The organism is Chryseobacterium sp. AC417 (genome assembly GCF_979258215.1).
The window spans coordinates 2996410-3447046 of record NZ_OZ409845.1 but is presented as its reverse complement, the minus strand read 5'-3'; the positions used below and the strand labels follow the sequence as shown (position 1 = coordinate 3447046).

Sequence of the window (450637 nt, the reverse complement as noted above, 5' to 3'; positions counted from 1 at the left end):
ATGGCATGGCATGGCATGGCATGGCATGGCATGGCATGGCATGGCAGTGGCAGGTGGCAGTGGCATGGCAGGCTGGCATGATCATGGCTAAAAAAAAAAAAAAAAAAAAAAAAAAAAGGTGGCACATGGAGGCACAAAAAAAAAAAAAAACAAAAAAAAAAAAAAAAAAAAATGGCTGGATGGCAGAGAGAACACACATGGCATGGCATGGCAGAAAAAAAAAAAAAAAAAAAAAAAAAAAAAAGGTGGCAGGCATGATCATCAGCAATTTAAATTGCTTGAAGCTGTATTCAGGGTTTAGAATGTGTCACCCAGAGCTCTTGACCTTAGAAGATGACGGTTGCCCCAGAACAAGAATGGTTTTGCTTAAAGAATATACATACGAAGGTTTTATCTTTTATACCAATTATGACAGCCGGAAGGGCAAAGCAATTGAAAAAACACACAAAGCCTGTTTGCATTTTTTCTGGCCGGCTTTGGAAAAGACAAATCATCATTAAAGCTGATTTGGGGAAAATTGCAGAAAACTTAAGCGACGGCTATTTTCATTCCCGACCAAAAGGAAGCCAATTGGGAGCAGCGGTTTCTCCACAAAGTGAAGTGATCCCAAATAGAGAATTTTTAGAAGTTAAATTAAAAGAACTGGAAACAAAGTTTGAAAATTCTGAAGTTCCAAGACCTGATAACTGGGGCGGTTATATTGCAAAACCTTATGAAATAGAATTTTGGCAGGGAAGACCTAATAGATTGCATGACAGAATTATTTATTCATTAAAGGATTTGGATTGGGAAGTTTCCCGACTTGCTCCATAATTTTTCTTTAGTGAAAGTTCGAATTTCTGAGAAACAAAAGATGAATAATTTAAAATCTCAATACGAGTAGAATAGATTGGACTATTTATAAAATCCTAAAATACATTCATAGTATTTGTACAAACAAAAAAAACCTCATCAAAAGATGAGGTTGTATTTTTTATAATCGGGTGATTATTTTTTCTTAACTCCAGATACGGCAGTTGCCAAATCAGCACCAGCTTTGAATTTTGCTACTGTTTTAGCAGCAATCTTGATTGGTTTTTTAGTTGCAGGGTTGATACCTTGTCTCGCAGCTCTTTCAGATACTGAAAAAGTACCGAAACCTACCAGAGAAACTTTACCGTCTTTCGCTTTAAGAGTAGTAGTAACGTTAGAGATAAATGATTCTAAGGCAGCTTTTGCTGCAACTTTAGTAATTCCTGCATCTTTCGCAATTGCGTCGATTAATTCAGATTTGTTCATAATTTTAATATTAAAAGTTAGTTAGTAATTATAGCAAATATAAAACAATTTTCAAATTGTGCAAATTTTTTCTAAAAACTTATGAATGTATTTTGATTTATCCTGAAATCAATCAAAATATCATAATTCAGTTATTTGCGAAAAATCTAGGTTTCGAGATACTAAAATCGTGCCAGTTGCTTATGTGTATTGGTTTTGCTAAAAAAATAATATTATGTTTTGTATTTATTGATTCCTGAATTTCATGTTTAGTTTTCGCTTTTTATTAATATCCTTATTGTATTGATAATCAGTTAACAAATATCATGTTTTATTTGAAATTAAATTGTCTATTTAGTAGTGATCGTAAAGTGTATTTTAAAATCATTTTATTAAATATTATTAATAAATTTGCACCATGTTAATAGAAGTATTCAAATCTAAGATTCACAGGGTAAGAGTAACTGCCTCGGATCTTAATTATATAGGAAGCATTACCATAGATGAAGATCTTATAGATGCAGCAGGATTGGTTGTGGGAGAGAGGGTTTATATTGTTAATGTAAATAATGGTGAGCGCTTTGACACTTATGTGATTAAAGGAAAGAGAAAATCTGGTGAGGTTTGCCTGAATGGTCCTGCAGCAAGAAAAGTACAGCGTGATGACATTATCATTATCATAGCTTACGCTCAGATGACACCTGAGGAAGCAAGAGATTTTCAGCCGAAAATTGTTTTTCCGGACGAGAAAACTAACCTTCTTACCTGATTCATGGAAAAAAAATCAGCTAATCCTTTAAAAACAATTGTAACGGTTGTTATCTCACTTGCATTTGCAGGCTTTTTTCTATGGTTAGCATTGAGAGGTTTTGATTTTCCGAAGATTCAGAAATCTTTGGAAAAAGCCAATTATATTTGGGTTGCCTTCGCAGCAGTTTTTGGTGTTCTTGCCTATTGGTTCAGAGCGGTTAGATGGAATCTCTTACTAGAACCGATGGGACACAGCATCTCGACCTCTAATGCATTCTGGACGATCTCCTTCGGATATTTAATGAATTTAACCATTCCGAGAAGTGGTGAAGTTGCCCGAGCAACGGCTTTGTACGGTGTTGAAAAAGTGCCTGTTAGCAAATCTGTTGGCACCATTATTTTAGAACGGGTGATTGATCTTGTTTGTATGATGGGTTTTCTTTTGCTGACGGTTATTTTTAAATTTGATGCTATTGTATCATTTTACGATTACGTTACTGAAAAAAAGAAAGTAAGTAAAGAAGAGCATATTCCGAATGATTTTGAAGAATTTTTAATGTCACTTGGGATCAACGATTTTGATTCTTTTTATTTGATAGTGAAGGTGATCATTTTACTTTTATTTTTAGGTGTAATTTTCTATTTGATAAAATTTAAAAGGGTTCAGCTCATTAATTTCGGTAAAGGAATTTGGGAAGGAATTGCATCAATTTCAAAATTGAAAAAAAGGGAAAATTTATTTTATACACCATTGGTATTTGGGCATGTTATTTTATGGCAACCTATCTTGTCTGCTTTGCCCTGCCAGAAACTTCAAATTTCACGATTGCTGACGGTTTTTTCATTATTGTTGTAGGAACTTTAGGAATGATTATTCCGGCGAGTGGCGGTATCGGAGCATTTAATTTAGCCATGAAATATGGTTTTATGGCATTATTCATCTCAATGGGTAAAAGTGCTGAATTTGGTGGTGAAATGGGACTTACATATTCATTTATTTCCTTGCCGATGCAGATTGTAATCATGTTGATCACCGGTTTGCTGTCTATTCTGATGTTGGCAAAAGCAAGAAATAAATTGGAAACTGAGACTGAAATTAATATCAAATAGATTCTTGAATACTCAAAATAAATATAGCCTGATCAAATCGATCGGGCTTTTTGATGTTTATTTAATCTGAATATTTGGAGATTTGATAAATCAAAACTATCTTAGATATAAAGTACAGAATTATGGCAATTAACCTACGAAAAGGACAGAGAATAGATATCGGATTTACAAAAATGACCATCGGACTTGGCTGGGATCCTAATGAAGGAACAGGTTATGATTTCGATCTTGACGCTTCTGCAATTATGATTGATTCTCAGAAAAAACTGGTAAGTGAAGACTATTTTATTTTTTATAACAATCTCAAATCGCCGGACGATGCCTTAGTCCATACAGGTGATGATCCAAGCGGGAAAAATAGTGACGGCGATGATGATGAGGCGATTTTAGTTGACCTTGACAAAGTGGATTCCAGAGTGGAAGAGATCCTGTTTGTAGTAACGATCGAAGATTTTGAAAGAAGAAGGCAGAATTTTGGGCAGGTGAGAAACTCCTACATAAGAATTGTTGATCAGAATACAAATCAGGAGATTGCGAAATACGAATTAGATGAAGATTTTTCCATAGAAACAGGAATTGAATTCGGCAGACTGTATAGGAGAAACGGCAGCTGGAAATTTGAAGCTTCCGGAATTGGCTATAGAGCTGATTTGGGTTTCTTTTTAGAGAAATATTACAGTGGGCAGATTATTAAATAATAAAGTTTTTTAGTTATCTATTTCCGCATCTTGTAACTGAGATAAAGTAAAAATAAAAGGCTGTCATTGTTGAATGACAGCCTTTATTGTATTTAAGAGGTAAGAGATTTCTATTTCTTAATAGTTTTGATGGTCTTTTTGCTTCCGTCTTCATAGTGAAGAGTTACCAGATAAGAACCAGAAACCAAATCAGATACATTCAAATCTTTACCAGGTTTTGCAATCGTTTTTACAGTTCTGCCTGCAATATCTACAATAGATACAGACTGCAATCCTTTAATGTCTGAAATGCTTAGAGTATCCACAAAAGGATTAGGATATAATCTTACTTCATTCAGTTTTTTAGTTGCTTCTGAAGTTCCTAATGTGCTAAGATTTACTTTTATATTATCAACATAAAGATAATATTGATCAGCGTCAGAATGAGCATTAAATCCAATGTAATAAACTCCTGTTGTAGCAGGTGTAAATGTGTACACTCCATTAGTCAAAGTTCCTGTGTTGATCCCTGTAATGTCGGTAATAAGATTTGTCATTCCGGCAACTGTTGCCGTAGTTCCGTAAGAAACTTTAAGGTTTTCAGAATAGGTATCTACAGTATTATCACCATAATCAAATTCTACACTGTACTGTGTTCCTGCTGTAAGCTGAATTCCTTGAGTAAAGAACCAAGAGTTTGCTGCATTTGATGAGTTGTAATCGTATCTCAAAACATTTGTAGTAAATCCTGATCCTGGATTGTTGCTTGTGTACCAGTTGTTCCCCAATCCGGCATTAATTACATTCGTACAAGATGGTGCAGCAGGAGTTACTGCAGTTTCAAAGTTTTCATTGTAAGGTACTGTTGTAGCGTTGCATAGTGTTGTTACAGTAGCTGCTGTAACAGACCAGTCGCTTGAAGTTCCTGAACCACAATTTGATCTTACCCACACATAATAAGTTGTATTGGGTGTAAGCGGTGTAATGGTAGCAGTAGTTCCTGATGCTACACTTTGAGTTGCCGCAGTTGATGCGGTTGGTGCGACATTGCTTGTGCTGTAGTAAATTTGATATCCGCTAGAAGGTATATTAGCAGGAGCTGACCATGACACTGAAGCTGATGTAGTAGTAGGATTGGTTGCCGTAACACCTGTTACAACACCACAAGATGGTGCAGCATTGATGTTAAGGGTGTAATCTACATAACTACCATAAGGAGCTGGTCCGCAAGAGGTAATGTTTCCGCTGTAAGACTGAGCAAATCTAATTCTGTAATTACCAATCGCTTGAGTAACGGGAATGGTAAAGTTTCCGGCAGAAGAAGCTGTATATGTTGTTGTAGCTAAAATGGTTTCACCAGTATCATCAAAATCTAAGTCATTGTTGTAATCTACCCAGATATAATGATAGTTGGTTCCTGCACTGCTTACAAGATTGTAGTTAACAATACCGCCAGGATAAGATGAAAGTGATGTAGCACTGTTGTCTGTATATGCATTATACGTAGTAGCATTATACGAAATATTATTTGTGCCACCTGTTGTACTAATTGTTTGTAAGTAATATGTGGTTGAGCTAGCTCCTCCTGTTGGCAAACAAACTCCTGTATAACCTGTCACAGGACCAATCCATGAACTCTGAGAAGTACCGCAGTTAGATCTGATCCAGAAATAATAAGTCGTGCTGGCTGTTAAGCTGCCTACAGTATTTGAGGTGGTTGTAACTCCTGTAATTTGTGGTGTTGAAGTACCTGTAGGTGGAGTATTTGTGGTTGAGTAGAAAATATCATAAGTAGCAGGTGCCGGTGAAGGCGCAGTCCATGATAATGATATTGATGAGGTTGATGAATTTGTCTTTACAGGGTTGTAAGGCTCAATGCATACAGGAGCCGCTTCCCATACAACATCATCCCAATAAAAACCGCCCGTCTTTGTTCCTGTATTTTTTACAGCAAGTCTTGCTGTAGCAGGAACGGTAGTAGGAATTACAAATGATCTTTGTGAAGCCAAATCTGTGTAGGTGGTATTGGTAACGTCAAAGGCAAATAAGCTTACGAAACTTGCTGCACTTGTAGCATCTGTCACATATCCAACTTGTATAGCAGAACCTGTTGTAGATGATGATCTTCCTTTAAATTTCAATCGGTGTGTACCTGCATTGATATTGCTGAATTCAGGTAAAACAACGACAGACGAGTTAGCAACAGTCGAGCTGCTCTGATAAAGATGTCTGTTTCCTGATGATACCGGAGCTGTAGCACTAATTGACATGGTTCCTGTTCCGGAAACAAGCCTTGCCCAACAATCAGGAACAATATTTCCTGTTGTGTAACTGTCAAGATTTTCGGAAAGAGAGGTTACGGGTCCGCATAATGTTTTGAAAGTTGCAGAAAATCCCCAAGGTCCAGGCGTTCCGCACACTGATCTTCCCCATACATAATAGATGGTGTTAGGACTAAGACCGGTAACAGGAGCAGATAAACCTGTGATGTTTGTAATGGAAGCTGGTGTTGCATCCGTAGGAGAAACATTCGAAGTGCTGTAGTACAACTGATATCCGTTAGAAGGAGCAGGTGTAGGTGCCGTAAATGAAATTGTGGCTCCATTTTGAGTAATGCTTCCCGCTGTAAGTGCAGAAGGAGCGGGACAAGTGGTGTATTTATTTACAGATAATGCGAAAATATTTGAAATCCCGCTTCCTGCAGTTTTGGTAAATGCAACAGACTGTACCAGCTTCGCCTGATTAGCAACATTGATTGTTACAGGGATTTGGTATAATCTGGGATTAGTACCACCACCGTCTTCCAGGTTATCATTGGTTCTGTTGATTCTTCCGATACCTTGTATTGCAAATCCTGTGGTGTTGTACCAATCTCCTACGGCAAGTCCGGTAGCTGTTTGGCTTGTACCATCTGTAAAGTTAATTACTGCGGTAAGAGTAGAAGTTCCGCTTCCGCTTGTTGCTAAAATGTAAAGGTTATACGAAGCTACAGGTGTAGTTAATGCTAAAGTACCTGTGTCGTTTACTGCACTCAACCTTAAAGTGTTGTTTGATGAGTAGGAAGCTAATTCGTAACTCAATCCCGGTGTAGTTGTAACTGCAGATGTGAAAATACCATTTACTGGAAGTCCATAAGCTAGCGTGGGGCTTGTAGCTGTTGCCATAAAGTCTTTCGAAATAAACGCAAAGCTCACACCGTCAACATCTATAGTGGTGGAACTTGCTGAAGGACCTGTGCCGTTTGCGATGACATCAGCATTAAAACCGCTTGAGATAGGTGCCCGATTGTAATACTGGGCATTAGTGGTCACAAAGGTCAGCGTGGCAAATGCAGCTGAAACAATTGAGAGTAAAGTTTTTTTCATTTGATTTATCGATTATTAAATTTCTGCTAATTTAGTATTTATTAACTTATTAATCTTTTTTTATTGCTTATAATTTTGCAATAAATATAGACGTATGTCTAATTTATTATCAGATGTCTAATTTTTATAATTTATGAATAATCTGTTTTTTGATAAAATCTATCATAAGCTTAATCAATTTTCTTAGAAAAAATGCTATTATTAACTCAAAATGATAATTTCAATAAAAAAATACTTCAACATATGTTGAAGTAGGTGTAAAAAAATAAATGTTTTTTTTGCGATTCTAATCTAAATTTACGTTTCTGATGTTCTTTCCGATGGAGTATTAATTTCGTTTTAAGTGAATGCTTCTTTATTGTTATCAAAACAACAATAAATCAAATTGTTGTTTTCATATTCTAACTTCCGCCACCAGCTCTGCTCGATTCCTCAAATTTCACTTGTTTGGTAGCGCCTTTTACATCGTTATTTCCAAATTTGTAGGTCACAGAAAGGTAAATATTTCGGGTAATTCCTTTAGAATAGTATTCCACGTCATAATTGGGATAGAATTCTGTACCTTTTGAACGGTTGGTATTTAGTAAATCGTTTACGTAAAGATTGATCATCAGGTTTTTCTGCATCAGATTCAGTTTTAAACCAGAATAAGCAGAGAAATTACCGTTAAAGTAGGTATTTCCGCTTCTGTTTGGGATGTTACTCCATAGTCCGAGCATGAGGGTGACGGTTTTTTCTTTGTTTAAAAAGAAATTGTTGTCAAAATTAAAGTTGGCTCCGTATCCTGCAGGTGCTGCAACGGCATCTGCGTCAAAAGATTTTGATTGGGCATAAAAACCATTGACAAAAATATTAGATTCCAGCCATTTCAATTTGTTGTAATTGTAGGAAATATTGATTCCGGCTTGATCTTCATTATAAAAATTCTTTACGATGCTGTATTTTTCGGCACCTTGCACCACCTGAATACGGTCAGAATTATCTTTATTGTAATTATAATATGCTGTAATGTTGAAATTATTTTTCAAAACATATCCAAACTCCAGATTATCTGAAAACGAAGGAAGCAAATAAGGATTTCCGGTGCTGTACTCAAATTCTGAAATGATGTATTTAAAAGGATTCAGATTCCCGAAATAAGGTCTGCTGATTCTTCTTGAATAATTAATGGAAAAAGTATTGTTGTCATTCGCTTTATAACTCAGGTAAGCGGTAGGAAAAAATTTTCCGTATTGGATGTTTGTAGCTACCTTATCATTTGCAGAAACTCCTTCAAGATTGGTATATTCGTATCTCAATCCGGCTTTAGCATCCCATTTTTCATTGATTTTAAAACTCGTGGAAGCGTATGCGGCATAATTTTGTTCGTTGTAGAAAAAATCATTGCTTCTTGCAGTGTTTCTTACATTCTGACCGTTTTCAATATCAAAAAAGTTGAAGTATGAATCGTTTTTTATGCTGGTAAATTTCAGTCCGGCTTCTGTTTTTATTTTAGCGAAATTCTTTTCAAGATCTGCCTGTCCCGAATAGATTTTATATTGGCTGATAGGATTTACAAATGACTTTGTAGCAACATCCGTAACTGTACTGTATAGATTTTTAGCATTAGCATCATTCAACATGACATTGGCAGAAAGACTCAGTTTGCTTCCCAACGTGTCTAGTTTTACATCATAAAAAGCTGATGCGTTGTGTACTTTTCTGATATTTCTGTTTTCTGAATCTGAATAAAATTCCTGCGGAATATTCTCCGATTGTCTTTTGGTGTAATTTTTAGCATGCTCTATCGGGTTGCTGTACGAATAATTATAATTGACACCAACAAGGTTTTTATCATTGATTTTGTATTCTCCTTTTACGTTTCCACCTTTATATCGATAATTATTAGCACTTTGGCTGTCGGTATTCCAGTAATCTGTATTGCCTTTTCCAGTAAGATAGTTGTAGGATTTTTGTTCCCAGTAATTATCTCCCAGAGACAGATTGGTCGTTACAGATAATTTCTCTCCCTGATAATTAAAACTTGCGCCACTTCTTGTAGAAACGACAGGGCGGTTCCAATAGTAGCTTCCAGATGTCTGCAGAGATCCGTTCCATCCAAGACTTGTGTTCTTTTTCAAGACTATATTAATCAATCCGCTTTTCCCTTCAGCTTCATATTTTGCGGGTGGAGTAGTGATCACTTCGATCTTCGCAATATCGTCTGAACGCAGCGTTTTAAGATAGTTGATCATTTCCTGACCGGATAAATTCAGCAGTCTGTCATTCACCATAATGGCAACATTGCTTTTTCCTGCAATCGAAATCGCATCATCAGTCGCACGTACCATCGGGGTTTTTGCTAAGGCTTCTACAGCATCAATTCCCTGTGAAGCAACAGAATTTTCTACATTGAAAACCAAACGGTCTACTTTTCTTTCAAAAAGTTTTTTCTTTGCAGTCATGGTTACACCTTCTATTTTTTGTTCGGAAGGTGCTTTTTCTTCTTTGATTTCTATATTTTTAAGAAGATTCCCTTTTACGGTAATATTTTCTGTGTTTGTAGTAATGCCGTCTCTGATGATCTGAAGAACATAGTTTCCGTTTTCTTTTAGTGGAATTTTAAATTTTCCTTTTTCGTCTGTAATTGCTGAGAATTTTGAGTTTTCTTTGGTTAAAAGAATTTCAGTATCAGTTGCAGGTTGATGAGAATTATGGGTGATAGTTCCTTCAATACTTTGAGCGGAGAGAATTGCCGAAGAGCAAAGCGCTAAAAGAAGAACGACTTTTTTATTCATGTGTATTATTTTACTCATTAGACAGTTGTCAATTGTAAAATATTACATCACGGTGGGAAATAATTTTTTAAATATTTGATTTTGAGGATAATTGGTTTGTTCGAAAGAAAGTTATTTTATATAACGGAATTAAAAAAAATGGCTTAATCTGATGAATAGAACCACTCATCATAGATTTGAAAAAAGAAAAATTCAAAGTCCCCTTGATATGTAAATCTCAGGAACTTTGAATTAAATTTTTAGCCAAACGCTCTTTTCAGCAAGCTTTCCACTTTTGGCTCGCTTCCTCTGAAGTTTTTATACAATTCCATCGGGTCTTTTGTACCGCCGGAAGAAAGAAGAATTTTAAATTTTGCTGCAGTTTCAGGATTGAAAATTCCTGTATCCTTAAAATGTTGAAAAGCATCAGCATCCAAAACTTCCGCCCATTTGTACGAATAATATCCCGCAGAATATCCCCCTTGAAAAATATGCGAAAAACTCGGGCTCATCGCTGTTTCAGGATTTGCAGGATACAGTTGTGTCGCTTTTGTATAATGATCCTCAAACTCTTTCACAGTCAAATGCTCCAACTCTTCAACTTTTGTATGGTAATTCATATCTAAAATACCGAAACCAAGCTGCCTCATCGTCTGATAACCTTCTATAAAGTTCTTAGATAATGCAATTTTTTCTATTTTTTCATCAGGTAAAACTTCTCCTGTTTTATAATGTTTAGCAAAAGTTTTCAAAAATTCTGGTTCGTAGCAGAAATTTTCCAAAAATTGTGAAGGCAGCTCTACAAAATCCCATTTCACAGAGGTTCCTGATAGATTCGGATACTGCGTGTTTGCCATCATGCCGTGTAAAGCGTGACCAAACTCATGGAACAATGTTGTAACTTCCTGAAATGTCAATAAACTCGGCGTGTCTTTCGTAGGCTTACTAAAATTACACACAATAGAAATGTGCGGACGAGAATTTTCTCCATCCTTCTGATACTGGTTTTTATAACTCGTCATCCATGCTCCGGCTCTTTTCCCTTTTCTCGGGAAATAATCTACATATAGCAAAGCTTTGAAGTCGCTTGTCGGTTGCTGGTTGTCAGTCTGAGCAGAGTTGAAGACCTCCTTTACTTCATATACTTTCACATCTTCATGATATTTCGGAATGTCATTTCTTTCCACAAAAGTCAGTCCGAAAAGTTGATTAGATAATCGAAAAACTGCTTCCTGAACCTGCTCTAAAGGAAAATAAGGTTTTAGTTCCTCATCATTCAGGTCGTATTTTGCTTTACGAAGTTTTTCAGCATAAAAAGCGTGATCGTAACCTTGCATTTCTTCAATTCCGTCAGCTTTTGCCAACGATTTCAATTCTTCAATTTCTTGTTCTGCGTAAGGCTTTGCTTTCGTTAAAAGTTCATTCAGAAAATCCAAAACTTTGGTGGGAGATTTTGCCATTCTTTCTTCCAGAACAAAATCTGCATAAGTTGCATAGCCTAGAAGTTCAGCTTTTTGTTGTTTTAACTTTAAAAGTTCTTTGATGAGGTTTTGATTGTCAAATTCTCCGCCATCAAAAGACTTTTTACCGTTTGCCAAAGCCAGCTCTTTTCTCAGTTCACGATTTTCAGCATACGTCATCAACGGAATGTAACTTGGATATTGCAGCGTTACAACCCAGCCTTCCAGATTTCTTTCCTTAGCTTCTTCAGCATATTGCTCAATAATTGCTTCTGGGATTCCGGCCAAATTTTCTTTATTGATGATATGCTTGAAGTATGCATTGGTTGATGCTAAAGCATTTTGCCCGAATTGAAGAGATTTCAAAGATAAATCCATACTGATTTTCTTTAATTTTTCTTTATCTTCTTCATTCAAAAGTGCTCCGTTTCTTACAAAACCTTTGTACGTTTCATTCAAAAGCATTTGCTGTTCTTCATTCAGATTGTATTTTTCCTTTTCGTCGTACACTTTTTTAATCTTATTAAATAAAGCTTCGTTTTGAGAAATTTTCGAAGAATATGCTGTCAGGATAGGTGAAACTTCCTGAGCAATTTGTTGCAATTGATCGCTTGTCTCCGCAGAATTTAAATTAAAAAAAACATTAGACACTCGGTCAAGTTGCTCTCCCGAAAAAGCCAAAGCTTCAATGACGTTTTCAAAATTGGGTTCTTCAGAATTATTGACTATTGCGTCAACTTCTTTCTCAGATTTCTCAATTAATTCTTTAAATGCCGGAAGATAATCTTCGTTTTTAATCTGATCAAAGGGTGCTGAATGATATGGTGTATTAAAATTTTCTGTTAAAATATTCATTGATGTATTTTTAATATGTGTAAATTTAATTAATTTGAATGTAATGATATTTTGATTCTCAAAAACGATGCCCGCCATAATTTGTATGACAAAAATGCCTTATTAATTAATTTTCTTGTCATAGGAAAAGATTTACTTCATAACGAATTGCTAATTTTGATTTTCAGTAATTTACTTTGAGTTCTTTGTTGTGTAGAATACCTTATTTAATTCAAAAAAAATAACATACATTTAAACGTAATAAATATACAAATGAAAACAATTTTAAAAATTATCGGCGGAGTTATCCTTTTGCTCGTTGTCTATGCAATCGTTGCCATGTTGGCTTTCGGAGATCATTATCACTACGAAAAATCTGTCGTAATGAATGCTTCAAAGGAGAAAGTCTGGCAGCAAATCAGTACAATGAAAGCGTTTAATCAATGGAATCCCTGGATGAAATTAGACAATAACATGAAAATCACTTACACCGGCAATTCTGGAGAAGTAGGAGATAAGTATTGTTGGGATAGTAAAAATGATGATGCAGGAGCAGGATGTCAGGAAATTAAAGAACTGATTTCTGGCGAAAAACAAAAAACAGAAATGATTTTTAAAAGACCTTTTGAAGGACAGGCAATTTCTGATATTGTTTTAACTTCCGAAGGAAATTCTACAAAAGTTACATGGAGTATGAATACAAAACAGGAAACATGGATGAAAATTATGCGACCGATGATGGATTACCAGATGGGAAAATCTTACGAAGAGGGTCTTAATAATCTGAAAATATTGGTAGAAAAATAATTACTATCTGAGAATTGATGCAATAAAAAACTGATTTCACATTTTGAAATCAGTTTTTTGTTTTTAAAAATTTAAATTAAAACATTATCTTTATCTAAAGATTACGATACATGGAGAAGATAGTATTTGAGAAAAACAACATAAGAAATTATGTGAAAACCGTGATTTCAGAAAAAATAGAAAAACTTAAAAACTTTATAGAATTTACCTTAGAAGCAAGCCGGGAAATCAAGAAAACCCCTAAATACGACAGTATGCGCGAAGAAATGCAGGAGGAAATTTACCAGATGCAAAGACAACTCGCTGCATTGAATGATTTGAAAATAAATTTAGCAAGAGTGCTTCCTGCTTCTACAGAAAGAGTGCAGCTGGGCTCATTAGTGATTACTAATAAAGCGAGATTTTATATTTCGGTTTCTTTGGGTGAATTCTTTTTTGAGGGCGACCGTTTCTACGCTATCTCGGCAGAAAGTCCGATGGCAAAAAAAATGATGGGTATGAAATCCGGCAGTTCATTTACTCTAAATAATATTCATCAGGAAATAATTGAGGTTCTCTAATTTTGATTCTAACATCTAACATCTAACTTCTATCTTTTTCCGTAATTTTGTGTCTATGAATAAAGCAGAAGTTTTAAAAGAAATCATAGAGCAAAGAAGAAGTATCTTTCCAAAAGATTATGCTGAAACAGAAATCTCGCAGCAAATCATTGAAGAAATCCTGCATTCAGCGACATTAGCTCCAAACCATAAAAGAACGAAACCTTGGCGTTTTAAAGTTTTCAAAGGAGAAGAAAAAGCAAAATTAGCTATAGAAATGCAGGAAATTTACAAATCTACTCAAGCTCCGCAAGTATTTCTAGAAAAAAAATATAATGACATCGGATTTAAAATCAATAAAGCTGATGTGGTCATTTCGATCGTAGTTAATTACAGCGGAATGGTTCCGGAATGGGAAGAGATTGCGGCAGTTTCAATGGCTGTTCAGAATATGTATCTTACTTGTACAGCAAATGGAGTAGGATGCTACTGGAGTTCACCAAAAATTGTAGATCATCTGAAAGAATCTTTAAAGATTGAGGAAAACCAAAAATGTTTGGGATTATTTTATATGGGAAATGTTGAAGTATAAAAAATAAGTTTTATAATTTGAACCAAAATCTGTAACGAAGCTGTGAAATAGCCCTGATGGAAACGGCATCCTTTTTTGTTGGTTGAGATTTAGTGATGGAGGAAAAAAGATATAGTGAACAGCAGGTTCCCGGCTCTTATAAAATATTTTTAGTTATATAAGAAATGAGAGTGAGGCTAAACCTCCAACTTCCGGCATCTGGCCTCCAATAAATTTTCAGAATAGAAAATTTTTACTATCTTTGCACACTTAAATATTTAATCGGGACGAGTTCCCTTAAAATTCATACATTATGTCAGTAAAAATCAGATTACAAAGACACGGATCAAAAGGGAGACCTTTTTTCCACATCGTGGTTGCAGATGCTAGAGCTAGAAGAGATGGTAGATTCATCGAGAAACTAGGTACTTACAACCCAATTACTAACCCTGCGACTATCGATTTGAACGTTGATTCTGCTGTAAAGTGGTTAAACAACGGTGCTCAACCTACTGATACTGCAAGAGCTATTCTTTCTTACAAAGGTGTACTTTACAAAAAACACTTACAAGGTGGTGTTGCTAAAGGTGCTTTTGATGAGGCTGAAGCTGAAAAAAGATTCGGTGCTTGGTTAGAATCTAAAGAACAAAAAGTACAAGGTAAAGTTGAAGGTTTATCAAAATCTCAGTCTGATGCTAAAAAAGCTGCTTTTGATGCTGAAACTAAAGTAAATGAAGCAAGAATTGCTGCTGCTGCACAAGTAGAAGCTGATGCTAAAGCTGCTGAAGAAGCTGCAAACGCACCTGCTCCTACTGAAGAAGTTGTTGCTGAAGCTACAGAAGGAGAAACTCCTGCTGCTGAAACTGAAGAAAACACTGAAGCTTAAAAACAAACCCGTTATGCGTAAAGAAGATTGCTATTTTTTAGGAAAAATCACACGCAGACACGGCCTTGCGGGAAACGTCATCCTTAAACTGGATACCGACCAACCCGAGCTTTACAATAAATTGGAATCAATATTCGTTGAAATCAACGGATTATTGGTTCCTTTTTTTATTGAAAAATCATCCTGGAGCAAACTCGATGCTCTGAACCTTTCTTTTAAAAACTCTTCCGAAGCTTTGGTAGACCAGTCTTTGAATAAAGATGTTTACCTTCCGTTGACGAGTTTGCCAAAACTGACCGGAAATCAATTTTATTACCATGAAATTATTGGTTTTGAAATTTTTGATCAAGACGGTAACAACTGTGGAGTCATAAGATCTGTGAATGATCAGACCGCTCAGAACTATTTCGTGACCAACTTAGACGGAAAAGAAGTCGTAGTCCCAATCATCAAAGACTGGATTCTTGAAGTTGACCGTGAAGAAAGAACAATCAAAATGAATCTTCCCGAAGGTTTGATTGATGTCTTTTTAGTTCCTTCAAAGAAAGACGAATAATATAATTTATTTTTCTGAAAATAAAATTACTTATTTACCTCTACTATACATCCGTTATACAATCTTTACATTCTCAATGTATTACTTTCAAACAAGAATCAGGTAGTATTATTATTGTTTATTTGTTATCTGTTCAAGATATTCATTTGGAGTCATTAAAAATTTACTTTTAAATACTCTGTTGAAAGTTGCCTGATTATCAAAACCAATATTCAGATATATTTCTTTTAAAAGCACTTGTCCGTTGTTTTTAGTTTTCACATATTCGGTAAAGGCATTTAATCTATATTCATTCAGATAAGTTTTAAAGTTGTTTTTTGAATACTTATTAATGGCAGATGAAACATACAGATGGTTTGAGTTAATTTCTTTTGCCAATTGTTGTAAAGTGTATTCTGAAGACTTCCAAGGCTGGGCGGTATTCATGTGACATTCTATCTTTTCGAACAGCATTTTATAAGCAGATTCATCTTCGGGGAGATCTGCTGTTTTATTCAAAATATTGTTGGAGTTGATTCTATAACATTGTTGTTTAATGAAAAAAAAGCCATCGATCATTATTTCATTACTGTCTCTAAAATCACGTATTGTTCTCAGTTTAATGATTTGAACAAAATAGTATAAATAGCAAAAGAATAAAATTAGAGAGAATGTGATGGTGAATATTTTTAAACCCTCCAAATATATTTCAGAAAAATGTGAGTTGAGCGTAAAAGAGTATTTGATTAAATAACTAATAGGAAAGATCAACACCATTGAAGCAGATAAAATAAAAACTTTTTTAAAATCAAAGAAAAGTAAAAAGCCTATCGGAAATAAAAAGATGTACAAAAATACAATAGTAAGATTCTGGCTATAGCTTATTGAGCAATATAATATTAATAGTATTAGGTACATGTATGAAGCTAGTCTTCCAATTTTATTAAAATTAATACTTGAGGTATAAAGCAAGAAAACATAACTAGGAATTATTAAACACAGAATGGCAATATCCAGAATAAAATAGGCGTGTTGTGTAAAATATAAATTAAATGCTGCCAAAAATAAATGCCTTATAATTACCAATAAGGTAGAATATTTAACAAATAGTATTTCAAACTCTAATATTTTTTTTTCAATATCCATTTTTTTATAAATAAAACTTAAAAGTAAAATCTAAACAGTAAAACAAAACAATAAAACATAAAATATAAATAACTGATATTTAAATATTTATGATATTTGTTTTTTATGTTTTACTCTTTTTATGTTTTACAAAATTATTGTAATAAAGTCTCTCTTAATTTGTGTTAAGAATAATGATGGTAAAAATATCGATTTTTCATCTATCTTCAAAAAAAATATAAAATTAAATTTTTTGATCGTGATTTTAGATGAAATAATACAATGTTTATTGAATGATATTGCATTTTATTCAAACAGTTATTAAACACAAATTAGATATTAATAAAAATTAGTTATTAAACGCAATTACTTATTAAACACAAATGATGGAATTAAATTATGAAAAATTTAAAAAAATTAATATAGCAAATTATATTAAACAAAAAGTGTTGGAATCTGATACCACACATATATTCATATTTCAGATATTTAGAAAATATGATTTTTTTTAAAATATAGAGACAGGATTTAATTTCTTTATTCTCCGCAATCTTTCTCTTTCCCCACCAACAAAATATAAATCGTCACCTTATCCGAATTTAGAAAAAAAGGATGGATTACTAAAGAAATTATAAACCTATAATAATATTAAAACTTTAAATGAAATCATAAAAACAAAATAACCTAAAACAACATTATATGGATGAATCTCAAAATATTAGCACATGAAGGTAAATTATCAGCGCTCATAAGTGCAGATAGTATAAATAATTAGTTAATAGAAAACAAATAATAAAAAAACAAACAATTCAATGAAGAAATTTTATCAAATCCTATTTATTTTTTTAAGTATGCTTTCATACTCGCAAGTAGGTATTAATACAATTACTCCAGACCCTAATGCAGCTCTGGAGATAAAAAGTGATAATAAAGGATTACTCATTCCCAGGGTAGTATTAGTTGCATCGAGCGATCCTGCACCTTTATCAGCACATGTAAAAGGGATGATTGTGTATAATTTAGGTTCGGCAAGTTCTAGTTTGACTGAGGGGTTTTATTATAATGATGGTCTTCAATGGACTAAAGTTAATAAAGATACTTCTTCGTTAGTTTCATTTAACACTACCAATCCAAACCAGTCAGGAACCGTGTTTTCACCGAATTTGCCTGCAAACTTCAATAACATCTACGCTTCCTCAATTGACGGATCTTATTGGAAATATGATCAACTAAGCAACATCTATAATTCTTACCAGCCGGATCCTTCTACCGAATGGTATTTAGGAGGTACTACTACTGATGCTACTTTTAATAAAGCGAATGCTATATATAGAACAGGAGAAGTAGGAATTGGCGCAACTTCAACGATAGATGCAAGTGCAATGCTGGATGTTAATTCTAAAACCAAAGGTTTATTGCCTCCAAGGATGACGCAAGCAGAACGTGATGCCATTGCACAGCCCGCAGAAGGTTTAATGGTATATTGTACAGATTGTAACGTAAGCACAGACGGTCTGATTACAAATGGATGTTTGATATATAATTATGGTACACCGACAACACCTCTGTGGGAATGCTTGGGTAGACCAAAAGGAGCTGTATTTAGCGTAGATTGTGTTGGAAGTTCAATTAATGGAGACTACATTAAAGGGGTGGCTAATTCAGCATCCAATACAGTTACAATTAAAGTTATCAATAATTCATTCCAGACTGTTTCAAATAACTTCACAGGCTACCTTACATTATTAGGATCAGCGGCTGCAGGTCTTACGGTGTCAGGCCCTTCTCCGGCTCAACCTGTCAATATTCCTGCTAACTCAAGCGTAAATTTAGTATATACGATCTCCGGGACACCTACAGTAGCAGGAGATTTTAGAGCAAAGTTTTCAGGACATGGATTAGAGTGTGAAAAAGTTGGAACCGTAAAAGATGGAGCAGTTACTCCTGACTGTGCGAATGCTGTTGTGGCTGGCTTGGCTCCGTTTAAATACCTGAAGAATGGTACTTCATATACCGGAACAATAACAATACCTTATACTTCTACAATAGCAGGTATTGCTTATCCAGCTCAGACTAATGTTTCAATAGGGAACGGGCTTACCGTTTCCAGATCCGCAGGAACATTTGGACTTTCAGGTAATGTTGTATATACTATTGGAGGAACATATACGGGAACTGATTGTTCTGAAATTACTGCTAATATAAATGTAGTTGGGACTCAATCTTGTAGTGTAAAAATCGGTGTATCACAAGATAATAAAACAGGTACTTATATTGGTTCTAATAATGGATATGGGGCTGCTTGTGCGGCTACACAAGCTGCTATGACGGATAATAATTTTACGACAGGTTGGGCTTCTGCTTATGGTGATTCTGCTGTCGGCACGAATATAGAAATAAGTTTCCCTTCAGAGCAGACTCTTAAAGAAGTGGTATTATCAAGCGGAACAATATCTTGTTGGTCTCCATATCAAGCGTATGTTGCATATTATACAAATGCTTATACAAATTATTATGGCGTCGCATACGAAATCCAATATTGGAACGGAACAGCTTGGATAAAAGCGGCTAATGTTCCTGTATTAAGTGATACATCGGTAACAAGAATACCAGTATGTGGAATAAAAACTACAAAATTAAGAGTTATAGCCGTACAACCGTCTTATTGGGGAATAGCAACTTTCTATCCTGTAGTTTATTAATTGCTCCTTTAGACTTACAGCCAGGAGGTTGCTCTCCTGGCTTTTTAATAAACTCTGTATTATGTATTGAAGTAAAAATCAAATAACATATAATTGAGAACAATTGCCTGACAATAAAAATATGAGGATATACTTACTAAAGTATCCATTTAAAAAAATAAATGAGCTCATATTTTAGAAAAGCAACCTTATCTGTACTAGATATAAATCTTAATAATATAATATTTGGATTGGGAAATATAGCAACTTCTGTCTTTGACCAGAAACACCGTTCATATACCATCCGATATCCTAGAAATTTAGATTATCAAAAAAGAAACAGATTTAATAATTCTCAGTTGGCTAATTGTTTTAAACTAGTAAAAATACAGTTGGAAAATGGAAAAAGATTTATAGTTGAGATAGTTAAATAACTATTTAAAAGTATAATTTTTTCTAACAAAACTACATCAATTCAAATATTTACATAAAATTTTATTTCCTATGTCAGATAGAATTCTGAGACAAGTTTAGATATCAAAAATAATATGATTATCGGTATGAAAATCCCAATTCTACTTTAAAACTTGTTGATGATACTTGTATTATATATTCCCAATATGATACTTCAAATAGGATTATATTAAAATTTTACAGTGAAAAAAAACGGATGATTCTAAAAACACACAAAAAAATTTGAGAGAATTTAAACAGTTCCAAATATATTTAAATTCTTAATCTTATAATAGTGACCTCTAAATAAGGGGTCACTATTTTTTTTATTTTAAAATTTATAATTTCCCTTACTAATATTCCCACAAAAAAAGCTGGCTTTCTGAAAACCAACTTTAATTATTTTTTAATTAAAATTTTATTTATTCTAAAGCTGCTGCTCCTGCAGAGGCAACTTCGTGATCATCTTCCACAGAACTTCCGCTTACTCCAATTGATCCGATAATATTTCCTGAAGAATCTTTTATCAAAACTCCACCCGGAAATGTAATCAATCCGTTGTTGGAGTGTTCTATATTGTATAAAGGTTGACCAGGTTGTGATAATTTCCCGATTTCGCCGGTATTCATATTAAAATACCTTGCTGTCTTTGCTTTTTTCTGAGCAATATCGATCGATCCTAACCAGGCATCATCCATTTTTGCGAATGCAACCAGATTAGTACCACTATCCATGACGGCGATATTCATTTTAACTCCCAATTCCTTGGATTTTTCTAGTGCAGCTTCTATTATTTTTTGAGCCTGATTTAATGTGATGTTCATATTTTTTTGTTTAATTAAAGTAAATCTACAAAAATTGTTGGCAAACAGTGATTCTCGCCATTTAATGTTTTGTTAAATTATGATGGTTCAGATTTTCAGTGTATTCTCTAATTCATTAATTTGTTGATACATTTTATTAAAGAACATCTTTCTTTCTCTATTTCCGGCAGTATTAAGAGATTTTGAATTTTTAATTTCATGCTCAAAATAAATCAAGGTATCGTTACAAGTTTTTTCATCATTGGTCATCATGTATCCAAACATATTAAAAGGGATGAAAAATGATGATTGATATTCGTTTTTAAAGAAAATATTGTTGCTTAAAATCACCAAATCATTGACATAGAAATTAAAATCAGGATTGTTTTGAATTTTATATTCTATATTCCGAAGAACAATTCTGACTTCTTCCAAAATAAGTTCAATGTCTTTAAATTTTAAAAGTCCCATTTCAGAATAATAAGAAATCTGCATTAGAATACTCATAATGGTCGTGTCGTTCCATACTTCGGTTACATTTTGATTTTCATATAAATCTTTCAGCATTTCATTTTTCGGAGAATGGTAGGGAAGATCAAAATCTTCAAATGAACACAGAAATTTGTCTTCATTCAGCAGATTCATCCAGACATAAAATTTGAAGCGTGATAGAATTGTATTCGAAATCGTATAAAAAAACGGAATATCTTTAGCCGAATAATAAACCTGCGATTGATTCATACCTTGGAAAACATTCAGTATTTTCAGCGAACTCTCAAAAAAATGCAATAAATCTTCCTGTGTCTTTACAGGCTGGGTTCTTTTTACTATCAATTGATTTTCGGTTCCCAAAAACTGATCAATTGATATCTGATAATATTTGGCCAATTCCACCGCTTCTTCAAAACTGAATTTCGCTTTCATCGAAGTTCTTCTGTGTGCTGCGTCATAGCTAATGTTGAGAATATTGGCAATCTCATCATTCAACGATTTATCCCCGATTTTCTTTCTGATTTGTTTCAATAGAATTTCCTGATTCATTTTTTTTTGCGATTTTCACAAATGTATCGTTTTATTTTAATTTTTTATCGCATTCATAAAAATGGTTTTTAAAATTAGCTTTGAAATATAATTTAAAATTAAATGTTATGAAAACGAAATTATCAATCATCGCACTACTGATGAGTTTAATTATTTTCGGGCAAGACAGTTTGAAAGTAAAATCCTCATTGGTTACTATCAATCCTCAAAAAACGATTAGAAATACAAATGGTTTTAATGTTGGAGTTTTAGATGACTATCAAAAACAAAGGATTAATGGGATTAATTTTCAGGTAAATCCTCTCACTTTACTTTATCCTTTAATCCCACAGGCAATTTCAGTCCCTACCGAAGAGAAATCAACTGTGACGGTCAATGGGTTGCATCTTTCGACAGGCGGAATGATGGATGGCAAAAAATTAAATGGACTAGGTGTTTCAATGTATCATCATTCAAGTACAACAAACGGATTATCGGTAAATTTTTTTAACCATACTTCAGGAAATTTAAATGGAGTTCATATTTCAGGATTTGCTAATAGCTCAGAGAAAGGAAATGGTTTGAATATGGCTTTTTTCGGAAATTACTCAGATGATTTTAAAGGCATGCAGGTTTCTATGTTCAATGAATCAAAAAAAATGAGAGGAATTCAAATAGGAATAGTCAATAAAACTAAAGATCTCAAAGGCTTTCAGTTTGGATTATGGAATGTGAACGAGAAAAGAAAGTTTCCAATCGTCAACTAGAATTTTAAATCTAAAAAAATTAAATCATGAAAAACATACCTTATATATTAATAGCAATCCGTTTTCTTTTAGCACCAATAATTTTCTTTTTAGCATATTTAAAAGGTGAAGAAACTCGGCTTTTAATTTTAACCTTAATGTTCGTTGGTCTGCTAACAGATATTTTTGATGGAATCATTGCACGAAAGTTAGATGTTTCCTCAGAAAAATTAAGAAGATTAGACAGTCAGGTAGATTTGGTTTTCTGGCTCTCGTTAGGTTTTGCTGCTTATTTTATCAATCCGAAAATCATACAAAATCATTGGGAAAGTATTACACTTGTTTTCATCATGGAAGCTTTGTGCTATCTGATAAGTTTTTTAAAATTTAAAAAAGAAACCTGCACTCATGCATTTCTATCAAAAATGTGGGGTTTGAGCTTACTGATTGCATTTGTTTATTTAATAGGATTTCAAGAAGCTGGTTGGGCGTTTTATCTTATGATAGCTCTAGGAGTTATCTCTCATATTGATGTCATCCTCATTATTTTAATTCTTCCTAAATGGCAGTATGATGTTCCGAGTTTCTATCATGCCTGGAATATCCGTAGAGGAAAGCAAAGAAAAAAGAGCACACTTTTTAATTAATTTATATCGAATTTTCATGGATTAAGATCATTGATAAATCAAACAATGGAATCATAGAAAAATTACACTGTTTTTTGTAGATTTGCAAACATTAATTTTTATACAAAAATTTATCAATCAACAAATGAAAAAGCAGACGATTAAAGAAGTCCTACAAGACTACAAAAAAGTATTACATCATGACATTACAGTTTACGGTTGGGTAAGAGCTTTCCGTTCAAATCGCTTCATTGCACTTAATGATGGTTCTACAATTAATAATTTGCAGATTGTTGTTGATTTTGAAAATTTCGATGCAGAAATTATCAGCAAAATAAGTACAGCCTCTTCTCTCAAAGTTGTTGGTGAAGTCGTGGAAAGCCAGGGAGCCGGACAAACCGTAGAAATTATTGCTAAAAAAATCATTATTCTAGGAGACAACTTTACCGAAGAAAGAGATAAAACGATTCTTCAGCCAAAGAAACATTCATTAGAAGTGTTAAGAGAGCAGGCACATTTGAGATTCAGAACCAATTTATTTGGAGCAGTTTTCAGAGTACGTCATGCGGTAAGTTTTGCAATTCACTCTTTCTTTAACCAAAACCAATTTTTCTATATCAATACTCCAATCGTAACAGGAGCTGATGCGGAAGGAGCAGGGGAAATGTTTGGGGTAACCAACTTTGATTTAAACAATATTCCAAGAGATGAACAGGGCGATATCGATTTTGCTCAGGATTTCTTTGGTAAAAAGACCAACTTGACGGTTTCCGGGCAGCTTGAAGGTGAAACTGCAGCAATGGGATTGGGAAGAATTTACACTTTCGGACCGACTTTCCGCGCAGAAAATTCAAACACAACCCGCCACTTAGCCGAATTCTGGATGATAGAGCCTGAAGTTGCTTTCAACAACCTTGAAGATAACATCGATTTGGCAGAAGATTTCTTAAAATATGTCATCCAATATGTCTTAGACAATTGTAAAGATGATCTTGAATTCTTAGATAAACGTTTTGAAGAAGAGCAAAAAACAAAACCTGAAAAAGAAAGGGCTAAAGAAGGCTTAATCGAAAAATTGGAAAATGTTATAGCAAAACGTTTCAAAAGAGTTTCTTACACAGAAGCTATTGAGATTCTACTCAATTCAAAAGAAAATAAAAAAGGAAAATTCGTTTATCCGATCGAAGAATGGGGTGCAGATCTTCAGTCTGAGCACGAAAGATTCTTAGTAGAGAAACATTTTGAATGTCCTGTTGTTCTTTTCGATTATCCAAAAGAGATCAAAGCATTCTACATGAAGCTGAACGACGATAATAAAACCGTTGCTGCAATGGATGTACTCTTCCCTGGAATCGGAGAAATCATTGGTGGCTCAGAAAGAGAAGCGAGATTAGACGTTTTGAAAACCAAAATGGCAGAAATGCACGTAGATGAGCACGAATTGTGGTGGTATCTTGATACCAGAAGATTTGGTTCCGTTCCTCACGCTGGTTTCGGACTCGGTTTAGAAAGACTTGTGCTTTTCGTGACGGGTATGACAAATATTCGAGACGTAATTCCTTTTCCAAGAACTCCAAAGAACGCAGAATTTTAATCTGCATCATATATATATAAGCCTCTGAAAATTTCAGAGGTTTTTTGTTATATTTATAGAAGCATTACTTCCAACTTGGATATTTTTTATTTCAGAAGCTTATTCCAGCTTTCACTACTCGCTTTTTTGCACTTTGCTTATCCCTCTCTTGCAAAAAGAGCTCAAACATGTCGTTCAATCTGGGCTAGGATAGCGGTCGGTAGTTCATTATTCGGCCAAAAGAAATATTTTTCAATTCTTTAGCCTCTGTCTGACTATTTTTTTCTCAACCTAATCTTTCCATGACGAATAATCATTGCCCATTTGAAGATCTTATTGTTGTCTTTTGCTCCGGAGGAGCAATATGTTTTAGTAATTAATTATCCAATATACAATGAGCTCCGTAGGAGCGACACCTTTCATTAATAGATTGATATCAATAATCTGTTGGCTTAATATTTGTAAACAGTACACTCGTCGATGTTGTTTATACTTAAAACATATCGTTAACAGTATTTTCGAGAAATAAAATAGATATTTTGTTTACTAAATTTCCCAATGATACCCGGATAAAACTACTTTTTATCCATCATTAAAATAATATGAACATTGTGGATAACTCTATAATGTTATTTAATGCTTATCAAGTCAGCGTTTTACTTTAATACTTTTCCACAATCAAAATAATTGATTATTAAATATTTGTTTCGTGTAAAGATGTGCCCTATCTTTGCCCCACTGAAAACGAGAGTATGACAGTAGCGCAGGAGAGCTTTAGGGCTGTAGTTTATATTACTTTAGGATAGAGAGAAACTTTTTAATAATTAATAAATTTTTAGCGATAAAAATTTGTGAGGTTTAAAAAGATTTGTATCTTTGCAATCCCAATACGGGGAGCGCAGGAGTAGTAGATTGGATGTTTAGAAAGAGGGTGTTTAGGGTTACTTAAAAAACTTTAAAATTTCTTCAAAAAACATTTGGTCAGGACGAAATAAATTATTACTTTTGCACACGCAAATACGGCAACGCCCAACGACAGAAAAGGGTAGCCGAGGGAGCGTAAGAGAAGAGATCATTGAAACATAGATATAACAACCAAGTAAGGAAAAGACTAAAGCGTCAATAACTTTGAGTGAGTCAGACAAACATACAATGGAGAGTTTGATCCTGGCTCAGGATGAACGCTAGCGGGAGGCCTAACACATGCAAGCCGAGCGGTAGAAGTCCTTCGGGACTTTGAGAGCGGCGCACGGGTGCGGAACACGTGTGCAACCTGCCTTTATCTGGGGGATAGCCTTTCGAAAGGAAGATTAATACCCCATAATATATTAACTGGCATCAGTTGATATTGAAAACTCCGGTGGATAGAGATGGGCACGCGCAAGATTAGATAGTTGGTGAGGTAACGGCTCACCAAGTCAATGATCTTTAGGGGGCCTGAGAGGGTGATCCCCCACACTGGTACTGAGACACGGACCAGACTCCTACGGGAGGCAGCAGTGAGGAATATTGGACAATGGGTGAGAGCCTGATCCAGCCATCCCGCGTGAAGGACTAAGGCCCTATGGGTTGTAAACTTCTTTTATACTGGGATAAACCTACTTACGTGTAAGTAGCTGAAGGTACAGTATGAATAAGCACCGGCTAACTCCGTGCCAGCAGCCGCGGTAATACGGAGGGTGCAAGCGTTATCCGGATTTATTGGGTTTAAAGGGTCCGTAGGCGGACTCGTAAGTCAGTGGTGAAATCTCATAGCTTAACTATGAAACTGCCATTGATACTGCGGGTCTTGAGTAAGGTAGAGGTAGCTGGAATAAGTAGTGTAGCGGTGAAATGCATAGATATTACTTAGAACACCAATTGCGAAGGCAGGTTACCATGTCTTAACTGACGCTGATGGACGAAAGCGTGGGGAGCGAACAGGATTAGATACCCTGGTAGTCCACGCCGTAAACGATGCTAACTCGTTTTTGGGTTTTCGGATTCAGAGACTAAGCGAAAGTGATAAGTTAGCCACCTGGGGAGTACGATCGCAAGATTGAAACTCAAAGGAATTGACGGGGGCCCGCACAAGCGGTGGATTATGTGGTTTAATTCGATGATACGCGAGGAACCTTACCAAGGCTTAAATGGGAATTGACAGGTTTAGAAATAGACTTTTCTTCGGACAATTTTCAAGGTGCTGCATGGTTGTCGTCAGCTCGTGCCGTGAGGTGTTAGGTTAAGTCCTGCAACGAGCGCAACCCCTGTCACTAGTTGCTAGCATTAAGTTGAGGACTCTAGTGAGACTGCCTACGCAAGTAGAGAGGAAGGTGGGGATGACGTCAAATCATCACGGCCCTTACGCCTTGGGCCACACACGTAATACAATGGCCGGTACAGAGGGCAGCTACACAGCGATGTGATGCAAATCTCGAAAGCCGGTCTCAGTTCGGATTGGAGTCTGCAACTCGACTCTATGAAGCTGGAATCGCTAGTAATCGCGCATCAGCCATGGCGCGGTGAATACGTTCCCGGGCCTTGTACACACCGCCCGTCAAGCCATGGAAGTCTGGGGTACCTGAAGTCGGTGACCGTAACAGGAGCTGCCTAGGGTAAAACAGGTAACTAGGGCTAAGTCGTAACAAGGTAGCCGTACCGGAAGGTGCGGCTGGAACATCTCATTTTAGAGCGTCATTAGACGATAAACAAAAAAAGATACTTAAATGTATCATGTACTTACTTAAAGAAGACGTTTTAGTTTTTTACTCGGTTGCTTATATTATAAAAATACAAAACCCACTAGAAATTAGTATCAGAGGGAGAGATTTAGAAAATAGAGGTTAGAAAATTAGAAGTTAGAGATTAGTCTAACATCTAGTGTCTAAAATCTAACATCTAAACAAAGTCTCGTAGCTCAGCTGGTTAGAGCGCTACACTGATAATGTAGAGGTCGGCAGTTCGAGCCTGCCCGAGACTACTAATTTAAAAAAGACGGGAAGAAGAAAGAGAAAAGAAAAAAGATACGTCTTTGTTCTTTATTCTTTACTCTCCAAGTCTAACTAGAGGGGGAATTAGCTCAGCTGGCTAGAGCGCCTGCCTTGCACGCAGGAGGTCAAGGGTTCGACTCCCTTATTCTCCACAGTTTTGCGAGTTTGATTTAAAAGTAAGATGGATAGAGCCAAAACAAATATCCATTTATCAGACGAGCAGAAAGAATTTAAAGATCATTGACATTAACGGTAAAAATATCACAAAGAGAAAACCGAGCGCAATTAAGCGTTTGAGTTTACAAAATAGTTTAATAGTAATATTAGACAAAATACTGAACTAATTAATAATTAGGAAAGAAATCGTTAAGGGCGTATGGCGGATGCCTAGGCTTTCAGAGGCGAAGAAGGACGCGGTAAGCTGCGAAAAGCTGCGGGGATCGGCACACACGAATTGATCCGCAGATGTCCGAATGGGGCAACCCGTCTGGTTGAAGACCAGTCACTCCGCAAGGAGAGCAAACCCGGAGAACTGAAACATCTAAGTACCCGGAGGAAAAGAAATCGAAGAGATTCCGTAAGTAGTGGCGAGCGAACGCGGATTAGCCCAAAAGTCTTTATATGTTTAAAAGAATGTTCTGGAAAGAACAGCCATAGAGGGTGATAGCCCCGTATTTGAAAGGCATACATAGATGATAAATGAGTAGGGCGGGACACGTGAAATCCTGTCTGAATATGGGGGGACCATCCTCCAAGGCTAAATACTCCTGAAAGACCGATAGTGAACAAGTACTGTGAAGGAAAGGTGAAAAGCACTTCGAATAGAAGGGTGAAATAGAACCTGAAACCGTACGCCTACAAGCGGTCGGAGCCCACAAGTTGGGTGACGGCGTGCCTTTTGCATAATGAGCCTACGAGTTAATTTTACTAGCGAGGTTAAGGACTTCAGGTCCGGAGCCGGAGCGAAAGCGAGTCTGAATAGGGCGTATAGTTAGTAGGATTAGACGCGAAACCTTGTGATCTACCCATGGGCAGGTTGAAGCTTTGGTAACACAAAGTGGAGGACCGAACCGGTTGACGTTGAAAAGTCTTCGGATGACCTGTGGGTAGGGGTGAAAGGCCAATCAAACTGGGAGATAGCTCGTACTCCCCGAAATGCATTTAGGTGCAGCGTCGTGTATAAGTTTATTAGAGGTAGAGCTACTGATTGGATGCGGGGGAGTCAAATCCTACCAATTCCTGACAAACTCCGAATGCTAATAAATGTTCCACGGCAGTGAGGGCGCGGGTGCTAAGGTCCGTGTCCGAGAGGGAAAGAACCCGAGACCAACAGCTAAGGTCCCCAAATCTCTATTAAGTTGAAGCAACGCGGTTGGACTGCATTGACAGCTAGGATGTTGGCTTGGAAGCAGCCATTCATTTAAAGAGTGCGTAACAGCTCACTAGTCGAGCGGTCCGGCATGGATAATAATCGGGCATAAATAGAGTACCGAAGCTATGGATTTACAACCTCGGGTTGTATCTGGTAGGGGAGCATTCTGTTTGCACAGAAGCAGTAGCGTGAGCTATTGTGGAGCGTACAGAAAAGAAAATGTAGGCATAAGTAACGATAAAGCGGGCGAGAAACCCGCTCACCGAAAGACTAAGGTTTCCTCAGCCATGCTAATCAGCTGAGGGTTAGTCGGGACCTAACGCGAACCCGAAAGGGGTAGTGGATGGACAATGGGTTAATATTCCCATACTTGCTCACACTAAAAAGGGGACGGAGTGCCGTACTTACTGGAGACTGACGGAATAGTCAAGACCTAGCCTTCGGGCGAAGTTGCTGTAAGGAAAGTGCTTCCAAGAAAAGCCGAAGTGAAGCAACCCGTACCAAAACCGACACAGGTAGTCGAGGAGAGAATCCTAAGGTGCTAGAGTGAATCATGGTTAAGGAACTAGGCAAAATAGTCTCGTAACTTCGGAAGAAGAGACGCCAACAGCAATGTTGGCCGCAGTGAAGAGGCCCAGGCGACTGTTTATCAAAAACACAGGACTCTGCTAAATCGAAAGATGCTGTATAGGGTCTGACACCTGCCCGGTGCTGGAAGGTTAAGGAAGGGCGTTAGCAGCAATGCGAAGCGTTTGACTGAAGCCCCAGTAAACGGCGGCCGTAACTATAACGGTCCTAAGGTAGCGAAATTCCTTGTCGGGTAAGTTCCGACCTGCACGAATGGTGTAACGATCTGGGCACTGTCTCAACCATGAGCTCTGTGAAATTGTAGTCTCGGTGAAGATGCCGAGTACCCGCAATGGGACGAAAAGACCCTGTGAACCTTTACTATAACTTCGTATTGACTTTGAGTAAGTAATGTGTAGGATAGGTGGGAGACTTTGAAGCAGGCACGCTAGTGTTTGTGGAGTCAACGTTGAAATACCACCCTTTACTTACTTGGAGCCTAACTTCTTTTAGAAGGACATTGCGTGGTGGGTAGTTTGACTGGGGTGGTCGCCTCCAAAAGAGTAACGGAGGCTTTCAAAGGTACCCTCAGCACGCTTGGTAACCGTGCGTAGAGTGTAATGGCATAAGGGTGCTTGACTGTGAGACCTACAAGTCGATCAGGTGCGAAAGCAGGACATAGTGATCCGGTGGTTCCGTATGGAAGGGCCATCGCTCATAGGATAAAAGGTACTCCGGGGATAACAGGCTAGTCTCCCCCAAGAGCTCACATCGACGGGGAGGTTCGGCACCTCGATGTCGGCTCGTCACATCCTGGGGCTGGAGAAGGTCCCAAGGGTTGGGCTGTTCGCCCATTAAAGTGGCACGCGAGCTGGGTTCAGAACGTCGTGAGACAGTTCGGTCTCTATCTATTGCGGGCGTTAGATGTTTGAGAGGGCTTGATTCTAGTACGAGAGGACCGAATTGAACAAACCTCTGGTGTATCAGTTGTTCCGCCAGGAGCACCGCTGAGTAGCTACGTTTGGAAGAGATAAGCACTGAAAGCATATAAGTGCGAAACTCGCCTCAAGATGAGACATCTTTTAAGGGTCGTTGGAGATGACGACGTTGATAGGCTACAGGTGTAAAGTTGGTAACAGCATAGCCGAGTAGTACTAATTACCCGTAGATTTATAGCCTAATTGGCATCGCTTAATTGCGCAATCAAGGTTCTCTCTTTGTGAATATTCTTATCGCTTAAAACAGATGTCAGAAATAAGACATCAGATAACAGACTAGAAAAGTCTGAAATCTGAAATCTATCCTCTGATATCTTATATACAACCTTTAGGGTGGTTTTAGCGGTGGGGCTCACCTGTTCCCATTCCGAACACAGAAGTTAAGCCCACCAGCGCCGATGGTACTGCGAAAGCGGGAGAGTAGGTCGCCGCCAGTTTTTTTTTAAAAGCTCCTCAATCGAAAGATTGAGGAGCTTTTTTTATGCAATACATTCAACAATACACTCCCAAAAAGACTCCTACTGAAAAACAGGAGTCTTTTTTGTTATAACAAATAATCAATTACTAAATAATGAAACCCAAAAAAGTCCTGTACTCAGTAGTATGGGACTTTTTATTGTTAGTATCTGGTTATAAGTCTTTTTATATCCTAAAAAAAAGTAAAAACCGGTTTACGCAAATAGATCCTGGAAAACTTTAAACTGAAAATAGAAAGCTATATGCAAAAGTCTGAACTTAAGGTAAAGTAGAAACACCTGTACAAAAAGATTTACAAAAAAGTAAAATACATGCTAAATGAGATGATGTATATTGCAATTAATATTTTTCTATCATAAAGAAACAATTCCAGTAAAATAAATTACTTCGTAGCAATAAGTTTATAACTGAAATAAATAAAATAATCCAATACTTAAAGTATTGGATTATGATAAAATTAATTATTTACCACATGCAGCAAAAATCGTGCTAAATATTATTTTTATTAAAAAATATTTCATAAATTCGTAGAATACGTTATGTTTAAATCACAGTAGATATGCTAAAACAACATTTACAGCTTAAATTAGGACAAAAGCTTGCTCCTCAGCAAATCCAACTGATGAAACTTATTCAGCTTCATACCTTAGAGTTTGAGGAGGAATTAGAAAGGGAATTAGAGGAAAATCCAGCTTTAGAGGTTGCAAAAGAAGAACCTACTAAAGAGGAAGAATATTCTTCTTTGGAAGAATCTTATGAAACGGAAGGTACAGATAGTATTGAAACTGATTTTGATGTCAACGACTATATTTATGATGATGAACCTAATTACAAAACAGCTTCAAGCAATTATTCTGCGGACGATGAAGATTTTGATAATGAGAGTCTTTTAACTGAAGGCCAATCTTTATATGATTATTTAATGGAGCAGATTAATCTGATTAATATCAATCAGGAAGATTTGAAAATTGCAGAATATATTATTGGTAATCTAGATACTGACGGATATTTAAGAAGAGAAGTGAAGTCTATTGTTGATGATCTGGCTTTTTCTCAAGGTATCTATACCACTGTAGATAAAGTAGATGATATTTTAGAGAATTACATTCAGAAATTAGATCCTTCAGGAGTTGGAGCAAGAGGTTTACAGGAATGTCTTCTTTTACAGATTGAAAAAAAGGTGAGCTCAAACAAAGCCGTTTCTTTGGCAGCCAATATTCTGAGATTTCAATTTGATGCACTGACAAATAAGCATTATAACAAGATTATTCAGAAATACGATATTGAAGAGGAAGATTTAAAAGATGCATTAGATGAGATCTCTAAACTTTCGCCAAAAGTAGGAGGTAATTTTGATACTCAAACCATTACAATCAATCAGGAAATTATTCCGGATTTTGTAATTTCTGTAAAAGACGGAGTTGTTATTCCAATGTTGAACAGTAAAAATGCACCTACTCTAAGGGTATCTGAAGAATATAAAGATATTTTAACAACCTATTCACACGATAAAAATTCATCTGAGCATAAGCAGGCTGCATTGTTTATTAAACAAAAATTAGACGCTGCTAAATGGTATATTGATGCGATTAACCAACGTCAGAATACCTTGTTACAGACCATAAATGCAATTGTGAAATTCCAGCATAATTATTTTATTACAGGGGACGAGAAGTCATTAAGACCGATGATTCTAAAGGATATTGCCGACATTACCGGGTTTGATATTTCCACAATTTCAAGAGTTGTAAAAAGCAAATACGCAGACACACCAAATGGTATTCTTTATTTAAAAGACCTATTTTCTGACAGTTTAACAAATGATGATGGTGAAGAAGTTTCTACCAAAGAAATTAAGATGCACTTGCAGGAAGTCATTAGTAAAGAAAACAAGAGAAAACCACTGACAGATGATGCTCTGGTTGTTATTCTAAAAGAACAAGGATATAACATAGCTCGACGAACGATTGCAAAATATAGAGAACAGTTAAATATTCCTGTTGCCAGATTAAGGAAAGAATTATAAAATAAAAAAGCATTTCAAATAACTGAAATGCTTTTTTTTGTAAAAATTTTGCTTACTAATTTTATTATTCTTGCAAGTCAATCTCTTTGAGTTGACTGAGATTTTTATCAAGTCTTTTCATTATAATACCATATACCAATCTGTAATAGATCCATATTAGGAGAATACACAGCAGCGTACTTACAACGATTCCTATTAAAAATCCTGTTTTTGAAGAATTTGTGAGCAGAATATTCTGTTCTTTTAACACATAAAAAACAAAAAGTGTGAAAGTGGTTGTGAATAGTACAAACAAAACAATATTTGTGAGTATAAAAGCATTAACCGTTTTCTTAAAACTAATAATTCTGGTAATAAACTTTTTTAAATTTTCTTCAATTTTTATTTTTCTGTAGTTTTGATAAAACTTGATAACAAAATATCCGGTTACTAATAAGCTCACAATCTTTATCGTTAAATAAATATTGTCTAAATTGCCTTCCAGTTCAGGGTTTTTCTCAACTCCCAGCTTTTGTAGCGAGGTGAGAAATGTATTCGATTCTTTATTCTGTAAAATATAAAATAAACCGAATGCTGTAAAAAACATAAATTCAATTGCACTGATCCAAAATATATATTTTACATAATTACGCGATTTTTTATTCAACATCTGAAGAATTTCAGCGTTGTCATATTTTGGTTCTACAGGCTGTTCCTGCCATGTTTTCTTAAAGCTATCTAAATCAAATTCAGGCATTTTTTTCCATTTTTTCTTTAAGGACTTTCTTTAGTCTGTTCATCTTCACCCGTGCATTTACTTCGGTAATACCAAGGTTTTCGGCAATGTCTTTATACGGAAGATCGTCCAGATACATCATCACAATCGCTCTTTCAACATTAGGAAGCGTTTTAATAACGGTATATAGCAAAGAAATCTGCTGTTGCTTGTCGTCTTCATCCTCTATGAAATCTCTGTGATTAATATCCAGTTCATTAGTTTGTAGACTCTTACTTTTCTTTCTAAAAAGAGTGATTGCCGTGTTAAGAGCCACACGATACATCCAGGTAGATATTTTTGAATTTCCTTTAAAAGAATCATAGCTTCTCCATAATTGCAGAACAATTTCCTGGAAAAGATCTTCCTCATCTTCGAGAGAATTGGTGTAAAGCCGCGACACTTTAATAATCAAACCTTGATTATCTTTTATAAGCTGGGCAAATTCTTTCTCTTTAGAAATCAAAATGATGTATAATTGGCACGAAGATAATAATATAATATAATAATTTAACAATCTAGCAGTGTAACAATTGAGAAAATTTCAGAATTTTTTTAATTGGTAAATTGTTACACTGATACATTGTTAGATTTGATTATCTTTGCAGCCACGAGAAAGTCGGCTTGTTGATTCTTATTTCGATAAGGGTAGGAAAGTCCGGACACCATAGAGCAGCAAAGCGGATAACATCCGTCATCCGTAAGGATAGGACAAGTGCAACAGAAAGCAAGTACAGTTCGGCTGTAGTGAAACCAGGTAAACTCTTTGCGGTGCAATGATAAGTATATCGGTTCTTTTCAGCAATGAAAATAGGGGCGGCTCGTCCTGAAAGCCGAGGGGTAATCAGCTCAAGCTTTGCAGTAATGTAATGCGTAGATAAATAACAGGCACTTTTTAGGAAGTACAAAATCCGGCTTATAGATTTTCTCGTGGTTTTTATATCTGATAATAAGAGCTTGAAGAAAGAAATTTTAAAAAGCATCTTCAAACTCATTTCTTTTCATCAAATTACTCACTTTCTAATTGTTTTTTAGCATCATCCAGTCCAGCTTTATCTTCATTTGAAAGTTGTGGGAATTGTAAATCCATTTTTTCTAAAGTGTCAATGATGATTTGTACTGCCGCAAGTCTTGCAAACCATTTATTATCTGCAGGAATAACGTACCAAGGTGCTTCATCTTTTGAAGTTTCACTGATGGCTGTTTCGTAACAATTCATATATTCATCAAATAAAGCTCTTTCTGGAAGATCTGCTGCAGAGAATTTCCAGTTTTTTTCTTGCTCGTTGATTCTGTCTAATAATCTTTTTTTCTGCTCATCTTTAGAAACGTGTAGGAAAATTTTCACAATAATTGTTCCGTTTTGAGCCAGATGTTTTTCGAAATTTCTAATACTTTCATAACGGTTTTTCCAAAATTTATCATCAAAATCGGTTACTGAACTTCAGGTTTTTTCGCTTAAATTATATTCTGGGTGTACTTTACATACCAAAACGCTTTCGTAATGAGAACGGTTGAAAATTCCGATCATTCCTTTTTGTGGCAGAGCTAGATAATGTCTCCATAGAAAGTCGTGAGAATAATCTTTTGAACTTGGAGTTTTAAAACTCGTAACCTGACACCCTTGAGGATTTACCCCACCGAAAACGTGTTCTATCAGGCTGTCTTTTCCAGCCGCATCCATTGCCTGGAGTATAACCAAAAGAGATTTACTTCCATCAGCATACAATTTTTCCTGAAGTTCACGAAGTTTTTCTTTTTCCTCAATAAGGATTTGAATTCCTTCTTCCTTGGTGAGTTTTCCACGATATTCTGTTGATGCTTTTTTGATTGAAAATTTATTTTTTACAATAAAATCGTCTGAAAAATTATCTGCCATATGATGAATGATTTATTTGATTTGCTAAAATTTTGATTATTACTAAATAAATATAATAAAAAAACCGCCTCTTTTGAGACGGTTCAGTAATATTTTAAAATAATATTAATTTCTTGCAGCAACTTTTTTAGCAGTCTTAGCAGCTTTCTTTTCAATTTTAGCAGCAGCTTTTTGTTCAGCTGGCGTTAAAACTTTAGGCTCAGGAGCATTTGCGTTTACATCACCCTTAATGTAGATTACACTTCTGCTGTTTACAGGGTCATTAGAAAATACTTCAATCATTTTGTTGAAAGCACCTGGAGTAGCTGTATTATAACCAACTTTAATTTTAGCAGATTTACCTGGTAAGATAGGATCTTGGCTAAATTCAGGAGTTGTACATCCGCAAGATGGTTTTACGTTTGAAATAATCAAAGGCTTGTCGCCAGTGTTCGTTACATTAAAAAATCTTGTACCGTCAGAACTTGGTTTAATAGCACCATAGTCAAAAGTAGTTTTGTCGAATGTAATTGTTTGTGCAGATGCCAAAGCAATTGTTCCGAATAATGCAATACCTGCAAATAATGTTTTCATATTCTTGAATGTTAATATGTTTGTTAGATAAATTTTGAGAAACAAAGTTAAAAATTATTTTAATTATTACTTATAATTTTTTTACTTTAAGCTATTTTTGCAAATTACAAGCCAAGAAATAGAATTTATGCAGATTTCAGAAAAATATAATCCACAGGAAACAGAACAGAAATGGTACAGCTACTGGCTGGAAAATAAATTTTTCCATTCAGAACCTAACGACAAGCCACCGTATACGGTTGTAATTCCGCCGCCAAACGTCACAGGAATTCTTCACATGGGGCATATGTTGAATAATACCATTCAGGATGTTTTGGTACGTCGTGCAAGAATGCAGGGCTTTAATGCCTGTTGGGTTCCCGGTACAGATCATGCTTCTATTGCCACTGAAGCTAAAGTTGTTGCCAAATTAAAGTCTGAAGGAATTAATAAATCTGATATCACGCGTGAAGAATTTTTGAAACACGCATGGGACTGGACTGATAAATATGGTGGTACGATTCTCGAACAATTAAAAAAACTGGGTTGCTCATGCGATTGGGACAGAACTCGTTTTACTTTAGAAGATAAAATGTCTCAGCAGGTTATCAAAAGTTTTGTTGATCTGTATAACAAAGGCCTTATCTACAGAGGATACAGAATGGTCAACTGGGATCCGGAAGCAAAAACCAATATTTCTGATGAAGAAGTTATTTTTAAAGAACAAAACGGAAAATTATACTATTTAAAATATAAAATTGAAGGTACGGAAGAATTTCTTTCGGTTGCTACAACACGTCCTGAAACTATTTTCGGCGATACTGCCGTTTGTATCAATCCAAATGACGAAAGATATGCCCACCTGAAAGGCAAGAATGTAATTGTGCCTATTGTCAACCGAGTAATTCCGATTATTGAAGACGAATACGTTGATATTGAATTCGGAACGGGAGCCTTGAAAATTACTCCTGCGCACGACATTAATGATTACGAAATCGGACAAAAACATAATCTTCAGATGATTGATTCTTTGGATGATGACGGAAATCTGAATGATCACGGTCTACATTACGCAGGAAAAAACAGATTTGAAGTCAGAAAGCAAATCGCAAAAGAATTAGAAGAAAATGATCTTTTGTTGAAAGCAGAGGATTACGTCAATAAAGTGGGAACTTCTGAAAGAACAGGTGCGGTTATCGAGCCTAAAGTTTCCGTTCAGTGGTTCTTGAAAATGTCTGATATCGCAAAACCTGCGTTGGATGTTGTGATGAATGACGAAGTAAAATTCTATCCCGAAAAATTTAAAAACACTTACAAACATTGGATGGACAACATCCGTGATTGGAATATCTCACGTCAGCTTTGGTGGGGACAGCAAATTCCCGCGTTCTATTATGGAGACGGTGAAAATGATTTTGTGGTTGCCGAAAATATCGAAGATGCATTGGAACTGGCGAAGCAAAAAACCAACAATCAACAATTGACAACTGACAACCTAAAACAAGACCAAGACGCTCTTGATACATGGTTCTCTTCTTGGTTATGGCCAATGTCAGTTTTTGATGGTTTGCTTGATCCTGATAATAAAGATATCAATTATTATTACCCAACTTCAGATTTGGTAACAGGTCCGGATATCATCTTTTTCTGGGTTGCCAGAATGATTATGGCAGGATTAGAGTTTAAAGGGGAAGTTCCTTTCAAAAACGTTTATTTTACAGGGATTGTAAGAGATAAGCAGAGAAGAAAAATGTCTAAGCAATTGGGCAATTCACCAGATCCTTTAGATTTAATTTTTCAATACGGTGCAGATGGTGTGCGTGTGGGAAGTTTATTGAGTTCAGCAGCCGGAAATGATTTGTTGTTTGATGAAGATTTGATGGTGCAGGGAAGGAATTTCATGACAAAAATCTGGAATGCATTCCGTTTGACCCAAAACTGGACTAAAGAAGATAAACCATTGATTGCTTCAGATAATCAGGCGATTGAATGGTTTGAAAATCAATTGAATAAATCAATTGCTGAAATCAATGATCAGTTTGACAAATTCAGAATTTCTGATGCATTGCATTTGATTCAAAAATTAGTGAAAGATGATTTCTGTGGATGGTATCTTGAAGCGATTAAACCAAATTATGGAGAAGGAATTTCCAGGGAAGTATATAATCAGACGATTATTTTCTTTGAAGAATTAATGAAGCTTCTTCATCCGTTTATGCCATTCTTATCAGAAGAATTGTGGCAGTTGATTTCAGAAAGAAAACCTGAGGAAGCCTTGGTAATTGCTCAACAGAAAAAAGCCGAAGAATTTAATGAAGACATCATTAAAAACTTTGAAACTGCAGAAGAAATTATTTCTGGAGTAAGAAATTACCGCCAGACAAAAGGGATTTCACCCCGAGAAGCAGTTGAAGTGTATACAAATGCTGCCAATTTTGAAAATGAAGCGGTCATTAAAAAATTAGCGAGTATTTCTGAAATTCATTTTGATGAAAAGACAGATAAACCAAGCTTTACTTTCCTGGTTGGATCAACTGAAGTTTCAATTCCTTTGAGTGAAAAATTAGATTTGGAAGAAGAAAAAAAGAAGACAGAAGAAGAAGTAAAATATCTGAAAGGATTTTTAATTTCTGTTGATAAAAAGCTTTCCAACGAAAAATTTGTTGCCAACGCAAAACCAGAAGTGGTAGAAGTAGAGCGCAAGAAACAAAAAGATGCGCAGGATAAGATTGCGATTCTCGAAGAGAAATTAAAAACACTGTAGGATGCAGGAAGCAGGATGTAGGAATTACGTAAGTCTTCATTAAACATCAAGCTTCCATCATCGAACACCCATTAAAATAATGACACACCTAGAAAATATAAAAAAACTATTCTCAAAAGACTTCGTAGAAAGTCCGCTACTCGAAAGTTTCGATGTGGGAAAAATATATCTTTCAACCGGAAAGCTGGTTGCGTGCGATCCTTTGATTACAAACGATATGGCGTCTTTCTCTGCGATATTTCCTAAAGGCAGTTTTTCTGTTTTGCTGCATAAAGAAAGAGAAAGCAATTGTGTTGCTTATGCCGAAATTGTTTTTAGCGATGCCGAAATCACATCTTGGAAATTGGCAACCACCGATGCTCAGAATATTAAAGATTTGGCAGAAGGTGAAGTTTTCGGTTATCCTGTAGAAAGCGGAATGGGCTGTTTTATGGATGTAGAAACCCAAAAAAGTCTGAACGATTTAGAACAAAAATTATATCAAAGCAAAGGCGTCGATTTTATGGGAATTTACGAAGAATTTTTCCATGAGCATTTTTTTGACGAAAACGGTGCGATTGATCAATATGCTTTCCTCAAGCCGGCAGAAGAACTTCCGGGAACTATTTTCGGATTTGAAACAGGTTACGGAGAAGGTTTTTATGCAAGCTACATTGCTTATGATAAGAACAATAATCCTGTTAAAATTGTTACTGAATTTATAGAGATCCTTGTAAATTAAAAATATTTATTTTTTGTAAGATTAAGTTGTTTAAATTTACTGAAAACTAAAAGTACGAAATATGAATTTTTCTTCAACACAACCCAAAATCGTAGTGGTTGGGAGTTGCTCATTAGATCTGATTTTATATACCGAAAAAATACCATATGCCAATGAAACGGTGATGGCAAGTCACTGCGACAATTATTTTGGTGGTAAAGGTGCTAATCAAGCTGTGGGTGCGGCTAGATTGGGAGCAAGTGTTTACTTCATCGGTTGTGTTGGTGTAGATCCTCTAGGACAGCAAATCATGCGCAATCTGGTCAGTGAAAACGTAAACGTAGGTTTTGTTACAGAAACTGATAAAGACTCTACAGGAACCGCCTATGTTACAAGTTCAGAGGGTGATGCTGCCATTGTGGTCGTTCCGGCTGCCAATTTATATTTGAACACTCACGATGTAGAAGAAGCTGATAGATATATTCATTCTTCAGATATGGTTCTGCTGCAACTGGAAATTCCGATGGATGTTGTAGAATTTACCATTAAAAAGGCAAAGAGCTACGGGAAAATGGTAGGTCTGTATGCTTCACCAGGAAAACCTCTGAGTAATCAAATCATTGAGAATGTTGATTTTATTGTTGCTAAAAGCAGTGAGCTTGAAATTATTTTTGGGGAAGGTCAAAAGGAGAAAGTTTTAAAGAAATATTTCAATAAAGTTTTTATTCGGGACGAAACCAATTCAACAATATATTTCGACGGAATTGAAATGAAGTACTACCGAAATGAAGATGAAAGTATGGTTTATAAAATGGGAATGGGTGACGCATTTACTTCAGGATTTGCCATTGCATTATGCCACAAAAATACCATTGCTGAATGCGTGAAATTCGGAAATGAAGTTTCATCAAAAGTATCTCTAGGGAAAGGTGCCCAGACTGCTCTTTCAATGCTTGCAGACTTATTGAAGTAAATTATTTGCTGCATATCGAAATTTTAAGAATTACTAAAAACTGATGATAAAAATATCCACTTTTATAGGTGGATATTTTATTGTCATCCTATGGAAAAACTGCTCCTGCAAACTGCTGACAAAGTTCGAATTATTGCACATATTTTCAGACCTGAAAAAAGCAGTAATAAAGTTTTGCTGATCAATTCTGCGACTGGTGTAAAGCAACAGATCTACTTCTCATTTGCTCAGTTTTTTGTTTCAGAAGGATTTACCGTCATTACTTATGATTACAGAGGAATAGGTCTCTCTAAACCTCAGAAGATGAGAAATTTTAATGCATCAATGAGAATTTGGGGAAGTGAAGATTTCAAAACTTTGACTCAATTCATTATCAATAATTTCCCTGATGATCAGAAATTCTGTCTCGGACATTCGGTTGGAGCATTAATTCTCGGGATGAATAAAGATTCTGCAATATTTGACGAATTTTTCTTTGTCGGAACACAAAATGCCTTTATCGGCAACTTAAAATGGCGGACAAAAATTGAAGCTGTTTTTGGTTTTGGGATTATTCAGCCTTTGTTTACCGAGTTATTTGGCTATTTTCCGGCGCATTGGTTTGGTCTTGGAGAAAGTCTTCCAAAAAATTGCGCTTATGACTGGAGAATCTTAATTTTGAACAGGAAATCTACCAACAAATTATTGCTTAAAGCGGATGATTTTTCGAAAGATTTAAAACAGAAGGTTTTCGTTATTCAGGCTGAAGATGATGTTTGGTTAACAGAAAAAGGGGTGAAATCTTTATTAAATGATACCTACCCGAATTTAAAACCAACATATAGATGGATCAAAACTTCTGAGTCTGAAAAAGGAGAAATAGGGCACATTAATTTTTTCAGAAGCTATAACAAAAATCTTTGGAAAATTATTTTAAACGAAATAAAATAACAAAGCGAAGCGAAATAATTCCACTTCTTTGGGGGGGGCGAAAATTCAAAGAATTTTTGACGGGGTGGTTTAAAAGTATAGTAATCGTAAAAATAATTAAAACTAAAAATGAGCAACACCATAGAAAACACAGTGCAATTCGTGAAACAAAAACTTGAAGGTGCGGAAGCCGGTCACGACTGGTTTCACATTGAAAAAGTCTGGAAACTTTCAAAAAATATCGCAAAAACTGAAAATTGTAATCTGGAAGTGGTGGAACTTTCGGCATTGTTGCACGATATTGCCGACCCGAAATTCCACAATGGTGACGAGACTTTAGCTTTAAAAATTTCAAGAGAATTTCTTAAAGGTCAAAATGTTGATGAAGAAGTTATTCAGCAGGTTGTATTCATAATTCAGAATATTTCCTTTAAAAATAGAGGAGAAGCGCCGAAAGAATTGCCAATAGAGTTAAAAATTGTACAGGATGCAGATCGCATCGATGCAATCGGAGCAATTGGAATCGGGCGGACGTTTAATTTTGGTGGTTTTAAAAATAACCTGATGTATCATCCTGATCTAAAGCCTCAATTGAATATGTCGAAACACGAATATAAAAAATCAAACGGAACCACCATCAATCATTTTTATGAAAAACTGTTGTTACTGAAAGATTTCATGAATACTGAAGAAGGAAAAAAAATAGCCGAAGAAAGACATGATTTTATGCTGACTTTCCTCGACCAGTTTTATAAAGAATGGAATGTTGATTAACATTCCCTAGGAAACATCTCTATTGATTATCTTTGCGGTATGGGATTTATCATTTCAATCATTTTTTTTTCACTGATTCTTTCGCTTTTTTTGTTTAAAGTGAAAGTCGGTCAGTTTGCCAAATGGGCTAAAGTGTTTCGAATAAGTACTTTAATCTTTTCGATTTCCCTTTTTACATATTGGTTTATTAAAAAAAGCTCTATTGGGATTGTAAAAGATTCGGTCTCGTTGCAGGTTATTAATAAACTTCCGCAGCCATTAGATTTTTATGTAATCAATGTCAATAATCTCGATAAAAGCGGAACTTTTGAAACAAAGCATATAGGAAATGTTCGCCCGGAATATTATCGTATTGAGCATTTAAAGCTAACCAAATCAGACCAATACTGGATCGTAGGTTATCTGGGAAAGAAAAATATGGTTTATTTTTCCCAACACGCCATTCCTAATAAAAATATGGATCAAATCATTGAAGTCCAAAACTATATCATTCAAAGTGAGAAGCTTTCCGAACAGGCAAAAAAGCATGTGGAAACCTACAACTTTGAAAATATCCAGTTAGGAATTTGGGTGACACTCTGTTTTTTGTTGATATTTTTGAATATCTCTTTGATGGTGAGAAAAAAATAACTCTTATTCTTAAAATAAGCTAGGCATATTTTCCTGTCCCATTTTTGGTACAATAATGTCAGTTTTCCATTCTTTATTCATTTGTTCAATCAAATGAGCTGAGAGTAAAGGTGACGCTTTTTCAAGATTCTGATGAACGAAAAAATATAAATTCTGTAAACCTTCTTTTTTCCATTTTGTGAGATGTTTTAACCAATCATCCAATCTCTCGTAATCACTTTCATGATTTGCTCCTACATATCTTATGAAAGCTGTAGGTGTTGTCAGTCTCATGTGAAGCATATCGCGTCTTCCTGCGGTATCTACGATGATATTAGTAATCTGATGATCTTCAAAAAGCTGGCAAGTTGTATCAAAAACCTCTTCATCAGTGAACCATTCCGTATTTCTGAGCTCGATGGCTAAAGGTACTTCTTTAGGCCATTTAATAACAAACTGTTCTAATCTTTCGTAATCTTTCGGTTTGAAATTATCATGAAGCTGTAAGAAAACCATTCCTAATTTTTTATCAAAATTTAAGACAGCCGTTGCAAACTGAGTCACGACGTCATCAATATTCAACAGTCTTCTGAAATGGGAAACTGTATTGGTGATTTTCGGGAAAAATTTAAAATCTTCCGGAGTTTTTTCTTTCCATGTCAAAACCTGTTCAGAAGATGGAAGGCTATAAAATGTGGCATTCAGTTCTATAGAATTGAATTGTGTAGCATAATATGTCAGTTCGTCTTTTGTTCCTTTGGGATAGAAACCTTTCAAGTCTGTTTTATTCCATTTAGCACAACCGATGGAGATGTTTTCAAGTCCTTTTTTATTTTGCTTTAAAATTTCTTTGGTTCTTGAATGATCTTTTGGTAATGTAAAATCTATCTTTGAGGGATCTTCTACTTGTCCGAATTTCATAACTGTTGATTAAGTTTTGGATTAATAAAAATAGTAAATCTAATTAGATTTATAAAGTTTTTCTGCCGTTTTGAGATATTTGATTTCTACTCTGTTTTTATTGATTGGAGTAAAGAATTTTTCAGGATAAAAAGCCTTTACAAGCCATCTGTTTTTTATTTTCTCTTTAAAAGTAACCTTTCCAATCGCTAGATTTTTCCTAATATTGAGATTTTCATCATGAATGCTTTCATATTCATCAATGTTCTCATCTGAGCTGTCAAAACCATACCATTTTCCATTTTTCTTTAAAATTATTGGCGTATAGTAGGTTCTTCTATGAACAAACTCACCTCTTTCGTTTTTCACAAGATAAATGATTGCATAGTCATAAACAGAATATCTGATTTGATTCATATGAGTATATGAATTGAAAACAATTGTGTCAGTCTTAATCTCTTCATCAAAAGCCTGTTCCACCTTATAAACGTTTTTATATTTTAAATAAAAGCTATTATTATCGGGTTTTACTCTTTCAATAGAAATTTTTTTGCCTACAAATGCATAAATTTTAGATTGAGAATGAAAAATATTGATAACCAAAATCAGGTATAATGTAAATGATTTTTTCATTGGTTTAAATTAAACAAAAAAACCGCAGAAAAAATTTCCACGGTTAGAATATATTCACAGCCAAAAAACTTGGCTCTTTTTACTGTGCTCTTGGCCTAGGCTTCACAAGCCGAACAGCTCACAAAATTCACCATCATTTCCTTAGAAACAGATGAACTTCTTTGGTAATATAAAGTTTTTACCCCTTTCTTCCATGCTTCGATGTAAAGATAATTGACGTCTTTCACAGGCATCGTAGACGGAATCTGTAAGTTCAGAGACTGTGCCTGATCGATGTATTGCTGTCTTTGTGCAGCCTGAGAAATAATCTCCATCGGAGAAATTTCCTTGAACGTTTTGAATACTGCTTTTTCTTCGCCAGTCAGTTCGTTTAAGTGTTGAACAGATCCGTGGTTCAGCATAATTGTTCTCCAAGTATCTTCATTGTCAAGACCTTTTTCTTCCAACAATTTAGCCAAATATTTATTCTTACGCATGAAGTTTCCTTTTGCCAAACCAGCTTTGTAATAATTGGATGCAAAAGGCTCGATTCCGGGAGAAGTCTGTCCCAAAATTGCTGAGCTTGAAGTAGTTGGAGCAATCGCCATTACGGTTGTATTTCTCATTCCGTAACCTTTCAGAAGTTCCGGCTCACCATAGATGTTTGCCAGTTCTTTTGATGCAATATCTGCCTGAGCTCTGATGTGTTTGAAGGCTCTTGCATTAAACTGCGTTGCTTCAAAACTCTCAAAAGGAATCATATTTTTCTGAAGGTAAGAATGGTAACCCAAAACTCCTAAACCAAGTGCTCTGTGACGCATTGCGAAGTCTCTAGCTCCCTGAAGGTAATAATTTCCTTCGGTTTTTTCTATAAATTCAGATAAAACAGCATCAAGGAAATAAATAGCCAACTGTACTGCGTTCGTATCTTTCCACTCGTCATATAACTCTAAATTCATAGAAGACAGACAGCAGATGAATGATTCTTCTCTTGTAGACGGAAGCATAATTTCCGAACAAAGATTACTCGCATTAATCGTTAATCCTAGATCTTTGTAAACTTGCGGTTTATTTCTGTTCACATTATCGGTAAAGAAAATGTACGGAAGACCTTTTTGCTGACGGCTTTCTAGAACTCTCGCCCAGATTTTACGCTTGTCGGCATCACCGTCAATCATATCCTGCATCCAGTAATCCGGTACGCAGATTCCTGTAAAAAGATTCTGAATCGGACTTCCGATATCTTTAATGGATAAAAATTCTTCAATATCGCCGTGGTCTACATCAAGATAGGCTGCAAAAGCACCTCTTCTTACACCGCCCTGAGAAACCACATCCATCGAAGTGTCAAACAATTTCATGAACGAAACTGCACCAGAAGATTTTCCGTTATCGGTTACCGCAGTTCCTCTGTTACGAAGTTCCCCGAAATATCCCGAAGTTCCGCCCCCGATTTTCGTCTGCATGATTACTTCGCCCATTTTGTGGGTAATTCCTTCAATGCTGTCCGGAATATGCACGTTGAAACAAGAGATTGGAAGACCTCTCTGCGTTCCCATATTTGCCCAAACCGGAGAAGAAAAACTGATCCATCCTTTCATGATCATCTCCTTGAAAGCCGGCTGAAGTTCAGGTTTGTATAATTTTTTTGCTGCAGCAGTGGTGATTCTGTCGATTGCACCGTCTACGGTTTCCCCTTTCAGAAGGTAACCTCTGTTCAGCATTTGCTCAGATTCTTCGTTGAGCCACCAGATATCGTTTTTTTGTTCTTCCATTTTCTATATTGTAAAATGCAATATGCATTGTTTTATTAATTTTTAGGAGCAGAAAATTTTGTCTTTCTTCTCACTTGTGTACCTGCTTTCGCTACTCGCTTTTTTCTTTTGCAAAGAAAAAGAGCTCAAACATACCGCTCAATCAGGGCTAAAACGACGGTTTGTTTTCTTTACTTCTGAATCTCGTCATTGCGACCACTTTGTCATTGCGAGGAACGAAGCAATCTCATTTTTTGCGTAGATGCTTCGACAAGCTCATCATGACATTTCTAATACTAAATGTTTCGGTTCTAGTTCTTTAAGTTTTGGCTAAAGCCCAATGAACTTCTTTTCTTTTGAAAACGGGCTAAAGCCCGTTCCTATTGATATTCTTGTCAAACCTCATAGGTTTCCAAAATCTATGAGGTTTGGTTGAGACATTTATTTTTCACCGTCATTGCAAGGTACGAAGCAATATCATTTTTTTGTGTAGATGCTTCGACAAGCTCAGCATGACATCTCTAATACTAACTGTTTTGACGCTCGCTTCGCTCGCGCACTAATTAATTTGAGCTTCTAGCAATTTCTTTCTGTAGTTTTCGTTAGTACCTTCAAAAAAAGATTTATAAAAATTACCATTAAATATTTTCAATAAATCAATAAATGTATTTAGTTTTTTAATTTTTTTTTGTAAATGAATCAGCGATTTTGCTTCGTAATTTTCACTGAACATTATAGTTTGTGAATCAACCAAATCATCTTCATTTTCTTTATGCCAATTGGCTAAAAAGCTTCCAATTCTCTTCATTTCCTTGGTGCTGAAAATAAAATTAGAATTGCTTTCCTTAATTTGATTTAGAATAATTTTACCTTCTTCCTTTGCTTTTTCAGAATCATATTGGTCTATTCCTAATAAGCAAGATTCTTCAATTAGAGTTAGTTGGTCACTATTTAGTTTCATAAATTAAAACAAATCATTCGCCGTAATACTCTTATCATGCTTCGTATAATCTACCGGTCTTTTTGCAAAGAAATCATCCATAGAATTAGCAAAAACTTCTTCTTCAAACCATTTCATCGGGCTGTATTGCTCTGCAGTGGTATTATAACGTTTGTCCATGTTGATTTTGGTTAAACTTTCGTCAACACGGTATTTCATAAAGTTGATCAGATCTTCTTTAGAGAATTTATCCAGTTCGCCCATTTCAAAGATCCAGTCAAGAATTTCTCCTTCAAGCTCAATAGATTGGTCTACCAAAGTATAAATATCTTCAATATCAGAATCGGTTAAAAGATCCGGCTGTTCTTCACGGATTTTATTGATCAGGTAGATTCCGCCATTAGCATGAATCTGCTCATCAATAGACGTCCACGCAATAATATTGGAAACATTTTTCAGGAAACCTTTAAATCTTGTGAAGGATAAAATAATGGCAAACTGTGAGAACAAAGACACATTCTCAATCAGAATGCTGAATAATAGCAAAGAGGAAACATATTCTTTTGGAGTTGCAGAATTAGCGTGTTTCAGCACGTTGGATAAGAAATCAATTCTTTTCTTTAACGCAGGAACTTCGACAACGTGGGTGAATTCTTCGTTATATCCCAAAACTTCCAACAAACGAGAATACGCTTCAGAATGACGAAATTCACACTCAGCGAATGTGGATCCTAAACCATTTAATTCAGGTTTTGGTAAGTGGTTGTAAAGGTTTCCCCAGAATGACTTTACCGAAACTTCAATTTGGGCAATTGCTAAAAGTGCATTTTTTACCGCATTTTTCTCGTGCGGCTCCAGCTGCGACTGAAAATCCTGAACGTCTGCCGTGAAATCAACCTCTGAGTGTACCCAGAATGATTTGTTGATCGCTTCTGTAAACTGAAGAACTTCAGGATACTCAAATGGCTTATAGCTTATTCTTTTGTCAAAAATTCCCATATGTAAATTGTAATGTCTTTAAAATTTATTAAAATGATCACTGTATTGAAGTTCAGGAAACGAATAACCTTCTGATATGTTGGTTTTTATGCTTAAAATAACTCAACAGTGTTTTGTATTCATTTCTTGTTACGTGCTAAGCACAAAGTTAGACAACGCAGACTGATTTTAAAAGGGGTAAAGAGTAATTGATTGACTTTTAACCTTAAAAGTTTTCCACATTTACATGAAACTCGCTCTGATATTGGTTTAGAGATACTTAACCAGTGCAAAACTAAGTTATGTTAAGTTTGTAATTAAACACTTTATTTTAAATGTTTGGTATTGAGTTAATTATAAGTTAAACAGCCTTTTTTTTAAAGATTTTTTTATTCTTGTAACAAATTGAAAATATATACTACTTATTGGGAACAAAAACAGTAATCACTCAATGTTAGTAATTCAGGATCTACATAAATCATACGACACGGGCAAGAGTAAACTGCACGTTCTCAAAGGTATTAATCTTACTATTGATGAAGGTGAATTTGTCTCTATTATGGGAAGTTCGGGTTCAGGAAAATCAACTTTGCTGAATATCATCGGAATTTTAGATGAAAAAGACAGCGGGGTTTATGATCTTGATGGAATTCCGATTGAACACCTTAATGAAGTAAAAGCTGCTGAATACCGTTCAAAATTTCTTGGTTTTGTTTTTCAGTCTTTTAATTTAATAGGGTACAAAACTGCTTTGGATAATGTTGCGCTTCCTCTATACTATCAAAATGTACCGAGAAAAGAGCGTAACCAAAAAGCAATGGAATATTTGGAAAAAGTAGGTTTGGCACAATGGGCAACGCACCTTCCAAACGAACTTTCGGGTGGTCAAAAACAAAGGGTTGCGATTGCAAGAGCATTAATTACCAATCCAAAAGTTGTTTTGGCAGATGAACCTACCGGAGCATTAGATTCTAAAACAACCCACGATATTATGAAACTCCTTCAGGACATCAACAACGAAGGAAAAACGATCATCGTCGTGACCCACGAACCAGATGTTGCAGCACAAACCAAAAGAAACGTCATTCTTAGAGATGGAATCATTGAGAGTGATGAGTATATAAAACAGATTGTTTTGTAATTAAAATAAAATCAACTGAAAATTTAAAGTCATTAATTTTTTTAATCTTTAAATTTTTTAATCATTTAATTAAGAAAATATGTTTGACCTAGATCGTTGGCAGGAAATATTCAGTTCTATTCGCAGTAATGTATTGCGGACGGTGCTTTCGGGCTTTACGGTAGCTTTGGGACTGTATATTTTTATTGTGCTTTTCGGTATAGGGAATGGTTTGCAAAATGCTTTTCAAGAAGGTTTTACCAGAGATGCTCAAAATTTGATTACAATTTTTACCGGACGTACCAATATTGCATACGGAGGTTTACAAGCCGACAGAACCATTACACTTAATAATTCAGATTATCAAGCCCTGACAAAATCTCAACCCGAAAAAGTACAATACTCAACTCCCAGATATTCTACTAATTTTCTTGTGAAATATGGAAAAGAAAGTGGAAGCTATCAGATTTCCGGAGCCAATGATCAGGAAGCTTTTATTGAAAACAGGAAACTGATGAACGGAAGATTTATTTCTGAAAGAGATATTGCCAACAATCAATATGTGGCTGTCATCGGAAGAATGGTACAGCGAGATCTGATAAAGAACGGAGATCCTATTGGTAAAGAACTGGAGATCAACGGAAGTATTTATAAAGTGATTGGTGTATTCAGTGATGATGGGGGAGATTGGGATGAAAGAATGATCAGTGTTCCTATTTCCACACTTCAACAGGTGAAAAAAGGTTCAGATACGATCAGTACAATTTTCATTGCTTATGATGAAAAAATGCAACCCAATGAGGCAATTGAGTATGGGAAAGAGCTGGAAAAAGAATTGAGAGCCCGAAAAAAAGTTTCTCCCGATGATCAGAATGCAGTAGGAGTCAATAACCGTGCAGAAGGATTGCAGGATTCTTTTACTTTCCTTTTTGTAATTACCATTATTGTAGGATTCATTGGTATGGGTACTTTGCTTGCCGGTATCATCGGAATCAGCAATATCATGGTGTACATCGTAAAAGAACGTACCAAAGAAATCGGAGTAAGAAAAGCCATAGGAGCCAAGCCAAAAAGTATTGTCGCATTAATCATGCAGGAAAGTATTGTCATCACTGTGATTTCCGGTTTTGTAGGAGTGGGCGTTGGTGTTTTAACGTTAGAACTGATTGGAGACAGTTTAGAAAAATATTTTATTAAAGATCCAAGTGTGGGATGGGGATTGATTTTCGCAGCATTTATAAGTCTCGTTCTTTCAGGATTGATTGCCGGATTTATTCCTGCCTACAGAGCTTCCAGAATCAGACCTATTGAAGCTTTAAGAACGGAATAACAAAAAGTGAATGGTCTATTGTGAATTTTAAAATGAAATTCTTAACGAATACTTAAGCTTGAAACAATATTAAAATTTGACTTGCGAAGCAAAATTCACAGCAAAGCAAATTCGCTTTTATAAAGTAAAAAATTGACATTTAAAAAATGAACATTTTATTTAAAAAAGATACCTGGCAAGAAATTTATTATTCATTGAAGAATAATAAACTTCGTACGTTTCTTACCATGATTGGTGTGGGTTGGGGAATGTTTCTTTTTGTAAGTCTTTTGGGCGCTGCAAAAGGTATGGAAAACGGTTTTGATAAATTGTTTTCAGGTTTTGCGACTAACTCCATTTTTATGTGGGCACAAAATACATCGATTCCTTACAACGGTTTTCCTAAAGGACGAGAAGTAAGCCTTCATTTACAGGATATGGATTTACTGCAAAGAAGAATTCCGCAGATCGATTATATTTCGCCTCAAAATTCAAGAGGAAGTTTCGGAAATCCGGGTGAGCAAATGAGCGCAAACGGAAAAACTGCTGTGTACACATTGACAGGAGATTATCCCGTTGGAAATAAAATTTCGGAGAAAAAATTGATTTTCGGTCGTTATCTTAACGATGCGGATGTCACCGGAAACAAAAATGTAGTGATCATCGGGGAAGGTATTTACAAAAACTTTTTTGATGCGAAAAAGAAAGAGAATCCTATAGGAAAATCAATCAACATTAAAGGTCTTTTCTTCAATGTGATTGGCGTTTACAAAGTAGCACAAGCAGGCGGACCCAATAACAATGACACAACAGCTTTCATCCCGCTTTCAACGTTTACAAAAATGTTCAATGACGGCGATAAAGTTGATTTTTTTGCCATTGTGAGCAAACCAGATGCTGATCTTGCAGTGGTAGAAGATTTCGCCAAAACAGAGCTTAAAAAGAAAAACAATGTTTCGCCGGAAGATACCAATGCATTTGGAACATTTAACCTCGGAAAAATGTTTGAAAAAGTAACAGGCTTTCTAACAGGAATGCAGCTTTTAACAATCATCGTAGGAACGCTTACCATACTTGCGGGAGTTATTGCGATCTCAAATATATTACTGATTACTGTTACAGAACGAACGAAAGAAATAGGAATCAGGAGAGCTTTAGGAGCAAAACCTTCTGAAGTTCGCAACCAAATTTTGCTGGAAAGCGTAGTCATCACTTTAGCTTCAGGACTTTTGGGATTTATTTTCGGGATATTTATGTTGATGATCATTGATGCAATGACGAAAAACCAGAATGAATTTCCGTTTTACAATCCTACGGTTAATTATTCGGAGGTTTTTGCAGCAATGGGTGTGATGATTTTGCTGGGATTAATCATCGGAATGATTCCGGCACAGAGAGCAGTGAAAATCAGACCGATTGAAGCATTAAGAAGTGAGTAATTTGAAAATAAAGAATTCATCTTTACCTTGTAATCGGAACTTTAATAATAAAATTTAAAAATAAACTATACTACTATATGAAAAAGAAGTTTACCTGGAAAAAAGCTGTTTACATTGTCCTTGGGCTTTTATTTGCGCTTGCCTTATTTTCCGGAATCAGCTATTTAGTGAAATCAAATTCTACAGAAAGTGAAGCTTTCCTTACCAGAAAACCGACCGTTCAGAATATGGATGACAAAGTGATGGCAACAGGAAAAATTATTCCTAAAGAAGAAATTGAAATCAAACCAAATATTGCAGGAATCATTGACAAAATATTGGTTGATGAAGGAGATAGAGTAGAAGCAGGTCAATTGATTGCGACTGTAAAAATTATTCCAAATATCGCTGAGGTCAACAATGCGCAACAGGAAGTTTTAAACTCTCAGCTTCAGATCAGCAATGCGAGAATGAATGTTGATAATATGCAAAAGCAGTTTGCCATGCAGCAGAAACTGTTCAGTCAGGGTGTGATTTCAAAACAGGAATATTTGAATTCTCAGCAGCAATTATATTCAATGCAGCAAGGGGTGAAGAATGCCAATCAGCAACTTCAGACCGCACAAAAAAGGTTGCAAATTGTAAAAACAGGAGCTACTCCAGAACTGCAGGGTTTGGCAACGACTCAAATTCGCTCGAAAGCAGCAGGAACCGTTCTTGAAGTTCCCGTAAAAGTTGGAAGCCAAGTAATTGAAGCCAACTCTTTCAACGCAGGAACTACAATTTGTTCGATTGCAAATTTAAATTCATTGATTTTTCAGGGTGAAATTGATGAAGCACAAGCAGGAAAACTGAAGCAAGGAATGGATATGAATATTGTGATCGGTGCTTTGCAGAATAAATCTTTTCCGGGAAGGCTTACAATGATTGCTCCAAAAGGGAAAGACAACAACGGAACAATAAAATTCCCGGTTGAAGGTGATGTTTATAATCCAAGCAATGAGTACATCAGAGCCGGATTTTCTGCAAACGGAGAAATTGTGATGAGCTCACAGAAAAATGCTTTGTTGCTGGATGAATCTTTGGTGCAGTATGAGAAAAGCAACGGAAAAGACAAAGCTTTCGTGGAAGTGAAACAACCAGACGGAAAATTCAAAAAAGTGTTTGTAAAATTAGGAGCAAGTGACGGTATCAACGTACAGATTCTTTCAGGTATTGATAAAAATGCAAACGTAAAAGTATGGAATCCGTCTGATAAAGACAAAGAAGAATTAAAAGAGAAGGCGAAGAAATAATCTCGTTTTCGCATAAATACCAAAGTCCCGGAAATTCTGGGACTTTTTTGTTGTACTATAAAACCAATAGTTTTTTTAGCCTGAATTTTAATCAAAACTGATTTTTAAATTAACTCAAAAATTTAATTTCTTTATCTTTAAAATTGTTTTTTACAACCAGTTTATTCATGGCTGCCAACATTTTTCTGCGAAGTTTAGCGAGTCTTCTTACATTTTTATCTTCGCTGTAATCAAAAATATTGTCTTTAAAACTGAATGTATCGCCATCTTCAAAACTGATGTTGTTTTTCTTCAGCTCTCCTTGTAACATAAGATTGGTCATGCTTTCAAGGATCAGATGTTCAGAATCGCCAAGAGATTTTAAAGAGTTGAGCAATTGTTTTTTATATTTTTTCTTTCCCATAATTTGTAACGATTTTCGCTAATTTAAGATTTATGCAAATATATCGTTTTCATTAAAACTATTTTTCATAAAATCCTGCAAAATAAATAGTATACAGAAAAAAATTTGTCAGAATAATTTAATATCGTAATATTGCAATGTTATAATACAAAAATGGGACTTACTAAAACTGAAATTTTCACAGAAAAACAAAATCGATTGGCTACGCTTTTCAAGGTTTTGGGACATCCGGCGCGTATTGCGATTTTACAGCACATCATCAATCAAAAAGCCTGCATCTGTAATGATTTGGTGGAAGAACTGGGTTTAGCACAGGCAACAATTTCGCAACATTTAAAAGAATTGAAAAACATCGGAATCATCCAAGGGTCTATCGAAGGAAAGTCTGTCTGTTATTGTATCGACGAAAAGGTTTGGAAAACCGTTCAGACAGAATTAGAATTATTTTTTACTCAAGATCCACAATCTGAATCTTGCTGTTAATTTTTTTTTATCTAACATATCATCGTTATATAGCAATATAACATTTGTAAAAACTTAATTAAAAATCTTATATATGAAACTTTCATCTATTAAAGAAATTCTTCCAACATTAGAAAATGTTGAATTTCAATTGGAAAACGGAACAATGGTTCCGCAACATTTTCACGTAACGGAGGTCGGTCAAATTACTAAAAACTTTATCGATTGCGGTGGTGTCATCCGTTCAGAAAAAGTAGTCAGCTTTCAACTGTGGAATGCCAATGATTTTGAACATCGTTTGAAACCCGGCAAATTGTTGAGCATTATCAAACTTTCTGAAGATAAATTAGGCATCGAAGATTCAGAAATTGAAGTTGAATATCAGAGCGATACCATCGGAAAATACGATTTGAAATTCAACGGTAAAAACTTTGTATTGCTCAGCAAAACAACAGCTTGTTTAGCACAGGATGCTTGTGGAATTCTTTCTGAAAAGCAAAAGAAAAACTTATCTGAATTGACCGCAGATTCATCAAATTCTTGCACTCCAGGTGGTGGATGTTGTTAAAAATAATCTAAAATTAAATTATTCAAGTAATGAATCAAAACATCAAAAACCGTTGTGAAATTCTCAGCAAAAATTTTAAAGAAATCAATGCTGATCGTAAAGTTGTACTCGAAAAATTAGCCAATCATATTCAGGAAAAATTAAATTCTGAACAAGAAGTAAGCTTGGTTTACGTTTGCACGCACAATTCCCGTAGAAGTCATCTCGGACAGGTTTGGTCAAAAGTTGCCGCCGATTTTTACGGTTTCAATATCAATACTTTTTCCGCAGGAACAGAAGCTACGGCTTTCAATCAAAATGCTATCAATGCTTTGATTTCAGCAGGTTTTAAAGTGCAAAAATTAGACGAAACAAGCAATCCGAAATATGAAGTGATTTTTGGTGAAGGAAAATCAAATCTTTGTTTTTCAAAAACCATTGATGATGAAAGTTTGCCTAAAGAAAACTTTGTTGCTGTAATGACCTGTGGCGATGCTGACGAAAATTGTCCCTTTATTCCGGGTTGTGATTTGAGAATCGGAACCACCTATTTTGATCCGAAATCTTTTGATCATTCTGTTCTTCAGGACGAAAAATATACTGAAAGAAGCAACCAGACTGCAATGGAATGTCTGTATGTTTTTTCTTTAATTAAAAAATAACTTAATGCAGCCAAAATTAAAATTTCTCGACCGGTTTCTTACGCTTTGGATTTTCCTTGCAATGGCAATTGGAGTGGGATTAGGTTTTTTATTTCCAAATATTTCAGAAATTACCAATTCGCTTTCTGTGGGAAACACCAATATTCCGTTGGCTGTCGGATTGATTTTGATGATGTATCCGCCACTTGCAAAAGTCGATTATTCTCTCTTGCCAATGGCTTTTAAAGATAAAAAAGTACTGTCTTTATCATTATTACTCAATTGGATTATCGGTCCGGTTTTGATGTTTGTTCTGGCAATAATTTTCCTGAAAAACGAACCGGATTATATGATTGGTTTAATCTTAATCGGTTTGGCAAGATGTATTGCAATGGTGATTGTCTGGAATGATTTAGCTAAAGGAAACAGGGAATATGCAGCACTTTTGGTGGCATTGAACAGTATTTTTCAAATATTTTCTTACAGCTTTTTTGTTTGGCTGTTCATTAATGTTTTGCCACAAAAATTAGGATTGGGAAATTTCAATGTTTCTGTACCGATGCGAGATGTTACGGAAAGCGTTCTGATCTACCTGGGAATTCCTTTTCTGGCAGGATTTTTAAGCCGGTATTTCTTAGTGAAAGCGAAAGGAGTAGAGTGGTACAACCGAAAATTTATACCGACAATTTCACCGGTAACTTTATACGCTTTGTTATTTACTATTGTTTTAATGTTCAGTTTGAAAGGCGATAAAATCTTAGAACTTCCGATGGATGTGGTGAAAGTTGCCATCCCGTTGATTATTTATTTTGTACTGATGTTTTTTGTGAGTTTTTTCATGAATAAATCGATGAACGTACCTTATGATAAAAATGCTTCCATCTCATTTACCGCAACCGGAAACAATTTTGAATTGGCGATTGCGGTAGCGATATCTGTTTTCGGAATTCACTCTGCACAAGCATTTGTTGGGGTAATTGGTCCTTTGGTGGAAGTTCCTGTATTGATTTTATTGGTGAGAGCAAGTTTATGGCTGAAGAAGAAATTTTATTAAATATAAAAAAGCTTATCCTATCAAAGCTTAAAAATCATCATAATGAATATGGTAGTCTATATGAAATTCCGTATTTTTGATGTTCAAAATCAAAATTTACAAGTAAATGGATATTATTTTTGACCTTATCGAAAAAGAAAGAGAAAGACAATCCCACGGTCTAGAGCTTATTGCTTCAGAAAATTTCGTTTCTGAAAATGTAATGAAGGCGATGGGAAGTGTACTCACAAACAAATATGCAGAAGGATATCCGGGAAAAAGATATTACGGAGGTTGTGAAGTGGTAGATGAGGTTGAAACTTTGGCGATCGAAAGAGCAAAGCAGCTTTTCGGAGTTGATTATGTAAATGTTCAGCCACACTCCGGTTCTCAGGCAAATGCTGCAATTTATCTGGCAGTTTTGAAGCCGGGAGATAAAATCATGGGGATGGATCTTTCTATGGGAGGTCACCTTACTCACGGTTCTGCAGTAAACTTTTCTGGAATTCAGTATGATGTAGTTTCTTATGGAGTTCAGCAGGAAACCGGTTTGATCGATTATGATCAAATGAGAGAAGTGGCATTGAGAGAACGACCAAAAATGATGATTGCAGGTTTCTCGGCATATTCAAGAGATTTAGATTACGCAAAATTCAGAGAGGTTGCAGATGAAATTGGAGCAACACTTTGGGCAGATATTGCACATCCTGCAGGTTTGGTGGCTAAAGGACTTTTAAATAATCCATTTGAGCATTGTCATGTTGTAACTACAACTACTCACAAGACTTTAAGAGGTCCAAGAGGCGGAATGATCATGATGGGTAAAGATTTTGAAAACACTTACGGTCACAAAACTCCAAAAGGCGAAATCAAACAGATGAGTCAGGTTTTAGACAGCGCTGTTTTCCCTGGGATTCAGGGTGGTCCTTTAGAGCACGTAATCGCAGCAAAAGCTGTAGCATTTGGTGAAGCGATTGATGACCAGTTCTTGACGTATGCAAAACAGGTGAAATCTAATGCTCAGGCTTTATCAAAAGCAATGGTAGATTTAGGATTTGATATTGTGAGCGGTGGAACAGACAATCATTTGATGTTGGTTGACCTTAGAAATAAAGGTGTAAACGGAAAAGAAACTGAAAAAGCTTTGGTTCTGGCAGATATTACCTGTAATAAAAATATGGTTCCTTTTGATGATAAATCGCCATTTACAACTTCCGGGATCAGATTGGGAACTGCGGCAATTACGACAAGAGGTTTGAAAGAGAACGACATGAAGACCATTGCAGAATTGATTTCTGAAGTGGTGGATAATATCAAAAATGAAGAAGTAATTTCCGAAGTTAGAAAAAAAGTAAACGGATTGATGGAGGGCAAAGCCTTATTCAATTACTAATCTGCTTTTGGGTAATGGTATTTAGCTATTAGCTTTAGGTAATATTAAATAAGATAAAGAGGTGCAAAGTATTTTGTGCCTCTTTTTTATAAATTGTAATTTTGAACTATCAACTATCAACTATCAACTATCAACTATCAACTATCAACTATCAACTATCAACTATCAACTAAACTATGCAGCCTGAAAAAAAACTTTTTACTTTTGAAGAAACCAAGCAGAAACTGGTGAATTATTGTGTTTATCAGGATCGGTGTCATGCAGAGGTAGAGCAAAAAATGAAAGAGTTTGTATTGATTCCCGAGGCGAAAGAGGAAATTCTTTTGTATTTGATGAAAGAAAATTATTTGAATGAAGAACGTTTCACCAGAAGTTACATTAGAGGAAAATTTTACATGAAACATTGGGGAAAAATTAAAATTAAAATCTCATTAAAACAAAAAGGGATCACAGAAAAGCTAATAACCAGATGTTTTGACGAAATTGACGATGACGATTATTTAAACATAATCAAAAAAGTGTACGAAAATTACTTTTCAAAACTAAAGGGGTTGCAATTATATCAAAAAAAATCGAAGACCATTAAATATCTCTTAAGCCGAGGTTACGAGTACGAAAATATTCTGCAAGTAGTTGAGAATTAATATATATGTAATTTTAAGTTCGGTATTTTTTTTCCAAAATGACATAGTTTTGTCTCACGAAAAAAAATAATTTTATGAATTTAAAACTACAAAAAATATCAAAGGTGTCAATGGCATTTTTGATGACTACGTTCTCAGTTTGGGGATGGGGGCAAACTGCTTATTTAATGTCTTCAGGAGATAAAACGTGGGACTTGTCTGGAACTTGGACAGTAAGTGGAAGTACTTATACCGGAACAGACGCAAATAACTGGCAAAGTGTTGGGATTAGTGGTACTGGTAACGAGGTGACATCAGGAACAAGAACAACAAAAACATCTGCGGCAATCACGACGACCACATCTGGAGGGCTTCAAAAACCTTCAGGGACTATACAGTTTCTTTCTACTGGTTCAACCAGCACTCCAGAAGCTGTAGCAATAGATTTGTTATTAAATTTTACAGGAAGAAAAGCAGAAACTCTAAGTTTCGACTGGGCAGCAATTGATAATAGCAATGGAACACGTCCGACTTCTCTTAGAGTTTTTTGGAGTACCAATGGTACTACATTTACTGAGTTATCAGCTGCTCAGTTATTAGATAAGGTAAGTAACAACACAGGTTCAATTACCTCTATTGCACTTCCATCAGAATTTAATAATACTTCTACAGCTAGAATACGTTTTTATAACCATGCAGGTACTACTGCTACGGGTTCAGGAACTAGAGATAAATTTCAAATTGATAATATTTCTGTTACAAGTTCTATTTTACCTCCAACTTGGGATGGATCTCAATGGGTAGGCGGAACACCAACGGCAAGTACAGATGCTGTAATTGCTGGTAACTATACAGCAGGAGGTTTTACCGCTCAGTCTGTTACGGTTAATCCTACTTTCACTTTAACTATTAATTCTGGAGAGACTGTTACAACAGGAAATCTTTCAAATAATGGTAACATCATCGTCAATGATGGTGGAAATCTTATTCAAACTGTAGGTTCAACTTACACATCAGGAACAGGAGCTTCATTTGTTGCAAACAGAAACAGTACAAGTGTAGCAAATAAATATGTATTTTGGGCGTCTCCGGTAGCAGATCAGAATTTGTTTACCGCTTACACATCTGCACCTTCAGGAACTGCACCACAATATGTAATGACTTACAATACGACATCAAACTTTTATGACATTGTAACAAATGCAGATGCAAATTTTACAAGCAATGCAGGAAAGGGGTATTCAGTAAAAGTACCTCAGACAAATGCAGGACTGAGCTTCGGCGGAACTAATAAAATTCCAAATAACGGAGTTGTTAATCTTGCTTTAGTAGGAACTGCTGGTAGTTTAAACAATTTCAATTTAATTGGTAATCCTTACCCTTCAAATTTAGACCTTAATGCTTTCTACACTACAAATAATACTGCAATAGGATCAACCTTATGGTTTTGGGATAATACTACAGGAAACGTTACAACTCAAACAGGTAACACTTCTACAAATGTAGGATATGCAACTGTAAATTTAGCGAATCCTGCAGGTACGACTTGGGTTGAAGCTCCAGGTACGCAATCGCCATCGTATTCTTCAGCTTCTCTTAACGCAATAGGAAATGTGGTAAAAGCTGGTCAGGCTTTTATAGTAAAAGCTGTTGACGCAGGTACTGTTTCATTCACAAACGCAATGCGTTCTTCTGCTACTGGAGTTACGTTAAATAAAAACGTAGATGCGAATGCAGGGAAATTCTGGATTAAATTGACGACATCTTACGGAAATACAGCTACTCAAGCAGTTACTTACAGTCAAGGTGCTTCAGATGCTTATGATGTATATGATTCAAAAGCTATGGGTATGGGTTCTGATGCGTTCTACTCTTTGGTAGGTACTGAAAAATTAGTTATTCAGGGGAAATCTTCATTTAATATTAATGATGTGGTTCTATTAGGTACTAAACATTTTGAAAACGGAAGTTTTACAGTTTCTCTATCTCATAAAGAAGGTTTGTTCACAAACGGACAAGCAATCTATCTGCATGATAAAACAACTGGAACTTACACAAATCTTCAAAACCAAGCATACACTTTCACAGGTAATGCAGGAGAATCTGCTAACAGATTTGAGATCGTTTATAAATTAGATATTTTAGCTACATCAGAAGTTAAGAAAGATACTTTTGAGGTTTATAGAGAAGGTGAAGATTTCTTCGTAAGAAATAGTAAAAACATTGAGAATATTCAAATATTTGACGCAGCAGGTAGAAAGGTGCAAAATATCGACAGCAATTCTAAATTGGTTCGTATAAAATTAGAATCAAAAGGATTGTATATCATTAAAGCTACTTCAGCAGGAAAAGAATATTCTAAAAAAATAATTAAATAATACAAACTATGAAAAAAATAATAATAATGTGTTCATTAGTTCTTTCAGGTCTTGCATTTGCAGATCAGTCAGAAAACCCTTACGTATATGATGAGCCTGAAATGGGAACAATGGCAGAAGGAGATGCTCCGGCAGGTCCTGGTGATCCCAACGCAGCTCCTATTGATGAGTATATTCCTGCACTCTTAATTATGGCAATAGCAATGATTGTTGTATATAAGAAAAGAAATGTGATTTCAGAATAATCAATACTTAAAATAATTATAAACCTCCTAATGCTTTTTTTTTGGGAGGTTTTTTTATTATGTTTAATAAACATACCTGATGTATTAATTTTTAAGTACGAATTATCATTTTTTCAAAACGAAAAATTTATACTACTTTCAAAACGGTATCATAAAACGAAACTGATGTTTCTTCCTGAAAACCATTAAATTAATTTTTTAAAATAACAATTGATGGATTGAAGAATAAATTAAAATATTTATTATTAAGTAGTAAAATTTTAGTAATAATTTAAAAGTTATTTTATTATGATAAAAAAATACATAGCTTTGTGTAAAATATTGTAATTGAAAATATTTTTTTTAGCATAAATTTTGTTCAATTTTTGAACAGACCCGGATAACTTTAAAGCGTAAAAATATGTTCTATGTCATTTTTTTAAATTAAATAATATGATTATCTTTGCCAAAATAATAAAACACCAGAATGCTGAATGAGAAAGCTAAATGATGCTTTTACTGCTCTTTACAACGGGGATAATATCGTGAAACTTACAGAGCTAAGATACATGCCAAGATGGGCAGTTCTACTTATTGATCTTCTGATTGTTTTAGTTTCTATTGTCATATCTTACTTTTTCCTAGAAAAACTCCACGTAAAAATTAATTTTCCAAACTATATTTTTTGGCAGAGATTAGTGCTTATTTTGGTCAATGTGATGTTCATGTTTGTCTTCAAGACTTATGCAGGCATCATAAGACATTCTACTTTTTTCGACTTTTTTAAAATAATACTGTCTTCAGGTAGTACCTTATTAACGATTCTCATTATTAATTACTGTACTGAAATTTGGTTAGGGAAATCTTTATATCTATATCCTAATCTTTTCTTATATTTTTTCATTTCAGTCTCGGTAATGTTCTTTTTCAGAATGATTACCAAACAGTTTTTTAATATTTTGATTGATTATAAAGGATCATCTTCAAAAATTAGAATTGCTGTAGTAGGAGTTGGTGATGCTTCAGTTTCTCTGGCAAGAGCAATTTTACATAATCCTAACTATCCTTATCGTTTAGAAGGTTTTCTTACCAAAAGATCAGATTCTCATAAAGCGGTTTTACTGGGTCACAAAATTTATAACAGTGATCATTTTTTTAAGAATAAAGATCTGGTAAGTCAATTTGATGCAGTTTTAATTATAAAGGAAATCATGTCTAAGCATGAACTGGAAGAATGGATGACTTTAGCATTAGATCATGGTCTAAAAGTCTTGAAAGCACCTACAGTAAGCAAAATGCGAGACTCAGATTTAGTAGGAGGTATTCGCCAGCTACAGATTGAAGATTTATTAAACCGCAGACCCATTAAAATTGAAAATGCTGATGTGATCAAAAGACATGCTGAGAAAGCTGTATTGGTAACCGGCGGTGCAGGTTCTATTGGGAGTGAAATCGTAAGGCAGGTTGCCCAGTTCAGCCCTTCTTTGATTGTGGTACTTGATCAGGCAGAATCACCTTTATATGAATTGGAATTAGAATTATTAGAAAAATATCCAGAGCAGAAATTTAAGTTTGTTTTGGCAGATATATCCAATAACTACAGGCTGGAAAAACTATTTGAAATCTATCAATTCTCAATGGTTTATCACGCTGCAGCTTACAAACATGTTCCTTTAATTGAGGAAAACCCTCATGAAGCAATTTTTGTAAATGTATTGGGAACTAAGAATGTATCCTTGCTTTCCAAAAAATATAAAGTTAACCGTTTTGTAATGGTTTCTACAGATAAAGCAGTGAATCCTACCAATGTGATGGGAGCCTCAAAAAGAACTGCTGAATTATTTGTGCAATCGCTGCAAAATTCTGAAGGGAATAAAACAAAATTCATTACCACGCGTTTTGGAAATGTTTTAGGCTCAAACGGTTCTGTAATTCCGCATTTCAAAAAACAAATTGAAAAAGGAGGTCCTGTAACCATTACGCATCCCGACATTATAAGATACTTTATGACAATTCCAGAAGCTTGTGAATTGGTTCTGCAGGCAGGAACAATGGGTGATGGAGGAGAGATCTATGTGTTTGATATGGGTGAGCCTGTGAAGATTTTAGATTTAGCAAAGAGAATGATCAAATTATCTGGTTTCACACCTGATGAAGAAATTAAAATTAAATTCATCGGATTGCGTCCCGGTGAAAAATTATATGAAGAACTGTTGAGCAATGATGCTACAACTATTCCTACCCATCATGAGAAAATCATGATCTCTAAAGATCCTACCGTTAAATTTGATGAAATCGAAATTTTATTCAGACAAATTATTAAATCTGCAGTAAGAAGGGATAAAGTACAGGTAGTTACGCTGTTAAAAAATATTGTCCCTGAATTTATCAGCAACAATTCTGAATACGAATTTTTGGATAAGAAAAAAGTAAGCGATACTGAAAATCTTGCTGTTGAAAATAGTGAATTCTAATTTCCGTATAAATCTATCAGATTTAAATTAACTAGTACAAAACAAATTTTGTTTAAAATAATAACCCTATTTTTGTGAAAAATTTATTAAAAATGACTTTAAAAAAATATTTTATATACGGAGCTTTAAGTTTGTCAGTATTTTCTTGTACACCTAGGCAGGAAATCAATTATATGAAGGATATTGAAAATATTGCTCTGGATAATTCCATCAAGAATAGCAGAAGCACTTTGCAGACGGGTGATCAATTGGTGATCACGGTTTCAGCGAAAGATCTTGATGTGGTAAAACCTTTTAATCAAAATTATTCTTCCACTACAACTGTAGCGCAATATTCCACACCTAGTGGAAATTCTCAATTTCAACCAATGGCTGCTTCTGGACCTACATATACGGTTGATACGGATGGGAATATAAATTTTCCGCAAATTGGCTTGGTCAACACAAAAGATGAGAATACTGAGACATTCAAAACAAAATTGGCAGGACTAATCTCAACGTATGTGAAAAATCCTATTATAGATGTGAAATTAATCAACTTTAAAGTGTCTGTATTGGGAGAAGTAGCAAGACCTGGAACCTATGTAATTCCTGACGGGAATACTACGTTATTACAAACTTTAGGTTTAGCTGGAGATTTAACCACTTTTGGAGTACGTAACAATATTTTGATTGTTAGAAATGTAGATGGAAAGTTTACCCAGCAAAGAATAGATATCACAAGTGCACAATTTATCAATTCTCCTTATTACTATCTTAAACAAAATGATATGATTTATGTACAGCCTAATTTAGTAAAAGAAAAATCTGCTAGAGTTGATCCAAATATAGGATTGTACATTTCTGTGGCATCAGTAATAGCTTCAATCGCATTAGGTGTTTTAGCCCTTACAAAAAATTAATAAAACAATAATCAATTTTCATAATGGATTATAATCAAATAAATGATGAGGCTCAAAAAGACTCCATTAATATCAGAGAAATAATAAAACCTTACGTTTATCGATGGTATTGGTTCGTCTTAGGAACAGTTGTTGCTTTTTTATTAGCATGGTTTTTTTTACGATACACTATTCCTGTCTATAATATAGAATCTACTTTACTTATTAAAGAAGTTAAAAAATCCTCATCAGGACAGCCCGATATGTCTGTGATTTCAGAAATTGGTGGTGTGGGAGGCATGGGTACAAATTCGGTTGATAATGAGATTGAAATTTTTAAGTCTAAAAAACTTATGATTTCTGTTGTCAAAGAATTGGGTTTGGAGACTGTTATTTTGTCTAAGGGTAAGCTAAAAGATACAGAACTGTATAAAGAAACTGCACCATTTATTGTTAGAGTTATTAATGAAAAACATAAGAGTGTATATCCTGCAAAACAAGTTTTTGCAAAAGTACAGGGAAATAAAATCATCTTAGAATCAGAAAGTTTTCATGCTCCTATAGAAACAGAATTCAACAAAGCGGTTTCAATGCCATTCGGTGTCGTAATGTTTCAGAAAAATTCAAAATTACTTATAAATTCAGAAAAACCTTTGCATTACAAACTGCAATTTATGTCTTCCATGAATAGAGCTAGGTCGTTACTTTCTAGTTTACAAGTTAGTTTGGTAGAGAAAAATTCTACAGTAGTAAAATTAAGTTTAAATCATCCTTGTTCTGAAAAAGCAGAAGATATTTTGAATAGACTTGCCGTAAATTACAATCGTGAAGCAATTTTAGATAAAAACTCAGAAGCACAAAAAACTGCGGCTTTTATTGACGAAAGAATCAACTTGATAAGTAAGGAGCTGGGGCAAGTTGAATCTCAAAAACAGGATTTCAAAGTTCAGAATAATATTGCTGATATTCAAGCAGAAGCAGAATTATCGTTAGCAACTGCTGCTACAACACAGCAAGAACAAATATCTACTGAGTCACAGCTTGAATTAGTTAATAGTCTTATAGGGAGTTTGAACAGACATAGCAATTATGATGTTCTACCATTAAATGTAGGACTTACTGATTCTGACTCAAATTCAAATATTGCTATGTACAATCAACTGGTTACTGAAAGAGCCAGACTATTAGAGAATTCTACCAATGCTAATCCCATTGTGCAGGATGTTACAAAACAAATTAATAGCCTCAGAAGTTCTGTATTACAAAGTTTACAGAAAAGCAGATCAGCACTTCAGATTTCCAAAAATAATATTCAATCCGAGCAAAACAGATTATCTGGTAGAATTTCAAAAATTCCTGTACAGGAGAAATTATTTAGAAGTATAGAAAGACAACAAAATATCAAAGAACAGTTATATCTATTATTACTGCAAAAAAGAGAGGAAGCTGCAATTTCATTAGCGATTGCTGCTCCAAAGGCAAGGGTTGTTGATGATGCTTTGACAATTGCTGTAGTTTCTCCGAAAACACAGATCATTTATTTAGGTTCCTTAGTATTGGGTATATTACTACCTTTTGCAATCATATATCTAATAGAATTATTTAATAATAAAATTAAATCGAAACAGGATTTAGAAAAGTTAGTTGAAGGTGCAACTATTATTGGTGAGTTACCTTCAATGGAAAAAGGAGATTCGGAAATTGTACAATTAAATGATGTATCACCTTTGGCAGAAGCATTTAGAATATTGATTACTAACATTAATTTCATGTTGCCTAAAAATAGAAAAGGCAATGTCATTTTTGTTACATCTACTGTAAAAGGGGAAGGCAAAACCTTTACTTCTGTTAATTTAGCTTTAACACTGGCAACACCACGTAAAAAAGTAGTGATCATAGGTTCTGATATAAGAAATCCACAATTACAGAGATATAATGAGAACAGAAGAGGATTAATAGGTTTATCAGAATTTATGTATGATGACCAAATGAATGCTTCAGAGATTATTCATCAGACAACATTCAATCCATATTGTGATGTGATTTATTCTGGTGCAATTACGCCAAACCCAACTGAACTTCTATCCAACGGAAGATATCAGGATTTGGTAGAAAGCTTAAAACCTTTGTATGACTATATTATTTTAGATACAGCACCATTAATGCTGGTTACAGATTCATTCCTTATTGCAGATGTTGCGGATGCTACTGTATATGTAACGAGATCAGGATATACAGAAAAAGAATTAATTGGTTTTATCAATAAGCAAATTAAAGATAAAAAAATTAAAAATGTAGGTTTGGTTCTTAATGATGTCAGTAAAATGAATAGCGGATATGGCTATGGCTATAAATATGGTTACGGATATTCTGAAGATCAGAAGAAATCATTCTTACAGAAAATTTTTAAAAAATAATAATGAAGAAATTTCAGCAGTGAAATTGTAGTGATAAACATAAATGAACACAAAATATAAAATTGCAATAATTGGTTTAGGCTACGTAGGGTTACCATTAGCTCGCCTTTTTGCAACAAAATATTCAGTTATTGGTTTTGATATCAATGTGAATAGAATTTCTGAGCTGAATAAAGGATTTGATTCAACTCAGGAAGTAGATGATGAAATGTTAAGATCGGTTTTAGTGGATAACAATCCATTTGATACCGATACCAAAGGATTGTTTTGCTCATCAGAAATAAGTGATATCCAGAATGCAGATATATATATTATTACGGTTCCCACACCGATTGATAAGCATAACCGACCTGATTTAAATCCCTTATACCGATCAAGTGAAAGCATTGGTAAAGTCTTGAAAAAAAATAACATTGTTATTTATGAATCGACTGTATATCCTGGAGTTACTGAAGAAGAATGTGTTCCTGTTCTTGAAAAAGTATCAGGATTAAAATTTAATGATGACTTCTTTGTCGGTTATTCACCGGAACGTATTAATCCTGGTGATAGAGAACATACCGTTGAAAAAATATTAAAAGTAACATCTGGTTCTACCCCTGAAATTGGAAAAATTGTTGATGACTTATATAAATCGGTAATTGTAGCAGGAACCCACTTGGCTCCAACAATTAAAGTTGCTGAAGCTTCAAAAGTGATAGAAAACTCACAACGTGATCTCAATATTGCTTTCATGAATGAGTTGGCTAAAATTTTCTCATTAATGGATATTGATACCCATGACGTGTTGGAAGCTGCGGGAACAAAGTGGAACTTTCTGAAATTTAAACCGGGACTTGTTGGAGGACATTGTATTGGTGTAGATCCTTTTTATTTAGCCCAAAAAGCACAGGAAATAGGATACTATTCAGAACTGATTCTAGCGGCAAGAAGGCTAAACGACTCAATGGGGGCATTTGTTGCATCACAGGTTGTGAAATTAATGATCAAAAATGATATCAAAATAAAAGGCTCCAAAATTTTAAATCTAGGCATTACATTCAAAGAAAATTGTCCGGATATAAGAAATTCTAAAGCTATTGATGTTATAACAAATTTAAAAGAATACGGTGCTGAAGTAACTGCGTATGATCCATGGGTAAAGCCTGAAGATGTAGAGAAAGAATATGGAATTTGCTCAATAAATTCTCAGGATAAAATTAAAGAAAAGTTTGATGCCATTATTCTTACAGTTTCTCACGAAGAGTTTCTCAAGTTGGATCTAAGCGTGTATCTTAAAGAAAACGGAGTGATTTATGATGTAAAAGGCACACTGGCAAAACATACAGTAGATAAAAGATTATAATGGTATCAGACCATATTGATATTAAAGTCAATATTTGATTAATTTAAATATTTCATTTTATGAATAAACCTCAAATTATTGAACTTCCGAAAATATTGGATAAACGAGGTAATTTATCTTTTTTTGAGCATCCCAATCAATTACCTTTTATCATTTCCAGAACTTATTGGATCTACGATGTCCCGGGAGGAGAAGTTAGGGGAAGTCATGCTTTCAAAGAACAGCAAGAATTTATCATTGCACTTTCAGGTAGTTTTGATATCGTATTAAACGATGGCGATAAAGAAGAAACGTTTTCTCTGAACCGCTCTTATTACGGATTATATATTCCTAAAATGTACTGGAGGAGTTTAAAAAATTTTTCTACCAATTCTCTGGCACTGATAGTTTCTGACAGATCTTATGATGAAGCAGATTATATCAGAGATTTTGAACAATTTAAAATTTTAAAGAATGGTATTTAATGTTGAAGATTGTGAAATTATAGAATTACCTATAGTGCACAATGAAAGTGGAAATATTACAGTACTTGAAAACCAGTTAAATATTCCGTTTGATATTCGCAGGGTATATTATTTATATGATGTTCCCATGAATGCTGAAAGAGGAGGCCATTCCCATTACGAGTTGCAGCAATACGTTGTTGCCGCTAGCGGCTCTTTTACATTTATATTAGATGACGGAACCCATAAAAAAGAGGTTTTTCTTAATCATCCCAATAAGGCATTACATATAAAACCAGGTATATGGAGAGAAATGAAAGGTTTCTCAAGTGGTAGTATATGTTTGGTACTAGCATCAATGGAATATACAGAGAGTGATTATATAAGAGATTATACTGAATTTTTAAATTATAGAAAAAATGGCTAAAATACATCCTCTTTCCGATGTTCAAAGTGAAAACATTGGAGAAAATACAATGGTTTGGCAATATTGTGTTATTTTGAAAAACGCTGTCATAGGTGACCACTGTAACATCAACTGTCAGGTTTTAATTGAAAATGATGTAAATATTGGCGATAGTGTTACCATTAAACCGGGCGTTCAGATTTGGGACGGAGTAACTTTAGAAGACAATGTATTTATAGGACCTAATGTTACTTTCACTAATGATTTAATACCACGTTCAAAAAAATATCCGGAAATTTTTGCTAAAACGATCGTGAAAAAAGGAGCTTCTATAGGAGCCAATGCAACGATAGTTGCAGGAAACACCATTGGTGAAAATGCTTTAATTGGTGCAGGAAGCGTCATTACTAAAGATGTACCTGCTCATACGGTATGGTTTGGAAACCCTGCAAAACAAAAGGGTACAATTGATAATAACGGAACTATTACTTATTTATAAAAAAAATAATAATGATCAAATTTCTTGATTTACAGAAAATAAATCTTGCGCATCAGCAGGAAATAGAAGAAAAATTACTAAACACATTCCGCTCCGGATGGTATCTCTTAGGAAACGAAGTGAAAACGTTTGAAGAAAATTTATCAAAGTACATCGGAGCAAAATATGCGATTGGTGTTGCCAACGGTTTAGATGCGCTTAGATTAATCCTGCGTGCCTATATAGAACTAGGAGTTATGCAGAAAGGGGATGAGATTATTGTTCCTGCAAACACTTACATAGCTTCTGTATTAGCTATTTCAGATAACGGATTGATCCCTGTTTTTGTCGAACCGGATCTCGATAATTTTAATTTAGATATTTCTAAAATTGAAGAGAAACTGACATCAAAAACAAAAGGAGTAATGATCGTACATTTATATGGAAGAGTCGTTTTTTCTGAAGAGCTAAAAAATATTGCTAAAAAGAACAATTTAAAAATAATAGAAGATAATGCTCAGGCAATTGGGGCTGAATATAACGGCGTAAAAACCGGAAATTTAGGAGATGCTTCAGGATTTAGTTTTTATCCGGGTAAGAATTTAGGGGCATTAGGCGATGCTGGAGCAGTAACTACCAACGACAAAGATTTGGCAGATACAATCAGAGCATTAGCAAATTATGGTTCTAACGAGAAATATGTAAATATTTATCAAGGGTTAAATTCCAGATTAGACGAAATACAGGCTGCTGTTTTAGATGTTAAATTAAAATATATCGATGCAGAGAACCAAAGAAGAAAAGATATAGCAAAAAGATACATCTCTGAAATCAAAAACTCGAATATCATTCTTCCTTCGTTTCCCGATAATGAAAAAGAAGATGTTTGGCATTTATTTGTGATTAGAACACAACAGAGAGAAAAACTTCAAAATTATCTTACGGAAAAAGGTGTACAAACCCTTATACATTATCCAATACCTCCACATCAACAACTTGCTTATAAGGAAATGAATAATCAGTCTTTCCCAATAACAGAAAAGATCCATAGTGAAGTATTAAGTCTGCCTATTAGTCCTGTAATGAGTGATGAGGATGTATTCTATATAATAGAAAATATAAATAAAGCAGAATGGTCTTAAATGTGATTTTTTCATTCAACAGAGCTATGCAGTTGGATTATTTATTAAGATCAATTTTAGAGAATCTTAAAATTGATTTTAAAATTTTAGTATTATATCATACTACAGGAAAACATCACGAAGGGTATGAAATTCTAAAGGAAAAATATAAAAAATATGACAACTTTTCTTTTGTTGAAAGAAAACCAACTTTAATAGACACTTCATGCTTACTTTCTATAAAGAACAAATCTGATCTGAAGTTTTTTGTTAAATCTTCACGATTATTTAATAAGAATAGTGATAATTTTAAATCGCTTTTAGAGAAAATTCTTCAACAAAGTAATTGTGAATTTGTAATGTTTAATACAGATGACGGTTATTTTTTCGATCATTTTACTATTGATGAGGATGTTTTTTCACTGATACGAAATAATCCGGAAAATGTTAGTTATCGAGCATATGTAGGAGAGAATTTAGAGAACTTTCCATCTTATATTAAGCGATGGGGAAATCATTATTTATGGGATTACTTTTGGGATAAAAATGTCACGCATTGGTCATATAATTTTGCCATTGATGCGACTGCTTACCATAGAGAGACATTGCTGAAATTATTGCGCAAAGTTCCGTATCATAATCCTGTATCTCTGGAAGCAAATGTGGAAGGATATTGCAGAAGAAATGGTTATTTTGGTATAGGTTTAGGACCTGTTACATCGAAAGTTGTAGGTACATTATTAAATCAGGTATCTAAAGCAATAAATAATCCTACAATAAATATAGATACTGAAACGTTAAATCAATTGTTTATAAAGGGGTTTAGATTGAAATTGAAACTTACACAATATATTGATAAAGTTAATCTAGTGCCGGAAGAAGTAAAAGTTTATAATGATGTTGAGGAAAAAATACTTTACACACTTGATGGAAGTGGTAGAGAGATACAAAAGAAATTTGGAATAGGAGGTACAGAATTATAAACTCAATTGACCTTGGAAAAATCATATAAATCAACTTTTAAAAATACGCTTGCTTTTGGCGGTCTGCAAATTATTACAATTCTCCTTAATCTTATTAAAGGGAAGTTTATTGCGGTTTACTTAGGACCAGTGGGAATAGGAGTTAATAATCTATTGTTGACTACTATGAATTTGATTACAACTTTCAATGATTTAGGATTAGATCTTAGTGCGGTACGTAATCTATCTGGAGCACATGAAACGGAAAATGAAGAAAAATCAAATAGAACCATTACCATTGTCCATAAACTATTTTTTTATACAGCACTACTTGGAGCAATGATTTCGGCAGTATTTTCTCCTGTTTTAAGTTATATCACATTTGGGAATTATGATTATACTGTGTCATATTTGTTACTTTCTTTTTTTGTTTTTTTTACAACACTTTCGAAAGGTCAACAAACCGTGATGCGAGGATTAAGAAGGATCAACTTTATTATAAAATCAGGATTCTATGGTACTTCTGGCCGGAGTAATAATCTCTATACCATTTTATTATTTTTTCGGTATAGAGGGTATTGTTCCTACAATGATTATTACATCGCTAAGCAGTTTAATTTTATCATGGTACTATTATCGGAAGATTCCCAAAGTAAAACTTCAGATCAGTAATCTGGAAGTTTGGCAGGAAGGAAAACAGATGATGAAACTGGGATTAATGCTTGTTTTTTCTATCCTAGTCGGAATGCTAGTGAAATATCTCATAAGCGTGGGTATAGGTAGAATGGGTAATGTGAAAGATGTAGGTCTTTATGCTGCAGCAATGAGCATCAGCGGGCAGTATGTCGGGTTCATTCTTGCTTCATTGGGTGCAGATTATTTTCCCAGGTTAGCAGCTGTTTCTCATGATACTAAAGAAGTAAACAGAGTAGTTAACGAACAATCTGAAATAGTTTTACTACTTGCTACGCCTCTTTTGATTATCATGATCATTACATCTCCATTATTAATCAAAGTTTTGTTGACCAAAGAATTTTTTGCTATTACAGATTTTATAAGATTCATTGCACTGGGTTCTTTTTTTCAGTTAGCATCCTACTGTATGGGATATATATCTTTTGCAAAAAATGACCGTAAAACCTATCTTATCATGGAGGGTCTGGTAGGAAATGTCTTTAATCTTATTTTGAGTTTAATTTTGTATCATTTCTATGGTCTTTTTGGCTTGGCTGTAAGTTATTTAGCGTTATATATTATTTACTTTATAATTATAATTACAGTTACTGGAAAATTATATCATTTCAAAATGCATAAGGAAAGCAGCAAATTTTTCTTTATTTCATTTTCATTCATATTTCTTGTTTTTTTATGTTTCTATATATCCAATACATATATTGCTTATGGAAGCGCAATCACATTATTTATCCTAAATGCTTTTTACAGTTATCGTCATCTCAACAAGAGATTAGATATAATGAACCTTTTAAAACAGAAATTTAAAAGAAAAAAAACTTCATAAATTTGGAAAAACCTTTAAACAATCTACCGCTGATTTCTGTTATTGTAATTACTTACAACTCAGCAGAATTTGTTATTGAGACTCTAGAAAGTATTAAAGAACAGAGTTATGGTAATATTGAATTAATCATTTCGGATGATTGTTCAAAAGATGATACCATTGGTATTTGCGAAAAATGGACTAGTAATAACAGCAATCGTTTTTTTAAGAACTAAAATTATTACAGTTGAACAAAATTCTGGCATTCCCGCAAATTGCAATAGGGGAGTAAAAGCAGCAAACGGAGAATGGGTAAAGGTAATTGCTGGCGATGATCTTTTGATGAAAGATTGTTTAAAATATTTTTTTGAGTTTTCTACTACAAAAGAAAACTTGGAAGTTTGTGTTTCAGATCTGTATGAGTTTATTGACGGTGAACCTACGAATCTAAAATTGATAAAGCCGGATATATATTCTGTTTCAACAGATGTTCATAAACAATTTAGAAAACTGCTAAAATCTTTTTTTGGAAATGCGCCTACCTTCTTTATTAAAAAAAAGATTTTTGAAGATTTAAGTTTTGATGAAAATATAAAATATATGGAAGATTATCCTTTAGCAATCAATTTAAATAAAAAAGGTATTTTTATCCATTATTTGCCAAAGCCAACAGTACTATACAGAGTCAGAAATAATTCTGCTTCTAATGAAGAAAATACTAAATTGTTTTCTGATTTCTATAAGAAAATTGAAGATTTCAACAAGACTTATAGATATCCTGAGATGAGTAAAACGGAATATTTTACCGAGCGTTTTGAAATTTTCAAAAAAGATTTTTTTACTGCATTTGGTTTGAATAAGAATAAAAGTTTTAATCGAAAACTTTTTAAATACTGCAGTTACATTAATCCTTTTTTTGTTTTGAATAAAATCATAAAATGAAATTATTATCCATAGTTATTCCGATTTATAATGTAGAATTATATTTAGAGAAATGTTTACAAAGCATAACTTCACAGATTAATGGTAATAATGACCAGGAAATAGAGATTATATTGGTAAATGATGGATCTATAGATAATTCCAGAAGTATTGCTGAAAAATACAGTGAGAAATACAACTATATATCTTTAATTTCTCAGGAAAATATGGGATTGAGTGAGGCTCGTAATAATGGATTACAAGTTTCTGAAGGGAAATACGTATGGTTTCTCGATTCGGATGATTGGATTGCGGAGCAAAGCCTGAATAATATCATTGAAATAATAAAAAAAGATGAAGTAGAAATCATCGTTATTGGTTTAGGCGAATATAAAGATGACCAATTAATTAAAGAATTTATTCCGGAAAATAATCAAAATGGAATAAGTATATTGCGTGATAAAAACTATTTTGTAGGAGCTGTAGTTTACATCATGAATATTTCGTTCTTGAAGAAAAATAAATTAAAGTTTTATAGAGGTATATATCATGAAGATGAAGAATTTATAAATAGAATGCTTTATGTTGCTAGTAGTGTTGTAAATATTGATAGATTGATATATTGTGTAAATGTAAGAGAAGGATCTATCACAAGATCTATCAATCCTAAAAAAAGTTTTGATTTGTTAATCGTAATTTCGCAGCTTCATTTATTTATGCAGTCTGTTGAAGAAAAAGATATATATTATAATAGGATAGGATTATTATTTAATAATGCTTTAAATAATCTTAAAACTGCCACAAAGCAAGATAAAAAAAAATTCGATGAAGAGTACAAAAATAATTTTAATTTTATAAAAAAATATTTAATAAAAAGCAATAAGTTGGCATATAAAATTGAAGGGTGGCTTCTTTGCTTTCCTTTTACCAGACCAACTTTAGTGTATAACATCTTATCATATTTCAAGTGAGATTTTTTTTAATTTGCTTATTATTTTTAGCAACATTGATATCCTTTAGCGATCTGTTATTATCTGCTAATATATTACTATGGATATATATCATATTTTTATGCTTTAATATCTTAAAAGATCGATATGTATCTCTTGCTTCGATCTTCATTTTTGGTTTTATTTACATCTATTTTAAAGAAATTTTAAATAATACTCCAGATCTTATTCAGGAATGGGGCGAAGACAATGTAAATACCGCTTATAAAGTAGTGATGTTCACGGCTATCGCTTTTTTTGCAGGATACTACATTTATGAAATAATTTTTATAAAAAGAGCCAATAGCTTTCTGCCTAAGAAAGAGTTTTTTTTCATTAAAAATAAAAAGAGATTTTTTAATGTCACTTTGTTTTTAACATATTTAATTTTTCTCGGAAATATAGTTCTTATTATTAATGGGCTTACGAAAGGAAGGCAAAATGCTTTTGAATATGGTATATTTTCTTCAATAAGCTATGCAATAGGAGTAATATGTATTGTTAATTACAAACACTATTTTAAACAGTTTTATGGAAAAGACAGCTATTTAAAAGTAATTTTATATTCATTGCCAATTTTTATTTTATATGTAGGGAGTGGTACTAGATTTCTACTTTTATTTGGTGCAATTGCGTTGATCAATTCATCACTTATTAATCTGAAAGTTAAAAAGATTCTTATGTTGGGAGGTATAGTCATTGCAATGGGTTTTATAGGTAACTTTTTTCTTAAATACAGAAACGATGGCTTTACTGCAAATACAAAAGTAGAAGCTATATCCAAGGATGAGAATAGAAGTATAAATAAAATGATTGTCAGCAATTTTACTGAAGAAGCAGTTTTCCGAAATGCTGCAATGATAAATGATTATACTACTAAGAATGATTATACCTATGGAAAGAGTATTTCATTTATTTTATATTTTTGGGTTCCGAGAGTAATTTGGGAATCAAAACCTACCCAAATTGATCACTGGCTAATCAGAAAATATACTCATGAATATGATGATTCGGGTCACTCAACAGCTTCAGGATTTTTGGGTGAGATTTATATGGATTTTGGTAAATATCTTACCGTATTTATCTTTTTTTTCGTTGGAATGCTCATATCTAAACTAAATAGGAAGCTTTTGAGCGTAAATGTTGATTCATACTTTAAACTGTTAGTTTCAAGCTCCATTATTGCATGGTTATTTTTTGCTGTTCGTTCCGTATTAACATCTTCAATGATGCTTTTTTTTATAATTCTACTCGCATATGTTTTTTCAAAAATATTCAAAAGATGGAAACTGATAAAATAATTATAACAAATCTTCCAGCATTTTATAAAATAAATTTATTAAATAGAATATCAAATCATGATAAAGTATTTGTGATCTTTACTGGAAATACAGCCGAAATCAGAAATAGCGATTTTTTTAAACAACATTTAATAGAGTTTGATTTTGTTGATTTAAAGAATAAGTCATTTTTTTATCGGTTTTATTTCATTATAAAATTATTTATGTTTGCGAAATATAAAGAATTGATTATAGGAGGCTGGGATGAGCCATTACTATGGTTAGTAAGTATATTAAGTAAAAAGAAAAAAAATTCCGTTATAGTAGAATCAAGTATTCATGAATCTAAAACTCATGGAATAAAATCATTGGTGAAAAAGCTGTTTCTTAAAAGAATCAGCAACGCTTATGCTTCTGGGAATTCTCAAATTAGATTATTACAAGCGTTAAATTTTAAAGGGAAAATCATAAAAACAAAAGGGGTAGGGATATTTAATATATGCCCTCAACCGCCATTTAAAGAAAGAAATTCTGTGGTGAATTTTCTTTATGTAGGAAGACTTTCTAAAGAAAAAAATTTGGAAAGTTTAATAAAAGTATTTAAAGAATTACCCGAGTTAGTTTTGCATATAATAGGTTTTGGTCCAGATGAAGAATATCTTAAATCAATCGCTTCAAACAATATAAAGTTCTTAGGAGCCATAAAAAATACAGAGCTTCACAAATTTTATAAATTGCATGATGTTTTTATTCTTCCTTCTATCGTAGAGCCTTGGGGGCTTGTTGTAGAAGAAGCGTTGAATAATGGCATGCCAGTAATTATAAGCAATAAAGTAGGATGCGGTGATGAGATTGTAAAAGATGGAAATAATGGTTTAATTTTCAGGGTTGAAGATCAGAACGACATGAAGGAGACCATTATAAAAATAAGACATTTAGATTTATACAATCATCTCAGAAAAAATATTAGTGAAATGAATTTCGAAGAAATTGCTAAAAGTCAAATCGAGGTCTACCTTGCAAAAAACAATAAAACGACTGGCTAATGAAAATACTACATACTGTTAATAGTTTTGGAAAAAAATCTTATGGTTTAGGTTCTATAAGTATGGGATTAGCAAAAGCTCAACTTTCGTTGGGGGAAGACGTACATGTTTGGAGTGGAGATTCAAAGGAAGATGTGCAATGGGCTGTTGAAAATTACAATTTTCCTGAAGATAGATTGGTAGGTTTTCCATCAGACATACCACTACTTAACGGATCTAGAAAACAGTTGAAAGTCGCTGCTAAGAGTTTTCAATATAACATTGTGCATCAACATAGTCTATGGACTTCCCAATCTTTGGTGACTTCAATATTAAGAAAGAATGGCGCAAAAACATGTATTGCTGCACATGGCACATTATCCGAATTTGCATTAAATAAATCTAAATTTAAAAAAGACATTGCTTTAGCATTGTTTGAACGTACAAATTTGAAAAATTCTGATGTTTTGCATGCAACATCAGAATTTGAAATAGAAGATTTTAAAAGATTAAATTTAAAAAATCCTATTTCATATATAGAAAATGGGATAGGATCTCAATTTATTAATAAAAAAGGTAATGGTGAAATCTTTAAGGAGAAATTTAATATTCCAAAAGACAAAAAAGTACTATTGTATTTGTCTAGGATTACTCCTAAAAAAGGTTTAGATATGCTGCTTAAAGCAATGTCTGAAATCAAAAATGAATTTGCCGATTGGGTATTGGTAATCGTTGGAAATGATGAATTCAATTATCAAATTAAGATAGAGGAGATGATAAACGAAATGAGATTATCAGATTTTGTTTTTATTATTGAACCTCAAATAGGAGATGCAAAATTTGATGTTTTCGATGCCTCCCACTTTTTTATTTTACCTTCTTATTCTGAAGGCTCACCAATGGTTGTGGTTGACGCTTTAGCATATGGCTTACCCGTAATTACAACGAAGTCTTCAAGCTGGGAAGATTTGAATGATTTCTCATGTGGTTTTTGGGTTGATATTGATAAGAATGCTATTAAAAGTGCTTTAATAAATATGATAAATTTGGATGAAGAGAAATATTTAAAATATTGTCATAACGCCAAAAACTTAGTTATCAAAAAATATTTATGGGACGAAATATCAAAAAAAACACTCTTGCTTTACAATTGGCTGATGTACAAAGATAATAAACCAGATTTTATTTATTAATATGAAATATATAGTATTAGGTGGTAACGGATTTATAGGATCTTACATCGTTGATATTTTAGTAAGTAAAGGTCACGAAGTTACTGTATTAGATATTGGAAGGGAAAAATATAGAGAACCTGTACCGAATGTCAATTACATGTTTGGGAGCATAACTGATCAAGATTTGATTCAACAGGTGTTTAAAGGTCAAGATATTCTTATCCATAGCATCAGTACAACCGTACCTATCACTTCAAACGAAAATATTGAATTTGATATTGAATCAAACTTAATAAATTCGGTGAAAATATTTAGAACTGCGTGTGAGCAGAATATTAAGCGAATAATTTATTTATCAAGTGGTGGAGCAGTTTATGGTGAACCCGACATAGTACCCATTAAAGAAAATTCATCTACAAACCCTATATCTTCGTACGGAATTACAAAACTTGCAATAGAGAAATATTTAGCATATTTTTCATCAAATTTCAATATAGAATACAATATTGTACGACCTTCCAATCCTTATGGACCGAGACAAAATCCATTCGGAAATCAGGGAGTTATTTCTGTATTTTTAGGAAAGATTTTCAGAAACGAAAAGATTGAGGTTTGGGGTAATGGTGAAATCTATAAAGATTATATATTTATAACAGATTTGGCAGAATCAATTTACCAAGCCTCTATCTCCAAAGAAACATCTCAGATATTTAATATCGGTAGCGGAAAGGGTGTTTCAATTAATGCAATTATTGAAACAATAAGACTAGTGGTTAATAAAGAATTTCAGGTTAATTTTTATCCTGTAAACAAATTTGATGTACAGCATGTCTGCCTTGATATAGAAAAAGCTAAAACAAAATTAAATTTTACACCACAAGTTGGTTTAGAAGACGGTATAAATAAAACTTGGAAATTTTTACAAAACTTAAATTTAAAATAAATGAAAATTCAAAATAAAATACTTCTTATAACAGGAGGCACCGGTTCTTTCGGAACTGCTGTCCTGAACAGATTTTTACAAACAGACCATTTCAAAGAAATCCGTATTTTTTCTCGTGACGAGAAAAAGCAGGATGATATGAGAAATTTGTACAAAAACGATAAAATAAAATATTATATCGGAGATGTAAGAGATTTTTCAAGTGTTGAGCCGGCAACAAGAGGAGTAGATTATATTTTTCATGCTGCAGCATTAAAGCAGGTTCCATCTTGTGAATTTTTCCCTATGCAGGCGGTGAAAACCAATGTCGAGGGAACGCAGAATGTGATACGTGCAGCTACTGCCAATAAAGTGCAGAAAGTAATTTGTCTTTCAACCGACAAGGCCGCTTACCCAATCAATGCAATGGGGATTTCCAAGGCAATGATGGAAAAAGTTGCGGTCGCAGAATCCAGAAATACCACTGAAACTGTGGTTTGTCTTACCCGTTACGGAAATGTAATGGCTTCAAGAGGATCTGTAATTCCTTTATTTTTAAATCAGATTCAGAAAGGTGAGCCGATTACGATCACAGATCCGAATATGTCTCGTTTTTTCATGTCATTGGAAGATGCAGTAGATTTAGTACTATTCGCCTTTGAGCACGCAAATCCTGGAGATTTATTCGTGAACAAAGCTCCTGCAGGCAGTATTGGAGATTTGGCAAAAGCCCTAATAGAACTGACAGGGAAAGAAGTTCCTGTAAAAGTAATTGGTACACGCCACGGAGAAAAATTATATGAAACGCTTTGTACCCGTGAAGAAATGGCTAAAGCAGAAGATATGGGAGATTTTTACCGTGTTCCGGCAGATAACCGTGATCTGAATTATGCGCAATATTTCTCTGAAGGTGAAGAAGAAGTTGCAGAAATTGAAGATTACCATTCTCACAACACAAAGCAAGAAGGTGTGGAAGGATTGAAAAAATTGATTTCCACTTTACCATTAATCCGAAAAGAAGTTTTTGGTGAAGATGTGATGCAGTACCCTTATTAAATTTATTTAAAGGGAAAAATGCTGTTAGAAGGAAAAAAACATCAGGACGAGAGAGGTATCATCACGTATAACAATGAATTCGATGCTTCGCAGGTTAAGAGAATTTATACGATAGAAAATAACTCAACAGATGTTGTTCGTGGTTGGCAAGGTCACAAAATAGAACAAAGATGGTTTGCCTGCATGAAGGGCAGTTTTGAGATTTCTGTAATTGTTGTTGATAATTTTGAAAATCCTTCGGAAAAATTAATGATTAAGAAATATCTTTTACAGGATGATGTATTAACTTACCTCCATATTCCTGCAGGCTGCATTACTGCTATTAAAGCATCAACTAACGAAAGCAAACTGTTGGTTTTAGCTGATTTTGCATTGGGGGAGATTAGCGACGAATACAGATATAGTTTAGATTATTTTAAATAAAAAACAATCTGATAAAGGCTTATTGCCAATCATCAGTTGTCAAAAGTAAATATATAATGAAAAAAATCGGAATTACCGGTCAGAATGGCTTTGTAGGAAGACATTTGTACAATACCTTAGGATTATTTCCTGAAGAGTTTCAGAGAGTTAATTTTAATAAAGACTATTTTGAAGATCAGAATCAGCTTGATCAGTTTGTGGCAGAGTGTGACGTTATAGTGCACCTTGCAGCAATGAATCGTCATGAAATTGAGCAGGTTATTTATGATACAAATATTGCTTTGGCAGAAAAATTAGTTGAATCATTAAAAAGAACAGGTTCAAAAGCTCATGTTATGATTTCGTCTTCCACTCAGGAAGAAAGAGATAATCTATACGGAAGATCAAAAAAACATGGGAGAGAAGCTTTAGCCAATTGGGCTGAACAGAATGGAGGTAAAGTAACAGGATTGATCATTCCTAATGTATTCGGTGCATTCGGAAAACCTTTTTACAACTCTTTTGTGGCTACATTTTGTCATCAGTTAACACATGGTGAAACACCTACAATTGCTAATGATGGAGAAGTGAAATTAATTTATGTTCAGGAATTAGTGGATACCATCATTACCGAAATTAGAGAAGGTAATAGTAAAGCTGAATTTTTTATTGAAGCTACTGCAACTAAAAAAGTATCCGAAGTTTTAGCATTATTAAATAATTATAAAACAAAATACTTTGACGGCGGAGAAATTCCTGTCATCAAGGACTCATTTGAACATAATTTATTCAATACGTATCGTTCTTATATAGATCATAAAACACATTATCCGGTAAAGTTTACACAACATACAGATCCTCGAGGAGCTTTTGTAGAAGTAATTCGTTTGGGAATTGGGGGTCAGTGTTCTTTTTCTACCACCGTTCCGGATATTACAAGAGGAAATCATTATCATACAAGAAAAATTGAACGCTTTGCTGTAATCAAAGGAAAAGCTTTAATTCAATTAAGAAAAATAGATACCGACGAGGTTTTAGATTTTTATCTTGACGGTAATGAGCCTGCCTATGTAGATATGCCGATTTGGTATACTCACAATATTAAAAACATAGGAGAAGAAGAATTATATACGATTTTCTGGATCAATGAAGCATTCAACCCGGAAGACTCAGATACTTATTTTGTTGAAGTATAAATAGTAACGATTAAACAATGCAGCATACAAAAAGCTCAATGCTATAGGTAAATCGCTAACAGCCATACAATGAAAAAACTTAGAGTAATGACGGTGGTAGGAACCCGTCCCGAAATTATCAGATTATCAAGAGTAATAGATGCTTTAGATGCTTCTGAAGCAGTAGAACATATCATCGTTCATACCGGACAAAACTACGATTACGAACTCAATCAGATTTTCTTTGAAGATTTGGGACTTCGTAAACCAGACTACTTCCTTGAAGCAGCAGGAAAGACAGCGACAGAAACTGTAGGAAATATTTTGATAAAAATTGATCCTTTATTAGAAGAATTAAAACCGGATGCGTTTTTGGTATTGGGAGACACAAATTCATGTTTGTGTGCAATTCCTGCAAAAAAGAGACATATCCCTATCTTCCACATGGAGGCAGGAAACAGATGTTTTGACCAGAGAGTGCCGGAAGAAACTAACCGTAAAATTGTAGATCATACTTCAGATATTAATTTGACGTATTCGGATATTGCAAGAGAATATTTATTAAGAGAAGGGCTTCCTGCAGATCGCATTATTAAAACAGGTTCTCCGATGTTTGAAGTTCTGAATCATTATTTACCTCAGATTGATGCTTCAGATGTTCTTGAAAAATTAAATTTAGAAGAAGGAAAATTTTTCGTAGTGTCATCTCACAGAGAAGAAAATATTAATTCTGAGAAAAATTTCAGAGGTTTGATGGATTCTCTCAATGCAATTGCAGAGAAATATCAATATCCAATCATTGTGTCAACGCATCCGCGTACGAAAAACATGATCGACAAAATGCGGATCGAAATGCGTCCTGAAATTCAATTCTTGAAGCCATTAGGTTTTCACGATTATAATGCATTGCAGAAAAGATCGTATGCCGTATTATCAGATTCAGGAACCATTTCTGAAGAATCTTCTATATTGAATTTCAGAGCATTAAATATTCGCCAGGCGCATGAAAGACCTGAAGCAATGGAAGAAGCAAGCGTGATGATGGTAGGATTATCGCCAGAACGTATTTTACAGGGATTAACACAGGTTTTACAGCAAAAAGTAGGAACGGAAAGAAATTTCAGACCCGTTTCTGATTATTCTATGCCGAATGTTTCTGAAAAAGTAGTGAGAATTATTATTTCTTATACAGATTATATTAAAAGAACAGTTTGGTCAGAAGAGATCTAAGATAAAATGAATATTATTTTTTTGACTTTAGTTGAGATTAATTCGGTAGAAGACAGAGGTATCTATCAGGATCTGTTACGTAAATTCCGTAACGAAGGGCATGATGTTACTATAATAACTCCTGTTGAAAGACGAAGAGATATTTCTACTAATTTCATTGAAAAAGAGGGTGTTTCAATTCTGCAGGTAAAAACATTCAACATTCAGAAAACTAATATTATAGAGAAAGGTATCGGTACTCTTGCGATAGAATACCAATATCTTTCTGCGATAAAAAAACATACATCTCATAAGAAATTTGATCTGGTTTTATATTCTACACCGCCCATCACTTTTGGAAAGGTAATTGAATATATAAAGAAGAGGGATCATGCAAAATCATATCTTCTGTTGAAAGATATTTTCCCGCAAAATGCCGTGGATATGCATATGCTGAAGAAAGATGGTTTTTTGCATAAACAATTTTTAAAAAAAGAAAAAAAATTGTATCAGATTTCAGATACGATTGGCTGTATGTCTCAGGCAAATGTAGATTTTGTTTTAAATCATAATCCTGAAATAAATAAAAGCAAAGTTGAAGTTAATCCTAATACGATAGAACCTGTTGTCTACGAATATTCTGATCAGCAGAAAAAAGAAATACGAAACAAATATCAGATTCCTACAAACAAAAAAGTATTTGTTTACGGCGGAAATCTGGGGAAACCTCAGGGATTAGATTTTTTATTAGAAACCATTCAGGCAACAAAATGTGAAGATATATTTTTTTTAATAGTTGGTGACGGAACTGAATTTCCTAAAATTCAGGATTGGTTCAATAATAACAAACCCAACAATGCAAAACTATTGCAACGCTTACCAAAAGAAGATTATGACAAACTATTGGCGGCATGTGATGTAGGTTTGATATTTTTAAATAAGAACTTTTTAATTCCTAATTTTCCATCAAGATTACTGTCATATTTGGAAATGAAACTACCGGTACTTGCTGCCACAGATCCTCATACTGATATTGGAGATATTATTGAGAAGGCACATTGTGGCTATAAAGTAATGGCGGGCAATCAAAATGATATGCAGACTAAGCTTGGAGCTTTACTTCAGGATGATCTGCAAAAATTGGGTAAAAATGCAGAAACACTGCTTATGAGTGACTATATAATTGAGAGATCCTATAATTTGATTATGAATAAGATTTAAAAAATGTACAAAAACATTATAAAAAGATTAATAGATTTCACTGTCGCATTCTTAGGACTCATCATTTTAAGTCCTGTATTTATTATTGTAACTATTGGATTATATTTTGCTAATGATGGAAAACCTTTCTTTTTTCAGGCACGTCCTGGTTTAAAAGAAAAGATTTTCAACATCATCAAGTTTAAAACGATGAATGATAAAAAAGACACCAATGGGAATCTGCTTCCTGATTCTGAAAGACTGACTTCTATTGGAGCTTTCGTTCGCAAAACTTCTTTAGATGAATTGCCGCAATTGATCAATGTTCTGAAAGGTGATATGGCTATAATAGGACCTCGTCCTTTGTTACCTCAGTATCTGTCTTTATATAACGAAAATCAAAAACGCCGACATATTGTTCGTCCTGGAATTACAGGTTGGGCACAAATTAACGGTAGAAATGCCATTTCGTGGACAAAGAAGTTTGAATTAGACGTTTGGTACGTCGATCATTTATCATTAACTTTGGATTCTAAAATTTTCTTTAAAACGATTAAAAAAGTGTTTGTGAGAGAAGGGATTTCTTCCGAAGGTCAGGCTACAACGGATGCATTTAATGGCTTTAACTAAATATAAAATATGGGAGCACAAATAAAGAAAATAGAGTATGTTTTTCCTGAAAATAAAATCACAAACGAGGATTTAAAAAAAGAATTTCCTGAGTATGATTTTGAAAGGTTTGAAGAAAAAGTAGGTATAAAAGCTAGATATATTGTCTCTGAAAACGAAACCGGTTTAGATCTTGCTGAAAAAGCATGTAATAAATTATTTGAAAGTTACGATAAGGATAAAGTGGATTATATATTATACTGCACTCAAAGCCCAGAATACTATTTACCTACTACAGCTTGTATTCTTCAAGATAGATTGGGTTTAAGAACTGATATAGGTGCTTTAGATTTTAATTTGGGCTGCTCAGGATTTACATATGGTGTAAATCTTGCAAACTCACTTATTTCTTCCGGACAAGTAGAAAATGTGTTGTTAGTAACTGCAGAAACTTATTCAAAATTTATACATCCAAAAGACAGGACGAATAGGTCAATCTTTGGAGATGCTGCTGCTGCAACACTTATTTCTAAGACAGAAGGAGATAATATTTTAAAATTTAAGTTCGGAACAGACGGTTCAGGTTATGATAAATTAATTGTCAAAAATGGATGTAGTAAATTTCCTTTAGATCCGGATGCTGAGCAAACCAGCTATGGTAGTGATAATATTTATACTGATAACCATTTATATATGAATGGACCGGAGGTTTTTAATTTTACAACAAAAGTTATCCCATCTTTTGTAAATGAGATTTTGGAAGCAAATAATCTCAAGGTGGAAGATTTAGACCAATTTGTATTTCATCAAGCTAATTCATTCATGCTAGATTTTCTTCGGAAAAGAATAAAAATCAGTAAAGAAAATTTCTTTAACAACTTGTTTGATGGAGGGAATACAGTTTCAAATACTATTCCTATTGCATTAAAGAAATATTGTCAGAATATTGAAAATGATAATGATCTTATGGTGGCAATCGTGGGATTTGGAGTTGGTCTATCTTGGTCAGGAGGAATAATTAAAATAAATAATAAACTTTAAAATATATATCATTATGAAAAAGAGTGAATTCATTATAGGATTAGGAGAAGAATTAGAACTTAGTAAAAATTTGACAGAAGATACTGATTTAAAAAGCATGGAGGAATGGGATTCTATGGCTTCAATGTTGCTTATCGGATATGTTTCAAACGAGACAGGTGTTACTATTACATCAGATGATTTAAAAGAAATTACAACAGTAAATTCTCTATTAGAAAAAATAGGAATGGACAAATTTGAATAGTAAATGAATCAAGAGTTTAAGGGAATAGAAATTAGAGCCGTATCTAGCTGCGTCCCTAAAAATATAATCAAAAATGATTTTTTTGAATCATTACTAAGTCCAAAAGAAATAAGATTGTTTGAGAAAACTGTCGGAATTATTGAGAGAAGATGGGCTTCAGAAGCTGTCACAGCTTCAGATTTGGGTTTTGCAGCCGCTACAAAATTGTTTGAAACTATACCTGATTTTAAAGAAGATATTGGCTGTTTAATTTTTTTGAGCCAAACACCTGATTATAAAATCCCTTTTTCATCTAATATTCTACAAGCACGTCTTGAACTTGATAAAAATATCTTGTGTTTAGATATTAATGCAGGTTGCTCAGGTTTTATTCAGGGTTTGAGTACTGCGTTCTCAATAGCGGCTAGTAAACCCAAAACAAAAGTTTTATTAATAATTGCAGAAACAATGTCAAAGATCTTGTCACATCAAGATCGTGGCACATCAATGCTATTTGGTGATGGTGCTTCAGCTATAATAATAGAAAATACTGGTGACGAAACTGTTGAGTCCTATTTTAATGTTTTTTCAGACGGTGAATATGCGGATGCTATAAAAATTCCTGATGGAGGATTTAGAAATAAAGTCACAGTAGACAGCTTTAAAGCAAAAGATGATGGAAATGGTAATATGAGGAATGCGTTACAACTTTTTATGGATGGAGCAAGCGTTTTTGATTTTACATTAAGAGAGGTATCTCCTAGCATTGAAGCTTTACTTCAATCTTCACAAAATAAAACAGAAGATGTTGATTTTTTTCTATTACACCAATCAAACAAATTTATAATCAATCAAATTGCTACAAGATTAAATATTCCTAAAGACAAAATATTGTTTAATATTGACAAGTTTGGAAACACAAGTGGAGTTTCAATACCATTATTATTATCAAGTTCTGCAAATAATATAGTTAATCGAAAAAATCTCTTATTTAGTGGTTATGGAGTAGGATTAAATTGGGGAAACTGCCTATTGAAAAATTCTTCTATAAAAATAACTGAAATTGTTGAAATATAAAATGATTAAAGATAAGACAATAATTATAACAGGTGCATCATCTGGTATAGGCAGAGAAATCGCAATTCATTTAAGTAAATTGGGAGCAAATTGTGTGTTAATTGGTAGAAATCACGAACGGCTTGCTAAAGTAAAATCAGAATGTATTTCACCTTCATTAGTGATTTCAACTGATCTATATAATTTTGAAAATTACGAAGAAATTGTACAAAAGGTTTTTGATGAATTTGGTCCAATATATGGATTTGTTCATTCTGCTGGAATTGAGCAGACTTTGTTATTACCACAGATTAAAATCGGAAACCTTAATGAAATCTTCAATATAAATGTTTTTTCAGCAATAGAATTTATAAAAATTATCAGCAAGAAAAAATACAAGCTCGACAAGCAAAGCTTTGTTCTCCTTTCTTCGGTAATGGGAGTGGTTGGCAACAAAGGACTTACTTCTTATTCAGCAACCAAAGGAGCAATTATTTCAATGGTAAGATCAATGGCGTTGGAACTTTCTTCAAAAAAAATAAGAGTTAATGCAGTTTCACCTGGTCACGTATCAGATTCGGAAATGTCACAAAATAAAGAACAGTATCTTTCCGAAGAAGCCGTAAATGTTATTGAAAAAAATCATCCATTGGGCTTAGGAAAATGTCTAGATGTAGCAAAAATAACGGCCTTTTTACTTTCAGATGATTCTGAGTGGATAACAGGACAAAATATAGTAATTGATGGAGGATATTCAATTCAATAAAAAAGGTTTCTATTTATTAGGTGCCGGTGGATTGTCGAGAGAGCTTGAATCTTGGATTGTTGATTCAGAATTCAGCAAACAATATAAGCTTGAAGGTTTTGTCGACGATAATTTGGATGCTTTAAATGGAATTAAATCTGATTATAAGGTTTTAGACAGCTTCTTTTCTGGAAATATCTGGAAAGGACAAAATGTATTGATGGGAATTGCAGCTTGTGAAATTAAAAGTGAAATTTTTGATATTTTAGAAGAAGAAAAATGCAAAATTTTATCTTTTAATCATAAATTTTCATTAATTGGTAATAATACTGAAGTTGGGATAGGATTTATATTGTGTCCATTTGCTGCCGTCTCATGCAATGTTACAATTGGGAAAGGTGTAATGGTTAATTTAGGAACTCAAATCGGCCATGATGTAACAATAGGGGATTTTACAAGTATTATGGCAAATGTTGATATTGGTGGTGGAGCTGTTATTGGAAATAGTGTCTTCATTGGTTCGAATGCAACAATTTTACCAGGCGTAAAAATTCCTGACGGAACAAGAATAGGCGCAGGATCCGTGGTTTTACGATCTATTAAAAAAGCAGGTACTTATTTTGGTAATCCGGCAAAAGCAATTTTTTAATTACAATAATAAAAAAGAATAAACTATTGATCTGCTACAGAATTTTTATAGTTTTAAATATTAATCTTTAAGATTTCACTTTCTATAATGAACAATTCAAAAATCTGGCTTTCCTCACCACATATGGGAGGAACCGAACTAAAATACGTGCACGAGGCATTCGATGCAAACTGGGTAGCTCCTTTAGGACCAAACGTTGATGGTTTTGAAAAAGATATAGAAACATTTTTAAACTCAGATGTAAAAGTAGCCGTGCTTTCTGCAGGTACAGCGGCTTTACATTTAGCATTGATTCAATGTGGGGTAGAGTATGGAGATGAGGTAATTTGCCAGTCAATGACGTTTTCTGCCTCAGCAAATCCAATCGCATATTGCGGTGCAATCCCTGTTTTTATAGACTCGGAGAAAGAAACCTGGAATATGTGTCCGATTGCGTTGGAAGAAGCCATTCAAGACAGAATCTCAAAAGGTAAAAAGCCTAAAGCAATCATTGTGGTTCATTTGTACGGAATGCCCGCTAAGATGGATGAGATTTTAGCAATTGCAGAAAAATATGACATTCATGTGATCGAAGATGCTGCAGAAGCTCTAGGTTCAACTTATAAAGGAAGGGCTTGCGGAACGTTTGGACGTTTCGGAATATTGTCTTTCAACGGAAATAAAATCATTACCACTTCAGGAGGGGGCGCATTGGTTTGCCATACTCAGGAAGATAAAGATAAAACGGTTTTTCTTTCAACTCAGGCAAGAGATAATGCTCCTCATTATCAGCATTCACACATCGGGTACAATTACCGAATGAGCAACATCGTTGCAGGAATAGGACGCGGACAAATGGAAGTTTTAAGCGACAGAGTAAATGCACGTAGAAGTATGCATGATTTTTATGTTCAAATCTTTAAAGATATTGACGGAGTTGAGGTTTTTTCTGAAGTGAATGATGATTTTTATTCGAATCACTGGTTGTCTGCAATTATAGTTGATGAATTAAAAACAGGGAAATCTCGTGAAGATTTAAGAATGGCTTTCCTTGAAGATAACATTGAATCCAGACCACTTTGGAAACCGATGCACATGCAGCCGGTATTTGCAGATGCTCCATATTATGGAACAGACGTTGCTGAAAAACTATTCGATAACGGTCTTTGTTTGCCTTCAGGATCTAATTTGTCAGATGATGACAGAATGAGAATTGAAAAAATAATTCAAGAGGTTTTTTCAAACTAACCTTTCAATCCTTTAATAAATGTTATATAGAAAATGAAATTTTTTTGGAATTTTAAAAGACGATAATCAACATTAATTAAATTTAATAAAAGATAAAGTACCTGTATTGATAAACAGGTACTTTTTTATTATAAAAATATCCTGTAACATAATAAATATAATTTTAATAATAAGTTCAAAAAAATGATTTACAGATGTTTAATTGAAAATGATTTTAAATGTTTCATGCAGTCTCTATATTTGATCTTATTCTTATTCAATTTATAGTCATCATAAACCTGACTCCAAATTCTAAGACTTCAAACCGTAAACCTTATATTTGCAAATCAATTTAGCATAAGTGAAGAAATACCCTTGGTGGAAAGCGTTAATGGACTACGGAATCAGTTTCGTAGCAATTATCTTTTTACTTCCTGTTTTTTTTATTTTAATGATTACTGCATCTTTTGATACAGGTTTTCCGGGTATCTTTAAACAAAAAAGAGTAGGGCTTCAGGGAAATATTTTCATTATTTATAAATTGAGAACCTATCATCCAGTCACCTGTAAAAAATCAAAAATCGGAATTTGGCTCAGAAAAACAAAATTAGATGAGCTTCCTCAGCTTTTCAATATTTTAAAGGGCGATATGTCACTGGTTGGTCCGCGTCCCGATATTCCGGGATATTACGACAAACTGAAAGGAGAGGATCGTTTGGTTTTACAATTGAAACCAGGATTGACAAGTGAAGCAGGAATGCAATTTCGTAATGAAGCAGTAATTTTAAGTCAACAAGAAGATCCACTGAAATATAACGACGAAATATTGTTCCCGGAAAAAGTACAAATGAATCTCAACTACTATCATCAGCTCTCCTTTAAAAAAGATGCACAGATTTTGCTAAAGACTTTCTTTATCTTAAGTAAATAAAATGATTATCAAAAAAATTATGAAACATACAATGAAGCTGGCTCCAAAAATTACAGTCCTTATTTTCTCTTTATTTTTACTAAAACTGAATGCTCAAACAGAACTAAAAGTTAACACGCTCTTTCTTCCGCTAGGAATGATCAATATCGCTGCAGAAAAGTCTTTAAATAAAAATTTTTCTTTGCAGGCAGAAGCCTTTGTTTCGCCCTGGAAATCTTTTGGTGGCAAAAATCTTCAGATCTACATGGGAACTTTAGAAGGGAGATATTATTTTAAAGAAATGATGAAAGGTTGGCATATTGGAATTTATGGTTCTGTTGCCGCCTATAATCTGCAGAAATGGAATTATGTAAAGGCAACAGTAGTTTTGAATGAGGATGGAACTCCACAGCTTTTACCTGATGGGAGTACGAGAATAACAGAGCGATATCAGAAAGGCCTCGCTTTTATTGTCGGCATTAGTGGTGGTTATCATTTCACGATCAATAATAAATTAGGATTAGACGTATACGCAGGAATAGGAACCAGCCAGTCTTTCTACAGAGGATATTATAAAGATACAAATGAGCGTTATGACGGTGTTGAAAAATTTAATAAAAGTGGAGAATTTATCCCAACCAGAGGTGGGTTGATGATAACGTATAAATTAAATTGATTAAAATAAAGAATTACTCTCGCTTTCTACAAAATATAGATATATTTGCAAAGTTTAATCAAATCTGAAAAATAAATTTTAATTTTCAAACCTAATCCTAAAAATGGATAAAAACTACAATAAAGAAACTGATCTAAAAGAATTAATATATCCATATTTATACAGATGGAAATATTTTGTAGCAATTATTCTGATAATGCTTCTATTTGCTATTTATTACATCAAATCTACAGCTCCAGTTTATAAAATTCAAACTTCAGTACTCATTAAAGATGCGAAAAAAATGTCTTCAGCTTCGGGAGATTTTGGAGTTTTGCAAAGTCTAGGTGCTTTTTCAAACATGGGAACCAATAGTATTGAAAATGAGCTGGAAATATTTAAATCAAAAACTATTGTAGAGGATGTTCTAAAGCAACGTAACTTTCAAATATCTGTTTTTGCCGAGCAAAAGTATTATAATTTAGAAATTTATGGAAATACAAATCCATACATTTTTAATGTGGTTAACGAAAAAAGTGATCAAGAGCTTTCTATAAAGCCGATTAATATAAAGACAAAGAATAACGAAATTATATTATCTTCTGAAAATTGGAATGATGATGTTAAAGGTGCTTTTAACAGAGTGATAAGTCTTCCTTTTGCGAATATTATTATCAGTAAAAATCCCAATTATCTATATAATAAAAAAATAGATATGGATAAATTATTTTTTTCATACAGTGAATTTGATGAAACGGTAATTAATTTTCAAGAATCTTTGAAAGTGGAGCTTTTAGATAAAGATGCAACGGTAATTGGGCTTTCAATTGATTTTCCAAACAAAGATAAAGCGCTGGATTTTACGAATGCTTTGGTGAGGCAATATAATATTTACGCAATCAATGATAAAAGTTTAGAGTCTAAAAAGACTAAAGAATTTATTGATGAAAGAATTGTTTTGATCTCTAAGGAATTGGGAGATGTAGAAACTGAAAAACAAAAATTTAAATCAACGAATAATATTGTTGATCTTGGCGGTGAAGCTAGAATCAATCTTCAAATAAAAGAACAAACAAGAGCTAGAACATTAGAGTTTGACACTCAGTTAGAGTTAAATAAAATTTTACAAAATTTTCTTAATCGTAAAAATGTAACTGATGTTTTACCGGCGAATATTGGACTAGATAATGAAGCAGCAGCAAAAAATATTCAGGAGTATAATCTTCTTGTTATGAAAAGAAACAAACTCTTGGAAAATGCTACAGAGAATAATTCCTTGGTAAAAGAACTTGACAAACAGATAACAGATCTGAAAGGTGCTCTGAGTGAAGGGTTAGAGAAAAATAAAATAGCTTTACAAATTGGGAAAAATAGTGTGCTATCAGAGATGGGTACTTCTCAACAAAAGATAAGTCAGATACCTTTTCAAGAAAAGTTATTTAGAAATATTGAAAGACAGCAGCAAATTAAAGAAAATCTTTATTTATTGTTGTTGCAGAAAAGAGAAGAAGCTGCAATAACAATGGCAATCACTGCCGAAAAAGCACGTGTAATTGATAAAGCTTATGTAAATAAAAAAAAGGTAGCACCTAAAAAATTATACGCACTTGCGACAGCATTATTCGGTGGGTTTCTTTTGGCTTTTTCTATCGTATATTTAAAAATAATATTTAATAATAAAATCTCTACCAGAAAAGATATCGAAAAACTTTCTGCAAGACCTATTGTCTCTGAAATTCCACATATTATCAATAAGAAATCTGAAATTATCAAACTTAATGATGTAACACCTATTGCAGAAGCCTTTAGAATTTTAGTTACCAATTTAAAATTTATGCTTCAGAAAAACGGTAACACTCCGGTTATAATGGTGACATCTTCGGTAAAGGGAGAAGGTAAAACTTTTATTAGTATCAATTTTGCTTTAGCGCTATCTTCATCCCTTAAAAAAGTAGTTGTTATAGGAAGTGATATTAGAAATCCTCAATTACAAAGGTATCATCCGGATTCTAAAAATGTAAAAGGTTTAACAGAGTATTTGTTTGGAGATGTAAATAAATCTGAAGAAATAATTTTTAAGAGTGGATTTAATGATAACTGTGATTTTATTTTTTCAGGCAGCATACCACCTAATCCTGTAGATTTGTTACAAAGCTCAAGATATGTAGATTTATTAGAAGATCTTAAATCTAAGTATGACTATATTGTTATAGATACAGCACCTCTTCTTTTGGTTACTGATTCCTTCCTGATTGCAGAGTATGCAGATGCAACTCTTTATGTTGTGAGATCAGAATTAAGTAAAAAAGATTTTGTTAATTTTGCTAATACCCAAATTGATAACAATAATATCAAAAATGTAGCTTTTGTTTTAAATGATGTCAGCAAAAATAATCTAGGATATTCTAATCAATATGGATATGGTTACCATAGTGAAAAGAAAAAATGGTGGCAATTTAATAAGAAATGATTTCTCAAAACAGACTGTATAAAGGATTAATCTGGAGTACAGTAGATAAGTTTATCATTGTAGGAGTACAGATTCTGATTGAAATTGTATTGGCTAGATTTGTGAGTCCAAAAGAATATGGAGTAATGGGAATGCTTTTGGTAATCATTTCATTATCACAAGTAATTGTGGATAATGGCTTAGGGAATGCTTTAATATTTAAAAAGGACCGCTCTGAAACTGATTTCTCTACAGCTTTTTATGCATCCTTGGCTATAGGTTTTTTTACGTATTTACTTGTTTTTATTTCAGCCCCATTTATCACTGAGTTTTTTAAAACTGATATAACTGCTTACATAAGAATAATCTCTCTTACAATCATAATTAGCAGTATTTCTGTTATTTATAAAACTAAACTTAATATTGATTTGGATTTTAAATCTCAGGCAAAATTTTCTTTCATGGCTGTTTCTCTTTCAGGATTAGTGGGTATTGCCATGGCAGTCAATAAATTTGGAATTTGGTCTTTAATTGTACAAAATGTATTATTTAGTCTTTTAACACTTGTTTTTTTAATTGTCAACATAAAATGGCATCCCAAAAAAAGATTTTCAATTAAAAATTTTAAAGAATTATTTAAGTATAGCTCCAAACTGCTGTATGCCGGTATTTTCAATGCTGTTTATATTAATCTAAATTCATTGCTTCTAGGAAAATTTTTTCCAACAAAACAATTGGGATATTATACTAAAAGCTATCAGTTTACCATATTTCCTGCTTCGGTTTTTACAAATGTAGTCCAGAGAGTATTATTTCCCTATTATTCACAATTACAAATGGATAAAGCTAAACTTTATAAAAGTACATTGTTTTATAATAAAATAATATTTATTCTCATATTACCTGTTGTAAGTATTATTATCTTATACGCACATCAAATTATTATCTTTATGCTTTCAGAATCTTGGCAGAATATGGTATTGCCGTTTCAGATATTGCTTGCGTCAACATTGTTTTACCCCCTCATTGTATTAAATATGAACGTTTTTCAGATACTTGGTAAAACATATGATTATCTGAAAGTTGAGATAGGTAATAAAATTTGTGGAATTATTATTCTCGTATTATTATATCCATACGGAATCAATGGAATTTGTACAGCGATTTTTATACAGTTTTTGTTACAGTATATTATAACGTCATTTTTTGTTGCAAGAAGTACGGGACAAAAATTTTCAAAAAGTTGGAATATCATTTTATATTTAATTTTTGGAGTTGTACTTTTATTTTGTGTTTTTTACTATTTAAGCGAGTTTAAAGCCCCGTGGTTATCTGGAATTTTGCCGGGACTTGTAATTATTATTTTTTATAGTTTTTTTATAAATTTTATTTGTAAAAATGAAATATCATCCGTTTATCATAAATTTTTTAAAAAATGATTTTTTATATTATAAAATTTTTTTTCAAGTCTTTTTATGATCCTATTGTTTTAGGAATGCATTTCTATCGTTGGAAAGTTAAAAATAAACATAACTTTACATATCCTGTCATTACTTTTCCGCTGGAAAAGGTGAGCGTTGGAAGATATACTTATGGTCCGTTAGAAATCTATAGTTATACCAAAAAAGAGGATGAGTTTTTGAGTATTGGTTCTTTTTGTTCAATTGCAAAAGGTGTTAAATTTATACTAGGTGGAAATCATCATCATGAGTTTGTATCAACTTATCCGTTTAAATTTTTTTTCGCAAATGAAGAAGAAGCTTTTGCAAAAGGAAGTATTGTCTTGAAAGATGATGTATGGGTTGGAACTGATTGTTTAATCTTATCTGGCGTTACATTGGAGCAGGGATGCGTTGTTGCAGCAGGTTCTGTTGTGGTAAAATCGTTTCCTCCCTATTCTATTATCGGAGGTAATCCTGCCAAAATGATTAAAAAAAGATTTGATGAAGTTACCATTGAAAATTTACTACAGTTAGACTATGATAGTTTTGATAAAGATTTTATAGAAGAAAATATGGATTTTTTTTATAATAAAGATATTAATTCTGTTCTTCAAAAATTGAAAAATATATAAAAACATAAGTTTTGATTATTCTAATAATTTTATGTGTCATTTTGTTTTATGTAGGTCAGCTTATTGAGCAGTTGCCTTCAAGATTTCTTGCTTATCTATTTAATAGTATTTTATTTGTTGCATTGATGTATTGTTTTCTGGATTATAAATACACTGCAGATTGGGATATGTATTATTATTTTTTTAAACATGAAGAGAATAAGACAGACCCGGTTTTTTATATACTCACCCTCTTTTTCAAAAAATTACATCTAAATTATGTAGATCTCTATCAATTCCATATTGTGCTTATCATAAGTATTTATTACTTATTGATTTCCCGATTTACCAAAAATATTTTCTTTATTTTTTTAGCGTACCTTATTCTTGATAATGTGCATCTTGTTAATCAGATTAGATATTATTTAGGATTTCCTATTCTGATGTATGGTTTTTATCTTCTTTTTTACCGCAAAAAGTATATCGTATCATTAATTCTCATTACCTTTTCTCTTTTATGCCATTCTGGGCTTTCATTTCTGTTGATATTCATACCTATTTATTATTTTATACCTGTAAAGAAATTTTATTTATACAGTACATTTTTGTCAATAGGAATATTTATTATCGCATTGATTATTTTTAATTCTTCTTTAGGAGCAGTTTTAAACCATTTTGGCGATTATTTTCAGAAAGGAAATAGAAGTAGTTTTTTAGGTGGATTGTATAACGGTATTCCCTATATTATTTTTACAGTATTTCTTTATATCCAGACTAGTGCTCTTATTCGGGACAAACCAGAAATTATAGACGACCCGAAATTTGAATTTCTCTATAAAATTTCTTTTTTCGGAATGATATTTATCCCGGGAGCAATTATTATTCAGATTATAGGACATCGATATGTAATGACGTTAAGCGTTTTCTGGTTACTTTATTATTATATTTATTTTATAGAAGGACAAGAGCCAAGACGAAAACTAATAAGGTTTACCTGTATTACAGGGATTATTTTTGTAAGTAGTCTTTTTATTTACGTTCTTCCATATTATATTTTAGGTGACAGTCATTTTTCTGAAGAATTTCGAGATATGGTGAAATCATCTGATTTACTGAAAAACTTTTTGGAATAATGAAAAAACTTTCTGTAATTATCGTTACCTATAACTCGTTGGCTGATATCAATAACTGTATTTATAGCATTTATATGTATAATGATATCCCATCGGAGATGTTTGAAATACTAATCGTTGATAATAGCAGTTATGAAGTTTTTTTAGAAATGAAAGCCAATGTGTCTGAAAAATATTCTGATATTAAATTCATTCACAACGAGAAAAACGGAGGATATGGTCAGGGGAATAATATTGGGATCAAATCTTGTCAGGCTGAAATTATTTGTGTAATTAATCCTGATGTAGTATTAACGAGTAAAATGTTTTCTTCTGTCATAAAAAAGTTTGAAGAAAATTCTGATTTAGCAGTTATTGGTGGTAAACAGTCTGGAGGTATTAATCTCTCTTTTTGGGTTCGTCCTGAATACGAATTTTTCTTAATAACAACACCATTAATGTTATTATTGAATTCTCTTAATTTATATAGAGAAGATTATTTCTTTTTATCAGGAGCATTGCTTTTTTTAGATAATAAAAAGTTTGATGAGATAGGATTATTTGATGAAAATATATTTTTATATAGAGAAGAATCAGATATTCAAAAAAGATTTCTTGAAAAAAAATATCAATGTCACTTTGAAAAAAAACTTACATACAGGCATTTAATTGACGATAGAAATGAAACGAGTGATTTTTCCTTTGATGAGGAAATGAAATCTACGAAATATTATATGAATAAATACTCGTTTGATTTTAAGACATTTTTATCACAAAGGATCTTCTATGCAAAAGTTATGCTTTATGTGTATAGAATATCATTAAATAGAAAAAAAAGTCTGTATTTTTTTAAAAAATTACAAAAGCTAATGACTCTAAAATCAAAAACTTTATGATTTTAGTTGATGCAGTTTTTGTACACACAGGTGGGGGTAAGTCTATAGTAGATTATCTCGTATCTGAACTGGGCAAAACACAGGTCAAAGTTGTTTATCTTTTAGACAGCCGCTACCAACCCAAAATTTCAGCTGAGATCTCTGGCGAAGTAAATTTTACCGAGGGCTTTTATAATCGTTATCTTTTTTATATCAAAAATAAAAATAGATTTACTAAAGTTTTTTGTATTGGTAATCTTCCTCCTCCCGTTCATCTTCCAAATACCCATGTTATTACCTATTTACATTCTGCCACATATTTGAAGCAGATCGCACAATTATCATTAAAGGAAAAGATAATTCAACATCTGAAAAAAAGAATATTTGGAATGCTTATCTGCAATTCAGATATGTGGGTTGTTCAGACCAATTTGATGCAAAAATCACTTCAAAAAGTAAGTAGAGTATCTTCTGATTATATAAAAGTTTTGCCTTTTTTTAAAACTATTGGACTACATGATACTGTACCAATAAAAACTAAGAATAGATTTTTTTATCCCGGAACTGCAGAAACACACAAAAATCATAAACGACTTATTGATGGATTTTGTGATTTTTATGATGTTTTTAAAACAGGTAGTATATATTTGACAGTAGAAGAAAGATTTGATGAAATATTTAAATACATTGAGCTGAAAAAATCTCAATCATATCCGATATTTAACTTGGGATATATCGTTGATAAAAAACAAATGGCAGCAGAGTACGCAAAATCTGAATTTTTGGTATTTCCTTCACTACAAGAAAGTTTTGGCTTACCACTTATTGAAGCTGTGGAATTCAAGTGTAAGATTATAGCATCAAATTATGATTATGTTACACAAGTTTGTGAGCCTTCTTATATGTTTGATCCCGAAAATGTGAATGATATATGCAAAGCGTTCGAAATGGCTGTTTTGGATCAAAATATACAAGACAGCTATGCAAAAGTTAATAACGAAATTATTCAGATTATTAACCTCATTATAAAATAAAAAAAATATTTCAGTAAAAAGATAAAGAATGCTTGTATTAAAATTGATTTTAAGATGAAAATTTTACACGTCATAACGAGATCCGATTTGGGAGGAGCGCAATCTGTGGTCATTAATCTTGCAAATGCGATGAGTGAATATCATGAGATCACTGTTGTTGCAGGAGAAGATGGGCCGATGTGGGATGCGCTAAATTCTAAAATAACCAAAATTAAAATGAAAGAAATCGTCAGAGAGATTTCTTTTTATAATGATTTTATTGCATCATTTAAGTTAAAAAAAATATATGCATCTATTAATCCCGATATTATTCATCTTCATTCATCAAAAATCGGTTTTTTGGGAAGATTAGTGTTTCCAAAAAAAAAAATAGTATACTCTGTTCATGGTTTTGATTCTATAAGGCTTGCATATAGAAAATTTTTGCCCCTAGAAAAATTGCTTAAAAATAGATGTAAAGCAATTGTTTTAGCAAGTGATTATGACAGACAGAATATTATAAAAGAGGGAATTATAAAAAATCTTTATGTAGTTTATAATGGTGTACATCTCCCGGAAAATATTACTGAACTTTCGCTAGATGGATTGGAAAAGTTTGAACGGGTGGTTATGTGTATTGCCCGCATATCTCCACAAAAAAGATTTGACACTTATATTGCTATTTCCAAATTACTTCCTCAATATGCTTTCGTATGGATTGGAGCAGACAAAATTTATGATAATCTTCCAAATAATTTATTCTGTTTGCCCAGCATCCCGAATGCGAAAAAATACATCCAGTTAGCAGATATATTTGTACTGCCTAGCAATTATGAAGGCGTGCCAATTGTCTGTATTGATGCACTCAGTTATGGAAAACCTGTGGTGTCTTCTGATGTAGGAGGGATTTCTGAGATTGTACTCAATGATCAGAATGGTTATGTTGTAGACAATATTGAAGAAATTTTTGCTGAAAAAATTAAGTACATTTTAGAAAATAAAAATGTTTACACGAAATTTTCGCAAAAGTCAAAAGAAATATTCAGTAAAAGTTTAACTATTGATGAAATGGTGAAACAATATACTCAAATTTATCAATCAGAGATATAATTTAATGTTTCTTATTTTCATTTGTATTATAAAAGTTTAGTATTTAGTTAAAAAAAAGAATAAATTTACTGCGATTAAACACAAAGACAGTTTTTCTATAAGTTTTTACATATCAGAATAATAAAATTTAAGTAATATCTTTAAGTTTATAAATATAAGACTATAAGTTTTAATAAGTTAAGAGAATACAAATTTAAATTTGATTTAGGGATTAGTATTGTAAAGCAAATTTGTAATAATAATGGAAAGAAGTTTGACAAAAGCTTTTACAACGATGAAAGAAAATAAGCAGGTTTTCAAGATAACCGCGCCTATCAAGGTATGCCTTTTTATAAACGTTAGCGATATTTCATTAAAACTTTTTAGTGATAAAAAGTTTAGGAAAAAATATAAAGCAATTTTATATGATTCTAATGAGTCAAGAATTAGTGTAACTGAGTATATTAAAAAATTTGATATTAAATGCATTGTTTTAGAAACATCAAATATTACTCATTTATACAAAGATGTTGCAAATGAAATTGTAGTGGCAAGAAACAAAGGTATTGTCGTATATGATGCCCATGAGTTTTACGAACATGTAAACAAACGAATTCCACTGATTAGATTAGAGACGAATGAATATTTAGTTGATGATATCTTTACCATTGGTCAAAAGCAAGAAAAATTCAATTTAAAAAGATTCATTGATATTTTTGTGAGTTTGTTGCTTTTACCTTTTATTGTTCCTTTAATAATTTTCGGCTTTGTTTTAGTAAAACTAACTTCACACGGAAGTGTTCTTTTTTCACAAGACCGTGTTGGCAAGCATTCGCAAAATTTTACGATTTATAAGATTAGAACAATGGTGTCAAAACACAGCGGTGATTATACGACCAAAAATGATTTGCGAATCAACGGAGTGGGGAAATTTTTGAGACTTACAAAAATTGATGAACTTCCTCAGATTTGGAATATTCTTAAAGGTGATATGAGCCTAATAGGGCCGCGTCCTGAGCGACCTCATTTTGTGAAGATCAGCAATGACGAAAATCCAATGTTTGACCTTAGACATCTAGTCAAACCAGGCGTTACAGGTTGGGCACAGGTAAATTTACCCAAAGCAACACCTAAAGATAACCTCGAAAAGCTGGAATATGATTTGTTTTATATAAAAAATTATTCTGTACTATTTGATATCATGATTGTTTTTAAAACTTTAAAAATAGTTTTTACCTTAAATAGTAATTAATGATTAAACAATTTATCTTTTTTAGTTTTTTTCTGTTTGGAATATCTTCAGCACAGAAAATTTCTTTCCCAATAATAGCTTTTCAAGGTATTCCTTCATCTTATACAGATGATAGAAATTATCAAATCCTTAAAAACGCAGGATTTACGATCAATCTGAATATGTATGATAATATTGATGATGTTAAGAAAGCGTTAAGTGTTGCTGAGAAAATGAATTTAAAAATTATAGCTTCAGTTCCAGACATAAAAAGCAATCCGGAAATAATTGCACGAAGATTTAAAGATCATTCCGCTTTTTTAGCATATTACATTGAAGATGAGCCATCCACCAGCAGATTTGTGGAATTATCCGATATTGTCAAAAGGATAAAAAAAATGGATAATAAAAAGTTCATTTACATTAATTTAATGCCTACTTATGCAGAGAATTCAGCATATGCAGCTGTTAATTATGATGCTTATGTCAAACAGTTCTTAACCGTAGTTAATCCCAATATTTTATCCTTTGATCACTATCCTGTAGTTAATAACACAGTACGTAAAGATTTTTATGAAAATCTTGAAATTATCCGATCAAATGCATACAAATATAGCGTCCCTTTTTGGGCATTTGCTTGTACAGCTATTCATTTCGCATACAAAGAACCAACATTACAATCCTTAAAATTACAGCAGTTTTCAAATCTATTATATGGAGCACAAGCTATACAATATTACACCTACTGGACAGTAAATAACCAGCATTGGAAAGATAATAATTATTTATATGCTATTGTTGATGCCAAAGGCAATCCCACACCAACCTACGATATGGTTAAAACAGTTAATCAACAGATTCAAAGGTTAGCTTGGGTATTTAAAGGTGCTAAAGCTGATCAGATTTTTCACACAGGAAGTGAAATTCCACAAGGAACAAAAAAACTAATGACTGCACCAAAAGGATTCACGTATTTTTCAACGGATGGCGAAAATGCATTGGTTTCATTGATGTCAAATGGCAAAAGTAAATTTGTTATTATTCAGAATAAATCATTAATCAGCGATCTCAAGCTTGACTATAAATTAGCAACACAGATGAAAATGATAGATAATTCTTCAGGGAAAGAAAAAAATCTTTTTGCATCTAAAAAATATAAAACTACTATTTTACCTGGTGACATATTTATCTTTAAAAATTAAGTAATTTTAATAATATATGAAAATCAAAGAAACTCAGCTTAAAGACTGTTACATTATAGAACCCACCATCTTTGAAGATGAAAGAGGGTATTTCTTTGAAAAATTTAATGAAAAAGAATTTGAAGAGCTTACAGGTATGAATGGTCATTTTGTGCAAGACAATATTTCAAAGTCATCATATGGGGTTCTTAGAGGTTTGCATTTACAAAAAGGAGAACACGCTCAGGCAAAATTGGTTTCATGTTTAGAAGGTAGAGTCTGGGATGTTGCTGTAGATCTACGTGAAGATTCTCCCACGTTCGGAAAATGGTTTGGTATAGAACTTAATGCCGAAAACAAACTTCAGATGTATATTCCCCGAGGCTTTGGACATGGTTTTTCTGTAATTAGTGAGACCGCTGTTTTTTCTTATAAATGTGATAATTTTTATAATAGAGATTCTGAAGGGAGTGTGAAATTTGACGACGAAGATTTGAAGATAGATTGGAAATTAAAAAAAGAAGAGATGATATTATCTGAGAAGGATAAAAACTCACCCGCTTTTAAGAAAAAAAATTATTAATATAATCTATAACCACTTAATTATAAGTGGTTTTTTTTAATAATAAACTTACATTGTAATATTTCGTATCTTCGCAGACTCAAAATAGAAAGATGCGTACAAAATCTGTAGGAAAGAAGAAAATTAATATTGTAACGCTTGGTTGTTCCAAGAATGTTTACGATTCAGAAGTTTTGATGAGCCAGCTTAAAGCCAATGGTAAAGAGGTGGTACATGAGGATCGAGGAGATATTGTTGTCATCAATACTTGCGGATTTATCGATAACGCAAAAGAAGAATCAATTAATACCATTCTGGAATATGTTGATGCTAAGAATAGAGGTGAAGTAGAAAAGGTTTTTGTTACAGGCTGTCTTTCTGAGAGATATAAGCCGGATTTAATTAAAGAAATCCCAGATGTTGACCAATATTTTGGGACCAGAGATCTTCCGATTTTATTGAAACATTTAGGTGCAGATTACAAGCACGAATTAGTGGGTGAGCGATTAACCACTACGCCAAAGCATTACGCATACCTTAAAATTTCTGAGGGCTGCGACAGACCTTGTTCGTTTTGCGCAATTCCGTTGATGAGAGGTGGTCATGTTTCCACACCGATCGAAAAGTTGGTAAAAGAATCTCAGAAATTGGCTAAAGTAGGTGTGAAAGAACTGATTCTGATTGCACAGGATTTAACTTATTATGGTTTAGATATATATAAGAGAAGAGCTTTAGGTGAACTTTTAAAAGAACTGGTAAAAGTAGAAGGTATTGAATGGATTAGACTTCATTATGCTTTCCCAAGTGGTTTTCCGGAAGATGTTTTAGATATTATCAGAGAAGAACCGAAAGTTTGTAATTATATAGATATCCCGCTTCAGCATATCAATTCAGATTTGTTGAAATCTATGAAACGTGGTACAACACACGAAAAAACAAATGCTTTATTAGAGAAATTCCGAGTGAAAGTTCCTGATATGGCAATCAGAACTACTCTAATTGTTGGTTATCCTGGTGAAACAGAAGAAAGATTTCAAGAGTTGAAAAACTGGGTAAGAGAGCAAAAATTTGACAGATTAGGATGTTTCACCTATTCTCATGAAGAAAATACAGGTGCTTACGTTTTAGAAGACGATATTCCGCAGGAAGTGAAAGAAGACAGAGTTGAAGAGATTATGGAATTGCAGTCACAGATTTCTTGGGAGAAGAATCAGACAAAAATTGGTGAAGTTTACAAATGTATTTTTGACAGGAAAGAAGGAAATTATTTTGTGGGAAGAACCGAATATGATTCTCCCGATGTAGATAATACTGTTTTAGTGGCTACAGACAATGTTTATATATCAATTGGCGAGTTTGCTCATGTAAAAATCACTTCCGCAGAGGAGTTTGATTTGTACGGAGAGCTTGTTTAAAAATAAATAAAGAATTAAAAAACCAATGACTAAGTCATTGGTTTTTTTGTTTTAATGAACATTAGAATAAATCATATTCATTAAATGGATGCTAAATCAACCGGCATTTTTAAGAATTGCACTGCAAATTCAATTTATTAAGCCAGGTAGTACAATCAAATGTAAGTGATGTTTTGTCTTTTTTAATGGTAGATATTTTATCTTTTCGAAACATGTATTTGATTATTACAAAGAGATTTTAGTAAAATCACAAAATTTTAAATAGATGATTATCAACGTATTAAAAGTTTAATGTCAAGTCTAATGCTCTGTAAGCAGTTAATTATATTAACTTTTAGAGTCAATATTTAACACATTTTAACATAGTGCTATAAATCCCCTAAAAATAGGCTGTTAGAATGCTTTTTAAGATATTTTTAACATTTTATTAGGTTTTGTTAACATCTAAAATAGGTGAGTACAAAGTTTCAGTATACTTTTGCCCTGTCAAACAATAAAAATAATTCAAAATGATGAAAAGATTCATTCTCGTAATCATAATGATGATTTCAACACTAGGTGTTTATTCTTTCAAGAATAATGCCGAAGATGCGAAGAAAACAAGTTATGCGTCGTACTACCACGACAAGTTTAATGGTAGAAAAACAGCAAGCGGAGAGGTTTTTGATAACTCTAAACTTACCGCAGCACACAGAACGCTTCCTTTTGGAACCGAGTTAAAGGTAACCAATCTGAACAATGGAGAAGAGGTAATTGTAACGATTAATGATAGAGGGCCTTTTCATTCATCAAGAGCATTAGACATGTCTAAAGCAGCGTTCGATGAAATTGGGGGAGTCAAAAAAGGTATTATCCCAGTAGAGTACGAAATTGTCGATTAAATTTAATACGATTCTTAAATTAAATAAAGCCAGCTGATTCAGCTGGCTTTATAGTTTTTATACATTCACTTCAATCATCGCAGGGCAATGATCAGAATGCACTGCTTCCTTCAAAATAACGGCTCTGGTGAGTTTATCTTTTAAAGAATAGGAGGCAAAATTATAGTCCAGTCTCCATCCTTTATTATTGGCTCTTGCATTTTGTCTGTAGCTCCACCATGTATAATTATTTGGTTGATCGTTGAAGAATCTGAAGCTGTCTATCAATTCGCATTCGTTGATAAAATTCGTCATCCATTCTCTTTCCATTGGCAGAAATCCTGAAGTGTTTTTTAAGCCTGTCGGATTATGAATGTCAATCGCTTCATGACAGATATTAAAGTCTCCGGAAATAATAAGATTCGGAATTTCTTTCTTTAAGTTTTTTATGTATTCTAAAAAATCGTGACAGAACTGCATTTTGAATTCCAGTCTTTCGATATTAGAAGCCGATGGAACATACACAGAGATCACAGAATATCCATCAAAATCGGCACGAATAATTCTTCCTTCATTATCATAGCTTTCAATTCCACAGCCGTATTCAACATGATGAGGTTTTATTTTCGAAGCAATTCCGACTCCGCTGTAGCCTTTTTTTACTGCAGAATGCCAATAACTTTGATAGCCGATTCTTTCGAGACTTTCGATGTCTATTTGGTCGTTTCCGGCTTTGCTTTCCTGAATGCAGATAATATCCGGATCTGCAGTTTTAAGCCAGCCCAGAAAATCTTTTGTAAAGGCAGCTCTGATTCCGTTGACGTTGTAGGTGATTAATTTCATGATTCAAAAATATAAAAAATCGGGCGGAAAAAATCGAAGATTTTTTCCGCCCGAGCCCAAATAATAAACTATGAAAAAACTATTTTGGTTCTAAAATACTGATTGGGATAATACATTCTTCCAAAGAAATTCCGCCATGTTGGTAAGTTTCCTTATAGTAGTTTACAAAATGATTGTAATTTTTTGGATACGCTAAAAATATATTGTTCTTAGCAAAAATATATTTTGAACTTAAATTTCCTTTTGGTAAAAATATTTTTTCAGGATTGGTTACTGCCCAGACATCTTTGTCATCATACGTTAAGCTCTTTCCTGTTTTATAACGAATATTGGTAGAAGTTTCTCTGTCTCCTACAACACGGCTTGGTTTTTTAACATAAACAGTTCCGTGATCGGTTGTGATGACCAATTTATACCCACTTTCAGCTGCCAGTTTGATAATTTTAAGTAAAGACGAATTTTCAAACCAATTCGACGTGAGCGAACGGAAAGTTTTGTCATCTCTGATCAATTGGTCAACAATATGATTGTCGGTTTTTGCGTGAGAAAGAATATCGATGAAATTATAAACGATCACTAAAAGATCATTGTTTTTATGTTGATTAAAATCTTCATAAATTTTCTTTTCAAAATCAGCATTCAAAACCTTTAGATATTTCATTGATTTAGAATTTAAACCAATTCTCTTCATCTGATCTTCTAAAAAGTCACGCTCATATTCATTTTTGTTTCCGTCTTCATTATCATTAAACCATTTATCCGGAAAACGTTTTTCAATTTCTGAAGGGAGCATTCCTGCAAAAAACGAATTCCTTGCATATTGAGTTGCTGTCGGAAGAATGCTGTAGTAATAATCTTCAGACACTTTATTGTAATATTTTGTGAATAAAGGCTCAATTACTTTCCACTGATCATATCTCAGATTATCAACCATCAGCAAAAGAACTTTATCTTTTTCAACCTCGGGTTTTACCTTGTCTCTGAATAGAGTATGACTCATCAACGGTTTGTCATTTCCATTCAGCCATTCTTCGTAATTGTTTTCAATAAATTTTGCGAACTGAATATTGGCTTCCTCTTTTTGAGACTGTAGTAAATCAGCAAATTCATTATCTGCAACTTTATCGAATTTAATTTCCCAATTAACGATTTTTTTATAATATTCTGCCCAATCCTGATATGTTCTGAGATAAGAGAGTTCCATCGAAAGGCTTCTGAACTCTTGCTGGTACTGAAGAATTGTCTTTTGCTCAACAAGATTGTCCTCCTGAAGATTTTTCTTTAACGACAATAAAATTTGATTAGGATTTACAGGCTTGAGAATATAATCAGCAATCTGAGAACCGATAGCCTCTTCCATGATATGTTCTTCTTCACTTTTTGTCACCATTACGATTTTTAAAGAACTGTCTTTGTCTTTAATCATAGGAATGGCTTCAAGACCGGAAATCCCCGGCATATTTTCATCAATAAGTATCAAAGCAAATTTTTCTGAATCCATCAGTTCCAAAGCCTCATTTACATTATTGACAGGAGTTACATGATACCCCTTTTTTTCTAAAAATACGATATGAGGTTTGAGTAAATCTATTTCATCATCGATCCATAATATCTTTTCTGACATAAAAGTTTAATTTTTTCTATGATTATTGTATCAAAACTGCGACCAAAAGCCTTTAACAAAAGCCAAATTGAAGCTGTTATAAGTTAAATCTTAGTTAAAGAAATTTGACCTTCTATAACTTAAATATGTGGTATGAAGATAGGTTAAAAAATTGAGTATTTGCAGGATTATGAAGAAAAATTTATTCGATAAAATTTACAATTTTCTTTGAATTAAGTTTAATACCTTAATTTTGCATATCACAGTATATTTCTATGCAGAATAAGCTAAAAATTATCAACGATCCTGTTCACGGTTTTATAAAAATTCCTCACGAGATTGTATTTGATATAATAGAACATCCTTACTTTCAGAGACTAAGAAGAATTTCGCAGACCGGACTTTTAAATTTAATTTTCCCAGGAGCTACGCATACAAGATTTCATCATGCTTTGGGTGCGATGCACCTCATGTTTACCGCTTTGGAAACGTTAAAGCAAAAAGGAATTCAGATTTCAGAGGAAGAGGAAAAAGGAGCAATGTTGGCGATTTTGATGCACGATATCGGTCACGGTCCGTTTTCTCATGCATTAGAAAATATGCTCATGGATGATTGGCATCACGAAAACCTTTCATTGTTGTTGATGAACAGATTAAATGATGAGTTTGATGGCAAGTTATCTGTCGCAATAGAAATGTTCCAGGGGAAATACCACAGAAAATTTTTTAATCAATTGATCAGTTCACAATTAGATGTTGATCGTTTAGATTATTTGAAAAGAGACAGCTTTTTCACCGGAGTTTCAGAAGGAAATGTAAATACACAGAGAATTATTTCGATGATGAATGTCTGCAAAGACGAGCTGGTGATTGATGCGAAAGGTGTTTATTCTATTGAAAATTTTCTTACTGCACGAATGTTTATGTATTGGCAGGTTTATTATCACAAAACATCAGCATTGGCTGAGTTTATTTTGGTTAAAATTCTTGAAAGAGCAAAATATCTGGCCTTGCAGGGGGTAGATTTGCCTGCAACGGAGAACTTGAAATACTTTCTGAACCGTGAAAAAAGTGAAGAAACCGATGAAGATGTGCAAAGATTTACCCAGATGGATGATAATGATATCATTCATGCGATGAAATTGTGGCAGAATGCTGATGACTTTCTTCTTTCCTATTGGTGCCAATGTGTAATCCAGCGAAACCTCCCAAAAACAATCATTTCTTCTCAGCCTTTTGATCCTGAGTTTATTCAGGAAAAAATAAGAAGTACCAACGAATTTCTAGGGATAAATAATGCTCAGGAACTTGTATACGAGATTGAACGTAGCTTGTTACCTTATAATACAGATAAACAGCCTATTTATTTACTGCAAAAAAACGGTAAAATTTTAAGGCTTGATGAATCTGAAGACCAACTTTTGTCTGGCTTGATATCCAATAAAACAACACGTTATATTCTTACCTTTCCTCGACAATAGGAAGCGTATTTTTTTAAATATCAATAAAATCTTTATTCGCCAAACTAAAAAATGTTGGTGAATAATAGATTTTCTTATCTTTGCAGGATATGGAATTCACAGCTTCGCAAATTGCGAGTTTTATTGACGGAAAAATTATAGGTGACGAAAACGCACTTATAAAAGGAGTTTCACCTATTGAGAGTGGGGAAACCGGGCATCTTTCTTTTATTGCCCAGGAACGTTTTTCACACTATTTAGATACTTCAAATTGCTCCGTTCTTATTGTTTCGGAAAATATTTTAACCAAAGACATTTACAATCAGACCATAATTGCTGTTAAAGACGCTTACCTTTCTTTTCAGGTTCTGATGAATCTCTATCATGAGATGCAAGGCAAAAAAGAAGGTTTGGAAAGTGGTTCTTCCATACATGAGACTGCTGTGATTGGCGAGAAAGTTTATGTTGGCGCTTTTACTTACGTATCCGAAAAAGCTAAAATAGGGGATGGTTCACAGATTTATCCGCAGGTTTATATCGGAAAAGGAGTGAAAATTGGTAAAAACTGTAAAATTGACAGCGGAGCCAGAATCTATGATTATTGCATAATCGGTGATAACTGCATCGTACATTCTAATACGGTGATTGGTGGTGATGGTTTTGGTTTTCAGCCAACTGCAGAAGGTTTCAAAAAAATTCCTCAGTTAGGAAATGTTATCATTGAAGATGATGTTGAAATTGGCTCGAATTGCAGTATCGACAGAGCAACAATTGGCTCCACTGTTATTGGCAGAGGAACTAAAATTGATAACCTGATCCAGATTGCCCATAATGTGAAAATTGGTCAGAACAATGTTATTGCTTCACAGACAGGTATTGCAGGTTCTACAATTGTTGGCGACTGGAACCAAATTGGAGGTCAGGTTGGTATCGTAGGACACATCAAAATAGGAAACCAGGTGAAGATTCAGGCTCAGAGCGGTGTAACTTCTCACGTGAATGATAAAGAAACTCTTTATGGTTCACCTGCAATAAGCTACAATGACTATCTTAGAAGCTACGTACATTTCAGGAATCTTCCAGGAATTGTAAACAAAATAAATAATCTTGAGAATAACTCAAAAGATCATACTAATGAGTGATATGCAAAAAACACTTCAGGAAGAGGTTACTCTGTCCGGAATTGGTCTTCATACTGGTAAAGAAGTAAAACTGACCATCAAACCTGCCAAAGAAAATACAGGTTTCATCTTTGTAAGAACAGATTTGGAGGGGCACCCACAAGTTGAAGCTGATGTAAACTATGTTGTAGCTACAGAAAGAGGAACAACTCTGGAGAAGCTTGGTGTAAAAATCAATACTTGTGAGCATCTTTTGGCTGCCTTAGTAGGTTGCGATATCGATAATGCTTATTTAGAGATGGATGCTTCAGAACCGCCGATTTTAGATGGTTCTTCTAAGTTTTTTGTTGAAGCTATCGAAAGTGGAGGAATAGTAGAACAGAAAATCGCCAGAGAATATTTGGTTGTGAAAGAAGTTCTGAGCTACAGCGATCCTGCAACCGGTTCAGAAATTACCATTATTCCGTCAGATAATTACGAAATTACAACGATGGTAGATTTTGGGACTAAAGTTTTAGGTACTCAGAATGCTACACTTAAAAATATTTCAGAGTTTAAAGAAGAAATCTCTTCTGCAAGAACGTTCAGCTTTTTGCATGAGTTAGAAATGCTTCTTGATCACGGTTTGATCAAAGGAGGAGATATTTCTAATGCCATTGTATATGTTGATAAAGATCTTACTGCTGAAACAACAGAAAAATTAAAGAAAGCGTTTGGTAAAGATCACGTTGCGATCAGACCCAACGGTATTCTTGATAATTTAACTTTAAACTACCCCAATGAAGCTGCAAGACATAAATTACTGGATGTAATCGGTGATTTAGCATTATGCGGAGTTAAAATTAAAGGGAAAATTATTGCCAACAAACCAGGACATTTTGTAAATACCCAGTTTGCTAAAAAACTGAACCGTCATTGGAAATTACAGAAAAAGAAAAACGTTCCGGATTTTGATTTAACGAAAGAACCTGTTTTCGATATCAACGGCATCATGAGACTAATGCCTCACAGACCACCGTTTTTATTGATTGACAAAATTCTTGAATTATCAGATTCTCATGTTGTCGGGTTAAAAAATGTGACAATGAACGAGCCTTTCTTTGTGGGTCACTTTCCGAAAGAACCTGTAATGCCCGGCGTTTTACAAGTTGAAGCTATGGCGCAGACAGGCGGTATTTTGGTTTTAGCAAGCGTACCGGATCCTGAAAATTATTCTACTTATTTCATTAAAATGGATAAAGTAAAATTCAAGAGAAAAGTAGTTCCCGGTGATACAATGATTTTCAAAATCGAATTGATTGAGCCTATCAGAAGAGGTATCGTGCATATGCAGGGTTACGGATACGTAGGTGATACAATAGCTGTAGAAGCTGAGCTTATGGCTCAGGTTGCAAAAAATAAAGTTGAGTAAATGATTCATCAATTAGCCGCCGTTGATAAACGTGCAAAAATCAGTAAAAATGTAATTGTAGAGCCATTTACAACCATTGCCGGTGATGTCGAAATAGGTGAAGGTACCTGGATTGGTTCTAACGTTACCATTATGGATGGCGCAAGAATCGGAAAAAACTGCAGAATTTTCCCCGGTACTGTAATTTCAGCTATTCCTCAGGATCTGAAATTTGATGGTGAAGATACTCATACGATTATTGGTGATGAAACAACAATCAGAGAATGTGTTACCGTTAATAGGGGAACAAAAGCTTTGGGATTTACTAAGATTGGGAATAACTGTCTCATCATGGCAACGTCTCATATTGCACACGACTGTTTAATTGGTGATCATGTGATTATCGTAAACGGCTGCGGTATTGCAGGTCATGTAGAAATCGGTGATTTTACGGTGATGGGTGGCTTAAGTGCCGTTCATCAATTTGGAAAAATTGGTAAGCATGTGATGATTTCCGGGGGTACTTTGGTGAGAAAAGATATTCCACCTTATGTGAAAGTAGCTCGTGAGCCGATGTCTTACGCAGGAATTAATTCTGTAGGTTTAAGGAGAAGAGGCTTTACCAACGAGAAAATTTTCGAGATTCAGAAGATTTACAGAGCGATTTTTCAAATGAAAATGAATGTCTCACAGGCTGTTTCTCACATCGAAAAAGAAATGCTTCCTACAGCTGAAAGAGACGAAATTCTCCAGTTTATCCAAAATTCTCCAAGAGGTATTGTAAAAGGATACGGAACGGGCAGAGAATAAGAGATGTAAAAATCTTAAGTTTAAAAAATAAAATAATTAACAATAAAAATGGGTTTAGATTTAACGTTTAAACCCGAAACTTTAAACCAAAATTTAATGGCAACAAGTAACGATATAAGAAAAGGACTTTGTATAGAATTCAGCAATGATATCTTTAAAGTAATTGAATTCATGCACGTGAAACCGGGTAAAGGTCCTGCTTTCGTAAGAACAAAAATGAAGTCTGTAACCAACGGAAAAGTTCTTGACAATACTTTTTCTGCAGGTCACAAAATTGATGAGGTAAAAGTAATTACCAGAAAATTCCAGTATCTTTATGATGATGAGAATGGTTTCCACTTCATGAATAACGAAGATTTTTCTCAATTATATTTAGGTAAAGAAATGATCGAAAATTCTCAGTTGATGAAAGCTGGTGAAGAAGTAACCATCATTTTGAAGGAAGCTGACGAAACTCCGCTTTCGGCAGAATTACCGCAGTCGGTTTATTTAGAAGTTATTGAAGCAGATCCGGGGGTGAAAGGAAATACCGCTACCAACGCTCTGAAAAATTCAATCGTTGAAACTGGAGCAAGAGTAATGGTTCCTCTTTTTATCGAGCCGGGAGACAGAATTAAAGTAAACACAGAAGACGGTTCTTACTTAGAAAGAGTAAAATAATTGTAGAAATTGTGCAGACTTTTCAATATATAAGAGATTTTACGGCTGTTATTTGTTTTTTTGGCTGGATTTTACTCTACTTTATTGATAAAGAATACACCAGGAATATCAGAAAAAATTTATTGATCATATTTATGGTCTGTATAGTACTACTTATTTACAACATCTATTTAGTAAAAGTTAATTAATCAAAAGAATGAGCTATTTAGTTCATTCTTTTTTGTAAAAATATTTTTAAATGAAATTTCATCAGCCACAGAAACTAAAAACAATTGCAGATCTTATCGGAGCAAAATTTGTGGGTTCCGAAGATTTTCAGGTTTTTGGCACCAACGAAATTCACAGAGTGAAATCTGGTGAAATTGTTTTCGTCAATCATCCAAAATATTATGATAAAGCTTTAAACTCCGCTGCAACCATTATCTTAATTGATAAAGAAGTAAATTGCCCGGAAGGAAAAGCTCTTTTGATTTCTGATGATCCTTTCGGAGATTTCAATAAAATCAACACCCATTTTACCAAAATCTATAATTTCACAGAAACACTTCATGATGTGGAGATAGGAGAGGGTACGAAAATTCACCCATCCGCAGTTCTTGGGAACAATATCACCATCGGAAGAAACACCATCATCTTCCCGAATGTTGTGATTGGTGATCGCACGGTCATTGGTGATAATGTAATCATTCAGTCCAATACAGTTTTGGGTGGCGATGCATTTTATTACAGAAAACTAGACGGAAATTTTGACCGATTAATCTCTGTAGGAAATGTAATTATCGAAAACAATGTAGAAATCGGAAACGGTTGTACCATTGATAGAGGAGTCACAGATTCTACCATTATAGGCGAAGGGTCGGTTTTAGATAATCAGATTCAGATTGGTCATGATACGGTGATTGGTAAAAAGTGTTTAATAGCTTCTCAGGTCGGTATTGCCGGCTGCTGTATCATCGGTGATGAGGTTACTCTGTGGGGACAAGTTGGTATTGCTTCAGGAAACAATATAGAAAGTGGTTCTGTTTTATTGGGTAAAACCGGAGTCAACAGAGATCTCAAAAAAGGCACATACATCGGGATGTTTGCTGAAGATTTTAAAACGTATCTGAAAAAAGAGGTGAAGTTGAGAAATCTCGAATAAACAATTTGCTTGGTTATATCTGAAATTAAAGAAAATTAAGTAAATTTGTGAGCATTAAGAAAAATAAATTAAAACAACAATAAAATGTCAATTTTAGTAAACAAAGATTCTAAAGTAATTGTACAAGGATTTACAGGTAACGAAGGTACTTTTCATGCAGGTCAGATGATCGAATACGGAACCAACGTAGTAGGTGGAGTTACTCCAGGAAAAGGAGGAAGCGAACATCTTGGTAAGCCCGTATTTAATACTGTTGCTGATGCTGTTGCAACTGCAGGAGCTAACGTAAGTATCATTTTTGTACCACCTGCATTTGCTGCAGATGCTATTATGGAAGCTGCAGAAGCGGGTATTAAAGTAATCGTATGTATTACAGAAGGTATTCCTGTTGCAGATATGGTAAAAGTAAAATCTTACATCTCTGATAAAGAATGCAGATTGATCGGACCAAACTGTCCTGGAATCATCACTTCTGATGAAGCTAAAATTGGTATTATGCCAGGTTTTGTTTTCAAAAAAGGTAAAGTAGGGATCGTTTCAAAATCTGGAACTCTTACTTATGAAGCTGCAGATCAGGTTGTAAAAGCTGGTTATGGTGTTTCTACAGCAATCGGAATCGGTGGTGACCCAATTATCGGAACTACTACAAGAGAAGCTTTAGAATTATTCATCAATGACCCTGAAACCGAAGCTGTTGTAATGATCGGTGAGATCGGTGGTGGTCTTGAAGCTGAAGCGGCAAGATGGTATAAAGCCAGCGGCTCTACAAAACCGGTTGTAGGTTTCATCGCAGGACAAACTGCTCCTAAAGGCAGAACAATGGGTCACGCAGGTGCTATTGTTGGAGGTGACGAAGACACAGCTCAGGCTAAAATGGAAATCATGAGAGAAAACGGTATCAATGTAGTAGATTCCCCTGCTGATATTGGTGTTACCGTAGCAAAAGTTTTAGGATAATTAAACCTCAAAACGATATAAAATCGCTTTAACTGATTTAGAAATATAAACACTAAAGAGGTAGCGATAATATATGACGTTTAAAAAAATACAACATACATATGAAAAAATTTTTATTAACATCAGCTTTAGCACTTTCTGCTTTATCTTTCGCACAGATCGATTTAAGCAGTACAAGATTTGGTGTTACTGTTGGTGGAAACTATTCGAGAGTTAAAAATGCTCATAACCCTTCCGGAGCAAGATTTGCTTTTCAGGGTGGTGTTTTGGCACTGATCCCGATGGGACGTTCTAATCAGTTTTACCTTCAGCCGGAAGTAGTTTATTACGGTGCAGGAGAATCTGGTAAAGATAAAGATGCAAAAGGAATAAAAGGTTATGATGCGGTTTATGCCAACAATTATATCAGCGTTCCTGTTTCTTTCAAAGGATATTTTTCTGAAGCAGAATCAGAATTCTTTGGTTTGATTGGTCCGAGATTCAACTTTTTAATTGATCAGAAAGTTAAAAATGAATCACGAGAAATCTATAGAACAGATCAGTTGGGTAAGGCAGCTTCTTTTAACCTCGCAATAGGTGCAGGAATAGGCTACAGTTACAAAAGACAGCTTGAATTGGCTCTGAAGTATGATTTTGGTGTTTCTAATACATATCCAGACTTGGATGAGAGTAAATTAGATCCAAATTCAGCAAAGAAGAAATCTGAGCAGGTTCTTAGTTTAAGCTTAAGCTATATCTTCGAATAAAAATTTTTCAATCAAGACATAATAAATCCCGGGATATTCATCTCGGGATTTTGTTTTAGTATGAAGTAACTTTTAGCTTCTTATCCATTTCCAAAGCTCCTTCAGCGTTGCCTTATTTCCGTACATCAAAATTCCCACTCTGTAAATTTTTCCGGCTAAGAAAATCATAAAAATCGTGGTGATGAGTAATAAAAATATTGAGAGAGCAATTTCCCAGGCAGGAACACCGTAAGGTATTCTTGCAATCATCGCAACAGGCGAAGTGAAAGGAATAATTGATAACCAGAATCCTAATGGTCCGTCAGGATTATTCATCAGAGAAAAGCTTCCATACATACCTAGAGTTAATGGTAAAATCGCAAATAATGTAAATTGTTGTGTTTCGGTTTCGTTATCCACAGCAGAACCAATTGCAGCATAAATCGAACTGTAAAAGATGTATCCCAAAAGGAAAAACACAATAAATACAAAGATGATTAAAGGGAAGTTTAAATCTAATAAACTGTGAGAAACCTGTGTAGCAATCTGTGCAATATCAAATTTTTCAGATAATTCTTCATTTCCGCCGGGAATATTTTTTTGTACCGCAGAAAAACCCGTGTTCAAAACTAATGCCCCAATTACGGACATAGATATCCAGACGATAAACTGAGTTAAAGCAACCATTGTAACGCCTAGAATCTTCCCCATCATCAGTTCAAATGGCTTTACAGAAGAGATGATAATTTCTACCACACGATTGTTTTTCTCTTCAAGAACGCTTCGCATCACCCGTACTCCATAAATGATGATAAACATGAATGTAACATACATTAATCCCATGCTCAGTGCAGTTTTAACCCCGAAAGCAAGGTCAGAATCTTCTTTATTGTCTTCAGATACATTGATGGTTTTCAGTTCGAAATTTTTATCAAGATTGTTAAGTTGAGATTCGGCGATACCTAATTGTTTGATTTTTTCTTTTTTAATGACATTACTGATGTCAGAAATAATTTGCTGCTTTGTATCGAGACCGATTTTAGTATTAACGACCAGTCTTGTGTTTTTTTCTACATCATCAAAATTTTGACTTGAGATGGGCGGCAGAATTAAAATTCCATCTAAAGATTCATTGCCTTTGAGGTTTTTAATTTTCGATTTTTCATCAGCTACCGGAACGAAAACATATTCCAGTTGATCATTAGATTTTAGCTGACCTTTGAAAAGTCCGCTGTTGTCAACCACTTCAATAATGTTGTGTGATTCGTTGGCTTTAAACATCAATCCGATCACTGCACCAAATCCGATGATCATCAATGGAGCCAATAAAGTCAGGAGAATGAAAGATTTTTTCTTTACCTGCGTAAGAAATTCTCTTTTTGTAATTAAATATATATTATTCATAGATTTAAGAATGATTGCCTACGGCGTTAATAAACACTTCATTCATACTCGGGATTTTTTCTTCGAATGATCTTACTTTTCCTGTCTGCACAAGATCCAGCAAAATGTCGTTTTGATTGACTGTATTTTTCAGATCAAAAGAAACCAAATTGTTTTGTTCAAATAAATTGAAAACTTCATACTTATTTTGAAAGTTTCGAAGCTGTTCGTTATTCACATCAGAAAGTGTAATTCCGAAAATATTTTTCTTAAATTTTTCTCTGACATCAAAAACTCTTCCGTCAATTATTTTTTTAGAATTGTCGATTAATGCAACATAATCACACATTTCTTCCACACTTTCCATTCTGTGGGTTGAGAGAATAATGGTGGTTCCGTTATTTTTAAGCTCGATGATCTGATCTTTAATCAGATTGGCATTTACAGGATCAAAACCTGAAAATGGCTCATCCAGAATTAATAAATGCGGTCTGTGAAGTACAGTCACCACAAACTGTATTTTCTGAGCCATTCCTTTAGAAAGTTCGGATAGCTTTTTTTTCCACCACTGGTCGATGTGCAGTTTTTCAAACCATTTTTTGGCTTCATTCAGTGCATCGTTTTTTTTCATTCCCTTCAGTTCACCAAAATAGAGAATCTGATCTCCGACGCTCATATTTTTATACAAACCTCTTTCTTCAGGCATATATCCGATATCTTTGATATGACTCGGATTTAGTTTTTCACCATTGATAAAAACCTCGCCGGAATCTGCCTGTGTAATCTGATTGATGATTCGGATGAATGAGGTTTTCCCTGCACCATTAGGTCCGAGAAGACCATAGATACTTCCTTTTGGTACATGGATGCTAAAATCTTCCAAGGCTGTTTTTTTTCCTGCATTGTAAGTTTTAGTAATATGATCGGCTTGTAGCATTAATTTTTTTTTATAATGAGTATAAAAATAATAAGAAAGTTACATAATGTTTGCAACAGAATGGTATAAAACGAAAAATCCTGATGATTATCAGGATTTAATATTTATTGTTTTACTATTTGAGTAACCTTTTGAGTATTGTCGCTTAGAATATATCGGATCAGATACTTTCCGGGTTTTAATCTTTCAATGTTGATTTCAGCTTTATTGGCATTTACATTATAATTGGCAACCTGTGTTCCCAAAATAGAGTAAAAGATCACTGATTTTATTTTTAACGAAGAATCTTTCGCTTTTACCATCAAAAAATCTTTCGCAGGATTAGGGTATGCCGTAAGAACACCATCATCAGACTTTTGTGATGTGGAAGATGGTTCTTTAGTCTGTGCTTTAATATTGTCGGAAAAACCAACAAAAGCGCCCATAAACATAATTAAAAGTAAAAGTTTTTTCATCTAACGGATAATTTGCATAATTATTACAAACAAAAGTAATAAATTCTACAATCAACTGCAATAGTTTTTTATAGAACTTATATTAAATTTGCAATAAATTATTCAAAAAGTATTCCAAAATGATATATTCAAGAAACAGAAGATTGAGAGTAAATGAATCGATGAGAGGATTGGTAAGAGAATGCAGCCTTTCAACAGACGATTTTGTAATGCCGATCTTCGTAATGGAAGGTGAAAATAAAGAAGAGGCAATCTCATCAATGCCCGGAATTTTCAGACGCAGTATTGATTTGACCGTGAAAGAGTGTAAAGAATTATTCTCTTTAGGGGTAAAAGCGGTTAATCTCTATATGAAAGTCTCAGAACATCTTAAAGACAATACCGGAAAAGAAGCGTGGAATAAAGACGGACTAATGCAGAATACCATCAAAGCAATAAAAGATGCTGTACCGGAAATGATTATTATGCCCGATGTTGCATTAGATCCTTACTCAATTTACGGTCACGACGGAATTATAGAAAACGGGAAAATTGTAAATGATGCTACCAATGATGCTTTGGCAAGAATGTCTGTGTCACACGCAGAAGCTGGTGCAGATATTGTGGCGCCAAGTGATATGATGGATGGCCGAGTTCTGGCAATTCGTGAGGCTTTAGAAGAAAGTGGTTTCCATGATGTAGGAATTTTAAGCTATGCTGCAAAATATGCGAGTTCGTTCTACGGACCATTCAGAAGTGCATTAGACAGTGCGCCGAAAGATAATTTGGAAATTCCTAAAGATAAAAAAACGTATCAGATGGATTTTCACAACTCGCGTGAAGCGTTAAACGAAGTTTTCAAAGATGTGGAAGAAGGTGCAGATATTATCATGATCAAACCGGGTTTACCTTATTTGGATATCGTTGCGAAAGTGCGTGAAGCAATCGATTTGCCGATTGCAGTTTATAACGTAAGCGGAGAATATGCAATGTTGAAAGCCGCTGCACAAAATGGCTGGCTGGATAATGATAAAGCAATTATCGAAAGTTTAACGTGTTTCAAAAGAGCAGGAGCAGACATGATTTTCACGTATGCTGCTAAAGAAGCGGCAATGATTTTAAACAGGTAATTAGTTAATTAGTTTTAAGTTATTAGTTATGAATTATAAGTTATAATAAAACATTCTTGACTCATAATTCATAACTTTTCACTGATAACTTTCAAAAAATTATTTGAAGTCAAAATCTTTTCCTTTTGTAAATTTTGCTGCGAAAGGAGCCTGGTTTCCCGAATATTTTAAAACAAAATGTTTTTTGGTATCGGTATCAACTTTAGCTTCAACTTCTACATTCTGTGTCTGAAAACTGACATCTAAGCCAATTCCGGATTCTTTTTCGAGGAAAATTTCTACGCTTTCAGCATAAAACAGTGAAGTGCTCAAATAATTAAACTTAATATTCTTCCGATAGGTTTTTGATTCTGAATCTGTGAATTCAGAATACTTTCTTAGAATTTCAATTCCCGGAGAATCAATATTGGTTATTCGGGATTTTGTTACTCCGTTGACACGCACAGAAAAACTTTTGGCACTGTTGATATTTCCATTGATTCCAATATTAAATAAAGAAGGCAAGGCTAAACCATATTCAACCATGCTTTCTTTTGTAAACTCAAAATCAGGAATTAAAGCCGGATGTTTTGGGGTTTTCAAAAGTTGGTCTTTCACGTTTTTTAACTGTTCGTCAGAGAATAAGAATCCGATCAGATTATTATTGGTTGTCCTCCAGTTTCTGCCATTCCATTCGTAAATTTCGCAAAGCAAAGTGTCTGCAGAAGAATGAGGAAGAAGGTCAATATCCTGCCATTTGAATACTTCTTTTGCATAAGGTCTTCGGTTGATCAGATTAATTCCGAGATCCAAAGCCAGTAAATCGGTCAGCTGTTGGTTATTTTCCATAAAAATTCAAGTTGTGATTGGTGATTTAAATGTAAGAAAAAAATCATTTTGCAAGATGAAATTTACATTAAAATTACAGCCATCCTTTTTTATTGTGAACATAAGTATTGTCAAATTGCTCATCACTCATAAAGAGATACAAAATCCCTTCTATAAACGGAATAACTGAAGCAATCCCAGCAGTGCAAACATTTAAAACCAACTGAATAATGCCTTCTCTTGTATAGCCTAAGTAAAATTTGTTTAAAGCCAGCCAGCCTACTAAAATGCCCAATAACGCTGCAGGGATTTTCTTTTCAGAACGATAAGGTAGATTGTTTTGATTTTGGTTGTTTTCTGTTTTTGTATAACCGTAATTTTCCATTGTAATAATTGTTGAGATGGTTGTTTTCAATAAGTCTTTTTAACATCTTAAAAGTTACAAGAGCTTAAATTTACAGCTGACATTTATATTTTTGATATATTTGCTCTATGATTTTACGAGGAGAAAACTTAATCAAAGAATACGGTCCCAAAAAAGTAGTAAAAGGCGTTTCTGTACAGGTTCAGCAGGGAGAAATTGTAGGTTTGCTGGGTCCGAACGGAGCGGGCAAGACCACTTCGTTTTATATGATCGTAGGTTTGGTAAAGCCCACTTCAGGAAAGATATTTCTCGACAAACAGGAAATTACTACCGATGCAATGTACCGGAGAGCCCAAAAAGGAATCGGCTATCTTGCGCAGGAAGCTTCGGTTTTCAGAAAATTGTCTGTAGAAGATAATATCATGGGAGTTTTGCAATTGACGAAACTTTCAAAACGTGAACAACAAATCAAATGTGACGAACTGATTGAAGAGTTTTCATTACAGCACGTCAGAAAAAACCGTGGAGATTTACTTTCCGGTGGTGAAAGACGCAGAACGGAGATTGCAAGATGTTTGGCAACGAGCCCGAGTTTTATTTTGCTGGATGAGCCTTTCGCAGGAGTTGACCCGATTGCCGTAGAAGATATTCAAAAGATTGTACGAAGCCTAACTGATAAAAATATCGGAATTTTGATTACCGACCACAACGTACAGCAGACTTTGGCAATTACCAATAAAACATACATTATGTTTGAAGGAAAGATCTTAAAAGAAGGTCTACCGGAAGAACTGGCAAATGATCCGCAGGTAAGAGAAGCCTACTTGGGTGAAAACTTCGTCTATCAAAGCATTTTCGATAAGCCAAGCAAGAAAACGTATGCCTACAATATTTGGGCAGGAAATTTTGAATCCAGACCGCAACTGCAGGGTTTTGTGGATGAAAATTTTGCTCAGTTTGATGATTTGAGATTGATGTATGGTTTTGAAGATATTGGTTTTGCAACCCTTGCCAATTCAGAAATTGAGCATATATTCTCTCAGGTTGTTGATAAAAATGCTAATAATTCTTTTGTTTTTCAGCGTAAAGAAATCAATTCACAATATTCTCTGGAGCAGGCAGAAGCTGAATTGAAAGCTGCGAGTACATCTGAACTGCATTATCTTACAACGTATGTATATGAAGGATAGACTTAATTAATTATTTAAGAAATGTTTTTTAGAAACATCTTTAATAAACATATAACCACTTATTCTAAAACGAGTGGTCTTTCTAAAATTGAATATGTAGAAAAATATAGACTCAAAAAACTATTTACATTATTACAGCAAGCTGAGAAATTAATTGAAGAACTTAGTCTAAAAAATTCAGAGGTACAATTCTTAAATTTTAAAAATGTTTTTATCGAGGAAATTTACGAACTACAAGTTGATAATGTGCCAGATTTTACAAAAATTTGGAATTGGTTTACACCAAATAGAGAATGGAACCAATTTACTGGACCTAAAGGAATCGAGATAGGTTTTCAGGTTTTTACTATAGCAAATATTTGGAAATTGGACGATGATTTTATCTCGGGGACAAAGGTTTTCCTTGATGGTGAATTTGGGGTTATTCTTGATAAAAATAGTAATGAAAATTTTGGAATAATCAGATGGGATACACCAAAAGAAATAGATGAAGAAGATTGGATTGGAATGTTTAGTACATTTAAAGAAATAGGCGGAGAGATTTTAGATAAAAGTTATCAATTCGAATATATCAATGATGACGGAACACTGAAAAGAAAGTAAACTAGTGATCAAAATAAATAATAATTCGTACCTTTTCTCTCAGAAACGGTACGTTTTTCGTTAAAAGCAATCCATGGCAAAACCTTTTACCAGAGCACTCAGTATTTTTGGGATTTACAGACAATTGAAGCCTTTCATTAAGCCGTATCGTTTGATGATTTACGGAACTTTATTTCTTACTTTTTTAGGAGCCATTACTGCTCAGGTAAATGCGGTAGTGCTGAAATATACAGTTGATGAAGTTGAAAAACTCACAAAACTCCCGAGTCCGATGTCGGAGGGTATTCACATTCTGATCGTGATTTCTGCCATACTTTTAGGAAAAGAAATTGCCAATATATTCATCAGTTTCGGGCAGAAATTTTATGGTGAAAAAATCAGAATTAATGTAAGTTCAGTTTTAGCACAATCAGCAATCGATAAGATTTTAACCTACAAAGTGGCTTACTTCAGTGACGAAAACCACGCTTCCGGAAAATTGCAAACCCGTATCGACCGTGGAATTGAAAGCTTAACAAAACTCGTTCAAAACTTTTTTATTGATATTTTACCGATGTTTTCAAACGCCATTATTGCATTGGTCATTATGTATATGCAGAATGTGTATGTCGGTCTTGTTTCCACAATTATTGTCCCGATCTATTTTTATGTAACCTCCATGCAGGCCAAGAAACTGGGCGGAGTAAGAAGGCAATTGCGTAACCAGCGTGAACAAAAAACTTCAGGATTATTAAATTTAATCAATTCAATTTTAGTGATTAAAAGTTTTGTAAGAGAAAAATTTGAAGGAAAAAAACAGTTTGATCTTCAGATGCAGTTGATGGAAAGCCAGATGTACACCAGAAAAACCAGTTTTATCTATGAGGGTCTGAAAACATTTATCGAGCAGATTGGTGTGGTTCTTATTATTCTGCTTACTGTTTATCTGGTGCTGAATCAACAGATGACAATTGGTGCGATCATGCTGCATATTATGTTATTCAACAATGTTTCTTCACCCATTCGTCAGCTTCACAGGATTTATGATGATATGAACGATGCAATGATTTATGCCGAAGGTTATTTTGATATTTTAAATGCTGATGAAGAAGCCGAACCCAACGGAACTTTAAGAGAAAACAAAACTTCAGGAAATTTTGAATTGAAGAACGTTAATTTTTCTTATCCAAACGGAACTCAGGCTTTACACAACGTTTCTATGACCATAGAAAACGGAAAAACCACCGCTTTGGTTGGCTTAAGTGGTGCAGGAAAATCAACGATTATTAATCTTTTATGCAAATTTTATCTTCCGGATTCCGGTGAGATTTTATTGGACGGATTTAATTTAAATGAATATGATAACGCATATCTACGTGACGATATAGGCTTGGTTTTGCAAAAAAATCATATTTTCCAGGGAAGTATTGAAGACAACATTCGATACGGACAAATGGATGCAGGTTTTGAACAAGTACAGGAAGCCGCCCGAAAAGCATATCTTCATGAGCAAATCATGGAACTTCCCGAAAATTATAAACATGATGCCACACAACTTTCCGGCGGACAGCAACAAAGGATTGCAATCGCAAGATTGTTTCTCAAAAATCCGCCCATTATTTTTTTAGACGAGCCTACCGCAAGTTTGGATGCGATTGCTACAGAACAGATTAAAAATTCTCTTGATGCGATCAAAGAGGGCAGAACAGTCATAATAATTTCGCATTCGCTATCTCAGATTTTAGATTCGGATACAATTTATGTAATGAAAAAAGGTTGTGTTGTAGAAAACGGAACCCATCAGGAACTTATGCAGATGGAGGGAACGTATAAAGAAATTTTTGATGCTTCGGCGAGAAGCTTAAATTTGGACAAGTTAATGAGTTCATATCGTGAGAATTGATGAAAATAAATACAAAATTTTAGTTTTTCACTAAGAAATGGAGGATCAATATTTAAAAAAGATAGATCGTGTCACCTCAATTCTTACCCAATTACAATCAAAACCCATTGTGAGAGCACAGGATTTGGCCGGGAAATTTGAAGTAAGTGTGAGAACGATTTATCGTGACATAAAAACATTAGAAAATGCAGGTATTCCAATAATTGGTGAAGCGGGAAGTGGATATTCTTTGATGGATGGATACAAACTTCCGCCTGTAATGTTTACCAAAGAAGAGGTTTTAAGTTTTATCACGGCCGAAAAGCTGATGCAGAAATTTTCTCACCAAAGTCTGGGAAATCATTATCAAACAGCGATGGCAAAACTGCGTTCTGTTTTAAAAAATTCAGATAAAAACTTAATTCATAATATTGAAAGTCAGATCGATATATTTGATTATAGTCCAAAATCCAATGATTCCGTGAAAAATATTATTCCCATTATCTTGGAGAGTATTGCAGAGAAAAAACAGCTTTCCATTGAATACCAAAGTGTTGATGAGAGAGTTTCTAACCGAACAATTGAAGCAGTTGGAATTTTTTACGAATTTAATTACTGGTACATTATGGCTTTTTGTACGCTCAGGAAAGATTTCAGGCAGTTCAGAGTAGACAGAATTTTAAAAATCTATAAAACAGAGATTTCTTTTTCACAGGAATACGGGAAAATCAATGATCACAGGAGAATTTTATCTGCTAAAACTACAAAAGTAAAATTGTTGGTGGATAAAAAAATTATGGGATATTTAATTAATTCTAAAAGCTATTACGGATTGACTGAAGAGAAAGAAACGGATAAAGGCATCGAAATGACTTTCGAAACAGAATGGATTGATGAAGGGTTTCCGCGCTGGCTGATCACTTTTGCAGATTATGCGGAAATTCTGGAACCCGAATTATTAAAGGTGAAAATGAAAAATTTAATTCAAAAAATTACGGAACATTATAATATTTAAGCAAAATTCTCCCACAGATTTCGAAGATTTACGCAGATCTTTTTATATGATCTGTCTAATCTTCTAAATCTGTAAGAGAAAATGTTTTACAAAGATTTATTCAATTGCCTGTACAATTTGTGGGAAATAAATTAAAATCTCTCCCAAAAGAAAGGGGGATCAATTCCCAAAGCTCTCAAATAGACAAAACCCTGTGCACGATGATGTACTTCATTGTCGATAAAATAAAGGATATTTTGGTACACCGGAAATTCGTACTGACCAAATAAATTGAAGGTTTCCTGAAAACGTTCCTCAGAAATTTGTTTAAAATACTGATCAATCACTACGGTTTCTTCATCCCATTTTGCAAGAATTTCCTCCTTAGTTTTTGGCTTAAAAGCTTCTTCCGAAAATTCCTCGATTTGTGTTTCTACAATTCCTTTCAAACCAGGACCAGCAATGCTGATCAACTCGACTGCTAATTTCGCAAACGGCCTCATCCCGCCCACAGAAAATTCAAAAAGTTCTTTTTCAGGGAACATTTCAATGACTCTTCTTGTCAGATTTCTGTGTCCTTGCCAATGTTCTAATAATTGCGCTGAACCGATAAATTGTTTGGCTGTTGTTGCTGTGGCTGTCATAATTTTTGTTTTAAATTGTTAATGTTATGACAAAGATAATACGGGTTGATGACAACAGTTTGTCAGTAGGATTTTAGTATTTTAAATATTATTTTAATTTTTTTAAAATAACTAAATATGTTTTCACGTTAGATGGATATCCTCTACACAAATGTTTTAATATCTATGTAAGGGTTAGGTAAATAATTTTGAATAAGTCTGGTTTTTTTAACCGGACTTTTTTGATAGATAGGTATTTTTTCTTTCAGTAATCGTTAGATTTTCCCTTTCAAATTGTACAAAAAAAGTTATTTTAGTGGTATGAAAATTTACACTAAAACAGGAGACAAAGGACAGACCGCTTTGTACGGCGGAACCAGAGTTTCCAAAGCCAGCGCAAGAGTAGAAAGTTACGGAAATATTGATGAGCTCAATTCATTTATTGGGATTGCAAAAAGTCATATTGAGGTTGAAGAAGTTTTAGAACAGCTGAAGAAAATTCAGTTTGATTTATTTACTGTCGGTTCTGAAGCAGCAACGCCGGTAGATAAATTAATGTTAGCCAATGGGAAATCCCGTCTTTCATTAATTATTTCTAATACTGAAATTGAAGAACTGGAAAACTGGATGGATGCTTTTGAAGAAAAACTAGAGCCGTTGCAATACTTTATTCTTCCCGGTGGCGGAAAATCAGCTACTTTTTTACATGCTGCGAGAACAATTTGCAGAAGAGCTGAACGTTCTTTAGTTTTTTTAAATGAATCTGAAGAAGTGCGCCCTGAATTGATTAAATATTTGAACCGACTTTCAGATTATCTTTTTGTTTTAGCAAGATATATTTCAAAAATTAATGAAGAACCAGAAGAATACTGGAATCCGAATGAAAGATAAAGTATTACTTTTCATCAATGGTGATTCTCCGAAATCATTTCCTGATCCTGAAAATTATGATTTGATTGCGTGTACAGATGGTGCTTTCCGTTATTTAAAACAATTAAATTTTCCTTTAGAAAAATTAGATTTTATTTCCGGTGATTTTGATTCGCATTCTGGTGCTGATGAAAATGTATATGAACATAAATTTATTTATACTCCTGATCAGGAAAAAACCGATTTTCATAAAGCTTTAGAGATTATTGCAGAAAGAGGTTTTAAAAATATCGATGTTTTTGGAGGAAGTGGAGGAGAACAAGACCATTTTTTGGGAAATCTCACCGTTGCTTACAACTTTAAAGAAAATTTAAACATCAAATTCTATGACGAATTTTCTGAATATTTTTTTATCCCCAAAACTTTTGTTTTAACGAACGTCAAAGATAAATTGATTTCATTATATCCTTTTCCGTCGGTTGAAAATGTGACTACAAAAGGTCTGAATTGGGCTTTAGCCCATGAAAATCTGAATATTACATCAAGAATAGGAACAAGAAATTTTGCCGTTGAAGATGAAATTTTTATCGAATATGAAAAAGGAGATTTGTTGCTATTTGTAGGAAAGAATAATCGCTGATTTTTGCATAGAAAAAAACGATTTCAGTCATTTTAAATCTGCGAAAACTTTAATGAAATTTAAAACTAAAAAATCAAACTTTTTTAGCAATTTTGCATTCTTAATTCACTTGTCAGAAAATGAAAATAAAATACTCGGAACTTATTGATCAGACATTGTATTTTCCAACGGAAGAATTCAATGTTTCTGAGAACAATTTGTCTTTTCATGATATTCCTTTAATGGAAGTCGTTGAGAAGTTTGGAACACCTTTAAAGGTCAGTTACCTCCCGAAGATTTCTCAGAATATTCAGAAAGCAAAAAGTTGGTTCAAAGAAGCTTTTGAGAAAATCGATTACAAAAAAAATTACAGATATTGCTATTGTACAAAATCCAGCCATTTCAAATTTGTCATTGAAGAAGCTTTGAAGAACGATATTTCTATCGAAACCTCTTCAGCGTATGACATGGATATTGTGAAGTCACTCTATAATGAAGGTAAAGTTACTAAAGATATTGAAGTAATCTGCAACGGTTTCAAAACTGATGATTATCTGGCGAAAATTTCAGATATGATTAACAGCGGTTTTGAAAACATTACCCCGATTTTAGATAATTACCGTGAGCTGGATAAGTTAACCGAAAGTATCGACACGACTTTCGATATCGGAATCAGAATCGCTTCCGAGGAAGAGCCAAAATTTGAATTCTATACTTCAAGATTAGGAATCGGATATAAAGACATCATCCCATATTACAGCCAGAAAATTGCTGAACATCCGAATGCAAGGCTGAAAATGCTCCACTTTTTCATCAATACAGGGATCAAAGACACCGCATATTACTGGAATGAATTGTACAAATGTCTTCGTGTCTATGCACGATTAAAGAAAATCGCTCCTGAAGTAAACTCACTGAATATTGGTGGTGGTTTCCCTATCAAAACTTCTTTGAATTTCGATTACGATTATCAGTATATGGTAGAAGAAATCGTTTCTCAGATTAAAAAATTCTGTGAAGAAGAAGGAGTAGAGGAGCCCAATATTTATACGGAATTTGGAAGCTTTACGGTTGGTGAAAGCGGGGCAAACTTATATAAAATCATTTCTCAGAAACGCCAGAACGACAGAGAAAAATGGAATATGATTGATTCATCTTTCATGACGACACTTCCGGATACTTGGGCAATTTCCAGACACTTTATCATGCTTCCTTTGAACCGTTGGGAAGATTCTTATGAAAGAGTTTTCTTAGGCGGATTAACGTGTGATTCAGATGATTATTACAATTCAGAACAACATACGAATGCCATTTATTTGCCTGTTTTTAGTGATACAAAACCTTTGTACATTGGTTTTTTTCATACAGGAGCCTATCAGGAAACCATCGGTGGTTACGGCGGAGTTCATCACTGTCTGATGCCGCAGCCAAGACATATTTTGATTCAGAAAGATGAAAATGGAGAATTTCAATACGAAATTTTCAGAGAAAGACAGGGACCCGAAGATATTTTGAAAATTTTAGGGTATTAACTTATTCAACAGGAACGGGCTTTAGCCCGTTTTCATAAAAAGAAATATGGATTGGCTTTAGTTGCCAAAATTAAAATAACAAAGCTCTCAAATATGAGAGCTTTTTATGTTTAAAAGAATTTCGAAATCTTGTCAACTTCCAATTCAGAATAATCTGAAACAATAATATTGGCCAAACTATAATCCTGATTATGCGTGTGGAAACTCTTATAAGCAGCACAGAAAATATTGGCTCTGTGTGCTGCCAAAATTCCGTTGGTAGAATCTTCAATCACCATACAATTTTCGATGGTTTCATTCGCAATTTCGGCTGCTTTGATGAAAATTTCGGGATGAGGTTTTGATTCTTTTAAATCTGCACCACTGATTTTCCCGCTGAAATATTTTTCCAAACCGAATTTTTCAAAAACCATATTGATGGTTGTCATCGTTGCCGACGAAGCCAAAATTAATGTAATTCCGTTTTTATAATAATGCTGAATCAATTTTCTCACTCCCGGAATCAGATCAAACTCTTCATCATGATAAAAATAATCTTTGAAATGAGCTCTTTTGATGGTCGCAATATCTTCATGAGTTTGAGGAAGATTAAATCGGCTGATTAAAGTCTCGCAAACTCTTTTTGTAGAAGCACCGGTGAAAGAAGTGTAAAGTTCTTCCGAAACAGCAACTTTCAATTGATCGAACGTTCTGAAATAAGCTTTTCTGTGCAAAGGTTCTGTATCTACAATAACGCCATCCATATCGAACAGCACAGCTTTTAAGGACATAAATTTTGTTTTGTGCAAAAATAATGTTTTAAAATTGAAAGATTTAAAAAAATGAAAACTCATTATTTATAACTTATAATTTAAAACACTTACAAATTCTTCTTTGTATCTTTGGCAACAATATTTCAATCTTTAAACCATTTAATTTTTAATCATAATTATGAAAACATACGCAGGGATTCCTGAAGAAAATGCTTCATTAGAAAATTCAAAAGTAGTTTTGGTAACAGTTCCTTACGACGGAACTTCAACTTGGGGAAAAGGAGCCGACAAAGGTCCGGAATTATTCCTTGATGCTTCTGAAAACATGGAACTGTACGACATCGAAACAGGAACAGAACCTTATCTGGAAGGAGTTTGTTTAGCTGGAGAAATTTCTGAAAATTCCACTCCTGAAGCGATGACAGAAGCTGTTTACCAAAAGACAAAAGAACTTTTAGCAACAGATAAATTGTTTACCCTTTTCGGTGGAGAACATTCAGTTTCTATCGGTTCGATTCGTGCGGTTGGAGAAAAATTTGAAAACTTGACGGTTTTACAATTTGATGCTCATACAGATCTTCGTCCGGAGTTTCATGGTTCTACTTCTAATCATGCTTGTGCGGTTTTCGAAGCCAATCAGAAACATAATTTGGTTCAGGTGGGAATCCGTTCTATGGATGTTGAGGAAGTTGAATATTTACCGGAAGGAAGAGTGTTTTTTGCTCACGAAATTGCCACTAATGAAAACTGGGTCAATGATGTTCTGGAAAAAGTTTCAGGAAATGTTTACATCACCATCGATTTAGATGCCTTTGATCCGTCTATCGCACCATCTACAGGAACTCCGGAACCAGGTGGATTACAATGGTATCCAACTTTAGAATTGTTGAAAAAAGTTTTCGAAAAATGTAATGTTGTAGCGTTTGATATTGTTGAATTGATGGATTCTGCTTATTCTAAACCAAGTGCATTTTTAGCGGCAAAATTATACTACAAAATGTTGGCGTATTATCACATCAGCAAAGATTAAATTCCGCAGGAATCGGATTTTTATGTTCAGTTTTTCTTTGGAAATTTGTGATATAAAATAAACGGAAATGTCCACACAAGAAGAGATAGATTATCAGAGAATTGCCAAAGCTATCGAATTTATTCAGAGCAATTTTAAGCTTCAGCCGAATTTGGATGAGGTTGCTAAAAAAGTAAATCTAAGTCCGGCACATTTTCAGAAAATATTTACAGATTGGGCAGGAACTAGTCCGAAAAAATTTTTACAGTTCATCAGCATTGCGCATGCAAAAAGTTTATTAAAAGAAGAAAAAGCCACGCTGTTTGATGCAACATTAGAGACCGGACTTTCAAGTACGAGCAGATTACACGATTTGTTTGTAAATATTGAAGGAATGACACCTGCAGAATATAAAAACGGGGGTAAAAATTTAAACATCAATTACAGTTTTTTTGAAAGTCCGTTTGGAGAAATTATTACAGCTTCTACCGAAAAAGGAATCTGTTATATGGCTTTCGAAGAAAATAAAGAGAATGCATTGAGAGATTTAGTCACTAAATTTCCCAATGCATCTTTTTTTGAAAAAAAGGATCAGTTTCAGCAAAACGCATTATCTATTTTTAATAAAGACTGGACAAAACTCAGCGCCATTAAATTACATTTAAAAGGAACAGATTTTCAGCTCAAAGTCTGGGAAAGTTTACTGACGATTCCGATGGGGAAATTATCAACCTACGGAAATTTAGCAGATAAAATAGGAAACCCGAAAGCTTCAAGAGCTGTAGGAACGGCAATTGGTAGTAATCCGGTTGCGTTTTTAATTCCCTGTCATCGGGTGATCCAGTCATCTGGAAAAATTGGAGGCTATATGTGGGGAAGCGATAGAAAACAGTTAATTATTGGCTGGGAAAGTTCGAAAATGTATTCAGATGATTTTACTTAAAATATTCGGTGTTTTTATCATTCTGTAGGAATCTCAGTATTACTATTTTCTTCAACTGTCGAGATTTCTATGAAATAACAAACTGCGTTTATAAAAATTAATCAATTTCTAGTTAAATTATAGAATCATGAATAACTTGTTTGAAACAATAGAAGATTTCCCTGTCAACATCCTTCCCAAAGACGGCATCGCACAATATTACGGCAGAATATTTTCAGGTCAAGAATGCGAAAAGTATTATCAATATTTGTTCAGCAAAATACCGTGGGAAAATGATGAAGCAGTAATTTTCGGAAAACTGATTTTCACTAAGCGAAAAGTCGCATGGTTTGGCGAAAAAGAATTTGAATACACTTATTCCAATCGAACAAAGTATGCAAAACTCTGGACTCCGGAATTGTTAGCTTTAAAACAAAAGTGTGAAGAAATTTCCGGCGACACCTACAATTCCTGCCTTCTTAATTTATACCACGACGGAAGCGAGGGAATGGCGTATCATAGTGACAGTGAAAAAGATTTGAAAAAACACGGAGCAATTGCTTCGCTTACTTTCGGTGCTGAACGTAAGTTTTCTTTTAAACATAAACAATCTAAGGAGCGTATTGATGTTTTTTTAGAAAACGGAAGTTTATTGGTAATGAAAGGAACAACTCAGGAAAACTGGCTGCATAGAATTCCACCCACTAAAAAAGTGACAACTCCCAGAGTGAACCTGACATTCAGAACTATTGAAGAATAAAAAATAACGGCAATACACCGCTATTCTTTATAAACTTAATTTCGTCTAACGTCTAACGTCTAACTTATTTCAAAACCTCAACCTCAATCGCAGAATCTTCAAAAACTTTAATGAACGCTTTTGTGTAATCTTCTTTTGTTGCCATATTCGGATTATCTAAAAACTTCTGGGGATTCACCGAAAAAAGCGGAAACCAAGTCGAAGAAATCTGAATCTGAATTTTGTGACCTTTTTTGAACGTATGAACCACATCCTGCAATCTGAAATTAACTGCAGTTTTCTGATTGGCTGCCAAAGCTTCAGGTTTTTCTCTTGAATTTCTAAATCTTGCAGGCATAATTTCGCTTCGTACCATTTGATGATAGTTCCCATAAATAACACCCTCTTTCTTTTCTGTCGGTTTAAAATCTTCAGGATAAACGTCAATGAGTTTCACAGCAAAGTCTGCATCGGTAGAGGTAGAAGCAATATTTAATTGAGCTAAAATTTCCCCTGCAAAAGTCATATCTTCTGTCAGAACATCTGTTGTGAAAGTCAAAACATCTGGTCTTCCCACTGCAAATCTTTGGTCTTCAGACATGTAATTTCTTGGGTTGAAACCATTAAAATCTTTCAGATTGTCCGAACTCAAAACCGGATTATTCGGATCACTGTAATATTCTGAAAAACCTTGTCCGGCAGTATTTTTTAAAGTTCCATTGGCTAAATAAAAGTTGATTTTCTGAGTGTTTTTTGGTGGATATTGAGCAAATTCTTTCCATACTTTTGCTCCTGTGTCATACATTACAGCTTCCGGCAAACCTGCATCTTGTTTTGTATTTCCTTTCAAATAATGATTAAAAAATTTAGTCTCCAGATTTTTCTGGTAATAGGTTGCGATGCTGTCTCCAAAATAAATTTCATTGTGGAAGTGTTTCCCTTGTTCCTGTGCCCAGGCTCCATGAGAAAAAGGTCCCATTACGATGGTGTTTTTGGCTTTCGGGCTTGTTTTTTCTATTGTTTTATAAATATTCAAAGGTCCTGATAAATCTTCGGCATCAAACCATCCACCAACGGTCATCACTGCATGACTGATGTTTTTAAGATGAGGCAGAATGTTTCTTTTTTGCCAGTATTCATCATAATTAGGATGATTCATAATTTCGGTCATGAAGAAGTTGTTTGTATAATATTTGTCATACGCTTCTTTCAAAGTTCCTAGTTCTCTGTAGAATTTTAAGCCGTCTTCTGAAGTAGATTTAATCATAGAATCTGAATACCATGCTTTATTTTCAGGTTTGGTTTTCTGAACTCCAAAAACAGGAAATGTTCTGAAATATCCCAACATAAATTTTCCGTTGTGAAGAAAATCGTCATTCCAGAAATCTGAAATCGGAGCTTGAGGTGATGATGCTACTAAAGCCGGATGTTGCGCCAAAGTTCCTACAGCTGTATAAAATCCGGGATATGAAGTTCCATATTGTCCTACTTTTCCGTTGTTGTCTTTAATGTTTTTAATCAACCAATCAATTGTGTCGTAGGTATCGGTGCTTTCGTCAACATCTTTCTTGGTTTTATGATCAACCTGCGGCGTCATATTAGTGAAAGTTCCTTCGCTCATATATCTTCCACGCACATCCTGAAATACAAAAATATATTTGTCATTCATCAGATATTTGTTGGGGCCTAATTTCTTCTTATATTCACTTTCCCCGTACGGAGCAATGCTGTAACAGGTTCTCTGCATTAAAAACGGATACTTTTGTTTTTTTGAAATATCTTTCGGAATATAAACCGCCGTGAAAAGTTTAATACCATCACGCATTGTAATATAGAATTCTTTTTTGGTAAAATTATACTTAACAAAACTGTCTGTTGCAGCTGTATTTTGCGATTTTCCGAAAATGAAAAAGAGAATAAATAAAAAAGAAAAAGGAATCTTCATAATTGAAATTTGCAGCTAATTTATTAATAAAATGATAAATCTTTTATATCTTGATGTTAAAACAAAAAAAATCCCTGATAAATTCAGGGATTAGAATAAAAATTATGATATGATTATGCTTTCAAGTATCTTGAGTATGCATATCCTTCCTGTCCGTCAGCAGTTTTTACTTTCCACCAATCGTCAGAAGTTTGTTCAACCAAAGTAACTGATGAGCCTTTTGCTGCTTTACCAACAACAGCAGCATCCGTAGAAGGCTCTTGTCTGATGTTCAGGTTAGAATCTTCAGTAGCAATAGTAAGTGATGCACCTGCAGCAAGGCCTGCAACTTGTACATCGATATTGATATCTGAAGCAGAATACGTAGAATCGATTGCTCCTAAAGCATTCCAGACTGCGTCTTTCGCTGCAGTGTTAGATGCATTTCCGGAAACATAAAGAATTCCGTCCTGTTCCTGAACCTGAAGATTAGAAACTCCCGCAGACTGAGCTGCAGAAACTACACTTGAGTATTTATCCTGTAATGTGCTCATCTCTAATTATTTTACAGTATAGTTATAATTTACTTTTCCAACTTTCAAAGCATCCACAGATTCTTTGATTTTTCTTGCCTGTGCAGAAGATGCAGTTCCTGTAAGAGTCAACTCTCCGTTAACAACTTCTACTTTTACAGATGGGAAATCTTTCAATGCATCCTGTACTTTTTGCTGTACCATAGGGTCAACTGCTGTCGTTGTTTGCACTGGTTCAGGAGCAGTTACTGTTGGTGCAACAGTTGCCATATCATGTACGTCTTTTACACCTTTAATTTCTTTAAGAGATTTGATAGCTGCGTCTTTTTCAGCTTGTGAGGCGAACGTTCCGCCTAAATGAGCTACACCTTCTTTTACTTCTACAGTGGCAGCCGGATTAGCAGTTACAATGGTAGTTGCCTGAGTCTGAAGATCAGCATCTGATACTTTCTTTTTGCACGAAATAGATCCGAATGATACTGCCAAAGCTAAGGCAGACATTGCGATTGTTTTTTTCATAATTGATTTTATTTAATGTTTTAATTACACTCAAATGTAATAATAAAATCTATACCAATTATCTAAAAAATAAATAAATATCTCAAGCTTTTATTTTAATGTCATCATAATCTGCAAGTTAATTTTTAAAATTACTGATTTCAAACAGTTTTCATAAAGTTTTAGGCATCACCAATAAAACCATTATATTTGTGATTATTGAACTAAAGATATGAAAGGACAAAATAAATTATTTATTGCGATTATAGTTGCATTGATCGTGGGTGTAGTAATTGGCGGATTTGTACATATTCAGTATCCCGAAAGTGCGAAACCATTCTCAGACAATATCAAGCTTCTCGGCACGGTCTTTATCAGATTGGTGCAGATGATTATCGCACCGTTGGTTTTCACCACATTGGTTGTAGGAATTGCAAAAATGAGTGATCTTAAAATGATTGGAAGAGTAGGCTCAAAAGCGATGCTTTGGTTTATTTCGGCATCTCTTATATCTCTGTTCATTGGTTTGGTTTTGGTAAATTGGTTGGAGCCCGGTCATGTAACAAAACTTCCTATTCAGGACACAGCGTCCGCTGAAGAACTGTTAAAGTCAAGTAAAGGTTTTTCGCTGGAAGATTTTGTGAAACATATCATTCCTAAAAGTATTTTTGAAGCTTTTGCTACTAATGAAGTGCTTCAGATTGTTGTTTTTTCCATTATGTTTGGAGTCGCTTTGGCTAATTTGGGTGACGAATATGCACAGCCGGTTATTAAATTGTTTGATGTGATCGCACACGCAATTCTAAAAATGGTAGCCTACATCATGTGGTTTGCACCGCTTGGAGTTTTAGGAGCAATTGCAGCTGTAGTGGCAACCAATGGTTTTGAAATTTTTAAAGTGTATGCTATTTATCTGAGAGACTTTTTCTTTGCAATAGCTGTTTTGTGGGCGGTTTTATTGATTGTTGGTTATTTAATTTTAGGAAACCGTCTTTTTGAATTATTAAGAAGGATAAAATCACCTTTATTAATCGCTTTCTCCACGACAAGTTCAGAAGCTGTTTTTCCAAAATTGGTTGAAGAACTGGAGAGATTCGGATGCAACAATAGAGTGGTGTCATTTATTTTACCATTAGGATATTCATTTAATCTCGATGGAAGTATGATGTATATGACGTTTGCATCAATTTTCATAGCACAGATCTACGGAATTGAAATGTCTGTCGGGCAGCAAATCACTATGCTTTTGGTTTTAATGCTGACTTCAAAAGGAATTGCGGGAGTTCCGAGAGCTTCTCTGGTTATTATTGTAGCAACCTGTTCGATGTTCGGAATTCCGCCAGAAGGAATTGCTTTAATTCTTCCTATCGATCACTTCTGTGATATGGCGAGAAGCATGACCAATGTTTTAGGTAACGCCTTAGCGACGTCTGCTGTTTCAAAGTGGGAAGGGCAGCTGGATAACCATGGTGGAGATCTGTAGATATTAATTTAACTTAATAAATGGTCAACAGAGAATTTTTTTCTGTTCACCATTTTTTATGAAATTTGTATTACTTTGTTGAGTGAAACGCCTTTGCGAACGAAAAATATTTTCAATCATTTAAATAAAAGCTTTGCGAACTTTGCGTTAAAAATAGATTAAAACCTATAATTAAATGAACTTACAAAATCATAAAAATACAATTGCTGATAAAGGTTTTTCCGTTATCAGCAATGTTTTTTCTACGGAAGAGATTGTAAAAATAAGTGAAGTCATTCAGAATATTGACACTTCAAAAGAAACCTTCAGAAAATCCGAAGATCTTTTTGCGATCCGTCAGTTTTTAAAGGAAATTCCTGAAGTAAGAGATTTGATTTTTAATGAAAATTTAAAAACAATTATCAAAGAAATTTTTGGTGAAAATTATTTTGTTGTTAAAAGTATTTACTTCGATAAGCCAGAAAAATCAAACTGGTACGTTGCCTATCATCAGGATTTAACGATTTCTGTGGATAAAAAAGTTGAACTGGATAACTTCGGACCATGGACAACCAAACAGAATCAGTTTGCTGTACAACCACCTTTAGATATTCTCGAAAACATTTTTACGATAAGAATTCATTTAGACGATACCGATGAAAATAATGGAGCTCTGAAAGTCGTTCCAAAATCTCACGCAAAAGGAATTTACAGACCAGAAACCATTGATTGGAATGTAGAAACAGAAAATATCTGCAATGTAGAACAAGGTGGAATAATGATGATGAAACCTTTACTTCTTCATGGTTCAAACCGAACAACAAATGGAAATAAACGAAGAATAATTCATATTGAGTTTTCTGATCGAGAATTGCCGGAAGAATTACAGTGGTCGGAAAGAATGAATTAATTATTCCCTGAATTGAACAGAATAAGCTTTGGCTAAAGCCGATTAGTTGCTATATTTATTAAACGGGCTAAAGCCCGTTCCTATTGATTAAAACAAAAACCTCTTCCCAATCGAAAGAGGTTTTATAAATTAAAATTTTTTGACTTACTATTTCACAGAAATCTCATCCACAAAAATGTAAGCATCTCCACCTGCTCCTTGATGCCATTCCGGAAGTTTACCGAAATGATAGGCTTTAACTTTTAGATAACGAGCTTCAGTAGGAAGAACTTCCGTTGAGAAATCTTTCATCTGGACGTTTTCATCTTTAGCATCAATGTTATTTTCTAAGGTTTTCAGAAGAATGAATGTTTTTCCATCCATTGAAGCATAATATTCCACTTTTTTAGGCATTAAAATCCAGGCTCTGCTGTCTTGAAGATAGTTTGAAGAGATATGATTAATCTGTTGAGGTGATTTAAAATCAATAATAGCTTCCAAAGTTTGTCCTTGATAACCTTGCCATTCGCCTTTTCTCCAATTTACATCACCATTGATGCCGTCAATCAATGCGAATTTTCCACCCGCTGTATATTGTGGATGCATGTTTGAATTGATGGTAATATCCCAATGATTCGGTCGTCTGTTAAAGTTGGCAGTTGTAATTCCGCTTTTTTCACCATTTCTTTCAGCATAGGTAGAAACCTGTGTGGTTTTGCTGATGGTAAAAGGTTCTTTGTAGGCTTTAAAAGTCTTTCTGACGTTAGCGTCATTTTCATCCATCGTCATGTAATACACCTTATCTTTTTCATTCAAAGGGGTGATTTTTACCTGAGTCGTAAAATCAAACAGTCGGTCTGCGGCGATGACCGGAGAAGCAGTTTGCTCGGTATATTTTAAATCTTTGGCAACTTTTATATTCTCAAAACCTAAATGTTTAAGCTCAGATTTCGGAGTGTTTTTGGTGATAATTCTTGTTGTTCCGTCTTCTAAACGCAGTTTTATTTCATCAAAATAGGGCGTCACGGTTTCCCACTCAGGTTTTCCGGGAGTTACAGCATAAATTCCCATGGTGCTTAAAATATACCATGCGCTCATTTGTCCGCAATCTTCGTTTCCGATCAAACCATCGGGAGAATTTTTATAGAAATTATCAAGAATGTATTTGATTTTTTCTTCCGTTTTCTGGGGTTTATCAACGAAATTATAAAGATAGGCAATGTGATGACTCGGTTCGTTTCCTTGAGCGTATTGTCCCATCAAACCTGTAATATCCACCTGTTCTCTACCTGTCGTTTTATCGGAAGCAGCGAAAATAGCATCAATGAATTGTTCAAATTTTTCCTTTCCGCCATGAGCTTCAATCAACTCCGGAATATTCTGCGGAACAGAATAGGAATAATGCCACGAATTTCCTTCAGTATAATTGTTGTTGACTTCACTAGGATCAAACGGTTCATACCAGTTTCCGTTTTTTCTTGCCTGCATAAAACCGTTGTTGGGATTGTAAAGATTTTTCCAGTTTTGAGAACGTTTCATGAAGTATTCATAATCTTCTTTTTTGTTTAAAATTTTTGCCATCTGAGCAATGCACCAGTCGTCATATGCATATTCCAACGTTTTTGAGACGCTTTCATGTTCATCATCAATGCTGATGTAATTGTTTTGTTTATAAGCATTTAAACCAAAAATATCCAGCATTGCCGAATTTTTTGAAGCCTGAAAAGCTTTCTCATAATCAAAGCCTGTGATTCCTTTTGACATTGCATCTGCAATTACCGAAACCGAATGATAGCCGATCATACATTCCGTTTCATTAGAAGCGAGTTCCCAAACGGGAAGTTTTCCGCCCTGTTCGTATTGTTTGATGAAAGTATTGACAAAATCTGCCGTTCTTTTTCGGTCAATCAATGACATCAAAGGATGCGCTCCTCTGAATGTATCCCAAAGCGAGAAAACGGAGTAGTATCCAAAATCTTTTGCCATGTAAAACTTGTTGTCTCTGCCACGGTATTTTCCGTCAGCGTCCATATTGATGTTCGGTTGTGTGAAAACATGATATAATGCGGTATAGAAAACCGTTAATTTGTCTTTATCGGCAGACTTCACTTCAATTTTTGAAAGTTCTTTATTCCAGTCTGCGACCGCCTGATTCTGAATTTCGGTAAAATTATTTGATTTTCCTTCAGCCACCATATTTTTTCCGGCACCTTCATAACCTGTCGGAGAAATCGCCACTTTTACGAGAATCTTCTCTCCTTTTTTTACCTTATTAGAAAATGCTACTTGAATTTTTGTTCCTGAATATCCTTTTTTAATTGTACCAATTTTGAATTCACTTTCTTCATGTCCTTTAGTTTCAAACATAGGCTTTGAAAACTCAATTCTCGCATAAATCTGTTGGTTGGTCGCCCAGGCTTCACTTCTTCTGAAAACTTCAATCGTTTTGCTGTCAATAATTTTAACCTCTCCTTCCAGCAATTTATCTCTGTGATTTAAATCTAAAATAATATTAGCGTTTCCGGCTTTGTTGAAGGTGTATTCGTGATAACCCACTCTTTTTGTTGTCGTTAAACGAACATCAATGTTGTGCTTGTCTAATTTAACAGAATAAAACCCAGCCGTTGCTTTCTCGTTTTTGTGCGAAAATTTTGAAGAATATTCTTTCGGAGTCAGTCCCGGATTTCCCATCGTCGGCATCAGCATAATGTCTCCGTAATCTGACACTCCCGTTCCATTAAGATGCGTATGCGAAAAACCATAAATCACCGAATCTGAGTAGTGATAACCGCTACAGCCGTCCCAGCTTCCGTCGATTCTCGTGTCAGGAGAAAGCTGTACCATCCCGAAAGGTACGATTGCTCCGGGAAAAGTATGACCATGACCACCTGTTCCGATGAAAGGATTTACGTATTGCGAATAATTTTGCGATATTAAATTATGGCTGATTAATCCCAAAAGAATGAAGAATATTTTTTGCATGAGTTTAAAATTAAAAACGTTCTAAAATACTACAAAATTTCCGTGTACAAAAGAATTTGTCTATCACACCGTTTACTGATTCTAAATAGCTAAAATTTCCGTAAATTTGTAGTCAATTTATATTTTTATGTTAACTAAAGAAAAAGTTCAGGATTTCCTTAAAGAAATAGAAGTAGATGATTTGGTGAGTAACTTTCAGGTGATGGGAAGCGATGTGTACATTGATATGACCGCTCATTCGCCTGCGATGCACGAAAAAAAGAAACTTGAGGCAGCCATGAAACAGGCTTTCGCAAGTGAATTTGGAGAAGAAATTAATTTAAAATTAAAAATAGTTTCTCCCGAGCCAAGCGAAGTTCAGCTTAGTCAGATCAAAGGAAAACAAATCCCTGGAATTCAAAATATTATCGCCATCGCATCCGGAAAGGGTGGTGTTGGTAAGTCTACCGTTGCTGCCAATCTTGCGGTAACTTTAGCAAAAATGGGTTTCAAAGTAGGGATTTTAGATGCTGATATTTACGGGCCGTCTGTTCCTACCATGTTTGATACAGAAGGTCAGAAGCCGATTTCTGTAGATGTCAACGGAAAAAGTTTAATGAAACCTATCGAAAATTACGGTGTGAAAATGCTTTCCATCGGATATTTTTCAGGAGCAAACCAAGCAGTAGTCTGGAGAGGTCCAATGGCTTCAAAAGCTTTGAACCAAATGATCAGAGATGCAGCTTGGGGAGAATTAGATTTCTTGTTAATCGATCTGCCTCCGGGAACGGGTGATATTCATTTATCAATCATTCAGGAAGTTCCGGTAACGGGAGCAGTAATTGTAAGTACACCTCAACACGTTGCTTTGGCAGATGTGAGAAAAGGGATTGCAATGTTCAATATGGAAAGTATCAATATTCCGGTACTTGGATTGATTGAAAACATGGCGTATTTTACACCGGAAGAATTACCTGACAATAAATATTATATCTTTGGAAATCAGGGAGCACAGTATTTAGCTGAAGATTTGGGAATTCCTATTCTAGGTGAAATTCCTTTGATTCAGAGCATCAGAGAAGCGGGAGATGTAGGAAGACCTGCTGCACTTCAGGAAAATTCTAAAATTGCAGAGATCTATACAGATACTGCCAGAAAAATGGTAGAGAGTTTGGTAGAAAGAAACAAGTTTCTTCCGCCTACAGAAGCCGTGAAAATCACAACGATTGCAGGTTGCTCGCCAAAGAAATAAATAATGATTTCAAATTAATTTTTGAAAAACCAAATTCAAAATATGGAGACAAATATAGCACACGAAAGCATAGTAACCAGAGTAATGGAAGCTCTTGAGAGTATTCGTCCGTTTTTGAATAAAGACGGGGGAGATATTGAGTTGATTGATGTAAAAGAAGACACCGTTTATGTAAAGCTTTTAGGAAACTGCTCCGGCTGTTCTCTGAACTTTTCAACTCTGAAACTGGGTGTTGAAAATACCATCAAACAACACGCTCCTGAGATTTCAAAAGTAGTGAATGTAGAATAAAAAATACATAATATATTTTTTGAAGACAGATCTGTGAAGGTCTGTCTTTTTTATGATTTTTCTTATGTAATTAAAAGTATTTATCTGTATCAATAGAAACGGGCTTCAGCCTGTTTTCAAAATTAATAATATTCCATTGGCTTTAGCCAAAAATTACTGCAAGTTTATTTTAACATCAAACTCTATAAATATTTCCAGAATTTCATTGAATTTTGTTTTAAAAAGTTTTTTACTTTTCTGATGATTTTTCCAAGTTAGTTCTTTAATAGATTGTACTCCAAAATTACCACTCATACAATCATTAAGAGCAGGAATGTTTCTTCCAAAGTAACCTGCAATTCCATTGATTTCTTCACCGAGAGAACAAAAGAATTCGTCGAGATTATGAAAATCATTTCCGTCAATTTCGATTTTTAAATCTTTTTGTGAAGACTCCGAACTCACATTGTTTAAAGCAAAAACCAGCCAACCTTGTAATTCATCCTTCTCAAAACTTTTCCAAATGTTTTTAGCATTAACTTGGTTGTTCAGCTTGATTTTCCACGCTTTATAATACCCTTTAGGTTGATGCCATACAAAACCACCCAAACTGATATTATTTTTCTCTGATTTTAAAATTTTGATATTACTGATGAAGGTTCCTGTAAGAATTAAATTATTTTGATCTAAAAGATAAATATAGCCATTATTGTCAAATTTGGAACTTGCTTCATTTATCTCAAATTTTAGTTTTTCGGGATTTTCAATATTATTCAATCTAATTTGACGATATCCGATATTATTGTTACTTTCCAGATTTCTCACATCCTCTATAATTGTAATAACTTCAGGTGGATGTAAACCTGAATCTAATGAAAATCCGAACATTGAAATTTAATTTTAGTCAAAGTAATGAAAATTTATTGCAAAACCTTGTCAAGGTTATTATCCGCTTGCATATTTAACCTTGACAAGGTTGACTTTCCAAAGAAAGATGAAAGTTTTTTCAACAAAAAAGCCCCGGAAAAACCGGGGCTACATTAAATCAAATATGAAGAAATTACTTTACAATAACTCTTTTCACATCACCTTCAGAAGTTTTGATTAAATAAACTCCGGTATTCAGTTTTGAAGTATCTATTGTCAAGGCATTTTTATCTTTTCCAAGTAATTTTCCCGACATATCGTACAATTCATATCCCTGTGCTTTATTGAAATACAACATACTTCCTTTGTTCACAGGATTCGGGAAGATGTTGAAGCTTGCTTTTTGTGGTTTCACTTCACTTGTTGCTAAAGTTGGTGACAAAAGAACTTCATACATCGATAATGTTCCGCTGATCTCGTTCGCAACAATCACATATCCTTTTCCTGTTGTGGTATTCGCCGGAGCGATGTATGTGATGCCTTCAGGACCGTTGTCTCCGCCAAATGCCGAAGTCATTCTGGAATGCTTGTAATCTGTAAGGGTTACATTATTGGGATCTGTCACATTATAAACCATCACACCTCCAATTCTTTCTAATGTAATGAATGCGAAAGTCTGTCCGTTGATGGTTCCTAACGTTACTCCTTCCGGTTCAGGACCTTTTGCACGGCTTCTGTTTTTGGCTCCATTCGCTTCGTTATCTGCATTAAAGATTAATGGAAAGTTAGCTGAAGTATATCTTTCAAACTGATCTCCGCTGTCGTAAACGATTTGCTTGGTATCTGCATTGAAAATAGAGAATGATCTTGCGCCTAAAGAATGGATTTCTTCATATTCTGCATCTCCGTCGGTATTTCCGTTCACGCTGGTCGTTCTGAATCTTCCTAAATTGTGTGAAGCTTTCAATACAGAGGCGTTCGGGAATACTGTTGAATCTAAACCGTAAGTTGCAGCTCCTACCGTTGTTCTTTCACTAAATCCTCCAAGATCTTTTTCGTCACCTTCATTGGCAGTGACAATGTAATTGGTGCTTCCTATTTTATATGATGCCATGGCATCCGGATTGTAATATGCTTTTACCGGCCAGTTGGCGATCAAAACTTCTCCGTTATTATCAGAAGCATCAAAACCATTTCCTGGGAGGCTCATGTCTTTTTTACCTAATCCCCAAATGCTTCCTAATGTTTTTGTAGCTAAATTAACTTCAATGATTGAATTGCTTTCCTGACAAGAAACCCATGCTTTCTGGCTGTCCGGACTGATTGCAATGTATTCCGGTTCCAGATCCTGAGCAAGAGTGCTTGTAGATTTTACTTTTCTTCCTCCCGTTAAAGCTAAAGTGGCTTCCTGACCATTAAATTGGGTGAACGCAAGTGTAGTCACATTAGATTGCGTTAAAGCCTGAATTCCGGCAACCGTCAAAGAAGGAATATCGATAATGCTGATCGAACCTTCCGGATCTACCGTGTAAGCATCGTTTGGCTCTCCTTCATTGGCAGTCATCACTTTGGTTCCGTCTGGGGTGAAAGTAATCATGTCTGGTAAAACTCCAACATTTACTTGTTTCAAAAAGGTTCCGTTGATGTCAAAGAATACAACTGATCCGTTTGCTTGTGCATTGGTTCCGTTTGGAGAAGCCACTGCGATGATTCCGTTTCTTACAGCAATGCTGGTAATTCCGCCGTATGGCAACATATTTACTGTGCTGATAACCGTTGGCGCAAGCGGATTTGCAAAGTTGATGATATCAAAAACATCTGTAAGTGCACTGATCGTGAAAAGTCTTTGGGTTGCAGGATCATGCACAACAATTTCTGTAGAACTGTTATTGGTTCCTGAAGGATCAAAGCTTCCGATATAATTTAATTGGATTTGGTTAGATGCTATCGGTGCTGCTTTGTCATTGTCTACGATATAAACTGTAGATGATGCATCACCTGTGATTGTTGCTCCGACAGGATTTTCAAGGCTCAAAACAAAATATTCTACCTGTTGTTCTTCCAAAATATCATCAGTGACCGGAATATTAATCGTAACACTTGTGGTGGCAGGAGTAATATTGATGGTTTGATTGGTCAGAGTGAAATCACTGTTGTTTGCCGTACTGAAGGGTGCCGGTTTTACTATAAGATTTACCGTTGCATTTGAAGGATTATTGACATTGATTTTGAATGCCAAAGTCCCCGCATTTTCGTTGACTTTAACGAATGTCTTGTCTAAAGAAATTGTAGTTCCTGCAGTAGTGAAAGTAGTAGATGTTGTAGCAGTTACAGCATTATCACTCGTATCTTCAACCATATTTGGTTTTAAAACCAGATAATATGCCTGATTCGGAACTAAACCTGCAGTAGGAATCACTGTAATTTTATTGTTACTAAACGTCGTTGTGAAAGGAACTACTGTTCCTGTAGCATTGCTTAATCTCAATTCAACCAAACTCTGAGCATTTGCAGCGGTAATGGCAGAATTATCAAGAAGTCTTACGTTTTCGTTGAAAGTAACTGTAGGATTTACTGTTGTAGAGGCGTTGTTGACATTGTTCGCAGGCAAGTAAGTTACTGTAGGTGGAGTAGTATCAACTCCGCCAGTTGGAGTAGCATCCACTGTGAAGTTATCAAATCTGTTGTTTCCTACATTTCCTCCAGAACCTGTTGCGAACTCAACTTTCAATTTGAAGTTTGGATTGTTTGCAACTCCCGCAACCGCTGAAAAATCAAATGTAATCAATTGCGGATTTCCATCCATTGGTGCAACAGTTTGATATTGCGTAAATGTAGTTCCGTCTAAAGAATAAGACCAGGTTTGCATTCCTGCTCCTGAACCTGATCTTCTTGTAGTAAATTTTACCACAACATTATTATAACCTATTGTAGGAAGAGAAAATTGCAGGTTTCCGTTGATAGGATAATTGTATCTCAAATGCGTTCCGGAAGCATCTCCGTTTCTTGCATTCAAATTGTCAATATTAAAATTCTGTGCTGTTCCGCCGGCAAAATCAACAAAAGTATCTGCACTTCCCGTTCCTGTAGAAACTGCAGCAATAGAGCCGTTTAAAAGTGTAGAGGTCGGAGTTGTAATAGCTGCAACGGAAGCATTATTGTTAAAATTCCAGTAGTGAACCAAAGTTTGTCCTGAAACTGCACCATGAAATAATGCTGCGATAGGTAGCAAACTTCTGAAAAAGTATTTGTTCTTCATTTTTACTTATATATAGATTTGTGCAAAAATGAAGATTATACATTGTGAGGCTTTTAATAGAAGTTTAAGAAATGATTAATATTTAATTCAATATTCTTCTGTTCTTTAATTTTTTGTTAAATATAAAAAGACAAACTGAATATTTCTCAATTTGTCTTATTTTATAAAAAGTTGTTTAATGAAGTTCTATTGATCTTCCATTGAACTGTAAATATTATGAATCAAACCATCCGCCACAGAAATTTTAGGAACAAAAATCTTGTTGATCTCTGCCCAATGCATGACAAAATTGTATATTTTTAAAGCATGCACCAAAACGTCGGCTCTGTCTTCTCTGAAACCATATTTTGTCATTCTTTCTTCAACCGTAAGATCATTGAATTCCTTGTAGGCTTTTTTCAGATAAGCGATCGACATGGGCTTTCCGTCTTTGGTTTTGCTCATCGAGAAAACTTTGTTGATATTTCCGCCGGAACCGATGGCAACAATTTGTTTTTTGCTGCTGATGTTTGCCTTTATTTCTTCCTTCATCTCTTTCCAGTTGTCTTCTGTCACGAGATTGTTGAGAAGACGAATCGTTCCGATATTGAAAGATTTTTCGTAAATCATTTTGCCATCTTCATAGAATGTTAACTCGGTAGAACCGCCGCCAACATCTACATAAAGATAGGCGAAATCTTTGTCAAGACCTTCTGCAACATGGTTTTCGTAGACCAAAGTTGCTTCTTCGTCTCCGGAAATAATTTCTATACTGAGATCTGAAGAATTTTTTACTTTTTCAATAATGTCTTTTCCATTCTCCGCATCGCGCATTGCGCTGGTTGCGCAGGCTCTGTAATGTTCGACTTTGTAGACTTTCATCAGATCACTGAAAATTTTCATTGAATCTAAGACCATTTTTTCCCGCTCTTCACCTATCTTCCCAAGAGTAAAAACATCCATTCCCAATCGCAGAGGAATTCGCAGGAGATTTAATTTAATAAATTCTGGTTTTCCGTTTTGAATTTTTACCTCATTGATTAAAAGTCTGGCTGCATTACTACCTATATCTATCGCTGCAATGATCATTAGTTAAATGTATTTTATTGAATTTCAGTTGTTTATTAAAATGTTATGCCTTTTATAAATCGAATGTACAAAAATAATTTGTTTATTATTCATCAAAATCCGAAAATGAGTCTTTTACAGCAGCTATTTTACGGTAGTTTTAGCTTTCAGATAATTGTAGGTTGCAATCTGTGACCGACATTCTTCTTCATCATTGCTGATATATTCGTTACTCAATTTTTTATCTAAAATTCGGGCTTTTACATTATCTCTCAATTGAATATCCAAAATATCTTTCAATTCATTTTTAAGATTTTTATCAGTAATTTTTGCGGCGGCTTCTATTCTGTAATCCAGGTTTCTGTTCATCCAGTCGGCAGAAGAAATATACAGATCTTCAGCGCCTTTGTTGTAGAAATACATGACTCTCGCATGTTCCAGATATTCGTCGACGATGCTTATTGCCTTTATTTTTTGTTTAAAATCTTTCTGATTGATTGCACAGTAAATACCTCTCACGATAATTCTGATCACTACACCTACTTTTGCAGCTTCATATAATTTTAAAATCAGTGCACGGTCACTTACAGAATTGGCTTTAATGATCATTTCTGCTTTTCGACCAGCCTTTGCCTCTTCAATTTCCTTATCGATGTGGGAAACAATTTTTTCACGCATAAAAACAGGACAGACCAATAAGTTTTTACACGTTTTCAAAACTGCCGTGTAATCTTCCTTTGGCTTTCTTAGGGCTGTGAAAACTTTGTTGATGTCTGCCATAATGCCTCTGTCTGAGGTCATGATCAGGTGATCGCCATAAATTCTGGCTGTTTTTTCGTTAAAATTTCCGGTACTTACGAAGCCATATTGCAGAGTTTTGTTGTTGATTCGTTTTTTTATGACACACAGTTTAGCATGCACTTTTTTGTCCGGAATTCCCACAAGCACTGTAATTCCTTCCGGTTCAAACATTTCTTTCCACATCAAATTAGATTCTTCATCAAATCTTGCCTGAAGCTCGAGCATTACCGTCACTTCTTTACCATTTCTGGCAGCATAAATCAAGGCATTGCTTATTTTTGAGTTGCTTGCAAGACGGTATGCAGTAATTTGTATAGATTTTACATCGGGGTCCATTGCGGCTTCACGTAAAAGATCGATCACAGGAGTGTAAGTATGATACGGAAAACTCAGCAAAACATCTTGCTTCAGAATGACATCTGTCACTCTTTCACCATGTTCGAAAGCAGGATGGGTAAAAGATGTTCTCTCTAAAGGTTTTTTGTAATATTCAAATACATCCGGAAAATCCATAAAATGTTTGAAATTATGAATTTTTCCGCCGGGTATAATGCTGTCTTTTTTGCTTAAATTTAACTTTCTGATAAGCAATTCAAGCATTGCCTTATCCATATCTTTATCAAACACAAATCGGGTAGGCTTTCCTTTTCGTCTGTTTTTAAGACCTTTTTCTATTTTTTCGGCAAAATTGGTTCTGATGTCATTATCAATATCCATTTCTGCATCTTTCGTTACCTTAAAAGCATTAGCAGAAAATTCGTCATATCCGAAATAAGAAAAAATGTGGGGAAGATTGAATGTAATGACATCCTCTAATAGCATGACATTTTTTTCTTCTAAATTTTCTGTAGGTAAAAGCACAAATCTTCCTACAAAACGGGATGGAATTTCAATAATAGCGTAATTACTGTGATAATGCCAGTCTTTTTTTCGCATTGCAACTCCTAAATAAAGACTTTTGTCTCTCATGTAAGGCATTGGCGTATTTTCGTGAAGAAGGATAGGAATTACATTAGATTCTACCACTTCATCAAAATATTGTCTTACAAAATCTTTCTGTTTTGCCGTAAGATTTTTTGACGTTTTGATAAAAACTTTCTGCTCTGCCATCTCAACCTGAATTTTTTTCCAGGTTTTGTCGAAATCTGCCTGTTGAGTGATCACAATTTCATTAATCCTCTGAAGAATTTTTGACGGGGGCTGATAAAAAGATTCGGCAATTACTTTTTCCTTAAAATCCATGGCACGCTTCAGACCTGCAACACGTACTCTGAAAAATTCATCTAAATTATTAGAGAAAATCCCAAGAAATCTGATTCTTAGATGCAAAGGCACATTTTCGTCCATTGCTTCCTGCAAAACTCTTTCATTAAACGCCAACCAGGTAATATCTCTGGGATTAAAGTGTACTGACATAGATATTAGTAAAATTTATCAAAAATACTAATTATTAATAATCTTTATTGAACACCAAGATTAATCTTTAATTAATTTTTTTCTTGTCGTACAAGTGTTTGTGACAGTTTGCTGACTTATATCTGCTGGAAATTATTGTGATGATGTGTCAATTTGTCATATAAATTCTAATGGTACAGATATTGAGAATATGAGTTTGTAAATTAAACCTAAAATTAAAAAATATAAATATTATGAGTAAAATAATCGGAATTGACTTAGGTACTACCAACTCTTGCGTTGCAGTAATGGAAGGTAAAGATGCCGTAGTAATCCCTAATGCAGAAGGAAAAAGAACAACACCTTCTATCGTAGCATTTACAGAAGATGGTGAAAGAAAAGTAGGAGATCCTGCAAAAAGACAGGCTGTAACAAATCCGACAAAAACAGTATATTCTATCAAAAGATTCATCGGAACACATTTCAAAGATGACGCTTCTGAAGTTTCAAGAGTACCTTACGCTGTTGTAAGCGGACCCAACGATACTGTAAAAGTAAAAATCGAAGACAGAGAATATACACCACAGGAAATTTCAGCAATGATTCTTCAGAAAATGAAGAAAACTGCTGAAGATTATCTTGGGCAAGAGGTAACAAGAGCGGTAATTACTGTTCCGGCTTACTTTAACGATGCTCAGAGACAAGCTACCAAAGAAGCTGGAGAAATCGCTGGTCTTACCGTAGAAAGAATCATCAACGAGCCTACAGCAGCTGCTTTGGCTTATGGTATGGATAAAGCTCACAAAGATCAGAAAATTGCAGTTTACGATTTAGGAGGTGGTACTTTTGACGTTTCTATCTTAGATTTAGGAGATGGCGTTTTCGAAGTATTGTCTACAAATGGTGATACACACTTAGGGGGTGATGACTTTGATGATGTTATTATCAACTGGATGGCAGACGAATTTAAAGCTGAAGAAGGTGTTGATCTTAAATCTGACGCAATTGCATTACAAAGATTGAAAGAGGCAGCTGAAAAAGCAAAAATTGAGTTGTCTTCTTCTCCTCAGACTGAAATCAACCTTCCATATATTACAGCTACAGCTACAGGTCCTAAACACTTAGTGAAGACTTTAACTAAAGCTAAATTTGAGCAATTATCTGCTGATTTGGTAAGACGTTCTATGGAGCCTTGTAAAAAAGCGCTTTCTGATGCAGGTCTTTCTATCTCAGATATTGACGAAGTAATCTTGGTAGGTGGTTCTACAAGAATCCCAATCATTCAGGAAGAAGTTGAAAAATTCTTCGGTAAAAAGCCATCAAAAGGTGTTAACCCGGATGAGGTTGTAGCTATTGGTGCAGCGATCCAGGGTGGAGTTTTAACCGGAGATGTGACAGACGTTCTTTTATTAGACGTTACACCACTTTCTTTAGGTATCGAAACAATGGGTTCTGTTTTTACTAAATTAATTGAATCAAACACGACGATCCCAACTAAAAAATCTGAAGTATTCTCTACGGCTTCTGACAACCAGCCTGCTGTAAGCATCAGAGTAGGACAAGGTGAAAGACCAATGTTCAACGATAACAAAGAGATTGGTAGATTTGACCTTACAGATATTCCACCGGCACAAAGAGGAGTTCCTCAGATTGAAGTAACTTTCGACATCGATGCCAACGGAATTTTAAGTGTTTCTGCAAAAGATAAAGGAACTGGTAAAGAGCAGTCTATCAAAATCCAGGCATCTTCTGGTCTTTCTGAAGAAGAGATCGAAAGAATGAAAAGAGAAGCTCAGGAAAACTCTGCAGACGATGCGAAGAGAAAAGAAGAGGTTGAAGTTTTCAATAAAGCTGACGGATTGATTTTCCAGACTGAAAAGCAATTGAAAGAATTTGGTGATAAATTGTCTGCTGACAAAAAAACAGCGATCGAAACTGCTCACGCAGAATTAAAAACCGCTTTTGAAACTAAAAACGGAGACGATGTAAAAGCTAAAACTGAAACTCTTGATGCAGCTTGGATGGCAGCTACAGAAGAAATGTATGCCGCAGGTCAACAAGGACAGGGAGCAGATGCAGGAGCTCAAAATCAAGGAAATGCAAACGGAGCAGAAGATGTTCAGGATGCAGATTTTGAAGAGGTAAAATAAATTTCGATTATTATCAACTGACATCGATTATAAAAAATGATAAAACGCTGTAAATTTTATATTTACAGCGTTTTTTTAGAAATTTTCAATATTTGTGTGTATTAAACAGACTTATTACTTTATTAATTTTTCAAATTCTTCAGTTAAAGTCGATCTTTCACTAATGTTTTTTAGACGAAAGTGTCGAATGTCTCCTTTTCTTAACAAGCAGTTTGCGATAATAAAAATTTCTTCAATTTCATCTTCGTTTTCAAAAGTGCTAGTAGAGCAATTTGTTATTATTCTTTGTGTAAATCTTCCTTTTCTGTCTGTATAGTTTATTTCATAAAACTTATCTCTCTCCCAAGATAATTTTTTTATATCATTAAAGACGTTCGAAGAATAATCTGGAAATTTATTTTTAGCTAAATCTGTAATTTTAAACTTTGTTGATTCAAAATCGAAATCTTGTAAATAAGATGATTTCACTTTTTTTGAAAAATAATTAGAATATACGATCCGTACTTTATGATTTAAAAGAATGATGTTGATGATTTCAACTAACGTATTATTAATTTGACTTTTAGGATGTCCTTCAAATGGAGTGATTTTTGGAATTTTAAATAATTTACTTCCACTCATACCCAATTGTATAATATCAATTTTTTCTTGATCAAAGATAACTTCCTCTACAATGTTAAATGGGATAAAATCCTCGGAAAATGATTGTTTAGAAGGGTTAAACCATTTGCATTTTAATAAGAATTTGCAAGAATCTTTTTTCAACGTGCCATCTTTTGGATCTCTTCTATCTTTTAAAAATTTAGAATTTTCAACAACGTCAATTACGGTCATTACTGGTGGTAAAAAATCCATATAAGACTCAGTTCGAAATTTTTCTTTATCACTTTCTATACTCCAACTGATTTTCTTTTTTCCCAATTCTGCATCAGCGGAATTTAAAATTACTTGTTTTCCTATATATTCTTTTTTTACAGCAGTTAATTCGGTTGGAACTTTTTTTTTCTCCGCAATGTCCTCTTCTATATTCTCTTTTTCTGCATTGTCAATTAGAATGATTTCGTCTATGTTAAACCAAAATTTTTCGTAGTTACAATTTTTAGAGTTATAAAAAGTGCCCAGAACTTGTCCTAACAGTTTTTCTTCATTCTCAGAATCTGGATTGTATTTATTTTGCTTTAATATTTCAGTTACTACCATTATTGGTGGTGTCATTAAAGCATTTGCTCCAATTTTCGTCTTTTGATTTAAAGAATAAGGGTGGTTTTTTAAAGAAATAAGATCTCCAATTTGAAAGTTATTCATAGTAGTTATTTAGTTTTTTATTTTCCTATATTTGATGTGCTCGTAGGAAGTTGATTTTTTACATCTGGTCAGGACTACAGGACTTAGGTCTTACTGCTTTTGCAGGATTAAAGTTTGCAATGCGGTATTCCCGTTAGAAGGAATATCACGCATTCAAGCCACAAGATAAGTAATTTAATTATTAGTTCCAAATTCATTAATTCTGTTATTAAATAGGGTTTAATTGGAGCAACATTAATTAGTTGCAGTATATCTTTACGAACATTACAATGACTCAGTTAATGGGTACTAGTCCGCTCTTCGGAGGTATGTAAATTTAATAATCATTATTGCTAGAACTTTCTACGGGTTTTTTTATGAGAAATGATACAGACAAGCCAAATTGGATGAAAACGAAAGGATATTTGCATTTATCCCCGAGTTTACGCATCAATGAAAATTGGAAAAGTTATCAAAAGAAAATCCAAAACCCTTCTTTCATACAGAAATATGCTTTTTATCCTTTGATGCATTCAATCATCAAAGAAAGAAAATATAAAAAAGTAAATTCCGAAAAGCATTTAAATGAAAAAGAGAGGACTCATAATTTCAAACTTGATAATTTTAAATTTGAAAAAACTGCAAAAAAAAGACCTCTTCATTATGCTACACATTTTGACGCTTTAATTTATGGATATTACGCCTCAATATTGAATAAATTGTATGAGAAAGAATTGAAAAAAGATCCTAATCTTGATGGTTGTGTAAATGCTTACAGGAAAATTATTTTAGAAGATACAGGAAAGGGGAAGAGTACAATTCATTTTGCGAAAGACGTTTTTGATGAAATTAAAAATCGTAGTGACGATCAAGAGGAAGTCGGCGTGCTAACTTTCGATATAGAAAGTTTTTTTTCTAGCTTAGACCATCAATTATTAGAGAAAAAATGGAGTGATTTGTTGGATGAGGAACAATTACCTTCTGACCATAAAAATGTATTTAAATCTTGTACAAATTTCAGTTATGTTTTAAGAGATGATTTGCGGGTCAAATTGCAAAAAAGTGGTAAACGATCTGGGTTCGATGAAAAAAAAATAGCAAAAATAAGAAGAGAAAAAGGTTTTAAAAGTTTCTTTGAGTCAAATGCAGATTTTCGAAATACTATAAAACAGGGGAAATTAAGAATTTATAAAAACTCATTCTACAATAAAGAAAAAATTCAAGTAGGCATCCCCCAAGGTTTACCGATAAGTGCAGTGCTTGCAAACTTATATTTGTTAGATTTTGATAAACAGATTTTAGATGTTATAGTTAAGGGTAGAAGTGGATTCTACAAAAGATATTCTGATGATATTATCATTGTAGCAAATGTAGATGAGCTTGTAGAAATAAAAAAATATGTTGAAAATCTAATAAAAAAAAGCAATCTAAAGATAAGTTCATCAAAAACAGAATCTTTCATATTTAGAAAGTCAGGATACAACCAAAAACAAGTACAGAGATTAACGTCTTTCAAAATAATTGACGGTGAAGAAAGGAAAGATGCACCTTTAATATACCTTGGATTTGAATTTCGAGGATATAATACTTGTATAAAATCAACAAATATTGCAAAATTTTACAGACGATTAATTTCTATTGTCCGACGACGGTCTAATAGAGCAATAAGAAATAAGAATCCAAATATACAGAAAGCAGTGTTTAAAAATCAAATTAAGAAATTATACAGAAAACCGCTAAGAGAGCTTGATGGGGAAGATGGAGAAATTAAGCAAACTTTTAGGAATAATACCTTTCTTGTCAAAAATGAAAGAAATGAATTTTCAATGATTATTAAACCATCTGTAAACAAAAATAAATCTAACTATTTTAGCTATATTAAAAGGTGTGAAAGAATTTTTGATAGTAAAATTTTTTCTAGACAACTACGGAAAAAAGAGCATTTGCTAAATACTGCAATTAATAAACATTTGAAAAACTAAGATTTGTTTTTAAGCTTATCAATATTTAGAAATTGAATAAGCTATAGCGAAATGGTAATTTTGAAGATTAAAGATCGCTAATAAATTCAAAGCTTCGTATCATATTTGTAATATAAAATCATAACTATTTGATTTCTAGTATAATTTATTTTGAAGAAGTTAAGTAAGCGGTCTCAGACTGATTAAATATGAAATCCCCAAGCGAAAGCTTGGGGATTTTTTTTAGTGAATATGATACTCATAAAGAAAGGTATCAATAACTCGAAGATTTTTTCAACAATTCCATTTCCTCACAAATTATTAAATAATTAAATTATTTGATATGATAAAATATTTGATCTTCTGAAAACATTTACAATTCAAAATTTAAAGATTATTTTTTTCATTCAAATCTCTTTAGAATTGTGCAAAACTATATATTCCCAAGGTTCCATCGTCATAATCAAAGTTCCTGAAACTGCTTTTTTCTCAACTGTAAAAAGATTGGTGTAAATTCCGGTATCAAACGACGTATCAAACTGAACAATGAAAGATTCTTTACTGAGATTAATAAACACCAGTACTTTGTCACCATGCTTTTCCCGTACAAAAGAGATCACCTGATCCATTCTGTCATTCATAATTCTGATCATTTCTCCGCCGTGATTGCCATTCCAGAGTGCCCGGTTTTTATGTTTCAGTTCAAAAAGCGTAGTGTAGAGTGCTTCGTTCTCGTGGGATTTCCATTCAATCGGATCTTTCTCGAAAAATGCTAATGAATGATCCAGTCCAGCTTCCTGACCGCTGTAAACAAGCGGTATTCCATCCATCAAAAAAGTAAAAACAGTTACGGCTTTTAGTGCCTCTCCAAAATTACTATATTGGTTTCCTTCCCATGAATTCTTGTCGTGATTATCTATGAAATTCATCCGGATGCCGGCTTTTGGGAAAATGGAGACGTGCTCTGCAATATAAGCCTCTGTCAGGTTTTTTACACTCACGTTATTTATTGCAATCTGGTGGAGTATATTCCATAGTGTCCAGTTGTAGGTGGAATCAAAAGCTTTGCGGTGAAGTTCTTTGTCTTCGGCTTCTGCCAGCATAAAGACAGCTTTTATACTGTCAAGTTCTGCTCTTACATTTTCCCAGAAATCGATCGGGACAAAACTCGCAATGTCGCAACGGTACCCATCAATCTGATATTCTTTGATCCAAAACTTCATAGCATCAGTCATATATTTCCGAAGATCGGGATGTCTGTAATCTAGTTCTATGATGTCATCATAATCCCGCCATCGTGTGGACTGGAAAGTACCTTTTCTTGATTTCATATACCAGTCGGGATGCTGCGTCACCAACTCATTGTCCCAGCTGGTATGATTGGCAACCCAATCCAGAATTACGTACATTCCCTGCTCGTGGATGGCTTTGACCAGACTTCTGAAATCTTCTTCTGTACCGAACTCAGGATTGATTTTTAAATAATCTTTTACCGAATAATAACTCCCCAGACTTCCTTTTCTGTGCAATTCTCCGATAGGCTGAACCGGCATTAGCCAAATGATATCTATGCCCATTTTCTTAAGTCGCGGCAGCTGGCTTTCTACAGCTTTGAAGGAACCTTCCTCCGAAAATTGACGGATATTGAGCTCATAAAGTGTGGCATTCTTGACCCAATCCGGCGTAGTGATTTCTACATATTGCTTGGGTAGATAGCGGTTGTCAGTTGATTGATCCATAAATTTTAAAGATGCTAAGAAAAAACCAGAACGAATATCATGCCTACCATGATTATTCTGAGTATTGATCCCTCAAGTTTTTGACTTTTATGGATTATTGTAAAAAAAACTAATCCAATCCTGAGTTTAGGTTTGATGTTTGCAAGAAAAAAAGTGACACCAGAATTTCTTGTAATTTATTCAAAATATATAAATATGATCCCTAAAAAAATACATTACTGTTGGTTTGGCAGACAGCCGAAAACCGAATTGGCAAATCACTGCATCAATACCTGGAAAAAGATTCATCCCGACTATGAAATCGTGGAATGGAACGAAGACAACTCGCCATTAAATGACAACAACTATGTGAAAGAAGCGTATGCTCAGAAGAAATGGGCTTTTGTTTCAGATTATGTTCGGTGCAAAGTGATGTACGAGCACGGAGGCATTTATATGGATACCGATATGGAACTGAATTTGCCATTGGATGAGTTCCTGAATGAGAAAGCTATTTGCGGTTTCGAAGTGAAAGGTGTGCCTTACTCAGCGTTTTGGATGGCTGAGCCAAAACACCAGCTGTCTAAGGATTTTGTAGCATACTACGATCAGCAAGATGGTTTTGTAGAGCGCATCAACACTGATATTTTTTCTGAAATGCTGGAAAACGAATATGGAGCAGACCGTTACAGCGACACCATTCAGAAACTGAAGCACGATGTCACGCTTTATCCTTCAGTTTATTTTTCTCAGCACTTACCGAAGAATTATGTCAGCCACCATTTCAGCGGCTCCTGGTTTGGCGGCGATGAAGAAAACACGCACAAAAAGATGGTGAATGTCTATGGACTTCTCGAGCAGCTGATCAATTATTCTGGCGCTGACAAAGCAGTGGAAAGCATCATCAACAAACACAAAATTATTAATGTGAATGATATTCTGGATCTGATTCCCAAAGATAAGATCAAAGCCTATCTGAAAGACTGATAAAATAATTAAATCCGAGTTACCTATATTTTAAATGCTCATTCCAAAGATGATCACATCTAATGTCTGAGCATTTATAATTTAAGTTTCTTAATTCATAACAAACTAAATTCTAGAGTTCAACTTAAAGAACTTATCAGTATTTGAATCCCCAAGTGTAAGCTTAGGGATTTTTTTAGCTTAATAAGAAAGGTAATATATGGAGATAAAAATTGAGCAGTGAGAAGTATTGAATTAAATTAGTAAGAATATATTGTTAAAGAACTATTTACTAGTGTTTAATCTCATTATTAATATCAGGACCTTCAACTTTTCCTGTATTCAAATCAATAATGCAGTTTTCTGTTAAGAGGTGAGCGGAAAGATTTTCGACATATACGGGACATCCTCCTTCTGCCGAATCTATGTTGGTTTGTCCTATATTCTTGGCATTGATAATAATAATCATTCCAGAGCCTTTGCAGACTGCTTTATTACCATCTTTTATAAGCAAAGCAGTATCTTCTCCCAAGCCAATACCCTGAAGTTTCTGATGTAGCAAAATAGCATGGGCAAGCCTGCCGAACCTTCCACGGCGGACAAAATGTGTATCAACAATAAGGTTATCAATTAGGTTCAGCCCATATTCAAGCTTAATATCATCGGCTAATATTGCCTCACCATTTTCTGCTTCGCAGATAACTATCTCAGCCAGGCACATCGCTCCTGCACTGGTACCTGCAGCAATAAAGCCATCCTCATTCAAATATTTTTCTTTAAGTAAGCGTTGAATGGGTGAATTCTTCAGATGCTTACAAATTCTTGTCTGATCACCACCCGTGAAGAATACTGTTTTTGAATTTGATATCCTTTTTAAATATAAGTCAATGGGCATAGAATTGTCTACGTCATGTAAAAATCCAAAATTGGTATAACCGATGTCGTCAAATGTTTTTTGATAAGTTTCGCGCATGCTTTCCGGTTCTGAACTGGCTATGGTGATCACTTCTATCCTGTCATTTTTGGATTTTACCAATAATTTAAGAATTTCATCAGTTGAAAATTCGTTGTTGTTATCCTCTATTTCAACCTCATTATAGGCTCGATCCTCATTTCCGCCAATAATCAATAATTTTCCTTTTGGGCTCATAACATTTATTTCTAACTATATTGATCCTAAAATTACCGCACCGGATTGTAAGAAATTATGATGTAAGTCATAACGTCTTAATTATGGTCTCATTTAAATTAATCATTGCATCAGTGGAGATTTTTCATTGGTCTTTTCTGCTGACTTTGTCATAATCATATTGACTTTTGTTTAAATTTTAAAAACTTGGTCAATTTGTATTCTAACCACTGAATTCTTCGATTTAAAATATTCAATTGATCAATGATTGATGTTGTAACTTAATAAACTATTGAACTCCTTAGTATTTTATATCAGTAGCAATCCTACCATCAAAAGGTGTACTCCAATAGATAAATATTTCTTCATTAAATCTTATAATTTCCGCCTGAAGCGGGCTGTACTTTCCATCGGGCAGTAACTCTTCTACAGTTAAATCAGCTCCGATACCTATCTTGTTTTTGTCAAATTCTACACGGTATCTTCCATCGTCAGTTAAGACAAAATCTTCTTTTTTAAAATTGTAATTATTCATATTATTTTTGTTAAATGTTATCTGGCTATTACTTATCTATATTCAACAGAAGTACTTTACGTTGCGATTTAATCATTCCTATTCAACTTATCAATGTGTTATTGATCTGGTCGCACTGGCTGAATTTCTCCGGTAGGCAAGCTTTCAAACAATGAAGGGAAAATCATGTGCAGTATAACATATATTATCACCATGAGGGGTATCAATGAAAATAAGATGATAATAAATAAGTTGGGTTTATTCTTATTTTGTCTTTTTGGTTCCATAATAAAATGATTTAGCTTTCATAATTTATTCAGCTAATTTCTTGCCAAGACTTAGAAGATTCTGTCCACATGGTATCGAAAAGTCTGCTCTGTACATGAAAGTACGAATTAATCCGGTATGGCATTCCGCCATCCAATGTTAGTTTTATCGTGGATGATTGAGACAAATTACGAAGAATTATTAAACATTTTATTGTTATGCTCTAAGTCATAATTTAGTTGTGATGACAGTTTTACCTTTGAGTAAACCAAAAAATAAAATTTATGAAATCAATTATCACATCAGTACTTGTTTTAGCGTTTGCAATCAGCAGCTGCAAAAAAAATTCATCAACAGACACTTCAAACAATGAAGATTCGGCTTCTGCCTATGACAATAACAGCATGCCGACCAACAACTCTTCAGCAATGTCAACAGACAGTTTGAGTACAGAATCTCAGAATTCGGCTATACCAGATCCGTCCAGAATAGATTCAGCACAAAATACTCGAAACAATTCATCACAAAACAATCAAAACGGTTCCACACAAAATAATCAAAACGGTTCAACACAGAACAATCAGAGTGGTTCAACACAAAACAATCAGAGCGGATCATCACAAAACAATCAAAGCGGTTCACAACAAAACTCTCAAGGCGATTTGCCAGCGGGTACAAGAAGGTAATAGAAAACCTATTACAGTTTCGCCATAAAAGTTAAGTTAAATAACTGCCATTGTTTATGATTACGAGTGAAATCAGAATTATGCGGGGCCCAAACATGTGGTCCCGCACTCACCACCGTCTAATTGTTATTAAATATGATCCTTTTACAATTTCGGAAACAGACTCTGAAAAACAGCAGTTGATCAGAGATTATTTCCGTTCAAACTATCAATTTGATTGTCAACATGATGAGTTTGGGCTCTGTATACTAAGCTATATTTTACAACTGTCTTCGAAATTACAAGGGCCATCTATTTATCATAATATTGTTTCATTCTCACCGGGGATATTTTACGGAGTCATAGAATATGAGGTTGAAGAGACCGGTCTGGAATCATTAAAACTTGCGTCAGAAATTATACAGTCAATCTCTGATAATGTAATTCCTGCAACATTCACTGAAGCTCAGGAGCAGGTTATGACTGTTCACTGTAAGTACAGCGAAGGACCCACAACTTCTATGATCATTGAGGCTGCCAGAAAACGGAATATTCCTGTGCATACAGGACCTGCAGGATTTACCATTTTGGGATATGGCAAAAACCAGAAAAGGATCAGCGCTGCCATTTCTAATTACACATCCTGTATTTCCGTAGATATTGCCTGTGATAAAGATTACACTAAGAAATTCTTAAAAAGTGCCTATTTACCGGTGCCTGATGGAAGATTGACGCAAGATGAAAGTGAACTTTCACTGATTGCGGAAAATTTAGGATATCCATTGGTCACCAAGCCCTTTAATGGTAATCAGGGAAAAAATGTGACTTGCGGCATTAAAAGCTTTGAAGAACTTATTAATGGATTTCGTTCTGCGGCACAAATATCAAAATCTGTGATTGTTGAAAAAGAAATTATAGGCTATGATTACCGAATGTTAGTAATCGGAAATAAATTTATTGCAGCCTCATTACGGCAGCCTGCTTCTGTAGTCGGAGATGGTTTTTCAACCATTTCACAGCTGGTAGAAACCGAAAACAGCAGTCCGCTGCGAGGTGATGGCCATGAAAATGTACTGACAAAAATCAATCTGGATTCTGCTGCAGAACTGCATCTTCAAAAACAGGGACTGCAACTGCATTCTGTTCCTGCAAGAGGGCAGCAGATATTTTTAAGGTCTACAGCCAATTTAAGCACAGGTGGTACTGCGGAAGATGTTACAGATATCGTACATCCATCCAATATATTGTTGTCAGAAAAAGTATCCAAAGTTATTGGCCTTGATATTTGCGGAATTGATATTATAAGTCCGGATATTACCAAGCCTATTTTGGAAAATGGCGGTGCGATTATAGAAGTGAATGCAGCTCCTGGACTGAGAATGCATAAATATCCTACAAGAGGAAAACCACGTGAAGTCGGGGATGCGATAGTAGATTTAATGTTTCCGCAGGGAGATGAGGGCAGAATTCCTATCGTTGCAATTACCGGGACAAATGGTAAAACTACCACGACCAGACTGATGGCGCACGTAGCCTCATTTGCAGGATATACTGTGGGATTTAGCTCAACAGACGGTATTTATGTTGGAGGTGAGAGGATTAAAACAGGGGATTGTTCCGGTCCCCAAAGTGCACATACCATCTTACAGGATGCGACCGTTGATTTTACAGTGCTTGAATGTGCCCGCGGCGGAATTATCAGATCAGGTCTCGGATTCGACCAGTGCGATATTGCAATTGTCACCAATGTTGCAGCTGATCATTTGGGATTAAAAGATATTTATACGGTAGAGGATCTTGCCAACGTAAAAGCAGTGGTTCCGTGTTCAGTAAAGAAAGAAGGCTGGGCAATTTTGAATGCAGCAGACAAACTTGTATATGGAATGAAAGACAGAGTGAGTTGTAATGTTGCTCTGTTTTGTTCTGATGAAAACAATATTCGCCTTCAGAAACATATGAGGAATGGCGGATGGGCAATATATGCAGATCATCAACATGATATATTCCTTTACAATGGTGCTGATAAAATTTTCGTTTTTAACGTAACCGAAGCACCCATTACTCGTGATGGAAAAGCAGAATTTATGATTGAGAACTTACTGCCTGTAATTTTAGCAGGGTATTTCTCAGGAATCCGAATTGAACAGATTGCTCATGCATTAAAGAGTTTTATTCCGACTGCAGAACAAACTCCCGGTCGCATCAATGAGTTTGAAATCAACGGCTTAAATGTTATCGTGGACTACGCCCATAATCCTCACGGTCTTCAGGCGCTCGCCGGATATCTTAAACATATTCCGGAGAAAAAAACCGGGATTATTACTGTACCGGGTGACCGCCGTGATAATGATATTATAGAATTCGGGCAGATTGCTTCATCAATGTATGACGATATTATTATTAGATTTGACCGTGATACAAGGGGCAGAAGTGAGGAATCTATTGTCGAGCTTTTAGCACAGGGGATTCAAGATATAAAGCCGGATTTAGAGTATAGGGTTATTGCAGATACCCACTCTGCTATTCGCTTTGCTATTGATACAGCAGAAACGGGAAGCTATGTTGTTATTTGCGCAGACGATGCCATCGAGACACTCAAGATCACGCAGAATGTCGCTCAGCTGTATCAACATTAATCTTACATCATAGTTTTCTGAAAAAATATTTTAATAATTTTAGAGACAATAGCAAGCGATTAAAAACTTCAATGAAAATATTTTCATTGAAGTTTTTGATATATGATTCGTCTCATATACTACTTTCATTTTTTCGGTATAATTTTGAAATGACAACATGATTTGTTGTGGAAATTACCGTTTAATATTTAAAAATAGTTTGATTTTATGATTCCAAAAGGAAAATTATTAATTATTGGTGGACATGAGGATAGAGCCGATAACAAAGTTGAAATTAAGGAAAATAACCATAAGTTTTCACCCAATGAAATTCTTAAACTTCTCGCAGAATCCAAAGATGACAGAATAGAAGTGATTACAGCAGCGAGTTCGGAACCTGAGAGTATGCGCGACACCTATCAAAAAACATTTGAGGAGATAGGGTATACCAATTTTGGTTTCTTACACGTTATTGACGACAATACACCACTTGAGGTGTATTTAGACAGAATATCTAATTCAAAAACGGTATTCTTTACAGGCGGTGATCAAAGCAGGATTTGCGAACATCTGAAAAATTCGGACATTCAAAACTTACTTCGGGAGAAATATCAGAATGAGAAAGGCTTCGTTCTTGCCGGCACCAGCGCAGGAGCAATGTGCATACCAGAGATTATTATCAGCGACGCAGAAAATGGTGAGGCTATATTAGCAGATGATATAGAGCTTAATTCAGGACTAGGCGTTCTTAATAATCTAGTTGTTGATACGCATTTCGTACATCGAGGAAGATTTGGAAGACTTGCCCATGCTATATTACTTCATCAGGATCTTCATGGCATCGGTCTGGGAGAAGATACAGCTCTACTTATAGAGGACGGTTCCAAAGCAGTGTGTAAAGGATCAGGTATGGTGATTGTGATCAGTGCCAAAAATATGGGTCAAACTAACATAGATACCGCTGAAAAAGGATCTCCGATATATGTTGAAAACCTCACAGTTCATCTCTTAACGGAAAACTGCATTATAGACCTCAACACAGGACAGATGGAAGGTGCAAATATGAGCAGCTAAGATTCATTTTAAAAATAATGCCATGTTTAGACGGAAACCAAGATAATCTATAACATTATTCCCAAGCCTTAATGTCTAATTGTTTAAATGCTCATAAAAATTATTATGAGCATTTTCTTTACATCAATAATACATTGAAAGCATATCAAAATCAACCTGTAATGTCACTTTGAAATACTAAATTGTATAGTGAATTTTTTTACAACAAATTAAGCGTGAATTATTAATATTTATTTGAAAAACATAGTGTTGATAATGACTTACGTCATAAAATGCAAAGGTTATGACTATTTATCTTTGAAACACACCACAAAATACAAAAACTATGAAATTATTCGCATTACTAACCCTGATTCCGGCGATCAAACTAGTACAGTTTACGATGTAGATTCTATAATAAACAGTAAGTAATCATTATACTGCCTTCATTTCAGGAGCACCTCATACTCTGGAGGTAGCCGATTGTATTTATTGGTTGGGCAGTATACTATGAAATAACAAGTGCTAATATTCAATAAACAAAAACTATGGTTATAGAAGAACATTATTTAGTTTCTGCAGGAGCTGAAATTATAGAATATAAGCCTCAGGAATTTATTTTCCGTGAAGGAAATTCATCTTCATATTACTACCAGATCATTGAAGGAAAGATTAAACTCAATAATATTAATGAAGACAGTAAGGAGTTTATTCATAACATTCTCTCTGAAGGACAGTGTTTCGGTGACATGGTATTGTTTCTTAAACAACCATATCCAATGAATGCAGTTGCGCTGACTACATGTAAAATAATGAGAGTCTGTAAACAAAATTTCTTCGCAATGCTTGATGTTTATCCTAAACTATATCAAAATCTATGTCTTGCAATGTCACACAGAGTTTGTTGTACTCTTACCATGCTCCATCAATATTCCGCAGTAAACCCTTCAAAAGATTGCTGACATGAACCTTATCTAAAATGTGCATTTTGAAAGATGCCGTTTACAGATTAATCCGTCTGCAAAATAGAGCTGCTAAAATTTACAATAAATAGCAATAAGATATTACGGGCTAAAAACCGTTTGTGCTGTATTAATATTGAAATATATGCAAAAAGTTAAAATTTTTCCTCTTATCCAGGCGGCTTATTTTTTTGTCACCGCTGTATGGCCACTTATAGATATAACGAGTTTTTTAGCAGTTACCGGATATAAAAGAGAAGTATGGCTTGTTAAAACTGTTGGTGTATTGCTATTGCCTTACTGTCTGATTTTACTTCATCTTGCATTCAGCGACAAAAAGAATTTTATCATGGCAATTGCATTCATTCTTTGCTGTCTATCTTTAGCGCTAATTGAACTCTACTATTACTTTAGAGGCGTTATCAAATGGGTCTATTGTATTGACGGAGGACTGCAGTTAGTATTTATGAGCTATTGGATCTTACATATTATTTTGAAAAAACGCTCCTATTCTTCTAGAGGTTAACAAGGTATATCTAACAAATCTTCCGATTTGGAAGGTAAGAAATTAAGTATCTCAGTTATACTTGAAAATGAATAGGCGTCCATAACAATAAAATTTTGGATATTATTTGAAAAACCTTATATGACTATAGTCATAAGTATTTGATTTTTAGGTATTTATATACCACAATAACAGTAGTTGGCATAAAGTTAGCAGATTTTAAGTCTAACACCAAAAAATAAAAAATATGTTTTACCATTCACAAAATCTTATTAACCCGATTGTGCTTGATGAACCGGATCCATCTGCGGCTAATGCCCTGCAGGAAGGATTAGGTGGTCAGTTTGGCGAAATGCGTACCATGATGCAGTATCTTTTCCAGAGTTTTAACTTCCGTGGCAACGCTACGCCCTACATGGATCTAATTCAGGGAGTAGGTATTGAGGAGATTTCTCACGTAGAGCTAATCACCAAAACTATTTCTCAGTTATTAGATGGGTCTCCAAGATATCAGGGAGACAAATATGAAGCACCCAGTAAAGACGGAGGTGTAGCTTTGGATATGGCTAAGGAACAACAAAATCCTCATCATTACATCATAGGTGCCCAAGCTGCGCTACCAGTTGATGCTGCCGGGAATCCATGGAGTGGAAGCTATGTACACAATCATGGGAATTTAGTTCTCGATCTGATGGACAATTTAGTGCTAGAGGCTACCGGGAGGATTCAAAAATGCAGAATCTACCAGATGAGCAGTAACAAGACCTTACGCGCAACCGTCGCATTTCTTATCGTTCGGGATGAGGCTCATCAGGCAGCTTTCGCAAAAGCTCTGGAAACTTTGGGAGTAGATTGGAGCAAGGCTTTACCTGTGCCAAAATTTGATTCTTCACAGTTTCCTGAAGTAAAAAAGACTAATGGACTTAGGTCTGCATCGAGAACAATACACGTTCCGTATGGACGGGTCACTAATGGAACAGATTTTCAGCGGACCATCGCCATTTAATGATGGGACACAACTGACAACACTTAAAGAACCTCGTGAATCGTTTCCGAGCCCGCAAGCACCTGAACGGCCGGAAGAATTTGCTCCGGGTCTCGATGAAGAATTGCAGGCATTGGCAGATGCTTTCACTGAATTTAAAGAATCAGGAGGGAAAATTAAAAACAATGTTTTTATTAGGGGAGATGAAAAAAATGATTCTTTTTGATATTTGATTTTAAAGGTCTGTAAAGTAATTCTTTACAGACCTTTTTAAATTATAAAAAGTAGTTTAGTCACTAACCAAGTGGTCTGACTGTTTGAAAATTCCAGCAATTGAGAAAATACTAATGTAGTACGGCATTAAGAAAATTCCGAGAATAGGAATCTACAGATATTAATCGCAAAAGTGGTCATCATTAATGCTCGGTATGAAAAGTATAACAAAACAGGGGCTAAATAAAACATAAAAACGGCCGGAATTTCTTCCGACCGTGATTTGATTAATCTTTGCTTTTCTTTTTCGAAGATAGAATACTTACGGCGACGGCAGTCACAGCCGCCGCTACTGCAAATTTCAGAAGAAAATTCTTTTTTATTGTACTTCCATTCTGCTCCCCAGCCGCGCTCGGCAAAGATGTTCGGCAAATAGCCGTTTTTTAAGTCGTCAATAATTCCTTCAACTGCGCCCACACGGTCTGCGAGAACAAGCGGAAGCCATCTGCCATAGCTGGATTCACTGTAACGGAATGCCAATTTTCTGATGGCTCCGTTTATACCTTCCGGCGGCGAGGCAGTACCAAAAACAGCGGTTAAATTGGGTCGCTCAACGGACTTCAGAATTTCAGCATTTTCAGGTTGCTGTTCCGGACGTTCCCATGTGTAGCCTTCATGTTCTTCGTTAGTACGTTTTTTCATTGGATAAACAGGGTCGTTTTGCGGATCGGCATCTATTCCCCAACCTTTAATCTGGCTGTAATCTGTTTCTTCACTCTTTTTAAAATCGGAGGGTTTTGTTTCGTCTGTAAGCATGTCGTAATATTTTTAGTTAAAAACTTTTAAATGGTTGGTGGAATAAGCACTGTCTTTATACAGCCGTCCAGCTTGCGTGAAAATATATGATAAGCATCGGCTACTTCTTCCAGTGGCACCCGGTGAGTGATGATTTGTTTGGGGTCAAGAACCCCGTTTTTTATGTGCTCAATAAGCTTAGGCAAGTTGCGTTTTACGGCTGCCTGATTGGCTCGGATCGTAATCCCTTTATTTACAACGTTTCCTATCGGTACTAATGCATCTGTAGGGCCGTAAACACCCACAATCGAAACAATTCCCCCTTTCTTCACAGAATTAATTGCCCAGTGAAGTGCCGTGGTAGAACCACCCTGTAAAAGCAACTTCGTTCCCAGAATCGTATTCGTCAAATTCCCTTTTGCTTCGCACCCTACGGCATCTATACAGACATCTGCACCCAAAGAATCAGTTTGGGCTTTGATGAAAACCACAGGATCGCCAATGCTATTAAAATTATAAGCTTCACATTGCGCATATTTTGCTACGAAATCGAGCCGGTATTCCAGATGGTCGATCACGATAACTCTTCCTGCACCAAACAGCCACGCAGATTTAGCCGCCATAATACCAATGGGTCCGGCGCCAAAAATCACTACGGTATCACCTCTTTGAATACCTGCCATCTCTGCCGCCTGATAGCCGGTAGGAACCACATCAGTAAGCAGCACTGCATCGTCAGGATCCATCCAGTCAGGAATTACTGTTGGTCCCACATCTGCATAAGGGACACGGGCATATTCGGCCTGTCCGCCCTGAAAACCGCCTGCCGTGTGAGAGTAGCCAAAAATACCTCCTACTGCGGTGGCCATTGGATTTGATTCATGGCAATTACCGTAAAGTTCCTGTTTACAAAAAGCACATTTTCCGCAGGCAATATTAAATGGCACCATTACCTTATCGCCTACTTTCAGTTTTTGTACAGAGGAGCCAATTTCAACTACTTCTCCGATAAACTCGTGCCCAAACGTGGTTCCCACACGAGTATCGGGAACAAGACCATGATAAAGATGCAGATCTGAGCCGCAGATACAGGATCTTAATACCCGCACAATTGCGTCTTCAGGATGTTCTATTTTTGGTTCCGGCATATTGCGGTCTGCGCGTACGCGAAAGGGTCCGCGGAAATTCATTGCTAACATAGATGTTTATTTTTATTGTATTGGAGTTTAAGTAAGATAAATACTGCCATAATTTCTTGACCATATTTATTGTATCTGCCCGTTTTAAAAGAAGTGATGTCGTGTTTTTGGCTTAGAACTATAATTTCATGTATTTTCAAAAGAATATAATATGGATTTCCTGACTTTAGGATAATCTTATTATTAAATATTCATGAGCTGATCCTTAAACCTGCCCAGTTCTGTGAATACTATCAGTTGCTTTTCTGGAAAGCATCACCGCTATAATTTCAAATGCTCCTAAAATAGCGTGTGGCAGATAAACTCTGTCGCTGAAGCCAAAAAGCCAAGGTGATACCAATAAAAGCAACCCTGCAATGAAATCGATTGTAAGATGAATTTTGTAGGGAATAAGACGGACTAGACTGTATTCGTAATTGGTAAAGAGGCTGTATATTATTGTTGAAGCCCCTAAAATAACTGGAATTAACGTTGCTGCAGTTTTGTCGGCAAATCCGAAAAGCCAGGGTGCTGCAATGAGTAGGATCCCTACAATATAATCTAAAGCAGCGTGAATTTTTGATGAAATCATAACTAATATTTTTAATTTTGTGTACAGCATTAAATCCAATTTTTGTACCACTGAAAGAAAAAATAAGATACAAGTGATTGATTTTTAATGTTTTGTAATTATGTTTTGATAGAAAAAAAAGATTAGTAATGTGGCTTTTTATGATCTAAATCCTATACCATTAAAAAAGTAATGCTTTTATTTGAGAGGCTTAATGAATGAGAGTCTCAAGCTTATCCGCATTCAGAGATCCATTTTGCAGTATAGCAGTATAATAGTACTTTTTAAGCTTGAAAAAGAATAAACGGAAATTCCCATACAGCAAATGATTAATACAATAAATTAATATGACCGATTTAGAGAAATTAGATAAAATTATTGAATTTGCAGATCATGCACATGGTGATCAGATGAGAAAGTACACTCCAGACCGGTACATCGTTCATCCTGTAAGGGTGATGAGAACATGCAGTCAGTATACCGACAGCCTTCCTGTTCTGGCGGCGGCCGTACTTCACGATGTCTTGGAAGACACTTCTTATACACAAAATGACCTGTCAGTATTTTTGAAAAACTATATGAGTGAGGAAAAGCAGCATCTCACCGTGCAGCTGGTTACAGAACTTACCGATGTATATATCAAAAAAAGTTTTCCTGCTTTAAACCGTTTCCAAAGAAAGAAAAAGGAGCTCGATCGCCTTAAAGAGATTAGTCCGGAAGCTCAGACCATCAAATATGCTGATATCATTGATAATGCAACTGAGATTTCGCAAAGTGACCCAGATTTTGCCGAAAGGTATTTGCAGGAATGCTATGACATAGTATCTTCATTAACGAAAGGAAACCAGGAGCTTCGAACGATCGCCCTGGAAGTAGTTACTGCAACGAAAAAGTATAATTAAGATATATCTATGTGCTTGTAAAATTCAACTAGATTTGTCTAAATCAATGCCCAATAATAAACGATGCCCGAACTGAATGTTCGGGCATTGAAGGTTTATACAAATATAAAAATTAATTCTTCTTAAACATCATCTCGTCAAGCTTGGTTTGGTTGAGATAAATTTGTTGAAATTCAATCGGCATATACTGATACAAAAGATTCCATTGTTGGATATCAGTATGCTTTTTAAGGCTTCCAAATGATCTGATAAAGAGATTTTCGATGATATGTTTTACATTGAAAGTTCCGTTTTTATAAAGCCATTCCATCATTTTGATATTACGATTGACAATATTGATTTTAGATTCCTGCAAAAGAACTTTTAAATAATCAACCGTTGACTGTATGATTCCTGGGAAATTATTCTGAGCAGATAACTGCGCTATTTCGTTCTGAATAGATGGATAAAATATTTTTAAATGTTCGATTGCCTGTACTTCATTAATCGTTTGCGCTTCAAAATTTTTCATTATTTTAAATATTTTTCTTAAATCCAGAAAATGATAACCAAAAGTGTACCAAAACAAAAGAGAGAATGTTAAATAATACTTAAAGTAAATAATTTAGAAATGAAATTGTAGATAGCGAAAAAATTCTTTATTAATGGGAGTTTTGAGGCTTTATTATAGAATTGTTTTATTTTGATTAGTTATTTTAAATCATTTATTGGTGATAAATTAAATATTCTCAAGTCAATTTATTTTTTGTGTTTAAAAGAAAAATTTATTTTTACTTTTTTAATGCAGAGATTAAATATATTTGCAGTCCACAAAAAATCAAAGATGTTTTCAAAAATTGTAGTACACAGAGTCGGAAATAAAATCAACGGAGAATCTCTTTTACTTTCTCAGGAAGAGCTTGAGTTGGATGAAGGAACTGTTGAATTGCTGGAGAATTATTTTCTAGGATCATTTAAAACCGAAGAAACCTATCAGTTTTACAGCGACTCTTACTTGGTGAATAATCCGGTATACAGTTCTGTATCTGAAATTTTTGAAGACAAAGCTAAATTTTTCTTTGAATCTGAAAATCTCGCCAGGCATCTTTTTGAAGCTGCTGAAAATCCGAGAGTGCAGGGTGGCGAATTGTTCATTGTGTATTTTGAGGACGATAGAGAAGGTGATGAAAAAGTGGATAAAATCGGAATTTTTAAAACCGAAAAAAGAGAATCTTTCCTGAAGATTTTCCCTAAAAATGAATCATTTGAGATTGATAAAGATCAGGGAATCAGTCTTTCAAAAATTGATAAGGCAGCGTTGATTTATAATAGCAGTAAAGAAAGCGGGTATGTACTTTCGGTCGTTGATAATAATAAAAACGGCGATATGTACTATTGGTTTGAAGATTTCTTGAAAGTGAAACAGCGAGATGACGAATATTTCCATACTCAGGAAGCTTTAATGGTTTATAAAGATTACATTACGAAACAATTACCACAAGAATTTGAAGTTTCAAAGGCAGATCAGGCAGATTTTCTGAATCAGTCCATCAATTTTTTCAAAGAAAAAGAAGAATTTAAGCTGGATGAGTTTGCGGCTGAGGTTTTGAAAGACGAACATGTGATTGAAAGCTTTAATAATTTTAAAACAGATTATGAGCAGGAAATGCAGATCAATATTTCAGAAGAATTCCCGATCAGTGAAGCTGCAGTAAAAAAAACGCAGAGACATTTTAAAAGCATCATTAAATTAGATAAAAATTTTCATATCTATATTCATGGTGACCGAAAAATGCTTGAGCAGGGTCAGGATGAAAAAGGCAAATTCTATATGCTGTATTTTGATAAAGAAGTGTAATTTTCTTTAAACAAAAAATCTTAGATGAATTATAGCTGATTTAGATTTGCTTAAAATACTTGTCGAAATCGTAAACATTATCATCAAAATTTAGCAATTATTTCATAATCTCCTGTTTAAAATGTTAATTTAATATTAAATAATTATAATTTTTATTAATTATTAATAGAAATTTCGCAACTAATACCACAAAGTATTATTCAGATATAAAATTTGATTAACTTTGATTTCTTTAAGTGTTATTTATGAATTTTGTTGAATGTCATGAAGAGCCCATTCATATACCGGGCTACATACAAAGTTTCGGATATCTGATTGGCATAGACGCAGAAACTCGTAACATTACTTTTTTCGGTGAAAATATTACCGATCTTTTTAAAACTGAAAATCCGGATCTTTTTTTCGGAAAAAAAATCACAGATTTCCCAGGATTATTTCAGGGAGTATTAAGTTCAGATATTTTTCAGTCCGTAGATTCCCTGACGAGAAGAGAAAATGAAACGTATTTTGATAAAATCTTAATTGAAGAAAAAGAATATCACTTTTCTGTTTATCGCAGTCAGAATCATGTTTTTCTTGAGTTTGAAGAACTTTTAGAAAATCCCCACAAGAGAATTACCAATAAATACGATAATTTCTACATCATCGATAACGAGCAGGAAATTTGGGATCAGCTTCTGAATAGCCTTTTCAGTATTATCAATTACGACCGTGTCATTGTTTATAAATTCATGGAAGACGGTTCCGGTAAGGTGATTTCAGAAAAAACAAACAATAATTTAGAAAGTTATCTGGGTTTGCATTACCCGGAATCTGATATTCCTGTACAGGCGCGCGAACTTTACAAAAAGAAAAGAAAAAGAATTTTCAGTAATGTATATTCGGAGCCTATAAAAATACTCAGTAAAACACTGGATACTATTGATCTTACCTATTTGTCATCGAGAGCTATGTCGCCTATTCATGGGCAATACATCAAAAACTCCGGTGCTGCTTCAAGCTTCAGTGTATCTATTATTATTGATGACAAATTGTGGGGCTTGGTAGCTTGTCAGAATTCTGTGCCGAAACATATTGACCTGGAAGACCGTGTACAAGCAGGTATTTTTACCGTATTGGCATCCAATGCGTATTCATCTTTTAAGTCAAAAAAAGAATTAGAATATCGCTTAGACTTAAATATAAAAGCTTCGCAGCTTAAGACCGAATTTTTAAAACACAATACTTTATTTGAATCACTGGTAGAAAATAAATCTGAAATCAGAAATCTTCCGGAAGCAGATGGTATAGCTGTGATTTCTGAAAATTATGTGGTAACAGAAGGAGTTACACCGCAGCGCCATGTTGTACAAAAAATTGTAGATTGGGCATATCAGAACACAGAAGAAGCAGTTTTCATCAGCCGTAGTTTCCTTAAAGATTTTGGTGATGAGCTGGGTCTTGACGAAACAGCCGGCGGAGTGATTATTTATTTTGTTGAAAGAAGTAAAAGAGAGTTGCTCATTTGGTTCAGAAAAGAATTTAATGAACACATCAACTGGGCAGGAAATCCCGAAAAGAAAATCGAAGTTTTTTCTCAGAATGGTGAAGAAAAAAATATGGTTTCTCCACGAACTTCATTTGAAGTTTTTAAAGAAAATATAAAAGGAAATTCTACAAGATGGAATTCCAGAAATGAAATTGCGGTGCAGACAATTCGTGATGTAATTTTAGAAACCTCTCACAAGCAATATATCACTATAAAAAGTCTGAATGAGCAGCTAAAAAAAGTGAATGAAGAGCTAGACAGCTTTTCTTACACCATTTCTCATGATTTGGGAACTCCGCTCACGGTCATGAAACTGAATGCTCAGATGTTGCTGAGAAGTCTTTCTGATACTTCCGATAAAAATAAACATAAATTGAGCTCTATCATTGATGAGATTGACGGTATGGCTGAGATGATGCAGGACGTACTTCAGCTGAGCCGTGCCAAGCACATCGAAATTGAACTTGAAAGTATAGAAACCCGCCAAACCATTGAGAAAATTACTGAAAATTCCAAAATGACTTTCAACAGCCCGGAGAGTAATGTTATAATCAAAGATTGTCCGAGTGTTTTGGCTGATAAAACCTTGCTGCATCAGGTATTTCTAAATATTATCAATAATGCCGTGAAATATTCTTCAAAGCATGAAGAGCCTAAAGTAATTATTGAAGGAATCGAAAAAGATGACAAAGTGATATACAGAATCACAGACAATGGTATCGGAATTCCCGAATCTGAAAAACACAGAATGTTTAAAATTTTCAGCAGGATGGATAACGCCAGACAATTCAAAGGAAACGGAATTGGTCTTTCAATCGTTCACCGAATCATGATCAGAATTGGAGGAAATGTAGCGTATGAAAGCAATAATGAAGGAACTTGTTTTATTTTAACGTTTCAAAACCCTAAATTTGTGAAAATTTAAATATAAATAATGGTATCTGAGTATCTAAAACAAAATACGGCTGAGTTTCATGATGCAGCAGAAAAACTATTTAGTTCTGATAAAATTTTCAACAAAACATTTACTCTTGCAGACTACAAAAAAATCATCAATACCAACTATTTGATGCTTCTTCACAGTGAAGACAAAATATTCAACAGACTTTCAGAGAGCTTTTCAGGAAAACTTCATTTAGACCAAAGAGTAAAACTTCCGTTAATCGAAAAAGATTTGGCAAGTCTGAAACTGAAAAATCAAACAGTTTCCCATCCATTAGAATTTGATAACACATACGAAGCTTTGGGAGCCATGTACGTTATTGAAGGTTCTACTTTGGGAGGAAATGTAATTGCAAAACAGCTTTCAAAAACCGAAGGTTTTGAAGATGTTACTTTCAATTTCTTTGGATGTTATCAGGAAAATACAGGATCAATGTGGAAAAACTTTAAACAGTTTTTGGATAATGAAGTTAAGGAGAAAAACTATGATGAAGTGTTATCGGGAGCCAAAAAATTGTATACGTTTTTATTGAACGTCAATTAATTTTCTTAAATAATAATTAAATTCCCGAAAGATTGCGCAATTTTTCGGGAATTTGTACATTTGGGAGGCAAAAAAATTATAATTTAAAAAGTAACATTATGAAACTGTAAAGTTCCATAATACCATTAAAAACAATAAATAAATATATTATGAATCTGTAAAGTTCCATAATACAAATAATAAACAATAAATAAATATATTATGAAAGTAACCGTAGTTGGTGCAGGTGCTGTAGGAGCAAGTTGTGCAGAATACATCGCAATGAAAGATTTCTGTTCAGAAGTAGTTTTAGTAGATATCAAAGAAGGTTTTGCTGAAGGAAAAGCAATGGATTTGATGCAGACTGCATCTTTGAACGGATTTGATACAAAAATTACAGGAACAACAGGAGATTACAGTAAAACAGCAGGTTCTCATGTAGCAGTAATTACTTCAGGTATCCCAAGAAAGCCGGGGATGACAAGAGAAGAATTAATCGGTATCAACGCAGGAATTGTAAAAGAAGTTACTGAAAACTTAGTAAAAAATTCTCCTGAAGTAATCATCATCGTTGTTGCTAATCCAATGGATACAATGACCTATTTGGTACACAAAACTTCAGGTCTTCCTAAGCATAAAATCATCGGTATGGGTGGTGCTTTAGATTCTGCAAGATTCAAATACAGATTGGCTGAAGCTCTAGAAGCTCCAATCTCAGATGTAGACGGAATGGTAATCGCTGCTCACAGTGACACCGGTATGCTTCCATTGTTGAGCAAAGCTACAAGAAACGGAGTTCCTGTAACTGAATTTCTTGATGAGGCTAAGCAAAGCTATGTCATCGAAGAAACTAAAGTTGGTGGTGCTACATTAACTAAATTATTGGGTACTTCAGCTTGGTATGCACCGGGTGCAGCAGTTTCTGTAATGGTTCAGGCAATTGCTTGTGACCAGAAAAAAATGATCCCTTGTTCATTGATGCTTGACGGAGAATATGGTGAAAGCGATATCTGCCTAGGCGTTCCTGCAATCATCGGGAAAAATGGTGTTGAAAGCATCGTCAACATTTCTTTAACTGAAGAAGAGAAAGCTAAATTTGCTGAAGCTGCAAAAGCAGTAAGAGACGTAAATGGTGATTTGAAGTTTTAATTTATTAAACTTTATATAAATGAACCGCGCGCCCGAAGGGCGCGCGGTTTTTAGTTGCTATTCTCTGTTAATAAAATAGGTTTACATATTGTTATTAAACGTAAGGTCTATTTTCCAGATGGTCTAATTTATATGATCTGATTTATTTACATCAATAGGGTCGGGCTTTAACCCGACCAAATGATAAGTTTCAAATTTGGCTTTAGCCAAAACTTATTTTAAGATCGATGAATCAAGATGATTAAAAAATCATAAAAGTTCTTGATACACGGCGCTACTCAAACTGACGGAGCATTGAGATAGTTGTACGAAAAATTACTTCACAACTGTCGCTTCCATTTCCACTTTCAACGTTTCAAACAATGTTTTTACTTCAATTACATTGCTTGCCTGTTGAATACCGTTTTTCGACATCCAGTTTTGCCAGATGTCGAAATTTTCGAAAAATGCGGGATGATCTGTCGTATAAACATTAAGTCTGACAATATTTTTAAGCTCAAAATCTGCCTGAGTAATCACTTTCTCCAGATTTTCAAATGTCTTTATCATCTGAGTTCTCATATCGGCATCACTTGTAACTCCGTCATCGTCAATAGCAGTTTGCCCGGAAACATAAAGCGTACTCTGAACATTGGTAACTTCTACGGCCTGTGCATAGTTTCTGTCGTTCTGCCATGTCCACGGGTTGATGATTCTTTTTTCCATGTTGAAATATTTTAATTTAATTAATGGAGCAAAGTTCGGCAGATGAGAGGATTGTATTGTGTGATGTGTGTCACAGATTTACTTTGAGTCAAGAAAAAGGCGGCTCAGAGTTTCTCGGGAAACGCCAAGATATAATGCTAATACAGTTTTAGGAATGCGTTGTAACAAAATAGGATAGAACTTAATGAATTGTTCATACCGTTCTTTTGCGTTCATTGTCATTAATGATAATATTCTTCTTTGGTTGGAGATATGTCCGCCAACTGCTTTTTTAAGAAAGAAATCGGTCATTTTTGGAACTTCATTCAGCAGTTTTTGATATCCGTCAAATGAAAGTTTTAAAACAACAGTATTTTCCAGACATTGTAAGGATTGGGTAGCTTTGCTTTGCGTGTAAAATGCTGCATAATCGCTTTCCCACCAATCTTCCATAGAAAATGAGATGATGTGCTCTTTGGCCTCCCGGTCTGTATAAAAAAGTTTTAAAAGTCCGGAAACAATAAAATACACATGCTCAACCTGATCATTTTCATTAATAATCATTTCACGTTTTTTAAAATGTTCTTCCGTGAAAAATGATTCAACAACCGAAAATTCTTCGTCTGTTAATGAAATTGTTCTGTTAATATGGTCTTTGAGGACATTCATTTAGTTTGATTTAATAATCATTTGTACTCATTATCGATACAATTCAAGATCAAGAAAGTTATTGTTTTTAATTAAATTTTTCTTTGCCTTTTCTGTTCCTGATTTTCTGAATTTATTTGCATCCATTTCATTCCCGTTTTCGTCGTAGGATTTAAATTGAGTAATCTGTGGATTCAGTAATAAAAACTGTTCGTTTGTGCTAATCGGATTTTTCCTGAAGTCGTTCCATTTTTTATTAAACTGCTTCCTGTTTACCTCATAATTTTTCAGTAGAGGAATGGGTTTGATAACGGAAGTGTCATCAGTAGTTTTATAATTGGCAACGAGTTTAAATGAGTGATGCTTTCTGGAATCTTCAATAGCCACGATCAAACCCGGAAGTTTCTGGAATAAATGCGGACCGTCCTGAAATGGTAATTCTGTTGTAAACCAAGCTGTCCATTCTCGTTTTCCAAACTGTAATACTGCTTTCTGACAATTGTAATTTTGTATTTTTTGAGTTTCATTGATGAGTTTCCAGTTTAAATCTGTTTCATCGGTTACTTTGTAAGATTCCATTCCAATGAATTCGGTAGAATAATTTTTGATATTATTTTTATTTTTCCACACGAACATTTTGATATTTCCGGGTGAAAGGTCTGTACCCACTTTTCCATTGTTTTTCTGCGAAGATTTTACAACTGCAGAATCTCTTTTAGCTTTCATTTCACTCAGAAATTCAGAATGATCTTTAAAAATTGTGAGACGCATATTTTCAGCTAAAACGCTGTCAACTTTTGTAGAATCAGGAACGTATTTGTATTCATAGATAAATCTATGATTCTGCGCATTCAATTTTAAAAGAATAACGAGAAATAGCATCGTGAAAATTTTATTCATGCAGATTTGATATATTAATCAAATCTACAAAATTGATTGAATACCCTGTCTTTTTAAAAACAATCCGTCACCAATTCCATATTCACCATCGCTCCGGCTACATTCCCGGTCATCACTGCATTGGAAACCGAGCGCATCATCGAAGAATTATCACCGCAAACAAATAAACCGGGAACATTGGTTTTTTGAAACTGATCGGTTTTGATATGACCAAATTCTGTAAATTCACAACCCAAGTCTTTCGGAATGTCAGAATGTTGCTGAAAAGGAAAAGCTCCGTAAACAGCTTCAAAATTGATTTCTTTTCCGTCATTAAATACCAGACTTTTTACATAACCATTTTCATGCTTTAGTTCTGAAATTTCAGTTTCGATAATTTCAATCTGATTATTTTTAAGCTTTTCAAACTGTTCATCTGTAAAGTCTGCTTTTCCTCTCGTCAGAATGGTGACATCTTGAGTTAAATTTTTAACAAGCGATGCAATATGCACTGCTCTGTCACCAATGGCGATAATTGCAGTCTTTTTATCTCGATATTCGTAACCATGACAGTACGGACAATGAATCAGTGATATTCCCCAAGATTCTTTAGAACCTTTGATATCAGGAATTTCATCTACAATTCCTGTGGCAATAATCAGTTTTTTTGCACTAAATATTTCTCCGTTTTCAACAGTTATTTCAAACCTGTTATCAGTTTTTTGAGCTGAGGTTGCTTTACCACTGTAGAATTCAATCGTTTCATATTCTTCAACCTGATTCTTAGCTAAAGTTGAAATCTCTGCAGGAGAACTTCCATCCTGAGTCAGAAAATTATGAGAATGCGGCGTTTGAATATTGCATGGCTTCCCATGATCTATCACCAAAGTTTTTCGTAAAGATCTTCCCAACGCCATTGCCGCAGATAATCCGGCATAACTTCCGCCAATAATAATGACATCGAACAGCTTATTTTCATTCATAATTTTAAGTTTTGTTATTTACAGGTAGATTAAAATTGATTTAAAGAAGAATTGTGTTAAATCATTTGCCAAAGTTAATACAAATTTCTATTATTGCAACACAATCGCATTAATAATAATGAAGAGAAGAAGTACCCCCACAAAAGAAGCCGTATTATCACTGCTCTCCAGTAACGGAAAAGCAATGAGCCAGGATGCTATCGAAAAAAATATTGAATTAAATATGGATCGGGCAACGATTTATCGTGTCCTGAATCGCTTCTGCGAAGACGGAATTCTCCACAGAATTGTTGCCGAAGATGGTAAACAGTATTTTGCAGTCTGCATCAAATGTGAGGAAAAGAAATTGGCAGATCATCATTTTCATTTCAGATGTACCCATTGTCAGACTATCGAGTGTCTGGCGGTTCCTGTTCAGTTTTCCTTACCAAAAGGGTATCATGTGGAAAGTGTAAATTGTATTTTGACGGGTGTTTGTAAAGATTGTGCGTGAATTTTCTAAAGCAGTTAATGTTTATTTGATTAACTCAAGAATTCTTTCAAACTCCAGATCTTTTTTATCTAAAATATCCTGATCTCTGTATTGAATGAGTTCATTAATTCTGATTCCTGTTTGTTGGGTTTGAGAATTGTCAGGATAAAAAATTCCGTTTCCTGTAAACTCTAAAAGGTATCCTCCCGGTAGATTTACTTTCACAAGATCTCCGTCTGCACCAGACGTTTGCTGACCAATCGTCAAAGATTGCGGAAATATTTTCTGTAAACTCATAGAATACCATTCGCTCGCACTTCGGGTATCAGGATTAACGAGAATGAAAACCTTTCCTTTGTAATGGTGAGTTGTTTTGCCGGCGATTGATGGAAAATAATCATCATCTTTATAAGCAAAAGTTCCGATGTTTTTTATATTGAGTTTATAATATTTTCCGAAATAATTTTCGGCAGGTGAGAAGTATTTGTAAAGATAATGATAGAAAAAGCCACCCCAATCAGGATAAGCTCTCATATCAAAAACAATCGCTTTTTTCTGTGATGCATTGTTCAGAATACTATCCATTTTAGCATCTACTTTGTCATCAGCAACATTATTAATGAACTTTAATGTCTCATTAGCTTTAAAGTAAGCAACATCATTATGCACCATCTCACGACTTTCTATTTTCTTAATTTTATCTTGCAGATAATTAACGATGACATCATATTTTTCTTTATCTGAAGTGTTGATCATGTCAATCTTTGTAGTCAATTTTTTCTTGCTTTTAGAAGATTCTACTTCAAAAAACTTTTGTTGAAGATCATCATTCCAAATCAGGTTATTTTCATATTTTGAAAGCAGATAAACTAGTTTCTCACGATTTGAAGTAGATAATAATTTTTCTTTTTCTTTGATGATTTTAGGAATACTTGTTCCGCCGATGGATGTTATTCTGTCTCCAACATTGATTTGTGCATTAAAGCAAATTTCCGGAATAATAAGATGGGTCACCAGAATATGATCATCAACAATCTGAAAATCAAAAGGGGCAAGATAATTTCCATGAAAAATATCTTTTCTGTAATTCAGCTGTTTATAAAAGCTGAATGCATGACTGTCTTTAAATTTTGAAACCAGTTTTGCCAATATGATTTCAAAATCCTTTCTAGAATTGACCTTTGAGTTTTCATCCAAACAGTTTTCAAGAAAATCATCAAAACCTCGATCCATAATATATTTGTGGGGGAAAAGATAATCTACAATTCCCTGTATTTTTGCCAAAGTAAGCAAACGATATTCTAGCGGAAGGTTTTCAGTTTTAGGAAATATATATTCTTTTTCATCGCTAACCAATCTTTCTTTCGGAAGATTCTCAAAATTATATCGGTGTGTGTAAATCCCATTGAGCAAATCTTTATTTCCTATGCTCATTTTATTGTTTTTCTGATACCAGCTGAAATCCTGGTTCTTTGTAAGAATGTCTTTTGATGTTTCAATCGGAGCAGGTATTGTAAGGTTTTTATTTAAATTTTGTGATAATTTTCCAATTACCGAATTAAAATCATCTTTTGAGCTGATATTTTTTAGAGTAGTTAAAAATAAACTGTCGGCATTTACTTTTCCGCTTGCAACATCGGGATGGTAATATTTAATAAAATTCCATGTTTTGAAAAACATATATTGTTGTTCTTTCTGTGCAGAAAGGTTTTGCTGGAAAAAGATAAGTATAAAAAATAATGTGATTTTTTTCATGGTGAAGTTTAGATTTGGCTAAGAAATGTAGAAATTATTATCAGAAAGAAATTTTGAGATTTTGCTAAAGACTAACTCCCAAATTTAAAGAAAATTTCACACACCAAAACTTTTAAAACCTGTAAATTTACCACTACAAAAAAGTTATTCAATGTTAAGGAAAATTACGATTGCAGCAGTCACTTTTGTCTCTTTAATGACTGTCAATGCTCAAAAAAATAAAAAATCACAATTAGAAAAACCAAAATTGGTCGTAGGTCTGGTAATCGACCAGATGAGATGGGATTATCTTTACAGATTTTATGACAAATACAGTCTGGATGGTTTTAAAAGAATGCTGAATCAAGGTTTTTCATTCAATAATGTGATGATTCCTTACGTTCCTACGGTTACTGCAATTGGTCATACTACAATTTACACCGGTTCGGTACCCTCAATTCACGGGATCGCAGGAAATGACTGGACTGATAAAGCAACCGGTAAAAATGTATACTGCACCGAAGATACCGAAGTAAAAGGTGTCGGTACCAATGATAAAATTGGTGGTCATTCACCAAAAAATCTTTGGAGTACCACGATCACTGATCAGTTGAGAATTGCAAGCAACTTTCAATCTAAAGTGGTGGGAGTTTCATTAAAAGACAGGGCTTCTATTTTACCTGCAGGTCACAATCCGAATGGCGCTTTCTGGTTTGATGAAAATACAGGAAATTTTGTGACGAGTTCTTACTATATGAACAGTCTGCCAAATTGGGTGAATCAATTTAATGATCAGAAATTAGCCGAAAAACTGGTTGCCAATGGTTGGAATACTTTATTGCCAATCAATCAGTATACCGAAAGCACAAGAGATGATGTGCCTTGGGAAAAACCTGTGGGAACAGCTAAGAATCCTACTTTTCCTTACAGCAATCTTGCGGCAGATTACGCTGTAAATAAAGGAGTTTTAAGAACAACACCTTTTGGAAACACGTATACTTTAAAATTTGCTGAAGCTGCTATTGACGGTTACCAACTCGGTGAAGATCAGATTACTGATTTTCTTGCCATAAATATTGCTTCTACAGATTATGTAGGGCATTCTTATGGTCCTAATGCGATAGAAGTGGAAGATACATATCTGAGATTGGATATTGAATTAGCCAATTTCTTTAAAATTCTTGATAAAAAAGTAGGTGAAGGAAATTATCTTGTTTTTCTTTCTGCAGATCATGGCGGAGCGCATGCTGAAGGGTATATGAAAGAGAACAAAATGCTGACAGGATTTTTTGATGACGGTCTAGAAAAAAACTTAGGTACCGAACTTGAAACAAAATATGCAGCCAGTAAATTGATTTTAGGGATTGATAATTACCAAATTTATCTTGATCATCAATTGATCAAAGAGAAAAAGCTTGATGAAACAGCAATCAAAAAAAGTATTATTGAAAACTTAAATAAAGATCCGCGTGTATTGTATGCAATAGATCTTAAAGAAGTTGGGAACGCACCAATTCCGGAACCTATTAAAACGCGTGTCATTAATGGTTATAACTGGCAACGAAGTGGTGATATTCAGATTGTTTCTCATGATGGGATGCTTCCGAACTATGCCAAAAAAGGAACTACACACAGCGTTTGGAATTCATATGATGCACACATTCCTTTAATATTTATGGGTTGGAAAGTTCCTCACGGGGAAAGCAATGCTTCCCACTTTATGACTGACATTGCACCCACGATCGCTCAGTTTTTGAGAATAGAAAATCCAAGTGGGAATATAGGACAACCTTTAATGGAAGTTTTAGGGAAATAAGATCTTTGAACTTGGTAATAGTTTCGGGGCGCAGCAAAGCTGCGCCCCGAAACTATTTGTATGATCATTTTACTTGAAAAATTTTAAACTTTAAAATTTTTACTCAAGCGTTTCTTCTTCTTCCTCATCGTCATATTGTTCCAGATAATATGAGAAGGAAAAATCTTCTACTTCATCTTCTGTATCTTCCAATGTGGTGAGAAGATCTTCAAAAATTTCAAGCTGATCTACGCTCATATTAACAAATTCTAAATGAAGAGGCATTTCCAATTCTCCGGAAATTACGTCAGAAAGTGCATCCAGATTATCTCCAAAATATTCCGGGAGTTTTATTTTTTCTTTCAGTTGTGTATAAAAATCTTCGTAATCTCCCAGGTCTGCGAAATCGATGTATGTTGTGTTCATAGTCTTATTTAAATTTTTACTGTTCAAATGTAAGCGTTTTATTGTCATTGCGAGGAACGAAGCAATCTCGTAGCGAATCTTGAGACATTTTTAATTTCAGAAACGATTCATAATATTTTGAATATCATCCGTCAAATCTTTCCATTCTGGATTCATCGAATTTATTAATTCTAATTTCTTCTGTCTTGAAACCGCTTTTATCTGTTTTTCCCGAAAGATTGCATCTCCAATTTCCTGAAATGCTTCCCAATATACCAGCTTATTAACATTGTATTTTGCACTGAAACTCTGCTCGTGAAACTTTTCTTTATGTTCCTGAACTCTTTTCGGCAGATTTGAAGTAACGCCTGTATATAAAACGGTATTGTTTTTATTGGTAATCAGGTAGATGAAACCGGATTTCATTTGTGTTGTTTTTAATATTATTTATAAAGATTGCTTCGTAGCTTTCGCTCCTCGCAATGACAGATTACTGCCTCTCAAAACTCTTATAATGATTTTTAGTTAAATATACGTCTCCGTTTTTCGTGAAAACAATTCGGTCGCCATTTCTGTTTCCACAATTGTAATTCACATCAGCTTCAAAATATTTTTCACTTTTAGGCAGCTTTCCTTCACGATTTCCAAAAGAGTCTCCACCAATTGCTTTTCCGGGTAGAACATCACAAAGATTTCCCTGCGATGGATTCCAGCCTTGCTTTTTGGCTTCATTTTTTGTGACGTAATAATCAGGAAGTGTATGGTTTTGTTGTACGTAATTAATGACTGTATTTTCAGCCGTTAATTGATCAATGGATAGCTTGTTTCTAGTCTTTCCTCCAAGATCTTGACTTACTTTTTCAGTTTTATAGGGGCTTTTTTTATCTGCAATAAAATGATTGTAGACATACATCACAGACATTCCGAAAAGAAGTCCCATGCAGGCAAAAAGTAGTGAGCGGATTTTAGGATTCATGTTTTTTAGGTCAATCGTTAATGTAACTTCGTTAGCGAATTGTCGATTTAAAATTATAAATAGAATTGAAAAAATTCATGATTGACAACTCACTTACAATGCAAAATTTACTTTATTCTCTCCACTCCTCAGGAATATCACACACCGGAATGGGATTGATTTTATGTTGTGCAGCTCTATTCATTCTGCTGAAAATTTTAAAAACTTCCAAATCTCTTCCACTATAGTCTGCTTCAGTTTTATTTCCCCATTCTTTCTGTATTTTTTCCAGCTCGGGATATGTTGCACCAATCTGCATTTCATCGGTTCTTTCAGCGTCCCAAAGTCCGTCAGTAGGGATAGCTTCCTGAATATTTTTAACTAAATTTAAAGCTCTCGCCAATTCATATACTTCAGTTTTGTACAAATCTGCAATAGGAGAGAGGTCTACACCGCCATCACCATATTTTGTGTAGAAACCAATCCCGAAATCTTCTACTTTATTTCCTGTTCCGCAAACCAAAAGTCCGTTGATTTGTCCGTAATAATATAAAGTAAGCATTCTCAAACGGGATCTTGTGTTGGCAAAAGCCAGTTTTTCGTTTGGAAACTCATCATCATGAACATCAAAAGTTTTGTATAGTTCTTCAAAAGCTGGTGTCAGATTAACAGACATTGCTTCAACATTAGGAAATTTTGATTTCAGATCGTTCATGTGTTCCCATGCACGGTTTACCTGATCTTCTTTCTGACGTATAGGCATTTCGATCAACAGCGTTTTTAAGCCTGTCATCGCAGCTAAAGTAGAAACAACTCCCGAATCTACACCCCCGGAAACTCCGAGTACGTAACCTTTAACTCCTGATTTTTCGGCATAATCTTTTAGCCATTGTACGATATGATCAATTACTTTTTGGGTCTGCATATTCTTTTTATTTATTGGGCGGAAGTTTTTCTATGTTTTTTAAAAGCATAAATATTTTCAAAAAACAAGTCTTTCCGTCTTGATGAATATTTTTGCCATTAATTTTCCTTATTTTTGTGTCTTAAATTTCATGTAAAAATAATGAAGATTTTTAGAACTGCAGCACTTTCATGCCTTTTAGTTTTAAGTTTAAATTCTTGTAAAAAAGAACAGGAAACTGAATGGAAAGTTGAAATAAAAAATCCTGCCGAAAAGGTAGAGATGACCGATATATCAAAAGAATTTTATGATCAGAATGTTCCGTTAGAGCAATTTACTGCAAAATTCCCTTGGTTTCAGGGAACCGTTCCGGATGAAGATTTCAAAAAAAGAAGAGCTGATACACAGGAAATAAAAATCTATAAAGAAGCGATTAGTAAAATTGATCAGAAGAAATTGCAGAACGAACTTCAGGATTTGTTTTCGCACATCAAATTTTACTTTCCGCAGTTTAAAAGTCCGAAAGTTTTCCTTTTCTCGTCGGCTTTGCAGATGATTCAGGATCCACTTTTATATGATGATAAAACGAATTTCCTTTTCATTGATATTTCAGGATTTATGGGAGATAAAAATGCTAATTACAAAGGTTTAGAATTGTATTTCCAAAAATCCATGAATCCGAGTAATATTGTTCCTAAAGTATCAAGAATGTTTGCCGAAAACATTGTTCCGTATACAGGAAACAGTCAGAAATTTATTGATTTGATGGTGTACAACGGAAAAATAATGACTTTGCAGGACGCATTTTTACCGGAAACTCCGGATTACCTGAAAATGGATTATACGAAAGAGCAGTACGATTGGTCAAAAGCAAACGAGGCAAATATTTATAATTATTTTGTAGAAAACAATCTGATTTTTGGGGATGATCACCGATTGGCAGAACGTTTCATCGCTCCGGGACCGTTTTCAAAGTTTTACACAGAAATTGATAACAATTCTTCGCCGATGGTAGGAATCTTCACAGGATGGCAGATTTGCAGAGAATATTTTAAAAAGAAACCTGAAACAAAATTGATGGATTTTCTGAAAATGGATGCGACAGAAATTTTTAATCAGGCGGGTTATAAACCGAAATTAGAAGAATAATAAAAGTTAGAAAAATATAAAATGAGAAAGACTCAGATAACAATAGATGTAGAATTGGATGAAAACCACATCCCCGAACTGATCACCTGGAATGCAGAAGATGGCGGAGTGGAAAAAGAAGAAACCAAAGCAACAATGATCTCAGTGTGGGATGACAAAACAATGGAAGCGCTGAGAATTGATCTTTGGACTAAAGAAATGCCTGTTGATCAGATGAAAATGTTTATCCACCAGATTTTAGTATCCCTGGGAAGTACGTATCAAAGAGCAACGGGTGAAGAAGATGTTGCAGCGTGGATTGAGCAGATTGCAGAAGAATTTGCAGTGAAATCGGCAATTAAGATGTAAAAAAAGCCCTTAGCTTTTGGCAATTAGCAGTTGGCTTTTTGTTGAGAGATCAAGGTAAAATATAAATAGATTTGTAGCAGTTAGTGGTAAAGCTAAATGCCAAAAGCAATAAGCTAAAAGCAAAAAATATGAATTTCAATACAAAAGTAATACACGGAGGACAGCATCACGAATCTGCAACAGGTTCTGTGAATGTGCCTGTTTTTTTAACATCAACTTTCGCTCAGAAAAGTCCGGGAGTACATTCCGGTTACGAATATTCCAGAGCGGCAAACCCTACAAGACAGGCTTTGGAAGATTCTTTGGCAAGCATTGAAAACGGAGCGAGAGGTTTAGCTTTCGGTTCTGGTTTGGCTGCGATAGACTGTGTTTTAAAATTATTAAATCCTGGAGATGAGGTCGTTGCTGTAGATGATTTATACGGCGGAACGTACAGAATGTTTACCAGACTTTTTGAAAAATATCAGTTGAAATTTATCTTCGTAAATTTTGATGATGCTTCAAAAATAAACGACGTAATTACTGACAAAACAAAACTGATCTGGATTGAAACACCAACGAATCCGCTTATGAAATTGGTTGATATCAAAGCGGTTGTAGAGATTGCAAAAGGAAAAGATATTCTGGTTGCAGTAGACAATACCTTTGCAACACCTTATCTGCAAAGACCAATCGATCTGGGAGCGGATATTGTGATGCACTCGGCAACAAAATATTTAGGTGGTCACTCTGATGTTATCGCCGGAGCTTTGATTGCAAAGGATGCCGAGTTGGGAGAAAAACTTCATTTTATTCAATTTGCAAGTGGTGGAATTTTAGGACCTCACGATTCTTATCTGGTCTTGAGAGGGATTAAAACTTTAGCATTAAGAGTGCAGAGACATTCTGAAAACGGAATGGCTGTAGCAAAATATCTGGAATCTCATCCTGCCGTTGAGCAAGTGATTTATCCGGGATTAGAATCTCATCCGCAATACGAATTGGCAAAATCTCAAATGAAAGATTTCGGAGGAATGGTTTCTTTCACTTTTAAATCTGGAAAGAAAGAAGATGCGATTAAGTTTTTGGAGAAAGTCAGAGTGTTCACTTTGGCAGAATCTTTGGGCGGAGTAGAATCTTTAGCCAACCATCCTGCTTTGATGACGCATGCTTCAATTCCTGCGGAAAAACGTGCAGAATTGGGAATTACAGATGATTTAGTTCGTCTAAGTGTCGGGATCGAGGATGCGGAAGATCTGATTGCAGATTTGGAAAAAGCATTTTCATAAAATAATAAATCATGAGCATCCATTTTTATAGTGGATGCTTATTTTGTAGTTTTTAAAATGAAAAATACAAGAAAAGCAACGATTAAAGATTTGAATCAATTGGCTGAATTGTTTGATCAATACAGAGTTTTTTATCATAAGAATTCTGATATTCCCTCGGCTGAAAGTTTTTTAAAAGAAAGAATTGGAAAAAATGATTCTGAAATTTATGTAGCAGAAAATGGGGAAAAATTGGTTGGTTTTGTTCAGTTATATCCTTTGTTTTCATCCACAAGAATGAAAAAGTATTGGTTACTGAATGATCTTTTTGTCAACGAAAATTATCGTGGTAAAGGTTTTTCAAAAGAATTAATTGAAGAAGCAAAAGAACTGGCAAAATCTACCGGCGCTTGCGGAATTCTTCTCGAAACCGGAAAATCAAATGACATCGGAAACAAACTGTATCCAAGTTGTGGATTTGAATTATACGATGAGGTTAATTTCTACGAATGGACGAATAGATAATTTAACAATTTACCAATGTAATAGTTTACCAATTTTTATAATTGTTACATTGCTAAACTGATCTATTGTTACATTAAAATATTACTCATATTAATATGTCAGATTTTCAAAAATATATTCAGCGATATTTAGATTTGATTCCATCAGAAAACTGGCTGGAAGAATTAAGACGGGTTGGTGAAAAAACCACTTCTTTGTATGCTTATTTAACTGAAGAACAATCAAAGTTCGCTTATGCAGAAGGAAAATGGACTTTAAAAGAAGTGCTTCTTCACTTAACAGATACCGAACGAATTTTTCAGTATAGAATTTTAGCTTTTGCAAGAGGCGAAAAATCTGAATTGCCAGGTTTTGATGAAGAGAATTATGCAGCCAATTCTTTTGCCAATGAAAGAAGTTTAGAATCTTTGTTGGAAGAATATCAACTCGTAAGAAAATCTTCTCAGATTTTATTGAAAACATTGAATCCGTCAGTTTTAAATATTGTTGGTAAAGCCAATGGAAATGAGATTTCGGTAGAAACAATTAGGAAATTGATTGTGGGACACAATATTCATCATTTGAATGTGGTCGAGGAGAGGTACTTGCCGGAAATGTAAGCTATTTCTGTAAATAATTTTAATCAATAGGAACGGGCTTTAGCCCGTTTTTTCTATTTAAATATTCGCTTGGCTTTAGCCAAAATCTAAAAAATCATTATTTTTGATGAAACAACACAAATGCCTTTTATCAAAATTTATATTCATATCGTTTTTTCTACATCGGATAGAATTCCCTTTTTAAACTCAGCCGAATTAAGAGTTCAAGTTTGGAAACATATCAAACAAAATGCTTCCAGAAAAGGAATTTTCTTAGATATGGTAAACGGTTTTTCAGATCACTGCCATTGTCTCATTTCTCTGGGTTCTAACCAAAATATCGAAAAAATTGTTCAGTTAATAAAAGGTGAATCTTCTTTTTGGATCAATAAAAATCAACTGATTAAAGATAAATTTTCTTGGCAAGATGAATATTTTGCGGTTTCTGTTTCAGAATCTATGATCGAATCTGTGAGGAATTATATTAAAAATCAGGAACAACATCATCAGAAAAAATCATTTATAGAAGAATATAAAGAATTTATTGAAAAATATAACTTTGAATAGTTTTTGGCTAAAGCCAAATGAATGCTTAATTTTGAAAGCGGGGTAAAGCCCGCCCCTATTGAATTATGGAAAACATCATACAAATACTAAAATCCGGCGGCACAATATTATACCCAACAGATACCATTTGGGGAATTGGTTGTGACGCAACAAATATCGACGCCATCAACAAAATTTTCGAGATCAAGAAGCGTGATAAAAACAAATCGATGATCATTCTGGTGGAAAATGAAAAAAGATTGCAGGATTTGGTAGATGTTCCGGAAATGGCTTGGGAAATTATAGATCTGAGCGAAAAACCGGTCACATTGGTTTATCAGAATCCGAAAGGTCTACCAGAAGAATTGCTTGCAGAAGACGGAAGCATCGGAATTCGTATGGTGAAAAATGATTTTTGCAAGAAGCTGATCACTAAATTAAATAAACCTTTGGTTTCAACTTCCGCCAATTTCAGTGGTGACAAAAGTCCGTTAAAATTTTCTGATATTTCAAAAGAAATTATTGATTTGGTTGATTTTGCGGTGGAAGAAGACCGGGAAAAAGTTTCGCAGTATTCAGGTTCTTCGGTAATAAAAATCTGGAGCGACAACAGAATAAAAGTTCTTAGAGAATAAAAGTCTAGAATTATTATCTTTGCAAAATGTACAACCATTAAGAATTTTGAAAATTAGCTCAAGCTAAAATTTGATTTCTTAGTGGTTTTAAGTTAGATATAAGTTACAGTTAAATCAGTAGCTTGAGTCTAACATCTAATATCTAACATCTATTAAATAAAATGTTCATCAACCTCAGTCAAAATCAAAATTTAAAACTTTTCAAAATTATTTCCGAAGTTGCGGCGGCAAATAACCAGTCAGTGTACATCGTTGGTGGTTTTGTGCGTGATCTTTTAATGAAAAGAAAAGCCTCTACAGATATTGATTTTGTGACTGAGCAAAGCGGAATCGAGCTTGCGCAAAATGTAGGTAAAGAGATTGATCCTAAAATGAAAGTTTCGGTTTTTAAAACGTATGGAACGGCGATGATCAGATACAAAGATCTTGAATTGGAATTTGTAGGTGCAAGAAAAGAAAGTTACGCCGAAAACAGCCGAAAACCCGAAGTTGAAGGCGGAACAATTGAAGATGATCAAAAAAGACGAGATTTTACCATCAATGCAATGGCAATTTCTTTAAATAAAGATAATTTCGGAGAACTGATTGATCCTTTTGACGGAATTGGAGATTTACAAAAAGGAATTTTAAGAACACCTTTAGAACCTGCACAAACATATTCTGATGACCCGTTGAGAATGATGAGAGCGATTCGTTTTGCTGCGACTTTAAATTTTACGATTGAAGAAAAATCATTAAATTCGATCAGGCAAGAAGTTGAAAGAATCAAAATTGTTTCGATGGAAAGAATCATGGTTGAGTTTAATAAAATCATGCTTTCAAAGAAACCTTCAATTGGCTTAAAATTAATGGAAGAAACAGGCCTGATGAAATTAATCATTCCTGAATTAATTGATTTAAAAGGTGTTGAAGAAGTAGAAGGACAAACTCATAAAGATAATTTTTACCACACTTTAGAAGTCGTTGATAATATTTCTGAGAATACAGATAATGTATGGCTTCGTTGGGCAGCTTTACTCCATGACATCGGAAAAGCACCCACCAAAAAATTCGTTGAAGGAACAGGCTGGACATTTCATGGTCATGAATTTTTGGGTTCAAAAATGGTGAAAACATTGTTTCAGAAGCTGAAGTTACCGCTCAATACTGATATGAAATATGTTCAGAAGATGGTAAAGCTTTCTTCACGCCCGATTGCTTTAATTACCGATGATGCTTCAGATTCTGCATTGAGAAGACTTTTGTTTGATGCAGGAGAAGATATGGAAGATCTGTTTACGCTTTGCAAGGCAGATATTACCACTAAAAATTCTAAAAAACAGGAGAAGTTCAAAAAGAATTTTCAATATGTAGCCAATAAAATAAAAGAAGTTGAAGAGAAAGATCAGGTAAGAAATTTTCAGCCACCGATTTCAGGGGAAGAAATTATGGAAATGTTTAGCTTAAAACCCGGCAGAGAAATAGGAATCTTAAAAGAAAAAGTAAAGGAAGCAATTCTTGAAGGAGAAATTCCTAACGAAAAAGAAGAAGCTAAAAAATTCGTTATTACAGAAGCTGAAAAGCTTGGGTTGTCATTGTAAATTTTCTCAATAAAACAAAAAATTCGGGCGGTTTCGTAGAAACCGCCCGAATTTTATATCAATAATTTAATCTAAATCAATTAGTTCGGATAAACGTTTGTTGCCCCCATTCCTGTTGTGAATTTTTTAATCAGATTTCCGGAAGTAGTGTACACACTCATTTCGCTTGCCTGGGTAAAGTTTTTAACATCAGAAGTGAAAATTCTGCCATCAATTACAGTAAATCCATATAAAGTATAGTATTGTCCGCCATCAACAGCCGTAATAATAGGCGCTGTAGGTGTTGCTGTAGCATTCATATCCATAGAATAGATCTTATTCGCAGAGCTGAAAAAATATCTCCCGTTATCAATCTGAAGGTTTGTTGCTTTTGCAATACCCGTAAGCGTTTTTGTGCTTGTGATAGCTCCTGCCGGAGAAATCTGGTAAATGTAAGAATCGTTTGTTCCTTCTGCAATTGCGTATACATTGTTGTTGAAGGCAATTGTTTTATTGATGTTTCCGTTTGGAAGTGGAATTGGTGATCCTTCAATTTGGTTGGTAGTTGTATTGATCTTTGTGATAGTATTTCCAAAACCGTAAGTAGCATTTTGAACGAAAATATTTCCACCTGCAACCACAACTGTTTCAACAGTATCTGTAAAATTAATTTTTTTCACTAAAGATAAATCTGAAGTTTTATAAATATTCACAGATTTTGGTCCGTTGTACTTATCATTAGAAACATAAAGCATATTATTGGCTACAGCCATATAACGTGGATTGTTGAGTTCGCTTGTAATCTCACCTGTTTTTTTGAATGTATAACGGTTTACCACCTGAATTTTATTTGAATTATTCAGTAAAAGATAAGCCTGATCTCCGTTGTAAGCGATTGTCTGAAGTACATCTCCTAAGTTTTCATTATTGTTGTTCGCTTTATAGATGTCATTTTGCATAACGTTCAGATCTTTTGTGATGAAACTCACATCAGCATTTGGTACTCCAAAATTACCTTCATTGGTAATTAAATATCCGTTTTGGTAGCTTATTTGCGTTAAAGTTTCCTCATACTCAGATGAACATGAGATGTTGAATAATAAAACCAGTCCGAAGATAAGTTGTAAAAATCTAGTTATTTTCATAATATATTAAATTTTAAAAATTTATTGTTGCTGTTAAACTGTAATTTCTTTTTGGTAAAGGATAATAGGCAACCGTTTCATAGATAGTATCTGTGATATTGTTGACCCTAAATCCTAAAGTATATTTTTTCAATAATGTTCCTGAAACTCCTGCATTCATTACAAAATAGGGCTGCAAAGCTTGGGGCCTGCTCTCGTCTGTAGTGGTGTAGGTTAAACCGTTAAACATTCCCTGGGCGTAAACTTTAAGAAATTTATACTGATAATCACCATTCATAAAAACTTTATGCAACGGAACATAAGTCAGTTGTTTTTGTGTTTCTAAATTGATAGATTTCGTGAAAACATAACCTGCATTGAGTTTAATACAATATTCTCCAAATAGTTTTTCGTAGGTTAATTGAGATTCTAAACCATAAGATTCAACCTTATTGGTGTTAAATGGCGACCAATATCCCAAACCGGTATCCAGCCAGCGTATCATATCGGTAATTTGCATATAGTAAGGCGTGATGCTCAATTTGAAATCTTTTACCTTAAATTCATGATTCATATCGGCCTGATTGGAAGTTTCAGGTTTAAGATTCAAATTTCCACCCGGCGACCAGTACAAATCGTTGAAAGACGGAAACCTGAAGTTTTTTGATAGATTTAAATTAAATTGATACCAATCTGCAGCTTTCCATTTTCCTGAAAATGAATACAGAACCGGAGAACTGAAATCTTGCACAAAATCTTTCTTTACACCAGCCTCAAAACGTAGATTTGCTGTAGCAAAATATCTCAGTAAACCTGCAACTGAACCAACATTTCTGCTTACTTTTCTAATTCCTGAAGTTCCTGTTCCTTCACCTTCGTTTTGTTGAAATTCTCCAATCACATTCACATTCCATTTCGGGCTTATAAAATAATTGAAGTCATTTTTGACGATATAGTTTTTATTGATTCCGCCACTGGTGCTCGGAGCATCGTAAACTCCGAAATACTGAAAATTATCTTCCGTATATGCAGCTTTTAAACTGTTTGAAAATGTACTTTTATTAATATCCCAGGCAAGCAGACTTCTTACAGTTTGCGCTTCGTATTTACTTTTATTTCCGTTTTCCGTGAAAATCGGATAGTTTTGTGTCGCGTCATAAAACTGACTTTGCCATGAAATGGTCTGTTTGTCAGCTATTTTATAGGAAACTCCAACATTGTATGTCGTATTGTAGAATTTTCCGTTTCTGTTGATATAATTTTGGGATTCCGGAACTTCATAATCATTTTCACTGATTACATAATTTCCTGAGACTTTAAAGCTGAATTTTTCATTGCTGAAAGAAGCTTTTAGAAAATTATTAAACGTTCCAAATGATGCAACTTCAGAATTCAACAATCCCTTAAAACCTTGATTAAAGCTTAAGTCGTTATTCAAATGAATGCTTCCGCCAATCGCTCCGCTGCCGTAAATCACACTTCCGCCACCAGATTTCACCTCCATCTGATCATATCCGAAAAGTGCAATATTGTTGACATCTCCCTGTCCCAAAAACTGAGAATTGATGTTGATTCCGTTCCATACAAAAGCGGTTTGTTGTGCTGTAGTTCCTCTAAAAGAAGGTGAAGAAACCGCACCACGACCATTTTCTTTAATGTAAACAGAAGATTGAAAGCGTAAAACTTCAGAAAGATTAGAAGAGTTTTTTTGAATATCAGCCGGAGTCAAAGTGGTAACTTTATGAAAAAGTTTAACCTTATTCATTTGATTATCAAAAATATACACGGTGTCGATGTTTTTCTCCTGACCAAGGTAAAGAGAAAAATTGCATACGGCGAAAACGAAGACTAAAGAACTTTTTATACTCATATCATTTTGCTTTTCCTCCGAAAGCAATCAATTTTTATGTTAAAAGTTTGGCAGGTCTCCTGACTTTCGCTTTTCTACACCTTCCCGCTTTGGCAGTGGCTTTTTGTAGAAAATTTTGACGCGATTTACAGTTGCGGGGACAGCTTGGGATTTCCACCCAATTCCCTATTAATTCCAATACCTTGGAAACCAAAATTTTTGCAAATATATACTTTTAAAAAGAAATATAAGTTTAAATTAATAAAATTCAGTGTGCTTAGATAGTTGAAGCAAAGACATTTTGAAAAATTACATAAACGTTGCATCAAAATAAAATGGAAGCAAATCTTTGATAGAATTCACCTTGAAAACTTCCCCACCTGGATTTGAAAAATAAACATCTATATTTTCATCCTGCTTCGTTTCATATTCCATTAAACTTTGTCTGCAGGCTCCACAAGGTGGAATTGGTGGCGTTTTTGCTGAAAATTCTTTTGGTCCGCCAATGATGAATATTTTTTTGATCTTCTCATTCGGGAAATTGGCGCCAATCCAGAAGATAGCTGTTCTTTCTGCACAAAGTCCGGACGGGAACGCTGCATTTTCCTGATTGTTTCCTGTATATATTTCCCCGTTTTCCAATAAAACAGAGCATCCGACTAAAAAGTTGGAGTAAGGAGCATAAGCGTTTTCACGAGCTAGTTTTGCTTTTTCGAATAGTTTTTTTTCTGTTTCATTCAGTTCGCCAGAGCTTTTGAAATGATCGTAACCTATTTGTATGTTTTTTTTCATTTTGTTCCGTAAAAAGGGCGATAAATGTACCTCTTTTTAGGCAAGCTGGCAATATCTTTGTTACGATACTAAATTTGTAATTTTAAACTTTTAAAAAAAAGAATTCAATGTTATATACTCCCATTCAATTTAGAAATGTAGAACTGAAAAACCGTTGGGTAATGTCCCCAATGTGTATGTATTCTTGTCAAGAAGGATTAGCCAATGATTTTCATTATGTGCATTACGGAAGCCGGGCTCAAGGAGGAACGGGTTTAATCATCGTTGAAGCAACCGGTGTAGAACCTCGTGGCAGAATAACCAATCACTGCATGGGAATTTGGAATGATGAGCAATCCGATGAACTTCAGAGAATTGTGAAATTTGTGCATGAAAATTCTGATTCAAAAATTGGAATTCAAATCGGTCATGCAGGTAGAAAAGGTTCTACTTGGGAAAATAAGCAGATTTCTGTAGAAGAAGGATGGGAAACCATTGCTCCAAGCCCGATTCCTTATCATCCGACCGAAAGAATTCCCCATGTGTTGTCAGTTGACGAAATAAAAGAGTTGGTTCAAAATTTTAAAGATGCTGCCAAAAGAGCAGTAGATGCAGGTTTTGATGTTATTGAAATTCACGGCGCACACGGATATTTGATTCATCAGTTTCTGTCACCACTTTCAAACGTTCGAACTGATGAATATGGTGGAAGTTTCGAAAACAGAATTCGTTTTCTATTGGAAATTGTTGATGCTGTCAACTCAGAACTCAACCAAAATGTTGCTCTTTTTGTAAGAATTTCAGGAACAGAATATGCTGAAAATGGTTGGGATGTTAATGATAGTGTAAAATTATCTGAGATTCTCAAAAAGCATTCTGTAGATTTGGTTGACGTCTCCAGTGGCGGTAATATTCACGGTGCAAAAATATCGGTTTTTTCAGGATACCAAGTTCCTTTGTCATCAGAAGTTAAAAATAAATCAGAGGTGAAAACAGGAGCGGTTGGTTTAATTACATCCACTTCTCAGGCTGAAGAAATTTTACAGAAAGGCGAGGCAGATCTCATTTTTATAGCAAGAGAAATCTTAAGAAACCCTTACATTGCTGTTCAGGGATCTTTTGAAATGGAGGAAGATAATTTTTTTCCACACCAATACTTAAGAGCGAAAATTTCTTCTTAATTTTAGCCTCATCAAAATCACAAAATTAAAATATGAAGATTGAAGATTTTATGCTGTCGTGTCCGAGCAAAAAATTCTTAGGAATAGAGTGTTTCGGTTGCGGTACTCAAAGGGCAATTGTTCTGGTATTTGAAGGGAAATTCGCAGATGCCTTTCACATGTTCCCTGCAGTATACACTTTACTCTTATTTTTTGGTTTTGTAGCAGTCAATTTTATTGATAAAAAAAGAAATTACGGACAGGTGTTAATATTTTTAGCAATTCTTAACTCGCTAATCATGGTATTTTCTTATTTTTATAAACATTTTTAAATCACATAAATAAACTTAAAAAAATCAAATTATGAATCAACAAAATTTGCCCAACGCTACAGCGGTACTTGTTCTTGGTATTGTGTCTATAGTAGGATGTTGTTGTTATGGTGTACCCGGAATCATTGCCGGTGCCATAGGTCTTTATCTGTACGGTAAAGATAAAGCGTTATATCTTCAAAATCCTGAACAATATCTAAATTACAGCAATTTAAATACAGGTAGAATTCTTTCTATAATTGGGCTTGTGATAAGTTTACTTTATATCATTACGATTTTGATATTTGGTTTCGCTTTCGGTTGGGATGCTTTGACAGACCAGGAATTAATGCAGGAGAGAATCAAAGATCTGCAGAATCAGTAAACATTATTTATATAATAACTAACCGCAGCAATGCGGTTTTTTTATGGAATAATTCATTGAAAATCAATCTTTTTACACTTCCTTAGATTGTGATTTATTATATTAAAATCGTAGAATTACTACAAATTTTGAAATAATGCTTTAAAATTTTCAGAATGAGTTTGGTTGGAATTATCTTTGGTAAACAAAATACAAATCAACATATATTAACGATTAAAATTTACGGCACATGGCATCAAATTCAAGAGGAATCTTAAAATTCAACGGGAGCGAGGGTCAGAAGTTATTAAAGCTTAATTACAGCGTATCGCGCTCCACGGATGTTTCTGGGAGAGTGGCTTCAGATCCGTCGAATGCAATCATCAAATTAACGATCGAGGCTACAGAAAAGTCAGACATTCTGGAATCTTTACTGAACGGAAAATACAAGCCGACTTCGGGCGAGATCACGTTCAACAAATCTCATGAAGAAGGCACGCTGATTACCCTGAACTGGGAAAACGGCTACGTGATCCAGCATGAGGTAGACTTCGATGCGGTAGACGAAAACTCAATGCTCATCAGCTTTGTAGTGAGTGCCGAGAAGATCAATTACGGAAACGCAGCTTACGAAGGTCTTTGGCCGTCAAGCTAAAAATTTTTCACTTTTCAGTATTATTGTATACAAAGCAAAGATCGTCCTGCAGGACGGTCTTTTTTGCCTGAAATGTTATTTGCAGCAATTTTCCGTCTATAGTTTATCCTGAGTGAAGTTGAAGGATTTCTCTCCGGTCTCCGGGGAAGTAGGTTTTAGAAATCCCTGTCAGCGAAAGGATTATTTTTCATAAGTATTGACGAATTTAAAAGTTAAAAATCCAAAATTTAATCTTTAAAAAACGGTAAGAACAGATAAAATTTAATAACTTTAAACCACCACACAATCACAACAATATGAATACCGCAGAACAAAGCCGAGGTTCATCCTTCCGCCCTTCTCAGAATGCAGAAGGAATCTCAGAGAGCCATCATACGGGGATCAACCGTCTGGTAAAATTATCTTTGGTGATAGAAGGTAAGGTGATCAGATATTACAAACATTTTAAGCTCACCCAGAGCGCACGCCGCCATCATGAGTTTACCCTTACTCTGGCTCACGACACTTTGGGAGACCGTCAGACCCATACTTTAGAAGAAGCCAACAGGTTTTTAGGCAAACGTTTGACCGCCGTTATTTCCTACAAAGACATCGACAGGAGTCCGGAACGCACCTTTGTGGGCGTTATTACGGGGGTAGGTTTCAGTCAGGAAAAAATGAGTCTTGGGAATATTGTTTTATCCGGTTACAGCCCGACCATTTTACTCGACGGAGCACCGCACATCCAAAGCTTCGGAGGCAGCCAGCCTGTGAATATGGGAATCATCGCCGAAGAAGTCATCAAACAGGGTTTAGATAAAAGCCGCTTCGATATCCGGATCGATACCCACGATTATTCACAGATTGTCTACAGCAGCCAGTACGACGAGACGCATTACAATTACCTGGCGAGAATGGCAGAAGCGTATGGCGAACAGTTCTACTACGACGGCGAAGTGCTTCACTTCGGGAAACTTCCTGCTCAGAACACACCGATCAGACTGACGTACGGAAGCAGTGCCAACGACATTAAAGTAGAGCTGAAAGCGGTACACACCAAACCTCAGTTCTACGGTTACAACAGCAGCAAGAACGAGAAGCTGACTTCAGGAGAGACCCCGATCCGTCATGTCGGAGATTTGGCCAAAACAGCGTATCAGCACAACGATAGTATTTATAAAACTCCTTCACTGCGTGTTGCCCCCATTAAAGCTACGACCCATTTGGATGTAGAATATTCGCAGAAAAGCACATCGGGAAGTGAGGGCGTGAATGTTTTTAATCTTTCAGGTTCTACAACGGTTCCTTTTTTACATCCGGGATGCGCAGTCGACATCGAAATGCGGAAACCTGATACGAATGAAACCTCCTATTTCACGAGAATCATGGTGACGGAAACCACGCATGAAATTGATGCAATCGGTCATTACACGGGAAGCTTCCACGGGATCGCTTCAGACACGGGCTTTCTCCCGAAACCTGACTTTTCAACCCCGAAAGCCGAACCACAGATCGCCACGGTGATCTCGAACACCGATCCGGAAGGACAGGGCAGGGTTCAGGTGAGGTTCGACTGGCAGACGAACGATACAACTCATTTTATCAGAATGATGAGTCCTGATGCGGGAGGTACAGACCAGATCACCCAAAACCGGGGGTATGTTGCGATTCCCGAAGTAGGCGATCAGGTGATGGTCAACTTCGTACACAATCATCCTGACCGTCCTTTTGTCATGGGCGGAATGTTCCATGGCGGCATCGGATTGGGTGGCGGGATGGATAACCGTGTAAAATCGATCCAGACGCGGAGCGGCCACCGAGTGGTTTTCACGGAAGATGAAAGCATTATCATTACCGATAAATCCGGCAATAAGATCCATCTGGATACCACGGGAAGCAATATCAATATTACAGCCCCTGAAACGATCAATATTAAATGCAGGAATTTTAATATTGATGTTCTGGAGAATATGAATACGAATGTCGGAATGAATAAAAGCAATTCTGTAGGATTGAATATTACGGAAACAGCGGGAGCCAATATCTGGCAGAATGCGAGTTTAAATTATAATCTGAATGCGACCAATATCATGAATATGGCGTCAGAAAATTTTACTTATGATGCTACTGATATCCACAAAAATGCATCAGAGGGCATTGAAGTAGCGGCTGCAAAAGATTATGTACAAAACAGCGAGCAGACGATTCATAATCTGTCAGGAGAGAAGGGTCATAATGCATAAATCGAAAGGCGATGGGAGATCAGAAAACGAAAGGCAGGATACAAATTTTTGCAAAAAACATCAGAGGTAATGCCAACGGAGGGATTCTAGAAGAAAGCAGATTTACAAAGAATATTGCAGGAGGACGACAGGTGCAGAATGGCTCCGGTGGAGGGGTAAATCATGATGTGAATAAGGACAGAACTACAGTAGAAGATACCAGAGTAAAAACGATAGAATGTCTTGATGAACTGGATGATGGTTCTGCAAACGACGGATCAGGTACAAGCATAAAAAAAGGTGTTCTGTATAATAAAACCTACAGATTCAAAATCAAAGAATATACGAACGGTGAACCAAAAAATCCGAATAATATACGCTGGAAATTAAAATATACCAATCCCGAAACAGGACAGACAGACGAAAATATTTTGCTGAATAAAGACTGCCGCGGAGCTGAATTAAATTTAAGATTCTCTGCAAATGAATGTTGCGGAAGTGATATGGAAGTACAGGCATTCATAGAAAATGCTGATTCTGAGGGAAAATTTCCAATATTTATGCACAACAGATTCAGATGGTTTGACGGTACAATTATTAAAAATGAGCTGCAGACACGCAAAAACACTCCGAAGTCAATTGATCAAAGTGCCACTTCTCTCTGCGGAACTGCAGCAATATTGTACGTTTATACCAAAGGCAATCCGGATGCGTATTATCAGATTTACAAAAATTTTTTCAGAACCGGAGCAGGGAAAATTAATAATTTTTTATTAGAGCCGAATGAAGATATTTTCGAAATGAAGCCGAATGCAGAAAACAGTGATTATCCGCATTTTGACAGCGGAACCTTGATACCGCAGTCAGATTGGGTTTCTCTGGTAGGCACACGAAGTTCTGATAACAAAAGTTATACAGGAAAAGATGGTGAAGATTGGGATGCGATCAATTGGCCGTCTTATATAGTAAAGGCAGCTTCAGAACTACATGGAGCTACGGAAGTTGTAGATGAAACACACTTCATTACAGGTTTTAATTATGCTGAAACATTAGAAAATCTTGAAAAAGATTTTAACGCAGGATGGAAAATCATCCTCTTAATTGATTCTGATATGCTTAATGACAGCATGAGCGTTTTTGGCGCACTTACCAATTATCACTGGATCGTATACAATGGTGGATTATCCATTGATACAGAAGCGAGTACCTATACTTTTTCCTACTACTGTTGGGCTAGAGAGTATAACTCAAAAAAATTCAGATCTATCGTTTTTAATACAAATTTTTATGGATACATTAAATACAAATAAATATTTTTTGCTAACAATACTGCTTTTCAGCTGTTTGGGATGCGCGCAAAAATATGTGCCAAAACCAGTCATATTAAATGAATTTGATTATTCATTTATTTTTCAGGATAAAAAGGAAGGTGATGTTTCAAGCGGAAAAATATTTGTCATTCAGAAAGGTGTAAAGATTGACAGCGGGAAGTTTGTAACTTCTTCATCAGCTCCTGTTACCGCAGCAATTAAGTTTTATCATGGAGGAAAATCAGTTACTAAAGAAGATACCATAAAAATAAATATTGGGAAGGAACAGCATTTCATTACATCTATTGAAGAAAAACCCGTAGACAGGAAAAAAGGTCTTTCCCCCTTTTCATCTTCCAGTAAGCCTTTTATTATCAATTTTAAAATAGACGGAAAACAGTTTAATGAATCTGAAACCCTTATCATCAAATAATCAATATTTATTTTTATCAGTAAATTTTTATCTGTTAACAAAATAAACAACCCATATAATTTTCCTGATCATCAGAAAAAACTTATTTTAGTTACACCAAAATAAAACATCACCACAAATATTAATATTGAAAAATAAATGGGAGTATTAGTCACCAACGAAACCGTAAAACAGCTTTTTCACATAGCGCAGTCCATTGCCAGAGAAAATTACAATGCAACTTATGGCGGTCCGCACATTCTTCAGGCTTTAATGCACAAAGATATCGGGCTTAATGAATTTTTAAAAAATATAGACAAAGATCCCGGATATTTCTACGAATGGGCAGATGTTCGTATCGAAGATTATCCCAAAACCACCCATCTTCCTGCAGAAGTTGGCGAAGGCGAGTTTGTAGATCAGATTTTAGAAGAAGCCGATGACATCAGGCTGAAATTAGGATTAGACGAAATTACCCCGATCTGTATCTTGATGGCTATCGTAAAACCGCAGGTTGCTTTTACTTTACAGCAACTCAAATCTCTTCCGCTCAGAGAGCACGAAATATTTAATTTATATCGAAAAGATACCCCTTACGCTTCTTCTGAAAATAATGAAATTTCGTCACTTTTTTCGAATGGATCAGACTATTCAGACAATTCTTTTCCTTCCATCAAAAGTTATTGCATAGACAGAACTGCACAGGCAAGACAGGGAACTTTAGAAAACATTATTGGTCGTGATAAAGAACTGAGAATGTTGGTAGAAATTCTTTGCCGAAGAACAAAACCGAATGTAATTATCATCGGTGAGCCGGGTGTTGGTAAAACAGCATTGGTAGAAGGTTTTGCTACAGAAATTATTAAAGGAAATGTTCCTGAAATGCTTAAAAATGCAACCCTTTTAGAATTGGATACCGGAGCATTATTAGCCGGAACTTCGTATAAAGGTGAAATTGAAGACCGTCTGAAAAAAGTCATCAATGAATGCAAGAAAATCGAAAAAGCAATTTTATTTATCGATGAAATTCATACACTTTTAGATCCTAAAGGAAGCATAGGAAATATTGGAAATATCCTTAAACCTGAATTGGCAAGAGGAGAAATTACCGTCATCGGAGCCACCACTCAGGAAGAATACAGAAAAATAATTGAGCCAGAACAGGCTTTCAACAGACGTTTTGAAGTTCTTACAGTGAATGAGCCGGACGAACAGACCTGCGTAAAAATGATCGATGTTCTTTTGGAAGGTTACAAAAAACATCACGCTATTGAAGTTGATAAGGCTGCTTTGCCTGAATGCGTTCGTTTGGCAAAAAGATATGCAAAAGGTAAAAAATTACCCGATGCAGCGATTGATTTGCTAGACAGAACCATGGCTGCCATTAAAATGCTTGATGAACTTTCTGAAAAGGAACTCCAAGACTGGAAAGAAAATTATCAGAATATTCTGAAAGAAGAATTTCTGGATGAAAAAGATAAAGCCGACGAATTAATCTGGAATTACAACTTACTCAGAGATAAAATAAGCCCGATTTTGTGGGGTTCTCTGAGAGAGCAGCCACAGATTGATAATTCAATGCCTATTGAACATCTTCAGAAAGTGATTGAAGATACTTTTACAGAATTAATAGAACACGCTTCGGTAAAAAGAGAAAAAGTAGGCAAACTTGAACTTGCGGCAGTGATGGCAGCAAAAACCAATATTCCAATCGGGAAGCTTCAGGCACAGGAAAAAGAGAAACTTTTGAATATGGAATCTCTTTTATTGAACAGAGTTGTCGGTCAGGATCATGCATTGAAAGTGCTTTCTGATGCTATTGTAGAAAACCGAAGCGGATTAAACAAACCTGGACAGCCAATCGGGTCGTTTTTCCTTCTCGGACCAACCGGAACGGGGAAAACCGAGCTTGCAAAATCTATGGCAGAATTGCTTTTTAATGATGAAAAAGCGATGGTTCGGTTTGATATGTCAGAGTTTAAAGAAGAACATTCTGCGGCATTACTGTATGGTGCGCCTCCCGGATATGTCGGGTATGAAGAAGGCGGAATGTTGGTGAATAAGATTCGTCAGCAACCTTACACCGTAGTTTTATTTGATGAAATTGAAAAAGCGCATCATTCTGTTTTTGATGTCTTTTTACAAATCATGGATGAAGGAAAAGTACATGATAAATTAGGCAAAGAAGGAGACTTCAGCAATGCTTTGATTTTATTTACTTCAAATATCGGAAGTGAAGAAATTGTAAAACAGTTTGAAGAAGGAAAAGTTCCCGAATCATCATCACTCATGCAGATCATGTCACAATCGGGAAGATTCAGACCGGAATTTTTAGCGAGAATTACAGAAATTATTCCTTTTGCACCCATTACAGAATCTATTGCAGAAAGAATTTTTAATATTCAGCTAAAATCACTTCATAAGTCACTCCAAAGATTGGGAATGACGCTTACTATCACCGATGAGGCTGTGAAAAATTTAGCTTTAGGAGGTTTCAGCAGCAAGTATGGAGCAAGACAGATTTCCGGGGTCATAAGATCTCAGTTGGCAAGACCAATTTCTAAAATGATCGTGAGAGAAGAAGTAAAATCCGGGCAAACCCTTACGGTAGACTGGAATCAAACGGAGGAAAAAATCAGTTGGAAAGTCGACTAATATTCATGTAAATTAAAAATCAGAATGTCGAATTGTATGCAGACATTCTGATTTTAATGTAAGAATTCAAAATGAAAATTTATTTCAGTAAAATAATTTTGGCGACAGCAGTTTTTGTTTCTTTTGAAATGGCTTCTGCACAATATCTTTCTGCAACAGATACTTCGGAAAGCAGTGTAAGAAAATATAAAAGCATCATCAATTCAAACAAAGAAATTGTTCAGTTCATAGAAAATTCTCTCGCAAAAAAAGGGCTTCCGAAGCATTTGAGAAATTTAGCTCTGATCGAATCGCATTTTGACAGAAATATTACATCTCACGCAGGAGCAGTTGGTGTTTGGCAGTTTATGACATCTCATGCCAACCAATACGGGCTCACAGAAGACCGTCGAAACGACCTGTACAGAAGTACAAAAGTGGCAGTAGTTTCGTTGGGAAATCTGTACAAAAAATACAATAATTGGGTAACCGTAGTTGCTGCCTACAATTGCGGTGAAGGTAATATTGCAAAGGCAATGCAGTCTGCAAACTCTTCGCAATATCATATTTTCTCTAAATATTTACCGGCAGAAACCATCAATCATGTTAAAAAATATCTGAACGCCTGTTTTGCAACTGGAGAATTGAACAGTGTTTTGACCAATTACAACACTTCAAGAATGAAGAAGGTTTTTGATGCAAGATCAGGAGTGAAAGATGGGTCTTCTTTATCCGAAACCGAAATCAATGCAGGATTTAGTCTGAAAATCATTGCTGAAGAATTAAAAATTGATGTAAATGACATTCTAATCTGGAATCCTGAAATTGAAGAAGAGCTTCAAACCAATGGTGAAAGTATTTTCTATCTTCCGACAGATTTGATGCCTGATTTTTTATTGAAGAAAAATAAGATTCTTTCTCGATCTATAAAAGAAGGAAGCCACAACTCAAAATAAATTTTACGTGATTAAACTTAAAAAAGACTTCCCTGTAACAGAGAAGTCTTTCTTTTTATGAATTTAAATATTTCTATTTTACGATAAATTTCAAGCTTGATTCATTTAGTTTTAAAATATAAATTCCATGTTCAAGACTTCCGGTTTTGATTGATTTTCCATTTCTGAATGGCTGATCAATTGTCTGTAGTACCTTCCCTTGAAGGTTATAAATTTCAGCTTTTTGAATGTTTTCAGTTGCTCCTTTTACAAAAATTTCCTGATTGAGAATAGGGTTTGGATAAACCTGTAGTTTTTCAGTTTGAATATTTTCTGTATTAGTAACATTTTGCCTGGCTGCTGTTCCTGAACAAGTCCAGCTTAAATTATCAATTGCCACTCTGTTGCTTGAAGAATTATTAACCAAAGTCACAATTACATTTCCTGAAACGTTGATATTGTTAATTGTAGTGGTCGCCGCCACTGTACTGTAAGGAATTGTTCCTACATTCACGCCATTTACCAGAACATTAAAACTTCCGTTGCTTCCGGTGAATTTCAGCTGGGTTGTTACGGTTAAGGAATTAATTCCATTATTGAAACTGCTTGATTTTAACGAACCGCTCCTTACCGTAATTGCTTTATTGGAAATAGTCTGATCGCTTCTGGAATCGGTTGCTGTCCAGGTAATTCCTGCGTTCGTCCATGTTTTTGTGGTGTAAGATGATGCGCTTGCAGTGGGAATTGTTTCAAATGTTTCATTCACACAGTTTGTAGGAGTTGTAGTTCCTGCATTTGTGGTTGCAGAAACTGTTGAGCTGTTTGATGAAGCATTTCCTGCTGCATCTTTAGCTTTTACATAAAAGCTGTAGGTCGTTGAAGGATTTAAACCTGTAATTGTTGTAGATGTTGAAGTTACATTAGATTTCAAACTTCCGTTCATATACACATCATATGAAGTTACCGCTACATTGTCTGTTGATGCATTCCAGGTTAATGAAATACTGTTGGCTGTTTTTGCCGGAATACTGAGATTTGTTACAATGGTAGGAGCTTGTGTATCTTGTGTCGGAGTCTGTGATCCCCAAATCTGATTTACATAATTCGGATTGTCGATAAACGGATTTCTGTTTCCCTGAAAGGTGTAAGAAGCGTTATTTCGGTTAATTTCCGCCTGAGAAACCGGATCTTGATTATGCCAAGCCAGTAAAACATTCAGTTCCCAGGTCTGTAATCCCGGAAAAGCAGAAGTACCAATCATATTTCCTGAAGAAAAGCCTGATAATTGGTTTTGATATCTGGTTACAAAATAGAAAACCATTCTTGCAACATCTCCTTTAAATTCGTCAATCGGCTCAAAAACCGTTCCTGAAAATCCTGAAGAAGATGAACTTCCTAATTTTGATCCGTTTTGAGATGTGAAAGTCGTACTTCCTACTTTCCCGAAAGGATAATTAGAACGCATTCCATTTACTTTTCCGTCGGTTGCTCTTACGAAGTGAATGTCATTTCTCATTGGTGAAGCTTCATTGAAGAAGCTCTGAGGAATGATGTGTTCACGATTATAGCAGTTTCCTTCAGTAGAATACGTGCCGCATTGGTTACTGACAGGAGTATATTTATAAGGATCAGATGAAGATGGTCTTTCCGAGTAAATGTCTAAGATAGAACCGTCATTTTCATAATTTTTGTCGATATCGGTTGTTTTGTATGCAGTCCACAATCCACTGTAACCTTTGTCCTGATGACCATTGGTGATGATAGAACTCAATGCGGTTTTTAAAGATGCACCCGAAAGTCCGTTTGCAGAAGAATAATATCCCGAAGGTGCTTGCGCAGAAGCAAATTGAGAAAGTATGAAGCAGATCAATAGTTTTTTCATAAAAATATATTTGGTTAACGTAAAAATACATTTTAATTAAATTCAAAATGAATTCCTGCTCAATAAGTATATTAAATTTTTGTAAGATTAGAAGTCAGTGATTTTTAAGCGGAATTTTAAAACAAAAAAAGTCAACACAAAAATGTATTGACTTTATATTTTATTGATTTTAAGAATGTTATTTCTTCATTCCCGGAGGATAGTTTGCCATAATTTCAGCTACGATCTGAGGAATTTGTTTCTGCTTTGCATTGGGTCTGTCTACGGAAATTCCGCTTCCGATACCTTGCCAAACCAGTTTGTTTGTTTTAGAATCAATCAGATCTATGATGATTGCTCCTTCATTGTAATTGCTCGTCCAGGTTCTGTTCATGCCGATTCCCCATCCGAAACCGCCACCCCATCCCCACATTCCGCCAGGATTTGTGGTGTTGATATCAGTAACTTTCTTGTGATTGGCTTTTACATTAACGATCAAATCAGGATTTTCTCCGGATTGTAAACCTTTTGTCTGTAGTTGTTTAGACAATTCATTCAGCACTCTGTCTTTGTCAATGTCATTCAGTTTTAGGTCATCAATTCTTATTTTATAAGTTTTATAAGAAGTGAAATTTGCAGTTTCTGCATAATCAGAACGTACCTTGAAGGGACTGCAAGAAGATAAACCTAAAGTCGCTGCCAGTAAAATAAAAATATATTTTTTCATTTTATTAATTTTTTTTAATGATTTTTATAAATGTGTCTGTCTTTTTATCGTATCCGAAAGGGCAGTGTCTGCATCCGCTTTTACAGCAATATCCACGTTTCAGGTGGAATTTTTCAGTAAAAACCTTGTAACCTTGCTCATTATAGTAAAAGTCTTCATGCTCTTTGATGTCAAAATTTGCCATAAGTTAAATCAAAACTTTATATTTGTTATCATGATAATTGTGTGCCAAAAGCTTCTCAAAAATACAAAAATAAATGGCATTACGCTTTATCCTTTTATTTTCATTAAAAAACCTGAAGATAAGAAGAATAGAGTCTTAATCAATCATGAAAAAATTCATCTGAGACAACAACTGGAGTTATTGATTGTCTTTTTTTATATTGCTTATGTTGCAGAATATTATTATCATTTTTTTAAGCTGAAAAACGGTTACCAAGCGTATCGGGCAATATCTTTTGAACGAGAAGCGTATGCCATGGAACAAGATTTAAATTATCTTAAAAAAAGAAAATTGTGGAGTTTCAGAAAATATTTCAGATCATAAATTCTTAAAGGGGAGAAGTTTGTAAAATTTAAGCAATAATTCAAATCATTTAAAACGAGAAAATGCTGTTAAGACTGCCGGAAAAATCTATTCCCATACAGGAAATTCATATTAATAAGAAAGTGCGAATTTTTATCAAAAGAGAAGATCTCATCCACCCTCAAATCTCAGGAAATAAATATTGGAAGCTTTTTTACAACATCAATAATTATCTTGAAAACCGACCTGAAAATCCTTTAATCATTACATTTGGCGGTGCATATTCCAATCATATTCTGGCAGTTTCGACGGCTGGAAAATTATCAGAAATTCAGACAGTGGGAATTATCCGTGGTGAGGAGCTTGAAAAAAAATGGAAAGACAATCCCACTTTAGTTTCATCCAAAAGAAACGGAATGAATCTGAAATTCGTTACCCGTGAAGAATACCAGTATAAAGAAAAGCTGACAGAATTTTTGCAGCAGGAATTTCCCGACGCTTTGATTATTCCCGAAGGCGGAACCAATCAAAATGCAGTTGAAGGAATAAAAATGATGCTGAATAACGATACAAAAGATTTTGATTATCTTTGCACCGCAGTCGGAACCGGAGGTACTGTTGCAGGAATTTCAGAGTTTTGCGAGGAAAATCAGAAAGTTTTAGGTTTCAAAGTCGTTGAAGATAGCTCTTTGGAAAACAGGATTTCAGAATTAACCTCTAAGAGAAATTTTCATTTGACCGATGCTGCTTATGGTGGTTATGGTAAAATAATTGATGAAAATATTCGTTTTATCAATGATTTTAAAGTAAAGTACGAGATTCCTCTAGATCCAATTTATACAGGAAAAATGATGCAAAAAGTTTTTGAAATGATAGATGAAGATTATTTTCCCGAAAACAGCAAAATATTATGCTTTCATACGGGTGGATTGCAGGGAATAGAAGGAGCCAATAGGCTTCTCGAAAAACAAAATAGAAATTTAATCCTATAAAATTGATGATACACCAGGCATATTTGCAGGTGTTCATTTAAAATAGTTCTAAAAAAATAAAAACATGAAAAGACTTTTCTTACTCATAAGCCTTTTAGTTTTATCAAAATTCTCAGCTCAGACCTGGGCTACAGAAGATCAATACATTCAGAAATTTGCGCAATATGCGGTTGAAGAAATGGAAAAGCACAAAATTCCTGCATCAATCACACTTGCACAAGGGCTTTTGGAAACGGGTGGCGGACAAAGCCGCTTGGCACTAGAAGGTAAAAATCATTTTGGAATAAAATGTAAAGAAGACTGGACAGGTAAAACCATGAAACATACTGATGATGCTCCCAATGAGTGTTTCCGTGTGTATGATGACCCGAAACAGTCTTACGAAGATCACTCCATATTTTTGGCAACAAGAAAATACTACACCAATCTCTTCAATCTGGATATGAAAGACTACAAAGCCTGGGCTCATGGTCTTAAAAAAGCGGGTTACGCAACCAATCCCCGTTACGCTTCGATTTTGATTGGTAAAATTGAAAAGTACAAATTGTATGAATTTGATGAGGTAAAATCTACTGAAGTTCCCTATGCAATTCTTAAAAAATATCCTGCTCTAAAAGACGACCAAAGTTTCATGGCTCGCTTGGAGCCTGCAAAAAAAGAAAAAAAGGCAATGGTACCGGTAACGGTAAAAGTTCCTTACAAAGCTACTTCTTACGCCCAACAGCAAAAAAGAGTAGAGCGCATCAAAACCAATGCTGAAATCCTTAATTCTATCATTATCAAAAGCCATCCGAATGGTGGTCTGAAATATGTAGTGATTCCTGCTGATACCAATATTCAGTTGATTGCCAATAAATTTAAAATCAGCGACAGTAAATTGATAAAATGGAATGATCTGCAATCTGATGTTCTGAAAAAAGATGATATTGTCTTTTTAGAATCGAAAAACTCTGAAGGAAATACTCCGACTTATAAAGCAGAATTTGGTGAAGATATGCACGATATCGCTCAAAAATTCGGAGTGAAGCTTAATAAACTTTATGCAAAAAACAGAATGGATGAGGGGCAAAAACCTTCTGCCGGACAGCTCATCTATCTTATTGACAAAAAACCCAGAAATTAATTTTGTTCTTGATTTTAGTTGATAGTTATTAGTGTAAAGCTTTCAATCCAGACGATCAACTAAAAACCAAAAACTATCAACCACCAACTATTTAAAATAAATGAAATACCAAAGAAGTTCAGCCTTATTTGAAGAAGCTTACAAATATATTCCGGGAGGTGTAAATTCTCCGGTTCGTGCCTTTAAATCGGTGGGCGGAGTTCCGGTTTTTATGAAATCTGCTCAGGGTGCTTATTTAACTGATGCTGATGACAATACATATGTCGATTATATCAATTCCTGGGGACCTGCCATTTTAGGACATACACATCCAGAAGTTTTAGAGGAATTAAAAATTCAGGCAGAAAAAGGTTTTTCTTTTGGTGCACCCACCGAGCTGGAAACAGAAATCGCAAAATTCATCACAGAAAATGTGCCGAATGTTGACCAGATCAGAATGGTTTCTTCGGGAACAGAAGCGTGTATGAGTGCAGTGAGATTGGCGAGAGGCTTTACAGGTAGAGATAAAATTGTAAAATTTGAAGGCTGTTATCATGGTCATTCAGATTCATTTTTGATCAAAGCGGGAAGTGGTGCTGCAACTTTTGGAAATCCAAATTCTCCAGGAGTAACTGCCGGAACAGCAAAAGATACTTTGTTAGCGAGATACAATGATTTTGAGCAGGTTCAGGATTTGTTCAGACATAATCAAGGTGAGATTGCTGCGGTTATTATAGAACCTGTTGCCGGAAATATGGGATGCGTTTTACCGGAAAATAATTTCTTGCAAAACTTAAGAAAAATCTGTGACGAAAACGGAGTATTATTGATTTTTGATGAAGTCATGACGGGTTTCAGATTGGCTTTTGGTGGTGCGCAGGAACTCTACAACGTAAAAGCAGATTTGGTAACCTACGGAAAAGTAATCGGAGGTGGCTTGCCAGTTGGAGCTTTTGCCGGAAGAAACGAAATCATGGATCATTTGGCTCCAAAAGGAGGTGTTTACCAGGCGGGAACTTTAAGCGGAAATCCTTTGGCAATGAGAGCAGGTTTGAAGACTTTGCAGTTGATAAAAAATGATGAAAATTTCTTCGAAAGATTAAGCAAAACCACAGAAACTTTAGATTTTGAAATCGGAAAGATTTTAAATGAAAAAGGAATCGCACATAAAATCAACAGAAAAGGATCAATGATGTCGGTGTTTTTCCACATCAACAGAGTTTCTAATTTTGATGAGGCGCAGCAGGCAAATCATTCACTCTTCAATAACTTTTTCCATCAATTGCTTAAAAATGGAATTTATCTGCCACCAAGTGGTTACGAAACCTATTTTATAAGTGATGCCATAAAAGAGAAAGAAATTGATATGACTTTGGAAGCGGTAAGGAAATTTGAATATTCTTAATTTAGATTGAAATATTAGAAAGGATAAGGTTTAAGATCTTATCCTTTTTTAAATAAAAACAAAAATCCCTCAGGAAAATTTCCTGAGGGATTTCTAATGTTAATATGAAGAAAATTAATTACCTAAATTTTACAATGCAGAAAGAAGATTTACTCCGTCTACAGTTGCCCAAGCTCCTGCAGGTAAAGATACCTTAGTTACTGTAGCTGTATTAGTGAAAGTTTTTCCGCCGTTCGTTACTGCATAACCCCAAACTCCCAAGTTATCTGAGTTTACGTAATTTAATGGAGATACGACAACTTTACTTGGTGTTGCATTTACCTGGTTGGTATTAGTCGCATCATCTTGGATAAGGATAGAGTAAGCGTTTTTACCTCCTGTATTCTTATATCCACTGATATAAACATTAGAGAAAATACCTGTTCCCTGTCTTTTAAATTGGATTGCAGAAATTTCAACTGATCCGGCAACCTCTGGGTTTGTATTGGTATCTCTGATTAAAGTAATATTAGAGATTTTTGGTGCAGTATTGTCTATGTTTGCTGATGCTTCGATTTCCATACCAAAGTTTCCGGTAACAGTCTGGAATGCGAACCAGTTGCTGTTATTTTGTCCGCTCCAGGCATCCTGCCAGTCAAATGAATCATCATAATTACCGTAAGCTACCAAATTTTTAGCACTTACTGTACCTCCGAAAAATTCAAAACCGTCATCTGTACCCTTGTAAGCTACCAAATTTTCTAGAATTGTACCGTCACCTACTGCATAGAATGTAAATGTATTGGTTTCTGATGTACCATCACCAATTTTCTTACCTGCATATTCTACACGCACATATTGAAGGATACCTGAGCTGAAATTAGCATCAGTACCACCATAAGATATTGCATTTCCGTCTTCTGATACTGCAGAAGGGTTTCCGTTTACAGCTTTGATAGGAGCTTTTCCATAAATGGTAATTCCTCCCCAACCTCCTGGAGTTTTGTTTGTTGTTGTGAAAACGATTGGCTCACTTGCAGATCCTGTAGCTATCAGTTTTCCTCCCTGTAAAATTACTAAACTAGATGTAGTTGTTGTTGATACAATGAAATTTGCTCCTGCCTCAATGGTAAGAGTTGCCCCGTCTGCCACTTTCACAATACCTTCTAATGTATAATTACCTTTTTTTATGGTCAAATTAGAAGTGATTACGCCTGATAATTTTGCGCCGTCTGGTAGAACTCCTGTTGTAGTTCCCGGTGTAGTTACTACACCATCATTGGTACCATCATTTACTTCTATAGTACAAGAAGAAACACTTAAAAGTAATGTTAATGATAATAGAGTTAAAAGATTTCTTTTCATTTTATTCTAAGATTTAATTAATTATTGATTTAGAAAGTATATCCTACAGTGAAATTAAAAGATACACCATTGAAATAGCTGTTAAAAGCATAATTGTTATTCGTTTCTACAGGGTAGTAACTTTCATCACCCAATTCTACTCGATATTTGCTGTCAAGAATGTTTTGCACTGCAAATTTCACATTCCAGTTTTTGGTTAGCTGATTTTGATACACAAAATCTAAAAGATGATAAGGTCTTTCGAAATAATTATCTGAACCCGCACTTCCTACAGCATAAATTTTAGATCCTGAAACATTGTACACCAATGAAAGGGTTTGGCTAAGGTTGTTAGAATTTTTATATTCGTATTTCAAGTCTGCATTTACTGTATAAGGTGCTGCACCTTGAAGACCTCTCTTATTAAGTTCACCACTGTAGTTAGTAACGTTTGGTTTTTCAAGCAACAATTGATCATCACTTCTTTCTACATCAGAATACATGATGGTTGCATTAGCTCCTAAGGTAAATTTGCTGAGAGCATCAGAGATTCTGCCTAAACTTAGAATTCCTTCTAATTCTATTCCTGCAAGAGTAGCTTTTTTAGCATTTAAAAACGTGATATCCATCCCACTTGCATTTCCTGTCGTTACAAAAGAACGTTCAATAGCATTGTCAATTCTTTTAGCAAATAAATTAACAGCAAACATCTCTCTAGTTGATGGGAAGTACTCCCATTTCAAATCTACATTGTAGTTTTCACTGTTTTTTATATTTTCATTACCAATAATTGTTGTATTATCGGGATTTACATATTGCAACGGCATAGTCTCGATAAGAATAGGTCGTGTAATCGTTTTGCTCGCTGAGAATCTCAAATTGCTTCTGTCATTCAAAGCTTTTTTAACAGATATGGAAGGTAGGAAATAGTAATTATTTGGAGTTAGGTTTTGTGTATCCGAATCACCGATACGATTGTAGCGGATTATTCTCATATCATTTTCAATTCTTCCGCCTAACAAAATATCCCAAGTATCATTTGGCTTATAATCCAAATTTAAATAACCGGCATTTACAAATTGATAAATGTTTGACTTGTAATTATATTTGTCAGAACCTTCACTATAGTAAAGACTTCCGCTATTGATAGAATTATTTAAGGTAGCTTGCGGCTGATCAATATTGATTGCTACTGAAGTACTTCCTGTACCGGGATTACCAAAAATAAAACGGTAAGAATTTTTTCTTAAATCTGCAAAACCATTATATCCTACGGATAACTGTAACGGGTAATCTTTTCTTTCACCTTTATCACCAATGAAAACAGAATATTCTCCATATGCAGAACCGTAAAATTTACCGTCAACATCCAGATATTGTCTGATAAAGCTATTGGCTCCGTAAGAAATTAAAGCATTATTATAATCTGAAGGCGCAGTAAGTTCAAAGATTTTTCTGTCTGGCTGACTGTAATTATTCATTACGTAACTTCCTCCGGCTTTGAACTGATGTCTTTCGGAAATTTTCTGTGATGCTGTTAACTGCAAATCTAAAAATCTCGAAATATCCTGCTGGTTTGTTCTGAAAAAACGAATGTCCTGAACACTGAAGTTTTTGTAACCTAAATAATCTTCAATGATATTAGATGAATTTTGCAGATATATCGCATTTAAATTTACATTGGTTCCTTTATTCTTATATGCAAGACCTAACAATGCAGAAGATTCAGTTTCGTATTCAAAACTTTTTTTGCTTAATAAATTACTAAGCTGTATGATCCCACCATTATCTCTAAACTGATTATTTTCACCTTCTCTGTAAGAATATTTAGCAGCCTGATTCAGAGAGAATAAGATGCCGATGTTTCCTGTTTCACCAGCCTTCAGTTTTTGTGCAGTAGTAAAACCAATACTTGTATTGGGCATTGATTTAATATTATCAACATTCCAAGAATCTTTGAATGAATTTAATGATTGTTCTTTTGTAAATTGATACCCGTTAGGACTAGAATCTCTTACTTCACTAGGCAGTCTTCTGTCTTGTGAATTGAGTCCCAAATATCCCTTCATTCCATCAGCACCTTCTGCTACCTTAAAGTTATTTCTAAAGGTACTTAGTGTATTTACACCAACACTGAATTCAACCTTTGAAAAAGATCGGTCCATCGTCAGTGTTTCGATATCAAATGTTGCACCGGCAAAATCTCCGTAAAGATTAGAGTTGAAAGTTTTATAGATATTAAGTTTACCCACGACATCAGTCGGGAATTGCTTTAAAGCAATGATTTTTTGGAATGGATTGTTTGATGGTGATCCCAATCCGTTAATCAAAAGATAATTGTATCTTTCTTCAAGACCTCTCACAAAAAGACCACGTCCGTCAACCGTTGTAATACCAGTTACCTTTGTAAGTCCCTGCTCAACGTTTGAGATCCCTTTTCTTGAGATTTCTTCAGCGCTTATCGCCTGCTTTTGAATAATAGCTCTCTTTTGTTCACCTAAGACTGCAGTTTCTGTCTTCTTATTAGTACTTCCTTGAATTACTACTCCTTCAATTTTCTTTTCTTTCTTTACGGTATCCTGCGTCTTTTCTTGAGCATAGAATACAGATCCGGATAAAAATAAGACTGCAATGCTGAGTTTATAAATTTTCATTATTTTACTTCCTTTAGTTTGTAGATTCTTTCGGTGCAAAGAAATAAAACAAATGGATCGAAATTGGTTTAGTTAGTTTTAAATTATTCTTAACTAAATATTACGAAATGCGCTTTAATATTAAGTTTATGTGAATGGAAATTTATTATCAGCCATGTTGCCCAAATTTTGCTAACTTTGAATTGTAAAAATTGAAAATGAACCAAAAAAAGATTCTATTAATTGATGATGAACTGGATATTCTTGAAATTCTTTCATACAATTTAGAAAAAGAAGGCTATGACGTATTTACTGCCACAAACGGTAATGAAGGGATTGACAAAGCCAAAGAGATTATCCCGGATCTTATCTTATTAGATGTCATGATGCCAGAAAAAGATGGTATCGAAACTTGTCAGGAATTACGCAAAATAAAAGAACTTCAAAAAAGTCTGATCGTTTTCCTTTCTGCAAGAAGCGAAGAATTTTCTCAGTTGGCAGGCTTTCAGGCAGGCGCAAACGATTACATCGTCAAACTAATCAAACCGAAAATTTTAATTTCGAAAGTAAATGCTCTTTTACAGTTGACTTCTCAGGTTTCTGATAACGCTAAATTGATAGAAGTTGGAGATCTGGTAATAGATAAAGACAACTTCAGAGTTTCAAAAAGCGGACAACAGTTTTTACTGCCAAAAAAAGAATTTGATTTGCTGTATCTTTTAGCTTCAAACACCGAAAAAGTTTTCAAAAGAGAAGAAATTTTAGAAAGAGTTTGGGGTAATGATGTCATCGTGGGCGAAAGAACAATTGATGTACACATCAGAAGACTGAGAGAAAAATTAGGAATCAATACTATTCAGACTTTAAAAGGAATTGGATATAAGCTGATTGTTTAATTCAAAAAACCTATCTTTACTTATAAACCCTTAAATATTTGTAAAATTGAGATTTTACAGACTTAGTTTCATCTCATCATGCCTGTTGACACTGGTGATGCTTGTTTTGGTGATCATTTTTGATGCACTTAATGAAAGGTACGATCAAAATTCCTTCTTCAAAATAGGTTTTATATTATCGGTACTGATCATGTTTGTGGTCAATTATGTGGTTCTCGAATTGCTTTTCAGTTACTATGCCAAAAAACAGGTAAGAAATATTTCCAAAATTTTGCCGGAAGAGATTGTTCATGATAATCAGGAAAACATCACTTTAAAGGAATTAGGCGAGAGATTTTCAGATTTCAACCAGCAGAAGGTTACCGAGATGGAAGTGATGAAAAAGATGGAAGGCTACCGTAAAGAATACATCGGAAATGTTTCTCACGAGCTTAAAACCCCGCTTTTTTCAATCCAGGGATATGTTGAAACCTTAAGCGAGGGTGGAGTGGAGAATCTTAACATCAGAGATAAATATCTCGAAAGAATTGGTATTTCTGTCGAAAGACTGATTGCTATTGTTACTGATCTGGACATGATTAACAGGCTGGAAGCAGGAGAAATAGACGTTACCGTTTCAAAATTTGATATTAATATCCTCGTTAAAGAAATCTTCGACCTTCTTGATCTTGAAGCAGAGAAAAACAATACCGTTTTACAGCTTCAGACTTTACACAGCCAGATTTTCGTAGAAGCAGACAAACAAAAAATATCTCAGGTTTTTATCAACCTTATCTCAAACGCAATACATTATGCCAACAGGCAGGAAGCGAAAGTTGTCGTTAAAACCAGCGTTCTCAGAAATAAAGTCCTCATAGAAGTGATCGACAACGGAATGGGAATTAAAGAAGAACTTCTGCCGAGAATCTTCGAGCGTTTTTACCGTGTAGAAACAAGCCGAAGCAGGAGACAGGGAGGTTCTAGTCTAGGGTCTGGCTATTGTAAAACACATATTAGAAGCTCATAACGAAAATATTACGGTAGAAAGTGTGTATCTTGAGGGTACAAAATTCAGTTTTATGCTCGAAAAAAGCAAATAGACCGACAAAATGTAAGCAAAAAAAAATTCTAAAAAATCATTAAATATTCTTTTCTAAAATCTCATTTATTATATATTTGCAACAGAAATTGATCAGTAAAAATAAGGTAAAAAAGAAATTGGAATAATGATATGGTTTACAAAATCCGTGTAATATTAGATACAAAAGAAGATATTTTCCGTGATGTTGAAATTAAAGGAAAACAGACCCTCTGGAATCTTCATTTAGGAATAAAAAGTGCCTTTAACCTTAGTGGTGATGAGCTTTCTACTTTTAATCTTCTGGAAAATGATGGCACCATAGTGAAAAGTGTTCCGTTGGAAGATATGAGTGATGAAGGGGACGGCGAGATTATGTCAGACGTTTACATCGATGAGGCATTTGAAGCTGCAGGTGATAAAGCACAGTTTCAGTATGGCTTGCTAGACCTGTGGGAGTTTTTCTGCGAATTGGTAGAGGTAATAGAAGAAACAAAAGGTGTTAATTATCCGATCACCGTTTACAGATTCGGAAATGCTCCTTTGAAAGCGCCAAGTAAAAGCGGAAGCGGTGCTGGTTCAAAAAATAAAAAATCAGCATTGCCGTTAATTGATGATGATTTTGGTTTTGACGACGACTTCGGCGGAGGTACAGCATTTGTAGATGAAGACGACAGTTTTGATGATGATGAAGAAGATGACTACAACGATGATGTCTTCGATGATGAAGATGACAGCGATGACGATAGAGTTTAAAAATATACAGCCCTGAAATTAAGTTTTCAGGGTTTTTTTATTGAAAGTCATCATATCTCCACTCAAACCCCCAAACTCTCCAACTCTCAAACTCACCCCCCCCCCCCAACCCAATCAGGAGCTTTTTCCCGTCATCCACTATACTCCTCGCGCCAAAGCTTAATCAACCGCTTGCTGTGGGGTACCGTTCTACCGGGGCTAATAAAGTCAGTTTCATAGAATTTGTTCTAAAAAATGTTAATAAAGTAAAATTAAAGATTACAATTCACTTTTGAATCTGCAAATTCCTATTTTTGTTAAAACAAAAAATATGAGAAAAGCTATTTTACTCGCAATTGTCGGTTTAGGACTTCTGTCTTGTACGACCCAAAACATTAGAAAAGATATGGATTTACCTACAGAATGGAAACATACTACCAATATTTATGAAGTCAACTTAAGACAATATACGAAAGAAGGAACTTTTAAAGTCTTCGAAAAAGAAATGCCACGGCTTAAAAATATGGGCGTGAAAACCCTTTGGTTTATGCCTGTCACTCCCATTGCACAGCTCAATAAAAAAGGGAGTCTGGGAAGTCAATATGCTGCTTCAGACTACACATCAATCAACCCAGAATTCGGAACGATGGATGAATTTAAACATATGGTGAACGAAGCACACCGATTGGGATTTAAAGTAATCATCGATTGGGTTGCCAATCATACAGGTTGGGATCATATCTGGACGAAAACTCATCCCGAATTTTATTTAAAAGATTCCGACGGAAGTTTCCACAAAGCTTCAGGAATGGATGATATCATTGAGCTCGATTACAAAAATCAGGAGATGAGAAAAGCAATGATTGATGCCATGAAATTCTGGGTAAAAGAGACTAACATTGACGGTTTCAGATGCGATTTGGCTTCATGGGTTGAGGTCGATTTCTGGCAGCAAGCCAGACCCGAAGTTGAAAAAATAAAGCCGCTTTTCTTCATAGGAGAATTTGATGAGCTTGAAAACCCCGACTACGGAAAAGTTTTCGATGCAAGCTATTCATGGAAATGGATGCACAAATCAGCCGATTATTACAAGAAAAATGAACCCATCAGTGAACTGGTTGATCTTCTGAAAATATATTCGGCCATTGGAGATTCTTCAATGCGAGCATGGTTCACAACCAATCATGACGAAAATTCATGGAACGGAACAGAATTCGAGAAATACGGAGATATCACAAAGCCAATGGCAGTTTTTTCTGCAACCTGGAACGGGATTCCGCTTCTATATTCCGGTCAGGAACTTCCGAATATGAAAAGATTAGAGTTTTTCGAAAAGGATGTTATTGATTGGAACGGGAAATATGAAATGGCAGATTTTTATAAGACTTTACTCAATTTGAAATCTTCAAATCCAGCTTTACGAGGCGGAGATTCTGCTGTTTCAACATATATCCTCAACACGACAGCCAATGACAAAATTTTGGCGTACATTAGAAAAAATGGAAAAGATGAGGTTTTGGTGGTATTGAATTTTTCAAAAGAACCTGTGAATTTTAATATTCAGGATGAAAACTTGACAGGAACTTTCAAAAATGTTTTTGAGGGTACAAAAAAAGATTTCAACAAAGAAAAAGATTTTGATTTTAAAGTTTCAGATTTTGCTGTTTTTGAAAAATAAAATATAAATGACCAAAAATATTTGAAGGATCAATAGGAGCGGGCTTTAGCCCGCTTTCGGCTTACAATGATAAGTTGGCTTTAGCCAAATTTAATATCTATACCAATTCTTCTATCTTAATTTTTAAACCTTAATTTTATTTATAATTCAACGATATTTCCAAAAATGAATAAAGAAAAAATACTCCATATCTTAAAAGATAAAATTTCAGCAAAAATTGAAACTTTCGAAAATTTAATCAACGAGACTCGTACTTCGAGCAACGATACCAAAAGTTCGATGGGAGACAAATATGAAACCGGACGAGAAATGTTGCAACAGGAAATTAACAACATTCAAAGACAGCTGAATGAAACATTGAATCAACAGAATTTTCTACAGAAATTAAATACAGAAACTTGTATAAAAGTTCAGAACGGAGCTTTGGTAAAAACGGATAGAGGATTATTTTATATTTCGGTTTCTACAGGTGAAGTTGTTTTTGAAGATAAAAAAATAATGACGATTTCAAATGAATCACCTTTAGCCAAAGCAATGTTTGGAAAACAGGCAGGAGAAAAGCTCGTCATTACTAATATTCCACAAACTATTGAGAAAATTTGGTAAAAATCTCAGTAGTAAAATTTTCTTTTAGTTAATTTTTAGTTTTCATTCAATTAATGATAATTACTTAATTTTGGAATAACCAAACTAAAAATTTTAATATGAAAAAATTAATTTTCAAAACCCTGCTTCTTACAGGGTTTACAGCAGTCGTTATTTCATGTTCATCAGATGATGATAGGTCTATGAACCAGGAAAATTTCCAGACTCAGAATTCCAAAGAATCTCAAACAGCTAAAACACAGACTTACGATATTCGTTTTGGTCTGTTATCGCAAAATGGAACAAAAATACTTTCAGGCAGTTATGACTTGGGAGGCTTTGTTGCTACAAACACGGTAACAGGTGATGTATATTATACTTATGGCGGAAGTGGTTTTCAGTCGGTGCCACAATATTTTGATGGATTGCCTGCAGGAACTTATGAGTTTTCAGCTCAACAAGGACAAGGAGGCTGGGTAGGCTATGGAACTGTGTCGGGAACTGTTTCTGATACGCAGGTTGATGAGGACGGTTATGTTACTGTATATGTTCCGATTGCATGGGAAGAATAAAGCAGTTTAAATATAATATTAATAAGAACGGACTTTTAGTCCGTTTTTTATTTTATAGAAAGCGAATGTCATAAATATGATATTATTGACTGTAAATTTCTTAAATTTGAAACTTCAGAAAAGCTTTTCAAGATGCAAAACTACTTAGACCTTTTACGACATATTAAAGAAAACGGAACGGACAAAACTGACCGTACAGGAACTGGAACTAGAAGTGTTTTCGGGTATCAGCTGAGATATGATCTGTCTAAAGGTTTTCCGATGGTGACGACCAAAAAAGTGCATTTGAAATCGATCATTTATGAATTGCTTTGGTTTTTGAAAGGTGATACCAATGTAAAATATCTGAACGATAACGGAGTAAGTATTTGGGATGAATGGGCAGATGAAAACGGAGATTTAGGTCCTGTTTACGGAGCGCAGTGGAGAAGCTGGAGCGGTGCCGATAACAAAGTGGTTGACCAGGTTTCTGAAGTAATTGATCAGATTAAAAAAAATCCCGATTCTCGAAGATTGATTGTTTCCGCCTGGAATGTGGCCGAAATTCCCAATATGGCTTTAGCACCGTGTCATGCTCTATTTCAGTTTTATGTTGCAGATGGTAAATTATCTTTACAATTGTATCAGAGAAGTGCAGACGTATTTTTGGGAGTTCCTTTTAATATTGCTAGTTACGCTTTGCTGTTGATGATGGTTGCACAGGTTTGTGATCTTGAGGTGGGAGATTATGTTCACAGCTTTGGGGACGTTCACATTTATAATAATCATTTTGAGCAGGTCGACAGACAGCTTTCGAGAGATCCGAGGTCATTGCCAACAATGAAATTGAATCCTGAAATAAAAGATATTTTTGATTTTAATTTTGAAGATTTTACCTTAGAAAATTATGATCCGCATCCTGGAATTAAAGCTCCGGTAGCAATTTAAAATTTTATTAAATAAAGAATAGCGTTTTTACATCCATCTAGTTTGTCATTCCGTAGGAATCTAGGCAAAGTTTTGAATATTACTGTTGAGATTCCTACGGAATGACAAACTTTGAAGCTTATTCTGGTAAAACGTGAGTATAGAGTAAATAGTGAAGTGATAAAACTTCACTTTTTTTGTAACTATTTCTGAATTTAAATAACATATCATTAAAAATCCAGTATGATTAAAAAGATTTTTGTTTTTTTAGCTTTAAGTGCTTCTTCGGTTGTTTTTTCTCAAAATAATGTCAGAGAAAAATTGAGCAACTATCTAGATTCCTTAAACGCACATCATAAAGTGATGGGAAGTTTTGCTTTTGCAGACAATAATGCTCCTACATTTTTAAAGGTAGTTGGGTTTTCTGACGCTGAAAAACAGCAGAAAGCCAATATGAATACACAATACCGTGTAGGATCTGTTTCTAAAACTTTTACAGCAGTGTTGGTGATGAAAGCAGCGGAAGAAAAAAAACTTTCTTTAAATCAGAAACTGTCAGATTATTATCCTGAAATCGTCAATGCGGACCAAATAACTATCGAAAACCTTTTACAGCACAGAAGCGGAGTACATGACATAACCGAAGATGCTGAGTTTGTAAATATGTACACAAAACCTCAGACACAAGAGCAGCTGGTGTCTGTGATAAAAAAACATGCCAGCGATTTTGTTCCCGGAAGTCAGTTTGTTTACAGTAATTCAAACTATATTCTGTTGGGTTTAATTTTGGAAAAAGTGTATAAAAAATCTTACACTCAGCTTATTCAGGAAAAAATTGCAAAACCATTAAAACTAAAAAAGATTTTGGAAAATATTCAGGGTATGGTCATAATGGATTAATCGATGGCTTTCAATCGGAGTTATATTATTTCCCAGAGGCTAAAATCGCAGTGAGTTTGGTGACCAATCAATCAACCGTTGATAATCAGGTTATTCTAAAAAATATGTTTCAGACGGCAATTGGAAGTGATTTTATAATGCCCGATTTTAAAGAAATTTCTGTTAGCGAAAATATACTAAAACAATATGAAGGTGTCTACAAAGCAGACAGTTTTCCGCTTGATATTAAAATTTTCGTGGATGGCGGAATTTTGAAAGGTCAGGCGACAGGTCAGGGCGCATTTAATTTAAAGGCAACATCTGAAACAGAATTTGAATTTGATATAGCAGGAATTAAAATTAAATTTGATGTTGCAAAAAACACCATGGATTTTTCGCAAGGTGGTCATAAAACAATTTTCAAAAAACAATAAATGAAATATTTAAAAATAAATACTGAAGAAAAGGTCGATATCGAGTTACTTCAAAATGCAATTCTTCAACTGAAAGGGGTAAGCTCGGTTGAAATCATTGATGAGGAAAACCCGGAAAGCGAATTGAAAAAAGCTTTCGCCAAAACCAAAGAGCAGCTAAAAAAAGGCGATTACGAAACTTTGGTGAATGATATTTTCGAAATCATTACAAAAAATAATACTAAAAAATAAGAAGAAAGAAATGAAGAAAGTCATTTTATCTATTGCCATATTGGGAGCTTTATTTTCAGGAAACGTATCTGCACAAACCGAAAGTTCGGGCAGAGAAAAGATTTACAGAGCCACCTCTACAAAACTTACTGAACTGAAACATACCAAGCTCAAAGTCAGTTTCGATTATCAGAAAGAGCAGATGAATGGGGAAGAGTGGTTAACAGCCTCGCCTTATTTTTATGCGACAAACGAACTGATTTTGGATGCAAAAGGAATGTTGATTCACGAAGTTGCTTTAGACAACAACGGAAAAAAATCTCCTTTAAAATATGATTACAAAAATGATGTTTTAAAAATTACCTTAGATAAAACCTATCAGAAAAATCAGGATTATACAGTTTACATCAAGTATACCGCTCGTCCGAATGAAGTGAAACAGGAAGGAAGCATGGCAATAAGCGATGCCAAAGGTTTGTATTTTGTGAATGCGCAAGGACAAGATCCTGACAAGCCTACACAGATTTGGACACAGGGAGAAACTGAGTCTTCTTCAGCATGGTTTCCTACTATCGATAAATCAATTCAGAAAACAACTCAGGAAATTTATATGACGGTTCCTGATAAATATGTTACTCTTTCAAACGGTCTTCTTAAAGATTCTCAAAAAGAAGCAAATGGTTTAAGAACAGACCATTGGGTGATGGATAAAAGGCATTCAACATATCTTTTTTTCATGGGAGTTGGTGAATATGCCGTTGTAAAAGATAAATGGAAAAACATTGCTGTTGATTATTACATCGAGAAAGAATATGAACCTTACGCAAAACAGATCTACGGAAATACTCCGGAAATGATTGAGTTTTTCTCTAAAAAATTAGGTTACGAATATCCCTGGTCAAAATACGCTCAGATTTCGGGCAGAGATTATGTGAGTGGAGCAATGGAAAACACCACGGCAACACTTCACAGTAGCGATATTTTGCAAAAACCGGGTCAGTTGATTGATGAAAATAAATGGGAAGATACCATCGCTCACGAATTGTTCCATCATTGGTTTGGAGATTTGGTCACTTCAGAAAGCTGGAGTAATTTAACGGTTAACGAATCTTTTGCCAACTATTCAGAATATCTTTGGAACGAATATAAGTACGGAAAAGATCAGGCAGATTATCATCAGATGGAAGACGTTAATCATTACATTCACAATCCTTCAGACTTCAAAAAAGATTTGGTAAGATTTGATTATGCTTCTCGCGAAGATGTTTTCGATTTGGTAACCTATCAAAAAGGAGGCGGAATTCTTCATATGCTCAGAAATTATTTGGGAGACGAAGCATTTTTTGCCGGAATGACTGATTACCTGAAAACGAATGAATATCAAAATGTAGAAGCTCATCAACTAAGATTATCGTTCGAAAAAGTTTCAGGGAGAGATTTAAACTGGTTCTTTAATCAATGGTATTTCGGAAGCGGACATCCAAAGCTGAATTATTCTTACACTTTTGAGCCTGTGAAAAAACAAGTAACCGTTGTTGTCAATCAGTCTCAGGAATTGCCTTTCGAATTTCCCTTAACCATCGATGTTTATGACAACGGAAAACCAAAAAGACAACAGGTTTGGGTGAACGCAACTGCAAAAAATACTTTCAGTTTTGATGTTTCAAAAAATCCTGATCTGGTGAATATCAATGCAGACGGAATTTTGGTTGCCGATATTACCGATACAAAAACACCTGAGCAGAATCTCATGCAGTTTACAGGATCTAAAGAATTTAAAAGCAGATACAATGCTTTAACTGCAATTAAAGATCAGGTAGGAAAAAATCCTGCGGCGACAAAATTATTGTCTGCAGCTTTAAAAGATCCTTATTTCAGAGTGAGAGAAAAAGCATTAGAATTAATGGATTTATCCAATGCTGAACAGTTGAAAGCTTTGGGAGCTGATGTTGAAAAATTGGCTTCAAACGATCCTAAAACATTGGTTCAGGGTGCAGCTATTGCAGCGTTGGCGAAAACAAAGGACAAAAAATACCTTCCTGTCTTTGAAAAAGGTGTAGGTGCGGTTTCCAATTCTGTAAAGGGAAATTCTTTGGCAGCGGTTTTGGCGATTGATCCTTCAAAAGCAAATATGTTGGCTGATAAGATTGATTTGGAAGGTGCTTCTGAAGAAATGCTGACCCAAATGTTACCAGTCATTGTAAAGAACAAAGTGACTTCTCAGATGGCAAATATTGCTTCTGTAGCAGCATTTTATCCGTTTATCAAATTCCAAAATCCTGAATTGGGGAAAGTAGCTGAAGATGGCTATAACTGGATTATGAGTTCTGACAACTTAAAAGCAACCGAAAGCATTACGAAGATTTTGGGTCAGGCAAAAGGACAGATGGGAGAAAATCCTCAGGTAAAAATGATGATCACGCAAATGCTGAAAGATGGTTTAAGTAAAAAAATGGAACTTCTGAAACAGAACCCTTCAAAAGCTTCAAGCATCAATCCACAAATCGACTCCATCAATAAATCGATCGAAAGTTTCAAATAATAAAAATTATTATATTTTTTCAAAAGCATCTCTGTAAAGAGGTGCTTTTTTGTTATCCATTACTTCATTCAATTTGGTATTGCATCAATACTTACAGTAATGCAATTATTATGTATTTCGATTGAGTAAATGACGACTTAAAAGTTGACACAAAAATATACTTGTTAGATCACTCAAACCTTCACAAACCGATTCACAAACATCGCTGCTACGATATCACCAACAGCATTTAAAACCGTTGCTAAAGGATCTACCAAAGTTCCGATGATAATCACCGCAGGAATGGCTTCTTGAGGTAATTGATAAACGGAAATCATCAGCATTTCACCGATATAACCACCATTCGGAATTCCACCTGCAACGATGCTTACAAAAACAGTAATTCCCAATGCTAATAAAAGATTTGACGGTTCGAAAAAATCTCGTCCGATAATCTGAAACGCAACATATATTTTAATAATTGATGACATTGACGACCCATTTTTATGTAAAGTCGTTCCGATAGGAATCACCAGATTGGCAATAGAACTCGGAATACCTATTTTTGAGGCAGCTAACAAGTTGGTAGGCATTGTTGCAAAACTGCTGCAGGTGCTCAAAGCGGTCAATGTTGGAAGAATGGCATTTTTCCAGAAGCTTCTGAATCCGTTCTGTCCGTTTGCCATAAAGGCATAGAGTGAAAAAAACACAAAGAAGTAAATGATTCCAGCGATGTAATATAATCCGAGAGGTTTAGCATAAAATCCGAAAAGCTGAGGTCCTAGAGTTGCAACCTGATACGCAAAATAGGCTCCCAAACCAATGGGTGCAATCTTCATGATCATTAAAAGCAGTTCTTTCATCACCTCATATCCGGAAGCGATAAAAACTCTGAAAGGCTTCCCGTTTTCCCCTGATTTTCTAGCTGCAAAACCTGTAAGAAAAGCAAAAATCAAAAGAGCGAGCATATTTTTTCTCGAAAACAATTCGGTAAATTCACCTACTGTGAAAAAGCTGACAATTCGGTCGCCCCAATTTTCTTCTTTTGTACTTTCTGCAATAATTTCGGAGCTTCCGGAAATTGATGATACAGGGAATAAATAAACCATTCCGATGGTGAAAATAGCAGCAATAAGAATAAATAATAAAAAGGTAAAAGACATGGTCAACATGATTTTACCAAACTTAGATTCCTGTTCAAGAGAAGAAATAGAATTGGAAACGGCAAAAAATACCAGAGGAACTACGCTTACAAAAAGCAGGTTCAGAAAAATATCACCTAAAGGTTTTATGTATTCTACAATCTCCGGAGCTACAATGCCTATAATGCTTCCAACGGTGATTCCTAGAAGTAAAAACAGAATTCCTGAGTAGTTTTTAAGTACCTCTTTCATATGTAGATATTTATTGTTTTTTTTAATTTCGTATGGTATCGCTTATTTTCATCAGTGTTTATCTCCGATTCTTTTATTTTTTTAAATAAAATCGATGATAGATAGCTTGTTTCCCAATCACTGATGGAGATTTCATTTTGCTGATTTTTATCAAAGATAGATTTATTTTTTAAGAGAATCTTGGGCACTTTAGTTTTTAATTCTTTACTTTTGGGAAATATTGTATAGAAAATGAATCAGGATAAAATCATTCATCTAAACGTAAACAGAAAAGACTTCGAAGAAGTATATTTCAGCGGAGATCAGGGAAGTTTATTTCTGTCACCCAGTACAAAAGGAAAGACGGTGACTACCATAGTTGTCGGATTGATTTTGGTGATTTTATTCTTTTTTAAAGATGATTTAAGCAAAGAAAAATTTGGGATTATTTATTTTGTAAGTTTCCTTTTTCTGCTTTGTGCAGTTTTTCTTTCTTTGGCAATCAACAAAGTTTCCAGTAATGGAGAAAGGAAGTAATTGTCTATTTAAAAACACTTGAAAATCCTGAAATTTATCAGATTAAATTTAATAAGAAAATTTTTACTGTCAATCTCAACAATCAGAAAGAAACCTGCCTGTGGACAGAATTTACTTCCTCGGAAATCAAAGATAACTTCATTTCACTAGAAGGAAAATACAACTATATGTTTCCAAAAAAATCGATGAATATTTCAGATTATGAAGCACTGAAAGAAGCTGTAGAGAAAAATATTAAGCAATAACAAAACTCAGAGTTATGCTCTGAGTTTTGTTTTATAAAGAAGATTGATTAGTCTAACCAACCCATTTCTTTCATCCACTCATCGTTGTAGATTTTCCCTACATATCTTGAGCCGTGATCATGCAATAAAACCACAATAACGTCATCTTTTGTAAACTGATCTTTCATCTGAACCAAAGAAGCCATCGCACTTCCTGCAGAATATCCACAGAAAATTCCTTCTTCTTTTGCCAGTTTTCTAGCGTAAATTGCACCGTCTTTATCGGTTACTTTTTCAAAATGATCTATAACTGACATATCATAATTTTCAGGAATGATGTCTTCACCAATTCCTTCAGTTATATAAGAATATGCGTGATCGTAATGCAGCTCACCTGTCTCGTGATATTCCTTAAGGATTGATCCATAAGTGTCTACACCGATGATTTTAATGTTTGGATTTCTCTCTTTGAAATACATTCCACAGCCGGTAATAGTTCCTCCCGTTCCTGCTCCTACTAAAAAGTGAGTCAGTTTTCCTTCGGTCTGTTCCCATATTTCAGGGGCTGTAGATTCGTAGTGAGCCGCTCTGTTAGACAAATTATCGTATTGGTTTACATACCATCCGTTTTCTGTTTCAGCAGCCAGTCTTTTAGAAACAGAATAATAAGAACGAGGATCTGTAGGTTTTACATCTGTAGGACAAACGATTACCTCAGCACCTACGGCACGAAGAATGTCGCATTTCTCTTTAGACTGTTTTGCGTTGGTAACAAAAATACATTTGTAACCTTTAATGATTGCTGCAAGAGCCAGTCCCATTCCTGTATTTCCGGATGTACCTTCTATAATTGTTCCGCCTGGCTTCAGTCTTCCGTCTTTTTCGGCATCTTCAATCATTTTCACGGCCATTCTGTCCTTAACGGAATTTCCGGGGTTGAAAGTTTCCACTTTAGCCAAAACCAATGCGGGAAAATCTTCTCCCAAAACTTTGTTAATCTTTACGAGTGGTGTATTTCCTATAGTTTCGAGAATATTTTCTGCGTATTTCATACTTGATTTTTTTCTGCGGGGCAAAGATACGGCTTTCCATTGAGTTCAAAAGTAATTGACTGATAAGATTTCAATAATAACAGCATGGACTGACTGACTTTTTTTTGGAGCAATTCCTGCTTTTCGCTGTATCTTTTGTTCCGCATTGCTTCACAAAAGGATGTCGCTGCAATCAGGGCTAGGAAAATGAATTAATTAATAAACCGGAGGTTAAGTGTACAACCACCCCGTCAAAAATTCTTTTGGAATTTTCGCCACCCCTCCAGAGGAGGGGAATTCTGCATTACGAATATATGCTATTGAAAGATAAGTGAAATGAAAAACCACTTCATTTTATTTAAAAACGGATATGAATATCTAGAAATTAAATTTTACATACAATTTGTAAAATTCACAATTGCCAGTTGACGATGTCCTTTTATATTAACTATACTTGATAGATTTTACAGGAGAAATTTTACTGATCAGATAACTTGGAATGATTAAAGCCAAACCGGAAATGAATAAAATTCCTGCAGAGATTGAAAGAATGGCAATTGGATTCAAATCTACGGGAACAGTGCTTACATAATAGTTTTCAGGATTTAATTTTATGATTCCAAAAAACTTCTGAATCAATAGAAGTCCTAAACCAATTGCGTTTCCGTAAAGCAACCCGGGAACCATAATAATCAATGTGTAATTGATAAACGTAGCTCTGATTTGGGCATTGGTAGCTCCTAAAGTTTTCAGTAGACCGATAGAATTGGTTCGTTCAATAATCAAGATGAGCAGAACCATAATGATGTTGATGATCACCACAATCAGCATGATGGAAATAATCAATGCAATATTGGTGTCAAAAATACTGATCCAGTCATTGATTTGAGGGAATTTATCTGTCGCTTTTTCTGCGTAATTTTTATAACCTATTAATTGTTCAACTTCAGAAAAATCTTTTTCTATATCGTTTACATTTTTAAAGAAAATATCTAGTCCGCCGATGTCTTCAGGCTTCATATCCTGAATTTTCTTTACATGATTGATATCGCCAATTACAAACTGATCGTCAATCATTTTAATGTCAGTTTTATAAATTCCAACAACCTGAAATTTTCTGTAGATCTGTTTCTGGTCTTCTTTTGCAAAAACGGTAACGATGCTGTCGTTAACCTTCAGATGAAGGTCGCCGGCAATTTTTTCTGATATTGTTATTCCGTTATTGTACCCATCTTCTGTTATCTGCGGGGTTTTTCCGGCAATGAGAAACTTTTTGAATCGTAAACTATCAAAATCTTTCCCTACACCTTTAAAAATAATTCCTGCAAAACTGTGTTCATTACGCATGATTCCTGTAACCATAGCGTATTTCTGCACACTTTCTACATCATTGAGTTCTTTGAGCTTTTTAATATTTAAACCCTGACTGTCGAGTACAGAACTATTATAAGAAGAGTTTGAGCGGGTAGACTTTACAGTGATATGTCCGCTGAAATCTGCCAATCTCTCTTTAATTGCTTTTTTTGAACCAAAACCTGTGGATACGGTAATTAAAGAAACAATGATTCCTAAGGCAACCGACAGCCTTCCGATGAAGATGATCACCCGTGAAAGGTTATTTTTGTTATCTTTGGAAAACGCTATTTTTCTAGAGAAATATAAAGGAAATTTCAAGCTTATGAATTTAGATTTCAAAATTAAAACTTTACTTCTTATTTGCCTAATTTTTTTAGGAGTATTCAGTCCATATTATTCTCAGACTCAAGAGCAGGATTGTTTTAAGACCGGAGCAGACCGACCTGAATTGTATTTACCCTTGTTGAAAGATAAAACCATTGGTATTGTCACCAACCAAACCGGTTTGATGAAAGATAAAACTCATGTAGTAGATTATCTGGTGAAAAATGGTATTAAAATCAAAACAATTTTCGCTCCTGAACACGGCTTCAGAGGTGAAGCAGATGCCGGAGAAAAAGTAAAAAACGGAGTAGATGTGAAAACTGGAATTTCTATCATTTCTCTTTACGGAAACAACAAAAAACCGAAACCAGAACAGCTGAAAGGTTTAGATCTTGTTTTGTTTGATATTCAGGATGTTGGCGTTCGATTTTATACTTATATTTCAACTTTAACTTATTTAATGGAAGCAGGAGCAGAGAATAATGTTGAAATTTTAGTTTTGGACAGACCCAATCCACATGATGGTTATATTGACGGACCTGTTTTGAAAAAGAAATGGGAAAGCTTTGTAGGAATGCATGAAGTTCCTGTTATATACGGTTTAACAATCGGGGAATATGGAAAAATGGTCAATGGTGAAAAGTGGCTGAAAAATGGAGTAGAGGCAAAATATACTTTGATCCCAATGCAGAAGTATCATAAAAAACAGCGGTATCCAATGTTAGATAAACCTTCTCCCAACTTGCCCAATGATCAATCTATCAATTTATATCCTAGTTTGTGTTTCTTTGAAGGAACGCAGGTTTCTGTGGGAAGAGGTACTGATATTCCGTTTCAGGTGTATGGTTCACCCTGGACGAAAAATTTATCTTACCAGTTTACTCCAAAACCCAATTTTGGAGCGAAAGATCCCTTTTTAAACGGAAAATTATGTTACGGTGAAAATCTTTCTAACTACTCAAAAGATTTAAGAGAACTCAATTTAGAATGGCTTATCAAAGCTTTCAAAAATTACAAAAATCCTCAACAGGATTTCTTTCTGAAGAATCTTTTCTTTGATACTTTAGCAGGAAGCGATGAATTGAGAAAACAAATAGTTGCTAATAAATCTGAAAAAGAAATAAAAGAGTCCTGGAAATCTGATCTCGAAAAATTCTCAAAAATCAGGAGCAAATATGTGATTTATGAAGATTAGTATTTATTAATTAATAGATTTTTTAATCAAAATTCTGTGGCGGATTTTTATCGTTTTTCCCTTTATTTAAAATAAAAAGTCCGATTGATAAACCAATAACCCCTGCAAAAGCGGTCATCAGTGCACGTTCTAATTTATCGGCTTCTTGATTTCCTACGTAATTCATCAAAAAAAGAATCGCAAAGGTGATTGCCGATATAATGATGTGGTTTCTTCCTAGTAATTTCATATTATTTTAATCTGTAAGAGATCATGACGCCGCCACGATAAGGCAGCCATTCTCCGCTTCTGTTATAACCGTCTGCGCTGTCGTATCTTTGTCCGGTTCCACGCACATATCCTTTGTAAAAATCCTGAGAATTTCCAATTCCGGCAAAGATATCCATATTCCAGTTATCAGCAAGTCTGAACTGATAACCACCCTCTACGCCAAACAAAAAAGAAAATCCTTTCTGATAAAGCTGGGAGTTGATATATTGGCTTGGTGTTCCTAGCTGAACATCTACGTAAACATTGTCATTCCAGTAATTAGGTTTTTGTATGATATATGCTCCTGCAGAAATGTTCCCTCCAATATGCCATCCTTTGAAAGCTTCTTTAAAATAGTACCTTCCTTCAATAGTTCCCATATAAATCTGAGCTTCATGTCCTGCAAAAGATTTCCAGGGAGAGATCAAAACATCGCCCTGTAAAGTAAATTTATTGCTAAGCTGATATTCTAATCCGGCATTAATAATACCGATGGGAATCAATAGAGCATTTCCTTTCAGATATAATTTTTTTTCATTTTCAGGTTTTTTTTCCTGAATTTGATCTTGTTGAGCATTCACATATACTATTGAAGATAAAGTTAATGCTGCAATAAAAATTTTAGGCTTCAAAATTTGTATTTTTATTTGATTTTACTTAATAATTCTGTTACTAAGTTGGCATCTTTTCCAGATTTTTCTGCAATGCTCTTAGATAATTCTGCAAAGTTTTTTGCCAGATCTTTATTTCCTAAATTATAGTAAATTTTCGCTAAAATGTATGTGTTTTCAGATGTTTCGCCTCGCATTACAGATTTTTCTGCCCATTCTGCAGCTTTTTTTAATGATGATTTGTTTTGAATATTGTCAGAGAAAATCCATGCTGCTTTCAGAAGTTCATTGGGTTCAAAAGTATCTGCATTTTTATAATATTCCAATGCCGATTTTTCATATTCCTGAAAGTTAGCATTCTGTTCGTAATAGGCGAGTTTAGTTTGATTTAGTTTGGTGATGGCAGCATCTTTTCCAACCAAAGGTTCGGCGGTTTTCATAAAATAAGCGTCATTAATTGTTTTAGTTTTGTCATCAACAGATTCTTGCACAACTTTGGCTAAAAGCAACTGATTATCAAATTCTTTATAATTTTCTTCAGGTAAATGTTTTATAATTTCAGATTTTTTAGCGACAAATGTTTTGTAGTTTGCATCTTCTGTAGATTTTAAGAAGTACAAAAGATATCCAATATCTTCTTTTGTAAATTCATCTGTTTTTTTTCTGTTTTCAAAGTATCTTTCGGATGCCTGTTTTGCAAATTCATAGTCAGAGCTTGAATTGAGCTTCATGATGTTGATAAGAAAATCACGATCTTTTTCTCCTTTTGCAAAACGTTCTTTCAGAGAACCTTTTTTATTGTTGGGAGAATTGATATCCTGAGCCATTGCCAGGAAAATACCTTCTTCCATGTATCCGTAATTTTGTGAAACCAGCTCTCCGTCGCCATTCAGAAATAAGTAAGTAGGATAGGAGCGAACGCCAAATTTCTGGGCAACTTCTCGTCCTTCACCTTTTTCCATATCAATTCTTGCATTGATGAAGTTTTTATTATAAAAATCTCCTACAGATTTTTTGGTAAAAACATTTTTTTCCATCATTTTGCATGGACCACACCAAGCGGCGTATGCGTCAATAAAAACGAGTTTGTTTTCTTTTTTAGCTTTGGCAATAAGATCTTTAAAAGGAATATCCTGAAACAGAATTTCATCCTGAGCAAAACTAAATATGGTAATAAAAATAAATAATCCTGAGATAATATTTTTCATTTTCAATTCAAATTTAATAAGCGAAGATACTTAAAATTGATTTATCTGAATTGTTAAAAAAAATTAAAATAAGCTCTGCCAACTTTAAAAAATGGTATACTGATGAAAAGAGAAACTTCCACATTGACAGCAATTCATCAACCGTTAATGTATGTTGAAATTAAAAAAAGCATCACAAAACCGCTTAAAAATTTTGATTTTAATATAATTTTATTCTTTCGTCTAAAGATTGCAGTATTGGAAATTTATTTTTCTCTACCAAAGCAGTGACATAAGAATCACTGTCAATATCAAGGCAGACAAGTAAAAAGTTAGTTTCAGATAGTAATTGATTTATTCTTGGAAAATAATTTTCGGCTTCCAAATCAAACAAATCGCCATCGTTTTCTATGGTTTGTAAAATTCCTTTTTTCTGAAATAAATTTTCAATTTTTGTTTTAACCTCCGTATAGTCTTCTTTCCAGTCTGTTTCAAATGCATAGTTATTTTCGATTAAATCATCGATCAACTGAAGCCAAACCAAATCATGATTTGGGCTTGGTAATCTGAAAAATGCGTCTTCATAACTTTCCGGATTTTCTGCCACGCCTTTTAATCTGTCAAATGCATTTTTCACATAATCCTGATCCGTAGTTATGATTTCAAGTATTTTTAGGTATGTTTCCATGATTTAATCTTTCTCATGTAGTAAATCGTGCGGATAATAGGGCTGGTCTTTCAGCGAAGTATCATCTAATCCTAAAATTTTGATGAATGCTGCCGTTTCAAAACTCCAATAGCCAAAGAATACATCATTTTTATTTTTATCGTTATCAAACCAATAGGCAGATTTCATTTTTTTATACCAATTATTATCCAGATAATCTTTTAATGCAGCCAAATCCTTATTTTCAAAAAGATTTTTCAAAAACCCAAATTCTGCAGGATATAATATTTCCGAATTTATTTTTCTATCGGATAATTTTAATGCAATGAGAGTATCAAATAAATAATCACTTTGGCTGCTGCTGTCTAAAACATCAACAATTTTTCTGAAATCACTTTCATTAATATCTAACAAAATTCCTAATGAAAGCATCCAAATCATTAATACATAATTGTCAAAATGAATTTTCTTACCTTCATTCTGCCATCCTTTTTCTAATCTGCTAATTACTTCAGGAAAATCATTTTTAATTTCATCTAAAGGAGAACCGGCAGAATATTTTGCAATTAAAGTATGAATACTTGTTGTAAAAATCTGTCGGTTGACTGCCGGAACTCGATCTTCTTTGGTGGCCCCAGACTTTAAACCATCATCAAAAAATTCAATGTCTTCATTATTTAATGTGATATAGTTTTGAAAATACTCTGCGTTTTTAAATTTTGTTCTCATATTATTTTTCATATTTATTATTTATGGCCAATTTCCTGCATTTCCTCTTATTATATAACCATTTGCATCTACTTTTCTATAGGTAATATTACCATTAGCATCTACTTTTGCCACTACTCTTTCGTAACCCGATTGCGTAATATTACGCATTTCCTGTCTCGAAACAGTATTAGCCAGCCTGTCTTGTATCCAAGGATCAGACATTTGTCTTGTTCCGTCACTTAAAGTATTCAATCCGGCCTGTCCATATTTAGCATCGACAACAATATATCGTGGTGGCGGTCCCGGATGTTTATATACACCGTCAATTCCCTGATGAGTTGCGGCATCAATATCAGTTAATCTTTGATGTAAAGGTTCAAATCCTTCGTCCATCAAAGCTCTGTCTGTTGCCATTTCGCCAAAGTTTCCTTTTCTTGCTGTTGTATTGAGTTCAATTTCTCCATCATTTACCTGGCGCAATAAATCGTCCTGTATATCGTCTGCACTTCTTGTAATAACTCTCGCAATATCTCCTGCATCATCTCCCAAAGATTCTATAAGTTCCCGACCTGTTCTTGTGGCAAGGGCTTCACTTCCTTCTCGGGCAGCGCGTTCACCAGCTTCTTCCAATCCTTCTCTTACTATTCTTTCTCCTGCTTCTTCAAGTGCTTCTTTTCCTGCAACTTTTGCACCTGTGAGGGCTAAAGAAGATCCGCCACTAAAAGCTGCTGCGGCAGCATCGGGAATAAACTCACCAACAGTAGTTCCTATTTTCCTTGGATTATCCGCTACCCAGCCTGCTGCATCTTTTGTGCCTTCCCAGGCGGCGCTCCCTGCATCTGCCCAATTCTGTCCGTCACTTGCCCAATTCCATGCTCCTTCTGCGGCATTATTCCAGTTTTCTCCTTTGCTTGCCCAATCGTAAGCATTGCTTACACCATCTACAGTGGCGTTGTAGCCGTCTTCAATCATTCCGCCTAAAGCTTCGGCAGTTCCTACGGGATCTTGCCCTACCTGATAGATTGTTTCGCCCAAACCTACGACACCATTTACAGCTCCTTCTACCAAACCGCTTCCCAGATCATTCATCCAGTCTGTTACACCGGTTACGGGTTTCATCCAGTCGGGCAGAAAGCTGTCCCGGGCTTCACGCGATTCTGTATTTTTCTGCTCCAGCCAGTCGAAACCTTCTTTAATATATTCCGACGGCATTTTTCCTTCTCCAAGACCAAAATCCACTGCTGCGACCCTGTCGAAAAAGAGGTTAATTTTCCCTCCAAATATACAATCACAATAGGAATCTTCCAAAAGCATTCTGCTGCCATTGATTTTTACTCCATCTTTTGGCTGTTGCCATCCCGTCACAGTTGGAAGGCATGTAATTCCGGTCATCCATTTCATCGGACTGGAACAAAACCCCATAGGTTTCAGATTGAAAAAAGGAAGAAAATCTAATTCTGTAGCCATAGGAACACTATAGATAGTAGTATTCTTATTGTTGCTTACTCTGAGGGTAGAAGGACTTGTACCTTTGTTACAAGCCGTAAAAGCTCCTTCTGGCACATATTTTTTTGCCATAATATTAGGTTATATGGAGGTGGCTATCTTAACAATTTTACTTCTTCTGAATTTATTTTCAGCATTGTTTAGATTTTCTTTCGTTTCTAAAACAATTTTATTTGGAAATTTTAAAATTTGTGAAATCTCACAATGGTAAAACTTTCCAATACACTCTTGCTCAGTAATGATGTATTTTTCTTCTGAAAAATCAACCAATTCTTTTGCTTTTTCTTCTGAAAACAATAAATAGTAACGATCATTCTGAAATACAATATCTTCTAATAAATAAGTCATTTGCTCATCATTTTGAGAATATTTTTTTCTTCATAATACAGAGAACCCGGTATCTGCACCAAACTCATGCACATACTTTGTGAGCTCCATGGCCAATCTTCCAAAAGATATCTTTCTGTATACTTCAGCTCTACCATAGTGGGAACACGAGGGCGATTTTTGAGAATCCTAAGCATTGCTGTTACTTTATTTTGCTCAAATTTTTCTTCGTCTATTTCTCCTGTAACATTAATTTCATATTTCCCATCTTCTGTTTCTGAAAGAACCTCATTCGTAATGATCGGGATGTTTTTGGCAGCAATGAAATTGGGTATTTCCCGGGATCCCTTTACTGCCTCATTTTTTTTAAATTCCTTGTTGTGAATTCCAGGAAATAACAATAGATAGGGCATAGAATTTCGCAATGTCGCAACCAGCCGTTCCTCATCCTGTAACAAATCTTCAACTCCGGATATTAAAAGACCCTTATATCGTTCATCTTTATGCCTGAGATAAATTTTTGGCTTTAAATCCTGCCATTTCATTTGAATATCTTCAAGATTATGAATTTTTCCGAGTTGTCCGTTTTGATCAAGAGAAAAGACAATTTTTTCACGAAGTTCATTCAAATCGCCTACCCATTTAAACATTCCATTTGCATTGCTTTGTTTAAATGAAGTAATTTCAACAGAAAATCTGTAAGCATCATTTTCATTTTTGTACGAAGTTGCCTTCAGATGAATTTCTACAAAATTTTCATTTCTTAACCCTTGAAACTGGCTTCTTTCCTCACGAAGAAGAATGAAATTTCTGGAACTTACTATCTGATCTTCAGTATCCCACATTTTATCCTTTGTTAATTTCAACGTCTGCACCAGTAATATTCGTTGCTCCTGTCGATGCTATTTTAGAGGTCTTACTGTTGATTTTCAGTTCTGCATCGGTTTTGGCAGTCATTAAACCTTTACTTTGAATCGTAAACGTACCCGCTTTAGAATCAAAGCTAATATTTCCTTTAGCCACTGTTCCGGAAATTCCGTTGGCATCTATAACAATTTTATTTCCGCCCACCTTAAAAGTAATACTGGTTTTACCATCGAGAGTAATATTTCCGCCTGCATCCATTTTTAAGAGTGATTGTGGTGGTGCATCTTTAGAGCCTCCTACATTAATGGCACTTGTGCTTCCTGCGTTGACGGTATTATTATTTCCAACGGTTACGGTTTTGTCATTATTTGCATTTGTGATAGCATTTCCTGCTCCGTCAAATTTCATATTTGCGCCACCTTGATCAGTAAGAAATACAGAACCTGCACCGTCATTCAATTCGAGTTTATTACCACTTCTACTACTTAAGCTTTTGATATTATTATCTGCTCCGCCACCACCTCCAATTCCTCCATGAAACATTCCTCCCATAACAAATGGACGGTCAGGATGCTGATGAACGAAATTGACGATTACCTGATCACCAATTTCAGGAACTGCCATAAAACCTCTGTTTTTATTGACCTTATCACTACTTCCTGCATCTGGAGTCATGACTCTGATAAATTCTGTCGTTTCCTGATTGGTTTGCCAATCAAACTTTACCTGAACTCTTCCCTGGTTTAATGGATCTGTATTTGAAATAACTTTTGCAAACTGTGCATCAGCTCTCGGAATATCAAATTCAGGACGCGGAATATATCCACAATCTGCTGCTATTGCTTCAAAGCTACCCGTATAATATCCTCTGGTATCTACTTCGTGACTGACTTCTGTAATTAAAAGTTTTGTAAAATATGAGGTTTGATTCGTATCAGATATACGCATCTCAATGTCAGCTGCACATCCTGGATATAAAAACGGTACTGTTGTTGTACCTGAGGTGACAAATATGCTCGATGCTTTGCTTCCGGCTGCACCTTTTTGAGAAGCATCAATATCCATAAATGAAGAGGCTTTTATAGGAGCAACTCTTAAGGATGGAGTGGTAAAGGTTTTTTCTGAAATTTCGTAAGCTCTTCTAGCTATATCCGAAACGTGATTTATTTTTGAACTTCCGGTGGTGAGTTTTTCGTTTTTACTACTGTTGTATCCGTAGAATGTCGGGTTCACGTGATCAGCTTTCATGGTGATGTTTACATCATTTACACTACTTCCGTACACAAGTTTTACAGGCTGTTCCTGGGGAGGGAGATTTCCGAAGTGAAGAACTTCACCATCATAGAAAAACTGCTCGCCATAAGCTTCTGCAATTCTTGCCAAATAGTTATAATGCGTCTCTTCATACTGTGAACTGTATGAAACGTTTCCATGTTTTGCATCAACTCTGAAGTCAAATTTACTACTGCCTAAACCTTCTTTAATTACCTGATAAGCAATGCTGTTTAGGCTGATTTCCTGAGCACCGCCGAAACTTTGAATATGTGGAGCAGCATCTAAAAGTATGGTTGGGCTGTAGCCCGTCAAGACGATATTTCCCAAACTTCCTTTCTCCTGACTGAAGCCTACTTGTGTGATGACACCTACAAAGTTTCTTTCAGGTCCATCAGTTACATCTTTATATTTGAAAACAACCGTTAGTCTTTTCCCTAAAAAGTTTTGAGCTTCTTCTAAATGGTGGTTTTCAGAACTTCCTAATGTGTCATGAGATAAAGTCAGACTGAAATTATGGTGTTTTACGGCACTTTGATTGAGTCTGAAATGCTTAAAATGCTGTAATTGTTTTCCTTCAATAATGATATCAAGTTTCACAACCCTGTTAATTCCTAAAATCTGGCTGGTTGGGATTGCATTTGCATTCAGTATTTTTGAAGTGGGTTGATTTGCCCATAACTTATCATCGGATGTTATCGGATTGTTGGTTTGTATAAATTGATTCATCAACATTCCTGAAACATTTTGAGAAGTTCCTGCTATAGATTGAGCTTTTGAAAAATTCTGATCTGCCTTTTGAAATTTTCCTCCCGCTTGATTAAAGGCTTGAGTGGTTGCACTATCTTTTAAATTATTTAACGAGGCAGAATCCTTTATATTGGCAGGAGTCTTCGGGTTTGTAGGTTTATGATCCTTAGACATTGCATTTTTCTATTTGTGAATTGGTTTATATTCTCACATGAGATTTGATCTAATGATCCTGATAAAATATTAACCTATAGTTATAGGACGATATTTTAACTAAACAAACTAACAGAACAGCGTACTTTATTAAAAGTATGCTATTCTGTAAAGTATGATTTTTTGTGATTATTCTACGATTTTTAAGTCGTTGGCCAAATACCCTCATACGCAGAATTACCATAGTTGATTTTCTCTGCGCTTACAATGAAGCTAATCAACATAGAGTTTTCGTCTACTGCGTCAAAATCAACTTCGTGCTGAATAACATACCCATTTTCCCAGTTTAAAGTGATTAATGTACCTTCCTCATGAGATTTGTTGAACGTGATTTCGCCTGAAGTTGGCTTGTATTTACCATTGAGTAAAGACTCAAGAATATCAGATTTCTCTGTTGCCTCAATGGTGAGTTTGATCAGTGCATTGGAAGGATCTGAAGCGACTCTCCCAGAAACATCCGTAGATCTGGAAACGCTGTAATTAAGCTTTAATAATTTTTGTCCTTCACTACCGTTGAATTTTAAGATTCCTCTTGAATTGTCTGCCATGATTTGTAAATTTTAATTTGTTAATATTTTATAAGTGATTGATTTGTAGTTCAAAGATAGACCGTGATTTTTAACAAATGAAATTTTAATCAATTATTTTAAAATTTGTAGTAGTTCTGCGATTTTGTGTAGTAAATCTACTACTAGAAAACAGTCGTTTAATTTCAACAATAAATAAAGGATTAGTGAGAGTGGCGGAGATTGTAGGTTTTAGAAATTTCTAAAAGGCTTAGTCCTAAAACAATTTAAAGGGCTTTGTTAGAAATTGTTTTTTATGGTATCTTCAGGAGACAAATAATTTTTTCAGATTATTATTCATTTTCCTGGCAGCTTATTTTAAGTCAGAATAGTTTAGATGTAATTTTAAATTTCCTTAAACAGCTTCAGTTTTTATAACTTCCCTATTTATTACTTTAGTGTTAGTATTGTTTCTTTTTAGCAAAAACCTTTAAGTCAATCTGAAGTGGAAAGCATTGTAATTGCTGATATGAAAGCGCCTAATGTCACCTTCGATGAATTTGATCAGGTAACTAAAGTTGATTCTCAAAAAGAAGTACAATTATTTTGGTGTCGCAAATTAACGCTCTATCACTAAAAACGCTCAGTGGTTATATGTATTATTATAAATAGCTGGATATAAAAATAAATAAAAACTTTTAACCCAAAATTGAATTTAATGTAGGTGTTAAAAAATTTTCACCAAGCCGATTCCCACATTTCCTTTTTGATAATAAGGCATAACCATTGTTTGATTTTCTTTTTTTCCGCCCAAAAGATAATTGATTTTAGGATACAGCCAATACGCGACTTCTGTAGATAAAATTCCGAAACCCGCACCTGCAACAACGTCTCCCAGCCAATGCTTATTATTCAGCATTCGGTAAATTCCGGTGAAAACTGCGAAAGAATAACCTGAAATTCCGAGTAAAAAGTTGTTTTCATGATACTCTCTGTACATCAACTGGGCAGATGCAAAAGCGATTGCAGTATGACTCGAAGGAAAAGACATTTTATTGGACCGGTCTGGTCTTTCTTCTTGCGTAACGTGCTTCAGAGGAAGTGTGATCGCTGAAGTGATCAGTAACGAAGTTCCATAGATAATACTTATGTCTTTAAAATGATGTTTTCCTTTCACCCCAAAAGCATTTAACCCGTAAACAATTGCGGCAGGTGCAAATTTTGTGAAATTATCTAATTTATTTTGATCCGGTTGATGTTCACTGATTTCGTATTGCGTTGAATAATTCAGCTTTTTTAAACCATCAATACTTAAACTTGCAACACCATAAGAAATGAAAACTGTTGGGATGATCAGTTTTTTATAACTGAAATGGTGTGTTTTATCTTCAGAATGCAATTGAATTATTTTTGTGCTATCTTGTACATTTTCAATACTTAAACTGTCTTGTGCGCTGATATTCTGTAAGCCGGCGAGTAAAAGAAAAAAACAGGATAATAAACTTTTTATGGATGTATATTTTGGCATTAAGATGTATTTAAATATCAAATTTCAATTCAAGTAGATAAAATTAAGGAGTTTTGTAAGAATAATTTATTTTACTTTCATCTTTCCATTTTTGAATCTTTCGCTGGCTGATTGATAGTACGCAATGGTTTCAGAAATCAGATCGTTGTTTTTAAAATTGACTTCAGATAAAGACTGCTCGGTTCCGGAAACGGTAAACTGTTTTACTCGTGCCCGATCATCAATCTGAGTAAATAAATTGTTATGCAGCAGTCCTAATGTACGATAATTACCGATGAAAGCTCGGTCATCTCTAATTTTGGTCTGGTTGATATCTTTTCCATATAGACTGCTCTTATAATTCCATCCGAGATAACCGAATAGAGTGGGCATCAGATCAATTTGTGAAGTCAGGCGATTTATTTTTTCAGGATTTTGCTTGGGAAGATTGTAAATAATTGCAGGAATATGGTGTTTTGCAATATTGATTTCCCATTTTCCGGCGCTGCTTGCACAGTGATCTGCAACAATAACAAAAACGGTATTTGCAAACCAGGGTTTTGTTTTTGCGCTTTCAATAAATTTCCCTAAAGCATAATCGGTGTACTTTACGGCGGCATTTCTGTCGCCTTGTGGAAGATCAATTTTCGCTTCTGGGAAGGTGAAGGGTTTATGATTGGAAGTCGTCATCACAAACTGGAAAAATGGCTTCTTTTCATTGAAGCTTTTGTCTGCATATTTTACAGATTGTCTGTAAAGATCTTCATCACAGATTCCCCAGGCATTTTCAAAACTTACTTCATTGTCTTTGATCTCATATCTTTTGGTTTTAATCTCGTCAGATAACGGGTTTCCTCTGTTTCTGTCTACGATGTCAAAACCTTGTCCTCCGAAAAAATTATTCATATTATCAAAATAACCGTCGCCGCCATAAATAAAATAAGGTTGATAATTTTTTGCTTTTGCAATTGTTGAAACCGAAAACAAATTCTGGTTATCAGGTCTTCTTACAATACTGTTTCCAGGAGTAGGAGGTACAGACAACGTTAAAGCTTCCATTCCCCGAACGGTTCTGGTTCCTGTTGCGTAAAGATTGGTAAAGAAAATACTTTCGTTAGATAATTGATCATAATTAGGCGTAAGATGATCTTTATTTCCGAACTCTTTTAAAAAATCTGCACTGAAACTTTCAATCGCAATAACGATAATATTGGGTCTTCGTTCTTGCTGTCCGACTGTTGATCGGGAAATATCGTCATAGCTTTTTGATGTAAAGGTTTGATTTTCCTGTAAAAGGTGATCTTTCAGAACGGTATATACTTCTTTTTCAGGAAGTTTAGGATAAAAAGTTGCATAATCCAATTCGTTTGATTCATAGGCTGATATAAAAGAAAACGCTCCGTTTTTCCCCACTTCATTGATGATTAAATTATTGCTGAAGTCAGCCTGTTTGTTTTTCATTATTGATCCTAAAATGACTGCGACAACCAAAACAGGAATTCCGTAAAATAATCTTGAGCGGAATGGGCTTTTATCTGAAAAGGTTTTTTTGAAAAAATCCATCTTTTTGAAACAAAAGAAGGTCAATACAACCAATCCTACCAAAACGGCTGCAATTAAAGGTAAAGGATATGTCTGATTAATGTTTTCTACAACTTCGTAAGTATAAATAAGATAATCGACAGCAATAAAATTAAACCGTACTTCAAACTCGTCCCAAAAGGGAATCTCTGCCAAAAGACTGAAATAGATTACAATAAAAACGACTGTTAAATAGAAATAAGTAAAAAACATGTCAAACAAAGAACCGATCCAACGTTTCGGAAAGATCAAAAGATACAATGTATACAACAGCATAAGAAAGCTTACAACGGTAAGATCATAAAAAAATCCTGTAAAAAATGCTCTCAAAATAGAAAACGGACTACAGTCTACATCTTTTGCCGACCATAAGAGAAAAACCAATCGTATTAAAAATGATAGAGCAAGATACAGTCCCAAAACACTAAATAATGCTGAAAACCTGCTGTTAAAAATTTTTTGATATAGTTTTGAGATCGTTTTTGAATTCATTATTACTCTTTAAAGAGCAAATCAACAATTCAATTTAGAAGAAATTTTGAATTTTAAAAAAATTAAAAGTAAACAATAAAAATATGGCTGCGGTTTTCAAATTGATATTTAATGTTCCAATTTTGAAATTTACAGATCTGTTTAATAATAGCCAAGCCCAAACCGCTTCCTTTATGCCCTGCAGACAGTCTCGAAAATCTTTTAAACAGGAAATCAGTATTTAATTTCTCTGATCCGGAATTTGTAATTTCTAAGCTTAAATGGTTGAGTTTTACAGAAACAGAGCCATCAAAATCAGTGTAACGAATTGCATTAATAAGTAAATTGTTGATGAGAACTTCAGTTAATCCTCTATTTCCAATGACGTTGATCCTTGAATCAATATCTGATGTCAGCGAAATATTTTTTTGCTGAAAATGATTTTCTAATAGTCCTAAACTTTGTCTTATGAGTACGGCAACGTTTATCTTTTCACTGATGTCAAACTGATTGTTATCTATTTTGGCCAGCAAAAGAAGATTTTTATTGATTCTTGAACTTCTTATCAGTGCTTTATTCATTTCTTCCACAATTCGATACTGTTTTTCAGTCAGATCTTTATCTTGAAGAAGGAGATCAATTTTATTTTTAAGAATAGCCAACGGAGTTTGTAATTCGTGGGAAGCATTTTCAGTAAACTCTTTTTGAGTTTGATAGGTCAGAATATTGTGATCAATGAGTTTACGTAAAGACTGATGGAGCTCTTCGAATTCTGTAGTATCAGTTTTCTCAAATTCAATGCTATCTTGGGAATTTAAATTAAAATTTTTAAGTTTTCCTAATGTAATTCTAAAAGGCTTCCATAATGATTCAGACAATTTTTTGTTTAACACAAGAAGCCCCAAAACGAGCATGATAAAGAAAAAAGTGGTAATTACAGTAATAGCAGCAATCGTTTCCTCAGATTCTTCAATATTGGTTTCCACTGTAAAAATATAAGGTTTACTATTGATGTAAACGACTGTTTTGAGACTTCTGTACCTCTCAATTTCTGGTTCTGAAGAAAATAGTTTGGGCTTTTCGATTGTTGAATAAATATCTTTTTTTAACGGATCGACCTGGACTTCTTGTATATTGGTTTCCGGCTGAATTTTCTTCCAAAGTGTGATACTTTTTGCAAGCTCTTCATCAGAAAGTTTAAGATGATTAAACTCGAATGCTGTTTTTTGAGCAATCGTTTTATTATGTTCATCAAGTTCATTCTTCCAGATCGTGTCTACAACGATAAAATAAACAGGAATGCTGATGATCAGAATGATCAGAACATAAATTAGAAATGGCTTTGTGGTTTTGTTTAATAATGGTTTCAAATCAATGAGGAATTAAGATAATCTATTTTATTAAATTATAGCGTTTCTATTGAGGAAACCCATTTGTATCCTGTTCCATACACTGTTTTTATATAGTGTTCGCATCCGGCGTCATACAGTTTTTTCTTTAAATTTTTCACATGTGCGTATACAAAATCGTGGTTATCCAGCATGTCTGCAAAATCGCCGGAGAGATATTCTGCCAAAATACTTTTAGAAATCACTTTATTCTTATTTCCGATAAAATAAATCAGCAGATCAAATTCTTTTTTAGTGAGCGAAATAATTTCCTCATTTATTTTCACAGTTTTAGCTAAAAGATCGATCTCCAGTTCATTCTGTTTTACTGTATTTGAGTTTCCAAACTGTTTTCTGCGAATAATAGAATAGATTCTTGCCATTAATTCAGACAAATGGAAAGGCTTCGTAAGATAATCATCCGCACCCATTTGTAAGCCATTTATTTTATCGTCTAATGCATTTTTTGCCGATACAATAATGACGCCATCCTGTTTATTCTGACTTTTTAATTCTTCAAGAATTTTGAGTCCGTTTCCGTCCGGAAGCATAATATCGAGAACAATACAATCATATTGAAACGTCTCCACTTTGTACATTGCTTCGCGAAAAGTAACTGCAAACTCACACAGATATTTTTCCTCAGAAAGATATTCTGCAATACTTTGAGCCAACTCTGTTTCGTCTTCTATGATCAGGATTTTCATTTTGCTAATGTAAAACTTCAATTTGAAGTAATTTAGAATTGTCAGAAATATTTGAATCAAAACAAAAAAACCGCCTGAGTAGGCGGTTTGTGGTTTCTCCAGGAATCGAACCAGGGACACATGGATTTTCAGACTATTAATAATTTTCCTGGCAGCTTATTTTAAGTCAGAATAGTTTAGATGTAATTTTAAATTTCCTTAAACAGCTTCAGTTTTTATAACCCTACTTATTACTTTTGTATTGTGTTGTTTCTTTTTAGCAAAGGGGAAAAACTTCAGTAAACTATAAATGATTTTTTATTGTTTGTCATTGTTAACTTTTTTTCCCATTTGATTATCAATTTATTATATTGCAGTAGTGCAACAATAGTATCATTTTTATTGTCTTATAATCACATATTTTTATTTATTTGAATTGCAGCATATAGAAAAAGTTGTGACATAATAATTTTTACTTGAAGTACGCTTTCGAACTATTACGTTATTTTGAATTTGTAATTCTTCAACTGAAAAATGAAAATTGACAAATTAAAAATTTATATATTGTTTTTGACATTTTAACTACTTTTGAAAGGTTAAAATTCACTTTGAAAACGAAGAACAGAGTTATGGTACAAACATTGAAAAATAAAATATTAATTCATTTATTCGTTTTCTTTTCTATTTTTTTACATTCTCAAAAAAAGCATCTGGATTACGAAATTGATAATCAGATTATTACTGCAAAAAAACTACATTCAACCTTCAGGATTAAGGAACTTCTTATTATTTCCAAAGATATTGTTGTAAAATCTGAAAAGACAAATTACGACAGAGGATTGGTTTATGGTAATTTTTACATCGGTGCTGCTTTTAGTTATATCGGAAAGTATAGAGAAAGCAATAATTATATTAATAAATCACAGTCGTATGAAAAATACTTACTGAGTGATCCTATCCAGGAGTCTAAAAATTACGGTTTACTTGGGCTTAATTATTTGAAGTTAGATCTATACTCATTGAGTATCCATTATTTACAAAAAGCTATTGATGTATTAAAGAATGCTGAAGAGAAGGATTATGATGCTGCGATGAATACAAGTACGTATAATGGTAGGATTTCGATTGTATATGAGAGAAAAGGGCAGCCGGATTCTATGTATTATTATTTGAATAAAGAAAAAAGAATACATCAAAAATTAAAAAACAATGTTTCTTATCTCTACACAGGAACTTCTCACATTCGGTTAGGAAATTATTTTTTTAATCAAAAAAAAACAGATTCTTCTCGATATTATTATGAAAAAGCACTTTTAGAGTTTAAAAATAAAAACCATCCATATCAGGTTGATGTATTGGTAGGACTGGGTAATTTAGCAAGTAGCGAAGAGAAAAATAGCGAAGCTTTACAATATTATTCGGACGCAATTAAAATTAGCAAAAAACACGATTCCTGGGAATTACACTATGCCTACCGCGCTTTATCAGATCTATATGAGAAATTGGGTAATTATGCAAAGGCAAACGAATATAAAAGTTTATCAAAAAAAATAACGGATCAAAATGAAAATAATAAAATTATAGAACGGGATTTTGTTGTAAATGAAATAATAAAATTTGAAAAAGAAGCAGAAGAAAAAAAAAATGCCAGCAGAAATATTCAGGTTTTTTCAGTAGCTGTTGGTGTGATTCTTTTATCCTCTATTTTTATTTTCTATATTATTAAAAGAAAAAGAAAAGAGCTTATTACTGAAAATGAAGCCATTATTCATCAAAAAGAAAATATCATTATCCAAAAAGAAGAAGAAAATCTAGATTTAAAACAAAAGGTTAATGAATCATTTGAAGAAGTCATAAAGTTGGCTAAAGAGAACAGTATTGAGTTTTTTACAAGATTCCAGGAAGTTTATCCGGAAGTTATTACAAAATTACTTGAAATTAACCCTAAATTGAGAGTGACAGAGCTAACATTATGTGCTTACTTTTTTTTAGGATTTACAACAAAAGATATTGCTAAATATACGTTCAGATCTGTAAACACGATAAGAAACCGAAGACAAAGCTTACGGAGCAAATTAAATATTCAGTCTGAAGATAACATTGAGTTATGGTTTAAAAGACTATTAACTAATTAGTCCGGTTCATAATCACAAAATTTTACGGTTTTCAAAATCTCTACTTTAATTTATAAAACTTTTATAATAGTTTCACAAGCATTTAAGATTTTCAGAATCTGGCAAAATAAACATTTTAAATTTTGCTTTCTTCTAATTTTTATTTAATAGTTCGGAAGGTTTGAAATGTAAGGCTTGTTTTTTCGTGGCAAAAAACAAGCTTTCATCTTTTACATTTATTTACCAGAGCGTATAATCATATTGTAAACCCTTCTGTATGGTCTTTATTGCAGGTTTTTAATAAAATAGTGCAAGAATGGTAACCGTTAAATTCTTAATCTGGGGGAGAAATCCTATAGTTTTGCTCAAGACAAAATAAACAGATTTGAAAACAGCAATTTACATTTTTATTATTGGTAGTATCAATCTTTCTGCACAGAATAACGGAAAGGTCGGTATAGGAACAACAGATCCTAAAACTACGCTTCATGTAAATGGAACGGCAAAAACTAAGGGATTGATTTTAGATAATGACTTTACTAAATTGGAAGCTAACGAGAAATACAGTTATCTGATAAAATCACCTGCACCGGAGAATAAAATCACAACTTACAACGAAGATTTTTTACCAAATAATCCTGCACCTATCAATGTAATCCAATTTAAAATTACAACACATCCTTCAGACAAAGATTGGATTAACCAGTTTGATACAAAAATTAATTCGAATAAATTTTCTGTGTTTATTTCTTCTTTTGGATTTCAACAGCCAGTTATAGGTGCCGGAACGAATTATGCAACGCCGGTTCCCCAGATTTACGCTTTTCAGTCCAATGGAACATGGAAAATAAAAGCTGATTACCAAGGCTTTGCTCCGCCTGCGAGTTCTACAACACCAGGAGTTTGGACTTTAAATTTAATAGTATTTGATAAAACATACACGAGAAACTATACGGTTACTCAGAGTATGAACCAGTTAAGCACCGGTTCATCTGCAACCCCGATGATTAATTATTAACATAAATGATGAAAAAAATTATAATATTATTATTTGCGGGTGTTTTTAGCTTGTTTAAAACACAGGTAGGAATCAATACGAATTCTCCAAGAAATACATTAGACGTTAATGGAAATACACTTATAGAATCTTATCTGATTGATAGCGAAAACCAAATTGTAACTACAGACAATTATTTTTTAATGGTAAGATCTAAAGATAGTAATCCTGCAGGACAAGTAAAGCTTTTAGATGTTGCCCAACGTAATGTTGCACCTGTAAACGTTTATAAGGTCACGATAAATAATGTCAACAGGGATAAAGTTTATAAGTTAAATACAAATTTGGATGTTTCTAAATATACCTTGGTAATAACTGGGGCGGTATTTAAAGGTGCTACCTCTTCTCAGAATCCAGATGCTACATATGGTGCCTATGCCAATGAAATTACCACCACAAATATTGGATCTGAGACCTTTTACGAAATAAATCTTGATTTTGTGGGCGCAACTACAACTTCAAATATCAACGGGACTTGGGAGGTTTCATTTATCGTCTTTGAAAAAGCTTTAGTAAAGGGATGGGGAACTTACACAGGTTCAGTAAATCAATCGGCATCACCTACTTATTCTGGTACATCAACAACAACTCCAATTGGACTTCAATAACTAGTCATGAAAAAAATAGTATACATACTGCTTACTTTAGTTTTAGGAATTAATTTGCAATCACAAACGAATAAAGTGGGGATTAACACAAGTAATCCAAGCGAGACGTTAGACATCAACGGTAAAACGTTTACAGATATTCTTTATTTAAGAAATCCCGGTGAACCTACTGTAACAGGAGGCCGTTTTTTAGCCTCACCGGTAGTGTCAGAAAAAAATAATACCTCACTACAAATGTATGATCCCCTCAGCGGCAACAGTGCCTTATTTAATTATATTCAACTTAATTTAACCGATGTCCCCAAAGAAGGAATCGTTGATTATGATACTAAAATAGATGCTGAGAACTTCAGTTTAGTTATCCATAATTACGGAATCAAACTTGCCAACGGGACAACCTTTGTTTCGCTAGATTATTTAGGGACTGCTGCTGCTAATGACAATAAACAGGGATCCCCTGAATTTGTAACGTTCAAAAGCGGTGGAACTTGGCATATTAAAGCCAGGTTTACAAACAGTAATCTAATGAAATCTGACAATACACCTTCAACTTCATATAATACTTTTCGTGTTGAATTATACATGATGGCTTATAAAAAATTGATTACCAAGCAAAATATTAATGATGTCACAATAGATCTAGCAGGAGGTGATGGAAATGGAATTGTACTGCCAAAACCATCAGGTTTTTAAAGATAGTGATGTTAATAAAATAATATGATTTTTAAAGTACATGCATATGATGACAATGAGACTGGCTATAGGGAACTCTCACTTACAGTGAGGAAGACATTTTACACCAAAAGAAAGTAAATTTTTAATATGAATATTTAATAATACAATTTTTATGAAAACAACTGTGATACTTGTCAAGACACTAAGTTTGTTCTTTGCTATGGGCTTTGCTCAAGATATAATTAAAGCACAGGACAGAAATAATCAAGGTACCGAATTATTCATTGAAAAATTACCCAAAATATCCAGAATCTCTGCGATGGGGAACTTTTATGCCAACTTTAAAGGTGTAAGTGTATCTAAAGAATTATTAATAAACCATTTAGGTGAGTGGTTAGGAACAGATAGTAGCCATACTTTCGAGCTAACTGCAAGATCAACCGATGATTTGGGTTTTGAACGTTCTTCTTATCAGCACTATTATAAAGGCATAAAAGTATCTGACGAATTAATTTTTATACATGCAAAAGAAGGAAAAGTAACCTATGTAAATGGAGAATTATCCAGCAACATTAATTTGGCAATTGCTCAACCTTTAAGTCAATCTGAAGTGGAAAGCATTGTCATTGCTGATATGAAAGCGCCCAATGTAACCTTTGATGAATTTGATCAGGTAATAACTAAAGTTGATTCTCAAAAAGAAGTACAATTATTTTTGATATCGCAAATTAATGCGCTATCACTAAAAACGCTCAGTGGATATATGTATTATGTAGATACTGCTACCAAAAAAATTGTTAAAAAATTAGAAAAAATTCATAATCATAATATTAACCCAACGGTAGAAAGTGTTTTGTCGGCTAATAAATTAATATCAAATAAGAAAAATTCTTTTATAGGTCCATTATTAGATACTCCTTCTACCAGTGCTACTTTTTATAAAGGCAACCAGCCTATTACTGTTGATTCTTATAACGGTGCTTACCGCTTAAAAGATAACGCCAGAAATATACATACTCAGGATGGAGCAGGATGGGATGGTAACGGAACTGCAGCGGGTGGTTTAACAGGGAATATTACCGAGTACACAAGCAGTACGGCTAACTTTACTGCTTTAGAAACTAAACCTGCAGTAGAAGTGCATTGGGCTATGGAGAAATCTAAAGATTATTATATTAACAGACATAATAGAAACAGTTATGATGGTAATGGTTCTATTATCAGAAATTATTATAACATAAACTTTGGAACTCCAACTGCGCAGATAGGTGCTAATGCGGCAGCAATAGATATTCAAGGAATTGTTGCAATGATTTATGGTAACGGAATATTTTCGCAGACAGACCCTAACAATCCGGCGAATAGCATTACCAATTCTACAGCTTACTTTAACCCATTTGTAGGAATTGATGTAGCAGGACATGAATATTCTCATCTTATTGTAAGCAGAACAGCTAATCTGGCTTACCAGGCAGAATCTGGCGCCCTGAATGAATCTTTTGCTGATATGTTCGGAGCTGCTATTGAATTCTATTCTGGGATTAGTCCAAATTGGAATATCGGTGAAGGAGTGCCTAAACCCGCATTAGGATTCACATTTCTCAGAAGCATGTCGGATCCTAATTCCGGTCCTGCAGCTTTAAGTTCTCAACAGCCAGATACCTATGGTGGAACCTATTGGCAGGTACCTTCCCCGCCATATAATCAGAGTAATGATTACGGTGGTGTACATAAAAACAGTGGTGTAGGTAACTACTGGTTTTACTTATTATCTGTAGGTGGTTCAGGAACTAATGATATTGGTACATCTTATAATGTAACCGGAATAACAATTCAGAAGGCAGAAAAAATCGCCTACAGAACTCTGTCAACCTATCTTACCGCAAATAGTGGGTTCACTAATATGTACACCTCTTCAAAGCAGGCAGCCATTGATCTGTACGGTGCTGGTTCCAATGAACTGCAGCAAGTTGAAAATGCGTGGTGTGCAGTAGGATTGGGCAGTTGCAGCAATCTTCTGGCAGTAAACGAAGCTACAAAATCTGATCTGCAGAATATTAAAATTTATCCAAATCCGGTAAGCATTGGACAGTTCACCATAGAATACAGTATTAAAGGAAATGCAGATTATGAAATTATCGACTTATCCGGAAAATTGGTTAAAACATCTGAAAAACTGCAAAGAGGAATAAATAAAGTAAGTATTACAGGAATAAATGCTGGAGTGTATTTGGTAAAAATATACTCTGAAGGAAAAATAATTTCCAAAAAAATAGTAGTTAAATAAAGTGTTTGCAGTAACTCGACAAGGGGAACTTTTTAAAGTTATATGAGCATAAATGTAGAAGAAGGAGTGACCAAATTAATTTTTATATTCTGAAAACCAATTAAAATAAATTATATGAAAAAAATTGTACTAATCTCACTTTTTTGTGGATTTAATCTTAATGCCCAAATTATTTATCAAGAAAATTTTAACACGCTGAATATAGGAAATATATCAAGTGTTGTAGATGATTTTGATACGGAAGGTCAGGGAGGTTGGATCGCTTTTGGAGCAGGAGGTCCTACTACAAGCAGCTATCAAGTTGCTAGTGTCAACGGAACAGATAAATATGCGTCTATGACAGGAACGTCTGTGTCTGGTAGTTCAATATTATCCTACTTATTACAAAAAATTAGTACCGAATGGCAGAGTAGAGCTACAGGAAATAATATTATAAAAGTAACTCAAGATTTTTATAGTTCTACAAGTATTTCAAATAGTGGAGTAACAAGTATAGGTATCTTAGATGCCGTAGGCAATACCATTATGTCTATGAATTAATATCCACAGACAGGCTTGATAGATTGTTTTGCTGTCTCTTCAAGTTTTAGTCCCATATATATTATTTCCTTATCTGATAATATATCTTTAACACCAGATTCTTGGCATTCAATTACACTTTCTTATAATAGTATTACAGGAGTTGCATCAGTTAGTTTACCAAATGGACAAACCTACACTCAGCAAAACACGAGAATTGTTGATCCTGCTATTATACATGGCTATATAGAGCAGCACAATACTAACGGACAAAATGAATTTCTTTTAAAATTAGATAATATAACAGTTGAGGCTGTTACACAAAATACGATGGGAACTTCGGATATAAAGAAAGATAATGCTCAATTCGTTATAATTAATAACCCTGCTAAAGATGTTCTTAAAATCCGTAGTTCTGGAAATTATGCTCAAGTTGAGGTACATAATATGGAAGGTAGAAAATTAATTTCTGATAAGATTTCTGCTAAAGAAACAGCTCTCAATATTTCTTCTTTAGAAAAAGGCATTTATATATTAAGATATATTGAGAACGGAAAGACAGAAAGTAAAAAATTTATTAAGGAATAAATGGATTACTTATATCTGAAATATTTCTCAGATTGTATTTTATAAAAATGATGAAAAGAAATAATTTCTCAATGAGTAGATGCAATCATTTGTGTCTACTCTTTATTGATAATAAATAAATATTTCAAAATATGAAAAAAAATACTTTAGTATTTCTATTCTATTTATGGGAACCAATATTTTTTCTCAATGAAACCTCTTATTAATGAAGATTTTGGAACTCAAACAGTGCGCAATGTTAGAAGTCAAGCCCCTGCAGCAGATATTCCCCAGGAAACACTGATTATAATCCGCTTATAGATATTCATCCAGCAATTCTGTCCTATTCGTTTAACGATGGTTCTTATATTGTAGCTACCAGTTCAGTAGCGCCAAGAAGTACCACCTCGCATTTTGCAGTGCATATAAGTGGAGTTTTAGATCATACAGTTGATCCAACGGATACTATTGGAAACTTAATGATTATCAACGCAAATCCTCTAAAGCAGCGTGAAAATCTGGGAACTTATTATATGTATTCTACATCTGTATTTAATATTCCGGGCGCAAACCACAGAATTTCTTTTTGGAGAGCAATTGTTGATTAAATTTAACAGAGACAGAAGCAAGGTCAAAAATAGTTTTAAAAAGATGCTATTTAGATTATGTTGATAATTGTGAATTTTTCAGATTTAAAAGAATAAATGTGACGAGTTGTTGGATGTAATCTCTATGAAATATAACTGATATTGGCATAGATTATCCACCTTCATATTTTAAACTTAATAAGATAATTATTTGTTGAGCGAGCCTCTTCAGAATTACCTTTTAAACAATTCATTTCCGAGTTCCATCAGAAGAGACATCAACAGTTTTTTACCTGTTGAGCATTCATAACCTTTACCATTGATTGTTATTCTTAGGTAAACAGCAACTTGTAAAATTTTTGCTTTAGATTGACTATCAAAAAATAGCCCCTTAAATTGTGCAATTTAAGGGGCTATGTTAGAAATTGTTTAATTTCTTGTGGTTTCTCCAGGAATCGAACCAGGGACACATGGATTTTCAATCCATTGCTCTACCAACTGAGCTAAGAAACCAATATTACTGGTAATTTAATTCTTTTTGTAGTACATTTTAAATACAAAATATATTCAGACTTGAATAAAAAACCGCCTTTTTCGAGGCGGTTTGTGGTTTCTCCAGGAATCGAACCAGGGACACATGGATTTTCAATCCATTGCTCTACCAACTGAGCTAAGAAACCATTGTATTATTGTTATGATTTACTTCGTAGTTTTAAAGTGATGCAAAAGTAGGAAGTTTTGATATATGAAGCAAGTATTAATCAAACTTTTTTAACATTAAATTAAAAGTTACTGATTTTCAGCCTGATTATTTTCCTGTTCTTTTCTTATTTGCTCGCTCATTTCTTCTAAAACAGGCTTGATCGTGCTTTCAGGAAGATCACTGATTCTGATGTACATCAGTCCGTCAATCGCATCGTTAAAATTGGGGTCAACATTAAAGGCAATTACTTTTGCATTTTGCTTGATGTATTTTTTAATCAAAACCGGCATTCTTAGTTCTGGTTCAAGATCATCAATGATTTTGTCTAATTTATTTAAATCAGATTCCATTTCATCTAAGAAAAGATGTTTGTCACGGTCTCTTAGTTTTACTTTAAAATCATTTCGTGGTGTAATATATTGAGCAACTGCAGAATCGTAGTAATTTGAACGCATAAACTCAATCATTAGAGATTTCGAAAATTCTGAAAATTTATTAGAAATACTTACGCCTCCCATCAGAAATTTATGGTCAGGATTTCTTAAACATACATGCACAATTCCACGCCACAAAAGAAATAAAGGAAGTGGTTTTTGCTGATATTCTTCGCAGATATAAGCACGTCCCATTTCGATCACCTTTTTGAAAAACGGATGAATATCCTGCTCAAATTCAAAAAGAGAACTTGTGTAAAAGCCCTTAATTCCGAACTTTTTCATGACATCCTTACCTAAAGCCATTCTGTAGGCTCCGGCAAGTTTTTCGGCAGCATTATCCCATAAAAATAAATGATGGTAATGTTTGTCGTATTCATCAAGGTCAAATGGCAAATTACTGCCTTCACCAACCGCACGGAAGGTAAGTTCTCTTTGTCTCCCGATTTCTCTCATCACAGAAGGAATTTCCTCGTATGATGTGAAATAGATCTCGTAATTACCGTTGCTGAAAAGCATTTTGTCGGTGCCGCGAAGCTTAGAAATATCTTTTATTAAGTCTTCTTTGGGAGTTTCGTCGATGATATTCTGAACGATGTTTTCTTCTCTTAAAAGCTGAAATTTTAACGATAAATTTTTAAGATTGATTACCTGTGCAATAGATTTTCTTTTTTCATAGTAAGATTTCATCATGTAAACCTTACGTTTCAGAAATTCTCCCAACTCCTCAATATTTTCCATCTCATCCATCGCCTTTACCGTAATAAGTTTCCCTATTCTGATACGGATCGGTTTTTCACGGTCATTCATCATTTCTGCAGGAAGCATAATCGTCTGTAGATTAGGATGAATCTTGGCTACCTGATAAAATAAAGTGCTGTTTTTTGCATGAAAATACATAGGAATAACCGGGACTTTTGCCATTTTTATAAGCTTCAAGGCAGGTTTCTCCCACTCTCTGTCCAGAATTTCTCCGTAAGGATTGTTTTTGTTTGAAACTTCTCCCGCCGGAAAAATTCCTACGCAGCCTCCATTTTCAAGATGTTTTAAAGTTTCACGCATTCCTGTGGCGCTGTTTCTTACTTCCTTTCTTCCTTCGAAAGGATTTACAGCAATCACATACGGTTCCATCGGTTTGATTTTTTCTAATAGAAAATTTCCCATTACCTTGAAATCCGGACGCACTTCTGACAGAATTTTACACATCAAAATTCCGTCGATTGCACCCAGCGGATGATTAGAAACCAATATAAAAGGACCGGTTTTCGGTATTTTTGCTAAGTCTTCTTCGAACGCCACATAGCTTAAATTCCTTTCTCTCACGAAAGAATCGAAAAAATCTTTACCTTCTTTATCTTTCAGCTTATCGTAAAGTCTGTTGACTTCATTTATTTTTGCAATGCTCATAACAGCAGATGCCACAGGATTTTTTAGAAATCCTATTTTATGTAAGCCGGAAGCGTTGATTAGATCGTTTTTCGAAATTAAACTCATGTGTTTTTAGTCGATATTATTTTTATTGTGTTACCATTTGTAGTGTGTTTTTTGCAATCTGCTCCAATAATACACTTTTTTCCTGGTAAAATTTTCCGATGTTCTCCATTTTTGCATTTCTTACTGTAAATAAAGATACATTTTTTACCACATCGGTTTTAAAAACTTTTTGAAGTTCTTCGTTTAGTTCGTCTATTTTTTGAAATTTATCTTCCAGACAAAGGGCAAGAGAGATCGCAGAATTCTGCATCAGAGAAACCTTGATTTTGTATTTTGATAAATATCCGAAAACCAAACTCATGTGATCTTCTGCAATAAAGGAAAAATCTCTTGTGGAAATTTTCAGTAAAGTTTGATTTTCTTTTAAAATATAAGATTCTTCACTTTGATTTTGATCTGAAGCACCCACTTTTGTTCCTCCTTTTGTGGGGTCTACAAAAGATTTTACATAAAAAGGAATATTTTTTTGCTGTAAAGGCTGCAATGTTTTAGGGTGAATCACACTCGCACCATAATAAGCCATCTCAATAGCTTCTTCATAAGAAATATTTGAAAGCAATGTTACATTTTCAAATTTTCGCGGGTCTCCGGTCATTACTCCCGGAACGTCTTTCCAGATAGTCATCGCTGTTGCATTCAGACAATAAGCAAAAATTGCGGCAGAATAATCTGAGCCCTCTCTTCCCAATGTAACGGTAAAATTATTGTCATCTGAGCCAATAAACCCTTGGGTTACATAGCATACTGAAGGATTTAGATTGGTAATAAACTCTTCAGTTTTTTGCCAGTTGACTACACCATCCCTGTAAGAATCGTCCGTCTTAATATAATCTCTGGCATCAAGCCACTGATTGGTAAACTGAATGTCGTTAAGATATTCACTTACGATTTTAGTAGAAATCATTTCGCCACAGCTTACAACCTGATCATATACAAAATTATAATTAGGAGATTTATTTCTTCTTAAAAATGAAACAATGTCATCAAAAAAAAGATTAATCTCGTCAAAAACCACATGATGATTTTGAAAAAGCCCTTTAGCTATTTCGATATGCTTCTGTTTTATCTTTTCAATTTCCGTTTGATAGTCATCTTTTCTGAAATAAAGTTCTACTACTTTTTCCAGCTCATTGGTAGTTTTACCCATAGCTGAGATTACAAGCAGACACTCTTCAAATCCTTGGCTTTTCAAAACCATAGACACATTTTTTACACTTTCGGCATCTTTCACCGAAGCTCCACCAAACTTGAAAATTTTCATTAAATATTAAAAATAAAATTGTTAGATAAATAAAATTTTAAGAAACGTCAAAATTATAAATTTACGATGAGATATGAAATAGCACAATTCGGTGATTAATAATTACTGCATAATTCTTTTAAATCTTATGAATTTGAATTTAATATATTGATAATCAAATAATAAACATTTGTAAAAGAAAATTCTTTATGTTATCATAAATTTTACGAAATTTGGCGGTAAAGTAAAAATTGTAAAATGTCAGATCAACCATTACAGACCTTAGGAGAATTTTTAATTGATAAACAGGAAGATTTTCAGTATTCCACTGGGGAATTTTCACGTCTTCTAAGTGCGATAAGATTGGCATCCAAAGTCGTAAACAGAGAGGTTAACAAAGCCGGTATTGTAGATATTACAGGTGCAGCAGGTAATCAGAATATTCAGGGTGAAGAGCAGCAAAAGCTTGATGTGATTGCTAATGATATTTTTATTACTGCACTTTCTCAGAGAGAAGTTGTCTGCGGTATTGCTTCAGAAGAAAATGACGATTTTATTGACATCAAATGTGGTGAAAACGGTCATTTAAGTAAATATGTAGTATTGATCGATCCTTTAGACGGATCCTCCAACATTGATGTAAATGTTTCTGTAGGAACTATTTTCTCAATCTACAGGAGAGTTACAGAGCCGGGAACACCAGTGCAATTAGAAGATTTCCTGCAAAAAGGAATCAACCAAATCGCTGCAGGATATGTAATCTACGGTTCGTCTACGATGATCGTCTACACAACAGGAAACGGTGTAAACGGATTTACCTTAGATCCTTCTCTGGGAACTTATTATCTGTCTCATCCTAACATGACTTTCCCAAGAACAGGTAAAATTTATTCAATTAATGAAGGAAATTATATCAAATTTCCTCAGGGAGTTAAAAATTACCTGAAATATTGCCAGATGGAAGAGGGCGACCGTCCTTATACTTCAAGATATATTGGTTCGTTAGTTGCTGATTTTCATAGAAATATGCTGAAAGGCGGAATTTATATTTATCCATCTTACGGTCAGTCACCCAACGGTAAATTGAGATTATTATATGAATGTAATCCGATGGCATTTTTGGCAGAACAAGCTGGCGGAAAGGCAACAGACGGTTTCAGAAGAATCATGGAAGTTGAGCCTACCGAGCTGCACCAAAGAATACCTTTCTTCGCAGGAAGTGTGGATATGGTAGAAAAAGCCGAAGAATTTATGCGAATTGACAGCGTAAAATAAATGACAGCAGAATATTTTAGATATTTATTAAAATTCAAACGCCCGAGTGGAACATCTCGCGGCGTTTTGCATGAAAAGGAAACATTTATTCTTGAAATTTCCGATGGTGGAAAAAAAGGAATAGGAGAGTGTTCACTATTCAGAGGGTTGAGTTATGATGACCGAGCTGATTATGAAGAAAAATTACAATGGCTTTGTGAAAATATCAATTGTGATTTTGAATTTTTAAAACAAGAATTAAAAGAATTTCCTTCTATTTGGTTTGGATATGAGCAAGCTGTTTTAAATCTGAAACACGGCGGAAAATTATATTTCCCGGGTGCGTTTACAGAAGGTAAAAGCTCAATCCTGATTAATGGATTGATTTGGATGGGTGATATTAATTTCATGGAGGAACAGATTCAGGACAAGCTTGAACAGGGTTTTCATTGTATTAAATTAAAAATCGGGGTCGACTGGAAAACTGAACATGAGATTCTCGAAAAATTAAGATTAAAATTTTCAAAAGAAAAATTAGAACTGCGTGTTGATGCCAACGGCGGATTTTCAACGGCAGAAGCTAAAATTGTTTTAAGGCAATTGGCTGAATTAAATATCCACTCCATTGAGCAGCCTATAAAAGCCGGAAACTGGAATGATATGGCAGAATTGTGTGCTGCAACACCAACTGCCATCGCTTTAGATGAAGAGTTAATCGGCATCGTTGAATTAAATGAAAAGCAAAAACTTTTAGAAACGATAAACCCTCAGTATATTATTTTGAAACCTTCTTTAGTAGGCGGTTTTTCAGGTTCTGATGAGTGGATATCTCTAGCTGGGCAAAAAAATATAAAGTGGTGGATAACTTCTGCGTTAGAAAGTAATATAGGGTTGAATGCGATTTCTCAGTATACATATGAAAAAAACAATCTTATGCCTCAGGGTTTGGGAACAGGAGGTCTTTTCACCAATAATTTTGAAAGTGATTTAGAATTAAAAGGTGACCGATTGTTTTTTAAGATAAAGTAATTTTTGATCAATAATAAATAGTTTTTGTGTATACCTGTGACTAAATCACATCTTTGATAAACATTGCTCTCTTGATATATTCTAAGATATCAGAAAACGTTCTTTTAACTTTTTTCATTGTAATAATTTTTATGGATTGAATTAAGTCTTTGAAGCCTGTACAAATTTTGTACCATTTTATATTAAGTTTAATTTTTTATTTTTAAACTGCTGTTAATCAATTGTGAAAGTATAGTCATTATTTTTAATTCTGTTGGTAATGAGATTTTTGTCAACACCATTTAATGTCTGAAAAATATCATTCTGCGCCTGCGAACTTGAGAGATAATCCCAATGATTTCCAAACTCAAATTTGAAGGAATTTTTGAGATCATTTTCAATAAAAGTACAGTCAACGATAGAAACAATGTCTTTAAAATTCTCAATACTGGAAGGCCCGTTTTTTCCTAACCTTGGCGTAAGAATATTTTTGGTGAATTGGGAAATCCCTAATATTGCATCTTTTCTGTTTAAATAAATCGAAACTCTGTTCGCCAGTAAAGGAAGTTTATTAAAAGAATCTTCAGTATCATCAAAAACCTTATAAGAAACGTCTGCATTTAACAGTAAAACCTGATCAATTACTCTCAGAATATTTTCTTTTTTCAGACTGTATAACATACTTTGAAGCACACGGTTTCCCAGCGAATGAGCCATCAGATGAATATGCTGATGACAAGGTGCTAAATCTTTGTGTGAAAAAATATCTTTTAAAAACTGAGTGTAAAAATAAAACAACCTCACCAATGAGGTCCCCGAATTGATGCTTGCGGCTTTATCGTCAAAGTATGTCATGGGCATAAGACTGCTGGAAGCCGGCCAGCTTACAAACAAAATATGTTCAACAGGAGATTTTTTATTATCAATAAATAATTTTTTTAAATCAAGAATAGCCTTCAGTTCATCATCAAAAGTGTATGCATAACCATGTATAAAAATCAAAACATCGCTTCTATGTTTTTTAGAAGACATATTTTTGTATAGTTCATAAAACATTCTTTGAGTTCCGCCAAGATTATTTGCGGTTAAACTTGAATTTTTCAAACCTTTCTCATTCAGCAAAACCTCCAAAACTTCTTCATACCCTTGTTTTTCAGGTTCAGAAAATAATTGATAGTCTAAAATTTTTCTATTGGAGTCGTCTTTTTTCTTTTTTGATTGGGCAGTAAGTTCTGTGAAATTGTCAAAATTACATTTTGCAATCCTGAAATTTGGGATTGAGTATTCGTCATTGGAAAAAGAATCTATGTTTTCTCCCTTATGACGTACGATTTTGCGGTTGCTTAGAATAAAGACAGCCATGATTAGTAGTTTGATCGAATAAAGTTCGGTATAAATTTTCTAATTTGTATGAATTCTGTATTAAAAATATCACTTTTTTTAAACCTTAAATTTTCATAAATTTGCCAATTGCTGTATACATCATGCAGCAGCGTAAGTTTTACTCTAATGGAAGAAGAAAAAAAATCACTCAATTTTATTGAGCAAATTATAGAAGATGATTTGGCAAACGGTATGAGAAAAGATCAGATCCGTTTTCGTTTTCCGCCGGAACCCAATGGTTATCTGCATGTAGGTCATACAAAAGCGATCTGCATCAACTTTGGTTTGGGCGAAAAATACAATGCTCCCGTAAACCTTCGTTTCGACGATACAAATCCTGAAAAAGAAGAGCAGGAGTTTGTAGATTCTATCATGAAAGATGTTGAATGGCTGGGTTTTAAGTGGGATAAAATGTTGTATGCATCTGATTACTTCCAGCAACTTTACGATTGGGCAGTTCAGTTGATTAAAGAAGGGAAAGCTTATGTAGACGAGCAGCCATCACAAACGATTACCGAGCAAAGAAAAAATCCGGCAGAACCTGGAGTGGAATCTCCTTTCAGAAACCGTCCTGTGGAAGAATCTTTAGAGTTATTCGAAAAAATGAAAAACGGTGAGTTTGAAAGTGGTTCAATGTCTCTTCGTGCAAAAATCGATATGGTTTCGCCGAATATGAATATGCGTGATCCCGTAATGTACAGGATTTTAAACAAGCCACACCACAGAACCGGTACAGATTGGAAAATTTATCCGATGTACGATTGGGCGCATGGTGAATCTGATTATATCGAACAAATTTCGCATTCATTGTGTTCTTTGGAGTTTGAAAACCACAGACCGCTTTACAATTGGTATTTAGACCAGGTGTATCAAGAGGGTAAGGTTAAAAACAAGCAAAGAGAATTCGCAAGGATGAATGTCTCTTATATGATTACTTCCAAAAGAAAACTACAGAGGCTGGTCGCTGAAAATGTAGTCAACGGTTGGGATGATCCTAGAATGCCTACGATTTCCGGAATGAGAAGAAAAGGGTATACACCAACTTCTATCAAGAACTTTATTGAGAAAGTAGGTGTTGCTAAAAGGGAAAATTTAATCTCTATTCAGTTATTGGATTTCTGCGTGCGTGAAGATTTGAATAAAGTTGCAAAACGTGTCATGGCAGTCGTTGATCCGGTAAAATTGGTCATTGAAAATTATCCTGAAGGACAAGAAGAATGGTTAGAGACTGAGAACAATCCTGAGCAGGAAAATGCCGGAACGAGAGAAGTTCCGTTCTCAAGAGAATTATATATCGAACGCGAAGATTTTCAGGAAGAAGCCAATAAGAAATTCTTCAGATTAAAATTGGGTGGTGAAGTCCGTTTAAAATCTGCTTACATCATCAAAGCTGAAAGAGTGGAAAAGGATGAAAACGGAGAAATCACAACCATCTATGCTTCATATGACGAAAAATCTAAGTCAGGAAGCGGTACAGAAGAAAGTTTGAGAAAAGTAAAAGGAACACTTCATTGGGTTTCTGCATCACATGCTATTCCTGTTGATGTCAGAATTTATGATAATTTATTTACTGTAGAACAGCCTGATGCTGAGAAAGATGTAGATTTTTTAAATTTTATCAATCCAAATTCTGTTTCTACCGTTCAGGGATTTGCTGAGCCGAGTTTGAAGGACGTTGCAGTGGGAGAACCGCTTCAATTCCAAAGAATTGGATATTTTACAAAAGATCAGGATTCTACGGATACAAATTTTGTATTCAACAGAACGGTGACTTTAAAAGACTCTTATAAGCCGGAGTAAAAATTTATTTATATCATTATAAATGAAACAGGGCTTAATTTTTTAAGCCCTGTTTTTTATGTTTAAAATTTATTAATTAAAAGAAAAATCGTGAAACTCATACGAATATATACAAGTTCCTACAAAGGACTGTCTAAAGAAAGCTGGATGTTGGCATTGGTAATGCTCATCAACCGTTCCGGCTCAATGGTACTTCCGTTTTTGGGAGTTTACATGACTGCACATCTGAAATTCAGTATAGAAAATACAGGGATTGTCTTAAGCTTTTTCGGAATCGGTTCTGTCATCGGTTCCTGGTTGGGCGGATTCATAACTGATAGAATAGGAGAATACAAAGTTCAGTATCTCAGTTTATTATTGAGCGTACCATTGTTTTGTTTAATTCCACTTTTTAAAACGGAAGCCGGAGTTGCATTCATTATTTTACTGCAAAGCATCGTAAGCGATTCATTTCGTCCGGCGAATTCTGTGGCGATAACTAAATATGCAAAACCCGAAAATATTACCAGAGCATTTTCACTCAACCGAATGGCGGTGAATTTAGGATTTTCAATCGGTCCGGCTTTAGGGGGAATTTTGTCTGCAATTTCTTATAAATTTTTGTTTTACAGCAATGCTTTAGGTGCTTTGTTGGCGGGTTTGTTATACATCTGGTTTTTTTCAACAAGAAATAAATTAGCAAAAATAAAAGCTAAAAAAGTAAAAGAGGTAATCGAAATTAAAAAAGAAAATTCGCCTTACCAAGATGGTAAATTTTTGATTTACTGCATATTCTGTATGTTGTTTTCAATCTGTTTTTTTCAGTTATTCAGTACATTAACGATATTTTATAAAGATACGGCACATTTAAGCCAACAAAATATCGGATATATTTTAGGATACAGCGGATTTTTGGTTGTGCTGCTAGAAATGGGATTGGTGCAAATAGCAGAAAAGTATTTTTCTTTGGCTCGCACAATGTTTTTAGGAACATTTATTTGCGGAATTTCTTATACAATGCTCGGTTTCGATCACAGCATTATGACTCTAGTCATTTCAATGAGTCTCTTGTCTGCCGGTGAAATCTGGGCATTACCTTTCATGTCGACCATTACAGCATTGCGTTCTGGAAAAAATAATAAAGGAGCCTACATGGGTTTGAATGGAATTTCCTTTTCAATAGCATTTATCATCACGCCTTATTTAGGAACTTTAATCGCTGAGAAATTCGGTTTTAATACTTTGTGGATAGGAACCGGAATTCTGGCAACCATAATTGCGACTGGTTTTTATTTTATTGTTCCCTGGATGTTGAAAGATAAAAATGTTTAATCATAAAGCTGCAGATATTCTGTAGCTTTTTATGTTTTAAATTAAAACTTAGAAATTAATATGAATATACAAGAACTGTATAATATTTGCTAATGCAAGGGTACAAAATGTTTTATGACCAAATTTTATTTTTTAGCGCTTACTTTTTGCGGCTCATTAGTGTTTTCTCAGAAAAAAGATTCGGCTACTTTAATTTCCGAAGTACAAATTGATGCCTATAAAAAACCCACCTCCTTTATCACTTCAACAAAATCAGTTTCTGTGGTTTCTGAAAATTTACTGAATCAGAATCCACCGGAAAGACTGCTGGAATCTATCAATCAGATTGCAGGTGCAAGAATGGAAGAGCGTTCACCGGGAAGCTATAGAATTGCTGTTCGTGGAAGCTCATTACGATCACCATTCGGAGTCCGAAATGTAAAAGTATATCTGGATGATTTTATTCTTTCTGACGCTTCGGGAAATACTTATTTTAATCTAATTTCTCCCGAACTCATCAACAGAATGGAAATTTTCAAAGGTTCTGAAAGCGGAGATTTTGGAGCTGCAACAGGTGGAACAGTTTTATTGCAGACGGAAAATTCAGAAAAGATTTCTGGTAATCTTTCTGTCGGAAGTTATGGAACTTTTAATGAAAGCTTAAATTTCTCAAAGCAATCCGGAAAGCATTTTTTTCAGGTTTTCCAGAATTATTACCGAACCGATTCTTACCGTGAACAATCTGCAGTTGAAAGAAAACAGATTTTCATAAAAGATAATTTTCAATATTCAAAAAATGCTGAACTGAAAGCCATGCTTCTACTTTCTGACATAGACTATCAGACTCCGGGAGGGTTAACTTTAGAGCAAATGCAGCTCAATAGACAGCAGGCCAGGCCAAAAACAGCAACTCTTCCCGGCGCAAAAGAACAGGATGCAGGAATTCGTAACAAAATGATTTTAGCAGGAGTTTCACATGAGTTTACAATCATTCCAAATCTTTCGCATTTTGTTTTAGTTCAGGGTTCTTACGTTGATTTCGAAAATCCTTTTATCACCAATTTTGAAAACCGTTTTGAAAGCAATTTTGCATTAAGAACTCATCTGAATTATCAACAAGACTGGGAAAATGTTTCCGCAGAATGGAGGTTCGGTTTTGAAGGCGGAACCAATCATATTTTCATTAAAAATTTTGATAACAATAAAGGAGTTGAAGGAAAGCCTCAGAATTTTGATGAGCTTAAAAATAATTCAGGATTTTATTTTCTTTCTCAAAAACTGAATTTCAACGAAAAACTGTTTTCAGATATTTCCTTAAGTTTAAATTCTAATTCTTACGAGTGGGAAAGACTTTTTCCGACTTCTCAAAACGGGAAAACAAAATTTAAAGATCAGTTGCTTCCAAACTTTGGAGTCACTTATCTTATAGGAAAAGGTTTTTCAGTCAGAGGGAAAATTGGTAAAGGAAATTCTGCTCCTACCAATGAAGAAATTCGTTCATCAAACCAGGAATTTAATTTAAATCTTGTTCCCGAATATGGTTGGAATAAAGAGATAGGATTAAGAAAACAGTTTGGAAATTTACTATTTGCCGAAGCCAGTTATTTCGATTTTAGAATGAAAGATGCCATTGTCAGAAGACAAAATGAGCGCGGACAGGAATTTTTTGTGAATTCAGGTGCAACTGTTCAAAAAGGTATAGAAGTTCTTTTAGAGTCTAAAATTTTCAATCTAAAAAATGATTTTCTAAGCAATTTTAAGTTCAGATTTTCGGGAAGTTTTTACGAATTTAAATTTCAAAATTATCAGCAGGGAGCAACTGATTTCTCAGAAAATGATGTAACTGGAGTTCCAAAAACTACAATTAACAGTTTGTTGAATTTTACTTTCTTCAATAAACTCGCCGTTGATTATTCTCATTTTTACACTGCAAAAATGCCTTTGAATGATGCAAATACAGTTTGGTCAGATTCTAATTTGATCGGGAATATTCAGTTCAGATATCCTTTTGATATTGATAAAACAAGATTAAATGTATTTTTACAAATACAGAATGTATACAATACCGATTACGTTTTAGGCTTTGACATCAACGCTTTCGGAAACCGTTATTACAATCCTGCTGCAAAACGTAATTTTGTTTTGGGCGCAAAGTTTGATTTTTAATCTTCCTTTTTACCATTAATAAATTCGAATGTTTTTTTCAAATAAACTTCATTGGTTTTAGTTTCGTCAGTTGATTTTTCGATTTTGATATCAGGAAAAATTCCTTCACCAATTATAGCATATTCCTTTCCCGTTCTGTCAACAATGTTCCCGATGGTAAGCACAAGAAAAGAACCGTCCGATAATTTGTATTCCTGATTTCCTGATGTTAAACCCTGAGTGTTTGTGCCGATAATTTTTATATTTTTTTGACCTACAAATGCTGCAGTGACAAATTCTGCAGAACTTCCGGTAACTTTATTAACCAAGATAGCAATAGGTTTTTTTACGGCTTTTGGCTCTTTTTGTGTCAGTTGAAATAGTTGGGTTGCAGTTGAACCTTCATAAAATTTACCGTTTTTATAGTTGTAGTATTCGATTGCTCCCTCAGCATCTTTTGTGCCCACCACATTTTTACTATCCAGAAAAGGAGAAATTGCAGCATACATCGGATAAAGCATTCCCCCGAAATTTCCTCGCAAATCAATAATCCATCCTCTCGGGTTATGCTTTTGTAAGTCATTTACTTTTTCGTAAAAAGTGTTGATATATAAATTCCAATCGCCTTTATTGAACGAGCCAATATCTGGCAAACTGATGTAAGCGTATTGGTTTTCCAGCAATTCGCTTTTGATAACCGGAAATTCTTGCCCGGTTGCTTTATACCCCAAAGTGTACGCTCTTACCATTTCTTCTGGATAAAAATTGGAGTGAGAATCATTTAAAGAGCCTAAAGCATTTTTGATGCTTGGATAGGTTTCTTTAATAGTTTTAGCTTTGGAAGCATCTGTTAATGTTTTATTAAATATATCGTCCCATTTGAGTTTAGACTTATTGACAGATTTGTTTTTCATAATATTCAATGCCTCAGTAACATAATTTTGAATGCTGTCTGACTGAGCAAAAGTATGAACAGAATATAAGGTAGCTATGAATGTGAAGAGGATGAGTTTTTTCATGTGAATAATGGAATGGTCAAATGTAAGATATTTATCAGTCTATTTCTGCTTTAAAAGAATATTTCCAACAATCATCTCCGCATGAATTCTGGAGTTCTCAATAAACCAAAGATGTGTGTCTTTTCCTCCGCAAACTACGCCTGCCAAATACAAATTCGGAATGTTAGTTTCCATAGTTTCCGCATTGTAAACGGGATTTAAACATTCTCCCTGAAGATCAATTCCTGAATTTTTAAGAAAATCAAAATCTGGAAGATATCCGGTCATCGCCAAAACAAAATCATTTTCAATTTCCTGAATTTCACCATTTTCATCTTTAAAAATAACGGAGTTTTCTTTAATTTCTATCAATTCAGATTTAAAATGAGCTTTTATGCTTCCTTCAGCAATTCTGTTTTCGATATCTGGTTTTACCCAATATTTTACATTTTCAGAAATCCCAGAATGACGGATAATCATCGTAACATCTGCACCTTTTCGGTATGTTTCCAGAGCGGCATCAACAGAAGAATTACTCGAACCTACAACTACAATTTTCTGTCTTGCATAGGGATAAGGTTCTGTGTAATAATGTCTTATTTTTTCTAAATTTTCTCCGGGAATATTCATCAGATTCGGGATGTCGTAGAAACCTGTAGAGATAATGACGTTTTTCGACTGATATTTTGCTTTTGAGGTTTCAATTTCAAAAAGATCTTTATTTTTAACAACTTGTAAAACCTTTTCATATAGGTTGATATTCAGGTTTTTCTGTCTTGCAACTCCTTGGTAATATTCCAAAGCTTCCTGTCTCCCGGGTTTTGGAGCGGTAGAAATAAACGGAATTTCATTTATTTCGAGTTTTTCCGCAGTCGAGAAAAACTTCATGTACAAAGGATAATGGTATAGCGAATTGACAATCGTTCCCTTTTCGATGATTACATACGTGAGGTTGTTTTTCTTTGCTTCGAGAGCGCAGTTTAAACCAATTGGTCCGGCTCCGATGATAAGAATATCCAGAATTTCCATACAACAAATTTAGTCAATTTTATGGCATCAGTTTTGGTCATTTTTAATCTAATTCTTTTAAAGATGAAGAAAATTTTTCTTTCAATTATATTGGTAATTTCTTTTGGCTGTAAAAAAAATGAACTTCAATCAGAACCTGTGAAAAACGATTCTGTGATTAATAATGCAGTTTCCGAAAAAAAAATTTCTGAAAATTCAGCCGATAACAAAGAAGATTTAAGAATAATGAATGACGAAATTCTTCTGGCTTTGAAAAATAAAGATTACAAAACATTTGCAGATTTCATTCATCCTGGAAAAGGAGTAAGATTTTCGATGTATGCTTTTGTTGATCCTAAAGGCGATAAGCAATTTTCAAAGAAAGATTTTGAGAAATACCAGCCTACAAAAACTATTTTTACCTGGGGAACAAAAGACGGTTCGGGAGACTTGTATAAAGCAACGCTCAACGAATATTTGAATAACTGGGTTTTTGTAAAAGATTTCACCAAATCAAATTTTTCTCTAAATGAATTTCAGGGCGGTGGAAATTCGCTCAATAATTTGAAAAAAATATATCCGAATACAAATTTTACGGAAAACTTTGTAAAAGGTACAGAACAATATGGTGAAATGGACTGGAAAACGCTCCGTTTTGTATTCGAACAGTTTGAAGGAAAATACTATTTGGTGGCTGTCATCAACGATCAGTGGACAATTTAATTATAATATTTCAGCCAATTGTTTTGTAAGATTTCTTCTCGAAAACTTTGTAATATTGCCGGTGTTTTCCAAAAGATTGTCATTTTTCCAAAGCTCAAATTTCTCCAGAATAAAATCTATAATAGATTCAGAATCTTGATAACCGAAATGCTTCCCGGCTTTTGTTCCATCTAAAATTTTTGAAACATCAGCTTCGTCTGGACCGAAAGAAATTATCTGTTTCCCTGTCGCTAAATATTCAAATATTTTCCCGGGAATAATTCCTTTCGAAGATTCATTCGGGAAGTTGGTAATCAGCAGCATGGAAGAATTTGTCATCTCATCAATTGCCTTGTCATGCGAAAGATAACCAAGATGATCAATATGATTTTTCAGACTTGAATTTTCTATCGACTCCAAAATTTTATCATCAATTCTTCCAACAAATTTCAATCTGAAATTATCAGCGAAATCTGCATTGTTTTTCACTAAATGATCAAGTGCTTTCCAAAGGTTTTCAGGATTTCTGAGTTGCTCCAGAACGCCGATATAGCTCAATGTGAATTTATCTTGTTGGGTTTGAGAGTTTGAGAGTTTGAGGGTTTTTGAAGAGTCAGACTCATCAAAACCATTGGTAATACAAACTGCGTTGGCTCCGTTGTTTCTGAAATTTTCCGCATCGGTATAGCTTGTTGCTAATGTAATATCTGCGTTTTTGAAAACTTCACTTTCCAAATGACGGTGTTTTTTGTCGGATTTATTGGTTAGCTTTAAATGTTTGTAGTAAGAAATCTCAGTCCAGGGATCACGAAAATCTGCAATCCATTTGAGATTCGGGAATTGTTTTTTTAAGTTTAAGCCGATCAAATGCATTGAATGCGGAGGCCCAGATGTAACAACGACATCTATTTTATTTTCCTTTAAATATTTTTCTAAAAATTTTACGGAAGGATTTACCCAAAAAACTCTTGCGTCAGGAATGAAAAAATTTCCACGAACCCAAATTGATAGTTTTGATTTCCAGCTTTGGTTATTTCCTACATCAAACTGTCCGGCCTTGAATTTTTTATTGCTTTTATTGAGTTTTTCAGCCAATTGATAAGGCTCCCAGATTTTAGTTTTGATGATTTCTAAATCTTCAGGAACGTCTTTCATTAAGCTTTCATCAATCAAAGGATAACTCGGATTTTCAGGAGTGAAAATGATAGGTTTCCAGCCAAATTCCGGTAAGTATTTTGCAAATTTCAACCATCGCTGAACTCCAGGTCCACCTGCAGGTGGCCAGTAATAGGTGATGATAAGGATTTTTTTTGATTCCATTTTAATCTCAAAAGTCATCATTCTTCCCTTCGTTACGTTCAGAATGACAGAATGCTAAATTTTTTCTTCAACCAAAATTTCTTGTTTGTCTCTTTTGCGGTAAATAAAATAAATTCCCAAACCACTCAATACGATAAACAATCCGAAACATAATAAAGAAATCCATTTTCCTGTGGCAATAACTTCGGGTTCAAAAACCATTCTGATCGTATGTTTTCCGGCAGGAATGTGTACAGCACGCAATAAGTAATCTGCTTTGATGTACGGAACTTCTTTTTCGTCAACAAACATTTTCCAGCCATGAGGATAATAAATTTCTGAAAAGACTGCTAATTGCGGAGTTTTTGATTGAGATTGGAATTCCAGTTCGTTGGCTTCATATTTCGTTAAATTGATTGAAGCTGTAGAATCTGCCTGAACCTGTTTGTTATTGAAATATGCTTTATCAGAAGCATTGATAACCGCTGTTTTCTTAGAATCAATGTTTCCAAGCGATTTGATTTCTTCATCCGGAGTATTCACAAATTTCAGATCACTCACAAACCATGCATTTCCATTCGCATTAGGATTAGGAACGACCTGCGGTTCTTGAGGATTTCCGAAAACCATGTATTTTGTATTCAGTAAATTGAGGATTCTAGGTGTTTTTACGCTGTCTGCATTTGAAATGTATTCGTTCAGTAAATCATCATAACGTCTCAATCTCACTGCATGATATCCACCGATTGACGATTTAAAATACGATGTATTGGTCTCACTTGTCACACCCAAAACCTGATTGTAAACTCTGTAATGTTTTTTGTCTTTTTCAGCAATCGTTTCCAAAGTTTTATTTACCGGAATGCTTGCTAAAATGGATTGTAAATTAGGATTGTCGCCCACTTTTTCGGCTAAATAATCTGAACCTTCTGTCTGGAAAGGATTTTCGGCAAAGATTTTATCAACATAATTTTCGTCATTCAGATAACGTTTGTTAACCGTCCACAAATCAAATAAACTTACAGCACCAATGATAATTAATGCAATATTTTGATTGATTTTTTGTTTTAGGCTAAAGAACAAAACCGCTGCCGTGATTCCGACATAAAGCAATGCTTTGATGGCATCAATTCTGAATAATTTGAATCTTTCTTCTGATAAATAATCTAATAAAAAAGGTGGTAAATAGGTTTTTTCGTTTTCCGTGTGGAATCCTAACAAAGATTTTCCAAAAAGAATAAATAATAATGTTAAACCTAACACTCCGCCACTTACATAGGTCAGAATTTTCTTTTTATAATCTTCTTCTAAAGTTGAATCAGTATAAAATCTGTACAATCCGATAATGGCAATTAATGGGAATAATAACTCCACCACAACCAAAATAGAAGATGGTGCTCTGAACTTACTGTAAAAAGGAACATAATCGATAAAGAAATCTGAAAGCGGCATGAAGTTGCTTCCCCAGGCTAACAAAATGGTCAGTATCGTGGCTCCGAGAATCCAGTAACGGTATTTTTTCCAGGCAAAAAAGAATCCTAAAAGCGCTAAGAAACATACAATGGCTCCCTGATAAGCAGGTCCGGAAGTTCCCGGCTGGTCGCCCCAATAAGTAATACTGCCAAATCCTTTAGAAATTCTGTCATACTCAGCCTGTGAAGTAACGTTATCCTGTACAAGTTGCTGTACCTGTTCCATCATTTCTTTTCCTTCAGGCTCCTGACTTCCACCTCCCATTAATCTTGGGATGAAAAGGTTTAAAGTTTCAAGTTTGCCGTAGCTCCACATGAGGATACTTTCTTTATCCATACCAGAATTTCCTGCGGTGTGATTTTCTGTATTTAAAATCTGTTTTCCTCTTACGGTTTCTTTGATGTATTCAGAATTTGCCATGATTCGCTGAGAGTTCATCCCAACTCCAATAGCTAAAGCTCCGGCAATAATTCCTGATGAAATCAGGAAATGTTTCATCGGAGTTTTCTTTTGAATGGCTCTGATCAATTCAGATAAAAACAAAAAGCCTAATCCCAGAAACAGATAGTATGTCATTTGAGGATGATTGGCAGCGACCTGTAATCCGAAGAAAAGGGTAGTGACGATAAAGCCCCAAACATATTTTTTTCGGATATAAACCAATAAAATCCCGGCTAAAAGTGGAGCAAAATATTCAATCGTGTTCACTTTTCCGTTGTGTCCGGCTGCAATAATGATGTAGAAATAGGTTGAAAGACCAAAAAATGTGGCTCCCAAAAGTGCGTATTTCCAATTTCTTACAGCGACCATTCCTAAAAGAAAAAATCCTGAAAATAATAAGAAGAGATAATTGACAGGTCTTGGAAGAATATTGAGATAACTGTCTAATTTTTTAATAATATCACCTTCAAAACGGCTTCCCATCTGATAAGTGGGCATCCCTCCAAACATCGAATCACTCCAATACGTTTCTTTGTCGTAACTGTCTCTGTAGTCAATAAGTTCTTTTGCACCGCCTCGATACTGAACGATATCATGCTGGAAAAGCTGCTTCCCGGTAAATACAGGAGTGGAGTATAAAAATGCTAAAACTAAGAATGCAACGATGGAAATTGCAATATAAATCAGGTTTTTATTTTTCGCCATTTTAGTTATAAGTAGATATTAAAATTAAGAAGTATCAGTTGAAGAATATTAAATTGAAATTTAATGTTTCACGTTATTTTTATCTTTCACTTCTTCATAGTCCACAGTTTCTGCGTCCCATTTTACTTTTTTTTCAATATTCTTGTCTGAGTTTTTTATGTCTTGCTGCGGATTATTATTAGGTTTAAAACCGGTGTACTTGTAAAAAGATTTGAAGAAAATTCTTTTTAAAATATTCCACACAAAAAAAATAATAATAGTACCGAGTATTAACTCAAAAAGGAATTTCATAATAATAAATTATTTAATATTCAATGTTTAATATTCAAGATTTTCTGTTTCAAACCTAAAAATCGAATTCTTAAACTCTCAAACTTATTTCGCTGCAGGATTCACCATTACAGAAGAATTCGAAACACTCTTCATCGACTGTGACTGCTTTCCATCTGAAATTGTTTCAACCTGAGTCGTTTTCACGGTGATATTCTGATTGGTAATCCAGCCTGTATTTTGGTCAAATTTGATGGTACCGTTTTGAGCCAGTTCGCTGCTCATGGTATGCGTCATTTCGCCTTGAGATTTTTTCTCTTCTTTTTTAGGAATTCCTCCTGTTATAGAAATTTCAGCAGTTCCGTTTCCTACACTTTTCAGTACATAGTTAGAAACAACTTTAAACTTACCGCTTTCGTCAGCACTTTCGCTTGTTGTCCATTTTTCACCGATTTTCACACCTTTTTTAGGGAAAATTGTTAGGTTTTTTGCAAACTGATCTTTTAAAACTTTTTCGTTAAAGCTTTGTTTCAGACCTGCGACGGCACTTGCTTTTTGGTTGGCATCTTTTATAAGCGTTCCCAGTGCATTTGAAATTTTTGTGTAGATCGCATCAAAACCTGTAATAGAAAGTACATTTCCTTTGCTGTCCATTTTCATATTCAGTTTGTTACCGGTCAAAGCACGGTTTACATTCCAGATCATTTTCAGATTATCTTCTTTAGGAATTGCCTGTTTAGTATCTACAACAATGGTTTTTCCATCTGCACTTTGAGAATTTCTTTTTCCAATCAGATTAATGGTGATGTCATAAACTCCATTTTTCACATCATTTACGGTAAAGCTCATTTCGTCCGTAGATTCGCTTGTTCCGTTCAATGTTTTTCCCTGTGGATCGGTCATTGTTTTTACATCTCTCTGGTACGTTGTTAAAGGATATGTTTTTCCTTTTTCAAGCTTAAATGTTTGTGTAAAAACCCCCAAAGAATCTTTGATTGCCGGGTTTTCTTTTACTTCAGAAACAGAATCTGCCGGAACTTCCACGGTAATTGTTTTCCCGGTTTTAGGGTCAATTTTTGTGATCGTTGCGGTTTCTTTTTTACAAGAAATAATTGCTAAAGAGATCAACGCTATTGCTGCTATATTTTTCATTGAATTTTAAAGTTTGATTAATTAATTTTCACTAGTTTTTGTCTCATCGCCTCGTAAAGAATTGCTCCACAAGCTACAGAAACGTTAAGTGACTGAGTTTTTCCTTCTATCGGAAGTTTGATTTTTTCGTCCGAATGATGAAGAACTTCTTTTGAAATACCGGTTTCTTCATTTCCCATCACGATTGCGCAAGGTTCTGTAAAATTAACATCGTAAATAAGCTTTTGTGCTTTTTCTGTTGCCGAAAAAACAGAAATTCCGCTTTGCTGTAGATAATCTACAACATGAGCCAAATTGTTTTCTTTGCAAATTTTGATATTATACATTGCTCCTGCAGAAGTTTTTATCGCATCAGAATTAATGGGTGCTCCACCTTTTTCCGGAATGACTACCGCATGAATTCCTACACATTCTGCTGTTCTGCAGATGGCGCCGAAGTTTCTGACATCAGTTAATCTGTCTAAAATGAGTATAAATGGTACTTTTCCTTCTTCAAATAATTCCGGAATGATATTTTCTATTTTGTGGAAAGGCACATCGGAAATAAACGCCACCACACCTTGATGGTTTTTTCTTGTGAAACGGTTTAGTTTTTCAACCGGAACGTAATTGGGACGTATTTTATATTTTGCTAAAACAGCTTTCAGTTCTGCGAAAATTTCTCCCTGCAAAGCATTTTGTACAAATATTTTGTCAATGGTTTTCCCAGCTTCAATAGCTTCTAATACGGGACGAAGCCCAAAAATAAAATCGTCTTTTTTATTCGGTTCTGAATTTCTGAATTCAGGTTTTGAGTTTTTATGTTGAAAATCTTCCAAAATTTTATATTATATTTTAATGAATAAACTTAGTTGTTCAAAACTTTTTGCAGGGCTCTTTTAAAACTTTTCTCCTACAATTGCTCTTTTCAATGCCATTGCATATCCGTAATGCAAACTTTCGTGGATGTTGTTAAAAATAATTGCATCCTGAATACTTTTCAGATCCATCCCGAAACTTGTGGTGTAAGGTGTATAGTCAGCAAAAAAATCGCTGTCATAATCTTTCATCAAAATCTTTGAAGTTTCAGTTAAAAGAAATTCCAGATCTTCCACTTCAGACTTCTGTACATTCAGATTGGGCATTGTACCTTTTTTGTATGTTTCGATCCAGTATTTATCAATTCTGAACGGATTTCCGCTGAGGTAATAATGCAGAAGCTGCTGTGTAGCAACGGTATGTGCAATATTCCAGTACAGATTATTATTAAAACCATCTGGAATTAATATAAGGTCTTCGTGAGAAGTTTCCTGCAAGATATCCAAAAGGTTTTTCCTGACCTGTCTGTGAGCTTGAAAATGATAATTCATTTTGCGAAAATTTAATCTCCAAAAATAGTTTAATAAACTGTAAATGACAATTTTTGAGGATGGGTTTAGAGGAAAATTTATGTATTTTTTATGATTTTATAATTATAGCAAATCTAATTTATGATTTAAACAATTCCGAATTTGTTATCACCTCTTGAATATTTAACAAATTTTAACTCAATAATGGCATTCATTGTGTTGGATTAGTGCAAATATTTATCAGAAATTTACCAATTATTTTAATTTAAACTATGTCAGATTCATATCAAGCAGAAGACATTCGTCAACTCACAGAAAAAGTAAGAGAACAGAATTATTTCTTTTCACTTTTGAGGCAGGAAATCAATAAAGTAATCATCGGACAAGAATACATGATCGACCGACTTTTGGTTGGGCTTTTAGGTAATGGTCACGTTTTACTGGAAGGTGTTCCCGGGCTGGCAAAAACATTGGCGATAAAAACCTTGGCAGAAGCGGTACATGGTGATTTTTCCAGAATACAGTTTACTCCCGATCTACTCCCTGCAGATGTTGTCGGGACGATGATTTATAATATTAAAGAAAACGATTTTTCTATAAAAAGAGGTCCGGTCTTCGCCAATTTCGTGCTTGCAGATGAAATTAACAGAGCTCCTGCAAAAGTACAGTCGGCTCTTCTTGAAGTGATGCAGGAAAAGCAGGTGACCATTGGTGACGAGACAATGCCATTACCGAAGCCATTTTTAGTTTTGGCAACTCAAAATCCGATCGATCAGGAAGGAACTTATCTTTTACCAGAAGCTCAAAGCGACCGTTTTATGTTGAAATGTAAGATTGATTATCCTGAATTTGAAGACGAAAGAAAAGTAATGAGAATGGTTTCTACTTCGCACCAACCAGAAGTGAAGCCTGTTATTTCTTTACACAATATAGTAGAGGCAAAATCAATTGTTAACCAGATTTATCTGGACGAAAAAATTGAAAAGTATATTCTTGATATGGTTTTTGCAACCCGTTTTCCAGAAAAATACGGTCTTTCTGAACTGAAAAATTATATTAGTTTTGGAGCTTCACCAAGAGCTTCGATTAACTTGGCAATTGCTTCACGAGCATATGCATTTTTGAGAGGAAGAGCATTTGTAATTCCTGAAGATGTAAAAGAATTGGCAAAAGATGTCTTAAGACACAGAATAGGGTTGACTTTCGAAGCAGAAGCTGAAGAGATTACTTCTGAAGAAATTGTGAATAGGATTTTAGCTAAGATACAGGCACCGTAATGTCAATTTTTAAAAAAGTAACAAAGAATAGTGAATTTTATCTTTACATGAATGAAAAACTCATTTATAAAAAAATGGTTATTAACTGGAGCATCAAAAGTTTTTGATATCATGGCTTATGATAAATACACTTTAGTGAGTATAACAGAAGATAAAGGTAAAAACAAAGATTAGGTGCAGATAAAAGACATCATAAAAAAAGTAAAGCAAATAGAAATCCGTACTCGAAAGAAGACGGAAGCTTCTCTGATGGGACAATATCACAGCGCTTTTAAAGGACAGGGTATGACGTTTTCTGAAGTTCGTCCTTATCAATTTGGTGATGAAATCCGTAGAATAGACTGGAATAAGACCGCACGTTTCCGTGAGCCGTTTGTGAAAGTGATGGAAGAGGAGCGTGAACTGACGATGATGATTTTGGTTGACATTTCTGCTTCAATGGATTACGGAACAAAAAATCAGTTAAAAAGAGAATACGTTGCAGAAATTGCTGCAAGTCTGGGGTTTTCTGCAGCCGGAAATAATGATAAAGTAGGGTTGATCTTATTTGCAGATAAAGTGTATAAAGTCATTCCGCCTCAAAAAGGAAGGAAGCATATTTTGTCAATCATCAGTAATATTTTAACGGCAGATTACATTCCTGCGGTTTCTAAAATTGATAAAGCTTTTGAATACATGATGGGAATTTTTAAGCGAAAATCGCTCGTATTTTTACTTTCAGATTTCGGAGATGCTTATGATTCTAAAATGCTTCGTGTCGCTTCAAAAAAACACCAACTTTTAGGAATGAGAATTTTTGACGAAAAAGACAATGAAATTCCGGATGTTGGTTACACCCTTTTAAATGATGTCGAAACCGGAAAAGAAATTTGGGTCAATACATCAAACGCAAGATGGAGATATACCTTTGCTGAAGCTCAGAAACAAAAAATAAAAACCCTGGAAGAAGATTTTGCCAACAGTTCGGCAAGCTTTATGAATATCAGTACCGGCGATGATTATTCAAAATTATTGTATCATTATTTTCAGAAGAAATAAGTATGCAATAGGAGCGGACTTTTGTCCGCTTTGTAGTAAGAATGTAAAAAGGCTTTAGCCAAAATTTATTATTTAAAGTTGAAAAAATTAATATTACTCTTATCATTTTTAATCTGTGCAAATGCTTTTTCACAGATACTTTCCTCGAATCTTGAAAAGAAAACTCTGGCTCTTGGAGAAGTCAATCGCTTCACTGTAAAGATTGATAATCTAAATAATCAGGAAATTACCGCTGCACCAAAAGACAAATTGCTTCCTTTTCATTTTGAAGAAATTAAAGACAGTATAGGAATTCAACCCAATTCTTACCAGAGAAATATTGAATTTTCTGTGTATGAAGAAGGAACTTACACCATTCCCGAACTAGAATTCAAAGTAGGAGATAAGATTTTAAAAACGATTCCTTACGAAATTGAGGTGATAAACACTGCTCAAAAAGGTGACCCGATTAACGACATCATGAGCAATAAAGATGTTAAGTTAGATGTCACAGATTATTGGGAGCTTTACAAATGGTATATTTTGGCGGCATTGGCGGTAATTGCATTAATTATTGCAATCATTATGTTTATTAAATATGGGAGAAAATCTAAAGATTCTCCGGTTGTCGCAACCAATCAGACTTTGAAAGAATTGGATTCATTAAAAAAGAAAAAATACATTGAAGAAGGAAATTACCGCTCATTTTATGTGGAATTAATCGATATTTCAAGAAAATTCATTGCAAAACAATATAAAATTCCTGCGGATGTTTTGTTGACCGATGATTTGGTTCAGCTGATGAAAAACAACAACACCATTTCTCAGGATAACGAGAAAATTGTGGAAGATGTTTTTTTTAGAGGTGATTTGGTAAAATTTGCCAAAACTTTCCCGGATCAGCAGATGATGGAAAAAGATTTTAGCGAAATCAGAGACTTTGTGAAAAGATCATCAAAGGATATAGAATTTGAAAACCTGAGAAAAGATGTTTAATTTCGAGTTCTACAGTCCGTGGTTTTTATTTCTTTTTATTTTGTTTATTCCGTTATTGATCAGAGACATTAGCAGAAAAAAACTGAAAGGAATAAAAGTTCCCACCGTTCAGAATATGAATGAGAGCAGTGGAATCCTGCCTGTTTTGTTCTTACTTAAAATTTCAAAATATATTATTCTCTCATGTCTTTTCATAGCAATGGCAAGACCTAGAACGTTTACTATTTCTCAGGATCGGGACGAAACAAAAGGCGTTGATATCATGTTTGCGATAGATGTTTCATTGAGTATGTTGTCAAAAGATCTTTCGCCGGATCGACTCACAGCATTGAAAGAAATAGCCATTCAGTTCGTTGAAAAACGTCCGAATGACCGAATTGGAGTTGTTACTTATGCTTCGGAAGCTTTTACGAAAGTTCCCGTAACGTCTGATCATCAGGTTGTCATTGATGAACTTAAAAATCTCAATACAACAGAACTTTATCCCGGAACTGCCATTGGAGAGGGACTTTCTGTCGCAGTAAACCATCTTCGAACCAGCAAAGCAAAGAGTAAAATCATTATTTTGATGACAGATGGTGTAAGTAATGTTGAGAATGCAATTCCGCCACAGATCGCTGCAGAACTGGCGAGAAGTAATGATATTAAAGTGTATTCAATCGGTGTGGGAACAAATGGTATTGCTCTTATGCCAACCGAAGTTGATATTTTCGGAGATTTGGTTTTTACTGAAACTCAGGTACAGATCGATGAACCGGTTTTAAGAGAAATTGCACAGGATACAGGTGGGAAATATTTTCGTGCTACCTCAAACAGTAGTCTGGAAGAGGTTTACAGTGAAATTAACCAGCTTGAAAAATCTGATGTGAAAGTTTCAAAGCTGTATAATTATGAGGAATATTTCAAAATTTTCCTTTGGATAGCTTTGGGGATGTTGTTTTTTGATGCGTTATTGAGATGGGTATTATATAAATTTTTAAGCTGATGGAATTGTATTTAGGAAATTATTGGTACTTATTATTGCTGTTGCTCTTGCCTCTTTTATCTTTTTTTCTGGTCAGATATTTAAGGTGGAAAAAAAATAAGAGAGAAATTTTTGCAGATAATCGTTTTCACGAAGCTTTATTTGAAAAGAAATCGGGATTTATTAAAGTTTTTCCGACCCTTTATTTTTTAGCAACTTTGTTTTTGATTTTTTCAATCATTGATTTGCTGAGTGGTTCTGAAGAGGTGACGACCAATAAAAAGTTTAATAATGTTATTTTCATGTTGGATGTTTCTAACTCGATGAATGCAGAAGATATTTCGCCAAACCGTTTGACGGAAGGTAAAAATCTGATGATCCAGACCATGCAGAAACTAAAAAATGATAAAGTGGGAATTATTATTTTTGCGGGTCAGGCAACTTCAATTATGCCGTTGACAACTGATTATAATTCTGCAGAAACGTACATAGGCGGCATTGAAACCAATTCCATTAAAATTCAGGGAACCGATTTTTTGAAAGCAATGGAAACCGCTGTTGATAAATTTAAAGATATCAATAAAAGTTCAAGAAAAATAGTTTTATTAAGTGATGGTGAAGATAATGAGGGAAACGATAATGCTGCCATAAAACTTGCCAACAGAGAAGGAATTGTTGTAACGTCAGTCGGAATTGGCTCTGATGAAGGAGCACCCGTTCCGGATTATGAATTCGGGCAGTTGATGGGTTATAAAAGTGATATGAACGGGCAAACGGTGATTTCTAAAAGACAGATCGAAGCACTTCAAAAAATGGCAGAGTCAACCGGAGGAACATATATTGACGGAAATAATATTGATGAAGCTCCACAGAGAATTCTTGAAGCTTTAAATAAAAAAACTTCTTCCACTGCGACTTTGGTTAAATCTCAAAATGCCAATCATTATTATCAGTATTTTTTGGCAATTTCTATATTTTTCTTTGTGATTATTTTTCTGTTTAATCCCAAAAGAGATTTCAATATTTAATTTGCTTTTGTTAAAATCTTATTTCTGTGAATACTTTAACCCAACTTTAACAAATAACAGACTGTTTCTTAACATATAAAGGAATAATTTTGCAATAGATGAATACTAAAATTTTATTTTTATCGTTGATGATACTTTTCCCATTCTCAGGCACGTTGTTTGGGCAGAAGAGTTACAAGAATTTGGTTTATGAAGGTAATCAGAAATTCAACGGCAAAGATTACGAAGGAGCATCTTCAAAATACATGGAAGCTGTAAAATCTAATGAGAAAGAATTTACTGCGCACTATAACTTAGGAAATGCTTTGTATAAAAGCAAAAAATACGAAGAGGCAAAAGCAGAGTTTGAAAAAGCACAAAGCCTTTCCCAAACCATTCCGGATAAAGCTGCAGCTTTGCACAACCTGGGAAATGCTTACATGCAGATGAATCAGCCTGAGAAGGCGGCTGATTTTTATAAGCAATCGCTGAAGCAGGATCCTTACAATGAAGCAACAAGAAAAAATTTCGAAATTGCTAAACTAAAGGAAAAAGAAAATCAGCAGAAGAAAAATAAAGACGAGAAAGTCTGGTAAAGGCGGCGGAGGTGAAGATCAGCAAAAAGATAAAGATCAAAAAGGCGATTCTAAAGATAAAGGAGAAGGGGAGAAAAATGAAGGCGACAGTCCTGAAGGCAATCAACCGGACAAGAATAAAAATAATCAGGGGAAAATGCCTAAAGATCTTGAAAATGCGATCCTGAATAAAGTTGGTGAAAAAGAAAAAGAAACCGCCAAAAGAATTTTAAATAAAAACACTTATTCGATGCCACAAAGCAACGAAAAAGATTGGTGATGAAACAAAAATTGATTTATATACTGTTAACTTTTGTGTCCGTAATTACTTACGGACAGGTTGAACTTACAATGAAACCTGATAAAAGTGATTACAACGGAAAAGATATTGTCAATCTTACGATCATTTTAGAGTTAAATGGTGATGATTTGGTACAGCAAAGTCAATTGAGATTACCAGATTTATCTAAATTTAATATGATCGGAAACGGATCTTTCAGTCAGGCTGTCAGAGATCCGGAATCTAATGTTGCAGTAGATCAATATATTACAAGAATTGCTTTAGAGCCGAAGCAGAAAGGGAAGATTAGAATTGGTTCTGTATTGGTAACTATAAATAATAAAATTTATAAAACTGAGCCGTTCGACATTTTTATCCGTGATATTGAAAAAAAACCTATTGCAAGAAATGCTGATAATGATGTTTATCTCAATATGGAAATTGAGGATAAAGAGGTATATCAGAATCAAGCTACTGTTGCGGTTTTAAGGGTTTATTCTAAAAATATAGATAATCTCCGAAAAGTCAAACATCTACATTTTCCTGAGCAGGAAAATATGAATATACACGCTGTAAATTATCATAAATCTGCTATTGATCCTTCAGGGTATGGTAATATGCCTTCACAGATTTTAGCGATGTTTATTGTTTTTCCTAATGAGTCGGGATATGTTGAGGTGCCACCGGTTTCAGCTTCGGTAAATTCTTACACCAGCAAAAATAAAATCACTTCTAATAAAATCAAACTTAATGTTAAGAAGCTTCCGGAAGGTTCACCGGAATCTTTTAAAAATGCTGTCGGGAATTTCAAAGTTGATATCTATCACGAATCTAAAGAAAAAATTGAGGCTAAAAAGCCAGTTAATGTGATTCTTAAAGTTTCAGGAGAAGGTAATTTGGCAGACATGCAGTTGCCAAAAATAGAAAGTTCACCGGATTATGAAGTTTTTGCTCCTAAAATTACCTCAAGAGTCAGCGCAGGAATAGAGGGGATGAAAGGATACATTTTGGCAAATTATGTTTTAATTCCGAATAAATCAGGTATACTTAATATCAAAACTGAAGAATTTGCTTTCTTTAATCCTGCAGAAAAAGAATATGTAGATCTTGGCCAGGAAATTTTAAGTCTTACAGCATTTTCTCACGACCAGGTTCTTGAAGCTCGTACAACAGTTGAAAAAGTCAATGAATATACGAATACATTGTTGGAAACCGTAAACAGTCCGGTTCTGAAGACTACAACTTTCAAAGTAAAAGAAAAAAAACGATTCAATTGGGAGGTTCTTTTAATCAATGTCGGAATTCTTTCAGCTTTATTTATTGCTTATTTATTATTTAAAAATTGGCAAAAAAAACGTATTATAATTAAAGAAACAACAGCTCCAAAACCATTAGGTTCTGTCGCAGAAACTGAAAGAGAAATCAGAGAAAACTTTAAAACTGATATAGGAGATTATTTTACATCCCTGGAAAACTTAAAGGATGATCAAAATTTTAATCATTTTTTCATAACAGTTGAGGAGTTGGATTCTGAAGTCAGAAATCAATATCATCAGGTTTCTAAAGATGATTTCAGACAGTTCCTTGAGAAGCAGAATGGAAGTTCTGTAGCGGAAGAATATAGAAATTTGTCTCAGAGAATTCAAATCGAAAAATATACTCCTGTAAAATCACAAGACGGAATTGGTGAACTTTTAAAAGATATAATCAATCTCTACTCTCAGATTAGTAAATAATCATTTTTTATTCGTATTTTTGCGAAATTAATAATTATTGAATAATGGAAGTTCTTCAAGACTTTTCTTTTAAAGAAACAGTAACGTGTTTTATGGTTCTTTTTGCGGTAATAGATATCATCGGATCGATTCCGATTATTGTAAGCTTAAAGCAGAAATTCGGACAGATTGAAGCGAAGAGAGCATCAGTTACAGCCGGTTTGATCATGATTGTTTTTCTTTTCGTAGGAAATAAAATCTTAAAATTTATTGGAGTAGATGTTAATTCATTTGCGATTGCAGGAGCGTTTGTCATTTTTATCATCGCCTTAGAAATGATTTTAGGAATTGAAATCAATAAAACCACAGAAGCTAAAGCTGCATCAATTGTTCCCATTGCGTTTCCTTTGGTTGCAGGTGCAGGAACTTTGACGACTACTTTGTCTTTGCGTGCAGAATTTCATGACATCAATATCATTCTGGGGATTATTCTCAATACAATTTTCGTATATTTGGTGCTGAAATCAGCTCCTTGGTTAGAAAAGAAAATGGGAGAGGCGACATTGTCAATTCTTCAGAAAGTTTTCGGGATCATCCTTTTGGCAATTTCAATTAAATTATTTACAGCAAACTTTGCACAGTTGGTGCAGAATTATATTAATTTTTAAGTCATGCAGAAGTTTTATAAAGTATTTTTAATCGTTTTCATTGTAATTATTGCAATTAATATTTACGCAATAGATTGGCATTCTGAGATTTCGTCAGAAGATAATATGAAATATGTAATTTCAATTATCTGTGGTGTTGTCGGATTGTTTTTACTTTTCATCATGAATACATGGAGTAAGATCGGAAAGAAATAACCTTTTCTTATATAAAATATAAATCCTCTTTCAGTTTCTGAGAGAGGATTTTTTTATGTTTAAAGAGTATTTATGTACTCACGCTATCATACGATCAATTGTAATCAACATCATTTTTACCCTTATGGATGAATCTAGAAATGACAAGGTAGATTATAACTTGAAATTTATTAAATATATATTAATTTCTAAAAGAAAGGTTTTTTAGAACTGCTTCAGACTTCAGTTCAGTTTCTCTCCATTCCTTTTCCGGATTGCTTTGAACGGTAATTCCTCCCCCTACAAAAAGATGTACTGCATCGCTGTATAATTTTGCACAGCGTAAATTCACGAAATATTGGATGAAATCCTCAGTTTCAATTCTGATAAATCCGGCGTACAATTCTCTTGGGAATTTTTCAAACTGCAAAATTTTTTCTTTACAAAAATCTTTTGGGATTCCACAAACAGCGGGCGTTGGATGAAGTTCATTGATGATAGAATCAAGATCATCGGGGTTTATTTTCAATCTGAAATCGGTCTTTAAATGCTTGATATTTCCTGAAATATGATCGTAAGTCTCCGACTCATAAATTTCAGAATTTGAACTAAATTTTTCAAGAACATTTCTAATGTATGATGATACAGGTTTCTGTTCTTCTATTTCTTTATCAGTCCAGCTTTCAGATACCGGAATGGTTCCCGCTAAGCTCATCGTTTCAAACACGTAGGTAGATTTATTAAGTTTACCTAAAACTTCAGAAAAAGCACCTATTCCAGGAGTGTTCATCTTTAATGAAAATATATCTAAATGCATTGGGATAAGCTTTACATAAATTTTCAAAGCTTTCTCTTAAATTAATTTCATTAATATCTTTTACAATTTTTCTTCGTGAAAGTACCAATTTCGGAAGTTCATTCTCTCTGATAACATCAATGACCTTTTGAAGTTTTTCTAAATATTCATCATGAGTTTCCGCTAAAAAATTTGTTTCGTCTTTCTTTAGGAATATGCCGGAAAATGGTTTCTTTATTTTGTTTACCTCAATAATGTTTCCATTAAAATCAACAGTTTTAGATTGGTCAAAAGACTTGAAAATAACTGTTTTTTTAGCTGAATTTTTGTCTATAGAATAGAGCTTTTCGTTAAATGGAAATTTGAAGTAAATCATTGATTTTTCAAATATTATTTACTGATAATATTATTGGTCATCGTGGTGTGATTGATTAACTGACCTTTCTCATCCCGGATTTCTATTTCAGAAACGTGCATCGTCTTGCCTTTTCTGATGAATCTTGCAACAGCAGTTACAATCCCATCTTTTTTGCTCCGTAAGTGGTTGGAATTGATATTGGTTCCCACTCCGAAATATTTATTTCCGTCAATGAAAATATTAGAAAGGCTTGATCCCATCGTTTCTGCCAGAACACAGCTTGCTCCGCCATGCATAATGCCGAATGGCTGGTGAATTTTTGGTGAAACAGGCATGGTAGCGGTTAGAGTTTCATTTTCAGATCAAGGTCTATAAATTGTATATCAAGAGTTTTTGCAAAAGTATCTTCTCCCCAATTGTTTATAAATTCTAAAATTTCTTCTTTTGTTTTGCCTTCTGTGTACATGATGTATTGTAATGAGTAATTTTACTTCTAACTTCTAACTTCTAACTTCTAACTTCTAACTTCTAACTTCTAACTTCTAACTTCTAACTTCTAACTTCTAACTTCTAACTTCTAACTTCTAACTTCTAACTTCTAACTTCTAACTTCTAACTTCTAACTTCTAACTTCTAACTTCATCATTTCCTATGATATTCGGATTCCAGTTTGAAGGAATTTTTGGTCCGATGTCATATTTGATGTAATAATTTTGAATTTCTTCCATGATTTCAAGAAAAGAAGCAGCTTCTAATCTTTCATACGGAATTGTGTAACCTAAGTAAACAATATTTCTTTTAAAATCTCCAGCCGCTAAAACGATAGGAACTTTTGCTGCCAAAGCCATGTGGTAAAAACCCTTTCTCCACTTTGGAACCCAGCTTCTGGTACCTTCCGGAGTAATTACAAGACTGAAATCATCCTTCTTAAATTCGTTTGCCACAAAATTGATCAGGTCATTTTTCTGACTTCTGTCGATGCCGATTCCTCCCAAACCTCTCACTACAGATCCGTACCAAGCTTTGGTATGCGCATCTTTGATAATGATTTTTAAAGGTTTTCCTAAAGTCCAATAGGCAAGGTTTCCCAAAAGATATTCCATGTTATGAGTGTGGGGAGCTACAACAAGAATGCAACGGTTGAGACTGTTGACATCGCCCTGAAGAACGACTTTCCAACCCAGCATTTTTAATAATAATTTGCCTATTAGCTTTTTCATGATATAAATTTAAAACGAAAAAGTATAACCATTGTGTGGTTATACTTTACAAATATATTGAAATATTATGGCTCTTAAAATAATCCGCTGATTAAATCTGCGATTTTTACTGCAATTTCTAAAACTAGTTGTACCATGGTCTGATGTTTTTTTTTGTGTTGGTTAATTTGTTACGAATATAAGAATAATTTGAGATATAAACCACTAATTATTGAAAGTTTTTAGTATTTCTTTGAGAGTAGAAGAGTGTGGGTTTCAAACTGTTGTTATTCATCCACACCTTCAGCCACTCTCTCAAGTTTATTATTTGGTTTTAATAGAAAATTCTTTTTTACCGTCTTTTATTTTAATATCAACATCTTTTACTTTACCAATGTTCATCTTCATTGTATCCATTATTTTCTCAGCTTCGTCTTTTTGATATTTCTTTCCGTTGATGATGACGCTGTCTCTGTCGTTATCGCTGTATTCTATTGTAGAACCGTTGATCGATATTTTATTTTTTTCTATAGAAATATTTCCTGTTTTATCCTCATTATCTTCTTCTTCATTGTCGTTGATTCCGTTTCCATCAGTATCGCCATCAAAGTTGATCTGATCTTTTTTCAAAGGAATTACCACTGCATTTTGCGGAATTACCAACTCATAATTGATGCTGTAATCTCTGAAACGATGATCGTAAGGATATTTAATGTAATTCGGAAGTATCACTTTATTGCCAACGATTTCAACAGGTACACTTACATTCAATGGAACATTATATCCTTTTGCCTCTTTTTTGATTATTAAATAAGGGGTCTGAATATTTGCTATTCTAGTAACCTCAACGTCAATCCAGTCTTTTTCAAATACGTTTATTTTATCTGAGTACAAATCGTCATCATAACCTTTAAAGTTTTGAGGCACTGAAATCTGTTTTACATCAACATAAATGCTGTCTGAGGTTGTAGGAATTGCTACTTCTTCTGTATCTTCTTTATAACCTTTGAAGAACATATCTTTTTTTGCCATGCTGATTCCAAAATAAGTAGAAACAGCGATTAAAGACAGAATCAATGCTCCGAGTACCCAGCCTGTATTTCTCAGTTTTGTTTTTGGTGAGATTAATTTCATGCTCAACAATCCAAATAGGAGTGCAGGAATTAAACTTCCTAAAACAATCATAATCATCAGGACATATTTCATTCCGTCGTTGTCAAAATAGAAATCCATCTCGTTGATAGGAGGGAAGCTGTCATTTCCCATGAAACCGAAAACTACAAATACACCGATAAGACAACCGAATGACATGAGCGCAAAAATTCCTCCTAAGAAATAACGAATTACATTCCAGATACCGCTTCCTGCATTGTTGATATACGGTTTATTCTCGATATAGATCTCACCGACTCTTTGTGTAGATTCGTTAGCAAACTGAACCAGCTTGTTAGATTCATTTTTAAGATTATCAAAATTCATAGGCTTTCCTTTCATTTTCAAAAAATCTGCTGCTGTTTCTGCTCTTGGCAAAACAATCCATAAGATTATATAGAGTAAACCTATTAATGAAGAAGAAATTGCTGCTGTAAAAATCCCAAGAACGAAGATTCCTAACCAGATGGCTCTCATTGCAGTAATATCCATTCCTACATAGTGAGCCAAACCTGCGCAAACTCCTGCGATTTTTTGTCTTTCAGGATCACGGAACAGTTGTTTTTTATCAGTGTATGTATTTCCTGAGAAGTTATTTTTGTTTGAGTGGGTATTTTTTTCAGAGTAATAAGCTTCTTCCTGTTCTTCTATTTTTTCCGGAGAACCGATCTGAGCAATTACTCTTTCTACATCACTATCGTTGATTACTTCACGTTTTCCTAACGTATCTCTGAAGATTTCAACCATTCTGATTTCTATGTCGTGCATTACCTCGTCTGCTTCAGAAGCTTCCAATGAGCTTCTCAATGCGTTAAGATAATCGCTTAGCTTTATATATGCGTGTTCTTCTATTGTGAAAGAAAAACCTGCGAGTCCTATTGAGAGTGTCTTGTTCATAGCTTTGTTTTTTTAAATTTTTTGAGTGATTTGATTGACAGAATCTGTCAATTCTTTCCAGGTATTTTGCAGTTCAGTTAAAAAAGTGCTGCCTTTTTCTGTGATCTGATAGTATTTTCTTGGTGGTCCTCCTGTAGATTCTTCCCATCTGTACGAAAGAAATTCTCCGTTTTTCAATCTTGTTAAAAGAGGGTAGAGGGTTCCTTCCACAACATCCAGTTTTCCTTTTTTCAGTTCATCTATTAAATCAGAAACATACATTTCGCGATTGTTGATAAGACTTAAAATACAGAATTCCAGAATCCCTTTTCGCATTTGCGCTTTGGTATTTTCAGTATTCATCTTTAATAAGTTTTGTTTTGAGTTATATAAAACCGGTTTAGATTTCTAGCTAGTTAAACCTTCTCCGATTCTACATTACAAAGATATGTAATTAAAATGGTAATATGCAATACAAAGTAGTGAAATTATTTTAATTAATTATTTAATATGCTGATAACCAGTTTAATAAATTTTGTTTTTAAATTTTATAAAACTTTTTTTTATTCAAATCTGCTTTTAAAATCAGGGTTTTAATGATAAATCTTATTTTTGTTAAATGAAAATTCAAAAAGAAATTGATTTTATTATCGCCGTTGATGCTCTAAAAAACGTGCAAAGAAGAAACTACAACGCAGACGACTCAAGAAGAGAAAATACGGCAGAACATTCCTGGCAAATTATTATTCTTGCTCAAATTCTCTTTCCATATGCCAAAAACAACGCAGACATTGACTTGCTGAGAGTGATCAGAATGCTTTCTATTCATGATCTGGTAGAAATTGAAGCTGGTGACACCTTTCTTTTTGATGAAGTAGCAATGGTTGGGAAATTTGAAAGAGAAAAACTTTCTGCTCAAAATATTTTCGGAATTCTTGATGAACCATTACGCTCAGAATTTTTTAATCTTTGGTTAGAATTTGAAGAAGGGCAAACTCCTGATGCAATTTTTGCCTGCGCCATAGATAGAATAATGCCTTTCATTCTCAATTCTCATACTTCAGGAAAAAGTTGGACAGAAGCTGCGGTAACTGAAAAACAGGTAAGAAATATTCTCGAAAATGCAATAAGCAGAGCTTCTGACGAAATGGGTGAGGCTTTTCAGTTTTTAATGATTAAAAATCTTGAAACGGAAAAAGTTTTGAGGTAGAGTTTCTCACAGAAAGTACAGATTGGATAAATTCTATGAAAATAGTTTCGGCGGGCCAAAGGCCCGCCGAAACCTCTTAAAAATTATAGTATTCGGATTGGTTTCTTAAATTCATCAATCGCTACAAAAGTAAAATCCCCCACAATTGCCCTCTCTCTTTCATAGGAATACATTTGCTCGGTGTAGATTTCAACATTCACCTTCATACTTGTTTTTCCTACGTGTGAAACTTTTCCAATTAACTCAACAATCGTTCCTGCTGGAATAGGCTTTTTGAAGTCAATTTTATCGCTGCTTACGGTTACCACTCGTTTTCTTGCGAAACGTGTTGCTGTAATAAATGCAACTTCATCCATCAATTGCATGGCAGTACCACCGAAAAGGGTGTCGTAATGATTGGTTGTGTTAGGGAAAACCGCTTTGAAAATTCGGGTTTCGGAAGTTTCAATTCTTTCTTCTGTAGTCATATTTCATTATTAATTAAAGCGAAAATGAAATGTATTGAAGCAAACAAACCGTTCAGGAACATAGAATTTCCTGAATATGCCATAAGATCAATAAACTTCAAATCGCGAAAGTTTTTTTGTTTAAAAAAATAGGCAGGTCTCCTGACTTGTACCATCTCTATCTCCTTCCCATACCTTTTGTACAGTGGATTTTGATAAAGACTACAGGTACTTACAGTTGCGCGACAGTTCGTGATTTTCACACGATTCCCTTTTCATCTGCGGTTAGGCAGAACCAATTTCCTGAAAAGCTAAATTCTTTTCAAGTACAAAAATAATGATAAATAGATGAATTATTCAGGATTTTTTAAAATAATCTGGCTGATTACTTTCCCTTCTTTTATGGTCCAAAGCGTAGTATATCTGTTTGCTCCTGAACCATTGATCATGTAAAGAAAAATGTGATCCTCGTCAATAGAAGTAACTCCGATGTTGTCAAAATCCATCGTAGGTTGGAACATATTTTTAATCGCTTCTCTTACAAAAACAGAACCTCTTCCGGGTTGCTGCACTCTGATTGATTTGATTTCGGTCATTCCGGTTGGTAATTCTTTATCAATTCCCCATGGTTTTACTTTGTCGATAGTTGTGATATATCCATCTGGATCTTTTACCTGTTTGCGAAAACCAGCATTAGAGGGGTATATATCAATTACAACTTTGCTTCTTTGTGCAGCAGGTATTTTCGAATTACTGTTATCAGTAAAGATTAGTGATTTTCCGTTTTTTGATTTTGAAGGTGTGAAATGTGGCAGCTGGTCAATAAATGCAATTCTGTTTTTATTTACCATACCTTCTTTGTTAAGACTGTCGTATCTTACAAAAGGTTTTTCGATTTCAGCTTTTTCGGGATATTGAATCCATATCCATTCAGTTTCTCCTGGTGCGGGCTTTACATAAACGAAAACGTCACCTCTCTTCATTCTTATTTTATCAACGATTTTTCTATAATCTTCTTTATGTACTCTTACCATTGCGTAGCCTTCTTCAGCTTTTACTACACCAAAAGGCACTTTGTTCTGTGCAGAAAACAATGAAAGAGAGAAAATACAGAATACCGAAAAATAAATTGCTTTGTTTATAAAAGTCATTATAAAGAATATTTATAGCTCAAAGATATAAATTTAATATTTTTTCTAAGGTAATTAAATCTCTTCAATTCTGTTAAATATTTTACAGATTTTAAGGAGTTTATGAAACTCTGCTTGATGATAGTTTTTACTATTTAATCAATATAAATCCGATCTTGTAATAAGTGTATTTTATTTGATTCGTTGATTTCTTGTAAAGTGTAAGTTATTTCTAAAAATAAAAGAGCAGAACTTTTAACAATTCTGCTCTTTTATGTATAAGTTGTTAATCTATTGGTAATATTAGTTTTTCTTAATTCCTTTAAATTTAAGGATTATCAGAAACTCCGACAATAATAGAATCTTGCCTCATTCTCCAGTGTGTTCCATTTTTAGGAGGATCTGTTGGTGTTATATCTCCTGAAATTGTAGAATCGGATTTACCAAAGTAAGGGTTTTCATCTTCTGGAAGTGCTTCTTTCAAAGAAAATTCTACAGACTCTTGTTTTACTGATTGCAATTCATCATCTTGTCGACAAGATACTATACAAATGCTCATTAGAAAAACTGCGATTAAAAAATATTTTTGTACCATGTGGGTAATATTTAAAGTTTTTGGGTTGATTTTATTTTACGATACAAATATATTGATGTATCTCTCATTTTGCAACATTATATCAAATCTTTTTATATATATCCCCGTAAAAATTTATAAATATTTACGCATATTGGTTTATACATATCTAAAATTCAATTTTTTACCAATATAAGAATCTTATTATTTTTATTTATTGAGAAGATTGTAATAATAGATGAATTTGCTTATTTTTGGCTATGATTTTCACAGATAAATATTCAATGGTAAAAAGAATACTTTCAGTATGGTTCTGCTTGATGGTGTCATTTTTATTTGCGCAGGATATTTATTCTGGGTTCAGAAAAAAATATTGGGGATATGAAGAAAATGATGAAAAGGCATTTATTTATTTAGATCAATATATCAAAAAAGCAAAATCAGAGAAGAATTATTCAGAACTTTTTCAGGCATATAAAGATGCTATTTTATTTTCTAAAGATCATAAAATACAATATGCAGACAGTGCTGTGGCTTCAGCAAAAACGTCTGGTAATAATGATCTCATAGGGGATGCTTATTTAAGTAAGGGTGCTATTTATTATTTCAATTATAGAAAATTTCAGCTTGCTCTTAATGAATATCTTACTGCTTATGAATATCTGAAGGATTCTAAAAATGAATTTTTAAAGTATCAGAATCTTTATCATATAGGGGTAATCAAGAGTTATTTGGGTTATTATGATGAAGCATTGGAGATTTTTAAGGAATGTATTGCTTATTTTAAAATTAATGCGAATGGTGATTTTCATGAAAATGTAATCTATAATAATAAAAAAGGGTATCTTAATTCTCTTCATCAAGCAATTATATGTTATCAGGCTTTAGGAAAGAGTGATGAAGTACAAAAATTATTAAATCTCGCAGAAGCAGCAACTCCTAAAAGTAAAGATTTCAGCTTAGAAGACAGTTATTTTAAAAAAAGTAAAGGTGTTTTAGATTTTTCCAAGAAAAAATATACAGAAGCTATTAATAATTTTGAATTATCACTCCCGGGTCTTCTTAAGGTAAATGACTTTACCTGGGCTTCATATGTGTATTTTTATAAAGGTAAAAGTTATACCAATGTTGGGAAGCGGGAACTGGGTGTAGCAAATTACAAAAAAGTAGACTCCATTTTTAATAAACATCAGTTTATATTACCTGAGTTGAGAAGTAATTATGAAGAACTCATCAATTATTACAAGAAACAAAATAGTCCTGAAAATGAGTTATATTATACCAATCAGCTTTTAAAGGTTGATAGTGTAATTGCATCCGATTTCAAATATCTTTCCACTCGTATCTACAAAGATTATGACACAAAGCAGCTTTTGGAGGTTAAAGAAAATTTAGAAAAAACCAATTCTTATGGTTTTGTCTTATTGCTGATTTGCGCAATCATTATCATTTTGCTAGGCTGTATAATGTTTTACAGAAACAGAATGCAGAAACAGATTCAGGAAAAATATAATGAACTTTTGCTTAAAATCGAAAATGAAAAGTCTTCTGAACCGGTAGTAGAAACGCTAACATTTGATGTCAGTAAAAATGTCAAACTAGATCAGAATATTGTTGAAAAACTACTTAAAGATATCAGCGATTTTGAAGCTAATGAAGGTTTTCTTGAAAGAGGTCTTACCCTCAAAAAGCTGGCAGAATATTTCAAAACCAATACATCATATCTTTCTCAGGTTATCAATGAATATAAAGGAAGTAACTTCAGTGTATATATTAATGTATTGAGAATTAATTATGCCACTCAAAAAATTTACCATGATAAAGAGTGGCGAAAATATTCTATTGAACATGTGGCTTCAGCATCAGGTTTTAGTAACAGACAGAGTTTTTCAAATATATTCCTCGAAATTAACGGAATACGTCCTGTAGATTTTATTAAAAAAAGAATCAAGGAAGTAGAGAATGATATCTAATCAATCATAATTATTTCAAATATCTTATATGTATAAAAAGTAGATGCCAGGATTGTAAAATCCTGGCATACTACTAATAGAAACTAAGTGATGAAACAATATATTTTATTGTGATGATGGTGAATGTTAATTTTGATAAACAATTTTAATATGTCGCTCAATTATTATAGTGCTAAAGTATAACCTTCTAAAGTGTTTTGCAAGATGATGCAGGGCGCATTTATAAATATTTACGTATTAATTTATAAATTCAGACAAGCTAAAAAGGTTGTAAATATTTATTTTTCAACAATTTACAGTAATAATGAACTAATGTTGAAAAATTTACAATTCTATTACTGAAGTTGCTTTTTTTTTTAAAAGCAGTGGAAAATTACTTTTTAAATGTAGGACTTTAATATTTTCTTTATCTATATTCAGAGTCTTCTGTAATCCGTTGTAGTAAATTTCCTTAACTTTAATCAAAATAATTTTATGCAGATAGATACAAGAACGCTTAATATTGATGATTACGAAGAATTAGTTTCGGCTATGCGCCGTGCATACCCAAAAATGTCTGAATATGTCTGGTCTAAGAAAAGTATAGCAAAACTTACGAAAATCTTTGAGGCTGGTCAGATCTGTATTACAGTTGATGGTAAAATTGCGGCAGTTGCTCTTTCGATCGTTGTTAATTATGAAGAGTTCGATGATGAACATACATATAGTGACATTACAGGAAATTACACATTCAATACCCATTCTTCAACCGGGAATGTTCTGTATGGAATAGAAATTTTTGTTGATCCTGTATACCGTGAATTGAGATTGGGAAGAAGGCTTTATGATGCTCGTAAAGAATTGTGTGAACAATTGAATTTAAAATCAATTATCTTAGGTGGTAGAATTCCGGATTATCATAAATATAGTCATGAGATTTCTCCAAGAGAATACATCAGAAGAGTACGAGATAAAGAAATCTATGATCCTGTACTTTCTTTTCAGCTGTCAAACAATTTTTTACCTATAAGAGTTCTGAAAAAATATCTTCCAGAAGATGAAGCTTCAAGGGAAAATGCTGTTTTGCTACAGTGGAATAACATTTATTACAGCAAAAAGCCCAATACCATGCAGGATAGTACCATTCGTTTAGGTTTGGTACAATGGCAGATGAGACATTTCAAAGACATCAATGCATTTTATGAGCAGGTAGAGTTTTTTGTAAATGTAATGGGTGATTACAAATCAGATTTTGTACTGTTTCCAGAGCTGTTTAATACACCTTTGCTTGCCCCGTTTAATAATCTTTCTGAGCGTGACAGTATGATTGAGCTTGCAAAAATTACAGATCAGATTAAATCTAAAATATCTGAATTGGCAATCAGTTACAATGTAAATATCATTTCAGGAAGTATGCCTGTTTTTGAAAACCATGATTTATATAATGTAAGCTATTTGTTGCATAGGGACGGTCGTATTGATGAGTACAGGAAAATTCATATTACACCAAATGAAAGAAAGTATTATGGGATGAAAGGTGGAAATGAGATCAAAGTTTTTGATACCGATTGCGGTAAAATTGGTTTAGTGATTTGCTACGACGTAGAATTTCCTGAATTACCAAGACTCTTGGCAGATCAGGGAATGAAAATTCTTTTTGTGCCATATCTTACAGATACTCAAAACGCATATATGAGAGTACGACACTGCGCCGCAGCAAGAGCGATAGAAAATGAATGTTACGTAGCAATTGCGGGTTGTGTCGGAAATTTACCGGGTGTGAATAATATGGATATTCAGTTTGGTCAGGCTGCCGTATTTACGCCTTCAGATTTTGCCTTTCCATCGAATGCAGTAAAAGGAGAAGCAACTCCAAATACAGAAATGACACTCATTGTAGATGTAGATTTAAATTTATTAAAAGATCTTCATTATCACGGCTCTGTACAGATTCTTAATGACAGACGAAAAGATTTGTATGAAACTTATTTAAAAGAAAAATCTCCGATAATTTAAATATAATCATTCCATAAATAATCCCCTTTTCTTAAGTTGAAATGGGGATATTTATTTTATTCAAAAATAAGCCTTCCGTCAAACGGTTCTGTCACAACAATGAAAATACTTTCTTTAAATCTTTTGATCGGAATTTGAATCACTTCATAACTGCCTTCATCATTTTTCTTTTCGACAATAAGATTACTTCCTTCACCGATCTCCGATTTATTGTATTCCAATTGATAGCCATTATCATCTGTTGGGACGAAATTTTGTTTTTCAAAATTGATCTCTGCCATTATTATATATTTAGTTTACGACTAAGTTAATATTAAAATTCATAATTTATATAATTAAAAAAAATAAATTATTTATTAAAAAATTTGCAAAATACTTTTGGTTTTACATAAGAAATTAATAAAAATATTTCCTTATGCCTGTTAATAAGGTAATTAAGTGTTCTTGTTTTATGTTTTGATTATAGAATAATTAACGAAATAAATTTAAACTAAGGCATAGATATTGTAAATATAATCGTACACCAATCAAACATATAATATTATGAGTACAGAAAAAACAGTATCGGTTCTAAACGATTTACTACAAATTACCAATGACAGAATTGAAGGATTTTCAAAAGTAGAAGATAAAGTTTGGGATTCCTATTCCTCACTAAAATCTGATTATGACCAAATGGTTGAAAATTCTCAGAAAATGAAATCAGATCTTGTGCAACTTATCACAGAACGTGGCGGAGAAGCAGAAAATACAACGACTGCAGCCGGAGCCATCCACAGAACCTGGATTGATATTAAAAATTCATTCTCTGGAAATAAAGATGAAACAACTTTAGAAAATGTGGTTTTTGGAGAACAAGCAGCAATTAAAGCGTATGAAGATGCTTTGGATAGCGGAGATTTGTGTACTAAAAGTTCACAGGTCATTCAGGATCAGCTTCATCATTTAAGAGCTTCTTATAATAAGTTTGAAAACTTAGAACGAAGAACTTCTTAGAAATATTTTATTAAAAGCTGTGCTAATATAATAGCACAGCTTTTATATTACTTAGAATTCATGTGATTCAAGTCATAAAATAAGATTCATATTAGTTTATATATTTGATACACACCAAATACCAAAATATGATCTCAAAATCTTCCCGTTGCTGATTTAGTATATCTAAATAGTAACCACTTTAAGATAACTATCAAAGTTATTTTATGAATTTTAGAATAATGTAAAATTCTTTCAAATTGTCTTTAGCAATTTTTGATTTTTCTAACGGCTTTTAAAAAAATTAAGATAAGTTGTAATGGTTTATTTTAATGAATAGAACACTTACAAGACTGAATTTTACCCATTACGCATCCAATTTTAATGTATGAATTATAAAATAGATATACAGCATTTGCTGCCTATTAATACTGTAGGCTCTGAAAATGATGCCGCATCATTTGTAATCTGCAACTCCGAAATGGAAGCATTTGATCAATTCCGGAGGCTATCAGGAAAACTTTTAGAAATTAATAACTGGAAAGTAAGCGCAAAGAAAAATCCGACTGAGTTTTACTTGTATCGGAAAGAAAACGAAAAGTCAGCAGTTGCAAAATTGAATGATTTTGTAAAAATAAAAATGCCTGCTCCGGAAAATAGACTGGGAAACGGGTATGACTGGGTGGTAATCAATAAGATTGATCCCATCGAACAAACAGAGCTAAAAGTTCTTCTCTTGCAGATGAAACCACATTCATCTCCTGAAAGTGCAAAAGGGAGTATTGCTCACTTTTATAAAGAAGATGCGACCAACACATTTATTCTTGCTAAAAAAGATAAAACGATACAGTTCAGTATTCATGGAAGAAATGAAATCCCAAACACCAAAAAAGTTGGTCTGTTGAATGCTCTGAGAAATTTTTTCGTTGCAAGTGGAGGAATTTTTGGAGGTAGCAAAATACAGTGGGAAGACTTTACAAAAGAATTTATAAGCAATCAAACATAAAAATTATCTAGACTTTAATAGGATAGAAAAAACATTTTATCAAGCTTAATAAATTAAATAATTTTTTTACACACCAAAACCAAATTATATTTATGAAGGCAGCAGTTTTTCACGCACCCGGCAAGATTACTTGCGACACTATAGATGATCCCAAAATTGAAGATCAGAATGATATTATATTGAAAGTTACTTCAACAGCAATTTGTGGAAGTGATCTTCATATGTATTCCGGTGGAATTCCTCAGGCTCGTCCCATGGTTATGGGGCATGAGTTTATGGGCATTATCGAAGATTTAGGTAAAAATATCACCCATTTAAAGGTAGGAGACAGGGTAGTTGTACCTTTCCCGATTGCTTGTGGAGGTTGCTATTTCTGTGATCATGATCTTCCCGGAGGATGTGAAAATTCAAACCCGGATCATTACGGTCCTGAAGGTGGCATTTTAACAGAAAAGGGAGGTGGAATGTTCGGATACACTGATCTTTACGGCGGTTACAACGGCGGACAGGCTCAATATGTACGTGTTCCTTACGCAAATTTCGGTCCCAGAAAAGTTTCTGATAGTCTTACAGATGATCAGGCATTATTTTTAACAGATATTTTTCCTACAGGATACACCGGAGTAATGTGGGCAGATTTGAAAGGCGGTGAAACAGTGGCTATTTTCGGTGCAGGACCCGTTGGTTCTATGGCTGCTAAAAGTGCGATTCTTCACAATGCAAAAAAAGTAATCGTAATTGATACACTTCAATACAGATTAGATCAAATCAAGAGACTGACAGGTTGTGAAACCATTTTATGGAAAGATGCAGATCAGACTGTAGAACAGATCAGAGACATGACCGATGGCAGAGGTGCGGATGTTTGTATTGATGCAGTAGGTTTTGAGCCGGATAGAAATTTAATTGATAAAGCAAAAGCGGTCGTTAATTTTGAGAAAGGTTCGATCAAAGTTTTAGATGCATGCATGAGTGGAGTCAGACGTGGCGGTTTTGTTTCGATTTTGGGAGTTTATCCAATGAATTATGATAATTTCAGAGTCGGGCAAATGTTTGATAAAGGAATTACCTTAAAAGCAGGCCAGTCACCGGTACACGCAATCATTGATAAATTAATGAAATATGTAGAAACCGGACAGGTAAAACTTGATGATATTATTACACACCGACTTTCACTGGACGAAGTTGCAAAAGGCTACGAGATTTTCGATAAAAAAGAAGACGGCTGTGTAAAGGTTGTATTAGATCCCTGGAAATAATACTTTTTGTAAAGCTAAAATTTAAATCAAGAAAAATTTTACTATCATGGAATTTCAAAAAAAAATACTGGAATACATCAGCGAATGTCTGATCACCAATAACGAAACCATTTCCATCGCTGAAAGTGTAACTTCAGGAATGCTTCAGCTTGCTTTTTCGCAGATGCCAAATGCCTCAATGTTCTATAAAGGAGGTATCACCGCTTATACACTACCAGAGAAAGTCAGGTTGCTTAATGTAGATAAAAAAGAGGCAGAAAACTGCGACTGCGTTTCTGAAAATATTGCAGAAACGATGGCTCTAAATGTCGCCAAACTCTTTGAAAGCGACTGGTCGATTGCCACAACAGGATATTGTACTCCTGTGAGAAACTCTACCTACAGTGTATTTGCACATTATTCGATTGCTTACAAAGGTGAAATTATTTTATCCAAAAAGCTCGAGCTTCATCCAAAAACTCAGGCATTAAATGCACAGTTATATTATGCAGAATTTATACTGGGCTGCTTTAAAAGTGAATTGAATAATCTTCTGATACTCAATAATTAAAAACTGAAAGTATAATATGATTAACTTTATCTTAAAAAAAATTCCTCAATGAAAATTGAGGAATTTTTTATCTTAAAATTGAAATAAATTATTTCGCTTTGCTGTTCAATGCAGTATCTGCGATTGTTGTCAAAAGCTTATCACAATTTTTCTCTTCTTTTAGAGTTGCCAAAAAGTTACTTAAACATTTCTTTTCATTTAAAACTTTAGCGTATGCTGCTAAGCTTCCATAAGTTGCGATTTCATAATGTTCCACTTTTTGAGAAGCTGCAATAATTCCCACATCGCGAATTGCACCTTCTTTAGTTTCTTCCATAATACTTTTGCCTTCATCTAGAAGCCCTTGCATGGCATCACATTTTTTAGCTTCAGGTTTTAGTCCTAAAGATTTAAAACATTCTTCCAATCTTGTAATATGAACTTCAGTTTCCGCCAAATGTGAAGAAATAGCTTTTTTTAGATCGGGATGTGAAGCTTTTTTTTCCATTTTTGGAAGTGCTTTTGTCAAAGCTTTTTCAGCCCAGTAAATATCTTTCAGGGCATCTTCAAAAAAGTCTCTCAAATCTGAAGCTGCATCGTTTTTAGCAGGAACTTTAGCTGCTGGTTTTGAGGTTGTTTTTTTAGCTGCAGTAGTTTTTGCAGGAGCTGCTGTTTTTTTAGATGTTGCAGTTTTAGTTGCCATAATGAATTATTTTTAGTGATTTACGTTGGCGGTTAATATCCAATTATAAGACCAAAGTTGCTCAAATTGTTATTTATAAAGAAAACTTTTTAATCTCGTTGCAATGGCAGGTGTTTTGTTTATTTAGTAATAAATCAACCATTATGAATAATAAAGTAAAAATAGCATTGGCATTGATAGCAGGAGGAACTGCGCTACTTCTTAATCAAAGAAGAAAGAAATTAAGCCAAAGACCAAAAATCTATACTGCACCGGATGGAAACACGTATAAAGAAAATCAGATTTATCGTAATTCTGAAGGCAAAGCATACAGAAACGGAAAAGTCGTTCATTTTGATCATTTAGAATTTGAAGATGCACATCCTACAAATTCTTTGAACTCTTTAAATAACGATAAGTTTTCAAAAAACTATCAGTCAAAACCTCAAAATGTTGATTATCATCAGAGAGGAACAAGACATCACTAGAAAGAAGCAGTTATTAATAAGCGGTTGTGATTAAGATCATAACCGCTTATTAATTCATTACTTATATTTAAATTATGGATGTAAATATTTTGGGTATAATAGCAGGTTTTCTCACCTCTGTTTCTATGATTCCTCAGGTGATCAAGGTGATAAAAGAAAAAAATGTAGAAGATCTTTCATTGGTAATGATTTTAGTTTTAATCTCCGGACTTTCACTTTGGGTTTGGTACGGCGTTATTCAAAACGAATTACCTATTATTCTTTCAAACGCCTTTGCTGTGCTTGTCAATCTAACTTTACTGACTTGTTATTTTTTATATAGAAAAAAATAATATAAAGATCAATCGAACTTATTACACCAAATAAAGAATTGTTCTGTTAAATTCGATACTATTTCATTATAACTGATAAATATCAGGTAATAGTTGAGGTTTACGCAATAATCATAATGTTAAGTTAATAATACATCAATTTATTTGGTTGTAGTTTTACAGCTGATTGAAATTTTGTATCTTAGTCGCAAATAAGGTGGAGCATCTGATTTAAACAACAAATCGTGCCATTCGCTCCATGTAACAATCCCGCTGTATCAATGGCAGACAGCATATATTTTTATTTTTTATGACTGAATCTTCAAACAAGTTATCAGGACAATCTTATCCTGAATTTCTTGATTATTTCAAAACTTCACTTCACCATCTTTTTCAGAAAGAAAACATCGATAAGCTAAGTCTTTCAAGAGGTCTTCCGCCCAATGTGTGGAAAGAAATCATGAATCTTAAGCCGCTTTCGGTTGCCGTACCGTCTGAATTTGGAGGTCGTGGATTGAAAGTAAAGGAATGTTTGGGGATTTTATCAGCCGCTTCTTATGAATCGCTTGCGTTATCATTAACTTTCGGAATCAATATTGCGTTGTTTTTGGAGCCTTTAGCGAAATATGGAAACGAGTCTATTAAAGGAAATATATTTCAGCACTTTTTAGATCATGGTGCAATGGGAGGTTTGATGATTACGGAACCGGATTTTGGAAGTGATGCATTAAATATGAAAACTCAGAATGAGTTGAAAGGAGATTTTTACGAAATAAAAGGTACAAAACACTGGCAGGGTTTAACAGGTTTAGCTAATTACTGGCTGATTACCTCAAGAAATGCAAACGCAGACGGAAATCTTTCAAGAGATGTAGATTTTTTCATCGCAGATACCCATCAGAGAGAGCAAAATATAGAGGTTTTAGAATATTATGATAATCCGGGGTTATATATGATTCCTTATGGGCTTAATAAAGTTGATATCAAAGTTCCGCAAGCCAATAAGCTGATTCCTGAATCTACAGGATTAAAAATGATGCTGGATATTCTTCACAGAAGCAGATTTCAGTTCCCGGGAATGGGAATGGGCTTTCTGAAAAGAATGCTGGATGAAGCTTTGGATCACACAAGAAACAGAATTGTTGGAAATTCAAATTTGTATGCATTGGATCAGGTACAATATCAACTGACGAGATTAGAGTCATTTTTTACATTGTGTTCGGCGATGTGTGCAAAAAGTTCTAAAATCAGCGGAATTGAAAATAACCTTTCATCAGACGGTGTTCATGCAAATTCTATGAAGGCACTTGTAACAGATATGATGCAGGAAGCTGCTCAGATTCTTGTACAGCTCAGTGGTGGAAAAGGATATCGATTGAGCCATATTGGCGGTAGAGGAATTATGGACAGCCGTCCATTTCAAATCTTTGAAGGTTCTAATGAAATGCTGTACACACAGATTTCAGAAGGAATTTTAAAAGATATGAAAAAGAAGAAAATAGAAAATGTAGGTGAATATCTTCAGCAAAATGTGTTGAGCGAAAATGCCGCAAAATTATATACTCAAAACTTAGATGTTACAATCAATACAGCGATTTCTCAGAGGAAAATGATTGATCTGGGTAAAGTGGTTGCAAGAATCATTACCGTTAATGATCTGTTGGAATTGAGCAATGCAGGATTCAATCAAAAATTAGTTGATAATTCTGTGGAGATGACAAGACAGGAAATTGTTTCACTTCTTGCTTCGATGAACCACCATCAGGATTTGAAACCTTTGGATGACTATTCAGAAAACAGCAATTGGCTGTCTTTAGTTTAAGCTCAATATTTTAAAAATAATAGATCTCCATAAGCTTTGTTTGTGGGGATTTTTTTTAACAAAAACTATCAATCCATAACTAAATGCTAAATATCAGACTAAATTTTGTAACTTACTTATTCTTCAATGGTCATCGTTTTATTGTAATATATTGATTCAGATTGCCGGAAAAAACAAAACTGTATGAGAATTTACATTAAATATATGGTTAGTCTGCGATGTAAAATGATGGTGCAGGAAGTAACCGAACAGCTCGACTTCAAAAATGCTGTTGTCAATCTCGGAACAGTAGATTTCCCAGGTAAAATTTCTACAGAGCAACTGGAAATTTTCAGAAAAAAATTAGCGCATATCGGACTTGAATTATTGGATGATAAAAAAAGCATTTTAATTGAAAAGATTAAAAATACAATAACAGAAATGATTCATAATGCTGAAGAACAACCAAAAGAAAATTATTCAGAATATTTAAGTAAAAAATTAGGGTACGACTACACTTATTTATCTAATGTGTTTTCTGAGGTGAACGGATATACCATACAGCATTTTATCATTATTAATAAAATAGAAAAGGTAAAAGAACTTTTGCTATATAACGAACTTAATCTCACCGAAATCGCCTATAAACTTAACTACAGCAGCGTTGCACATCTTTCTTATCAGTTTAAAAAAATAACAGGTCTGTCACCATCTTTTTACAAAAATCTAAAACTCAAAAGGCAAAAAAACCTTGAGGATTTATAAGTAATGTGTGATTTATGTAAATCCAATATTTATTTATGTAAGCATTTATGTAAGATAATCCTTCATCTTTGTACTGTGAGATAAATACCAGAAAAACTGCTCCGCAAATAATAATGTGGAAGAAGTATTTAAATTGCATCAGAGTTATTGATTGTAATAACTCAGTTATAAAGTAATATCCAGAAAATATTCTTCGAAAAGAAACTCCAGTTTCTATATTGAGTTCTCAAAATTATAATTCCCTAAATACCATTTAATTACGTTTCCGAAAGTTATTTTAACTCAGGAAAGCCGTCACCCGGCAAACAAATACTATGAGTTTTAAGAATTTAAACTTAATCAATCCTATCGTTCGCGCCGCTACAGAAGCAGGATGTCCGAAGCCTACAGAATTGCAGACCAGAATTATTCCGCAAATCTTAAATGGTAAAGATGTTTTATGCTGTATTGCCCGCGGAACAGAAAGAATGACCTCTTTTACAATGCCCGTTTTGCAGGCACTGAAAAAGAACAATCCGGATCATAATGAGACGAGAGTTCTGGTGCTGACTCCCAATAAAGAGACTGCATTAGAGATTGAGGATAATTTTAAAATTTATACCAAATATCTGCCGTTATCACAGCTTTCTGTACATGAAGGAATTTTGAACGGTACGCAGCTTTCTTCACTCAGAAGAAGATTAGACGTTCTGATTGCGACCCCGGAAAAGCTGATGCAACTGGATGATCAGAGACATATCAGTTTGTCAAAAATTGAAGTCTTAATTATAGATGATATGGAGATATTACTGAAGAATAATACGAATGATCTTAAAAAGCTGATTAGTAAACTTCCGGTAAAAAGACAAAATATTATATTTTCGTCGGTTATCTCACCAGAAGTCACTACCTTCGCAGCGAAGATCATAGATGACGGAGTGGATATAAGAAAAACATCTGTTTATTCAGCGGTCTCTTAAAAAGAAATACAAGTCTAATTTATAATTAGACACTTAATAATAAAACAATTTTAATACCAATACAATGCAACAAGGCACAGTTAAATTTTTTAACGAAACAAAAGGTTTCGGATTTATTTCTCCATCAGAAGGTGGACAAGACATTTTTGTACATTCTTCAGGATTAAACACTAAAATGATTCGTGAGAATGATAAAGTGGTTTTCGACGTAGAAAAAAGCGAAAAAGGATTAAATGCAGTTAATGTAAGACTTGCATAATCGATATATATCGTAAAAGAAAGCTGCTTCGCAAGAAGCAGTTTTTTTTTGTTTATAATTTCCGAATTTGAGTTTTAATTTTGTTCTGCAATTTTAGAAATTTTATACCGTTTAAACTTAACTGTTGTATTAATCTTTCAAAATTCTTTTTATCGTTCAACTATTAATTATTCCATAAGTAAATCCTAACTCAAAAAAATATGATGAAGTTTTATGGTATGGGCATACTTTTTGGTTAACGATAATCAATACATTATGAAGCTTATGAATCATGGATGTATGGTATGTGAAATGCAAAATATATTGTTATTAAAAACAACAAAAAATTGGAAAAATCAACTCACTCTTTATCCGACCCGAAAAACAAATTAGGTAATCATCTTGATATCTATTTAAAAGCGCTTGATTCTGCAAATTCCGGTATTATCATTACCGACAATATGCAGCCTGATAATCCAATCATTTACTGCAATAAAGCTTTTGAAACTCTTACAGGTTATAAACATAATGAGATCATTGGTCACAATTGCCGTTTTCTGCAATCGCAGGACAGAGCACAATCTGAAAGAGAGGCAATTAAAAAAAGTTTAATAAATGGCACAGAATGTCGGGTTGAAATCAGAAACTACAATAAAAAAGGCAGACTTTTCTGGAACGAATTATTTGTTTCTCCGGTTAAAAATGAGAAGGGTGAAGTTACTCATTTCATAGGTGTTCAGAATGATATTACAAACCGTAAAAAATCTGAACATGAGTTGAGAGAAGAAAAAGCTTCTGTTGAAAAAAGAATTCAGGAAAGAACGAAGCAATTGCAGGATAATGAGATTTTTCTTTCGAGTATTATACAAACCGTAAGAGAAAGTCTGTTGGTTTTAGATGCAGATTACAAAGTATTAAGTGCCAACAGTCATTTTTTAAATACCTTTAAAGTTACTTCGGAGGATACAGTAGGAACTCCTCTTTTTGAACTAGGAAATCATCAATGGGATATTGATCAGTTGAAAGAGCTTTTACTGAAAATTTTACCAACCAACAACCCGGTTATTGATTTTGAGGTTGAACATGATTTTCCGCACATCGGAAAGAAAATAATGCTTCTTAATGCTTATCGTATAGAGTTTGAAGGTCAATATAAAGACCGGATTTTAATTGCTATAGAAGATATTACAGAAAAAAAAGAAATTGATCGACGCAAAGATGATTTTCTTTCAATAGCCAGTCACGAATTAAAAACTCCGCTTACAACTATAAAAGGTCTTGTTCAGCTTCTTCAAAGGATGCCGCCTGAAGGAGCATCTACTAAATTTTTATCTACACTTGATAAAGTAGGAACTTATGTAGATCGGCTGAATAATTTGATTACAGAACTTTTAGATACTTCAAAAATACAATCAGGCAATATAGAATTGCATAATGAACCGTTTGATGTTAATAAAACTATTCGGGATACGGTTGAGAATTTGTCTTTAGCAACTCCTGATTATAAAATTTCGCTGCATGATGAAACTGAAGTTCTGATTTTGGGTGACGAACTGCAGATTTCTCAGGTGATCAATAATTTAATTTCCAATGCTATTAAATATTCCCCCGGTTCAGATAAGGTGGAAGTGTATGTAAATAAAGTGGGAGACTTTGTTAAAGTTTCCGTCACTGACTATGGAATGGGAATCAGTCCGCAGGATAAAGTGAAAATATTTGAGAGATTTTTCAGAGCAAGAGATATTCAGAAAAAATTTCCGGGTTTAGGCATTGGATTATACATCTCACATGAGATCATAGCCAATCACAAAGGAACGCTTTGGGTGGAAAGTGAAATTGGCAAAGGATCTACCTTTAGCTTCACTTTACCAATAATGAAAGTTGATAACAATGGACAATAGAAAAATAATGGTCTGCGATGATGACCAAGGTATATTAGATGTTTTGCAAATGCTGCTGGAATCAGAAGGTTTTGATGTTTTTACCGAAATTAACAGCACCAATCTAATTAAAGAAATGAAAACACAGTCGCCAGATCTTCTTTTGTTAGATTTGTGGATGCCTGTCCTTTCCGGAGATCAGGTCTTAAAAGCATTGCGTGCTACAGAAGAATTTCAGAATCTTCCGGTGATTGTTCTTTCTGCGAGTGTTGACGGCAGTAATATTGCCGGAAATGCCGGAGCTACAGATTTTATCCCTAAACCATTTGACATGGATGATTTAATCGAAAAGATCAAAGAATTACTACCCCATACAGGAGGAGTGGGTTCAAAAATAGATTTCTCTATTAATTAATCAGCTCTTAGTATTTGGGAGTCATCTGTTATAAAAATAAAAGCCTGAGTTATTTCTCAGGCTTTGTCATTATTTAATTTAATTTAATTTAATTTAAACTTTACTTTTGTTTTAATTGCATCAGAAGAATTTCCGATCAATGCTTCAAAATCACCGGGCTCTGCGACCCATTCGTGTTTATCAGCATCAAAGAAACTTAAAGCAGATTTATCGATGGTGATGCTTACTTCTTTTTCTTCTCCGGGATTTAAGAAAACTTTTTCAAATCCTTTCAACTCTTTTGCAGGACGCGGTACTGATGATTTTACATCATTAATGTATAACTGAACAACTTCTGCTCCGGCTTTTTTACCTGTATTTTTAACACTTACCGTAAATGTAATTTGGTCATTCTGACTAATCGTTGTTTTATCAGCTTTTGCTTTTCCAAACTCAAAAGAGGTGTAGCTTAAGCCATGTCCGAAACTGAATAAAGGTTTGATTTTCTGAGTGTCATGCCAACGATAACCTACAAAAATTCCCTCGTTATAAGTGATATTGATCGGGTTTTTCTGATCTTTTCCTTTTCCTGCAGCCAATTCTTCCTTATTACCGGGATATTCTCCCAATTTATGAGCAGAATTATCTTCCAGTTTTATAGGGAATGTGAATGGCAGTTTACCGGAAGGATTTGCATCTCCTGCCAAGATAGAGGCGATTGAGTTTCCTGCTTCAGAACCTAAATACCATGATTGAAGAACAGTTGGAACGTCTTTAATCCAGGGCATTGCAACGGCATTTCCGGAAACCAGCACTACTGCAAAGTTTTTATTGGCTTTTGTCAAAGCAGCAATCAGGTTATCTTGATTATAAGGCAATCCGTAGCTTTTTCTGTCGTTTCCTTCACTATCCTGAAAGTCACTTTTGTTTAATCCGCCCACAAAAATTACGTAATCAGATTTTTTTGCCAGTTCTACAGCTTCATTCAGTAATTCTTCTGCAGAACGAGTGTCTTTAAGATCCTGACCAGATTGCACACCATTGTATTCTCCGCCAATGTCGCCTACATAACCTCTTGCAAACTGCACATCACTCTGTTTACCGAATCTTGCTTTAATTCCGTCTAAAGGTAAAGTCTCATATTTTACTTTTAATGAAGAAGAACCTCCGCCGACAGTCATGATTTTGATGGCATTTTCACCGATTACAGCAATCTTTTTAGCTTTATTAATATCAATCGGGAGGATATTTCCCTGATTCTTCAGGAGAACAATTCCTTCTTCACCTATTTCTTTTGCTACAGCCTTGTGTTCTTCAGAAGCCACGTTCCCGAAAGGCTTCTTTGTATTCATGGTAGTTTTGTACGCTAAATTCAACAGTCGGGTAACCTTGTCATCCAATTCTTCTGTACCTACTTTCCCTGCTTTAATTAAATCTAAATAGGGTTTTGCTAAATAATAATTGTCATAGGCATTTTTTGTTCCTGCCGAAAGACCATTGGTCCAGCTTCCAAATTCAAGATCTAAACCGTTGTGAATGGCTTGTTCAGTATTGTTTACCGCACCCCAATCTGAAACTACAACCCCTTTGTAACCCCATTCTTTTTTAAGAATATCATTCAACAGATATTGGTTTTGACTTGCATACTGCCCTTTGTACATATCATACGCACCCATAATCGTCCAGGAATCTCCTTCTGTAACAGCAGCTTTGAAAGGCGGCAGGTAAATTTCATATAAAGTTCTGTCATCAATATTGACGTTACTGGTATGACGAAACATTTCCTGATTGTTGAGTGCATAATGTTTTACGCTCGTCGCAACTCCATTAGACTGAACGCCTTTGATATAAGGAACTACCATCTTTGAGGTTAAATAAGGATCTTCACCCATATACTCAAAGTTTCTTCCGTTAAGAGGAGTTCTGTAAATGTTGACTCCCGGTCCCAGAAGAATATCTTTTTTTCTGTAACGTGCTTCTTCACCCAAAGCTTTACCGTAATTCCATGACATTTTTTTATTCCATGTTGCGGATAAAGCAGTTAACGCAGGATAAGCAATTACAGAATCATTCGTCCAGCCAGCCTGGTTCCACTCGTCCCACATTACTTCAGGACGAACACCGTGAGGACCGTCTGTCGTCCAGAATTCAGGAATTCCCAATCTCGGAACTCCGGGCGAACTGAATTTTGACTGTGCATGAAGCATTGCTACTTTTTCTTCCAGAGTCATCCTGGAAAGTGCGTCCTGAACACGAAGTTCTACGGGTTTTGATTCATCCAGATAAATGGGTAAAGCTGTATTTTGAGCCATAGAGTAAGCAGATATAAGTGAAAATAAACCCACAATGGCAGTTTTCTTTAACATAAAAACCTTTTTATTGATTGATAACAAAAATAGGCAAAATATTTATTATCTCAAATTGAGAAAATGATTTTAATGATAAAATACTTATTTTAACAATAATCTATTCTGCCAATCGTCAAAATCCTTTCACTGCTCCGCCTTTGAAAATTTCTTCAGCTTTCTTTGCCACTTCTTCAGACTGATAAGCTTTTACAAAGTTTTTTACTTTCTCATCATTTTTATGATCTTCTCGTGAAACAATTACATTCATGTAAGGTGAATTTTTATCTTCTTTAAAAATTCCAAATTGATTGGCATCTAATCCGGCCTGTGCTGCAAAATTATTATTGATGATAGCGATCACAACCTCTTTATCATCCAAAACTCTGGGCAATTGAGGGGCTTCAATTTCTAAAATTTTCAACTGTTTCGGGTTTTCGGTAATATCGGTTACTTTAGGCAGTAACCCGATTCCTTCTTTTAGCTTTAGCAAACCATTTTTTTGAAGCAGGAATAATGATCTTCCACCGTTTGTAGGGTCATTGGGAATAACAATCGTACTTCCATTTTGAAGTTGTGAGATATTTTTTATTTTTTTTGAATACGCTACGATTGGATAAACAAAAGTATTTCCTATAACCGCCAATTTATAGCCTCGCTGTTTTGACTGCTCTTCTAAATAAGGTACATGCTGAAAAGCATTGGCATCAATATCACCATTATTAAGTGCTTCGTTCGGAATAACATAATCATTAAAAGAGACAAGCTCAACCTCAAGATTGTATTTTTCTTTGGCTACTTTTTTTGCAGTTTCTGCAATTTCCTGTTCGGGACCTGAAGTGATTCCTACTTTAATGTAATTCGGATCTTCTTTTTTTGGAGAATTGCATGCATTTAATAAAAATAAACCTGCTGCAATACCTAAAATTTTTATTTTTTTCATTGTAAAATTATTTTTTAACTGTATACTATATAAACTTATCTGTGATCAAACCTCTTTGCCAGACGATCTCCGGAAAACTGAATAATAAAGACCAAAGCCACGAGTAAACCGAGAACCAGATTCATAATCAAAGCATCATAACCGATGTATCCATATTGATATCCAATCTGTCCCAATCCACCGGCACCAACTGCGCCGCCCATGGCTGAATACCCTACTAAAGTGATGAGCGTAATACTCGCATTGTTAATCAGAGATGGAAGAGCTTCAGGCAATAAAACCTTTTTGATAATTTGAAAAGGACTCGCTCCCAAAGCTCGTGCAGTCTCAATCAAGCCTTGAGGAATCTCAATCAGACTGTTCTCAACTAATCTTGCGATAAACGGAGCTGCACCAATACTTAGAGGCACTAATGCTGCATTCACGCCAATTGAAGTTCCCACCAATAATCTTGTGAAAGGAATCATCCATACAATCAAAATTATAAAGGGTATTGACCTGAAAATATTGACAATGACAGATAAAATTCTATTGTAAATACCATTTTCCAAAAGTTGACCTTTTTTCGTTAAAAACAGAAAAATTCCGACAGGTAAGCCCAGAACAAATCCGAAAAAACCTGAAGCAAAAGTCATAAAAATAGTTTCCCAAAGCCCTTTAGACAAAAGAGAAATTGTAGTTTCGCTAAGCATATCCTCTGAGTGTATTTTGAATTTTATTCTGATTAAAATAGTAAATCGCTTTCTGATTTTCATCTGATTTTCCTTTCAAATGGAGTAGCAGTGTACCGAAATTGGCACTTCCCAAATATTCTACATCGGCTTTCAGAAGCTGATAAGGAATTTTATATTCATCATATATTTTTGAAAGCAGCTTTTCAACGCTGATATCTTCATTAAGTTCAACTTCAACTAACGGAAACAAGCCTTCCTTCGGCTCTTTCTGAAGTGTTTTGTTAAGTTCAAAAGGTATTGTCATGTTTCCTGAGTTTATAAATTGTTTAATAATAGGATGCTCTCTGTTTGAGACGATCTCCTGTAAAGTTCCTTTAACGACCAGTTTTCCTTTATCGATGACGGAAACGTGATTACAGATGGTTTTGATGACATCCATTTCGTGGGTAATCAATAAAATTGTGATTCCAAGACGTTTATTAATATCTTTTAAAAGTTCGAGAATAGATTTCGTGGTAGCCGGATCGAGCGCACTCGTTGCTTCATCGCAAAGCAGTAAGTAAGGATCATTGGCTAAAGCTCTGGCAATGGCAACCCTTTGTTTTTGTCCGCCCGAAAGACTTTTAGGATATTCATTCGCTTTGTCTTCAAGTCCTACAATTTTTAAAAGTACATTAACTTTCTCTCGGATCTGATCTTTTTTAAGCTGATCAAGTTCCAAAGGAAGCGCTACATTTTCGAAAACCGTTCTTGAAGAAAGCAGATTGAAATGCTGAAAAATCATCCCGATTTTTTTACGCTCTTTTGCCAGTTGTTTTGAGCTTAATTTTGTGAAATCTGTTCCGTTGATGATAATTTGTCCCTGATCTGGTCTTTCCAGAAGATTAACCGTTCTTATCAAAGTGCTTTTTCCTGCTCCGGAAAACCCGATGATTCCTACAATATCACCTTTTTCAATAGTAAGATTCACATCCTTCAAAGCTTTAAAAGACTGTTTCTTCTGATGAAATGTTTTTGAAATGTTTTTAATTTCTATCATTATTATTTTGATTACATAGGTTGATAAGGTCTGTTGATTCTGTTAATCTGTCTCACAGTTTTTCTGATCTTTGCTTTTGACCGTTTAGAAAGTTTAAAATACTTGGTGACGTTCGTTAAAAGAACTCCAATCAGAATAATGAGTAAACCATACAGCTGATTTCCGTTAATCGTTTGATTCGCAATAATAAAACCTGCAATAACAGTAACGATCGGGTTGATATAAGTATGTGTACTCACGATGGCAGCAGGTTTTACCGATAAAAGCCAGATGTATGAGATGTATGCGATGATTGATCCGAAGAAAATTAAAAACAGTAAACCCAGCCAGGCCGAAACCGGAACTGCTGTGATGGAAAAACCCGTCCATTCATTTCTGAAAAGTGCAACCAGGAATGATGCAAGACCTGCCACAATAAGCTGTTGTGCAATATTCATAAAAGTTGAATGATCTGCCGGATTTTTCTTGGAATATAAGGATCCCAAAACCCAGGCTATCGAACTTAATGCGAGAACAATAAATGCAATAATTCTAAGAGAAGAATCCACATTTGCAGTGTGAGTATTTACGCTTCCGTTTAAAAATAAAATCAGACCGGCAAAACCCAGTAGTAACCCGATTGGAATAAATTTGTCTGAAAAATAATAGCTCCAGTTCTTTTTATCGATGGCAATGAACCAAAACGGTCCGGTTGCAATAGCGATGGCAGCTTCGGATGCAGTAACATATTGTTCACCCCATGCGACAAGACCGGTTCCTCCGGTAAGAATCAGAATTCCTGTGACTGCATTTTTCCACCAGTTTTTCAGTGAATTGGCTTTCTCACCTTTTGCTGTTAAATAGCCGATGAGTAAAATTCCGGCAGCAAAGAATCTGAATCCCGAAAGTATAAAGGGCGGAAATCCTGTCAGTCCGAACGAGATGGCGAGAAAAGTAATTCCCCAGATGATATAGATGTTGGCGAAGGCTACAGGAACCAGCCATTTGTTTTTAAAATCAGTTGTTTTCATATTGTTTTTTCACTTGTTTTTTTTAAATAAAAAAGGCTCTACAACGTGGTAAAGCCTTTAAAATATATGTCATAATAAAAGTAAGGTCATCCACTAAAATTCATATATAAAGGCATACAGCAATACATCATCATGTGCATGATGTTGATCTTCTTCATAGAATTGTATTTGAATTTTGTTTTCATTTTCATTTTCATTTCCAAACCTGATTACGGGTGCAAATATAAAACATATATTTTTATTAGTCTACTTTTTTAGTAGACTTTTTAATTATTTGTATTTAAGCTTTTGATTTTTAGAAGTTTATTTTTTAATTTAAATAATATTTCAGTCTTTATTAAAATTAAATTACTTTTAAAAAATGAAAATCCAGATCATCAGCGATTTGCATCAGGAATTTGGCTTTACCGATTTATCTTTTATAATTGGGATATTGTTTTTAACAGGTGATGTAAACTTTGAAAGAAATACAGTGGGTTAAAATTGAAATTAGTGAATTATTTGTGGATGTCGAAGACGTAAGATTTCACTGAGCAATTTTATAGATGATTTTCTTTATATTTACCAAAGCAACAAATATATATAAATGAAAAAAATAGCTTTATTAGTGTCAATAATTTCTCTTACTTTATTTAATGCACAGAATTATTACGGAACTGAAATTATTGGATTTCAATCGACCAATAGGCCGCAAAATTTAACGAAAAGTGCTGATAAACTTCTACTTTCTTGTTTTATCGGATACAATATTACAGGAAGTTTTCCTATCACTTTCAAAGGTGGATATCAAGACGGAATCGTAATCTCTTTGTCTCCTACAACCGGAGCAATCCAATGGATAAAACAATTTGGTGGGGGCTCTGCTGAAAGTGTTGTGGATACAGCAATTGATGCTGCGGGCAATATCTATGTAACTGGTTTTTTTTCAGGTTCGGGTGCAATTAACGGGTTAGACGCAGATCCGGGACCTGGTGTTTATACATTATCGGTGCCTTCACCAGCAGAAAATAAGGATATTTTTATTGTAAAACTGAATCCGGCAGGTGATTTTCTTTGGGCAAAACAATTAAGTTCTCCTTCAGGTACTTCCAATGATGAGGTGTACTCTATAAAAATAGATTCTGCAGGTAACGTTATATTAGCAGGTGAATATAGGTATTTAGATTTTGATCCTAATTCAGGAACTGTAGAAATGACATCACAGAGTCCGTACAGTTTGAATGCTTTTATTCTAAAATTAACTGCGAATGGAGATTTTGTTTGGGTAAAAACTTTAGCGGGTTTAGATTCTCAAATAAATAGTATTGCTCTGGACGGCAGTGACAATATTTATGCTGTAGGACGTTACAGTGGAACTATTGACTTAAACCCAGATCCTACTGTCACAGATATAAAAACTTGTGCTGGTTCTCATAATGCTTTTGTTGCTAAATACACTCCTAATGGAAATTATGTCTGGGGTGCATCATATGGTGGTAGCTCGACCGATTCTTTGAATAAAATAATTTTAAAAGATAATAATATTTTTGTTGGTGGCTATTTCGGAGGAACAGTAGATTTAGATCCTTCAGCAGGTGTAAATAGTTTTACTTATGCAGGTGGCATACATGCATACATTTCCAAATTTACTACAGCCGGAAATTATATTACATCGATGGTAATACCAGGAACAGCCAGTAACGCAGACTATATCACTGATATTTTGGTAGATGAGAATAATAATATTTATGTTTCTGGTTCATTTAGAAATATAATAACATTAGGAGGTAATAATTATACAACTTATTCTAATGTAGAAGATGCGTTTTATCTAAAACTAGATTCTAATCTTACTTTTTCTAAAATCTATCTAATTCAAGGAAATAGCGCACAAATCAATTCATTAATACAAAATCTTACTTCAACTAAATTTTTGGCAGTAGGTAGTAGTTCACAGGTAACAGACTTTGATAGTACGTCAACTGTATCACCAGAAGTGACACCCCATTCTATAAGTTACATATATCTTACAAAGTTTGATTTCGAGAATACGGTATTAGGTACAAACGATTTTATTTTAGATAATTCTACTTTTTCAATTTATCCAAATCCTACAGAACTTAATATCAGCATCAAATCAACAAAAAAAATAAAGAATGCTACAATCTATAGCTTTGACGGAAAAAATTTGATGACAATTGGTGGAAGCGATATTAAAAATATCAATGTTTCTTTGTTACCAAAAGGTGTATACATCGTACAGACTGTTGATGAAAATGGTGATAAAAATCAATCAAAATTTATTAAAAAATAGTTTTTATTCAATACTTCATAAAATTAGAGGAAATCCGTCTAGCATATTTGTGAGACGGATTTTTGTTGGAAGTTATAATATTGTTAATTTTAGCAAAATCATTCATGGTAAATACAAAGGCAATGATAAAAATGTGTAAACAAAATCTTTTCTAAAATCCCATTCCATAATTCCAAAAAAAATCCCGATTTTTGCACCCCTTTCAATAACCCGATTATTCATGAAACTTTGTATTGCCGAAAAACCAAGTGTTGCCAGAGATATTGCCAAAGTATTGGGCGCAACCATGCCAAAACAAGGTTATATGGAAGGAAACGGTTACTGCGTGACATGGACGTTCGGACATCTTTGTACCCTCAAAGAACCACACGATTACGGGCCGCAATACAAATCCTGGAACCTATTTTTACTGCCTATTATCCCAAAAAATTTCGGAATCAAATTAATTCCAAATAAAGGGGTTGAAAATCAGTTTAAAGTGATTGAAAGACTGGTTGCAGAATGCGATGAAGTAATCAATTGCGGGGATGCCGGACAGGAAGGAGAACTCATTCAGCGTTGGGTTTTGCAGAAAGCTAAATGCGACAAACCGGTGCAGCGTTTGTGGATCTCATCTCTTACAGAAGAAGCCATTAAAGAAGGTTTTGAAAAATTAAAACCTGCCGAAGATTACAAAAATCTTTATTTAGCAGGAAATGCAAGAGCAATAGGAGACTGGTTGCTGGGAATTAATGCAACCCGACTTTTTACCAAAAAATTTGGCGGAAATAAAGCTGTACTTTCCATCGGAAGAGTACAGACTCCCACTTTAGCGATGCTCGTTCAGCGTCAGAAAGAAATTGATGCATTCTCAACTGAGGAATATTGGGAACTGAAAACCAAATACCGTGACGTTATTTTCAACGCAGCCATTGACCGTTTAAAAACATTTGAACGTGCCGAAAAAGGTTTGGAATATTTAAAAGTCAATCCCTTTGAAATTCTTTCATTTGAAATTAAAGAAGGCAAGGAGAAAAATCCCCGATTGTTTGATCTGACCGGACTTCAGGTGGAAGCCAATAAAAAGTTCGGATATTCTGCAGACCATACCTTAAAATATATTCAGAACCTGTATGAGAAAAAGCACGTCACTTATCCGCGTGTTGATACCACCTATTTATCTGAAAGTCTGTACCCGAAAATCGGAGGAATTTTGCAAAGTATGGTTATTTACAAACAGTTGATTTCGCCTTTGCTGGAACAGCCAATTCCAAAGTCTAAAGCAGTTTTTGATGATGCGAAAGTGACTGATCACCATGCGATTATTCCGACTGAAATTCCGCCCACACAAAGTCTTGTCAGAGAAGAAAAACTGATTTATGATTTGATTGCCAAGCGTTTTATTGCAGTTTTTTATCCGGAATGTAAAATTTCAAATACATTGGTAGAAGCTCAGGTAGGAACGATTCCGTTTAAAACAAGCGGAAGACAGATTCTCGAACCGGGTTGGAGAGTTGTTTATGCAAAAGATACAAAAGAAGAACCGACGGATAAAGAAAAAGATAAGGACGAGGAACAGACGATTCCTGAATTTAAAGTAGGCGAAACCGGACCTCACGAACCGATGATTCATCAGGGAAAAACGACACCGCCAAAACCTTACACCGAAGCAACTTTACTTCGTGCCATGGAAACCGCAGGAAAACAGGTCGATGATGAAGAACTTCGTGAAATGCTGAAGAATAACGGAATCGGAAGACCTTCAACACGAGCGAATATTATCGAAACACTTTTCAAAAGAAAATATATTGAAAGAAAGAAGAAAAATCTGGTTGCTACACCAACCGGAATGCAGCTGATTGATACGATTGAAGATGAAGTCCTGAAAAGTCCTGAATTAACAGGTGAATGGGAATTAAAGCTACGCAAAATTGAAAGTGGGGAATATGAAGCCAATCAGTTCAAAGAAGAACTTATAGAGATGGTTACAGAATTGACCAAAAAAGTTATTTCGGGTAAAGCAAAAGTTTTCACTCTTTACGAAGAGCCGGAAATCATTGAAAAGAAAAAAAGAGAACCTGGCGTTAAAAAAGAATTGCAGACCTGGGAGGAAACTCAGTGTCCGAAGTGCAAAACGCATCAATTAGTCAAAGGAAAAACCGCAATTGGATGTTCAGATTACAAAAACTGCGGTTTCAAAATTCCGTTTGAAATATTTGGTAAAAAACTATCAGAAAAACAACTTTTAGATTTAGTTTTAAAAGGAAAAACTTCAAAGCTAAAGGGCTTTACTACACACCCGGAAAGTATTACTGAAGGAGTGATTTCGCTTTCACCAGAATTTGCGACTGTATTGTTATAAAGAGTACTTTTGACAACAACCAACAGCTGTACAAAGATAATTGATTAAAGAAATCCCTTCTTGTAAAGCTTTTACCCAAGGGTAGGCTTCAATACTAATTGGAATAGAAACAATTCCCACAATTTTTTTAAAATTATCTAACTGAACTTTTTTTCCTTGTGCAATAGAATATATAAATTAACATTTCTATACTAGGATTATAGATAAAAACTTATCTTTTTTTTTGAAATAGGTTCTATTTTAATAAATTTTTCACTTAAGATTTTGCTTGCTTCTAGATGTAATTAATAAAATAAAGCTTAAAAGATATGATATTTTTACAGTCATCTAAAGAAATTTTCAACAATAAGACCATATTTTTCAACGTTTATTGAATCCTTTAAATCATAGCAAGTATAACTTTCGCAAAAGCTAGGAGTGACAATAATTTGCAAAAATTGTTTATTAATTTCTAAATTCATCATATCTCCATTATTTACTTTACTCTCTTTTAAGAGATTATATTTTATTTTATTTTCATTTAAAAATTTTATTATATCTCCTTTATTTTTTGGAGAATTAATAGTTTGTTTGTTTTTTGCATATTTATAATCTTGATAATAATACCTAAAGACAATTTCATTATCTCTTTTCAAATAAGAAATATTTTTTCCATGTAATTCATTTCGAAAATATTCAATAGATGATTCCTCGATTCGATTATGTACTCCAAAAACTCTCTGTGGATAATTTCTATTTTCTGTGAGAGGTTTTATGTAAGTAAATATGACAGGTTTAAATGAGTCTATTTTAATTTGATTATTAATTTCTGTAAAATATGGTCTATTTATCGGATAAGTAAATTTAAATAGTGTTTCTATTTTTTTATTGTCATCTATACTAATAAAGTCCAGCCTTTCAATATTAGTATTAGTTTTACATGAAATAAATAAGAAGAATATTAGTGGATAAATTTTATTTAAATTCATTTTATTTCTGTTATAGGTTCTTTTAGATTTCTTATTTGTTGTCCCAATTCAGTTTTAATTTCTAAAAAATTATTTAAAGCTCGGATCTTTTTTAAATCATCACTCCGAAGATCCGCACCTGCATTTATTTTCTTCGGTCTACCATTAAATTGATAGTATTCATTGCTGTCATTAATATATAAATCATCACATACATCTGAAATCACAACAGGCCCTCTAAACTCAAACAAATTATCAGAAAGTTTCATAACATCATCAGTAGTGCATAAATAATTGATTAAAGATATACCTTCTTGTAATGTTTTCACCCAAGGGTAGGCTTCAATACTAATTGGAATAGAAACAACTCCCACAATTTTTTTAAAATTATCTAACTGAACTTTTTTTCCTTGTGCAATAGAATATACAAATGACATTTCCATACTGCGATTGTAGATAGACACGGTTGGTAAAAGTTTATAAAATTCACTTTGAGTATTTATTTCGAGCTTTGGAAAATTTTGAATATTAAATATATTATCTGTAAAAATTTGCTACAATTGTTCTATAATTTTCAATATTGATAGAATCTTTCAAATCATAACAGGAATAACTTTCACAAAAATTAGATGTTGTAACAATTCTTGAAAAATGATTATTTATATTTAAGTCTAAAATATCTGCTCCCGATTTTTTATAGGACTTAATTAAAATATATTTGATCTTATTTTTATTTAAATAATTTAGTACATCTGTTTTACTTCTAAAATGAGTACCATTTTGTATAATATCTTTATAATCCTGAAAAAAATGACGAAACACTATTTTGTCTTTTTTTTCCAAATATGAAATACTCTTACCTTTTAAATCATTTTGAAAGTATTTAAGAGATTCAGCATATGTTTTCTTAAAAAAAAATTCATATATCTTTTCTGGAATTTTTTCATTTTCTTTTAGGGGACGTACATTAGAATAAAGAATTATATTAGTACTATTACTACCTTGAAACCTATCATTATATTTATAATAATTTTCCTTAAAAAAAGTTGTCAGCTCTACGATTTCATCTTGTTCAATATTTTTTTTGATTTTACATGATAAAATCAAAAAAAATATTGATTGAAAAATAAAAATTTTTAATTTCATATTATTTCATTAATTGGTTCTTTAGTATTTTCAATTTGAATTCCTAAATCTGTTCTGATTTCTAAAAATTTTTCTAATGCTTCGATCTTTTTTGCATCTTCTAATCTTAAATCTATACCAGAATTTTCTTTAATAGGTCTGCCTTTAAACTCAAAATATTCATTACTTTTATTATAATATAAATCAACGTAAACATCAGAAACAACAAAAGGCCCTCTAAATTCAAATAATCTATCTGATAGTTTCATCACATCATCTGCTGTACAAAGATAGTTGATTAAGGATACACCTTCTTGTAAAGCTTTTATCCATGCGTACGCTTCTATTGTTATTGGTATAGAGACTATACCTACAATTTTTTTGAAATTATCTAACTGAACTTTTTTTCCTTGTGCAATAGAATATACAAATGACATTTCCATACTTCGATTGTAGATAGACACGGTTTGCAAAAGTTTGTAAAAATCGAATTGTGTATTAATGTAAATTTTAGAAATTTCATAAACAAAAGACTTTATAGATAAAAATACTATTTATAGATAATAGAAGAAATATTAGATAAATTAGCAAAATTTACAGTGTCAACTCTATTATAAAATAAATAGCTTTTGCAAAATGTAGAATCTAAAATAATTTTATACTGCTGATTATTTATTAAAATATCTAAGACATCAGCATTTTCTGATTTATAAAATTTTAAAATTCTATATTTTAATTTATTATTGTCTAAAAATTTAATCATATCTCCTTTATTTCTAGGCTTATTAATAGCATATTTATAATAATCCTTTCCATTGTATGCCTGATAAAAATCTCTCAAAATTTTTTTCTCACCAGTTAAAATATAAGTGACACTTTTTTTCTTCAATGAAGAATCAAAATAATGAATTGACTTGTTCCACATCTTTTCATCAAAAGCATATATTTTTTCTGGAATATTATTATTAGAATCTAATGGTTTAACATTTGAATAAATAATGGGTGAAATAGAATCTTTATTATAAAGAATATTATACTTAAATGAGTATCTGTAATAGTTGCTCTTTTCAAAATTCTTTGGAGCAATAATTTCCTCATTTAATAATATATTTTTTTTTGATTCACATGATTGAATGAATAATAAAAAAATAAAAGTATAGATTAAATTTTTCATTAAGATATTGTTGTAATTGGCTCTTTAATATTTTTTATTTGACTTCCTACAGTTGTTTTAACTTCTAGAAATCTTTTTATGGCAGAGTTTTTTGTCATAATACTTGAAGAATTATAGTAAGCATCATGTCGGGGCTTATTCCATTGTTCTGAAGTGCTACCAATTGTATTAATATATGTCGAATCAAAAACCTCTGAAATTACAATAGGTCCCCTAAACTCAAATAACTTATCTGAAAGCTTAATGACATCATCCGTTGTACAAAGATAATTGATTAAAGATATACCTTCTTGTAATGCTTTGACCCATGCATAAGCTTCAATCGTTATAGGGATAGAAACTATCCCAACAATTTTTTTGAAATTATCTAATTGAACTTTTTTTCCTTGTGCAATAGAATATACAAAAGACATATCCATACTACGATTGTAAATAGAAACGATTTGCAAAAGCTTATAAAAATCTGAATTTATATTGATATTTAATTCAGGAAAATCTTGGATTTTAAAAATTTGATCAATAAATATTTCTTTATGTAGTAGATTTTCCTTCGAACCATTAATGAACTTTCGATTAAACTTATGATATATCTTAATGATTTTATCAATGGTGTCATCAGAAGCAGCAGTTGGAGTTCTTAAAACTTTCTCAGCATAATATTTTAATTCTTGATAATGTCCAGAAACGATGTATCCACCCTTATCCAAATAAATTGTACAGGTTTTTATTATCCGCTCGTGCTTAGGTTTATTTATTCCATAACCTTCAATATTTAATTCACAATAGTGATCCTCCACCCAACTCACTGCCGTAAGACAAGCATCCAAACTATCAGTATACCTATTTCCTGTAAACATTTGGGTAGATTTATTCAATGTAAAAGCTACGCAAAAAGAGGTACTGACCCTTCTATGATAAGGATAGAGGTCTTTTTCTTCCTGTCCTAAAACCAATTTTTCAGGTAAATATATTTTACTCATCTTTTTTCATTTTCTTTTTGGTTTTTTGTAATGCTTCACCTAATAATTCAAATTCATTGGTTACAAGATAATTTTTAGGGTCAGTAAATTTATCATCACCATTATTTCTTGCACATTGAGTTTCTGTAAGCTGTATGGGGCCGCGTACGTTTTGTATTCTATCCGCTAAAACCTCCATATCATCTTTTGTACCAGTAATAAAGCTTAAAAGTCCAAATATCTCTTTAAAAACCGATGCGCCTTTATACTTTTCAAAAGCTGATTCCAAAAACTTAGCATCTGTTGCTAAGGCAATCTTATCAGCTGTTTCATTTATTGTACTTAAAAAACTTTCTGCACTTTCAGTTCCTGCAAACACATAGGATATATCGGCTCTGCGATTAAAACGGCTGGCTTCTTTCAGGAAATCTCCAAAGACATCATAAAACATATAAGATTCTTTAGTTTTTGTATCGAAGTTGATTGCTCTCTCCATTCCGTTAGAAAAGATCAGCTTTTTATCCAAAAAAACTTCATCATGAAGATCTTTCCCTTTAGATTTTAATTGATATTGTGTCCTGTGGAAAATGGCTGTATCACTATTTTTAGGCTTTTCTATATTTCTTTCGGTAGAACCCACCTGTCGATCAGCTTTGTAAGTAATCACATCCATTCCACCTTCCACTAATTCGCCTCGATTATTCATATAAATATTGAGTATATAAACCCAATTATGAAATTTATAAACATTTTTAGAGTTTAAATCATATGCTTCAAAACGAATGATCGAAGTGATTCCTGTAAGACACATTTTTACTTCCATATTAATACCTAGATCAGTAATTGGTATTTTTTTATTGGTCGTATGCCCAAAAACACAATGATACCAATCATGTCTGGGTAGTGATTTCCAGGGTTCATAGGTTTGAGGATCTTCGAAAACCACACCGCCACCTTCACCTTTCTCAAAATATTTTTCCCCTGAAGAAGAAATAATATTCCCCTCAGAAAACATACGGTGCTCACCTCCTGTGATCTTGGTATACTTTCCTTTTACAATTCTCGTTCTGCTCATTCTAATGCGAATTAGATTTCTCCGAACCATTGTTGTAAACTGTCTTTTGGGAGTGTTTTTTCATGTTCCCTGCAGACTGCATTTCCATATCCTGACCGCTGTATTCTTTTCTGTCTTTTTTAGATTCAGATACAGCATCACCCTCAATTATTTCTGTTAGTTTTCCAGTAATAAACATACTCGCATCACCAACAACAGAGGTCATTTTCATCATTCCAACAGTTTGAGTATTATTCATACCAATGCTGTCGGATTTATTCATTCCCACCGTTGTCGTCATATTCTGCCCCACATTAATGTTCATATTTTTTCCCGCCGTAAAAGTCATATCATTCGGCGCATTCACATTAATATTTCCCTGTCCATCCATTAGATACGTATTTCCACTAGGATCTTCTATAAAAACAGAACCTTCCGCATCATTCAGAATGATCTTGGTTCCGCTTCGTGTGTGGATTACTTTCTTATCATTTCCGCTTGTGTGATATGAACTTGTTTCACTCCCGTTATAATGCGTTCCCATCACAAAAGGTTTCTCCGCATTTCTGGGATTCGTGGCTTACCAGAACTTCCTCACCGATCTCCGGGATAAAATGGAAACCTTTGCCTGATCCTGAATGGGGTTGTATCAGTCTGATCCACGGTGTTTTCTGTCCTTTATCTTCCTGCCACGGGAATTGTACCCGCACTCTCCCCATTCCCATCGGGTCGTTGTTGTCCATCACTCTTGCAGGCTGCTCTTCGCCTTTCGGTACGGCTTCGGTATCGATGTAAGGGGAGGCATTGAATAAATCGGGGATTCCGATGAACTCGTTGTAATAATCACCCGGCTCATAAACGTGCTTGATTTCTATAATCCGGTAGGTTTCCATTGCTTTACCGTTGATGTCCGAAAGCTGGGCTCTCCCGCCTATTTTCAGTTCGGGAGTTTTACTTCTGCCTTTTATCTGCATCAAATTCTCCCGCTTTTCTTTTTCCAGCCGAACGGCTTCTGCCAATTGCCCTTCTGACCCTTTTTGGATTCCGGTATGATTGAAGTGCATTTTTGGTTTTTTATTAAAAATGGTTTTCGAAGCAATGACCGCAATTGCCTGAAAAGGACTTTCTTTGAACTCGCTTTGTACACCATTGCTGTGTTTTTCTATTTTGGCTCCGCTCTGCGAGTCATAACAAGTGAAGGTAAATTCCTGTGCCTGCATCCGCATCTCAAATTCAACATCGATCAGGTCCATATTTTCCCTAAGCTTCAAAACAGGCTGTACCTGACCTCCAAAAACCAGTTTTTCACCGTTGTAATATAAATATTCACCGTGACGAATGGCGAGTCTCCGGATAAACTGATAATCAGATTCTTTATATTGAACGGTGTAGGGAAGGGATTTTTTGTTGTAAGCATTCAGGTGATTTGAAGAAATCTCTACCTGTGCTTCCTCTGGATATTCTTCGTTAATTTGCTTGATGATCTGTTCCAGTGTTTTGTCTTCAAAGCTTTGGCAATCCTTACCGCTTTCTAACAAAATGTCTGGTGCAAATCCTGTAATGTGCAAATCTCCGTAACCGCCGCCTTCGTCTTTTTTGTTGCGGATTTTCCCGACGATGCCTCTAAAATAATACCGGGATTCGCCAAAACGCCAATAGGTAATTCCTATTTCTTTTCCGAGTAGTTTTCTGGAATTTTCCATCACATACCCTTTGAATGTGTCTAAAGCATCATCCGGAACGGTAATGGTAAAGGTATCGTGGTCATTGGTTTTCTGGTGAAGTTCTACTTCATAGCTGTTTTTTCTCAGAAATTCTTTTCCGTCTATGGTCAAAAGACAATAAACCATGGAGTTGGTTTTGTCGTGAAGCCAGTCTTGAAAAGAACGGCAAGTGCCGAATATAGAGGGGTCGAGGTTTTCGCTTTCCATAAAATGTGTTTTTTGTTGTGTCAAATATAATTAATTATTTTATTCGATGTAGTTTTATTAGAGTAATTTCTGAAACATTTGTTGTCATTAAGAAATCTCAAAATTATAAAGACTTCTGACACCACTGATAGTAGTATTGAAGGAGCCATTTCACTTCCCCCCTAATTGGCGACTGTATGATAAAGAGTACTTTTACCAACAACCAACAACCAACAACCAACACTACTTCAAATACAGTCTCATTCTCGCTTCATATTCAGGCTTGGTTTTTATAAATTTCCAGATTTTTTTGTCATCAGGATTACTAAGTCTGTAAAAAATAATTTTATCAGCAGAATATTTGAAATAAGGATGGTTTTTCAGCCACTCTTCAGGAGCATCAACCAAAGTGTACCGCTGAATTTTAGAATTGTCTAGTGGAGAAATACTCAACAGTTTCTGAACTAATTCTTTATCAATGTTATAAGTTTCTAATATTTGTTCTTTTGTCATAAACCCGCCCAGTTTTTTTCTGAAACCAATCATCGAACCTGCGCTTTTTTCATCCAGACCAAACTCCAAAAGCTGTTTAAAAGTGATGGAGTTCATATCAATTTTTGAAAAATCGGTTTTTTCCTGTGTGAATTCCGATTTTTTATCCTCGGTTTTTTTCGCCATTGTAGAAGCATTCAATCTGATAAACGGCTTTAGTTCCTCAAACTTTTCTGCTGAAATTACAAAACAGTTTTTTAGATCTTCTAAATTTTTAAAACTTCCTTTCAGGTTTCTGTCACGATAATTAACAATCACATTTGCCTGTTTTTCTGAAAATCCTAAAGCCATCCAACCTTTCACATCCAAAATGTTTGGATCAAAGGTAGTTTGCGGAGTTTTAGTTTTAAACGAATTGGATTTCCCTGCATAAGCATTAAAATCTGAAGGAGTTTTTGAAGGAAGAATTAAATAAGGTTCGAGTTTCGCATAATTTTCTTCATTAATGATAAAGCATTCTTTGAATTTTTCTTTGCTTACAAAACTTCCACCGAGATAATTTTTATATTTCAGAATTGCGGCAGCCTGTTTTCCGGAAAAACCCATGTTTTCCCAATCTTTTTGTGACAATTGATCCGGATTAAATTTCTTTGAAACATTCAGAGATTTCTTGTCATAACTTTTAAAATTAAAATTTTCTTTAGCCTCAAAGTTGGTTTCCGGGAGTAAAATAAAGGTTTCAAGCTGCAGAAATTTTTCTTCTGAAATTGCATAACATTTTTTGATTTGTTCTTTAGAAAGAAATTTCCCACCAACTATTTTCTTGTATTTTAAGATGGTTGAAGTTTGTTTTTCAGAGAATCCGAGCTTTTGCCATTGATTTTCGTCTAAATCGTTAGGGTCAAATTCGGAAAGAGATTCTATCGGTAAGTTTTCAGAAATAAAAGTGACTTCAGGAAAAGATTCATCAGTTTTGTCTGTATATTTTTGAAATGCAAGAAGCGTCAGCAAAAGCATTCCAAGAAATGCCATCTTTTGGTAATAATTTTTTTTCATCATTTAGTAAAATTAAAAATAAAATTTAATTATAAAATGATTAAAGTAAAAAAATAATTCTAGTTTTTTCTATTATGATGAATGAAGAGCTGTACAAAAGAACCTGCGGATAATCCAATCAAAGCACTCATTACAATAGTATTGGCTTCAAAAATAACACCCATAATCAGGAGTGTTACTGTAATGCCAATCATGATAAGAAGGTATTTCCGTTCGATTTTTATCATTTAAATTGGATTTTATTCAGAGTCTTTTTCAACCAGAGAATCCTTCAGTTTAAGCAGTTCTGCTTTTACAAACTCCAGTCGGTCAATTAGAGTTACCGTTTCAGAAATTTTAGAGTTGGTGGTGAGCGCAATTCTGGCTCCGTCAAGCGTATATCCTTTTTCTTTTACCAGATGATAAATGATTTTCAGGTTTTTGATGTCTTCCGGTGTGAAGTAGCGATTGCCTTTTTTGTTTTTTTTAGGTTTGATGATCGGAAATTCTTGTTCCCAATATCTTATCAATGAAGCATTTACGTCGAAAGCTTTGGCAACTTCTCCTATCGAATAATACAGTTTGTCGGGTAAATTTGTCTTCATTGTAGCTGATCCTGAAAATTCAAAGATAATTATTTTTTAAACTACTTCCCAAATCGTAAATTGTCAGCTTGAAATTTAAAAGAATGAAAAAGATATTAAATGCGGGTCTTGTTGGTTTGGTTTTGGCATTTCTCAGTTGCAAATCATCAAATTACAATGTTATGTTTGAAAATACCAAACCTCAATTAGTTTCAGATCAATTCACATTTACAGAAGGTCCTGCAACCGATAAAGAAGGGAATGTTTACTTTACCGATCAGCCTAATGATAAAATTTATATCTGGAACTGGAAAACTAATAAAGTAGAACTTTTTTTGGATAAAACAGGAAGAGCCAACGGAACTTATTTTGACAAAAATGATCACCTGATTACCTGTTCAGATAATGAGGGTGAAATCTGGAAGATTAGCAAAGACAGATCAGTCGAGGTTTTGTCAAGAGGTTTTGAAGGAAAAAGACTCAATGGTCCCAACGATCTCTGGCTCGATGGAAATGGTGGGATTTACTTTACAGATCCTTTATACAAAAGAGATTACTGGGAAAATTTCAAAATAGAAATTCCTGAGAAAAATTTGTATTACAGACATAAAGATGGCAAAATTTCGAAATTGGAAACCTTCACCCAACCCAACGGAATTATTGGAAGCATTGATTTAAAAAAGCTTTACGTTTCTGATATTGATGCCGGAAAAACGTATGTCTACGATATTTTAGGAGACGGAAAACTTTCCGAAAAGAAACTTTTTTGTGAATTAGGTTCAGACGGAATGACCCTTGACAAAGATCAAAACCTTTATCTTACCGGAGATGGAGTGACGGTTTTTAACAAAAATGGAGAAAAAATTAATCACCTTAAAATTCCGGAAGACTGGACTGGAAATGTGACTTTTGGAGGAGAAAAAAATAATGTATTATTTATTACTGCCTCAAAATCTGTTTACATTTTGCCCACAAAGACTACAGGATTAAGATAATCGAGTTTAATTATCATTTCCATCAATGCCTGTCTTTGATTGTTTCGATAAAAAATTCCTTAACTTTGAAGTCAATTTTAGAGATAAATGGAGAATTTAGTTCAGGAAACTACCGTTCAAAAGCCAAAATGGATTCGTGTAAAACTTCCAACAGGAAAAAATTACAGAGAACTCAGAACTTTGGTTGATAAATATAAACTAAACACAATCTGCCAAAGCGGAAGTTGCCCGAATATGGGTGAATGTTGGGGAGAAGGCACGGCAACCTTCATGATTTTGGGAAATATCTGTACCAGAAGCTGCGGTTTTTGTGGTGTAAAAACCGGAAAACCAATGGATGTAAATTGGGATGAACCGGAAAAGGTTGCACGTTCTATTAAATTAATGAAAATCAAGCACGCAGTTCTGACTTCGGTTGACCGTGACGATTTAAAAGACATGGGTTCCATTCTTTGGGGTGAAACCGTAAATGCAGTGCGAAGAATTTCGCCGGGAACTACAATGGAAACCTTGATTCCCGACTTTCAGGGATTGACAAAACATCTCGACAGAATGGTCAATGTATCTCCTGAAGTAATCTCTCATAATATGGAAACTGTAAAACGTTTGACCAGAGAAGTCAGAATTCAGGCAAAATATGAAAGAAGTCTTGAAGTTTTGAGATATTTAAAAGAAGCAGGGCAAAGAAGAACAAAAACAGGTTTGATGCTTGGTTTAGGTGAAAATAAAGATGAGGTTTTTCAGACGATTGAAGACATCAGAAATGCAAATGTTGACATTATTACGATGGGGCAATATCTGCAACCCACGAAGAAACATTTACCTGTTAAAAAATTTATCACTCCTGAAGAGTTTGATGAATTTGGAGATTTTGCCAGAAACTTAGGCTTTAGACATGTTGAAAGTTCGCCTCTTGTAAGAAGTTCTTATCACGCAGAAAAACATATTCATTAAAAAATAAATCGCTTCAATTTTTGGAGCGATTTATTTTTAGTTCAGTTTGAATCTTGTTTTCCACTTAAATAAAATTGATTTTTGCATCAAATATTACATTTAAGAAAATAGAAATATTTATTCTTCAACTTCGTTACCGTTTTGACACCAATATAAGGCATTGTAGAGATTTTCTTTCGGGAAAGATTTGAACTCTCCGGGCATTACTACACTGAAAATATCCGTAAAATTCTGCACACCGTCTTTATCGGTCACAATCGCTGCACGATTCCATTTTGTGATATTTTTAATTCCTAAAAGTACATCCTGCAACCATGCACCCATTGTAAAATTGCTTAAATCTGTGTCCAGATACAAGAGATAATTTAGTTCTCCGAATTCTTCTACTTTATTTTTAACATGAGGAATGACTAAATTTTCGAAATCTTCTTTGGTAACCTCGCCTGTAGCATTGAAAGCTGCTACATTTTCGGGAGCATCATTAATGATTGTGATCATATTTTTTAATTTTAAATGGTTTGTTGATTAATTTATCAATAATTAAACCATAATTACAGAGTCATGCGATGAAAGGCGCAGTTATTGATAATCAATTGAAAAATAATTTCTATGGACTTGAAATCTAACGAACCTTTCTGGCTTTTGAAAAATGGCCTTGTTTCTTCTTATCCTTCTCTGAAATCTGATGAAGAATGTGATGTTCTCATCATCGGCGGAGGAATTACCGGAAGTCTCATTGCTCATCAAATGATAAAAGACGGATATCGGACAATTTTAATTGATAAACGTGAAGTCTGCAACGGTAGCACATCGGCAACTACATCAATGTTACAATACGAGATTGATGTTCCGCTTTACGAATTGATTACAATGATTGGCGAAAAAGGTGCGGTAGAAAGTTATAAAGCCTGCTCAAAATCTATTGACGATCTTGAAAAACTTACGAAAGAGATAAAGGCGAGATCTGGTTTTAAAAGAAAACAATCTTTATATTTTGCTTCAAAAAAGAAAGATGCAATCTGGCTCGAGAAAGAATATGATGCAAGAAAAAAAGCCGGATTTGATGTTGCGTGGCTTGGCCCGGAAGAGGTAGAAGAAAGATTTGCGGTTCAAAATACGTATGGTGCTATCTTGTCTAAGCAAGGTGCAAGCATCGATGCCTTTAAGTTTGCCCATGAATTATTAAAGTTTAATAAAAAAAAAGGACTGAAAATTTTTGATAAAACGGAAATGAAATCGGTCAAATATCTTCGGGATCACAACCTGGCTTTAACGAAAGAAGGCTATAGTATAAAAGCGAAAAAGATCATTTATTGTGTAGGTTACGAAAGTAAAACAATGATTAAAGAACATTTTGTTGATCTCAAAAGTACATTTGCCATCGTCTCTGAGATCGATCAAGGAAAATTTAAAAATATTGAAAATACGCTCATCTGGAACACAGATAATCCCTATATTTATATGAGAATGACCGATGATCAGCGACTTCTCATTGGCGGCGGCGATGAAGATTTTTCAGACCCTGAAAAGCGGGATGTTTTACTCAACAAAAAAGAAAAAGAGATTCTTAAAAACCTGAAAAGAATAAACTCGGACTATCATTTTTACACAGATTTTATTTGGGCAGGAACTTTTGGAGAAACCAAAGACGGACTTCCCTATATTGGAACTCATGATCAGTTTAAAAACTCTTATTTCGTTCTGGGTTTTGGCGGAAACGGAATTACTTTTTCTGTAACCGGAATGGAAATGACCTCTGATTTTATGAAAAAGAAAAAACATCAACTCACTGAATATTTTAAGTTTGGAAGATAATTTTACTGTAGATTTCAACCTTAAATGATGAGCTAAAATGTTTCGTGGGGTTCGGCAAAGCCGAACCCCACGAAACTCATAAACAATATTAACACTCAAACTCATTAAGACTCAAGCTAAAAACTATAACCGCTTTTCTTACCCAATTCCAAAATAGATTTTTCAATAGCTTTTCCTAAGTCGTCACCTTCAGAACTCCCACGTTTTTTCATTTCAGCATCAATGTAGGTTTGTCTCTGTTTGGCTAGAATTTCAATTTCTTTCTGAATTTTTTCCCGGTCTGCAGATTTTTGAGCAACTATTCTGTTAATTTCATCTTTACTTTTCCCTTTTAGCTCAGAGGGCAATTCCTCTTCTCTGATTGATGAAATGTAACTTTTGTCTTTTTCAACCTTATCCACCAAATCCCAATGGTCATTTTTGTAAGCATTTTTCTTTGATTTGCTAACTGCTCTTTCAACAGCATTGGAAGCCGACTGCATTTCTGCATTAGAATCTTGTGCAGTCTGTTTGCTTTTCATTTCAGAACCGCGATTTCCGTAAGAAATATATGTATCATTCAGTTTAGAATTATATTGAGATATTTTCACATCATAAGGCGTTTCAATATAAATGACTTTTCGGTCACTATCAATATTAAAGAATTTCCCATTTCCCAGGCTGGCTCCGTTTTGCCAGAAGGTTTGAATTCCTTCATCACGGCTTCCGCAGAAAATAGTATTTGTATAAATGTTTTTACTTTTCGCTTTAGAAATCACATCTTTATAATTGGTTTTTCCTTGGTCAAATGCTTCATTGCCTGCAATATAAATCAGTTTCATGCTTTTCTCGTTTCCATCCCAATTCAGTTTCATCGAGGCATCACGTATGACTGCACCGCAATATTCGCTTCCGCCGTTGGTTCGCAGGGAAAAGAGTTTTTCAGAAATTAAATCTAAATCCTGCGTCAGCGGAGTCACCTGTCTGATGAAATTTTCATCTATTAAACCGTCATTTCCGTATTCGTAAAGCGCAATTTCAACTTGAGGAGCTTGTCCGTTATACTTTAAAGTCGTTAAAGTATTTACGATATTCCAAAGTCTTGATTTTGCCTGATCAATTAACCCGTCCATACTATTTGACGTATCCAGAAGCAACGCTACCTGAATTTTATTGTCTTCAGAAACCATCATTTGTGGGGGAGAAGAAAGATTACTTTCTACAACTTCTCTGTTGTTGATTTTATTGCTGCAACGGATGTCTGAAGGGTTGCTGAAATTTAAAAAAGATGCAGCACCGATTGATAATGTTAAGATTTTAAAAGTTGTCATGATTTTTAAGATTTTAAAGGATTTCGTATTTAGTTTTAATGCTGTATTTCAGCTTGATGTTTTCAATGTTATCAAAAGAATAATCTGCACTTTGTGCTGCAGCTTCCATCTGTACATTGGCCACTTTGCTTCTGTAGGCAACCGGAAGAACAGAATCACTCATGTAATCTTCAATCTCAATAATTTCGATGGGGTTTCCAACTTTTTTACCGATACTTTCCAAAAGATAATCTGCTTTTTCTTTGGCTGCTTTCAGAGCATTGATCTTAACTGTTTTTCTGAAATCTGCAATTTTTGTATTTTTAATTTCAGCAATATTCAGATTGCTTACCCATTTTTGATTAAGATCCTCGAACAGCCTGCTCACATTGGTTTTAGCACTTGCTTTAAACTGAAAACTTTTGGTGAATTTGACAGTTTTCGAGTACAAATTCTGATTCATCGACTGAAATTTGATGTCCTCATTTTTTACGCCATCATTTTTTAGAGTTTCAAATAAGAGTTTTTCGTATTCTGCCAGTTGATTTTTGTTATCGGCTTTGATTCCGATGTTGAAGATGATTTCATCCGGTTCTATTTCCATTTCCGCAACTCCTGTTACTTCAATTGCATTTTTCTTTACTTCCTGCGCATTCATTAAACTTCCTGCTGCAAAGACTCCGACTAATAAAAGATGTTTCAGTTTCATATGTAATTATTTATTGTTCTTTATTTGTCATATGTTATCGCTTCTTCTTTATGAGTATTTTTATTTTCAAACGAAGGCGATTTCATAATTCCTGTTTTAAATTCTAAAGTAAAATTAGCCAGATTTAAAACTGAAATTGGACAGACTTGGTGAATTGTGGTTTTCACTTGGTGGGATTTATCTGTTTTTCTTAAAGTCGTATTTTACGCTCAGATTGACCATATACTGAATTCCGATTTCTGGATTTTCATCGTTGATAACCTTGTCATAACCAGAATATTTTACCCCTTCATAATAAAAAGTTTTACCCTTTCTTTCAAGCTTTTTTATATAAGAATCATTGTTGTAGTTTCCTCGTACAACGTCAAAATCTGAACTTTCATAAGCTGTATATTGCTGATATTGAGTATTTGGGAATACATAAGAAAAATTGGAGTTGGCAATTGGAGTTCCGATCAGTTCACGATGAAATCTTCCAAAATAATCATCTTTTTTCCTGTTGATAATTGCATGAGCTTCTTTAAGGAGATTTTGGTGAATGTCTTCAATATTGTTGTTGAAGTAATCAATTTTAATAACATCATAGATTTGAAAATCAGATGCTTCATAAATAATTTTTTCAATTTTCGCATGATTGTTCGTATTGATTATGATGTTTTTCTTAATCTCAAATCCTTTAATTTTCTGACTCATAATTTTTTGATTATTTTCGACATTAAAATCATAAACCTTCGTCTGAGATATAAAATCTACATATACATCTTCCTTTTTTATTCCTAATGAAATAAGTTTTTTAAGAAAATTTCCGATTCTTAAGTTGATGTTTTCAATTGCTTTTTTTGAAGTATCGGCCTCTTCGTTTAATCCTAAAGTAATTTTAAACCGATCTGCTTTCTGATTAAGCAAAACACTCGCAGTAATTGTTAAGGTAGAATCGGTCGCATAAAAATGTTTAGACTCAGGAAAATAGCTGGTGATCTCATTATAAGAGTTTCGTTCTCCGTAAGCACGGTTTCCGGACATTTGAGCTTTGGCGAAAGTGAATAATGAAATTAATAAAAAGAAAACGGTACTCATTGATTTGTTTAAAATTGAAATACTTTTCATGATAATTAAGTTTTAAATTATAGGGCAAACTTAGTTTCTCCTGAACCGGATTTGCAGTCTACTTGGTGGATCATATTTTTCACTTGGTGAAAAAAATATTTCAAAAATGTCAATCTATTTCAGTATGCTTAAATAGATTTAGCAAAATAGTCAGCAATATTTTTAAATTTAACTGTAACAATTTTTCTGGATTACTACTAACTCTATAGAGTTGAAACCATGACCTCAGAACAGGAATTTTTACATAAAATCGAAAAACATAAAGGAATCATTTTTAAGATTTCTAAAATGTATATGGATGATAAAAACGACCGCGACGATCTTTTTCAGGAAATAACTTATCAGGTCTGGAAAGCTTTTTCAGGTTTTAGAGGAGAAAGTGAATTTTCTACCTGGCTGTACAGGATCGCTTTGAATACGGCAATCGTTTTCTTAAAATCGGAAAAGAAAAGAAGCTTTATCAACAACGAAGATTTTACAGATTATAAAATTGTTCAGGATGAGTACGATCACGAAAAGGAAGAAAAACTTTCTGATATGTACAAAGCCATTAATCAATTAAATCCTATTGATAAGGCTTTTATTTTCTACTATCTGGAAGATTTTTCGGGCAAAGAAATCGCTGATCAAATGGGAATTTCTGAAGGAAATGTACGGGTGAAAATGAACCGCGCCAAAAACAAACTGAAAGATATCTTAAACTCAAAATAATGACCAACTTTTAAAATCAAGACAATGAATATAGAAGATCTCAAAAATACATGGAATAACGATGTTTCAGACGAGACACCCGAAATCAGCATCGAGCATAAAAATAAAATCAATCTTCCGCTAGAGAAGATCAGAAAAAATATGAGAATGGAATTTTGGTCAACAATAGCAATACTTATTTTTGGGTTCGCTCTTGTTCTGGATTTCCGTTCCGGAAGCCCCGTTTAAATTTAAATTTTATTTGACCGTATTGCTGTTTTCAATGCTAATTGTCGTGTCATTTTTCTTTAGTAAGTTTTTTAAACTGTACAAAGATATCGGCAGCCCCATGCTGAAAACGTATGATTCTCTGAAGGATTTAATGTATCAGTTTGATCTGAATAAACAGTATTATCTTTCGTTTATACTCTCTTTCATACCATTTTTGGTGTGTGAACTGATTATTGTAATAGAATTTATTCCTCACCGCAAACCTTTAAGCAATTTGCAAACAGCAACAACGATTGTTTCTATGCTTGCAGTGGGACTTTTCGGACTCTATTTACTCGGAAAATACTGGTACAGAATTTTTTATGGAAAATATGTTCAGCAGATCGAAAATCTTTTGATTGAGCTTAAAAAATAAATTTTGAGTTTGATTTCGGGAGGTTTCGGCGAGCCAAAGGCTCGCCGAAACCTCCCGAAATCACTGTGTATAATATGCTGGAAATTCTCTCATGATAGAATACAAATCCCGCCATTCGAAATATCTCGGAGCTGCACTTTTCACATTTTCAAAACCTTGATCTTTAAAAAGTTTTTTTGTCCGTGTCACATGAAAATATTGTGAAACAACGAGGATGTGTTTAAATTTATATTTCTTCTGGAATTTTAAAGTATTTTCGACGGTTAATCTGGTGTTATCTCCATGGTTATCAACTAAAATTACAGAATCAGGAATTTCACTTTTGATCAGATATTCCTTCATTTTAGAACCTTCAAAAAATCCTTCTTTACCTAAACCTCCACTAACAAGAATTTTTTTGATGCGATGATTTCTGTAAAGTTCAATTCCGGTTTCCAGACGTTGTTTAAGCCTTTCAGACAACGTTCCGTCATCATTTACTTTACTTCCAAGAATTACAGCAATGTCCGCATTTTCACCACTATCAGACAATCCATCAGTGACGATGTAGATTGTATGAGCTAAAAACCAAAAGGTGATCAGAGCTACAATGATTTTTAAAGATTTAAATAAATTTTTCATCTTCCCGCAATTTACAGACTTTATTTCTTTGAAATTTACTTTTTATCCAATCTAATTCTATATATTAATTGATTTTATTTTTTGAAAATTTTAAAATAATTAATTAAAAAAAAGTAATGTTTAATGCTAATCGTCATATTAAAATCTGGTCACCATAAAACGTGCAGAAATTGATACATTTGAAATTACATACTATTAAAAAATGATTTATTTTATCTTCATTATTGCACTAATTGTTGTGCTCACATTCATCATAACTTCACAACAGGTTTTCGGTGCAGAACCCAAGGGAAAACGTCTGGAAAGAATGCTTCAGTCTGAACATTATACAAACAAACAGTTTCAGAATTTGAGCTTAACACCATCATTAGCCGAAGGATACAGCATGCCCAAAGTGATGTTTGATTTTCTTTTTGGTAAAAAAGACCCTTTTCTCAAACCTCATTACCAGGTGCCTGCAATTCACACTGATTTAAAAAATCTTCCGAAAAACGAAGATGTATTTATTTGGATGGGACATTCTTCTTATTTTATACAATCTGACGGAGTTTCTTTTTTGATAGATCCGGTTCTGAGCAGTTACGGCTCGCCCTTCAGGTTTTTTAATAAAGCTTTTGCAGGTTCAGATTTATTTAAACCGGAAGATATTCCTCATATTGATTATCTCGTGATTACGCACGATCATTATGATCATTTAGATTATCCCACTGTCAAAGCAATCAGATCAAAAGTTGAAAAAGTAATCATGCCTTTGGGAGTCGGAGCACATTTTGAAAGATGGGGCTACAATGAAAATCAGTTGATTGAAGAAGAGTGGGGTGCTTCACTTGAGCTTAAAAATGATATTAAAATCACTTTCACTCCAGCAAGACATTTTTCAGGAAGAAAATTCCATAGAAATAATACATTGTGGACTTCTTATGTGCTGGAAACGACGACAAAAAAAATATTTCTTGGTGGTGATAGTGGCTATGACACGCATTTTAAAATGATTGGTGAAAAATATGGACCATTCGACTATGCAATTATGGAAAACGGACAATACAACCCCGCCTGGAAATACATTCATGCATTGCCGGAAGACGTTATTCAGGCAAGTATAGATATTCAGGCGAAAAATATTATTCCGGTTCACTCCGGGAAATTTGCTTTGGCTCTTCATCCTTGGAATGAGCCACTTCAAAAAGTAACGAGTTTAGGAAAAGAAAAAAACTTACAGATTCTCACACCAAGAATCGGGGAAATTTTAGATTTAAATAAAAGCAATAACCATTTTCCAATCTGGTGGGAGTAGTTAATCGTGCCAGATTCCTTTATATCGTTTAGGATGATTTTCCAGTTGCTGTCTTACAAAATCGCATTCCGGATCGATCATTAAATCTTTTTCTTCGGCATAACTAACCAATTTATCCAATAAAAGCTTGGCGTATCCGTGACCTTCAAAATCTTTATCAATTTTGGTGTAGTAAACATTAAGGAGTCTTCCGTCAATAGAAATCGACATATAACCCGCTTTTTTATCATCTAATAATATCTGCAGTTCGTCCTGATAAGGTGATATTTCAAATTTTATATTCTCCATAATTTTTGAGTTTTTATATAGATATGATATTGTTAATTCTAAAATTACGAATTATAATAATAAGATGATTGTGTTTATATTGTTTTTAATATAATTTATATTTATTAAAAATTGAAAAATCAATGATTAAATATATTGAAGTTCATCCATAATAAAATCAACACTATAAGTCTGAAATTTTATGAAATGTTTTAAAAAATTACCACACATTTAATTACTCTAATAAGTTTTGCGAACATCTGTTTTTGATTTGGCATTAATATTGAAACTCTATAAGTAAGAAATCTTTAAAAGTGAAAAAAATGAAAAAAATATTAATAACAGCATTATTCATCAGTACTTTTAGTTTGGGATATGCGCAGTCAGATTACTACAACGATTATAGAAGAAGTGTAACAGATGTTAATTGGCAAACAGTAGTTTCCGATTTGTTACTTTCAACGACACAAGCCAATCAGTTGAACGCTCTGAATAGCAGATATAATGATTATAACGGCTGGAACAGAGTATATGCTAACAATCCTGACAGATGGACTATAGATCGTTATTCTGAATTGGAAAGAATCATGGGACGTGATAAATATGTAAAATTTAAAACTAAATATTACAAAGGAAAAAATCCTGTAGCAGTCTACAATCGTAACAAAAACAACGATAAAAGATACAAGCACATGGAGAAAAAGTCTAAAAACTACAAATCAAACGGTAAGGCCCATAAAAATAAGTAAACTAATATCTGTATATATATTATTAAAATGAAATGATTGTTCGAAAGTTCAGTCATTTTTTGTTTTTTATATTAAGTTATCATTTTACCTTTGCAAAGATAAAATCAGCCTGTAGATGGGCATACTTACCATGAAAATTCTTCAGTCAAAAAATCAGTTCATTGCTACCATATTGGCTTTTGCCGTAATTCCGATGTCGGGTTTGGCAACAGATATTTACTTACCGTCTATGCCAAGTATGGCTACAGAACTGCATCAGCCGGAAAGCAGCATTCAGCTTACGCTTTCTATATTTTTAATCAGTTATGGCCTTACCCAGTTTTTTGCAGGAAGTGTTGTAGATTCATTCGGGAGGTTTAGAGTTTCAGCGATTTCTTTAGCGTTGTTTGTGGCGAGTTTTCTGATAACTGCTCTTACCAAAGATATTATGGTGATTTACGCTATGCGTGTTTTACAGGGTATCTTATCAGGATTTGCGGTCGTTTCGAAGCGGGCATTTTTTGTTGATGTATATGATGGTGAAAAACGAAAACACTATTTAAGTATCATGACCATTGTTTGGTCAGTCGGGCCTATCATTGCACCATTTATTGGTGGTTATCTTCAGAAATTATTCGGATGGCAATCTAATTTTTATGTTTTAGCAGGCTACAGCTTAATATTATTGATTTTAGAATTAATATTTTCAGGTGAAACCTTAAAAATTAAAAAGCCTTTCCAATTTAATGCAGTACTCAAAGAATACGATTTGATGTTCAGAACCAAAGATTTTTTCTACGGAATGTTGATGTGCGGAGTAAGTTATGCAATGGTGATTTTCTTTAATCTCTGCGGCGCATTCATCATCGAACATAAAATGGGGTATTCTGAGGTGGTTGCCGGTTACGTCTCATTGATTCTTGGTTTTGCATGGATGACCGGTGGCTTTTTAGGAAAAGCTCTCATTGAAAAAGCATTTTTACCCAAAATTCGTTATGCTAATTTTATCCAGATCTTTTTAATTGTGATGATGATTTTCTGCTCTTTCTTTCTGAATAATATTTACACTTTAGTTGCATTTGCATTCGTTATTCATGTGACGGCAGGTTTCATTTTTAATAATTATTTTGCGTACTGCATCGGAAGATTTCCAAATTCTGCAGGTGTTGCGGGGGGCTTAACAGGTGGAGTAGCGTTCATCATCACATCAGCAATCAGCTACGGAATTGTCGCAATCATTAAACCGGAAATTCAGCTTCAGGTGGCGGAAGGATATTTCGTTTTGGGAATTTTAGGCCTTATAATTTTAAGTATCACTAAATTAAGAAAAGCACACGCATGATTTTTAGGAATTATTAATTTGCACTAAATAAAAAATCCAAGAAAACATATCTTAAAAATTTTAATCAGAATTACAATGTCAAAAATAGAAATCGCTTGCTTTAATCAAGAATCTGCCATTATAGCCTTCGAAAACGGAGCCGACAGAATAGAACTGTGTGACGGACTTAGCGAGGGAGGAACAACCCCGGATTTTAACATTACAAAAGAACTTAGAGAAAAAATAAATATCCCAATTTTTGTAATGATTCGTCCTCGTGGTGGAAATTTTACATATTCTGATGAAGAATTTGAACAGATGAAATCAGATTTAATTCAATTAAAAACTTTAAAAGTTGACGGTTTCGTTTTTGGAATTTTAAACGAAAATGATGAGGTTAACGCACAACAAAATAAAGAATTGGTTGAATTGGCAAAACCCTATCCGTGTACATTTCACAGAGCTTTCGATCGTGCAAAAGATTTAGAAATAACCTTAGAAAAAGTCATTGAATGTGGCTTTAAAACGATTCTGACTTCCGGTCAGAAGCCCAACGTTTCCGAAGGAAAAGAAAATTTAAAAAAACTGGTAGAATTATCAAACCGAAGAATTGAAATTCTTGTAGGTGGCGGTCTGCGTTCCACAAATGTTGAAGAACTCAGGGAATTTACCAAAGCAGAATATTTCCATTCTTCTGCGATTACGGATGGGGGTGCTTTCGCAAATGCCGATGAAATAACAACATTAAAATCCAAATTGAAGTAAACTGTCATATTTTGAGTAAAATCTAAAACCGGTCACACAATTTTTCTCTCTCAATCAAAATCCGTATTTTTGTGCATCTAAAAAGTATATGAAAGAAATGAATTCCTACAAAAATCCATTGGAAGAGCGCTATTCCAGTGAAGAAATGTTATTTAACTTTTCTCATAACAACAAATTCCGTACATGGAGAAAGCTTTGGATCGCTTTGGCTGAAATTGAAAAAGACCTTGGTCTTGACATCACAGACGAGCAGATTGCAGAGTTGAAAGCCAATGCCGAAAACATCGATTACGATAAGGCAGCAGAGTATGAGAAGAAATTTCGCCACGATGTCATGGCTCACGTTCACACATACGGAGATGTGGCGCCTTCAGCAAAAGGAATTATCCATTTAGGAGCGACTTCGGCGTTTGTAGGAGACAATACAGATTTAATTCAAATCCGTGACGGACTTTTAATTCTAAAGAAAAAATTAGTCAACGTAATGAAAAATCTTGCTGATTTTTCTATTCAATATAAAGATTTACCGACTTTAGGATTCACTCACTTCCAACCCGCTCAGTTAACGACCGTTGGAAAAAGAGCGACACTTTGGTTACAGAGTTTGGTTTTGGACATTGAAGAGCTTGATTTCTTCTTAGAAACATTAAGATTCAGAGGGGTTAAAGGAACTACAGGAACGGCTGCAAGTTTCTTGGAGTTATTCAACGGAGATTATTCTAAAGTTAAACATTTAGATAAAGAATTATCAAAAAGATTCGGTTTCGAAAAAGTTTTCGGAGTTTCCGGACAGACTTACGATAGAAAAATCGATGCAAAAGTGGTGGCTTTATTAGGAAACATCGCTCAATCTGCTCATAAATTTACAAACGATTTACGTCTTCTTCAAAATCTTAAAGAAGTTGAAGAACCATTCGAAAAAAACCAAATCGGTTCATCAGCAATGGCTTACAAGCGTAATCCAATGAGAAGCGAAAGAATCGGAGCGTTGGCAAAATACGTAATGTCTTTGACGACAAGTTCTGCAATGGTTGCTTCTACACAATGGTTTGAAAGAACATTGGACGATTCTGCAAACAAAAGATTGACCATTCCACAGGCATTTTTAGCTGTCGATGCAATTCTATTGATTTGGAATAATATCATGAACGGTATCGTGGTGTATCCGAACAGAATCAACAAACATATCGAAGAAGAACTTCCTTTTATGGCGACAGAATACATCATTATGGAAGAAGTGAAAGCTGGTGGCGACCGTCAGGAAATCCACGAAGTAATCAGACTTCACTCGATGGAAGCTTCCAAACAGGTTAAAGAAGAAGGTAAAGAAAATGATTTGATTGAAAGAATTTTAAATGATCATTCTTTAAAGCTCGATAAATCAAAATTAAAAGAAGTTTTGGATCCTAAAAACTTTATTGGTTTTGCACCCATTCAAACGGAGGAATTCATCGTCAATGAAGTTCAGCCAATTCTGGATGCAAATAAAGATTTGATAGGATTAGAAGCTGATCTTAAAGTATAAATTTTATGCAGTCTTTGGGCTGCATATTTTATTTGAAAACTTTAAACAAATAATATTCCGTAGGAATAAAATCTGTGTAGAAAATATATCGCTATAAATACGCATTTCTTAGGAATGCTGTCTTTATAAGAAAAATAAATCTAAATAAAACTGACATCTAATGTCTCAAAACAAAAGAATTTTCGTAGAAAAGAGAGGAATTTTCGATGTAGAAAGTCCAAAAATTTTTGATGAAGTAAAAGCGGTGGTTTCGTCGGTCAAAAATGTGAAAGTGTACAATGTGTACGATATTTTCAATTTGAATAATGGTGAATTCGAAAAGGTGGTCAACAGCACTTTCGTAGATCCGGTTACCGACATTTTGCACGAAGACAATCCGGGCAAAGGGATCTGTTTTGCAATGGAATTTTTACCTGGACAATACGACCAACGTGCAGATTCTGCACAGCAATGTATTGCTCTGCTAACTGAAAATGAGAAATCAAAAGTAAGAAGCGGTAAGCTCATCGAGTTTGAAGGCGTTTCTGAATCTGATTTGGCAAAAATCAAAGATCTTCTCATCAATAAAGTTGAATCTCAGGAAAAAGATTTAACCATTTTAAATATTCCTGCTGATGAAATTCCTTCTAAAGTTTTAATTCACGATAACTTTATTAGCTATACAACTGAAGAGCTTACCAGCTTTTACAATTCTCACGGTTTTGCATTAGGGTTAGATGATTTAAAATTCATTCAGGAATATTTTAAAACTGAACAGAGAAATCCTACGGAAACGGAACTTAAAGTTTTGGATACGTATTGGAGTGATCACTGTCGCCATACAACGTTTGAGACAGAATTGTCAAATATTGAGTTTGAAGGACAATTTAAACATACATTGGAAACCATTTTCAATGATTATATCGAAAAAAGAAAATTCTTAGGACGCGAATTGAAACCAATTTCCTTAATGGATTTGGCAACTGTTTGCGGAAGATATTTCCACAAGACAGGCAACTTGGAGAACTTGGTTGTTTCAGATGAAATTAACGCTTGTACCATCCAGATCGAAGCTGAATATGATGGTAAAAAAGAGCCATGGTATTTATTATTCAAAAATGAAACCCACAATCACCCGACGGAAATTGAACCTTTTGGTGGTGCTTCTACTTGTTTAGGTGGAGCAATCAGAGATCCTTTGTCCGGACGTTCTTACGTTTTTCAGGCGATGAGATTGACGGGCGCTGCTGATGTTTTGGAACCTGTAGATCAAACATTACCGGGGAAATTGCCTCAAAAAACCATCACAAAACAGGCTGCAAACGGATATTCTTCTTACGGTAACCAAATCGGTTTGGCAACTACAATGGTTTCCGAAATCTATGATGAAGGTTACAAAGCAAAAAGAATGGAAGTCGGTTTCGTTACCGGTGCTGTTCCTGTGGATTGGGTAAGACGTGAAAAACCTTCAACAGGGGATTCTATTATTATTTTAGGAGGTGCAACAGGTCGTGATGGTGTTGGCGGTGCAAGCGGAAGTTCAAAAGAACAAGACGAAACCTCTATCCACACGATGAGTTCTGAAGTTCAGAAAGGAAATGCCGTTGAAGAGCGTAAAATCCAGAGGTTATTCAGAAATCCTGAAGTGACCAGACTGATTAAAAAATCAAACGATTTCGGAGCTGGTGGAGTTTCTGTCGCTATTGGTGAAATCGCTGATTCTTTGGAAGTTAATCTGGATGTTTTGCCATTAAAATATGAAGGTCTGAACGGAACCGAGCTTGCTATTTCTGAATCCCAGGAAAGAATGGCGGTTGTAGTTGAACCAAAAGATAAAGAGCAGTTTATCAAATTCTGTGAAGCTGAAAACATTGTAGCTGTGGAAGTTGCAAAAGTGACAGATTCCGGAAGAATGCATATGTTCTGGAAAGGCGATAAAATTGTTGATCTTTCAAGAGAATTTCTTGATACCAATGGCTGTTCTAAAAGCCAGGAAGTTAAGATTACCCATCTTAATGAAGTGAATGAAGAAACTCAGACTTTTAACGAAGAAAATTTCTTAAAAATCTTAGCTGATAAAAACGTTGCTTCTCAAAAAGGTCTATTGGAAATGTTTGATTCATCCATTGGTGCGACTACGGTTGCGATGCCTTTAGGTGGAAAATATCAGCAGACTTTGATGGAAGGAAGTGCACAGACATTACCAATTTTAGGAGCGAAAAATATTGAAACGGTTTCTTTTGCAAGTTGGGGATTTGATGCAGAAATTTCAAAGCAAAACTCACTTTTAGGAGCTTCTTATGCGGTAGTTGAAAGTGTGGCGAAAATCGTAGCAATGGGTGGCGATTACAAAAATATCAGGTTAAGTTTTCAGGAATATTTTGAGAAATTAGGTCAGAACCCTGAAAAATGGGGTAAACCTTTGGCTTCTCTTTTGGGAGCTTATGATGCTCAGATGAACCTTGGTTTAGCCGCTATCGGAGGTAAAGATTCAATGAGTGGAACGTATCAGGATTTGAATGTTCCGCCAACATTGATTTCGTTTGCTTGTGCTAACGGAGAAAAGAAAAATGTGATCTCCCCGGAATTTAAACAGGCAGGAAATAAACTGTATTTCTTCAATCATATTCCTCAGGAAAACGGACTTCCAAATTATGAAAATCTAAAAGCTGTTTTTGAATTGATTTTCGAAAATATAAAAGCCGGAAAAATTGTTTCTGTAAAGACAATGAAAGAAGGCGGGGTTGCTGTTGCACTGGCAAAAATGAGTTTCGGAAACAGATTGGGAGCTGAAATTACGGTTGGTGATAAAACTTTATTAACTAAAAATGTAGGTAGCTTAATCATTGAAGCTACTGAAGAATTAAGTTCCGTTGATCTTCAATTGATCGGTGAAGTTAAAGATCATGATATTTTGAAAATCAATAATTTGAGTTTCGAAATTGAAAAATTACTTGAAGCAAATACCAAAACATTTGAAAATCTTTTTTCAACTATTGAAAAAGAAAAAATAACCGTTGAATTGGATTCAAAACTCAACTCAATCAACCCAAGAAATATCACTATTAAAAAACACGGAATTGCTCAACCAAGAGTTTTTGCACCTGTTTTCCCGGGAACAAACTGCGAATACGATACACTGCATGCATTCCAAAAAGAAGGTGCATTGGTAAGCAGTTTGCCGTTGATTAATATTAATCATCATTTGCTTGACGAAAGCATCGATGCGTGGGTGAAAGAAATTAAACAGTCACAGATTTTAGCATTCTCAGGAGGGTTTTCCGCAGGTGATGAACCGGACGGTTCTGCTAAGTTTATCGTGAATGTCTTGAAGAATGAGAAGATGAGAAATGCCGTTCACGAATTGCTCGACAGAGACGGAATGATCATTGGGATTTGTAATGGTTTCCAGGCGCTGGTAAAGTCAGGTTTGCTGCCTTACGGAAGAATCAAAGATTTGGATGAAAATTCTCCGACATTGGCACACAATGCAATCAGAAGACATATTTCTCAAATGGTTAATGTGAAAGTATTGAATGACGAATCACCTTGGTTAAAAGGAATGAAAGATCAGGTTTTCACGATTCCTATTTCTCACGGTGAAGGTCGTTTTATGGCTTCGCAAGAAGAAATCCAGAAGTTATATGAAAACGGACAGATTGCTACTCAATATCTGGATTTAGATGGAAACATCGCTCACGGAATGCCTTTCAATCCAAATAATTCTTTGTTCGGAATCGAAGGAATAACGAGTCCTGATGGAAAAATCTATGGCAGAATGGGACATCCTGAACGTTTTGCTGAAGGCTTGATGAAAAACATCCCCACTGCAAATTACCACAACATATTCAAAAACGGAGTTGAATACTTCAGATAAAAATAACAATGAAATGGCTGTCATCAATGGCAGCCATTTTTCTGATTTATCAGGATTTTACGAAGAAGTTTCGACTATTTTGATGAAAGATACCGATTGGAAAGTTGGAACTTTAGATGGTTTTGACGATATCCTGTACGGATTTCAAGGAGAAATTATTTGGAAAGATTCTCAAAAGTCGAGAAAAGATTTAGGACTTGAAGCGACAAATGAATTTTACAAAAATAAAGTAAAGCAGGGGAAACCTTTCAACATAGAGCTCATTCAGCAAAAATTGGATGAATTGATTGCTGGAAAAGGACAAACTTTGTTTGATATTTTAATCGAAATCATAAAGTCACACAAAAATATTATCTTGGTTTTGGAGTAAGCTTATTTTTAAAAAATCAGCCCAATGTATTTCCAATATACAAAAACTCCCACAACGATAGATGCTACTGCAATCAAAGTGACGGCTCCTGCAGAAATATCCTTAATGAATCCAATTCTTTTATCAAATTCCGGTTGAATAATGTCGCAAATTTTTTCAATTGCTGTGTTGAAAATTTCAGCACTTAAAACTCCAATAGAAACCGTTAAAACCAAAACAGTATCAATGCTGGACAGGTTTAAATAAAAAATTAAAAAAATATTTGCCAGTAAAGCCACCACCTCAATCTGGAAATTTCTTTCAGATTTCAGCATCATGAAAATACCACGAAAAGCGTTCATGAAACTTTTATAAACAGGAGGTTTTCTCATTTTAAAAAGATGTTCGGCAAAGATAGTCGGAATAAATAATTTCACGAAAAATAAAATTCTTTTTTGATAGTTGTTAATAACTCGCTCTATTATTCTTTTCTATCTGTTTTCTATTTGTTATATTTGTAAAAACTTATTTTTAAATCTATGAAATTTATTATTTCAAGTGGTGAACTTCAGAAAGCATTGCAAACTGTAAGTGGCGTAATATCAAGCTCTCAATCGAGACCGATTTTAGAAAATTATCTTTTTGACCTTAATCAAAATGATTTGACCATTACAGCTTCTGATGGCGAAACAACTTTAATAACTTCTTTGGAGGTGAAGTCTGATGATGCGGGCAAATTTGCTGTTCCTGCTAAAATTTTTCAGGATTTTATTAAAACATACGGTGAACAGCCTCTTACGCTTGTTGTAAAAGACAACGCAGAAGGTACAGGGAGTCAGTTGGAGATTTTAGATGAGAAAGATAATTTCGCCGTTGCACTAGACAATGCAGACGATTATCCTGAGCTTCCGGAATTTGATGCTGCACAAAGCGTAACCATGCCTGCAGGAGTTTTATCCGAAGCTTTAACCAACACACTTTTTGCTACAAGCAATGATTCACTTCGTCCTGTAATGACGGGAGTTCTATTCCAGTTTGGAGAAAACGAAACCAACTTTGTTTCAACAGATTCTCACAGATTGGTCGTGTATAAAAGAACAGATTTGATGAATGCAGAGCCAATGGAATTCATCATGCCTAAAAAGCCGTTGAATATTTTCAAAAATATTTTGGCAAGTTCAAATGAAGACATCACAATCGACTTCAACGAGAATATGGCTAAGTTTACTTTTGGTAAACATATCTGGATTTGTAGATTAATTGACGGAAAGTATCCAAATTATACGGCAGTAATTCCTAAGGAAAACCCGAATGTTTTGACGATCAACAGAAATTTGTTGCTAGGAGCAATCAGAAGAGCTTCTATTATGTCTAATAAATCAACAAACCAGGTTAGATTTAAATTATCTGCAAACATTCTACATCTTCATGCAGAAGATACAGAATATGCAAACAAAGCAGATATGCAAATTCCTTGTGATTATAACGGTGAAGATATCAATATCGGATTCAGTTCTAAATTTCTAACAGAAATGTTGGGTATTTTAAGTGCAGACGATATTACAATGAAAATGTCTCAGCCAAACAGACCGGGAATCATCGAACCTCTTGACGGTCTTGAAGAAAATGAAAATATCTTAATGTTATCAATGCCGGTAATAGGATTGTAATATTAAAATTTAATAATAGTAAAAGAGGTTTGATTTTATCAGCCTCTTTTTTTGTTGTTTGAGGTCAGTTGAAAGGTTAAAAATTTCTCTGTTTCTCAAAAAAACACGACATTTGTAACTTGAAAAAATTCAAAATAAATTTTCAAAATTAAAGGATGAAAATATCAAATAACTGGCTGAAAGATTATATCAAAACAGAGCTGAAATCTGAAAGAATAGGAGAGTTTCTTACAGACATCGGTCTTGAGGTAGAAGGAATAGAAAAATTTGAAAGCATCAAAGGGAGTCTGGAAGGTGTAGTGGTAGGGAAAGTTTTAACCTGCGAAAAGCATCCGAATGCCGATAAATTAAATAAAACCACCGTAGACGTTGGAAACGGAAAAATTTTGAATATCGTCTGTGGCGCTCCGAATGTTGAAGCCGGACAAACTGTTCCCGTTGCTGTTGTTGGTACAAAAATCTATGATAAAACCGGAAACTTTTTTGAAATCAAGGAAGCTAAAATAAGAGGTGAAGTTTCGCAAGGGATGATCTGCGCCGAAGACGAATTGGGATTAAGTGACGATCACGGCGGAATTATGATTCTGGATGAAACCAAATATGAAGTTGGAAAGAATTTTTCAGATTATTTTGAATTAACAAATGACGAAGTTTTTGAAATTGGTTTAACGCCAAACAGAACCGATGCAATGTCTCATTATGGTGTTGCCAGAGATTTGTACGCTTTTCTTTCCACCAACCAGCAGAAAGGTGACTTTGAAAAAATAGCTTCTGTAGCTTTAAATAATGAAGGTACACACGAATTTACATTAGAGGTTGAAGATGCCGAATTAACGCCAAGATATATCGGAGCGGTCATTGAAAATGTAAAAGTTTCAGAATCTCCGTCTTGGTTGAAAGACAGATTGAAAGCCATCGGCTTGAGCCCGATTAACAATATTGTAGATATTACCAACTATATTCTTCACGGTTTTGGTCAGCCGCTTCACGCTTTTGATGCCGATAAAATTGCAGACAAAAAAGTGAAAGTAGGCACTGTTGCTGAAGGAACAAAATTCACGACTTTAGATGGTGTTGAAAGAACGCTGAACGGTTCTGAAATCATTATTAAGGATGGACAAGACAACCCAATGTGTATCGCCGGAGTTTTCGGAGGTGCGAATTCCGGAGTTTCAGGCGAAACAAAAACTATTTTCCTGGAAAGTGCTTATTTTAATCCGGTTGCAGTAAGAAAAGCTGCTAAAGCTCACGGTCTGAATACCGATGCTTCTTTTAGATTTGAAAGAGGAGTAGATCCTAATATTACGAGAACTGCCATTACTCATGCGATCAAAATGATTCAGGATTTGGCCGAAGGACAATTGGTTGGAGATCTTTTGGAAGAATATCCTAAGAAAATTGAAGATAATTATGTCATCATCAGATTCTCGAAAATCGAGCAGATTTTCAGGAACGAAAATCCACAGAGAGAAAGTAAAAGAGATTTTAAAAGCACTTGAAATTCAGGTTCTTAATGAAATTCAGAATGGGTTTGAGATTTCAGTTCCTGCTTACCGAGCTGATGTGACAAGAGAAATTGATGTCATTGAGGAGATTTTAAGAATTTACGGATACAATAAAATTGAAGCTCCGCAAAAGATTTCTTTCACGCCTGTAAAATTGAATGCAAAGGATCAGGACGAGCTGGAAAACAGTTGGGCGAGAACATTGCAGGGCTTAGGTTTCAATGAAGTGATGAACAACTCATTAACTTCGGTTAAAGATGAAACTGACGCCGTAAAATTATTGAATCCGTTAAGCAATGATTTGGCATTCATGAGAAAGTCTTTATTGGAAGGACTTTTACAAAACGCAATCTATAACATCAACAGGAAAAATCAGGATATCAAATTCTTCGAATTTGGAAAGATTTATCATAAAAAAGAGAAGTACGAAGAAAGAAAGCAATTGGCTATTTTAGTAAGCGGAAGAAATGTTTCTGAAAACTGGTTACAGCCAAAATCTACAACAGATTTCTACAACTTAAAAGCATTCGTAAAAGTTTTATTAGAAAAATTATCTGTTAACTACAAAGAAGTTGCTTTGTCTGATGACAGGTTTTCTGATGCTTTGGCATACGAATCTGAAGGTGAAACTTTAGTGAGAATTGGTAAAGTTGCCCCTCAGATGCTGAAAGATTTTGATATTGAGCAAGATTGTTTCTATGCGGAAATCGAATTGGAATTAGCTCAGAAATTACGTTTCAATAAAGAGTTGAAATTTAATGATATTCCGAAATTCAACAAAATCAGAAGAGATCTGGCGTTGTTGATAGACAAAAATATCACCTATCAGGAATTGTATCAAACGGCAAAGAAGAACAAATCTCCATTCATCAAAAATATCAATTTATTCGATGTTTATGAAGGCAAAAATCTTCCTGAAGGCAAAAAGTCTTATGCGATGAGTTTTGAATTATTAAATGAGGAAAAAACACTGGAAGAAAAGGAAATTTCTGCAGTAATGGATTCTTTGATTAAATCTTTTCAGAAAGAATTCAATGCTGAATTAAGGTCATAATAAAATATTTTTTATACAATAGAAACGGACATTTGTCCGTTTTCTTTTTTTAAACTAACAATCAATGAAATCACTTATAGTCTTTCTTTCTCTATTTCTTTATGCTTCTTTATATTCCCAAAATAGTGAACTAATCAATAAAGAATTAATCAACTATTATGAAGCAGTAAATATTGCAGAAGATAAAATAGTAAGTAATGATTTAGACAGTGCGGATTTTTATTACCAAAAGGCATTTATAAATTTTAAGGAACCTCATGCAAATGATTTGTATAACCACATGGAAGTGTTGTTAAATAAAAAAAATTATGAAGATGCTTTTAAACATTATCATTCTTTAGACTGTATGAAGTATAAATTTGAAGAAAATTTTCTTTCGAATTTTCCTAATACTGAAAAATATAAGAAAACGAATTGTATAAAGAAATTTGATGATAGTTACCGAAAAGATTTGGATTCTTTATTTAAAATAGATCAGCATTATAGAAAAATTTCAGGAGGAAATTATGCGAACTATAAAAAAGAGATTACAAAGAATGACAGTATTGCAAGCACTAAACTTTTAGATTTAATTCAAAAAAAAGGATTTCCTAATGAATATGATTTGGGCTTAAGTTCAGCAAACTTAGTTTTTTTTCAAAATTTTTATTTCATCATTTGGCACCAGTTATCCAGTAATATTTATAGTCCGCAGGTTGCCAATTTCTCAAACGAAATTATAAGAGCTTTAAATAGAGGAAAAATTACTCCCGAAAACGCTGCGTTTCTCTTAGATTTAAATAATGGAACTTCGAATTATAACAGCAGGCATTTCGAGATCATACAATTCTTAAAAAATGATGGCAATCTTGAAACACCTCACGATAATGTAGAAAAAATGTTGGAAAAAGTTGATTGTTGCTATGTACATGAATGGTTCTATCCTGAGAAGAGAGGAGAGAAAGGAAATAGTCTGGTCAAAAACCTTAACGAAAAACGGAAGAGTATTGGAATGAGCACTTTAGATCAGAATCTTAGAAAGAAAGTTTTTTTACTCAATAATAGAAATTATAAAATGGGTCAAGCAAATTTAGTAGGAATGAATTTCCAGAAAGATGAAGATGCTGAAAATCTTAAAAAGCATTTTATTAAAATTAAATAGTTTTCCGTAAATTTGGTTTAAATCAGAAAAGCAGAATAAAACAGATGTTAAATTCTTCTTTTTAAAAATGAAATCTAAAAATGAAAAAGATCTTTTTAAGTTTGTGTACGGTTGCAGTTTTGGCATCGTGCGGAACAATGTCAAATACTACTGCTTCAAAAGTGGGGAAATCTCAGCCATCAATTGCCAATACAAAATGGACTTTAGCGGATAATGTGAAAGGTAAAACACCAACGTTGAATATTGATGGAGCGAAAGTTAACGGAAATGGAGGATGCAACAGTTATTTCGGAACATTATCTACAGATGCTGCTTCAGGAACTTTTACAGCATCTCAATTGGGTTCTACCAAAATGGCTTGTGAGAATATGAGTGTAGAGCAGAATTTCATGAGTATGATGGGGAAAGTAAATAAATATGTGGTTTCCGGAAATACTTTAGAATTGTATCAGGATAATCTTTTATTATTGAAATTTAATAAAGCTGAATAAAATAAAAAAAGGAACTCAATTTTGAGTTCCTTTTTTTATGAGTAAAAAATTCTTATTCTTCGTCCTCTTCGTCGTCGTATTTTGCCAACTCTTCATCACACCATTTGAACGCCGCTTCCACTACTTTTGTAGCCTCATCTGCCATGGTTTCTTCATCGTCGCCTTCTAAATCATCCAACCACTCAACTTCTTCTTCCTCAACATTCAATATGAATCTTGGATATTCTGTATGAACTACAAATAAATCTTCAGGAAATTCCGAATTGTCTGCTAATAAAAACTTTGGTAATTTCATTTTTTTAATGTTTAAACTTTCTCAAAGATAAATAAAATTATTGGTATTTGTTCTTGTCAATTTTAATTTTTTGTAAAACTTTATGCTTTGTCAGGGTCGTTTTTTGTAAAGTATCTGAAGGTTTAGAAGTCAGTGTCATATTAGAATTTACGGTGCTGATGAGCTCTGCAATCTGTACTTTTTCTAAATTTTTTTCTTCGATCACATAGAATTTTAGCGGAATGTTATACAGCTTTTCCTTCTTTAGATATTCGGTAACTATTTTTCTGTTTTCAAGATAATTTCCTGTGGATAACCATGTAAAAAGTGCTCCTGAGCAGAGACTCAAAATTCCGATCAGATAAACTTTTTCACCGAAAATGTTAAACAATTTACTAAAATAGATCAGCCATAATCCGATAATGAATGGTGCTAATAATCTGTAATCCAAGGGATTTACGGGATAGAAATACTGTACAAAATAAGAACATACAATTCCGCAAATTCCAATGAATATGTAAAAGATTTCAGTTTCTGATAATTTATATTTGATGAAGATATAACCGATCATCAGTATGTTTAAAAATCCGATTCCATAAATTACGTAATTTATTTTTCCGCCGTTAGGATCTGAAATATGAATGAATGGATTAAAAGTAGTGGATAATCCCTGAAAGAATTCAATCAACAGTTTTGAAGTAGGATATAAGCCGATAATGAGTGAATCTTTTACATAATTTTCGTTGAAATAATCTATGTAGAAAAATTTAAATAAAACGACAAATGCAAAACCTAAAGTTCCCGAAATAATAAATACCGAACTGTATCTTTTCTTCCAGAAAACCAACCCGAACAAACCAGTCGCACCGATGATGAATAGAGAACTGTAGCGGATATTGTAGAGAATAATGAGCAAAAATGAGAGATAAAATATCCCTTTCCATTTTGATAATTTTTCTGTCAAAACCAAATGAGATGCAAACAAAAATATCACAACGAAAGGCAATATGAGCGCTTCACTCATCGTAAATGAAAATATCGACAGGAAGCTAAAAAGAGAACATACGATGACCGATTCTCTGAAATAAAATTTTTGCTTCCATGTGATAAAAATGATCAAAAGAAATCCTAAAATCCCAACAATTTTGCTGCTCCAAAATTCATCAGTCCCCAGAAAAGTAAAAAACTTTATACTCATAGGATATCCTGCCGGAGTTGTCGTATTATCTATTTCCGGAAAAACATGAGCAAATCTTAGAAAACGTATAGAATCGGGATTCACACGACCTTTTTCATTCAATAAAAAACGTAAAATGGTCATCATTAAAGTGATGATGACCATTGTTATTTGGATGTGTTTTTCTTTAAATTTTATTAAGTTTGCAGACATTATCTGATAGATTGCATGGGTTTTTCAAATTTATAACTCAAACGCAGACAAGTTTATTTTGAAAACATTTTTGCTACTTTTTCAGCTTTTTTACTTTCAGAATAATCGTAAAAACCTTCTCCTGACTTTACTCCTAATTTTCCTGCCATAACCATGTTGACTAACAATGGATTTGGAGCATATTTTGGATTTTTAAAGCCATCATGCATTACATTTAAAATCGCCAGACAAACATCAAGACCAATAAAATCTGCTAACTGAAGAGGTCCCATCGGATGAGCCATGCCTAATTTCATTACAGTGTCAATTTCTTCCACTCCTGCAACGCCGTTGTAAAGCGTTTCGATAGATTCGTTGATCATCGGCATCAAAATTCTATTGGCAACAAATCCCGGATAATCGTTTACTTCAACAGGAACTTTACCCAGATTTTTACTCATTTCATAAATAGTATCAAAAGTTTCTTTTGAAGTAGAGTATCCTTTGATGATCTCAACCAGTTTCATAATCGGAACAGGATTCATAAAATGCATTCCGATCACTTTATCTGCTCTTTTGGTGGCTGCAGCAATTCTGGTAATAGAAATTGAAGAAGTATTTGTAGATAAAATACAGTTTTCAGGTGCAAACTCATCCATCTGAGCAAATATTTTCAGCTTCAGGTCTTGATTTTCTGTTGCTGCTTCCACCACTAAATCTGCATTGGTTACAGCATCTTTAAGCTCGGTAAAAGTTTTTATGTTGCCTAAAGTTTCTGTTTTTTGTTCTTCAGTAAGGTTTCCCTTTGCAATTATTCTGTCAAGGTTGGTGGTAATGGTTTTCACTCCTTTGTCGAGAGCATCCTGAGAAACATCTACTAAATGTACACTATAACCGCTTTGTGCGAAGGTGTGTGCAATACCATTTCCCATGGTTCCGGCTCCGATAACTACAATGTTTTTGATCATTTTTATTATTTAATTAAATTATATTTATAAACAGTCAGGTTTTTAATTGACGACAATTTTGCTTTGGTAACGAGCACCGAAGAATCCACATTCACCATTCCGTCACTGCCTTGGTTTCTTTTGGTATTTTGTGAAGCTATAGCTGTCTTAAGTCCCCTTATAAAACTGGTTTTTTGAGTTTTTGAAAGAGGATCAAGACCAATGTACAGGTTAAATTCGCCTTCTCTTCCCAATCCCGATTGTTGAAGAACTTCAAGAGTTTTTGTTTTGTTCTTTTTTTGAAACTGTGAAATATAGCTCATAACCGGCGCAGTTGAGGGTGTTCCGCAACAAATGCTTGAATAACTTACCTGCAGATAATGATCGTTTTTCTGAGCCAAAAGAAAAGTGCTGCAGAATAAAAGGAGTATTGAAATTATATTTTTCATAGATGAATGTATTGTTGATGAGGAATTCAGTTATGTGATTTCATAGCCTAAAAATAAGCTTTAAAATTTACTTATTAAAATCATCCCAAACTGCTTTCGAAATATCTGAGATTATTTTACAGTTTACCGCATCAGATTCTGTGGAATTGCTTACAAATACGGCAATTGCGTAATGTTTTCCGTTGGGTAAGGTTACAATGGCAATTTCGTTTTCAGCACCCGTTAATCCCGCATCGTTTTTACCTGAAGCTCCCGTTTTTCTGGCTACCGGAGTGTTTTTTGGAAGCTGCTCTACCAATTTGTTTTTTCCTGTGGATGTCGAGAGCATTACTTTCATCAGATAATCTGTTGATTTTTTGGAAAGCAATTTTCCGTCATAGAATTTTTTTAAAACATCTACGGCAGAATGTGTTGTGCTGTAATTTTCATACTGCACTTTCCAGTCTTTGTGCATTTCGGCTTCATTGTATTTGATCTTAAATCCTTTTACCCCTTTAGAATCCATAAATTTCTGAACAGTTTTGGTTCCACCCAGCAATTTCAGCATAATATCACAGCCATTGTTATCACTTTTGGCAACAGTAAATTCCAGAATTTCACTCAAAGGAACCTCAACGCCACCGTTGGGATATTGATCCCGAAGCGGAGACCAGGTGTTTTCAAGCAAATTAGATTTGTCAAGGTAAATTTTTTGGTCTAATGACAGTTTTCCCTGATCAACAAAATCAAGAACTGCTGCTGCAATATGAAATTTAAAAACACTCTGCATAGGAAGTTTTCTGTCTGCATTTCTGTTATAAATAAAGTTGTTTTCAAAGCCTAAAACCGAGACTCCGACAGTTGCTTTTTTATTGAAAAGAATTACATTGATTTTATTATGTAAGTTCAATTTTTGACCAAAACTGAAGATTGAAATCAAAAGAAAAATAAGTCCTGTTTTTTTCATATTAAGCGTTTAAAAAATCCTTCTGGAAAAGAGAAGGATTTTAAATTATTTTAAAGGTTAAATTTACACCATCCTGCCCACACCCATAATCATTATACCTAGGAATATCAGAATATAAATACCAAAGACTATGATCGTCAGAATCCCGATAAACTTGTAATGAGATTTTAAATATTCAAAAGATTTTGTAAGATTTGCCTGATTATTTGCTTCGATAGCAAATTTCATATTTGAGCTGAATTTATAAAGATAATTGATAGGGATGAAATACAGTGCCGCAAAAATTAAATAGAAAAGCGCAAAAAAAGCTCCTCCGCCCATTGGTAGCATGCTGTTGTAAGAGCTCATAGAAGCTCCGGAAATCAGCATAAAAATAGCTGCTAGCACCATAAAACCGATTCCGATATAGCCTAGAATTGCTAAAAAAGCAGTCCATTTTGCAGCTTCTTTAAGAAAAAGTTTTCCGGCATTACTGATTCTTAATTCATCAAATTGTTCAAAAGGAGATTTTGTTTCCATGTAATATTAATTTTTCAGGAAAAATACTTAAAATAATTTAAATTCTGCAAGGTGTGATATGAGTTTTAGAAAAATAAATCGAGTTCACGTTTAAAGTATTTATTTCAATTCAAAAGAATTGATGTTAATACCATCGTTTTCGAAATAAATCCTGATTTTATTTTCTCCTTTTTTTAAATTAATCCTTTTTGTAGAAGCGGTTTTCCAATTTTCATTTCCTCCTGTGGACTTTAACGATAGTGTTGCCATTTGCTCTCCTGAAGTATCTTCAATCCTGATTTTTCCGTCTTTACTGCTTGCATATTGTATGTTTAAACTATAAGCTTTATCTGTTTTTGAATTGATTGTGTACTGAAGCCATTCTCCACTTTCTGTTTTTCCAACATAATATTGGTTATCTTTTGTCTTATAAATATCAACACCGTCATTTCTGAACTGATTTCCAGAATTCCATTCTGATCTTTTTGCGGGATCACTCACCCAAAGATTAATGAAATCTTTATCCTGATAAGCAGAACCTATTCTGCCCAAATCATAATCTGTTGCATAGATTTTCCCAGGAATCTGATGATTTTTGAATGATTTTGTTGATGCATCAGCTGTTTGTCTGAACATCGCATCAATAACATCATTTTTTATTTCAACATTGCTGAATTTATAATTCTCAGCGATATTCATCAGTGTTTTTTTAGCAAATTCGTTTGATGGTTTTTCGCCTCCGTTTTTCCAGTAATCTAAAAGTTTTTGATATTCAGGGGTGATTTTTACATTGGTTATTCCTGCAATATTGTCGATTTTTTTCATTGGCCAAAAGGCGTAACCAATATTATGCTGATCCAGAAGCTGGATTAATTCTGTAAACCAGACGTTTGAATTTTCCCCTGTTTCGCCCAACCAGATTGGCATATTGTATTTTTCTCTGAGGTTTAAAGCAAATTGTAATGTTTCATCATTATTATAATTCCAATATTTGTGGAAACTGAATGCCATATTGTTATCCCAAATCGGAATGAGTCCGTTATAATTATTTCCCCACCCGTTTCCTTCAAGAAAAATGATGTGTTTTTTGTCAACTTCACGAATGGCTTCTGTAATTTCTTTCTGCAGTTTCCAAAGTGGTGCGTTAGACATTTCGTCAGTTCCGTTTGGGTTCTTTCCGGTAAAGTTGATATTCGGTTCGTTGATTAAATCATAACCACCAATCCATGGCTCATCTTTGTATCTTTCTGCTAGTTTCTTCCAAAGAGCAATGGTTTTTTTCTGATTTTCTTCGTTGTCCCAAAGTGACGGTTTAGACTTGTCATTGTCAGAAATATTGGCATCATTTCCCTGTCCGCCGGGAGCAGCGTGAAGATCCAGAATCAAATATATTTTATTGTCTTTACACCATTTCAATAAATTATCAGTCATTTTAAAACCTTCTTCCAACCAGGTGTTCTGACCTTTTACTGATTCTTTTTCAATGGGTAAAGTATAGAGATTATAGTGCATCGGAAGTCTTACAGAATTGAATCCTGACTTTGCCAAAAAATCAATATCGGCTTTCGTAACTCCGTTTCTGAGATATGCTTTGTAGAAATTTTCCATTCCTTCCTGACCAATCAGTTCTGTAATTTTTTCTTTAATTTTAAATTGCGGCCCGGCAAAATCTGCAGTTTTCAGCATATAGCCTTCCTGTAACATCCAGCCTCCAAGTCCTAACCCTCTTAACTGAATATTTTCACCTTTATCATTAACGATCTTTTGTCCGTCAATCTTCAGTAATTGTGATGTCCCAAATTGAGACAATAAAAGTGCGGACGTTAGAATTACTTTTTTCATAGGTTTTATATTTTAAATATTAAGGGAGATTTTTAAGGTTGAATTTTTAATGTAAACACAAATGTATTTAAATATTATTAAATTAAATATAAAAATTCTTCTCTGAATATCAAAGAAGAATTTATTTTACATAAGATTGAATTGCTATTCTAATTATAATGAATCAGCTGATTAATTTCATAATCTCCAAAGCTACTTTCAATGCTTCAGTCCCGTCTTCCAAAGAAACTTCAACATTTTTATTTTCTAAAATAGCATCTGCAAACGAATTAAGCTCGTCTAAAATCGCATTATTAGGCTGAATATTTGGATATTCAAATAAAATCTGGTTCTTCTCACCTTCCGCATTTTCGATAATCATATCAAACGGAGTAGGATTTTCCGGAGCATCTTTCATTCTGATCACTTCTGCTTTTTTCTCTAAGAAATCTACAGAAACATAAGCATCTTTCTGGAAAAATCTGCTTTTTCTCATTGCCTTCATAGAGATTCTTGACGTCGTCAAATTGGCAACGCATCCATTTTCAAACTCGATTCTTGCATTGGCAATATCCGGACTTTTACTTACAACACAAACGCCGCTTGCGTGAATGTTTTTCACTTTAGATTTTACAACACTTAATAAAATATCCAGATCATGTATCATTAAATCCAAAACTACGGAAACGTCTGTTCCGCGCGGATTAAATTCTGCCAAACGGTGAATTTCAATAAACATCGGATTCTGAATATAATCTTTTGCCCCGATAAAAGCCGGATTGTATCTTTCAACGTGTCCAACCTGTGCTTTTATTCCAAATTCACGGCATTTGTAAAGAATTTCTTCTGCCTGTTGAAGCGTTTGGGTAACTGGTTTTTCAATAAAAAAGTGAAGACCTTTTTCAATGGCTTTCAAAGCATAATCGTAATGATAAAGCGTTGGAGTCACAATATCCAGCATTTCAATCTCACTCAGCAACTCTTCCAGATTTTCAAAATATTTGTAACCAAATTCGGCTTCCAGTTTTTTACCGTTTTCCGCATCTTTATCGTGGAAACCTATAAGTTCGTATTTATCAGACTGATTCAGAAGTCGTAAATGTATTTTTCCCAAATGTCCGGCTCCCACCAAACCTGCTTTCAACATAGTTTTTAATTTTTGTAAATATAGTAATTTTAGGTATTCGGAAACAGATGATAGGTTTTAGGTTGATCAATAGCGATTGTTTTGCTATTTTTGTGAGAACTCTATTATCAAGACTCTAAAAATTACTCAATAATAATGCAGGATTCATTCGCACATAAAGGAAAAAGAAAAATTTTGGTTGAATATCTTCGTCAGAGAATCGGTATCTCAGACGAAAATGTACTTTCGGCGATGAATGAAGTTCCGAGACATCTTTTTATAGAAAGTATTTTTGAAGACTTTGCGTATGAAGATCGTGCATTTCCTATTTTGGCACATCAGACGATTTCGCATCCTTCAACGGTTGCCGAGCAGTCTGAACTTCTGCAATTGAAAGCAGGCGAAAAAGTGCTTGAAATTGGAACCGGCTGTGGATACCAAACTGCCGTTTTACTGGCAATGAAAGGATTGGTATATACAGTTGAAAGACAGAAAGATTTGTTTGATTATTCGAAGAAAAAATTCAGAGAACTGCATTTGCACCCAAAGTTTCAGAGTTTTGGAGACGGTTTTTCAGGATTACCGACTTTTGCCCCTTTCGATAAAATTATTGTGACTTGTGGAGCGGCAGTTTTACCTATCGAATTATTAAAACAATTAAAAGTTGGCGGAAAAATGGTGATTCCTTTGGGGCCTACAGACGAGCAGGTTTTATTTAGATTTACTAAAGTCTCGCCTACAGAAATTGAAAAAGAAGAATTCGGTGCATACAAATTTGTTCCGATGTTAAATAATACAAACCAATAGATCATGATCAATCCGGAAATTCTCGATTATAACAATTTACATTCAGATTCAGATAAAGAAATCTGCGTATTGCTTTCTGCAATAATTGATGGTGAAATAAGCGGTGCAGAAAATAAAATCTGGCACGCTCATCCCGTTTGGTTTTTAGACGGAAACCCGATTGTAGGATACAGCAAACAGAAAAAAGGAATCCGTCTCATGTTTTGGAGCGGAAAATCTTTTAATGAAGAAAAACTGAATGTAGAAGGAGAAAAATTTCAGGATGCTTCAGTATTTTTCAATGATAAAAGCGAAATTGATGAAGAGGATATAAAAAGATGGCTGAAAAAATCAGTAGAAATTCAGTGGGATTATAAAAATATTGTAAAAAGAAAGGGTGAACTGATCAGACTGAAATGATATTTTCGGAACGGAAATTGAACTTCAGTTTAAATGAAATTAAAGATTTAAAAATAAATAATAGAAACCTCACTTGTAAAAAGTTGTGAGGTTTTTTGTTTTTAAATAATCACCTAATACATCAACCATCACATGAAAGTTTTCATCAATAAAAGAATTCCCCAAATAGGAATTACCATGCTGAAAGAAGCAGGATTAGAAGTAACCGTTTCAGAAAACCCTGAACTAGCCCAGGAAGAATGGCTGAAATACTGTAAAAATACAGACGTAATTCTTAACGTTGGACAAAATAAATACGATAAAGAATTTTTTGAAGAATTTCCTAATGTAAAAGCAATTGCATTGTATTCAGTAGGTTTTGATCATGTTGACATCCAGGAAGCGATTCAAAGAAATATTCCTGTAGGAAATACACCGGAAGTATTAAGCAGAGCAACTTCAGATGTTGCATTTCTCCTGATGCAATCTGTTGCCAGAAGAGCAGGTTATTATTTACAAAAGGTGAAAGATGGAAATTGGGGAGAGTTTGATCCGCTTCACGAATTAGGTCAGGAGTTATACGGAAAAACTCTGGGTGTTTTCGGGTTGGGCAGAATCGGTTTTGAGATGGCTGAAAAATGTAAAAAAGCTTTTGATATGAATATTATTTATCATAACAGAAGTCATCATGATGAAGCTGAAAAAGAACTTGGAGCACAATATGTTTCGTTTGAAGAATTGGTAAGTGAATCAGATGTTTTAAGTATTCATGCTAATTTTACTGAGGAACATTCAGAGCTTTTTAATCAATCTGTTTTCGAAAAAATGAAACCAAATGCAATCTTTATCAATACAGCAAGAGGTGGTTTTCATAATCAGAAAGACTTATACAATGCCTTAATTTCAGAAAAAATCTGGGGAGCCGGTTTAGATGTCACAAATCCGGAGCCGATTGAAATGGATGATCCTATTCTTAAACTTTCAAATGTCTGTATTTTGCCACATATCGGCTCGGCAACCGTTGAAGCCAGAAACGGAATGGCAAAATTAGCCGCTGAAAATATCATCGCTTTTTCTAAAGATGAAAAAATGCCTCACTGTGCTAATCCCGAAGTTTATAAAAATTAAAAGATAGGTTGGAATCATTTTTGACATAGTTACAGCAACACTAAAAAATATGATTATGAGTACACAAGACAATGCTGAAGAGCAACAGAGAAAACTTGCAGAGATGGATTACAATCCGGGCGAAGATATTTTTAACAAAGAAGAGCATATCCCTTTGGACGGCGATGGGAATCCAATTATGAATCCTGATCACGTTAATGATGGGATGCCTTTCGGATTAGATGTTCCCGGTGCTGAAGATGATGATAATTTTGAGCAGATAACCAGTCAGCTGCCGGATGAAGAAAACGATTTTTATAGTTTGAGTGATGATGAGGATGAAAATGAAGAAGATAATGATGATATTATAGAATAAAATACATAATTTTAATAAAAAAATAAAACCGTCTCTATAAGATGGTTTTTTTTCGTTAATATATATTAAATTATAGTAAATAAATATTTTATATTGTTGATTTAACATTAAAAATATTTTACTTTTGTTAAGTGTTAAACAATAAACGATTATTGTTTAATTGTATGTTAATTGCAAATCTGTCCAATATGAAAAAATATCTATCAATTATATTTTTAGTAATCTTTGTATCAGTCTTTTCTCAAAATCCAATTCAGGTAAAGATTAAAGATGCTGCAGGTAATGAAAACTATCATGTAACTTGTACGAATGATCTTGATACCAATGGCTGTCTTCAACTCCATGTGGAATTTCCTGTATTAAAAGAGACAAACACATATGCAGTGACTCCGGAAGTTTATAATCCTGCAATTCCTCTCAATCAAGGTACATCTCTCAATGCGAGCTTTGATGACTTGTTTGCCGTAAAATTGGATCTCCCGTTTTCTTTTTGTTTTTTCAATCAGAATTTTAATGCTCTTGTTGTTGGCTCAAACGGAATGGTTACTTTTGATCTCGCTCAGCTCGGAAATATTAATTATCCCAATGTTTTCTGGCAAAATCCAAACCCGAGTCTTCCTAAAAATTCAATCTTCGGGGTTTATCATGATATGGTTTTTGCGAATGGTGACAGTTCAGAAATTTATTATTCGACGGTAGGAACTGCACCCTACAGAAAATTTGTCATTAATTTTTATGACGGTAGAGTAGCAGGCTGTACAGACCGTTCTTCATCACAGATTGTCCTGCATGAGACAACCAATATTGTTGAGGTTTTTGTTGATAAAAAACTGACCCCTTGCGCAACGAGAAAGTTTGAAAATGCTTTGATAGGAATCATGAATAATGACGGCACTTTAGGCTATTCTCCACCTTCAAGAAATACAGGAAACTGGGAATCATTGCAGGAAGCTTACAAGTTTACCCCGACAGGAAATGCCATTCAGCCGGAAGTTGCCTGGACTAATTCTGCAGGGCAGGTTGTAGCAAACGGTGTACAAACCAATATTTGCCCGACTCAAAATGAAACATACACCGCAACGGTTAAATTTAATGTTTGTGGAAGCAGTTTTCTCAATTTTACAGACGATTTTATTCTTAGTTTTGATGCAAGTTATCCTGTTGCAAAAAATTACAGCCAGAATTTTTGCGGAAATGCTCCGATCAATATTAACCTGAATGATTTTAAACCAAATGTAACCTCACAAAACCCTGCCAACTTTAATTTTACCTATCATTCCACGTTGCAGGATGCACAGACCAACCAGAATGCATTGTCATCAAATTATAGTTTGACTTCTAATTCAATATTTTATGTGAGAATTCAGAATCCGAATGCTCCGGGTTGTTTTAGAGTTGCCGTTCTTACCCTTAATTTTTTAAGTAAAAATCTGATTACAGATGTTATTTCACTTTGTGATACGAATAATGACGGTGTTGAAAATTCGTATGATCTGACTTTATTAAACAACCTGATTCTTGCACCGGGAACTACCGGAATTACATATCATGCAACTCAAAATGATGCTCAGAATAATAACAATGCTATCGTAACTGCTAATATTACGTCTAATACAAAAATTTGGGTTAGATTACAGGAAGCAAGTTGTGTGTATGTTTTAGGACCTTTGAATTTCCTTTTCAAACCGGGTGTTAATGCCAATTCGATTGGTATTTATTCGTACACGGTGTGTGATATCAACGATAATAATTTAGAGCCTTTTGATTTTGCATTGAACCTCGGACCTTTAATTTCCACTCAACCGGGAGCAGTTTTTACTACCTATAGTACTTTTGCTGGAGCCTTTAGCGGAACAGGTCCGTTGCTCGGAACTATCAAGGATGGGTTACAAACAGTTTTTATCAGAGTACAGATTCCGGGAGGATGTTTTACAGTAATTTCTGTGAACATGAATGTGACTTTTACGCAGATTAAAGCCAATGAAAAAAATGAATACATCTGTTTCAATGGGACCGAAGATGTGAGTTTTAATTTGCAGACGCTTTCTGCCAATATGCTTATACAACCCGCTACAGTTCCGGTCACAGCGTTTTATGCAACCTATGGTGATGCACAACTGGAGAATAATCCTATTGCTCCCAACCAGACCATAACGACCAATGGTAATTTGGTAACACAGACCTATTATATTCGTTTTGAACAGTCGAATGAATGTTATACTATAAGAGCCATCAATGTGAATTTAGTTCATCCGGTGATCGTTTCGTCAAATTTCAGTATTTGTGATTTTAATAATGATAATTCAGAAAACGCTTTGCTCACATCATTTTCCGGAGCAATAATCGGTAGCCAGAATGCAAGTGTTTTATTTTATCTGAATCTTTCGGATGCTCAGTCAGGAAATAATCCTGTGACGAATGCCACAATCACCGGAAATACTCAGGTTTTTGTAAAAATTACCTCTTATAACTGCTCCCAGATTTATCCGGTAAACTTCTCACTGGTTTCAACTCCAGCCGTGAATTCTACTGTAAATGTTCCATTAAATAATATCTGTGATAACAATAATGATGGGGTAGAAAATTATAACCTTACCCTTTCGCAACCACAGATTTATAACGGATCATCCAATGTTACTTTTACTTTTTACACAGCTTATGACCCTGCTACTCATACGTTTTCAGGTGAAATTACCAATCCGGCACAATTTCCGGTGCAGGGAAGTGCTACGGTTTTTGTAAAAGTAAAATTTAATAATAGCGAATGTTTTTCAGTGTCTCAGCTGAATATTCAAATGACGTTTTTACCTGCAGTTGTATTGTCAAACGCTGTTTTGAACAAGTGTGATGAAGATTTTAACTTAAGCGAAAATTTTCAGTTGAATGATGCAATTCCACAACTGTTTTTACCAGCTCAGAATACCTATGCGCTTTCTGATATGAACATTTCGTATTATCTCACATCAGCCGAAGCTAATGCAGGAAATTCAGCGAATCAGATTGGCAGTTCTTTTACGGCAAATGTTTCTACATTACAGGTTTGGGTAAGATTTCAGTCAACTACTACAGGTTGCTTTTCTGTAGCATCCATTCAGTTAAACACCTATTTTCCTCCAAAAGCGATCAACTCAACCATCATAATTTGTGACGATAATTTAGACGGAACCTATGAAGTAAACCTTTTGAATTACACCAATTTATATGTTGATATCCCAAATCAGATCAATACATTCAGTTTTTATCTGAATCTGCAGGATGCTCAAAACGGAGTAAATGCAATTGCAAATCCTGCTAATTTTACAGCTCAGCCTTTCCCGACTCAGATTTGGGTAAAAATTCAGAATATTCCTGGTTGTGATGATATTGCCATCATCAATTTTACGATCGGAAGTAAAGTTGTGCTTCAGAATGCAGGACCGTTTAATTTAAATAACGTCTGTGATAATGGCAATGACGGAATTGAAAATGTAAATCTTACTCAGTTTCAACAACAGATATATTCCGGCAGTAACGCGGTGTTTTCATATTATCCGTCTCTGTCAGATTTAAATGCGGGAACCAATGTTATTGCCAATCCGGGAAGCTATTCATTCAACCAAAATTCAGGTTCGAATATCATTTATGTAAAAGTGAGTGTTCCCGGCTTCTGTCCTGAAGTGAGCACGATCAAAATTTCTTTAAAGAAAGTGCCGATATTTGAAATTCCGACACAATATTTCTGTCCGGGAGAAAGCTTCACCCATACCGTAAAGGTTGAAGGGCATATCATCGTAAGTTATGTATGGACAAATCCTTCAGGGCAAGTAGTTTCAAACACCAATACCGTTACAGGAAATATGGTTGGAAATTATTCTTTAACCGTTACGTCAGATAACGGCTGTACTTATACGGTAACTTTTGAGGCGAAATATTATGATGTTCCGGTTATTCAGCAGCTTGTTGCCAGTGGAAATAGCTTCACCGTCACGGCTACAGGTTCACAACCGATTTTGTATTCAACAGACGGAATCACATGGCAGTCAAGTAATGTTTTCTACAATTTACCTACCGGAATTACAACGTTCTATGTGAAATACGTCGAAGGTAAATGTATCATCAAACAGGATGGAGTGATTTTAGATATTAAAAATGCGATCACGCCAAATGGTGACGGGGTGAATGATAAATGGATTGTCAAGAATCTTCATGTATTCGGAACTAAAATGACCAACGTAAAGGTATTTGACCGATATCAATATCTGATTTTCGAGCAAAATACGAATACTCAAATCATCTGGGACGGAACCATCGCCGGAAGACCAATCCCGACTTCAAGTTATTGGTATGTAATCACGCTTCCGGATGGAAGATCATTTACAGGATGGATTCTCGTAAAAAACACTAATTAATCTTAAATAATTGACAGTAAAACCTCATTGATTTCAGTGAGGTTTTGTTGTATTTAAATAATTATCAGCAGCACAAAGATTCCCCTCCTCTGGAGGGGTGGATTAATTTTCAAAGAAAATTAAGATGGGGTGGTCATAAGAACAAACTTACTCTCAAAAATATGCTCTTTAAAACCACCCCGTCAAAAATTCTTTCGAATTTTCGCCACCCCTCCAAAGGAGGGGAATCCATATTATGGAAGGCTCTGCGTGAAGAATTAATTCATCAGAAGGTATAATTTCTCATTTGAGTTGCAGGAATTTTCTAATTTGAATATCTTTAAAACCACAAAAAAGCCAACAACAATCAACCAGTAACACTCAACTATCAATGACTTTCCAACAACAGATACAACAGGGAATTCCCGCAGAATTACCTCAGCCAAAACCATACGAAACCCAAATCAATCATGCTCCGAAACGTAAAGAAATTTTAACGGAAGAAGAGAAAATATTAGCCTTAAAGAATGCTTTGCGTTATTTCGAACCCCAGTTTCATGCAGAATTGTTGCCGGAATTTAAAGAGGAATTGGAAAAATATGGCAGAATTTACATGTATCGCTTTCGTCCGGATTACGAGATGAAAGCAAGAGATATTGCAGAATATCCCGGAAAATCTGAGCAGGCAAAAGCAATCATGCTAATGATCCAGAACAATCTGGATTATGCGGTGGCGCAACATCCGCACGAATTGATTACTTACGGTGGAAATGGTGCTGTTTTCTCCAATTGGGCTCAATATCTTTTGACCATGAAATATCTGTCAGAAATGACAGACGAACAAACGTTGACCATGTATTCCGGTCATCCGATGGGATTGTTTCCTTCTCACAAGGATGCTCCGAGAGTTGTGGTGACGAATGGAATGATGATCCCCAATTATTCCAAGCCGGATGATTGGGAAAAATTCAATGCATTGGGTGTTTCTCAGTACGGACAAATGACCGCAGGAAGTTATATGTACATCGGTCCGCAGGGAATTGTTCACGGAACGACCATTACGGTTTTGAACGCATTCAGAAAAATAAATAAAGAACCGAAAGGCGGATTATTTGTTACCTCAGGTTTAGGCGGAATGTCAGGAGCGCAGCCTAAGGCAGGAAATATTGCAGGTTGTGTTACAGTTTGTGCAGAAGTGAATCCTAAAATTACAAAGATTCGTCACGAACAAAAATGGGTGAATGAAATCCACGAAAATCTGGATGAGCTGGTAAAAAGAGTGAGAAAAGCACAGGAAAACAAAGAAGCAGTTTCGTTAGCTTATCTTGGAAATATCGTTGAGGTTTGGGAGAAGTTTGATGAAGAAAATTTACGAATTGACATTGGTTCAGATCAGACTTCACTTCACAATCCTTGGGCGGGAGGTTATTATCCGGCCGGACAAACCTTTGAGGAATCCAATACGATGATGGCAGAAAATCCTGAATTATTCAAAGAAAAAGTGCAGGAAACGTTGAAAAGACACGCTGCTGCCATCAATAAACACACCGAAAAAGGAACGTATTTTTTCGATTACGGAAATGCCTTTTTACTCGAAGCTTCCAGAGCCGGAGCCGATGTCATGTCAGACAATCCGACGATTGGGAGAGAATTCAGATACGCATCTTATGTTCAGGATATTATGGGACCGATGTGTTTTGATTATGGTTTCGGACCGTTCCGTTGGGTTTGTGCAAGCGGAAAACCGGAAGATTTACAGAAAACAGATGAGATTGCCTGTCAGGTTTTGGAAGAAATGATTAAATCATCACCCGAAGAAATTCAACAGCAAATGAAAGATAATATCACTTGGATTAAAGGTGCTCAGGAAAATAAATTGGTCGTTGGTTCGCAAGCCAGAATTCTATACGCCGATGCAGAAGGAAGAATGAAAATTGCAGAAGCTTTCAATAATGCTATTAAAAACGGAGACATCGGTGCCGTAGTTTTGGGAAGAGACCATCACGATGTTTCGGGAACGGATTCTCCGTACAGAGAGACTTCCAATATTTATGACGGTTCGAGATTTACGGCAGATATGGCGATCCAGAATGTGATTGGCGACAGTTTCCGTGGGGCGACTTGGGTTTCTATTCATAACGGAGGCGGCGTTGGTTGGGGAGAAGTGATCAACGGTGGTTTCGGGATGTTGCTCGATGGAAGTGATGATGCCGAAAGAAGATTAAAATCAATGCTTTTCTGGGACGTCAACAACGGAATTTCCCGAAGAAGCTGGGCAAGAAATGAAGGCGCAGTTTTCGCCATCAAAAGAGCAATGGAAGCCGAACCGAATTTAAAAGTAACGCTGCCGAATTTTGTGGATGAGAGTTTGTTTTAGCACCGTCATTGCGAGGAAGAATGACGAAGCAATCTGTTGAATTTACTGAATTACAATGAATAGATTGGTTCGTTTCTCGCAATGATGCAATAAATAAAAACCTGCTGTGAGGCAGGTTTTTTTGTTTAAGTATTTTCAGAAACGTATTTGTAGATGTATAATTTGATCTTAGTCATCTTTCTCCATTTGACGATTGAATTCGTTTATTCTAGCTATTTCATCCCAATCGCATTCTAACTCACTAATATTAATTTCGTATGATAAGCCTAGATCTTTGATTTTATTACCTAAATAATTTAATTTATCAATTATCTCATTCACTTCTGTTGTATCAGTTACCCATTCTTTAAGATTTTCAGATTCCGTAAATATATAATCAGAGAAAATACTATCTAAGTGATTTATAATTGTATATGTGTCAAAATCATAAAAATCAATATCAAATGTATCTTTTAGATTTTCTAAAAGTTCTACAGCTGACTCAATATCATAATCTCCGGTAACAAGTTCATTGATTATTTCTTCAGTTCTACTATCCAAAGCTTTTTTAACATAATAATTTTCATTCGTTTCTGAAACAAATTTCTTAAAAGCGATATTTAGTCTATAATTACTGTGAAGGGATTCCCAGTCGTTGATATCATTAATAATCTCTACTAAAAAATCATATTTAGAATATTCTTCATAATTAGAATTTACAAAAGTTGCTAAATGAATTAGATCCTCATCTCTGTTAGATTTTCTAACATAACTATTATAATTATTCATCATATCCACAACTAAATCTGTTGGAAACAATATATTATTAAATTTAGCTAGTGATAAAATTAACTCAGAAACTTGTTGAATATATTTAATAGAATATATCATTAAATTTATTTCTCTTGTATCCGTTTGAATGTAATTTATTAAAAAGTCTTTTAGAGAAGGATTAATAAAATTCACACTATTATTTTTTCTAATGATAAATCCTTTATCAAGCTTATCTAGGGTATTTTTAAATGGGTTTATTGGAAGAACAGAATCTTTGGAAGTACAATACTCAAGTCTTTTATTAAACGCTTTTTCTAATAAATTTATATCTGTCTTTTCATTAAATGTTAAGAGTGTACTTAGTAGCCAGCGATCAACATGATCAATTTGCTGTTCATATGCGTGTTTCCAGATTTCTGTTGGATTATTAAAATTTTCACGGATGTATTTTTCGAAAGTTTCTGCATTATATTTTTCAACGTTTTCTTTGGAGGTAATAAATTCTACAGATCTAGGATTGAAATTTTTGTGTGATATAATAAAATCAGATATATCTTTTCTTTCAATTAGAGATTTTAAATCATCAGCCATTTCAGATTCATCAATATGATTTCTAAGTAATTTTTCTTTAATATTCTCTGAATATTCTTCTAAGTGAAAAACTGCTTCATTCAAGTTTTTACTAAATCTTCTAAAGCGATCTGATTGCTGTATCACAGTATTTAAAACAATACTTCGTGTAGTAAAAATTAATTTTTTGTTTTCCATTCTCTTAATACGCCCAATAATTCCTAAAAGTGCACTTTCACTTCCTTGTGCTTTATTAATTTCTGCAGAATTACTACCTAAAAAATCATCAAAATAAAATATCTGCTTAGAATCATCATTTTTAAGTATTCTATCAATTTCTTTAACATCATCAAGTATATAAAGAAGTTGATAATCTTCATTTATATATTCATAGGTTAGCATTTCTGCTAAAGTTGTTTTGCCCACTCCAGGATCTCCAGTAATTATTACAAAATTATTTTCTTTTAAGTTATTTCTTACAACATCGAATAATGGTGTCTTTACATAAAATCTTATTCTTCTTGCTAATTCATATTCAATAAAATCTACAGATCTAAATTGAAGATCGGAGTTTAAAATTTTCGTTAATATTGATGCATCCGAAAACCATAGCTTATAGTGAATATTTAAAATGTCCTCGTGATTTTCTATTAGTCTATTTAGATCTTTTTTACCATATATGTCATTCAAATTCTTAATGTATGGATGAAAAACATCACTAATTTTTTTTGTTTCTCCAACTCCAAGATCAACCGAAGTTGCAAAAATATAATTTGTTGGAGCTAATTTTTTAACTTTCTCAACTTCTTCATTTTCTAGTTTCCGAAACATCCCATCAAAACCTGTCCGATAATAATGTTTAACTTGTCCAACATGTTCATGTGTGTTATGTTCTGTAGAATATAATAAATCAATTCCTTGATCTTTGCCATCTTTAAAAGTCTTATATGTAATTGGAGAACCATTTGGAACTTCAGCATTTAAAAGATCACAAACTAAATCTTCAAGATCTGAACTGCTTAAAGTTGAAAAGTCATATTGTGCCATATTTTTTTGAAATTTTTTTGGTAAATCAAATATAACAATTAAAACCACTCGCAAACCCTTACAAACAACTTTAAAACAAACCTCCTGCATTTGCATTTCCTTTAAAACAACCCCTGTTTATAATCTCCTGCAATTGCAGGAAGTCTCCATCAAGTTGCGGGAAACTTCTTGCAGCTGCATTTTATTCCCACAAAATGTTTTAAACTAATGCAGAATTATTCTTTCAGAATTTTACTCGAACTGACGAATCTTTTTAATAACAATATTTTCAAGAATGCTTAGATTTTAAGGTGATCTGACATTCATTTTTATAGATGAAATAAAATTATGGTTATATTTGTCTCATAAAGTGAGACTAAAAAAGATAAAATTATGATAGCGGAAATAGAAAAGTTTATAGAAATACAAAACAATATTGATGAGATTCTGAAAAATTCTCCTTTCAAAATGTCATATATTATAGAGAAATCAGGAATCAAAAAACCTACTTTTTTTAAGAAATTAAAAGAAAAAAGATTTACACCGGAAGAACTTTTAGTCATTTCAAAAACTATTGAACCTAAAGAATGGAGAAATGAAACCAAAGAAGAAATTCTGGAATCTTTTGTAAGAGCTGAAGAAGATTTTAAAAACGGAAAAATTTACACCTACGACCAAGTGAAAGAGCGTTCCAGAAAAAGATTAGAAGACTATAGAAATGGAAATTCAATTAAGTAAGGAAGCCTTTGATGATCTGGATAAAATTGAAAACTATCTTTTAAGAAGGTGGAATGACAAAGTATTAGAAGATTTCAATTCTAAATTTGACAACTGCTTGCAAATCATTTTAGACGGCGTTGCAATATTCCAAAATTATGAAGATACAGATTACCAAAAAATGCTTATAACAAGGCATAATACACTTGTTTATATTATTGAAAATGATGTTTTGAAAATCATTAGAATTCTCCAAAACTTCCAAGATCCAGAAGATAATTACAAATCTATTAATGAATAACAAAAAAACTCATTAGTCACTAAGTTTTCCAATTTCAATAAAACCATATTAAATTTCATTCAAAAACCTTTTAAATAGAGCAAATCAATAAGTTTGCTATTCCGAAAGTCGATCTTAAACTCTAACTTTATTCTTTCAAAACTTCAAATTCCAATTATTAAAAAGAAAAAATTTATGAGCGCAGCAGATACACGATCATTTCAAGAAATTTTTAAAAGCGAAAACGATATTCCAGAAGAATACAAAGTTCAGGAAATTCACCAGAGAGTTTATTTGTTAAATGGCGAATTGGTAGAATGGAAAGGCGATGTTACAGAAATTTATTCGCCAGTCTGCATTCGTACAGAGAATGGTCTGGAAAGAAAACTACTGGGAAGCATCCCAAACATCGGTCAACAGGAAGCGATGGAAGTGCTTGATGCATCAGTTAAAGCCTACAATAACGGTCTGGGCGAATGGCCAACCATGTCTGTGGAAGGTCGCATCAAATGTATGCAAAAGTTTGTGTATCTGATGATTAAACAACATGATCTGATCATCAAATTACTGATGTGGGAAATTGGAAAAACTTTGCCGGATTCTACGAAAGAATTTGACCGTACCGTAGATTACATCAACCAAACTATTGATGCGTTAAAAGATCTGGATCGAGAATCATCCCGTTTCCAACAGGCGGAAGGAACGATTGCACAAATAAGGAGAGCTCCGTTGGGAGTGGTTTTAAGTATGGGACCGTTCAATTATCCCTTGAACGAAATATTTACGACCTTGATTCCCGCATTGATTATGGGAAATACGATTATTTTTAAACTTCCCAAACATGGTGTTTTAGCACATTATCCATTATTAAATGCTTTCAAAGAAGCTTTTCCGAAGGGAACAGTAAATACACTATACGGTAAAGGTGCAGAAATTATCACCCCGATTATGGAAAGCGGAAAAGTAAATGTTCTCGCATTCATCGGATCAAGTAAAGTTGCAAACGGACTGAAAAAACTACACCCGAAAGTCAACAGATTGAGAGCTATTTTGAGTTTAGATGCCAAAAATGCTGCGATTGTAACCAAAAATGCCAATCTTGATATTGCAGTGAGCGAAATTATTCTCGGTGCACTTTCTTTCAACGGACAGCGTTGTACAGCTTTAAAATTAATCTTCGTACAAAAAGATGTTGCTGAAGAATTTACTGCTAAATTAAATAAAGCCGTTTCCGAATTAAAACCCGGATTACCGTGGGAAAAAGATGTGAAAATCACGCCGCTTCCTGAAGTCAACAAACCGCCATATCTTCGTGAATGTATCGAAGATGCGTTGTCAAAAGGCGCAAAAGTTTTGAATGATAATGGGGGTTACAATGAGAAATCTTTTGTATTTCCTGCCGTCGTTTATCCGGTAAACAGTGATATGAAACTGTATCATGAAGAACAGTTCGGGCCAATTATTCCTGTTGTTCCTTTTGAAACGATTGAAGAGCCGATCGATTATCAGGTTAATGCTTCTCATGGAATGCAGGTGAGTATTTTCAGTGAAGATGCACAGGAAGTTTCAAAACTGATCGATCCGTTTGTAAATCTGGTGAGCCGTGTAAATATCAACTGTCAGGCGCAACGTGGTCCGGATGTTTTTCCGTTTACCGGAAGAAAAGATTCTGCCGAAGGAACACTTTCAGTATTTGATGCGCTTCGTTCGTTCTCCATCAGATCACTGGTAGCTGCAAAGTCGACGGAATCCAACAAAAATCTTTTGAATACGATTGTAAGAGATCATGATTCTAATTTTTTGAGTACCGATTATCTGTTTTAAATCTTTATCAGAATAAAATTAAATAGTAACCTGCAGTAATGCGGGTTATATTTTTTCATATATTCTTCAAATCCTTCCATGAAATGTACATTTTAGAATTTAGTATATGAGAATTGACTTTTAAAGCTTTTTACGGAATAAAATATACTTTCGAAATCTTACCATCCTTTATTTCGTAAATGGCAGTGGCTTCTACGATTTCGTTTCTTCTCATTCCGGAGACACTTTCATGGTCGACAATGAAATTACCATTCACGATTCTGTTTTTTATTTCGCAATGAAGTTCAGGTAAATCTTTAAACATTTCGCCATAATTTTTTCGCATAGCCTCTTTCCCTTTACTGATGAGTTGATTGGGAAACATGTACAGTTCTACATCTTCTGCATAAGGTTTCAGAAAAGCCTCAACATTTCTTGCGTTGTAACCTTCTAGCTGTTCTTGCACTAAATTTTCCTGAACGCTTTTCTTAGATTGAGCAAAACTGAAGTTGAGTAAAAAAAGACGAACAGAAATAAATAAATTTTCGTTTTCAAGGTTTAAATTTTAATCTGATCAAAGGTAATGTAAAACTTGGTAAAACCCGTTTTCCACTTGGTGAATAGTTTTTGGATACTACTTTATATGTATATATTTGTTTGATGAATTGGATCCGGATTTTTGTGTTGATTTTGATGATTTCTGTGAGTAGTTTGTATTCACAGAACAGAACTACGCAGGAAGTTGTTGCAGAAACGGCCAAACTCAAAAAAGCAGTCGATACCAAAGATGAATCTGCCGAAGCCAATTCTTATTACAACATCGGAGAAACTTTTTACAACAACGGAAATTTCTCTAAAAGCGAAGAGTATTTTATTAAGTCTAAAACCATTTATGAAAAGCTGAATGATAAGCAAAACCTTGAAAAAGTTACCCGCAAACTCGCTCAGTCACAGGAAAATCAGAACAAACTAAAATCAGCTGTAAAAAACTACGAGAGTGCTTCAAATATCGGATATTCAAGATCTAAAAAGGTCTTAAATGCCAATGATGCTTCCCGACTTTCATCACCGGTTGCAGAAGACAGAGCTGAAGCCATTCAAAACAATATTCAGCTCAGTGAGAAAGAAAATAATAAAGAAAATCTTGCAGCCAGTTACAGCCAGATGGCAGAAGTGAATGCAGAACAAAAAAATATTCCTAAAGCCGAAGAAAACTTCAATAATGCTTACAAAATTTCGAAAGATATTGAACCCCAACAGGCGTTGGCAATCAACCAGAAACTGACAGATTTTTATGTAGAAAATAAGAATTTTGATAAAGCTATTAAAGCCAAAAAAGAAGTATTAAAAGAAGACTTTGTAAATGATAATTCGCAGAAAAAAGTAGAGCAAATTCAGGAACTTGCTGAGATTTATATTAAGAAAAATGATCCGAAGGAAGCAATGATCTTACTCAGAAATGCTTATGATATTGCTTTAAATAAAGGGCACACTCTGGAAGCGCAAAAAAGCGTCAAAAAACTCGATAGTCTGTATTCAATTTCACAAAATACAGATGCTTCTGTACAGTTGTATCGTGACTTCCTGGGACAGTTGCCCGATTTGGTTTCCAAAGACCGAAGCCTGGTTGATAATAAAATTCTGGAAGATACCGAACAGCGCATTTCTCAGCTTGAAAAAGAAAAACAGCTGAAAGATGAGCTGATCCGTAAGAAAAATATCTTCAATTACAGCCTGATTGCAGCACTGGCGATTTTATCTGTTTTAATATTTTTCATTTTCAGAACGTTGAAAAAAGTTCAGATCAAAAATAAAAAAATTGCTTTACAGTCATTGAGACGTGAGATGAATCCTCATTTTATTTTTAACAGTTTAAATTCTGTCAATCAGTTTATCGCTACCAATAATGAGCTGGAAGCCAATCAATATCTTACAAAATTCTCTAAACTGATGCGTGGCGTGATGGAAAATTCTGCTGAAGACTTTATCCCGTTTCACCAGGAACTCGATTTGCTTCAGAATTATCTGGCTTTGGAAAAAACTCGTTTTACAGATAAATTTGATTACGAAATTGTGGTTGATGAAAATATAAACCAACAAAATCTTCAGATTCCGGGAATGATGATTCAGCCTTTTTTAGAAAATGCAATCTGGCACGGATTGCGTTACAGAACAGAAAAAGGATTTTTGAAACTTAATTTCACAAACGAAAACCAGTATTTAAAAATCACCATACAAGACAACGGAATTGGTATTGAAGAAAGTAAAAAACAGAAAACAACTCACCAGAAAAACCGTGAAGGCCGTGGAATGAAGAATACTTTGGAAAGAATCAGATTGCTCAACGATTTGTACAAAAAAGATATTGTTTGTGCTGTAAAAGATTCTGAAAATGGTGTTTTGGTTGAGATTAAATACAAGTTATAAATGATGTTGAGATCTCTTATGATTGACTGTAAACTAACTCCGGCAAATTAAAACTTAATTCCTGACACTCATGAAAATAAAATCTGTAATCGTAGATGACGAAAAAATTGCAAGAGAAGTTTTAAGAAATTATCTCACAAAATACTGTCCGCAAATTGAGATTTTAGGAGAGGCAGAAAATATCAAAGATGCCGTTCCGTTGATTGCAGAAGTGCAGCCACAGTTGGTTTTTTTGGATGTTGAAATGCCTTTCGGGAACGCTTTTGATGTGCTGGAAGCTACTAAAGAATTTTCTTACGAAACAATTTTTATCACGGCATTTTCGCAATATTCTCTTCAGGCTTTAAACAAATCTGCGAGTTATTATATTCTCAAACCGATTGATATTCAGGAGTTAATTTTGGCGGTCAATAAAGTGGCAGAAAGTTTAGAAAAGAATGAAGAGCTTAATCGTAACAAAATTCTTCTTGAAAATTTAAAATTAAAACCAGAAAAACAACAGTTGATTCTTCCGACTTTGCAGGGTTTTGATGTGGTAAAGACCGAAGATATTGTAAGACTTCAGGCAGACGGAAATTTCACACAGGTTTATCTTACCGATCATTCAAAAAAAATGGTTTGCAGATTCTTAAAACATTTTGATGATTTGCTTGAAAATCCTTTTGTGAGAGTTCACCGTTCGCATATCATCAATACCAATTTTGTAAAATCTTACCACAAAAGCGGAACGGCAACGTTGTCTGATAACACTGAAATAGAAGTTTCCGGCAGTTTTAAAGAGCAGTTTTTGAAAGTTTTTTCATAGTTGGTTTAGTCGTTTGTAGCTTTTTATAATTCGCCAAAAGCCAGGTAAGGCATCATTTTTGAATTTCCAAATACAAATAAAGCATTATGAAAACTTTTCAGAAAATAGCTGCTGCAGTTTCTTTAGGTATTGTCGGATTATTAATTGTCAATTCATGTTCGGTAGGAATTCCGAAAGGAGCAACGGCTGTTAAAAATTTTAATTCAGATAAATATCTCGGAAAATGGTACGAAATTGCCCGTTTTGATTTCAAATTTGAAAAAAACCTGGATAATGTGACAGCCAATTATTCTTTAAATCCTGATGGATCAATCAGAGTTCAGAACAGAGGCTATAATTACGTTAAAAAAGAATGGAAAGAATCAATCGGTGAAGCAAGATTCGTTAATGATCAATCTGAAGCGAGATTGAAAGTTTCATTTTTCAAACCGATTTGGGCTGGTTATAATGTGATTGATATTGATGATGATTATCAAAATGCTCTGGTTGTAGGAAACAGCACAAAATACATGTGGATTTTATCCCGAAACAAAGAAGTTCCCAATAGCATCAGAGAAAGATTTTTAGCAAAAGCACAAAAATTAGGTTTTAATACCAATGAACTAATTTGGGTAAAGCATAATTAAAAAAGAAAGGCAAAATTCACAAGTGAATTTTGCCTTTTTATTTAGATACCTTTATATTCCTTCCATTCCTTAAAGCGGTGGTCAATAACCTGTTGCATCATATCATAGTTTGCATAAGTGTCTTCGATATGATAAAAAGTTTCATATTCAAAATCGTTTTCTTCAGCTACACTGTCAAAAATATTGATGTAATCTGTTGCGAATGAACTGTATTTATTACCAAAATCTGTTTCATCTGCATAATAATCTTTGGCAAAACTATTTCCTAAATCATTCAGATCATATTCAGAAAATTTTCCCTCTAAAGCGTCAATGACAAAGTCTGCACCGGTGATTTCACGTTTTTTTAAACTTTCGATTTCATTTTCGCAGTCATTTTTCAGTTCTTCAGAATGTAAATTGTTATTAATGCACCAGTTGAGAAACATTCCGGTGTGGGTTGCACTGTTTTTTTTCGGAAGTTCTTGGGGAAAATCTCCGCCATAATGCCACGAAGCATCATCATATTTAGTCATATCTTTATTATAGTGGTAGACATTACCAATCAAAGGTATAAAAAATCATTTTCTTTTGTACACTACAGAGATTTTCACGTCATTTGTATTGAATTTTTATTCAAAATTAAACGTATGCAAAACGCAGTTCTTATCACCATTGGCGACGAAATTCTTTCCGGAAATACCGTAGACACCAATTCAAATTTTATTGCCACCGAACTCAAAAATATCGGAATTAAGGTCGTACAGATTTTCACGATCTCAGATGAAATTGAAATTATTAAAAATACGTTGAAATCTGCTTTCGAAATTGGAAATATAGTCATTACCACAGGAGGTTTGGGACCAACAAGAGATGATAAAACCAAAAAAGCTTTAGCCGAATATTTTAATGATGAAATTGCTCTGGATGAAGCTACTTTTGAACATCTTAAAGCTTATATGCAAAGACGCGGGCGCATAGAAATTTTAGAAAGAAACCGTGAACAAGCTTTTGTACCCACAAAATCAACTGTTTTTCAGAACCATTACGGTACCGCACCGTGTATGATGATGGAGCAGGACGGAAAATTGTCTTTCAGTTTACCAGGCGTTCCTTATGAAGTAAAACCTTTGATTAAAAATCAAATCATTCCTTATTTAAAAGATAAATTTAATCTCAATTATATTTCTACAAGAATTGTTTCCGTGGTGGGAATTCCCGAAAGTATTCTGGCTGACCAGATTGAAGATTGGGAACTCGCTTTGCCGGAAAATCTTGCTTTGTCTTATCTTCCGGTAGGAACAAGAGTGAAGTTGAGACTTACCGCAACAGGTACAGATGATCAAGTTTTGCAGATTCAGATGGAAAATGAGATTCAAAAGTTATTTCCCATCATTGGTGAACATATTATTGCCACCACAGAAGATAAAATTGAAAAAATATTAGGTGAAATTTTAATCGAAAAAGGATTAACAATTTCTACTGCAGAAAGCTGTACAGGAGGAGGATTGTCTCAATTGTTGACCTCAAATCCGGGAAGTTCAAAATATTTTGTCGGCGGAATTATTCCCTACGAAACTCAGAAGAAAATTGATATTCTGAATGTATCTGAAAATACAATAGAAAGATTTACGGTTGTGAGCGAAGAGGTTTCAGGAGAAATGGCAGAAGGTTGCCAGAATTTATTTAACACTGATATTTCTTTATCCACAACAGGAGTTGCAGGTCCTGGAAAAGGGGAGGATGCCAAAGATGTAGGTTTGGTTTATTACACGATAAAAGTGAAGGATGAATCTGAAACGTTCAAACTGCATCTTCCTCATTTAGAAAGAAAAGATTTTATTTATTTTGTTTCGCAGAAAATTATTCAGGATTTGGTCGGGATTTTAATTCGTAAATAAAAAGTTCAGCATACAATTAATACTATATTCTTTCGTGGTGAAAATTCTATCAAAACTCAATTCGTAAAATAAATTAACTTTAGCGTAACAATTTTTAAATTAATTATACTTATTGTATAAATAGTTATAATGAAGTCGCCATATTTTCTACTGAAGAAAAAGAGTGAAGATTAGGCGATCAAATGTAATCTCTAAAAAAATAAAAAGTTTCTATATGAAAAAATTAACCCTTTCTTTGTTTTTATTAGCTGGAGTTTGTTCACAAAATACCTTAAGTGCACAGACAAAATCAACTAAAACAGCTACTGCAACAGATCTAGGTTTAGACATCAGCCTGATGGATAAATCGCTTCGTCCACAAGATGATTTCTATAATTATGTGAGCGGAACCTGGATGAAAACCGCTAAAATCCCTTCTGACAAACCAACTTGGGGAAGTTTCAACAAATTGGCAGATGATACAGACAACAATTCTATGACGATTTTAAACTCTCTTCTGAAAGATAAATTTGCAGACGGAAGTGAAGGTAAAAAAATTCAGGATTTGTATGCGACGTATATGAATATGGAGAAAAGAAATGCAGACGGAATCAAACCTATTCAGGCAAACATCAATAAAATCGATGCGATCAAAAATCTTACAGATTTACAGAATTATTTAGCTTCTGTTACTAAAGACGGCGACAATACATTTTACAGTTGGGGAGTTTACTCAGATCTGAAAGATTCTAATATGAATGCAGTTTATCTTGGTGACGCTGCATTGGGAATGGGGAGAGATTACTACCAAAAAGTAGATGTAAAAAATACAGAGGCTCTTGCAGAATACCAAAAGTATATTGCTTCTATGTTGAAAGAATTAGGGTACAAGAATGCAGACGCAGCTGCAAAAGGAGTGTTAGATTACGAGAGAAGCATTGCTAAGAATTTACTTACTAATGAGCAAAGTCGTGATAACACACTTCAGTATAATCCGAAAACAATCGCTGAGCTGAAGACATTGGTGAAAAACGTAGATCTTCCGGCTTATCTTAAAAAAGCGGGAGTAAATACTGACAGAGTGATTATCGGTGAGCTGGGTTACTACAAAAATTTCGATCAGTTGGTGAATGAAAAAAATCTTCCGGTAATTAAAGATTATCTGAAATTTCACATGATCAACGGTGGAGCTTCATATTTAAGCGAAAAATTAGGAGATACAAAATTTGCTTTTTATGGTAAATATTTGAGAGGTCAGCAGGAGCAGAGAGCTTTAAACAAAAGAGGGTATGAGTTGATCAACGGTTCTTTGGGTGAAGCTTTCGGTAAATTATATGTTGAAAAATATTTCCCGGCAGAAGCAAAAGCTCAAATGGTTGAATTGATCGATTACTTAAAGAAAAGTTTCGCAGTTCATATCAACGGATTGACGTGGATGTCTTCAACAACGAAAGAAAAAGCAATGACCAAGCTGAATAAATTTACAGTAAAAGTTGCTTATCCGGACACTTGGAAAGATTATTCTAAATTAAATATCACCCCGGAATCTAAAGGTGGAAATCTATACTCAAATCTTCAGAATATTGCAGAATGGCAGTACAATAAAGATTTGGCAAAAATCGGAAAACCGGTTGATAAAACAGAATGGGGAATGACTCCGCAGACTGTCAATGCATATTACAATCCGGTATACAACGAGATCGTTTTCCCTGCTGCGATTCTTCAGCCTCCTTTCTTTAATCCTAAAGCTGATGCTGCGGTGAATTTTGGTGGAATTGGTGCAGTTATCGGTCATGAGATCAGCCACGGATTTGACGATTCTGGTGCTCAGTTTGACGCAGAAGGAAACTTGGTAGACTGGTGGACTCCTGAAGATAAAGCTAACTTTGAAAAAGCAACTAAAGCTCTTGCTGCTCAATATGATAAGTACGAGCCTGTAAAAGGAACCTTCGTTAACGGTACTTTCACAAACGGTGAAAACATTGCAGATTTAGGTGGTGTAAATATTGCTTACGATGCATTGCAAATGTATTTAAAAGATAAAGGAAATCCTGGTGTTATCAGTGGTTACACACAAGATCAGAGATTCTTCTTAAGCTGGGCAACAGTTTGGAGAACTTTATCAAGTGAGAAATATATGGTAAACCAAGTGAAAACAGATCCTCACTCTCCTGGATATTTCAGAAGTTTTGGCCCACTTACTAATGTTGATGCTTTCTACAAAGCTTTTGACGTAAAACCTGGTGACAAATTATACAAAAAACCGGAAGACAGAATTAAAATCTGGTAATCAGTAAAAAAATATCGAAACCGTTCAGAAATGAGCGGTTTTTTTTATTTAATACCCATAGATGCTGTAGATTTTTTGATAAAGATGATATAATCAAAATCTTGAGAAATATTTCCCGATTTGAAATCATTTTTACTCTGCGCCGAGCCTATCGTTCGATAATTAATTTTATTTAAAATAACCTTTCCAAGCTTGTTGTTTTCTTTCTTGATCGTTTTGAGGTCTAAAATGAATATGGGAATATTAAACGTGTTGAGCAGTTCTTCAAATGATTTATCAGGATTTTTTTTCAGATAAACGGGTTTTATTTTTTCATCATCCAGATCGAATACCGAATGAGAACCTTCATAAAAAAATGTTCCGCAGGCAACGTAATCATCATTAAATTTTTCCTTTAAAAATCTTCCTGTCTCATCTTCCGTTTTCTTTAAATGTTCATTGTGTGCCCACAATACAAAAGCCAAATCAGGGTATTTATTTTTGAGCCAGAAAATATTTTTGGCCATAAAAAGATTTCTGTCTGAGTAGGTTTTGTTAATATATTGGTCCAAAAGAGTTATATATTGTAGAAACCATAAATTATCTTCCGGATCAGAAATCGATGGAGAGAAGTCTTTTATTTTATTTAAGTCTACTAAAACCTCATTTTTTATACGCTTCTTTTCTGAAATTTGATTAAGTTTTAATTGGCTGAAATTGTAGATATTCTGGGTCAAACCCATTAAATTATTGGTTGGAATTTGATATTTGTCCATGAGTATTTTAAGCTGAACTACAGATCCTGTGTAACTCATCATGTCAAATCCTGTGAACTGTATTTTTTGATTATTTCTATCGTTGTACCCCTTCATCCATTCTACCATACGCAGAATTTCCTCTGTCTGATAAATCCACGATTTGATATTCATTAAATAGTCTTTTCCGGTTCTGTTTTCTTTGATTATGTACTCATTCATCAGGAAAGATTCCGGCATTGCTGCTTCAATTGAGAAAACTCCGCCATTATTTTTCTGTAAAATATATCGGGTAAGTTTATCTTTTATTTTAAAAATTTCGCTTGAACCATGCGATGCCTCACCCAATCCTACAATTCTGGAAGTAGAGAAAAATCGATTAAAAACTAATGAATCTTCCTTAAAACCTACTTCAGGTTCATAAGACTGTAAAGGATAAACGAATTTTTTCAAATAATCTTTTTCATCTTTACTAATCATTGAATTCTCGCTATAAGACTGTGAATAAGTATATTGAAAGGATAAAATGAAGATCAATAGAATTGATTTTGCTGGTACGGTGATATTCATCTTTGAAAAGGCTATAATTTTTAGTTACATATAAAAATAGCAATTATTATTGAGCAATATTAAATAATCAAGAAAACTCATTTAACATAATTTCTTATATTTGATCAAACTGATTACAATTCAAAATTAATTCAATGAAAAAACTAAATATTGCAGCACTTGCATTCTCAGGTATTGTATTTCTAAACTCTTGCGGAACAAGAAAAACTGTGGAAACTCCTAAAGTGGAAACAACTGTAACAACAACTACCGAACCTGTGAAGGAAGAAATAAAAGAAGAAGGAATCAACCTTTCATATATGGACACCACTGTTCGTCCACAAGATGATTTCTTTAATTATGTCAACGGAAATTGGGTGAAAACCACTCAGATTCCATCTGATAAAGCGAGTTGGGGATCTTTTAATGCATTGAGAGAAAATGTAGATGATGCTTCTTTAAGTATTTTAAATAAGATTTTAACCGAAAAATATACAGATGGTTCTGAAGGTCAGAAGATCCAGAATCTGTATGCTTCTTTTATGGATGTCAGTAAAAGAAATGCTGATGGTATAAAGCCGATTAAATCCGATTTAGCAAAAATCGACGCAATCAAAAATGTAAATGATCTGCAAAAATATCTTTTGGAAGCCACAAAATTGGGCGATAACTCTTTCTACGGTTGGAGAGTCGGTGCCGATATGAAAAATTCTAACATGAATGCCGTTTATCTTGGCGGTCCGGATCTTGGTTTGGGAAGAGATTATTACCAAAAAGTGAACGAAGCAAACACCAAAACTTTATCGGAATACCAAAAATATGTTGCCCAATTGTTTGGAGTTTTAGGCTATAAAAATGCAGATAATTCAGCGAAGAATGTTGTTGATTTCGAAAAACAACTGGCAAATTATCTACTGACTTTAGAGCAAAACAGAGATGCCAATTTAAGATATAATCCTAAAAATGTTTCTGAATTATCCGGCTTGGTGAAAAATGTAAACCTTGCAAAATATCTTAAAGATGCAGGTGTAAATACCGATAAAGTGATTGTTGGTGAGCTGAAATATTACCAGAATATGGATCAGTTTATCAATCAGAAAAACCTTCCGTTGCTGAAAGATTACCTTAAATATCATGTAATAAATGGCAACGCTAGTAATTTGGGCGAAAGTTTAGACAATATCCGTTTCGATTTCTATTCTAAATATCTTCAGGGTCAAAAAGAACAACGTGCGATGGATAAGCGAGGTTTGGCTTTAGTGAATGGTGTTTTGGGTGAAGCTTTCGGAAAACTATATGTAGATGAATACTTCACGCCTGAATCTAAACAGCAAATGGAAATCTATATTGGTTACCTGTTAAAATCATTCAAAAACCATATTAATGAAATAGACTGGATGTCTGCTGAAACCAAGGTAAAAGCTCAGGAAAAACTTTCTAAATTTACTGTGAAAATCGCTTACCCGGATCAGTGGAAAGATTATTCTAAGCTGAAAGTAGAAGCTCCGGCTCAGGGTGCAACCTTATACTCAAACTTACAGAATGTTTCTGCTTGGCAATATGAGAAAAGTCTTGAAAAAGTAGGAAAACCTGTCGATAAAACAGAATGGGGAATGTCTCCTCAAACTGTGAATGCGTATTACAGTGGTTCAAACAACGAAATTGTTTTCCCTGCCGCAATTCTTCAGCCGCCTTTTTATAATCCAAAAGCAGATGCAGCTGTTAATTTTGGTGGTATTGGAGCGGTAATCGGTCATGAAATTTCTCACGGTTTCGACGACAGCGGTTCAAGATTTGACGGAGACGGAAATTTGAACAACTGGTGGACAGAGCAGGACCGTAAGAATTTTGACGCAAAAGTGGGTCAGTTAGCGGCGCAATACAATGCTTACGAACCCGTAAAAGGAAGTTTTATTAACGGTAAATTCACAAGTGGAGAAAATATTGGCGACTTAGGCGGAGTAGCTGTAGCTTACGATGCACTTCAAATGTACCTTAAAGACAAAGGAAATCCTGGGTTAATCAGCGGATTTAATCAGGATCAGAGATTTTTTATGAGCTGGGCTACAGTGTGGAGAACCAAGTCTACGGATCAGTATATGATGAATCAGGTGAAAACAGATTCGCATTCACCGGGATATTTCAGAGCATTCGGACCTCTGATCAATCAGGATTCTTTCATAAAAGCTTTTGATATAAAACCTGGTGACAAGCTGTACAAGGCACCAAGTGAGAGAATTAAAATCTGGTAAAATATAACAAATCCTTAATATATAAAACGCATCAATAGATGCGTTTTTTTATTTATTTTCCATAGATTAGTCACAGTAAAAAATAGTAATTAGTATTTTATTATCTGTAATGATATTATTTTATTTGAATAAAAATCACTGCAAAATTTTGTATGTTACAGTTTTTTTATAAATTTAAACATTGGATTGGTCAATATTTTGCTAATCCAAACCAAAATCAACAATCACAAAAAAATAATAATATGGCAATGTTTAATTATGGCGTTGGCGGTAACGAAGTCAAGGTAGACGCCAATGAAGCTATTCAGGAAATCCAGGAAAATAAATCGCTCATCGTAAGCCAGCTTACCACCGACGAAACATATGTTCCCGAAATTGTTACAGGATTAAAAACCGTGGATGATGTTTTCAGGCATTTTCAGCCTTCTGTTGCTGTACAGCACGAAACAGAAGATGGCAATGTAGTAGAAGAAGAATTCCGTTTTCAGAATCTTGCAGACTTTACCCCCAAAACTCTTGTTCAGAAATCAGATTATCTTCAGCAGCTCAGCATGGAGCAGGAGCAGTACAATAAAATTGTACGTCAGCTGAAAACCAATAAAATTCTGCGTAATATGCTCGAAAATGAGCAGACAAGAGCTGCTTTTATTGAAGCGTTGAAGGATGTCGCACAAGAACTGGAAAAATAATTAAACACCTACACCAATATTATGGATAGCAAACTACAGGCTTCAGAAAGCCAACAACATAATCAACAGCAACAAAACGGTAAACCAAAAGGAAATCCCGTTGAAGAATTAAATAAAATCGGTGGTTTTGGCTTTATAGAATCTGTCGTAGACGGAATTGCCAACATGAACCCAACCAGAAAAGCGAGAAAAGAGATCTTCTTAAACGATGCCAATAAAACCGAAGAAAGAAAAGAATTGTTGCAGAAAATCAATCTTTGGGTTGAGCTTTTAAGCAGCAACGAATCTGCAGAAAAAATGGCAGATACGTGCAAAGCAAAAGCACAGTCAGCAGATCAGAATTTAAAAACAAATTTAAAAAATACACTTGATGCCGTTCGACAGCTGGAAACTTCTTACAGAACAGTTGCTCAATTTTACAAAAATACAGAATTAGATAAAGTAGATAATGTAAGCATCGTGAATGCTACTTTGGAACAGGTTTCAGATTTAGACAATCCTCTCTTTATCGATGCTGTTGCAGAAGAGTTTAAACAATATTATGACCGTTTAGATTTGAGAGATAATTACTCAATCCTTGCGATTCCGGGATATTTGGGATCCAATAAAGTAATTGAAAAGTGGGCGAAAATCTGTAATGAAAACAAAGTGATGATGGTTACCGATTTTGCCAATCTTGATAAACCGGATGATGTAGTAGATTTATTTCACTCGGCAAATCTCACAGGCGGCGAATTGCACAGAAGTAATGTCATCATGACGTGTAACTGGTTGATTGGTCGTGGCAAAGCTGAAGAAGTAGGTGAAGAGGAAAACGTGGAACTTCCGCCTTCAACTTCATTGGCAGGTAAAATTCATAAGACTTTAATGTCTCAGGTTGCAGCAGGTAAAAAGCACGGTAATATCAATGAAGTTGACGCAGTGAAATTCGAATTGAAGAAAAGCGAAATTTCTCAGTTAGAAAAAATGGGTCTGGTTCCGATGGTAAATGAATATGGAAAAATCATGGCATTTTCTGCAAAAACTTTATTTACAGGAGATAACATTGGCCTTCAGACGTATTCTGTTGTTCGCGTTTTCGATTATGTAACCAAAGTTTTATTAGATTTCCTAAACAGAAGAGCCTTCGAAAACTGGAATGCAAAGAATGAAGACGATTTGAGAAAACAGATTGTGACATTCTTAGATGGCATTAAAGGTGCGGATAAATTGATTGAGAAATTTAAAATCGTTCGTTTCGAACAGGATAAAGTAAATAAAGACAGAGTTTGGTTAGACATTCGTTTAACGCCTTACTTCCCGACAAAAAGTTTTGTAATTAAACTGGATGGTCACAAAGGAGATGACGGTAACGAATGGGATGCTGAATACATTCAGGATTAATCATTTTAAAATAAATCAGAAACCGATGTTGTAAAGCATCGGTTTTTTTATGTTAAAATCATTTCAAAACAGCTCCGTAGGAGCGGAAAGTTTGAAAAAACTTAGTAACAAAATAAATTGAGCTCCGTAGGAGCGATACTTTACAGATACTTTCATTTTCAATTGCAATTTCATTTTCACTATTCAAAATATTCAAAACACGCCAAATAATAAATTATCTTTGTGAAAGTAAAATAAGACGGCTTTTTGGAAAATAAAAACAAAACATCAGACTTTCTTCATATCGGAACTAAACTTTTGAAGTGGTATGATAAAAATGCAAGAGATTTACCTTTCAGAAATACAAAAGACCCCTACAAAATCTGGATTTGTGAAATTGTTTTCCAACAGACAAGAATTGCTCAGGGTTTAAATCACTACAATAACTTCATCAAAAGATTTCCTGATGTCCAGACTTTGGCTAATGCTGAAGAAAACGAGGTTTTATTATATTGGAAAGGATTAGGATATTATTCAAGAGCAATTAATATTCACAAAGCTGCACAACAAATCATTCATGATTACCACGGAGTTTTCCCTTCTGATTACGAAGAAATTTTAAAGTTGAAGGGTATTGGTAAATATACAGCCGCAGCGGTTTCAAGCATTTGTTTTAATGGAAAAATGCCTGCAGTGGATGGTAATTTCTACAGAGTTTTAAGCAGAATTTTCGCGGATGATTTTGATGTTTCAAATTCCAGAGCTTTCAGTTATTTTTCACAATTGGCACATTTGATTATGCCGGAAAATGTGGGAGATTTTAATCAGGCACTGATGGATTTAGGTTCGGAAATCTGTAAACCAAGAAATCCTTTGTGTGGAGAGTGTCCGCTGAATGATGACTGTCTGGCTTTTTCATTAAATAAAATTTCAGAATTTCCTGTTAAAACTAAAAAAGTAAAAGCGACTGATTTAGGATTAAAATACTATTTCGTTCATAGAAACGGAGAGTTTTTAATTCAGCAGAGAAAAGATGATTTCATCTGGAAAAAACTGTTTGAATTTCCACTTGAGATTTCTGATGAATTAATCCCTTTTATTAAAAGTGCCAAAACCGTTAATCATAAATTGACTCACAAGAACCTGAGCATAGAAATTTTTAATGTTGAGGTTGATTCAGAAGAGATATGGGAAAATTTTACTGTAGAAAATGACTTTATGATCACCAATGTTGAACGTTCTCACGAAAGGTCTTTTCCGAAACCTTTAGAAAATTATATTCAAAGTTATCAGACAGCTTACAGAATTCTTTAAGGATAAATTGTTCATTTGCTAAATGATACACCAGACGTTAAATAAAATCTTTTACAGAAAAACTAAGCTAAGATTCAAAACTCATTGAAATGCTGAAATTTGTGCCCTAAAATCTAAAATGTAATTTGTATTTTTGCAAAATGATTAGAAAAGTCATTTTTATTTTTGCTTCACTGCTTTTATTTTCTTGTGAGAAAGAGACTCAGCCAAAACCTTACGGTGATTTGAGATTAGAATATCCCACACCGAAATATCAGAAATTTGATAAAAACTGTTCATATACTTTTGAATACTCAGATTTTGCCAGAGTTATTGATGCAAAAAAGCCTTGTTGGTATTACATGACGTACCCGAAAATGAAAGCTAAAGTTTTTTTAACCTATTTTCCGGTAAACGGCGATTTTGCAGATCATGTGAGAGAATCTGAAAAAATGGTTTACGAGCATACCATAAAAGCCAGTTCTATTGATGCCAAATCTTTTCAGTATCCCGAAAGAAAAGTTTACGGAAATTTTTATGAACTGAAAGGTCAGACAGCATCTAATCTTCAGTTTTACGCTACAGACAGTACAAAACATTTTGTAACTGCCTATTTATATTTCGATACAAGACCAAAACCAGATTCTCTTGCACCGGCAGTTGATTACATTAAAAAAGATTTAATGCATTTGCTGGATACTTTTGAATGGAAAAATTAATACTTAGAAATACATTGAGGTTTTATCACCAAAATTTAAATAAAATATAAAATACATATGACATTGATACAATAGCATATGACCTTTAAAAAAAATATAAAATACATATGAAACTTTTAGTTGTAGGAAGTGTTGCATTCGACGCAATAGAAACGCCGTTTGGCAAAACAGATAAAATTTTGGGAGGAGCTGCCACGTATATCGGGATTACTGCATCGGTGATGGGAGTAAAATCCGGGATTGTTTCTGTGGTGGGAGGAGATTTCCCGCAGGAGCATCTTGATATGTTTACAAAAAGAGATATCAACATTGAAGGGTTGGAGATTGTAAAAGAAGGAAAAACATTTTTCTGGTCAGGAAAATATCATAATGATTTAAATACAAGAGATACGTTAGCAACAGAAGTTAATGTTCTTGAAAATTTCGACCCGAAGATTCCTGAATCTATGCAGGATGCCGAGATTTTACTTTTAGGAAATCTTCATCCTGGTGTTCAGTTATCAGTTTTGGAAAAAATGAATCAGCGTCCGAAATTGGTTATTTTGGATACCATGAATTTCTGGATGGATTCTGCGATGGATATTCTTAAAGATATGATTGCAAAAACTGATGTCATCAGCATCAATGATGAAGAAGCCAGACAGCTTTCAGGAGAATACTCTTTGGTAAAAGCAGCGAAGAAGATTCACACTATGGGACCAAAGTTTGTTATCATCAAAAAAGGTGAGCATGGTGCAATACTTTTCCATGACGGTAAAATATTTGCAATTCCGGCGCTTCCGCTAGAAGAGGTTTTTGATCCGACTGGTGCAGGAGATACTTTTGCAGGTGGTTTTGCAGCATATTTAGCTAAAAAAGGTAAGTTTGATTTTGAAACCATGAAGTCTGCATTGATCGTAGGTTCTGCGATGGCATCATTCACTGTAGAGAAATTCGGAACGGAGAGACTTGAGGAAATTACAGAAGCAGATATGTTGGCAAGATTAGATCAATTCAAAGAATTGACGACTTTTAATATCGAACTGTAGATAATCAGGCTTTTTAAGAAATATTTATAATAAAAAATTGAGTGTAATTCGTTAAGAATTATAAATTTGCAACTCGTTTAAAATAGTACAATGATAAATAAATTAAAAATTGCTTTTCTTTTTGGGATTTTCACTTTGTTGTTTTCAACAAATGCGAATGCTCAGCTAAAGCCGGGTCAATTAATCGACGGCATTGCAGCAGTGATAGGCAATGAAATTGTTCTGGAATCTGATGTTGAAGAACAGATGAATTATGCTAAGCAGCAAGGAGCCGGAACTACAGACAAATGTGAGTTCCTGGAAAATCTGATCAACAACAAATTTCTTGTTTTTGAAGCTAAAAAAGATACGCTTATTGAGAACCGTTCTGCGGCAATCAAAGATCAGGCAAATGCAAAATACAATCAGTTGCTTTCTCAGTTTCCCGATGAGAAGTCGATGTTGACGGCTTATAAATTCAGAACCGGATATGAGATGAAGAATGCGATCGAGAAGATCGATACAGATACCTATTACGGTCAGGCAAAATATCAGAGAATTACAGAAAAAGCTGACGTTACACCCAATGAAGTAACAGATTTTTATAACTTGTACAAATCTCAGCTACCTGAAATTAAAGATGAGGTATCTCTTTCTCAAATCGTGATGAATCCAAAATTGACAGAAGCTCACAAAGATGAGTTGATCAATAAATTAAAGAAAATCAAACAGGACATTGTTGGCGGAGAAAGTTTTGAAAGCCAGGCAAGAATTTATTCTGAAGATCCGGGTTCTGCTCCTAATGGTGGTTTGATGAAAAATGTATTCAAAGGTCAGATGGTAAAACCGTTTGAAGCAGCAGCTTTAAATCTTCAGGAAGGAGAAATTTCTGAACCTGTTGAGTCTGAATTTGGATATCACATCATTCAGTTGGTGAAGAAATCCGGGAAAGCTTATGATGCAAGACATATTCTTCTGATGGCAACACCAACCACTGAAGAAATTGCAACTGCAAAAAAGAAATTAGACAGCATCAGAGGTTTAATTACAGCTGAAAAAATAACTTTCAAAGATGCTTCTTTCAAATTCTCTGATGATAAAAGAACAAAATTCAATGCAGGAGTTATTCCTGGTGGTGACGGTTCAAATAAAATTGAAAGAGAAAGTGTTCCTGGAACAATCAGTTACGAATTGGCTGGTTTAAATAAAGGAGATATTACAGCTGCTTTTGAGGATGAAGATGACAGAAAAAGAAAAGTGGTAAAGATTGTGAAAATCGAAGATGTAATTCCTGCGCACCAGATTACTTTAGAAACGGATTACGACAGAATCAAACAGATGGCGCTGCGAAAAAAACAGGCAGAGATGGTTGAGAAATTTGTAAATTCAAAACTTTCAACAACCTTTATATCCATCGACGGTCGTTATGACGATTGTGCTTTTAAAGGAAACTGGAAAAAAGAATCCATCAAAAAATAAAATCAAAACCTTCAGACTAATCTGGAGGTTTTTTTATGCAAAAATGTTTTTGAATATCTCATAGAATCTGTGTTTTTAGTATTTTTACAGCATGAGCAATTTTATAGATTTCAATTCAGCAAAAAAACTTCACGAGATGCAGGAAAGCAGAAATAGAATTACAGAACTATTTAACATTCAGTATCCCATCATTCAGGGCGGGATGATCTGGCATTCCGGATGGAAATTGGCTTCTGCTGTTTCAAACTGTGGTGGATTGGGATTAATTGGTTCTGCGAGCATGTATCCCGATATTTTGCGCGAAAACATTCAGAAATGTAAGAAGGCTACCGACAAACCTTTTGGGGTCAATATCGCTTTATTATATCCCAATTTAGAAGAAATCATCAATATTATTTTAGAAGAAAAAGTGAAAATTGTTTTCACATCTGCCGGAAGTCCGAAAACCTATACAGAAACCTTGCAAAAAGAAGGATTGAAAGTTGCTCACGTAGTGTCATCTACCAAATTTGCCATGAAGTGTGAAGACGCAGGAGTTGACGCCATTGTTGCTGAAGGATTTGAGGCAGGCGGTCACAACGGAAGAGATGAAACCACAACCTTCTGTCTGATTCCCAATGTGAAAAAACATATCTCTACACCTTTAATTGCTGCTGGAGGTATTGCATTAGGTTCACAGATGAAAGCTGCCATGATTTTGGGTGCAGACGGAGTGCAGATCGGAAGTCGTTTTGCCGCAACCGTTGAAGCAAGCTCTCACGAAAACTGGAAGAAAAAAATTACCGAACTGAATGAAGGTGATACGCATCTGACTTTAAAAGAACTTGCTCCTGTAAGAATGGTTAAAAATAAATTTTTCAATGATCTGGAAGCTATCTATAATGTTGGCAGAAATTCTGAATCTTTGGTCGCAGCTTTAGGAAGAGCCAGAGCCAAACAGGGAATGTTTGAAGGCGATATGGAAGAAGGCGAACTGGAAATTGGTCAGGTCTCAGCTTTAATTGATGAAATTCTTCCTGTGGAAATGGTTTTTTCGAATCTCTTAAAAGAGTTTGAAGAAGCTAAAATGCCCAAATTTTAATATATCAAATGAGCAAATTTGAAAAATTCCCCTCCTCTGGAGGGGTGGATAAATTTTCAAAGAAAATTTAGACGGGGTGGTTCTTATTTTCAAAAGATTAAAAAATTATCAGTAGGAGCGGACTTTAGTCCGCTTTTATTAGTTTAAGGTTAATCGGCTTTAGCCAAAGTTTATAGTTGCCCGATTTCAGATTCTATATTTCTCCTCGCCTGAACTTCATATTTAGATCTGAAATATTCAGTTTTAAAAATACTTTCAAGTTCCAAAAAATGGTGTAAAACTTTCTTCCTTCCTGGTTTATAAAGAAAATCAGGATAAACAGCATATTCTTTTCTGATTTTTTTGGTGTAATCTAAATAAGTTTCAGGTTCTTTCCCCAAAACCGACAAATCAGCATCTAATAAATAATTGATATCATTATTTTCAGACTTCTGATGTGATTTTGTCGCTAAAATCTGTTCCGAAACTTCTTCAATATCCACTTTGCTTAAACCTAATTTTTCTATTTTTTGGTTGGCAAATTCGGCACTTTTCTCTTCATTAAATTTTGAAGTTGCATCATAAATTACATCATGATAGAACACTGAGAACGAAATATTGTTAAAGTTTACAATTTTATCTTTCACCAATTCCAGTTCAGAAAACATATTTTCCAGATGGTTCAGGTTGTGATAATGTCTCCCTTTTTCAGAATATTTTCTCGCAATTTCACTCCACAGAATTTCAATAAGAGAATTATCCTGATTCAGCTGAAAACATAGCTGAAAGAATCTTTCTTTTAAATTCATATTTATAAAAAAAGGAACTTAAAAAGTTCCCTGATTTGCTCCTAAATGCGCTTTCAACTCGGCCCATCCGCCACCGTTGTAACCATTTTTTAAACCTTCAGATTCAAGAAAATCCAAAGCTTTTCCGCTTCTGTTTCCACTTCTGCAGAATAAAACAACTGGCTTGTCGATTGACAAAATCTCTTCTTTTCTGTCTTCTACTTCACCCAAAGGGATATTCTGAGCACCTTCTATATTTCCGTCCATTTCCAGTTCCATGGGTTCGCGAACGTCGATTAATTGATAATTTCCTGATTTTAAAACTTCTGCTAATGACATAATCTAAATTATTTAGTGTTAAATGATAAAGTAAGGGAATCTTTTTACATCCTCAAACCTCAACAAATTTATAAAATAATCTTAGTTTTGCAATGCAAAATCATGAATACTGCTGCCGAAAAACATTCTCAATTGATAAAAGCCAAAGCTAAAAGTTTTGGTTTTCAAAATTGTGGAATTTCAAAGGCTGATTTTTTGGAAGAAGATGCCCGCAGTTTAGAAAAATGGCTGAATAATAACTACCATGGCGAAATGAAATACATGGAAAATCATTTCGATAAAAGGCTTGATCCGAGGCGTTTGGTAGAAGGCTCAAAATCTGTGATTTCATTGTCCTACAATTACTTTCCTGAAGAGAAAATTTCAACATTTGAAAATTTTAAAATTTCAAAATATGCTTACGCAGAAGATTATCATGAGGTGATAAAAGACATTCTTCGTGATATGGTTTCTGAATTGCAGAAGGAAATCGGCGATTTTGGTTTTCGCGTTTTTGTAGATTCTGCACCAATTTTAGAGCGAAGTTGGGCAAAGAAATCAGGAATAGGATGGGTAGGAAAAAATGCCAATTTAATCACCAAACAAAGCGGTTCGTTTTATTTTCTGGCCGAAATTATTTGTGATCTGGATTTAGTTGCGGATCACGAGACGACAGATCATTGCGGAAGCTGCACAAAATGTATCGACGCTTGTCCTACAGATGCCATTGTTTCGGATAAAATAGTGGACGGAAGCAAATGTATTTCTTATGCAACTATTGAATTGAAAGATCAGATTCCGGATTATTTTAAAGATAAAATGGAAGACTGGATTTTTGGCTGCGATATTTGTCAGGATGTTTGTCCGTGGAATCGTTTTTCTGTACCGAATCTTCAGGCTAAATTTAAACCGAATGAAGCATTAAAAAATTTCAAAAAAACAGAATGGAAAGAATTGACTCAGGAAATATTCTCAGAAATTTTCAGAAAATCTCCGGTCAAACGAACAAAATTTGCGGGTCTAAAAAGAAATATTGATTTTTTGAACCAATCTTCAGAGAAATTGAAGTAAGGTGTAAAGGAGAAAATATCTGTTCGGAAATTGTGCTTTCCAAAAATAAAGTGGGTTTTTTATCATTCCTTAAAATATTAATTTTAAAGAAAAAAATTTTTAAATGGTAAAAATTAAAAAAAGCCTTTTCTACAAAAGAAAAAATGACTTTCAAAAAGATAAGGTCTTTAAGAAAATCAACGTTTTTTCTGAGTTCTTTTAGGAGCTGTTTTTACTCTTACTTTTAATCTTTTTTGAGATTTCGTGTTTTTGTGCATATTTGTGAGTGTTTGATGACTAAATTTACTGATATTTCGGAATAAAACAAATACTTTTACGAAAAATTAAAAATTAAATTCTGTTAATATAAATCTTAAAGATGAGCGCAAAAATTATACTGATTTTTATCCTGAAAACTATCGGAATCCTTGTAGGAATAGTAGTAGTGTATGCTCTTTTAGGGTTTTTACTTCCGTTTATTCAGGTTTCAGCAAAAGATGATGGCGAAAAAAAGGAAATTCCCATTTACATTTATACAAACGGAGTGCATACCGACATTGTGATGCCTGTGAAAAACGATCTTCATGACTGGAGTTCCACAATCCCTTTTGCGAATACGAAGTCAAAAAGAACTGATTACAATTATATAGGAATCGGGTGGGGTGATAAAGGTTTTTATCTTGATACGCCAACCTGGGCAGATCTTAAATTTTCTACTGCTGTGAAAGCGGCGTTTTGGATGAGCGAATCTGCGATGCATACTTCATTTTACAAAACTATGACAGAGGCTTCTGACTGCAAAAAAATTATGATCAGCAAAAAACAATATCAGGATTTGGTGAAATTTATTGATGCTAAATTTGATAAAGATACCAATGGGAATTATCTACTGATTCCTACCAAAGCTGTTTACGGTGACAATGATGCATTTTATGATGCACAGGGAAGCTATAGTTTCCTCAATACGTGCAATACCTGGGCAAATGATGCCCTGAAGTCTGCCGGACAAAAAGCAGCATGGTGGACACCCACTGACTATGGAATTTTCTTGCACTATCAGTAAGATGAAGTTATTTTACTTACTATTTTCAGTGCTTATTTTTTCGTCTTGTAAAAACGAATCGAAGATTTCTTTTGATACCATTCTTTCTGAAAACGAAAATACTGTTGAACAGCAGAAACCTCAGTTAGACGTAGTCAAAACAAAAAAGAAAGCGCAGGAGGCGCTGGAGTTTTGCCGAAATAAAAAGATGAATACCGATTTCTGTATTTTGATAGATATGAGTCTCCATTCCGGAATCAATCGTTTCGTGGTATGGGATTTTAAGGAAAATAAAATTTCAAAAAAATATCTCGTAGGCCACGGCTGCGGAAGCAATTCCTGGAGTCGGGATGAATCGAAAGAAAATCCCACCTTCAGCAATGAAGACGGAAGTCATCTTTCAGCTTTAGGGAAATATAAACTGGGCGAAAGAGGCAGGAGCGATTGGGGAATCAACGTAAAATATCTGATGCACGGTCTGGAACAAACCAACAACAACGCTTTGAAAAGATTTATCGTTTTTCATTCCTGGGAAAAGATGAACGATGAAGAAGTATATCCGAAAGGTTCTCCGGAAGGTTGGGGTTGTCCTACCATTTCCAATAATGCGATGAGAGAGATTGATCCGATGATTGATCAATCTCAGAAACCAGTCCTGATGTGGATTTACAGATAAATCTCCCTGAATCAAAGTTAATGATAATCATTTTTTTAAAGCTTAAATCATTAATTTTCAACACACATTAGCAACGAAGCAATCAAAAAGAGTTGGTACTTCCTGCTTTTGTTTATTTTTGAAAAAAAACATATATCTTGAAAATATATTTCTGGTCATCATATAGAATAAAAAAATTGATAACCATAATCAATGGATTTGTAAACTGCGGTCAAATTCTTTGCCAACAAGTCTGGGAGTAGAATATGTAAAACACAATTAAAAAACCTCTGAAAATATTCAGAGGTTTTTTGTACCCAGTACCAGAATCGAACTGGTACATCTTTCGATACTAGAGTTTGAGTCTAGCGCGTCTACCAATTCCGCCAACTGGGCATCGTTTAAATTGGTGTGCAAATATAAGAACTTTTTTTAATGTTCAAAAACTTTTTTTTAAGTTTTCATTAAAAACTAATCTCCAAACCATCGTAGGCAAGGTGTATTCCGTGGGGAAGTAACTTATCTTCAACATCATGTAAGCCAAAATGGTGACTCAAATGTGTTAAAAATAATTTTTTTGGTTTTAACTCTTCGTACAGTTTAATCACATCAGGCAATATAAAATGAGCAGGATGAGGATCAGATTTCCGAATGCAGTTTAAAATAAGAACATCTAGATTGTGCAACTTTTCTTTTTCCTGTTCAGAGATAAAACCGGCATCAGTAATGTAGGCTAAGTTTTTAAATTTATATCCAAAAACGGAAATTTTGTAATGGGTTACCTCAATGGGAGTGATTTTTACATCTAAAATGTCAAATGCATTATTTTCAATAGTATGCAAATCAAAAGCAGGAGCTCCGGGATAACGCTCATCAGCAAATGCATACGGAAAACGATTCCTTACTTCATTTCCCACTCTCTCGCTACAGTAAAGTGGTATATTTTTTCCGCTTTTAAAAATCAAAGGCCGCATATCATCAAGACCAATTACATGATCGTTGTGCTCGTGAGTGAGAAGCGTAATGTCGATATGATTTTCTTTATTAATGAGCATTTGCTGACGGAAATCTGGACCGCAATCGATGAGAATTTTTTTATTTTCATCGGTTGTTACCATTGCAGATGCTCTAAAACGATTGTCTTTTGAGTTTTGGGACATACAAACCTCACAAGTACAACCAATAACGGGAACACCCTGAGAAGTTCCGGTTCCTAAAAATTTCAACTTCATTTTGTTTTGAGGTTGGTTTAATTTTGGTAAATTTACGAAAAATTTAATGTCCTAATGTATCAGAAACTAACTCCTAAACAAAAAGCATTAACAATTAATCTAGATCCTACTATTTATGGTACTTTCGCAGAAATTGGAGCAGGACAGGAAACTGTACGACACTTTTTTAGAGCAGGAGGAGCTTCCGGTACGATCGCTAAGGCGATGTCGGCTTACGACAAAGATTTTAGTGATGCCATCTACGGAAAAGAAGTTAAAAACAGATATGTAACCCAGAACAGACTTCGAAAAATGCTTCGCTACGAAGTTTCATTGATCGAAGAGAGGATTTCGAGAGAAAACAGCCCAAACAGAAAGTTTTTTTCTTACGCAAATACCGTAACAACCATCAATTTTGACAAAACTTTAAAAGGTCACGGTTGGGTAGGAATCCGTTTTCAGGTAAAAGAGAATGAAGATTATAATGAAGTTGTCATTCATGTAAAATTCAAAGAAAATGACGCTACTTTACAGCAGGAAACTCTTGGTAATTTGGGTGTGAATCTTATTTTCGGAGCATTTACTTATTTTGATAATCCGAGAAGACTGATAGAATCTTTGTATGACGATGTGGCTACCGACAATCTTGAAATTGATATGATCGATTTCAGCGGTCCGGCTTTCGCTTACGTTGATAACAGACTGATGTCTTTGCAGTTGGTGAAGAATAACATGACGGATGCCGTAATTTTTAATTCTCAAGGCAATAATATGCTTCCAGCGGATGTTTTGTACAAAAAAAACATTTTCGCTGTACGGGGAAGTTTCAGACCGGTTACGAGAGTAAATATTGATATGCTGCGCAACGGAATGGATATGTTCCTGAAAGATGCCATCTGTACACAAGAAGAAACTGAGGTTTTAATTGAAATTACCATCTCAAACCTGCGTGCAGACGGAGATATTGATGAGCGTGATTTCTTAGATAGAGTAGACGTTCTTGGTAAACTGGGTTATACGGTAATCATTTCAAATTTCTCAGAATATTACAGATTGATCGATTATTTCTCTCATTATACCAATGGCGATATTGGCGTTGCAATGGGAGTAAACAATATGTTGATGGTGTTTGATGAGAAATATTACAAAGATCTTTCCGGAGGAATTTTGGAAGCTTTTGGTAAATTCTTCCGAAATGGAATGAGAGTTTACCTTTATCCTTACAAAGATCCTGAAACTCATGAGCTTTTAAATTCTGAAAATCTTAAAGTAGAAGAAAGTCTGAAAGAATTGTATAAATATTTCAAATTGAATAACCGTATTGTAGACATTAAAAACTATGATCCGGAGTTTTTGGAAATTTATTCGAGAGAGATACTGAGAAAAATAGCCTGCAACGTAAGCGGTTGGGAAAATCAGGTGCCGGAAGGTGTTGCTGAAATGATAAAAGAAAGAGGAATGTTCGGTTATAAACAGGAACTTTCTCTAAAACAATTTTCTTAAAAACAAATTAAAATGTCTGAATTAAAAAAACGACTTTCGTTTATTCTTGAAAGTCCAAAGCATAATACCAATGAGAAACTTGAGAAAGTTTGCCATTTACTGGATCAGGAAATTTCTTATTTCAACTGGACGGGTTTCTACTTCAAAAACGGAGATAAAGATGAGCTGAAATTAGGTCCTTACGTTGGCGCAGAAACAGATCACATTATCATTCCTTACGGAAAGGGAATTTGTGGCCAGGTTGCGGTTTCTAACGAAACTTTCGTTGTTCCGGACGTGCAATTGCAGGATAATTATCTGAGCTGTTCGATTGATACAAAAGCTGAAATCGTAGTTCCGATTTTTAAAAATGGAGAAAATATAGGTCAGATCGATATCGATTCTCACACGATTGATCCTTTTACAAAAGAAGATTTAGAATTGCTGGAATGGCTTTGTAATGAGGTTTCAAAAATTTTGTAATCTTATTTAAATTTAAAAATATAATCTCCGGTGAAAATCGGAGTTTTTTTGTGATTAATATTGATAGAAGCGGGCTTTAGCCCGTTTAAAAATTAAAAAATCATCTGGCTTTAGCCAAAACTTAATGATTAAATTCAGCAATTAATTCCTTAAAATAATCCTCGCACTTCGCAATATGCGTTCCGTACCAGGAAAAAGCTTCACCATCAACAATCATCATCTTCTTGTCAGGATAAAATTCTTTCAATTCTGCAACATGTTTTTCTTTGAAAGGAAATGGTTCTGAAGAAAGCATAACCACATCCGCTTCCGCTAAATCTTCAACCTGAATTTCAGGATAACGGGTTTGATTTTTAAAAATATTTTCAAAACCAATTTCACTAAGAATATGGTGAATAAAAGTGTCTGAACCCACCGTCATGTAAGGGTTTTTCCAAATCAGATACGCAACTTTTATTTTTGAATATAATTTCGACTGATTAAGAACATCATATATTTTCAGATTAAAAATTTGGGCTTTTTCTTCTGCATTAAACATCAAGCCTAAGTTTTTAACTAAATAGTAATTGTCTTCAATCGTCTCCGTATTATACACAACCACTTTGAAATCTTTCATTAAAGTTTCAACCTGTTCTTTTACATTTTCTTCTTTGTTGGCTAAAATTATATCGGGATGAAGACTTTTTATTTTCTCCAGATTCAAGTTTTTTGTACCCCCGATGATTTCAATATTTTTTACCTTATCTGCAGGATGAATGCAGAATTTTGTTCTTCCGATGACTTCTTTTTCGGTTAATCCCAAATCAAATAAAGCTTCGGTAATTGATGGAACGAGAGAAATAACTTTCATGACTAGATTGTAGACTTTCTCTAAAATTACAAAAGTTTTCCGGTTAAGAAAAGTCCGGCAATCGTAAAGTAAATAATCAAACCTGTTACATCAACCAATGTTGCAACAAACGGGGCAGAAGAAGTTGCCGGGTCAAGATTGAATTTTTTAAGAATAAAAGGAACCATGGATCCCGATAAAGTTCCCCAAAGTACGATCATAGACAGCGACATTCCTGCGCTGAGTGCGATAAAGAACCAATAATCACCATAATCAAACCAGCCCATCTCATGCCAGATCATAATTCTGAAAAAACCGATGACTCCAAGAAAAGTACCTAAAATAGCACCTGTTAATAATTCTTTTTTCATCACAGTCCACCAGTCTTTGATGGTGATTTCCTGAAGTGCCATCGCACGGATTATCAAAGTAGCAGCCTGAGATCCGGAATTTCCGCCACTTGATATAATTAATGGAATAAAAAGGGCAAGTACAACTGCTTTTTCGATTTCGTTTTCATAATATCCCATTACAGAAGCAGTGATCAATTGCAGGAAAAACAAAACAATCAGCCAAAGACCTCTTTTTTTGATCATTTCAAACCAGTGTGTCTGAATATAAGGATCATCCAAAGCTTCAACACCCCCAAACTTCTGAATATCTTCGGTGTTTTGAGATTCAATTTGATCTAAAATGTCATCGATGGTTACAATTCCCACCAAAACCCCGGCTTCGGTGATAATCGGAAGTGCAGTGCGGTCATATTTTTCAAAATACGTTACAGCAGCTTCTTTGGAAGTTGTTGTTTTAATGGCAACAAATTGATCGTCAGTAAGATCAGAAACTAATGTGTCATCTTCTACCAATAATAAACTTCCGAGTGCCAAATCGTCAATCAGACGGTTTCTCTCATCCACTACATACAGATGATTGATGGTTTCGACTCTTTTTCCTACTTTTTTGATCTGCTGAAGACATCTTTTTACCGTCCATTCTTTCCTGATTTGAATGTAGTAAGGAGTCATCAATCGCGCAATAGAATCAGAATCGTAACCCAGAAGTTTTAATGCAATTCTCCTTTCCTGCGGATTCAGATGATTGATGGAATATTTAATTAATTCGTCCGGAAAATCTTCAAACAGGGCAGTTCTGTCATCGGGAGTCATCGCATTAAGAATTTCTGAAACCTCTTCACTACCGATACTTCTGATGGTTTCTTCCTGGAAATCAGGATCAAGATGAGAAAAAACATCAGCTTTGTATTCTTTCGGAACTTTTAAAAATGCCAATAACCTTTCATCAGCATGAAGTTCGCTAAGTCTTTCGGCAATATCTGCTGGGTTGAAGGTAAGCTCGTCTGTGTGATTCAAAACCTGAATTTTTGGATACGCAAAAATAATCCAAAATATCAACAAACAAGAACGATAACGTAAATTTAAGGATTTATTAAAGCTTAGAAACCTGCTTCAGAAGAAGGCTTTTGTTTTCTGAGTTCTTTGATGATGCTTTTCATTGCACCATTAGTACCGATTTTTATCGAGTTCTCTGCTGAACCCAAAAGACGCATATTTTTACGATAGGTATCATAATCGGAAGATGCTATAAAATTGCCTTCTGCATCAAAGAGTTTCATGCTTACAACAACCTGGCTGGAAAAAACATATTTTCCTAATCCTACTTTGAAATATTTTACTTTAGGAACAATCACAAAATCGGCATCGTTGTTTTTGCTGTATTCTACAATTGTTTTAGAATCGATGCTGTCATAAGAAATCTGCACCTCAGATCTCAGCATTTTATTTTTTCTGAATGCACTTACTTTATCTGAAACCGCACTGAAAAAAGCGTGGTTGGTAGGTTCTTTGATTTCTTCAAGATCGGGCTCTACTTCGGGATTGAAATATAAGATTTTCTTTATTTTATCATGATGGTGGGTTTTCTGCGCTTTTACAGAAGAAATACCTGCGATAAATACAATAGAAACAAGCGTATAAAATAAGATTTTTTTCATGATTTCGAACACAGCAAAAGTACTGTCTTTTAATGGAATGGCATAATTTTATTAAGAAATTTTTAACATATTTTTCTATCCCATCTAATAAACATCATCAATAATGTTTTGCTGCATAGAAAAATAGTTGTAATTTTGCACCCGTTACATAATAATCATTAAACAATATTGGAATGTACTTAACAACAGAAAAAAAAGCAGAAATTTTCGCAAAACATGGAAAATCTGCACAAGACACAGGAAGTGCTGAAGGACAAGTTGCACTTTTTACTTTCAGAATCAACCACTTATCTCAGCATTTGAAGACTAACCGTCATGACTTTGCTACTGAAAGATCTTTGGTGAAATTAGTAGGTAAGAGAAAAAGTTTGTTAGATTATCTTAAAAACAAAGATATCACAAGATATAGAGCAATTATTGCTGAACTTGGTTTAAGAAAATAATCTATTAAGATTTCCAAAAAATAAGAAGCAACTTCGCAAGAGGTTGCTTTTTTTTATGCTCTGATAATCAGAAATTTTCAATCGACTTATCAACTTTTACCTGTTTTCGGACAAGAATATTTACTTTTGCTTCTTTTAATTTAATTGAAAGATTTGAAACAGTTTTATTACTATTTGTTGATATTGATACCATCCTTCTTCTATTCTCAGGATCAGGATTCTATTTCTGAAAATAATCTTCAGGGTACGGTCAGTTTACAATTAGGCAAATTTTTAGGCACAAATGATTATCTGAAGGCGCTGGATCATCGAACGGTAATGGGTGCTTCTGCAGAACTTACCGTACAGACAGACGGAAGCAAAGAGTGGCACAAAAGATTTGGTCTGCCATATTATGGCGGAGGTATTTTGGCTTTGAATTTCCCGGAAAATCACGATATGGGAAGTCCGTTTACAGTTTACGGAACATTCGGCGGAACCATGAAGCGTGCTACAAATCATTCCTGGAATTATGAAACGAGCGCAGGCTTTGCATTTGGCTGGAATCCTTATGATCTGCAAAAAGGTTATCTCAATCAGACTTTAGGTTCATCGGTCAGTATTTATATTAACTTAGGTGCGAGTTACAAATATTACTTGGGAAAGCACTTTGATTTGGGTCTGGGTCTTAATTTTAACCACTTTTCAAATGGTGCTTTAAAACATCCCAATAAGGGAATGAATATCCTTTCTCCTAAACTTTCGCTGACGTATAATTTTAATGAACGGTTTATTCCCAAAAAAGATTCTTTGTCTGCTTTTGATAAATACTCAACATTAGATGTCAATGTTTTCGGAGGAGTGAGACATGCTATTTTTATTGGTAAAGATCCGGGTTTTGCAGATTTTGATGTAGATATGGTCAAGAAATTCCAAGGTGAATATTATCAAAATTGGGGTATTGAAACAGTTTACCACAGGCAAATCACCTACAAATCTTCTTTAGGATTAGGAGTGGGTCTGTTGTATGATGAAGATTATAATAACAGGTTTTATCAGGATGAAAGTGGAGCAATCCAAACTGAAAAAAGATTTAAAAAAGACAATCTTCTGCTCAATATTTTCCCTTCTTACCGGCTTTCTATTTCAAAATTCGATATTCAGCTTCAGCCTGGATTTCATTTATTTAAAAAAGAAATTGACCGTCGCTATGATAAAACTATTTTTTATCAGCGGGTGGGATTCCAATATACAGTCGGGAGAAATTTACTGATAGGAATTGCTTTGAGATCTTATAAGTTTCACAAAGCTGATTATATAGAGTGGAGACTTGGTTACAGGATATTCAACAAGAAAAATACATAATGCTCCGTTTTAAATTGCAATTTTTCTCCGCTGAAATTTTAAATATTCTATTTAAAACAAAAACAGTAAATTTGCACCACATTTTTAGACGAAATTATAATAATTAAAGCGCTCAATACGGAGTGCAACACAAAACAATTTATGAGTATACCTCACGCAATTACAGAAACGATCATTCTTGCAGACGGCAGAGAGATCACAATCGAAACAGGAAAATTAGCAAAACAAGCTGATGGTTCTGTAGTCGTAAAAATCGGCGGAACAATGCTTTTAGCAACTGTTGTAGCCAGCAAAGAAGCAAAAGAAGGTGTAGATTTTCTACCCTTAACAGTAGATTACAGAGAAAAATTCTACGCAGGCGGAAAAATCCCCGGAAACTTCTTCAGAAGAGAAGCCAGACCTTCAGATCAGGAAATCCTGACGATGCGTTTGGTAGACAGAGTTTTGAGACCATTATTCCCGGAAGATTTCCACGCAGAAGTTCAGGTAATGATTTCATTGATTTCTTATGACGGAGTTTCAATTCCTGATGATTTGGCAGGTCTTGCAGCTTCTGCAGCGATTGCAATCACTGATATTCCTTTCAACGGACCAATGTCTGAAGTAAGAGTAGTAAGAATTGACGGAAAATTATCAGTTAATCCTAATTACGCAGATCTTAAATTGGCCGACCTTGATATTATGGTAGGAGCAACGAAAGATTCTATCGTAATGGTAGAAGGTGAGATGAAAGAAATTTCTGAGGCAGAAATGCTTGAAGCAATCCAATTTGCTCACGTTGAAATCAAAAAACAAGTAGAAGCTCAGGAAAGATTGGCTGAAAAAGTAGGCAAATCTTTACCAAAAAGAGAATACAGCCACGAAAATCACGACGAAGCAATTCGTGAGAAAGTGTGGAAAGAAACATACGATAAAGTATACGAGGTAGCAAAAATTCCTTCAGGAAAAGAGGAAAGACACGAAAAATTCAAAGCTGTACTGGCTGAGTTTTTAGCTCAGTATGTTGAACATGCAGACGAATTAGAAAGAGTAACGCCTTTCGCAAAAGTATATTTCCACGATGTGGAAAAAGAAGCGATGCGTCAGATGATTTTGAATGACAAAATCCGTCTTGATGGTCGTGATCCGCAAACGATTCGTCCGATCTGGAGCGAAATCGATTATTTACCGGGAGCACACGGTTCTGCTATTTTCACAAGAGGTGAAACGCAATCTTTAACTGCTGTAACTTTAGGTTCAGTAAAAGATGCGAACATGGTAGACAGCGTCATGGTCAACTACGACGAAAGATTCTTCTTACATTATAACTTCCCGCCGTTCTCAACGGGTGAAGCTCGTCCTTTGAGAGGAACTTCAAGAAGAGAAGTGGGTCACGGAAACTTAGCTCAGAGAGCTTTGGCAAATATGATCCCGGAAGAAAATCCTTACACCATCCGTATCGTTTCTGATATTTTGGAATCGAACGGTTCATCTTCTATGGCAACTGTTTGTGCAGGAACTTTAGCATTGATGGATGCAGGTGTACAAATCAAAAAACCGGTTTCTGGGATCGCAATGGGATTGGTAACTGATGTAAAATCTGGTAAATTCACTGTACTTTCTGATATCTTGGGTGATGAAGATCACTTGGGAGATATGGACTTTAAAGTAACCGGAACTGCAGACGGAATCACGGCTTGCCAGATGGACATTAAAGTTCAGGGATTGTCTATGGAAATTATGGAAAAAGCGCTTCTACAGGCTAGAGACGGAAGATTACATATTCTTGATAAATTAAATGAAACGATTTCTGCACCAAGAGAAGACGTGAAACCTCATGCGCCGAAAATGGTCATGCTGGAGATTTCTAAAGATTTCATCGGTGCGATTATCGGACCTGGAGGAAAAATCATTCAGCAGATGCAGAAAGATACAGACACCGTTATCGCAATTGAAGAAGTTGGCGAAATCGGAAGAATCGAGATTTCCGGTGTAAGCAGAGATAAAATCAACGAAGCGATTGCAAAAATCAACGAGATCACTTTTGTACCAACTGTAGGTGAAGTTTACCAGGGTAAAGTAGTGAAAGTAATGGATTTCGGAGCTTTCGTAGCAATTGCAAAAGGAACTGAAGGATTACTTCATATTTCTGAAATCGAATGGGCTCGTCTGGATAAAGTTCCTTATAAAGAAGGTGATGAAGTTGAGGTGAAATTTATGGGTTATGATGACCGTAAAAAGATGAAGCTTTCAAGAAAAGTTTTGTTGCCAAGACCAGAAAGACCAGCTCCGAAACCTAGAAATGAAGAGAACGTAAATCCTGAAGGCAGAGACCAACCGGGAGAACACAAACCTTTGAATGAAGCTTAAGAATTGATTCTTAATTATATTAAATCCCTCTTTTTGAGGGATTTTTGTTTTCTACAACTATTTGAATAACGAAAAGAATTTAAGGTTTTTTTAAAGAATACCGATTAACTTTCGAGATAAAGTTTTGAAGTTGAGTTGTCCAAAACAAAACTGAAAATCAATAATTTAAATAATTATGATTATTTCGAGGATTTGTCGTATATTTGCAGTATAATTAATAAGAAGGTTTCTGCTTTTCATAACTATTTACAGTTTAGAATACTCATTTTTCCTCAGTTTACATTATTCCAAGTGCCAATTTTACTTATTTCAGAAATAATATTTGAGCAGGCAATTTGAATCACCATTACTGATCAATTTTAGAATACCTTTATCTCTGTTCAGGATAAGAAAGTTTAGGAATAAAAAATCCCTGATAACGATTTTAAATTCAAAAAAATTTATTATCTTAATGCAGTAAAACTACGAAGAGATTTTAACATCATCTTTTCATAGTAATCAGTACGACCTTTTCGATGTATTTATCAGGTGAAATAAGATAAAATCATTGAAAAATAACTCAAGAATAACAATTAATATACAATAATATATGGCGGATTCTTTCTCAAAAAAAGAAAACTTTAAGAAAAAATTACAGAAGCAAAAGGAAAAAGCGATACGTCGCGAAGACCGAAAGAACACCAATGACAAAGGAAAAAGTCTTGATGATATGATCATGTATGTAGATGCAAACGGTCAGTTAACAAGTACACCTCCTGATAACTCTAATGCAGAGGCTATCAATTTGGATAACATTCAGTTGGGTGCAGCTCCTATTCAGGAAGAAGATCCAATCAAGTCTGGTATCGTTACATTTTTCAGCGATAAAGGGTACGGATTTATCACAGAAGATAATTCTAAAGAAAATGTATTCTTTCACAGTAACAACTGTGTGGATATCATTAAAAAAGGAAACAAGGTATCTTTCGAAAAAGAAAGATCACCAAAAGGTTTCTCTGCGATCAATATCAAAATCATCAGATAGTTTTACACTATACATAAAAACAAACCGCTTCAGTGATGAAGCGGTTTTTGTTTTATAATTTACGGATGCAAGAATATTGTTTCCGATGTAAGATTATCTTTAGAACGCACTGCCGGAGGATTGTAAAGGCTGTGTGATTTTTTGAAGGTTCGCTACATTTTTAGCGTGCCCTACTTCTGAGGTGCTTGACATAATATTTGTGTTTTTAAATTAGTAATTGAAATATAAAAATTATTTTGAATAAAATTAATTTCGAAGTAAAATGTTTTTATATTCAGCATATTATGTTAAATTAGGTAACGAAAAATCCTGAAACGGAGGCTAGGGTTTTGTAGTTGTGTAATGAAGATTGTAAATCTGAGTTATTTTTGATAATTTTATTTAGAAATCTTATTTTCTAAATCATCTAAGTAATCTTTATGTTTAATAATATCCTTTCTAATTTTTTTACAAAGATCTGCATCAAATGTTAAACCTTCCTTTTTATATTTAAAAAATTGTCTACCGTCCTCATCAGTCTCTAAAATAGCGTGAGCAAATTTGTTTCTGATTAGATTTATTTCTTCTTTATAATCAGTTGTAAAATCATAGGATGAATAGAACTCAATTATTTTTTTTAATGAATCAGTTTTATAATCGGAACTAAAAACAAAATTATCTTTAGTTAAATTTTTATAATTAGATTTACCATCACATTCTTCTTTAACAAATTTAATTTTAGATTTGAAATGAGTAATTATTTTTTCATAAATTGATTTGGTGAAAATTTCGTCATACAAACCATCTATTTTTAGAGCATTTTGAACAATACTTAACATTTTATTATCAAGATTACTTGTCTCATTCATAATCATCCCTCTCATTAAAATGATATTCTGGAATTTTTTTACTGTTAGATTTATTAAATCTTTCGCCTTTTCAATAACTGTATCATAGTGGTCTCTTTTATTTCTACTGGTATCCACAAATGTAATTCTATCTAATTTAGTTGTGTCAACTACATTCCCTTTAGCAGAATAAAACATTATTTCTGTAAAAATAGACTTCTCTCTAACTTCTTTTATAATGACATCACCATTTCTATTATTACCATCTTCAAGATGATAATCAGTTAGTATAAGGTCATAGTCATCAGTTAAATTATCGAAAAATTCTTTCTCGTTTTTAGTTAGTGTTATATAAGGTTCAAAATATAAATCTTTTAAGAAATTTTCAACTTCTATATTATATCCGTCATCGCTTATTGTTTTAGCTTTATCATCAAGCCATAGGATTTTGTAATCTATTTTCATTTTGGAATGGTTATTAGGAATGTAGTCTCTTTGTTTGGAATAGAATTAACTTCAATTGAGCCATTAAGGGTTTTTAAAATATCTTGATTTTGATATAACCCAATCCCAGATCCACTCGTAGTAGTGTAACCTAATTCAAAAATTTTATTAAGATCTTCATTTGCTATTCCTTTTCCATCGTCCTTTATTTTGATCATTAAATTTTGATCATTTTCATGAAAATCAATTTGTATTATTTTTGCTTTAGCTTTTTCTGAATTTGTTATAAAATTATCAATGAAAGTCGTGATTTCAAGAGGGATTATTTTTTTAACAAACTCAATTGAATTGTTCTTAATTTCAATCTTGATATTTGTGTCAATAATATTATCATCTGCTAAGTAAATTTCATCAATATAATCTACAATAAAACTTACAATATCTGTAGAAATTTCTTCTGCTGTTAGATTAAAGTTAGCTTTCGTTATGAAATTGGCAATTGAGTTAACTTTACTCGATTCAAGTGACATAATAGAAATGTACCTTTTTGATTTTTCATCTAAATTATCGCCCAAGTGTTTTAAAAGCAATTTTATATTTCTATTTATTCTGCCAGAAGAATGGGAAACTTGATGCTGAAGACCAATTATTTTCTCTTTATCAGTACCTATTAAAGCACCTTTAAAAGCACTTTTTTTCTTTTCATTATCGAGTTCTTCGGAGACTTTCATTTTTTCCTCTTCCGCTTTTTCTCGTTTGTCTTTTTCTTCTTCCTTTTCTTTTTCTGCTTTTAGTTTTGCTAACTCAGCTTCAATTCGTTTTGTTTTTTCTTTTTCTTTTTCTAATTCTGCTTGAATTTTTTTTTGTCTCTCCTCTTGTTCTTTTCTTTCTGCCTCTATTTTTGCTTCTTCAGATTTTTTTGCTTTTTCTTCAGCTTCCTTTCTTTTTTGTTCTTCTTCTTCTCTTTTTTTCTTTTCTTCTTCAGCTTGTTTTATAGCTTCCTCTTTTTCTTTTTCTAATTTATGAAAATGTTCGTCAGTTAATTTATAAGCTTTCTTGAGGGACTCATCATTGAGATTATCAGCAATTTTTTCTAAATCCTTTAAAAATTTTGGTTCAACTGAATTAATGTTGTCGTTAACTAAGTCCACTAACTCTTTGTTGTAATCTAATATTGTAATTTCTTTTTCGTTTGAAAGACTTTTTAATAATTGAATAAAGTCTATTTTACTCCCTACATTTGATTTTGCAATATTAAAATTGTCAGAATTTTTGTCTTCATTTAAATCATCTCTTAAATTTTGACCTTCATTTTGTGTTTTAAAATATTTTTTCCTAAGAAATGCTTCACCCCATAAAACTCCAGTTACATATCTTTCCAATCTTCTATGGGCTTTTAATGTGAAAATTTCTTTCATCTGATTAAAACCTATTGTGTCAACTAACCCCCCGTCTCTACTAGAAACTTCTTTAAATTGTTCAAAATTATTTGTAATAATGTCAACTCTTCCAAATAAATCTCTAGTTCCTATAAATCTATTATACCCTTGTTGTGCTCTATAATCTAAACCCCAACTGTCATCACCTTTATTGCCATATGGTTGAACTCGGAAACCATTTTTAAAAAGAAATACAGAGCCATAATTTACAGGTTGAATTCCCATTCTTTTGCTAAAATTAACTTTTGCAGTAAAATTTAAGAAATAGAGATTTACTTTTAGATTATCTATGAAAAGATTGTACTTATTTTTTTCTTTAATATGGTAGATTGTTGTTCCCCTATCTATAATTTTGGTATAGATAAAATCCGAATCTACTTCTAAAGATAACTCTGTTGTCTTTAATTTTATAATATCTAAAATAGAATTCTGAACTTCTCCATTTACTCTATCTCTTTCAATATATTTAAATTTATTGGTTTTATCATCTATTTTGAAATCCTCTTCAACGTCTCTTTTAGAAATAATTTCAATAATAAAATTTTCAGTTTCAGAGAAAGGGTTGATTAATTTTTCAAGAGAATGTTTTAAATCTACAATTCTGCTTCTTGACCAATTTGATGAATTGGAAATTTCTAAAATTGTTCCGTGATTTTTGTTATTAGGAAATGGAATTTTAAATGAGTGGACTGAATTGTGAGTAACAGGAATGTTGATAAAATCTTCTAAATCATCATGTTCGAAATCTTCCCAATTAATTTCTAAGATTTCAATCTTATCAAAATTATTTTTTTTCGTAGCAAGTTTAAGTTTAGAACCTAACCTATCACTAGAAAACCTGCCAATTCCTTTTGCCCCTGCGTAAACCTTTTTATTCTGTATTTCATCTCTATAAGAAATTCTTTTTAATTTCACATCTTCAGATTCTTCAGCATCTTCGGTGCCGTTTTTTTTTGCTGAATAAGCTAATGCTAACCATTTGTTATGGACATCATCTAAAGACATACCTTTTCCATCATCAGCAATAATTATTTTATTCTTTTCAAAAGTGATGATTACCTTTTTTGCGTGAGCATCGTACGAATTTTTTACTAACTCAAAAATTGCAATATTATCGTCAATAATTAAATCTTTACCAACAATACTTTTAATACCGGATTTAACGGAAAAATATAGTTTTTCACTCATCTTTTAGATTAGTTCTTGTAAGATTAATCCACTTTGCTCTCCAAAAAGTGGTGGAATAGCATTCCCGATTTGCGTATATCGTGGAACTTCTTTTATCCGCAATTTGCCCCCAGTAGTATATTTACCTTGAAATTGATACCAATCAGGAAATGATTGTATACGTGCGTATTCACGAACAGTTAAAATTCGCGGTTCAGCGTAGTGTATGTAGTCGTCCGGAAGGGTTGTAATTGTTGGAGTTTTATCTAAAGCATTTAATGGTATGACTGTACGTTTCTTTATACCAAATTTTTCTTGAATCAGTTTACTTATATTTAGATTTCTTCTTTCTTTAGTTTCTTCAAGTATATTTTTAAATCTCTCAATTATTAATTTAGAATGTTTAGGAAAACGGTGGCTATTTGCTATTTTTTCTTTTACACCATTGCGCATAAGTTTTTGGTAGTTTCCTTTTTCCTTTCCATAAATTCCCGATTCAAAACTTGGGTAATCTGGCGTTTGTTCTAAACCATTTTGCTTAAATAAATCAGATATTGCATCCTGAAGGTTAGTCGTTGTCGTTAGTCCCTTTTCTTTTAGAAAATCAAATTTATTGTTTTCTAAAGAACTAAAAAAAGAATCAACTTTTTTCTGCGAAGCATTCTTTATGTTTTTTTTAATACCTACAAGAATAAAGCGAGTTCTTTTTTGAGGAATCCCATAATCTCCAAAATTTACTAACTGACCATTAACATAATATCCAGCATCTTCCAATTTTTGAATTACTTGAGAAGAATAAGCGATTCCTTTTTCTTTATTCTTTTTGAACTCCATTGTAAAACCTTTTACGTTTTCAAAGAAAATAATTTTCGGCTCTACCGTTTCTACAAATTTTATATAAGAGTTTATTAAATCATTTCTTAAATCAAATTCGTTTCGCTTTCCAGCCATTGAAAATCCCTGACAAGGTGGTCCTCCAACAACCATCGTGACCTTTCCTTTTAATTTTTGCAATTGTGGAGAATAATTTAAAAGTACTTCGTTAATGTCATGATTATTTTGTGGAAGCCATTTAGGCCAATCAAAATGATTTTTATTTTGAATTAAATTGAATTCTAGTGTTTTAAAAGCATCTGCATTTTTTTCAATTGCAAAAACCCCTTTCCATCCCGATTGATGTAAACCTAAAGAAAGTCCACCACAACCAGCGAAAAGGTCTATATAGGTTAGTTTGTTTTTATACATAAAAAGCTTTACATACAAAAATAAAATAAAATATCTGAAAAAAATAACTATTTTTTATTGCAAAGAAAATATATTGCTTAATGAGGAAAAAAAGATTACGAAAATTCGTAATCTTAAAATCATCTTTTCACAAACTTTTTCTTCCTCTTCCAGGGCGCATTTTTCTGCACATCACCCGCCATAATACATCCGTAAGGCATCACTTCGTCCAGAACTTCGCACAATCCGTATTCTTCAATTTGTGCTCTGACGTTTTTGGCACTTTTATAAGCGGTCGGAAGTTCGGAAATATCAATGTCGTTTGTAAAGAAACGGATGTCTAATCCTTGCGTTTCTTCTTCAAAAACTTCTTCCATGGTTTTATGAGCCAATGATTTTTTATGCTGTGTTCTGCTGAAATTTCTTCCTGCTCCATGCGGCGCAAAACCTAAGTTTCTGTCATTTGTTTTCCCCTGAACGATTAAAACCGGTTCTGCCATATTCAACGGAATCAATCTTGGTCCGGTAATATCCGGCATAAATTTGTCATCCAACGGAGTTGCTCCTTTTGCATGGTAAAATAAATCTCCATCCTTGAATACGAAATTATGCTCGTTCCAGTATCTGTTTTGTTTTTCGATATTTAATTTTTCTAACACTGCGTTATGAATGGCTTCATGGTTTTCTTTCGTCCATGCTCTGATCAATTGCAAAGCTTCCCAATATGATTTTCCTTCTTCAGTTTCAAACGGAATCCATGCGTTTTCTTTTAAAGTTTCAGGGGAAATTTCCATTCTGAAACGGTTGGCGATTTTCATTCCTTTGTCGTACAAAGCTGCTCCCGGAGCTCGTGATCCGTGGTGCGTCACCATCATTGTATTTCCTGTATTTTTTGAAGTTCCTACAAAAAGAAAATGGTTTCCGTCGCCCTGAGTTCCCATGTGAGATCTTGCAATGCTGATTAATCGTTCGTCATTCAAAAAGAAATTGTCTCTGAAAGCATCCATCAACTCCTGAGACATTTCCATTTGTTCACCTCTCGGTCTTCCTCCATATCCGAAATGGGTGATAGAATGGGCTGCATCCAGAACTTCTTTAGGATCAGCTTTCCCAAAGTCTGTCAACATGACCGAACAGCAGATATCTGCGCTATGAAATCCGGGATGAATTGCATTTTTGGCAACGACCACTCCGCCAACCGGAATGTGACCTTCGGGACCTGTGGGACACGCATCGGGCATAATGGCTCCGTTAATTAATGTTGGAGTTTTCATTAAAACTTTCATCGTGTTGATGACTTTTTCTACATTGTCGATTTCATTGTCATGTTCCGGACGGATGTTGATGATAAAATGTTTAGGCTCTTCATGTAGTGGAATCGGATCCGGTGATCTGAACTGTTCAAGATAAGTTGCCAGATCATTTTCGTCTAATTGATTTTCATTAATATATTGTATTGCTTCATTAAACCATTTTCCAGGTCTGAATCCTAATTCGATTAAATCGTTTCCGTTGATTGTTTTAGTTGTATTCATTTGTTCGTTATTTGATAATGCAAAGTAATGGGCTTGTTGCGTAATCTTTTTGCGCAGATCATTTAATTTTAATTATTTTTGATAAATTTTAAAAAATGTTAGAACAATTAAAAACTTCTTCTGAAACGATTCAATTTAATGATGTTATTGCGTATATCGATGAACACTATGAATTTACTCCGACAAAATTCACCAACGGAAATATGGTGAACGAAGCAGATCAGAATAACGGTTCATGTAAAGTTTTCAGTTTTGGAAGGTTGAATGATTTGTCAAAAGAAGATACACTTTCTCTTTTCGGCTCTTTTTACCGGGAAGATGTTTTGAAAAATCCTGAAGGAACAGATCATCAGAATATCAGGAATTTTATAGAATTTGGTTGGGATGGAATTTCTTTTCAAGGGGAAGCTTTGAAGAGAAAATAGTATTTTCCTTAATTGTTGAAATTCCTTAGGAGTGACAACGTGTTATTCTTTATAACCACCCCGTCAAAAATCGTAGATTTTTCGCCACCCCTCCAGAGGAGGGGAATTTCAGTCGCTTTAGTTTTAAATTCAGCCTTAATCTTTACTTTTAGCTATGTCATCCAACAAAAATGCTCTTATCCGATATAAAACTTTGGATAAATGCCTTAAAAATAAATACAAACAATACACTTTAGAAGATTTGATTGAAGAATGTTCCGAAGCGTTGTTTGAATTTGAAGGCAAAGAATCTTTTGTAAGCAAAAGAACGGTGCAGCTTGATCTGCAGAATATGCGCAGTGAAAAATTCGGGTATGAAGCTCCCATTGAGGTTTATGAAAGAAAATACTACCGATACAGCGACCCGGATTACAGCATTCACCAGATTTCTGTGAACGAAAATGATCTCAAAGCAATGAATAATGCGGTGCAGATTTTAAAGCAGTTTAAAGATTTTTCAATGTTTAAAGACATGAACGGTGTCATTCAGAAACTGGAAGACTCAATTCATTCAACCAATCAAAAATCAATCATTCATTTAGATAAAAATGAACGGCTGAAAGGTCTGGAGAATATCGATATTTTGTACGAAAGTGTTTTAAATAAAAAGGTTTTGAAAATTACCTATAAAAGTTTTAAAGCGAAAGAAGAAAATATTCTGACGGTTCATCCTCAATTATTGAAAGAATATAACAATCGCTGGTTTTTGATTTGTTGGTACAAAAATGCGATTTTCAATCTGGCTCTTGACCGAATGGAAGATATTAAGATCGATGAAAACAGTGAATACATTGATAAAGATTTTGATGCAGACCGTTATTTCGGAGAAGTGATCGGTGCAACGGTTTCTGAAACCCAACGACCGCAAAATGTTATTTTTGTAGTGAATTCAAAACACGCACCATATATGAAAACTAAACCATTTCATCATTCACAAGAGATTATGAGTGAAGATGAAAACGGCACAACTTTTAAAATTTGTGTGCAGCTGAACTTTGAACTGGAAAGAATGATCCTGGGAATGGGAGAATTTTTAACTGTTTTAGCACCCAGGAAGTTAAAGCAAAGGATTGCCAAAAGTCTGAGGATTGCCAATGAAAATTATCAGAACGACTTCAAAATGTAATTTTTTAGGAGTAAAAATTTTGGCGCAGATATTGTAATTATCAGGAAAAATAAATAGTATGAAATCAAGACTTTTTAAAACAATACTTACGCTTGTTGCGCCACTGGTTATCGAATTTCTGATCAAGAAATTTACAGAAAAGAAAGATGTAGTGAAAGATCCGAATAAGCAGATTCCTTCGCCTCATTAACAAAACAACTTTAATAATTTAGCCTTACACTGTGTAAGGCTTTTTCATTTTATACGAAATCATACACCCCGTTTTTCCAACCCAAAACTTTTGATGAATCGGCATTCAGCCAGTTTTTGAGAATTGTGGCGTAGACTTTTCTGAAATCTTCGGTGTAAATTAAATCTCCTTCATTTAAATTCTGCAAATCGGGTAGGGCATTTAAAATACCTTTCTTTTTTAATCCACCGCTGATGAAAAACATTTGGTTGGCGGTTCCGTGATCAGTCCCTTTGCTTGCGTTTTGGGCAACACGTCTTCCGAATTCTGAGAAAGTCATCAGTAAAATATCATTAAACAATCCGTTGGCTTTCATATCTGCAACGAAAGATTTCACAGCATCATTGATTTCTCCAAACAATTTCTGCTGTCTTTCATTTTGATTGACGTGCGTGTCAAAACTTCCTATCGAAAGATAATAAACCTGGGTATTGATATCCGATTTAATCAATGAAGCAACTGTTTTAAAGTCTTTTCCCAACTTAGAATTAGGATATTCCTGTGTGGATTTTTTTGCCTTGCTTTTTTCAAAGATATAATCGGCATTATTGATTGTTGAACCTAAGGTTTTGTATAAATAAGAAACCGTTTCCTCCTCATGATGATGGTCGTTTTCATAAAGAGATTTAAAATATTTTTCCTGACTGGTCTGATATAATTTTTTAGGATCTTTAAAGGCAAAAGCTTTATTGTTATCACCTTTTAGAGCCAGACTCAACATATCATCAACTTCCAGAGCCTGCGTTGGATGTTCGCATTTATAACATTCTTCATCCAGGAATCTTCCGAGCCATCCTGTTTCCAGAAATTCGTCGCTTTTGCTTGCAGAGTGCCAAATATCCATACTTCTGAAATGCGATTTATCAGGATTGGGATACCCTACATTATTCATCAATGATAATTCGCCACTGTCATGTAATTCTTTAAAATAAGATAAAGCCGGATTAATTCCTGTTTCGTCATTTAATGCTAAAGAATCTGTAACAGCAATATTGCTTCTTTCTTTAAAATAGATGTCATTTTTAGTAGGAATAATCGTATTCAAGCCATCATTTCCACCTGTAAACTGAAGTACAATTAAAATTTTCTGATTAGGATTCAGCGCATTGTCCAACGTCATCGACTGCAGAAAGTTAGGTACAAATAACGAAGCCGTTGCTAATGAACTTATTTTTAAAAATTCTCTTCTTTTGATAATCATAATGATTTTGTTTAAAAGTTTACAGTGAACTTTACATCAATTGATATTCCGGTGTCGACATCAGATTGATGGCATTCATTTTCACACTCTGGTCAGAAAACTGTTTCACGATCTTCATATCCAAAGATTCTGAATTGATAATCAAATAATCTTCAGCTTTTTTACCATCCAGAACCTGATCCACTTTGGTCCAGTCAATGGTGATATTCGGATTTTTAAAACTTTTATTTAAAGCTTCCCGGGATTTCATTCCCATATCCATGTCATCATCTTCTTTTGCTGAATATTCCATTGGTCTTAAACCTGACCAAATCTGCGGAATCTGAAGTCGCAACATCAGAGTAGAACTGTCAATCCATGATTTTCCGTTTGGCCAGCCTGCTACATTGGGTGGATAAAGCAACATTTGCCCCAGAAGTTTCTGATAAACGGTAATGTTCTCAGGATTCTGGATTTCCATGGGTAAAATTCGCATCATTCCGACAAGAAGTTCTGTTGGTGATTTTATTCTGTTTCCGATATTTTTCCTGTCATAAAACCACGAACTGGAAAAAATATCGTTCATCAGTTTCTTGATGTCGTACCCGGATTCATAAAAGTTTTGGCTGAGTTTTTTAATAATGGTTGCATCCGGTTTTTCATTTACAAAAAAAGTGTAAATTTTTGTTGTGATAAATTCTGCTGTTTCTTTTTGTTCCAGAATAATATTTAAAACATCATCACCCGTAAAGTTTCCTGTTTTCCCGAGAAAAGTTTTTGTACCGGTGTCGTGAAGTTTTTTCCTTTCATTAAAATTTCCGTCCTTATCATAACCCCAACCTGTGAATGCTCTTGCAGCTTCCCGAATATCTTTTTCGGTATAATTTCCTCTTCCCATTGTAAAAAGTTCCATCACTTCACGGGCAAAATTTTCGTTGGGATGATCTTTTTTATTTTGCTGATTATTCAGAAAATTAAGCATTGCGGGAGAGCGACTGACTTCAAACAATAAATCTTTGAAATTTCCTAAAGCCTTTTCACGAAGCACATTGAGAAGTTGCCCATTGAATTTGGGATTGTTGATTCTCGTGGCAAAATGTCCGTGCCAGAAAAAAGCCATTTTTTCTCTTAGTTGTTCTTTGCTTTCGGTCATTTTTTTAAGAAAATTGAGATTCAGTTCTGTGTTTTGCTTCTGATTGACTTTTTGAATTTCCCTTTTCTGCATGGCGTTAGCTTTGGGATCATCATATGGTATGGGTTCAATATCCGGAGATTGATATTGTATAGGCGAAAAGACTTCTTCTTTGAATAATTCTTTTAAAATTATTTTTTTATCTCTTGTTTTTAAATCTCTCACTTGCTCGGTTGTTATTCCGAAACCGGCTCTTGAAAGGAGATGTTTATTTTCGGTAAGAGAAGAAGCTGCCATACGTTCTGTTTTATTTTTTTGATATATAAATGTAATAGAAGTTAAAGAATAATGACAGATTAAAACGAAATTTAATATTAGATATTGTATAAAGTTAAACAACTATTTAATTAATACGAAATTTAATATGTTGATAATCATTTATTTATCAGATTTAATAAGGGTTTAAAACTGTTTTGTGAATTATTTTGGCATGATTTTTCCTCATCCACATTTAGTAAAATTATAAAAATCAGAGTTATGAAAATGTTTAAGCAAGCTATTTTAGGAGCAGGAATTTTAACAGCAGGATTAGTGAGTGCACAGAGTGTGAGTATGAATAACATGATTAAAGTTGGGGCAACTGCAGGTATTGCTGTTCCTTCTGATAACCTTTCTGCAGCGGTAGGTGTAGATGTAGCGTATCAAAACCTGATCACTCCGGGATTTGGTTTGGGTATTGCAACAGGTTATACTCATTATTTTGGAAAAGAAAATAACGGATATGATAACAATGATGTGGGTGTAGTTCCGGTTGCAGCACTATTCAGAATTTATCCTAAGCAGACAGGTTTCTACTTCGGGGCAGATCTTGGTTACGGATTTTTAGTGGGAGATGACAAGGTCGCAAACAACTCAACAGCAGACAGACCAGATGGTGGTTTCTATTTAAAACCGGAGATCGGATATCACAATCAAGACTGGAATTTCTTCCTTCAATATCAGAAAGTATTCTCAGGAAGTAATGGTGATGTAGCCAATCAAGACTATAATGTGGGAAGCATCGGAGCAGGATTTTCTTACAACATTCCTTTAGGAAAATAATTAAAACCTATATAATTAGTTATTAACCAAACCTTTTCGATTTTTTGAAAAGGTTTTGTTCTACCTAGCAAGAATTACCAAAACAATTATTATATTTGATAAAATTAGTGATTATGAACTTAAATCCAAAATTTCCACTTTTTTTACCGGGAGTAAAAAACAACAGTAATGATAATGTTTCGATCATTGGTGTAAACCTACGTGAAGATGTTACTACAATCGCTTATTATATCTCTGATAACGGTGGAATTGAAACTAAAATTCAAAAAAATTATCCTACTAAAGAATATTCTGCATTTTCTGAGATCCTTACACAGTTTATCAATGAAGAGCAGCTACAAAATGTAAAACGTCTGGGAATTTCTGTTCCGGGACCAGTTTTAAACGGGAAAAGCAGCCCGGCAAGACTGGGCTGGAGTTTTGATATTGAAGAATATAAAAACACATTCGGATTTGAAGATGTCATTATGCTGAACGATCAGGAAGCTTCTGCTTACGGTATCGCTCTTTTACAAGACAGTGATCTTGATGCTATTTACAGCAGTGGTCATCTTGAAAAAGGTAATGTGGCGATTTTAGCTCCGGGAAACGGTTTAGGAGAAGCCGGATATTTCTTTGACGGAAAATATTTAAGACCTTTTGCTACAGAAGGCGGTCATTCAGAATTTTCTCCAAGAACAAACGTTGAGGTTGAGTTTTATCAATTCTTAAATAATATCTATGGAATTGTAAGCTGGGAAAATGTATTGTCTAAAACAGGACTTTTTAATATTTACAGATTCTTAAGAGACGTAAAAAGACATCCTGAGCCGGAATGGCTATCAGAAAGATTAGCCAATGGAAATTTCACCGAAGAAATCTTCAAGGCAGCGGCAGAAGAAGATGCAATGATTTGCAGAATAGCATTGGATACATTTATAGAATTTTTAGCAAGAGAGGCCAACAATCTTACTTTAAAACTAAAAGCGACCGGTGGTTTATTGATTGCAGGAGATATTCCGCAGATTATCAGAAGCTACATCAATAAAGATAAATTTTACGAAAAATTTAAAATAAGCGATAAAATGGAAGACATGCTGAAGAACATTCCTATTTATCTGATCAATACGGATAGTACGAGTATTGATGGCGCTGCTTTGTATGCAGCTTATTATAATGAATAAAAAAAGCTCCGGAGAAATTCGGAGCTTTTTCTTTGAATGATTTCATTCATAAAAATATTTTGTCTTATTGATGTACATCAAGATAAACTAACAGATAAGATAATTACATTTGCAGCAAATAATAATTAAAATAATTGTATTCATGAAAAAAATGTTTTTATTAGCGGTTTTAGCTGGTGGTCTGGCTTTCGGACAGTCAAAAAAAGTAGTAACATCTGATGTTCACTGGTGGGGTTATAAAGTTGCTAAAACAGAGTCTAGTTCTCACGACGGAACTGTAAAAGTAAAATCCGGAAACATCATCATGAAAGGAAATGAGGTTGTAGGAGGCGATTTCGTTTTAGATATGAACTCTATCAACGCAACAGATCTGTCAGGAGAATATCAGGGAAAATTGAACGGTCATCTTAAAAACGGAGATTTCTTCGAAGTTGAAAAATTCCCGACAGCAAGTTTCAAAATAACTTCTGTGAAGAAAAACAGCGATAAAGTTTACAATCGTCTGGTATCAGGAAATCTTACGGTGAAAGGAAAAACAAATCCGGTATCCTTCCCTGCAAAAATTACCAACACCAATGGTACTGTAAATTTGGAGTCTAAAAAATTCTCTTTCGACAGACAAAAATTTGATGTAGTTTACAAATCTTCAATGAAAGATGTTTTTGTGAAAGATGAGGTTGATATGCTTGTAAAAGTGAGCGCTAAATAAATTAATCAAAAAAATATTGTTAAAAGTGTAGAAGTTCTACACTTTTTTTTATTTTTGTTGAATTGTAAATAAAAAAGAATGAAAAGATTATTATTGTTTGTGATGATGTGTGCGAGCATTTCATTTGCATTTGCTCAAAAGAAAGGAGATAAAATTTCAAAAGTCGTTACATCTGAGATCAAATGGTGGGGTCACAAGGTTGTAAAAACAGTACCAACGTCACATTACGGCACTCTGAAACTGAAAAGCGGAAAGTTTACTTTTGATAAGACGGTATTGGTAGACGGTGAATTTGTGATTGATATGAGAAGTCTTGTTGTTGCAGATTTGTCTGGTGCTGATCAGGTGAAATTGACCAATGATCTGAAAGGACCGACTTTTTTTGAAGTTAAAAAATTTCCTACCGCTAAATTTCATTTGAAAAAAATAATTCCTTTGGCTAACAGCGAGTACAATTCTACCATCGTTGGTGATATTACCATCAAAGGAGTAAGAAAAACGATTTCGTTCCCTGCAAATGCTCATATAACGCAATTCACAGTGGAAATTGAATCTTCAAGATTTTCTTTAAACAGAAAAGATTTTAAGGTTTTCTACCAGAGTTCACTGAAAGATTATTTCATTAAGGATGAGATGGATATTCAGTTCAAATTATCTACTCAGAAAATTGATAACGAAAGACCTAGATAAGGTTAAAATTTCATAAATCATCATGGGCAGCTTTTTTTAAGTTGTCCATTTTTTTTATTTTAGTAGTGCGAAATGGATTTGGTAAAAAATATTTTGAGGACTTATAGCGATTAAAATTTATTTAAACTAAAGCTTATCGGCTTTAATAAAGCTTGACGAATTTATAATACAGATGAAAATATATGTAGTAAGTGGTTTGGGAGCAGATTTTAAGGTTTTGGAAAAACTGAAATTCCCTGAACAGCACGAGATCATTTTTATAGATTGGATGATTCCTGATTTAGATGAGAGTTTTGCAGATTACGTAGCTAGAATGGCTGAGAAAATCGATACAACCGAACCTTTTTATCTTTTGGGTTATTCTTTTGGCGGAATTATGGTGCAGGAATTAAACACCTTGAAACCTGCTGAAAAAGTTGTAATCATGGGAAGCATCAAATCAGACAGAGAAAAATCCCGTTTGATCAAGATGGGCGAGGTCACAAAGATCCCAAAATATTTACCTGTTCGTTTTTTTAATGATCAGACTTCTGTTTTTTATACAAGGCTGAGAAAGTTTTTTGATCCTAAAAATCCCAAAGTTATTGAGTATTTCCAGGTACGAGATCCTTATTATCTGAAGTGGTCAGTCGAACGAATTTCAGAGTGGAAGTTTGAAGAAAATCCAGATGTTATTCAGATTTTAGGTGATCGGGATATTGTTTTTCCAATAAAAAATTCAAAACCCAATTACATCATTAAAGGAGGTACCCATCTTTTTCCTGCTACAAAACACAAAGAAGTTTCAAACCTGTTACATGAGATTTTTGTTTAATATTATAAATTAGCCCTAAATTAATTAGGGTTTATTTGTGTTTAATACTGTTTTATAAAAATTTATTTATAATTTTGAAGGGGGTTATAAATAAATATATATGAAAGTTGGCTTGAAATGGAAGATTTCATTTGTAATAATTTCTTTAATAGCAATTGGCGGATTATTCTGGAAACCAAGTGTCGATTTGCCAGATACAGGAGATTTTTTGGGTGAAGAAAGTATCGTGGGAGCTGATGTCGCCTGGATTCTAGCCGCAGCGGGACTCGTTCTTCTTATGACACCCGGGCTTTCATTTTTTTACGGCGGAATGGTAGGCAAGAAAAATATGATTTCTACAATGTTGCAGAGCTTTATTGCATTAGGCGTAATATCTATTTTGTGGATTGTTGTGGGTTTTTCGCTGTCTTTTGGAGATTCTTTAGGATTTGAAATAAACGGCGAGCATTACGGAATTATCGGTAATCCGTTTACCTATCCTTTTTTTAATCATGTGAGCGTATATCCGCATAAAACGATGGCTTCCACCATTCCATTTATTTTATTTGCTTTGTTTCAGATGAAATTTGCCGTGATTACGCCTGCTTTGATAACGGGTTCATTTGCCGAGCGTGTTCGGTTTATTTCCTACCTCTTATTCATGGTACTTTTCAGCCTTTTCATTTATACGCCGCTTTGTCATATGGTTTGGCATCCGGAAGGCCTTTTAAACAAATTTTTCAGGATTAAAGATTTTGCCGGCGGTACGGTTGTTCATATGAGTGCAGGTTTTGCTGCTTTGGCGGGTGCAATTGTTTTAGGAAGAAGAAAAAATCCGCATCATGAACCTTCTAATATTCCTTATGTAATTCTAGGAACAGGAATGCTTTGGTTTGGCTGGTTTGGTTTTAATGCAGGTTCAGCTTTAAGTGCAAATGCCACAGCTGCGATTGCTTTTGGTACCACCACAATTGCTTCAGCTTCCGCTATGATAACCTGGATATTCTTTGATCGTATTAACGGAAGAAAAGTTTCTGCTTTAGGAGCCTGCATTGGTGCTGTCGTTGGTTTAGTGGCAATCACTCCTGCATGCGGATTTGTTTCTATTCAGGAAAGTCTGTTTATAGGATTTGTCGCTGCCATTGTTTCTAACCTTATGCTCAACTGGAAAGCTTTAAAGAAAATCGATGACACCCTGGATGTTTTTGCGTGCCATGGAGTAGGAGGAATTGTGGGAATGATTCTCACCGCTATTTTTGCACATGGCGAAAATGCGAGTCTGCTTCACGGCGGAATCGGAGTTTTTACCCATCACATGATTGCTCTGGTTTTCGTTTCCGTATTCACATTTTTCGGTTCATTACTTTTATACAAAATTACCAACCGCATTATTACGCTCCGGGTTTCTGAAGAGTCGGAAAATATGGGATTAGATATGTCTCAGCATGAAGAAAGCCTGAAATGGTAATATGGTCATAAAATCATCAGCAATTTGTATTGGGGCAGCTTTATCCGCCCTCCGTTCCCGCTTTTTTTTGTCATTGCGAACGATGTGAAGCAATCTCAAGAACTTTCAGCAATCTCAATGACAAAAAAAGAGCTCCACTCAGGTCGGGCTGCAACAATTTTGTGTTTAAAATGTAAACATAATTATATGTACATTAAGCCTTTCGTATCCTTCATTTTTTTAGAATTTATCCTGTATATTTGCGTTTCATGAAAAGGAAAATTACGTATGGAATCTATATCGGTTTTTGAGATTATCAAAGTTGGAATTGGTCCTTCCAGTTCGCACACCATGGGACCCTGGAACGCAGCTTCGGCATTCATCAGAATTATAAAAAGAGAAAGATCAATTGCTGAAGTAAAAGAAGTTTTTTTGGAATTCTTTGGTTCACTTGCCAAAACAGGAATCGGTCACGGTACAGATATCGCCGGAATGTTGGGACTGAATGGGGAAGATTTTAAAACAATCAATACTTCAAAAATTGATGATATTGTCACTCACATCAAAGAAAGCCAGATTCTTAATTTAGGCGGAGAAAAAGAAATTCCATTTGTTTACGGACATCATTTGGTTTTGAATAAGGCTCAGTCTTTAGACTTTCACCCGAATGGAATGATCTTCAAAGCTGTTTTCGAAGATGGTACAGAGCTGGTTCAGGATTTCTACTCCGTTGGTGGTGGTTTCATTGCAAGTCAGGAAAAAAACTCTATAGAAAAACAATGCGTTCGCACTTTATATCCTTGCCATCACGGTTCAGATATTTCAAAATATTGCGAGAAATTAGGTTTTGATAAAATTTCAGACTTAATTTTAATCAATGAAGAAAGTTGGAGAACGCAGGAAGAAACAAGATCAGAAGCTCTCAATATCTGGGAAAACATCAAAGAATGTATTTATAAAGGAGTTAATAAAGAAGGTATTTTACCGGGAGGGCTCAATGTTACACGCCGTGCAGCCGGAATGAACCGAAAATTACTTGGCGAACAGATTTATAAAAATAAAGACGAATGGTTCAAACAAGTCGTTGACGCTGAAGAAAATTTCACCAATATCAATAAATGGATTGCGTGTTTTGCGCTCGCTGTAAACGAAGAGAATGCTAGTTTCGGAAGAATTATCACTGCACCTACTAATGGAGCAAGTGGTGTGATACCGGCAGTTTTAATGTATGCACAGGCTTTTACTCCGTTTAAAAGTGATGATGATATTGTAAGATTTTTACTGGTTGCAGGAGAAATAGGTACTTTATTTAAAAAAAATGCGACAATTTCTGCAGCGATGGGTGGTTGTCAGGCAGAGATTGGTGTGTCATCAGCAATGGCTGCGGCAGGTTTAACGGAAATTCTGGGTGGAAGTGTAGGTCAGGTTTTGATGGCTGCAGAAATCGCAATGGAACATCATTTGGGTTTAACGTGTGATCCGATCAGAGGTTTAGTTCAGATCCCCTGTATAGAAAGAAATACGATGGGTGCGATAAAAGCAATCACGGCAGCCAATATCGCTCTTGAGAGTGATCCCGCAAAAGCAAAAGTAAGTTTAGACCAGGTTATCCAAACCATGTGGGAAACTGCTTTGTCGATGAACGACCGTTTCAAAGAAACTTCTGAAGGTGGTTTGGCAATTGCAGTGAATGTGTCGGAATGTTAAAGTGAAGATTAAAGCTTGCTGTAAAACGTCCTGATGTTATACTTAAAACATCAGGACGTTTTTGATGAAAGATTGAGGTTTTACTAAAAGACCAATTCCTTTTTTACTTATCTAAAATTCCTCTTATTTTATTGGCATTTTCGATCAGCTCACCCAAATATTCAAAATTTTCCTTTTCCAGAGCAGATTTGAATTTTCTGAGTTGAGAAATATGTTCGTTCAAAACATCCAAGACATTTTCTTTGTTTTGTTTAAAAATAGGAACCCACATTTCCGGGTGAGATTTTGCCAGACGTACTGTGCTTGAAAAACCTGAACTTGCCAGTTGAAAAATGGTTTCTTCTTCTTTTTCTTTCTCCAAAACTGTATTGGCTAATGCATAAGATGTGATGTGAGAAATGTGAGAAATATAAGCGGTATGAACATCGTGCGCTTCAGCATTCATGTAAATCAGATGCATATCTAAATTTTCTACAAGATTTTGAACCAATTCTAAAGCATCTTCAGCAGAATCTTCACGATCACAAATCACTCCTGCTTTAGCGGAAAAACTTTCGGCAATGGCAGATTTCGGACCATTGTTTTCCGTTCCCCACATCGGGTGAAAAGCAACAAACCTCTCCCTTTTCGGATGGTTTTTTACCGAGTTTACAATTCCTGCTTTAGTAGAACCAACATCCATCACTGTTTGCGTTTCTGTAATTAAATCTAAAATTTTGGGTAATATCTTTCTTGCAGCATCTACAGGAATGGCGATGATGATGAGATCAGAATTTTTGACTGCAGATTCTAAATCCATCTTTTCATCAATAATATTTAAATCAAATGCTTCATTTAAATGATCCTGGTTGTTATCGATTCCGTAGACGATATCTACCATTTTTTTCTCTTTTAATTTTAATGCGATTGAGCCTCCAATCAATCCGACACCAATAATGCTTAATTTCATTTTCTTTTAATTTAAAAAATAAAAAACCCCGTCCGAGGACGAGGTTTGAAGTTATGTAACAAGAATCTCTATCCCAAATCTGAGCTGAAAATTCTATAATAATATGTTCCGTTTTTGTTAATCACCAAGCGAAGATAGTGTTTTTAATTTATTTAAAACGTGAATGGTGAATTTTGCTTTGCTGGTGAATAATCAATTAAAATACATCTATTAAATTTACTTTTGAATGAAATTGACTTGCAGGTAAATTCAATATCCATCAATTAAGGATTACTAATAATCAGTGTGGAAGGAATATCCGAAAGCCATACACTTTTTGAATCAATCAATCCGCGCCAGCTTTTTTTACTGATAAGCATTAAATCCTGACCGACAAGAAATTCTTTCTCAATTTTCTTCTCATTATACAACGTAATGTGATTGGGTGCAACCTGCTCGATACTTCTGATGAGTTCTTTCACTTCAATATTACTTCTGATCTGTCCGGCAACATCCAAAATAATAATCTGAGAATTGTTATTATTAATCAGTCTTTTTGCATATTCAAGCAGATAAAAGTCGCTTAAATTAAAAATAGGTACAAATACTTTTTCGGCTGAGGTAAAACCTTTTTCCACCAAAACTCCAACAGGAATGTTGGTTTTATCTAAAATTTGCAGGGTAAAATCGTCAAAAGGCGAACTGTTGAAAATATTGCTTTTCCCTTTTACCGTATTCAGTAGTTTTTCAGGATTGATAATCTTTGTGGTGAAACCTAAAAGTCTTCCCAATAAGCTTCCTTCATACATCGATTTACCGAGCATGATAAGTAACAAATCGTAATTTCCTTTGTTTGAGATGCTTGTAAGGTCACTTTCAATGTCTGTAGAAGCCTTAAAAAGAGTATTAACTTCTACCTGAAGATCATTTGAAGTTTCTATGACGTTTTTAAATTGTTCATTTTCGTAGTCCTCCATTTCATACGTGTGCATTTCGTCAACCGGAGCAATATTCATTGCAGTAATGCTTTTGTTGCTGTTCATTTTGTGTGTGAAATCGTTTGCCAGTTTCAGAAGGGTACTTCCGGATTCCGGATTATCAAATGAGAGCAAAACGCGGTATTTTGAGTCATTTTCTTCGTTATTTTTGTCTTCGTCTTTTTTAGATTTAAACATATAATTAATGAGATCTAAAGCAGGTCCTGTCATAAAAGTAGTAAATAATGCCATTATTACCATCATCGCAAAGATTTCAGGACTTAAAACACCCAGATCATATCCTATATTTAAAACAATAAGCTCCATTAAACCTCTGGTATTCATCAAGGCACCAATGGTCAGACTTTCCTTCCAATTAATACCGAGAAATTTCGCAGTTAAGGCACTTCCCGCAAATTTCCCTACTACAGCGACCAAAATGATTGCACCTGCCGTCATCCACAAATGTCCTTCGTTCAATAAACCAATTTGTGTACGAAGTCCTGTGAATACAAAGAAAAGAGGCAATAATAATACAAGAGCAACATCTTCCACTTTATCAATAAACAATGATCTGAATTTTGCATTTTCCGGCATAATAGCTCCCGCCATAAATGCTCCGAACAAAGCGTGAATTCCGATAACTTCTGTTGCGTATGCCGATAAAATCAACGTCAGAAAGAAGATAGCTACCATGGGTTTGTTGATGGTGTTTTTTCCTGCCTGTAGATCTCCTATTCTTTTCAGGAAAGGTCTTACGATTTTAATCATTAAAAATACATAACCTATAGCCATTAAAATCACATAGATAGAACTTGCAAATGAGCCGGCCTTTACAATCGCAATCACCGCTGCCAAAATACACCACGCCGTAATATCGTCTGCTGCTGCGCAAGTAATAACAATAGTTCCTAATTTTGTTTTCTGAAGATTTCTCTCCTGAACAATTCTTGCCAAAACCGGAAATGCTGTTATGCTCATCGCAATTGCGATAAACAAAGCGAATGAAATAAACTGAACGCCGTCTGGTGCAAATTCACGATAGACAAAGTATGAAAGACCAATTCCTAATGCGAAAGGAATGATGATACTTGCATGACTGATCACCACAGCATCGTGTGCTTTTTTTCTTAAAACACTCAAATCGAGCTCCATTCCTACAATGTACATGAATAAGATAAGCCCGATCTGACTTAGAAACTGAAGATTTCCTAATGATTCTTTAGGGAAAAGAAAAGCGGAAAATTCCGGAAAATACATTCCCAAAAGCGAAGGTCCTAAAATAATACCAGCTATCATTTCACCAATTACGCTCGGCTGCTTAATCTTAATGCAGATCCATCCCAAAAATCTTGCTGCCATAATGATGGTGACAATCTGTGCCAGCAAAAGAGCCAAAGGATGATGAAGATTAGTTTTGAATGATTCTGAAAAATTATCCCAGGAAGAACCGTTATGCGTTTTAACAATGATGTTTTCTCCCACTTCCAGCGTCTGTCCCTGTATCATAAACCAATACATCAGGCAGGAAAAAACTGCGATGGTGACGATGTAAAAGATGATATTTCTGTATTTAGCCAAATTCATGATTCCCTATTTAGATTGCAAATCTCCATAGAAATAATGGATGATAAATGCTTTTTAAATTTAAATGTAATGAATAGTTTGAATAATGTAATGAAACTATTTGAAGCTGTAGCTCAATCCTACAACCAATTTCCGGTTTCCGTTCTTTGTATTGTTTTTGTTGTTGTAATAAAGTGGAATTTGCAACACCAGATGCTTTAATTTCAGATGAATTTTCCTGCGAAAAAAAGTAATGTTTTAAAAGATTTACTTTCCGAATATTTCCATCAGATGAGTTTTATAGATGTCACCAATCTGAAGTTTAAGAAAATTTTCTCCGTCCAGAGACAAATTTGTAATAATTTCGTTAGTCGAAAAAACTTTGATTGCCGAAATGGCTATAATCTCTTTTTTATTGATCTGGGCAAAATCATTTGGAGTTAACATTTCTAAAAGAGATTTGAAATTAAGATTTTTCAGAACAATCGTTGAATGATCTTTGAGGGTGACTTCTTTGTCACGACTGTCAATTTCAGAAGTTTTGATATAAGAAATCTGCTCTGTGAAAATAAGTGTTTTACCGATATTTGTATTCCATTCGATAAAATCTTTTTTATGAAAATTGGCGTTGATTTCTTTTACTTTATCAAATGCCTGAATGAGTCTTTCTTTTTTAATAGGTTTTCTCACGTAATCAACCACATTAAGGTCAAAAGCTTCCGCAGCATATTCTTTGTAAGCGGTTGTAAAGATGATTTTTTTTGAATCTGAGAGTAGTTCTGCCACCTGAAGACCATTCATTCCGGGCATTTCGATATCTAAAATGCAGACGTTGCAGTCGAGGTTATTTATTTCGCTCAGGAAAATTTTAGGATCGTTAAAAGCCTTGATAACTTCTACGTTTTCTATTTGCTCACACAGAAGCTTCAGATAGCTTATCGCCAGTAATTCGTCATCTAGTATAACGCATTTTATCGTAGAACTCACCTAAATTTATTTTTAATTCTGCTGTGAAGATACCATTTTTCGAACTTCTGTTGAGATCGTAGGAGTTATTATAGATCATTTTTAAACGTTGATCCAGAGACTGGCTTCCGAAGCCGCTTTTCTCTTTTTCCAAAACATTTTTCAGGGATGCTTTGTTGCTTACTTTCATCGTAAAAATTCTGTTTTCCAATTCAAGATGTACCGCAATGAAAGAATCAGAAGCCAGGAAATCGGTATGCTTAAAGGCATTTTCAATCAGGTCAACAGAAATCAACGGGGCAAAAACTTTTTCTTCATAAATTGCATCTGACTTATCAATTTTAGATTTTATTCTGAAATCAAAAAGCGGATTGATCTTGATTTTATTAATTTCGATTAAGCTCAAAGCAAAGTTAAATTCTTCTTTGGGACTTACGAATTTGTTGTTGCTTTCGTACAAAATATAATCCAGAACGTTTGACAGTTTATCCAGAGACACATACGTTTGGTACGCATGAGATTGTACAGAATTTAGAATATTTTTGAAAAGATGAGGATTTAATTTGGTGCCGATATGCTCTAGCTGCACCTCATTTAATTTCTGCTCTATCAATTGATTGGTTTCAGACAGTTTTATATTTTCATTCTTCAGTTTTTGATTTTTACTGAAAAAATAGATACACAAAGCAAGCAGAAAAAAAATAGCAAAAACCCCTATGAAAATCAGATAATCATGAATCATATAGTAATTGCCCTCCATCTTCTTATTTTATTTTCTTTAAGCTCAATAACTGTGTTTGTTCCGCACATTTTTCGAAGGTAATTTCATATCGCGGATGGTCTTTCGGGTAAGAAATAAGATAATCAGGACATGGTTTTTTTTGAGCATGACTTCGGTCAAAATCTACTTTTCCTTCCGTAATGATGCTGTCTTTTATGAATTTTTCGTCCATTTTTAAAGCAGTCATTTCAGTTTTAAATTGATCGGAATATTTGAAATCCTTGGAAAGAGTTTCGGCGATAACACGGCTGTTCGGTAAATATCCGCTGCAGCTTGCACCTTTTTTATTAAGAACAAAAAATACAATAGCAAGTCCCGGAATAAGACCAATTAAAAAGAATTTAATTTTTTTCATGTGAAGATTAGCGTTTCTGCTAAAAAATTAAAAGATTGATGTCATGATAAGTAAGTCCGAAACGATCGCAGATCACCTTTTTGGTGTGTCTGCCTTTGTACATGTAAAGACTTTGTTTCATTTCGTTTTTGCGAATCAGCATGTTTTCAAAACCACCTTCCAGATCATAGTTTAAGATATATGAAAGGAAAAAATTTGAGATTGCTTTGGTTGTAGTTCTCGGCATTTTTGAGGTCAGATTCGGAAGTCCGCAGTGAATTACGCCATGTTTGACGATATAAGGATCATCCATCGTGGTCAATTCTGAAGTCTCAATCACTTTTCCATTGTCTATCGCAATATCAATGATGACACTCCCTTTCTTCATTTTGCAAACCATTTCTTCGGTAACAATCGGCTGCATATTCAATCTTGGAAGGGCGCCAATGACAACATCGGCACGTCTCAGGCTTTTACTTAATTCTTTAGGATCGATAATAGATGTCGGAACGCGGCTGTCAACCAAAGTGTGAAGTCTTCTAAGTTTAGAAAGTGAGTTGTCGAAAACTTTTACACTTGCTCCCAAACCGATAGCGGCTTTTGTAGCAAATTCGCCTACGATTCCGGCGCCTAAAACGACGACTTCTGTGGGTCTTACTCCCGTAATTCCGCCAAGCATTAATCCGTTAGAAAGAGCTAATAATTCTGAAGCGTATAAAATGGAAACTGTACCTGCAATTTCTCCGATTAAACGGACCAGAGCCAATTGTTTGTATTCATCAACAATAAATTCAAAGGCAATAGCATTGATTTTTTTCTCTGCTAATTTGAAAAAGTATTCTTTATCTCTCAAATTGATTTGTAATGCAGAAACGAGATATGTATTGGGTTTGAAAAAATCAATTTCTTCTTCTGTAGGTGGATTGACTTTTAAAATTAAATCCTGGCTGAACGCTTCTTTCGGGTCATTTGTAATAATCGCTCCCGATTCTGAGTACTGAAGGTCTGTAAAAAAAGATCCTTGTCCGGCTCCAGATTCTACAATAATCTCATGACCATGCTGTACCAAAACCTGCACTGCATCGGGCGTTATACAAGTACGTCTTTCATTGAGACAGGTTTCTTTAGGGATTCCTATGCTGAATTGCTTGCCTTTTTTAACAATTTCCAACTTTTCCTCCTTTGGCATTAATTCTTCCTCGGAAAAAGGAGTAAAAATATTTGTGGTACTCATTTTAAATTCAATTATGACTTACAGAAAATTAAAAAACAATCGATTTCTTCGAACAAAGATACATAATATTTACTCGAAACTGATTTCTCTGCTTTCACCGTTATTGTGAATGCTCATCGTGTGATATTTTAGTCCATACAATTCTTCTTCGTAAACTTCCGGCCATTCTATGATGCACAAAAAAGCGTTGTCAAGATATTCTTCAATGCCAATATCGAAAACTTCCTCAATGTTTTTCAGACGGTAAAGGTCAAAATGATAGACTTTTCCTTTGGGCGTATTGTATTCATTCACAATAGAGTAGGTAGGAGAGTTTACTTCATCTTCACTGCCTAATTTTTTAAGTAAGAATTGTGTAAATGTAGTTTTTCCGGCTCCTAAATTTCCTTTTAATAATAAAATGGGATGTTGAAGTTGAGGAAGGATTTCTTCTACAACTTTTTGCCAGTCTTGAATATTTTTTATATTAAATTGCATACAAATAATTTGTTGCAAAACTACAAATATTACATTTCAAAATCATGTATAAGCGTATATTAGTCAATTATAAAAGATCTATTTTCTTTAGTTTGTTTAAAGTTTTTTTAAACAAACACAAAATTAAATTTGCGCTGTAATTAAGAAGATTTCTTATGATGAAAAATTTTCATATTTATTTTTTAATTCTTTTTATAAGTATTAATATATCGTGTTTAAATTCTAAAAAAGCTACGGTTCATCATTGTGATATTGAGTCTCTACAATATCGTAATTATGATGCTGTAAAAGATTTAAATAAAATAAAGGACCTTCCTGATATAAAAGCGATAACTGATCATTCATTAGACTGGTTAATGAGTGAGGGTGCAGATTTTGAAGAAATTAAACAGGATCAAATAGTTTACATATCAAATGAAGAATTTTTTGTAAATCCCAATTCAAAAGATAAAATTCCTTTGTATATAATTGGTTATTATCAAAATAATAATATTAAACAATATGTTGCAGCAGAATTACATATAGGTAGAAATTCATCTTTGTACATTATTAATGAGGTTAATCAAAAAATTGTATCAATGTTTTTAGCTAATTCAAATTACAATTCAGGCTTTGGTAGTGAGAATGTTGAGACAAAAAAAATATCTGATAGCAGTTTTCAGATAAAAATCTATAGAACATCTGATGTGGCTGATGATAAAGGTAGCTTTTATGAATCATGTATTTCTCAAATTACAATGTCCGAAGAAGGCTCTCTGATTCCAGATTCAGTTACTGCTGGTAGTGAATAAATTTACTTATTTTTGTACCAATGATTTCCAAGCAGACGATCGATAAAATATTTTCCACAATCCGGGTAGAAGAGATTGTGGGCGAATATGTGCAGTTGAAAAGAGCAGGATCCAACTTCAAAGGTCTGAGTCCGTTTCATGATGAAAAATCGCCGAGTTTTGTTGTTTCTCCGAGTAAACAGATCTGGAAAGATTTTTCGACAGGGAAAGGAGGAACTGCGATTTCTTTTTTAATGGAAATAGAGAATTTCACATATCCTGAAGCACTGCGACATGCCGCAAAAAAATATGGAATCGAAATTGAAGAAGACCAGCGTGAATTTTCTGAGGAAGCAAAAAATGCCCAGTCTGAAAGAGATATTCTCTATAAAATTCATGAGATTGCTAATGACTATTTCCAAAATATTTTATGGGAAAATGAAGAAGGAAGATCGATTGGCCTGTCATATTTCAGAGAGCGTGAACTGAAAGATGAAGTGATCAAAAAATTCCAGTTAGGATATTCTCCCGAAAAGAAAAATGCTTTTACAGAATTTGCTTTAGAAAAAGGCTATTCTAAAGAAATTTTAGAAAAATCAGGACTGTCTATTTTTCCTGAAAATTCTCCGGCAGGAATTGACCGTTTCCGGGAGCGGGTAATGTTCCCGATCCATAGTTTTTCGGGAAGAGTTTTAGGATTTGGCGCAAGAATCCTTAAAAACAATATTAAAACTGCTAAATATCTCAATTCTCCTGAAACAGAGATTTATCACAAATCAAATGTTTTATATGGATTATACCAAGGGAAACAGGCGATTTCAAGAAAAAACATCTGTCTTTTGGTAGAAGGTTATATGGATGTTATTTCGCTTCATCTTTCAGGAATTGAAAATGTGGTGGCGAGTTCCGGAACCTCTCTTACGAACGAACAAATTAAGTTAATCAAAAGACTTACCGAGAATGTAACCATTCTTTTTGACGGTGATAACGCAGGAATTAAAGCAAGTTTCCGAAGCATTGATATGTTGCTGACGGAAGGCATGAATATTCGTGTTTTGCTTTTCCCCGAAGGTGACGATCCCGATTCTTTTGCAAGAAAACATCCGCAGGAATACGTTGAAAAGTTCATCGAAACTGAAGCGACGGATTTTATTGATTTTAAAGCTGAAATTCTTTTAAAAGAAGCAGGAAACGATCCTATAAAAAAGGCAGAAGCCATCAGAAATATTGTAAAGTCTGTCGGTTTTGTGCAAAACGCGCTGAAAAGAGAGGTTTATCTGAAAGAAGTTTCCAATAAATTCGGACTTTCTGAGCAGAGTCTATTTAATGAATTGGATATTCAGAAGCAGATTACTCAAAATCAGACACCGAGAACTCCACCGAAAGAAAATGTTCAGCCCAAACTGGAAATCGTTCCTGATAGTGTAGAACAAGTAGATCCGATTATGTTTGATCTTTTGAAACAGGAAAATAATCTGGTCAATCTAATGTTAAATTTCGGAGATGTTGTTCTTCAGCGAGAAAACGAAGCACACGAAAAATACGATATTACAGTCATTGAAGAAATTCTTCATCATTTTGAAGAAGAAAATTATGAGTTTCAGGTTGAGCTCAACAAAATTATCATCGACAGCATCAAAGAAGGAATTCAGAATGAAGAACTAAGAAAAGGAAACTTTTTCGTCACATTTATGAATGAAAATATTACTTCAAAAGTAGTGGATGCCATCATGCCTTTGAATGAACTGGAAAACTGGGCTTCAAGAAATATTTTTCCGCCCAATTATGGCGATAAAATCAACAGTCAGGTGGAAGGTGATATTCTGATTCATAAATTCAGATACATCGATTATTTAATTAAAGAAACTGCAAAAAACCTTGAATTGAATAAAGATGACGAAACAAAATATTTTGAAAGCATCAAAAAAATAACTTTGCTGAAGCAGGCTTCCATGCAACTGTCGGAAATTTTAGGATATTCTCCGATAAAAGCAATTTATGTGAAAAGGTAACAGTTTAGCTCGGTGTTACGATTTGTAAAGTGTTTTGCATTCATCTTAGAATTGTATTTCTGCCAAAAAGTCCTATAAAATTTTAGGAATAAAAATTGTAAATTACATCTTAATTAATTTAAAAAATATACCAATAGAAATATGGACATTAAAAAAGAATTCAGAGATTTCTCTGTAAAACACTTAGGAAACAGCGGTCTTGTTACCGATCAGTATATGGGAATGTATGGTCCTACCAATCTTACTCCTTATATCATGGAAGAAAGAAGAATGAACGTAGCTCAAATGGACGTTTTTTCTCGTCTGATGATGGATAGAATTATCTTTTTGGGAACAGGTATTGATGATCACGTTGCCAATATTGTTACTGCTCAGCTTTTGTTCTTAGAAAGTGCAGATCCTTCAAAAGATATTCAGATTTACATTAACTCTCCAGGTGGAAGCGTTTATGCAGGTCTAGGAATTTATGACACCATGCAGATTATTAAGCCAGACGTTGCTACGATCTGTACAGGTATTGCCGCTTCAATGGGAGCTGTTTTACTGGTTGCAGGTGAGAAAGGAAAGCGTTCTGCGTTGAAGCACTCTAGAGTGATGATTCACCAGCCTTCTGGAGGTGCGCAAGGTGTGGCTTCTGATATGGAAATCAACTTGAGAGAGATGTTGAAGCTGAAAAAAGAGTTGTACGACATTATCTCTGAACATTCTGGACAGACTTACGAGTGGGTAGAAAAAGCATCTGACAGAGATTACTGGATGACATCTACCGAAGCTAAAGAGTTTGGAATGGTAGACGAAGTTTTACAGAGATCAAAAGAAAAGAAGTAATTTTCGAAATAATATAAGCAAAAACACGTCGATTGACGTGTTTTTTGTTTCAATACAAACGGGCTTTAGCCCGTTTAAAATGATATTTTTATGATTAATTCCTTTGGCTTTAGCCAAACCCTATGAATTAAAACCTTCAATAATTTTAGAAAAATCTTCCAATTTCAAAGCAGCTCCACCAATTAATCCACCGTCAATGTCAGGTTGAGAGAAAATTTCTTTAGCATTATCCGGTTTTACAGAACCACCGTAAAGTATAGACACTTCGTCAGCAACTTCCTGTCCATATTTTTCAGCAATAATTCCTCTGATGTGAGCGTGAATTTCCTGTGCCTGTTCCGGACTTGCCGTTTCTCCTGTTCCGATTGCCCAAACTGGTTCGTAAGCAATTACCACCTTTTTGATTTCTTCAGCAGAAAGCGTGAAAAGTGCAGTTTCAGTCTGAGTTTTTACAACGTCTAAATGTTGTCCTGCCTTTCTTTGTTCAAGCGTTTCACCATTACAGTAAACAGGAATTAAACCTTTATCTAAAGCCAATTTCACTTTTTTGTTGCAGCTTTCATCATTTTCACCGTGATACTGTCTTCTTTCAGAATGACCGATTAGTGAACCGTTTACATCGATAGATTCCAGCATATCAACAGAAAGTTCACCGGTGTATGCACCACTTTCAAATTCGCTCATATCCTGAGAAAAAACTCCGATCTCATTTTTTTCGAAGATGTCTTTTGCCATCATTAAGTATAATGAAGGTGGCGCAATCCAAACCTCGCAATTGGTATTGTTGTCATTTTTATAACCTAATAACTGAATCATCAACTGCTGTGCTTCAATTACATTTTTGTTCATTTTCCAGTTTCCTGCAACTATTTTTCTTCTCATAGTTTATTTTATTTATTAATTCCTTCCAATTTAAACATAAAAGCATACACCAAGGCTGTATCTTTCAGGTAATCAAATCTTCCCGAAGCACCGCCGTGACCGTAAGCCATGTCTGTTTTTAATAACAATATATTTTTATCGGTTTTTAAATCTCTTAGTTTTGCCACCCATTTTGCAGGTTCAAAATATTGTACCTGAGAATCGTGTAAACCTGTGGTAACCAAAATATTCGGATAGTTTTTCTTTTCGATGTTTTCATACGGAGAATAAGACTTCATATAAAAGTAAGCATCTTTATTATTAGGATTTCCCCATTCGTCGTACTCATTGGTGGTTAACGGAATGCTTTCATCCATCATGGTGTTCACAACATCTACAAAAGGAACTTGTGATATGATACCATTCCATAAATCAGGTTTCATGTTCACGATAGCTCCCATTAATAAACCACCCGCACTTCCTCCTTGAGCATACAAATGTTTTGGTGAAGTATATTTTTCTTTCACTAAATACTCACCTGCATCGATGAAATCTGTAAAAGTATTTTTCTTTTTCATCATTTTGCCGTCTTCATACCACTGTCTTCCCATTTCCTGACCTCCACGGATATGGGCAATGGCATACGCAAAACCTCTGTCTAAAAGACTTAGTCTTGTACTGCTGAAAGTGGCATCAATCGAATTTCCGTAAGATCCGTAAGCATAGAGCAGAAGCGGACTGTTTCCGTCTTTCTTATACCCTTTTTTATACACAATGGAAATCGGAATTTTTGTGCCGTCTTTAGCAGTTGCAAAAAGTCTTTCTGTGATGTAATTTGCTTTGTTGTAACCGCCCAAAACTTCCTGCTCTTTCAGTAAAACTCTTTTGCCTGTTTTTAAATTTTGCTCAAACTGAGAGCTTGGAGTAACCATTGATGTATAACCAAAACGGAAATTATCCGTATTATATTCAGGATTACCCGATGGATAAACGGTATAAGCAGGCTCATCAAATTTCAGAAAATCTTTTTTCCCTGTTTTTCTGTCATAAATGACCAATTGTGAAAGTCCGTTTTGTCTTTCACTGAAAACCAGATAATTTTTAAACTCACTGATCCCTTCCATCAAAACATCTTTCCTGTGGGGAACAAAATCTTTCCAGTTTTCAACGCCTGTTTTGTCTAAAGGTGTTTCTACGACTTTAAAGTTTAGAGCGTCTTTATTGGTTGTAATTAAAAAACGGTCTTCTAAAGGAGTAACGTCATACAAAACATCTTTCATTCTTGGTTGAAAAACTTTGAATGTTTCGTTCGGTTTGTTGGCATCCAGATACCTTGTTTCTGAAGACGTTGTCGCTCCGGAATAGATCATAATGAACTTTTCGTTCTTAGATTTTCCGACACCAATGTAATTAGTTTTATCTTTTTCTTCGTACACCAGAATATCTTTTGATACATCAGTTCCTAAAAAATGTCTGAAAATTTTCTCGGTAAGAAGTGTTTCAGGATTTTTTGAAGTGTAGAAAATTGTTTTATTATCATTCGCCCATGTAGCAGAGCCTGTGGTGTTTTTAATACCAAGATCTGTCGTCTTGCCTGTTGTAAGATCTTTTAAAAATAATTTGTACTGCCTTCTGGAAACATCATCTACTCCGAAAATCAATTGGGTATTATCTGGACTGATGCTGAAACCTGATGCTGAATAGTAGGCGTGACCTTCTGCCATTTGATCTACATCCAGGAGAATTTCTTCAGGAGCAGTAAGACTTCCTTTTTTTCTGCAATATTTAAAATACTGTTTTCCGGTTTCTGTGCGGCTGTAGTAATAATAACCGTTTTTAAAAGTAGGAACGGTTTCATCTTTTTCTTTAATTCGGGCTTTCATTTCCTTAAAAAGCTGATCTCTGAAAGGCTCTGTGTCTTTCATCATTCCTTCCCAATAAGAATTTTCAGCCTTCAGATAATCAACTACTTTTGAAGAATCTTTTGCTTTTTTAAAATAGTCAATCATCCAGTAATAAGGATCATTTACCTTATCTGAATGAATCTCTCTGATATGTTCCTTTTTTTCTGCAACAGGTGCTTTTAAGTCAGGGAATTTTTGAGATTGAAATGTCGCAGAAATACTCATAGCTAATAATCCTAAATGAATTTTCTTCATGGTTATATTTTTAAGTTTAAGCCAGATTCCAAAGATTTTTCAGAAGCATATAAAAAGTATGTTCCTCATCAGTAACAATATCATCAGCTTTAATCAGTGTTTTAGCAAACTGAATAAAGTTTAGACGCTCTTCCTCTGTAGAATCGTCTAGGAAACAACGCCCGTGAAATTCAAAATGGTCTTTCCATTCTTCCGGCTGAAGCAATGCGATGGCTTCCAATTCGTTATCTAAATTTATTTTAAAAGGAAACTCGTCAGCCAGATATTGCTGCACCAACATTCCTTCTTCGGGAGCAAATTCTCCGTCCACAGATGAAAGAATCATTAATAAGTGATAACCGGCGATTGATTTATTTGATTTTTGCATTTAAATATGTTTAAGTTTTTAGTATAAAGTTGACTAATCAACGTAATTTTTTGCAGGTTGTTTGTCTACAATTTTTCCATTTTCCAAAATTAAAACAAAAGGATTACTTCTGGCAATAGTTTTAATAGCAGTTCCGTCCATCATTGCATTTTTAATGGTTTTAAACGTAGTCGGGATGGTAGAAATTCCATATATAACTGCGGTTTTATCAGTATTTACTTTAGCTTCCACTTTCTTGAGTAAGTCAGAAGAAACATCTTGCGGATGATACGCAAAAACTAAAATTGCTTTCGGAGCATTGATGATCTCATCTGTTAAATCAATTCCTGTGGGATCTTCGATTTTAAACTTTACAATTTCAGATTTATACCCTTCCTTAATTAATTTTGACTCATTTTTACCTTCCTCAATCTTCCATGGTGAGCCTTCTTCCCAGTATTTTGTCTGGTTGATATAATCATCCTGATTAACTTTTAAAACTTCTCCTGTTTTAGAATTTTTCAGTGAATAAAAAGTTTTATATTCTGAAGGATTTTTACTGATTTTTTCTTTCTCAGCTTTCAGATCAGTTCCTATCTTATAATCACGGAAATCAATAATCGGCTCATTGATTATTCCCTGAGCCATAATGAAAATCATGATTCCTGAGAAAAGTCCAAATGCAAGTGACAAGAATTTATTATTCTTCGGTTTAGCTGTAAGATCATCTTTTCTGTTGAATTCTTTACGATATAAAATGAACAGAATTAAAAGTCCGATCAACAGAACAATATCTTTCACAAAGCTTTCCCAGGGTGTAAATTTAATGGCATCTCCGAAACACCCACAATCTGTCACCACATTAAAATATGCGGAATAAAAAGTCAGAAATCCGAAGAAAACACAAAGTGCAAGCAATGCAGAAAGTGTGAATTTCAGTTTGAATTTCAACAAAAGCATAAACCCTAACCAAAGTTCTAAAACCACGACAATGATCGAAAAAAGCAAAGCGAATTTCTCAAAAAACGGCATATTGAAAACCGAAGGTGAAAAATATTCTTCCATTTTAAATGAAAAACCCACTAAATCTACCGCTTTTACAAATCCTGAAAGGATAAAGATCAAAGCGATGATGCAACGTAATAAACTTTTTATCATATTATATAATTTGATGTTCTAAGTTGTTTTCTTTTTCCGAGAATTTAATCAGGCAGAACACTGCGTAATTCAGCATATCAAAATAATTGGCATCCAGACCTTCTGAAACGATGGTAACGCCTTGATTGTCTTCTATTTGTTTTGTGCGTAGAACTTTCTGATAAATCAAATCGGTTATAGATGAAATTCTCATATCTCTCCAGGCTTCGCCGTAGTCATGATTTTTTCTTTCCATCAAAGATTTGGCTTCGTGGGCATATTTATTATAAAGATGTAGAATTTCCTCTTTATTTTCGTTAAAATCATTGGAAAGACCTTTCTCTAATTGTATCAATCCGATGATGGAGTAGTTGACCACAGCGATGAATTCACCTTCTTCACTTTCATCAACCATTTTTACATCCGTCATCTGCAACGTGCGGATTCTGTTGACTTTTATATAAATTTGATCTGTTATTGAGCTCGGTCGCAAAACCCTCCAAGCTGCACCATAATCCTGTAATTTTTTACTGAAAAGATCACGACATTCACTGATGATTTTCTCGAACTGTATTGAAGTTTTTAACATACATTCTCTTAATAGTTCAAATATACAAAATTTTGTGTTTTAGTTTGGGTTTGAGGTTAGAGTGTCTATGAGTGGGAAGGTTTTGATTTGTGAAATAGAGTTTTACTTTTACGAATCTTACAATTCTTTTTTGTCATATTTTTGTAAATAAATTTCAATACATAATTCCAATGTCCAATAAAAACTCACCATATAATACTCAAACACTCAAACATTCTCACTCTATCAACTGTAATGGAAGATTGGTTGATTTAAGTTCGCCCAGGTTGATGGGGATTTTAAATCTTACACCGGATTCTTTTTCGGATGGCGGAAAATTTAATAATGAAAAATCTGCACTTCAGCACACCGAAAAATTATTGAATGAAGGAGTTTCTATTATTGATATTGGTGCGCAATCTACACGTCCGAATGCCGAATTTTTGAACAGTAACGAAGAAATCAGAAGACTTGGAAATGTAATTTCTTTAATAAAAAAAGAATTCCCTGAAACTTTAATTTCACTCGATACTTTCTATGCTGAAACAGTGAAATTTGGTTGTAATGAAGGGATTGATATGATTAACGATATTTCTGGCGGACAATTTGATTCTGAATTGCTTGATGCAGTTGCCGAAACAAAACTTCCTTATATTTTAATGCACGTCAATCAGTCATACGAAACGATGCATGAGAAAACTTCTTTTGCAGATATTACCTTATCTGTCAATCAATATTTTTCAAAGAAAACAGATGAACTTTTAAAAAAAGGAATCAAAGATATTATTTTGGATCCCGGATTTGGTTTTGGGAAAACAGTGGAGGATCAGATGAAAATGATACATGAAGTGGAATTTTTGGGTTTCGAAAATTTCCCTTTACTGATAGGAATTTCGAGAAAATCATTTATATATAAGCCTTTAGGGAAATCTGCTTTGGATATTAATGAAGAAACTCAAAAGCTGCATATGAAGGTTTTGAAGCAAGGTGCGAAAATTCTGCGTGTACATGATGTTGCTGAAGCAAAGAAAACTGTTGATGAATTTTTTAAATCATAAAATGAAGCATAAAAAAACCTCTCAGAATTACATCTTGAGAGGTTTAATTTTAAATAACAATCTTCATTGATTCATTACCCATTAGTAATTTCTCATATTTAGAAGCCAAGTAATTTCAGTTTAAACTGAATGGCAAAATTATCTTTAAACTTCGGCGTATTGTAATGTCCGACTCTGTAGAAAAATCCCAGGTTGAATTGTGATGAAAGGAAATTATTCCATTCCAATCCTAATTCGTTGTATAAATGATCTAGTTTTTTAAATTCAAACTGATGAAATTCCGGATTTTTCATATCACCAATTGTTCCTCGGTAGATAAAATCAAAACTTGAAACATTCTTCCCGAAACTTTTGAAATACCAAGGAAGTCTGTGGGTAAGATAAGCACCTACAAATTTATCATTATAGTATTTTCCGCCTTCCATTGTGGCAAAACCAAGATAAGAAGTTAAGTTAAAATTAAGTCCTCCGTTTCCTTTTCCTAACCCATTCATGGTGAAATTTTTCCAGATAGGAGCGTCGCCGGTGATGATTCCGCCGTAAGCTCTGATTCCTGTAACCCCTAATTTGGTTTTAAAATTATGAACAAATAAGGCATCAAATCTGCTGAAATTAAAATCTCCGTCTAAAGTTTTAAACCCCTGTTCGTAATTTAAGTAGACTTCAGGAAGACTCTGCTCATACGTGTATTTTCCTGTGGGAGTCATGATATTTTTCGAATTGGGAGAATATTTCAGTGTAATCGTAGATGAAGTTACATCAAACTGACTTCCCAAACCTTTATAGTTGTAGGCAAATTTAGATTCTTCCTCGGTTTTTTTTGCCGAAACATTAATCGTCAAAGCATTGGTAATATCATTTTCGTAACTTAATTTAAAGCCTTCATAACCAAAGAAAACTCCATTATTCAAGGCAACCCCGGAATTCATGATTTTCATTCTGAAGTTCCACAAATTTTCTGAGAAACGACCGGCTGCCATTACGTCATTGAAATACTCAACTCTGAAGAATGAATTTTTTTCTAAAGTCGTACGAACGTCAACTCCGGCTCCGTATTTGAATTTTTTATCATAAATACCATAAGCAAAATAGGCATCGGGAGAAATGTATTTGTTGAATTTTTCGTTCAGTTTTGCTCCGGCTCCGAAACGGAAATGCTCATATTTATTGTATCCGATGATTTTTGCCAAATCAAAATCTACGATACCGACTCTTATTTTTCCTTTTAAAAGACCCGTCAATGCTTTCGCTTTTTGGTCTAGCTTATATTTACTGCTAAGACTGTCAATTTTAGTATACGTGGTAACTTCGCGGTCAGTCAGATTTTCTGTGCGGTATTGATCAATCAAATTACCGTCTGAATTTTTTACATCAATTGTATATCCTCTGAAATCTTCAGGTTTTTCCTCGATTGGAGTTTTAAAATCGAAATAATCTGCAGTAGCAAAAGCATAGCTTCCGAATTTCTGCCTATTGTTTTTATCGGCCTCTTTTTCTTCTTTGGTTTTATCTTTATCTGATTTTTCATCGGTGTCAAAAGAAGTAGAACCCATTTTTATTTTATAGTTTTCTTTTACCAAAAACCATTTATTCTCAACAGGTTTCCAAATGCTGGTAATGCTTCCTTCACTTTTGATCTTGCTGTTGCTTTCAATCTTTTTCAGAGCATAAGTTTCTGTGTCAACGTAAAGATATCCGTTAAATTTTCTTTTGTTAACCGCTTGTTTATAATCAACCTGACGAAAGCGAATCACATAGTTTTTTCGGCCGTCAATTTCAATTGAATCAGTAAGAAAGAATCTGTAAAGATTTCTGTTTTCTTCTTTTATTTCTTTTGGAATTACATTTCTGTTAGACCGGAACGCCATCAGTTCATAGATAGGCTCTTTCAAACCTGCGATTTTATTGTCTAGAATATTTGTTTTTTCACCGTATTTTTTTGAATATAAACTTTGCGATGCTCTTTCCCACAGGAACATTTTACTTTCACCCACCAGTTTCATCAGATTTACAGATTCCAGAGAATCTTTTCTTTCCTGAACTTTCATGGGCTGCTGCGGAAGTTTTTTTAAAGAGTCAATTCGGTTGGTAATGTAAGTATTGTATGCCTTAATGCTGTCTTCATCAAAATCCAAAGAGATTTTTTCGTACGATTTGAAAGAATAAGAATCTAAACTTAGCGGTGAATTCTGCTTGTAATTTTCGTTAATTTTTCTCAGAATTTCTAAAGCTCTGGGATCACTCTTGTCTTCTAAAATTACCGTTTCGATATTCCTGGTTTTAGGATCGGTTTTACTCAGAAAAACTTCCATTACTTTATCAACAACCACGTCATCTTCATAAAAACCTTTAGCAGAAACTTCCACTTTTTTACATTTTGTTCTAAAATTGAGAATTCCTGCTGCATCAGTTTTTCCGACAAATTTATTGTTGCAGGTTACTGTAGCGTTAGGAACTGCCGTATTGTCTCCGGAATTTTTGATGATAATTTTCGACTGCGAGAAAATGCTGATATACCCGAATGACAACAGCAGAATAAATAATTTTTTCATAAAGAACTACTAAGTAATGGTTTTAGATTTTTGACTACACAGCTTTTCCATTTTATTGAAAATGTGTAATCAAACAGCTATGGCAAAAAAAGTGCCGTAGATGTTAAAAATTCTTAATACAAATGATTTGTCAATTAAGAAGAGCTTGTTTTTCTGCAAATTCTTTGGCGAATTTTATTCTGTCTTCTTCCAGTTTTTCCTGATTACCGGGCAAAATGTAATTGAATAAAATTTTGTCTTTGTTGTCTAAAAAGATCATTTCTTTTTCTTCCCCATCGATCATCTGTGAGAAAATTACCCACATTGAAGTGTCTTTTAATCTTAATAATTCAAAAAACTGTTCTGCTTTTATTTCTATTTTTTTCATTGATTTATTTTTTTAATTATTTAACAACATTTTTAAACCCGTCAAAATTCTGCTAATTTTTGCCATCTTCTGAGAAGGCAATTTTTAAAATTCTAATAATTTAAGCTTAAACTGAAAGGCAAAATTCTGTTTAAAACTGTAGGTTGTGTAATATCCGACTCTGTAAAATATGCCCAGATTAAAGTACGAAGAAAGAAAATTGTTCCATTCCAGACCTACTTCCTGATACAGATGATCTAATTTTCTGAATCTGAAATCGTGATATTCCGGGTGTTTCATATCTCCGATGGTTCCTCTTAAAACGAAATCAAAACTGGAAACATTTTGTCCGATACTTTTAAAATACCATGGAAGTTTATGCGTCAAATAGTAGGCTACAAATCTGTCATTATAAAATTTCCCACCTTCCAAGGTAGCAAATCCAAGGTAAGAGGTTAAGTTAAAATTAAGATCCCGACTTGGCGAAGCAAGACCGTTCATCGTAAAGTGTTTCCAGATAGGAGCCTCACCCAAAACCAAGCCACCATATAATCTGACTCCTGTTGTTCCTAAACGAGTTTTAAAATCCTGCACAAAAAGGGCATCAAAACGGGTATAATTAAAATCTCCGCCTAAAGCTTTGAAACTTTGTTCAAAATTAAGATACAGTTCAGGATATTTTTGATCAACCACAGACTTTCCCTGCGGAGTCATAATGTTGGTGGAATTTGGAGAATATTTTAAGGTGACGAGTGTGTTGAAGTTTTCAAAGGTTGCGCCACTGTTTCTGAAATTATAATCAAATTTTGCTTCTTCCGTATTTCTTCGTGCGGCAAAAGCTAAGGTCAAACCATTGGTAACATCATTTAAATAAGATAAAGAAGCACCTTCGTAACGGTAATATTTGTCATTATTGATATTGTTACCATAATTCATCATCCTCATTCTGAAGGTCCAGAGTCTGCGATAAAATTCTCCTGATGAATTTACATCATCATAATATTCGAATCGGAAAAAAGAGTTTTTATCAAGTGTGGTTTTGATGTCAAGCCCAATTCCGTATTTTAACTGATCGTCATTCAAACCATACGCAAAATAATAATCGGGAGAAAAATACGGATTAAAATTTTCATTGAGTTTTACTTTTAAACCTAATCGAAAGCCTTCGTAGAGATTGTAATTGATTACTTCACCAATATCAAAATCAAAACTTTTTACTCTTATCTGTCCGTTAATTAAGCCTGTTAAAATCCTTGCCTTACGATCAATATTGTATTTTTTTCCTAGGCTGTCAATAACGAAATACGTATTTTGTTCTCTTTCAGACAAAGGATCTGTACGGTATTTCTCCAGAGTTTTTCCGTCAGCATTTTTTACTGTGAAAGTATATCCTTTAAAATCTTTCGGGTCTTCTGTGATTGGCGATTGATAATCAAAATATTTCGAGCTCAGATAAGCATATGTTCCGAAGCTTTTCTTATGATTTTTATGATGGTTTGCATTATTTACTGCTGATTCATCAGAACTGTTCATCATCATCCTGCTCATTCTCAGCTTTACAGTTTCTTCATTCAGAAACCATTTGTTGGCAAAAAAGATCCATATACTGGTAATGTTTCC

The 450637-nt window shown here is 34.3% G+C and carries 410 protein-coding genes, 5 tRNA genes, 3 rRNA genes, 1 other RNA gene, 6 pseudogenes and 2 riboswitches (1 of these 427 cut by a window edge); of the genes and pseudogenes, 261 read left to right on the top strand and 164 right to left on the bottom strand.

Going from position 1 to position 450637, the window contains the following annotated elements:
- Both ACZZ9T_RS16390 and ACZZ9T_RS16385 read left to right on the top strand, forming a co-directional pair.
- A pseudogene (locus ACZZ9T_RS16390) lies at nucleotides 1-500 on the top strand (hypothetical protein); the annotation flags it as partial.
- Entirely contained in the window at nucleotides 400-813 is a 414-nt protein-coding gene (locus tag ACZZ9T_RS16385) for a pyridoxine/pyridoxamine 5'-phosphate oxidase (RefSeq protein ID WP_463443015.1), read from the top strand. The pseudogene ACZZ9T_RS16390 and the gene ACZZ9T_RS16385, both read left to right, overlap by 101 nt.
- A 174-nt stretch (nucleotides 814-987) precedes the next feature.
- On the opposite strand, the gene ACZZ9T_RS16380 is transcribed toward ACZZ9T_RS16385, so the two are convergent.
- Nucleotides 988-1278, bottom strand: coding sequence for an HU family DNA-binding protein (locus ACZZ9T_RS16380; RefSeq protein ID WP_129536153.1), 291 nt, complete (start codon nucleotides 1276-1278; stop codon nucleotides 988-990).
- A gap of 397 nt (nucleotides 1279-1675) precedes the next feature.
- Here ACZZ9T_RS16380 and panD point away from each other — a divergent pair, with 397 nt between their 5' ends.
- From panD to ACZZ9T_RS16360, 4 genes are all read left to right on the top strand, one after another.
- Nucleotides 1676-2026 (top strand): aspartate 1-decarboxylase, encoded by a 351-nt coding sequence (gene panD / locus ACZZ9T_RS16375; RefSeq protein ID WP_047444445.1) that lies wholly within the window; start codon nucleotides 1676-1678, stop codon nucleotides 2024-2026.
- Nucleotides 2027-2029: 3 nt separating this feature from the next.
- Nucleotides 2030-2863 (top strand): lysylphosphatidylglycerol synthase transmembrane domain-containing protein, encoded by an 834-nt coding sequence (locus tag ACZZ9T_RS16370; RefSeq protein ID WP_463442965.1) that lies wholly within the window; start codon nucleotides 2030-2032, stop codon nucleotides 2861-2863.
- Nucleotides 2782-3117 (top strand): hypothetical protein, encoded by a 336-nt coding sequence (locus ACZZ9T_RS16365; RefSeq protein WP_463442964.1) that lies wholly within the window; start codon nucleotides 2782-2784, stop codon nucleotides 3115-3117. Before ACZZ9T_RS16370 ends, ACZZ9T_RS16365 begins: the two co-directional genes overlap by 82 nt.
- Before the next feature lie 122 nt (nucleotides 3118-3239).
- Entirely contained in the window at nucleotides 3240-3815 is a 576-nt protein-coding gene (locus tag ACZZ9T_RS16360; protein WP_463442963.1) for a TerD family protein, read from the top strand.
- A gap of 110 nt (nucleotides 3816-3925) precedes the next feature.
- On the opposite strand, the gene ACZZ9T_RS16355 is transcribed toward ACZZ9T_RS16360, so the two are convergent.
- The 3 genes from ACZZ9T_RS16355 to ACZZ9T_RS16345 form a co-directional block, all read right to left on the bottom strand.
- Nucleotides 3926-7159, bottom strand: a complete 3234-nt coding sequence (locus ACZZ9T_RS16355) for a fibronectin type III domain-containing protein (RefSeq protein ID WP_463442962.1) — start codon at nucleotides 7157-7159, stop codon at nucleotides 3926-3928.
- Between the two features lie 401 nt (nucleotides 7160-7560).
- Entirely contained in the window at nucleotides 7561-9936 is a 2376-nt protein-coding gene (locus ACZZ9T_RS16350) for an outer membrane beta-barrel family protein (protein WP_463442961.1), read from the bottom strand.
- Nucleotides 9937-10175: 239 nt separating this feature from the next.
- Nucleotides 10176-12230, bottom strand: coding sequence for a M3 family metallopeptidase (locus ACZZ9T_RS16345; protein ID WP_463442960.1), 2055 nt, complete (start codon nucleotides 12228-12230; stop codon nucleotides 10176-10178).
- Between the two features lie 252 nt (nucleotides 12231-12482).
- Between ACZZ9T_RS16345 and ACZZ9T_RS16340 the strand changes: the two genes are divergently transcribed.
- The 5 genes from ACZZ9T_RS16340 (at nucleotide 12483) to rimM (ending at nucleotide 15568) form a co-directional block, all read left to right on the top strand.
- Nucleotides 12483-13016, top strand: coding sequence for an SRPBCC family protein (locus tag ACZZ9T_RS16340; RefSeq protein WP_463442959.1), 534 nt, complete (start codon nucleotides 12483-12485; stop codon nucleotides 13014-13016).
- A gap of 110 nt (nucleotides 13017-13126) precedes the next feature.
- Nucleotides 13127-13576, top strand: a complete 450-nt coding sequence (locus ACZZ9T_RS16335; protein WP_463429398.1) for a hypothetical protein — start codon at nucleotides 13127-13129, stop codon at nucleotides 13574-13576.
- Nucleotides 13577-13631: 55 nt separating this feature from the next.
- Entirely contained in the window at nucleotides 13632-14147 is a 516-nt protein-coding gene (locus tag ACZZ9T_RS16330) for a nitroreductase family protein (protein WP_463442958.1), read from the top strand.
- Nucleotides 14148-14439: 292 nt separating this feature from the next.
- Entirely contained in the window at nucleotides 14440-15012 is a 573-nt protein-coding gene (locus tag ACZZ9T_RS16325) for a 30S ribosomal protein S16 (protein WP_463442957.1), read from the top strand.
- Nucleotides 15013-15025: 13 nt separating this feature from the next.
- Nucleotides 15026-15568 (top strand): ribosome maturation factor RimM, encoded by a 543-nt coding sequence (rimM, locus tag ACZZ9T_RS16320; RefSeq protein WP_463429395.1) that lies wholly within the window; start codon nucleotides 15026-15028, stop codon nucleotides 15566-15568.
- Between the two features lie 111 nt (nucleotides 15569-15679).
- Here the strand turns inward: rimM and ACZZ9T_RS16315 are convergent, their stop codons facing one another.
- Nucleotides 15680-16066: a helix-turn-helix domain-containing protein gene (locus ACZZ9T_RS16315; protein ID WP_463442956.1), complete on the bottom strand. Its 387-nt coding sequence runs from the start codon at nucleotides 16064-16066 to the stop codon at nucleotides 15680-15682.
- 1457 nt (nucleotides 16067-17523) lie between these two features.
- Here ACZZ9T_RS16315 and ACZZ9T_RS16310 point away from each other — a divergent pair.
- Nucleotides 17524-19374: a hypothetical protein gene (locus ACZZ9T_RS16310; RefSeq protein ID WP_463442955.1), complete on the top strand. Its 1851-nt coding sequence runs from the start codon at nucleotides 17524-17526 to the stop codon at nucleotides 19372-19374.
- 854 nt (nucleotides 19375-20228) lie between these two features.
- Here ACZZ9T_RS16310 and ACZZ9T_RS16305 read toward each other — a convergent pair.
- Together ACZZ9T_RS16305 and ACZZ9T_RS16300 are read right to left on the bottom strand one after the other, a co-directional pair.
- Nucleotides 20229-20630 (bottom strand): GlcG/HbpS family heme-binding protein, encoded by a 402-nt coding sequence (locus ACZZ9T_RS16305; protein ID WP_463442954.1) that lies wholly within the window; start codon nucleotides 20628-20630, stop codon nucleotides 20229-20231.
- 87 nt (nucleotides 20631-20717) lie between these two features.
- Nucleotides 20718-21650: a helix-turn-helix domain-containing protein gene (locus ACZZ9T_RS16300; RefSeq protein WP_463442953.1), complete on the bottom strand. Its 933-nt coding sequence runs from the start codon at nucleotides 21648-21650 to the stop codon at nucleotides 20718-20720.
- Nucleotides 21651-21757: 107 nt separating this feature from the next.
- Between ACZZ9T_RS16300 and ACZZ9T_RS16295 the strand changes: the two genes are divergently transcribed.
- The 9 genes from ACZZ9T_RS16295 (at nucleotide 21758) to rpoN (ending at nucleotide 32983) form a co-directional block, all read left to right on the top strand.
- Complete coding sequence (locus ACZZ9T_RS16295; protein WP_463442952.1) at nucleotides 21758-22396, top strand: LA_2272 family surface repeat-containing protein; 639 nt, start codon at nucleotides 21758-21760, stop codon at nucleotides 22394-22396.
- Nucleotides 22397-22422: 26 nt separating this feature from the next.
- Nucleotides 22423-23022: a CDP-alcohol phosphatidyltransferase family protein gene (locus tag ACZZ9T_RS16290; RefSeq protein WP_463442951.1), complete on the top strand. Its 600-nt coding sequence runs from the start codon at nucleotides 22423-22425 to the stop codon at nucleotides 23020-23022.
- A 124-nt stretch (nucleotides 23023-23146) separates the two neighbouring features.
- Nucleotides 23147-24595 (top strand): asparagine--tRNA ligase, encoded by a 1449-nt coding sequence (asnS, locus tag ACZZ9T_RS16285; RefSeq protein WP_463429387.1) that lies wholly within the window; start codon nucleotides 23147-23149, stop codon nucleotides 24593-24595.
- Between the two features lie 1128 nt (nucleotides 24596-25723).
- Nucleotides 25724-27240 (top strand): 16S ribosomal RNA (locus tag ACZZ9T_RS16280).
- Between the two features lie 219 nt (nucleotides 27241-27459).
- Nucleotides 27460-27533, top strand: a tRNA-Ile gene (locus ACZZ9T_RS16275).
- Nucleotides 27534-27621: 88 nt separating this feature from the next.
- Nucleotides 27622-27695 (top strand) — tRNA-Ala (locus ACZZ9T_RS16270).
- Between the two features lie 204 nt (nucleotides 27696-27899).
- Nucleotides 27900-30660: ribosomal RNA gene (locus ACZZ9T_RS16265) — 23S ribosomal RNA — on the top strand.
- Nucleotides 30661-30809: 149 nt separating this feature from the next.
- Nucleotides 30810-30917, top strand: a 5S ribosomal RNA gene (gene rrf, locus ACZZ9T_RS16260).
- Together the 16S, 23S and 5S rRNA genes with 2 tRNA genes alongside form the textbook arrangement of a ribosomal RNA operon.
- A gap of 599 nt (nucleotides 30918-31516) precedes the next feature.
- Nucleotides 31517-32983: an RNA polymerase factor sigma-54 gene (gene rpoN, locus ACZZ9T_RS16255; protein WP_463429386.1), complete on the top strand. Its 1467-nt coding sequence runs from the start codon at nucleotides 31517-31519 to the stop codon at nucleotides 32981-32983.
- A gap of 64 nt (nucleotides 32984-33047) precedes the next feature.
- Here the strand turns inward: rpoN and ACZZ9T_RS16250 are convergent, their stop codons facing one another.
- Both ACZZ9T_RS16250 and ACZZ9T_RS16245 read right to left on the bottom strand, forming a co-directional pair.
- On the bottom strand, nucleotides 33048-33719 hold the full coding sequence (locus tag ACZZ9T_RS16250) for a beta-carotene 15,15'-monooxygenase (RefSeq protein WP_463442950.1): 672 nt from the start codon (nucleotides 33717-33719) through the stop codon (nucleotides 33048-33050).
- On the bottom strand, nucleotides 33712-34203 hold the full coding sequence (locus ACZZ9T_RS16245; RefSeq protein ID WP_463429384.1) for an RNA polymerase sigma factor: 492 nt from the start codon (nucleotides 34201-34203) through the stop codon (nucleotides 33712-33714). The genes ACZZ9T_RS16250 and ACZZ9T_RS16245 overlap by 8 nt, the downstream gene beginning before the upstream one ends.
- Nucleotides 34204-34348: 145 nt before the next feature.
- Between ACZZ9T_RS16245 and rnpB the strand changes: the two genes are divergently transcribed.
- Nucleotides 34349-34672: RNase P RNA component class A (gene rnpB / locus ACZZ9T_RS16240), an RNA gene on the top strand.
- 74 nt (nucleotides 34673-34746) lie between these two features.
- On the opposite strand, the pseudogene ACZZ9T_RS16235 reads toward rnpB, so the two are convergent.
- Both ACZZ9T_RS16235 and ACZZ9T_RS16230 read right to left on the bottom strand, forming a co-directional pair.
- Nucleotides 34747-35616 (bottom strand): annotated as a pseudogene (locus tag ACZZ9T_RS16235) (polyphosphate kinase 2 family protein).
- Nucleotides 35617-35721: 105 nt separating this feature from the next.
- Complete coding sequence (locus ACZZ9T_RS16230; RefSeq protein WP_463429382.1) at nucleotides 35722-36189, bottom strand: DUF1573 domain-containing protein; 468 nt, start codon at nucleotides 36187-36189, stop codon at nucleotides 35722-35724.
- 127 nt (nucleotides 36190-36316) lie between these two features.
- Here ACZZ9T_RS16230 and ACZZ9T_RS16225 point away from each other — a divergent pair, with 127 nt between their 5' ends.
- The 6 genes from ACZZ9T_RS16225 (at nucleotide 36317) to ACZZ9T_RS16200 (ending at nucleotide 42918) form a co-directional block, all read left to right on the top strand.
- Nucleotides 36317-38932 (top strand): valine--tRNA ligase, encoded by a 2616-nt coding sequence (locus tag ACZZ9T_RS16225; protein WP_463442949.1) that lies wholly within the window; start codon nucleotides 36317-36319, stop codon nucleotides 38930-38932.
- A 79-nt stretch (nucleotides 38933-39011) separates the two neighbouring features.
- Complete coding sequence (locus ACZZ9T_RS16220; RefSeq protein ID WP_463442948.1) at nucleotides 39012-39653, top strand: DUF4241 domain-containing protein; 642 nt, start codon at nucleotides 39012-39014, stop codon at nucleotides 39651-39653.
- A gap of 61 nt (nucleotides 39654-39714) precedes the next feature.
- The gene (locus tag ACZZ9T_RS16215) at nucleotides 39715-40605 is read left to right on the top strand and encodes a ribokinase (RefSeq protein ID WP_463442947.1); all 891 of its coding nucleotides are present in this window, start codon (nucleotides 39715-39717) and stop codon (nucleotides 40603-40605) included.
- A 90-nt stretch (nucleotides 40606-40695) separates the two neighbouring features.
- Complete coding sequence (locus tag ACZZ9T_RS16210; protein WP_463442946.1) at nucleotides 40696-41535, top strand: alpha/beta hydrolase family protein; 840 nt, start codon at nucleotides 40696-40698, stop codon at nucleotides 41533-41535.
- 108 nt (nucleotides 41536-41643) lie between these two features.
- Complete coding sequence (locus ACZZ9T_RS16205) at nucleotides 41644-42288, top strand: HD domain-containing protein (RefSeq protein WP_463442945.1); 645 nt, start codon at nucleotides 41644-41646, stop codon at nucleotides 42286-42288.
- Between the two features lie 132 nt (nucleotides 42289-42420).
- On the top strand, nucleotides 42421-42918 hold the full coding sequence (locus ACZZ9T_RS16200; RefSeq protein ID WP_463442944.1) for a hypothetical protein: 498 nt from the start codon (nucleotides 42421-42423) through the stop codon (nucleotides 42916-42918).
- 9 nt (nucleotides 42919-42927) lie between these two features.
- On the opposite strand, the gene ACZZ9T_RS16195 is transcribed toward ACZZ9T_RS16200, so the two are convergent.
- The 5 genes from ACZZ9T_RS16195 to ACZZ9T_RS16175 all read right to left on the bottom strand — a co-directional run bounded on the left by ACZZ9T_RS16195 (nucleotide 42928) and on the right by ACZZ9T_RS16175 (nucleotide 48102).
- Nucleotides 42928-43818, bottom strand: a complete 891-nt coding sequence (locus ACZZ9T_RS16195; RefSeq protein ID WP_463442943.1) for a DUF72 domain-containing protein — start codon at nucleotides 43816-43818, stop codon at nucleotides 42928-42930.
- A gap of 39 nt (nucleotides 43819-43857) precedes the next feature.
- Entirely contained in the window at nucleotides 43858-44430 is a 573-nt protein-coding gene (locus ACZZ9T_RS16190; RefSeq protein WP_463442942.1) for a hypothetical protein, read from the bottom strand.
- Between the two features lie 95 nt (nucleotides 44431-44525).
- Nucleotides 44526-46184: a ribonucleoside-diphosphate reductase subunit alpha gene (locus ACZZ9T_RS16185; RefSeq protein ID WP_463442941.1), complete on the bottom strand. Its 1659-nt coding sequence runs from the start codon at nucleotides 46182-46184 to the stop codon at nucleotides 44526-44528.
- 538 nt (nucleotides 46185-46722) lie between these two features.
- On the bottom strand, nucleotides 46723-47124 hold the full coding sequence (locus ACZZ9T_RS16180; RefSeq protein ID WP_463442940.1) for a hypothetical protein: 402 nt from the start codon (nucleotides 47122-47124) through the stop codon (nucleotides 46723-46725).
- A 3-nt stretch (nucleotides 47125-47127) separates the two neighbouring features.
- A complete protein-coding gene (locus ACZZ9T_RS16175) occupies nucleotides 47128-48102 on the bottom strand; it encodes a ribonucleotide-diphosphate reductase subunit beta (protein WP_463429369.1) in 975 nt (324 codons plus the stop codon).
- 430 nt (nucleotides 48103-48532) lie between these two features.
- Between ACZZ9T_RS16175 and ACZZ9T_RS16170 the strand changes: the two genes are divergently transcribed.
- From ACZZ9T_RS16170 to ACZZ9T_RS16155, 4 genes are all read left to right on the top strand, one after another.
- A complete protein-coding gene (locus tag ACZZ9T_RS16170; RefSeq protein WP_463429368.1) occupies nucleotides 48533-49222 on the top strand; it encodes an ABC transporter ATP-binding protein in 690 nt (229 codons plus the stop codon).
- 79 nt (nucleotides 49223-49301) lie between these two features.
- Entirely contained in the window at nucleotides 49302-50531 is a 1230-nt protein-coding gene (locus ACZZ9T_RS16165) for an ABC transporter permease (protein ID WP_463429367.1), read from the top strand.
- A gap of 146 nt (nucleotides 50532-50677) precedes the next feature.
- On the top strand, nucleotides 50678-51949 hold the full coding sequence (locus ACZZ9T_RS16160; RefSeq protein ID WP_463442939.1) for an ABC transporter permease: 1272 nt from the start codon (nucleotides 50678-50680) through the stop codon (nucleotides 51947-51949).
- A gap of 77 nt (nucleotides 51950-52026) precedes the next feature.
- Nucleotides 52027-53223, top strand: coding sequence for an efflux RND transporter periplasmic adaptor subunit (locus ACZZ9T_RS16155; RefSeq protein WP_463442938.1), 1197 nt, complete (start codon nucleotides 52027-52029; stop codon nucleotides 53221-53223).
- Nucleotides 53224-53332: 109 nt separating this feature from the next.
- Here ACZZ9T_RS16155 and ACZZ9T_RS16150 read toward each other — a convergent pair whose 3' ends face one another.
- Nucleotides 53333-53626: a hypothetical protein gene (locus ACZZ9T_RS16150; protein WP_463429364.1), complete on the bottom strand. Its 294-nt coding sequence runs from the start codon at nucleotides 53624-53626 to the stop codon at nucleotides 53333-53335.
- 153 nt (nucleotides 53627-53779) lie between these two features.
- Here ACZZ9T_RS16150 and ACZZ9T_RS16145 point away from each other — a divergent pair, with 153 nt between their 5' ends.
- From ACZZ9T_RS16145 to ACZZ9T_RS15890, 52 genes are all read left to right on the top strand, one after another.
- Entirely contained in the window at nucleotides 53780-54109 is a 330-nt protein-coding gene (locus tag ACZZ9T_RS16145) for an ArsR/SmtB family transcription factor (protein WP_463442937.1), read from the top strand.
- 73 nt (nucleotides 54110-54182) lie between these two features.
- The gene (locus ACZZ9T_RS16140; protein ID WP_463442936.1) at nucleotides 54183-54656 is read left to right on the top strand and encodes a DUF6428 family protein; all 474 of its coding nucleotides are present in this window, start codon (nucleotides 54183-54185) and stop codon (nucleotides 54654-54656) included.
- A gap of 29 nt (nucleotides 54657-54685) precedes the next feature.
- Nucleotides 54686-55297 (top strand): low molecular weight phosphatase family protein, encoded by a 612-nt coding sequence (locus ACZZ9T_RS16135; protein WP_463442935.1) that lies wholly within the window; start codon nucleotides 54686-54688, stop codon nucleotides 55295-55297.
- A gap of 4 nt (nucleotides 55298-55301) precedes the next feature.
- Nucleotides 55302-56330, top strand: a complete 1029-nt coding sequence (gene arsB / locus ACZZ9T_RS16130) for an ACR3 family arsenite efflux transporter (RefSeq protein WP_463442934.1) — start codon at nucleotides 55302-55304, stop codon at nucleotides 56328-56330.
- Nucleotides 56331-56436: 106 nt separating this feature from the next.
- Nucleotides 56437-57702: a serine hydroxymethyltransferase gene (gene glyA / locus ACZZ9T_RS16125; protein ID WP_463442933.1), complete on the top strand. Its 1266-nt coding sequence runs from the start codon at nucleotides 56437-56439 to the stop codon at nucleotides 57700-57702.
- A gap of 176 nt (nucleotides 57703-57878) precedes the next feature.
- Nucleotides 57879-58346, top strand: a complete 468-nt coding sequence (locus ACZZ9T_RS16120; RefSeq protein ID WP_463442932.1) for a regulatory protein RecX — start codon at nucleotides 57879-57881, stop codon at nucleotides 58344-58346.
- Nucleotides 58347-58420: 74 nt separating this feature from the next.
- Nucleotides 58421-60703, top strand: a complete 2283-nt coding sequence (locus ACZZ9T_RS16115) for a T9SS type A sorting domain-containing protein (protein ID WP_463442931.1) — start codon at nucleotides 58421-58423, stop codon at nucleotides 60701-60703.
- Nucleotides 60704-60711: 8 nt separating this feature from the next.
- Nucleotides 60712-60948 (top strand): hypothetical protein, encoded by a 237-nt coding sequence (locus ACZZ9T_RS16110; protein WP_463429356.1) that lies wholly within the window; start codon nucleotides 60712-60714, stop codon nucleotides 60946-60948.
- A 473-nt stretch (nucleotides 60949-61421) separates the two neighbouring features.
- Nucleotides 61422-63401: a polysaccharide biosynthesis protein gene (locus ACZZ9T_RS16105; RefSeq protein ID WP_463429355.1), complete on the top strand. Its 1980-nt coding sequence runs from the start codon at nucleotides 61422-61424 to the stop codon at nucleotides 63399-63401.
- A gap of 92 nt (nucleotides 63402-63493) precedes the next feature.
- Nucleotides 63494-64303: a polysaccharide biosynthesis/export family protein gene (locus ACZZ9T_RS16100; protein WP_463442930.1), complete on the top strand. Its 810-nt coding sequence runs from the start codon at nucleotides 63494-63496 to the stop codon at nucleotides 64301-64303.
- 23 nt (nucleotides 64304-64326) lie between these two features.
- Entirely contained in the window at nucleotides 64327-66699 is a 2373-nt protein-coding gene (locus ACZZ9T_RS16095; RefSeq protein ID WP_463442929.1) for a GumC family protein, read from the top strand.
- A 43-nt stretch (nucleotides 66700-66742) separates the two neighbouring features.
- Nucleotides 66743-68044, top strand: a complete 1302-nt coding sequence (locus tag ACZZ9T_RS16090) for a nucleotide sugar dehydrogenase (protein WP_463442928.1) — start codon at nucleotides 66743-66745, stop codon at nucleotides 68042-68044.
- A gap of 59 nt (nucleotides 68045-68103) precedes the next feature.
- A complete protein-coding gene (locus tag ACZZ9T_RS16085) occupies nucleotides 68104-68508 on the top strand; it encodes a sugar 3,4-ketoisomerase (RefSeq protein WP_463429351.1) in 405 nt (134 codons plus the stop codon).
- On the top strand, nucleotides 68498-68914 hold the full coding sequence (locus ACZZ9T_RS16080) for a sugar 3,4-ketoisomerase (protein WP_463429350.1): 417 nt from the start codon (nucleotides 68498-68500) through the stop codon (nucleotides 68912-68914). Before ACZZ9T_RS16085 ends, ACZZ9T_RS16080 begins: the two co-directional genes overlap by 11 nt.
- Nucleotides 68907-69392 (top strand): acyltransferase, encoded by a 486-nt coding sequence (locus ACZZ9T_RS16075; RefSeq protein ID WP_463442927.1) that lies wholly within the window; start codon nucleotides 68907-68909, stop codon nucleotides 69390-69392. The genes ACZZ9T_RS16080 and ACZZ9T_RS16075 overlap by 8 nt, the downstream gene beginning before the upstream one ends.
- Nucleotides 69393-69403: 11 nt before the next feature.
- Nucleotides 69404-70513 carry a DegT/DnrJ/EryC1/StrS family aminotransferase gene (locus tag ACZZ9T_RS16070; protein WP_463442926.1) on the top strand — a complete coding sequence of 370 codons (1110 nt, stop codon included), beginning with the start codon at nucleotides 69404-69406 and terminating at the stop codon, nucleotides 70511-70513.
- Nucleotides 70504-71475, top strand: a complete 972-nt coding sequence (locus tag ACZZ9T_RS16065; protein WP_463442925.1) for a hypothetical protein — start codon at nucleotides 70504-70506, stop codon at nucleotides 71473-71475. The genes ACZZ9T_RS16070 and ACZZ9T_RS16065 overlap by 10 nt, the downstream gene beginning before the upstream one ends.
- Nucleotides 71476-71487: 12 nt before the next feature.
- Nucleotides 71488-72126 carry an oligosaccharide flippase family protein gene (locus ACZZ9T_RS16060; RefSeq protein WP_463442924.1) on the top strand — a complete coding sequence of 213 codons (639 nt, stop codon included), beginning with the start codon at nucleotides 71488-71490 and terminating at the stop codon, nucleotides 72124-72126.
- Nucleotides 72023-72973 (top strand): oligosaccharide flippase family protein, encoded by a 951-nt coding sequence (locus ACZZ9T_RS16055; protein ID WP_463443014.1) that lies wholly within the window; start codon nucleotides 72023-72025, stop codon nucleotides 72971-72973. Before ACZZ9T_RS16060 ends, ACZZ9T_RS16055 begins: the two co-directional genes overlap by 104 nt.
- A 2-nt stretch (nucleotides 72974-72975) precedes the next feature.
- A complete protein-coding gene (locus ACZZ9T_RS16050; RefSeq protein ID WP_463442923.1) occupies nucleotides 72976-73188 on the top strand; it encodes a glycosyltransferase family 2 protein in 213 nt (70 codons plus the stop codon).
- A complete protein-coding gene (locus ACZZ9T_RS16045) occupies nucleotides 73124-73894 on the top strand; it encodes a glycosyltransferase family 2 protein (protein ID WP_463442922.1) in 771 nt (256 codons plus the stop codon). The genes ACZZ9T_RS16050 and ACZZ9T_RS16045 overlap by 65 nt, the downstream gene beginning before the upstream one ends.
- Nucleotides 73891-74844: a glycosyltransferase gene (locus tag ACZZ9T_RS16040; protein WP_463442921.1), complete on the top strand. Its 954-nt coding sequence runs from the start codon at nucleotides 73891-73893 to the stop codon at nucleotides 74842-74844. Before ACZZ9T_RS16045 ends, ACZZ9T_RS16040 begins: the two co-directional genes overlap by 4 nt.
- A complete protein-coding gene (locus tag ACZZ9T_RS16035) occupies nucleotides 74841-76163 on the top strand; it encodes an O-antigen polymerase (RefSeq protein ID WP_463442920.1) in 1323 nt (440 codons plus the stop codon). Before ACZZ9T_RS16040 ends, ACZZ9T_RS16035 begins: the two co-directional genes overlap by 4 nt.
- Nucleotides 76145-77188, top strand: coding sequence for a glycosyltransferase (locus ACZZ9T_RS16030; protein WP_463442919.1), 1044 nt, complete (start codon nucleotides 76145-76147; stop codon nucleotides 77186-77188). The genes ACZZ9T_RS16035 and ACZZ9T_RS16030 overlap by 19 nt, the downstream gene beginning before the upstream one ends.
- A complete protein-coding gene (locus ACZZ9T_RS16025) occupies nucleotides 77188-78360 on the top strand; it encodes a glycosyltransferase (protein WP_463442918.1) in 1173 nt (390 codons plus the stop codon). The genes ACZZ9T_RS16030 and ACZZ9T_RS16025 overlap by 1 nt, the downstream gene beginning before the upstream one ends.
- 1 nt (nucleotide 78361) lies before the next feature.
- Nucleotides 78362-79285, top strand: coding sequence for an NAD-dependent epimerase/dehydratase family protein (locus ACZZ9T_RS16020; RefSeq protein ID WP_463442917.1), 924 nt, complete (start codon nucleotides 78362-78364; stop codon nucleotides 79283-79285).
- Nucleotides 79286-80320, top strand: coding sequence for a polysaccharide biosynthesis protein (locus ACZZ9T_RS16015; protein ID WP_463429338.1), 1035 nt, complete (start codon nucleotides 79286-79288; stop codon nucleotides 80318-80320).
- Nucleotides 80321-80338: 18 nt separating this feature from the next.
- Nucleotides 80339-80743, top strand: coding sequence for a WxcM-like domain-containing protein (locus ACZZ9T_RS16010; RefSeq protein WP_463442916.1), 405 nt, complete (start codon nucleotides 80339-80341; stop codon nucleotides 80741-80743).
- A 56-nt stretch (nucleotides 80744-80799) separates the two neighbouring features.
- On the top strand, nucleotides 80800-81918 hold the full coding sequence (locus ACZZ9T_RS16005; protein WP_463442915.1) for a polysaccharide biosynthesis C-terminal domain-containing protein: 1119 nt from the start codon (nucleotides 80800-80802) through the stop codon (nucleotides 81916-81918).
- 69 nt (nucleotides 81919-81987) lie between these two features.
- Nucleotides 81988-83127 (top strand): non-hydrolyzing UDP-N-acetylglucosamine 2-epimerase, encoded by a 1140-nt coding sequence (gene wecB / locus ACZZ9T_RS16000; protein WP_463442914.1) that lies wholly within the window; start codon nucleotides 81988-81990, stop codon nucleotides 83125-83127.
- Nucleotides 83128-83133: 6 nt separating this feature from the next.
- Nucleotides 83134-84327, top strand: coding sequence for a glycosyltransferase family 4 protein (locus ACZZ9T_RS15995; protein ID WP_463442913.1), 1194 nt, complete (start codon nucleotides 83134-83136; stop codon nucleotides 84325-84327).
- Between the two features lie 3 nt (nucleotides 84328-84330).
- Nucleotides 84331-84936 (top strand): sugar transferase, encoded by a 606-nt coding sequence (locus ACZZ9T_RS15990; RefSeq protein ID WP_463442912.1) that lies wholly within the window; start codon nucleotides 84331-84333, stop codon nucleotides 84934-84936.
- A gap of 9 nt (nucleotides 84937-84945) precedes the next feature.
- The gene (locus ACZZ9T_RS15985) at nucleotides 84946-85956 is read left to right on the top strand and encodes a ketoacyl-ACP synthase III (protein WP_463442911.1); all 1011 of its coding nucleotides are present in this window, start codon (nucleotides 84946-84948) and stop codon (nucleotides 85954-85956) included.
- 13 nt (nucleotides 85957-85969) lie between these two features.
- Complete coding sequence (locus ACZZ9T_RS15980; protein WP_463429330.1) at nucleotides 85970-86200, top strand: acyl carrier protein; 231 nt, start codon at nucleotides 85970-85972, stop codon at nucleotides 86198-86200.
- 3 nt (nucleotides 86201-86203) lie between these two features.
- Nucleotides 86204-87256 carry a 3-oxoacyl-ACP synthase III family protein gene (locus ACZZ9T_RS15975; protein WP_463442910.1) on the top strand — a complete coding sequence of 351 codons (1053 nt, stop codon included), beginning with the start codon at nucleotides 86204-86206 and terminating at the stop codon, nucleotides 87254-87256.
- Between the two features lies 1 nt (nucleotide 87257).
- Nucleotides 87258-88001, top strand: coding sequence for an SDR family NAD(P)-dependent oxidoreductase (locus ACZZ9T_RS15970; RefSeq protein WP_463442909.1), 744 nt, complete (start codon nucleotides 87258-87260; stop codon nucleotides 87999-88001).
- Nucleotides 87979-88629 carry an acetyltransferase gene (locus ACZZ9T_RS15965; RefSeq protein ID WP_463442908.1) on the top strand — a complete coding sequence of 217 codons (651 nt, stop codon included), beginning with the start codon at nucleotides 87979-87981 and terminating at the stop codon, nucleotides 88627-88629. The genes ACZZ9T_RS15970 and ACZZ9T_RS15965 overlap by 23 nt, the downstream gene beginning before the upstream one ends.
- Nucleotides 88630-88716: 87 nt before the next feature.
- Nucleotides 88717-89856, top strand: a complete 1140-nt coding sequence (locus tag ACZZ9T_RS15960) for an aminotransferase class I/II-fold pyridoxal phosphate-dependent enzyme (RefSeq protein WP_463442907.1) — start codon at nucleotides 88717-88719, stop codon at nucleotides 89854-89856.
- 340 nt (nucleotides 89857-90196) lie between these two features.
- Entirely contained in the window at nucleotides 90197-90766 is a 570-nt protein-coding gene (locus ACZZ9T_RS15955; protein ID WP_463429325.1) for a sugar transferase, read from the top strand.
- A gap of 19 nt (nucleotides 90767-90785) precedes the next feature.
- Complete coding sequence (locus ACZZ9T_RS15950) at nucleotides 90786-91421, top strand: DUF3575 domain-containing protein (RefSeq protein WP_463442906.1); 636 nt, start codon at nucleotides 90786-90788, stop codon at nucleotides 91419-91421.
- Between the two features lie 103 nt (nucleotides 91422-91524).
- Nucleotides 91525-93870 carry a GumC family protein gene (locus ACZZ9T_RS15945; RefSeq protein WP_463442905.1) on the top strand — a complete coding sequence of 782 codons (2346 nt, stop codon included), beginning with the start codon at nucleotides 91525-91527 and terminating at the stop codon, nucleotides 93868-93870.
- Entirely contained in the window at nucleotides 93867-95288 is a 1422-nt protein-coding gene (locus ACZZ9T_RS15940) for a lipopolysaccharide biosynthesis protein (protein ID WP_463442904.1), read from the top strand. Before ACZZ9T_RS15945 ends, ACZZ9T_RS15940 begins: the two co-directional genes overlap by 4 nt.
- A complete protein-coding gene (locus ACZZ9T_RS15935) occupies nucleotides 95285-95923 on the top strand; it encodes a CatB-related O-acetyltransferase (protein WP_463442903.1) in 639 nt (212 codons plus the stop codon). Before ACZZ9T_RS15940 ends, ACZZ9T_RS15935 begins: the two co-directional genes overlap by 4 nt.
- 11 nt (nucleotides 95924-95934) lie before the next feature.
- Nucleotides 95935-97035 carry an EpsG family protein gene (locus ACZZ9T_RS15930; protein WP_463442902.1) on the top strand — a complete coding sequence of 367 codons (1101 nt, stop codon included), beginning with the start codon at nucleotides 95935-95937 and terminating at the stop codon, nucleotides 97033-97035.
- Nucleotides 97035-97910 (top strand): glycosyltransferase, encoded by an 876-nt coding sequence (locus tag ACZZ9T_RS15925; RefSeq protein ID WP_463442901.1) that lies wholly within the window; start codon nucleotides 97035-97037, stop codon nucleotides 97908-97910. Before ACZZ9T_RS15930 ends, ACZZ9T_RS15925 begins: the two co-directional genes overlap by 1 nt.
- Nucleotides 97907-98923, top strand: coding sequence for a glycosyltransferase (locus ACZZ9T_RS15920; RefSeq protein ID WP_463442900.1), 1017 nt, complete (start codon nucleotides 97907-97909; stop codon nucleotides 98921-98923). Before ACZZ9T_RS15925 ends, ACZZ9T_RS15920 begins: the two co-directional genes overlap by 4 nt.
- Nucleotides 98924-98977: 54 nt before the next feature.
- Nucleotides 98978-100012: a glycosyltransferase gene (locus tag ACZZ9T_RS15915; protein WP_463442899.1), complete on the top strand. Its 1035-nt coding sequence runs from the start codon at nucleotides 98978-98980 to the stop codon at nucleotides 100010-100012.
- A gap of 241 nt (nucleotides 100013-100253) precedes the next feature.
- Nucleotides 100254-101243, top strand: coding sequence for a sugar transferase (locus ACZZ9T_RS15910; protein ID WP_463442898.1), 990 nt, complete (start codon nucleotides 100254-100256; stop codon nucleotides 101241-101243).
- Nucleotides 101243-102424, top strand: a complete 1182-nt coding sequence (locus ACZZ9T_RS15905) for a hypothetical protein (protein WP_463442897.1) — start codon at nucleotides 101243-101245, stop codon at nucleotides 102422-102424. The genes ACZZ9T_RS15910 and ACZZ9T_RS15905 overlap by 1 nt, the downstream gene beginning before the upstream one ends.
- 16 nt (nucleotides 102425-102440) lie before the next feature.
- Nucleotides 102441-102986: a dTDP-4-dehydrorhamnose 3,5-epimerase gene (gene rfbC, locus ACZZ9T_RS15900; RefSeq protein ID WP_463442896.1), complete on the top strand. Its 546-nt coding sequence runs from the start codon at nucleotides 102441-102443 to the stop codon at nucleotides 102984-102986.
- 92 nt (nucleotides 102987-103078) lie between these two features.
- Nucleotides 103079-104380, top strand: coding sequence for a 30S ribosomal protein S12 methylthiotransferase RimO (gene rimO, locus ACZZ9T_RS15895; protein WP_463442895.1), 1302 nt, complete (start codon nucleotides 103079-103081; stop codon nucleotides 104378-104380).
- A 509-nt stretch (nucleotides 104381-104889) separates the two neighbouring features.
- On the top strand, nucleotides 104890-105261 hold the full coding sequence (locus ACZZ9T_RS15890) for a septal ring lytic transglycosylase RlpA family protein (protein ID WP_463429313.1): 372 nt from the start codon (nucleotides 104890-104892) through the stop codon (nucleotides 105259-105261).
- Nucleotides 105262-105318: 57 nt separating this feature from the next.
- Here ACZZ9T_RS15890 and ACZZ9T_RS15885 read toward each other — a convergent pair whose 3' ends face one another.
- A complete protein-coding gene (locus ACZZ9T_RS15885) occupies nucleotides 105319-106083 on the bottom strand; it encodes an exodeoxyribonuclease III (RefSeq protein ID WP_463442894.1) in 765 nt (254 codons plus the stop codon).
- A 79-nt stretch (nucleotides 106084-106162) separates the two neighbouring features.
- On the bottom strand, nucleotides 106163-107707 hold the full coding sequence (porX, locus tag ACZZ9T_RS15880; protein ID WP_463429311.1) for a T9SS response regulator signal transducer PorX: 1545 nt from the start codon (nucleotides 107705-107707) through the stop codon (nucleotides 106163-106165).
- A gap of 254 nt (nucleotides 107708-107961) precedes the next feature.
- Here porX and ACZZ9T_RS15875 point away from each other — a divergent pair, with 254 nt between their 5' ends.
- The 8 genes from ACZZ9T_RS15875 (at nucleotide 107962) to ACZZ9T_RS15840 (ending at nucleotide 115971) form a co-directional block, all read left to right on the top strand.
- Nucleotides 107962-109167: an HD domain-containing protein gene (locus ACZZ9T_RS15875; protein ID WP_463442893.1), complete on the top strand. Its 1206-nt coding sequence runs from the start codon at nucleotides 107962-107964 to the stop codon at nucleotides 109165-109167.
- Nucleotides 109168-109256: 89 nt separating this feature from the next.
- Nucleotides 109257-110288: a UDP-3-O-(3-hydroxymyristoyl)glucosamine N-acyltransferase gene (gene lpxD / locus ACZZ9T_RS15870; RefSeq protein ID WP_463442892.1), complete on the top strand. Its 1032-nt coding sequence runs from the start codon at nucleotides 109257-109259 to the stop codon at nucleotides 110286-110288.
- On the top strand, nucleotides 110281-111678 hold the full coding sequence (locus ACZZ9T_RS15865; protein ID WP_463429308.1) for a bifunctional UDP-3-O-[3-hydroxymyristoyl] N-acetylglucosamine deacetylase/3-hydroxyacyl-ACP dehydratase: 1398 nt from the start codon (nucleotides 110281-110283) through the stop codon (nucleotides 111676-111678). The genes lpxD and ACZZ9T_RS15865 overlap by 8 nt, the downstream gene beginning before the upstream one ends.
- Nucleotides 111679-112467: an acyl-ACP--UDP-N-acetylglucosamine O-acyltransferase gene (lpxA, locus tag ACZZ9T_RS15860; RefSeq protein WP_463442891.1), complete on the top strand. Its 789-nt coding sequence runs from the start codon at nucleotides 111679-111681 to the stop codon at nucleotides 112465-112467. It abuts the gene before it with no gap.
- 96 nt (nucleotides 112468-112563) lie between these two features.
- Entirely contained in the window at nucleotides 112564-113127 is a 564-nt protein-coding gene (gene efp / locus ACZZ9T_RS15855; protein ID WP_463443013.1) for an elongation factor P, read from the top strand.
- Between the two features lie 238 nt (nucleotides 113128-113365).
- Nucleotides 113366-114268, top strand: coding sequence for a UDP-3-O-(3-hydroxymyristoyl)glucosamine N-acyltransferase (locus tag ACZZ9T_RS15850; RefSeq protein ID WP_463442890.1), 903 nt, complete (start codon nucleotides 113366-113368; stop codon nucleotides 114266-114268).
- Between the two features lie 84 nt (nucleotides 114269-114352).
- Nucleotides 114353-115225 carry a succinate--CoA ligase subunit alpha gene (sucD, locus tag ACZZ9T_RS15845; RefSeq protein WP_463429305.1) on the top strand — a complete coding sequence of 291 codons (873 nt, stop codon included), beginning with the start codon at nucleotides 114353-114355 and terminating at the stop codon, nucleotides 115223-115225.
- Nucleotides 115226-115326: 101 nt separating this feature from the next.
- Nucleotides 115327-115971 (top strand): porin family protein, encoded by a 645-nt coding sequence (locus ACZZ9T_RS15840; protein ID WP_463442889.1) that lies wholly within the window; start codon nucleotides 115327-115329, stop codon nucleotides 115969-115971.
- 72 nt (nucleotides 115972-116043) lie between these two features.
- On the opposite strand, the gene ACZZ9T_RS15835 is transcribed toward ACZZ9T_RS15840, so the two are convergent.
- From ACZZ9T_RS15835 to ACZZ9T_RS15825, 3 genes are all read right to left on the bottom strand, one after another.
- Nucleotides 116044-117354 (bottom strand): ABC transporter permease, encoded by a 1311-nt coding sequence (locus ACZZ9T_RS15835; protein ID WP_463442888.1) that lies wholly within the window; start codon nucleotides 117352-117354, stop codon nucleotides 116044-116046.
- A gap of 4 nt (nucleotides 117355-117358) precedes the next feature.
- Nucleotides 117359-118270, bottom strand: coding sequence for an ABC transporter ATP-binding protein (locus ACZZ9T_RS15830; protein WP_463442887.1), 912 nt, complete (start codon nucleotides 118268-118270; stop codon nucleotides 117359-117361).
- A gap of 104 nt (nucleotides 118271-118374) precedes the next feature.
- The gene (locus tag ACZZ9T_RS15825; protein WP_463442886.1) at nucleotides 118375-118725 is read right to left on the bottom strand and encodes a T9SS type A sorting domain-containing protein; all 351 of its coding nucleotides are present in this window, start codon (nucleotides 118723-118725) and stop codon (nucleotides 118375-118377) included.
- Between the two features lie 119 nt (nucleotides 118726-118844).
- Here ACZZ9T_RS15825 and hemB point away from each other — a divergent pair, with 119 nt between their 5' ends.
- Entirely contained in the window at nucleotides 118845-119834 is a 990-nt protein-coding gene (gene hemB, locus ACZZ9T_RS15820) for a porphobilinogen synthase (RefSeq protein ID WP_463429300.1), read from the top strand.
- 99 nt (nucleotides 119835-119933) lie between these two features.
- Here hemB and ACZZ9T_RS15815 read toward each other — a convergent pair whose 3' ends face one another.
- Both ACZZ9T_RS15815 and ACZZ9T_RS15810 read right to left on the bottom strand, forming a co-directional pair.
- Nucleotides 119934-120662, bottom strand: a complete 729-nt coding sequence (locus tag ACZZ9T_RS15815; RefSeq protein ID WP_463442885.1) for a hypothetical protein — start codon at nucleotides 120660-120662, stop codon at nucleotides 119934-119936.
- Nucleotides 120663-120735: 73 nt separating this feature from the next.
- Nucleotides 120736-121026, bottom strand: a complete 291-nt coding sequence (locus tag ACZZ9T_RS15810) for a TM2 domain-containing protein (RefSeq protein WP_463443012.1) — start codon at nucleotides 121024-121026, stop codon at nucleotides 120736-120738.
- A gap of 107 nt (nucleotides 121027-121133) precedes the next feature.
- Here ACZZ9T_RS15810 and lptB point away from each other — a divergent pair.
- The 4 genes and pseudogenes from lptB to ACZZ9T_RS15790 all read left to right on the top strand — a co-directional run.
- Nucleotides 121134-121859: pseudogene (lptB, locus tag ACZZ9T_RS15805) on the top strand (LPS export ABC transporter ATP-binding protein); the annotation flags it as partial.
- A 357-nt stretch (nucleotides 121860-122216) separates the two neighbouring features.
- Entirely contained in the window at nucleotides 122217-122798 is a 582-nt protein-coding gene (locus tag ACZZ9T_RS15800; protein ID WP_463442884.1) for a hypothetical protein, read from the top strand.
- 154 nt (nucleotides 122799-122952) lie between these two features.
- The gene (locus tag ACZZ9T_RS15795) at nucleotides 122953-124680 is read left to right on the top strand and encodes an ABC transporter ATP-binding protein (RefSeq protein WP_463443011.1); all 1728 of its coding nucleotides are present in this window, start codon (nucleotides 122953-122955) and stop codon (nucleotides 124678-124680) included.
- Between the two features lie 37 nt (nucleotides 124681-124717).
- Nucleotides 124718-125674 carry a helix-turn-helix transcriptional regulator gene (locus ACZZ9T_RS15790; RefSeq protein WP_463442883.1) on the top strand — a complete coding sequence of 319 codons (957 nt, stop codon included), beginning with the start codon at nucleotides 124718-124720 and terminating at the stop codon, nucleotides 125672-125674.
- A gap of 131 nt (nucleotides 125675-125805) precedes the next feature.
- On the opposite strand, the gene ACZZ9T_RS15785 is transcribed toward ACZZ9T_RS15790, so the two are convergent.
- The gene (locus ACZZ9T_RS15785) at nucleotides 125806-126297 is read right to left on the bottom strand and encodes a DinB family protein (RefSeq protein ID WP_463442882.1); all 492 of its coding nucleotides are present in this window, start codon (nucleotides 126295-126297) and stop codon (nucleotides 125806-125808) included.
- A 300-nt stretch (nucleotides 126298-126597) separates the two neighbouring features.
- Here ACZZ9T_RS15785 and ACZZ9T_RS15780 point away from each other — a divergent pair, with 300 nt between their 5' ends.
- The 3 genes from ACZZ9T_RS15780 (at nucleotide 126598) to ACZZ9T_RS15770 (ending at nucleotide 129297) form a co-directional block, all read left to right on the top strand.
- Nucleotides 126598-127167: a cob(I)yrinic acid a,c-diamide adenosyltransferase gene (locus ACZZ9T_RS15780; RefSeq protein ID WP_463442881.1), complete on the top strand. Its 570-nt coding sequence runs from the start codon at nucleotides 126598-126600 to the stop codon at nucleotides 127165-127167.
- Nucleotides 127127-127786 carry a thiamine diphosphokinase gene (locus ACZZ9T_RS15775; RefSeq protein WP_463442880.1) on the top strand — a complete coding sequence of 220 codons (660 nt, stop codon included), beginning with the start codon at nucleotides 127127-127129 and terminating at the stop codon, nucleotides 127784-127786. The genes ACZZ9T_RS15780 and ACZZ9T_RS15775 overlap by 41 nt, the downstream gene beginning before the upstream one ends.
- A 119-nt stretch (nucleotides 127787-127905) precedes the next feature.
- On the top strand, nucleotides 127906-129297 hold the full coding sequence (locus ACZZ9T_RS15770) for a type III PLP-dependent enzyme domain-containing protein (RefSeq protein WP_463429293.1): 1392 nt from the start codon (nucleotides 127906-127908) through the stop codon (nucleotides 129295-129297).
- A 110-nt stretch (nucleotides 129298-129407) separates the two neighbouring features.
- On the opposite strand, the gene ACZZ9T_RS15765 is transcribed toward ACZZ9T_RS15770, so the two are convergent.
- Entirely contained in the window at nucleotides 129408-130067 is a 660-nt protein-coding gene (locus ACZZ9T_RS15765) for an HAD family hydrolase (RefSeq protein ID WP_463442879.1), read from the bottom strand.
- Nucleotides 130068-130227: 160 nt separating this feature from the next.
- Between ACZZ9T_RS15765 and speB the strand changes: the two genes are divergently transcribed.
- From speB to ACZZ9T_RS15750, 3 genes are all read left to right on the top strand, one after another.
- Nucleotides 130228-131079 (top strand): agmatinase, encoded by an 852-nt coding sequence (speB, locus tag ACZZ9T_RS15760; protein ID WP_463442878.1) that lies wholly within the window; start codon nucleotides 130228-130230, stop codon nucleotides 131077-131079.
- 67 nt (nucleotides 131080-131146) lie between these two features.
- Nucleotides 131147-132001 (top strand): bifunctional helix-turn-helix domain-containing protein/methylated-DNA--[protein]-cysteine S-methyltransferase, encoded by an 855-nt coding sequence (locus tag ACZZ9T_RS15755; RefSeq protein ID WP_463442877.1) that lies wholly within the window; start codon nucleotides 131147-131149, stop codon nucleotides 131999-132001.
- A 127-nt stretch (nucleotides 132002-132128) separates the two neighbouring features.
- The gene (locus ACZZ9T_RS15750) at nucleotides 132129-132740 is read left to right on the top strand and encodes an alpha-ketoglutarate-dependent dioxygenase AlkB family protein (RefSeq protein ID WP_463442876.1); all 612 of its coding nucleotides are present in this window, start codon (nucleotides 132129-132131) and stop codon (nucleotides 132738-132740) included.
- A 64-nt stretch (nucleotides 132741-132804) separates the two neighbouring features.
- Here the strand turns inward: ACZZ9T_RS15750 and ACZZ9T_RS15745 are convergent, their stop codons facing one another.
- From ACZZ9T_RS15745 to ACZZ9T_RS15735, 3 genes are all read right to left on the bottom strand, one after another.
- Entirely contained in the window at nucleotides 132805-134664 is a 1860-nt protein-coding gene (locus ACZZ9T_RS15745; protein ID WP_463442875.1) for a CocE/NonD family hydrolase, read from the bottom strand.
- 113 nt (nucleotides 134665-134777) lie between these two features.
- Nucleotides 134778-135197, bottom strand: coding sequence for an SH3 domain-containing protein (locus ACZZ9T_RS15740; protein WP_463429286.1), 420 nt, complete (start codon nucleotides 135195-135197; stop codon nucleotides 134778-134780).
- A gap of 6 nt (nucleotides 135198-135203) precedes the next feature.
- A complete protein-coding gene (locus tag ACZZ9T_RS15735) occupies nucleotides 135204-135695 on the bottom strand; it encodes a BON domain-containing protein (RefSeq protein ID WP_463442874.1) in 492 nt (163 codons plus the stop codon).
- A 211-nt stretch (nucleotides 135696-135906) separates the two neighbouring features.
- On the opposite strand from ACZZ9T_RS15735, the gene ACZZ9T_RS15730 reads away from it, so the two are divergent.
- Both ACZZ9T_RS15730 and ACZZ9T_RS15725 read left to right on the top strand, forming a co-directional pair.
- On the top strand, nucleotides 135907-137157 hold the full coding sequence (locus ACZZ9T_RS15730) for a dicarboxylate/amino acid:cation symporter (RefSeq protein WP_463429284.1): 1251 nt from the start codon (nucleotides 135907-135909) through the stop codon (nucleotides 137155-137157).
- Nucleotides 137158-137332: 175 nt separating this feature from the next.
- Complete coding sequence (locus ACZZ9T_RS15725) at nucleotides 137333-138046, top strand: phytanoyl-CoA dioxygenase family protein (protein ID WP_463442873.1); 714 nt, start codon at nucleotides 137333-137335, stop codon at nucleotides 138044-138046.
- A 147-nt stretch (nucleotides 138047-138193) separates the two neighbouring features.
- Here the strand turns inward: ACZZ9T_RS15725 and ACZZ9T_RS15720 are convergent, their stop codons facing one another.
- Complete coding sequence (locus ACZZ9T_RS15720; RefSeq protein WP_463442872.1) at nucleotides 138194-141007, bottom strand: GH92 family glycosyl hydrolase; 2814 nt, start codon at nucleotides 141005-141007, stop codon at nucleotides 138194-138196.
- Nucleotides 141008-141134: 127 nt separating this feature from the next.
- Here ACZZ9T_RS15720 and ACZZ9T_RS15715 point away from each other — a divergent pair, with 127 nt between their 5' ends.
- Together ACZZ9T_RS15715 and ACZZ9T_RS15710 are read left to right on the top strand one after the other, a co-directional pair.
- Nucleotides 141135-142238: an Mrp/NBP35 family ATP-binding protein gene (locus ACZZ9T_RS15715; RefSeq protein ID WP_463442871.1), complete on the top strand. Its 1104-nt coding sequence runs from the start codon at nucleotides 141135-141137 to the stop codon at nucleotides 142236-142238.
- Between the two features lie 42 nt (nucleotides 142239-142280).
- A complete protein-coding gene (locus ACZZ9T_RS15710; protein ID WP_463429281.1) occupies nucleotides 142281-142529 on the top strand; it encodes a NifU family protein in 249 nt (82 codons plus the stop codon).
- Nucleotides 142530-142682: 153 nt separating this feature from the next.
- Here ACZZ9T_RS15710 and ACZZ9T_RS15705 read toward each other — a convergent pair whose 3' ends face one another.
- From ACZZ9T_RS15705 to ppk1, 4 genes are all read right to left on the bottom strand, one after another.
- Complete coding sequence (locus ACZZ9T_RS15705; RefSeq protein ID WP_463442870.1) at nucleotides 142683-143396, bottom strand: barstar family protein; 714 nt, start codon at nucleotides 143394-143396, stop codon at nucleotides 142683-142685.
- A gap of 172 nt (nucleotides 143397-143568) precedes the next feature.
- Nucleotides 143569-146634 (bottom strand): choice-of-anchor I family protein, encoded by a 3066-nt coding sequence (locus ACZZ9T_RS15700; protein WP_463442869.1) that lies wholly within the window; start codon nucleotides 146632-146634, stop codon nucleotides 143569-143571.
- A 186-nt stretch (nucleotides 146635-146820) separates the two neighbouring features.
- Entirely contained in the window at nucleotides 146821-147702 is an 882-nt protein-coding gene (locus ACZZ9T_RS15695) for a Ppx/GppA phosphatase family protein (RefSeq protein WP_463442868.1), read from the bottom strand.
- Between the two features lie 123 nt (nucleotides 147703-147825).
- Entirely contained in the window at nucleotides 147826-149898 is a 2073-nt protein-coding gene (gene ppk1 / locus ACZZ9T_RS15690; protein ID WP_463442867.1) for a polyphosphate kinase 1, read from the bottom strand.
- Nucleotides 149899-150131: 233 nt separating this feature from the next.
- On the opposite strand from ppk1, the gene dnaK reads away from it, so the two are divergent.
- The gene (gene dnaK, locus ACZZ9T_RS15685; protein WP_463442866.1) at nucleotides 150132-152027 is read left to right on the top strand and encodes a molecular chaperone DnaK; all 1896 of its coding nucleotides are present in this window, start codon (nucleotides 150132-150134) and stop codon (nucleotides 152025-152027) included.
- Nucleotides 152028-152141: 114 nt separating this feature from the next.
- Here the strand turns inward: dnaK and ACZZ9T_RS15680 are convergent, their stop codons facing one another.
- Nucleotides 152142-153332, bottom strand: a complete 1191-nt coding sequence (locus ACZZ9T_RS15680; RefSeq protein WP_463442865.1) for a hypothetical protein — start codon at nucleotides 153330-153332, stop codon at nucleotides 152142-152144.
- A gap of 386 nt (nucleotides 153333-153718) precedes the next feature.
- Here ACZZ9T_RS15680 and ACZZ9T_RS15675 point away from each other — a divergent pair, with 386 nt between their 5' ends.
- The gene (locus ACZZ9T_RS15675; protein WP_463442864.1) at nucleotides 153719-155293 is read left to right on the top strand and encodes a reverse transcriptase domain-containing protein; all 1575 of its coding nucleotides are present in this window, start codon (nucleotides 153719-153721) and stop codon (nucleotides 155291-155293) included.
- Nucleotides 155294-155679: 386 nt separating this feature from the next.
- Here ACZZ9T_RS15675 and ACZZ9T_RS15670 read toward each other — a convergent pair whose 3' ends face one another.
- Nucleotides 155680-157011, bottom strand: a complete 1332-nt coding sequence (locus tag ACZZ9T_RS15670; protein ID WP_463442863.1) for an alpha-amylase family glycosyl hydrolase — start codon at nucleotides 157009-157011, stop codon at nucleotides 155680-155682.
- Nucleotides 157012-157206: 195 nt separating this feature from the next.
- On the opposite strand from ACZZ9T_RS15670, the gene ACZZ9T_RS15665 reads away from it, so the two are divergent.
- Nucleotides 157207-157977, top strand: a complete 771-nt coding sequence (locus ACZZ9T_RS15665) for a glycosyltransferase family 32 protein (protein ID WP_463442862.1) — start codon at nucleotides 157207-157209, stop codon at nucleotides 157975-157977.
- A 271-nt stretch (nucleotides 157978-158248) separates the two neighbouring features.
- Here the strand turns inward: ACZZ9T_RS15665 and ACZZ9T_RS15660 are convergent, their stop codons facing one another.
- A complete protein-coding gene (locus tag ACZZ9T_RS15660) occupies nucleotides 158249-159106 on the bottom strand; it encodes a cyanophycinase (RefSeq protein ID WP_463442861.1) in 858 nt (285 codons plus the stop codon).
- Nucleotides 159107-159386: 280 nt separating this feature from the next.
- On the bottom strand, nucleotides 159387-159620 hold the full coding sequence (locus ACZZ9T_RS15655; RefSeq protein ID WP_463442860.1) for a glutathione synthase: 234 nt from the start codon (nucleotides 159618-159620) through the stop codon (nucleotides 159387-159389).
- 530 nt (nucleotides 159621-160150) lie between these two features.
- On the opposite strand from ACZZ9T_RS15655, the gene ACZZ9T_RS15650 reads away from it, so the two are divergent.
- The 7 genes from ACZZ9T_RS15650 to ACZZ9T_RS15620 all read left to right on the top strand — a co-directional run bounded on the left by ACZZ9T_RS15650 (nucleotide 160151) and on the right by ACZZ9T_RS15620 (nucleotide 166877).
- Nucleotides 160151-160552 carry a hypothetical protein gene (locus tag ACZZ9T_RS15650; protein ID WP_463442859.1) on the top strand — a complete coding sequence of 134 codons (402 nt, stop codon included), beginning with the start codon at nucleotides 160151-160153 and terminating at the stop codon, nucleotides 160550-160552.
- A 95-nt stretch (nucleotides 160553-160647) separates the two neighbouring features.
- Nucleotides 160648-163167 (top strand): cyanophycin synthetase, encoded by a 2520-nt coding sequence (gene cphA, locus ACZZ9T_RS15645; protein ID WP_463442858.1) that lies wholly within the window; start codon nucleotides 160648-160650, stop codon nucleotides 163165-163167.
- A gap of 207 nt (nucleotides 163168-163374) precedes the next feature.
- Complete coding sequence (locus tag ACZZ9T_RS15640) at nucleotides 163375-164220, top strand: cyanophycinase (RefSeq protein ID WP_463442857.1); 846 nt, start codon at nucleotides 163375-163377, stop codon at nucleotides 164218-164220.
- Between the two features lie 527 nt (nucleotides 164221-164747).
- Nucleotides 164748-165161, top strand: coding sequence for a Crp/Fnr family transcriptional regulator (locus ACZZ9T_RS15635; RefSeq protein ID WP_463442856.1), 414 nt, complete (start codon nucleotides 164748-164750; stop codon nucleotides 165159-165161).
- Nucleotides 165162-165306: 145 nt separating this feature from the next.
- Complete coding sequence (locus ACZZ9T_RS15630; RefSeq protein ID WP_463442855.1) at nucleotides 165307-165687, top strand: hypothetical protein; 381 nt, start codon at nucleotides 165307-165309, stop codon at nucleotides 165685-165687.
- A 226-nt stretch (nucleotides 165688-165913) separates the two neighbouring features.
- On the top strand, nucleotides 165914-166672 hold the full coding sequence (locus ACZZ9T_RS15625; protein ID WP_463442854.1) for a manganese catalase family protein: 759 nt from the start codon (nucleotides 165914-165916) through the stop codon (nucleotides 166670-166672).
- On the top strand, nucleotides 166623-166877 hold the full coding sequence (locus ACZZ9T_RS15620; RefSeq protein WP_463442853.1) for a hypothetical protein: 255 nt from the start codon (nucleotides 166623-166625) through the stop codon (nucleotides 166875-166877). The genes ACZZ9T_RS15625 and ACZZ9T_RS15620 overlap by 50 nt, the downstream gene beginning before the upstream one ends.
- 134 nt (nucleotides 166878-167011) lie before the next feature.
- Here ACZZ9T_RS15620 and ACZZ9T_RS15615 read toward each other — a convergent pair whose 3' ends face one another.
- The 3 genes from ACZZ9T_RS15615 to ACZZ9T_RS15605 form a co-directional block, all read right to left on the bottom strand.
- On the bottom strand, nucleotides 167012-167680 hold the full coding sequence (locus ACZZ9T_RS15615) for a hypothetical protein (RefSeq protein ID WP_463442852.1): 669 nt from the start codon (nucleotides 167678-167680) through the stop codon (nucleotides 167012-167014).
- 26 nt (nucleotides 167681-167706) lie between these two features.
- Nucleotides 167707-168858 (bottom strand): zinc-dependent alcohol dehydrogenase, encoded by a 1152-nt coding sequence (locus ACZZ9T_RS15610; RefSeq protein ID WP_463442851.1) that lies wholly within the window; start codon nucleotides 168856-168858, stop codon nucleotides 167707-167709.
- Nucleotides 168859-169063: 205 nt separating this feature from the next.
- The gene (locus ACZZ9T_RS15605) at nucleotides 169064-169429 is read right to left on the bottom strand and encodes an SPW repeat domain-containing protein (protein WP_463442850.1); all 366 of its coding nucleotides are present in this window, start codon (nucleotides 169427-169429) and stop codon (nucleotides 169064-169066) included.
- A 326-nt stretch (nucleotides 169430-169755) separates the two neighbouring features.
- On the opposite strand from ACZZ9T_RS15605, the gene ACZZ9T_RS15600 reads away from it, so the two are divergent.
- Nucleotides 169756-170310 carry an HD domain-containing protein gene (locus tag ACZZ9T_RS15600; protein WP_463442849.1) on the top strand — a complete coding sequence of 185 codons (555 nt, stop codon included), beginning with the start codon at nucleotides 169756-169758 and terminating at the stop codon, nucleotides 170308-170310.
- Nucleotides 170311-170422: 112 nt separating this feature from the next.
- On the opposite strand, the gene ACZZ9T_RS15595 is transcribed toward ACZZ9T_RS15600, so the two are convergent.
- Nucleotides 170423-170821 (bottom strand): DUF7674 family protein, encoded by a 399-nt coding sequence (locus ACZZ9T_RS15595; RefSeq protein WP_463429262.1) that lies wholly within the window; start codon nucleotides 170819-170821, stop codon nucleotides 170423-170425.
- A 312-nt stretch (nucleotides 170822-171133) separates the two neighbouring features.
- On the opposite strand from ACZZ9T_RS15595, the gene ACZZ9T_RS15590 reads away from it, so the two are divergent.
- The 4 genes from ACZZ9T_RS15590 (at nucleotide 171134) to ACZZ9T_RS15575 (ending at nucleotide 176289) form a co-directional block, all read left to right on the top strand.
- Nucleotides 171134-172147 (top strand): nucleoid-associated protein, encoded by a 1014-nt coding sequence (locus tag ACZZ9T_RS15590; RefSeq protein WP_463429261.1) that lies wholly within the window; start codon nucleotides 171134-171136, stop codon nucleotides 172145-172147.
- Nucleotides 172148-172392: 245 nt separating this feature from the next.
- Complete coding sequence (locus tag ACZZ9T_RS15585) at nucleotides 172393-174600, top strand: ATP-binding protein (protein ID WP_463442848.1); 2208 nt, start codon at nucleotides 172393-172395, stop codon at nucleotides 174598-174600.
- Nucleotides 174601-174609: 9 nt separating this feature from the next.
- A complete protein-coding gene (locus ACZZ9T_RS15580; protein ID WP_463429259.1) occupies nucleotides 174610-175161 on the top strand; it encodes a biliverdin-producing heme oxygenase in 552 nt (183 codons plus the stop codon).
- Between the two features lie 201 nt (nucleotides 175162-175362).
- The gene (locus tag ACZZ9T_RS15575) at nucleotides 175363-176289 is read left to right on the top strand and encodes a malate dehydrogenase (protein WP_463429258.1); all 927 of its coding nucleotides are present in this window, start codon (nucleotides 175363-175365) and stop codon (nucleotides 176287-176289) included.
- A gap of 315 nt (nucleotides 176290-176604) precedes the next feature.
- Here the strand turns inward: ACZZ9T_RS15575 and ACZZ9T_RS15570 are convergent, their stop codons facing one another.
- From ACZZ9T_RS15570 to ACZZ9T_RS15555, 4 genes are all read right to left on the bottom strand, one after another.
- Nucleotides 176605-176994: a RidA family protein gene (locus ACZZ9T_RS15570; RefSeq protein ID WP_463442847.1), complete on the bottom strand. Its 390-nt coding sequence runs from the start codon at nucleotides 176992-176994 to the stop codon at nucleotides 176605-176607.
- 78 nt (nucleotides 176995-177072) lie between these two features.
- Nucleotides 177073-177642, bottom strand: a complete 570-nt coding sequence (locus ACZZ9T_RS15565; protein ID WP_463442846.1) for a Crp/Fnr family transcriptional regulator — start codon at nucleotides 177640-177642, stop codon at nucleotides 177073-177075.
- A 30-nt stretch (nucleotides 177643-177672) separates the two neighbouring features.
- Nucleotides 177673-178521 carry a GLPGLI family protein gene (locus ACZZ9T_RS15560; RefSeq protein ID WP_463442845.1) on the bottom strand — a complete coding sequence of 283 codons (849 nt, stop codon included), beginning with the start codon at nucleotides 178519-178521 and terminating at the stop codon, nucleotides 177673-177675.
- A gap of 53 nt (nucleotides 178522-178574) precedes the next feature.
- A complete protein-coding gene (locus ACZZ9T_RS15555; protein ID WP_463442844.1) occupies nucleotides 178575-179483 on the bottom strand; it encodes an NAD(P)/FAD-dependent oxidoreductase in 909 nt (302 codons plus the stop codon).
- A 118-nt stretch (nucleotides 179484-179601) separates the two neighbouring features.
- Between ACZZ9T_RS15555 and ACZZ9T_RS15550 the strand changes: the two genes are divergently transcribed.
- Nucleotides 179602-179976: a Fur family transcriptional regulator gene (locus ACZZ9T_RS15550; protein WP_463442843.1), complete on the top strand. Its 375-nt coding sequence runs from the start codon at nucleotides 179602-179604 to the stop codon at nucleotides 179974-179976.
- Nucleotides 179977-179997: 21 nt separating this feature from the next.
- Here the strand turns inward: ACZZ9T_RS15550 and ACZZ9T_RS15545 are convergent, their stop codons facing one another.
- On the bottom strand, nucleotides 179998-181710 hold the full coding sequence (locus ACZZ9T_RS15545) for a S41 family peptidase (RefSeq protein WP_463442842.1): 1713 nt from the start codon (nucleotides 181708-181710) through the stop codon (nucleotides 179998-180000).
- A 151-nt stretch (nucleotides 181711-181861) separates the two neighbouring features.
- On the opposite strand from ACZZ9T_RS15545, the gene pafA reads away from it, so the two are divergent.
- Entirely contained in the window at nucleotides 181862-183505 is a 1644-nt protein-coding gene (gene pafA / locus ACZZ9T_RS15540; RefSeq protein WP_463442841.1) for an alkaline phosphatase PafA, read from the top strand.
- Nucleotides 183506-183604: 99 nt separating this feature from the next.
- On the opposite strand, the gene ACZZ9T_RS15535 is transcribed toward pafA, so the two are convergent.
- The 4 genes from ACZZ9T_RS15535 to nadE all read right to left on the bottom strand — a co-directional run bounded on the left by ACZZ9T_RS15535 (nucleotide 183605) and on the right by nadE (nucleotide 185769).
- Nucleotides 183605-183910, bottom strand: a complete 306-nt coding sequence (locus ACZZ9T_RS15535; RefSeq protein ID WP_463442840.1) for a barstar family protein — start codon at nucleotides 183908-183910, stop codon at nucleotides 183605-183607.
- A gap of 96 nt (nucleotides 183911-184006) precedes the next feature.
- Nucleotides 184007-184315 carry a GIY-YIG nuclease family protein gene (locus ACZZ9T_RS15530; protein ID WP_463442839.1) on the bottom strand — a complete coding sequence of 103 codons (309 nt, stop codon included), beginning with the start codon at nucleotides 184313-184315 and terminating at the stop codon, nucleotides 184007-184009.
- A gap of 64 nt (nucleotides 184316-184379) precedes the next feature.
- Nucleotides 184380-184865, bottom strand: a complete 486-nt coding sequence (locus tag ACZZ9T_RS15525) for a ribonuclease domain-containing protein (protein ID WP_463442838.1) — start codon at nucleotides 184863-184865, stop codon at nucleotides 184380-184382.
- Between the two features lie 112 nt (nucleotides 184866-184977).
- The gene (gene nadE / locus ACZZ9T_RS15520; RefSeq protein ID WP_463442837.1) at nucleotides 184978-185769 is read right to left on the bottom strand and encodes an NAD(+) synthase; all 792 of its coding nucleotides are present in this window, start codon (nucleotides 185767-185769) and stop codon (nucleotides 184978-184980) included.
- A 141-nt stretch (nucleotides 185770-185910) separates the two neighbouring features.
- Between nadE and gldB the strand changes: the two genes are divergently transcribed.
- From gldB to ACZZ9T_RS15480, 8 genes are all read left to right on the top strand, one after another.
- Nucleotides 185911-186897: a gliding motility lipoprotein GldB gene (gldB, locus tag ACZZ9T_RS15515; RefSeq protein ID WP_463442836.1), complete on the top strand. Its 987-nt coding sequence runs from the start codon at nucleotides 185911-185913 to the stop codon at nucleotides 186895-186897.
- A 21-nt stretch (nucleotides 186898-186918) separates the two neighbouring features.
- Nucleotides 186919-187245, top strand: coding sequence for a gliding motility protein GldC (gene gldC / locus ACZZ9T_RS15510; RefSeq protein WP_463429244.1), 327 nt, complete (start codon nucleotides 186919-186921; stop codon nucleotides 187243-187245).
- 83 nt (nucleotides 187246-187328) lie between these two features.
- Entirely contained in the window at nucleotides 187329-188513 is a 1185-nt protein-coding gene (locus ACZZ9T_RS15505; RefSeq protein ID WP_463442835.1) for a cystathionine gamma-synthase, read from the top strand.
- Nucleotides 188514-188570: 57 nt separating this feature from the next.
- Nucleotides 188571-189017, top strand: a complete 447-nt coding sequence (locus ACZZ9T_RS15500; RefSeq protein WP_463442834.1) for a GNAT family N-acetyltransferase — start codon at nucleotides 188571-188573, stop codon at nucleotides 189015-189017.
- A gap of 95 nt (nucleotides 189018-189112) precedes the next feature.
- Nucleotides 189113-189616: a DinB family protein gene (locus ACZZ9T_RS15495; RefSeq protein WP_463442833.1), complete on the top strand. Its 504-nt coding sequence runs from the start codon at nucleotides 189113-189115 to the stop codon at nucleotides 189614-189616.
- 120 nt (nucleotides 189617-189736) lie between these two features.
- A complete protein-coding gene (gene tnpA, locus ACZZ9T_RS15490) occupies nucleotides 189737-190162 on the top strand; it encodes an IS200/IS605 family transposase (protein WP_463442832.1) in 426 nt (141 codons plus the stop codon).
- 65 nt (nucleotides 190163-190227) lie between these two features.
- The gene (locus ACZZ9T_RS15485) at nucleotides 190228-190776 is read left to right on the top strand and encodes an L-threonylcarbamoyladenylate synthase (protein WP_463442831.1); all 549 of its coding nucleotides are present in this window, start codon (nucleotides 190228-190230) and stop codon (nucleotides 190774-190776) included.
- A gap of 161 nt (nucleotides 190777-190937) precedes the next feature.
- Entirely contained in the window at nucleotides 190938-192356 is a 1419-nt protein-coding gene (locus ACZZ9T_RS15480; RefSeq protein ID WP_463442830.1) for a CCA tRNA nucleotidyltransferase, read from the top strand.
- A gap of 80 nt (nucleotides 192357-192436) precedes the next feature.
- On the opposite strand, the gene ACZZ9T_RS15475 is transcribed toward ACZZ9T_RS15480, so the two are convergent.
- The 3 genes from ACZZ9T_RS15475 to ACZZ9T_RS15465 all read right to left on the bottom strand — a co-directional run bounded on the left by ACZZ9T_RS15475 (nucleotide 192437) and on the right by ACZZ9T_RS15465 (nucleotide 196100).
- Entirely contained in the window at nucleotides 192437-193480 is a 1044-nt protein-coding gene (locus tag ACZZ9T_RS15475) for a DUF5074 domain-containing protein (RefSeq protein ID WP_463442829.1), read from the bottom strand.
- Between the two features lie 13 nt (nucleotides 193481-193493).
- A complete protein-coding gene (locus tag ACZZ9T_RS15470) occupies nucleotides 193494-195329 on the bottom strand; it encodes a TonB-dependent receptor plug domain-containing protein (protein WP_463442828.1) in 1836 nt (611 codons plus the stop codon).
- 32 nt (nucleotides 195330-195361) lie between these two features.
- Nucleotides 195362-195538, bottom strand: a riboswitch (cobalamin riboswitch).
- A 79-nt stretch (nucleotides 195539-195617) separates the two neighbouring features.
- A complete protein-coding gene (locus ACZZ9T_RS15465; protein WP_463442827.1) occupies nucleotides 195618-196100 on the bottom strand; it encodes a cytidine deaminase in 483 nt (160 codons plus the stop codon).
- A 107-nt stretch (nucleotides 196101-196207) separates the two neighbouring features.
- On the opposite strand from ACZZ9T_RS15465, the gene namA reads away from it, so the two are divergent.
- From namA to ACZZ9T_RS15420, 9 genes are all read left to right on the top strand, one after another.
- Nucleotides 196208-197260: an NADPH dehydrogenase NamA gene (gene namA, locus ACZZ9T_RS15460; protein WP_463442826.1), complete on the top strand. Its 1053-nt coding sequence runs from the start codon at nucleotides 196208-196210 to the stop codon at nucleotides 197258-197260.
- 32 nt (nucleotides 197261-197292) lie between these two features.
- Nucleotides 197293-197571: a DUF2752 domain-containing protein gene (locus ACZZ9T_RS15455; RefSeq protein WP_463442825.1), complete on the top strand. Its 279-nt coding sequence runs from the start codon at nucleotides 197293-197295 to the stop codon at nucleotides 197569-197571.
- Nucleotides 197572-197602: 31 nt separating this feature from the next.
- The gene (locus tag ACZZ9T_RS15450) at nucleotides 197603-197935 is read left to right on the top strand and encodes a CCC motif membrane protein (protein WP_463442824.1); all 333 of its coding nucleotides are present in this window, start codon (nucleotides 197603-197605) and stop codon (nucleotides 197933-197935) included.
- A gap of 229 nt (nucleotides 197936-198164) precedes the next feature.
- The gene (tssD, locus tag ACZZ9T_RS15445) at nucleotides 198165-198569 is read left to right on the top strand and encodes a type VI secretion system tube protein TssD (protein WP_463429230.1); all 405 of its coding nucleotides are present in this window, start codon (nucleotides 198165-198167) and stop codon (nucleotides 198567-198569) included.
- Nucleotides 198570-198865: 296 nt separating this feature from the next.
- The gene (locus tag ACZZ9T_RS15440; RefSeq protein ID WP_463442823.1) at nucleotides 198866-200791 is read left to right on the top strand and encodes a type VI secretion system Vgr family protein; all 1926 of its coding nucleotides are present in this window, start codon (nucleotides 198866-198868) and stop codon (nucleotides 200789-200791) included.
- Between the two features lie 11 nt (nucleotides 200792-200802).
- Nucleotides 200803-202080: a hypothetical protein gene (locus tag ACZZ9T_RS15435; protein ID WP_463442822.1), complete on the top strand. Its 1278-nt coding sequence runs from the start codon at nucleotides 200803-200805 to the stop codon at nucleotides 202078-202080.
- Nucleotides 202081-202135: 55 nt separating this feature from the next.
- The gene (locus ACZZ9T_RS15430; protein ID WP_463442821.1) at nucleotides 202136-202513 is read left to right on the top strand and encodes a hypothetical protein; all 378 of its coding nucleotides are present in this window, start codon (nucleotides 202136-202138) and stop codon (nucleotides 202511-202513) included.
- Nucleotides 202514-202651: 138 nt separating this feature from the next.
- A complete protein-coding gene (locus tag ACZZ9T_RS15425; RefSeq protein ID WP_463442820.1) occupies nucleotides 202652-205147 on the top strand; it encodes an ATP-dependent Clp protease ATP-binding subunit in 2496 nt (831 codons plus the stop codon).
- Nucleotides 205148-205218: 71 nt separating this feature from the next.
- A complete protein-coding gene (locus tag ACZZ9T_RS15420) occupies nucleotides 205219-206082 on the top strand; it encodes a lytic transglycosylase domain-containing protein (protein WP_463442819.1) in 864 nt (287 codons plus the stop codon).
- Between the two features lie 73 nt (nucleotides 206083-206155).
- On the opposite strand, the gene ACZZ9T_RS15415 is transcribed toward ACZZ9T_RS15420, so the two are convergent.
- From ACZZ9T_RS15415 to ACZZ9T_RS15405, 3 genes are all read right to left on the bottom strand, one after another.
- On the bottom strand, nucleotides 206156-207943 hold the full coding sequence (locus ACZZ9T_RS15415; RefSeq protein ID WP_463442818.1) for an endonuclease: 1788 nt from the start codon (nucleotides 207941-207943) through the stop codon (nucleotides 206156-206158).
- A gap of 178 nt (nucleotides 207944-208121) precedes the next feature.
- Complete coding sequence (locus ACZZ9T_RS15410; RefSeq protein WP_463433694.1) at nucleotides 208122-208649, bottom strand: DUF4136 domain-containing protein; 528 nt, start codon at nucleotides 208647-208649, stop codon at nucleotides 208122-208124.
- Nucleotides 208650-208653: 4 nt separating this feature from the next.
- Complete coding sequence (locus tag ACZZ9T_RS15405) at nucleotides 208654-208833, bottom strand: DUF5522 domain-containing protein (RefSeq protein ID WP_463433692.1); 180 nt, start codon at nucleotides 208831-208833, stop codon at nucleotides 208654-208656.
- Nucleotides 208834-208863: 30 nt separating this feature from the next.
- On the opposite strand from ACZZ9T_RS15405, the gene ACZZ9T_RS15400 reads away from it, so the two are divergent.
- The 4 genes from ACZZ9T_RS15400 to hemL all read left to right on the top strand — a co-directional run bounded on the left by ACZZ9T_RS15400 (nucleotide 208864) and on the right by hemL (nucleotide 212674).
- A complete protein-coding gene (locus ACZZ9T_RS15400) occupies nucleotides 208864-209196 on the top strand; it encodes a hypothetical protein (RefSeq protein ID WP_463433690.1) in 333 nt (110 codons plus the stop codon).
- A gap of 62 nt (nucleotides 209197-209258) precedes the next feature.
- Entirely contained in the window at nucleotides 209259-210167 is a 909-nt protein-coding gene (locus ACZZ9T_RS15395; protein ID WP_463442817.1) for a 1-aminocyclopropane-1-carboxylate deaminase/D-cysteine desulfhydrase, read from the top strand.
- 64 nt (nucleotides 210168-210231) lie between these two features.
- Nucleotides 210232-211290: a glycoside hydrolase family 73 protein gene (locus ACZZ9T_RS15390; protein WP_463433686.1), complete on the top strand. Its 1059-nt coding sequence runs from the start codon at nucleotides 210232-210234 to the stop codon at nucleotides 211288-211290.
- 100 nt (nucleotides 211291-211390) lie between these two features.
- On the top strand, nucleotides 211391-212674 hold the full coding sequence (gene hemL, locus ACZZ9T_RS15385; protein WP_463442816.1) for a glutamate-1-semialdehyde 2,1-aminomutase: 1284 nt from the start codon (nucleotides 211391-211393) through the stop codon (nucleotides 212672-212674).
- Between the two features lie 129 nt (nucleotides 212675-212803).
- Here hemL and ACZZ9T_RS15380 read toward each other — a convergent pair whose 3' ends face one another.
- A complete protein-coding gene (locus tag ACZZ9T_RS15380; RefSeq protein WP_463442815.1) occupies nucleotides 212804-214018 on the bottom strand; it encodes a hypothetical protein in 1215 nt (404 codons plus the stop codon).
- A gap of 29 nt (nucleotides 214019-214047) precedes the next feature.
- Nucleotides 214048-216651 (bottom strand): TonB-dependent receptor plug domain-containing protein, encoded by a 2604-nt coding sequence (locus tag ACZZ9T_RS15375; protein ID WP_463442814.1) that lies wholly within the window; start codon nucleotides 216649-216651, stop codon nucleotides 214048-214050.
- A 197-nt stretch (nucleotides 216652-216848) separates the two neighbouring features.
- On the opposite strand from ACZZ9T_RS15375, the gene ACZZ9T_RS15370 reads away from it, so the two are divergent.
- From ACZZ9T_RS15370 to ACZZ9T_RS15320, 11 genes and pseudogenes are all read left to right on the top strand, one after another.
- Nucleotides 216849-217526: a response regulator gene (locus tag ACZZ9T_RS15370; RefSeq protein ID WP_463433675.1), complete on the top strand. Its 678-nt coding sequence runs from the start codon at nucleotides 216849-216851 to the stop codon at nucleotides 217524-217526.
- Between the two features lie 97 nt (nucleotides 217527-217623).
- Nucleotides 217624-218605, top strand: a pseudogene (locus ACZZ9T_RS15365) (sensor histidine kinase).
- Between the two features lie 131 nt (nucleotides 218606-218736).
- A complete protein-coding gene (locus ACZZ9T_RS15360; RefSeq protein WP_463442813.1) occupies nucleotides 218737-219339 on the top strand; it encodes an IS1096 element passenger TnpR family protein in 603 nt (200 codons plus the stop codon).
- 310 nt (nucleotides 219340-219649) lie between these two features.
- On the top strand, nucleotides 219650-220996 hold the full coding sequence (locus tag ACZZ9T_RS15355) for an alpha-amylase family glycosyl hydrolase (protein ID WP_463442812.1): 1347 nt from the start codon (nucleotides 219650-219652) through the stop codon (nucleotides 220994-220996).
- A gap of 165 nt (nucleotides 220997-221161) precedes the next feature.
- Nucleotides 221162-221602, top strand: coding sequence for a hypothetical protein (locus ACZZ9T_RS15350; RefSeq protein ID WP_463442811.1), 441 nt, complete (start codon nucleotides 221162-221164; stop codon nucleotides 221600-221602).
- Nucleotides 221603-221700: 98 nt separating this feature from the next.
- Complete coding sequence (locus ACZZ9T_RS15345; protein WP_463442810.1) at nucleotides 221701-222153, top strand: hypothetical protein; 453 nt, start codon at nucleotides 221701-221703, stop codon at nucleotides 222151-222153.
- A gap of 132 nt (nucleotides 222154-222285) precedes the next feature.
- Nucleotides 222286-223080, top strand: a complete 795-nt coding sequence (locus ACZZ9T_RS15340; protein ID WP_463442809.1) for a thymidylate synthase — start codon at nucleotides 222286-222288, stop codon at nucleotides 223078-223080.
- A 222-nt stretch (nucleotides 223081-223302) separates the two neighbouring features.
- The gene (locus ACZZ9T_RS15335) at nucleotides 223303-223959 is read left to right on the top strand and encodes a serine hydrolase domain-containing protein (RefSeq protein WP_463442808.1); all 657 of its coding nucleotides are present in this window, start codon (nucleotides 223303-223305) and stop codon (nucleotides 223957-223959) included.
- Between the two features lie 59 nt (nucleotides 223960-224018).
- Nucleotides 224019-224372 carry a hypothetical protein gene (locus ACZZ9T_RS15330; protein WP_463442807.1) on the top strand — a complete coding sequence of 118 codons (354 nt, stop codon included), beginning with the start codon at nucleotides 224019-224021 and terminating at the stop codon, nucleotides 224370-224372.
- Complete coding sequence (locus tag ACZZ9T_RS15325; protein WP_463433657.1) at nucleotides 224373-224603, top strand: hypothetical protein; 231 nt, start codon at nucleotides 224373-224375, stop codon at nucleotides 224601-224603.
- A gap of 10 nt (nucleotides 224604-224613) precedes the next feature.
- On the top strand, nucleotides 224614-227124 hold the full coding sequence (locus ACZZ9T_RS15320; protein ID WP_463442806.1) for a M1 family metallopeptidase: 2511 nt from the start codon (nucleotides 224614-224616) through the stop codon (nucleotides 227122-227124).
- Between the two features lie 173 nt (nucleotides 227125-227297).
- Here ACZZ9T_RS15320 and ACZZ9T_RS15315 read toward each other — a convergent pair whose 3' ends face one another.
- On the bottom strand, nucleotides 227298-228497 hold the full coding sequence (locus tag ACZZ9T_RS15315; protein WP_463433653.1) for a dicarboxylate/amino acid:cation symporter: 1200 nt from the start codon (nucleotides 228495-228497) through the stop codon (nucleotides 227298-227300).
- Nucleotides 228498-228728: 231 nt separating this feature from the next.
- Between ACZZ9T_RS15315 and ACZZ9T_RS15310 the strand changes: the two genes are divergently transcribed.
- Nucleotides 228729-229013 carry a hypothetical protein gene (locus ACZZ9T_RS15310; RefSeq protein WP_463442805.1) on the top strand — a complete coding sequence of 95 codons (285 nt, stop codon included), beginning with the start codon at nucleotides 228729-228731 and terminating at the stop codon, nucleotides 229011-229013.
- A 292-nt stretch (nucleotides 229014-229305) separates the two neighbouring features.
- On the opposite strand, the gene ACZZ9T_RS15305 is transcribed toward ACZZ9T_RS15310, so the two are convergent.
- Both ACZZ9T_RS15305 and ACZZ9T_RS15300 read right to left on the bottom strand, forming a co-directional pair.
- The gene (locus ACZZ9T_RS15305) at nucleotides 229306-230289 is read right to left on the bottom strand and encodes a PLP-dependent cysteine synthase family protein (RefSeq protein WP_463433649.1); all 984 of its coding nucleotides are present in this window, start codon (nucleotides 230287-230289) and stop codon (nucleotides 229306-229308) included.
- 423 nt (nucleotides 230290-230712) lie between these two features.
- A complete protein-coding gene (locus tag ACZZ9T_RS15300) occupies nucleotides 230713-231942 on the bottom strand; it encodes an ABC transporter permease (protein ID WP_463442804.1) in 1230 nt (409 codons plus the stop codon).
- A 4-nt stretch (nucleotides 231943-231946) separates the two neighbouring features.
- On the opposite strand from ACZZ9T_RS15300, the gene ACZZ9T_RS15295 reads away from it, so the two are divergent.
- A complete protein-coding gene (locus ACZZ9T_RS15295; RefSeq protein ID WP_463442803.1) occupies nucleotides 231947-233143 on the top strand; it encodes an exo-beta-N-acetylmuramidase NamZ family protein in 1197 nt (398 codons plus the stop codon).
- Nucleotides 233144-233165: 22 nt separating this feature from the next.
- Here the strand turns inward: ACZZ9T_RS15295 and ACZZ9T_RS15290 are convergent, their stop codons facing one another.
- The 14 genes from ACZZ9T_RS15290 to ACZZ9T_RS15225 all read right to left on the bottom strand — a co-directional run bounded on the left by ACZZ9T_RS15290 (nucleotide 233166) and on the right by ACZZ9T_RS15225 (nucleotide 247663).
- A complete protein-coding gene (locus ACZZ9T_RS15290; protein ID WP_463433643.1) occupies nucleotides 233166-233372 on the bottom strand; it encodes a hypothetical protein in 207 nt (68 codons plus the stop codon).
- Nucleotide 233373: 1 nt separating this feature from the next.
- Complete coding sequence (locus ACZZ9T_RS15285) at nucleotides 233374-234024, bottom strand: DUF3575 domain-containing protein (RefSeq protein ID WP_463442802.1); 651 nt, start codon at nucleotides 234022-234024, stop codon at nucleotides 233374-233376.
- An 11-nt stretch (nucleotides 234025-234035) separates the two neighbouring features.
- Nucleotides 234036-235211 (bottom strand): thioredoxin family protein, encoded by a 1176-nt coding sequence (locus tag ACZZ9T_RS15280; protein ID WP_463442801.1) that lies wholly within the window; start codon nucleotides 235209-235211, stop codon nucleotides 234036-234038.
- A 199-nt stretch (nucleotides 235212-235410) separates the two neighbouring features.
- Nucleotides 235411-235878: a DUF6630 family protein gene (locus ACZZ9T_RS15275; RefSeq protein ID WP_463442800.1), complete on the bottom strand. Its 468-nt coding sequence runs from the start codon at nucleotides 235876-235878 to the stop codon at nucleotides 235411-235413.
- A 3-nt stretch (nucleotides 235879-235881) separates the two neighbouring features.
- Complete coding sequence (locus ACZZ9T_RS15270) at nucleotides 235882-236598, bottom strand: PoNe immunity protein domain-containing protein (RefSeq protein WP_463442799.1); 717 nt, start codon at nucleotides 236596-236598, stop codon at nucleotides 235882-235884.
- Between the two features lie 9 nt (nucleotides 236599-236607).
- The gene (locus ACZZ9T_RS15265) at nucleotides 236608-238146 is read right to left on the bottom strand and encodes a PAAR-like protein (protein WP_463442798.1); all 1539 of its coding nucleotides are present in this window, start codon (nucleotides 238144-238146) and stop codon (nucleotides 236608-236610) included.
- Nucleotides 238147-238155: 9 nt separating this feature from the next.
- The gene (locus ACZZ9T_RS15260; protein ID WP_463442797.1) at nucleotides 238156-238422 is read right to left on the bottom strand and encodes a hypothetical protein; all 267 of its coding nucleotides are present in this window, start codon (nucleotides 238420-238422) and stop codon (nucleotides 238156-238158) included.
- Nucleotides 238419-239246 (bottom strand): hypothetical protein, encoded by an 828-nt coding sequence (locus ACZZ9T_RS15255; protein ID WP_463442796.1) that lies wholly within the window; start codon nucleotides 239244-239246, stop codon nucleotides 238419-238421. Before ACZZ9T_RS15255 ends, ACZZ9T_RS15260 begins: the two co-directional genes overlap by 4 nt.
- 1 nt (nucleotide 239247) lies before the next feature.
- Nucleotides 239248-241464 (bottom strand): type VI secretion system Vgr family protein, encoded by a 2217-nt coding sequence (locus ACZZ9T_RS15250; protein ID WP_463442795.1) that lies wholly within the window; start codon nucleotides 241462-241464, stop codon nucleotides 239248-239250.
- Nucleotides 241465-241646: 182 nt separating this feature from the next.
- Nucleotides 241647-242051 carry a type VI secretion system tube protein TssD gene (gene tssD / locus ACZZ9T_RS15245; protein ID WP_463433627.1) on the bottom strand — a complete coding sequence of 135 codons (405 nt, stop codon included), beginning with the start codon at nucleotides 242049-242051 and terminating at the stop codon, nucleotides 241647-241649.
- 685 nt (nucleotides 242052-242736) lie between these two features.
- A complete protein-coding gene (locus ACZZ9T_RS15240; RefSeq protein WP_463442794.1) occupies nucleotides 242737-243537 on the bottom strand; it encodes a phosphatase PAP2 family protein in 801 nt (266 codons plus the stop codon).
- A 66-nt stretch (nucleotides 243538-243603) separates the two neighbouring features.
- Nucleotides 243604-245589, bottom strand: a complete 1986-nt coding sequence (locus ACZZ9T_RS15235; protein ID WP_463442793.1) for an LTA synthase family protein — start codon at nucleotides 245587-245589, stop codon at nucleotides 243604-243606.
- A 62-nt stretch (nucleotides 245590-245651) separates the two neighbouring features.
- Nucleotides 245652-246938: a sensor histidine kinase gene (locus ACZZ9T_RS15230; RefSeq protein WP_463442792.1), complete on the bottom strand. Its 1287-nt coding sequence runs from the start codon at nucleotides 246936-246938 to the stop codon at nucleotides 245652-245654.
- A 35-nt stretch (nucleotides 246939-246973) separates the two neighbouring features.
- Nucleotides 246974-247663 carry a response regulator transcription factor gene (locus ACZZ9T_RS15225; RefSeq protein WP_463442791.1) on the bottom strand — a complete coding sequence of 230 codons (690 nt, stop codon included), beginning with the start codon at nucleotides 247661-247663 and terminating at the stop codon, nucleotides 246974-246976.
- A gap of 587 nt (nucleotides 247664-248250) precedes the next feature.
- On the opposite strand from ACZZ9T_RS15225, the gene ACZZ9T_RS15220 reads away from it, so the two are divergent.
- The 8 genes from ACZZ9T_RS15220 to ACZZ9T_RS15185 all read left to right on the top strand — a co-directional run bounded on the left by ACZZ9T_RS15220 (nucleotide 248251) and on the right by ACZZ9T_RS15185 (nucleotide 256077).
- Nucleotides 248251-249777 carry a tetratricopeptide repeat protein gene (locus tag ACZZ9T_RS15220; RefSeq protein WP_463442790.1) on the top strand — a complete coding sequence of 509 codons (1527 nt, stop codon included), beginning with the start codon at nucleotides 248251-248253 and terminating at the stop codon, nucleotides 249775-249777.
- A gap of 364 nt (nucleotides 249778-250141) precedes the next feature.
- Nucleotides 250142-250774: a hypothetical protein gene (locus ACZZ9T_RS15215; RefSeq protein ID WP_463442789.1), complete on the top strand. Its 633-nt coding sequence runs from the start codon at nucleotides 250142-250144 to the stop codon at nucleotides 250772-250774.
- 50 nt (nucleotides 250775-250824) lie between these two features.
- Complete coding sequence (locus tag ACZZ9T_RS15210; RefSeq protein ID WP_463442788.1) at nucleotides 250825-251421, top strand: hypothetical protein; 597 nt, start codon at nucleotides 250825-250827, stop codon at nucleotides 251419-251421.
- Between the two features lie 6 nt (nucleotides 251422-251427).
- The gene (locus ACZZ9T_RS15205; protein ID WP_463442787.1) at nucleotides 251428-252114 is read left to right on the top strand and encodes a hypothetical protein; all 687 of its coding nucleotides are present in this window, start codon (nucleotides 251428-251430) and stop codon (nucleotides 252112-252114) included.
- 154 nt (nucleotides 252115-252268) lie between these two features.
- Nucleotides 252269-254383: a M4 family metallopeptidase gene (locus tag ACZZ9T_RS15200; protein WP_463442786.1), complete on the top strand. Its 2115-nt coding sequence runs from the start codon at nucleotides 252269-252271 to the stop codon at nucleotides 254381-254383.
- 114 nt (nucleotides 254384-254497) lie between these two features.
- Nucleotides 254498-254923 (top strand): hypothetical protein, encoded by a 426-nt coding sequence (locus ACZZ9T_RS15195; RefSeq protein WP_463442785.1) that lies wholly within the window; start codon nucleotides 254498-254500, stop codon nucleotides 254921-254923.
- 15 nt (nucleotides 254924-254938) lie between these two features.
- Nucleotides 254939-255490: a T9SS type A sorting domain-containing protein gene (locus ACZZ9T_RS15190; protein ID WP_463442784.1), complete on the top strand. Its 552-nt coding sequence runs from the start codon at nucleotides 254939-254941 to the stop codon at nucleotides 255488-255490.
- Nucleotides 255491-255888: 398 nt separating this feature from the next.
- The gene (locus tag ACZZ9T_RS15185) at nucleotides 255889-256077 is read left to right on the top strand and encodes a hypothetical protein (RefSeq protein ID WP_463442783.1); all 189 of its coding nucleotides are present in this window, start codon (nucleotides 255889-255891) and stop codon (nucleotides 256075-256077) included.
- Between the two features lie 419 nt (nucleotides 256078-256496).
- On the opposite strand, the gene ACZZ9T_RS15180 is transcribed toward ACZZ9T_RS15185, so the two are convergent.
- From ACZZ9T_RS15180 to ACZZ9T_RS15165, 4 genes are all read right to left on the bottom strand, one after another.
- Nucleotides 256497-256569: transfer RNA gene (locus ACZZ9T_RS15180), tRNA-Phe, on the bottom strand.
- 94 nt (nucleotides 256570-256663) lie between these two features.
- Nucleotides 256664-256736, bottom strand: a tRNA-Phe gene (locus ACZZ9T_RS15175).
- 109 nt (nucleotides 256737-256845) lie between these two features.
- Nucleotides 256846-258687 (bottom strand): lysophospholipid acyltransferase family protein, encoded by a 1842-nt coding sequence (locus tag ACZZ9T_RS15170; protein ID WP_463442782.1) that lies wholly within the window; start codon nucleotides 258685-258687, stop codon nucleotides 256846-256848.
- Between the two features lie 22 nt (nucleotides 258688-258709).
- Nucleotides 258710-259948, bottom strand: coding sequence for an aspartate kinase (locus tag ACZZ9T_RS15165; protein ID WP_463442781.1), 1239 nt, complete (start codon nucleotides 259946-259948; stop codon nucleotides 258710-258712).
- A 237-nt stretch (nucleotides 259949-260185) separates the two neighbouring features.
- Here ACZZ9T_RS15165 and fbp point away from each other — a divergent pair, with 237 nt between their 5' ends.
- Nucleotides 260186-261202 carry a class 1 fructose-bisphosphatase gene (fbp, locus tag ACZZ9T_RS15160; protein ID WP_066674943.1) on the top strand — a complete coding sequence of 339 codons (1017 nt, stop codon included), beginning with the start codon at nucleotides 260186-260188 and terminating at the stop codon, nucleotides 261200-261202.
- Nucleotides 261203-262210: an o-succinylbenzoate synthase gene (locus ACZZ9T_RS15155; RefSeq protein ID WP_463442780.1), complete on the top strand. Its 1008-nt coding sequence runs from the start codon at nucleotides 261203-261205 to the stop codon at nucleotides 262208-262210.
- Between the two features lie 213 nt (nucleotides 262211-262423).
- Here the strand turns inward: ACZZ9T_RS15155 and ACZZ9T_RS15150 are convergent, their stop codons facing one another.
- Nucleotides 262424-263551 carry an alpha/beta hydrolase gene (locus ACZZ9T_RS15150; RefSeq protein ID WP_463442779.1) on the bottom strand — a complete coding sequence of 376 codons (1128 nt, stop codon included), beginning with the start codon at nucleotides 263549-263551 and terminating at the stop codon, nucleotides 262424-262426.
- A gap of 147 nt (nucleotides 263552-263698) precedes the next feature.
- Between ACZZ9T_RS15150 and ACZZ9T_RS15145 the strand changes: the two genes are divergently transcribed.
- The 3 genes from ACZZ9T_RS15145 (at nucleotide 263699) to ACZZ9T_RS15135 (ending at nucleotide 268828) form a co-directional block, all read left to right on the top strand.
- Nucleotides 263699-265372: a glutamine--tRNA ligase/YqeY domain fusion protein gene (locus tag ACZZ9T_RS15145; protein ID WP_463442778.1), complete on the top strand. Its 1674-nt coding sequence runs from the start codon at nucleotides 263699-263701 to the stop codon at nucleotides 265370-265372.
- Between the two features lie 87 nt (nucleotides 265373-265459).
- Complete coding sequence (locus ACZZ9T_RS15140) at nucleotides 265460-266683, top strand: MFS transporter (protein ID WP_463443010.1); 1224 nt, start codon at nucleotides 265460-265462, stop codon at nucleotides 266681-266683.
- Between the two features lie 114 nt (nucleotides 266684-266797).
- On the top strand, nucleotides 266798-268828 hold the full coding sequence (locus ACZZ9T_RS15135) for a TonB-dependent receptor (protein WP_463442777.1): 2031 nt from the start codon (nucleotides 266798-266800) through the stop codon (nucleotides 268826-268828).
- On the opposite strand, the gene ACZZ9T_RS15130 is transcribed toward ACZZ9T_RS15135, so the two are convergent.
- Together ACZZ9T_RS15130 and ACZZ9T_RS15125 are read right to left on the bottom strand one after the other, a co-directional pair.
- Nucleotides 268825-269826: a S41 family peptidase gene (locus tag ACZZ9T_RS15130; RefSeq protein ID WP_463442776.1), complete on the bottom strand. Its 1002-nt coding sequence runs from the start codon at nucleotides 269824-269826 to the stop codon at nucleotides 268825-268827. The two genes, ACZZ9T_RS15135 and ACZZ9T_RS15130, sit on opposite strands and share 4 nt — an antisense overlap.
- A gap of 39 nt (nucleotides 269827-269865) precedes the next feature.
- Nucleotides 269866-270834, bottom strand: coding sequence for a YpdA family putative bacillithiol disulfide reductase (locus tag ACZZ9T_RS15125; RefSeq protein WP_463442775.1), 969 nt, complete (start codon nucleotides 270832-270834; stop codon nucleotides 269866-269868).
- A gap of 63 nt (nucleotides 270835-270897) precedes the next feature.
- Between ACZZ9T_RS15125 and ACZZ9T_RS15120 the strand changes: the two genes are divergently transcribed.
- Entirely contained in the window at nucleotides 270898-271536 is a 639-nt protein-coding gene (locus ACZZ9T_RS15120; protein WP_463442774.1) for a hypothetical protein, read from the top strand.
- Here the strand turns inward: ACZZ9T_RS15120 and ACZZ9T_RS15115 are convergent, their stop codons facing one another.
- From ACZZ9T_RS15115 to ACZZ9T_RS15090, 6 genes are all read right to left on the bottom strand, one after another.
- Entirely contained in the window at nucleotides 271537-272835 is a 1299-nt protein-coding gene (locus ACZZ9T_RS15115) for a glycosyltransferase family 4 protein (RefSeq protein ID WP_463442773.1), read from the bottom strand.
- A gap of 54 nt (nucleotides 272836-272889) precedes the next feature.
- On the bottom strand, nucleotides 272890-275433 hold the full coding sequence (locus ACZZ9T_RS15110; RefSeq protein WP_463442772.1) for a YfhO family protein: 2544 nt from the start codon (nucleotides 275431-275433) through the stop codon (nucleotides 272890-272892).
- A gap of 60 nt (nucleotides 275434-275493) precedes the next feature.
- Nucleotides 275494-275724, bottom strand: coding sequence for a hypothetical protein (locus ACZZ9T_RS15105; protein WP_463433597.1), 231 nt, complete (start codon nucleotides 275722-275724; stop codon nucleotides 275494-275496).
- An 84-nt stretch (nucleotides 275725-275808) separates the two neighbouring features.
- Nucleotides 275809-276855: a DUF6263 family protein gene (locus ACZZ9T_RS15100; protein WP_463442771.1), complete on the bottom strand. Its 1047-nt coding sequence runs from the start codon at nucleotides 276853-276855 to the stop codon at nucleotides 275809-275811.
- Nucleotides 276856-276872: 17 nt separating this feature from the next.
- Nucleotides 276873-277673, bottom strand: a complete 801-nt coding sequence (gene rlmB / locus ACZZ9T_RS15095; protein ID WP_463433593.1) for a 23S rRNA (guanosine(2251)-2'-O)-methyltransferase RlmB — start codon at nucleotides 277671-277673, stop codon at nucleotides 276873-276875.
- Between the two features lie 60 nt (nucleotides 277674-277733).
- Nucleotides 277734-278204 carry a DinB family protein gene (locus ACZZ9T_RS15090; RefSeq protein ID WP_463433591.1) on the bottom strand — a complete coding sequence of 157 codons (471 nt, stop codon included), beginning with the start codon at nucleotides 278202-278204 and terminating at the stop codon, nucleotides 277734-277736.
- 251 nt (nucleotides 278205-278455) lie between these two features.
- Between ACZZ9T_RS15090 and ACZZ9T_RS15085 the strand changes: the two genes are divergently transcribed.
- The 10 genes from ACZZ9T_RS15085 to ACZZ9T_RS15040 all read left to right on the top strand — a co-directional run bounded on the left by ACZZ9T_RS15085 (nucleotide 278456) and on the right by ACZZ9T_RS15040 (nucleotide 286877).
- Nucleotides 278456-279460, top strand: coding sequence for an AAA family ATPase (locus tag ACZZ9T_RS15085; protein WP_463442770.1), 1005 nt, complete (start codon nucleotides 278456-278458; stop codon nucleotides 279458-279460).
- 174 nt (nucleotides 279461-279634) lie between these two features.
- The gene (locus tag ACZZ9T_RS15080) at nucleotides 279635-280498 is read left to right on the top strand and encodes a DUF58 domain-containing protein (RefSeq protein ID WP_463442769.1); all 864 of its coding nucleotides are present in this window, start codon (nucleotides 279635-279637) and stop codon (nucleotides 280496-280498) included.
- 78 nt (nucleotides 280499-280576) lie between these two features.
- Nucleotides 280577-281473 (top strand): BatD family protein, encoded by an 897-nt coding sequence (locus ACZZ9T_RS15075; RefSeq protein ID WP_463442768.1) that lies wholly within the window; start codon nucleotides 280577-280579, stop codon nucleotides 281471-281473.
- The gene (locus tag ACZZ9T_RS15070) at nucleotides 281466-282458 is read left to right on the top strand and encodes a vWA domain-containing protein (RefSeq protein WP_463442767.1); all 993 of its coding nucleotides are present in this window, start codon (nucleotides 281466-281468) and stop codon (nucleotides 282456-282458) included. The genes ACZZ9T_RS15075 and ACZZ9T_RS15070 overlap by 8 nt, the downstream gene beginning before the upstream one ends.
- Nucleotides 282458-283465, top strand: a complete 1008-nt coding sequence (locus ACZZ9T_RS15065) for a vWA domain-containing protein (RefSeq protein WP_463442766.1) — start codon at nucleotides 282458-282460, stop codon at nucleotides 283463-283465. Before ACZZ9T_RS15070 ends, ACZZ9T_RS15065 begins: the two co-directional genes overlap by 1 nt.
- Before the next feature lie 98 nt (nucleotides 283466-283563).
- Entirely contained in the window at nucleotides 283564-284040 is a 477-nt protein-coding gene (locus tag ACZZ9T_RS15060; RefSeq protein ID WP_463442765.1) for a tetratricopeptide repeat protein, read from the top strand.
- Between the two features lie 136 nt (nucleotides 284041-284176).
- On the top strand, nucleotides 284177-284299 hold the full coding sequence (locus ACZZ9T_RS15055; protein WP_463442764.1) for a hypothetical protein: 123 nt from the start codon (nucleotides 284177-284179) through the stop codon (nucleotides 284297-284299).
- Entirely contained in the window at nucleotides 284299-286035 is a 1737-nt protein-coding gene (locus ACZZ9T_RS15050) for a BatD family protein (RefSeq protein ID WP_463442763.1), read from the top strand. Before ACZZ9T_RS15055 ends, ACZZ9T_RS15050 begins: the two co-directional genes overlap by 1 nt.
- Before the next feature lie 44 nt (nucleotides 286036-286079).
- A complete protein-coding gene (locus ACZZ9T_RS15045) occupies nucleotides 286080-286682 on the top strand; it encodes a MarC family protein (protein WP_463433575.1) in 603 nt (200 codons plus the stop codon).
- Nucleotides 286683-286685: 3 nt separating this feature from the next.
- On the top strand, nucleotides 286686-286877 hold the full coding sequence (locus ACZZ9T_RS15040; protein ID WP_463433573.1) for a hypothetical protein: 192 nt from the start codon (nucleotides 286686-286688) through the stop codon (nucleotides 286875-286877).
- 181 nt (nucleotides 286878-287058) lie between these two features.
- Here ACZZ9T_RS15040 and ACZZ9T_RS15035 read toward each other — a convergent pair whose 3' ends face one another.
- The 6 genes and pseudogenes from ACZZ9T_RS15035 to ACZZ9T_RS15010 all read right to left on the bottom strand — a co-directional run bounded on the left by ACZZ9T_RS15035 (nucleotide 287059) and on the right by ACZZ9T_RS15010 (nucleotide 291600).
- The gene (locus ACZZ9T_RS15035) at nucleotides 287059-287646 is read right to left on the bottom strand and encodes a chorismate-binding protein (protein WP_463442762.1); all 588 of its coding nucleotides are present in this window, start codon (nucleotides 287644-287646) and stop codon (nucleotides 287059-287061) included.
- Nucleotides 287615-288028 carry a chorismate-binding protein gene (locus tag ACZZ9T_RS15030; RefSeq protein ID WP_463442761.1) on the bottom strand — a complete coding sequence of 138 codons (414 nt, stop codon included), beginning with the start codon at nucleotides 288026-288028 and terminating at the stop codon, nucleotides 287615-287617. The genes ACZZ9T_RS15035 and ACZZ9T_RS15030 overlap by 32 nt, the downstream gene beginning before the upstream one ends.
- 14 nt (nucleotides 288029-288042) lie before the next feature.
- Nucleotides 288043-288476: pseudogene (locus ACZZ9T_RS15025) on the bottom strand (PaaI family thioesterase).
- Between the two features lie 160 nt (nucleotides 288477-288636).
- Entirely contained in the window at nucleotides 288637-289230 is a 594-nt protein-coding gene (locus ACZZ9T_RS15020) for a 1-acyl-sn-glycerol-3-phosphate acyltransferase (RefSeq protein WP_463442760.1), read from the bottom strand.
- Between the two features lie 303 nt (nucleotides 289231-289533).
- Entirely contained in the window at nucleotides 289534-291258 is a 1725-nt protein-coding gene (locus ACZZ9T_RS15015) for a PspC domain-containing protein (protein WP_463442759.1), read from the bottom strand.
- A gap of 12 nt (nucleotides 291259-291270) precedes the next feature.
- Nucleotides 291271-291600 carry a PadR family transcriptional regulator gene (locus ACZZ9T_RS15010; RefSeq protein ID WP_463433563.1) on the bottom strand — a complete coding sequence of 110 codons (330 nt, stop codon included), beginning with the start codon at nucleotides 291598-291600 and terminating at the stop codon, nucleotides 291271-291273.
- Between the two features lie 256 nt (nucleotides 291601-291856).
- Between ACZZ9T_RS15010 and ACZZ9T_RS15005 the strand changes: the two genes are divergently transcribed.
- Complete coding sequence (locus tag ACZZ9T_RS15005; RefSeq protein ID WP_463442758.1) at nucleotides 291857-292447, top strand: HD domain-containing protein; 591 nt, start codon at nucleotides 291857-291859, stop codon at nucleotides 292445-292447.
- A gap of 83 nt (nucleotides 292448-292530) precedes the next feature.
- On the opposite strand, the gene ACZZ9T_RS15000 is transcribed toward ACZZ9T_RS15005, so the two are convergent.
- The 3 genes from ACZZ9T_RS15000 to ACZZ9T_RS14990 form a co-directional block, all read right to left on the bottom strand.
- Entirely contained in the window at nucleotides 292531-292914 is a 384-nt protein-coding gene (locus ACZZ9T_RS15000; RefSeq protein WP_463433557.1) for an acyl-CoA thioesterase, read from the bottom strand.
- 114 nt (nucleotides 292915-293028) lie between these two features.
- Nucleotides 293029-293208: riboswitch (cobalamin riboswitch) on the bottom strand.
- A gap of 38 nt (nucleotides 293209-293246) precedes the next feature.
- Entirely contained in the window at nucleotides 293247-294044 is a 798-nt protein-coding gene (locus tag ACZZ9T_RS14995) for a hypothetical protein (RefSeq protein ID WP_463442757.1), read from the bottom strand.
- A gap of 307 nt (nucleotides 294045-294351) precedes the next feature.
- Nucleotides 294352-294582: a hypothetical protein gene (locus tag ACZZ9T_RS14990; RefSeq protein WP_463442756.1), complete on the bottom strand. Its 231-nt coding sequence runs from the start codon at nucleotides 294580-294582 to the stop codon at nucleotides 294352-294354.
- Between the two features lie 299 nt (nucleotides 294583-294881).
- Here ACZZ9T_RS14990 and ACZZ9T_RS14985 point away from each other — a divergent pair, with 299 nt between their 5' ends.
- Nucleotides 294882-296570: a helix-turn-helix domain-containing protein gene (locus ACZZ9T_RS14985; protein ID WP_463442755.1), complete on the top strand. Its 1689-nt coding sequence runs from the start codon at nucleotides 294882-294884 to the stop codon at nucleotides 296568-296570.
- Between the two features lie 474 nt (nucleotides 296571-297044).
- On the top strand, nucleotides 297045-298565 hold the full coding sequence (locus ACZZ9T_RS14980) for a nitrilase-related carbon-nitrogen hydrolase (RefSeq protein ID WP_463433551.1): 1521 nt from the start codon (nucleotides 297045-297047) through the stop codon (nucleotides 298563-298565).
- Between the two features lie 56 nt (nucleotides 298566-298621).
- Here the strand turns inward: ACZZ9T_RS14980 and ACZZ9T_RS14975 are convergent, their stop codons facing one another.
- Nucleotides 298622-298846, bottom strand: coding sequence for a glutathione synthase (locus tag ACZZ9T_RS14975; protein WP_463433549.1), 225 nt, complete (start codon nucleotides 298844-298846; stop codon nucleotides 298622-298624).
- Nucleotides 298847-299108: 262 nt separating this feature from the next.
- Here ACZZ9T_RS14975 and ACZZ9T_RS14970 point away from each other — a divergent pair, with 262 nt between their 5' ends.
- The 4 genes from ACZZ9T_RS14970 to ACZZ9T_RS14955 all read left to right on the top strand — a co-directional run bounded on the left by ACZZ9T_RS14970 (nucleotide 299109) and on the right by ACZZ9T_RS14955 (nucleotide 302355).
- A complete protein-coding gene (locus tag ACZZ9T_RS14970) occupies nucleotides 299109-299561 on the top strand; it encodes a ferritin-like domain-containing protein (protein WP_463433547.1) in 453 nt (150 codons plus the stop codon).
- A 367-nt stretch (nucleotides 299562-299928) separates the two neighbouring features.
- Entirely contained in the window at nucleotides 299929-300546 is a 618-nt protein-coding gene (locus tag ACZZ9T_RS14965; protein WP_463442754.1) for a hypothetical protein, read from the top strand.
- Nucleotides 300547-300638: 92 nt separating this feature from the next.
- Nucleotides 300639-301805, top strand: coding sequence for a zinc-dependent alcohol dehydrogenase (locus ACZZ9T_RS14960; protein ID WP_463442753.1), 1167 nt, complete (start codon nucleotides 300639-300641; stop codon nucleotides 301803-301805).
- A 46-nt stretch (nucleotides 301806-301851) separates the two neighbouring features.
- Nucleotides 301852-302355, top strand: coding sequence for a CinA family protein (locus ACZZ9T_RS14955; RefSeq protein ID WP_463433541.1), 504 nt, complete (start codon nucleotides 301852-301854; stop codon nucleotides 302353-302355).
- A gap of 88 nt (nucleotides 302356-302443) precedes the next feature.
- Here the strand turns inward: ACZZ9T_RS14955 and ACZZ9T_RS14950 are convergent, their stop codons facing one another.
- On the bottom strand, nucleotides 302444-303037 hold the full coding sequence (locus ACZZ9T_RS14950; RefSeq protein ID WP_463442752.1) for a YciE/YciF ferroxidase family protein: 594 nt from the start codon (nucleotides 303035-303037) through the stop codon (nucleotides 302444-302446).
- A 143-nt stretch (nucleotides 303038-303180) separates the two neighbouring features.
- On the opposite strand from ACZZ9T_RS14950, the gene ACZZ9T_RS14945 reads away from it, so the two are divergent.
- The 8 genes from ACZZ9T_RS14945 (at nucleotide 303181) to ACZZ9T_RS14910 (ending at nucleotide 309873) form a co-directional block, all read left to right on the top strand.
- Nucleotides 303181-303504, top strand: coding sequence for a hypothetical protein (locus tag ACZZ9T_RS14945; RefSeq protein ID WP_463442751.1), 324 nt, complete (start codon nucleotides 303181-303183; stop codon nucleotides 303502-303504).
- A 74-nt stretch (nucleotides 303505-303578) separates the two neighbouring features.
- Nucleotides 303579-303836, top strand: a complete 258-nt coding sequence (locus tag ACZZ9T_RS14940) for a SemiSWEET transporter (RefSeq protein WP_463442750.1) — start codon at nucleotides 303579-303581, stop codon at nucleotides 303834-303836.
- Between the two features lie 289 nt (nucleotides 303837-304125).
- The gene (locus tag ACZZ9T_RS14935) at nucleotides 304126-305637 is read left to right on the top strand and encodes an acyl-CoA dehydrogenase family protein (protein WP_463442749.1); all 1512 of its coding nucleotides are present in this window, start codon (nucleotides 304126-304128) and stop codon (nucleotides 305635-305637) included.
- Between the two features lie 183 nt (nucleotides 305638-305820).
- Nucleotides 305821-306381: a helix-turn-helix domain-containing protein gene (locus ACZZ9T_RS14930; RefSeq protein ID WP_463442748.1), complete on the top strand. Its 561-nt coding sequence runs from the start codon at nucleotides 305821-305823 to the stop codon at nucleotides 306379-306381.
- Nucleotides 306382-306695: 314 nt separating this feature from the next.
- Entirely contained in the window at nucleotides 306696-307340 is a 645-nt protein-coding gene (locus tag ACZZ9T_RS14925; RefSeq protein ID WP_463442747.1) for a DEAD/DEAH box helicase, read from the top strand.
- Between the two features lie 64 nt (nucleotides 307341-307404).
- The gene (locus ACZZ9T_RS14920) at nucleotides 307405-307599 is read left to right on the top strand and encodes a cold-shock protein (protein WP_314497930.1); all 195 of its coding nucleotides are present in this window, start codon (nucleotides 307405-307407) and stop codon (nucleotides 307597-307599) included.
- A 326-nt stretch (nucleotides 307600-307925) separates the two neighbouring features.
- Nucleotides 307926-309479, top strand: coding sequence for a PAS domain-containing sensor histidine kinase (locus ACZZ9T_RS14915; RefSeq protein ID WP_463442746.1), 1554 nt, complete (start codon nucleotides 307926-307928; stop codon nucleotides 309477-309479).
- Nucleotides 309469-309873 carry a response regulator gene (locus ACZZ9T_RS14910; protein WP_463442745.1) on the top strand — a complete coding sequence of 135 codons (405 nt, stop codon included), beginning with the start codon at nucleotides 309469-309471 and terminating at the stop codon, nucleotides 309871-309873. The genes ACZZ9T_RS14915 and ACZZ9T_RS14910 overlap by 11 nt, the downstream gene beginning before the upstream one ends.
- Nucleotides 309874-309956: 83 nt before the next feature.
- On the opposite strand, the gene ACZZ9T_RS14905 is transcribed toward ACZZ9T_RS14910, so the two are convergent.
- From ACZZ9T_RS14905 to ACZZ9T_RS14885, 5 genes are all read right to left on the bottom strand, one after another.
- The gene (locus ACZZ9T_RS14905) at nucleotides 309957-312218 is read right to left on the bottom strand and encodes a glycoside hydrolase family 3 C-terminal domain-containing protein (protein WP_463442744.1); all 2262 of its coding nucleotides are present in this window, start codon (nucleotides 312216-312218) and stop codon (nucleotides 309957-309959) included.
- A 115-nt stretch (nucleotides 312219-312333) separates the two neighbouring features.
- The gene (gene metQ, locus ACZZ9T_RS14900) at nucleotides 312334-313140 is read right to left on the bottom strand and encodes a methionine ABC transporter substrate-binding lipoprotein MetQ (protein WP_463442743.1); all 807 of its coding nucleotides are present in this window, start codon (nucleotides 313138-313140) and stop codon (nucleotides 312334-312336) included.
- Nucleotides 313141-313175: 35 nt separating this feature from the next.
- Nucleotides 313176-313832 carry a methionine ABC transporter permease MetI gene (gene metI / locus ACZZ9T_RS14895; RefSeq protein ID WP_463442742.1) on the bottom strand — a complete coding sequence of 219 codons (657 nt, stop codon included), beginning with the start codon at nucleotides 313830-313832 and terminating at the stop codon, nucleotides 313176-313178.
- Nucleotides 313825-314853, bottom strand: a complete 1029-nt coding sequence (locus ACZZ9T_RS14890) for a methionine ABC transporter ATP-binding protein (RefSeq protein WP_463442741.1) — start codon at nucleotides 314851-314853, stop codon at nucleotides 313825-313827. Before ACZZ9T_RS14890 ends, metI begins: the two co-directional genes overlap by 8 nt.
- An 11-nt stretch (nucleotides 314854-314864) precedes the next feature.
- Nucleotides 314865-315863, bottom strand: coding sequence for an EamA family transporter (locus tag ACZZ9T_RS14885; protein WP_463442740.1), 999 nt, complete (start codon nucleotides 315861-315863; stop codon nucleotides 314865-314867).
- 586 nt (nucleotides 315864-316449) lie between these two features.
- On the opposite strand from ACZZ9T_RS14885, the gene ACZZ9T_RS14880 reads away from it, so the two are divergent.
- Both ACZZ9T_RS14880 and ACZZ9T_RS14875 read left to right on the top strand, forming a co-directional pair.
- Nucleotides 316450-318156 (top strand): T9SS type A sorting domain-containing protein, encoded by a 1707-nt coding sequence (locus ACZZ9T_RS14880; RefSeq protein ID WP_463442739.1) that lies wholly within the window; start codon nucleotides 316450-316452, stop codon nucleotides 318154-318156.
- Between the two features lie 220 nt (nucleotides 318157-318376).
- Nucleotides 318377-320497 (top strand): type IA DNA topoisomerase, encoded by a 2121-nt coding sequence (locus ACZZ9T_RS14875; protein ID WP_463442738.1) that lies wholly within the window; start codon nucleotides 318377-318379, stop codon nucleotides 320495-320497.
- A gap of 323 nt (nucleotides 320498-320820) precedes the next feature.
- On the opposite strand, the gene ACZZ9T_RS14870 is transcribed toward ACZZ9T_RS14875, so the two are convergent.
- The 12 genes from ACZZ9T_RS14870 to ACZZ9T_RS14815 all read right to left on the bottom strand — a co-directional run bounded on the left by ACZZ9T_RS14870 (nucleotide 320821) and on the right by ACZZ9T_RS14815 (nucleotide 329798).
- Nucleotides 320821-321465 carry a hypothetical protein gene (locus tag ACZZ9T_RS14870; protein ID WP_463442737.1) on the bottom strand — a complete coding sequence of 215 codons (645 nt, stop codon included), beginning with the start codon at nucleotides 321463-321465 and terminating at the stop codon, nucleotides 320821-320823.
- Nucleotides 321462-321887, bottom strand: a complete 426-nt coding sequence (locus ACZZ9T_RS14865) for a hypothetical protein (RefSeq protein ID WP_463442736.1) — start codon at nucleotides 321885-321887, stop codon at nucleotides 321462-321464. Before ACZZ9T_RS14865 ends, ACZZ9T_RS14870 begins: the two co-directional genes overlap by 4 nt.
- A 94-nt stretch (nucleotides 321888-321981) precedes the next feature.
- On the bottom strand, nucleotides 321982-322590 hold the full coding sequence (locus tag ACZZ9T_RS14860; RefSeq protein ID WP_463442735.1) for a hypothetical protein: 609 nt from the start codon (nucleotides 322588-322590) through the stop codon (nucleotides 321982-321984).
- Complete coding sequence (locus ACZZ9T_RS14855) at nucleotides 322587-323012, bottom strand: hypothetical protein (protein WP_463442734.1); 426 nt, start codon at nucleotides 323010-323012, stop codon at nucleotides 322587-322589. The genes ACZZ9T_RS14860 and ACZZ9T_RS14855 overlap by 4 nt, the downstream gene beginning before the upstream one ends.
- A 107-nt stretch (nucleotides 323013-323119) precedes the next feature.
- The gene (locus ACZZ9T_RS14850) at nucleotides 323120-323743 is read right to left on the bottom strand and encodes a hypothetical protein (protein ID WP_463442733.1); all 624 of its coding nucleotides are present in this window, start codon (nucleotides 323741-323743) and stop codon (nucleotides 323120-323122) included.
- Entirely contained in the window at nucleotides 323743-324723 is a 981-nt protein-coding gene (locus tag ACZZ9T_RS14845; protein WP_463442732.1) for a hypothetical protein, read from the bottom strand. Before ACZZ9T_RS14845 ends, ACZZ9T_RS14850 begins: the two co-directional genes overlap by 1 nt.
- Nucleotides 324716-325777: a hypothetical protein gene (locus ACZZ9T_RS14840; RefSeq protein ID WP_463442731.1), complete on the bottom strand. Its 1062-nt coding sequence runs from the start codon at nucleotides 325775-325777 to the stop codon at nucleotides 324716-324718. Before ACZZ9T_RS14840 ends, ACZZ9T_RS14845 begins: the two co-directional genes overlap by 8 nt.
- Nucleotide 325778: 1 nt before the next feature.
- The gene (locus ACZZ9T_RS14835) at nucleotides 325779-326300 is read right to left on the bottom strand and encodes a bacteriophage T4 gp5 trimerisation domain-containing protein (RefSeq protein WP_463442730.1); all 522 of its coding nucleotides are present in this window, start codon (nucleotides 326298-326300) and stop codon (nucleotides 325779-325781) included.
- Nucleotides 326284-327687, bottom strand: coding sequence for a contractile injection system protein, VgrG/Pvc8 family (locus ACZZ9T_RS14830; protein WP_463442729.1), 1404 nt, complete (start codon nucleotides 327685-327687; stop codon nucleotides 326284-326286). The genes ACZZ9T_RS14835 and ACZZ9T_RS14830 overlap by 17 nt, the downstream gene beginning before the upstream one ends.
- A 222-nt stretch (nucleotides 327688-327909) precedes the next feature.
- Nucleotides 327910-329217, bottom strand: coding sequence for a helix-hairpin-helix domain-containing protein (locus tag ACZZ9T_RS14825; protein WP_463442728.1), 1308 nt, complete (start codon nucleotides 329215-329217; stop codon nucleotides 327910-327912).
- Between the two features lie 56 nt (nucleotides 329218-329273).
- Nucleotides 329274-329408 carry a hypothetical protein gene (locus tag ACZZ9T_RS14820; protein ID WP_463442727.1) on the bottom strand — a complete coding sequence of 45 codons (135 nt, stop codon included), beginning with the start codon at nucleotides 329406-329408 and terminating at the stop codon, nucleotides 329274-329276.
- A gap of 45 nt (nucleotides 329409-329453) precedes the next feature.
- A complete protein-coding gene (locus ACZZ9T_RS14815) occupies nucleotides 329454-329798 on the bottom strand; it encodes a MerR family transcriptional regulator (protein ID WP_034757421.1) in 345 nt (114 codons plus the stop codon).
- Between the two features lie 83 nt (nucleotides 329799-329881).
- Here ACZZ9T_RS14815 and ACZZ9T_RS14810 point away from each other — a divergent pair, with 83 nt between their 5' ends.
- Together ACZZ9T_RS14810 and lipA are read left to right on the top strand one after the other, a co-directional pair.
- Nucleotides 329882-330772 carry an SMP-30/gluconolactonase/LRE family protein gene (locus ACZZ9T_RS14810; protein WP_463442726.1) on the top strand — a complete coding sequence of 297 codons (891 nt, stop codon included), beginning with the start codon at nucleotides 329882-329884 and terminating at the stop codon, nucleotides 330770-330772.
- 87 nt (nucleotides 330773-330859) lie between these two features.
- Nucleotides 330860-331726: a lipoyl synthase gene (gene lipA / locus ACZZ9T_RS14805; protein WP_463442725.1), complete on the top strand. Its 867-nt coding sequence runs from the start codon at nucleotides 330860-330862 to the stop codon at nucleotides 331724-331726.
- A gap of 117 nt (nucleotides 331727-331843) precedes the next feature.
- Here lipA and ACZZ9T_RS14800 read toward each other — a convergent pair whose 3' ends face one another.
- Entirely contained in the window at nucleotides 331844-332224 is a 381-nt protein-coding gene (locus tag ACZZ9T_RS14800) for a SpoIIAA family protein (protein ID WP_463442724.1), read from the bottom strand.
- 111 nt (nucleotides 332225-332335) lie between these two features.
- Here ACZZ9T_RS14800 and ACZZ9T_RS14795 point away from each other — a divergent pair, with 111 nt between their 5' ends.
- Nucleotides 332336-333541, top strand: a complete 1206-nt coding sequence (locus ACZZ9T_RS14795) for an NAD(P)/FAD-dependent oxidoreductase (protein ID WP_463442723.1) — start codon at nucleotides 332336-332338, stop codon at nucleotides 333539-333541.
- Between the two features lie 116 nt (nucleotides 333542-333657).
- Here ACZZ9T_RS14795 and ACZZ9T_RS14790 read toward each other — a convergent pair whose 3' ends face one another.
- From ACZZ9T_RS14790 to ACZZ9T_RS14780, 3 genes are all read right to left on the bottom strand, one after another.
- The gene (locus tag ACZZ9T_RS14790) at nucleotides 333658-334851 is read right to left on the bottom strand and encodes a vWA domain-containing protein (protein ID WP_463442722.1); all 1194 of its coding nucleotides are present in this window, start codon (nucleotides 334849-334851) and stop codon (nucleotides 333658-333660) included.
- A 13-nt stretch (nucleotides 334852-334864) separates the two neighbouring features.
- Nucleotides 334865-335539, bottom strand: a complete 675-nt coding sequence (locus tag ACZZ9T_RS14785; protein ID WP_463442721.1) for an SIMPL domain-containing protein — start codon at nucleotides 335537-335539, stop codon at nucleotides 334865-334867.
- A 177-nt stretch (nucleotides 335540-335716) separates the two neighbouring features.
- Nucleotides 335717-336646, bottom strand: a complete 930-nt coding sequence (locus tag ACZZ9T_RS14780) for an SIMPL domain-containing protein (protein ID WP_463442720.1) — start codon at nucleotides 336644-336646, stop codon at nucleotides 335717-335719.
- 219 nt (nucleotides 336647-336865) lie between these two features.
- On the opposite strand from ACZZ9T_RS14780, the gene ACZZ9T_RS14775 reads away from it, so the two are divergent.
- The 3 genes from ACZZ9T_RS14775 (at nucleotide 336866) to ACZZ9T_RS14765 (ending at nucleotide 337982) form a co-directional block, all read left to right on the top strand.
- On the top strand, nucleotides 336866-337357 hold the full coding sequence (locus ACZZ9T_RS14775; protein WP_463442719.1) for an RNA polymerase sigma factor: 492 nt from the start codon (nucleotides 336866-336868) through the stop codon (nucleotides 337355-337357).
- 24 nt (nucleotides 337358-337381) lie between these two features.
- The gene (locus tag ACZZ9T_RS14770) at nucleotides 337382-337585 is read left to right on the top strand and encodes a hypothetical protein (protein WP_463442718.1); all 204 of its coding nucleotides are present in this window, start codon (nucleotides 337382-337384) and stop codon (nucleotides 337583-337585) included.
- A gap of 100 nt (nucleotides 337586-337685) precedes the next feature.
- Nucleotides 337686-337982 carry a hypothetical protein gene (locus ACZZ9T_RS14765; RefSeq protein WP_463442717.1) on the top strand — a complete coding sequence of 99 codons (297 nt, stop codon included), beginning with the start codon at nucleotides 337686-337688 and terminating at the stop codon, nucleotides 337980-337982.
- A gap of 60 nt (nucleotides 337983-338042) precedes the next feature.
- Here the strand turns inward: ACZZ9T_RS14765 and ACZZ9T_RS14760 are convergent, their stop codons facing one another.
- Nucleotides 338043-338603, bottom strand: coding sequence for a YdcF family protein (locus ACZZ9T_RS14760; protein WP_463442716.1), 561 nt, complete (start codon nucleotides 338601-338603; stop codon nucleotides 338043-338045).
- 202 nt (nucleotides 338604-338805) lie between these two features.
- Between ACZZ9T_RS14760 and ACZZ9T_RS14755 the strand changes: the two genes are divergently transcribed.
- Nucleotides 338806-339897 carry an MBL fold metallo-hydrolase gene (locus ACZZ9T_RS14755; RefSeq protein ID WP_463442715.1) on the top strand — a complete coding sequence of 364 codons (1092 nt, stop codon included), beginning with the start codon at nucleotides 338806-338808 and terminating at the stop codon, nucleotides 339895-339897.
- On the opposite strand, the gene ACZZ9T_RS14750 is transcribed toward ACZZ9T_RS14755, so the two are convergent.
- Nucleotides 339898-340185 carry a GNAT family N-acetyltransferase gene (locus ACZZ9T_RS14750; RefSeq protein WP_463442714.1) on the bottom strand — a complete coding sequence of 96 codons (288 nt, stop codon included), beginning with the start codon at nucleotides 340183-340185 and terminating at the stop codon, nucleotides 339898-339900.
- Between the two features lie 302 nt (nucleotides 340186-340487).
- Between ACZZ9T_RS14750 and ACZZ9T_RS14745 the strand changes: the two genes are divergently transcribed.
- From ACZZ9T_RS14745 to ACZZ9T_RS14720, 6 genes are all read left to right on the top strand, one after another.
- Entirely contained in the window at nucleotides 340488-340913 is a 426-nt protein-coding gene (locus ACZZ9T_RS14745; protein WP_463442713.1) for a hypothetical protein, read from the top strand.
- Nucleotides 340914-341028: 115 nt separating this feature from the next.
- On the top strand, nucleotides 341029-342234 hold the full coding sequence (locus tag ACZZ9T_RS14740) for an MFS transporter (RefSeq protein ID WP_463442712.1): 1206 nt from the start codon (nucleotides 341029-341031) through the stop codon (nucleotides 342232-342234).
- Between the two features lie 75 nt (nucleotides 342235-342309).
- On the top strand, nucleotides 342310-342978 hold the full coding sequence (locus tag ACZZ9T_RS14735) for a copper homeostasis protein CutC (protein ID WP_463442711.1): 669 nt from the start codon (nucleotides 342310-342312) through the stop codon (nucleotides 342976-342978).
- 97 nt (nucleotides 342979-343075) lie between these two features.
- Nucleotides 343076-344503, top strand: a complete 1428-nt coding sequence (gene purB, locus ACZZ9T_RS14730; RefSeq protein ID WP_463442710.1) for an adenylosuccinate lyase — start codon at nucleotides 343076-343078, stop codon at nucleotides 344501-344503.
- A 160-nt stretch (nucleotides 344504-344663) separates the two neighbouring features.
- Nucleotides 344664-348359 carry a phosphoribosylformylglycinamidine synthase gene (locus tag ACZZ9T_RS14725; RefSeq protein ID WP_463442709.1) on the top strand — a complete coding sequence of 1232 codons (3696 nt, stop codon included), beginning with the start codon at nucleotides 344664-344666 and terminating at the stop codon, nucleotides 348357-348359.
- A 13-nt stretch (nucleotides 348360-348372) separates the two neighbouring features.
- Nucleotides 348373-348729: a barstar family protein gene (locus ACZZ9T_RS14720; RefSeq protein WP_463442708.1), complete on the top strand. Its 357-nt coding sequence runs from the start codon at nucleotides 348373-348375 to the stop codon at nucleotides 348727-348729.
- 8 nt (nucleotides 348730-348737) lie between these two features.
- Here ACZZ9T_RS14720 and ACZZ9T_RS14715 read toward each other — a convergent pair whose 3' ends face one another.
- Complete coding sequence (locus ACZZ9T_RS14715; RefSeq protein ID WP_463442707.1) at nucleotides 348738-349100, bottom strand: diacylglycerol kinase; 363 nt, start codon at nucleotides 349098-349100, stop codon at nucleotides 348738-348740.
- Between the two features lie 147 nt (nucleotides 349101-349247).
- Here ACZZ9T_RS14715 and dnaN point away from each other — a divergent pair, with 147 nt between their 5' ends.
- The 4 genes and pseudogenes from dnaN to ACZZ9T_RS14695 all read left to right on the top strand — a co-directional run bounded on the left by dnaN (nucleotide 349248) and on the right by ACZZ9T_RS14695 (nucleotide 354569).
- Nucleotides 349248-350378: a DNA polymerase III subunit beta gene (gene dnaN / locus ACZZ9T_RS14710; RefSeq protein ID WP_463433459.1), complete on the top strand. Its 1131-nt coding sequence runs from the start codon at nucleotides 349248-349250 to the stop codon at nucleotides 350376-350378.
- 155 nt (nucleotides 350379-350533) lie between these two features.
- Nucleotides 350534-352937 (top strand): annotated as a pseudogene (gene pheT / locus ACZZ9T_RS14705) (phenylalanine--tRNA ligase subunit beta).
- A 64-nt stretch (nucleotides 352938-353001) separates the two neighbouring features.
- Nucleotides 353002-354078, top strand: coding sequence for a hypothetical protein (locus ACZZ9T_RS14700; RefSeq protein WP_463442706.1), 1077 nt, complete (start codon nucleotides 353002-353004; stop codon nucleotides 354076-354078).
- Nucleotides 354079-354158: 80 nt separating this feature from the next.
- Entirely contained in the window at nucleotides 354159-354569 is a 411-nt protein-coding gene (locus ACZZ9T_RS14695; RefSeq protein ID WP_463433455.1) for an META domain-containing protein, read from the top strand.
- Between the two features lie 52 nt (nucleotides 354570-354621).
- On the opposite strand, the gene ACZZ9T_RS14690 is transcribed toward ACZZ9T_RS14695, so the two are convergent.
- From ACZZ9T_RS14690 to ACZZ9T_RS14655, 8 genes are all read right to left on the bottom strand, one after another.
- Nucleotides 354622-354864: a hypothetical protein gene (locus tag ACZZ9T_RS14690; RefSeq protein WP_129536633.1), complete on the bottom strand. Its 243-nt coding sequence runs from the start codon at nucleotides 354862-354864 to the stop codon at nucleotides 354622-354624.
- Between the two features lie 37 nt (nucleotides 354865-354901).
- Entirely contained in the window at nucleotides 354902-356233 is a 1332-nt protein-coding gene (locus tag ACZZ9T_RS14685) for a hypothetical protein (RefSeq protein WP_463442705.1), read from the bottom strand.
- A 53-nt stretch (nucleotides 356234-356286) separates the two neighbouring features.
- Entirely contained in the window at nucleotides 356287-357177 is an 891-nt protein-coding gene (locus ACZZ9T_RS14680) for a 3-hydroxybutyryl-CoA dehydrogenase (RefSeq protein WP_463433803.1), read from the bottom strand.
- A gap of 8 nt (nucleotides 357178-357185) precedes the next feature.
- Nucleotides 357186-357608 (bottom strand): hypothetical protein, encoded by a 423-nt coding sequence (locus ACZZ9T_RS14675; RefSeq protein ID WP_463442704.1) that lies wholly within the window; start codon nucleotides 357606-357608, stop codon nucleotides 357186-357188.
- Nucleotides 357609-357675: 67 nt separating this feature from the next.
- The gene (bla-A, locus tag ACZZ9T_RS14670; RefSeq protein WP_463442703.1) at nucleotides 357676-358554 is read right to left on the bottom strand and encodes a CGA/CIA family class A beta-lactamase; all 879 of its coding nucleotides are present in this window, start codon (nucleotides 358552-358554) and stop codon (nucleotides 357676-357678) included.
- 63 nt (nucleotides 358555-358617) lie between these two features.
- A complete protein-coding gene (locus ACZZ9T_RS14665) occupies nucleotides 358618-359073 on the bottom strand; it encodes a hypothetical protein (RefSeq protein ID WP_463442702.1) in 456 nt (151 codons plus the stop codon).
- Between the two features lie 99 nt (nucleotides 359074-359172).
- Nucleotides 359173-360894, bottom strand: a complete 1722-nt coding sequence (locus tag ACZZ9T_RS14660) for a cellulase family glycosylhydrolase (protein ID WP_463442701.1) — start codon at nucleotides 360892-360894, stop codon at nucleotides 359173-359175.
- A gap of 163 nt (nucleotides 360895-361057) precedes the next feature.
- Nucleotides 361058-362020: a Gfo/Idh/MocA family protein gene (locus ACZZ9T_RS14655; protein ID WP_463442700.1), complete on the bottom strand. Its 963-nt coding sequence runs from the start codon at nucleotides 362018-362020 to the stop codon at nucleotides 361058-361060.
- A 135-nt stretch (nucleotides 362021-362155) separates the two neighbouring features.
- Here ACZZ9T_RS14655 and ACZZ9T_RS14650 point away from each other — a divergent pair, with 135 nt between their 5' ends.
- The 6 genes from ACZZ9T_RS14650 (at nucleotide 362156) to ACZZ9T_RS14625 (ending at nucleotide 371411) form a co-directional block, all read left to right on the top strand.
- Nucleotides 362156-362806 (top strand): protein-L-isoaspartate(D-aspartate) O-methyltransferase, encoded by a 651-nt coding sequence (locus ACZZ9T_RS14650; protein ID WP_463442699.1) that lies wholly within the window; start codon nucleotides 362156-362158, stop codon nucleotides 362804-362806.
- A 3-nt stretch (nucleotides 362807-362809) separates the two neighbouring features.
- Nucleotides 362810-363205, top strand: a complete 396-nt coding sequence (locus ACZZ9T_RS14645; RefSeq protein WP_463442698.1) for a DUF1801 domain-containing protein — start codon at nucleotides 362810-362812, stop codon at nucleotides 363203-363205.
- 132 nt (nucleotides 363206-363337) lie between these two features.
- Nucleotides 363338-364312, top strand: coding sequence for a 2-hydroxyacid dehydrogenase (locus ACZZ9T_RS14640; protein ID WP_463442697.1), 975 nt, complete (start codon nucleotides 363338-363340; stop codon nucleotides 364310-364312).
- A gap of 55 nt (nucleotides 364313-364367) precedes the next feature.
- On the top strand, nucleotides 364368-364667 hold the full coding sequence (locus ACZZ9T_RS14635; RefSeq protein ID WP_463442696.1) for a hypothetical protein: 300 nt from the start codon (nucleotides 364368-364370) through the stop codon (nucleotides 364665-364667).
- Nucleotides 364668-364855: 188 nt separating this feature from the next.
- A complete protein-coding gene (locus ACZZ9T_RS14630; RefSeq protein WP_463442695.1) occupies nucleotides 364856-369055 on the top strand; it encodes a T9SS type B sorting domain-containing protein in 4200 nt (1399 codons plus the stop codon).
- 370 nt (nucleotides 369056-369425) lie between these two features.
- Complete coding sequence (locus ACZZ9T_RS14625) at nucleotides 369426-371411, top strand: urocanate hydratase (RefSeq protein ID WP_463442694.1); 1986 nt, start codon at nucleotides 369426-369428, stop codon at nucleotides 371409-371411.
- A gap of 168 nt (nucleotides 371412-371579) precedes the next feature.
- Here ACZZ9T_RS14625 and ACZZ9T_RS14620 read toward each other — a convergent pair whose 3' ends face one another.
- The gene (locus ACZZ9T_RS14620) at nucleotides 371580-373877 is read right to left on the bottom strand and encodes an nSTAND3 domain-containing NTPase (protein WP_463442693.1); all 2298 of its coding nucleotides are present in this window, start codon (nucleotides 373875-373877) and stop codon (nucleotides 371580-371582) included.
- Nucleotides 373878-374153: 276 nt separating this feature from the next.
- Here ACZZ9T_RS14620 and ACZZ9T_RS14615 point away from each other — a divergent pair, with 276 nt between their 5' ends.
- The 3 genes from ACZZ9T_RS14615 to ACZZ9T_RS14605 all read left to right on the top strand — a co-directional run bounded on the left by ACZZ9T_RS14615 (nucleotide 374154) and on the right by ACZZ9T_RS14605 (nucleotide 376581).
- Nucleotides 374154-374498 carry a hypothetical protein gene (locus tag ACZZ9T_RS14615; protein ID WP_463433426.1) on the top strand — a complete coding sequence of 115 codons (345 nt, stop codon included), beginning with the start codon at nucleotides 374154-374156 and terminating at the stop codon, nucleotides 374496-374498.
- Entirely contained in the window at nucleotides 374479-374778 is a 300-nt protein-coding gene (locus ACZZ9T_RS14610; RefSeq protein WP_463433425.1) for a type II toxin-antitoxin system RelE/ParE family toxin, read from the top strand. The genes ACZZ9T_RS14615 and ACZZ9T_RS14610 overlap by 20 nt, the downstream gene beginning before the upstream one ends.
- A gap of 174 nt (nucleotides 374779-374952) precedes the next feature.
- Nucleotides 374953-376581, top strand: a complete 1629-nt coding sequence (locus ACZZ9T_RS14605) for an NADP-dependent glyceraldehyde-3-phosphate dehydrogenase (RefSeq protein ID WP_463442692.1) — start codon at nucleotides 374953-374955, stop codon at nucleotides 376579-376581.
- A gap of 130 nt (nucleotides 376582-376711) precedes the next feature.
- Here ACZZ9T_RS14605 and ACZZ9T_RS14600 read toward each other — a convergent pair whose 3' ends face one another.
- On the bottom strand, nucleotides 376712-377026 hold the full coding sequence (locus tag ACZZ9T_RS14600; RefSeq protein ID WP_463442691.1) for a nuclear transport factor 2 family protein: 315 nt from the start codon (nucleotides 377024-377026) through the stop codon (nucleotides 376712-376714).
- A 194-nt stretch (nucleotides 377027-377220) separates the two neighbouring features.
- Here ACZZ9T_RS14600 and ACZZ9T_RS14595 point away from each other — a divergent pair, with 194 nt between their 5' ends.
- The 3 genes from ACZZ9T_RS14595 to ACZZ9T_RS14585 all read left to right on the top strand — a co-directional run bounded on the left by ACZZ9T_RS14595 (nucleotide 377221) and on the right by ACZZ9T_RS14585 (nucleotide 380418).
- Nucleotides 377221-378987, top strand: a complete 1767-nt coding sequence (locus ACZZ9T_RS14595) for a tetratricopeptide repeat-containing sensor histidine kinase (RefSeq protein ID WP_463442690.1) — start codon at nucleotides 377221-377223, stop codon at nucleotides 378985-378987.
- 70 nt (nucleotides 378988-379057) lie between these two features.
- A complete protein-coding gene (locus ACZZ9T_RS14590; protein WP_463442689.1) occupies nucleotides 379058-379792 on the top strand; it encodes a LytR/AlgR family response regulator transcription factor in 735 nt (244 codons plus the stop codon).
- 86 nt (nucleotides 379793-379878) lie between these two features.
- Nucleotides 379879-380418, top strand: coding sequence for a lipocalin family protein (locus ACZZ9T_RS14585; protein WP_463442688.1), 540 nt, complete (start codon nucleotides 379879-379881; stop codon nucleotides 380416-380418).
- 41 nt (nucleotides 380419-380459) lie between these two features.
- Here ACZZ9T_RS14585 and ACZZ9T_RS14580 read toward each other — a convergent pair whose 3' ends face one another.
- The gene (locus ACZZ9T_RS14580; protein ID WP_463442687.1) at nucleotides 380460-380933 is read right to left on the bottom strand and encodes a DUF7832 domain-containing protein; all 474 of its coding nucleotides are present in this window, start codon (nucleotides 380931-380933) and stop codon (nucleotides 380460-380462) included.
- A gap of 114 nt (nucleotides 380934-381047) precedes the next feature.
- On the opposite strand from ACZZ9T_RS14580, the gene ACZZ9T_RS14575 reads away from it, so the two are divergent.
- Both ACZZ9T_RS14575 and ACZZ9T_RS14570 read left to right on the top strand, forming a co-directional pair.
- Complete coding sequence (locus ACZZ9T_RS14575) at nucleotides 381048-382298, top strand: CinA family nicotinamide mononucleotide deamidase-related protein (protein WP_463442686.1); 1251 nt, start codon at nucleotides 381048-381050, stop codon at nucleotides 382296-382298.
- Nucleotides 382299-382512: 214 nt separating this feature from the next.
- The gene (locus tag ACZZ9T_RS14570; protein ID WP_463442685.1) at nucleotides 382513-384567 is read left to right on the top strand and encodes a M13 family metallopeptidase; all 2055 of its coding nucleotides are present in this window, start codon (nucleotides 382513-382515) and stop codon (nucleotides 384565-384567) included.
- 44 nt (nucleotides 384568-384611) lie between these two features.
- On the opposite strand, the gene ACZZ9T_RS14565 is transcribed toward ACZZ9T_RS14570, so the two are convergent.
- Nucleotides 384612-385754: an erythromycin esterase family protein gene (locus tag ACZZ9T_RS14565; protein ID WP_463442684.1), complete on the bottom strand. Its 1143-nt coding sequence runs from the start codon at nucleotides 385752-385754 to the stop codon at nucleotides 384612-384614.
- A 251-nt stretch (nucleotides 385755-386005) separates the two neighbouring features.
- Here ACZZ9T_RS14565 and ACZZ9T_RS14560 point away from each other — a divergent pair, with 251 nt between their 5' ends.
- From ACZZ9T_RS14560 to ACZZ9T_RS14525, 8 genes are all read left to right on the top strand, one after another.
- Nucleotides 386006-388102, top strand: a complete 2097-nt coding sequence (locus ACZZ9T_RS14560; RefSeq protein ID WP_463442683.1) for a M13 family metallopeptidase — start codon at nucleotides 386006-386008, stop codon at nucleotides 388100-388102.
- 152 nt (nucleotides 388103-388254) lie between these two features.
- Nucleotides 388255-388791, top strand: a complete 537-nt coding sequence (locus tag ACZZ9T_RS14555) for a type VI secretion system contractile sheath small subunit (RefSeq protein ID WP_463433407.1) — start codon at nucleotides 388255-388257, stop codon at nucleotides 388789-388791.
- A gap of 21 nt (nucleotides 388792-388812) precedes the next feature.
- Nucleotides 388813-390174, top strand: coding sequence for a DUF5458 family protein (locus tag ACZZ9T_RS14550; protein WP_463442682.1), 1362 nt, complete (start codon nucleotides 388813-388815; stop codon nucleotides 390172-390174).
- Between the two features lie 246 nt (nucleotides 390175-390420).
- Nucleotides 390421-391467: an A/G-specific adenine glycosylase gene (gene mutY, locus ACZZ9T_RS14545; protein ID WP_463442681.1), complete on the top strand. Its 1047-nt coding sequence runs from the start codon at nucleotides 390421-390423 to the stop codon at nucleotides 391465-391467.
- 140 nt (nucleotides 391468-391607) lie between these two features.
- A complete protein-coding gene (gldD, locus tag ACZZ9T_RS14540; RefSeq protein WP_463433399.1) occupies nucleotides 391608-392165 on the top strand; it encodes a gliding motility lipoprotein GldD in 558 nt (185 codons plus the stop codon).
- Between the two features lie 107 nt (nucleotides 392166-392272).
- Nucleotides 392273-393193: a PfkB family carbohydrate kinase gene (locus ACZZ9T_RS14535; protein ID WP_463433397.1), complete on the top strand. Its 921-nt coding sequence runs from the start codon at nucleotides 392273-392275 to the stop codon at nucleotides 393191-393193.
- Nucleotides 393194-393283: 90 nt separating this feature from the next.
- The gene (locus ACZZ9T_RS14530; protein WP_463442680.1) at nucleotides 393284-394651 is read left to right on the top strand and encodes a peptidylprolyl isomerase; all 1368 of its coding nucleotides are present in this window, start codon (nucleotides 393284-393286) and stop codon (nucleotides 394649-394651) included.
- 91 nt (nucleotides 394652-394742) lie between these two features.
- Nucleotides 394743-395732, top strand: a complete 990-nt coding sequence (locus ACZZ9T_RS14525; RefSeq protein ID WP_463442679.1) for an NAD(P)H-dependent flavin oxidoreductase — start codon at nucleotides 394743-394745, stop codon at nucleotides 395730-395732.
- 170 nt (nucleotides 395733-395902) lie between these two features.
- Here ACZZ9T_RS14525 and ACZZ9T_RS14520 read toward each other — a convergent pair whose 3' ends face one another.
- Together ACZZ9T_RS14520 and ACZZ9T_RS14515 are read right to left on the bottom strand one after the other, a co-directional pair.
- Nucleotides 395903-396520 (bottom strand): HD domain-containing protein, encoded by a 618-nt coding sequence (locus ACZZ9T_RS14520; protein ID WP_463442678.1) that lies wholly within the window; start codon nucleotides 396518-396520, stop codon nucleotides 395903-395905.
- Between the two features lie 18 nt (nucleotides 396521-396538).
- Nucleotides 396539-396838 (bottom strand): rhodanese-like domain-containing protein, encoded by a 300-nt coding sequence (locus ACZZ9T_RS14515; RefSeq protein ID WP_463433389.1) that lies wholly within the window; start codon nucleotides 396836-396838, stop codon nucleotides 396539-396541.
- Nucleotides 396839-396940: 102 nt separating this feature from the next.
- On the opposite strand from ACZZ9T_RS14515, the gene queG reads away from it, so the two are divergent.
- The 3 genes from queG (at nucleotide 396941) to ACZZ9T_RS14500 (ending at nucleotide 399585) form a co-directional block, all read left to right on the top strand.
- Nucleotides 396941-397888, top strand: a complete 948-nt coding sequence (queG, locus tag ACZZ9T_RS14510; RefSeq protein ID WP_463442677.1) for a tRNA epoxyqueuosine(34) reductase QueG — start codon at nucleotides 396941-396943, stop codon at nucleotides 397886-397888.
- Between the two features lie 358 nt (nucleotides 397889-398246).
- Entirely contained in the window at nucleotides 398247-398930 is a 684-nt protein-coding gene (locus ACZZ9T_RS14505) for a TIGR02117 family protein (RefSeq protein WP_463433385.1), read from the top strand.
- A 1-nt stretch (nucleotide 398931) separates the two neighbouring features.
- Nucleotides 398932-399585, top strand: a complete 654-nt coding sequence (locus tag ACZZ9T_RS14500) for a murein L,D-transpeptidase catalytic domain-containing protein (protein ID WP_463442676.1) — start codon at nucleotides 398932-398934, stop codon at nucleotides 399583-399585.
- A gap of 293 nt (nucleotides 399586-399878) precedes the next feature.
- Here ACZZ9T_RS14500 and ACZZ9T_RS14495 read toward each other — a convergent pair.
- Together ACZZ9T_RS14495 and ACZZ9T_RS14490 are read right to left on the bottom strand one after the other, a co-directional pair.
- Nucleotides 399879-399960, bottom strand: a tRNA-Leu gene (locus tag ACZZ9T_RS14495).
- A 68-nt stretch (nucleotides 399961-400028) separates the two neighbouring features.
- The gene (locus tag ACZZ9T_RS14490; RefSeq protein WP_463442675.1) at nucleotides 400029-400796 is read right to left on the bottom strand and encodes an MBL fold metallo-hydrolase; all 768 of its coding nucleotides are present in this window, start codon (nucleotides 400794-400796) and stop codon (nucleotides 400029-400031) included.
- A 54-nt stretch (nucleotides 400797-400850) separates the two neighbouring features.
- On the opposite strand from ACZZ9T_RS14490, the gene ACZZ9T_RS14485 reads away from it, so the two are divergent.
- Together ACZZ9T_RS14485 and ACZZ9T_RS14480 are read left to right on the top strand one after the other, a co-directional pair.
- Complete coding sequence (locus ACZZ9T_RS14485; protein WP_463442674.1) at nucleotides 400851-402278, top strand: TonB-dependent receptor; 1428 nt, start codon at nucleotides 400851-400853, stop codon at nucleotides 402276-402278.
- Nucleotides 402279-402290: 12 nt separating this feature from the next.
- Nucleotides 402291-402740 (top strand): GAF domain-containing protein, encoded by a 450-nt coding sequence (locus tag ACZZ9T_RS14480; protein ID WP_463433291.1) that lies wholly within the window; start codon nucleotides 402291-402293, stop codon nucleotides 402738-402740.
- Between the two features lie 121 nt (nucleotides 402741-402861).
- Here the strand turns inward: ACZZ9T_RS14480 and ACZZ9T_RS14475 are convergent, their stop codons facing one another.
- The 3 genes from ACZZ9T_RS14475 to ACZZ9T_RS14465 form a co-directional block, all read right to left on the bottom strand.
- Nucleotides 402862-403590, bottom strand: coding sequence for an ABC transporter substrate-binding protein (locus ACZZ9T_RS14475; RefSeq protein ID WP_463442673.1), 729 nt, complete (start codon nucleotides 403588-403590; stop codon nucleotides 402862-402864).
- A gap of 26 nt (nucleotides 403591-403616) precedes the next feature.
- The gene (mgtE, locus tag ACZZ9T_RS14470; RefSeq protein WP_463442672.1) at nucleotides 403617-404939 is read right to left on the bottom strand and encodes a magnesium transporter; all 1323 of its coding nucleotides are present in this window, start codon (nucleotides 404937-404939) and stop codon (nucleotides 403617-403619) included.
- 83 nt (nucleotides 404940-405022) lie between these two features.
- On the bottom strand, nucleotides 405023-405580 hold the full coding sequence (locus tag ACZZ9T_RS14465; RefSeq protein WP_463433285.1) for a pyruvate decarboxylase: 558 nt from the start codon (nucleotides 405578-405580) through the stop codon (nucleotides 405023-405025).
- Nucleotides 405581-405753: 173 nt separating this feature from the next.
- Between ACZZ9T_RS14465 and rpsO the strand changes: the two genes are divergently transcribed.
- From rpsO to ACZZ9T_RS14445, 4 genes are all read left to right on the top strand, one after another.
- The gene (rpsO, locus tag ACZZ9T_RS14460) at nucleotides 405754-406023 is read left to right on the top strand and encodes a 30S ribosomal protein S15 (RefSeq protein WP_463433283.1); all 270 of its coding nucleotides are present in this window, start codon (nucleotides 405754-405756) and stop codon (nucleotides 406021-406023) included.
- Between the two features lie 153 nt (nucleotides 406024-406176).
- Entirely contained in the window at nucleotides 406177-407367 is a 1191-nt protein-coding gene (locus ACZZ9T_RS14455; RefSeq protein ID WP_463442671.1) for an acyloxyacyl hydrolase, read from the top strand.
- Nucleotides 407368-407508: 141 nt separating this feature from the next.
- Entirely contained in the window at nucleotides 407509-409716 is a 2208-nt protein-coding gene (locus ACZZ9T_RS14450) for a polyribonucleotide nucleotidyltransferase (protein ID WP_463442670.1), read from the top strand.
- A gap of 589 nt (nucleotides 409717-410305) precedes the next feature.
- A complete protein-coding gene (locus ACZZ9T_RS14445; protein WP_219969579.1) occupies nucleotides 410306-410740 on the top strand; it encodes a cold-shock protein in 435 nt (144 codons plus the stop codon).
- A 377-nt stretch (nucleotides 410741-411117) separates the two neighbouring features.
- Here the strand turns inward: ACZZ9T_RS14445 and ACZZ9T_RS14440 are convergent, their stop codons facing one another.
- From ACZZ9T_RS14440 to ACZZ9T_RS14425, 4 genes are all read right to left on the bottom strand, one after another.
- A complete protein-coding gene (locus tag ACZZ9T_RS14440) occupies nucleotides 411118-412032 on the bottom strand; it encodes a response regulator (RefSeq protein WP_463442669.1) in 915 nt (304 codons plus the stop codon).
- On the bottom strand, nucleotides 412029-414638 hold the full coding sequence (locus ACZZ9T_RS14435) for a sensor histidine kinase (protein ID WP_463442668.1): 2610 nt from the start codon (nucleotides 414636-414638) through the stop codon (nucleotides 412029-412031). The genes ACZZ9T_RS14440 and ACZZ9T_RS14435 overlap by 4 nt, the downstream gene beginning before the upstream one ends.
- A gap of 3 nt (nucleotides 414639-414641) precedes the next feature.
- The gene (locus tag ACZZ9T_RS14430) at nucleotides 414642-415862 is read right to left on the bottom strand and encodes a DNA cytosine methyltransferase (protein ID WP_463442667.1); all 1221 of its coding nucleotides are present in this window, start codon (nucleotides 415860-415862) and stop codon (nucleotides 414642-414644) included.
- Nucleotides 415863-415981: 119 nt separating this feature from the next.
- Complete coding sequence (locus tag ACZZ9T_RS14425; RefSeq protein WP_463442666.1) at nucleotides 415982-417376, bottom strand: RtcB family protein; 1395 nt, start codon at nucleotides 417374-417376, stop codon at nucleotides 415982-415984.
- A 95-nt stretch (nucleotides 417377-417471) separates the two neighbouring features.
- Between ACZZ9T_RS14425 and ACZZ9T_RS14420 the strand changes: the two genes are divergently transcribed.
- The 3 genes from ACZZ9T_RS14420 to ACZZ9T_RS14410 all read left to right on the top strand — a co-directional run bounded on the left by ACZZ9T_RS14420 (nucleotide 417472) and on the right by ACZZ9T_RS14410 (nucleotide 419156).
- Nucleotides 417472-417801 (top strand): HopJ type III effector protein, encoded by a 330-nt coding sequence (locus ACZZ9T_RS14420; RefSeq protein WP_463442665.1) that lies wholly within the window; start codon nucleotides 417472-417474, stop codon nucleotides 417799-417801.
- Nucleotides 417802-417955: 154 nt separating this feature from the next.
- On the top strand, nucleotides 417956-418966 hold the full coding sequence (locus tag ACZZ9T_RS14415; protein ID WP_463442664.1) for a helix-turn-helix transcriptional regulator: 1011 nt from the start codon (nucleotides 417956-417958) through the stop codon (nucleotides 418964-418966).
- Between the two features lie 58 nt (nucleotides 418967-419024).
- A complete protein-coding gene (locus ACZZ9T_RS14410) occupies nucleotides 419025-419156 on the top strand; it encodes a hypothetical protein (protein WP_463442663.1) in 132 nt (43 codons plus the stop codon).
- A 49-nt stretch (nucleotides 419157-419205) separates the two neighbouring features.
- On the opposite strand, the gene ACZZ9T_RS14405 is transcribed toward ACZZ9T_RS14410, so the two are convergent.
- Nucleotides 419206-420396: a DUF1501 domain-containing protein gene (locus ACZZ9T_RS14405; RefSeq protein ID WP_463442662.1), complete on the bottom strand. Its 1191-nt coding sequence runs from the start codon at nucleotides 420394-420396 to the stop codon at nucleotides 419206-419208.
- Between the two features lie 31 nt (nucleotides 420397-420427).
- The gene (locus ACZZ9T_RS14400) at nucleotides 420428-421804 is read right to left on the bottom strand and encodes a DUF1800 domain-containing protein (protein ID WP_463442661.1); all 1377 of its coding nucleotides are present in this window, start codon (nucleotides 421802-421804) and stop codon (nucleotides 420428-420430) included.
- Nucleotides 421805-422044: 240 nt separating this feature from the next.
- Between ACZZ9T_RS14400 and ACZZ9T_RS14395 the strand changes: the two genes are divergently transcribed.
- From ACZZ9T_RS14395 to ACZZ9T_RS14365, 7 genes are all read left to right on the top strand, one after another.
- Nucleotides 422045-422608: a hypothetical protein gene (locus tag ACZZ9T_RS14395; RefSeq protein ID WP_463433261.1), complete on the top strand. Its 564-nt coding sequence runs from the start codon at nucleotides 422045-422047 to the stop codon at nucleotides 422606-422608.
- A 113-nt stretch (nucleotides 422609-422721) separates the two neighbouring features.
- Nucleotides 422722-423771, top strand: a complete 1050-nt coding sequence (locus ACZZ9T_RS14390) for a glucokinase (RefSeq protein ID WP_463442660.1) — start codon at nucleotides 422722-422724, stop codon at nucleotides 423769-423771.
- A 142-nt stretch (nucleotides 423772-423913) separates the two neighbouring features.
- Complete coding sequence (locus tag ACZZ9T_RS14385) at nucleotides 423914-424480, top strand: YceI family protein (protein WP_463433257.1); 567 nt, start codon at nucleotides 423914-423916, stop codon at nucleotides 424478-424480.
- Between the two features lie 78 nt (nucleotides 424481-424558).
- Nucleotides 424559-425170 carry a YceI family protein gene (locus ACZZ9T_RS14380; RefSeq protein ID WP_463433255.1) on the top strand — a complete coding sequence of 204 codons (612 nt, stop codon included), beginning with the start codon at nucleotides 424559-424561 and terminating at the stop codon, nucleotides 425168-425170.
- 172 nt (nucleotides 425171-425342) lie between these two features.
- Entirely contained in the window at nucleotides 425343-425984 is a 642-nt protein-coding gene (locus ACZZ9T_RS14375) for an alpha/beta hydrolase (protein ID WP_463433253.1), read from the top strand.
- 100 nt (nucleotides 425985-426084) lie between these two features.
- Nucleotides 426085-427431: an ammonium transporter gene (locus ACZZ9T_RS14370; protein ID WP_463442659.1), complete on the top strand. Its 1347-nt coding sequence runs from the start codon at nucleotides 426085-426087 to the stop codon at nucleotides 427429-427431.
- Nucleotides 427432-427698: 267 nt separating this feature from the next.
- Nucleotides 427699-429117: an L-serine ammonia-lyase gene (locus tag ACZZ9T_RS14365; protein WP_463442658.1), complete on the top strand. Its 1419-nt coding sequence runs from the start codon at nucleotides 427699-427701 to the stop codon at nucleotides 429115-429117.
- A gap of 103 nt (nucleotides 429118-429220) precedes the next feature.
- On the opposite strand, the gene ACZZ9T_RS14360 is transcribed toward ACZZ9T_RS14365, so the two are convergent.
- The 7 genes from ACZZ9T_RS14360 to tsaE form a co-directional block, all read right to left on the bottom strand.
- A complete protein-coding gene (locus ACZZ9T_RS14360) occupies nucleotides 429221-430066 on the bottom strand; it encodes a prephenate dehydrogenase (RefSeq protein ID WP_463442657.1) in 846 nt (281 codons plus the stop codon).
- Between the two features lie 263 nt (nucleotides 430067-430329).
- Nucleotides 430330-432603, bottom strand: a complete 2274-nt coding sequence (locus ACZZ9T_RS14355; protein WP_463443009.1) for a cation:proton antiporter — start codon at nucleotides 432601-432603, stop codon at nucleotides 430330-430332.
- A gap of 252 nt (nucleotides 432604-432855) precedes the next feature.
- Complete coding sequence (locus ACZZ9T_RS14350; protein WP_463442656.1) at nucleotides 432856-433575, bottom strand: LytR/AlgR family response regulator transcription factor; 720 nt, start codon at nucleotides 433573-433575, stop codon at nucleotides 432856-432858.
- The gene (locus tag ACZZ9T_RS14345; protein ID WP_463433241.1) at nucleotides 433541-434314 is read right to left on the bottom strand and encodes a histidine kinase; all 774 of its coding nucleotides are present in this window, start codon (nucleotides 434312-434314) and stop codon (nucleotides 433541-433543) included. The genes ACZZ9T_RS14350 and ACZZ9T_RS14345 overlap by 35 nt, the downstream gene beginning before the upstream one ends.
- 4 nt (nucleotides 434315-434318) lie before the next feature.
- Nucleotides 434319-434690: a hypothetical protein gene (locus ACZZ9T_RS14340; RefSeq protein ID WP_463442655.1), complete on the bottom strand. Its 372-nt coding sequence runs from the start codon at nucleotides 434688-434690 to the stop codon at nucleotides 434319-434321.
- Nucleotides 434691-434709: 19 nt separating this feature from the next.
- Nucleotides 434710-435903 (bottom strand): alanine dehydrogenase, encoded by a 1194-nt coding sequence (locus ACZZ9T_RS14335; protein WP_463433237.1) that lies wholly within the window; start codon nucleotides 435901-435903, stop codon nucleotides 434710-434712.
- A gap of 69 nt (nucleotides 435904-435972) precedes the next feature.
- Nucleotides 435973-436380 carry a tRNA (adenosine(37)-N6)-threonylcarbamoyltransferase complex ATPase subunit type 1 TsaE gene (gene tsaE, locus ACZZ9T_RS14330; protein ID WP_463442654.1) on the bottom strand — a complete coding sequence of 136 codons (408 nt, stop codon included), beginning with the start codon at nucleotides 436378-436380 and terminating at the stop codon, nucleotides 435973-435975.
- A 155-nt stretch (nucleotides 436381-436535) separates the two neighbouring features.
- Here tsaE and ACZZ9T_RS14325 point away from each other — a divergent pair, with 155 nt between their 5' ends.
- The 3 genes from ACZZ9T_RS14325 (at nucleotide 436536) to clpP (ending at nucleotide 439990) form a co-directional block, all read left to right on the top strand.
- Nucleotides 436536-437171, top strand: coding sequence for a hypothetical protein (locus tag ACZZ9T_RS14325; protein WP_463442653.1), 636 nt, complete (start codon nucleotides 436536-436538; stop codon nucleotides 437169-437171).
- Between the two features lie 20 nt (nucleotides 437172-437191).
- Entirely contained in the window at nucleotides 437192-439162 is a 1971-nt protein-coding gene (dnaG, locus tag ACZZ9T_RS14320) for a DNA primase (RefSeq protein ID WP_463442652.1), read from the top strand.
- A 141-nt stretch (nucleotides 439163-439303) separates the two neighbouring features.
- Nucleotides 439304-439990, top strand: coding sequence for an ATP-dependent Clp endopeptidase proteolytic subunit ClpP (clpP, locus tag ACZZ9T_RS14315; protein WP_463442651.1), 687 nt, complete (start codon nucleotides 439304-439306; stop codon nucleotides 439988-439990).
- A gap of 120 nt (nucleotides 439991-440110) precedes the next feature.
- Here the strand turns inward: clpP and tpiA are convergent, their stop codons facing one another.
- The 5 genes from tpiA to ACZZ9T_RS14290 are packed head-to-tail and all read right to left on the bottom strand — an operon-like array spanning nucleotide 440111 to nucleotide 445082.
- Nucleotides 440111-440872 (bottom strand): triose-phosphate isomerase, encoded by a 762-nt coding sequence (tpiA, locus tag ACZZ9T_RS14310; protein ID WP_463433231.1) that lies wholly within the window; start codon nucleotides 440870-440872, stop codon nucleotides 440111-440113.
- A gap of 8 nt (nucleotides 440873-440880) precedes the next feature.
- Nucleotides 440881-443010 (bottom strand): S9 family peptidase, encoded by a 2130-nt coding sequence (locus ACZZ9T_RS14305; RefSeq protein WP_463442650.1) that lies wholly within the window; start codon nucleotides 443008-443010, stop codon nucleotides 440881-440883.
- 16 nt (nucleotides 443011-443026) lie between these two features.
- The gene (locus ACZZ9T_RS14300; RefSeq protein ID WP_463433227.1) at nucleotides 443027-443377 is read right to left on the bottom strand and encodes a tellurite resistance TerB family protein; all 351 of its coding nucleotides are present in this window, start codon (nucleotides 443375-443377) and stop codon (nucleotides 443027-443029) included.
- A 33-nt stretch (nucleotides 443378-443410) separates the two neighbouring features.
- Nucleotides 443411-444514 (bottom strand): BT_3928 family protein, encoded by a 1104-nt coding sequence (locus ACZZ9T_RS14295; protein WP_463442649.1) that lies wholly within the window; start codon nucleotides 444512-444514, stop codon nucleotides 443411-443413.
- Nucleotide 444515: 1 nt separating this feature from the next.
- Nucleotides 444516-445082: a DUF1599 domain-containing protein gene (locus ACZZ9T_RS14290; RefSeq protein ID WP_463442648.1), complete on the bottom strand. Its 567-nt coding sequence runs from the start codon at nucleotides 445080-445082 to the stop codon at nucleotides 444516-444518.
- A 170-nt stretch (nucleotides 445083-445252) separates the two neighbouring features.
- On the opposite strand from ACZZ9T_RS14290, the gene folP reads away from it, so the two are divergent.
- Nucleotides 445253-446119: a dihydropteroate synthase gene (gene folP / locus ACZZ9T_RS14285; protein WP_463442647.1), complete on the top strand. Its 867-nt coding sequence runs from the start codon at nucleotides 445253-445255 to the stop codon at nucleotides 446117-446119.
- 98 nt (nucleotides 446120-446217) lie between these two features.
- On the opposite strand, the gene ACZZ9T_RS14280 is transcribed toward folP, so the two are convergent.
- From ACZZ9T_RS14280 to ACZZ9T_RS14270, 3 genes are all read right to left on the bottom strand, one after another.
- A complete protein-coding gene (locus ACZZ9T_RS14280; RefSeq protein WP_463442646.1) occupies nucleotides 446218-448671 on the bottom strand; it encodes a hypothetical protein in 2454 nt (817 codons plus the stop codon).
- Between the two features lie 130 nt (nucleotides 448672-448801).
- Nucleotides 448802-449038, bottom strand: coding sequence for a hypothetical protein (locus ACZZ9T_RS14275; RefSeq protein WP_463442645.1), 237 nt, complete (start codon nucleotides 449036-449038; stop codon nucleotides 448802-448804).
- An 84-nt stretch (nucleotides 449039-449122) separates the two neighbouring features.
- On the bottom strand, nucleotides 449123-450637 hold the 3' portion of the coding sequence (locus ACZZ9T_RS14270) for a hypothetical protein (protein WP_463442644.1). Its footprint extends 903 nt past the window's final position; only the last 1515 of its 2418 coding nucleotides appear in the window; its start codon lies off the right edge, out of view; its stop codon occupies nucleotides 449123-449125.

Bases quoted from the DNA above. Each gene is read 5' to 3' on its own strand.
- asnS (WP_463429387.1), top strand. From the start codon at position 23,147: ATGAAAAAGCAGACGATTAAAGAAGTCCTACAAGACTACAAAAAAGTA.
- ACZZ9T_RS15600 (WP_463442849.1), top strand. From the start codon at position 169,756: ATGACCGATTTAGAGAAATTAGATAAAATTATTGAATTTGCAGATCAT.
- ACZZ9T_RS14760 (WP_463442716.1), bottom strand. From the start codon at position 338,603: ATGAAAAATTTATTTAAATCTTTAAAAATCATTGTAGCTCTGATCACC.
- ACZZ9T_RS16115 (WP_463442931.1), top strand. From the start codon at position 58,421: ATGAATTTAAAACTACAAAAAATATCAAAGGTGTCAATGGCATTTTTG.
- ACZZ9T_RS15035 (WP_463442762.1), bottom strand. From the start codon at position 287,646: ATGAACACTCCTGGAATAGGTGCTTTTTCTGAAGTTTTAGGTAAACTT.
- ACZZ9T_RS15700 (WP_463442869.1), bottom strand. From the start codon at position 146,634: ATGAAGAACAAATACTTTTTCAGAAGTTTGCTACCTATCGCAGCATTA.
- ACZZ9T_RS14405 (WP_463442662.1), bottom strand. From the start codon at position 420,396: ATGATTATCAAAAGAAGAGAATTTTTAAAAATAAGTTCATTAGCAACG.
- ACZZ9T_RS15310 (WP_463442805.1), top strand. From the start codon at position 228,729: ATGAATCAGGATAAAATCATTCATCTAAACGTAAACAGAAAAGACTTC.
- ACZZ9T_RS16135 (WP_463442935.1), top strand. From the start codon at position 54,686: ATGAATCAAAACATCAAAAACCGTTGTGAAATTCTCAGCAAAAATTTT.
- ACZZ9T_RS14555 (WP_463433407.1), top strand. From the start codon at position 388,255: ATGTTACAGTTTTTTTATAAATTTAAACATTGGATTGGTCAATATTTT.
- ACZZ9T_RS15280 (WP_463442801.1), bottom strand. From the start codon at position 235,211: ATGAAAAATATTATCTCAGGATTATTTATTTTTATTACCATATTTAGT.
- ACZZ9T_RS14780 (WP_463442720.1), bottom strand. From the start codon at position 336,646: ATGAAAAGTATTTCAATTTTAAACAAATCAATGAGTACCGTTTTCTTT.
- ACZZ9T_RS14295 (WP_463442649.1), bottom strand. From the start codon at position 444,514: ATGATAAAAAGTTTATTACGTTGCATCATCGCTTTGATCTTTATCCTT.
- ACZZ9T_RS15050 (WP_463442763.1), top strand. From the start codon at position 284,299: ATGAAACAAAAATTGATTTATATACTGTTAACTTTTGTGTCCGTAATT.
- ACZZ9T_RS15975 (WP_463442910.1), top strand. From the start codon at position 86,204: ATGAATCAAGAGTTTAAGGGAATAGAAATTAGAGCCGTATCTAGCTGC.
- ACZZ9T_RS15170 (WP_463442782.1), bottom strand. From the start codon at position 258,687: ATGAGTTTAATTTCGAAAAACGATCTAATCAACGCTTCCGGCTTACAT.
- ACZZ9T_RS14630 (WP_463442695.1), top strand. From the start codon at position 364,856: ATGAAAAAATATCTATCAATTATATTTTTAGTAATCTTTGTATCAGTC.
- ACZZ9T_RS14535 (WP_463433397.1), top strand. From the start codon at position 392,273: ATGAAACTTTTAGTTGTAGGAAGTGTTGCATTCGACGCAATAGAAACG.
- ACZZ9T_RS14970 (WP_463433547.1), top strand. From the start codon at position 299,109: ATGAGTACAGAAAAAACAGTATCGGTTCTAAACGATTTACTACAAATT.
- pafA (WP_463442841.1), top strand. From the start codon at position 181,862: ATGTTAAGGAAAATTACGATTGCAGCAGTCACTTTTGTCTCTTTAATG.
- ACZZ9T_RS15640 (WP_463442857.1), top strand. From the start codon at position 163,375: ATGATTCCAAAAGGAAAATTATTAATTATTGGTGGACATGAGGATAGA.
- ACZZ9T_RS15605 (WP_463442850.1), bottom strand. From the start codon at position 169,429: ATGATTTCATCAAAAATTCACGCTGCTTTAGATTATATTGTAGGGATC.
- ACZZ9T_RS15270 (WP_463442799.1), bottom strand. From the start codon at position 236,598: ATGAAAAATAATATGAGAACAAAATTTAAAAACGCAGAGTATTTTCAA.
- ACZZ9T_RS15730 (WP_463429284.1), top strand. From the start codon at position 135,907: ATGAAAGGACAAAATAAATTATTTATTGCGATTATAGTTGCATTGATC.
- ACZZ9T_RS15370 (WP_463433675.1), top strand. From the start codon at position 216,849: ATGAACCAAAAAAAGATTCTATTAATTGATGATGAACTGGATATTCTT.
- ACZZ9T_RS14615 (WP_463433426.1), top strand. From the start codon at position 374,154: ATGATAGCGGAAATAGAAAAGTTTATAGAAATACAAAACAATATTGAT.
- ACZZ9T_RS16090 (WP_463442928.1), top strand. From the start codon at position 66,743: ATGAACACAAAATATAAAATTGCAATAATTGGTTTAGGCTACGTAGGG.
- ACZZ9T_RS14635 (WP_463442696.1), top strand. From the start codon at position 364,368: ATGAGTACACAAGACAATGCTGAAGAGCAACAGAGAAAACTTGCAGAG.
- ACZZ9T_RS15410 (WP_463433694.1), bottom strand. From the start codon at position 208,649: ATGAAAAAATATATTTTTATTTTACTGGCAGCGACTTTAGGTTTATCT.
- ACZZ9T_RS14940 (WP_463442750.1), top strand. From the start codon at position 303,579: ATGGATGTAAATATTTTGGGTATAATAGCAGGTTTTCTCACCTCTGTT.
- ACZZ9T_RS14500 (WP_463442676.1), top strand. From the start codon at position 398,932: ATGAAGTTATTTTACTTACTATTTTCAGTGCTTATTTTTTCGTCTTGT.
- ACZZ9T_RS15340 (WP_463442809.1), top strand. From the start codon at position 222,286: ATGCAAAACTACTTAGACCTTTTACGACATATTAAAGAAAACGGAACG.
- ACZZ9T_RS14720 (WP_463442708.1), top strand. From the start codon at position 348,373: ATGGCTGTCATCAATGGCAGCCATTTTTCTGATTTATCAGGATTTTAC.
- ACZZ9T_RS15260 (WP_463442797.1), bottom strand. From the start codon at position 238,422: ATGACTTATTTATTAGAAGATATTGTATTTCAGAATGATCGTTACTAT.
- wecB (WP_463442914.1), top strand. From the start codon at position 81,988: ATGAAAAAACTTAGAGTAATGACGGTGGTAGGAACCCGTCCCGAAATT.
- namA (WP_463442826.1), top strand. From the start codon at position 196,208: ATGTTATATACTCCCATTCAATTTAGAAATGTAGAACTGAAAAACCGT.
- ACZZ9T_RS15755 (WP_463442877.1), top strand. From the start codon at position 131,147: ATGTCCACACAAGAAGAGATAGATTATCAGAGAATTGCCAAAGCTATC.
- ACZZ9T_RS15935 (WP_463442903.1), top strand. From the start codon at position 95,285: ATGATTTTTTATATTATAAAATTTTTTTTCAAGTCTTTTTATGATCCT.
- ACZZ9T_RS14415 (WP_463442664.1), top strand. From the start codon at position 417,956: ATGTCATCCAACAAAAATGCTCTTATCCGATATAAAACTTTGGATAAA.
- ACZZ9T_RS15660 (WP_463442861.1), bottom strand. From the start codon at position 159,106: ATGAGCCCAAAAGGAAAATTATTGATTATTGGCGGAAATGAGGATCGA.
- ACZZ9T_RS14325 (WP_463442653.1), top strand. From the start codon at position 436,536: ATGATGAAAAATTTTCATATTTATTTTTTAATTCTTTTTATAAGTATT.
- ACZZ9T_RS14690 (WP_129536633.1), bottom strand. From the start codon at position 354,864: ATGAAATTACCAAAGTTTTTATTAGCAGACAATTCGGAATTTCCTGAA.
- ACZZ9T_RS16310 (WP_463442955.1), top strand. From the start codon at position 17,524: ATGCTTTCATACTCGCAAGTAGGTATTAATACAATTACTCCAGACCCT.
- ACZZ9T_RS14975 (WP_463433549.1), bottom strand. From the start codon at position 298,846: ATGGCAGAGATCAATTTTGAAAAACAAAATTTCGTCCCAACAGATGAT.
- ACZZ9T_RS14570 (WP_463442685.1), top strand. From the start codon at position 382,513: ATGAAAAAATTAACCCTTTCTTTGTTTTTATTAGCTGGAGTTTGTTCA.
- ACZZ9T_RS16010 (WP_463442916.1), top strand. From the start codon at position 80,339: ATGCTGTTAGAAGGAAAAAAACATCAGGACGAGAGAGGTATCATCACG.
- ACZZ9T_RS15085 (WP_463442770.1), top strand. From the start codon at position 278,456: ATGTCAGATTCATATCAAGCAGAAGACATTCGTCAACTCACAGAAAAA.
- ACZZ9T_RS16305 (WP_463442954.1), bottom strand. From the start codon at position 20,630: ATGAACATCACATTAAATCAGGCTCAAAAAATAATAGAAGCTGCACTA.
- ACZZ9T_RS16330 (WP_463442958.1), top strand. From the start codon at position 13,632: ATGAATAAAGCAGAAGTTTTAAAAGAAATCATAGAGCAAAGAAGAAGT.
- rimO (WP_463442895.1), top strand. From the start codon at position 103,079: ATGCGTACAAAATCTGTAGGAAAGAAGAAAATTAATATTGTAACGCTT.
- ACZZ9T_RS16120 (WP_463442932.1), top strand. From the start codon at position 57,879: ATGCAGCCTGAAAAAAAACTTTTTACTTTTGAAGAAACCAAGCAGAAA.
- purB (WP_463442710.1), top strand. From the start codon at position 343,076: ATGAATTCCTACAAAAATCCATTGGAAGAGCGCTATTCCAGTGAAGAA.
- ACZZ9T_RS14865 (WP_463442736.1), bottom strand. From the start codon at position 321,887: ATGGAAATGTCATTTGTATATTCTATTGCACAAGGAAAAAAAGTTCAG.
- ACZZ9T_RS14505 (WP_463433385.1), top strand. From the start codon at position 398,247: ATGAGCGCAAAAATTATACTGATTTTTATCCTGAAAACTATCGGAATC.
- ACZZ9T_RS15715 (WP_463442871.1), top strand. From the start codon at position 141,135: ATGTTAACTAAAGAAAAAGTTCAGGATTTCCTTAAAGAAATAGAAGTA.
- ACZZ9T_RS16095 (WP_463442929.1), top strand. From the start codon at position 64,327: ATGGATTATAATCAAATAAATGATGAGGCTCAAAAAGACTCCATTAAT.
- ACZZ9T_RS16070 (WP_463442926.1), top strand. From the start codon at position 69,404: ATGATCAAATTTCTTGATTTACAGAAAATAAATCTTGCGCATCAGCAG.
- ACZZ9T_RS14645 (WP_463442698.1), top strand. From the start codon at position 362,810: ATGATCAATCCGGAAATTCTCGATTATAACAATTTACATTCAGATTCA.
- ACZZ9T_RS16030 (WP_463442919.1), top strand. From the start codon at position 76,145: ATGGAAACTGATAAAATAATTATAACAAATCTTCCAGCATTTTATAAA.
- ACZZ9T_RS15890 (WP_463429313.1), top strand. From the start codon at position 104,890: ATGATGAAAAGATTCATTCTCGTAATCATAATGATGATTTCAACACTA.
- ACZZ9T_RS15355 (WP_463442812.1), top strand. From the start codon at position 219,650: ATGAGAAAAGCTATTTTACTCGCAATTGTCGGTTTAGGACTTCTGTCT.
- ACZZ9T_RS15810 (WP_463443012.1), bottom strand. From the start codon at position 121,026: ATGGAAAATTACGGTTATACAAAAACAGAAAACAACCAAAATCAAAAC.
- ACZZ9T_RS15525 (WP_463442838.1), bottom strand. From the start codon at position 184,865: ATGAATCCTAAAATCCGCTCACTACTTTTTGCCTGCATGGGACTTCTT.
- ACZZ9T_RS14745 (WP_463442713.1), top strand. From the start codon at position 340,488: ATGAAAAAAATATTAATAACAGCATTATTCATCAGTACTTTTAGTTTG.
- ACZZ9T_RS15995 (WP_463442913.1), top strand. From the start codon at position 83,134: ATGAATATTATTTTTTTGACTTTAGTTGAGATTAATTCGGTAGAAGAC.
- ACZZ9T_RS14410 (WP_463442663.1), top strand. From the start codon at position 419,025: ATGAAATCAAGACTTTTTAAAACAATACTTACGCTTGTTGCGCCACTG.
- ACZZ9T_RS15865 (WP_463429308.1), top strand. From the start codon at position 110,281: ATGAGTGATATGCAAAAAACACTTCAGGAAGAGGTTACTCTGTCCGGA.
- ACZZ9T_RS15275 (WP_463442800.1), bottom strand. From the start codon at position 235,878: ATGGAAACATACCTAAAAATACTTGAAATCATAACTACGGATCAGGAT.
- ACZZ9T_RS14985 (WP_463442755.1), top strand. From the start codon at position 294,882: ATGGTAAAAAGAATACTTTCAGTATGGTTCTGCTTGATGGTGTCATTT.
- ACZZ9T_RS15800 (WP_463442884.1), top strand. From the start codon at position 122,217: ATGTTTTTTAGAAACATCTTTAATAAACATATAACCACTTATTCTAAA.
- ACZZ9T_RS16360 (WP_463442963.1), top strand. From the start codon at position 3,240: ATGGCAATTAACCTACGAAAAGGACAGAGAATAGATATCGGATTTACA.
- ACZZ9T_RS16180 (WP_463442940.1), bottom strand. From the start codon at position 47,124: ATGAAACTAAATAGTGACCAACTAACTCTAATTGAAGAATCTTGCTTA.
- ACZZ9T_RS14445 (WP_219969579.1), top strand. From the start codon at position 410,306: ATGGCGGATTCTTTCTCAAAAAAAGAAAACTTTAAGAAAAAATTACAG.
- ACZZ9T_RS14775 (WP_463442719.1), top strand. From the start codon at position 336,866: ATGACCTCAGAACAGGAATTTTTACATAAAATCGAAAAACATAAAGGA.
- ACZZ9T_RS15090 (WP_463433591.1), bottom strand. From the start codon at position 278,204: ATGAATTATCATTTTCAAGCTCACAGACAGGTCAGGAAAAACCTTTTG.
- ACZZ9T_RS14840 (WP_463442731.1), bottom strand. From the start codon at position 325,777: ATGAGCAGAACGAGAATTGTAAAAGGAAAGTATACCAAGATCACAGGA.
- tssD (WP_463429230.1), top strand. From the start codon at position 198,165: ATGGCATCAAATTCAAGAGGAATCTTAAAATTCAACGGGAGCGAGGGT.
- ACZZ9T_RS15015 (WP_463442759.1), bottom strand. From the start codon at position 291,258: ATGAACAAGACACTCTCAATAGGACTCGCAGGTTTTTCTTTCACAATA.
- ACZZ9T_RS14815 (WP_034757421.1), bottom strand. From the start codon at position 329,798: ATGAAGACAAATTTACCCGACAAACTGTATTATTCGATAGGAGAAGTT.
- ACZZ9T_RS14700 (WP_463442706.1), top strand. From the start codon at position 353,002: ATGAAATCACTTATAGTCTTTCTTTCTCTATTTCTTTATGCTTCTTTA.
- gldC (WP_463429244.1), top strand. From the start codon at position 186,919: ATGAGAAAGACTCAGATAACAATAGATGTAGAATTGGATGAAAACCAC.
- ACZZ9T_RS16190 (WP_463442942.1), bottom strand. From the start codon at position 44,430: ATGAAAAAATCATTTACATTATACCTGATTTTGGTTATCAATATTTTT.
- ACZZ9T_RS14845 (WP_463442732.1), bottom strand. From the start codon at position 324,723: ATGAGTAAAATATATTTACCTGAAAAATTGGTTTTAGGACAGGAAGAA.
- ACZZ9T_RS15875 (WP_463442893.1), top strand. From the start codon at position 107,962: ATGCAGAATAAGCTAAAAATTATCAACGATCCTGTTCACGGTTTTATA.
- ACZZ9T_RS16140 (WP_463442936.1), top strand. From the start codon at position 54,183: ATGAAACTTTCATCTATTAAAGAAATTCTTCCAACATTAGAAAATGTT.
- ACZZ9T_RS14950 (WP_463442752.1), bottom strand. From the start codon at position 303,037: ATGGCAACTAAAACTGCAACATCTAAAAAAACAGCAGCTCCTGCAAAA.
- ACZZ9T_RS14875 (WP_463442738.1), top strand. From the start codon at position 318,377: ATGAAACTTTGTATTGCCGAAAAACCAAGTGTTGCCAGAGATATTGCC.
- ACZZ9T_RS15625 (WP_463442854.1), top strand. From the start codon at position 165,914: ATGTTTTACCATTCACAAAATCTTATTAACCCGATTGTGCTTGATGAA.
- ACZZ9T_RS15395 (WP_463442817.1), top strand. From the start codon at position 209,259: ATGCTGTTAAGACTGCCGGAAAAATCTATTCCCATACAGGAAATTCAT.
- ACZZ9T_RS15120 (WP_463442774.1), top strand. From the start codon at position 270,898: ATGAAGAAAATTTTTCTTTCAATTATATTGGTAATTTCTTTTGGCTGT.
- ACZZ9T_RS16230 (WP_463429382.1), bottom strand. From the start codon at position 36,189: ATGAAAACATTATTTGCAGGTATTGCATTATTCGGAACAATTGCTTTG.
- ACZZ9T_RS15740 (WP_463429286.1), bottom strand. From the start codon at position 135,197: ATGAGCACATTACAGGATAAATACTCAAGTGTAGTTTCTGCAGCTCAG.
- ACZZ9T_RS15840 (WP_463442889.1), top strand. From the start codon at position 115,327: ATGAAAAAATTTTTATTAACATCAGCTTTAGCACTTTCTGCTTTATCT.
- ACZZ9T_RS15110 (WP_463442772.1), bottom strand. From the start codon at position 275,433: ATGGCGAAAAATAAAAACCTGATTTATATTGCAATTTCCATCGTTGCA.
- ACZZ9T_RS15030 (WP_463442761.1), bottom strand. From the start codon at position 288,028: ATGATTTACTTCAAATTTCCATTTAACGAAAAGCTCTATTCTATAGAC.
- ACZZ9T_RS16155 (WP_463442938.1), top strand. From the start codon at position 52,027: ATGAAAAAGAAGTTTACCTGGAAAAAAGCTGTTTACATTGTCCTTGGG.
- ACZZ9T_RS14580 (WP_463442687.1), bottom strand. From the start codon at position 380,933: ATGACTAAATATGATGATGCTTCGTGGCATTATGGCGGAGATTTTCCC.
- ACZZ9T_RS14665 (WP_463442702.1), bottom strand. From the start codon at position 359,073: ATGGAAACAAAATCTCCTTTTGAACAATTTGATGAATTAAGAATCAGT.
- ACZZ9T_RS14725 (WP_463442709.1), top strand. From the start codon at position 344,664: ATGTCTCAAAACAAAAGAATTTTCGTAGAAAAGAGAGGAATTTTCGAT.
- ACZZ9T_RS15915 (WP_463442899.1), top strand. From the start codon at position 98,978: ATGAAAATTTTACACGTCATAACGAGATCCGATTTGGGAGGAGCGCAA.
- ACZZ9T_RS15765 (WP_463442879.1), bottom strand. From the start codon at position 130,067: ATGTCCTTAAAAGCTGTGCTGTTCGATATGGATGGCGTTATTGTAGAT.
- ACZZ9T_RS15315 (WP_463433653.1), bottom strand. From the start codon at position 228,497: ATGAAAGAGGTACTTAAAAACTACTCAGGAATTCTGTTTTTACTTCTA.
- ACZZ9T_RS14395 (WP_463433261.1), top strand. From the start codon at position 422,045: ATGAAAATGTTTAAGCAAGCTATTTTAGGAGCAGGAATTTTAACAGCA.
- ACZZ9T_RS14620 (WP_463442693.1), bottom strand. From the start codon at position 373,877: ATGCAAATGCAGGAGGTTTGTTTTAAAGTTGTTTGTAAGGGTTTGCGA.
- ACZZ9T_RS14945 (WP_463442751.1), top strand. From the start codon at position 303,181: ATGAATAATAAAGTAAAAATAGCATTGGCATTGATAGCAGGAGGAACT.
- ACZZ9T_RS15240 (WP_463442794.1), bottom strand. From the start codon at position 243,537: ATGCCAAAATATACATCCATAAAAAGTTTATTATCCTGTTTTTTTCTT.
- ACZZ9T_RS16370 (WP_463442965.1), top strand. From the start codon at position 2,030: ATGGAAAAAAAATCAGCTAATCCTTTAAAAACAATTGTAACGGTTGTT.
- ACZZ9T_RS15790 (WP_463442883.1), top strand. From the start codon at position 124,718: ATGGAGGATCAATATTTAAAAAAGATAGATCGTGTCACCTCAATTCTT.
- ACZZ9T_RS14810 (WP_463442726.1), top strand. From the start codon at position 329,882: ATGAAAAAGATATTAAATGCGGGTCTTGTTGGTTTGGTTTTGGCATTT.
- ACZZ9T_RS15530 (WP_463442839.1), bottom strand. From the start codon at position 184,315: ATGAAATCCGGTTTCATCTACCTGATTACCAATAAAAACAATACCGTT.
- dnaN (WP_463433459.1), top strand. From the start codon at position 349,248: ATGAAATTTATTATTTCAAGTGGTGAACTTCAGAAAGCATTGCAAACT.
- ACZZ9T_RS14475 (WP_463442673.1), bottom strand. From the start codon at position 403,590: ATGAAAGTTATTTCTCTCGTTCCATCAATTACCGAAGCTTTATTTGAT.
- ACZZ9T_RS14770 (WP_463442718.1), top strand. From the start codon at position 337,382: ATGAATATAGAAGATCTCAAAAATACATGGAATAACGATGTTTCAGAC.
- lpxD (WP_463442892.1), top strand. From the start codon at position 109,257: ATGGAATTCACAGCTTCGCAAATTGCGAGTTTTATTGACGGAAAAATT.
- ACZZ9T_RS15350 (WP_463442811.1), top strand. From the start codon at position 221,162: ATGAATAAAGAAAAAATACTCCATATCTTAAAAGATAAAATTTCAGCA.
- ACZZ9T_RS16145 (WP_463442937.1), top strand. From the start codon at position 53,780: ATGGGACTTACTAAAACTGAAATTTTCACAGAAAAACAAAATCGATTG.
- ACZZ9T_RS15775 (WP_463442880.1), top strand. From the start codon at position 127,127: ATGAAGAACCAGAAGAATACTGGAATCCGAATGAAAGATAAAGTATTA.
- ACZZ9T_RS15225 (WP_463442791.1), bottom strand. From the start codon at position 247,663: ATGAAAATCCTGATCATAGAAGACGAAACAGAGTTGGCTCAAAGTATT.
- ACZZ9T_RS16290 (WP_463442951.1), top strand. From the start codon at position 22,423: ATGAAAAACATACCTTATATATTAATAGCAATCCGTTTTCTTTTAGCA.
- ACZZ9T_RS15405 (WP_463433692.1), bottom strand. From the start codon at position 208,833: ATGGCAAATTTTGACATCAAAGAGCATGAAGACTTTTACTATAATGAG.
- ACZZ9T_RS15010 (WP_463433563.1), bottom strand. From the start codon at position 291,600: ATGAATACTGAAAATACCAAAGCGCAAATGCGAAAAGGGATTCTGGAA.
- ACZZ9T_RS16325 (WP_463442957.1), top strand. From the start codon at position 14,440: ATGTCAGTAAAAATCAGATTACAAAGACACGGATCAAAAGGGAGACCT.
- ACZZ9T_RS16150 (WP_463429364.1), bottom strand. From the start codon at position 53,626: ATGGGAAAGAAAAAATATAAAAAACAATTGCTCAACTCTTTAAAATCT.
- lpxA (WP_463442891.1), top strand. From the start codon at position 111,679: ATGATTCATCAATTAGCCGCCGTTGATAAACGTGCAAAAATCAGTAAA.
- ACZZ9T_RS14280 (WP_463442646.1), bottom strand. From the start codon at position 448,671: ATGAAAAAATTATTTATTCTGCTGTTGTCATTCGGGTATATCAGCATT.
- ACZZ9T_RS14790 (WP_463442722.1), bottom strand. From the start codon at position 334,851: ATGACAACTTTTAAAATCTTAACATTATCAATCGGTGCTGCATCTTTT.
- ACZZ9T_RS14860 (WP_463442735.1), bottom strand. From the start codon at position 322,590: ATGAAATTAAAAATTTTTATTTTTCAATCAATATTTTTTTTGATTTTA.
- ACZZ9T_RS14650 (WP_463442699.1), top strand. From the start codon at position 362,156: ATGCAGGATTCATTCGCACATAAAGGAAAAAGAAAAATTTTGGTTGAA.
- ACZZ9T_RS15440 (WP_463442823.1), top strand. From the start codon at position 198,866: ATGAATACCGCAGAACAAAGCCGAGGTTCATCCTTCCGCCCTTCTCAG.
- ACZZ9T_RS14925 (WP_463442747.1), top strand. From the start codon at position 306,696: ATGAGTTTTAAGAATTTAAACTTAATCAATCCTATCGTTCGCGCCGCT.
- ACZZ9T_RS14550 (WP_463442682.1), top strand. From the start codon at position 388,813: ATGGATAGCAAACTACAGGCTTCAGAAAGCCAACAACATAATCAACAG.
- ACZZ9T_RS14305 (WP_463442650.1), bottom strand. From the start codon at position 443,010: ATGAAGAAAATTCATTTAGGATTATTAGCTATGAGTATTTCTGCGACA.
- ACZZ9T_RS14980 (WP_463433551.1), top strand. From the start codon at position 297,045: ATGCAGATAGATACAAGAACGCTTAATATTGATGATTACGAAGAATTA.
- ACZZ9T_RS14585 (WP_463442688.1), top strand. From the start codon at position 379,879: ATGAAAACTTTTCAGAAAATAGCTGCTGCAGTTTCTTTAGGTATTGTC.
- ACZZ9T_RS15475 (WP_463442829.1), bottom strand. From the start codon at position 193,480: ATGAAAATAACTAGATTTTTACAACTTATCTTCGGACTGGTTTTATTA.
- ACZZ9T_RS15580 (WP_463429259.1), top strand. From the start codon at position 174,610: ATGGTATCTGAGTATCTAAAACAAAATACGGCTGAGTTTCATGATGCA.
- ACZZ9T_RS14885 (WP_463442740.1), bottom strand. From the start codon at position 315,863: ATGAAAACAACTGATTTTAAAAACAAATGGCTGGTTCCTGTAGCCTTC.
- ACZZ9T_RS15135 (WP_463442777.1), top strand. From the start codon at position 266,798: ATGACCAAATTTTATTTTTTAGCGCTTACTTTTTGCGGCTCATTAGTG.
- ACZZ9T_RS16105 (WP_463429355.1), top strand. From the start codon at position 61,422: ATGAGAAAGCTAAATGATGCTTTTACTGCTCTTTACAACGGGGATAAT.
- ACZZ9T_RS14450 (WP_463442670.1), top strand. From the start codon at position 407,509: ATGAGTATACCTCACGCAATTACAGAAACGATCATTCTTGCAGACGGC.
- ACZZ9T_RS16220 (WP_463442948.1), top strand. From the start codon at position 39,012: ATGACACACCTAGAAAATATAAAAAAACTATTCTCAAAAGACTTCGTA.
- ACZZ9T_RS15380 (WP_463442815.1), bottom strand. From the start codon at position 214,018: ATGAAAAGAAATCTTTTAACTCTATTATCATTAACATTACTTTTAAGT.
- ACZZ9T_RS16005 (WP_463442915.1), top strand. From the start codon at position 80,800: ATGAAAAAAATCGGAATTACCGGTCAGAATGGCTTTGTAGGAAGACAT.
- ACZZ9T_RS15295 (WP_463442803.1), top strand. From the start codon at position 231,947: ATGAATTTAGATTTCAAAATTAAAACTTTACTTCTTATTTGCCTAATT.
- ACZZ9T_RS15145 (WP_463442778.1), top strand. From the start codon at position 263,699: ATGGAAGAAGAAAAAAAATCACTCAATTTTATTGAGCAAATTATAGAA.
- ACZZ9T_RS15595 (WP_463429262.1), bottom strand. From the start codon at position 170,821: ATGAAAAATTTTGAAGCGCAAACGATTAATGAAGTACAGGCAATCGAA.
- ACZZ9T_RS15195 (WP_463442785.1), top strand. From the start codon at position 254,498: ATGAAAAAAATTGTACTAATCTCACTTTTTTGTGGATTTAATCTTAAT.
- ACZZ9T_RS15320 (WP_463442806.1), top strand. From the start codon at position 224,614: ATGAAGAAAGTCATTTTATCTATTGCCATATTGGGAGCTTTATTTTCA.
- ACZZ9T_RS15655 (WP_463442860.1), bottom strand. From the start codon at position 159,620: ATGAATAATTACAATTTTAAAAAAGAAGATTTTGTCTTAACTGACGAT.
- ACZZ9T_RS14795 (WP_463442723.1), top strand. From the start codon at position 332,336: ATGGACTTGAAATCTAACGAACCTTTCTGGCTTTTGAAAAATGGCCTT.
- ACZZ9T_RS14960 (WP_463442753.1), top strand. From the start codon at position 300,639: ATGAAGGCAGCAGTTTTTCACGCACCCGGCAAGATTACTTGCGACACT.
- ACZZ9T_RS14605 (WP_463442692.1), top strand. From the start codon at position 374,953: ATGAGCGCAGCAGATACACGATCATTTCAAGAAATTTTTAAAAGCGAA.
- ACZZ9T_RS16365 (WP_463442964.1), top strand. From the start codon at position 2,782: ATGGCAACCTATCTTGTCTGCTTTGCCCTGCCAGAAACTTCAAATTTC.
- ACZZ9T_RS15335 (WP_463442808.1), top strand. From the start codon at position 223,303: ATGATTAAAAAGATTTTTGTTTTTTTAGCTTTAAGTGCTTCTTCGGTT.
- ACZZ9T_RS15650 (WP_463442859.1), top strand. From the start codon at position 160,151: ATGAAATCAATTATCACATCAGTACTTGTTTTAGCGTTTGCAATCAGC.
- ACZZ9T_RS14590 (WP_463442689.1), top strand. From the start codon at position 379,058: ATGAAAATAAAATCTGTAATCGTAGATGACGAAAAAATTGCAAGAGAA.
- ACZZ9T_RS14440 (WP_463442669.1), bottom strand. From the start codon at position 412,032: ATGAAAATAGATTACAAAATCCTATGGCTTGATGATAAAGCTAAAACA.
- ACZZ9T_RS14485 (WP_463442674.1), top strand. From the start codon at position 400,851: ATGTATCAGAAACTAACTCCTAAACAAAAAGCATTAACAATTAATCTA.
- ACZZ9T_RS16085 (WP_463429351.1), top strand. From the start codon at position 68,104: ATGAATAAACCTCAAATTATTGAACTTCCGAAAATATTGGATAAACGA.
- ACZZ9T_RS16015 (WP_463429338.1), top strand. From the start codon at position 79,286: ATGAAAATTCAAAATAAAATACTTCTTATAACAGGAGGCACCGGTTCT.
- ACZZ9T_RS16380 (WP_129536153.1), bottom strand. From the start codon at position 1,278: ATGAACAAATCTGAATTAATCGACGCAATTGCGAAAGATGCAGGAATT.
- ACZZ9T_RS15570 (WP_463442847.1), bottom strand. From the start codon at position 176,994: ATGGAAAAAAGAATCATCAACCCGTGGACATGGCAGAACGACAGAAAC.
- ACZZ9T_RS15495 (WP_463442833.1), top strand. From the start codon at position 189,113: ATGTCAGATTTTCAAAAATATATTCAGCGATATTTAGATTTGATTCCA.
- ACZZ9T_RS16020 (WP_463442917.1), top strand. From the start codon at position 78,362: ATGAAATATATAGTATTAGGTGGTAACGGATTTATAGGATCTTACATC.
- ACZZ9T_RS14930 (WP_463442748.1), top strand. From the start codon at position 305,821: ATGAGAATTTACATTAAATATATGGTTAGTCTGCGATGTAAAATGATG.
- ACZZ9T_RS15905 (WP_463442897.1), top strand. From the start codon at position 101,243: ATGATTAAACAATTTATCTTTTTTAGTTTTTTTCTGTTTGGAATATCT.
- ACZZ9T_RS15305 (WP_463433649.1), bottom strand. From the start codon at position 230,289: ATGAAATACGCAGAAAATATTCTCGAAACTATAGGAAATACACCACTC.
- ACZZ9T_RS15055 (WP_463442764.1), top strand. From the start codon at position 284,177: ATGCCTAAAGATCTTGAAAATGCGATCCTGAATAAAGTTGGTGAAAAA.
- ACZZ9T_RS15420 (WP_463442819.1), top strand. From the start codon at position 205,219: ATGAAAATTTATTTCAGTAAAATAATTTTGGCGACAGCAGTTTTTGTT.
- ACZZ9T_RS14870 (WP_463442737.1), bottom strand. From the start codon at position 321,465: ATGAATTTAAATAAAATTTATCCACTAATATTCTTCTTATTTATTTCA.
- ACZZ9T_RS14800 (WP_463442724.1), bottom strand. From the start codon at position 332,224: ATGATCACAATCATTAATGATGCTCCCGAAAATGTAGCAGCTTTCAAT.
- ACZZ9T_RS15375 (WP_463442814.1), bottom strand. From the start codon at position 216,651: ATGAAAATTTATAAACTCAGCATTGCAGTCTTATTTTTATCCGGATCT.
- ACZZ9T_RS16300 (WP_463442953.1), bottom strand. From the start codon at position 21,650: ATGAATCAGGAAATTCTATTGAAACAAATCAGAAAGAAAATCGGGGAT.
- folP (WP_463442647.1), top strand. From the start codon at position 445,253: ATGTCCAATAAAAACTCACCATATAATACTCAAACACTCAAACATTCT.
- ACZZ9T_RS14560 (WP_463442683.1), top strand. From the start codon at position 386,006: ATGAAAAAACTAAATATTGCAGCACTTGCATTCTCAGGTATTGTATTT.
- ACZZ9T_RS15060 (WP_463442765.1), top strand. From the start codon at position 283,564: ATGAATACTAAAATTTTATTTTTATCGTTGATGATACTTTTCCCATTC.
- ACZZ9T_RS15785 (WP_463442882.1), bottom strand. From the start codon at position 126,297: ATGACAGCCACAGCAACAACAGCCAAACAATTTATCGGTTCAGCGCAA.
- ACZZ9T_RS15710 (WP_463429281.1), top strand. From the start codon at position 142,281: ATGGAGACAAATATAGCACACGAAAGCATAGTAACCAGAGTAATGGAA.
- ACZZ9T_RS16075 (WP_463442927.1), top strand. From the start codon at position 68,907: ATGGCTAAAATACATCCTCTTTCCGATGTTCAAAGTGAAAACATTGGA.
- ACZZ9T_RS14955 (WP_463433541.1), top strand. From the start codon at position 301,852: ATGGAATTTCAAAAAAAAATACTGGAATACATCAGCGAATGTCTGATC.
- ACZZ9T_RS15250 (WP_463442795.1), bottom strand. From the start codon at position 241,464: ATGTCTAAGGATCATAAACCTACAAACCCGAAGACTCCTGCCAATATA.
- gldD (WP_463433399.1), top strand. From the start codon at position 391,608: ATGATTAGAAAAGTCATTTTTATTTTTGCTTCACTGCTTTTATTTTCT.
- ACZZ9T_RS16100 (WP_463442930.1), top strand. From the start codon at position 63,494: ATGACTTTAAAAAAATATTTTATATACGGAGCTTTAAGTTTGTCAGTA.
- ACZZ9T_RS15450 (WP_463442824.1), top strand. From the start codon at position 197,603: ATGAATCAACAAAATTTGCCCAACGCTACAGCGGTACTTGTTCTTGGT.
- ACZZ9T_RS14740 (WP_463442712.1), top strand. From the start codon at position 341,029: ATGGGCATACTTACCATGAAAATTCTTCAGTCAAAAAATCAGTTCATT.
- ACZZ9T_RS14890 (WP_463442741.1), bottom strand. From the start codon at position 314,853: ATGATAGAAATTAAAAACATTTCAAAAACATTTCATCAGAAGAAACAG.
- ACZZ9T_RS15470 (WP_463442828.1), bottom strand. From the start codon at position 195,329: ATGAGTATAAAAAGTTCTTTAGTCTTCGTTTTCGCCGTATGCAATTTT.
- ACZZ9T_RS14820 (WP_463442727.1), bottom strand. From the start codon at position 329,408: ATGATTGGCATTACAGTAACACTCCTGATTATGGGTGTTATTTTTGAA.
- ACZZ9T_RS16170 (WP_463429368.1), top strand. From the start codon at position 48,533: ATGTTAGTAATTCAGGATCTACATAAATCATACGACACGGGCAAGAGT.
- ACZZ9T_RS15830 (WP_463442887.1), bottom strand. From the start codon at position 118,270: ATGCTACAAGCCGATCATATTACTAAAACTTACAATGCAGGAAAAAAA.
- ACZZ9T_RS15925 (WP_463442901.1), top strand. From the start codon at position 97,035: ATGAAAAAACTTTCTGTAATTATCGTTACCTATAACTCGTTGGCTGAT.
- ACZZ9T_RS15720 (WP_463442872.1), bottom strand. From the start codon at position 141,007: ATGCAAAAAATATTCTTCATTCTTTTGGGATTAATCAGCCATAATTTA.
- ACZZ9T_RS15750 (WP_463442876.1), top strand. From the start codon at position 132,129: ATGAATAACTTGTTTGAAACAATAGAAGATTTCCCTGTCAACATCCTT.
- ACZZ9T_RS16340 (WP_463442959.1), top strand. From the start codon at position 12,483: ATGAAAACAATTTTAAAAATTATCGGCGGAGTTATCCTTTTGCTCGTT.
- ACZZ9T_RS14920 (WP_314497930.1), top strand. From the start codon at position 307,405: ATGCAACAAGGCACAGTTAAATTTTTTAACGAAACAAAAGGTTTCGGA.
- ACZZ9T_RS15390 (WP_463433686.1), top strand. From the start codon at position 210,232: ATGAAAAGACTTTTCTTACTCATAAGCCTTTTAGTTTTATCAAAATTC.
- ACZZ9T_RS16175 (WP_463429369.1), bottom strand. From the start codon at position 48,102: ATGGGAATTTTTGACAAAAGAATAAGCTATAAGCCATTTGAGTATCCT.
- ACZZ9T_RS15485 (WP_463442831.1), top strand. From the start codon at position 190,228: ATGGAAAACATCATACAAATACTAAAATCCGGCGGCACAATATTATAC.
- ACZZ9T_RS15560 (WP_463442845.1), bottom strand. From the start codon at position 178,521: ATGAATAAAATTTTCACGATGCTATTTCTCGTTATTCTTTTAAAATTG.
- ACZZ9T_RS14345 (WP_463433241.1), bottom strand. From the start codon at position 434,314: ATGGAGGGCAATTACTATATGATTCATGATTATCTGATTTTCATAGGG.
- tpiA (WP_463433231.1), bottom strand. From the start codon at position 440,872: ATGAGAAGAAAAATAGTTGCAGGAAACTGGAAAATGAACAAAAATGTA.
- ACZZ9T_RS15545 (WP_463442842.1), bottom strand. From the start codon at position 181,710: ATGAAAAAAATCACATTATTTTTTATACTTATCTTTTTCCAGCAAAAC.
- ACZZ9T_RS16205 (WP_463442945.1), top strand. From the start codon at position 41,644: ATGAGCAACACCATAGAAAACACAGTGCAATTCGTGAAACAAAAACTT.
- ACZZ9T_RS14905 (WP_463442744.1), bottom strand. From the start codon at position 312,218: ATGTTAAAGAAAACTGCCATTGTGGGTTTATTTTCACTTATATCTGCT.
- ACZZ9T_RS15965 (WP_463442908.1), top strand. From the start codon at position 87,979: ATGGAGGATATTCAATTCAATAAAAAAGGTTTCTATTTATTAGGTGCC.
- speB (WP_463442878.1), top strand. From the start codon at position 130,228: ATGAAAACATACGCAGGGATTCCTGAAGAAAATGCTTCATTAGAAAAT.
- ACZZ9T_RS15435 (WP_463442822.1), top strand. From the start codon at position 200,803: ATGGGAGATCAGAAAACGAAAGGCAGGATACAAATTTTTGCAAAAAAC.
- queG (WP_463442677.1), top strand. From the start codon at position 396,941: ATGAATACTGCTGCCGAAAAACATTCTCAATTGATAAAAGCCAAAGCT.
- ACZZ9T_RS15155 (WP_463442780.1), top strand. From the start codon at position 261,203: ATGACAGCAGAATATTTTAGATATTTATTAAAATTCAAACGCCCGAGT.
- ACZZ9T_RS14370 (WP_463442659.1), top strand. From the start codon at position 426,085: ATGAAAGTTGGCTTGAAATGGAAGATTTCATTTGTAATAATTTCTTTA.
- tsaE (WP_463442654.1), bottom strand. From the start codon at position 436,380: ATGCAATTTAATATAAAAAATATTCAAGACTGGCAAAAAGTTGTAGAA.
- gldB (WP_463442836.1), top strand. From the start codon at position 185,911: ATGAAGATTTTTAGAACTGCAGCACTTTCATGCCTTTTAGTTTTAAGT.
- rpoN (WP_463429386.1), top strand. From the start codon at position 31,517: ATGCTAAAACAACATTTACAGCTTAAATTAGGACAAAAGCTTGCTCCT.
- ACZZ9T_RS14530 (WP_463442680.1), top strand. From the start codon at position 393,284: ATGATAAATAAATTAAAAATTGCTTTTCTTTTTGGGATTTTCACTTTG.
- ACZZ9T_RS15070 (WP_463442767.1), top strand. From the start codon at position 281,466: ATGTTTAATTTCGAGTTCTACAGTCCGTGGTTTTTATTTCTTTTTATT.
- ACZZ9T_RS14290 (WP_463442648.1), bottom strand. From the start codon at position 445,082: ATGTTAAAAACTTCAATACAGTTCGAGAAAATCATCAGTGAATGTCGT.
- ACZZ9T_RS14735 (WP_463442711.1), top strand. From the start codon at position 342,310: ATGTCAAAAATAGAAATCGCTTGCTTTAATCAAGAATCTGCCATTATA.
- ACZZ9T_RS14750 (WP_463442714.1), bottom strand. From the start codon at position 340,185: ATGGAGAATATAAAATTTGAAATATCACCTTATCAGGACGAACTGCAG.
- bla-A (WP_463442703.1), bottom strand. From the start codon at position 358,554: ATGAAAAAAACAGGACTTATTTTTCTTTTGATTTCAATCTTCAGTTTT.
- metI (WP_463442742.1), bottom strand. From the start codon at position 313,832: ATGCTTAGCGAAACTACAATTTCTCTTTTGTCTAAAGGGCTTTGGGAA.
- ACZZ9T_RS14785 (WP_463442721.1), bottom strand. From the start codon at position 335,539: ATGAAACTGAAACATCTTTTATTAGTCGGAGTCTTTGCAGCAGGAAGT.
- ACZZ9T_RS15970 (WP_463442909.1), top strand. From the start codon at position 87,258: ATGATTAAAGATAAGACAATAATTATAACAGGTGCATCATCTGGTATA.
- ACZZ9T_RS15325 (WP_463433657.1), top strand. From the start codon at position 224,373: ATGAAATATTTAAAAATAAATACTGAAGAAAAGGTCGATATCGAGTTA.
- ACZZ9T_RS15735 (WP_463442874.1), bottom strand. From the start codon at position 135,695: ATGAAAAAAACAATCGCAATGTCTGCCTTAGCTTTGGCAGTATCATTC.
- ACZZ9T_RS14575 (WP_463442686.1), top strand. From the start codon at position 381,048: ATGCAAAACGCAGTTCTTATCACCATTGGCGACGAAATTCTTTCCGGA.
- dnaK (WP_463442866.1), top strand. From the start codon at position 150,132: ATGAGTAAAATAATCGGAATTGACTTAGGTACTACCAACTCTTGCGTT.
- ACZZ9T_RS15550 (WP_463442843.1), top strand. From the start codon at position 179,602: ATGAAGAGAAGAAGTACCCCCACAAAAGAAGCCGTATTATCACTGCTC.
- tnpA (WP_463442832.1), top strand. From the start codon at position 189,737: ATGCCTTTTATCAAAATTTATATTCATATCGTTTTTTCTACATCGGAT.
- ACZZ9T_RS15945 (WP_463442905.1), top strand. From the start codon at position 91,525: ATGGATAAAAACTACAATAAAGAAACTGATCTAAAAGAATTAATATAT.
- ACZZ9T_RS15615 (WP_463442852.1), bottom strand. From the start codon at position 167,680: ATGCTTACAGACGAAACAAAACCCTCCGATTTTAAAAAGAGTGAAGAA.
- rpsO (WP_463433283.1), top strand. From the start codon at position 405,754: ATGTACTTAACAACAGAAAAAAAAGCAGAAATTTTCGCAAAACATGGA.
- ACZZ9T_RS14610 (WP_463433425.1), top strand. From the start codon at position 374,479: ATGGAAATTCAATTAAGTAAGGAAGCCTTTGATGATCTGGATAAAATT.
- ACZZ9T_RS15500 (WP_463442834.1), top strand. From the start codon at position 188,571: ATGAAAAATACAAGAAAAGCAACGATTAAAGATTTGAATCAATTGGCT.
- ACZZ9T_RS14830 (WP_463442729.1), bottom strand. From the start codon at position 327,687: ATGGAAAGCGAAAACCTCGACCCCTCTATATTCGGCACTTGCCGTTCT.
- lipA (WP_463442725.1), top strand. From the start codon at position 330,860: ATGGAGAATTTAGTTCAGGAAACTACCGTTCAAAAGCCAAAATGGATT.
- ACZZ9T_RS14935 (WP_463442749.1), top strand. From the start codon at position 304,126: ATGACTGAATCTTCAAACAAGTTATCAGGACAATCTTATCCTGAATTT.
- ACZZ9T_RS15940 (WP_463442904.1), top strand. From the start codon at position 93,867: ATGATTTCTCAAAACAGACTGTATAAAGGATTAATCTGGAGTACAGTA.
- ACZZ9T_RS15815 (WP_463442885.1), bottom strand. From the start codon at position 120,662: ATGGAAAATAACCAACAGCTGACCGATTTACTGGCTTTGGATCTCGGA.
- ACZZ9T_RS14360 (WP_463442657.1), bottom strand. From the start codon at position 430,066: ATGAAATTAAGCATTATTGGTGTCGGATTGATTGGAGGCTCAATCGCA.
- ACZZ9T_RS15125 (WP_463442775.1), bottom strand. From the start codon at position 270,834: ATGGAAATTCTGGATATTCTTATCATCGGAGCCGGACCAATTGGTTTA.
- ACZZ9T_RS15575 (WP_463429258.1), top strand. From the start codon at position 175,363: ATGAAAGTAACCGTAGTTGGTGCAGGTGCTGTAGGAGCAAGTTGTGCA.
- ACZZ9T_RS14850 (WP_463442733.1), bottom strand. From the start codon at position 323,743: ATGAAAAATTTAATCTATACTTTTATTTTTTTATTATTCATTCAATCA.
- rimM (WP_463429395.1), top strand. From the start codon at position 15,026: ATGCGTAAAGAAGATTGCTATTTTTTAGGAAAAATCACACGCAGACAC.
- ACZZ9T_RS15705 (WP_463442870.1), bottom strand. From the start codon at position 143,396: ATGTTCGGATTTTCATTAGATTCAGGTTTACATCCACCTGAAGTTATT.
- ACZZ9T_RS16250 (WP_463442950.1), bottom strand. From the start codon at position 33,719: ATGCCTGAATTTGATTTAGATAGCTTTAAGAAAACATGGCAGGAACAG.
- fbp (WP_066674943.1), top strand. From the start codon at position 260,186: ATGTCAGATCAACCATTACAGACCTTAGGAGAATTTTTAATTGATAAA.
- ACZZ9T_RS14420 (WP_463442665.1), top strand. From the start codon at position 417,472: ATGTTAGAACAATTAAAAACTTCTTCTGAAACGATTCAATTTAATGAT.
- ACZZ9T_RS15290 (WP_463433643.1), bottom strand. From the start codon at position 233,372: ATGAAATTACTAGGAAGAAACCACATCATTATATCGGCAATCACCTTT.
- ACZZ9T_RS14365 (WP_463442658.1), top strand. From the start codon at position 427,699: ATGGAATCTATATCGGTTTTTGAGATTATCAAAGTTGGAATTGGTCCT.
- ACZZ9T_RS15585 (WP_463442848.1), top strand. From the start codon at position 172,393: ATGAATTTTGTTGAATGTCATGAAGAGCCCATTCATATACCGGGCTAC.
- ACZZ9T_RS15745 (WP_463442875.1), bottom strand. From the start codon at position 134,664: ATGAAGATTCCTTTTTCTTTTTTATTTATTCTCTTTTTCATTTTCGGA.
- ACZZ9T_RS14595 (WP_463442690.1), top strand. From the start codon at position 377,221: ATGAATTGGATCCGGATTTTTGTGTTGATTTTGATGATTTCTGTGAGT.
- hemB (WP_463429300.1), top strand. From the start codon at position 118,845: ATGATATATTCAAGAAACAGAAGATTGAGAGTAAATGAATCGATGAGA.
- ACZZ9T_RS14340 (WP_463442655.1), bottom strand. From the start codon at position 434,690: ATGAAAAAAATTAAATTCTTTTTAATTGGTCTTATTCCGGGACTTGCT.
- ACZZ9T_RS16295 (WP_463442952.1), top strand. From the start codon at position 21,758: ATGAAAACGAAATTATCAATCATCGCACTACTGATGAGTTTAATTATT.
- metQ (WP_463442743.1), bottom strand. From the start codon at position 313,140: ATGAAAAAAATAAAAATTTTAGGTATTGCAGCAGGTTTATTTTTATTA.
- ppk1 (WP_463442867.1), bottom strand. From the start codon at position 149,898: ATGTCAGTACACTTTAATCCCAGAGATATTACCTGGTTGGCGTTTAAT.
- ACZZ9T_RS16225 (WP_463442949.1), top strand. From the start codon at position 36,317: ATGCAGATTTCAGAAAAATATAATCCACAGGAAACAGAACAGAAATGG.
- ACZZ9T_RS15065 (WP_463442766.1), top strand. From the start codon at position 282,458: ATGGAATTGTATTTAGGAAATTATTGGTACTTATTATTGCTGTTGCTC.
- ACZZ9T_RS16165 (WP_463429367.1), top strand. From the start codon at position 49,302: ATGTTTGACCTAGATCGTTGGCAGGAAATATTCAGTTCTATTCGCAGT.
- ACZZ9T_RS15990 (WP_463442912.1), top strand. From the start codon at position 84,331: ATGTACAAAAACATTATAAAAAGATTAATAGATTTCACTGTCGCATTC.
- ACZZ9T_RS14465 (WP_463433285.1), bottom strand. From the start codon at position 405,580: ATGAAAAAAATCTTATTTTATACGCTTGTTTCTATTGTATTTATCGCA.
- ACZZ9T_RS15020 (WP_463442760.1), bottom strand. From the start codon at position 289,230: ATGAAAAAGCTAATAGGCAAATTATTATTAAAAATGCTGGGTTGGAAA.
- ACZZ9T_RS14755 (WP_463442715.1), top strand. From the start codon at position 338,806: ATGATTTATTTTATCTTCATTATTGCACTAATTGTTGTGCTCACATTC.
- ACZZ9T_RS14765 (WP_463442717.1), top strand. From the start codon at position 337,686: ATGCTGAAAACGTATGATTCTCTGAAGGATTTAATGTATCAGTTTGAT.
- ACZZ9T_RS15665 (WP_463442862.1), top strand. From the start codon at position 157,207: ATGATCCCTAAAAAAATACATTACTGTTGGTTTGGCAGACAGCCGAAA.
- ACZZ9T_RS15415 (WP_463442818.1), bottom strand. From the start codon at position 207,943: ATGAAAAAACTATTGATCTGCTTCATACTTTCTCAATTTGCTTCTGCG.
- ACZZ9T_RS15130 (WP_463442776.1), bottom strand. From the start codon at position 269,826: ATGAAAAAACTCATCCTCTTCACATTCATAGCTACCTTATATTCTGTT.
- ACZZ9T_RS15005 (WP_463442758.1), top strand. From the start codon at position 291,857: ATGAAAATTCAAAAAGAAATTGATTTTATTATCGCCGTTGATGCTCTA.
- ACZZ9T_RS14375 (WP_463433253.1), top strand. From the start codon at position 425,343: ATGAAAATATATGTAGTAAGTGGTTTGGGAGCAGATTTTAAGGTTTTG.
- ACZZ9T_RS15850 (WP_463442890.1), top strand. From the start codon at position 113,366: ATGAAATTTCATCAGCCACAGAAACTAAAAACAATTGCAGATCTTATC.
- nadE (WP_463442837.1), bottom strand. From the start codon at position 185,769: ATGCAGACCCAAAAAGTAATTGATCATATCGTACAATGGCTAAAAGAT.
- ACZZ9T_RS14685 (WP_463442705.1), bottom strand. From the start codon at position 356,233: ATGTCTGCAAACTTAATAAAATTTAAAGAAAAACACATCCAAATAACA.
- ACZZ9T_RS16065 (WP_463442925.1), top strand. From the start codon at position 70,504: ATGGTCTTAAATGTGATTTTTTCATTCAACAGAGCTATGCAGTTGGAT.
- ACZZ9T_RS14390 (WP_463442660.1), top strand. From the start codon at position 422,722: ATGAACTTAAATCCAAAATTTCCACTTTTTTTACCGGGAGTAAAAAAC.
- ACZZ9T_RS14515 (WP_463433389.1), bottom strand. From the start codon at position 396,838: ATGTCATTAGCAGAAGTTTTAAAATCAGGAAATTATCAATTAATCGAC.
- ACZZ9T_RS15480 (WP_463442830.1), top strand. From the start codon at position 190,938: ATGTTCATCAACCTCAGTCAAAATCAAAATTTAAAACTTTTCAAAATT.
- ACZZ9T_RS15695 (WP_463442868.1), bottom strand. From the start codon at position 147,702: ATGATCATTGCAGCGATAGATATAGGTAGTAATGCAGCCAGACTTTTA.
- ACZZ9T_RS15725 (WP_463442873.1), top strand. From the start codon at position 137,333: ATGAACTTACAAAATCATAAAAATACAATTGCTGATAAAGGTTTTTCC.
- ACZZ9T_RS15535 (WP_463442840.1), bottom strand. From the start codon at position 183,910: ATGAACACAACATACATCGATTTCGCAGACCTGGGAGATTACGAAGAT.
- ACZZ9T_RS14640 (WP_463442697.1), top strand. From the start codon at position 363,338: ATGAAAGTTTTCATCAATAAAAGAATTCCCCAAATAGGAATTACCATG.
- ACZZ9T_RS15105 (WP_463433597.1), bottom strand. From the start codon at position 275,724: ATGAAATTCCTTTTTGAGTTAATACTCGGTACTATTATTATTTTTTTT.
- ACZZ9T_RS14880 (WP_463442739.1), top strand. From the start codon at position 316,450: ATGAAAAAAATAGCTTTATTAGTGTCAATAATTTCTCTTACTTTATTT.
- ACZZ9T_RS16040 (WP_463442921.1), top strand. From the start codon at position 73,891: ATGAAATTATTATCCATAGTTATTCCGATTTATAATGTAGAATTATAT.
- ACZZ9T_RS14965 (WP_463442754.1), top strand. From the start codon at position 299,929: ATGAATTATAAAATAGATATACAGCATTTGCTGCCTATTAATACTGTA.
- ACZZ9T_RS14695 (WP_463433455.1), top strand. From the start codon at position 354,159: ATGAAAAAGATCTTTTTAAGTTTGTGTACGGTTGCAGTTTTGGCATCG.
- ACZZ9T_RS14300 (WP_463433227.1), bottom strand. From the start codon at position 443,377: ATGCAAAAATCAAATAAATCAATCGCCGGTTATCACTTATTAATGATT.
- ACZZ9T_RS15920 (WP_463442900.1), top strand. From the start codon at position 97,907: ATGATTTTAGTTGATGCAGTTTTTGTACACACAGGTGGGGGTAAGTCT.
- glyA (WP_463442933.1), top strand. From the start codon at position 56,437: ATGGATATTATTTTTGACCTTATCGAAAAAGAAAGAGAAAGACAATCC.
- ACZZ9T_RS15960 (WP_463442907.1), top strand. From the start codon at position 88,717: ATGAACAATTCAAAAATCTGGCTTTCCTCACCACATATGGGAGGAACC.
- ACZZ9T_RS14425 (WP_463442666.1), bottom strand. From the start codon at position 417,376: ATGAATACAACTAAAACAATCAACGGAAACGATTTAATCGAATTAGGA.
- ACZZ9T_RS14625 (WP_463442694.1), top strand. From the start codon at position 369,426: ATGACTTTCCAACAACAGATACAACAGGGAATTCCCGCAGAATTACCT.
- ACZZ9T_RS15770 (WP_463429293.1), top strand. From the start codon at position 127,906: ATGAAAATAAAATACTCGGAACTTATTGATCAGACATTGTATTTTCCA.
- ACZZ9T_RS16195 (WP_463442943.1), bottom strand. From the start codon at position 43,818: ATGAAATTCGGACAAGTAGAAGATCCCTCAAAGATAGATTTTACATTA.
- ACZZ9T_RS15670 (WP_463442863.1), bottom strand. From the start codon at position 157,011: ATGGATCAATCAACTGACAACCGCTATCTACCCAAGCAATATGTAGAA.
- ACZZ9T_RS15100 (WP_463442771.1), bottom strand. From the start codon at position 276,855: ATGAAAAATATAGCAGCAATAGCGTTGATCTCTTTAGCAATTATTTCT.
- ACZZ9T_RS15795 (WP_463443011.1), top strand. From the start codon at position 122,953: ATGATTTACGGAACTTTATTTCTTACTTTTTTAGGAGCCATTACTGCT.
- ACZZ9T_RS15400 (WP_463433690.1), top strand. From the start codon at position 208,864: ATGATAATTGTGTGCCAAAAGCTTCTCAAAAATACAAAAATAAATGGC.
- ACZZ9T_RS15455 (WP_463442825.1), top strand. From the start codon at position 197,293: ATGAAGATTGAAGATTTTATGCTGTCGTGTCCGAGCAAAAAATTCTTA.
- ACZZ9T_RS15985 (WP_463442911.1), top strand. From the start codon at position 84,946: ATGGGAGCACAAATAAAGAAAATAGAGTATGTTTTTCCTGAAAATAAA.
- porX (WP_463429311.1), bottom strand. From the start codon at position 107,707: ATGTCAGAAAAGATATTATGGATCGATGATGAAATAGATTTACTCAAA.
- ACZZ9T_RS15200 (WP_463442786.1), top strand. From the start codon at position 252,269: ATGAAAACAACTGTGATACTTGTCAAGACACTAAGTTTGTTCTTTGCT.
- ACZZ9T_RS15620 (WP_463442853.1), top strand. From the start codon at position 166,623: ATGGACGGGTCACTAATGGAACAGATTTTCAGCGGACCATCGCCATTT.
- ACZZ9T_RS15045 (WP_463433575.1), top strand. From the start codon at position 286,080: ATGGAAGTTCTTCAAGACTTTTCTTTTAAAGAAACAGTAACGTGTTTT.
- ACZZ9T_RS15610 (WP_463442851.1), bottom strand. From the start codon at position 168,858: ATGTTAGCAATGAATTTCCGCGGACCCTTTCGCGTACGCGCAGACCGC.
- ACZZ9T_RS16045 (WP_463442922.1), top strand. From the start codon at position 73,124: ATGATACCATTGGTATTTGCGAAAAATGGACTAGTAATAACAGCAATC.
- ACZZ9T_RS16025 (WP_463442918.1), top strand. From the start codon at position 77,188: ATGAAAATACTACATACTGTTAATAGTTTTGGAAAAAAATCTTATGGT.
- ACZZ9T_RS15825 (WP_463442886.1), bottom strand. From the start codon at position 118,725: ATGAAAAAACTTTTACTTTTAATTATGTTTATGGGCGCTTTTGTTGGT.
- ACZZ9T_RS15590 (WP_463429261.1), top strand. From the start codon at position 171,134: ATGTTTTCAAAAATTGTAGTACACAGAGTCGGAAATAAAATCAACGGA.
- cphA (WP_463442858.1), top strand. From the start codon at position 160,648: ATGTGGTCCCGCACTCACCACCGTCTAATTGTTATTAAATATGATCCT.
- ACZZ9T_RS14435 (WP_463442668.1), bottom strand. From the start codon at position 414,638: ATGAGTGAAAAACTATATTTTTCCGTTAAATCCGGTATTAAAAGTATT.
- ACZZ9T_RS16080 (WP_463429350.1), top strand. From the start codon at position 68,498: ATGGTATTTAATGTTGAAGATTGTGAAATTATAGAATTACCTATAGTG.
- ACZZ9T_RS15345 (WP_463442810.1), top strand. From the start codon at position 221,701: ATGAAAAAATTAATTTTCAAAACCCTGCTTCTTACAGGGTTTACAGCA.
- dnaG (WP_463442652.1), top strand. From the start codon at position 437,192: ATGATTTCCAAGCAGACGATCGATAAAATATTTTCCACAATCCGGGTA.
- ACZZ9T_RS15150 (WP_463442779.1), bottom strand. From the start codon at position 263,551: ATGGCTGTCTTTATTCTAAGCAACCGCAAAATCGTACGTCATAAGGGA.
- ACZZ9T_RS15980 (WP_463429330.1), top strand. From the start codon at position 85,970: ATGAAAAAGAGTGAATTCATTATAGGATTAGGAGAAGAATTAGAACTT.
- ACZZ9T_RS15465 (WP_463442827.1), bottom strand. From the start codon at position 196,100: ATGAAAAAAAACATACAAATAGGTTACGATCATTTCAAAAGCTCTGGC.
- ACZZ9T_RS14525 (WP_463442679.1), top strand. From the start codon at position 394,743: ATGAGCAATTTTATAGATTTCAATTCAGCAAAAAAACTTCACGAGATG.
- ACZZ9T_RS15235 (WP_463442793.1), bottom strand. From the start codon at position 245,589: ATGAATTCAAAAACGATCTCAAAACTATATCAAAAAATTTTTAACAGC.
- ACZZ9T_RS15835 (WP_463442888.1), bottom strand. From the start codon at position 117,354: ATGAATAATATATATTTAATTACAAAAAGAGAATTTCTTACGCAGGTA.
- ACZZ9T_RS14430 (WP_463442667.1), bottom strand. From the start codon at position 415,862: ATGTATAAAAACAAACTAACCTATATAGACCTTTTCGCTGGTTGTGGT.
- ACZZ9T_RS14835 (WP_463442730.1), bottom strand. From the start codon at position 326,300: ATGGGAACGCATTATAACGGGAGTGAAACAAGTTCATATCACACAAGC.
- ACZZ9T_RS15910 (WP_463442898.1), top strand. From the start codon at position 100,254: ATGGAAAGAAGTTTGACAAAAGCTTTTACAACGATGAAAGAAAATAAG.
- ACZZ9T_RS14380 (WP_463433255.1), top strand. From the start codon at position 424,559: ATGAAAAGATTATTATTGTTTGTGATGATGTGTGCGAGCATTTCATTT.
- ACZZ9T_RS15265 (WP_463442798.1), bottom strand. From the start codon at position 238,146: ATGGCAAAAAAATATGTGCCAGAAGGAGCTTTTACGGCTTGTAACAAA.
- ACZZ9T_RS14675 (WP_463442704.1), bottom strand. From the start codon at position 357,608: ATGAAAAATATAATTTCAATACTCCTTTTATTCTGCAGCACTTTTCTT.
- ACZZ9T_RS15360 (WP_463442813.1), top strand. From the start codon at position 218,737: ATGGTTTACAAAATCCGTGTAATATTAGATACAAAAGAAGATATTTTC.
- ACZZ9T_RS14655 (WP_463442700.1), bottom strand. From the start codon at position 362,020: ATGTTGAAAGCAGGTTTGGTGGGAGCCGGACATTTGGGAAAAATACAT.
- ACZZ9T_RS15675 (WP_463442864.1), top strand. From the start codon at position 153,719: ATGAAAACGAAAGGATATTTGCATTTATCCCCGAGTTTACGCATCAAT.
- arsB (WP_463442934.1), top strand. From the start codon at position 55,302: ATGCAGCCAAAATTAAAATTTCTCGACCGGTTTCTTACGCTTTGGATT.
- ACZZ9T_RS16185 (WP_463442941.1), bottom strand. From the start codon at position 46,184: ATGGAAGAACAAAAAAACGATATCTGGTGGCTCAACGAAGAATCTGAG.
- ACZZ9T_RS15255 (WP_463442796.1), bottom strand. From the start codon at position 239,246: ATGTGGGATACTGAAGATCAGATAGTAAGTTCCAGAAATTTCATTCTT.
- ACZZ9T_RS14400 (WP_463442661.1), bottom strand. From the start codon at position 421,804: ATGGCAGCTTCTTCTCTTACCGAAAATAAACATCTCCTTTCAAGAGCC.
- ACZZ9T_RS16215 (WP_463442947.1), top strand. From the start codon at position 39,715: ATGAATTTTTCTTCAACACAACCCAAAATCGTAGTGGTTGGGAGTTGC.
- ACZZ9T_RS15205 (WP_463442787.1), top strand. From the start codon at position 251,428: ATGAAAAAAATAGTATACATACTGCTTACTTTAGTTTTAGGAATTAAT.
- ACZZ9T_RS15165 (WP_463442781.1), bottom strand. From the start codon at position 259,948: ATGAAAATTTTCAAGTTTGGTGGAGCTTCGGTGAAAGATGCCGAAAGT.
- ACZZ9T_RS14335 (WP_463433237.1), bottom strand. From the start codon at position 435,903: ATGAGTACCACAAATATTTTTACTCCTTTTTCCGAGGAAGAATTAATG.
- ACZZ9T_RS16350 (WP_463442961.1), bottom strand. From the start codon at position 9,936: ATGAATAAAAAAGTCGTTCTTCTTTTAGCGCTTTGCTCTTCGGCAATT.
- ACZZ9T_RS14910 (WP_463442745.1), top strand. From the start codon at position 309,469: ATGGACAATAGAAAAATAATGGTCTGCGATGATGACCAAGGTATATTA.
- tssD (WP_463433627.1), bottom strand. From the start codon at position 242,051: ATGGCAGACAATTCAAGAGGAATCTTAAAATTCAACGGTAGTGAAGGA.
- ACZZ9T_RS14490 (WP_463442675.1), bottom strand. From the start codon at position 400,796: ATGAAGTTGAAATTTTTAGGAACCGGAACTTCTCAGGGTGTTCCCGTT.
- ACZZ9T_RS15115 (WP_463442773.1), bottom strand. From the start codon at position 272,835: ATGGAATCAAAAAAAATCCTTATCATCACCTATTACTGGCCACCTGCA.
- ACZZ9T_RS14275 (WP_463442645.1), bottom strand. From the start codon at position 449,038: ATGAAAAAAATAGAAATAAAAGCAGAACAGTTTTTTGAATTATTAAGA.
- ACZZ9T_RS15000 (WP_463433557.1), bottom strand. From the start codon at position 292,914: ATGACTACAGAAGAAAGAATTGAAACTTCCGAAACCCGAATTTTCAAA.
- ACZZ9T_RS14520 (WP_463442678.1), bottom strand. From the start codon at position 396,520: ATGAATTTAAAAGAAAGATTCTTTCAGCTATGTTTTCAGCTGAATCAG.
- ACZZ9T_RS14855 (WP_463442734.1), bottom strand. From the start codon at position 323,012: ATGGAAATGTCATTTGTATATTCTATTGCACAAGGAAAAAAAGTTCAG.
- ACZZ9T_RS16160 (WP_463442939.1), top strand. From the start codon at position 50,678: ATGAACATTTTATTTAAAAAAGATACCTGGCAAGAAATTTATTATTCA.
- ACZZ9T_RS15565 (WP_463442846.1), bottom strand. From the start codon at position 177,642: ATGAATGTCCTCAAAGACCATATTAACAGAACAATTTCATTAACAGAC.
- ACZZ9T_RS15425 (WP_463442820.1), top strand. From the start codon at position 202,652: ATGGGAGTATTAGTCACCAACGAAACCGTAAAACAGCTTTTTCACATA.
- ACZZ9T_RS14480 (WP_463433291.1), top strand. From the start codon at position 402,291: ATGTCTGAATTAAAAAAACGACTTTCGTTTATTCTTGAAAGTCCAAAG.
- ACZZ9T_RS14995 (WP_463442757.1), bottom strand. From the start codon at position 294,044: ATGACTTTTATAAACAAAGCAATTTATTTTTCGGTATTCTGTATTTTC.
- ACZZ9T_RS16345 (WP_463442960.1), bottom strand. From the start codon at position 12,230: ATGAATATTTTAACAGAAAATTTTAATACACCATATCATTCAGCACCC.
- ACZZ9T_RS15680 (WP_463442865.1), bottom strand. From the start codon at position 153,332: ATGAATAACTTTCAAATTGGAGATCTTATTTCTTTAAAAAACCACCCT.
- ACZZ9T_RS15630 (WP_463442855.1), top strand. From the start codon at position 165,307: ATGCAAAAAGTTAAAATTTTTCCTCTTATCCAGGCGGCTTATTTTTTT.
- ACZZ9T_RS15555 (WP_463442844.1), bottom strand. From the start codon at position 179,483: ATGAATGAAAATAAGCTGTTCGATGTCATTATTATTGGCGGAAGTTAT.
- ACZZ9T_RS16110 (WP_463429356.1), top strand. From the start codon at position 60,712: ATGAAAAAAATAATAATAATGTGTTCATTAGTTCTTTCAGGTCTTGCA.
- efp (WP_463443013.1), top strand. From the start codon at position 112,564: ATGGCAACAAGTAACGATATAAGAAAAGGACTTTGTATAGAATTCAGC.
- ACZZ9T_RS14990 (WP_463442756.1), bottom strand. From the start codon at position 294,582: ATGAGCATTTGTATAGTATCTTGTCGACAAGATGATGAATTGCAATCA.
- ACZZ9T_RS14385 (WP_463433257.1), top strand. From the start codon at position 423,914: ATGAAAAAAATGTTTTTATTAGCGGTTTTAGCTGGTGGTCTGGCTTTC.
- ACZZ9T_RS14825 (WP_463442728.1), bottom strand. From the start codon at position 329,217: ATGATGAAAAAAAATTATTACCAAAAGATGGCATTTCTTGGAATGCTT.
- rfbC (WP_463442896.1), top strand. From the start codon at position 102,441: ATGAAAATCAAAGAAACTCAGCTTAAAGACTGTTACATTATAGAACCC.
- ACZZ9T_RS15885 (WP_463442894.1), bottom strand. From the start codon at position 106,083: ATGAAATTAATCACCTACAACGTCAACGGAATCAGAGCTGCCTTTACA.
- ACZZ9T_RS15780 (WP_463442881.1), top strand. From the start codon at position 126,598: ATGAAAATTTACACTAAAACAGGAGACAAAGGACAGACCGCTTTGTAC.
- ACZZ9T_RS16210 (WP_463442946.1), top strand. From the start codon at position 40,696: ATGGAAAAACTGCTCCTGCAAACTGCTGACAAAGTTCGAATTATTGCA.
- ACZZ9T_RS15635 (WP_463442856.1), top strand. From the start codon at position 164,748: ATGGTTATAGAAGAACATTATTTAGTTTCTGCAGGAGCTGAAATTATA.
- ACZZ9T_RS16335 (WP_463429398.1), top strand. From the start codon at position 13,127: ATGGAGAAGATAGTATTTGAGAAAAACAACATAAGAAATTATGTGAAA.
- hemL (WP_463442816.1), top strand. From the start codon at position 211,391: ATGAAATACCAAAGAAGTTCAGCCTTATTTGAAGAAGCTTACAAATAT.
- clpP (WP_463442651.1), top strand. From the start codon at position 439,304: ATGGACATTAAAAAAGAATTCAGAGATTTCTCTGTAAAACACTTAGGA.
- sucD (WP_463429305.1), top strand. From the start codon at position 114,353: ATGTCAATTTTAGTAAACAAAGATTCTAAAGTAATTGTACAAGGATTT.
- ACZZ9T_RS15950 (WP_463442906.1), top strand. From the start codon at position 90,786: ATGAAACATACAATGAAGCTGGCTCCAAAAATTACAGTCCTTATTTTC.
- panD (WP_047444445.1), top strand. From the start codon at position 1,676: ATGTTAATAGAAGTATTCAAATCTAAGATTCACAGGGTAAGAGTAACT.
- ACZZ9T_RS14660 (WP_463442701.1), bottom strand. From the start codon at position 360,894: ATGAAAAAAGTAATTCTAACGTCCGCACTTTTATTGTCTCAATTTGGG.
- ACZZ9T_RS15040 (WP_463433573.1), top strand. From the start codon at position 286,686: ATGCAGAAGTTTTATAAAGTATTTTTAATCGTTTTCATTGTAATTATT.
- ACZZ9T_RS16355 (WP_463442962.1), bottom strand. From the start codon at position 7,159: ATGAAAAAAACTTTACTCTCAATTGTTTCAGCTGCATTTGCCACGCTG.
- ACZZ9T_RS14715 (WP_463442707.1), bottom strand. From the start codon at position 349,100: ATGAGAAAACCTCCTGTTTATAAAAGTTTCATGAACGCTTTTCGTGGT.